This is a genomic window from Streptomyces sp. NPDC048370 (assembly GCF_043200825.1).
Taxonomy (GTDB): domain Bacteria; phylum Actinomycetota; class Actinomycetes; order Streptomycetales; family Streptomycetaceae; genus Streptomyces.
In genome coordinates this window covers 54195-515567 of sequence record NZ_JBICYI010000002.1, presented here as the reverse complement: position 1 = coordinate 515567, position 461373 = coordinate 54195, and the positions used below count along the sequence as shown (strand labels likewise).

Sequence of the window (461373 nt, the reverse complement as noted above, 5' to 3'; positions counted from 1 at the left end):
CCGGGCAACTCCCCGGGCGCGGGCGCCCCGCGCCACATCTACGACGAGTCCCCCATCATGCTCGGCGAGACCGTGCGGGCGGGCAGCAGGATCCGGCTGCAGAAGGACGCCGCCAACAGCCAGTCGTACGCGATCGACTTCGTGAACCTGGAGCAGGTCGCGCCGGTCGGCAACCCGGACCCGGCCACGTACACGGTGCCGGCCGGCTTCGGCCACCAGGACGTCCAGAACGCGCTCGACCGGGTACGGATGGACACGACGGGCACCCTCGTCGGGGTCTACCTGCCGCCGGGCGACTACCAGACGTCGAGCAAGTTCCAGGTGTACGGCAAGGCCGTGAAGGTCGTCGGCGCCGGCCCCTGGTACACGAAGTTCCACGCGCCCTCCACGCAGGACAACACCGACGTGGGCTTCCGGGCCGAGGCGGCGGCGAAGGGTTCGCTCTTCAAGGGCTTCGCCTACTTCGGCAACTACACCTCGCGGATCGACGGCCCCGGCAAGGTCTTCGACTTCGCGAACGTCACGGACATCGTCATCGACGACATCTGGAACGAGCACATGGTGTGCCTGTACTGGGGCGCCAACACCGACCGGATCACGATTCGCAACTCCCGGATCCGGAACATGTTCGCCGACGGCATCAACATGACCAACGGGTCGACGGACAACCTCGTGTCCAACAACGACGCGAGGGCCACCGGTGACGACAGCTTCGCGCTCTTCTCCGCGATCGACGCGGGCGGCGCGGACATGAAGAACAACGTCTACGAGAACCTGACGTCGACGCTGACCTGGCGGGCGGCGGGCGTCGCCGTCTACGGCGGCTTCAACAACACCTTCCGCAACGTCCACATCGCCGACACGCTCGTCTACTCCGGGATCACGATCTCCTCGCTGGACTTCGGCTACCCGATGAACGGCTTCGGCACCGATCCCACGACCTTCGAGAACATCTCGATCGTCCGGGCCGGCGGGCACTTCTGGGGCGCGCAGACCTTCCCGGGGATCTGGGTCTTCTCGGCCTCGAAGGTCTTCCAGGGGATCAGGGTCAACCACGTCGACATCGTCGACCCGACGTACAGCGGCGTGATGTTCCAGACGAACTACGTCGGCGGGCAGCCGCAGTTCCCCATCAAGGACACCGTGTTCACGGACATCTCGATCACGGGCGCGCGCAAGAGCGGGGACGCGTACGACGCGAAGTCGGGCTTCGGGCTCTGGGCGAACGAGATGCCCGAGTCGGGGCAGGGGCCCGCCGTGGGGGAGGTGACCTTCAACGGCCTCCAGCTGAGCGGCAACGCGGTGGACATCCGTAACACCACGTCCACGTTCAAGATCAACGTCAACCCCTAGCGGGTCCGGCGACAGCACGGGCCAGGGCCCGGCGAGGTCGGCGCAGGCGGCTTGCGGCCGCTTGCGCCGGCCTTGCGTGCGTTGCGGCCGATCGGCGCTCCGAGCCCCCGATTTCCCCGGCCTCCTTCCTTCCTCTGTCAGGCAATTACGAAATCAGCGCGATATCTTGCGTTCACTTGTTGGGGGTGGTTGAGTGTGGCGCGCCCCACAACGCACCGGCGGTGGGGCGAACCTCCACGTTCATGCCCGAAGGGGACCACCCATGAGAAGTGCCCGGTTCCGCCGTACGCGCCGCGCCAGCGCGGTCACCCTCGTCTCCGCGCTCACGCTGACCGCGCTCGCCGCCTGCGGCACGAGCAGCAGCAACAACGGCAGCGGTGGTTCCGAGGGCGGCGGGTCGTCCGACCCCGCCGCCCCGCTGGACCCGAAGACCAAGGTGACGCTCACCATCGACTGCATGCCCCCGACGGCGAAGGCGGCCGAGCTCAAGGAGTGGAAGGAGGACGTCGCCACCTTCAACAAGACGTACCCGAACGTCACGATCGAGGGCCGCTCCACCGCCGGCCAGTGCCTCGAACCGCCCCGCTTCACCGCGATGCTCAAGGCCAAGTCGCAACCGGACGTCTTCTACACGTACTTCACCGACCTGCAGCAGGTCCTCGACAACGACGGCGCCGCCGACATCACCGCGTACGTCAACGACAAGACCGTCCCGCTCCTGAAGGACATCGACCCGAACGTCCTCGGCTCCCTCAAGCAGGACGGCAAGCTCTACGGCCTGCCCACCAGCAACTACACGATGGGCCTGCTCATCAACCGCAAGCTCTTCACGCAGGCCGGCCTCGACCCCGACGCCCCGCCGCGCACCTGGGACGAGGTCCGCGCCGCCGCGAAGAAGATCGCCGGACTCGGCAACGGGATCGCCGGCTTCGGCGAGTACAGCGCGGGCAACACCGGCGGCTGGCACTTCACCGCGCAGATGTACAGCCTGGGCGGCGACGTCGTCGACGCGAGCGGCAAGAAGGCCGCCTTCAACAACGAGCTCGGCAAGCAGGTCGCGAAGAACCTCCACGCCATGCGCTGGGAGGACGACAGCATGGGCAAGACCCAGCTGCTCCAGTGGGGCGACCTGCAGAAGCAGATCGCGACCGACAAGCTCGGCATGTTCCTCGCCGCGCCCGACGACATCGCGTACATGGTCCAGCAACTGGGCGCGAAGTACGAGAACTTCGGCATGGGACCGATACCCGGCGAGAAGGCCACCCTGGCAGGCGGCAACAACTACATGATCAAGAAGGGGATCTCCTCCGACAAGATCAAGGCAGCGGTCGCCTGGCTGAACTTCAAGAACCTCACCGTCGGCAAGGGCCAGTTCGACTGGGCGCGCACCAAGCAGGACGGCCTGCCGGTCGGCGTCCCGCAGCCCAACTTCTGGCTGAACGACTCCAAGGGCAAGGACGACACCGCCCGCGTGGAGCACGCCACCATGCCGGTCGCCAACTTCAAGGCCTTCATGGACAACCCGGTCGCGGGCAAGGCGGAGCCGCCGAAGGCCCAGGAGGTCTACAAGGTCCTCGACAACGTGATGTCCGGCATCCTCACCAACAAGGACGCCGACATGGACAAGCTGCTCGCCACCGCCGAGACGCAGGTCAACCAGGTCCTCGCCACCGGGTGACCGGATCCCGGGCGGGGACGGACGACGTGCCGCCCCCGCCCGGGACCTAGGACCTAGGGGCTGTCCCTGGGCCATCCGCAGGACGACAACCCGGCAGACCCGGCAGACCAGCACCAAGGAGCGACGATGTCGGCCCCCAGCCTGACCCCGAGCAAGGCGGGATCCCCCCGCCACTCCCCGCCGCACGAGACGGACCACGCACCCCCCGGCGGGCGGTTCGCGAAGAGCCTGCGGCGCAACCTGACCGCCCACGGCTTCCTCATCGGCGCGGTCCTCTGCTTCGCGGTCTTCTCCTGGTACCCGATGGTCAGGGAGTTCTTCCTGGCCTTCCAGAAGACCGAGAGCGGCTCGACGACCTGGGTCGGCTTCGACAACCTCGTCACCGTCTTCAACGACCCGGCCTTCTGGCAGGCCTGGCGCAACACGCTCCTGTTCACCGTCCTCGCGCTGGTCTTCGGATTCGCCGTCCCGTTCGTCGTCGCCCTCGTCATCAACGAGTTCCACCACGGACAGGGCTACCTCCGGCTCCTCGTCTACCTGCCCGTGATGCTCCCGCCGGTCGCCTCCGTCCTTCTCTTCAAGTACCTGTACGACCCCGGCTACGGCCTGCTCAACGAGCTGTTCCGGTCCCTTCACCTGCCCGAGCAGCAGTGGCTCCAGGACCCCGACCTCTCGATGCTCTCCGTCGTCATCGCCTCGACCTGGATGAACATGGGCGGCGCGGCCCTCATCTACCTCGCCGCGCTCCAGTCCATCCCCGGCGAGCTGTACGAGGCGGCCGAACTGGACGGCGCGGGCCTCTTCCGCAAGATCTGGCACGTCACCATCCCGCAGACGCGCCTCATCCTCTCGCTGATGCTGCTCATGCAGATCATCGCGACCATGCAGGTCTTCGTCGAACCCTTCCTGCTCACCGGCGGCGCAGGACCCGAGGGCTCCACCACGACCGTCGTGTACCTCATCTACCAGTACGCCTTCAACTTCAACAACTACGGTGCCGCGGCGGCGCTCGGCCTGCTCCTCCTCGTACTCCTGGCCGGATTCTCGGCCGCGTACGTGAAGCTCAGCCGCGCCGAGGACGAGTAGGACCGGGGGAGACCAGCATGTCCACACGCACACTCATCTCGCCGGCGCAGCTCGCCCGCCCCCGAGGCAAGGTCATCTACTGGACCGTCTTCGCCGTGGTCGTCGGCGGCTTCACCCTGGCGTTCCTCGGCCCCCTGTACTGGCTGGTGACGAGCGGCTTCAAGGACGCCCAGGAGGTCATCCAGACCCCGCCGACCCTGGTGCCGGGCTCCTTCGCCCCGGAGAACTACACCCGGGCCTGGGAGGTCATGGACCTCGCCACCCTGCTCTTCAACACCCTCTACTACGCGTTCGGCGCCCTCGCCTTCCAGCTCGTCCTCGACGTGGCGGCCGCCTACTCGCTCTCCAAGCTGCGGCCCGTCCTCGGCAAGGCGATCCTCGGCCTGATGCTGGCCACCCTGATGATCCCGGCGACCGTCCTCGTCGTACCGCAGTACCTCACGGTCCTGGACGTGCCCGTCGTGGAGCGCAACCTGCTGAACACGCCCTGGGCGATCTGGCTCCCGTCCGTCACCAACGCCTTCAACATCTTCCTGCTCAAGCGGTTCTTCGACTCGATCCCGAGAGAGCTCCTCGACGCGGCCTCGATGGACGGGGCGTCACCGACGCGGATCCTGTGGTCGATCGTGCTGCCCATCTCGCGGCCGATCCTGGGCGTGGTGTCGATCTTCGCCGTCGTGGGGGTCTGGAAGGACTTCCTCTGGCCGATGCTCACGCTCCCCGACCCCGCGATGCAGACGCTCAACGTCGGCATCTACTCGCTCTCCAACGGCGTACCCGTGAACGTGCTCATCGCCGCGCTCACCATCGCCTCCGTGCCGACCCTGCTCATCTTCCTGGTCTTCCAGCGCAACATCATGAGCGGTCTCACCGCAGGCGGACTCAAGGGCTGACAGCGCCGCCCGTCCCCGCCTCCGCACCCCCAGACCTTCGCCGCCGGCCCGATCCATGCCCCGCAGCAACCGGGCCGGCGGCGAAGAACCCCGACCTGCCCGAAAGGACCGTCACGTGGCAGCCCCGAACTCGCACCGCACCGACGACTGGTGGCGCGACGCCGTCATCTACCAGGTGTACCCACGCAGCTTCGCCGACGGAGACGGCGACGGCACCGGGGACCTCGCGGGCGTCCGGGCGAGACTGCCCTACCTCGCCGAACTGGGCGTCGACGCCGTCTGGTTCACCCCCTGGTACCTCTCCCCGCTGGTGGACGGCGGGTACGACGTCGCCGACTACCGCACCATCGACCCCGCCTTCGGCACCCTCGCCGAGGCAGAGAAGCTGATCGCCGAAGCCCGCGAACTCGGCATCCGCGTGATCGTCGACATCGTCCCCAACCACGTCTCCGACCAGCACGCCTGGTTCCGCGCGGCCCTGGCCGCAGGACCCGGCAGCCCCGAGCGCGAGCTGTTCCACTTCCGCCCCGGCCGGGGCGAGAACGGCGAACTCCCGCCCAACGACTGGCCCTCGCAGTTCTCCGGCGCGACCTGGACCCGGGTCGAGGACGGCGAGTGGTACCTCCATCTCTTCACCCCCGAGCAGCCGGACCTCAACTGGGCCCACCCGGCGGTCCGCCGCGAGCACGAGGACGTCCTGCGCTTCTGGTTCGAGCGCGGTGTCGCCGGCGTACGGATCGACTCCGCCGCCCTCCTCGCCAAGGACCCGGCACTCGCCGACTTCGTCGAGGGCGTCGACCCCCACCCGTACATCGACCAGGACGAACTCCACGACATCTACCGGTCCTGGCGCGCCATCGCCGACACCTACCAGGGGGTCTTCGTCGGCGAGGTCTGGCTCCCGGACTCCGAGCGCTTCGCCCGCTACCTCCGCCCCGACGAGCTGCACACCGCCTTCAACTTCAACTTCCTCTCCTGCCCCTGGGAGCCGGACCGGCTGCGCCGCACCATCGACGACACCCTCGCCGAGCACGCCCCGGTCGGAGCCCCCGCGACCTGGGTCCTCTGCAACCACGACGTCACCAGGACCGCCACCCGCTACGGGCGCGCGGACACCGGCTTCGACTTCGCGACCAAGGCCTTCGGCACGCCCACCGACCTCGACCTCGGCACGCGCCGCGCCCGCGCCGCCGCCCTGCTCACCCTCGCGCTGCCCGGATCCGTCTACGTCTACCAGGGCGAGGAACTCGGCCTGCCGGAGGCCGACATCCCGCTCGACCGCATCGAGGACCCCATGCACGCCCGCTCCGAGGGCGTCGACCCTGGACGCGACGGATGCCGCGTCCCGCTGCCGTGGACCGCCGAAGCACCCTGGTACGGCTTCGGTTCGGCGGACGAGCCGTGGCTGCCCCAGCCCCGGGACTGGGCCCGCTACGCGGTCGACCGCCAGCACACCGACCCGGGATCGATGCTCGCGCTGTACCGGACGGCCCTGGCGCTGCGCCGGACCGAAGGCGGCTTCGGCGACGGGCCCATGACCTGGCTGCCCGCCGAGGAGGGCGTGCTCGCCTTCGCCCGTACCCAGGGCCTCGTATGCGTCGCCAACCTCGCGCGCACACCCGCCGCCCTCCCCCCGCACGAGCGGATCCTGCTCGCCAGCGGACCGCTCGACGCCGAGGGGCGGCTGCCCCAGGACACGGCGGTGTGGCTGCGCGTCTGACCACTGTCCGGCCCGACCGGTCGGCAGGCCTCTGGCCAGAACCGAAGACGTACCGCGAAACTTTCGGCGTTTCCTGTTATCCGAGGGACGCTCTGCGGTCTCCCAACTGCTGGGCACCGACAACAGGCGGGATGGGCAGAGTGAATCAGGGCATGGGCACGCAGTACGTTACGCAGCACGGCACGGACCTCGTGAGGGCGGCGCAGAGCGGGGACCTCTGGGCCCAGGACCAGCTCATCGCCGCCTACCTGCCCCTGGTCTACAACATTGTGGGCCGGGCCCTGAACGGCCACCACGACGTCGACGACGTCGTACAGGAGACGATGCTGCGGGCGCTCGACGGGCTCGCGGGGCTGCGCGCCCCGGACAGTTTCCGGTCCTGGCTCGTCGCGATCGCCATGAACGGGATACGCGGCCACTGGCACAAGCAGCAGTCCGGTCCGCACACGGGCGTCCTCGACGAAGCCCGTGACCTCGCGCATCCCGGCGCGGACTTCGTGGACCTGACCGTGATCAGTCTGTACCTGTCCGGGCAGCGCCGCGAGACCGCCGAGGCCACCCGCTGGATGGAACCGGACGACAGCGCGCTGCTCTCGCTGTGGTGGCTGGAGTGCGCCGGTGAGCTGACCCGCTACGAGGTGGCGGCGGCCCTTGAACTGTCGACCGAGCACACCGCGGTCCGGGTGCAGCGGATGAAGGCGCAGCTCGACACCGCCCGTGTCGTCGTACGGGCCCTGGCGGAGAACCCGCCGTGCCCCACCCTCCGGTCCGAGCTCGGCACCTGGGACGGCCGTCCCTCCGCCCTGTGGCGCAAGCGCATAGCCCGGCACGCGCGCGGCTGCGTCCACTGCGCCGGCCTGTGGAGCAACCTCGTCCCCGCCGAGGGGCTGCTGGCCGGACTGCTCCTGGTGCCCCCGTCGGCGCTGCTGCTCAACTCGGTCCGGGAGAGCATCGCCTTCAACCTCACCGCGGCGAGCACGGCGGCGTACCCGACGCAGCAGCAGTACGGCACCGACGCTGGCTACGGGGCGGGGGCGCCCTATGAGGCGCCGGGTTCGTACGAGACGTACGGGGCGTATGGAGGGTACGAGGGGCAAGGGGTGCAGGGGGCGTACGAGACGTCCGGGATGCAGGGAGCGTACGGGGCCTACGAGATACCGGCGCCGTACGGCATACCGACGCCGACGCCTGCACCGTACGAGTCGGTCGAGCCGATGGCCGCGTACGCAGCGGGTGAACCGTACGCGCCCTACGAGCCGTACGAGCCGTACGCGTCCTACGAGCCTGAGGCGGCGTACGAGGCGGAGGCGGCGTACGAACCCCTCGCGCCGTACGAGACCCAGAGCACCGCCAGTCCCACCAGTCCCGTCACTCCCGTAGGCCCCGTCGAACCGGGTGCCCGCAGTTCGCGGAGTGCTCGGCGGCGGCGGGAGCAGGAGCAGCGGCGTGGGCGTCGCAGGGCCGTGGTCGCCGCCGGTATGGCGGTCGTGGCGGTCACCGGCGGGGCCTTCTACCTGAACACCGGACCCGAGGGGGACGGGGAGACGCTGGACGCGAACCGGGCAGCGGCTCCCGGCCCGGACCTGCCCCTCGGGCAGGATCCGACCGCCCTCCTGGAGACCCCCTCGGCGTCGGCGTCGACATCGGCCAGTGCCACGGCGACCCCGTCGACCAGTCCGAGCCGTACCGCGAAGGCCACGCCGTCGAAGACGGCCGCCCCCCGTACCTCCGCGCCCACGACCAGGCCGAAGCCGAAGCCCAAGCCGACGGCCACCGGCGGCTCCGGGTCAGGATCGGACTCCGGCTCCGGCTCGGACTCGGGCTCCTCCACCGCCGACCAGGTGATCAGTCTGGTCAACGCCGAGCGGGCCAAGGCCGGATGCGGCCCGCTGACGGCGAACTCACAGCTGACCAGGGCGGCGCAGGGGCACTCCGAGGACATGGCCGCGCGGGACTACTTCGACCACACCAACCCCGACGGCAAGGGTCCGGGCGAGCGGGTCACGGCCACCGGGTACCCCTGGTCGACGTACGGCGAGAACATCGCCATGGGGCAGAGCAGCGCGGAGCAGGTGATGGAGTCCTGGATGAACAGCCCGGGCCACCGCGCCAACATCCTCAACTGCGACTTCAAGGAGATCGGGATCGGCATCCACAACGAGGGCGGCCCCTACTGGACCCAGGTCTTCGGAGCGCGCTGACGCCGAGGCGACGGGAGCGGCCCGAGCCGCTCCCACGGCCTACGGCAGGATCGAATCCACGTACCCGCCGTCCACGCGCAGTGCTCCGCCGGTCGTCGCCGAGGCCTGGTCGGAGGCGAGGTAGACGACCATGGAGGCGATCTCCTCCGGTTCGATCAGCCGCTGCACCAACGACTGCGGCCGGTGCTCCCGCATGAAGGCGCGCTGCGCCTCGTCCCACGGGAGCGAGCGGTCGACCAGCTCGTAGACGAAGTCCTCGACGCCACCCGTGTGCGTGGGGCCCGCGATGACCGAGTTGACGGTGACCCCGGTGCCTGCGGCGCGTTTGGCGAAGCCGCGCGTGACGGAGAGGAGCGCCGTCTTGGTCATCCCGTAATGGATCATCTCCGCCGGGACGACCACCGCCGAGTCGCTGGCGATGTTCTGGATCCGCCCCCAGCCCCGCTCCATCATCCCGGGCAGGTACCGGCGGATCAGCCGTACGCCGGCGAGCACGTTCACCTCGAAGTAGCGGCGCCATTCCTCGTCGCTGATGTCCAAGGGCTCGGCGGTCTCGAAGATGCCGAGGTTGTTGACGAGGACGTCCACCTCCGGCAGCACCCCGGCGGCCCGGAGTTCCCCGTCCTCGGTGGTGACATCGGCGACGACGGGGACCAGATCCGCGCCCGGCACCTCACTCCGAATGCCGGCGACGGCTCTGTCCACCCGCTCGTCCGTCCGCCCGTTGATCCCCACCCGCGCCCCGGCCCGGGCGAGGCCGGTGGCGATGGCGGCCCCGATGCCCTGCGTGGAACCGGTGACCAGAGCGGTACGTCCCGTCAGATCGATACGCATGGAGGGGCCCTTCCCCCTCCGCGCGCCCCGCAACGGCGGCGCCCCCGAGGACCTCCGGTCGGCCCCGTGAGGTGACTCCGTACGAGTGGGAACCGCGCCCACACTCCGAAACGGCGACGGGGACGTGCCGTCGGAGGGGAGTGAGAGGTCATGGAGACGCACGACAGGAGCGGGCCCACCGGCGAACGGTGTCTGGTCACCGGACCGGGTGGCTACATCGGCGGCCGGCTCGTGCCCGAACTTCTCGACGCCGGATACGCCGTCCGCTGCCTGGCCCGCACCCCCTCCCACCTCCGCGACCACCCGTGGGCCGACCGCGTCGAGGTGGTCGAAGGCGACGTCACCGACGCCACGACCCTGCGCCCCGCCCTGCGCGACGTCGAGGTCGCCTACTACCTGGTCCACTCGATGAGCTCCGGGCGGGACTTCGAGGAAGAGGACCGCCGCGCCGCCCGTACCTTCGCCGCCGAGGCCCGCGCGGCCGGAATCCGTCGCATCGTGTACCTCGGGGGACTCACCCCCGCGGGCATGCGGGACCAGGACCTCTCCCCGCACCTGCGCTCCCGTGCCGAGGTCGGCCGGATCCTGCTCGACTCCGGGGTGCCCACGACCGTGCTGCGCGCCGCCGTCGTGATCGGCTCCGGCTCGGCGTCGTTCGAGATGCTCCGCTACCTCACCGAGCGCCTCCCGGTGATGGTGACACCCAGTTGGGTCGGCACCCGCGTCCAGCCCGTGGCCGTCCGGGACGTCCTGCGCTACCTCGTCGGCAGCGCCCGGATGCCCGAGGACGTCACCCGGACCTTCGACATCGGCGGCCCGGACGTTCTGACGTACCGGCAGATGATGGAGCGCTACGCCGCGGTCGCCCAGCTGCCGCGCAGACTGATCCTGCCCGTCCCCATGCTCACCCCGGGCCTCTCCAGCCAGTGGATCGGGCTGGTCACCCCGGTCCCCGCCGCCCTGGCCCGACCCCTCGCGGAGTCCCTGCGGTACGAAGTCGTGTGCACCGAGCACGACATCGCCCGCCACGTGCTCGACCCGCCCGGTTCGCCCGTCCCCTTCGACGAGGCCCTCACCCTCGCCCTGCGGCGCGTACGGGACGCCGAGGTCGTCACCCGCTGGTCGTCCGCCGCGGTGCCGGGAGCACCGAGCGACCCGCTGCCCACGGACCCCGACTGGGCCGGCGGCAGCCTGTACACCGACGAGAGGGAACGCGACGTCGGCGCCGGGCTGCAGGAGCTGTGGCGGGTCGTCGAGGGGATCGGCGGCGAGAACGGCTGGTACTCCTTCCCGCTGGCCTGGGCCCTGCGCGGCTGGTTGGACCGGCTCGTCGGCGGGGTCGGGCTGCGCCGGGGCCGCCGTGACGCGACCCGCCTGCGGGTCGGCGACGCCCTGGACTTCTGGCGCGTGGAGGAGATCGAGCGGGGGAGCCTGCTCAGGCTCCGGGCGGAGATGCGGCTGCCCGGCCTCGCCTGGCTGGAGATGCGCGTGGAGGACGACGGGGCCGGGCGGTCGCGGTACCACCAGCGGGCCCTGTTCCACCCCAGGGGACTGGCAGGGCACCTCTACTGGTGGAGCGTCGCCCCCTTCCACGCCGTCGTGTTCGGCGGCATGGCGCGCCGGATCGCGCGAGCCGCGGAGGAGTCGGCCCGCGCGGGCGGAACCACGCGCGCGTGAGCCGGTGACGGCGGAAGGTCGTGGCGGTGTCCACGGGGTGCCTCGCCGCCGGCCCGGTGCCCACGCGCCAGAGTGGTGCCATGCATGCGTCGATCGTCCTGTTCACCTCGGATCTCCGACTCCACGACCACCCGCCCCTGCGGGCCGCACTCGCTTCGGCGCCCGAGGTGGTGCCCCTGTTCGTCCGTGACCCGGCCGTGGACCGGGCGGGCTTCGCCGCGCCGAACCGTCTCGCCTTCCTCGCCGACTGCCTGACCGACCTGGACGCCGGGCTGCGCGCCCGTGGCGGCCGGCTCGTCGTACGGCACGGGGACACCACGGCCGAGGTGTGCGCCGTGGCCCGGGAGGCCGACGCCGACGAGGTGCACATGGCGGCAGGACACAGCGCGTTCGCCCACGAGCGCGAGCGGCGGCTGCGCCACGCCCTGGAGCGGGACGGCCGCGGGCTGCACGTCCACGACGGGGTCGTCACCGTCCTGCCGGCCGGCGAGGTCACCCCGGCGGGATCGGACCACTTCGCGGTCTTCACCCCGTACTACCGCCGATGGTCGGCCGAGCCGCATCGCGCTCCGGTCGCGGCACCCCGATCGGTGCCGGTCCCCAGCGGCGTGCGGTCCGACGAGGTGCCCTCACGCGCCGAGATCCCGTCGGTCTCCGAGGGACTCGCCGTCGGCGGGGAGCGGAAGGGCCGCGCGCGGCTCACGGCCTGGATGTCGCGCCACGTCGACGCGTACGAGGACCGGCACGACGACCTCGCGGGCGACGCCACCTCCCGGCTCTCCCCGTACCTGCACTTCGGCGCGGTCTCGGCGACCGAGGTGGTGCACCGGGCGCGGTCCCGGGGCGGGCCGGGAGCGGAGGCCTTCGTACGCCAGGTGTGCTGGCGGGACTTCCACCACCAGGTCCTGAACGCCCGCCCGCACGCCGCCACCGAGGACTACAGGCCGCGCCACGACCGCTGGCGCCACGGCAGGCGGGCCGAGGCGGACCTCCGCGCCTGGCAGGAGGGTCGGACCGGCTACCCCCTCGTCGACGCCGCGATGCGCCAACTCGCGTACGAGGGCTGGACGCACAACCGAGGACGGCTCATCGCGGCCTCCTTCCTCACCAAGACGCTCTACCTCGACTGGCGGGCGGGCGCCCGCCACTTCCTCGGGCTCCTCGTCGACGGAGACGTCGCGAACAACCAGCTGAACTGGCAGTGGGTCGCGGGCACGGGCACCGACAGCCGGCCCAACCGGGTCCTCAACCCCGTCCTCCAGGCGAAGCGATACGACCCCGACGGCGCCTACGTCCGCCGCTGGGTCCCCGAACTCGGCGCAGTGGCCGCCCCCTTGGTCCACGAGCCGTGGAGACTCTCCCCGGCGGAGCGGGCCTCCTTCGACTACCCCGACCCGATCGTGACGCTCACCGACGGTCTGGAGCGCTTCCGGCGCGCTCGTGCTCTCGGCGAGGCCTGAGCCCGCGAGGCCCGCGCTCCCGGGCGGCGGGGGAGCACGTCAGTCCTCCTCCGCGCTGGTCAGGGCGTTGGTGATCAGGTGAGTGACGAAGTCGTTGTCGTCGGTGAGACGGACTTCCTCCTCATGTGACCGCGGCGGTCGGCGCGGCTCGTTCGTACGGTAGGCCGCCGACCGAGCGCCGGTCCGGCGAATCCCGACGGACCCCCGGAAGGCGTGACCCCGACTCCCTCCTGATGTGCGGTGGCGCCATGCGCCTGCGCCATGATGGCTCGCGATGGCGCCATGACTGCGCCTCGTCGTCTTCGCGCGGAACCGCTCGCGGGCTGCGGCCGGTGTCCGCGCCGCCGCTCCCGTGCCCGCGAACATGGCCGGCGCTTCGGTGCCGGCCGATCCCGCGGCGCTCTGCCGCGCCGCCTGACGGTTCCGCACGGTCGACTTCACCGTCGTACGCCGTGCGGAACCCCTGTGGCCGCCGCCCGGACGGTGAGAAGGTGTCCCGCGTGCTGTAGAGGCTGTCTCGGGCCGGCCTGTCGAGGAATGGGGAGCACGGAGTGGGCGCGTTCGGCGAGTACCAGAACGAGATCTACCTCAACGGGCTGGGCGGGGTCATGCCGCGCTTCCCGATGACGTTCGAGGGGTGGGAGGAGCGGGCGCGCGCGGCGATGTCCCCCTCGGTGTGGTCGTACGTGGCGGGTGGCGCAGGCGACGAGCACACGCAGCGCGCGAACGTGGCCGCGTTCGCCCGCCACGGCGTGATCCCCCGGATGTTCGTGGGAGCCAAGGAGCGGGACCTGTCGGTGTCGATGTTCGGCCTGTCCCTGCCCTCGCCGCTGATGATGGCGCCGATCGGGGTGCTGGGCCTGTGCGCGCAGGACGGCCACGGTGACCTCGCCGCCGCGCGGGCCGCCGCCGCCACAGGAGTGCCGATGATCGCCTCGACGCTGTCGGTGGACCCGCTCGAGGAGGTCGCCGCCGAGTTCGGTTCGACTCCGGGCTTCTTCCAGCTCTACACGCCCACGGACCGGGACCTGGCCGCGAGCCTGGTGGAGCGCGCCGAGAAGGCAGGGTTCCGCGGCATCGTCGTCACGCTCGACACCTGGGTGACCGGGTGGCGCCCGAGGGACCTGTCGACGAGCAACTTCCCCCAGCTGAGGGGGCACTGCCTGGCGAACTACACCAGCGACCCCGTCTTCCGGGCGGCCCTCGCCCAGCCGCCCGAGCAGAACGCGGGCGCGGCGGTGCTGCACTGGGCGGGTGTCTTCGGCAACCCGCTGACGTGGGACGACCTGCCCTGGCTGCGGTCGCTGACCTCGCTCCCGCTGATCGTGAAGGGCCTCTGCCATCCCGAGGACGTCCGCCGCGCCAAGGACGGGGGCGTGGACGGCGTCTACTGCTCCAACCACGGCGGCCGGCAGGCCAACGGCGGCCTCGCCGCGCTCGACGCGCTGCCCGAGGTCGTCGAGGCGGCCGACGGGCTCCCCGTGATCTTCGACTCGGGCGTGCGCAGCGGTACGGACGTGGTCAAGGCGCTCGCCCTGGGCGCGACCGCGGTGGCCGTGGGACGCCCGTACGCCTACGGGCTCGCGCTCGGCTGGGTCGACGGGCTGGTCCACGTACTCCGCTCCCTGCTCGCGGAGGCGGATCTGCTGATGGCGGTCGACGGGTACCCGACCCTCGCGGACCTGACCCCGGAGGCGCTGCGCCGCGTCGGGTGACGCCACCTCCGCTTCCGTGCGTGTCCACGGGCGGGTGAATGCACCCGCCCGGCCCCCACGGGCCCCGCCCGGCGAACTACCGTGCCGTTCATGAGCCCGGACGAGACGAACCCCGAGCACCAGTGGCCCCTTCCGCCTGCGTGGATGTGGGCGTGCGCGCGATGCGTCACCCTCTACCGGACGATGCGTCAGGTCGGCGAGGAGATCGCCGAACTACGCCTGACCGGCGAACGAGGCGTCGACTGGGACCCCTTCGACAGCACCCTCACGACGCAGATGGCCCTCGGCGAGCACCTCGCCGAACACCACGCCGAGTTGCTGCCCGCATGGGAACCCGACTGCGACACCTGCGCCGACCACCGGAACCGCATCGCCCGCGAGACGGAACCCGACCACCGCCGAGCGACCGCCCTCCGCTTCGGCAACGAACACCTGGCCCGCCACATCTACGCCCCACCCAGCACCGTCGGCTTCCTGTGACCGCTGCCGCACGTAGGTGCCCCCGCCCCGAGCACGGGACGGGGGCACGCAGCGCCCACCTCGGGTGCGGACGGCGGGCGTCAGGTGCGGGGAGTGCGCGGGTCGAGGTGGAAGTCGAAGGCGAGGGTGCCGGGGTCGAGGGCCGTCGCGCCGCCGTCGACCGTCAGGACCGCCCCGTTGACGAACGAGGCCGCCGGGGACAGAAGCCACGCGACGGCCTCCGCGACCTCGCGCGGCTCGCCCGGGCGGCCGGTGGGCAGGACGCGGGTCACCTCCTCGTACGCCGCGTCCACACCGTCGAGGCCCGCCTCGTCGGCGAACCGGCTCATCCTGCGGTCCGCCATGTCCGTGCGCACCCAGCTCGGGCACACGGTGTTGGCGCGCAGCCCGGCGGCCCCGTAGTCCACCGCGAGCGAGCGGCAGAGCTGCAGGAGCGCCGCCTTGGAGGTCGCGTAGGCCGCGTTGCCCACGCCGTTGCGCAGGGCGGAGACCGAGGCCACGGCGACCACCGCGCCCCGCGCGTCCAGCAGATGCGGGAGCGCGGCGCGCAGCAGGTGGAACGGGCCGGTGAGGTTCGTCCGCATCACCGTGTCCCAGTCGTCGAGCGTCACCTCGCCGACCCCGCCGCCCCGCCCGATACCGGCGTTGAGGACCACCCCGTCGAGGCGGCCGTGGGCGGCGACCGCCGTGTCGACGAGCGCGCGTACGGCGTCGGGGTCGCCGATGTCGGACGGGACGGCCAGGGCCCCGGTCTCCTCTGCGACGAGCCGCAGCGGCTCGGGGCGGCGCCCGGAGATCACCACGTGGTGACCCGCTTCGGCCAGGAGCCGGGCCGTCGCCGCGCCGATGCCCGTTCCGCCGCCGGTCACGAGATACACGTGCTGGTTCGCCATCGTCGTCGAGCCTCTGTGGTGGTAGTCGTTCAGGTGCCTGCCTTCGTGATGATCAGTTGATCACAGGGACGCACTCGCGTCAGGAATTCTCCGGGGTGAGCACCACGAAGTCCGCGTTCGACGGGTCGAGGCAGACCGCCAGGCGGCCGACCCCCTCCGCGTCGTCCGGGCCCATCTGCACGCTGCCCCCGTTCGCCGTCACCCGGGCGACCGCCGCGTCGCAGTCCTCGACGTCGAAGACCGGGTGCCAGTACGGCCGTCCGTTCGTCAGGGTGAGCTGCTCCTTGGGCATGCCCATGATGCCGCCCTGCATCCGGTCCTCGGAGAGGCCGGACGGGGTGACCAGGGAGTACGTACCGCCGCCGCCCGGCAGTTCCATGTCGCTGTACCACCAGCCGAAGACATCGCCGTAGAACCGCTTCGCGGCCTCCGCGTCGCTCGTGTACAGCTCCGTCCAGGAGAGCGAGCCCGGCGCGTCCACGAGCTCCACGCCGCTGTCCGTACCGGGCTGCCAGACGGCGAACTGGCCGCCCTGCGGGTCGGTGTACTGCGCCATCCGGCCCCACTCGCCGAGGTCCATGGGGGCGACCCGGACCGTGCCGCCCGCCTGCTCGACCGCCCGGGTCGTGGCGTCCGCGTCCTCGACGCAGTAGTAGATCATCCAGGCCGACCGCGCCCCCGCCTCGGTGAGCTTGCCGAGCCCGGCGACGATCTTGCCGTCCCTGCGGAACATCCCGCCTTCCATGTCCTCGCCGCCCTCCGTGCCCTCCATGGGCTCGTACGCCCAGCCGAGCACGGTGCCGTAGAAGGCCGCCGCGGCCGGGACGTCGGGTGCCCCGAGGTCGAGCCAGCAGGGGGTGCCGGGGACGGGGTCGGTGGTGATCATGAGCTTTCCCTTCTGAGGTCCTTTGTCGCCAGCCTGGCACCGGGCCGTCGGTCGCGCATGACGGGCGGAGGGCGGCGGTGAAGGGTGGACTCCGTACGGCTCCGGAACTCATCGCCGATCGCGGACGGAGGGAAGGGGGCCGCGTGCGTCCGTCCGGACGTGTGCGGTGGTGTTGGGTGATGGGCACTTCACCCGGCCCGCTTTTCGTGCCATCTGCCAGTACGGCCGCCGGACGGGCGCGGAGGAGACTCTCTGCCACGGCCGCGTCCGGTTGATCGGCGTGGCCACGTACAGGACGACGTACAGGACGACGTACAGATGGGGGAGCACGTGAGCGTGCAGCAGTACGACCAGATCGGTGAGGCGTTCGAGGGGTTCAAGTCCCTGCCGTTGACGCGTTACGGGGAGGTGCCGAGCTTCCTGGGCCTGGTCGGGGACGTGACCGGCAGGTCGGTGCTCGACCTGGCGTGCGGCACCGGCTTCTACAGCAGGGAGTTCAAGCGGCGCGGCGCCGGCGAGGTCTTCGGTGTCGACATCTCCGTCGAGATGATCGCCGCCGCCCGGGAGATCGAGCAGCGGGAGCCGCTCGGTGTGGCCTACGAGGTCGGCGACGTGGCCGAACTGGGCGCGCTCGACCGGCGCTTCGACATCGCGCTCGCCGTGCAGTGTCTCAACTACGCCGAGGACATCGCGGCGATGGAGCGGATGTGTCGCAACATCCACCGGAACCTGGTGCCGGGCGGAGAGTTCTTCATGCTCGCCCAGAAGCCCGACTACCAGTTCGACTGCGCGTCCCTGGAGTCGTACGGCTTCCGCTGCGAGCCGACCGGCGAGGAGGCCGAGACGGGTCCGCGGGTGCGGGTCACGGCCCTCCTCGACCCGCAGCCGATCACCATCGTCGCCTCGGCCCCGCGCCGCGAGGTCTACGAGAAGTCGCTGCGGGCGGCCGGCTTCAGCGAGGTGGAATGGGTTCCGCTGCAGGTCTCCGAAGCCGGCGTCCGTGAGTTCGGCGAGGAGTTCTGGGCCGACTTCCACGCGAGCCCGCCGCTGGAGATGCTGCGCTGCCGGGCCTGACGGCTTCCGCTCCGACCGCTTCCGTTCTGACGGCTTCGTCGCTCGGAGCGGGACGGAACGGTGAGCTCCGGAACCCGTGGCCCGTGTCAGGAACCGTTCGCGGACGTTGGCACTCATGATCCATGGGTTCCGGAGACGGCGCGCGCCCGCGCCCAGGTCTCCCGGAGCCTCGCGGCACACCGCTGGCCGTGTGCCGCGTCGTCGAACGATCCGAGGAATCCACGTGCCCCTGTCGCCGCATCGCCGCCTAGCCGTCAGCGCCACCCTGGTCGCCGCACTCGCCGCCGGCGTCGCGCCCACCACCAGCGCCTTCGCCGCGCCCGCCGCGCCCGCCGCACCCGCCGCGCCCGCGGCCCCCGACCCCATCACGGCGATCGAAGCCGCCACGCGCCCCTCCGGCAGACTCCCCGACATGGAGGGCGTGGCCGCGGCGCTGAACGCCGCCATGGCCAAGGGCGCGCCGGGCGCCATGGCCCGCTACACCGGCCCCGGTGGCGTCAAGACGCGCACCCTCGGGGTCCGCGACCGAGTCTCGGGCGCGCCCATGGACACCCAGGCGCGATTCCGGATCGGCAGCGTCAGCAAGACCTTCTCCGCCGTCGTGCTGCTGCAGCTGGTGGACGAGGGCAAGGTCGAGCTCGACCAGCCGGTCAACCGATACCTGCCCGGGCTGCTGCCCGACGACAAGATCACGGTGCGTCATCTGCTCACCCACCGCAGCGGGTTGGCGGACTACACCGACGCCATGTTCAACCAGACGGTGCCCGGCTTCGAGGCCGTACGCAACCGCGTCTTCAGCTACCAGGAGCTGGTGAACCTCTCCCTGGCCGAGCCGCGCACCACGCAGCCCGGCGTGGCGTACAAGTACTCCAACGCCAACTTCGTGGTCGTCGGCATGCTCATCGAGAAGCTCACCGGCAAGCCGGTCGCCGAGGCGTACCAGAGCCGCATCTTCACGCCGCTGGGGCTCCGGAACACGTCGTACGTCCACCCCGACACCAAGATCGCCGGGCTCCAGGTGCGTGGCTACCTGCACCCCGACGAGGTCGGCGGGCCGCTCGTGGACTCCACGGAACAGACCGTGTCCTGGGCGCAGTCGGCGGGGGCGGTCATCTCCAACGCGGAGGACCTGAACACCTTCACCACCGCGCTGATGCGGGGCCGGCTGCTCTCGCCGCGCATGCTCGACGCGATGACGACGGTCACCCCGACGGACACCACCAACACCCGTTTCTACGGCCTCGGTCTGCGCCGCTACAACCTGTCCTGCGGTACGCAGGTGTTCGGCCACACCGGCACCGTGCAGGGCTTCTACACCTACGCCTTCGCGACCCGTGACGGCCGCCGCAGCCTCTCCGCGGTGGCGAACACGTCCAACAAGGGCGAGGCCAACACCGCGCTCGGTGGCACGCTCGAGGCCGCGTTCTGCGGCAAGAAGCCGGCCCCCGCGAAGTCGTCCTCCCCGTCCTCCCGCGCGGCGATCGACGCGCCGACGGCGCAGGGGCTCCCGGCCGAGCAGGACCTGCCCGAGAACCGCTGACCGTGAGGACGCCGCGTCGGGCGGCCGGTCCCTGACCGTGCCGCCCGACGCGGCGCCACTCCCCGCAGCGGCCCCCGGCCCGCCCCGGACCCGTTCACGCACCTCGACACCTCGCGCGACGAGGCCCGCGTCGGTCACAGCCAGCCCGACCGCTGTGCCTGCAGGGCGAGTTGGAAGCGGTTCGCCGCACCGAGCCTGGCCATCAGGATCTGCAACCGTCGGAACAGCGTCCGGCGGCTGATGCCCAGCTCGCGGGCGACGACGTCGTCGCCCGCGCCGCCCGCGAGGAGCCGGAGCAGGCGCCGGTCGGCGGGCGGCAGGCCGCCCGGGCGGGTGTCGGGGCCGTGGAAGGGCAGCGCGTTCCGCCAGGACTGTTCGAACAGGGCCACGAGCGCCGAGAGCAGCCCGCACGGCTGGACCACCAGCATCGTGTTGTGCACGTCGGCCTCGTGGATCGACAGCGAGACCAGTGCGTACGCCTCGTCGATGATCACCAGCTTGACCGGCACGGACGGCAGGACCCGGGCCTGTTCGCCTGCCTCGACGGCGGGTTCGACGGCATCCTTCAGATGGCCCGGATACTCCAGCGACTCCCGGGAGTAGATGACGCGCTGCGTCACCCCGCGCGCGAGGGTGGCCAGCGCGTCGTCCGTGGCGCCCGGGTTGGGGAAGTAGGGAGGGGATTCGAACTGCCGGATCTGCTCGCGGGCGCTCGCCCACGCATGCCGCATCCGGGGACCCACGGCGTCCCCCGTGACGACCTCCACGAGGTGGTCGTCGTACGCGGCGAGCCGTCGGCGCCGGAAGGACTCGAACGCGCCGCCGATCGCGAGCCGCGACTCCTCCAGCTCGGCCGCCCGGTGCCGGGTCAGGATCTCCAGACCGGCGGCCGGCGGCACCGGAGCCACCACCTCCGCGTCCTCGTCCACCGCACCGGCGAGACCGGCGTCCGCCAGTTCCGCGTACGCCGCCGCCAGCTCCGCCCCGCGCAGACCCGTCGCGGCCCCGACCGCGTCCAGGGGAGCCGGCGCCACCTCCAGGAGAGCCAGATAGACCCGCACGGCGGCCTCGCCGACGCCGAGGAGCCGAAGGGACTCGCCGAGTTTCGCGTTCGTCATGACCCGCATTATCGACCGTCCGCCGCGGTCCGTGGCCGATCTGTGCCAGTGGCACTCCTGGGCACCAGGAGCCCGCTTCGCGGACTACTGTCCGTCGCCGACGGCACCGCATGGACGAAGGGACACGACGTGGCCAAGGGTCGGAAGAACGGTCTGTACACGGAGCTCTCCGCCGAACTGTCGGCGCTCATGCGCACGGGGTGGGCGGACACCGAACGGCACGACCTGGAGCTCGACGAGCAGGCCCCGTACGCGGCCCGCCGCCGCGCCGCGCTCTCCGCGCGCTTCCCCGGAGAGCGCCTCGTGATCCCCTCGGGCAACCTCAAGGTCCGCTCGAACGACGACACCTACCCCTTCCGCCCGTACACCGGCTATGTGCACATGACCGGCGACCAGGCACGGGACGGCGCGCTGGTCCTCGAACCCCGTGCGGACGGCGGCCACGACGCGTACTGCTACCAGCTGCCCCGGGACAGCAGGGACAACGACGAGTTCTGGATCGGCAACACCGCCGAGCTGTGGATGGGGCGCCGGCGGACCCTCGCCGAGTCGGAGCGCGTCCTCGGCCTCGCCTGCCGGGACGTCCGCACGGCCGCCGACGACCTGGCCTCCGTCGCCTCCTCCGGTGTGCCCACGCGGATCGTCCGGGGCATCGACCCGGCCCTGGAGGCCGCCGTCACCACCGACGAGGAGCGGGACGACGAACTGGAGGAGGCGCTGAGCGACCTCCGGCTCGTCAAGGACGCGTGGGAGCTGGCCGAGATGCGCAAGGCCGTGGACTCCACCGTGCGCGGCTTCACCGACGCGATCGGCGAGCTGTCCCGCGCGGTCGCCTCCTCCGAGCGCTGGATCGAGGGCACCTTCTTCCGCCGCGCCCGCCTGGAGGGCAACTCCGTCGGCTACGGCTCGATCTGCGCCGCCGGGGAGCACGCCACGATCATGCACTGGACGGACAACGACGGCCCGGTCCGCCCGGGGGAGCTGCTCCTGTTCGACGCCGGCGTGGAGACCCGCACCCTCTACACCGCCGACGTCACCCGCACCCTCCCGATCAGCGGCACCTTCACGCCCGTGCAGCGCCAGGTCTACGACGCGGTGTACGAGGCCCAGGAGGCGGGCATGGCCGCCGTGAAGCCGGGCGCCGCGTACCGCGACTTCCACGAGGCGTCCCAGCGCCACCTCGCGGCCCGGCTCGTCGAGTGGGGCTTCATCGAGGGGCCGGCCGACCGCGCGTACGCACTGGGGCTCCAGCGCCGCTTCACGATGGCCGGAACCGGTCACATGCTCGGCCTGGACGTCCACGACTGCGCACAGGCCCGGAACGCGGAGTACGTCGACGGGGTCCTTGAGCCCGGCATGGTGCTCACCGTCGAGCCCGGCCTCTACTTCCAGGCGGACGATCTCACCGTTCCCGAGGAGTGGCGCGGGATCGGCGTCCGGATCGAGGACGACCTCGTCGTCACCGCCGACGGCCACGAGAACCTGTCGGCGGGCCTGCCCCGCTCGGCGGACGAGGTCGAGGCGTGGATGGCCAGGACCGCGGGCTGAGGTCCGTCCACAGGTGAGCCCGGGCCGAGGTTGTCCACAGGTTCACCGGGCTTGGACGGGAGTGTCGGCCGTCGCCGTTAGGCTTCTGGAATGGCCCTTCCGGAAGCTTCCCCCGCGACCACCTCCGAGGCATCGGAGGTGCTGCACCGCGTCTTCGGCTACAGCTCCTTCCGAGGCGCGCAGCAGGAGATCGTCGAGCAGGTCGTCGGGGGCGGCGACGCCCTCGTCCTGATGCCCACCGGCGGCGGCAAGTCGCTCTGCTACCAGATCCCGGCGCTCGTCAGACAGGGCACGGGCGTCGTGATCTCGCCGCTCATCGCGCTGATGCAGGACCAGGTGGACGCGCTCACCGCCCTCGGCGTGCGGGCCGGCTTCCTGAACTCGACGCAGGACCCGTACGAACGGCAGACGGTCGAGCAGGCCTTCGTCGCCGGTGAGCTCGACCTGCTCTACCTGGCTCCCGAGCGGCTGCGTACGGAGGGGACGCAGCGGCTGCTGGACCGGGGCACGGTCTCGCTCTTCGCGATCGACGAGGCGCACTGCGTCGCCCAGTGGGGTCACGACTTCCGGCCCGACTACCTCGCGCTGTCGATGCTGCACGAGCGCTGGCCCAAGGTGCCGAGGATCGCGCTGACCGCGACGGCCACCGAGGCCACCCACGCCGAGATCGCGACCCGGCTCGGTCTCCAGGAGGCCCGGCACTTCGTCGCGAGCTTCGACCGTCCGAACATCCAGTACCGCATCGTCGCGAAGAACAACCCGCTCAAGCAGCTCCTCGAACTGATCAGGACCGAGCACGAGGGGGACGCCGGAGTCGTCTACTGCCTCTCGCGCGCCTCGGTGGAGAAAACCGCGGCCTCCCTGGTGGAGCAGGGCGTCGACGCCCTGCCGTACCACGCGGGGATGGACGCCCGGACCCGCGCGGCGAACCAGGCCCGCTTCCTGCGCGAGGACGGCGTCGTGATCGTGGCGACGATCGCCTTCGGCATGGGCATCGACAAGCCGGACGTGCGTTTCGTGGCCCACCTGGACCTGCCGAAGTCGGTCGAGGGCTACTACCAGGAGACCGGCAGGGCCGGGCGCGACGGGGAGCCGGCCACGGCCTGGCTGGCGTACGGACTGCAGGACGTCGTCCAGCAGCGCAAGCTCATCGAGGGCTCCGAGGGCGACGAGACCCACCGCCGCTCCCTGGCCACGCACCTGGACGCCATGCTCGCGCTGTGCGAGACGGTCGACTGCCGTCGGGTGCGGCTGCTCGCGTACTTCGGCCAGCAGGGCGAGCCGTGCGGGAACTGCGACACCTGCCTGACGCCGGCCGAGTCCTGGGACGGCACGGTCGCGGCGCAGAAGCTGCTGTCCACGGTGTGGCGCCTGGCGAAGGAACGGCGCCAGAAGTTCGGCGCCGGCCAGATCATCGACATCCTGCAGGGCAAGAAGACGGCCAAGGTCATCCAGTTCGACCACGACGGCCTGTCGGTCTTCGGCGTCGGGGCGGACCTGTCCACGGCGGAGTGGCGCGGAGTCGTACGCCAGCTGCTCGCGCAGGGTCTCCTCGCGGTGGAGGGCGACTACGGAACGCTCGTGCTGACGGAGGCGAGCGGCGAGGTGCTGGGAGGCCGCCGCCAGGTCCCGATGCGCAAGGAGAAGGCCGTCGCCGCGAGCTCCCGCAAGGAGTCCGGCTCGCGCTCCGGGAAGGGCGCCCGCGTGCCCGTCGACCTTCCGGCGGAGGCCGTTCCGGTCTTCGAGGCGCTCCGCGCCTGGCGGGCCGCGACCGCCCGCGAGCAGGGCGTACCGGCGTACGTCGTCTTCCACGACGCGACGCTGCGGGAGATCGCGACCCTGTTCCCCACGACGGCCCAGGAGTTGGGCACCGTCGGCGGTGTGGGCGAGGCCAAGCTCGCCAAGTACGCCCAGGGCGTCCTGGACACCCTGGCCGAGAGCCGCGCCCCCGGGGCGGGAGCCCCGGAGCCGCAGGCCTCGGCGTCGCAGCCGGTGCGGTCGCAGCCCGCGGAGCCGGGGCCCTCCGTGTCGCGGTCCCCGGAGCCGGGGCCTCGGGAGGAGTTCGACGAGGAGCCGCCCCTCGACCCCGAGGAGGAGGCGGAGCCGCCCTGGGACGACTGGCAGTGAGCGGCCGGTCAGGGCCGGTCGGCGAGGAGCGCGCCGGGGGAGGGGAAGTACTCCTCCGCCGAGACCTCCCGGCCCCCTTCGGCCCGTAAGCGGCCGAGGACGAGGCCGGGTCCTGCGCCCGTCGCGGCCGTCGGCCCGGTGACGATCACGACGCCCTCGTCCTCCCCGTGGAGCACCAGGCCGGGGGCGCCGGAGTACGTTCCGTCGGAGACCCTCGCCGTGAGGAGTTCGAGCCGCCGGCCGTCGTGGTGCGTGTAGGCCGTCGGGAAGAGGTGGAGCCGGTCCTCGACGAACCGGGCGATCTCCTCGGCCGGGCGCGTCCAGTCGATCCGGCCGTCCTCGACGGAGCCCGCGCGGGCCGGCGTCTCGTACCGCGGGTGCTCGTGGACCACGCCGGCCGGGGCCGGTTCGAGGTGCCGATGGACACGGCGGAGCAGGGAGGCGAGCACGTCGCGTTCCTCCTCGCTCAGCGGAGCCAGGATGTCGTCGTCGGCCGACGCGATGTCCGCGTTGAGCCGCGCCAGGAACGACCTGCCCTCAGGCGTCAGCCGTACGACGACGCGGCGGCGGTCGGCGGGATCCCGGGCGCAGTCGAGATGGCCCGTCTTCACCAGATCGTTGACGATCTTCACCAGGTCGCTGGCGTTCATGTCCAGCCGTGAGGCGAGGACGGTCTTCATCTGGGGACCCAGATCGGCGACCATCGCCATCACGGTCAGGTGCCACAGGCGCAGTCCGTGCGCCGACAGCTTCTCGGTGAGCCTGCGGCGCGCGGCCTTGCCGAGCGCGTACATCAGATAGGCGTTGAGGCTCAGCACACTGGGCGGCGTCGTGCTCAACGACCGCGGGCCGACGGGCGCATCGCCGCCGGGCGCTTCGCCGCCGGGTGCGGAGCCGGTGGCGTCCCCGGCGGCGCCCGCGGGGGAGGGGGCGGCCAGAAGGGCCGAGAAGCCGCCCGGGACAGGGCCGATCGTCAGATCGGTGTCGGCGAGGGAGCTGAAGACCCGCGCCCAGTCGGTAGGGATGTTCGATATGCCCACGACGGCGAACCGTGTGCCGTTCGCGTCGTGCGCGGTGCCGGAGGTCACCCGGTGTTCCATGGAATTACCTGTTCCCCGTGCGAGTCAGGTGCACCTGACCCAGTCATGCCGGAATGAGGCCGGCGCCCCCAGGACCGTCTGGGGGCGCCGGAGTTCGGGAGATCAGGGACGGCTGGTGAGGTAGCCGCCCATCGAGGTGAAGTACTCCGTCGCGGGCAGCTCGCGGCCGTCCTCTGTCCGTACGCGCGTGATGGCCAGGCCGTGGTTGCGGCCGGTGCGCGCGTCCGCGCCGGCGACGATGACGACGCCCTCGCCCTCGCGGTAGAAGATCCGGCCGGGCGTCCCGCCGTAACGGCCCTCGGAGACCACGGCGGAGAGGACTTCGAGGCGCTTGCCCTTGTGGAAGGTGAACGCGGCCGGGTAGGGGGCCGACTGGGCGCGGACCAGGCGCCCCAGGACCTCGGCCGGCCAGTCCCAGTTGATGCGGATGTCCTCTTCGGCCCGCTTGTGGAAGAAGCTGGCCTGGGAGCGGTCCTGCTTGGTGAACTCGGTCTGCCCGGAGGCGATCAGGGCCAGGGCGCCGACCGTGACGGGGGCGATGAGGTCGACCGTCTTGTGGAAGAGGTCGGTGGCGGTGTCCGTGGGGCCGATGGCCACCGCGCGCTGGTCGACGATGTCGCCCGCGTCGAGCACCTCGTCCATCATGTGCGCCGTGACGCCGACCTCCGACTCTCCGTTGATCATGGCCCAGATGATGGGGGAGAACCCTGCGTACTTGGGCAGGAGGGAGTCGTGGATGTTCAACGTGCCGTGCCGGGGCAGGGTGTAGATCCGCGGCGGGATCCACGTGCGCCAGTTGTTGGCCACGATGATGTCGGGGTCGGCGTCCTTGAGGCGCTGGAACAGCTCCTCGTCGTCGGGCCTGTTGCGGATGACGACCGGAACGCCGTGCTCCTCGGCGAGATCGGCGACCGAGTCGCTCCAGATCTTCTCGTAGGCGTGCTCGCTCTTGGGGTGCGTCACGACCATCACGACGTCGTGCTCGGAGTCCAGGAGAGCTTGCAGGGTGCGGTGCCCCCAGGTCTGGTAACCGAACATGACGACCCGCATGGGGTTCCTCCTCAGAAGAGCGAATGACCGCGCCAAGTAAAGCAAGCCTTACCTAAGGATGCAACGGGCCCTCTTTTCACGCCCGTTCGGCGCCGTGATCTCTGGCTTGTCCGTTTTGCCCAGTCGACAGTTCGAGCCAGGTCAGGTTAGCTTTACCTAAGTTCGGCTGGCCGGTGCTCACGGCGAGGTCGGCGCCTCGTATTTTCATCCACGCCTCACAGGCGGCTGTCCCGCACGATGGGAGTGACATGTCACAGGTTCTTCCTGGCGACACCCCTCTGGTCCATGACCTCATAGGTATCGGCTTCGGGCCGTCCAACGTGGCCATGGCGATCGCGCTCAGCGAGCACAACGCTCGCGTCGGGAGGCAGGAGGCGGTCACCGCTCACTTCTTCGAGCGCCAGGCGAGCTTCGGCTGGCACCGTGGCATGCTCATCGACGACGCCACGATGCAAGTGTCCTTCCTCAAGGACCTGGTGACGCTCCGTAACCCGTCGAGCGAGTACACCTTCCTGCGCTATCTGCAGAGCAAGGGCCGGCTGATCGACTTCGTCAACCACAAGAACCTCTTCCCGCTCCGCGTGGAGTTCCACGACTACTTCGAGTGGGCCGCGGCGAAGGTCGACGACATGGTCTCCTACGGCCACGAGGTCATCTCCGTCGAGCCCGTGATGCGCGACGGCGTGGTCGAGTACCTCGACGTCACCGCCCGCTCCGGCACGGAGACGGTGGTCCACCGGGCCCGGAACCTCGTCATCGGCACCGGACTTCGTCCCGTGATGCCCGAGGGCGTCGAGCGGACCGACCGCGTCTGGCACAACTCCGACCTGCTCGCCAAGGTCGACGGCATCGAAGGCACCGACCCCAAGCGCTTCATCGTGGTCGGCGCCGGCCAGAGCGCCGCCGAGAACGTGGCCTACCTGCACCGCCGCTTCCCCCAGGCCGAGATCTGTGCCGTCTTCTCCCGCTACGGCTACAGCCCGGCGGACGACAGCAGCTTCGCCAACCGCATCTTCGACCCCGCCGCCGTCGACGAGTACTACACGGCTCCCGACGACATCAAGCGCCGGCTGATGGACTACCACGGGAACACCAACTACTCCGTGGTGGACATCGACCTCATCGACGACCTGTACCGGCAGGCGTACCAGGAGAAGGTCCTCGGCACCGAGCGGCTGCGCTTCCTCAACATCTCGCGCCTCACGGGCGTCGAGGAGGCCGGGGACACCGTCCGCGCCACCGTCACCTCCCTGGTCACCGGCGAGGAGAGCGTGCTCGACGCCGACGTGGTGGTCCTCGCCACCGGCTACAGCCAGGCGGACCCCATCGGCCTCCTCGGCGACGTCGCGAAGAGCTGCCACCTGGACGACGAGGGCCGGGTCCGCGTCGAGCGGGACTACCGCATCGCGACCGACCCCGAACTGCGCTGCGGCATCTACCTGCAGGGCGGTACGGAGCACACGCACGGCATCACGTCGTCGCTGCTCTCCAACACCGCGATCCGGGTCGGCGAGATCCTCGACTCGATCGTCGACCGTGGCCCGGAGCCCGCACCCGGCGTCCCCCAGCAGGTCGCCGACGGCATCGGCTCGGTCCGCTGACGCCACGCGGCCGCTGACGCCCGGTCGAACACCGGGCCTCCGGTCCAACCGGCCCCTCCGGTCCATCCGGCCCCTCCGGTCCATCCGGCCCCTCCGGTCCGCCCCCGGGCGGTCCGGTGAGGAAGCCCTTCTCCCCGAGGGCCTTCCTCCTCGAGCCCCCACACGCCCCGCTCGCCGCCTCGCGTCGTCGTACGCGGTGGGCGCGGCACGCACCGTGTCATCCCCGTGAAAGGAACATCCGTGTCCACTGGTACGCGCCCCTCTCTGGCGAGCTTCGTCAGATACGTCCCCCGGGTGGCCGTCGCCACCGTCGCCGCGCTCGCGCTGTCCGCCTGTGGGGGCGGGAGCGAGAAGACCGAGTCCAAGCCCTCGGGCGAGGCGTCGGCCTCCAAGTCCGCCGCCTTCCCCGTGACGGTGGAGCACAAGTACGGCTCGACGACGATCGACGCGGAGCCGAAGAAGGTCGTCACCCTGGGCCTGTCGGACCAGGACGCGGTGCTCGCGCTCGGGATCAAGCCGGTCGGGGCGGTGGACTGGTTCAAGGAGACGCCGTACGGCAAGTGGCCGTGGACCAAGGACAAGTGGGGTTCCACGAAGCCGGAGATCGTCGGTGAGCGCGACGAGTACAACATCGAGAAGATCGCGGCGCTCAAGCCCGACCTGGTGATCGCCCAGTACTCGGGCATGAAGAAGGAGCAGTACGACACGCTCTCGAAGTTCACCAAGGTCGTCGCCCAGCCCAAGGACCTCCCCGACTACGGTGCGTCCTGGCAGGTCATGACGCGGCAGATCGGCAAGTCCCTCGGCAGGACGGCCGAGACCGAGAAGCTGATCACCGACATCGACGCCCGCTTCAAGGCCGTCCGTGACAAGCACCCCGAGTTCGCCACGAAGACCATCGCCGTCGCCGACAGCTTCGAGGCCGGCAAGTACTCGGCCTTCACGAAGACCGACCCGAAGGCGATCTTCTTCTCCGAGCTCGGCTTCAAGCTGAAGCCCGAGATCGACACCCTGGCCAAGCCGGGCTGGAACGTCGCCGAACTCAGCGCCGAGAAGCTGAACGTGCTCGACGTCGACCGCCTCGTCTGGGTCACCTCGAGCACCGAGGCCAACGAGCGCATCAAGGCCGAGCCGCTCTACAAGAAGCTCAAGGTCAACCAGGAGAAGCGCGACCTGTTCGTGCCCTACCAGGACCCGGACATCGGCGCCGCCTTCTCCTTCAACACCGTCCTGTCGATCCCGTACGCCATCGACGAGGTCGAGCCGCTGATCGCGGCCGTCAAGTAAGGCGCCCGCCCACCGGCATCCCGCCCGCCCGCGGACCTCTCGCGGGCGGGCGGGCCCCGCTCTCCAGCCGGGACCCGCCGGGACCCACCTCACCGACGCACCACCAGGGAAAGGCCCATTCGAACGATGTTTGACGTCGAGTCGGACCGGACGTCCGCTTCCGGAATACCCGTCACGGGCGGGCAGTCCGGTATCTGGCTGGCCCAGCAGATCGACCCGGACAGCTCCGCCTACAACATCGTGTTCGCCCTTGACCTGCGAGGTGACGTCGACCTCGACCGTCTCGCCGCCGCCGTACGGCAGTCCGTCGACGAGGCCGAGACCCTGCACGTGCGCGTCGGCGCCGGCGACGGCGGACCCCGCCAGACGCCCGCCCGCGCCCCCTTCGACATCCCCGTCGTCGACCTGCGCGCCGCCACCGACCCCGCGCGCGCCGCCGCCGACTGGACGGCCGAGGACCGCGAGCGTCCCGTGGACCTCGCCCGCGACCCCCTGTTCTCGCACGCCCTGCTGCGCCTGGCCGACGACCACGTCCTCTGGTACCAGCGCTACCACCACATCGTCACCGACGGCATGGGCGTCGCGCTCGTCACCCGCCGCGCCGGCGAGCTCTACACCGCGGGCGACGAGGCCCCCGCGCCCCGCGACTGGGCACTGACCCGCCTTGTCGACGCCGACCTCGCCTACCGGGCCTCCGCCGCGCACCAGGACGACCGCGCCTTCTGGCTCGACCGCCTCGCCGACCGGCCCGAGCCGGTACGCCTGGTCGAGCGCGGCCAGGTGCCCATGACGCGGCGGCTGCGCAGGACCACGGAGCTGACCGCCGAGCGGACCCGGCGGCTGCAGGCCGCCGCCGAGCACGCCGGCACCCGCCCGTCCCGTCTGCTGGTCGCGGCCGTGGCCGCCTATCTCCACCGCGTCAGCGGCGAGCAGGACCTCGTCCTCGGCCTGCCGATCGCCGCGCGCCTCGACGCCGTGTCGGCCGAGGTCCCCGGCATGGTGTCCAACATCGTGCCGCTGCGCCTCGCCGTCCGCCCCGGCACCACCGGCGCCGAACTCCTCACCGCCGTACGGCACGGGATCGGCGAGGCGGTCGCCCACGGGCGCTACCGCGCCGAGGACCTGGCCAGGGAGCTGGGCCTCGCCGACGGCGTGCCCGAACTCGTCGGCCCCACCGTCAACATCCTGCCCCGCCCCGAGGACCTGCGCTTCGGCGACCACGCCACCGCGCTCGAACCGGTCTGGCTCGGCCCGGTCAGCGACCTGGCCCTGAGCTTCGCCGAGGCCTCGGGCGGATCCGGCCTGCGCGTCCACCTCGACGCCGACGCCGACGTCTGCGACGAGGAGACCCTGCGCGCGCACGAGGAGCGCTTCCTCGCCCTGCTCGACGCCTTCGCCGAGGACCTCGACCGCCCGGTCGGCCACATCGAGCTGACCTCGCCCGCCGAACGGGCCCGGCTCCTCGACGAGTTCGGCATCGCCCCGCGCGAGACCGCCGAACTCTCCTGGCCCGCCGCCTTCGAGCGCCAGGTCCGCCGCACCCCGGACGCCGTCGCCCTCGTCTGCGAGGACCGGGAGCTCACGTACGCGGAGCTGAACGCGGAGGCCAACCGGCTCGCCCGCCTCCTGGCCGACCGTGGCGTCGGCGCCGAGGACGTCGTCGCCGTCGCCGTTCCCCGCTCGCCCGAACTCGTCGTCTCCCTGCTCGCGGTGATGAAGGCGGGCGCCGCCTACCTGCCGCTGGACGCCGACCACCCGCAGGACCGGATCGCGTACATGCTCACCGACGCCGGTGCGCGCACGGTCCTCACCACGGACGAGCTGTCCGCCGCCCTTCCGGACCTCCCGGGCGTCACCCGGCTGCATCTCGACGCGCCGTCCCTGGCCGCCGAGCGGGCCGCCCTCGACGCCTCGGACCTGGACCTGCCCATCGCCCTCGACCGGGCCGCGTACGTCATCTACACCTCGGGCTCCACCGGCCGGCCCAAGGGCGTCGTCGTCTCCCACGACGGCGTCGGCAGCCTCGTCGCCACCGCGACCGACCGCATCGGCATCACCGCCGAGAGCCGCGTCGTCCAGTTCGCCTCCGTCGGCTTCGACGTGACGGTCTGGGACCTCATCATGTCGCTGTGCGTGGGCGGCCGGATCATCGTGGTCCCCACCGAGCGCCGCGTCGCGGGTCCCGCCCTCACCGAGTACATCGCCCGGCACCGCGCCACCCACATGATCCTCCCGCCGTCCCTCGTCTCGGCCCTGCCGCAGGACTGCGACCTGCCCGACGGCGCCGTCCTGATCGTCGGCACCGAAGCGGTGCCCAGCGAGCTGATCGCCCGCTGGAACGGCAGGCTCCAGGTCGTGGTCGCGTACGGCCTCACCGAGGCCACCGTCAACTCCACGCTCTGGGTCGCCACCACCGACCGGCCGGGACCCGCGCCCATCGGCGAGCCCGACCCCAACACCCGCGCCTACGTCCTCGACGCGGCGCTCCGCCTCGTACCCGTCGGCGCCGAGGGCGAGCTGTACGTCGCCGGGCGCGGCCTCGCCCGCGGCTACCTCGGCCGGCCCGGCCTCACCTCCGAGCGCTTCGTCGCCGACCCGTACGCCGACGAGCCCGGCGCGCGGATGTACCGCACGGGCGACCGCGTCCGCTGGGCCGCCGACGGCAACCTGGAGTTCCTGGGACGCTCCGACGGCCAGATCAAGATCCGTGGCCACCGCATCGAGCCCGGCGAGATCGAGAGCGCCTTCATGGCCTGCGAGGGCATCGCCCAGGCCGCCGTCCTCGCCCGCGAGGACCACCGCAACGCCAAGCGGCTCGTCGCCTACCTCGTGGCCGAGACCGGTACGGACCCCGAGGCCGCCGTCGCCGCCGCGCGCACCCGGATCGGCGAGGCGCTGCCCGACCACATGGTCCCCTCCGCCGTCGTACGCCTCGAAGGACCGCTGCCCCTCACGCCCAACGGCAAGCTCGACAGCCGCGCCCTGCCCGAGCCCAGGTGGACCGCGACCGCGGGAGGCGACGCACCCACCACGCCCGCCGAGACCGCGCTCGCCGCGCTCTTCGCCGAGGTGCTGCGCCTGCCGTCCGTCGGCGTCCACGACAGCTTCTTCGAGCTGGGCGGCGACAGCATCGTCGCCATCCAGCTGGTCAACCGCGCCCGCGAGGCCGGACTCGCGATCACCCCGCGCGACATCTTCCGCCAGCGGACGGTCGCCGCGCTCGCCAGGACCGCGGACACGGCCGCCGCCTCCCCGGCGTCCTCGGCCGCCCAGGCCGCTCCGCGCGCCGTCGAGCTCGACGAGGACGCCCTGCCGGTCTCCCCGCTCCAGGAAGGTTTCTTCTTCCACGCGGAGTTCGACCGGGACGCGAGCGACCTCTACGTCGTCCAGGAGCTCATCGACCTCGCCGGCACCGTCGACCCGGAGCGGCTCCGGGACGCCCTCCAGCTGCTCCTCGACCGGCACCCGCTGCTGCGCGCCGCGTTCCGCCAGCTCCCCGGCGGCGAGGTCGTCCAGCGCATCGCCGACCGCGCCGACCTGCCGTGGCAGGAGGCCGACACCGGCCGCACCGCCCTCGAGGAGGTGCTGCGGCAGGACCGCGCCGAGGGCTTCGACCTCGCCCGGCCGCCGCTGATGCGGGCCACCCTGATCCGGGACGGGCAGCGCCACCGGCTGCTGCTCACCCTGCACCACATCATCGCCGACGGCTGGTCGGTCTCCGTCCTGCTGCGCGAACTCACCGCCGCCTACCGGGGCGAGACCCTCCCCGAGCCGCCCGCCCCGCAGCCGTATCTGGCCTGGCTCGCGGGCCGGGACCTCGACGCCGCCCGCGAGGCGTGGCAGCACGCCCTGGCCGGTCTGGACGGCCCGACCCGGCTGCCCGCCTTCACCACGGGAGACCACGCCACCGGCCACCACCGCGGCGCGGGCGAGCAGGGCGCGCCCGTCGCCAGGCCCGAGCACGTCGACGTCCGGCTCCCCGAGACGCTCACCGCCGACCTCACCGCCCGCGCCCGCCGCACCGGCCTGACCCTCTCCACCGTCGTCAACGGCGCCTGGGCGCTGCTCATCGGCGGACTCACCGGCAGCCAGGACGTCGTCTTCGGCACCACCGTCTCCGGCCGCACCACCGAGGTCGAGGGCCTGGACGCGGCCGTCGGCCTGTTCATCAACACCGTGCCCGCCCGGGTCACCCTGCGGGGCGGCGAGTCGCTCGCCGAGCTGCTGCTGCGCGTCCAGGACGAGCACGCGGCCCTCCTGGACCACCAGCACCTCGGCCTCGCCGAGATCCAGCGGATCGCGGGCGGCGGCGAACTCTTCGACACCCTCGTCGTCTTCGAGAACTACCCGTCCGGCGACCTGGCCGCCGACGGGGACCAGGAGGCGCTGCGCCTGACCGGCGCCGAGGTCTTCGACGCCGTGCACTACCCGCTCGCCCTCATCGTCGAGCAGGGCGGCGCCGGGCTCGCGCTGCGCTTCAAGTACGACGCGGCCCGGCTCGACCAGCTCTCCGTGGCCGTGATCGCCCAGCGCTTCGAGGCGCTCCTGCGGACCCTCGTGGCCGACCCCGCCCGCCCGGTCGCCCGCGTCGGGCTGCTCTCCGAGCGGGAGACGGAAGCCCTCGCCGCGCTCAACGCCACCACCCACCCGCTGCCGGACGCGGACGCCACGCTCGCCTCCCTCTTCGCCGCGCAGGTGGCCAGGACGCCTGGCGCCCCCGCCGTCGTCTTCGAGGGCACCACCCTGTCGTACGCCGAACTCGACCGGCGCGCCGAGGCCCTGGCCCGTCGGCTGCGGGCGCGCGGCGCGGGCCCCGAGCGGTTCGTCGCCGTCGCCGTGCCCCGCTCGGCCGAGCTGATGGTCGCGCTGCTCGGCGTGCACAAGGCGGGCGCGGCCTACCTGCCCGTCGACCTCGACTACCCGGCCGACCGGGTCGCGTTCATGCTCGCCGACTCCGGCGCCCGTACGGTCGTCACCACCGCCGACGCGGCCGGCCTGCTGCACGGCGTACCGGACCTCGACCACGTGCTGGTGGACAGGGACGAGGAGGCCCCCGACACGGAGGCCCCGGTCGCCGAGGCCGTCCACGCCCGGCCCGACCACCCCGCGTACCTGATCTACACCTCCGGCTCCACCGGGCGCCCCAAGGGCGTCGCGGTCACCCACCGGGCGATCGTCAACCGCCTCGCCTGGATGCAGGACGCGTACGGTCTCCACCCCGACGACCGGGTGCTCCAGAAGACCCCGTCCAGCTTCGACGTCTCCGTCTGGGAGTTCTTCTGGGCCCTGATCGAGGGCGCCACCGTCGTCCTCGCCCGGCCCGACGGCCACCGTGACCCGGCGTACCTCGCCGAACTGATCCGCACCGAACGGATCACGACGCTGCACTTCGTCCCGTCGATGCTGGCCGCCTACGTCCAGGTCATGGAGGCCGCCCCCGGCGCCCCCGCGTGGGCGGAGAGCCTGCGCCGCGTCTTCTGCAGCGGCGAGGCCCTCACAGGACCCGACGCGCGCCGCTGGTCGGAGCTGACCGCCCGGCGCGGCGAAGGACCGGTGCCGCTGCACAACCTGTACGGCCCCACCGAGGCGGCCGTCGACGTCACGTACTTCCCGTACGAGGGCGGCGGCGAGCTCGCCGTACCGATCGGCCGGCCCGTCTGGAACACCCGCCTGTACGTGCTCGACTCCTTCCTACGCCCCGTCCCTGACGGCGTGCCGGGCGAGCTGTACCTCGCCGGCGTCCAGCTGGCCCGCGGCTACCACGACCGGCACGGCCTGACCGCCGAGCGGTTCGTCGCCGACCCGTTCGGCGAGCCCGGTGCGCGGATGTACCGCACCGGCGACCTGGTCAGCCGGCGCGCCGACGGCGCCGTCGAGTACCTCGGCCGCACCGACCGCCAGGTCAAGGTGCGCGGCAACCGCATCGAACTGGGCGAGATCGAGGCCGCGTTGGCCGCCCTCCCGGGCGTCGCCCGCGCCGCCGTGATCGTCCGCGACGGCGCCCTCCTCGGCTACGCGGTGCCGGCGCCCGGCGCCGCACCGGACGCAGAGGCGCTCCTGGGGGCGCTCGCGGAGGCGCTGCCCGCGGCGATGGTGCCGACGGCCGTCACCACCCTCGACGCGCTGCCGCTCTCGCCCAGCGGCAAGCTCGACCAGAACGCCCTGCCCTCGCCGTCCGTCGCGCCCCGGGCCGGCGGACGCCCGCCCCGCGACGAGCGGGAGCGCGCCCTCTGCGAGATCTTCACCGACGTCCTGGGGCTGCCCGGGATCGGTGCCGACGACGACTTCTTCATGCTCGGCGGCGACAGCCTCAGCTCCATCTCCGTCGCCACCCGCGCCCGTGAAAGGGGACTGACCATCAGCCCGCGCGATGTGTTCGAGCACCGTACGCCCGCCGCGCTCGCCGCGACGGCCGCGCAGGTGCCGGACGAGCCCGCCGCCGAGGCCGCCCCCGAGGCGCCCGCGACCGGGGTGACCGTGTCCGCCGCCGACGCCGGGCAGGCCGCCGCCGCCCTGCAGGCGATGCTCGCCGCGCAGGCGCAGTCCGGCGCGGCCGTCGACCCGGCCCTGCAGGCGATGCTCGCCCAGCTCACCGCGGGCGCCCCGGCGGAGCAGGAGGCCCCCGCGCCGCTGGGCGGCCTCGAACTGACCCCGGAGGAGGCCGAGCGCGTCGAGGCCGCGGCCGGACTCCCGGTCGCCGACGTCTGGCCGCTCTCCCCGCTCCAGGAGGGCATGTACTTCCACGCCACCTACGACACCGGTGACGCCCTCGACGTCTACCTCTCGCAGGAGAACCTGGACTTCGACCGCCGCCTGGACGCCGACCGGCTGCGCGCCGCCTGCCGGGCGCTCCTGGAGCGCAACGCGAGCCTGCGCGCCGGATTCACCAGCGACGGCCTGCCCCGGCCCGTGCAGTTCATCGCCGACGGCGCCGAGATCCCGCTGACGGTGACCGACCTCACCGGGCTGCGCCCCGAGGAGCGGAGCGCCCGCCTCGACGAGCTGCTCGCCGCCGACCGCCGGCAGCGCTTCGACCTGTCGGCGCCGCCGCTCTGCCGCCTCCAGCTGATCCGGCTCGGCGACGGCCGCGACCGCCTCGTCGTCACCCACCACCTCATCCTGTGGGACGGCTGGTCCGCCTGGCTGTTCCTGGAGGAGCTCTTCACGCTCTACGAGCGGTCCGGCGACACCACCGGCCTGCCCGCCCCCGGCTCGTACCGCGACTACCTGGCCTGGCTGGACGAGCAGGACACCGAGCGGGCCGTCGACGCCTGGCGCGACGCGCTCGCCGGCTTCGACGAGCCCACCCTCGTCGCCCCCACGGGCCGCGACGCGGGCCCGGTCATCCCGGTCGACCTCGACGCGACGATGAGCCGCGAGACCAGCGACCGGCTGCGCGCCCTCGCCCGGCAGCACGGCCTCACCCTCAACACGGTCCTCAACGCCGCCTGGGGCCTGGTCCTCTCCGCGATGACCGGACGCGGCGACGTCGCCTTCGGCACCGCGGTCGCCGGACGCCCCGCGGACGTCCCGAACGTCGCCGGCATCATCGGCATGTTCCTCAACACCATCCCGGCCCGGGTCGCCTTCGCCCCGGACGAGCCGCTGCTCGCCCTGCTGCGCCGCATGCAGTCCGAGCGCGCCGCCGTCATGCCGTACGAGTACGTGGGTCTCGGCACCCTCCAGCAGGAGACCGGCCACCGCCGCCTCTTCGACACCCTCTTCGTGCTGCGCTCCGCCGACGGCGAGGACCGTGCCGCCGCGCTGCGGCAGCGCCACGGCATCACCGACGTGTCGAACGTCGACGGCACCCACTTCCCGCTCACCCTGATCGTCACCCCCGAGACCCGGCTGCGGGTCACCCTCGCCGCCCGCCCCGACCTCTTCGACGCGGAGGCCGCCGCCACCATCCTCGGCCGGTTCACGACCGTCCTGGAGCGGCTCGGCGACCTGCTCGCCGCCCCGGACGCCGGCACCGCCCGGACCGTCGGCGTGGACCTGCTCCTGCCGACGGAGCACGCCGCGCTGACCGCCGAGTGGGCCGGCAGCCGCGAGCCCGTACCGAACGAGACCATCGCCGACATGCTGACGGCCCAGGTCGCCCGCACCCCGAACGCGGTGGCCCTCGTCTTCGGCGAGCGCGCCCTGACGTACGCCGAACTCGACGCGCACATCAACCGGATCGCCCGCCTGCTCCTCGCCAGGGGCGCGGGACCCGAGAAGGTCGTCGCGCTCGCGCTGCCCCGGTCCATCGACATGGTCGCCGCCCTCTTCGCCGTCCTGCGGACCGGCGCCGCGTACCTGCCGCTCGACCTGGACCACCCGGCCGACCGGCTGCGCCTGATGGTCGAGGACACCGGACCGCTCTGCCTCGTCTCCACCGCGGCCGTCGCCCCGACCCTGCGCGGACCCGACGGCGCCGTCGCCCCCGAACTCCTCCTGGACGACGAGACCGTGGCCGCCGAACTGGCCGCCCTGTCCGGCGGGGAGATCACGGACGCCGAGCGGCCCGCCTTCGCCCACGACGTCGCGGACCGTCTGGAGTACCCGGCGTACGTCATCTACACCTCCGGCTCCACCGGCCGGCCCAAGGGCGTCGTCACCCCCTACCGGGGCCTGACGAACATGCAGCTCAACCACCAGAAGGAGATCTTCGACCCGGCCATCGCCTCGGCCGGCGGACGGCGCCTGCGCATCGCGCACACCGTCTCCTTCGCCTTCGACATGTCGTGGGAGGAGCTGCTCTGGCTCGTCGAGGGCCACGAGGTCCACGTCTGCGACGAGGAGCTGCGCCGCGACGCCGAGGCCCTGGTCGCCTACTGCGACCTGCACCGGGTCGACGTGGTCAACGTGACCCCCACCTACGCCCAGCTCCTCATCGAGGAGGGACTCCTCGACCGGGACGAGCCCGGCTCGAGCGGAGCGGGGAAGCACCGCCCCGCGCTCGTCCTGCTCGGCGGCGAGGCCGTGTCCGACACGGTGTGGACCAAGCTGCGCCGCACCGAGGGCACGTACGGCTACAACCTGTACGGGCCCACCGAGTACACGATCAACACCCTCGGCGGCTCGACCACGGACAGCGCGACCTCCACGGTCGGCATGCCCATCCGCAACACCCGCGCCTACGTCCTCGACGCGATGCTGCGGCCGGTCCCGCCGGGCTGCCCCGGCGAGCTGTACATCGCCGGCACCGGCCTCGCCCGCGGCTACCACGACCGGCCAGGCCTGACCGCCGAACGCTTCGTCGCGGACCCCTTCGGCGAGCCGGGGGAGCGGATGTACCGCACCGGCGACCTCGTACGGCAGCGGCCCGACGGGCTGCTCGACTTCCTCGGCCGCACCGACGACCAGGTGAAGATCCGCGGCTACCGCATCGAACTGGGCGAGATCGCCACGGCCCTCTCCTCGCACCCCGAGGTCGCCCACGCCGCGGTCGTCGTCAACGAGAGCACCGGGACCAAGCGGCTCGTCGGCTACTTCGCGCCGGAGGACGGCACGGAGCCCGGCGAGGAGCTGACCCAGCGGCTGCGCGAGCACCTGAAGGCCGGGCTGCCGGACTACATGGTCCCCTCCGCGCTCGTCCCGGTGGACACCCTGCCGCTCACCGTCAACGGCAAGCTGGACGTACGCGCCCTGCCCGCCCCGGACTTCGCGGGATCGGGCACGAGCCGCGCCCCGCGCACCCCGCGCGAGGAGACGCTCTGCGTCCTCTTCGCGGAGGTCCTCGGCCTGCCCGAGGGCAGCGTCGGCATCGACAGCGACTTCTTCGAGCTCGGCGGCCACTCGCTGCTCGCCACCCGCCTCGTCAGCCGCGCCCGCACCGCTCTCGACGCCGAACTCGCCATCCGCGACCTGTTCGAGGCGCCCACCGTCGCCGAGCTCGTCGAGCGCGCGGACCGCGCCGGCGGCGCCGCACGGCCCGCCCTGACGGCCGCCGAGCGGCCCGACGAACTGCCGCTCTCCCACGCCCAGCAGCGGCTCTGGGTGATCCAGCAGATCGAGTGCACCTCGGCCGCGTACAACTTCCCGCTGGTCATGCGCCTGCGCGGAGCCCTCGACATCGAGGCCTGGGGCGCGGCGCTCGCCGACGTCACCGCCCGCCACGAAGCCCTGCGCACGGTCTTCGTCGAGCGCGAAGGACAGGCCCTCCAACGCGTGCTGCCCGCCCACGAGGCGCGGCCCGTGCTGGAACGCCTTTCCGCCACCGAGGACCAGGTGCCCGCCCTGATCGAGGCCACCGTCAACCGGCCGTTCGACCTCGCAACCGAACTGCCGCTGCGCGCCACGGTCGTGGAGCTGGCCCCCGAGGACCACGTCGTCGTCCTGCTGCTCCACCACATCACCACCGACGAGTGGTCGGACCGCCCGTTCCTGCGCGACCTGGCCGCCGCCTACGCGGCCCGCACCGCGGGGACGGCACCGCGCTGGGAGCCGCTGCCCGTCCAGTACGCCGACTACGCCCTCTGGCAGCAGCGCCTGCTCGGCGACCCGGCGGACGCCGACAGCCTGGCCGCCCGCCAGTTGGAGTACTGGCGCACGACCCTGGACGGCGCCCCCGAGGAGCTGGAGCTGCCCACGGACCGGCCCCGGCCCGCCCGCCCGGCGTTCTCCGGCGCCGAACTGGACATCGCCTTCGAGGCCGACGTCCACGACGGCCTCAAGCGGCTCGCCCGCGAGACCGGGGCCAGCATGTTCATGGTCGTCCACGCGGCCGTGGCGGCCCTGCTGCACCGCATGGGAGCCGGTACGGACATCCCGCTCGGCTCGCCCATCGCGGGCCGCGGCGACGAGGCCCTCGACGACCTGGTCGGCTTCTTCGTCAACACCCTCGTGCTCCGCAGCGACCTGAGCGGCGACCCGTCCTTCACCGAGCTGCTCGGCCGGGTCAGGGAGACCGACCTCGCCGCCTTCTCGCACGCCGACGTGCCGTTCGAGTCGGTCGTGGAGAAGCTCAACCCGACCCGATCCCTCTCCCGGAACCCCCTGTTCCAGGTGATGGTCGGCTACCACGCCCGCACCGGCGACGGCCTCGAACTGTCCGGCCTGAGCGCCGACTACGTGCCGTTCCGCATCCGCTCCGCCAAGTTCGACCTGGTGTTCAGCTTCACCGAGCACACGCCGGCCGACGGCTCCACCGGCTCCCTGGCCTGCCGCCTGGAGTTCGCCACCGAGCTGTTCGACCACGAGACCGCCGAGCGCCTCGGCGACCGCCTCCGGGCGCTCGTCGCGGCCCTCGTCGCCGCACCCGAACAGCCGGTGTCGCGGGCGGAGATCCTCGCCGACGACGAACGGCACCTGGTCCTGGAGGGCTTCAACGGCAGCCCCCGCGAGGTCGACGAGGAGACCTTCCCCGCCCTCTTCGCGGCGCGGCTCGCCGAGCACCCCGACGCGGTCGCCGTCGTGGACCGCGCCCGGACCGTCTCGTACGCGGAGCTCGACGCCCGCTCCAACCGCCTCGCCCGGCTGCTCGCGGCGCGCGGGGTCGGCGCCGAGAGCGTGGTCGGCGTCGCCGTGCCCCGCTCGGTCGACATGGTCGCCACGGTGCTCGCCGCGCTGAAGCTGGGCGCCGCGTTCCTGCCGCTCGACCTGGTCCACCCGGCCGACCGGCTCACGTACATGATCGAGGACTCGCGGGCGGCGCTCGTGGTCGGCACCGAGCCCGTCGCCGGCAAGATCCCGCAGGTCGCGGGCGTACCCGTGGTGCTGCTCGACGAGCCGACGGTCGCCGCCGAGCTGGCGACCCTGCCCGAGAGCGCGGTCGAGGCGGCACCGGTCCTCCTGGACCAGGGCGCGTACGTGATCTACACCTCCGGCTCGACCGGCCGCCCCAAGGGCGTCGTCGTCCCGCACGAGGGCATCGCGAGCCTGGTCGCCACGGCGGTCGACCGGATGGGCCTGGAACACGACAGCCACGTCCTGCAGTTCGCCTCGATCGGCTTCGACGTCTTCGCGTTCGAACTGTCCATGGCGCTCTGCCACGGCGGCCGGCTCGTCCTCATCACCGACGAGGCACGCGTCGCGGGCCCCGCGCTCACCGACTTCCTCGCCGAGCAGCGGATCACCCACATGATCCTGCCGCCGTCCCTGGTCTCCGCGCTGCCGCCCGGCTGCGAACTGCCCGAGGGATCGACCGTCCTGGTCGGTACGGAGACGGTGCCGCCGGACGTCTTCGAGCGGTTCGGCGCCACGGCCCACCTGATCTGCGCCTACGGCCTCACCGAGGCGACGGTCAACTCCACGCTGTGGCCCTCCCGCGAGCACGGCGGCCGCCCCACCGGCCGGGTGCCGATCGGCCGCCCCGACCCCAACACCCGCGCCTATGTCCTGGACGACCACCTGCGGCCCGTCCCGCCGGGCGTCGTCGGCGAGCTGTACGTGGCGGGCCGCGGCCTCGCCCGCGGCTACCTCGGCAAGGCCCCGCTGACCTCCGAGCGGTTCGTCGCCGACCCGTACGGGGCGCCCGGCAGCCGCATGTACCGCACCGGTGACCGCGCCCGCTGGCGCGCGGACGGCAACCTCGACTTCCTCGGGCGCGTCGACACCCAGGTGAAGGTCCGCGGCTTCCGCATCGAGCTGGGCGAGATCGAGGCCGCGCTCGCCGGACACCCGTCGGTGGCCCAGGCCGCCGTGGTGCCCGACCGCGACGGCGACATCGTCCGCCTGGTCGGTTACGCCGTGCCGGAGGCGTCCCCGGAACTCGACCTCGACCCGCAGGAACTGCGCGCCCATGTGGCCGGGCTGCTGCCCGAGTACATGGTCCCCGCGCTCGTCGTCGCGCTCGACGGGCCGCTGCCGCTGACCCCCAACGGCAAGCTGGACCGCAAGGCGCTGCCCGTACCGGACTGGGCGGCGATGACGGGTGACGCACGGCCGGCCAACGAGACACAGGCCAGGCTCGCCGCGCTGTTCGGCGAGATCCTCAAGCTGGAGAAGGTCGGCGTCCACGACAACTTCTTCGCGCTCGGCGGCCACTCCATGGCCTCGATGCGGCTCCTGGGCCGTATCCGCGCCGAGTTCGGCGTCGAGCTGAGCATCCGCGACGTCTTCGACGCGCTGACCGTCGCCGGCATCGAGGGCAAGCTCAAGGGCGCGTCGACGGCCCGCCCGGCCCTGCGCCCGGCGGAAGGCCGCCAGGAACCGCTCCTGGCCGCCCCCGTCCAGCGCTGGCAGTGGGACGCCCACCAGCGGCACGCCGGCTTCGACCACGCGCTCGTCCTGCGCTCGCCCGGCGGCCTCGACCCGGACGCGCTGTCCGCGGCGCTCGCCGACGTGGCCGACCGCCACGAGCCGCTGCGCACCGCCTTCACGGAACGCGACGGCGCGCTGCACCTCCGGGCCGTCGAACCCCCGGTCCTCACCCTGGAGGACTGCGCGGACCTGGAGGCGCGCCTCACCGAACTGGCCGCCGGATCACCCGAGGCCGACCACAAGGCCCCGCTCGGCGCCCACCTCCTGACGGCGCCCTCGGGGGAGCAGGCGCTGCTGCTGACCATGCACTACCTGGCGGTGGACGAATGGTCGGTGGTCCCGCTCTTCCGTGACCTGACGACCGCGTACGCGGCCCGCAGGACCGGCCAGGAGCCCGGATGGGCGCCGCTGCCGGTCTCGTACACGGACTACGCCACGTGGTCCCGCGAGGTCCTGGGCGACCTGAGCGACCCGGACAGCCGGGGCGGACGCCAACTCGCCTACTGGCACGAGACCCTGAAGGACGCCCCGACCCGACTGGCCCTCCCGGCGGACGGCCCCCGCTCCTCCACGCCCGGCGCGGACCACGTGGGCTTCGTCCTGGACGAGGAGCTGCACGCGGCCGTGGACGAGCTGGCCCGGGCGACCGGCACCAGCATGTTCATGGTGCTGCACTCCGCCCTGGCGGCGCTGCTCACCGCCCACGGCGCGGGCACCGACCTGCCCATCGGCACGATGGTCGCGGGCCGTACGGACGACCAGCTGGCCGACCTCGTAGGCTGCTTCTTCAACACGGTCGTGCTCCGCACGGACACCGCGGGCGACCCGACGTTCGCACGGCTCCTCGCCCGCGTACGGGAGACCACGCTCGGCGCCCTCGACCGGCAGGACGTCCCGTTCGAGGAGGTCGTCTGGGCCACCGGGCTGCCCCAGGAGGGCCCGCAGGTCATGGTGATCCACCATGAACAGGCGGACCTGGAGCAGCTGGAGGGCGGCATCGGCTCCCTCGACGCCGTACCGACCGGCTCGACCAGGGCGCAGCTCACCCTCAGCTTCTACGAGCCGCAGGGCGAAGGACCGGTCCACTGCGGCCTGATCCACGCCACCGACCTGTTCGGCACCGCCAAGGCGCGGAGGCTCGCCGACGAACTTCAGAGGCTGCTGCGTACTGTGGCCGCCGACCCGGAACAGCCGCTCTCGGAGCTGTTCACCGCCATGACCGAACCGTCGACAAGGACGTGACACCAATGAGCACCAACCCGTTCGAGGACCCGCAGGGCAGCTTCCTGGTCCTGGTCAACGACGAGAACCAGCACTCGATCTGGCCCTCGTTCGCCGAGGTCCCCGCCGGCTGGCGGACCGCCTTCGGCGAGGACACCCGTGAGGCCTGCCTCGCGTACGTCGAGGAGCACTGGACGGACCTCCGGCCGGCCAGCCTCGTGGCCGCCCAGCAGGGCTGACCCCGCCCGCACGACCGCACGCACGACTGCCGCCGCCCGTGGAGCACGCTCCGCGGGCGGCGTTGTCAGTGGCGCCGCGTAGCGTGGGGGTTGTCGATCAACAGCACGGGGGAGACCGGCGCATGGGCACGCGTGTCGAGAACAACGGGTACACCGCGGAACTGACGGACGATCTGGAGGTCGTCTACCGCAATCCACGGGGGCGGAGGCTGAAGCAGGTCCCCGAATCCCTCGGCGGAGCGCCGGGGCTCAGCCTGATGCTCACGGCCCGGACGCAGCTGAGGAAGCAGCGTGAGGCGTGCCGGGAGCAGGCGCGTGCGTGGGCGCTGGCCGGGGTGCGTGTGCCGCGCGCCCTCGCTGATGCCGATCCGCTCTGGCGCGAGGCCCTGGAGTCGGAGGCCGTCGACCTCGCCGACGAACTGGGTGAGGGGGGCCTGTGGGTGCGTACGTACACCGGGTTCGACGGGCGCACGCTGACCCAGCTGCTTCCCGAACAACTCCTGCCGTACCGCGACCGCCTGATGCGTGAGGAGCACTGGGAGCCGGACGGCTGCTTCTCCACGGGCATACCGGACCCCTCCGACGGAGAGCTGCCGTTCCCCGAGCGGGTCATCGCCGCGCACCCGGGCCATGAGGAGCTGGCGGCCCGGAAGCTCATCGCCCTGCAGGAGCGCACGAGTGGGTGGCGGTTCGTCTTCAAGGCGGACATCGACGGCCTCCTGCAGGAGCTGGAGGAGGCTGCTCCCGCGCTCCTTGTCGGTCTCCTGGACGAGTTGGGCGACCTGGCCCTGCGGAAGGGCGAGCAGCAGACGGCCACCGCCTGGTTCGGGCGCGCCCGCACGACCGAGCGCACGCAGGCGCACAGGGTCGACCGGGAGTGGCTGGTGAGCCGCTACCTCGCGTACGCCGAGGGCAAGGCCCTCTCCGCCACCGCCCTGCGTGCCTGGGCCCGCGACCTCGCCGTCAAGGGAGCGGCGTCCGCGGAGGCCCTCGCCGGCTTCCGCCTCGTGGTCATCCGCCGCGTCCAGGCCTCGGGGGAGCTGTACCCGCAGCTGGCCGCCGACGTACGCAAGATCGCCAGGGCCGCACGACTCGAACCCGAGAGGGAACTGGCCACGCTGCTCGCAGAGGTGTGCGAGCTCGGCGCCATCTCGCTGACCGACGACAAGTTCTGGACCGACTGCTTCAAGGGCTCGGCCATGGACCTGCTCGGCGATCACGCCCCCGAGGCGGTGCACCAGGTCCTGAAGCTGCGCCCCAGCCGATTCGGCGACAGCTCCAAGCTGTGGCTGGAGCTGCTCGAACGCAGCGGTGCGCTGGCCCGGCTCACCGGTGAGGTCGGTGGGCTGCCGGCGGGAGAGGCCGCCGCCTGGCTGTCCGAGTGCGTCGAGTCGAACAGCAGGCACATGGGTCCCTGGCGGGTCATGTACGACCTCGCCGAGAGGATCGCGCCGCGGCTGGCCGCCGACGGTGTCCCCGTGTCGTTCCACTACGAGACCTTCGACCGTCGGACCGACCGCAGGACGCCCCTCGACCTCATCGACGTGCTTCTTGAGCACGGCGCCCCGGTCGCCGACCCGCCGGAGCTCCTCGGCCCGTCGGAGCTGTACCACCTCCAGGTCGCCCGCCGGCCGAAGCTGGAGCACCTGTGCGCGGACGAGCGCTTCGCCCGCGAACTGCGGGCACGGGTCCGGGCCGATCTGGAGATGACCACCAGGAGCCAGGCGACCAACCGCTGGTACCAGCCGCAGGCCACCAAGGGCTGGGAGCAGATCCCCACGCTCTTCGACAACCCGATCGGGCACGAGGAGATCCGCGCCTGGTCCGAGCGCGAGAGGGCGAGGCTGCGCGCCGGGGTCGACTTCGAGGAGCTGGTCCTCCTGCTCGGCCGTTACGCGCACGTGGGGGTGGCGGCGGATCTGCTCCTCAAGAACGCGGACGCGGCCGCGGAGTTCGCGGCGGTGGACGTCATGCCGCTGCTGATGGCCGAGCTGCCGGAAACCGTCACACGTGAGGAGGTGGAGGAGCTGGTGGCCAGGCTCGAGCCGTACCACGTCGACGACGAGGGCGTACGAGGAGTCAACCGCGGACCGATCCTGGAAACACTGCCGCAGCTGGGCGAACCGATCCACAGCCGGGCCGCCCGCTCCCTGGTCATGGCCGCCAACTGCCGTGACGGTCTTGAGCGGCTGGTGCGCCGGCTCACCCCCGACGAGGACGGTCGGACGTCCGCGCCCTCGCCCGAGGTGGAGTCGGACGATCCGGACGTCCGGATGAGCCGTCGGCTGGTGCGGTTCGCCGAGCACGGCACCACCGTCTGGGGAGGCGATCTGGCGCAGGCCGACGCCACGATCGACAACCTTCCCCGTGACAACAGCTTCCGCCACACGCACGCCTGCGCCGCGCCGATCGCCCTGTGCGCCGTCTCCTCCAGGGTGGGCGGCCGGACGGTCCGGTCGCTGCCGGCGTACGCCGCCCACCCCCTTCTCACCGGGGAGCCGGGCCGATGGCGGATCGGCCGGTGCGAGGTGCCCGAGGACGGTACGGACGTCCACCTGCCCCTCCCCGGGAAGGTCTTCCGCACGGCGACGTCCGTCTCCCTCGTCCTGGGTGGTGGCAAGTCCCACCGGATGCTGTGGGAGTACGCCCCCGACGGCTCCTTCACCGAGGACGGTCCACTGGCCCCCGCGGGCCTGAAGCTCACGCGCGCCCATGTGCTGGAGCCGATCCGTCCCGGCTCCTGGTTCGCGCGCTTCGCCGAGCTGTACCGAGAGAAGGGTCCCGCCCCCGCCCGCCCGGAGCTCGCCGAGGCCTTCGCCGAGCGGCTCGGCCTCACCGTGGCGGAGGCCACTGTGCTGCTGATGGCGCACGTCCCGTGCGCGCCGCACCAACTGGAGGACGAGGACGGCTACCTCTCCCGTCACCCCCGCACCGACGTCGAGCCCTGGAACATCCCGTTGAAGGACGCGGACGAGGCGGTCGGCGCACTGACCACCATGCTCGACCCCCGGTTCGTCACGACGCTCTACGACAAGCTCCTCCCCGACGATCCTGAGCGGTTGTGGACCACCGGCCCCGACGTCGACCGCGCCGCCGAGTGGTGGGTGCACGAGCTGGGCGCGCCCCTGCCCGTCCCCGAGGCCCTGCTCTCCCTCGCCGCCAAGGACACGATCCCGCCCAAGGGTGAGCCTGCGTTGCACCGCGTGCACAGCCGGGACGCCCGGGCCTGGTGGCCCCACCTGCGGCTGCCCGCCCTGCTCGGCCGCCTCGCGACGGGGGAGCAGTGTCTGGACACCCACCGTTCGGCCCTGCTGGGCGAACCCCGGGTGCTTGCGCTCCCGAGGACGGCCGCCTGGCTCGCGTACCGCACCCCGGCCGGCGATCCGCTGCGCCCCGCGGTGGGCGAGGCGATCTCCCGACTGCACGAGGAGCTGGCGCGTGTCCCCGCCCCGCTCACCGTCTTCTCTCTCCAGAGCAACTACCTGATGGGCCAGCCCCCTTCGACCGAGGCGATCGCCGCGCATCCGGCGGTCACGGAGGAGGCCGACCCGGTGTACGACGTGCGCCACATCCGGGTGGACGCGGCAGCGCTCAAGGGAGCCGACGATCCCCTCCTGGACACGCTGGACGCGTACCTCGACTCCGTCCTGCCCTCCCAGTGGCTGCCCAGCCCGTCCGGGCTGCCCGCCCTCGCGGACCTGCGGCTGCTGCTGAGCGAGGACTTCGCCGCGCTCGGCGAGCACCTCGCCACCGACGGGGAGCGGCCCTCGGGGTGGGAGCAGGATCCGGCGCGCTCCGTGCCGCAGCTCGTCGAGGAGTGCGCGAGGACGTACGGCCTGAGCGAGGACGCCGCCGCGCTCTACCTGATGCTGCTCGCCCTGCCGGACCCGTCGGACCGCAACGTCAAGGCGTGGACCGGGTGGAAGCCCACGCGCTTCAAGGCGGCCGAGGCCGAACTGGGCGCCTCGGGCCGTGTGCTGCGCGCCGTCCGGCCCCGAGCGGGCCGCTCCCTCTTCCTGCCGGGCGCCTGGCAGGAGCGGAAGCCCCCGCGCCTCCCGATCGAGGTGGCGAAGCTCGGCCTGCTGCCGCTGGCCAGGGAACACCGGTCGACGTCCCACCTGGCCGCGGTGCCCTCGGCTCCACTGCCCACCCTGTTCACGCGCGCGTGGGAGAGCCGCGTGAACTGACCGGACAGCGGGGGCGGTCGGCGCCGCGGCCGCCCTCAACCATCGAAGCCACCGGTGCGTCCGATGTTGATGCCGCACCGAGACCGCACCACGATGCCGCACCGACACAGAACCACGATGCCGCACCGACACAGCACCACGAGGAGCACGCGTGGCCACCACGGCAGAGTCCGCCCCACTCACCCCACCCGCCGAACCGGCCACGCCCGCGTGGCGCATGCTCCTCGGATACGTCCGGCCGCACCGCTGGACGCTGCTCGGCGGGGCCGTGCTGTCGCTGGTCACCGGAGCCACCGGGCTCGCGCTGCCGCTGGTGGCCAAACACCTCATCGAGGCGCTCTCCGACGACCGCCCCATCACCGGCGCCCTGCTGCTGATGTCGGCCCTGGTCCTCGCCAACGCGGGCATCGGCGCGCTCGGCGGATACGTCCTGCGGCGCACCGCCGAGTCGGTCGTCCTCGGCGCGCGGCGCACCCTGTCGTCGTACCTGCTGAGGCTGCGCATCGCCGCCGTGGACCGCAGCGAACCCGGCGATCTGATGGCCCGCGTCACCTCCGACACGACCCTGCTGCGCGAGGTCACCACCGACTCGCTCGTCGGTCTCGGCACCGGCGGTCTGACGCTCGTCGCGACGCTGGTGATGATGGGCCTGGTCGACCCCGTCCTGCTGGCGGTCACGCTCGGCGTGGTGCTCGGCGCGGGGACGGTGATCGGCGCGATCGTGCCCCGTATCAACAAGGCCAGCCGGCAGGCGCAGGACGCGGTCGGAGCGATGGGCGCTTCACTGGAACGCATCCTCGGCGCCCTGCGCACCATCAAGGCCTCCGGCGCCGAGCACCGCGAGGAGCAGGTCGTGCACGCCGCGGCCCAGGAGTCCTGGCGGCAGAGCGTACGGGCCGCGAAGTGGTCGGCCCTTGCGGGGAACACGGCCGGTCTGTCCATGCAGATCGCGTTCATCACCGTGCTCGCCGTCGGCGGCGCCCGGGTCGCCACCGGCGCGATCGACGTCGGAACCCTGGTCGCGTTCCTGCTGTACGTCTTCTACCTGATGTCCCCGATCCAGGAGGTCGTCGGCGCGGTCACCCAGTACCAGGCCGGCGCCGCCGCCCTCGCCCGGATCCGCGAGGCGTTGCGGCTGCCGGCCGAGCCGCCCGCCGAGCCCGCGCCGCTGCCCGCACCCGGCTCCGAACCCGCCGCGCTGGCCTTCGAGGACGTCCGGTTCCGGTACGCGCAGGATCTGCCGTACGTCCACCACGGGGTGAGCTTCTCCGTACCGCCGCGCGGTATGACCGCCTTCGTCGGCCCGTCAGGCGCGGGCAAGACCACCGTCTTCTCCCTCATCGAGCGCTTCTACGACCCGGACGCCGGACGGATCACGTTCGACGGCCGTGACCTGGCGGCGTGGGAGATACCCCGACTCCGTTCGGCGATCGGCTATGTCGAGCAGGACGCGCCCGTGCTCTCCGGCACCCTCCGGGACAACCTCCTGCTCGGCCATCCGGACGCCGACGAGGAGGACCTGCTCCGCGTGCTGGGGACCACGCGGCTCGACGGTCTCGTCGAGCGGCTCCCCAAGGGCCTGGAGACGCTCGTGGGGCACCGCGGCACCAAGCTGTCCGGCGGGGAGCGTCAGCGCGTCGCGATCGCCCGCGCGCTGCTGCGCCGCCCTCGCCTGCTCCTGCTCGACGAGGCCACGAGCCAGCTCGACGCCGTCAACGAGGCGGCGCTGCGCGACACCGTCGCCGACGTCTCCCGCACCACGACCGTGATGGTCGTGGCCCACCGGCTCTCCACGGTCACCATGGCCGACCGCATCGTCGTCATGGACACGGGCCGGGTACGTGCAGTGGGCACCCACCGCGAACTCGTCACCGCCGACGCGCTGTACGCCGAACTCGCCGCCACGCAGTTCCTGGCCACCGCCGACAGCTGACGGCCCCGCTCAGGGCGCCACGTGGGACTCCACCCGCCCGGAGACGGCGAAGTCCCCGTCCACCCCGTGCTGCAGGGGTGGACGGGGACTACGGGGACTTCGGTGAGGCTCCGGGTTACGCCGGTACCGCGGGCTCGCGGCGGCTGTCGGACCAGGCCGACCAGAGTTCGGCGTAACGGCCGCCCGCCGCGACGAGTTCGGCGTGGGTGCCCGTCTCCACGACGCGGCCCTGGTCCAGGACGACGACGCGGTCCGCGGTCGCCGCCTGGGGGAGGCGGTGGGCCACCATGAGGCCCGTACGGCCCTCCAGGGCGCGCAGCGCGGCCGTCTCCAGGACGCGGGCGCCCGCGCTTCCGGCGTCGGCCGTGGCCTCGTCGAGGATCGCGATGGGCGGGTCGGTGAGGACGAGCCGGGCGAGGGCCAGGTGCTGGGCCTGGGTCACCGTCAGCCGGTGGCCGCCCTCGCCCACGACCGTGGCGAGGCCGTCCGGCAGCCCGTCGACCCACTCCAGGGCGTCGACGTGGGTCAGCGCGGCGCGCAGCTCCTCGTCCGTCGCCCCGGGGCGGGCGAGGCGCAGGTCCTCGGCGAGCGGACCCGCGAAGACATGGACCTCCTGGCTGATCAGGGTGACCGCCCGCCGGACCCCGGCCGGGCCGAGCTCCCGCGCGTCCACGCCGCCGAGGGAGATGGTCCCGGTCTCCGGGTCGTGCACGCCCGCGATCAGCTTCGCCAGCGTGGTCTTGCCCGCCCCGCTCGCGCCGACCAGGGCCACCCGCTCGCCGTCACGGACCTCCAGGTCCACCGAGGAGAGCACCGGGTGGCCGTCCACGTAGGCGTGGCCGAGGCCGGACACCTTCACGGAACCGTCCACCGGCGTGGCGGCCGTCTCGTCGGCCTCCCGCTCCGCCGGGAGGCTCGACACGCCCACCAGGCGGGCGAGGCTCGCGCCGGCGGACTGGGCGTCGTCGATGAGGAAGAGCGCCGCGTTGATCGGGTTGAAAAGGCCGTGGAAGTAGAGCGCCGCCGCCGTCGCCGTACCGATGCTCACGGCGCCGCCGTCGACCAGGAAGAAGCCGGTGAGGAGGATCGATGTCAGTCCGATGAACTCGGCGATGTTCAGACGGGAGAAGAAGCCCGAGACGAGGTGCATGCCGCGCGCCGCCAGGCCGACCGCGGCCTGCGAGCGCTGCTCCAGGAGGTCGGCGTGCCGGCCGTTCAGCCGGAACGCCCGTACCGTGCGCACCCCGCCGACGCTGTCGAGCAGCTGGTGCTGGAGGGCGCCGGTCGCGACCCGGTGCGCGGCGTAGATGGTCGCGGCGCGCGGGATGTACCAGCGGACCGTCAGGATGTGGACGGGGACGGCCACGAGCACGGCGAGCAGGAAGCGCCAGTCGAGGACGGTGAGACCGACCAGCGTCAGGATGATGGTGAGGAAGGCGCCGGCGAACTCGGGGAGCGCCTGCCGCACCGCCTTGGCGATCAGCGTGACGTCACCCGTGACACGGGACGTCAGGTCGCCGGATCCGGCCTGCTCGACCCGTTCGAGCGGCAGCCGCAGAGCCCGGGCGATGAACCGTTCCCGCAGGTCCGCGAGGATCGTCTCGCCGAGCCTGGCCACGAGCGACTTGCCGATCGCGGTCGCGACGCCCCGGGCCACGGCGACCGCGAGCAGGAGCAGCATCGGCACGGTCAGCGCGCCCGCGCCGCTCTTGTCCACGACCAGGTCGACGATGCGGCCGAGCAGCGGCGCGGTCAGCAGCCCGATGCCGGTGCCGACGACGAGGACGGTCACCGCGGTCACGGCGAGGAGCCGGTGGTGGCGGAGGAGTTCGCGGACGACGGAGAAGGTGTGGGCGCCGGTGGCGGTGGGCAGGAGCTCGCGTTCGGGCGTGCCGGGTCCGCTCATCGTCCGTCCTTCGTCCTTCACGTCTCGGTCCTGCGTGTCCTGGCCGGGCACGTCCTGGTCCTGCCCGTCCTGAGGGGTTCTGTCCTGATTGTGCGTCATGCCAGCACCGCCGTGCGGTACGTCTCGTGGGCGGCGACCAGCTCCGGGTGGCTGCCCTCGGCGGCCACCCGGCCGTCGTCCAGCATCACCACGACGTCGGTGCCGGCGAGCAGAGCGGGGCTCGTCGTGACAAGCACCGTGGTGCGGCCCTTGCGCAGCTCCCGCAGCCGGGCCGCGATGCGTGCCTCCGTGACGGTGTCGACGGCCGTGGTGGGGTCGTGGACCACGAGCACCGGCGGGTCGGCGGCCAGGGCGCGGGCGAGCGCGACACGTTGGCGCTGGCCGCCGGAGAGCGACCGGCCCCGCTCGGTGAGGACGGTGTCCACGCCCTCGGGCAGCGCCTGGGCGACGTCGTCCGCCGCCGAGGCGGCGAGCGCGGGGCCCACGTCGAGCCCGTCCGTACCGTCGGTGTCGGATCCGGCCCGTACGTTGGCGAGGAGGCTGTCCTCGAAGAGGTCGGCGTCGTGGTGGGCGACCAGGATCGCGCGGCGCGCGTCGGCGGGACCGAGGTCGGTCAGCGGTACGCCGTCCAGCTCGACGCTCCCCTCGGCGGGGTCGAGTTCACGGCCCAGGCAGAGCAGCAGGTCGTTGGCGGCGGCCGCGTCGCGGGTGACCACCCCGACGAGGCTGCCGGCGGCGATGTCGAGGTCGACGCCGCGCAGGGCGCCCTGGGTGAGACCGCGCAGGCGCAGCCGTCCGGCGACCCGGTCGGGCAGCGCGGCCGTACCGGCAGCGACGGCCGGGGGCGAGGCGAGGACCTCGGCGATCCGCTCGGCCGAGGCACGGCCCTGGGCGAACTCGCCGTTGACGTAGGTCAGGAGCTGGAACGGACCGAGGAGGTACTGGGCGAGGCCGACGGCCGCCACCAGCTCACCCACGGTGATGCTGCCGCTCATCGCGAGATGCGCGCCGACGAGCCCGATGGCCGCGATGAAGATGCCCGTCAGGGCGAGGATCGCGCCGTCGTGCCAGGCCCGGCTCGTCGCGGCCCGCAGCGCGGCCGCCAGCGAGCTCCGGCTCGTCTCCCGGTACCGGGAGACGGCGGCGGCCTCGGCGCCGATGCCCTTCAGTACGCGCAGGCCCCCGACGAGGTCGGCGGCGACTCCGGAGGCGTGGGCGGCGTGCTCCTGCTCCGCCTCGCTGCGCCGCTCAAGGGGGCGGCTGATGACATGGCCGAGCCACAGCAGCGGCGGGACGCCGAGCAGGACCAGCAGGCCGAGCGGTACGGAGATCCGGAGCAGCGCCACCGCGCTGACCGCGAGACCGGCGATCGCGGAGAGCGTGTACGGCATCGCGGAGGCGACCGAGCCGACGCGGCGGGCGTCGCCGGTGGCGACGGCGGTCAGCGCACCGGGAAGGCGGCCGGCGTCGGCGCCGCCCCGCGGGTCGAGGACCCGGGCGGCGAGGTCCTGCCGGATCCGGTGCGCGGCGGCCTCGCCCGCGCCCTCGGCCAGCCGGGCGGAGTTCCGGTAGCAGGTCGACAGGATCAGGAACAGACCGGCGAGCACCAGGAGCCAGCGCAGCAGGGCGCCCGAGGAACCGGTCGACACCGCCTGGTCGATCACCAGACCGATGACGACGGGGACGAGGGCCTCGCACGCCTGGTGCGCCATGCCGAGGAACGAGGCCGTGGCGACGCGTCGGCGCTGATCTGCGAGCGCTCTGCGGAGGACGGAGCCCCCCGTTGGTCCTCCAGCGGGCATGCGGATCCTCCACAGACAAGGGGTGGGATAGTTAGGTAAGGCTACCTTAAACACGGCTGGTGCCAAGGGTGCCTGGGGCCTTCGGCGTCATCTTCGCAGCGTGTGGGGTGATCGGGAACGAGCCCCCGCGTTGACCCCGTCCCGACTCTACGGTTAGCCTCACCTAAGTTCCATCGAGGGTGTGTCATCTCGCTTGCCGCACACCCATGTTCAACGCTTCGCGCGGCTCGCGGGGCGCTCGAGTCCGCCGCCAGGGGAGTGGTCGTTGTCCGTCGAAACCCGGGCGGCGCCCGGAACCGAGACCGGTGGCCCGGCCGGGCCCGTCGTGCCCACGGCACGTCCTGCCGCGGTGGCCCTGCGCAGTATCGGCCTCCTCGTGACGGTCGGCGCGCTGGTCCTCGTCTCACTCGTCAGCATCTGGGTCGGTACGCGAGGAATCCCGTTCGCCTCGATCTGGCACCTGCTGTGGGAGCCCGACGGTTCGGAAGCCTCCGTCATCGTCCATGACTACCGGATCCCCCGTACCGTCCTCGGCCTCCTCGTCGGGATGGCCCTCGGACTCTCCGGCGCCCTGATGCAGGCGCTGACCCGCAACCCGCTCGCCGACCCCGGACTGCTCGGCGTGAACCTGGGCGCCTCCGCGGGCGTCGTCGTGGCCATCGCCTTCCTCGGTGTGGCCGCGCCGCTCGGCTACGTGTGGTTCGCCCTCGCGGGCGCCGCCGCCGCGTCGGTGGGCGTCTTCCTCCTCGGCTCCTCCGGGCGGAAACTGGCCACCCCCGACCGGCTCGTCGTCGCCGGAGCGGCGGTGACGGCCGTGCTGTACGCCTTCAACTGGGGCGTCCTGCTCTTCGACCCCGAGGCGTTCGACCAGTTCCGCTACTGGACGGTCGGCTCCCTCGCCGGCCGGTACGGCGACATCGTGCTGCTCCTGCTGCCGTTCGTCGTCGTCGGCCTGGTCCTCGCCTTCGTCCTCGCCCCCTCCCTCAACGCCCTGGCCATGGGCGACCAGATGGGGCGCGCCCTCGGCGTCCACGTCGGCCGGACCCGCGTCCTCGCCGCCGTCGCCGTGATGCTGCTCTGCGGGGCGGCCACCGCCGCCGCGGGGCCGATCGGCTTCGTCGGCCTGGCCGTTCCGCACGTCGCCCGTTTCGTCGCGGGCGCCGACCAGCGGTGGGTCTTCGCGTACTCGACGCTGCTCGCACCGGTCCTTCTCATCGGCTCGGACGTGCTGGGCCGGGTCCTCGGAGCGCCGGGCGAGGTGCAGGTCGGCATCGTCACCGCGTTCCTCGGGGCGCCTCTCTTCATCGCGCTGTGCCGCCGTCGAAAGCTGGTCATGCTGTGAGCGCCGTACGGGAGACGAAAGCCTCCACCCTCCAGGGCGGGACCGCCCCGCGCGTCATCAGCGGCCGGGTCGTCCGCGCCGGAGCGGGCGGCGTCTCCATGCGCTTCCAGGGGCGTACGGTCGCCGTGACCGCCCTGCTGCTCGTCGCGCTCGCCGTCGTCATCGGCATCACGCTGACCACCGGCGACTTCGAGCTGACCGTCGGAGAGGTCGTCGGCGCCCTCACCGGAAACGGTTCGGGGGCCGCCGACTTCGTCGTCAACACCCTGCGCATGCCGCGCATCCTGACCGCGGTCTTCGTCGGCGCGGCCCTCGGCGTGAGCGGGGCGATCCTGCAGAGCCTCACCCGCAACTCCCTCGGCAGCCCCGACATCATCGGCTTCACCAACGGTTCGGCCGTCGGCGCGCTCGTCGTGATCATCGTGCTGCACGGCAGCATGACCCAGATCGCGATCGGCGCCCTGATCGGCGGCCTTGCCACGGCCCTCGTCGTCCACCTCCTCCTCATCGGCCGGGGGTTGCAGGGGTTCCGCCTTGTCGTCATCGGCATCGGCGTCAGCGCCCTGCTGCTCGCCGTCAACTCGTACCTGATCACCCGGGCGACCTTCCAGGAGGCCCAGGAGGCGCAGGCGTGGCTGATCGGCAGCCTCGGCAACCGGCTCTGGATGCACGCCAACGCCATCGGGCTCGCCCTCGCCGTCCTGCTGCCGCCCGCGTTCCTCCTCTCCCGCCGCCTCGCCATGGTCGAGATGGGCGACGTCACGGCGACGGCCCTCGGCGTCAACGTGAACCGGACCCGCACGGTGCTCTTCGTCATCAGCGTCTCCCTCGCCGCCTTCGCCACCGCCGTCACAGGACCCATCGCGTTCATCGCCCTGGCCGCGCCCCAGGTGGTCCGCAGGCTCTCCCGCTCCTCCGGACCCGTCCTGCTGCCCGCCGCCCTCATGGGCGCCCTCCTGCTCACTCTGAGCGACCTCGTCGTCCAACGGGTGTTCGCCCCCGCGCTGTTGCCCGTGGGCACGGCGACCGGCGCCGTCGGCGGCGCCTACCTCATCTGGCTGCTGATCACCGAGTCGCGAAAGAGCCGCGCATGAAAGAGCCGCGTAAGAACGAGTCGCGTAAGAACGAGTCGCGTAAGAACGAGCCGCGCACGAACGAGTCGCGTACGAACGGGGCGGGCATGACGGGCACGAACTCTCCTGGCCCCCGGCTGCGCGCCGAGGACCTCACGCTCTCCTACGACCAGCGGACCGTCGCCACGGAGCTGAGCGTCGACATCCCCGACCACTCCTTCACCGTGATCATCGGGCCGAACGCCTGCGGCAAGTCGACGCTGCTCACGGCGCTCGCCCGGATGCTCAAGCCCAAGGCCGGGCAGGTCTACCTCGACGGCGCCGCCATCGCCTCGTACCGCTCCCGCGAGGTCGCCCGCCGGCTCGGCCTGCTCCCGCAGTCCTCCAGCGCGCCCGGCGGCATCACCGTCGGCGACCTCGTGGCGCGCGGCCGCTACCCGCACCAGCGGCTGCTCAAGCAGTGGTCCGCCGAGGACGAGACGGCCGTGGTCGAGGCGATGCGCCAGACCGGCGTCCTGGAACTCGCCGACCGTCCCGTGGACGACCTCTCCGGCGGCCAGCGGCAGCGGGTCTGGCTCTCCATGGTGCTGGCCCAGCAGACCTCCATCCTCCTGCTCGACGAGCCGACCACCTTCCTCGACATCGCCCACCAGGTCGAGGTCCTCGACCTCTGCGCCGAGCTGCACGCCCGCAAGGGCCACACGGTCGTGGCGGTGCTGCACGACCTCAACCAGGCCTGCCGGTACGCCACCCACCTCATCGTGATGCGTCCCGGCGGCGTCATCGCGGCCCAGGGCGACCCGGCCACGGTCATGACGGCCGAGCTGGTCGAGGACGTCTTCGGCCTGCCCTGCCGGATCATCGAGGACCCCGAGACCGGCACCCCGATGATGATCCCGGCCGCGCCCCGCCGGTTCGCGCCGGACGCCGAAGAGGCTTCGGTGACCGACCAGGCCGCCGACTCCGCGGACGCCGTCGTGCTCGCCGAGACCTCCTAGGAACGGACTGCCCGTGATGCTGTGCACCAGGCTGACGAACGCCCGCATCCTCACCATGGACCCGGACCATCCGGTCGCCCACGACCTGGGCATCTGGAAGGGGAGGATCGTCGGCCTGGACGAGGCCGTGACCTCCCTGCCCGCCCGCGAGGTGATCGACCTCCAGGGCGCCACCGTCCTCCCCGGGTTCGTCGACAGCCACGTCCACCTGGCCTGGACCGGCCTCAAGGCGAGCTCCCCGAGCATCGCGGGACTCGCCCGCGTCGAGGACGTCCTCGCCACCGTGGCGGAGGCCTGCACCCGTAATAACACCCCCGGCGCGTGGGTGAGCGTCGGCGGCTACGACCAGCGGGCCCTCGGACGGCACCTGACCGCCGCCGAACTCGACGGCGTCAGCCACGGCCACCGGGTGTTCGTCATGCACCAGTCCGGCCACGCGTGCGTGGTCAACAGCGCCGTACTCGACCTGCTCCCGGACGACGTCCCGCACGAGGACGGCGTCCTCGTGGAGAGCGCGATGGGCGCCGTCCGGCGGCTGCGACTGCCGTACGCGCAGGAGGAGTTGGCCGACGCCATCGAGTACGCGGCCCGCGAGTGCCTCACCGAGGGCATCACCGCCGTGGCCGAGGCCGGCATCGGCGGCGGCCTGCTGGGCCACAGCCCCGTCGAGCTCGGCGCGTACCAACTCCTGCGCGACCAGGGCCGGCTGCCCCTGCGGGTCCAGCTCATGCCCGGCGGCGACACGCTGCGGCCGGTGGGCGCGCACGAGCGGGACGGCATCCCGCGCGGCCTCGACCTCGGTCTGCGCACGGGCTTCGGGGACGACTGGCTGTCCGTCGGTGCCCTGAAGATCTACACCGACGGCGGCATGATGGCCAGGACGGCCGCCCTCACCGCCCCCTACGAGGGCATGGAGACCACGGGCCAGCTCCAGGACGACCCCGAGCGCCTCACCTCCCTCATCGTCGACGGCCATCTGGCCGGCTGGCAGCTCGCGGTCCACGCGATCGGCGACCGGGCCGCGGACCTCGCGCTCGACGCCCTGGAGCGGGCACAGGAGCTGCGGCCCCGCACCGACGCGCGGCACCGGATCGAACACGCGGGCCTCATCCGGCCCGACCAGCTCCCGCGCTTCGCCCGCCTCGGCCTCAGCGCCGTCGTCCAGCCCAACTTCCTCCGGTACTTCGGCGACGACTACGCGACGATCATGGGCTCGGAGCGCGCGCCGTGGATGTACCGGGGCCGGGGCTTCCTCGACCACGGCGTCACGCTCGTCGGCAGCTCCGACCGGCCCGTCACGGACGGATCGCCCCTGCGGGCCGTCCAGTTCATGGTCGAGCGGGCCTCCCTCTCGGGGCAGTTCATCGGCCCCGACGAGGCGATCACCGTCGACGAGGCGCTCCACGCGTACACGGTCGCGGGCGCGTACGCCTGCCGCTGGGACGACAGCGCCGGCAGCCTCAGCCCCGGCAAGCGCGCCGACCTCGTCGTCCTCGGCGACGACCCGCGCCGTGTCGACACCTCCAGGATCGGCGACATCGAGGTCGTGGCGACCTTCGTCGACGGACGCGAGGCGACGGACGGGAAGAAGCTGTGAACGGGCCGATCGACCCGTTGGAGCGGCACTCCGCCCTCTGGCGGGTCCCCGAGGGGCCGTCCCGCTGGGTGATCTGGCACGCGGGCGAGGGCGAAGACATCGTGTTCGACCGGGAGTTCAACATTCCGGCCGACGTGGAGGACGCGGCTCTCCCGGAGATCCTCCGCCGGATGCGGCAGGCGGGGGCGCCGGAGAGCGACGACTACCCGGGGCGGCCCTGCTGAGCGGGAGCGTCCGACTTGGCGAGCAAATCAAGTAAGGCTACCCTTAGTTCGACTGATCCGCCGGTTGGCGCGGGGAGCCGATCGCTCCGTGGCGCACGGTGGACCGAGGAAGGAAAGCCTTGACCACGGCCCCGCCGCGCCAGGCCACGCTGTCGCCTCGCGAACTCGATCCGCCCGCCCTCCCGGGCATCCCCGTCCGCCCGGGTCTCCCGGACCCCTCGGGCCTCCCGGAGCTCTCGGGTCTCCCGGGCGGCGGGCTCCGCGTCCGGACGGCAATCCCCGAGGACGCCGCCGCGCTCGCCGCACTCTCCCGGCCGTTCGTGCGCTCGGGAGCGCTCCGTGAGCGCCCGCTCTCCCTCTACGCCGACCAGGCGTCCGACTTCCTCGTCGCGGAGTCCCCCGAGGGAACCCTCGACGGCTGTCTCGGGCTGCGTGCACACGCCGCCGCGGGGGTCCTCTACAACTTCTGCGTGGCCGGGCACCGACAGGGATGCGGCACAGGAGCCCGACTGCTGCGCGCCGCACTGGCGAAGGCCCGCACCCGCTCCCTGCGCACCCTCTTCACGGCGACCACCGGCGGCGGCCACCTCTTCCTCCGCCACGGCTTCGCCCCCACCCCCGCGAGCCTGGCACCCCCGACCTGGGCCCAGTCCCTCGACCCCCGCCGCAACGCCCGCATCCTGGCCCGCGCGGTCTAGGGCGAGCGTGCGTGCTAGGCGTCGCCAGGCAGGCGGGACTTTCGAAACACGCCCTGGGGCTTCCAGGCACACGAAAGGGCGGGCCCGGGAGCCGATCGAGGCTCCGGGCCCGCCCATGCGTACGTTCTCGGGGCGCTCAGGTGTCGAGGATCTCCGGGAGCGCCTTCACGAGTCGGTCCACCTGGTGCTCCGTCACCGTCAGGGCCGGCGCCAGGCGTACGGTGCCGGGGCCCGCCGCGTTGACGAGGAAGCCGGCGTCCTGGGCCGCCTGTTGGACGGCCGGGGCGACCGGGTCCGTGAGGACCACGCCCAGGAGGAGCCCCGCGCCCCGCACCTCGGCGACCCGGGGGTGGGCCGGCTCCTCGATGCCGTGGCGGAGCCGCTCGCCCACCCGGACGACCCGGTCGAGCAGCCCCTCCGCCTCGATGGTTTCCAGGACGGCGAGACCGGCCGCGCACGCGACCGGATTGCCGCCGAACGTGGAGCCGTGCTGGCCGGGGCCGAGCAGCTCGGCCGCCTCGCCGAAGGCCACCGTGGCGCCGATCGGCAGCCCACCGCCCAGGCCCTTGGCGAGCGTGACCACGTCCGGGTCGACACCCGAGGCTGCCTGGTGCGCGAACCAGTGGCCGGTCCGGCCGATCCCGGTCTGCACCTCGTCGAGCACGAGCAGGGTTCCCGTCGCCCGGGTGATCTCGCGGGCCGCCCGCAGATAGCCGTCGGGAGCCGGAACGACCCCTGCCTCGCCTTGGATCGGTTCGAGGACGACGGCCGCGGTCTCCTCGGTCACCGCTGCCCGCAGCGCCTCGACATCCCCGTACGGCACGTGCGTCACCGCGCCGGGCAGTGGCAGGAAGGGCTCCCGCTTCGCCGGCTGTCCGGTGAGCGCCAGGGCCCCGAGGGTGCGCCCGTGGAAGCCGCCCCGCGCCGCGACCAGGTGCGGTCGCCCCGTCCGGCGGGCGATCTTGAAGGCGGCCTCGACCGCCTCCGTACCGGAGTTGGCGAAGAACACCCGGCCCCGCTCCCGGCCGAACAGGCCGAGCAGCCGCTCGGCCAGGGCCACCGGGGGCTCGGAGACGAACAGGTTCGAGACGTGCGCCAGCCGGCCCATCTGTTCCCGGACGGCCGACACGACGGCGGGGTGGGCGTGGCCGAGGGTGTTGACCGCGATCCCGCCGGTGAAGTCCGTGTACGCACGGCCCGACTCGTCCCAGACCGTGCTGCCCTCACCCCGGACGAGCGCGAGCGGGGGAGTGCCGTACGTGTCCATCATCACCGCGCTCCAACGGTGCGCGAGCGCGGTGGTGCCGGCGTCGGCCTCGGCGGTCACGGGCGGTCCTCCTCTGTCCCGTTCCCGGGTTCCTCGTCCGGGACGACGGTCGTGCCCGGGCCCTCTTCGGCGAAGACGCCGCGCAGCAGGGCGTGCGGCACCCGGCCGTCCACGACATGGGCCCGCCGGACGCCCCCGCGTACCGCGCGCAGACAGCCCTCCATCTTCGGGAGCATGCCGCTCGCGAGCCCCGGAAGCAGCGCGTCGAGCTCCGCCGCCGTGAGCCGGTCGATCACCTCGGTGCTGTGCGGCCAGTCCGCGTACAGCCCCTCGACGTCGGTCAGGACCACCAGCCGTTCGGCGCCGAGCGCGACCGCGAGAGCGGACGCGGCGAGGTCGGCGTTGACGTTGTAGACCTCCCCGTCCTCACCCCGTGCCACGGGCGACACCACGGGGATACGGCCCTGGTCGAGCAAGGTCCGTACGGTGCCGGGCTCCACGGCCACGACCTCGCCGACCAGACCGATGTCCACCGGCCGGCCGTCCACCCACGCCGGGCGCCGTACGGCCGTCATGGTGTGCGCGTCCTCGCCCGACATGCCCACCGCGAACGGACCGTGGGCGTTGAGGGCGCCGACCAGGTCACGCTGGACCTGACCGGTGAGCACCATGCGGACCACGTCCATCGTCTCGGGCGTCGTGACGCGTAAACCCGCCTCGAAGCGGACCTCCAGGTCGAGGCGGTCGAGCATCGCGCTGATCTGCGGTCCGCCGCCGTGCACGACGACCGGGCGCAGCCCCGCGTGCCACAACTCCACGACGTCCTGGGCGAACGTCCGGTGCAGCGCCGGGTCCACCATCGCGTTGCCGCCGAACTTGACGACGACCGTGCGGCCCTGGAGCTCCTCCAGCCACGGCAGATCGGCCTCGGTCAGCCCGGCGGTCGCCCCGGCGGCCGGGCCGGTCACCGTTCCCTGCCCGCTCATGAGCTGTACGCGCTGTTCTCGTGGACGTACTCGGCGGTGAGGTCGTTGGTCCAGATCACCGCGGAGGACTCGCCCGCGCACAGGTCCACCGTGATCGTGATCCGGCGCTCCGACAGGTCCACCTTGTCCCGGGACTCGCCCGCCGCGCCGTTCCGGCACACCCAGACCTCGTTGATCGCCACGTCCAGCCGGTCGGGGTCGAACTCCGCCGACGTCGTGCCGATCGCGGACAGCACCCGGCCCCAGTTCGGGTCCTCGCCGTGCAGCGCGCACTTGAGCAGGTTGTTCCGTGCCACGGAGCGGCCCACCTCGACGGCGTCCTCCTCGGAGGCCGCGCCGACGACCGTCACCGCTATCTCCTTGGACGCGCCCTCGGCGTCCGCCACCAGCTGCCGGGCCAGGTCGAGGCAGACCTCGTGCACGGCATCGGCGAACTCCGCGGGGTCGGGGACGACCCCGGAGGCGCCCGAAGCGAGCAGCAGGACGGTGTCGTTGGTGGACATGCAGCCGTCCGAGTCCACCCGGTCGAACGTGGTGCGCACCGCCCGGCGGAGCGTCCGGTCGAGCGCGTCCGCGTCGACCTCGGCGTCCGTGGTGAGGACGACGAGCATGGTGGCGAGGCCGGGGGCGAGCATGCCCGCGCCCTTGGCCATGCCGCCGACCGTCCAGCCCTCCCGGGCCACGGCGGCGGTCTTGTGCACGGAGTCCGTCGTCTTGATGGCGCGGGCCGCGTCCTCCCCGCCGTCGTCGGTCAGCCGCTCCACGGCGGTGTCGATGCCGGCCGTGACCCGGTCCATCGGCAGCATGACGCCGATGAGGCCGGTGGAGCAGACCGCGATGTCGTGCGGGTCGGCGTCCAGGGCCCGCGCCGTACGCTCGGCCATGAGCAGCGCGTCGACGGCTCCGGCCTGTCCCGTGCAGGCGTTGGCGCCACCGGAGTTGAGGACGACGGCCGAGAGCCGGCCGTCTGCGAGGGCGCGGCGGGACCAGCGTACGGGCGCGGCCTGCACGCGGTTGGAGGTGAAGACGCCGGCGGCGGCGCGTGACGGTCCTCGGTTCACCACCAGGGCGAGGTCACGATCGCCGGACTCCTTGATGCCGGCGGCGACACCGCAGGCGAGGAATCCACGGGCAGCGGTCACGCTCAAGGAGCCACTCCATTCGTGGGCAGGCCCAGCCACTCCGGCAGGCCGAGGGCGAGGTTCATGGACTGCACCGCGCCACCCGCGGTGCCCTTCACCAGATTGTCGATGGCGCTCACACAGATCAGCCGGCCGGCCTCCGGGTCCACGGCGAGCTGGACCTGGACCGTGTTGGAGCCGAGGACGGCGGCGGTCGAAGGCCACTGCCCCGGCGGCAGGAGCCGTACGAACGGCTCGTCGGCGAAGGCGGCCTCGTACACGGACCGCACCGCCGCCTCGCCGGCGGCGGCCGCTTCCGGGCGCAGCCGGGCCGAGCAGGTGGCGAGGATGCCCCGGGACATGGGCGCGAGGGTCGGCGTGAAGGAGACCGTCACGTGCTCGCCCGCCACCAGGGAGAGGTTCTGCGTCAGTTCGGGGGTGTGCCGGTGGCCGCCGCCCACGCCGTACGGGCTCATGGAGCCCATCACCTCGGCGCCGAGCAGCTGCGGCCTGAGCGCCCTTCCGGCGCCCGACGTGCCGCTGGCCGCGACGATCACGACCTCCGGCTCCACCAGGCGGGCCACGTGGGCGGGGTACAGCGCCAGCGTGACCGCCGTGGGATAGCAGCCGGGCACCGCGATCCGCGTGGCGCCCTTCAACTCCTCCCGGGCGCCCGGCAGTTCGGGGAGGCCGTACGGCCAGGTCCCGGCGTGCGCGGAGCCGTAGAACCGCCCCCAGGCCTCCGGGTCACGGAGCCGGAAGTCCGCCCCGCAGTCCACGACCACCGTCTCGGGGGCCAGCTCTCGTGCGAGAACGGCCGACTGCCCGTGCGGCAGGGCGAGGAAGACCACGTCGTGGCCGCGCAGCGAGTCCGCCGAGGTCTCCGTCAGGACCCGGTCGGCGAGCCCGGGCAGCTGGGGCTGCACGGACCCGAGCGGGCGACCCGCGCTGCTGTGCGCGGTCAGCGCGCCGAGCTCCACGCCGGGATGCGAATCCAGCAGGCGGAGGATCTCCCCGCCCGCGTAGCCGCTGGCACCGGCCACCGCGACCCGTACGGTCATCTTCTTCGTTTCTCCCTGTCCGTGTGGGGGGCTGCGGTCACAGGATCGGCGCCGCAGGTCGCCGTCAGGGGGACTCGGTCACGCGTCCCGGCGAACGGCAGGTTGCGCCCTGTTGAGCAGGAGGTCGCGCAACAGGGATTCGGTCGTGCACACCACTCCGCTCCGGGCGGCCCAGCGCAGCGCCATCGCGTGTTCCTCGGGGGAGAAGTCCGCCACGGCGTCCGCGACGACGAAGGGCTGGATGTCGTTCATGAAGGCGTCGGCCGCCGTCAGGAGGACGCCGAGGTGGGCGTGGACCCCGCAGATGATCAGCTGGTCGCGCCCCTCGGACCGCAGCAGCCGTCCGAGATGGCTGCGGAGGAAGGCGTTGTGCCGCACGTTGGCGAGCAGGTGCTCGCCGGTGCGGGGCGTGAGCGGCGTGACGATCGCGGCGGCGTCGGGCTCGTCGCCTATGCCCGGACCCCAGACGTCGGCGACCAGGCCGCGCTGGCCCGGCCGCTGGGCGGCCGGCTCGGCGCTGAAGACGACGGGGATCCCGAGGGGCCCGGCGAGTTCGCGCAGGGCGACGATGTTGTCGACGAGTTCCACGACCGGGCTCTGGCCGGCAGGGAAGGCCTCCACGAAGTGGTTCTGCATGTCGAGGATCAGGAGCGCGGCGCGCGCGGGGTCGATGGACCAGGTGACGCAGGACCGGGGGAGGGCGGAGCGGTCGGGCAGGGAGTAGGGGCCGACGGTCGGCAGGCCCATGGTGGTTCCTCCCCCCGGATGGCGCGCGTGGGTCCGCGCGACCACCTCTGACGTGTGGTTTAGCTTAGCCTAACCTAAGTTTAGGCTGGGTGGGCGCTCGGGCCGGATCAACCCGTGGTCGAGTACGACGAGTTGCTCGGGTACGACGGCGACCAGGGGGCGCGGCGCGGCGCGCGCGGGGTCAGGCCCGCGGGGAGGGGTGGCGGTGGTGGTGCGCGCAGCGGGGCGTGGTGAGGATGAGGCGCACCTGCTCTCCGGCCTCGGCCGCGTCCCGCGCCTCGGTGGGGAACGGGATCCGCAGGTCGCAGTGGCCCTCGCGATACTCGCAGCGCAGGGTGATGGCGTACCGGTCCACGGCGAGCGGCAGGGCCCGGACCACGCCGTACGGCAGTCGCGACCCGGCGAGGACGACGAGGTCCGCCACCATCTCCCCGTGGGCGTCCGCGAGATGGGTGAGCATCGCGGCCTCCTCCACGGCGAGCGGGTCGGGCTGCGCGAGGGCGAACGCGTCGAGGCTCACCTCCTGGGTCCCGGCCGCGGTCCGCAGTGTGACGCGCGCCAGGTCGAGGCGGAGGTCGCCGTCGCCACCGTCCCCGTCGTGGGCCCCCGCCGGACCGGCGGGGGTCAGCCAGCCCGACATCGTCACGCGGGCGCGCACCCGGTCGCGGAGAGGGGTCGGCGCGATGTCGGTGAACTCGAGCAGGACGGCCAGGCTGCCGTGCGGCGCGGCGGCGACCTCGGCGGCCAGCGGGCTGTCGGCCTGCGCGGCGAGGGTGATGCGGCCGTTCCGGCCGACGGAGTGCATGCCGATGAGGTCGTAGCACTGCCCGTCCGTGGTGAGGGAGAACGAGACCGCCTGGGCCAGCAGGGAACGGACGCGCTCCGCCGCGGCCTGCTCGGACGGGGCGGTGTCGGTGACGGCGCTCAAGGCAACTCCTCGCGTGGCGGCGGGCATCGGGACCCCGATGCAGCTAAGGTAAGGCTAACCTAAGTCACATCGGAAGGTGGTGTCCAGCCCCGCGCGGGAGTGTCGGGCGACGTCAGTGCTCGCGCACGCCACCGTCGGGCGGTTCAGTCGATGACCGCCGTCGCCTCCACCTCGACCAGGTGCTCGGGTACGTCCAGGGCCGCGACGCCGATCATCGACGCGGGCGGCACCGGGGCGAACCCCAGCCGGGCGGCCGCCCGCTCGATGCCTTCGAGCAGCAGCGGCATCTTGTCGGGTGTCCAGTCCACGACGTACACGGTCAGCTTCGCGACGTCGTGGAAGGTCGCGCCGACCTCGGCCAGGGCGGTGGCGACGTTGACGTAGCACTGCTCGATCTGGGCGGGCAGGTCGTCCTTGCCGACGGTGACCCCGTCCGGGGTCCAGGCGACCTGCCCCGCGATGAAGACGAGCTTCGACCCCGTCGCCACCGCGACCTGCCGGTAGACGGGGATCTCGGGCAGTCCGGCGGGGTTCACCAGGGTGATGGCCATGCTGTGCGCCTCTCGTGGTCTCTTGTGGTTACTCAGGCACCGTAGGAGAGTGGACACCTGTACGGAAGAACGCACTTTTCAGTGACTGGGGAACCCGATGGTGACCAAGCAGTTCAGCGGCCTGCCCGAGGACGCGGACGTGACACGCGCGGACTCGCTGGGGCGGGAGATCTTCTCCGACGTCGCCAACAAATGGGCGCTCCTGATCATCGAATGCCTCGGTGAGAGCACCCTGCGCTTCAGCGAGCTGCGGGACAGCGTCCAGGGCATCAGCCACAAGATGCTCACGCAGAACCTGCGCATGCTGGAGCGGAACGGCCTGGTCGCACGGAAGGTGCACCCCACCGTGCCGCCCCGGGTCGAGTACTCCCTCACCGCCCCGGGGCTCGCCCTCCGGGTGACCATCGACGGCCTGTGCGCCTGGACCCACGCGTACGTCGGCGACATCGAGGAATCCCGCCGCCGCTTCGACGGGACCGGCTGAGGTCTTCCGCGCGGGACGGGCGGACCGGCGGACCGCTCGGGGCCCGGGCGGGCCTCGGTTCAGGGGCCGTCGGGCGTGTCTTCCACGGACCGCATGGCCTCCTCGTTCCGCTTCTCCAGCTCCTCCGCCGACACGTCCTCCACGTGCGTGGCGACGCTCCAGCGGTGGCCGAAGGGGTCCTCGAACTGGCCGGTGCGGTCGCCGTAGAACTCGTCCTTGATCGGCCGCAGTTCCGTGGCGCCGTGCGCCAGCGCCTTGGCGAAGACGGCGTCGACGTCCTGCACGTACACGTGCAGGGTGACGGGCGTGCCGCCGAGCGTCTTCGGGGAGCGGAACCCGATGCCGGGGTACTCGTCCGCGAGCATGAGGACCGAGCTGCCCAGCTGCAGCTCGGCGTGGCCGACCGTGCCGCCCGGCGCGGGCATCCTCATCCGCTCGGTGGCGCCGAGCACGGCGACGTAGAAGTCGATCGCGGCCGCGGCGCCGTCGACACTGAGGTACGGCGTGAGGCTCGGGTAATCCTCGGGAACGGGCTTGACGCTCACTGGGCTTCGGCCTTTCCGGGACCGCGGCGGTCACCGCCGACCGTCGCCTGCGACCACTGATATCCCGTACGGGTGGGCCGACCGCCCGCGCCGCGCGGCAGCACCCACCCGGATACCCCGAAGGGCGGCGGCCGGGCGGGAGAAGCCGCGGGACGGAGCGGCGGCGGGCGGGCCTTGTCGGCCCGCTGATCACGGGTTACGGTGCCCCGTCACATGTGGGGGATCTTGGAAAAGTGGGGGGACACGGGTCCATGGCCGAGGACATCGACGCGCTTCCGAAGGGGGCGGGCGTGTGGGGGCAGACCATCGCCGGGCTGATGCTCATACCGGCGCTCGGCGCCTGCCTGTGGGCCTACGGCGAGGTGGCGGACACTTCCGTCACGGACGGCGAACGGCGGCCCGCCGCCTGTTCGGGCGGCGACAGCGGGAAGCCGCCGACGCCGCAGACGCCGACCCCGCAGACGCCGACCCCGCAGACGCCGACCCCGCGGGCGGCGGACGACGCGGACCGGCGCGTGACAGGGGAGCAGCTCTGCCAGGCGCTGAACCGCCCCGACCTCGCCCGACTGCTGGGCACCCCCGGGGAGATCGCGACGTCCGCCAGCGGCAGCGACGGCTTCCTCAGCCTGGGCGGCGGCAGCGTCCAGGACCTCGCCACGCCCACCTCCCAGGTGGAGTTCGAGACGTACACGGTGTCCCTGGCGGCCACCTACGACCGGCTCCCGGTGAAGGGGTCCGACGCCCGGCTCCTCTGGGACGGCGCGCGGACGCGGACCGTCCTCGGCCGCCCGGCCGTCGTGTATTCGCAGTCCACCGTCGCCATCAGCTTCCGCCTCGACGGGAGCGACGCGTACACCGGGACCGGCGCCCCGGCCCGCGTCCTGTCCGTGGCCAAGGACGCAAAAGACAGCGGCGGTTCCTTCGAACTGGCGATGTGGCGCGAGGACGGCACCGTGCCCGACGACGCGGTCCTGCTCCGCGTCGCGGAGCAGGTGCTGCCGACGATCCCGGGCTGGTAGCCGCCGTCACCGCTCCTTGCCGTCCTTCGACGCGCGGGGCGCGCGGGGCACGGGAGCGGAGGCGAAGAGGTTGAGGCCGAGCGTCCGGGACAGGCGCCGCGCCGCGCGCTGGCCACGCACGCTGTTGCCCGCCGTGTCGAGCGGCGGCGAGAAGGAGGCCAGGGCGCACTTCCCGGGCGCCACCGCGACGATCCCGCCCGACACACCGCTCTTGCCGGGCAGCCCGATGTCGTACAGCCAGTCACCGGACCGTTCGTAGAGCCCCGAGGTGGCCATGGCGGCGAGCACCCGGCGGCAGGTCGCCGGCCTCACGACCTGGACACCGGTGAGCGGGTTCATCCCGCCGTCGGCCAGGGTGGCGCCCATGACCGCGAGATCCCGGGTGGTCACGGTCAGGGCGCACTGCCTGGTGTAGACGTCCGTGCTCTCCAGCGGATCGAACGGCATCCGGCCGTAGCTCTCCAGGAGCCGGGCGATTCCGCGGTTGCGCTGGTTGGTCGCGGTCTCGGACTCGTAGACCGCCACGTCGAGTTCGAGCGGTCGGCCGGCGAACGCGGAGAGGCCCTCCTGGACGAACGTCCACTTGGCCGCTGCCGTGTCCCCGGGCACCAGGCCGGTGGTCACCAGCGCCCCCGCGTTGACCATCGGGTTCATCGGGGAGCCGGCGTTCAGCTCCAGCGCCATGACCGAGTCGTAGGGCAGCCCCGTGTTGTTCACCCCGACGGCCTCCCAGGCGGCGCGATGGCCGAGCCGCTCGCAGACGAGCGCGAAGACGAAGACCTTGGAGATCGATTGGATGGAGAAGAACCGGTCGGCGCAGCCGACGGCGTGCACCCGTCCGCGGGTGTCGGCGAGGCTCAGGGCGAACCAGGAGGGGTCCGCCGCCGCGAGCGCCGGTACGTAGTCGGCGATCCGGCCCTCGGCCGACGGCAGGTAGCGGGCGTGCGTCTCGCGCAGGAGCGCGTCGACCGCGCCCGCCTCGGGCAGGGAGCCGGTCGAGATCGCCGCACGGCCCAGCTCGTCGCCGAACTCGGTGTCACCCCGCTCCAGCTCGGGCGGTACGGCCTCTCCGGGAGGGTCGTGCGGGTCGCCCGGCTCGCTGGTGCGCATGGACGCCACTCTCCCCGCGCACCCCGGCGCCCGCACCCGCGCGAGACCAGGCAGGTGAAGCGGGAACGGGAGCGCCCCGGCCGTGCGCGCAGCTGATGCCGCACCGCCGGTGGCGAGCATATGGTGCGAAGTGACTGGTTTGATGGCAAAGGAGACAGAGCATGTCCGAGCTCATCGTGATCGGCTACGACGACACATCCGTGGCGAAGAAGGCCTTCAAGGCGGTGCAGGAGCTCCAGAAGAACCATGTGGTCGACCTCAACGGGCTCGCCGTCGTCTCGGTCGACGAGGACGGCGAGACCCATGTGGACACCCCTGCCAAGAGCGAGAAAGTGGCGGTCTCGGCCACGGCCGGCGCTCTGTGGGGCATGGTCCTGGGGATCGTCATCCTCACCCCTGCCATCGGCGTCGTCGGAGCGGCGGTGGGCGGTCTCATCGGCAAGCTCAGCCAGATGGGCATCGACAACGACTTCCGGAGGAAGGTCGACTCGCTCCTCAAGCCCGGCTCGGCGGCCGTGGTGATCATGGCCACGAAGGTCACCGAGGACAAGTTCGCCGCCGCCATGCAGTCCTTCGGCGGCGCCCTCCTGAAGACCTCCCTCGCCGAGGAGGACGAGAAGGCGCTCGCCGAGCAGCTCGCAGGCCCGGAGTAGGCACGGCGACGACGACGGGGGCGGTACGGAGACCCTCCGTATCGCCCCCGACTTCGTACCGCCCCCGACTTCGTACCGCCCCAGGCCGGCGCGCGCCGGTGTCGCGTCAGTATCGCTGCGCCTTGGTCAGCCGGGGCGTCAGCGCGGGCTCGGCGGGCTCCCGGCTGGTGACCACCGGCTGGGCGCGCTTCCCGGGAGCGAGGTCCTCCGCTCCGACGAACTGGGTCTCCACGACCTTGCCCGAGGAGTCGAGGAAGTCGACCTGGGCGGCGTACGAAGCCGCGTCGGCCGTCTTGTTGGTGATGCTGACGACGACGGCGAGCCGGCCCTTCGTCTCGGCGCGCGGCAGCCCCGTCATCGCGACCTCGCCGAGGGCGTTCCCCCGGCCCTGGACGCCCTTCAGGGCATCCTCCGCCGCCTGGCGCGACCGCTCGACCTCGGCACCGATCGACGCCTTGCGCGAGGCCTCCCGTGCGGAGGCCGAAGCCGCCGCCGACGACGCGGAGGCGCGCGCGGACTCGACGGCCGCGGAGGCGGAGGAGGCGATCGCCGAGGGCGGGGCGCCGGTGAAGGACGCGGTGTCCGGCGGGGACGGGCGGTCGGTGAACGACGGGGTGCTGCTCGCGCCGTCGTCGTCCGAACCGCAGGACACGAGCAGCGTGGCACCGGCCGCCGCGACGAGGAGCGTCGCGACCGCGCGCGCGGCGCGCCCGGCGACGCGGTGCGTCCGGCCGGTCGTGGGGGTGGGGTGGTGCATGCGGGGGCCTCTTCCCGGGGGGCAGGGGTTCGGTACGGCGTTCAGTAGCGCAGGACGGCGGCGATGCGTCGCGAATCGGCCAGCGTGCCGTCGGGGACGAAGCGCACGCCCGCGCCCGTGCCCAGGGCCTGCTCGACGACCTCGTCCACGATGTCGTCCCGCGCGTCGAGGTCGGCCGGCTCCGCGGGTTCGAGGTGGTCGCCGTAGTCGCGTACCACCGCCCGGTAGTGCTCCTCCACGGCCAGCAGCCGGACCCGGCCCTCCTTCGCGGCCAGCCAGACCTCGTCGAGGCCGCCCGCGAACTCGCGCCGGCCCTGCGCGCCGTCCAGGTCGGCCACGACGGCCGCCGTGTCGGCCTCCACCTGCGCCGCCCGCAGGGGCTGCAGCGTCCGCCAGACGTCCGCCGCAGGACCGCCGGCGAGCCCGCCGCTCCGGACGGCCGTGGCGTCCTTGCCCAGGGGGCCCATGTCCTCCAGGAGGGCGAGGGCGGGCGCGTCCCCGATCAGGTACAGAGGCCGGGGGGAGGAGCTGAGCACGACGCGCATCGCCTCGTGCGCGTCGCGCAGGAACTGACGGGTCTGCTCGTCCTGGAACGTGCTCGGCAGATCGCCGATGCGTTCCTTGCGCTCTGCGTCGGGGTCCTCCAGGCTCCGCGTCAGCGGAAATCCGTTCTCGCGGCTCTCGGTGACCCGCTCGGCCTCGCCGTCCCAGAGGGAGACACGGTCGGCCGCCACGGCCAGCGCCCAGAACGGCTGCTCGGCGGCCTGGGCGGCGACCAGGTTGCGGGTGAGGAAGGTGTCGGCGAGGACGACCCGCTCGGGCACCGTCCGGGCCACCGACCAGACATGGTGCTCGCCGGGGGCCGCGTAGATCACGAGGCCGTCCTCCGCATGGGCGAGATCGACCTCGGCGAGGGCCTGCTCCAGCTGGCTCAGCACGTCGAGGCGCCGCTCGCGGGTGACCGCGGGGTCCTGCTCCAGGAGCTCCCCGGCCCTCGCCACCAGGTTTCGGAGCCGGACCGGGTCCTGGGCGTTGTCGGGCTCCCTGCGGTGTGTCGGCATGAGCAGGGACACGGCCGGATACGGGCGGGGCTGACGCAGTTTCGCGAGCAGTTCCGTGCTGAGACCAGGGTGCATGGGAGCCGACCTTTCGAGGGGCGGTCGCGGGGGCGCGTAGGGGAGCGGCCGATCGTTAGGAACGATATGCCCGAGTTTGCGTGTCGGCGCGTCGCGAGCCCGGCGCCATCCGTTCGGGTCCTGCCGGACTGCGGGGACGGCCGTACGGTACGAGGCTTGGCCCGACCCCCTCCCAGAGGAGCGTGATCGGCGTGGCCCGGAACCGCCGTCTGATCCTGAGCTCGCCGTCCGAGGTCTGGAGCCTGCTGGCCGACGGCCACCGCTACGGAGAGTGGGTGACGGGCACCCAGGAGGTCCTCTCCGCGGACCCGCACTGGCCGGACGTGGGCGCCCGCCTCAAGGTCCGCGTCGGCCTCGGATCGGTGACCCTCGACGACACCTGTGTCGTCCGCATCTGCGAACCGGGGCGCCGCCTGGAACTGGAGGCGAAGGCGGACCCGTTCGGCGCGGCCCGTATCGCCATGAAGCTGACGCCCTGGGGCGAGAACACCCTCTTCACCCTCGACTGGCACCCCCTCCGAGGCCCCGGCACCCGGATGCACGGACTCCCCGTGGACTACGTCATGGCCGTCCGCAACGGCATGATGCTGACGAAGCTGGCCCGGATCGCGGTACGTGAACACACCGCCCCCAGCCCGCTCGGCGAGAGGGCGGAAGTGTGAGCGCCACCCCGGAGGAAGACGAACAGCAGGAACAGGTGGAAGCCAGGGTGGGTCCCGAGCCCACCGAGGAGCCGGAGTTCCGGCCCTATCACCACCCGGCCGCCGGATGGGGCGCCGCCAACAGCGTGACCCGGTTCATGGTGCGCGAGGGCGCGCTCCTGGACGGACCCCGGGCGATCATGCGGATGAACCACGAGAACACCGGTTTCGACTGCCCCGGCTGCGCCTGGCCCGACGACACCAAGGGCCTGCACCTGGACATCTGCGAGAACGGCATCAAGCACGTCACCTGGGAGATGACTCGCAAGCGGGTCGACCGCCCGTTCTTCGCCGCCCACTCGGTGACCGAGCTGGCCGGGTGGAGCGACTACGACCTGGAGAGCCAGGGCCGGCTGACCGAGCCGATGGTCTACGACCCCGACACGGACCTCTACGAGCCCATCAGCTGGAAGGACGCCTTCGAACTCGTCGGGCGTACCCTCCGCGAACTGGACTCCCCGCACCAGGCGGCGTACTACACCTCCGGCCGGCTCGGCAACGAGGCCACCTTCCTCTACCAGCTCATGGCGAGGGAGCTGGGCACGAACAACCTGCCCGACTGCTCCAACATGTGCCACGAGGCCAGCGGCCGCGCCCTCACGGCGTCCCTGGGCACCGGAAAGGGGACCGTCGACCTCAAGGACTGGGAGACCACCGACGCCCTGTTCATCCTCGGCGTCAACGCCGCGTCCAACGCGCCCCGGATGCTGACCGCCCTCGCGGAGGCGTACCACCGGGGCGCCCAGGTCGTGCACATCAACCCGCTCGTGGAGGCGGCCGCCACCCGCGCGATCATCCCGCACGACTTCAAGGACATGGCCACCTTCCACGCGACCCGGACGAGCACCCTCAACCTCCAGCCGCGCATCGGCGGCGACATGGCGCTCCTGCGGGGCATGGCCAAGGCGATCCTGGAGCAGTCGACCTCCGACCCCAAGGCGCTGGACCGGGAGTTCATCGACCGGCACACCGCCGGGTTCGAGGAGTACCGCGCCCTCTGCGAGGCCACGCCCTGGGAGGACATCGAGCACCAGTCCGGGGTCGGCCGCGCCGACATCCTCGACGTGGCTCGCGTCTACCGCGAGGCGGACCGCTCCATCGTCAGCTGGTGCCTAGGCGTCACCCAGCACGAGCACGGCGTCGACACGGTACGCGAGATCGTCAACCTCCTTCTGCTGCGCGGCAATCTGGGCCGGGAGGGCGCAGGACCCTCCCCGGTGCGCGGTCACAGCAACGTCCAGGGCAACCGCACCTGCGGCATCGACCACCGGCCCCGTACGGAGTTCCTGGACCGGCTCGCGGAGGTCTGCAGGATCGACCCGCCCCGCGAGCACGGCCTGGACACCGTACGGACCATCGAGGCGATGCTGCGCGGCGACGTGAAGGTCTTCGTCGGCATGGGCGGCAACTTCGCCCTCGCGGCGCCCGACACCCCCGTCACGTACGAGGCGCTGCGCGCCTGCGAACTGACCGTCCAGGTGAGCACCAAGCTCAACCGCAGCCACGTCGTCCACGGCCGGCGGGCGCTGATCCTGCCCTGCCTCGGCCGCACCGAGAAGGACCAGCAGCGCAAGGGCCTCCAGAGCACGTCCGTCGAGGACTCGATGAGCATGGTGCACCTGTCGGTCGGCATGAAGCGCCCGGCCTCCGCGCACCTCCTCTCCGAGCCCGCGATCGTCGCGGGCATGGCCCGCGCGGCCCTGCCCGACAGCGAGACGCCGTGGGAGTGGTACGTCGAGGACTACGACCGGATCCGCGACACGATGGCCCAGGTGCTCGACGGCTTCGAGGACTTCAACCGCCGAGTACGGCTGCCGCTCGGCTTCCGCATCAAACAGCCCGCGCGGGAACTCGTCTTCCTCACCCCGTCCGGGCGCGCCGAGTTCTCCACCGCCGAGCTGCCCGACGTCGTCCCGGCCCCCGGCACGCTGGCGCTGGGCACCATGCGCTCCCACGACCAGTGGAACACCACGATCTACTCCGACAACGACCGCTATCGCGGGATCAAGAACCTGCGCACGCTCGTCTTCATGAACGAGGACGACATGCGCGAGCGCGGGGTCGCGAAGTTCGACCCCGTCGACATCACCAGTACCGCCAAGGACGGCAGCCGGCGCCGGCTCCGCGGCTATCTGGCGATCCCGTACGACATCCCGCGCGGCTGCGCGGCCGGATACATGCCCGAGATGAACGTCCTGTGCGCGCTCGGCGACTACAGCACGCAGAGCGACCAGCCGATCATGAAGCACCTCCGGGTGACCATCGCCCCCGCCGCCTGAGCCCGCCTCCGCCGTCCGACCCTCTCCACGTGTCACCTTCCTTACCGAGCCGCTTCTGGAGCCACATGGTCACCACGCAGCCCGTCGTCGTGCCGCCGTCCAAGGCCGCCGTGTTCCTCGTGGTCACCGTCGACCCCGGCGGAGAGACCGCCGTACGGGACACGCTCGCCGACCTGGCCGGTCTGACGCGCTCCGTGGCCTTCCGCGCGCCGGACGACCGTCTGACCTGTGTCGTCGGCATCGCCTCGGGGGCGTGGGACCGGCTCGTCGGCGGGCCGCGCCCCCGCGAACTCCACCCCTTCACGCCGCTCACGGGCCCCCGGCACCGGGCCCCGGCCACCCCGGGCGACCTCCTCTTCCATGTACGCGCCCGGCGCATGGACCTCTGCTTCGAACTCGCCCGGCTCCTCGTCGAGGCCCTGGGCCCGGCCGTGACCGTCGTCGACGAGGTGCACGGCTTCAAGTACTTCGACGAACGCGACCTCCTCGGCTTCGTCGACGGCAGCGAGAACCCCGAGGGCGGCGCGGCCACCGAAGCCGTCTTCGTCACGGCGGAGGACGACGATCCACCCTTCCGGGGCGGCAGTTACGTCATCGTGCAGAAGTACGTCCACGACATGACGGCCTGGCAGTCGCTCACCGTCGAGCAGCAGGAGCGCGTCATCGGCCGTACGAAGTCGGCCAACGTCGAACTGGCCGACGACGTCAAGCCGACCGACTCGCACGTCGCGCTGAACACGATCGTCGCCGAGGACGGCACCGAGCAGAAGATCCTGCGCGAGAACATGCCGTTCGGCCAGATCGGCCGCGGCGAGTTCGGCACGTACTTCATCGGCTACGCGCGCACGCCCTCGGTCACCGAGCAGATGCTCCGCAACATGTTCCTCGGCGACCCGCCGGGCGTCACCGACCGCATCCTCGACTTCTCCACGGCCGTCACCGGCGGCCTCTTCTTCGTCCCCACCGCCGACCTCCTCGACGACCTCCCCGCCCCGCCCGCCGCAGCCGCCGCCCAGCGGGGCGACTCCCTGCGCATCGGCAGCCTCAAAGGAGCCTGAGCGTCATGACGACCCCCGCCGCCACCGACAACCTGCACCGCGAACTCGCCCCGATCACCCCCGCCGCCTGGGCCGAGATCGAGGAGGAGGCCCGCCGCACCTTCCGGCGGCACGTCGCCGGACGCCGAGTCGTCGACGTCCCCGACCCGGGCGGCCCGGGGCTCGCCGCCACCGGCACCGGGCACCTCTCCGCCATCGACCCGCCGGCCCCCGGCGTCTCCGCGCGACTGCGCGAGGCCCGGCCTCTGGTCGAACTCCGCGTCCCGTTCAGCGTGAGCCGGTCCGCCGTGGACGACGTCGAGCGCGGCTCGCACGACTCCGACTGGCAGCCCGTGAAGGACGCGGCGCGCGCCATGGCGTTCGCGGAGGACAGGGCCGTCTTCGACGGGTACGCGGCGGCCGGCATCGAAGGGCTGCGGTCACGCTCGTCCAACCCGGAACTGAGCCTGCCGGCCGAGCCGCGCGACTACCCCGACGCCATCAGCCGCGCCCTCACCTCACTGCGGCTCGCCGGGGTCGACGGCCCGTACGCGCTCCTCCTCGGCGCCGACGCGTACACGGCGGTCAGCGAGACCTCCGACCACGGCTACCCGATCGCCGCGCACCTCGGCCGCATCCTCGGCGGCGACCCGATCTGGGCGCCCGCGCTGACCGGCGCGTTCGTCCTCTCCACACGGGGCGGTGACTTCGAGCTCCTGCTCGGCCAGGATCTGTCGATCGGCTACACCGCGCACGACGCGAAGGGCATCGAGCTGTACTTCCAGGAGACGCTGACGTTCCTGACGTACACGGACGAGGCGGTCGTCGTCCTCAAGGACTGACGAGAACGGCGGAGCGGCCGGGACGGGCGGGACGCGTGGAAATACCGGGCCGGAGTTCCGTCCGCGGTTACGGTTACGGGCCATGACGCAGTGGTTGCCGGAATCCGCGGTGTCCCGGCTCGCCGGGTCGGTCGTCGCCGGAGCGGCGGTCGCGGTGGTCGTCGCCGTACTCACCGACGCACCGCTCGGAGTCCTCGCCGGTATCGCCGTGACGCAGACCGTGTTCGTCGTCACGGGGTGGCTCGTGCTCTGGCCGATGGACGCGGCCACCACGCGGCGCGACGCCCGCCGCGAGGACTTCAGGCCCGCGCTCGACGAGCTCTTCGTCGTCGCGGTCGCCCTGTGCGGACTGGGCAGCATCGTCGTCCTCCTCCTGCGCGGCGGCCCCGACACCGGCCACGCGGCGGCCGCGACCGCGCTCAGCGGAGTCTTCATGGCGTGGGCGGCACTCCACCTGATGTATGCCACGCGGTACGCGTACCTCTACTGCGGGGCGTCCGAGGGCGGGATCGACTTCAATTCCAAGGAACCACCCGCGTACCGCGATTTCCTCTACTTCAGTTACAACCTCGGCATGACGTACCAGGTCTCCGACACCGACGTGTCGAGTTCACGGATCCGCGCGGTCGTCCTGCGGCACTCCTTGTTGTCGTACGTCTTCGGCACGAGCATCCTGGCCACCGCCATCAACCTCGTCGTCGGCCTCGTCACGGGCTGAAGGCCACTTCCTGCCCGGCAGGCGGCCTCGAAAAGACCGTTCCGGCAATTCCAGGAGGAGGGGCGAAGCGGGCTTTCGGGCGACCGGATCGCCGACGCCCCGGCCGGGAGGTCGCGCCGCCGACGCGACGGTCGCGGGCGTCCGCAAGGCGCACCCCTACGCCCCCGCGAGGCGCACCCCCGCGCCCCCGCCCGCCTGCGCGGACGGCCCGAGGACCCCACTCGCGAGGTTCCGTGCACAGCCGACCACGCCGTGCTACAGTCAACAGTAGTTGCAGTTGTGGTTCCCATAGACTTCAAGTGCCTTAGACGAATTATTTCGTCGGGCACTTTTTGTATTTTCGGTGCTGTTTCCGGACGGGCAATCATGCGGCGACGCCGGGATTCGCACAGTGCGGACCTCGGGTAGTGCCTCGAAGGAGATATGACATGGCTACTGGCACCGTGAAGTGGTTCAACTCGGAAAAGGGCTTCGGCTTCATCGAGCAGGAGGGTGGCGGCCCGGACGTGTTCGCCCACTACTCCAACATCGCGACCTCGGGCTTCCGTGAGCTTCAGGAGGGCCAGAAGGTGACCTTCGACGTCACCCAGGGTCAGAAGGGCCCGCAGGCGGAGAACATCCTCCCCGCCTGACGCCGAGCCTTCAGACGCAGCTGGGGTCCCCACCCACCAGGTGAGGACCCCAGCTCGTCGCATTTTCGGACGAGGTTTCCCCATGAACGAATTCGCATCACCGGCCACCCACACCCCCGCGCTTCCCCCGGTCGCCGCCTTCGACGAGCTGGACCTGCCCGTCGCGGTACGGGAGCTGCTCACCGAGCTCGGTGTCGACACGCCCTTCCCCATCCAGGCGGCGACCCTGCCGAACGCCCTCGCAGGACGCGACGTCCTCGGGCGCGGGCGCACCGGATCGGGGAAGACCCTCGCCTTCGGCCTGCCCCTGCTCGTGCGCCTCGCCGGTCGCCGAGCAGAGTCGCGCAAGCCGCGCGCCCTGATCCTCGTCCCCACCCGTGAGCTCGCCCAGCAGGTCACCGACGCCCTCACGCCGTACGCCGCCGTGCTGAAGCTGCGCCTGACCACCGTCGTCGGCGGGCTCTCGACAGGCCGGCAGGCCGCCGCGCTGCGCGAGGGCGCCGAAGTCCTCGTCGCGACGCCCGGCCGCCTGAACGACCTCGTCGCACGCAAGGACTGCCGCCTGGAACGCGTGGAGATCACCGTCCTCGACGAGGCCGACCAGATGGCCGACATGGGCTTCCTGGATCAGGTCACCGAGGTGCTCGATCTCGTCCACCCCGACGGCCAGCGCATGCTGTTCTCCGCCACCCTCGACCGCAACGTCGACCAGCTGGTCGAGCGCTACCTCCACGACCCCGTCGTGCACTCGGTCGACCCCTCGGCCGCCACCGTCACCACCATGGAGCACCACGTCCTCCAGGTGCACGGCGCCGACAAGTACGCCACCGCCACGGAGATCGCCGCCCGCGACGGGCGCGTGATCATGTTCCTGGACACCAAGGCCTCCGTCGACCGGTTCACCAAGCACCTGCGCGGCAGCGGGGTACGCGCGGAGGCGCTGCACGGCGGCAAGTCGCAGCCGCTGCGCAACCGCACCCTGGAGCGGTTCAGGAGCGGTGAGATCACCGTCCTCGTGGCCACCAACGTGGCCGCGCGCGGCATCCACGTCGACCAGGTGGACCTCGTCGTCAACGTCGACCCGCCCGCCGACCACAAGGACTACCTGCACCGAGGCGGACGGACCGCCCGCGCAGGCGAGTCCGGCAGCGTCGTCACCCTGGTCCTGCCGGACCAGCGCAAGGAAGTGGTCCGGCTCATGGGCGACGCGGGGATCCGCGTCCGCGTGACCCAGGTCCGTTCCGGCGAGGCCGAGCTGTCCCGTATCACCGGCGCCAGGAAGCCGTCCGGGGTGCCCGTCGACGGTGCCCCGCCGAGCACGGAGGGCCCCAAGCGCGGCGGCGCCGCCTTCCGGGGCATCGGTACGGTCCCGGGGAAGCCCGGCCGGGCCAAGAACGAGTCCCGCCGCTCCGCCGAGGCCCGCAAGACCGCCGAGGCCCGCCAGGCCGCCCGCATCCGCCGGGGCCGCTGAGGGCCGTCCGGCGGGACTCCGCTGCCGAGCCGGAGCGGCACTGTCGGACCCGCGTGCTGGAATGTTCCTCGTCGCCACATGATCGCGAGGGGGAAGAGGAGCATGTCCGGTACGTCGTCCACGGTCCCGGCCGAACTGCGCCGTCTGATCGCCGAATTGACCGGCCCGGGCGGTCGCCCCAGTTCGGGCGGTCGGGACGGTGAAGGTGTGGCGGTCGCGGTGGGCGCCGACGACAGCCTGGCCGTCGCACGGATCCGGTCGACGCGGCCCGCCCGTCGCCTGGCACGAGACCTTCCCGGCGCCCTGCCGCCGACGAGCGCCGCCGCCCTGGTGCTGGGCGAGTTGACGGATCGCCACCTCGCGGGGTCGGGGGCGCGCCGGCATCGGCTGCACGACGTCCTCACCACCTCACCCGACACGCTGCCGGAGCTGCTCGCCGCGCTGCCCGAGCCGAGCGACGGCGAAGCGGATCGGCTGCCGCCCAAGTCGGTCTGCGACACCGTGGCGTGGCTCCTGGAGCATGCGGCCCCGCGCACGCGGCTGCCGCGCTGACCGCGCTGCCGGAGCGGACGCTGGAGACGATCCTCGCGAGCGGCTCCCTTCCCGGCCCCTCGCTGACCTCCGCCGTCGTACTCCACGGGGACAGCCGGGCCCGTACCGCGCTGGCACGCCACCCCCGGATCGACGCGAGGGTCCTCAGGCAGCTGTCGCCGTCGGCGACCCGAAGGTGAACGCGGTCGTCCACCGCAACAACCGCTGCACCCCGTCCCTGCGCCGCGCGGTCGTCCACGCCCACGCGCAGGGCCACGGCGCACTGGAGGACGCGCTCAGGGCGGAGCTTCTGTCGCCCGCGAGCGCCGCCTCACGCAGCCGGACCGCGCCCCTGCTCGTCAGCGGGGATCCGCCGCTGGTCACACAGGCGCTGGCCTGGGGCGTACGCAAAGTAGCCCCTGGCGGGCCGGAGGCCGCATCGCCGAGCACGCCCGGGAACCCATCCCCTTCTGGGAAGCCGGCGTCCGCCACCGCGAGAATCGCCGCCGGGTACGACGTGCCTAGGGTCTTTCGTTTGGATCAGGCCGGATCAGGGAGCGGGGTCTGGTGCCGTGGATCGCAAGGCGGAGGAGGGCGTCATGGCGGAGCCATGGCAACCGACGACAACGCGGCGAGGCGCGGCACCAGGGCCCGCGAGCCCGGCATGATCCAAACGAAAGGCCCTAGCCCGACTCGCAGCGGTAGGTGAAGCGGGTCTCGGCCGTGTGGTGGGTGGGGGAGACGACGACGAGTCGTGCCGTCGCCCGGTGTTCGCCGGGGCCGTGGAACGTCCACAGCAGATGCAGGCGTGCCTGTGTCTGGTGGCGGGCGAGCCGTTCCCTCAGGAGCCCGGACGTGGTGCCGTCGCTCCGCTCCCAGCGGTACGTGACGGTGCCGGGCCGTCCGTCGGTCTCCAGGACCGCGACGACGTCGGCGGTGGCGTCGCAGCCGGGCGGCCGCGCGGGTGCGGCGACCGTCACGCCGCGCACCGCGACCTCGGGTCCGAGCCGCTGCCAGGCCAGGAAGGCCAGGACGGCGAGGAGGACGGCGACGGGCAGGGCGTAGCGGCGCAGTGTTCTGCGGCGGCGCGGCGGGGCCACGGGCGGAGCCGCGTGCCAGATCTGCGCGGTGGTCGGGCCGCCGGCCATGCGGTGCCGGACCGCGGGCGTGACCCCGGGGCCGAAGCGGAGGACCTCGCCCTCCACCCGGTCCGGCGCCACGTCCTGCGTCGGTCCTTCGAACCAGTGACTGCCGAGGACCGTGGCGCTGTACTCGTCGTTCGTGTCGCGCTCGCTCATGAGACCGGGCACCCCCGCCTGGTGAGGATCTGCTGGGTGGAAGCGCCGTTGGCGGCGGCCGGGTCCGTGGTCGCCCGGACGCCCCAGTAGCAGCCGCCACCCCGGAAGGTGTGCGTCAGCGTGATCGCGTACCGCGTCGCTCCGCTCCTGCGCACGCTCTCCGAGCCGTCGGGCACCCCCGCCTCGCCCTTGCCGGAGGCCGTGAACCAGGAGAGGTGGAGGACCACAGGACCGGGCCCGTCCGTCACGATCTCGAACGAGGCCTCCGCCGTGCTCGAACCGGTCTGGCGCAGCGCCGTGACGGAGACCGCCTTCACACCGACCGGACGCGCCGTGGGCGGGGTCGTGGGCGGCGTGGTGGGCGGTGTCGTCGGAGGGGTGGTCGGCGGGTCCGTCGTCGGCAGGGTGGTCGTCGGAGTGAGCACAGGCGTGGGCGTCGTCGTCGGCGGTACCGGGAGGGTCGTCGTCGGAGTGCTCGACGGGGTCGCCTCCTCGGGCGCGGAAGGCGTGGTGTCGGGAGACGGCGTGCTCGTGGGCGTGGCCGTCGGGGACTCCGAGGCGGTCGGCAGCGTGCTCGTGGTGGCGAAGGACTCCGCCGTCGTGCCGCCCCCCTCGTCACCGGCCCGGGCGGCGACGGCCGCCAGGAGAGCGAGGATCAGCGCGGTGACTCCGGCCGGGACGACGAGCTCGGGCCAGAGCCTGCGCCCGCGACCCGTCGGCCGGGGCAGGGTGGTCGTGGCAAGGGCGGTCGTGCCCGTCGCCGGCTCACCGCCGGAGGAGGGGAACAGGAGGGGGAGCAGGGCGGCCAGGGCGGCGAGCCTGCGCCGACCGCGCTCCTCCCAGTCGGGGCCGTAGGCGGCCGTGGCGACGGCTTCGAGCTCCGCCACGAAGGCCGTCGCGTGCTCGGGGCGCTGCCCCGGGGCCTTCGCCAGACCGCGCCGGATCAGCGGGCGCAGCGGTTCCGGGGCCTCGCCGTCAGGAACGGGCGCGTCGAGGTGCTGGAGCGCCAGCTCGGCGATGTTCTGGCCGGTGAACGGCTTGCGTCCGGTCAGGCACTCGAAGAACGTCGCGGTCGCCGCGTACACGTCGGCCGCCGGGGACGCGGGCTCGCCGTTCCACTGCTCGGGCGCCATGTACGCGGGGGTGCCCGCCACCCCCGGTCTGCTGCCGCGGTCCGTGGCGATGCCGAAGTCCACGAGCGTGGACGAGCCGTCGGCCGCGACCAGGACGTTCTCCGGCTTGTAGTCCCGGTGCACGACCCCCGCCCGGTGCGCGGCGGCCAGGCCGAGGAGCGAGCCCTTGAGCACCACGAGCGCCGCCTCGGGTCCTGTGGCGCCCTCCCGGGCGAGCAGCGCGCGCAGGGCGACCCCGTCGACCAGCTCCATGACGATTGCCGCGCCCCACGGAGACTCCACGTACTCGTAGAGCCCGACCACGTGCGGCGTGTCGAGTGCGGCGAGCAGTCGTGCCTCCGCCCGGAACCCCCGGACGAACGCCGGATCCGTCCGCAGGCGCTCGCCGAGGTACTTGACGGCGACCGGTACTCCGGTCGCGTCGTGGACGGCAAGCACCACCCGTCCGCTGCCGCCCGCGCCCAGTTCCCGGGACTCCGTGTATCCGGGCACCACCCATGCGTTCATCCCGCCCCCAGTCCCCAGTCCTCCTCAACGGGGACAGATTCCGGCCACGACCGGTTCCCGGCAAGGGCGCGCGGGTGGGGTGCGGGCGGCGCGCAGGAGGCGTGCGGGCGGCGCATGGACTTCTCGGCGACCTCATGGACTCTTCGCCAACGGCCCCCGCCGGGCGGCGCCCGGCCCCTACGGTGATCCTCGGCCGCGGGGACGCCCGGGCCGTTCCGTGACCATGCGCTCCGCGTTCATGTGCTCCTCGTTCATGTCCTGTACCGCGCCGCCACGCGTCGACGACACGTGGCCGTCCTCTCACCCACTGATCTTGGGCTCGCTCGGACCGCCGCTTCCCCCCCACCGGACTCCCCAGAGGTGCTCAGACCATGACCGATCTCAATCGGCGCCGCTTCCTTCAGATAGCGGGCGCCACCGCGGGATTCGCCGCGCTCGACAGCAGCATCGCCAGGGCCGCGGCCATTCCCGCCGCCCGCGCCTCCGGCACCATCGCCGACGTCGAGCACATCGTCGTGCTGATGCAGGAGAACCGCTCCTTCGACCACTACTTGGGCGCCCTCAAGGGCGTCCGCGGCTTCGGTGACCCCCGTCCCATCACCCTGCCCAGCGGCAAGTCGGTCTGGCACCAGCAGAACGGCGGCAAGACCGTGCTGCCGTACCACCCGACGGCCGAGGACCTCGGCATGCAGTTCATCGCCGGGCTCAACCACGACTGGGCCGGCGGCCACAAGGCCTTCAACAACGGCAAGTACGACCAGTGGATCCCGGCCAAGTCCGCGGGCACCATGGCGTATCTGAACCGGGACGACATCCCGTTCCACTACGCCCTCGCCGACGCGTTCACCGTCTGCGACGCGTACCACTGCTCCTTCATCGGCGCCACGGACCCCAACCGCTACTACATGTGGACCGGTCACACCGGCAACAACGGCTCGGGCGGTGGCCCCGTCCTCGGCAACGAGGAGCGTGGCTACGACTGGACGACGTACCCCGAGCGCCTGGAGCAGGCCGGCATCTCCTGGAAGATCTACCAGGACATCGGCGACGGCCTGAACGCCGCCGGCCACTGGGGCTGGATCAACGACGCCTACCGCGGCAACTACGGCGACAACTCCCTGCTGTACTTCAACAAGTACCGCAACGCCCAGCCCGGCAACCCGCTCCACGACAAGGCCCGCACCGGCACCGACGCCTCGAAGGGCGACGGGTTCTTCGACATCCTGCGGGCCGACGTCGCCGCGAACCGGCTGCCGAAGATCTCCTGGATCGCCGCGCCCGAGGCCTTCACCGAGCACCCGAACTTCCCGGCGAACTACGGCGCCTGGTACATCTCGCAGGTCCTTGACGCGCTGACCTCCAACCCGGAGGTGTGGAGCAGGACCGCGCTGTTCATCACGTACGACGAGAACGACGGCTACTTCGACCACGTCGTCCCGCCCTACCCGCCGTCCTCCGCCAACCAGGGGCTCTCGACCGTCGACACCTCGCTCGACCGCTTCGCGGGGAACGCCTCCTACGCCGCCGGTGTCTACGGCCTCGGCCAGCGCGTCCCGATGCTGGTCGTCTCCCCCTGGAGCAAGGGCGGTTACGTCTGCTCCGAGGTCTTCGACCACACCTCGATCGTCCGGTTCATGGAGCGCCGCTTCGGCGTGCGGGAACCGCAGATCTCGCCCTGGCGGCGGGCCATCTGCGGCGATCTGACCTCGGCCTTCGACTTCGGCCTCGAGGACACCACACCGGCGGCGCTGCCGGACACCTCGGCCTACGAGCCGCCGGACAACGAGCGGCACCCCAGCTACGTGCCGCAGCCGCCGGCCAACCCCGCCCTGCCCGTCCAGGAGCCTGGGGCACGCCCGGCCAGGGCACTGCCGTACGAGCTGTACGTGGACGGCACGGCGATCCCGTCCACCGGCCGCTTCACCCTCACCTTCGGCGCGGGCGCCAAGGCCGGGGCCTTCTACTACATCACCGCCCCGAACCGCACCGACGGCCCGTGGACGTACACCGTGTCGGCGGGCAGGAGCATCGCCGACACCTGGAACACCTCCTACTCCGCCGGTGTCGTCGACCTGACGGTGACGGGCCCCAACGGCTTCCTGCGAAGCTTCAGGGGGCCGGGCAGCACGGCGGGCGCGGAGGTGACGGCCCGTCATGACGCCGCCACCGGGAGCGTCGTGCTGACCATGACGAACGCCGGCACCGCCGCCGTCACGCTCACGGTCACCAACGCCCCCGCCTACGGCGGCCAGTCGCAGCAGGTCGCCGTGGCCCCGGGCGCGACCGTGAAGCACACCGTCAAGCTGAGCGGCAGCAAGCGCTGGTACGACCTGTCGGTCGTCTCCAGCGGCAACAGCACCTTCCGGCGCCGCTTCGCGGGCCACGTCGAGAACGGCACGCCGGGCGTCAGCGACCCGGGGATCATCACCGGTTGACCGACCGGGGCGGTGCGGCGGAGGGGTCAGACGGTGAGGACCTCGACGTCGGCGTCGGCGAGCCGCCGCACCGCCTCCGCGGGCATCGCCGCGTCGGTGACAAGCACGTCGACGCGGTCGAGCCCGCAGATCCGGGCGAAGGCGCGCCGCCCCATCTTCGAGGAGTCGGTGACCACGACGACCCGGCTCGCGCGCTCGGCGAAGAGCCGGCTGATCCCGGCCTCGTCCTCGTGGTGCGCCATGATCCCCAGCTCCGGGTCGATGCCGTCGACGCCGAGGACGACGACGTCGAGCACGACCTCGTTCAGGACCCCGGCCGCGAGCGGCCCGACCAGCTCGTACGTCTGCGGCCTGGCCACCCCGCCGGACACGACGATCTTGATCTGGGGGCGTACGGCCAGCTCGCCGGCGATGTTGAGGGCGTTGGTCACCACGGTCAGCGCGGGCGCGGGCGGTGTGCCGGGCGGCTCGGTCCTGCCGCCGCCGAAGCGCAGGGCGAGCGCGCGGGCCACCTCGGTCGTGGTCGTCCCGCCGTTCAGGCCCACCACCTCGCCCTCGTGGACGAGCTCGGCGACGGCGGCGGCGATGCGCTGTTTCTCCGAGGCGTGCCGGGAGGACTTGTAGCGCAGCGGCAGCTCGTAGGAGACGCCGTGCGGGACGGCCCCGCCGCGGGTGCGGACCAGGAGGCGCTGCTCGGCGAGTTCGTCCAGGTCCCGGCGGATCGTGGCGGGGGAGACGTCGAGCGTGCCTGCGGCCTCCTCGACCTCCAGCCTGCCGGTCGCGGCGAGCAGTTCGAGGAGCGTGTTCCACCGCTCGTGCTTCGACATGATCGCGATTTTAGCGCCGCGCCGAGCCCGTGGGCCCTGGACCGCACGCCCCCGCTGATGGATACTACGCACCGTAGCCGTTGCTCGAAGATGCTCGAAAATAATCTGTTACGAGCAAGAGTGAGCATCCTGTGTCTGTGAAGGAGCCGCACGTGCCCACCTCGGGACCCTCCCGCACCGCCGCCGAAATCGCCTCCCAACCGGCCTCCTGGCGCCAGGCCGCCGAGACCCTGCCCCAGCACCGCGCGGCGCTCCCGGTGCGCGGCGAGCGCGTCGCCGTCGTCGGCTGCGGCACCTCCTGGTTCATCGCCCAGGCCTACGCCCAGCTCCGGGAGACCGGCGGACACGGCGAGACCGACGCCTTCGCCGCCTCCGAGTTCCCCTTCGGCCGCCGCTACGACCGGGTCCTCGCGATCACCCGCTCCGGCACCACGACCGAGGTCCTCGACCTGCTCCGGCGCGTCCAGGGCACCGTCGCCACCGGCGCGCTCACCGCCGACCCCACGACCCCCGTGATGACCGCCGCCGACGCCGTGGCCGTCCTCGACTTCGCCGACGAGGAGTCGGTGGTGCAGACCCGCTTCGCCACCACCGCCCTCGCCCTGCTCCGCGCCCACCTGGAGGCCGAGGACGCCCTCCCGGCCGGAGTGCGGACCGTCGAGCGCGCCGCCAAGGACGCCGAGCGCGCCGTCGCCGAGCCCCTCACGGGGGAGATCACCGGGGCGGAGCAGTACACCTTCCTCGGCACCGGCTGGACCTACGGCCTCGCCCTCGAAGCCGGCCTGAAGATGCGCGAGGCGGCGGGCGCCTGGACCGAGGGCTACCCCGCCATGGAGTACCGCCACGGCCCCATCAGCATCACCGCGCCCGGCCGCGTCGCCTGGTCCTTCGGCCCCGTCCCCACCGGCCTCGCCGACGACGTCGACCGCGTCGGCGGCACCCTCGTCGCCGACTCCGGCGACACCGACGCCGAGCTCGACCCGATGGCCGACCTCATCCGCGTCCAGCGGCTCGCCGTCCTGCTCGCCGAGGCCCAGGGCCAGGACCCCGACCGGCCGCGGAACCTCACCCGGTCCGTCGTCCTCACCCCCGTCGGGACGGAGGAGAGCTGATGCCGCTCACCGCCACCGGCGAGATCGTCCTCGCCGCCCGTGAACGGAAGGCCGGCGCGGGCGCCTTCAACGTCATCCAGATCGAGCACGCGCAGGCCATCGTGGCCGGCGCCGAGGCCGCGGGCCTGCCGGTCATCCTCCAGATCAGCGAGAACACCGTCCGCTACCACGGCTCCCTGGAGCCCATCGGACTCGCCACCCTCGCCATCGCCCGCCGCGCCGCCGTCCCGGTCGCCGTCCACCTCGACCACGCCGAGTCGCCCGAACTCGTCCGCGAGGCGGTCGCCCTCGGCTTCCGCTCGGTCATGTTCGACGCGTCGACCCTCCCGTACGAGGAGAACGTCGCCGCCACCCGCGCGATGACGGACCACTGCCATCACCACGACGTCTGGGTGGAGGCCGAACTCGGCGAGGTGGGCGGCAAGGACGGTGCCCACGCGCCCGGCGTGCGCACCGACCCGGACGAGGCCCGCGCGTTCGTCGCCGCCACCGGCGTCGACGCCCTCGCCGTCGCCGTCGGCAGCTCCCACGCGATGCTCACCCGGGACGCCGTCCTCGACCTCGCACTCGTCGCCCGGCTCCGTGAGGCCGTCGACGTGCCCCTCGTCCTGCACGGCTCCTCGGGCGTCCCGGACGAGGACCTCGGCCGGGCCGTCCACGCCGGAATGACCAAGGTGAACGTCGCCACCCACCTCAACAAGGCGTTCACCGGCGCCGTCCGGACCCACCTGGGGGAGAACGCCTCGACCGTCGACCCGCGCCGCTACCTCGGCCCGGCGCGCACGGCCGTCGCGGAGGCGGTCACCCACCTCCTTCAGGTGCTGGCGGCGGAGGCTCCGCTGGTTCGCACGTGACGCGGTCGCGCGGGGTGTAGTGCGTACGGAAGGTCTCCCGGCCGACCTCCGCCCCGCCGTCGCGGAAGACCCGGTCCACGGTGATGTCGAAGCCCTCCAGCGGAGGCTGCGGCTCGCACTTCGGACCGGTGCCCGTCCGCTCGGCGGGCTCCGTGAGGTTGGTGCGGGGCCCCTCCACCGCCTCCACCGCGTCGTACTTCTTCGTGCCGAGGAAGCTGATGGTCACCGAGGAGTCCGTCGCGGTCGCCTTGATGTAGATCCAGGCGTCCGAGTTGTTGCGGAACTTCAGGTCGAGCGTGCCCCAGGCCACCGTCGCCTCCCGGCCCGGCGGGTACCGCTCGATGTAGAACGAGTGCGCCCCGTACTCGACCGGCTTCACCCCGGCGAAGAAGATCGCGTTGAAGACCGTGGTCGCGACGGCGGACACCCCGCCGCCCGGGGCCGAGTGGTACTGGCCGTCCAGGATCATCGTGCCGTCCACGAATCCGTTGGCCTTGGTGCGCTCGCCGACCGTCCGGTTGAAGCTCCAGACCTCGCCCGGCTTCACCAGCGAGCCGTTGATCAGCTCGACGGCCCGGCCGATGTTGATCGTCCGGTAGGGCGCGGTGGGGAAGTTGACCGTGAACGTCGACATCTGCTCCTTGATGCCCATCTTCGCCACGGACTCCCGGGTCAGCACCGGCTGGATCAGCTCGGTGGCCACAGGACCGGTCCGCGCGCCCTCGCCCCGCTTCGGCAGCAACGGCATGACCGCGTCGCCCAGCGCCTTCGCGGTCACCTCATGGCCCGGCTCGCCGTCCGCGAGGACCACCACCTTGCCGTTCTCGACGCCAAGGCGGGCCTCGACCGGGCCGCTCGCGATCGCGTCGAGCGGGCGGGCGACGGCCGGGTCGCGGATCAGGGCCTTCTCGTCGAGCGTGGGCACGAGCCGGCCCTTGCCGTCCGCCTTCACCGTCAGATGGGCGCCGAGCGTGGTCGGTGTGATGCGCAGTCGCTCACCGTCGACGGTGAGGGTGACAGGGCCCGACATCGCGGGCGTCCCGAACGTGTTGAGGAAGCGGGCCGTCTCGGCCTCGCCGACCTTGGGCCGGGACACGGCCGTCGGCAGCGTCACCGGGTTCGCGCCCTCGGGCTCGGGGTAGTTGGCGCGCAGGGTGTCCAGGGAGGCGTCGATGTCCAGCTTCTGGCCGTCCCTGGCCTGTACGGTCACCGCCTGGCCGTTCTTGAAGGAGACGGCGCCCTCCACGGTCGCGCGGTCGTGGGTGCGGGCCGTCTCCGTCATCGCCGCCCGGGCCTTGGTCTCGTCGAAGTCGACGACGGGTTCGACGTCCCGCTCGTCGGTTGAGAACAGCCGGCCGATCACGGTCACCGGATCGCGCGCCGGGTCGGCCGCCTTGTCGACGGTCTCCGTCACGTCGACGCTCAGTCCTGCCGCGGCGGGATCGACGGTGCCCGTGCTCCCACCGATCTGCACCGGTATCGGCGCGGTCCAGGACGGCGGCGCCGACGACGTCAACTTCGCGCGGGCCTCCTCGCGGCTCATGCCGCCGATGTCCACCCCGCCCACGCGGGTGCCCTCGGATATCTCGTCGCCGGTGGCTATCAGACCCGCCGCGTACAGGCCGCCGGCGGCCAGGAGAGCCACCCCGACCGCCGTCACCGCGAGCCGGATGCGCCGAGCGCGAGAGGACGACGTCGACGCGTCGTCCTCGTGCCTGGATTCGCCGGAGTCGCGCACACGGCCTCCCGATGGGTCGGGTCACCCGAGATCCATCGGCGACGTTACGCCGGGCGGGTGCCCCCCGCACGCCGGAAGGCTCTGACCTGCCCGGGCGCGAGCCCGCCCCACCCCGTGCGGGAGGCGCCGGGCGTCGGAACCCTCCCCGAGATGCACCCCCCGTCGGATGCCCCGAGAATTGGTGGGTACAGGGTCCGATTCCGCCACCGGGCGCCAACCTGGCAAGGGGGCGGTCGACGATGCCGCTGCGACAGCAGAACCGGGTGCCTTTCCGGCCCGGAACGCTGGCGAGCTGGACCCTGGTCTATGTGGTGGTCGTGTCGGGTCTGACGGTCGCCTATCTCACGTATCCCGAATGGCACACCCTCCTGTGGGCGCTGATCGGCCTCGGCGGGGTCGTCGCGATTCTCACCGGCGTGCATCTGCACAAGCCCGCCAAGCGCTGGCCCTGGCTCGTGCTCGCGGGGGCCAACTTCACCTTCGTGGCGGGCGACACGGCGTACAACCTGCTGGAGAGCCTCTTCGACCAGACCAACCCCTTCCCCTCCGTCGCGGACGCCCTCTACCTGGCCACGTACCCCCTGTTCGCCATCGGGCTCTTCGGGTTCATCCGCTACCGTGCCGCCGCGCGCGACCTCGCCGTGGCACTCGACGCCCTCATCCTCACCTCTGGACTCGCCCTGCTCTCCTGGGTGTACCTGATCACGCCGCTCGCCAAGTCGCCCGACATGACGTGGATCGAGAAGGCGATCTCGATCGCGTATCCGCTCGGCGACGTCCTGATGCTCGCCATGCTCGCCCGCCTTCTGGTCCCCGGCGGGCTGAAGTCCCGCAGCGTGCAACTGCTCACCGTCGGCACCTGCGGCATCCTCGCCTCCGACGTCATCTACGGAACGCTCCAGCTGAAGGGCACCTGGCAGGTGGGGACCGGCTGGGACATCGGCTGGGTCCTCTTCTTCACCGCCTGGGGCCTCGCCGCCCTGCACCCCTCCATGACCGGCCTGACCGAGCGCGCACCCCAGCCCCCGGCCGTCATCGCCGAACGGCGCCTCGCCATGCTGGCCGCGGCCTCGCTCATCGCGCCCGTCCTGCTGCTCTACCAGTCCCTGCGCAACGACCGCGAACAGGACATCGCCGTCATCGCGGTCTTCTCCGCGATCATGTTCCTCCTGGTGCTCACCCGGCTCTGGGGCATGATGGCCGAACACCGCAACGCCGAGGCCCGCGAGCGCAGTCTGCGCGTCGCCGCCGCCTCGCTGGTGGCCGCACTCAGCCCGCGCGAGGTCGCCAGCGCCGTCGAGGTGGCCGCCGCGACCCTCGTCGGCCCCGGCACCCCGCACAAGACGATGCTCCTCGCCCGCGACCGCCGACGGCTCCTGTACGCCGTTCCGACCGGGCACCTGCCCTGGAACTTCCGGGGCACGGAACTCACCGGCCCCCAGGCCGTCCCATGGCCCGAACTCCTCGCCCAGGGCGGCCGGGTCGTCCCCACCGACGAGCTCGACGCCACCGTCACCCACGCCCTCGGCCCGCTCTCGCACGCCCTGCTGTGCCCGCTCGCCCTCCAGGCGCCCGCCGCCGGGGAATCCCTCCTCGGCGTCCTGCTGCTCGCCGCCCCCGACAAGAAGCTCCGCGCGATCGCGGGCCCCGCGCAGTCCCTGGCCTCCCAGGCCGCCCTGGCCCTGGAGCGGTTCGGGCTCAGCGAGGAGGTCAACCGCCGCACCAGCGAGGCGTACTTCCGCACCCTGGTGCACAACACCTCCGACGTCATCCTGATCGTCGACGACGACGACACCGTGCGGTACGCCAGCCCCTCGGCCGAGTCCATGTTCGGCCACTCGCTGCTGCCCGGCACGCCGCTCACCGACCTGCTCGCGCCCGGCGACGCCGCCGGCGCGCTGCGGATCCTGGCGGGCGTCCGCTCCCGCGACGCCATCGACGCCAGGGACGACTGGAAGCTACGCCGGGGCGAGGCCACCGACCTGCACGTCGAGGTCCGGTGCAGCAACCTCCGTAACGAACAGACCGTCCACGGCCTCGTCCTCACCCTGCGCGACGTGACGGAGCAGCGGAAGCTGGAGCGCGAGCTCACCCACCGGGCGTTCCACGACTCCCTGACCGGGCTGCCCAACCGGGTCCTGCTCCTCGAACGGATCGAGCGGGCCCTGCTGCGCGGCCGCCGCGAATCCACCCTGACCTGCATGCTCTTCGTCGACCTCGACGACTTCAAGGTCGTCAACGACACCATGGGGCACTCGGTCGGCGACGAACTCCTCGTCGCCGTCGCCCGCCGCCTGACCTCCGTCCTGCGGCTCAGCGACACCGCGGCGCGGCTCGGCGGCGACGAGTTCGCCGTCCTGATCGAGGGGGCCAAGGAACCCGGGGACGCCGAGGCGCTCGCGGCCCAGATCGTGCACACCCTCAGCCAGCCCTTCCACCTCACCGACGGCGCCGTCTCCGTCTCGACCAGCGTCGGCGTCGCGACCGTCCTCGACAGCGCCCACGCCGAGGAACTCCTCGGCCACGCCGACCTCGCCCTCTACGCGGCCAAGGCCGCGGGCAAGAAGCGCTGGCGCAGGTTCCGGCCCGAGCTGCACTCCCGGCTCGTCGCCCGGCACGAACTCCAGGAAGGCATGGACAGGGCCATCACCGACCACGCCTTCGCCCTGCGCTACCAGCCGATCGTGGAGGTCGCGGGCGGGACGGTGGCCGGCTTCGAGGCACTGATCCGCTGGCCGCACGCCCGCCGGGGCATGGTCCCGCCCGACCAGTTCATCGCCCTGGCCGAGGAGAGCGGGCACATCATGCCGCTCGGCGCCTGGGTCCTCGAACACGCGGCGCTCGAAGTCGCCCGCTGGCAGCGCTCCCGCCCCGGACGGCAGCCGCCGCTGTACGCCAACGTCAACGTCTCGGCCCGGCAGTTCCGCGACCCCGGCCTCCTCGACGACGTACGCCGCACCCTGAGCTCCTCCGGGCTCGCGCCGGGCTCCCTGGTCCTGGAGCTCACCGAGACCGTACTGATGCGCCGGGACGAGCAGATCCGCACCACCATGCGGGCCCTGCGCGACCTGGGCGTCTCCCTCGCGATCGACGACTTCGGCACCGGCTTCTCCTCCCTCAGCTATCTGCGGGAGTTCCCCATCGACGTGCTCAAGGTCGACAAGTCGTTCATCGACGACATCACCACCGACCGGCAGCAGATGGCGCTCGTCGAGGGCATCGTCCGCATCGCCGACGTCCTCGGGCTCAAGGTCGTCGCGGAGGGCATCGAGCACGAGGAACAGCGCGAACTCCTCGCCGCCATGGGCTGCGAGTACGGGCAGGGCTTCCTGTTCGCCCGGCCCATGACCGCCCATCAAGCCGAGTCCTTCCTGCGCCGCGCCTCCGCGGGCACCGCGTCCGCGCCGGCCGCGACCGCCGTGACCACCCTCCCCGCCACCACGGGCCACCTCGCCGCCGGTCCGCCGGCGGCGCGGCCGACCACGGCGAGGCCCGCGACCTCACGGCCGCTGATCGGCCGCCCCGGCCGGGACTCGGGACAGCGCGACCCCCGATGGCTCGACCTGGAACGCCTGAAGCGGACCAGCCCGATGTGCGACGCCGTCATCGACGAGATCGACGGCCGCAAGCTGCGCGTCGAGGACCATTGGCTCATCGACTTCGCCTCCTGCAACTACCTGGGCTTCGACCTCGACCCGGAGATCATGGCGTCGATCGACCCGCAGGTCAGGAGCTGGGGCACCCACCCCAGCTGGTCGCGGCTCATCGGCAGTCCCCGGCTCTACCCCCGGATCGAGGAGCGGCTCACCGACCTGCTCGGCGCGCCCGACACCCTGCTGCTGCCGACCATCACCCTCATCCACCAGTCGGTCATCCCGCTGATCGCCGGCAACGGACGCGTCTTCGTCGAGGCCCAGGCCCACCGCACGGTGTACGACGGGTGCGTGGTGGCGCGCGGGCAGGGCGCCACGGTGCAGCGCTTCCACGCCGACAGCCCGTGGGAACTGGACACGCAACTGCGCTCCGTCCCCGGCGACGTCCCCCGGCTCGTCTGCATGGACGGCGTCAACAGCATGACCGGCAACTTCCCCGACCTCCGCGAGATCGCCCGGGTCTGCCGCGAGAACAGCGCCCTGCTGTACGTCGACGACGCGCACGGCTTCGGCGTGATCGGCCAGCGGGAACCCGGCGAGACCTCCCCGTGGGGCTCCCGGGGCAACAGCATCGTCCGCCACCTCGGCGAGAGCTACGAGGGCGTGGTGATGGTCGGCGGCTTCTCCAAGGCGTACTCCTCGCTGCTCGCCTTCCTCGCCGTCCCGAAGTGGCTGAAGGACCACCTCAAGGTCGCGGCCGCCCCCTACCTCTACTCCGGGCCCTCCCCGACGGCCTCGCTCGCCACCGCCCTCGCCGGACTCGACGTCAACGCCGTGCGCGGCGACGCGATCCGGGCCGACCTCCACCGCAAGACCGCCTGGATCCTCGACCACGTACGCGCCCTGGACATCGACACCCCCAACACCGACGGGCTGCCGATCATCGAGATCCCGCTCGCCGACGCCCAGGACCTCGAAGCCGTCGCCGCGTTCCTGTGGGAGCGAGGTATCTACGTCACCCTCGCCAGCTATCCGCTCGTCCCGCGCAACCGGGTGGGCTTCCGGATCCAGGTCACCGCGGCCAACACCGACGAGGAGATCGAGCAGCTCAACGCGGCGCTCACCGATCTCTCCCGACGCTTCGACCTGCAGCGGATCTCGACCCGGCGCCCCGGCTTCGTCGCCACCGACCGGCCGCCGGAACCCCGATGAACCGGGCCGCGCGGATCCGGGCGCCCCGGCGCAACCACGACGCGGACTGGAACGCCTGGCCGGTCGACGACTACCTCGCGGAGAACTACCGGAGCCTGCACCCCTGCGACATCGGCGTCATCCACCACCACTCCGCCTTCTACCGGCGGTTCGAGCCCGGTAGCGTCGCCCGCTCCCTCGAGTTCGGCGCGGGCCCCAACCTGTACCCGCTGATGCTGGCCGCCGGGGCGAGCCGGCGCATCGACGCGCTCGAACCCAGCACGGCGAGCGTCCGCTACCTCCGCGACCAGCTCGACCGGGGACCCGACGACAGCTGGCAGGCCTTCTACACGCTCTGCCGCGAACTCGACCCCCGCCTGCCCGCCACACCGGCCGAGGCGCTCGCCCGCGTACGGGTCGTGCCCGGCGACGCCGACCACCTCCTGCCCGGGAGCTACGACCTGGCCTCGATGAACTTCGTCGCCGAGAGCGTCACCGAGGACTTCGCCGAGGTCGCCACCCTGTGCGCCGCCTTCGCCGGTTCGGTGCGGCCCGGCGGCCACCTCGTCGCCGCCTTCATGGAACGCATGCCCAGCTACCGCATCGGCACCGGGCCCCGCTGGCCCGCCTGCCCGGTCGACGCGAGCGCGCTGCGCTCCGTGTTCGCCCCGCTGACCGAGGAGCTGCGGATCACCCGGGTCGCGAAGGACCACACCCTCCCCGAGTACGGCGACACGGGCGTCCTCCTGCTGACCGCCCGCCGCCCCGCGCCTCACACGTGACGGCGGATCATCGCCGCGTACTCCTCAAGCGACGAGCCCGGCGTCCCGTCGTAGAGGTTCTCGTCGAAGGCCCACATCAGGCCTTCGAGACCGCAGGACGTCATCTGCCGGGCCGCCGACTCCATCACCCCGGGGTGGTACGCCGCCACCTGCGGCCCCGCGCTCTCCCCTGCGAGCCGGGTGAAGCCCTCGGCCCGCGCCACGGCCACCACCCAGCGGGTGGACGACCAGTCCCGTACGGTCCGTGCGTCCGGCGCGTCGACGTCCACGGACGCGTCGGTCGGCGCGCAGGCGTTGGCCCTGGGTGTGCCCGTGCCGTCGACGAGGGCCGTCGACACCAGGACCACCTCGTCCTGCCGGTGGACCATCCCGATCGTCTCGAAGAACGCGACCCCTCGCCCCACCAGCCGCGCCGCGTCCGTCGCGCCCAGGTGGGCGGCGATCGCCGCCCGCTGGTCGGCGGGGAGGTGACCGGCCCCCGGGATCAGCACCTTCAGCGGACCGGTGTGGCCCAGGGACGTGTAGAGCCCGATCTGCCAGTTGACCGCGTCGGCGAGCGAGGTGAGGTACCAGTCGTACCAGCGCCCCACCTGCGGCCCGGTGAACGCCTCGCCCCGGTACGTGGTCTCCCCGGGCCGCCACCCGGGGAACGGGTTCTGCTCGACCGAGGCCGGACGGTCCGTGTCGGGGGCCGTGGACTGGGCGTTGTCGTCGAACGCCCAGAACTCGCCCTCGGCCCGGTCCTCGGAGACGGGCGAGGGATAGCTGAACTCCCCGGACTCGTTCACCCCGATCCGCAGCGCCCAGAAGTCCCCCAGGCCGATCCGCTCCTTCACCTCGGTCACGTACTGCTCGGCCTCGGCGCGGACGACCGTGCTGAAGACGATGTTCGCCGTTCCCGACGACCGCTCGCCGAACTGGTTGACGTACACCGCCCACGGATACGCCTGCGCAAGCCAGGCGGGCGGATGGTTGAGGCCGAGCCCCGCCTCGATCCGCAGCCCCGCGTCACGGAACGCGCGGATCCGGTCCTTGATCCCCTCCGCGTACGCGTCGTCGTAGGCGTCCCGCTCCGGTTCGAACCGGTCCCAGTCGATCTCCAGGTGCGCGACCCTGATGCCGTGCTCGTACTCGTGGCGCGCCTCGTCCGCGTCGGTCTGCAGGGTCCCGAACCAGTACGCGTCCGTCTCCCCGCCTCCGTCGTCACGGCGCAGGATCCCGACCGTCGCCAGGACGAGCACCAGGACGGCGAGCAGCCCGAGCGCGGCGCGGCGGCTGCGGTGGTCGGGCGTCCTCATGCCAGCAACTCCCGGTACAGGGCCGCGTACTGGGCCGTGAACCGTTCGGGGCCGAAGGACTCCTCCACGGTCGCCCGGCCCCGCTCCGCGAGCATGTCCCAGACCCGGGGCTGTTCGAGCAGCCAGAGCAGCTGCTGCCCGGTCCTGCGGGCGTCACCGGCCGGCGCCCGCAGCACCGCGTCACCCAGGTCGGCGAACTGCGGCAGGTCGCTGAGGATCGCGGGACGCCCGGTGGCCAGCGCCTGCAGCACCGTGAACGGGATGTCCGCCTTGCCGCCGATCACCGGCGGCGGGAAGAGCAGCACGTGCGCCGAGGCCAGCAGGGCGTGCATGTCGTCGACATAGCCCCGTACCTCGACGTCGGTCAGCCCCACCGCCCCGGCCAGCTCCCTCAGCTCGTCCTGCAGGACCGCCGTGTTCTGCCCCGGCCGCCCGCGCAGGGCGAGGACGAGGCGGAACCGCGCCCCGGCCCGCGCCGCCTCCGCCGCCGCTTCGACGGCGATCACGGCACCGCCGTGCGGATCGTGGTGACCGACGAAGAGGACCAGAGGCAGCCCCTCGGGGCGCGGCAGGCACGGCCACCGCCCCAGCGGGACCATCGGCGGGATCACCCGTACGTCGCCGAAGTCCGCCGCGCGCAGCCGCCGCGCCATCGACTCGGTCAGCGCCACCGTCGTCCCCAGCGGCCGGGTCCTGGCCAGCAGCCGGGAGTCCATCACCCCGGGCACGCTGTGCACGACGGGCCGCGCCCCCAGCATCAGGGGGCGCAGCCAGGAGAACGCCGGAAACGTCCGCCCGATCGTCACGAACGCGTGCACGAGGTCGGCGCGGCGGGCCGCGACCGCCCCGGCGAGTGCGGCCTGCAGCCGGACCGGCGCGTGCGGGGCGCCGTCGCCGGACCACAGGGCGATCGCCCGGCCGACGGGCGGCGGTGGTCGGCCCCGCCGCCGGGGCCACTGGGAGAACCAGAGGAACTCGATCTCGGGCAGCGCCCCGAGGACGTCCCGCGCCAGGGCCACGTCCGATCCGTCCGCGCCGTCCAGCGGGCTGCTGGTCAGGAGCAGGACACGCGGCGGCCGCGCGCTCACCGTCATCGTCCGATCCCCTCGGGCGCCGGGCGGGCTCCGTCCGGCAGCGGGATCCGGTAGAGGGCCAGCGTCCCGTACATCTCGCCCTCGAAGGAGAACAGCAGCTGCCCGCGCTCGGTGAGCCGCTCGACCTCCGCCAGACTTGTATCGCCGTACCCCTGCTCGATCACCCTCCAGGGGACGATCAGGTACTGGACGCGCTCATAGGCCCGGGCCTCCTCCGAGACCCAGTTGTCCAGCCGGTACAGGTCGTTGAGGGCGTAATGGGAGACGCCCCTGCTCGTGCCGCCGTCGACGGTGGCGATGGTGGTGCCGCGCGGCAGATGCTCGGTCACGTAGGCCCGCAGCTGGACGAACCCGTCGTCCGCCCGGCCGCGTTCCTTCGCGTACACGGCGGCGGGCCCGAGGACCGCGCAGGCCAGGAACGCGACGGAGAGGCCGGCCGCGACGGCCGCGCGGCGGCTCATGCCGTGCCGCGTCGGCAGCGGCAGGGTCACCGCGAGAGCCACCAGGTTCGGCACGAACAGCAGGTACAGCGCCTGCTCCTCCAGCGTGCCGAGCCCGAACGCGTAGAGCAGGGTGACGATCGCCGAGGCATGGAAGAGCGCGAGCAGCCGGTGGACCCGGTCCTTGCGCCGTAGCAGCAGGAAGAGCGCCAGGGGGGTGAGCAGGAGCATCGTGTACGTCGGCGCGTAGTCCGGGAGCTGCGCGGTCAGCCGGCCCATCAGCGAGGGCGCACCGGGCGCGTTGAAACCGGTCTCCTGCACGATGCCGAGCAGCCGCTGCAGGCCGATGGTCTTCGCGTACCAGAAGTCGTCGAAGTGACCGAAGGCCCTCACCAGACACAGGTACACGGTGTACGGCACCACCGCCGTCACCAGGGTGAGCGCCACGAACCGGCGCGGCGGCCCCCAGTTCAACCCGAGCGCGAAGAGCAGCGGCAGGACGGTGATCAGCGCCGAGTGGTCCTTCGTCAGGATCGCGAGCCCGAAGAGGAGACCGGCGACGACGGCCCTCGTGCGCGGTCGGCGCGGTGGTTCGTCGCGGGCCAGCGGGATCAGGACGAGGTAACCGGCCAGGACCCAGACCATCGTCTCGGTCTCCAGGAGCGCCCGGTCGTTCTGCCGGATGCAGAACTGGTCCACGGCGAAGACGAGACCGGCGATCAGGCCGGCGGCGCGTGACCTGACCCGCGCGACCAGGAGGACGAGCAGCGCCGCCGTCACACCGGCGAGCAGCGCGTTGAGCACCCGGACGTCGTGCACCTGCGTGAGGACGTCGCCGCCGTCCGTGCCGAACAGCCGCGTCCAGCCCGCCTGGAGGTAGAAGAACCCCGGCGGATGCAGGAAGAACAGCCCTTCCTCGGTACGGGGGAAGCCACCCGCGCCCGCGCTCCTGCCCAGCTCCGTGTAGATCAGCTCGTCGACGAACACGTCGCCGGAGCGGTCGACGGCCACGAGCCGCAGGGTCGTGGTGACCGCCGCGGCCAGGACGGCGAGGACGATCGTGGGCACCGACCGCCGCGCGCGGCCGGACTTCTCCGGTCGTCGTTGTGTGCGCCGGGGGCCGGGGTCGGGAGGCTGCTGCGGGGGTGCGGTCGTGCGGGAGGTGCTCATGACCCGCCTCCCGTCCGTGGCGCCTGCGCGGCGCGAACGTCCTCGGGCATCAGATAGATCTCGGGCGCGAGCGGGATGTTCCCCTCGGGGAACAGGGCGTCCGCCTGCGTGCGGTACCCCCGGATCAGCGCCTGCTTCTCGGCGAGCCCGTCCTCCCACGCGCACGCGACGAACGCGTGGCGCGCGGTGAAGGCGGCATCGGGCCGGTGCCGCTGGTTGTACGGGAAGTCGCTGTAGTACGCGACCCGGCGCCCGCTGAGCTCCGCCGCCGTACGGACCAGGACGTGGTCGGCGTGGCCGCCGACGCCCAGCGGCGCGAGCACGAGGCCACGCTCCGAGGGCAGCAGCGCGGTGATCGCCTCGGTGACCGCGCCCAGGGTCTCGGCGTCGTGGCGGGAGACCCGGCCGCGCGACAGATGGAGCCGGTACGTGGGATAGACGTGGTCGATCTCCGGCAGCCGCCCCGCCAGGCCGCCGGTGTGCGGCGCCCGGCCGGCCCTGCGCCGGAACAGCCCGTCCACCAGGCCGACGTGACTCCAGGCGACCCCCAACTCCGCCATCACTGCCCGGTCCTCGTCCCGGCGGGCCGCGTACAGCACGTCGGCGTCCATGGCCCCGGTCTGCCGCAGGTACTGCCGTCCGGAGAGCGTGTACGGCGGCGGCGCGGCCTCCGTGAAGAACGACACGACCGTGACCGGGGCCCGCACGCGCGCGTGCAGCAGCAGCGCGCCGCACGACAGCACCGCGTCGTCCAGGTGCGGCGACAACGCGATCAGCGGCCGGCCCGCTTCGATCTCGGCCGCCATCGGCTCGGAGGTCAGTGGCTGGTCGGCCATGGCGCACCCCTCCTGTCCTTCCTGGGCCGCCGCCCGGCGGCCGGAGCGTCGATCAGACGGCGCGTCAGGGCCAGGTACCGGCCCGTCATCTCCTCCCACGTGTAGCGCTGGGCCGCATGCCCCGCACGTCGGCCGAGCGCGCGGCGCGCCTCTTCGTCGGCGGCCAGCATCCGCATCCGGTCGCCCAGGGCGGCCACGTCGAACGGCGGGACGGCGACATCGCCGCCGTCGCTCATCCACCGCAGGGCGGGCAGATCGAAGTGGAGGACCGGTTTCCCGTACGACATGCCTTCGAGCGCCACAAGGCCGAAGGTCTCGTGCCGCGACGGCATGACCAGGAAGGCGCAGTCGCGCAGCAGGTCCCGCTTGAGCTCCTCCCCGGCGAACCCCACCCAGCGGACGCTGCCCGGGTGCGCGGCGAGCAGCGCCGCCAGCTTGCGTTCCTCGGCCTGCGTGCCGCTGCCCGCGAGGACCAGCGGCAGCGCGGGACGGCCCCGCAGATAGGCGTCGAGCAGCAGGTCGATCCCCTTGACCCAGGTGTCGATCCGCCCAAGGAACAGGATGTGGTCACCTGCGCCGAGCCCGGCGTCGTCGATCTGCCGTCGCTCGACTCCGTTGGCGATCACCTGCACGTCGGCCCGGGGGCTGAGCCACCGGACGGCGGACGCGTCGGCCTCGTTCATCACCACGATGTGCCGGTAGCAGCGCAGCCCCAACCGCTCCACCAGGAAGAACGGGATGTGGTAGCGGCGCCACAGCGCCTCCGAGCTCCGGCCCTGGTCGATACCGACCACCGGCGCGCGCGTGCACAGCGGCAGGAAGCTCGTCGAGAACGGCGGGGTGAAGTTCTCGAGCCAGGCGTCGTGCGGGAGCCTGCGGGCCACGAAGGGGAGCAGGGTCAGAAAGAGCAGCTGCCCGGCGCGCGGCCCGGCCCGGCGGACCGGCAGGAAGACGTAGCGGATCCCGTCCCGTCGGCGCGTTCCGCCGCGCCTGCCGGCCGTCACCACCGTCACGTCGAACTCCTCCGCGAGCCGGCGCGCGACCTTCTCCACCACCAGGGCCCCACCGCCCCGGTAGTCCGGGTTGCCCACGTCGTCGAAGATCGAGACGACGACCCGCTTGCGCGCCCCGGGGAGCGGCCCGTTCCCGCCGTCCGGCAGGCGCCGGATCCGTACGGTGTCAAGGACCCGCTCCGCCGCGTCCGCCGCGACCCGGGACGGGGCACGCTCGCCGTCGAGGCGGGCCACGCGGGGCAGGCGCGAGGCCCAGGCGCGGTAGCGCGCCCACTCGGAGGACGGCGAGCGGGCCGTCCGCTCCCGGTCGCGCCCCAGCGGGGCGACGGCCGGAGCGCTCTCCACCAGCAGGGTCAGATCGTGGCGGCGGGCGAGCCGGACGAACACGCCGGAGGATCCGCCCGGCGGGAGGTCGAACGCGACCAGCTCGTCCAGCGGCCCCCGCTCCGTCAGGACGGCCGCCGGGTGCCCCCGGGACCGTACCGCCAGCGCACGCCGCGCGGCGGACGTCCGGACGGCCGACCCACCGGCGTGGACCAGCGCGTGGGCACGGCGCGCCCACGGTCCCCGGCGCGCGGGACCGGCGGGGCGCCGTGCCTTCTCCTCCTCATCCCTCGCCCGTGGAGGAGAACCGAACCCACGGCAGAGGAAGCAGCCGTGGTCGTCGAGGGTCGTCACGGCGAAGCCGCGCTCCCGCAGCAGCCCGGCCAGCCGCGGGACCAGCGCGGACGTGCGCGCACCCGTGGATCCGGACACCGCGACCAGGAGGGGCCTCGCCGTGTTCATGAGGGGTGCCTCCGCAGTCTCTCGGTGACGACGAGGGGCACGCGCAGGGCGACCTCGCAGGCCGCGGCGCCGGCCCGCCCACGGGTCAGCAGGTGTCCCGCGTGCTCGGCGCCGGTGCGCAGCGAGGTGGCGACGGGCAACGGCAGGGGGAGGCGTACGAGTTCGCCGCGATCCAGGCGCGCCATGGCCTCCATCGCGCAGGCGAGCGCCTGCCCGCCGCCGGAGAACCAGCCCTCGCGGGCGGCCTGCGTGCGGGCCTCTGCGAGGATTTCGGGGGCCAGAAGCTCGCGCAGCGCGACGAGGTCGGACAGGTCGAGCGCGAGGTTCGTGAACAGCCCGTGCGCCAGCCGGATTCGTAGCCGGTCGGCCGGGCAGGGGACGAGCCAGGCGCGGCCGTCGCGATCGGGGACGGCGTGGGCGAAGAGACGGTCGGCGGCGATGACGGGGACGCCGAACCAGGCCACCGAGGTGTGCAGGTGGGCACAGGGTCCTTCGGGCCGCTCCAGGGGCGCCGGGGCGGATCGCCGAGGCCAGCACGTCGAGGACGTCGAGTACGTCGAGTACGTCGAGTACGTCGACCGTTTCGCGTACCGGCCGTCGAGCGCCGTTCGGGCGGCCTTCCGGCGGTCCGGGGGGACGACCAGGTCGAAGGTCCCGTCCACGTGGTCGCCGTTCGGGTCGTCGTCGATGAGCACGGTGGGGATGCCCGCGTGGGCGAGCTGCTCCGTCGACGCGACCAGGTTGCGTCGGAAGAGCCGGGTCGCCTCGCTCACCGCGTCGACGGTCGGGGCCAGTTGGCGGGGACAGGCCCGCGCGAGACGGCCCTCGACCCGGTTGCGGCGGGCGACCGCCAGCGCGGCGCGCAACTCGTCGTCCGACGCGGACGGCGGGTCGCCCCGCCAGACGGCGTCGGCGAGCAGCCGGAGCGCGCGCTCCTCGCGGTCGGGGTCGGGGTAGGGGCGGGTGTCTTGGTGGGTGTCCGGGTGGGTGTCCTGGCGGTACGGCTCCGAGTGCGGAGCCGGATCCGGGTCCTGGTCCGGCGCGCCGGGCTCCGCTTCCATACCGCCTCGCCCGGTCCCGTCCGGAGCGGACGGCCGGTCCGGAGCGGGCGGTTCGTCCGGCGCGGACGGCTCCTGCGAGACCGCTGTGCCGCGCCGGGCGAAGAAGCGCCGGAGCGCCACCGCGGTCGCCAGGACCGCGACGATCAGCCAGGCGACGGCATGGGGGCGGAGCGCCATGAGCACCCCGGCGAGGAGCAGGGGCGGGAGCAGGGCGCCGAGGACGGCGGCGCGTGGGGTACCGGTCGGCCCGGCGGACCGTCGGCGGCCCGCCTTGCGGACGAGCAGGACGCCCAGAGCGGCCACCGTCCCGCACATCCCGCCGATCGCCATCCCCAGCACACCGCCGGCCGCCCACCCGGTCGTCAGCCCGGTCACGTAACAGACCAGGCCGACGAGGAGCGGACGCAGCACCGCGTAGTCGTTCACCGCCTGCGAGAAGGTCACCAGGAGGCTCAGCGCGCCCAGCGCGAGACCGGCGACCGCCGTGCACGCCATCAGCGTGCTCATCTTCGTGTAGTCGTCGGGGAAGACGGTGGTGAGCACCGCTCCCGGGGCCGTGGCCGTGACCACGGCGAGCGGCAGGGCCACCGTGAGGTACATGCCCATGGCGCGGCCGGCGAGCGGTGTTCCGGCGCGCCGCCGTGAGAGCGCCGGCAGGAACGCGATGGAGACGGCCCCCGCCAGGAACAGCGGGACGCGCCCCAGCATCACGGCGGCCTGGTAGCTCGCCGCGTCCGCCCGGTCGGTGGGCAGCATCGCCACCAGCACCACGTCGAGCGCGGCCATCAGCGCGATGACGCCCTGGAGGGATGCGACACCGACGGCGCGCCGCCACAGCTGCCGGTTGGCCGTCGCCGCGAGCCACGGCCGCCGGCGCGTGCTGCGGTATCGGTGCGGGAGGAAGAGCGAGAACGGCGCCACGGCGATGCCGAACGCCGCCAGTGCGCCCGCCTCGCCCAGGTCGAGCGCCGACACGAGGAAGAGACCGATGCCGAGCTTCAGGACGGCTTCCACGACGGTGAGCGAGGCCAGGGTCCGCAGCCGCTCGGTTCCCTGCAGCCAGCCGACACAGACCCGGGTCACATAGATGAGCAGGGTGCTGGCGGCGATCACCAGCGTGGTCCCGAGGCCGGCGAACTCGGTGGCCACGGCGCCCACGACGGTCGCGGCGAGGACACCGCCCGCGATCGCCGTCACCACGGCGAACCGGATGGCCTCACCCCGCTCGGCGTCCGACCGGGCCCGGGCCAGGGCCTGCGCCAGCATCCACGGCACGGTCACCACCGCGACCGCCGCCGTGCACACGATGAGTCCCTGTCCGGCAGCGAAGGTGGCGTACGAGCCGACGTCGAGCAGCCGCGTGAGCGCAAGCGCGTACACGTAGTTGACGACGCCGACCGTGACGGCGGCGGTGGCGATCCAGCGCGCCCCGTGCACCGCGACGACCTCGTCCCCGGCGGGGACCCGGTCGTTCGCGGGGACGCGGTCTCCTGTCGAGACCTCGTTCGGGGCGCCTCCCGTCGGGACCTCGTCGCGGACGTCAGTGGCGCGGACATCGGTGGCGTGGACGTCGGCGGCGTCGAAGTCGGTCGAGCGGGGGGCGGCGACGGGACCGGTGGTCGTCATGGTGCGACGCCTCCCGGACCGGTCGTCGCGATCCCCCGGGGAGGGCTCGCCGTGCCGACGAGCACGTCCCGGCCGCCGGCGAGCGTGACGGTCGCCTCGCGCACGTCGAGCCTCCTCAGGGCCTCCAGCGCCCGCACCTCGTCGCAGCCGTGCAGGAGCAGCCGGAAGCCGTCTCCGTCGCGGGTCCACACATCGGTGCCGCGCAGCGTGCGCCGCAGCGCCCGCTCCGTCTCCTCGGCGTCCCGCGCCGTGAAGCGCATGACGACCGACAGGTCGCTCGCCGTGCGCCGCGACCGACGGTGCCGATGGATCCGCTGGAGGTCTTCGAGTACCACCTGCGCCAGCCGCTCGGCGCTCGCGTCCCAGGAGAACGCGGCGGCCCAGGAGCGGCAGCGGGCGGCCATGGCCGTACGGGCCTCGGTCCCGGCCAGTTCGTCGAGTGCCGCGCCGACCCCGTCGGCGAGATCGGCCGAGGTCGGAAGGAGCCAGCCGTTGACCCCTGGCTGGATCGCGTCGCGCAGCCCGGGCACCTCGTAGGCGAGGGCGGGCGTGCCCTCGGCGTTCGCCTCGATGACGGTGAGCCCCCAGCCCTCGGCGACGGACGGCACGACCGTGAGCCAGGCGTGGCGGAAGAGTTCCCGCTTGCGTTCCTCGGAGACGTGTCCGTGCAGGAGGACGGCGGAGGCGACGCCGAGTTCCTCGGCGAGCGCCCGGAGCCGCTCCCGTTCCGGGCCGTCGCCGCAGATGTCGACCCGGAGGTCCGGGATCCTCCGCAGCAACGCGGGCACGGCCCGGACCAGCAGGTCCACCCGCTTCTGCGGCATCAGCCGGCTCACGACCGTGATGGCGGGGGTCAGGCTGCGCGGCCCGCCCGGGGCGTCGGACACGGCGTGCGGGCTGCCGTTGGGCACGATGTGGATCGTGTTGCCGAAGCCGAGTTCGCGCCGGGCTCCTTCCCGCGTCGACGGCGAGACCACGACCACCGGCCGCCCCCGGTACACCCGTCGGCTGACCTGCTTCTCCAGGAGCCTGCCGACCGCGTTGAGCGGCCAGTGGAAGCGCACGTCGAACTGGTCCTGGTGGATGTGGTGGATGACGCAGATGTCGGCGGTCCAGCGCGGGGTGAAGAGCGGTGAGAAGAACGGGATCCCGTTCTGGAAGTCGACCACGGCGTCGTACGCGTGACGGTTCCCGAGCAGATGCCGGGCGGCCGCCGCGTACACGCCGAACGTCCCGCCGGCGCGCACGATCCGGATGCCGTCGCGGTACTCCTGGGCCGGGGCGCCCGGGCAGCGGGCCGAGACGAGGGTGAGGTGCGCCCCGGCCGCCGAGAACCGCCGGGCGATCTCCCAGCAGTACGCCTCGGCGCCACCGGCGTCGGGGTGCGCGGGGTCGCGCCAGTTCAGGAAGGCGATGTCGGTACGGGCGAGTTGGTCGAGGGCGGTCATCACGATCACCGGGCCAGGGAGATCCGCAGCAGGTCGGCCATCGAACGCAGGCCGTCACGGCGGGCCGAGAACGTCGACCCCGGCACGTCCGACCAGGCCACCGGGACCTCGACGACGTCGTGCCCGGCGCGGACGACCCGGGCGAGCATCTCGACGTCGAAGGCGAACCCGTCGATGTGGCAGTCGCGCACCACCTCGCGGATCAGCGGTCCTGAGAAGAACTTGAACCCGCACTGGGTGTCGGCGATCCCCGGCAGGGTCAGCCGGGCGAGCGTGCGGAAGAGCAGGCCGCCGCCGCGCCGGAGCACCGACTGCTCGACCTCCAGCCGGGACCCGGGCGCGTGCCGGGAGGCGATGACGGCGCCGTGGCCCGCGCGCAGCAGCTCCATGACGCGGTCGAGGGTCTCGATGGGGGTCGCGTTGTCGGCGTCGGCGAAGCCGATGAAGCGGGCGGAGGAGGTGATGATCCCGCGCCGGACGGCCGCTCCCTTGCCCTGCTCGCTGCAGCCGATCACGTGCAGGCCCACGGGCGAGTCGGCGGGAGCGCCCAGCGCGTCCAGGGTTCCGTCGGCGCTGTTGTTGTCCACCACGACCACGGCGGACGACCACGGGCGGGCGGCGAGGAAGGACATCGTCGCCTCGATCGTCGAGGGAAGCCTGCGCTGCTCGTTGAAGGCCGGAATGATCAGTTCGAGGTCCACGGCCGGCCGGGTCAGCCAGCGGGGGAGCGGTGCGTGTGCGCGCACGGCGACCATCACGCCTCGCCTCCTTCGGGGGCGCGGCGCGCGGGGCGTCGCGGGGTCGTACGACGGATCGGGGCGTACGCGCGGGACGCGTCCGGCCCTCGGTGGTCAGTCCGCTCCGCCGTCACACGACGGCGACGGCCGGAGCCGTCGTGGCCGTCCGGTCCGTCGGAGCAGTCGGAATGGTCGGAGCCGTGCGAACCGTCGGCCCGCCGCCTGTTCGCGGCACGGGCACGGACGGTTCGGGAACGCCGGCGCCGGGCCGCCGCCCTCGGCACGCGGGGCGTGGTGCGGCAGCGCGGGACCGTCGAGAAGAGCCGGTCGGAGGCGCGCCGGGCCGGGTGGGCGGTGGGGCGACGGGGGGAGACGCATGCCGGGCGGCGCCGGGACTCGGCCGTGGGCCAGTCGGTCACCCGCCGCAGTGGATGCGGGGCGGGTGCCGCCGGCGTTCGGCTGAAGCGCTGTGCGGTCACGACGGACTACTTCCGGCCACCGACCCTGTCGAGGGTCTGGGTCTGACGTGCGTCTGAAATGCCTGACTTCAACCGTTAGCATCCGATATCTGATACGTCAAGCGGGGTGCGCCCCCTCCGCGCGCTTCTCGCGCCGCGTTCGGGGGGCGAGTCGCAGCAGGGCGTTGTGCGGGCGTTCGTCGACCAGCCCGCCCAGGATGCGCGCTCCGTCACGGACCGTGCGGGCGTGCGACGGGCTGTGGCGGCGTGGCCGCTCGAGGCTGGGCACCTCGGCGATGCGCAGCCCGTAGTGCAGGGCGTGGGTGACCAGTTCGGCGCCCAGCTCGACGCGATCCTCCCGCAGGTCGAGGAGGTCGACGAAGCCGCGACGGAAGGCGCAGAAGCCGTACCAGAGGTCGGTCAGATGCTGACCGTACAGCTGACGGGCTATCCGGAGCAGGGTGGCGTGGCCGGCCCGGCGCAGCAGGGGGTAGTCGGCGCTGCCGCCGCCTGCGATGAAGCGCGAGCCCTTGACGAAGTCGTACCCGCTGTCGAGGTAGTGCAGGTAGTGCGGGATCTCTCGCGGGGACATGCTGCCGTCCGCGCCCATCAGCACGATGAGGTCGCCGGTGGCGGCCATCAGGCCGGCGTGCGGGATGTCGCCCGCCTCGCAGTTCCAGGGCCCGACGCCGCGTACGTTCGCGGAGCGACCGCCGGTCCGCGCGACGGTGTCGGTGGCGTCGTTGACCTCTCCGCTCGCGCGCCCGACGAGGACGACCTCGTGGACGTCGGCCGGCAGCTGCTCCAGCAGCCAACCGGTGTCGCGGTCGCCGGGGCGCACCGGCACGACGAGACTCACGGAGCGGGCGTCGGCCTCCGGTGAGACGTCGGTCGACCGGCGCAGTGGATGTGGCCCGTTACCCATCGGTACGGCTTTCTCCAGAAGCCCTCCGGAATCCGAGAGCGACCTTTCTCAGGATCCTTCGCGTAATGCCACCCCGTCAAGGCGGGATTACAATCCCTTCATGGCAGGGCGAATTGAGGACTACGCCCTCATCGGTGATCTGGAGACGGCCGCGCTCATCGGAATGGACGGTGCTGTCGACTGGTGGTGCGCACCCCGATTCGACTCACCCGCCTGTTTCGCCGCCCTTCTCGGAGACGAGTCCCACGGGCAATGGAGCCTGGCGCCGGTCGGAAATCGCCCCTGCAGCCGCCGGAGTTACCGGGGCGATTCCCTCGTCCTCGAATCGGTCTGGGAATCCGTCTCGGGCGCCGTACGCATCACGGACTTCATGCCGCCCCGTGAGCAGACCCCCCGGATCATCCGGCTGGTCGAGGGCATCGCCGGACGGGTCGACCTGCACGGGGAGTTGAGGCTGCGCTTCAACCACGGCGGCGTCGTTCCCTGGTCGTACCCGGTGGACGGGCGGACGGTCGCGACCGTCGCGGGTCCTGACGCGGCGTACCTCATCTCCGGACCGGGCGCCGAGGTCACCGTCACCGACGCCCGCACCACCGTCGACGTCTCGGTGACGGCCGGTCAGCGGGTCTCCTTCGTCCTCGGCTGGCGGCCCTCCCATTCCGCGCCTCCCGCCGTGCCCGACGTCGCATCGGAATTGGACCGTACGCTCGCCTTCTGGGGCGAATGGGCCGCGCAACTCCGTTACGAAGGCCCGTATCGCGAAGCCGTCATCAGATCGCTCCTCACACTGAAGGCTCTCACCTACGAACCGACCGGCGGCGTCATCGCCGCGGCCACCGCCTCGCTCCCCGAATCCATCGGGGGCGAACGCAATTGGGACTACCGCTTCTGCTGGCTGCGTGATTCCACCTTCACGCTTTCCTGTCTGCTGCGCAGCGGATATCATCGTGAGGCGCTCGCCTGGAAGGACTGGCTCGTCCGTACCGTCGCCGGAGACCCCGCGGACCTCCAGCCGCTCTACGGGGTCGCCGGGCAGCGCAACCTCCCCGAGGTGCGCGCCGACTGGCTGCCCGGCTACGAGGGCTCCCGGCCGGTCCGGTTCGGCAACGCGGCCGTTGACCAGTTCCAACTGGACATCTACGGCGAGGTGTTGAGCACGATCTACTCGGCCGTCCGGGCCGGCGTCACCATCGACGCGCACGTCTGGAGCCTGATGGCCTCCCTCCTGGAGTACGTCGAGAAGCGGTGGCGGGAGCCGGACGAGGGCATCTGGGAAGTGCGCGGCCCCCGCCGCCACTTCGTCCACTCCAAGATCATGGCCTGGGTCGCCGCCGACCGCGCCCTGCAGCTGGCTCGCGTCGCCGGCCAGCGCACCTCCGTCCGGCGCTGGCAGGCCCTGCGGCGCGAGCTGCACGACGAGGTGTGCGCGCTCGGCTGGAGCGACGTACAGCGGTCGTTCGTCCAGTACTACGGCGCCCGCCGCCTCGACGCGACGGCCCTGCTGATCCCCCGGCTCGGCTTCCTCCCCGCGACCGACCCGCGGGTCCTGAGCACGGTCGACGCGATGGGCCGGCTCGACGACCGCGGCTTCCTGCGGCGGTACGCGGACGTGGGCGACGGCGAGGTGCACGAGGTCGACGGCCTCGACGGTGCCGAAGGCGCCTTCCTGGCCTGCACGTTCTGGTACGCCGACGCCCTGGCCATGACCGGGCGCCCGGCCGAGGCCCGCACCGTCTTCGAGCGGGTCCTCGACGTCCGCAACGACGTCGGCCTGCTCTCCGAGGAGTGGGACCCGCACGCCGGCCGCCAGCTCGGCAACACCCCACAGGCGCTCAGCCACGTCGCCCTGGTGAACACGGCGTTCACCCTCTTCGGAACACGTCGGCAGAACCGTTCCTCCGCCGGGCGCGCTGCGGTGGCATGATCCCCATGATCCCGCCGTCATCGGCCGTCAGGGGTTCCCTACGCCCCGGAACGTCCGCTCGGCGATTCGTTCGGGTGCGTCCAGCGGGCGCGCCGGACCCCGTCGGGTTCGAATCGGAGCATGGCTCCCTACGACAGGCTCCGCACCGACGGCAGGGCGCAGCCCCTGGAGACCGGCACCTGGTGGTACGCCGCCGTCGCCGGTGAAGCGGCCGACTCCTTCAGCGCCCGCGTCCGCAAGCGGATGCGGCGCGCCTGCCTCGGCTCGGTCCTGCTCATGGCGGTCGTCTACGCCGGGCTCGTACTGACCGCGACCGGCCAGCGCTGGGAGAACGCCGTCCTCACCGGCCGACTGACCGACGAGACGCTGGCCGCCGCCCACGAGGCGAACCGCACCCTCCAGCACATCACGCTCTCCTCCCTCGCCGTCGCCCTGCTCGTCCTGACCGCCATCGGAACGATCCGCAGGCGGTACGCGCTCACGGTCGCCGCGCTCGGCACCGTCACCGTCTCCCTGGTCCTCGCCGAGGTGCTCAAACGCATCCTCCTGGTCCGGCCCGACCTGGTCGACGCGCCCCCGCACCTGACGCAGAACAGCTTCCCGAGCGGGCACACCACGATCGCGACCGGCGTGATGTTCGGGCTCGTCCTCGTCGTCCCGTACCGGACGCGCGGCATCGCCGTGGGCCTGTGCGCCCTGTGGGCGACCGCCGTGGGCGCGTACACCGTGGCCGCGGGCTGGCACCGGCCGAGCGACGCGATCGGCGCCGACCTCCTCGTCCTCGCCGTCGCCTGCGGCTTCCTCGCGCTCCTCGCCCGCCGGGGCAAGGTCGCCCCCGCCCGCACCCGCCGCTTCCCGCTGCGCGCCCTCTTCGTCGTGGTGCCCCTGACCCTCGCCGCCGTCGGCGGCCTCGGCCTCGGCACCGTCCTCCTCGTCGACTCCATGTTCGTCCTCGACCCGGCGGACCCCGCCGTCCCGCGCCTCGCCTACCAGGCGGGACACGCCCTCGCCGCCGGGGCGGGCGCGGCCGCCGCGCTCCTGCTCCTCGGCCTGCTCCGCCGCGTCGACCTGGACGCCTGCCCCGCTCCGTACCGGCTCACGGGCACCCTCGCGACCGAGCAGGCAGGGCCCTTTCCCACCGAGACCGATCACGAGATATCTTGATGTCGAGCAATCTCGCAGACGCAGACGTGGAGCGGAGCACACCCGGTGACTGACTCGACCATCATCTACACCCACACTGACGAGGCGCCCGCCCTGGCGACGTACTCGTTCCTGCCCGTGATCCAGGCCTACGCCTCGACGGCCGGAGTCAATGTCGAGACCCGTGACATCTCCCTGGCCGGGCGCATCATCGCCGGCTTCCCCGAGCGTCTCGAAGAGGGCCAGCGCATCGAGGACGCCCTCGCCGAGCTCGGCGCGCTCGCCAAGACGCCCGAGGCGAACATCATCAAGCTGCCGAACATCTCGGCGTCCATCCCGCAGCTGAAGGCCGCGATCGCCGAGCTCCAGGCGCAGGGCTACGCCCTCCCGGACTACCCGGACGACCCGCAGACCGACGAGGACAAGGACGTCCGCGCCCGCTACGACAAGGTCAAGGGCAGCGCCGTCAACCCGGTCCTGCGCGAGGGCAACTCCGACCGCCGCGCCCCCGCCTCGGTCAAGAACTACGCCAAGACGCACCCGCACCGCATGGGCGCCTGGTCGGCCGATTCGAAGACCAACGTCGCCACCATGGGCGAGAACGACTTCCGCTCCACCGAGAAGTCCACCGTGATCGCCGAGGCCGGCACGCTGCGCATCGAGCACGTCGCCGCCGACGGCACCACCACCGTCCTGCGCGAGTCGGTCCCCGTCCTCGCCGGTGAGGTCGTCGACGCCTCCGTCATGCACGTCGCCGCCCTGCGCACCTTCCTCGGCGAGCAGATCGCCCGGGCCAAGGCCGAGGACGTGCTCTTCTCCGTGCACCTCAAGGCCACGATGATGAAGGTCTCCGACCCGATCGTCTTCGGCCACGTCGTGCGCGTCTTCTTCCCGAAGACCTTCGCGAAGTACGGCGAGGTCCTGGTCGCCGCCGGTCTGTCCCCCAACGACGGCCTCGGCACCATCCTCAAGGGCCTGGAGACGCTGCCGCACTTCGGTGAGGAGATCAAGGCCTCCTTCGAGGCCGAGATCGCCGAGGGCCCGGCCCTCGCCATGGTCGACTCCGACAAGGGCATCACCAACCTGCACGTGCCGTCCGACGTCATCGTCGACGCCTCGATGCCGGCCATGATCCGCACCTCCGGCCACATGTGGGGCCCGGACGGCCAGGAGGCCGACACCCTCGCCGTCCTCCCGGACAGCAGCTACGCCGGTGTCTACCAGGCCGTCATCGACGACTGCCGCGCCCACGGCGCCTTCGACCCGTCGACCATGGGCTCGGTCCCGAACGTCGGCCTCATGGCGCAGAAGGCCGAGGAGTACGGCTCCCACGACAAGACCTTCGAGATCGCCGCGGCCGGCACCGTCCGCCTCGTCGACGCCGCGGGCGACGTCGTCCTGGAGCAGGAGGTCGCCGAGGGCGACATCTTCCGCGCCTGCCAGACCAAGGACCTCCCGATCCAGGACTGGGTCAAGCTCGCCGTCACCCGCGCCCGCGCCACCGGCGCCCCGGCCGTCTTCTGGCTGGACGAGACCCGCGCCCACGACGCCCAGCTGATCGCCAAGGTCAAGGCGTACCTGCCGGAGCACGACACCGAGGGCCTGGAGATCAAGATCCTCGCCCCGGTCGAGGCGACCACGTTCTCCCTGGAGCGCATCCGCCGCGGCGAGGACACCATCTCCGTCACCGGCAACGTCCTCCGTGACTACCTGACCGACCTCTTCCCGATCCTGGAGCTGGGCACCAGCGCCAAGATGCTGTCGGTCGTCCCGCTGATGGCGGGCGGCGGCCTCTTCGAGACGGGCGCCGGTGGCTCCGCCCCGAAGCACGTCCAGCAGCTCGTCAAGGAGAACTACCTCCGCTGGGACTCCCTCGGCGAGTTCTTCGCCCTGGCCGCCAGCTTCGAGCACCTGGCCACCACCACCGGCAACGCCCGCGCCCAGGTCCTCGCCGACACCCTCGACCGCGCCACCGGCACCTTCCTCAACGAGGACAAGTCGCCGACCCGTCGCGTCGGTGGTATCGACAACCGCGGCAGCCACTTCTACCTGGCCATGTACTGGGCCCAGGAGCTGGCCAAGCAGACCGACGACGCCCAGCTCGCCGAGGCCTTCGCCGGCCTGGCCAAGACCCTGACCGAGCAGGAGGAGACCATCGTCTCCGAGCTCAACGCGGTCCAGGGCTCCCCGGTCGAGATCGGTGGCTACTACCAGCCCGACGCGGCCAAGGCCGCGGCCGTGATGCGTCCGTCCGCCACCTTCAACGAGGCCATCGCGTCCCTCGCCTGATCCCGGCGCGACAGCTGGACCGCCCCGGCCGGAATTTCCTCCGGCCGGGGCGGTCCCGTCGGTGGCGGATGTGGCATCCGGGTGTGAACCTGGATGGATGAGCTGGGCATCATGGACGACCCCCGGCGTCTACACCGGGCGGGGTGGGGTGCTCACCGACGAGGTCGGTACGGTCACGGGCGACATGACCGTGCACACCACCTGGGCAGATGGCGAAGCACGCGTAGCCGTGCAGTACACCGGCGCCTCCGACTGGTTCACCATGGCGGGCAGTCCGGTGCCGTGCTCCTCCGAGGCGGAGAGCCGCGAACTCCACGAGGCCGCCGTCGAGGCCGTACGGGCAGGACAGGCGGCGACCGTGCCGTACCTGCCCCACCCACCCGCGTAACGGCGACACCGACCGGGGGCGGGCGACGCCCGGGCGGAGACGTGGCGACGCCCGACGGGACCTGTGCGACGCCCGACGGGACCCGTGCGACGCTCGACGGGACCCGTGCGACGCCCAGCCGGAGACGTGGCGAAGCGACGCCGGCCGGTCATGCGGCGACGCGCGGCCGGAATCGTCCGGAATCGTGACGACAGCGGCCGGAGACAGGGCGACTTCGGCCATGAAAGTGTTATCCCACCCGCTCCCACGGGTCTCCTCACGACGGGACGGTCAGACCCAGACGAGGGAGCAGGGCACATGCACAGCGACGAGCGCGGCAGCGCCGCACTGGTGGCCGCGGCCGCTTCGGGGGACCCGCACGCCGGCGAGCGGCTCGTCCGCGCCTACCTTCCGCTGGTCTACAACATCGTCGGCCGCGCCCTCGACGGGCACGCGGACGTCGACGACGTCGTCCAGGAGACGATGGTCCGCGCCCTCGACGGCCTGCCCGGGCTGCGCGACCCCGCGCGCTTCCGGTCCTGGCTCGTCGCCATCGCGATGAACCAGATACGCAGGCGCTGGCGCGAACGGCAGAACGGCCCCGTCCCCGGCCTCGACCGGGCGGCCGAGCTGGCCGACCCCGACGGCGACTTCGTCGACCTGACCATCCTCAGGCTCGGCCTCTCCGGCCAGCGGCGCGAGGTCGCCGAGGCCACCCGCTGGCTCGACGAGAGCGACCGCGAGGTACTCGCCCTGTGGTGGCTGGAGTCCGGCGGCGAACTCGACCGCGCCGAGCTGGCCGAGGCGCTCGCCATCACCCCGGCGCACGCGGCGGTCCGCGTCCAGCGGATGAAGGAGCGCCTGGAGACCGGCCGGACGGTCGTCCGCGCGCTGGGCGCCCGGCCGCGCTGCGAGGAGCTGGCCCGGCTGACCGCCGACTGGGACGGCCACCCCTCCCCCCTCTGGCGCAAGCGCCTCACCCGCCACGTGGGGCCCTGCCCCCACTGCCTCCCGCCCCGCACCGACCTCGCCCCGGCCGAGGCGCTCCTCGTGGGCCTCGGCCTGGTCCCCCCGCTCCTGCTGTGGGCCGCGACGCGCCCGGAGACCCAGACGGCCGCCTGGGCGGCGGACGCAGGCACCACGGACGCAGGCACCACGGACGCCGGCACCACGGACGTCGTCCCGCACGAGGGAGCGGCCCCGGAGCCGCTGACGGATCCCGTCCCGGTCGACCCCGGAGCGGGTTCCGGGGCCGCCGACCTCGGGGTCGGTACGGGCGGTGCGGGCGGAGGGGCCGTCGGGCGGGCCTGGGTCGCGGGGGCGGTGGCCGTCGGCGTACTCGGCGGGCTCATCCTGCTCGTACCGTCGGAGCCGGAGGCGCGCGAGCCCGCGCCCGTCGCGCCCGTGGCGGCGCCCCCGGCGCGGACGACCGTGCCCTCGCCCAGCCGTACGGCCCCCACCCCCACCCCCACGCCGACCCGGTCACCGTCCCCGACGCCCAAGCCCACGCCGACGCGTACGGCCACCGCGGAGGAGCGGCTGACCCGGCTGGTCAACCAGCGGCGGGCGGAGGAGGGTTGCGCGCCCCTGCGGACCGACCCCCGACTCACCGGCGCTGCCCGTGCCTACGCGCGGGACATGGTGCGGCGCGGCTACTACGCGCACAACAGCCCCGAGGGCCGGTTCGCCGATGCGCGGATGTCGGCCGCCGGATACGACTGGTCGGCGTGGGCCGAGAACCTGGCACGCGGGACGGCCGACCCGGCCGCCGTCTTCGACGGCTGGATGGACGGCGCGATGCACGAGCGCAACATGCTGGACTGCGGCTACCGCGACACCGGAGTCGCCGCAGTGCCCGGGCCCGACGGCACGGTCTGGGTGCAGAAGCTGGCCGCTCCCGCACCCTGAACCGACCGCGCCGGACCGGCCCTGCCGGATCGGCCCGCCCGGCGCCGGATCCGGGCTGCCGTACCCGGGCTGCCGGATCGACCCACCCGGCCCGCCCGACCGGCCCCGCCGTACCCCGGCTGCCGGATCAGCGTCGGGTGCCGAAGTTCTGTACCCACCACGGCCCGTTGGCCGTCAGCGTCACCCCGACGCCGATGTCCTTGAACGAGCAGTTGAGGATGTGGCGGCGGTGCCCGTCGCTGTTCATCCAGTCCTCCATCGCCTGCGCCGGGGTCTTCGGGCCGCGGTGGATGTTCTCCCCCCAGCTCGACCACGCGTACCCGGCCGCCGTGATCCGGTCGCCCGCGTCCTTGCCCTCGGGCGTGTTGTGGTCGTAGTAGGCGCGGTCCGCCATGTCGTCCGCGTGCGCCTGGGCGGACCCGCGCAGCTTGCCGTCGGAGCGCAGCGGCGCACAACCGGCCTTCCCCCGCTCGGCGTTGGCGAGAGCGACGACCTCGTCGATGTAACGCGCGACCTTCCCGCCGCCGGAGGGTTTCTCCGCCGGGGCCACCGCCTTCTGCGGCGCCGGAGCCTCCGCGTGCGGCGCGGAGGCGGGGGCGGATTCCGGCGCGGAGACCGGGACGGACGGCTTCGGGGCCGCCGGGTGCCCGGACCGGGCCGCGGACGGCGCGTCGGCAGGTGCGGGCCCGACGGACGGTCCGGCCTTCGGAGGAGTGGCCGGGGACGGGGTGGAGGCGGGCGCGGCCGGGGACTCGGCCGGCGGGGCGGACCTCTCGGTGAGGGGCGACACGTTCGTGAGGGTGAGGGCCTCCGAACGGGTGCCCGTCCCGGACGGTGTCCCCAGGGACGCCACGTACGCCCCGACGGCCACCGTGAGGACGACCGTCGCCGTGCCCGCGACCGTCACGGCCGTCCGGAAGGACGGCGCCCGGCGGGCAGGACGTGCGTCACCCCTGCGGGCTGGACGTGCGTCACCCCTGCGGGCTGGGCGTGCGGCACCCCCGCCTCTGCGGTGGCGGCCGCCGCCGCTCGTCCGGTGCTCGTCGGGGCTTGGCTCGTCGTGGTGCTGCATGGGCTCCGCTCTCTTCTCCGGGGCCGCCGGACGGTCCGGCGCAGGGAGAGCCGCCGGGGCGGCGGTGGTAACACTTTCCGGCGCCGATCCCGCCGACACACCTCGTCAACGCGGTCCGTCAACACGCCGCCCCGTGGAGCCAGCGCATCACTCGTGCGGCACGACCGCCACCGGGCACGGCGCCAGATGGAGGGCGGCGTGCGCCACCGAGCCGATCCGGGACCCGAGTGCCCCGCGCCGGGCCCGGCGCCCCACCACCAGGAGCCGCGCGGCGCCCGACGAGGACAGCAGCACCTGCCCCGCGCTCCCGAGCTCCACCTGCTCCGTCACCCGTACATCCGGGAACCGCTCCCGCCACGGCGCCAGAGCCTCGCGCAGCGCCTTCTTCTCGTACGGGACGAGCCCGCCGGCCTCGTCGGCCAGCGCCATCGATCCGGGGCTGTAGGCGTACAGGGACGGCAGGTTCCACGCCCGTACCGCCCGGAGGGTCGCCCCGCGCGCCGCCGCGGCGGCGAACGCGAAGCCGAGCGCGGGGGCACTGTCCTCCGCGCCACCCATCTGCCCGACGACGATCTCGCCGCCCTGGCCGTCACCCTCGCCGTCACCCTCGGCCTCCGCGTCGTCCCGCGACCGGACCGCCACGACCGGCCGGGTGGCGGCCGCGATGATCTGCTGTCCGTGGGAACCGAGCAGGAAGCCCACCACCGGCCCGTGCCCGCGCGAGCCGATCACCAGCATCTCGGCCCGCTCCTCGGTGCTCAGCAGCGCCGCCACGGGCGTGTCGGGCAGGACCTCCGCGGTGACGGCGAGGCCGGGATGCCCCCCGGTGATCGTCGACTCGGCCGCCCGCAGCACCTCGTCGGCCCACCGCTCCTGGTGCGTACGGTCCTGTTCGAGTGGGATGTCGAGCGGCTCCCACCGCCAGGCGTGCACAAGCCGCAGGGCGAGACCGCGGCGCACCGCCTCGCGAGCGGCCCAGCCGGCCGCGGCGAGACTCTCGGGCGAACCGTCCACTCCGGCGACGATCTCACGACTCATCAGGCTGCCTCCCTCACTCCGTGGCGGGCCCGGCCTGAGGGCCTTTCGTTTGGATCATGCCGGGCTCCCGGGCCCTGGCACCGTGCCTCGTCCGGCCTGATCCAAACGAAAGACCCTGGGGCCCCTCTCCCCTCCAGCTTGGGCCCGACGGCCGTCCGAGGAGAGGGCCGGAGGTCCCGACATGCCGGAGGGCTTCCTCAGGCGAGCAGTCGGAGCCCGGGTCTGGTCCCGTGGAGGTAGTGGTCACCGATGTCCCGCAACCGGTGCGTCGCGGAGGACTGGGCGGTCAGAGCACGGGCGTTGCGCCAGAAGCGGTCGAAGCCGGAACCGCCGCCCGGGGCGTCGGCGGGCGCCGTGGTGTCGACGAGTTCGAGGATCCGGGTGGTGATCCGTACCGCCGCCCGGCTCGTCACCGCCTCGGCCGCCGCGACGAGTACGGCGATGTCGGCGCGGTCCTCGACGCCGAGCGCCCGCTCGAGGCCCAGGCCGCGCGCGAGGGCGTCCGTTGCGCGCTCGACCACCGCCGCGGCGGCATGGGCGGCGGTGGCCAACTCCCCGTAGGCCAGCAGGAGATACGGGTCGTCCTGGCCGAACGGGTGGTCGTGCTCACCGGCCCCGTGGTCCGTGGTCGGCGGGGCGGCCCGGGTCGCGCGGCTGACGTCCCTGGCCTCGGCCAGCGCCCCCTCGGCGATGCCGAGCCCGACGTGGACGAGCAGGAGCCGCAGCGCGAGCGGGGCGAGCGTCGTGAAGGGGGCGACGGCGTGCTCGTCGCGGGGGAGCGAGCCGAGGATGTGCCGTGCGTCGATCCGGACCTGGTCGAACGTCACCGTCCCGGCGCCCGCGAGTCGCTGGCCGACCCGCTCGGCCCCGGCCTCGACGAACACGGCGGGGTCCGCCGGATCCACGAGCACGACCAGGAGGTCCCCGGTCTCCGTACAGCGCGCCCCGACGACGAGCCGGTCGGCGACGGTCACCCCGGAGGGGAAGGATCGACGTCCGTCGAGGACATGGCCGCCGCGCGTAGGGGTGAGGGAGAGCTCCCGCTCGTCCTCCCGCGCGTGTTCGCGTTCGCCGGCCGTGCGCGAGGGCTGCACGCCGCCGGCGAGCAGCCTCCCCTCCCGGGCCGTACCGTCCTCGAAGAAGGCGTGCGGGGAGGCTCCGGGCGCGGACGGCTCGCCACCGCCGAGGAAGCGGGCGCTCCAGGCCAGGACGTAGTGGTGGGCGAGGAGTTCGCCGATCGAGCCGTCGGCGGCGGAGATCTCCCGTATCACCGCGCACGCGGCCCGCCAGTCGGCGCCCCGTCCGCTCGCTCCGGGAGGGGTGAGGAGGCCCGGCAGTCCGGCCTCCCGCAACCGGGCCACCTCGTCGAACGGGGGCTTGCCGGCCCGGTCCCTGACCGGTGCGTCGAAGGCGAGGTCGTCGGCGAGCTCGCGGGTGACACGGGGCCAGATCTCGTCGTCACCACGGCGGACGGCCGGCCGGGAGGTGGGGCGCAGCGCTGACTTCTTCGGCGTTCTCACGTCACCTCATAGAATCCCGAGTTTTCCCACTGGAATAGTAGGGATAGTTGCAGAGGGGTGGCCGGGGCCCCAAGGGGCGTTCACATCATGGACAGTTGCATTCCGCGAACCGAGACGCTCGGAGGCCGTACGGAGCTCGGAGGTCGGAGCTCGGGGGTCGGGGGTCGGAGGTCGTACGGAGTCGGGTGCGGAGCGGTCAGGGGTTGGTCCAGGCGTCCGGGGAGTCCGCGAGGTCGGAGATCTCGGGCGGCAGCTTCGCCGCCGCCACGTCCGCGAGGGAGACCCCGTCGAGGACATTGCGCACGTTCGCCCGCAGGGCGATCCAGAGCGTCAGGAGCGACTCGGCGGGGCCCGTGTACGAGAGCTCCGGCGGCCGCACCCCGCGCACCGACACCAGGGGCCCGTCCACGCAGCGGATCACGTCCGCGACGGAGATCGAGTCCGCGGGCCTCGCCAGCCAGTACCCGCCGTTACCGCCCCGCTGGCTCTGCACCAGACCGCCCCGGCGCATGTCGCCGAGGATCCCCTCCAGGAACTTGTGCGAGATGTCCTGGCCTTCGGCGATCGCCTCGGCCTTGACCGGTCCCGTGTCCTGGGCGGCGGCCAGCTGGAGCGCGGCTCGCACCGCGTAGTCGGCCCTGGCGGAGATTCGCATGCCCGCATTATTCCGCACCTCCGTGACCGGATTCGTACCCCACGGGCATCGCGGGGGGCGTATCCCGGCTCCGGTCCGGGCTCCGGTCCGGGCTCCGGTCCGAGCTCGGGTCCGGGCCCGCTCCCGGGGTCTGTGCGTCGAGCTCCCGGGCTCGGTCCGCGCTCTTGACGCGGGCCGTGACCGCGCCGACACTCGGGGGCAGGAACCCGAGTGAACAGGTAGGAAACGATGAGGCGCAGGGGAGCACAGGACACGGCCGGTGCCGGCCGACCGGTGCGCTCGCTGCCCCTGACCTCCCGCCGTCACATCGACCTGCTGCGCGTGTGCAGCGCGGCGAGTCGTCACCGCCGTCGGCGCGCCGAGAGCGGCTCCGCCCGCTGAGCCCGCGGGCCGCCCCGCACTCGCGCCCTCGCCACGGCTTCCCGCTCTCCTCCTTCCCGTACCTCTGCTGCCTCCGGGCGCGCGCCGATGCCGTCGCGCGCCCGTGACCCAGCACCGAGCACCCCCAGGGAGAAGCATGTCCGTCACCCCGCACCTCGGCCCGTACGTCCCTCCGACCGCCGCGTCCGCCGTACCGGGAGGGGCCGGCGGGTCGGTCGCGCCCGCCGGGACCGCCTTCCGGGGCCGTATCGGCCGGGACGTCCGCAGCGGCCACTACGCCGTGCCGCACCGCTATCGGCTCCATCTCTCCCTCGCCTGTCCCGGCTGTCTGCGCATCGCCGTCACCCACGGCCTCCTCGGGCTCCAGGAGACCGTCCCGCTGACGCTCCTCCCCGCCACCCCCGACGCACAGGGCGGCGGATACGCGGCCCTGCGGCCGCTGTACGAGGCCAGCGCCCACCAGTACGCGGGTCCGGCCGCCGCGCCCGTGCTCAGCGACGGCTGGACCGGTCGGATCGTCACCACCCACGTGCCCGACATCCTGCGCGACCTCGCCCTGCGGTTCCGCGCCCCCGGCCGCCCCGACCTGCTGCCCGAGGGGCGCGAGGCGGAGATCGACGCGATCGGCGAACTCTGCGAGCGCGGCGTCAACCGGGCCGCGCAGCGCGCGGGGGAGCTCGGCCTCGACGACGAGGCTGCTCACGAGGACCCGCTCGCCGAGCTGTTCGCCACCCTGGGCGACCTCGAGCACAGGCTGCGGCGCCAGGAGTACGTCCTCGGCGACGCCCTCACCGCCGCCGACGTCCACGTATGGGTGACCCTCGTCCAGCTCGACACCGTCCACCGCCGCCACCTCGACGCCGGCGCCCTGGACCGGATCGCCGGCCACCCGGCGCTCTGGTCCTACGCCCAACGCCTCGCCGCGCACCCGGCGTTCGGCCACCACCTCGACCTCGACGGCATCGCGGCACGCCACCGCGCCCACTGCGGCGGCCGGGAGGCGGCCGGCGCCGTCATGGGCATCGTGGACTGGGCGGCGTACGGACGCGAGCGCCCGACGGACTGACGGACCGACGGACTCACTGACTGACCCCGGGACTGCGGGGCTCCGGGACTGCGGGGCTCCGGGGCCTCGGGGCTTCGGGGCTTCGGGCGAGGGTGGCGAAGGGGGCTAGGGAGGCCGTCACCCCACGCGGCGACCCGTCAGCGGGGCCGTCGCGTCGCCGCTGCCCGCCCGTACGCCCCGCAGGAAGGCGTCCAACGCCTCCATCGAGGTCCGGGACGGCTCCCAGTCCAGCTCCTGGCGTGCCCGCTCGGTGGCCATCAACGGCAGCTTCAGGACCGCGTCGAAGAGGTCGGGGGAGGCTCCGGCGACCCGGAGCCGCCAGGCCGCCGAGAGCAGACCGCGTGCCGCCCCGCTCGGCACCTTGACGGGCCGGGCGTCCAGCAGCACGGAGAGCGCGGTCGTGTCGATCACCGGGTCGGCGGCGATGTTGAAGGCGCCCCGGACGTCCCGTACGAGCGCACGCCGGTAGGCGTCGGCCGCGTCGTCCGTGTGCATCACCTGGAAGCGCAGCCCGTCCAACTCCGGGAGGAGCGGCAGCAGATCCGGACGCATCAGCCAGCCCGGGAAGAACCGGCCGGCGAAGATCCGCCGCTGTTCGCTCGCCGACTCCTCCTTGAAGAGGAAACAGGGGCGCATCCGCACCACCCGGGTCTGGGGGTGGTCGCGCTCGAAGGTGTCCAGGACGCGTTCCAGGTACGCCTTCTCGCGGGTGTAGGCGGCGCCCGGCCAGCCGTGGGTCGGCCAGGCCTCCGAGACGGGCGCGCCGTTCCCTGGCCCGGGGGAGTAGGCGCCGACGGACGAGGCGTACACCAGCGCCGGTACGTGCGCCGCCGCCACCGCGTCGAAGACGCGCAGCGCCCCGAGGACGTTGGACCGCCAGGTCGAGGCCGGGTCGTGGGTCGGCTGGAAGGCCCAGGACAGATGCACCACGGCATCGGCGTCCTCGATGTACCGCGCGAGTCGCGGTTCGTCGCCCTCCAGCGACAGGTCCACCTCGGCCCAATCGGTCTTCTCCAGGGACAGGGTGGGCCGGCGGCGGGCGAGACCGAGAACCGAGGCGATCCGCGGCTCCGCCTCCAGAGCCCGGACCAGACTCGTCCCGACATTGCCCGTGGCGCCCGTGACGACGACCCTCAGTCCCTCACTCGCCTTCATGGAATCGACCTTCCGCCATCCCGGGCCCGACCGCACGCCGGACCCGGGTCCGTGACGGACCGTGTTCGCATGGGTCGCGCGGGTGACACGGTGACCCGAATATGGAGCGACGGAGGGAGGGGGTCGCGCCAGGAGGACATGATGTTGATGCCCGACAGAAACACGATCGACCGGCTGCTGCGGCACTACCGGACCCAGGAACGGGGGGTCCTGGCGAGGCCCTGCGACCTGTCGATCCGCCGCCGCTTCGAGGACACCGCGTACACGCTGTGTGTGCTGATGGGGGAGCGGACCGCGCGCGAGGCGGTGCACGCGGCCGAACGGTACGTCGGCGGCACGGGCCCCACTCCCCGCCAGCCCCTTGAACGGCTCCCCGGCTCCTGACCCGCCCGCCGTGGTCCCCCGGGGCTCTTGGGCGGACCTCTCCGGACCTCGATGGGGCAAATCGCGCGTTCCGGGGCATGAGTGGGGTAGACCCCTGTACGAGCACGGAGGGAGGCAGGTGACCCGATGACGCCGGAGCGCTTCGCCGTCACGGCCGATCCCGGCCCGCAGCCCGGTGCCGTGGTGCTCTCCCTCACGGGGGAGCTCGACCACGACACCGCGGACACATTGAGGCACGCGCTGGAGGAGCGGAACGGAGCGGTACGGATCCTGGTCGACTGCGAGCGGCTGAGCTTCTGCGACTCGACGGGGCTGAATGTGCTGCTGCGCGCCCGGCTCCAGGCCATGGAGTCCGGCGGCCGGCTCGAACTGGCCGGACTGCGTCCGCCCGTCTCCCGGATGTTCGAGATCACGGGCGCGCGGACCGTTTTCCGTGTGTACGAGAACGTGGCCGAGGCGCTCACCGACCCGCAGGCGGGCGGTTAGGCGCGCGATGGCGGAGGGAGTCGTGGGCGGGAACGTCGCGGAAGAGGGTCAGGTCCGTCGGCTGGTGCTCTTCGGGACCAAGGGCGTGGTCATGCGCTGCCGTGACTTCACGGCGGAGGCCCTCGGGGACTGGGGCTGGATCCCGGCCGAGGACGCCGAGGGGCGGGAGCGGGTCGAGGACGTGCTGCTCCTGGTCTCCGAGGTGGTCACCAACGCCTGCCTCCACGCCGACGGCCCCGAGGAACTGGTCCTGCGCCACCGCGACGACCACCTGCGCGTCGAGGTGTCCGACGCCAGCCCCGAACACCCGAAGCGACGCCGCCCCAGGGCGCCGTCACTGCCGGGCGGCCACGGCCTGATGGTCCTGGACCGGCTGGCGGGCGCGTGGGGCTCCGAACCGCGCGGCCGCGGCAAGGTCGTATGGCTGGAGATCGCCCGACCGGGGCACCCACTCTGACTCACCGGTTCGATGCGTCCTCCAGGAGCCCCGTCCGGAGTTCGTCCAGGACCCGGGTGAGCAGCCGGGAGATGTGCATCTGCGAGAGGCCGAGCCGCTCGCCGATCTGCGCCTGCGTCAGCTCCTCGCCGAAGCGCAGTTCCAGTATTCGGCGGTCCCGCGCGTCGAGCCCGGCGATCAGCGGCTTGAGCGACTCCAGCGCGTCGATCAGCTCGAAGGCCCGCTCCTCCGCCCCGAGCCGCCGGGCCCCCGCCGTCTCGGCCGTCTCGTCGTCCCCGGTGGGGGTGTCGAGCGAGCGGGCGACATAGCCGTTGGAGGCCTGCTCGCCCTCGGCCACGCGCTCCTCGTCGAGGTGCAGATGGGCGGCGAGCTCGGCCCGGGTCGGACGCCTGCCCAGCCGCTGCTCCAGCGTGTCCACGGCCTTCGCCAACTCGATGCGCAGCTCCTGGAGGCGGCGCGGAACCTGGACCGCCCAGCTGGTGTCACGGAAGAAACGTTTCATCTCGCCGACGATCGTGGGCAGCGCGAAGGCCGAGAACTCCACGTCCCGCCCCGTCTCGAACCGGTCGATCGCCTTGATCAGGCCGATCGTGCCGACCTGGACGATGTCCTCCGTCGGCTCGACGCGGTTCCGGAAGCGGCGGGCCGCGAACTTCACCAGGCTGACGTTCAGCTCGACCAGCGTGTTCCGTACGTACGCGTGCTCCGGCGTGCCCTCCTCCAGGGTCTCCAGCCGGGCGAAGAGCGCGGTCGAGAGGGCCTGGGCGTCGCCGGTGCTCACCTCGGTGGGCCTGTCGACCTCGGGCAGACCGTCCAGTGCGCGCCGGCGCACGGCTGCCCGGTCGGCCCCTGTGCGAGTGGTGGCGGGATGGTTCCTGGGGGTGGGCATACTGCTCCCTCGACGGCTTGGGCGAGCCTTCGCCGCCGAGCGGTGGCGGCGCGGTCCGTCGTTCGAGCGTTCATGGTGAAGCATTCCCCGTATGGGTGGTTTGACACCGTACGTCCGGGCAGCGGCACCCTATGACGACGACGGGACGGGAGAAGGCAGGGCTCGCGCGCCGGTACGAGTTGCGCGACGGCCCGGGCGTGGTGGGGGAGTGTCGCGACCTCGCCCGGCAGGCGCTGCGCGACTGGTTCGGCGGCCCGGTCGGCGGCGCGCGGGAGGTGATCGTCGAGGACGCCCTGCTGCTGGTCTCGGAGGTCGTGACCAACGCGTACACACACGGTGGCAGGCCGTACGAGCTACGCCTCGACGGCTCCGGCGGGCGGCTGTGGGTCCAGGTCAGCGACAGCAGCCCCGTACGTCCCCGCCCGCACGGCCCGCACCTGGCGAGCCGCTCCTCAGGGCACGGGCTCTATCTGCTCGAACGGCTCGCGACCGCCTGGGGGTGGCTGCCGCGCGGGGAGGGGAAGGCCGTCTGGTTCGAGATCGCGTTCACCGACACTGCCGCCCCGCCGGGCCGTGCCTAGGGCCTTTCGTTTGGATCATGCCGGGCTCGCGGGCCCTGGCACGCCCTCCCCCAAGCTCTTCGAGCAGGGGGCACCCCCAGCCGCGTTGTCGTCGGTCGCCAACGTCCCCCGTAGCCCTTCGGGCACGGGAGGTACCCCCACCGCGTCGACTCCCTCCTCCGCCTTGCGATCGCACGCACCAGACCCCGCTCCCTGATCCGGCCCGATCCAAACGAAAGACCCTAGAGTGGAGGAGCGGGGCCGCGTGGAGAAGCGGGCCCGACACGGCTGCCCCGGCCGCGTACGAGATCCGCCGCATACCGAACCCGGCCGCGTGCCGAAGGCGCCGCCTGCCGGATCCGGCCGCGTACCGGACCCGTGTCCCTCCGTGCAGCGGGAGGCCGCGATGGAGAGTTCCCACCGGCCGGCCGCGTCCGACGAGCCGCGCGTGCCACCCGACGGACGCGTGCCACCTGACGGACGTGCGCCGGCCGACCGAGGTGCGCCGTCCGACGGTCGTGTCCCACCCGACCGGCCCGGCGACGAGCGACTCGGCGACGACCGGCCCGGCGACGACCGGCTCGGTGACGACGGGCTGGCCAGGCTTCTGGCCGGGCTCACCGCCGTCCGTGACGGCGACCTGTCCGTCCGGCTGCCGGAGTCCGCCGACGGCATCCTCGGCGAGATCGCGGCCGTCTACAACGACATGGTCGACCGGCTCTCCCTGGTCACCTCCGAGATCACCCGTGTCGCAGGCGAGGTCGGCGGGCAGGGCCTGCTCGGCGGCCGGGCCCGGGAGCCGCGCGTCAGCGGCGTGTGGCGCGAGCTGACCTCCGGCGTCAACACCATGGCCGACAACCTGACGTCCCAGGTCCGCTCCATCGCCCAGGTCGCCGGCGCCGTCGCCAGGGGCGACCTCACCCGGAAGATCCGGGTCGACGCCCGTGGCGAGATCCTGGAGCTGAAGGAGACCATCAACACCATGGTGGACCGGCTCTCCTCCTTCGCGGAGGAGGTCACCCGGGTCGCCCGCGAGGTCGGTACGGAGGGCAAACTCGGCGGCCAGGCCACCGTCCTGGGCGTCTCCGGCACCTGGAAGGACCTGACGGACAACGTCAACTCCATGGCCGACAACCTGACCAACCAGGTCCGCAACATCGCCCAGGTGACCACGTCCGTCGCCCAGGGCGACCTCACCAGCCGTATCGACGTCGCGGCGCGCGGCGAGATCCTGGAGCTCAAGACCACCATCAACACCATGGTCGACCAGCTCTCCTCCTTCGCCGCCGAGGTGACCCGGGTCGCCCGCGAGGTCGGTACGGAAGGCAAACTCGGCGGCCAGGCCGAGGTGGAGGGCGTCTCCGGCACCTGGAAACGGCTCACCGAGAACGTCAACGAACTCGCCGGCAACCTGACCCGCCAGGTCCGCGCCATCGCCGAGGTCACCAGCGCCGTCGCCGAGGGCGACCTCACCCGCTCCATCACCGTCGAGGCCCCCGGCGAGGTCGGCGAACTGCGGGACAACATCAACGCGATGGTCGAGTCCCTGCGCGTCACCACCCGCGCCAACGAGGAGCAGGACTGGCTCAAGACCAACATCGCCCGGGTCGCCGGCCTCATGCAGGGCACGCGCACCCTGCCGGACCTCGCCGCGCTCATCATGACCGAGGTGCCACCCCTGGTCTCCGCGCAGTACGGCGCCTTCTTCCTCGCCCGCCACGACCAGCGCGGCACCGAACTCGTCGTGACCGCCTCCTACGGAGGCCCCGAGGACCCGCACGCCCCGCCCCGCCGCTTCCGCCTCGGCCAGTCGCTCGTCGGCCAGGCCGCCCGCGACCGCCGCACCCTGGTCGTGGAGGGCGTACCGGCCGGATACGCCACCGTCGCCTCCGCGACCGGCTCCGGCGAACCGGCCATGCTGGTCATCCTGCCGATCGTCGTGGAGGACCAGGTCCTCGGCGCCGTCGAACTCGCCTCGCTCCGGCCCTTCACCGACCTCCACCGCGACTTCCTCGAACGGTTCGTGGAGACCGCCGGCGCCGTCGTCAGCTCCCTCGTCGCCAACCTCCGTACGGACGAACTCCTCGGCCAGTCCCAACGGCTCACCGACGAACTCCGGTCCCGTTCCCAGGAGTTGCAGGACGGGCAGAAGGAACTGCAGCGGTCCAACGCCGAACTGAAGGAGAAGGCGGCCCTCCTCGCCGAGCGCAACAAGGACATCGAGTCCAAGAACCTCGTCATCGAGCAGGCCCGCCAGGAACTGGAGGCGCGCGCCCATCAGCTCTCCCGGACCTCCATGTACAAGTCCGAGTTCCTCGCCAACATGAGCCACGAGCTGCGCACCCCGCTCAACAGCCTGCTGATCCTGGCCCGGTTGCTCGCCCAGAACCCGGAAGGGAACCTGACGGAGAAGCAGGTCGACTACGCCGAGGTCATCCACTCCGCCGGCTCCGACCTGCTCCAGCTGATCAACGACATCCTCGACCTGTCCAAGGTCGAGGCGGGCAAGATGGACATCAGGCCCGAGCGCTTCGCCCTCCACCAGCTCCTGGAGTATCTGGAGGCGACCTTCGGACCGGTGGCCGACGAACGCGGCCTTGCCTTCTCCATCACCGTCTCCTCGGACGTGCCCGAGGAACTGACCACCGACGAGAGCAGGTTGCGCCAGATCCTGCGCAACCTGCTCTCCAACGCCCTGAAGTTCACCGACGAGGGCGCGGTGGAGTTCATCATCGAGTACGCCGACGACGACGAACCGCCCCTCGCGCTGCGCGGGAACGGACCCGTTCTCGCCTTCCGCGTCAGCGACACCGGGGTCGGCATCCCCGCCGAGCGGGTCGAAGAGATCTTCGGCGCGTTCCAGCAGGGCGACGGGACCACGGCCCGCCGGTACGGCGGCACCGGACTCGGACTCTCCATCAGCCGCGAGGTGGCCGGGCTCCTCGGCGGTGCCATCGACGTCAGCTCCACCCCCGGACAGGGCAGCCGCTTCACCTTCTACCTGGCGGACCCCGCGCCCGCCGTCCCGGCGTGGGCGGGCGCCGCCGAGCCGGGCGAAGTGCTGCCGCCCTCCGGCCCCGACCGCGCCGCCGGAGCGCCCGGGACCGGCCACGCCGCCCACCACCAGGACCCCGCGACGTCCGGGCGCACCGTCCTCGTCGTCGACGACGACGTGCGCAACGTCTACGCGCTCACCGAGGTCCTGGAACGCCACGGAGTCCACGTCCTCCAGGCCGACAGCGGCCGGGCGGGACTCGCCCTCCTGGAGACGCACGACGAGGTCGAACTCATCCTGATGGACGTGATGATGGCGGGCCTCGACGGCTACGCCACCACCGAGGCGATCCGCGACCTGCCCGGCCGCAAGCACCTGCCCGTCATCGCCGTCACCGCCAAGGCGATGCCGGGCGACCGCGCCCGCGCCCTCGCGGCCGGCGCCAGCGACTACGTCGCGAAGCCCGTCGACGCCGACGAACTCATGGCCAAGGTCCGCCAATGGCTGTCCGGCCCGACCTCGTGACCGCGCCGTCCGACCCCCTGAACCCTGGCCACCGACCCCGTGACCGCCGCGAACAGGAGCTCTGCGAGCGCCGCGAACCGGAGCTCTGTGGCCGCGCCGCGCACCGGGGCGGCCCGCGCCGCCGTCACCGTACGAGTACGGCCACGACGCTCGTGTCGTCGTCCGTGTCGCCGCCGGCGGTGTCGAGCAGCCGCGTCACCTGCTCGTTCGGCGGGTAGCCGCTGAGGAGTGCGGCCTGCGCGGCGAGCCGGGCGAGCCCGTCGTCCAGGCCGTCGTGGCGGCGCTCGATCAGCCCGTCCGTGTACAGCAGCAGCGTGTCGCCGGGCCGCAACGAGGTGCGGCGCTCCTGGTACACGTACGAGGGCACGGCGCCCAGAAGGATGTCCTGCGGCGGGTCGAGCAGCCGCGCCTCGCCGTCCCGTACCAGCAGCAGCGGAAGGTGCCCGGCGCTCGACCAGACGAGCCCCCGGTCCGCCGGGTCGTACAGCGCGCACACCGCCGTCGCCGTCGGGTATCCGCTGGTGCGCAGCGTCACCTCGTTGAGCCACTCCATCAGCCGCCGTGGCGACTCTCCCGTACAGGCGAGCCCTCGCTGGGCGTTGTGCAGGGCCACCATGCCGGTCACCGACTCGATGCCGTGCCCGGCCACATCACCGACCGCGACGAGGATCTTCCCGGAGGGCAGCGGCTGGACGTCGTACCAGTCGCCGCCCACCCGGTACTCCTCGGCCGCCGGCCGGTAACGGGCCGCCACCACCAGGCCCGGGAATTCCTGGAGGTCCGGTACCTCGGGCACGATCGCCTGCTGGAGCTGGAGCGCGATCTGGTGCCGCAGTTCGGCCCGCGTCCGTACGGCCGTCAACTGGTCGAACGTCGCGTTCAGCGCCGCCTCGACGCGGCGGCTCGCGGACACGTCCTGGTACACACCGGCGAAACCCGTGACCGTTCCCGCGTCGAGGAGCGGCTCGGCCGCCACCCGTACGTGGCGAACCGTTCCGTCACCGAGGATGATCCGCAGCACCGTCTGCGCCCCGGTGCGCCGCTCGGTCAGCGCCTTGAGCAGGTCGGTCAGCGCCTCCCCGTCCTCCGGGTGCACCAGTCCGCGCAGCCCGAGCAGGGGTACGGGAGGCTCGTCACGGGTCCGGCCGAAGAGGGCGTACGCCTGCTCCGACCACACCGTGCCGCCGTCGGTCAGGCTGTCCTGGAACAGGGCCACGCTCTGCAGCCGCGACACCGCACGCTCCGACGCGAGCCCCGGATCGGTGGCGGCATGCCACAGCACGACCGCCCGCCCGTCCCCGGCCGGCAGCACCCGTACGTCGAGCAGCGCGGCGGGGCCTTCGTCGTCGACCTGCTCCTCGGGGCCCATCGACGCCGAAGCCGGGAGCCGGGTCACGCGCTGGGTACGGGCCGTCCGGTGGGCGCGCCGGGCCAGATGGGCGAGGTCGGCGTGGACCCGGGGGAGGGCGAGCGCCAGGGACCGGTCCTCGGCCGGCGGCGCGCCGCCGAGGGCCGCGACGGCGTACTCGTTGAGGTGCTCGACCGTCGGTGGCGAGGTGGGTGAGGACGTCTGTGGTGCGGTGGAGGTGGGTGAGGACGTCTGTGGTGCGGTGGACGGTGCGGTGGTCGGGGGCGTCGGTGGCGACGTCGGCGGGGCGAGGCGCAGCAGCATCGCCGGGTGGGCCAGGGCGTCCAGGACGTCGACCAGACCCGGAACGTCCGAGGAGAGTGCGTCGGCGGCGTCGAGGACGGTGCCGGCCACGTCCATCAGACCCACCAGCGCCCTTCTCAGGGCCGCGTCGAGGACGACGGGACCCGGCCAGGCGACCAGGGCCAGGCCCACGGTCGTCCCGCGCGACCGCAGGGCGAGGACCGCCCGCGCCGAACGGCGCGCGGGGCCCGGCAGTACCTCCCCGGCCTCCGGGCCGTCGTCCAGCCAGACGGGGGCGCCGTCGGCGAGCACCGCGCGGAACGCGGGCGGCGCGGCCGGGGGGATCCACTGCCAGGCCGCCGCCTCCGCCGCGCCGACACCGGCGTGCCCGGCAAGCCGCAGGCAGCCCCACGCGTCGCGCCGCCAGAGCCACAGGCACTCCACCCCGAGCGGGACGAGTCCGCCCTCCAGCAGGGCGTGGGCCGCCTCGCCGACCGTGTCCGTCGTCTCGGCCGCGGCGGCCGCCCGCCGCGCGCGCCGCTCGTCGGTGGTGCTGAAGACGACGGGCGCGGCCGGGGCGGGCTCCGTCCGCACGGCGGCTGCCGGTTCCGACCCGGACAGGCCGGCGACGCCGTTGACGATGTCGGCGGAGAGGTCCTCGACGCCGAGGCCCGTCGCATGGGAGAGGGCCGCCAGGTGCTCGGCGGCATCGGTGGGGGAGGCGCCGAGCTGGGCCGCGAGGACGCCCGTGGCCAGATCGATCAGATGCCGGCGGGTGAGTTCGGCGCGCAGTCGCCTGTTCTCGGCCGAGAGGCCGCTGATACCGGGCCCCTCGGGACCCGCCGCGGACGTCGTCACGACTCCCTGCCGTCCCTCCACCAGATGGCTGTCCGGAATGATCGTATTCGCTCAGGATTCTACCGTTCCGGCCCGGAGCCCGGGTGCGTCCAGGGGGTGTTCCCGGGCCCTGCGCGGGTACCTGCCCGGGCGTAGGGGGACGGCGTTCGGGTGGGAGGTGTCCGGCGATGGACGAAGCCCGTCTCTCGGAGCGTGAGCGGCGCATCCTAGCCGAGATCGAGCAGGATCTCAGCGAGGACGTGTCACTGGAGCGCGGCATGCGCACGATGCGCCGGAGGGGAAGGGAAGCCCGTACGCCCGACCGTCCGGGCCGCCGACGCGGGCCGGTCCTGGCCGTCGCCCTCCTCGGGGTCCTGACCCTCGGGCTGCTCGTCCTGGCCGTCGCGACCGGCGAACCCGTCCTGATCTGGGCCTTCGCGGCCGCGTGGGTGGTGACCCTGGCCTGCCTGATGCGCCTGGTCATCCGCTGGTCCCGAAACCTGAGGGCGAGGTCCTGGCCCACCTGACCTGCCGAGCCCCAGGTGTGAACGCCAGTACGAACAATCGGGGGGGCGCCCCAAGGCCTCGTCGAGGCCCGTTGTCAGTGGTGCCCGGCACGATGGTGACCATGACGACGACCCCGGTTCTCGCCGATGCCGCCGCGTACGCGCGGGCGGTCGAGGATGCCAAGCACGCTGCCGCCGCCTACTACGAGGGCGGTACGTCCCCGCTGGACGACGACGCCTACGACCACCTCGCCCGGGCGATAGCGGCCTGGGAGGCCGACCACCCCGAGGACGTGCGCACCGACTCCCCGACCGGCAAGGTCGCCGGGGGCGCGGCGACCGGGGACGTACCGCACACGCGGCCGATGCTCTCGCTCGACAACGTCTTCTCCGCCGAGCAGTTCACGACGTGGGCCGCCTCGCTGGAGCGCCGGATCGGCCGGCCCGTGGAGCGCTGGAGCGTCGAACCCAAGCTCGACGGGCTCGCGATCGCCGCGCGCTACGAACGGGGGCGGCTCGCCCGCCTCGTCACCCGAGGTGACGGCACGGCAGGGGAGGACGTGTCGCACGCCATCGGGACGATCGTCGGCCTTCCGGAGCGGCTCACCGAGCCCGTCACGGTCGAGGTCCGTGGCGAAGTGCTCATGACCACCGAGCAGTTCGAGGCGGCCAACCCGGTCAGGGTGGCCCACGGCGGCGAGCCCTTCGCCAACCCGCGCAACGCGGCGGCGGGCACCCTGCGCGCCAAGGACCGGCCGTACAGGGTCGAGATGACCTTCTTCGCGTACGACATGCTGCCGCTGGACGTCCCGGGCGGCGCCGACGCCGCGGGCGGCGCCGGCGCCGGCGAGGCGGGTACGGGTACGGGTGCTGGTGCGGGCGTGGCTGCCGGCGTGGACGCGGACGGGCTGCGCGAGGCGGCCCACAGCGAGCTGCTCGCCCGCGCCGTCGCCCTCGGGCTGCACACCTCGGGCGCCACCGCCGTGCCCGGCCGGATGGTGACCGGCGTGGCCGAGGTCCTGACGAGGGTCGAGGAGATAGCGGCCCTCCGGGCGGAACTGCCCTTCGGGATCGACGGCATCGTCGTCAAGGCCGACCTCGCCGCCGACCGCCGCGAGGCGGGCGAGGGCTCGCGGGCGCCGCGCTGGGCGATCGCGTACAAGCTCCCGGCCGTGGAGAAGGTCACCCGGCTCCTCGCCGTCGAGTGGAACGTCGGCCGCACGGGCGTCATCGCGCCCCGCGCGGTTCTGGAGCCGGTGGACATCGACGGCAGTACCGTCACGTACGCCACGCTGCACAACCCCTCGGACATCACCCGCCGCGGTCTCCGCCTCGGCGACCGGGTGATGGTCCACAAGGCCGGCGACATCATCCCCCGGGTCGAGGCGCCGGTCGCCCACCTGCGGACCGGCGACGAGCTGGCGATCGAGTTCCCGGAGGCCTGCCCGCAGTGCGGTTCGGAGATCGACCGCAGCGAGCAGCGCTGGCGGTGCGCACGGGGCAGGAACTGCCACCTCATGGCCTCCCTCTCGTACGCCGTCGGCCGCGATCAGCTCGACATCGAGGGGCTCGGCGCGAGCCGGATCGTCCAGCTCGTCGACGCCGAACTCGTCGCCGACGTGGCCGACCTCTTCACCGTCACCCGCGAGCAGCTCCTCGGCCTGGAGCGGATGGGGGAGACCAGCGCGGACAACCTCGTCGCGGCGCTCGCCACCGCCCGCACCCGACCGCTCTCCCGCGTCCTGTGCGCCCTCGGCATCCGGGGCACGGGCCGCTCCATGTCCCGTCGGATAGCCCGCCACTTCGCGACCATGGACGCCGTCCGCACCGCCGACGTCGAGGCGATGCGGAGCGTCGAGGGCATCGGGACGGAGAAGGCGCCGGTCATCGTCGCCGAGCTGGCCGAGCTGGGCCCGGTCGTCGACAAGCTCGTCGCCGCCGGGGTGAACATGACCGAGCCCGGCGCCACTCCGCCGCCCCCGCCGGGGACGGCGTCCGGGACCGACACCCCCGATGCCGGTACGAACGCGGACGCGAGCTCGCCCGTCGAGTCCGCCGCCGTCTCCGGCGTTTCGGCCGGCCCGCTCGCGGGTCTCGCGGTGGTCGTCACCGGCGCCATGACCGGGCCGCTGGAGGCCCTGAGCCGCAATCAGATGAACGAACTCATCGAGCGGGCCGGGGGCAGATCCTCCTCCAGCGTGTCCAAGCGCACAGGGCTCGTCGTCGCGGGCGAGAAGGCCGGCTCGAAGCGGGCCAAGGCCGAGGAGCTGGGCGTCCGCCTGGTCGCCCCGGAGGAGTTCGCCGAGCTGCTCGGGGACTTCCTGCCCGCCTGACGGGAAGGCGGGGAGCCGGTCGCGCGGCGTTCACCGGGGCTGTGGCGTGGGGCCCCGGTCTCGCGTGACGCGCCACGCGACCGGCCGTCACACGCCCCGGTCACCCCGCCCGGCCGACCGGCGGCGCCAGACCCAGAGCGACAGCGCGGCGCCGAGGGACGCCCCCACCAGGGCCAGCGGAAGGCCCGCCCAGGGACCCGAGGGCACGTCCTCAGGGCGTACCGCCTTCGGAGGCCCGGCGAGCGCGGCCACGTCGTCGGAGACCGTCGCCACGCCCGTCCGTCGCTCGGTACGCGCCTCAGGACCGGCCGCGGGACCCGCCTGCGCGTCGGACTTCGTGCCCACCTCCGGAACGGCCTTCTTGCCCGCCTCCGGGGTGGAGTCCTTGCCCGCCTCCGGAGCGGACTTCTTGCCGGCCTCCGGAGCGGAGTCCTTCGCCGCGCTTCCCCCGGACCTCCCCGCTCCCGCCTCCGTCCCCTTCTCCGTGGCCTTCTTCACCTGCCGCTCCTTCGACCGGTCCCGCGCCGCCGCGGGGGCCAGGGAACCCACCGGCTGGACCCGTCCCGCCGCGTCGAAGCCCCAGTCCAACAGCGTCCGGGCCTCCTCGTACACCGCGAGCCCGCCGCCCGACTGCGGGTTCATCACCGACACGACCAGGGTGCGCGCACCGCGCCGCGCGGCCGCGATCAGGGTGTTCCCCGCGTTGCTGGTGTAGCCGTTCTTCACGCCGATGAGCCCGGGATAGCGGCTCACGCCGTCGGCGCCGGTCAGCAGTCGGTTGGTGTTGCGGATGCTGTACGACCAGCCCCCCGCGGGAAAGTCCGCGTACGGAGTGGAGCAGTACCGGACGAAGGCCGGATCCTGCAGCCCGGCCCGTCCGAAGATCGCCAGGTCGTACGCCGAGGACACCTGACCAGGCGCGTCGTACCCGTCCGGGGACACCACACGGGTGTCGCGCGCCCCCAGCGCGTCGGCCTTGTCCTGCATCTGACGGGTCATGGATTCCCAGCCGCCGTTCATCGCCGCGAGCACCCGCACGGCGTCGTTCCCCGAATTGAGGAAGACCCCGTTCCACAGGTCGGAGACCTTGTACGTGAGTCCTGCCTGGACCCCGACCATGCTGCTGCCGCTGCCGATCCCCGTCAGCTCCGACTCGGCGACCGTGTGCCGCTCCTCCTGATCGACGCGGGGGAGCGCGGTCACGGCGAACAGGGTCTTCAGCGTGCTGGCGGGCGGCAGTCGCCGATGCGCGTTGCGCGCCGCCAGGACCTCGCCCGTGGAGGCGTCCGCCACCAGCCAGGACAGCGCGGAGACGGACGACGGCGACTCCGGGGCACCCCGCAGCGGCTGGATCTGGGTGCCGGAGCGGTACAGCCGGGCGGGATCGATGAAGCGTTCGGCAGGAGGCGTGGGTTCGGTGACGGAGGACGCCGTGGCCGCCGGCACGGGCAGCACGAGCAGCAGCGCCGTGGCACCGGCGGCAGCGTGTCGGACAGCTGACATGACGATCATTCAGCCACCGTAGGAAGCCGGACGGACCCCCGCAGATCGAAGTGCGCCGACCGGCGTACGACGAGTGGCGTACGGGCGGTTTCGGGGCGTTTCCCTGACTCCGGCGGGGTCGGGACGAGCGAGGACCGCGCGGTGCGGCGGGCCGGAGCGGCATGCCGTGCCGGTTCAGTGCGGCCTGCCTGTGCCCGTTCAGCGCGGCACCACCATCCTGAGACGGGGGCCGGGGACGGTCCCACCGCTGCGGACGGCCGGGCTCCGGAACCCGGGTCCTTGGGCGGTGGCCGGGCTGTCGGTGGGGCACGGCATGCTGGTGACGTGTCCTCACTTCCGCACCAGAGCACGCCCGTTCCCCCGGAACCCGCGCAGCGGCCGCCCACCGCCGACCCGCAGGGCACGCCCTTCGGCGCGCCCGCGACCCGGCCCGACCGGCTCCCACCACCCGCCCCCGCCGGCCACATGATCGTCTGCGGTGACGACGTCCTCGCCCACCGGCTCGCCCACGAGCTCCACGACGTGTACGGGGAGCGGATCACCCTCCTCGTCCCCGCGCGGAGCGACGAACCGCAGCCGCCCTCCGTCCGCCCGGGCCGCGCCGCCTCGCTCTTCGGCCGCGTGACGGCCGCCATGACGCGTACACCCGCCGGGGACCAGCGCGGTGAGCCTGAGGGCCGGTCGATCCGGATGGTCGAGACGGCCGAGGTCGACGAGACCGTGCTGATCGACGCGGGCGTGGAGCGGGCCTCCGCGCTCGCCCTCGTCCACGACGACGACGAGACCAACATCCGGGCCGCCCTCGCCGCACGCCGACTCAACCCGAGACTGCGTCTGGTCATCCGGCTCTACAACCGCAGGCTCGGCCAGCACCTGGAGACGCTCCTGGACCAGGCCGCCGCCGTCGCCGAGCCCGGCCTCGACCCCAAGGAGCTCGACGCCTCGACGACCGTGCTCTCCGACGCGGACACGGCCGCCCCCTCCCTCGCGGCCACCGCCGTCGCGGGGACGAGCAAGGTCGTGCAGGCAGGCGGACTGCTGCTGCACGCCGTCGACCGGACCCCACGCGCGCGTGGCGAGGTCGCCGACCCGGGGCTCTGCACGCTCGCACTCCTGTCGGCGACCACCAACGACCCGGCCGGCGTCGAGGGCTCGGAACACAGCGGCGCCCAGGGCCCGCTGCTGCTGCCCGGCGACGAGGCCGTCGCCGCCGCCCCCGGCCGGGGCACGGTCGCCCTCGAAGCGATCACCTACGCGGGCCCCACCCTGTCCGCCAAGCGGTTCGGCACCTCCGCCCTGCCCGTCGGCTCGCTGTTCTCCCGGCGGCTGCGCTGGTCGCTCGCGGGCGTCACCGCCGCCGTCGCGGCGATCGCCCTCGCCACCTGGCGCACCACCGGCGACCATCCCCTGCACGCCGCCTACCTCACCCTCCTCGACATCTTCGCGATCGGGGACCCGGCCGTCGACGAGACGACCGGCCGGCAGGTGCTGCAGATCCTCGCCGGCTTCGTCGGACTCCTCCTGATGCCCGTTCTCATCGCGGGCATCCTGGAGGCCCTCGGCACCTTCCGCACCGCGACCTCGCTGCGCCGCCCGCCCCGAGGGCTCTCCGGGCACGTGGTGCTCCTCGGCCTCGGCAAGGTCGGCACCCGCGTCCTCGCCCGGCTGCGCCGCCTCGACATCCCCGTGGTCTGCGTCGAGTCCGACCCCGAGGCGCGCGGCATCGCGCTCGCCCGCCGCCTGCGTGTGCCCACCGTCATCGGCGATGTGACCGAGGAGGGCGTCCTGGAGGCCGCCCGGATCCACCGTGCCCACGCCCTGCTCGCGCTGACGAGCATCGACATCACCAACCTGGAGGCCGCGCTCTCCGCCCGCTCCCTCAAACCCGACCTCCGGGTGGCGCTACGGCTCTACGACGACGACTTCGCCACCGCTGTCTACCGGACCCTGCGCGCCGCCCACCCCGAGGCCCTGACCCGCAGCCGTAGCGTCTCGCACCTGGCGGCCCCCGCCTTCGCGGGCGCCATGATGGGCCGCCAGATCCTGGGCGCCATCCCTGTGGAGCGCCGGGTGCTGCTCTTCGCGGCCGTGGAAGCGGGGGGCAACCCGTTCCTGGAAGGCCGTACGGTGGCCGAGGCGTTCCGCCCCGGGGCCTGGCGGATCATCGCCCGCGCCACCGGTTCGGCGCCCCTCGTCCGTCACTCGGCCGGGCTCGTCTGGCAGCTGGAGCCCGACCGGGTCCTCGGCGCGGGCGACCGGGTCCTCGTCGCCACCACCCGCCGAGGCCTGGCCGAACTCCTCGGCCGCCACCCCCGCCCACCACGCCAGGACCGCCCCGACCCCTCCCGACACAGGGCGAGTTGACCGTAGGACCGTCTGCCTGCAAGGATCCTCACCCCGTCCGGCCGAGGTCGCCCGCGGGGCAGGCGCGCAGGGCCGAGACCAGGTGCATCAGGCGTGCCTCGTTCCCGGAGAGGCCCGCCGCGCGGAGCGCCTCGTCGGCCTCGGCCATGGGGTGGGTGAGCATCGCCGCCGCATAGGGCACGAGGTGCGGATCGGTCAGCACGGCCTGCGTGGACTCCAGCAGACGGAGGTACGCCTGGGCAGCGGCGCGCTCACGGGCGGTGATCGTGGTCATGTCGGGCTCCCTCTCGACAGGTTGGCGACCTCCACCCTCTCGTACGGGTCTGACAATCAGGCTCCGCCCCGCCCGTCCAGCCACTCCGAGAGCCGTGCGAGGAAGATCCGCTGCCCCGAGACGAGCAGCGGTGCGGCCGCTTCAGGGGCGAACCAGCCGACGCGGTCGATCTCCGGGAACTCCCGCAGAACCCCCGAGCCACGCGGCCATTCCATCGTGAACGTGCCCGGCACGACCCGGGTCGGGTCGAGATCCGCCTCGACCGCCCAGATCGTGACGGTCTTTCCGCCAGCCTGCCGGGCCTCGCCGAGCGCGATCCGCTCGCCGTCCGGAGCCGGCAGGCCGAGCTCCTCCTCGAACTCGCGGCGGGCGGCGGCCTCCGGTGTCTCCTCGGGGCCGTACTCGCCCTTCGGGATCGACCAGGCGGAGACGTCCTTCGACGCCCAGAAGGGCCCGCCCATATGGCCGATGAGCACCTCGAAACCGCCGTCCGTCGTTCCGCGGAAGAGAAGGAGCCCAGCGCTGCGCTTGTCCGGCATACCGCCCAGTGTCGCCGAGCGGGTCAGATCCCGCAGCTACTCGCCGACCAGAAGCGCGAGGCGCGGGTGTCCACGTGCGCGTGGTCGCCGTGGCCCGGGTAGCCGGGGCCGAGGATCCCGTTGAAGCCGTGGTTGCGCGCCTGCTTGGCCAGCGTGCACAGCGAAGGCGACCCCGTCAGGTCGATGCCGTCGCCGTAGAGATGGCGGCTGTCCGAGGCTCCGCCGACCGCCGCGTTGCAGGCGTGCGAGCGGAAGCCACTGCTCACGGAGATCGGCACGTCGCCCAGCGCGTGACGGAGCGCCTCCAGCTTCCACATCGCCCGCAGGGCGTTGGACCTGGCGGTGGCCGCGCTGACGGCGCCGCCGGAGAAGTCGCCGTTGCACTTGTTGAGCTCGGCGTAGGTGAAGTGGATCGGGGTGCAGTCCGCGTCCTGGAGGGCATAGAGCTTCGAGAAGGTGGCGGGGCCCGCGACGCCGTCGGCGGCGAGACCGTACGCCTGCTGGAAGCGGGTCACGGCGGCCTTGGTTGCGGGGCCGTAGTCGCCGTCGACCCCGAGCACGGCGCCGTAGCCGGGGTATCCGGCCACCCGGATCTGCAGCTGTGTCACGTCCGCCCCGGACATGCCCGAGGAGAGCGTACGGCCCCAGGTGTAGCACTCGTCCGCATGTGCGGTGCCGGATGTGGCGACCGTTCCCGTGAGGGCGGCGGCCACCACCAGGAGTGTGGCGAGCAGGGATCTGACCATGCGCCGGACCATGACACCTCCGTGTCGGAACTGGACGGGTTCTCCGTCCGCATGCTCGGTCATGAACATGACCACGAGGATGGGGGGAGGTGACGCGGGGGTCAACGGTTGCGAGCACCTGCCAGTGGCCCAGGCCAATGGCAGGTCACACGCCGACCCGCACCGTCACACGCCGACCCGCACCCTCACACGCCGACCCGCACCGTCACGGGGCCGCCCGCCGGATCGACCTCGCGCGACCAACCGTCGGGCACACGCACCGAGCGGTGCGGCCACGCCGTACCCAGGAGCCGGCCGCGATGGAGGATCCGGGCGCCCTGACGGACCTCCACGACGGGACGCGCCAACGGCTCGCGCACCCGCAGCAGGAACGGGCGGACTCCGGCCCCCTCCGGCAGCAGGACGGGGCGGACGCCCGTCCCGTACGTGATCCGGTTCGGCGCCACCCACCGCACCGGCCCCTCCGCTCGCACCGGCACCGCGGCGACCGGCCAGGGCTCACCCGCCAGATACCGCAGGACGGCATCCGCGGCCGCCCGCCCCTCGGCCGCCGCGGCCCCCGCAGCCTCGACCCCGCGCAGGACGTTCCCCGCCGCGAAGACGCCCGCCGTGGCGGTGCGGTGGGCGCCGTCGACCGAGGGGCCGCGCGTACCCCCGTCCAGCGGCACCCCGCCGGAGCGGGCCAGTTCGTGCTCCGGCATCCAGTCCCCGGTGAACACGGCCGTGTCACAACCGATCACGCCCTCCCGGCCGTCGATGTGGCGCACCCGGACACCCGCGAGCCGGCCCCGGCCCAGCAGCTCGGCCACCGTCGTGGCGGTCAGCAGCGGCGGAGGCGGCAGCGCTCCGAACCGCCGGGGGACGCCGGGCTGTTCCGTGATCATCGCCACCACGTCCACCTGGGCCCGGCGGAGCGCACGCACCGCGTGGTGGGCCACCGGTTCGGCGCCGATCACGACGGCGCGCCGCCCGAGCCGCTCGCGCCGCACCCCGTACAGGTGCACGGACTGCTGCAGCTCGCCGGTCGTCAGCACCCCGGCCGGTCGCGTCCCGGGCACCAGCCGTGCGCTGCGCGTCCGTTCGCGCGCGCCGGTCGCCAGGACCACCGCCCGCGCCGTGATCCGTTCCAGGCCGGTCGGGGCCGTCACCTCCAGCGTGAGCGGCCCGGCCCAGCCGGTCACCGACACACCCGTACGGACCGTGGCTCCGGACCCGGCCGCCCCGGCCGCCGCGCGCGCCAGTCGGCGGGCGTAACCCGGCCCGTCGAGCGGGCGCCCGAAGTCGGCCAGTCCGAAGCCGCCGTGCGCGCAGTGGCGCGGCACCCCGCCGGCCTCCTGCTCGCGCTCCAGGACCTCGATCCGGTACCGGCCCGCGCCGGCGGCGGCGAGCCGCGCCGCCGAGGCGAGCCCGGCGGGCCCCGCACCTACGACGAGGACGTCGACGAACCGGCTCACGGCTCGGTCGCGGCTCGCCGCTCGGTCGGCACGTCCGCCCGCGTGTCCGTTCCCGGATCCGTCGACGGACCCGCCCAGGCGCCCGTCGACGGACCCGTCCAGGAACCCGTCGACGGACCCGTCCTTGGCCCCACTCCCGTCCTCGGCCCCGCTCACCGCTCCCTCCATGGCCGCCCCGCCCCCTCCTCGAACATCGACCGGACCGCCGCCCCGCAGGAGAAGCCCTGGCACCGGCCGCCCCGCGCCCGCGTCCGGCGCCGCAGCCCGTCCAATGAGGCCGGCGGGATGGTCGAGGCGAGCGCGGCCCGGATCTCGCCCCGGGTCACCCGCTCGCAGTGACACACGACCGACCCGAACTCCGGGTCACGGGCGATGAGTTCGGCATCCCGGTACGGGCGAGGGAAGGCCTCGCCGAGGTTCGGCATCCGGACCGGGGCGAGCGGGCGCTCCGCCCCGAGCGCGAGGCCGCACTCCGCGAGCAGCTCCACCACGTGCGCGGCGATCGCCAGGGAGGCCGTCAGGCCGGTCGACCGGATGCCGCCCGCCGTGACGTACCGCAGCCCGGGGTGGGCGGCGCACCGGTAGTCGTCGTCCTCGGTGGCGGCGCGGAGCCCCGCGTAGACCGCGGTCACCTCCTCGTCGAGGAGCGCGGGCAGCACGCGGCGGCCCTGGGCGCGCAGGGACGCCAGGCCCTCGGCCGTCGTTCCGGTGGCCGTGCGGTCGTCGAGGTTCTCCGCCGTGGGGCCGAGCAGTACCTTCCCGTACACCGTCGGCGCGACCAGGACGCCCTTGCCGAGCGCGCCCGGGACGGGCAGGAGGATGTGGCGGACGAGCGCGCGGGCGAAGGAGTCGAAGACGATCAACTGGCCGCGCCTCGGCGTCACCGTGAAGTCCCGCCGCCCGAACAGGGCGTCGAACCGGTCCGCGTAGAGCCCACAGGCGTTGACGACGTAGCGGGCCCGCAGCACTCCACGGGGCGTGATCAGCCGGTGTGGCGTCCCCGGATCCGCCTTCTCCACGCGGCAGTTCAGGTGCAGGTCGACCCCCGAGCGCACGGCCTGGGTGGCGTACGCGAGGTTCGTCGTCCACGGGCAGATGATCGACTCGCCCGGCACCTCCAGGGCACCGAGCGCCCCAGCACCCAAGTGCGGCTCCCGCGCCCGCAGTTCGTTCGCGCCCATGACGCGGGTGGTGCGATGGCCGTTGCGTACGGCCTTGTCGGCGAGGCGGGGGAGGGCGGCCAGCTGCTCCTCGTTCCACGCGACGAGGAGCGCTCCGAGTGGTTCGACGGGAATCCCCGTCTCCCGCGCGTGGTCGAGGAGCAGGCGCTGCCCGTCCCGTACCAGTCGCGCCTCCAGCGAGCCGGGCACGGCGTCGAAACCCGTGTGCAGAATCGCGGTGTTGGCCTTGGACGTGCCCTCGCCGACATCGCCGGACGCCTCGACCAGCGCGACCCGCAGCGGCCGGCGCGCCAGCTCGCGCGCGACCGCGCACCCCACCACTCCGGCGCCGACCACCACGACGTCGTACTCCGCGCCGGGGCCCGAGGTGTCCGGGAGCGTGCCCGCGCGGGTCACAGACCCCGGCCGCTGCCCCGGCCGCTGCCCCGACCGTTCCGACGTCATGGCAGCGACGCCCCCTCGGCGCCGCCGCCGAGCAGTGCGTCGACGGCGGTACGGAACCGGCCCAGGCGCTCGGCGGCCTCCGCAGCCGTCACGGCGGGTTCGTAGACGGCCGACGGCTTCCACTCCGGCACCGCCTCCGGGACGGAGAGACCGGGTTCGAGTCCGAGCCGTGCCACCGCGCCGACCCCGAGCGCCGTGGCGTCGGGCAACGCCGAGACCTCGACCGGGAGTTGGAGCAGATCCGCCTGGGTCTGCATCAGCAGCGCCGACCGGGTCAGTCCGCCGTCCACGCGCAACGAGGTCAGCGGCCTGCCGAGGTCGGACGCTGCCGCGCCGGCCAGCTCCACGACCTGTGCGGCGATCCCCTCGCAGAGCGCCCGGACCAGGTGACCCGCGGTCGTGTCCAGGCCCAGACCGTGCACCGATCCGCGTACGTCGCCGCGCCACCAGGGTGCGGCGAGGCCGGCCAGGGCCGGGACGAAGGTGACCCCGCCGCTGTCCGGCACCGCCCCGCCCACGGCGTCGAGCTCCCCCGCGCCCGACAGGACGCCGAGGTCGGTCAGCCAGCGCACGGCGGACGCGGCCGTGTACACCTGCCCGTCCAGGCAGTAGCTCGTACGGCCCCGCAACCGCCACGCCACACAGCTCACCAGTCCCGAGTCGCCCCGCCGAGGCGTCGATCCCGTCTGGGCGAGCAGGAACGCCCCTGTCCCGTAGGTGCACTTGGCCGTGCCGGGGGCGGTGACGCTCTGCGCGAGCAGGGCCGCCTGCTGGTCCACGAGGAGCCCGGTCAGTGGGATCGGCGGGCCGAACGCCGTCGTCGTACCGACGTGCGTGTCCGCGTCGACCACCCGGGGTAGCCGTTCGGCGCCCAGGCCGAAGACGTCGAGGGCGGGCGCGGACCAGGAGGCCGAGTCCAGGTCAAGGAGCCCGGTGCGGCCCGCCGTCGCGGCATCGGTGACGAACGCACCCGTCAGACGGCGCACCAGCCAGGCGTCGCTGGTGGTGACGACGCCCGCGCCCGTGAGATGCCGACGGATCCAGGCCATCTTGGGGGCGGCGAAATAGGGATCGAGCGGAAGTCCCGTCCACCGTTTCAACTCGTCGGCGTGGTTCGCGAGTTCGGCGCAGAGCTCCTCGGCCCTGCGGTCCTGCCAGACGAGGGCGTCGGTGAGCGGTTCGCCCGTCGCCGGATCCCAGGCGAGGACGGTCTCGCCCTGGTTGGCTAGGCCCACGGCCGCGACCGGGGTGTCGGCCTCGGCGAGCGCGGCGCGGCCGGCGGCGACGACGGAGTCGTACAGCTGCGCCGGATCGACCTCGACCAGGCCACCGGGCAGGTAGCGGGGCCGTACGGGTGCGGAGCCGGTCCCGATGACGCCCCGCTCGGGGCAGACGACGAGCGCCTTGGTCCCCGACGTTCCCTGGTCGACGGCGAGCACCGGACCCGTCATCACTCGTCACTCCAGTCCTCGAAGGGGCAGCGGTCCTTGTTCGCGGAACCGGCAAGACTGGTGCACGTGCCGCCTCCCGTCAAGCGGTTCGGAGCCCCTCCGTCGGCTCCCTCGCAAACGGTGACGCATGGTCATGTTCGGTCCGTGGCCGGATAGTTACGGTCAGATCCGAAAGTGGATCCGGATCATTCGCCGGAGCCTATAGTGATCGCCGATCATCGCCCGACCAGCCCGCGGGACACCCACCCGGAGACACTCACGGGACACCCCACCGAGGAGCCATGTCACCCACCGCACGTCCCGCTCCGTGATGGCAGGACACGGCTTCCGGCCCGTCTACCACCCGGCGGGCCACGACCACGCCCTGCGCCACGCCGTCCAGGACCTGCGGACCGGCCGCTGGGTGTCCATGGCCCGATTACTCGACGAGACGCCCGGCTGGGCCGACTGGACGCGACGCACCCAGGTGCTCGCCACCGTCGCCGCCGGCGGGGACGTCGTCCAGACCTGGCGGACCGAGCAGCCGGACAGCGCCCCCGCGAGCGTCATGCACGCACGCGTCGCCGTCGAACGGGCCGTACGCGCCCGCCGGGGCGGCCACCCCCGCACCCGCGAACTGTGGCAGGAGGCATGGACGGCCTGCCGCGACTCCACCGAACGTGCGCCCGCCGACCCCGTCCCCTGGATCTGCCTGCTCGCCCTCGCCGCCCTCGACGACCGGCAGCGCATGGCGGAGCACCGGCTCGCCCCGCCCGCACCCCTCCTCCCGCCCGGACCCTGGGGCCTCCTCGCCGAGGCCGAGCGGCGCGACCCGCAGAACCGCGAGGCGCACCACCGGATGCTCCAGTTCCTCTACGTCCGCCGTGCGGGCTCGTTCTCCGAGGCCGTCAACTACGCGCAGTGGGCGTCCGGTTCGGCTCCGACCGGCTCGGCCCTGCACGCCCTGCCGCTGTACGTACGGGTGGAGCGCTACCGGCGCGAACACGGCCACACGCACGCTCTGGACCTGCATTGGGTCGCCGAGGACGCCATCCGCGACGCGCAGCAGGCCCTGCACTCCTGGTTCCTGTTCTGCGCCATCGACGAGGCCTCGCTCCTCGACCTCAACCACCTCGCCCACGCCCTCTTCGGCGCCCAGCGCTTCGCCGACGCCGCCCGTGTCTTCGAGGCCCTCGGGCCGTACCACACGGTGCTGCCCTGGGCCTACCGCACCGAACGCCCCGACGACCGGGCCCTCGCCACCGAGTTCTTCCTGCGCGCCCGCGCCCGCTGCATCGACCCCTGACCCCCCACCTCTTCCCTCTTCCCCCCACCCTGGAGGTACCGGCATGTCCCGCACCGCCCCCGTCGACGAGATACGCAGGCCCCATGCGGGCGGCCAGGACGACGAGGCCCGGCTGAGAGAGCTCGGCTACCAGCCCGTCCTCGCCCGTCGCATGGGCGGCTTCGGCAACTTCGCCATCAGCTTCTCCGTCATCTCCGTCCTCTCCGGATGCATGACGCTCTACGGCTTCGGCCTGGGCACCGGAGGTCCCGCCGTCATGCTGTGGGGCTGGGCGGGCGTCGGGCTGTTCGTGCTCTGCGTCGGACTCGCGCTCGCCGAGGTCACCAGCGCCTATCCGACCTCCGGCGCGCTCTACTACATGGCCGACCGGCTGGGCGGCCGCCGATGGGGCTGGTACACCGGCTGGCTCAACCTGCTCGGCCTGCTCGGCGCGATCGCAGGCATCGACTACGGCGCCGCCCTGTTCACGGGAGCCTTCCTCAACCTCCAGTGGGGCATCGTGCCCACCGCGGGATCGACCTTCCTGATCTTCCTCGCCATCCTGCTGCTGCACGCCGTGCTCAACCTCTTCGGTGTCCGCCTGGTCAGCGTGCTGAACTCCATCAGTGTCTGGTGGCACCTCGCCGGCGTGGCCGCGATCGTCGGCGCCCTGGCGCTCGTCCCCGACCGCCACCAGTCCGCCGAGTTCGTCTTCACCGAGTTCGTCAACGACACCGGCTGGGCCAACCCGTTCTACGTCGCCGCCATCGGACTGCTCCTCGCCCAGTACACCTTCTCCGGCTACGACGCCTCGGCGCATCTCTCCGAAGAGACGTCCAACGCCTCGGTCAGCGCCGCCAAGGGCATCGTCCGGGCCATCTGGGTCTCGTGGATCGCCGGTTTCGCCCTGCTCGCCGGGCTGACCTTCGCGATCCAGGACTACGCGGGTACGCAGAACAGCCCCACGGGCGTCCCGCCTGCTCAGATCCTCCTCGACGCGCTCGGCACCGGCGGCGCCACCGCGCTGCTGCTCGTGGTGATCATGGCCCAGCTCTTCTGCGGCAACGCCGAAGTCGCCGCCGCCAGCCGTATGGTCTTCGCCTTCAGCCGCGACAACGCCCTGCCAGGCTCCGCGCTCTGGCGGAAGGTCAGCAGCCGGACGCAGACGCCGGTGCCCGCCGTCTGGCTCGCCGTCGGCGTCGCCGCGCTCCTCGCCGTCCCCTCGCTCTACTCCGCCACCGCCTACGGCGCCGTCACCGCGATCAACGTCATCGGCATCACGCCCGCCTACGCGATCCCCATCTACCTGCGCCTGCGCGCGGGGAAGCGGTTCACGCCGGGGCCGTGGCACCTGGGCCGCTGGAGCCGCCCGATCGGCTGGACGGCCGTGGGCTGGGTCGCGCTCGTCACCGTGCTCTTCTGTCTGCCGCAGAAGTCTCCGGTGACGATCGACTCGATGAACTACGCGGTCATCGCGCTGGCCGTCGTCCTCGTCCTCGCCAGCGTCTGGTGGTACGTGGCGCGACGCTCGTACGGCACACCGTCGGCGTACGGAACGGCCCGTGAGGAGGCGGAGATAGAGGAGGGGATCGTCTGACGGATCCGGCGGCCGGATCCGCCGGACCGGATCCAAAATATTGGATCCATGATCCATGATCCAAAGCATTGGACATTGGATATTGGATCCGTGATCCGTGATGTTGGATCCAAGCCCCCTTCCTCAGCCGCTGAACTCGTAGGTCCAGGAGACCCCCTGCGCCGCGCAGTCGATGTCCGTGATCTCCAGGGCGTGCCCGTGCTGGTCGCACACCACCCGGTGGACGACCAGCCGGGGCGCCCCGCCCCCGACGCCGGTCGTGGCGCCCGGCGGTACCCCGATCGACTCGCGACGGGTGAGCCGGAGACCGGCCTGGTGCATCCAGTGGTAGAGCAGTCGCAGGTCCGGGCGGAAGGTGGAGCCTCTGGTCCGGCGGTACTTGGCGAGTTGCGGGATCTCGGTGAGCGCCGCCCGCGAGAACCAGGACACCGACCGCTGCATCGGTGTCCCTCCGGGGGAGAGGACGACATGCCGGTGGACGAGGGTCGGTTCGCCGGGCACGAGCCCGAGCCGCGCCACAAGCCCGGCGGGCGGCGGCTCCCAGGTGAGCGAGGCGCGTACGAGGGCGTCGGCGGCCTCCGTACCACCGGGAAACAGCTGCCGGCGCACCGTCAGGGCGGGTTCGCGCGGCTCCTGTTCGGTGCCCGCCGCGAAGGTGCCCCGTCGGTCGGTGACGACGAGCCGTTCGTCGCGCAGCAGTTGGAGCGCGCTCCGGACGGTCTGCCGGTTGACGTGGTAGCGGTGCGCGAGGGAGCGCTCGGACGGGAGCCGGCTTCCGGGAGCGATGTGCCGCTCGGCGAGGTCGCCCCGCAGGGCCGCGGCGACCCGCAGATACAGCGGGACCGCCGCAGGCTGCTCGGTATCGGGTTCAGTCATGTTCCAACCCCTCTCTTTGCTCAGCGTGACAGTCTGGTCCGCAGGGGTGATCAATTCCTATCATTGGTCTAAACCATTAAGGAAGGGGTGGCGACGGGAGTGGCCGAAAGCCGGGTCGCCCCGGGGTGCGGACCGCGCCGTCTGACCTTGTAATGAGTCTCAACCGGAAGCGGCTGCGGAAGAGGCGGGTGAGGCCGGATGACGACACCGGCGGCGCGGGCCGAGGAGGGCAAGGCGGCCCGCAAGAGGGTGCCGCGGTCCTCACACGGCCGCTGGATACCCCCCTCGCAGCGCCCGGACCCCCTCAGCGTCCTGGAACGGCAGTCCGTCGACCGTGTGCCCGAACTGGTCCCGATCCGCTACGGAAGGATGGCCGTCTCGCCGTTCGCCTTCCTGCGCGGCGCGGCCGCCGTCATGGCCGCCGACCTCGCCCCGCAACGCCACACCGGACTCACCGTCCAGCTCTGCGGCGACGCCCATCTGCTCAACTTCGGCGTCTTCGCTTCGCCCGAACGGACGCTTCTCTTCGACGTGAACGATTTCGACGAGACGCTGCCAGGACCCTTCGAGTGGGACGTGAAGCGGCTCGCCGCAAGCGTGGCCGTCGCAGCCCTCCAGAACGGCAGCAACAAGGCCAAGGCCCACCAGGCGGCCCTCGTCGTCGGCGAGGCCTACCGCACCTCCATGCGCCGCCTCGCCGGCCTCGGTGAACTCGTCGTCTGGTACGAGCGGATCGCCGCCGACGACCTCGCCCCGCTGGTACGCCGGAACCGCCGCGCCACGTTCGAGAACCGCCTCGCCCGCGCCCGCCGCCGCACGAGCCTCCAGGCGCTCGGCAAGCTCACCGCCCTCGACGACCAGGGGACGCGCCGTATCGTCGACGACCCCCCGCTCCTCGAACGCGCCACCGACCTCGACCGCGTCACCCTCGGCAAGGTCTTCAGCGACTACCGCAGCTCGCTCTCCGAGGAACGCCGGCTCCTCCTGGACCGCTTCCACTACGTGGACGCCGCCCGCAAGGTCGTCGGCGTCGGCAGCGTCGGCACCCGCTGCTTCATCCTCCTCCTGGAGGGCCGGGACGACGGCGACCCGCTGATGCTCCAGATCAAGGAGGCCGGTCGCTCGGTCCTGGAGGCGTACCTGCCCCCGAGCGTGTACGGACACCAGGGGCAGCGGGTCGTCCGGGGGCAGCGCCTGACGCAGGCCGCGAGCGACATCTTCCTCGGCTGGATGACCGGGCCGGAGAAACGCCACTTCTACTGGCGGCAGTTGCGCGACATGAAGGGCTCGGCCGAGGTGGAGACCATGTCGCCGGCGATGCTCCGCGCGTACGCCGGCCTCTGCGGCCGCGCCCTGGCCCGCGCCCACGCCCGCTCCGGCGACCGCATCGCCATCGCCGCGTACCTCGGCTCCTCGGACGTCTTCGACCGCGCCGTCGCCGACTTCGCGATCCGCTACACGGACCAGAACGCCGACGACTACGCGGCCCTGGGCGCGGCGATCGCCTCAGGCACGGTCACGGCGGCGCCGGGCATCTGACACCCACCCGCACCGCCGCCGACCACTGGAACTCGCCTGTGGTCCGGGACCAGTTCAGGGCCCAGGGCCTGTCCGGCCCTGATCCGACGGACACTCCCCAGGACCTGTCCGGCCCTAGACCCCGCGCCGCAACGGCGGCTCCGCCGGTGTCTCCGGTGTCGGTCCGAAGAGCACCTGCCGGGCGATCGCCGGGGCGAACAGCGCGGTCATCGGCTCCGTCAGGGTCAGGACCGAGCGGAACACGCCGCCCACGGCGGCGTTTCCGGCGGAGCGCTGCTGGACCCGGCGCAGGTACCAGCCCACCGGCTTGTCCACGGCGCTCGTGGTGACGCCGTTGCCCGTCGCGCCCGGCATCTTCCGGTCGGCCCCGGCCGAGATCGCCCAGGCCTGCTTCGACGCGTCCAGCAAGGCCTTCTGGACCGTCCGCGTGGTCGGCGTCCGCTTCGGGTCGGCCAGGGCGCGACGCAGGGCGACCGCGCTCAGCGCGGCGACGGTCATGCCCTGCCCGTAGATCGGGTTGAAGGCGCACAGCGCGTCGCCGGTGGCGAGGAACCCGGCGGGCCGGCGGCCCGGACGGTCGTACCTGCGGCGGATGTTGGCGGTCTGCCGGAAGCCGTGCACGGGGGACTCCGGGGTGGCCTTCGCGATCCACTCGCTCAGGACGGGGTGCGGCAGCTTGGCCGCGAAGGCCTCGAACCCCTCCTCGTCGGTGGGCGGCAGGTCTCCGCGGAGCCCGGACAGGGTGACGAGATGGAGACCGTTGCCGACCGGCAGCGCCACACCGCCGTACACCTGCTCCGGGTCGGGGACGATGTTGAACCCGAGGGCGTCCATGTCCGTGCCGTCGGCGGCGCGGTACGTCCGGGTCGCGTAGGCCAGACCGGTGTCGATCGTGTCCTCGTGGGGCGCCTCCGCGCCGATCGCGGCGAGCCAGTCCGATGCGCGCGTGCCACGGCCCGAGGCGTCGACCACCAGATCGGCCTCCAAGGGGCGGCTCTCCCGGTCCTTGCCCGCGCCCCGCTCGCGCACCAGGACGCCCCGCACGCGCGAGGCGTCACCGAGGAGACCGACGGTCTCCGTGCCCTCCAGGGTCTCGATCCGCGGATCGGCGAGGACCCGACGGCGCACCAGCCACTCCAACTGGGCCCGGGGGCCGGTGTAGAGGTGGGCGGTGGCCGGATGGCGCTGGAACCAGCGCCCGTTCTGCCACTGCACCATGTCCTCGGGCATGCCCACCCGGGGCGCGCCGAGTTCGCGCAGTTCGGTCGTGAAGCCGGGGAGCAGCTCGTCGAGCGCCCGCTGCCCCGAGTCGAGCAGCACGTGCACGTGCCGCGACTGGGGGACGCCCGGCCGGGCGTCCGGTCCTTCCGGGACGCGGTCGCGTTCGACGACCGTGACCCGTTCCGCGTGTTCACTGAGCACCCGTGCGACCAGCAGGCCTGCGAGACTTCCCCCGATGACGACCGCGTGACGTGTCCGGCGGCGTCCCAACTCGTCGGTCATACCCGCCCTTTCGGCGAAGTGGATCTACGACTTCCCAGTATCCACCGTCTCCCGGGGCACATCACGCGCGCCGAGCCGTAGATGCTCGATGTGGTAGACGGCCTCGTCGAGGAGCTGGGCGACGTGGTTGTCGTAGAGGCTGTATTCGATCCGTCGGCCCTGCCGCACCCCGGTCACCAGGCCCAGCGCGCGCAGCAGGCGCAGCTGGTGGGAGACGGCGGACTGTTCCATGTCGACGGCGGAGGCCAGTTCGGTCACTCCGCACGGGCCCTGCCGCAGCCTGGTGAGGATCATCAGCCGCGAGGGCGTCGCGAGGGCCTGGAGGGTGGCGGCGATCGTGGCCGCGGACTCCGCGTCCAGGTGGGTTGCCGGGGTCGTCCCGCCGTTCGCTCCGTGTCCCATGGGCTCATCGTAGTCGTGGCGACGAAACTCATGAATGAAGACCTCTTCATGTATTCCGCTATGGTGTGGGAGTCAGCCCGTCCCGACGGACGAACCCGCCGCCCCACGAACGAAGAGGTGCCCGGCCCATGGCTTCCCCGGTGCTCGACGCGCGGACCGCCGCTGCCCCCGACAAGGCCCCACCGTCCTCCCTCCGCACGCGCGCGTGGGCCCTGCCCGAGGTCCGCTGGGCCGCGCTGTCCGCCCTCGCCTTCCTCCTCGCCCTGCCCCTCGACCTGGCCGACGCCCCCGCCTGGGCCTGGGGCCCGCTCTACGCGGTCTGCTACGCAGCCGGCGGCTGGGAACCCGGCCGGGAGGGCCTCGCGGCGCTGCGCGAGAAGACCCTCGACGTCGACCTGCTCATGGTGGTCGCCGCCCTCGGCGCCGCCGCGATCGGCCAGTACCTCGACGGCGGCCTGCTGATCGTCATCTTCGCCGTCTCCGGCGCCCTGGAGGCGCTCGCCACCCGCCGCACCGCCGACTCCGTACGCGGACTGCTCGCCCTCGCACCCGCGCGGGCGGTACGCCTCACGGAGGCCGGGGCCGAGGAGCCGGTGGACGTCGCCGAGCTGCGGATCGGGGACACCGTCCTCGTGCGACCGGGGGAGCGGCTGCCCGCCGACGGCACCGTGCTCGACGGCGCGAGCGACGTCGACCAGGCGGGCATCACCGGGGAGCCGCTGCCCGCGCCCAAGACGCCCGGTGACGAGGTGTTCGCCTCCACCCTCAACGGCACGGGGGCGCTGCGCGTACGGGTCGACAAGGACGCGGCGGACTCCGTCGTGGCCCGGATCGTCGCCCTCGTCGAGGAGGCCAGTGCCACCAAGGCGCCCACCCAGCTCTTCATCGAGAAGATCGAACAGCGCTACTCCGTCGGGGTCGTCGTCGCCACCCTCGCGCTCTTCGCGATCCCCCTCGCGTTCGGCGCCGACGTCACCCCCACCCTCCTGCGCGCCATGACCTTCATGATCGTCGCCTCGCCGTGCGCGGTCGTCCTCGCGACCATGCCGCCGCTGCTCTCCGCGATCGCCACCGCCGGCCGCCACGGCGTCCTCGTCAAGTCCGCCGTGGTCATGGAACGCCTGGGCATGGTCGACCGGGTCGCGCTCGACAAGACCGGCACCCTGACGGAGGGCCTGCCGCGCGTCACCGCCGTCCAGGGCGACCCGTCGGCCCTCGCCCTGGCCGCGGCGGCCGAACGGCCCAGCGAACACCCCCTGGCCCGCGCCGTGGTGGCCGAGGCGCGCGCCCGGGGCCTGCGCATCGCGGAGGCGAGCGACTTCACGTCGGTGCCGGGCGACGGCGTACGGGCCACGGTCGAGGGCCGGGACGTGCGGGTGCGCCGGGCGCCCGGGGGCGAACACGCCGACACCGCCGTCGAGGTCGTCGTCGACGGCGCCCGCGTCGCCGTCCTGACCTTCGCCGACCGGCTCCGTGACGGCGCACCGGCAGCCGTCGCAGCCCTCACCCGCCTCACCGGCACCCCACCCACCCTGGTGACGGGCGACAACGCGGGCGCGGCCGCCCGGATCGCCGAGCGGACCGGGATCACCGACGTACGGGCCGGGCTGTTGCCTGAGGAGAAGGTGGCGGTCGTACGGGCGTGGGAGCGCGCCGGCGCCCGGGTCCTGATGGTCGGCGACGGCGTCAACGACGCCCCCGCACTGGCCGCCGCCCACACCGGCATCGCGATGGGCCGGGCGGGTTCCGACCTGGCCCTGGAGACCGCCGACGCCGTGGTCGTACGGGACGAACTGGCCACCGTCCCCGCCGTCGTCGCCCTCTCGCGCCGAGCCCGCCGTCTCGTCGTCCAGAACCTGGTCATCGCGGGCACCTGCATCGGCGCGCTGGTGATCTGGGACCTGGTGGGCCACCTGCCCCTCCCGCTCGGCGTGGCCGGGCACGAGGGGTCGACGGTGCTGGTGGGGCTCAACGGGCTGCGGCTGCTGCGCGACGCGGCCTGGCGGAAGGCGGCGGCCGCCGGGGAGTGAGCCGGGCGGTCGCCGCAGGAGGGTGGGTCAGGCGGTTACGGCTTCGGGCCCCGCGTGCTCGTGCTCGCAGACGTCGTCGAGACCGTGCACGGCCCACGCGGGGAAGGGGTCCTCCCAGGGGCCGGTCTCCTCGTCGGTGACCAGACAGCGGTCGAGGGCCGCGTGGAGCGCGTCCGCGTTCAGCTCCGTACCGATGAACACCAACTCCTGGGCGTGGCCCGGCCCTTCGGCCCGGTCGTCGCGGACGCCCGAGGGCTCGAACCGGGCCACCGCCCCCGCCTGGGACCACAGGCCGGTCACCCGCTCGCGGCCCGCGAGCCGGAAGAAGCCCTTGGAGCGCAGCACCCGCCCGTACGCGCCGCTGTCCATGCCCTCGGCCTCGTCGGTCACGAACCGCCACAACCGGCCCGGGTGGAAGGCGCGTTCGGCCCGGAAGACCGTCGAGGAGATGCCGTACTCCTCGGTCTCCGGGACGTGGTCCCCGTTGAGCTCCCTGACCCAGCCTGGCGCCTCCTGGGCGCGCTCCAGGTCGAAGAGGCCGGTGCCGAGGACCTCGGCGGGGCGCAGCCGGCCGTGGGTGGCCGGGACGATCCGGGCGGCCGGGTTGAGCCGGGTCAGCGCCGCCCGCAGCCGGTCGGCCTCGGCCGTCGTGACCAGGTCGAGCTTGTTGACGACGATCACGTCGGCGAACTCGATCTGGTCCATGAGGAGATCGCTGACGGTCCGCTCGTCGTCCTCGTAGGCGGCGAGCTCGCGCTCGGCGAGACCGTCGCCGCCCTGGAGCTCGGGCAGGAAGTTCGCCGCGTCGACGACGGTGACCATGGTGTCGAGCCGGGCCAGGTCGCCGAGGGTCGCGCCGTCGTCGCGCGGGAAGGCGAAGGTGGCGGCGACCGGCATGGGCTCCGAGATGCCGCTGGACTCGATGAGGAGATGGTCGAAGCGGCCCTCGCGGGCCAGCCGGTCGACCTCTTCCAGGAGGTCGTCGCGGAGCGTGCAGCAGATGCACCCGTTGGTCATCTCGACGAGCCGCTCCTCGGTACGGGAGAGCGCGGCGGCCCCGCCCCGTACCAGCGAGGCGTCGATGTTGATCTCGCTCATGTCGTTGACGATCACGGCGACGCGCAGACCGTCCCGGTTGGCCAGGACGTGGTTGAGCAGGGTGGTCTTGCCCGCCCCGAGGAACCCGGAGAGGACGGTGACCGGAAGCCGTGTGTCGCCCGCTCCCGCGGGCGTCGCCGTGTCCGTCATCGCGCTCAGCCCTCCGGGCGCAGGAGGCCGCGTTCGTACGCCTTGGCCAGGCGCTGCGGCACCCGGTGGACGACGCCGTCGACCGTGATCGGGACGAGCTGGGGCGTGGTCGCCTTCCACTGGGCGCGGCGGTGGCGGGTGTTGGAGCGGGACATCTTCCGCTTGGGTACGGCCATGGGAACGGACCTCCATCGTCGGGACGTGCGCAGGGCACGCTACCTGAAAATGGTTCCCATTACGAAAAGAGCCTCGTCGCCGTCCCGGAGTGCCCCGCCCTCAGTGCTCCAGTTCCGCGAGCGCGTGCGTCAGCCACTCCACCCAGAAGCGCTCCAGGTCGATCCCGCCGCGCAGGACGAGATGGCGGAGCCGGTCCGGTTCGGTCTCCCGACGCGCGGGCGGGAAGTCCCGCTCCTCGATCGCCCGGTACTCCTCCAACTGCCGCTCGTGCAGGTCGAGATGGCGCCGCAGCTCCTCGCGCATGCCGGGCGCCCCGACGACAGCGGCCGCCCGCATCCGCAGCAGGAGGGAGGAACGCAGCGGCTTCGGGTCCTCGGTGCGGGCGACCCACTCCGCGAGCTCGGCGCTGCCCGCGGGCAGCACCTCGTACTCCTTCTTCTGGCCGCGCGCGGGCACTGGAGCGGGCAGGGCGCGGATGTGCCCCGCCTGCTCCAGCTTGCCCAGCTCGCGATAGATCTGCTGGTGCGTCGCCGACCAGAAGTAGCCGATCGACCGGTCGAAGCGGCGCGTCAGCTCGAGACCGGAGGACGGCTTCTCGAGCAGCGCCGTGAGGATCGCGTGCGGGAGGGACATGCACGCATCCTAGGTTCGGGTCGCAGGCACGATCACAGGTCGGCGGCGAGCCGCGTGCCCTGGTCGATGGCGCGCTTGGCGTCCAGTTCGGCGGCCACGTCCGCACCGCCGATGAGGTGCGCCGTGCGGCCGGCCGCGATCAGCTCCTCGTACAGACCGCGGCGCGGCTCCTGGCCGGTGCACAGGACGATCGTGTCGACCGGGACCGTCTGCGGCTCGCCGTCGATGGTGAGGTGCAGGCCCTCGTCGTCGATCCGCTCGTACGAGACGCCCGCGACCATCGTGACGCCCCGGTGCTTCATCTCCGCGCGGTGGATCCAGCCGGTGGTCTTGCCGAGACCGGCGCCGACCTTGGTGGTCTTGCGCTGGAGCAGGTGGACCTGGCGCGGCGGCCGGGGGCGCTCCGGGACGCGCAGCCCGCCCCGGCCCTCGTACGAGGTGTCGACGCCCCACTGCTTGAAGTACGTCTCGGGGTCCTGGCTCGCGCCTTCGCCGCCGTCCGTGAGGAACTCGGCGACGTCGAAGCCGATGCCGCCGGCGCCGAGGATCGCGACCCGCTCGCCGACCGGCGCGCCGTCGCGCAGGACGTCGAGGTAGCTGACGACGCTCGGGTGGTCGACGCCCTCGATCTCCGGGGTGCGCGGGGTGACGCCGGTCGCGACGACGACCTCGTCGTAACCCTCCAGGTCGGTCGCCGCGACCGTGGTGTTCAGCCGGACCTCGACCCCGCGCGCGTCGAGCTGGACGCGGAAGTAGCGGAGCGTCTCGTCGAACTCCTCCTTGCCCGGCACACGCTTGGCGACGTTCAGCTGGCCGCCGATCTCGCCCGCCGCGTCGAACAGGGTGACGGAGTGGCCGCGTTCGGCGGCGGAGACGGAGAAGGCCAGACCGGCCGGGCCCGCGCCGACGACGGCGATCCGCTTGGCGAGCCGGGTGGGGGAGAGGACCAGTTCCGTCTCGTGGCAGGCGCGCGGGTTCACCAGGCAGGAGGTGATCTTCAGGTTGAAGGTGTGGTCCAGGCAGGCCTGGTTGCAGCCGATGCAGGTGTTGATGGTGTCGGAGCGGTCCGCGGCGGCCTTGGCGACGAAGTCCGGGTCGGCCAGGAAGGGGCGGGCCATGGAGACGATGTCGGCGCGACCCTCGGCGAGGATCTGCTCGGCGACCTCGGGGGTGTTGATGCGGTTGCTGGTCACGAGCGGGATGGAGACCGAGCCCATCAGCTTCTGGGTGACCCAGGTGTAGGCGCCGCGCGGGACGGAGGTCGCGATGGTCGGGATCCGGGCCTCGTGCCAGCCGATGCCGGTGTTGATGATGGTCGCGCCGGCGGCCTCGATCTCCTTGGCGAGGGAGACGACCTCCTCGAGCGTGGAGCCGCCCGGGACCAGGTCCAGCATCGAGAGGCGGTAGATGACGATGAAGTCCTCGCCGACCTGCTCACGGATCCGGCGGACGATCTCCAGCGGGAAGCGCACCCGGTTCGCGTAGCTTCCGCCCCAGCGGTCGGTGCGGTGGTTGGTGGCGGACGCGATGAACTCGTTGATGAGGTAGCCCTCGGAGCCCATCACCTCGACGCCGTCGTACCCGGCCGCCTTGGCGAGCTCGGCGCAGCGCGCGTAGTCCTCGACCGTCTGCTCGACCTCGGCGTCGGTCAGCTCGTTGGGTACGAAGGGGCTGATCGGCGCCTGGATCGCGCTGGGGGCGACGAGGGCGGGGTGGTAGGCGTACCGGCCGAAGTGCAGGATCTGCATCGCGATCCGTCCGCCCTCGGCGTGCACGGCGTCGGTGATGTGCCGGTGCTCGGCGACCTCCTCGTCGGTGGTCAGCTTCGCCCCGCCGTCCCAGGGGCGGCCGGCCTCGTTGGGCGCGATGCCGCCGGTCACGATGAGGCCGACGCCGCCGCGGGCGCGCTCGGCGTAGAAAGCCGCCATGCGCGCGAAGCCGTTCTCGGTCTCTTCGAGGCCGACGTGCATGGAACCCATGAGCACCCGGTTGGGCAGGGTGGTGAACCCGAGGTCGAGCGGGCTCAGCAGGTGCGGGTACGGGGTCGAGGTCATGGGGGGCGCCTCCTCGCGCAGGATCGTCACCCCTTGTTGTAAGTGACTCGACCCCTTTGTGCAACTAGTTGCAGAAGGGTGGTCGAGTGATCTGTACTACTCGGTAACCTGCACGCCCGTCCACGCCGCCAGCTCCTCCGCCGTGCGCGGACCCCGCGCCTCCGGGGCGAGCAGGCCGTGGGTGCGCAGCAGCCGGGTCACCGCCATGCCCCAGGGGCGGCGCAGTCGGGCCGCGTCGAGCAGGGCGTCGTCGGCGAGGAGGGCCTCGATGGGTCCCGTCCGCAGCCCGTCCGGTGTGAGGACCGCCGCCTCGTCCGCCCAGCGCAGCGCCAGGTCGACATCATGGGTCGCCATCACGACCGTCGTCCCCGCGTCGCGCAGCCGGCCGAGCACGTTGAGAAGCCGCTCCTGCCCGTGTGGATCGAGCCCCGCCGTCGGCTCGTCCATGATGAGGACCCGGGGGCGCATCGCGACCGCGCCGGCGATCGCCGCCCGCTTCCGCTGCCCGTACGACAGCAGATGCGTCGGCCGGTCCTCCAGCGCGACGATGTCCAGCGCCTCCAGGGCCTCGCGCACCCGGAGCCGTACCTCCTCCTCCGGCAGCCCCAGGTTCATCGGCCCGAAGGACACGTCCTGCCCGACCGACGCGGCGAAGAGCTGGTCGTCCGGGTCCTGGACCACCAGCTGCACGGTCGTCCGCAACCGCGTAAGGCCCTTCCGGTCGTACGACACCTCCGTGCCGTCCAGCCGGAGCAGCCCGCTGCCGCAGCGCAGGCCCCCGCTCAGCAGCCGCAGCAGCGTCGTCTTGCCGCCGCCGTTGCGGCCGAGCAGGGCGAGCGCCCGGCCCTCCGGCACGGCGAAGTCGATGCCGTCGAGGACCACAGGCCCGTCCTCGTAGGCGAACGTGGCCTTCACCAGCTCCACGACAGGGGGTGCGGGACTCACGGCAGGGACCTTTCCAGTACGAGAGTGAGGGCGACGAGGCCGGCGAGCAGCCCGGCCGTCGAGGCGAGGAACCGGACCGAGACCGCCGCCTCGGGTACCAGGACCCGCAGCGTCCCGTCGTAGCCCCGCCCGGCGAGGCCGGTCTGCAGGCGCTGCGCCCGGTCGAAGGCGCGGACGAACGCCGTGGCGCCCAGCCCGGCGAGCGAACGCCAGGTCGCCGCCCGTGTGGTCAGCCCGAGGCGGGCCGCCTGCGCCTGTCGGATTTTGGATATTGAATCCAAAAGAAGAAAGCTGATCCGGTACATCACCAGCGCCACGTCCACCACGGGCGCCGGCACCCTCGCCCGTACCAGGCGTGGCAGCACGTCCGAGACGGGCGTGGTGAAGGCGAACAGCAGCACGCCCAGGGACGCGGACGAGGTCCGCAGCAGCAGCTCACCGGCACGGATCGGACCGTCCTGCGCGAGCACGACGAGACCCCGGTCCCCGCCGACCTCGAACAGGAGCGGGATCGCCCCCGTCACACAGAAGCCCAGCGGGATCCGGAACGCGCGCCACAGCTGACGCCCCGGCACCCCCGCCGGACCGAGCAGGACGCCCAGGGTGGCCGCCGCGACCAGGACGGCACCGGGCCACGGCGGCAGAGACACCGCGCACAGCGTCAGACCGAAGCCGAGTACAGCCTTCTCGCACGGGTGGCGGCGGCGCCAGCGACTGCTGTGCGCCGCCGCGTCGATCGGCAGCACCGGCGGTTACTCGTCGCCGGACGCCGACCGCAGCGCCTTCGCCTCGGCGCGAGCCTCGCCCTGCTTGCGGCCCTTGTGCACGCCGAAGTAGTACGCCAGCACGCCGGCGCCGAGCGCCGCCTGCAGGGCGAAGAGCGCCGACTCGATCTCGCCCGAGGCGGGCTCGTAGAGCGGGCTGAACCACGGCTCGTAGTCGGGAGCGATCTCGGTGATCGCCGTCTCCGCCTCGGCGTCGGCTCCGGTGAACGGCTCCTCCTTGTGGTCGCCGAGGCCCAGGACCAGCGGCAGCACCGCCAGCGCCGCGACGACGAGCAGGATGAGGGAGTTGATCTTCGCGTTCCGGCTCATCAGACGCTCGCCTCCGCGGTGTCGGCCTTCTTACGGGACGGGAGCAGGACGCCGAGCCGGGTCAGGTCCCCCTTGCTGGACTGCGTCAGCAGCCGCATCACGAGCACCGTCAGCAGACCCTCGCTGACGGCGAGCGGCAGCTGCGTCACCGCGAAGATGGAGCCGAACTTGGCGAGCGCCCCGAGCACACCGCTGCCCGGGTCGGGAAAGGCGAGCGCGAGCTGGACGCTGGTCACGCAGTACGTCGACAGGTCGGCGACGAACGCGCCGAAGAACACGCTCACCATCAGCGGCACGTCGAACCGGCGCAGCAGCCAGTACATACCGAACCCGGCCCACGGCCCGACGATCGCCATCGAGAACACGTTGGCGCCGAGCGTGGTGAGCCCGCCGTGCGCGAGCAGCAGCGCCTGGAACAGCAGGGTGATCGTGCCCAGGACCGCCATCACCGGTGGACGGAACAGGATCGCGCCCAGACCCGTACCGGTCGGGTGCGAGCAGCTACCCGTCACCGACGGGATCTTGAGCGCGGACAGGACGAACGTGAACGCCCCGGCCGCACCGAGCAGCAGCGTGGACTCGGGGTTGGACCTGACCTCGCGGGTCAGCGCGCGGACGCCGTGGACGACGAAAGGAGCGGACGCGACGCCCCAGGCGGCCGCGTGCACAGGGGGCAGATACCCCTCGGCTATATGCATGGTTGGGAGACCCTCTCCAGCACCTCGTGGATGGACAACGCACCTTGGCCGGTCTCCTGGCTGACGGGTCATGCCGCCGCGGCTCCGCCTTCCCACACCCCCGCGGTCTCCCGCGGCGGTCCAGTGGCTTCCCCGAAAGAGGGATGGAGCCGGACTTCCCGATCACAGTGGCGAGGGCCGCACCGGTACCGCACCGGTTTCCCGTACACCAAGGCGCTGTGACATTAGTGGGTTGACCAGGTACATCACAACACGGGTGCGCTCCCGGACGGTGTGTGACAGATCTCCCGCGCGCCCCCCGACCGCTCCTCGTCCCGTCTGGCGCGCGTTCACTCCTTCCGGTACGTGTACGCCTCGGCCGCGGCGGCCGTCACCGCGTCCAGGTCCCCGCCGGCGCTCGCCGTGACGAGCGCGGCGACGGCGCCCTCGACGAACGGGGCGTCCACGAGCCGCGCCCCCTCCGGCAGCTCGTCCCCCTCGGCGAGGAGTGCCTTGACCGTGAGGACGGCGCTGCCGAGGTCGACGAGGAGGGCGACCCCGGCACCGCCGTCGACCGCCTTCGCCGCCTCGACGATCCGCTCGGAGCTGGTGCCGAGACCCCCGTCGGGGGTGCCTCCGGCGGCGGCGACCGGCGCGGTCGCCCCACCGCCCGCGAGCCCCCGCGCCAGGGCGGCGACGGAGTCGGCCACGGCCGCGCTGTGCGAGACCAGCACGATGCCCACCTGACCGGTCATGCGGCGGCCACCTCCGCGAGCGCGGCGATCAGCAGCGCCGACGAGGTCGCCCCGGGGTCCTGGTGCCCGACGGAACGCTCGCCGAGGTAGCTCGCCCTGCCCTTGCGCGCCCGCAGGGGTACGGTCGCGAGGGCCCCGGCCTCGGCCGCGTCCCGGGCGGCGGCGAAGGAGTCGCCGAGCGCCTCGGCCGCGGGCACGAGCGCGTCCAGCATCGTCTTGTCGCCGACCTGGGCCCCGCCGAGCTGTCCGACGGCGGCGACCCCGGTCGCCAGCGCGGCCGCCAGATCCTGCCGCGTCACCGACTCCGCCTCGCCGAGCGCCTTGCCGGTGCGGCGCAGCAGCGTCCCGTACAGCGGGCCGGAGGCGCCGCCGACGGTGGAGATCAACTGCCGCCCGGCGAGGACGAGTACCGCCCCCGGTGTCGCGGGCGGCTCCTTCTCCAGCACCTCCGTCACGGCGGCGAAGCCCCGCTTCAGGTTGGCACCGTGGTCCGCGTCGCCGATCGCCGAGTCGAGCTCGGTGAGGCGCTCGGCCTCTCGCTCGACGGCGGCCGCGGCCGTGGCCAGCCAGCGGCGGAAGAACGCGGCGTCGAACTGGTTCGTCTCGGACATCCCTCTCACCGACCCCAGCGCAGGGCGGCCGTCTGCACGGGCGCGTCCCAGAGTCGCAGCGTTTCCTCGTCGGCCTGGCAGAGCGTCACCGAGCAGCCCGCCATGTCGAGCGAGGTGACGTAGTTCCCCACCAGCGTGCGCGCGACGGGCACCCCGCGCTCGGCGAGGACCCGATGCACCTCGGCGTTGAACCCGTACAGTTCGAGCAGCGGCGTGGCCCCCATGCCGTTCACCAGGGCGAGGACCGGGCCGGACGGCCGTAGATCCTCCAGTACGGCGTCGACGGCGAAGTCGGTGATCTCGCGCGAGGTCATCATCGCGCGCCGCTCACGTCCCGGCTCGCCATGGATCCCGATGCCCAACTCCAGCTCACCCTCAGGCAGTTCGAATGTAGGGCTGCCCTTCGCGGGCGTGGTGCAGGCGCTCAGCGCCACACCGAAACTCCTCGACCGCTCGTTCACCCGCCGCGCGATCGCCTCGACCCGCTCCAGCGGCGCGCCCTCCTCGGCGGCGGCCCCCGCGATCTTCTCCACGAAGAGCGTCGCCCCGGTTCCGCGGCGCCCGGCCGTGTACAGACTGTCCGTCACCGCCACGTCGTCGTCCACGAGCACCTTGGCGATCTGGATGCCCTCGTCCTCGGCGAGTTCGGCGGCCATCTCGAAGTTGAGGACGTCGCCGGTGTAGTTCTTGACGACGAACAGCACCCCGGCCCCGCTGTCGACCGCGGCGGCGGCCCGCACCATCTGATCGGGCACCGGCGAGGTGAACACCTCACCAGGACAAGCGGCCGCCAACATCCCGGGCCCCACGAACCCCCCGTGCATCGGCTCATGCCCGGACCCACCCCCGGACACCAACGCCACCTTCCCGGCGACGGGCGCGTCCCGCCGCAGCACGACACGGTTCTCGACATCGACGGTGAGCTCGGGATGCGCGGCGGCCATACCGCGCAGCGCGTCGGCGACGACGGTCTCCGGGACGTTGATCAGCATCCTCATGGGTACCTCCTGGTGAGATTAGCAGGCGGGTCGCTGAGCAGGGTTTTTGCAGGTCAGGGCAGGTGAGGCGCATTGTTGATCTTGGCGGTCCTCGGCGGCGAGGGGCGGTTCTGGGCGGTACCGATGCTGAGCAAATGCTGAGTTTCCTGACGTGGCGTCAGCCCTGGGTCGAGTGAACGAGCTTTGCGAATGCGCATCATGGCGCAATTATCGACGCGCGGTCGAGGGTGCGCACCGGTGCGTCCTCGGTCGGATCCGGGTGATGCTGACTCTGGAAATCCTGCGGTGGCGGGGAGCTGCGGCAGCGGGCCCGGCTGTGTATGGGACACCCGCTCGTCTCTGAGGCTTGACCGCAACGACGGGCCTTCACTCCGGGGTGCCAGGCGTTGTAGAGATCACCTCCGCTCGCACGAGAGGACGCGTCATCGGCTGACGCAGGTCAGTTCGCCGCCGGAGCACCTCCGCCTCACACGGAGAGAACTGCCATGTGAGGCGGGAGCCAGCCGGAGCCCACGGATCTCGCGCGGAGAGGACAGCGGATTCACCTGCACCGACCGCGCGGGCACCCGAACACCTCCGCTCGCGCGGAGACGGACATCAAGCTGTCCGTCTCCGAACGCTGGATGGACGGAACACCTCCGCTCGCGAGAAGAGGACTCCGAGGCCGAGCACATCATGTCCCAGAAGGACGGAACACCTCCGCTCGAGCGGAGGTGAACCGTTCTCCCGCGCGGCCTCCAGCTCGGCGATCCGGTCCTCTCCGCGCGAGCGTCAGGTGAACCGGTCGGTGCCTGATGGTCGACCGCCCGATCACCGTCCTCTCCGCGCGAGCGGAGGTGAACCGTCGCGCTTCTTGCCCTTGGCCACGGACCAGTTGTCCTCTCCGCGCGAGCGGAGGTGAACCGGTGCGCGATCGCCTGTTCGAGGAAGCTGGAGGCCATGGGACCGGCGCCGGCCGGACATGTCCGAGGGCTGCTCGCCCATGGTGCACAGGTCTGTCGGTCTGTCGGCCTAGGGTGTGGTGGGTGATTCATAGTGACGAAAGTCAGATGGTCTTGGACGAGGTCGCGGAGGATGCCCGCCTCGCCGCCTGGGAGTTCGATGGTGCGCGGGCGTGGCTGGAGGAGGCGCGACGGCGTCCGATGGACCCGCTAGCGGTGGAAGTGTGGGTCATCGATCCCGCCTTCGCGCACGTCCTCTTGGTCAAGCACCGGGTGCGCGGATGGGTGCCGCCCGGCGGCGCGGTGGAGCCGAGTGAGGGGCCGCGTGCGGCGGCGGTGCGGGAGCTGCTGGAGGAGACCGGTCTGCGAGCCGAGCTGTTGCCCGAGCCCGCCGCTGTTGCTGTGCGCTCCTATCGGGCTGGCTGGTCCCCGACGCTCGGGCTTTCGTACGCCGCGATCGTCGGACGCGACGTGCCGCTGGGTGGGGAGGAGAACCAGCCAGCGGCGTGGTTCCGGCTGGATGGCGCCTGGGAAAGCGTCTTTCCCTCGGATCGCGAGCGGATCCGAGCTCATGCCCGGCGTCTTGCGGACGGCAGGGGGGTCGGCTCCCGCTGATCGATTTCCCGGCCGCCGTTCACAGGGCCGTGTCGATGCGGTCGAGATCGGCGGCGGGCAGCGTGATCAGCTCGAGGTTGTGCAGGAAGCGGCACCATGCCGGCTCCACGCGGCTCACGCGACCGTCGGCATACGCGGCCGCGTTGGCAGCGCGTTCGGCTGCAGCTGGCCAGGGTGGACCACTCGTGAGGCTCTGACCTCGCGAGGACTGGGGTGCAGTGATCCGGTGACCTCGGCCTGGAAGATCCACTAGTGGTGGCCGGCCGGGCCGGTGGGCGTGCGGCGGCAGCGATTGGGCCGCCACTGTTTCAGCATTGGGTCGACGTGGGTGACGTGGAGGCCGACCTCTTCGGCGGCCTCGGCGTGGGCGGCCTCCTCGGGGCCGCCGTGCTGGTCTATGGGGCGGGCGACCGGGGCGAGTCCGGCCGGAGGGGCGCGCGCTCCAACACCAGGAGCCTGCTGGCGGAGGAGATCAGCACACCAATGCTGGTGTGATCGCAGGAGCCATCACTGATTCCGGGCGCGGAGCCGGCCGGGATCATTCACCGGTCTCCGGCCGCTGGGCGACGACCACGAGCCAGCTCGTCACGGTGGGAGTGTCCGGGGTGGTCAGAGCGTAGGCGGAGTCGAGGATCCGCCTGCGCTGGTCGTGGGTGAAGTCGCCCTCGAGCCAGGCGAAGACGGGGATGGACAGCCACGCCTTCTTCTCGGCCATCGTGCTGTGCTGGGCGGTGACCTCGGTGGTGACGAGGGCCAGCCCGGCGTCGGCCAGCCATCTGATGACCGTCGCCAGCGGTAGCTTCGGCGACGTGCCTGCAGTCCTCGGCGGTGGGGTGTATCCGTAGTCGTGTGCTGCGACTTGGCGGATGAGGGAGTTCAGCGACGGTTCGGCGCGGACGGCATCTTCGTCGGGGTGGCGTACGCCGGCGAAGCCGCCACCGATGTTGAAGGCGAAGAGACCGCCCGGGCGCAGGATGCGGGAGACGGCATGGAACACCACCCTGGTATCGGTCTTCCAGATCGCCGAGTTGCAGACGACGGCGTCTGTACAGCCGGTGGGGATGTGGTCGGCGAGCCGCTCGGCCGGTGCGGTGGTCCAGGTCAAGCGGGCGTCCGTCAGGGTGCGCCGGCCGACACGCTGCATCGCGGCGGCGCTGTCGACGGAGACGACCCGGGCCCGCGAGGGGACGAGGTCGAGGATCGCGCGGGCGGTTGCGCCGGCGCCTCCGCACAGGTCGACCACCAGACGGGCGTCGGCCAAGTCGGCTCGGCGGGCGAGGTCGCGGCTGGTGGCGGCGTACATGGGGTGGGTGCGGGTGAAGGCGTCGTACGCCTCTGCGTTGGCGTCCTCGTCCCAGCCGAGGACGGCGTCCTGGGGTGCCATGGTGAGGTGGCCTCCATTCAGGGAGACGGGGCCACCCGGCCCGCCGTGATGCCGGGCGCCCCGGAACGTCAGAAGAGAGTGGACTGAACGGCGGCGGGTGGCGAGGAGAACTGCGTCCCGAGGGTGATGCGGCGGCCCTTGAGGACGCCGAGGTCGAGCAGGTAGGGCAGTTCGTCGCCATCGAGAGAGGCGAGGATCTGGGAGCCGGCGCACGAGAGCGCTGTCAGCCCGTGTTCGCCTTCACGCGGGTCGTGCGGATACAGGGCACGCCCGGTCTGCGGGGTGCGGAGCAGGTTGCCTTCGGCGGGCGGCGTCCACGGCTCCGGCACGGTCGGGATGTTCATGTCGTTCAGAGCCTTGACGGCGTGGTCCAGGTGCTGCTGGTGGGCGGCGCGGGGCCGGGCGAGGTCGCGCAACTGGGCCATGGCCGCGAGCTTGGCCGCCGCCCGTACGGTCTGTGTCAGGCCGAGGCGGCGAGTGAGGGCGTCCTCCAGGAACCGTACGGTGCGGCCGTCTGGGCTCTGGGTGAGGTACGTGGCGAGCAGGGCGCCCTGTTCGTCGAGACGGGAGCGTTTGCGGGGGTCGGCCGCGGTGCCGACCTTCGTGGTGCCGTCAGCGAAGGTCGCCAGGTACAGCCAGTGCGGCTGGGCCATGTAGGCCCCCAGGGCGGCGGGGACGTGGCCACCGGCGTGGAATTGGTGGGCGAAGCGGAAGTCGTCGCGGCTGGTACAGGCGGCGCACTGGCCGCCGGCCTCTGCCGGGGCCCGGTCGGGGCAGGCGACGGCTTCGACGCGGACGAGGTCGGCGAAGCAGTACCGGCCGGTGCACCATCGGCCGGTACCGCTCACCTGGTAGCCCAGGCGCCGGCCCGTGATCCCGGAGGGGACGAGCGGACCGCCGGGCAAGGGGGCGAGCAGCAGGCGGGGGTCTCCGCTCGCCCAGGTGATGCCGTGGCAGACGTACGTCCCGCTGGTGGGCAGGGACTGGTCCATGTGCGTTCCTTGTCGGTCGAAGTGGGGCGGTCCGTCACACTGCCAGGTGCAGCCGTTCGTTGATCGCGTCGGTAGCAGCCTTGAAGACCTGGTCGCGGTCCAGGTCTGCGACGTCGAGCCAGTGCCAGTCGCTGTACGACGCCTGCTCGCGCATCTGGTTCAGGACGGTGTCCTGGTAGTGGATGAAGTCCTCGTCGCTGCCGCCGGCGTGACCGGCCTCCAGGGAAGTGAACGAGCCCTTCCGAACGAGGGCTTCGCGTGCGCAGATGTCGAGGAAGAGCACCAGGTCCGGTTCGGTCAGGTGTGTGAAGACCTGTTCCGTGAGGCGGACGGGAACCTCGGGGCTGACCGCGTACCGGGCGAGGATCTTGTGGTGCGCGTTGTCGAGGACCACGTGGGTGCCGGCCGCGAGCGCGGGCTGGATCACGAGCCGGTCCTGCAGGGTGTACCAGGAGGCCAGCGCCAGCAGCCAGTAGTGGTCGCCGCACGCCTTCGAGACGCGGGAATCGCGGCGGTAGACCAGCTCGTTGAGGCGGTCGAGGTATGCGGACAGCTCTGGGTCCCTGGGGATTTCGGTGCTGTGCTTGCCGACGAGGATCGCTTCGTGGCCCGCGTCGTTCAGGGCCCGGTGCAGGCGGGCGGCGAGGGTGGACTTGCCGGCCCCGTCCCCGCCCGCGAAGGTGATCAGCCGTCCGGGGACGGGGGAGGCCTGTGTGGTTGACGTCATCGAGTTCCTCCCCGGACCTGGGCCGGACTGCCGGTCAGCCGGCCGGTGATGATGGCGCGGATCCGGTCGATCAGGACCGTACGCCGGCGCAGGACGTCGTCGTGACGCTCATTGGACAGGTCCGCGGGGTAGTGCGCGGTGAGGTTGTTGGAAATGACGTGGAGGTAGCCGAATCCGATCCCCGCCTGACGCGCCGCCGCGCCCATCGGCCCGATCTCCGGGTCGACGAAGGCGTACGAGGCGGTGTGCTGGGCCAGCCAGTCGCGGTTCTCCAGCATGGTCGTCGGGGAAGAGACGTGCAGGCCGCACTGCACCCCGCCCCGCGAGGCGGCGTAGTCGCCGAAGAAGTCGTCCCAACTCACCAACTCCCCGCCAACCAGGCTGGTGTTGCCGGTGGCCAGCCACGTGTTCGGCTCGATGCCTGGGGTCAGCGAGCCGACCTTGCCGACGTAGACGACGTCACCGGCGCCCAGTTCGGCCAGCCGGGCGACAACCCGTCCGGCGACGTCCCCCCAAATGCTGTGGAGGAACCCGAGGTAGACCACGCGCCGGCCGGCGACCTCGGCGCGCTGCCAGGCGTAGCCGGGCCTGCTGGTCCAGCCCCCGTTCTCGGGGGCGAGGTGTTCCAGGCCCCAGCCGACGATCACCAGGTCCCCGTCCAACGTCAGGTCGAGCGCGTCGAGCGCCGTGCGGCACTCCTCCTGCCCGGGCGGCTGATAGCTGACCGTGTCGGCCCGACGGCCGGTGATGGCCAGGTAGGTGGCGATGATCAGCGCGTAGTGCTGGACGTAGTCGGCGCCGGGGAACGCTTTGACGACCAGGTCCCCGCCTTGGACTGTTGCCGTGGGGCGCTCGATGTTGAACAGCTTCCCGGTCTTCTCGTACCGGGAGACCACTGTGGACCGGTCGTAGTCGCCGATGACGCGGATGCTGTCCCATCCCCGGTCCTGGATGAGGTGGTGGACCTTGATCTCCAGGTAGCGCAGCAGACGCTTCTGGCTCATGGTGTGCCCGCTGGGTTGGATCGGGGCGGCTCGCAGCAGCCCGGGAGCGGGGTCGGCCAGCAGGGGGGTCATCAGCGCTCCTCGGCGATCGTCATGGTGCTGCCGGCCGCCGCACGGACGACGGCGATGTTCTGCCGGATTAGGTCGAACCGTTCCTCGGCGATCGGACCGAGCTGCTCGATCCGGGGGGTGGAGGGCTTCTCGTACGGACCTTCGGGCCGAAGGGCGATGCCCATCACGCCGAGAATGACCGGGGCCGCGCCGTCCACGGAGGAGATCCATGTGTGCTCGCGCTGCTCGACCAGCTCCAGGTGCCCGGTACGGCCCAGGCCGAGCAGCCGGTACACGATGCGGTCGTCGACCAAGCCGTGGCCCTCCAGGTGGGCGGTCGCCAACCAGCGGGTGCGGCACAACTGCCCGTCGGGGTCCGGCCGGCGCGAGGCCGGTAGGGCGATTGCCCCGGCCCAGCCGCTGGTGACGAAGGAGTCGTAGCCGCGCAGCCACTCCTCGTCATCTGCGGCGTGAAGGACGGCGCACAGTTGGAACGTCTCGCCGGACAGCTCTCGGATCTCCCGCGCGGCCTGCTCGCTCGCTGTGAAGGTCGCGGCCCCGTCTCTCATGACGTCCGGCAGGATGATCTCCCTCGCGGACACGGCGAGCGCGGCCTCGACGAGGCGGGTGGCCGGCAGAGCGTAACCAAGGTCGAAGAGTCCATTGTCGACGATGATCTCGGCGCCGCGCTCTGCCTCGCGGGCGAAGAAGGCCCGGTAGTCCTCGTCGGTTAGGACCCGTTGGGCGGCGACGTGGTGGACGAGGGCAGGTTCTTGGGCGACGAAGGCATTCAGGTAGGCGGGCGGGGCGATGACGGAGAAGTCGATCCCCTCGTTGTTCACGTTCGTCACAGCACCCCCCGCTGTCCGGCGGAGACGGTGAGGAACTGCTGTGAGAGGACTGAGTCGGTGGCGAAGCGCCCACCCGTGTGGATCGTCGTGGTGCGCGCCTCCTCCATCCGTACCCCGCGCATGCTCATGCACAGGTGCACCCCGTGCACGGCCACGGCCACGTCCTCCCGCCCGATCACCTCGGCGAGGCATTCAGCGACCTGGCGGGCGAAGCGCTCCTGGACCTGGAGCCGCCCGGCGAAGTGCTGGGCGATCCGCCCGAACTTCGACAGGCCCACCACTTCGCCGTCCGGCAGGTAGCCGACGGTGACCTGCAGGTTCATGGGCAGCATGTGGTGTTCGCAGAGCGCCCATACGCTCATGCCGCCGACGATCACCAGCTGGCCGTTGAGCTGGGACTCGGTGAAGCAGGTAGCCGTTGCGGCGTCGCTCGGGGACAGGAAGGCCTTCCACCAGGCCGCGACGCGGTCGGGGGTGCCAATGAGCCCTTCGCGGGCGGGGTCCTCGCCGAGCTCGACGAGAAGTTGGGTGATCAGGCCGGCGACACGGCCGGTGTCGATGTACGACGACATGGGCTGATCGGCCACAGGCCCCGTTGTGCTCCGCGCCGTGTGGGTGGTGGTGCTCGTCATGGATGTCTCCTCGCTTTCTGGGGGACGGTGGAGGCCGGGTCAGCGGCCTCGGGCTTCCGGGAAGGCCAGCACGTGCAGCCGTGTGGTGAGGTGCCAGTGCCGGGCTGCGACCGCGTCCGCCAGCACTCGGGTCATGACGGTGATCGCCCCTGCTGTGGTGCCCTCCGGCATCACCCACACCGGCGCGAGTCCGTGGAGTCCGGCCAGTTCGGCGATCCGGTCGAGATCAGCCACCGAGGACGCCACGAACTTGAACGCCGCCCGCTTGGAGGCCGCGAGCGCCTCGAGCGCGGCGGGCACGATGCTCTCGGCCTCGTCCACGCCGAAGCTGCCGAGCTTGGGGGAGACGTTGAACCTCACCCCGTCGACCAACAGCTCGGGCGAAGGCGCGATGGTGCCGTTCGTCTCGATCTCCACCCGCTTCCCGGCGGCCAACAGCCCGCGGACAAGGGGAACCACGCGCGACTGCTGGATCAGCGGCTCGCCGCCGGTAACCACGATCAGCTCGACCGGCGAGGAGGCGGCCCAGGCAACCAACGCCGCCACGGACCTCTTCGTGGACTCCTTGCGCGGGTCGAACTGCGACCAGTCCCACGTGTACTTCGTGTCGCAGCGCGTGCAGGTCAGGTTGCATCGGGACAAGCGGATGAACAGGGCAGGGTGTCCGCAGCTCGGGCCCTCACCTTGGAAGGTGGGCGCCTCGATGCCGAAGCACTCCGCGACGATCAGTCGGCGTTCGAGGTCGCGCGCTGCCGGCTCCGCGGCGCCGCGGCCCGATGTGGTCACTGACCCTCCACACCGAAGCGTGCCCAGCTGCTGCCGGTCTCACGGACGAGGACGGAGACCAGCCTGCCGGGGATCGCGGGCTGAAGGTTCTGCGTGAACCAACCCGCCAGGAACTGGGCCAGGCGCTCCGACGTCGGCTCGAAGGGGAGGATCTCGTGCAGGTTGCGGTGGTCGAGCTCGTTGTCCAGGAACTTCTTGAACGGGGCAAGAGCCCCGAAGTCGGTGACGAAGCCGGGCTCCTCCAACAAGGGAGCGGTGAGGACCACTTCGACCTCGTAGCTGTGGCCATGCTGGCGGGCACACTTGTGCCCCGGCGGCAGCCTGGGAAGCTGGTGGCCGGCCTCGAAGCCGAACCTCTTGCCGATGGTGAAGACGCCAGAAGCCAGCGGAACGGAACTGAAGTCCATGATCTTCCTTGTGAATTTGAGGGCGGAGGTTGTCGGAGCTGCGTGACGGGCACGGCCTCGAAGCGGATCGTCACCATCCTTCGGTCGGTACGTCGGAGAGGGCCTGGCGCCTGACCAAGGCGATCACTCGCTTGCCGCTGCCGTCGTTGTTGGGGCAGGCCGTCCACAGATCGGCCATCGCTGCGACAAGGAGGAGGCCGCGTCCCCTGGTCGCATCGGGCGAAGGGTTCCGGAGCACCGGAGGCAGGGGGGAACAGTCCTCGACTTCGATCCCCACGACGTCAGCTTGGTAGGCGAGGGTCAGCCTGATCTCATCGTGGTTCCAGGCCACCGAACCAGGCAGGCTGTCCAGTTCGGCGGGTCGGCGACCGTGCTGCTCCGCGTTCGTCGTGAGCTCGCTGACGATCAGGACGGCGGCGTCCAGGAGGTCTTCGACGCCCCAGGCGATCAGGGCTGTGCGGGTGAAGGCCCGGGCATGACCCGGGGCTCGCTCGTCGGCGGCGAGCGTGAGGCTCGTACGATGTTCGGGAGCGTCGATCACGCTGCCCAGATTTCTGATTTGTTCCATGACCGCCTTCTCACAGGTCGTACCTCAGCCCTGGGGGGAAGCGCCGGGCTGCTGTGTCGCAGTGCGTGAACCGGCCGCGTGCTTCTCCGCAACGTGCGAAGGAAGGCTTTGGCTTACGTCGTTCGGATACGGTGGGATCAGCTCGTACCGACGATGTAAACGGCCGGGCGGCCCTGCTGGGAGACTTCGCATGGGGCCCCGCGTGCTGGCCCCTCTGGCCCCATCCAGCTGTAGGCAGAGGTGTCGGAAGCGTCCGCGAGGCGGCCGGAGTTCACGAGGGGGAGGCATGGGGCAGCAGCCGAGCGAGCTGACGCCGGACGCCGGCCCGTGGCACCGATGGGGCTACGAATTACGCCAGTTCCGGGAAGCTCGCGGACTGGCGCAGCTGGCCCTCGCCCGCAAGGCCCTGATCGACCGATCCCATTTGGGGCGGTTCGAACGTGCCGAACGCCCCGTCCCTCGCCATGCTGCGGTTGCCCTCGACAAGGCCGTCGACGCTGCCGGGGCATTGGTCCGCCTCTGGGACTGGGCCGAGGGCGAGCACCCCCAGGCGAATCCCGCCCCCGTGTCCAGAGCCGTGGAACAGGCGCATGGGGCCAATGCGCGGAGCCATGGGGCCAGCGTCCCGGAGATCCTGGCCTTCGGAGCGATCGGGCAGGCAGGCTCGGTCGACGACGACACGGACACAGTCGTCGTCCCCGCCCGAATCGAAGGAAGGATCCTCTTCGTGCCCGTTCCACGTCGCGTCGTTCTCGCCTCCGGGCTCGCCGGCCTTGCCGCGACCGCGCTCCCGGCATCGACGGCGGCGGCAGCGACTGAGTTCGCCGAAATGGGATCCCCCGTCGAGCACTTCGCGCGGCTCCGCCGCACGATGATTCAGACCGACAACCTCATCGGCCCCCGGCACGTGATGCCCGCGCTCGAACAACACCTTGTTGTCCTCGGCGCTCGACGTCGGGCAGCTCGCGGTGCCGACGCGGCCGATCTCCTGGCCTTGGAGACGCGCTACGAGGAGCTGGCCGGTTGGTTCGCCCAGGACATCGGTGACGAGCGCGCCGCGTACGGCCACACGGCGAAGGCGCTCGATGCCTCCCACATCACCGGCGACACCGACCTCACCGCGTACATCCTTGCCCGCAAGGCGCAGCTCGCAGTCGATACCGGGCAACCTGCCGATGGTCTGGGTCTCGCTGCAGCAGCCCGGCGCACAGCCCGGCCGGGCAGCCGGCTCGAAGTCATCGCGGTCCTCCACGAGGCGCACGCGCACGCGATACTCGGTGAGGGCACGGAAGCCCATCGCGCGTACGAGACCGCGCTCACTCTGCTGGGCCGAGCGGATGCCGATGGAGTCTGGGGTTCGTGGCTCGACGAGGTGTACATCAGTACCGCCCGTGCTCGTTCTCTTGCCGCGCTGGGCGAGTACGAGCGCGCCGCTGTCGGCTTCGACAGCGCGATCGCGGCGTTGCCAGCCATGTACCGGCGCGACCGTGGTGTCTATCTGGCCAGGGCAGCCCGTGCCCACGCGGGCACCGGCAACGTGACGTTGGCCGCCAGGATCGGCACGCAGGCCGTGTGGATCGCGGCCGAAACCGGGTCGGCCCGGATCGTCGGCCAGCTGGGCCGGCTGGACCAGGCGCTGGCCCCTGCGGCGCGTGAGGAAGGCGTTGCCGAGTTCCGGGCCGCGCTCGACCGCATCGTGCTGCACCCTGCTTGATCTGCTCACCCTTTGGAGTTTTTCCGTGTCTCGCCCTTACGTTCTGCTGTCCGCCGCGGTTTCCCTCGACGGCTACCTCGACACCCGCCCGGGTGAGGACCGGCTCTTGCTGTCCAATGCGGAGGACTTCGATCGCGTCGACGCCGTCCGCGCGTCCGTCGACGCGATCCTCGTCGGCGCCGGCACCCTCCGCGCCGACAACCCCCGCCTCCTCGTGAACTCCGAGGAGCGCCGTGCGGCCAGGGTCGCCGCCGGCCGGTCGGAGTACCCGCTGAAGGTCACCATTACCGGCACTGGGGACTTGGACCCGAACTCGAAGTTCTGGCATCACGGAGGAGACAAGCTCGTTCTCGCCGTCGGCATGGAAGCCGGTACGAAGGCGCGAGCGGCGCTCGGCGACCTGGCCCAGATCGTTGTCGTCCCCACCGAGGCCACCTGGTCTGTCGTGCTTGACGTACTCGGCGGAGCCCACGGGATCGGCCGCCTCATGGTCGAGGGCGGCGGCACCATCCACACGCAGCTCCTCGAGGAAGCACTCGCCGACGAGCTCCAGCTCGTCATCGCCCCGCTCCTCGTCGGGCAGCCCGACGCCGTTCGCATGCTCGGCCCGGCCCACTACCTCGGAGGCCCGACCGCCCGCCTCCGACTCCTGGAGACCCGGCAGATCGGCGATGTGGTACTCCTGCGTTACGCCCCCAAGGACATCTCGACGGAGCCCCGATGAGCACCATCCCTTCCCCCGTGGGCCCGCCTGGCGCCGCCCGTGAGCCCAACGCCGCGGACCGGTCCTGGCTCGCTCTCGCCTGCGAGCTCGCCACCCTTTGCCCGCCCTCGACGACCGCCTTCTCCGTCGGCGCGATCATCGTCGCCGCCGACGGCACCGAGCTCGCCCGCGGCTACTCCCGCGAGCAGGACCCACTCGACCACGCAGAGGAAGCCGCGCTCGCCAAGCTCCAGGCGGACGACCCCGCGTTGAGCACTGCCACGATCTACAGCTCCCTCGAACCCTGCGCGAAGCGGGCCTCCAGGTCCCAGCCCTGTGCCCAGCTCATCCGCGAGGCTGGCATCCGCCGGGTCGTCACTGCCTGGCGCGAGCCCGACACCTTCGTGCCCGGGGCCGAAGGCACCGAGCTCCTTGAGGGTGCTGGCGTCACCGTTGTCGAACTCCCGGATCTCGCGGACACCGCCCAGGCGCCCAACCGGCACCTGCTCTGAACCATCTTCCAGACGCACGTGGTGGCGCGCGCAGGCACGTCAGTCAGTCCCGTATCCCGGGCAGACGCCACGGTGAGGTCCGCGTGGAGGAGGCCCGTCCGCCGACCATCGCCCCCGGTGCTCGGCCCGTTCCCCGTCGGCCGGGCCTCGCGTGCCCCCGTCGTTCGGATACCGAGTCGACCCCGGCAGCCCACGCAGGGCCCGCCCGGTGGCGGCGGTGTCCACGCGGCACTTGTCCACGATCAGCAATGCGTTCGGCTCGGGCGGGAGGCACTGGAGGTCCGGGAGGCGGAGTCACGCCGCAGGGGGCGATAACCAGCAGAGCCGCACGTGCATGGCTCAGGCCGAGACAGGCGTACGGGACAGGGCTGTGCGCAGCGCGAAGAAACCGAGCAAGCCCCCTGCCGCGAACCGCTGAGCGGTCATCACGCGGGGGCGGGCAGCCAGAAACCCCGACACCCGTGCCGCGCCCAGCATGATCAGAGCGTTCACGGAGATCCCCACGATGATCTGCACACCACCGAGCTGCAGCAGCTGCGCCCAGGCCGGACCCGCCTGCGGATCCATGAACTGAGGCAGAAGAGCGGCGTACATGAGAGCGATCTTGGGGTTGAGCAGGTTGGTCAGGAGCCCCATCGAGAAGAGACGGGCGTCGGAGACGGGAGGCAGGTCCGGTGCCGGAGCGAAGGGTGAGCGGCCGCCGGGCTTGAGCATGTCCCAGGCCAGGTAAGCCAGGTAGGCGGCCCCGGCGAGCTTGACCACCGTGAACGCCAGCGGCACAGCGGCGAACAACGCGGACAGGCCGGCGGCCGCGGCCAGCAGATAGCACAGGAATCCCACGGCGGTCCCGCTCAGGCTTACCGGGCCCGCCCTGCGGCCTTGGGTAATCGCGCGGGAGGTGAGGTGGATCATGTTCGGTCCCGGAGTCAGGGCCATTCCCAATTCGACCAGGGCCACTCCCCCTACTGCGGCCAGACTGATCACTGTCAACTCCCGATCGTTTGCCGGGTACCCGGTACCCGGCGTGAGCGTGCCCGGCGGCGAAGGACGGCTGCTACGCATCGGCAGTGTCTGTGTCGCCTGCCTCAGGATACGGCCTGCCGTTCGGGTTCTCCGTGCACCCTCCAGCCGGGCCAACGGCATCAAAGACCGCCCCGTGAAGGCGTTGGCGATCTCTGGGTGATCGGCCGGATGGGTCCCAGTTGCTCACAACTTCGCCCAACGGCGCCGGCTCGGTGTCCGGACGACCCGATGCCTTGATCGTCTCAACGGGGGTGGGTCACCGGACGGTTGCCCCCATGCAGCCACTCCCACGTGTCCCGAACCGTTTTGAGCAGCGGACGGCACACGAAACCGGCCTCCCGAGCGAGGCTCGCGTCCACGGCCCACGCACCCGCGCTCGTACGCCAACGGAGGCTCGGTCCACTCGTACCCCGTGTGCGGCCAGGGAGTGCTACTCGGCCCAGACGAGTTCACCCCGCCCGCCGGTGACCTCCAGGCATGCCGCCAGGAGGTTGGCCATGGTGTCGCGCCCCTGGGGCGCGACAAGGTTGTACGGTCCGCCGCCCTTCGCCGCCGTGTCGAGCGTGAACGCCCCCACATCCCATACGTCCACGGGCTGGATCGGTTGCTCGGAACGTCCAGGAGCCAGCACCTCTTTACCCCGAGGGGGCTCAGGGCCGGGTGGTCCACCTCCGACGAGCAGGACGGACCAGGTCGAGGGCAACGAGTCCGTCCTGGCAGCGACGCCCTTGTACATCTGGAACTCGCCCGCGGCCAGGCCGGGCACGCCCCGCCCGCCCTCCGCCGTGGAGCGGTCGGGGCGGTTCCTTCATGTCAGGGATCAGTACGCTCAGCGCATGATCCAGACGATCGCACTCGACATTGGCGAGACCCTCGTCCGGGATGACCGGTACTGGGCCTCGTGGGCCGACTGGCTCGAAATCCCTGGCCACACCCTTTCCGCGCTCGTCGGGGCCGTGGTCGCCCAAGGCAGGGACAACTCGGACGCGTTGCGTCTGCTGCGCCCCGGCATCGACGTGTCGGCCGAGTACGCCGCACGCGAGGCAGCCGGCCGCGGCGAATACCTCGACGAGACCGATCTGTACGACGACGTCCGGCCCGCGCTCGCCGAGCTGCAGCGCCTCGGCGTCCGCGTCGTCATCGCGGGGAACCAGACCGTCAAGGCGGGCAACCTGCTGCGCGGGCTCGACCTCCCCGCCGACTTGGTCGCGACGTCCGGAGATTGGGGTCTCGCCAAGCCGGACCGTGGATTCTTCGACCGAGTCCTCGACGCGGCCGACGGAGCCGCACCCCTTCTTGCCCCGGCGTGAGGGTCAGCGGCCCAGGTCCGACAGAACCGCCTTCGCCGCGTTCTCACCCGACGTGGCCGCGTCGGCGAGCGACGGCATGTCTAGTTGATAGTCGCCGGCCAGATGGATCGACCCGAGAGGGTTGCGAAGTGTCGGCAACGACTCGCGTCCCCGAAGCCCCTTCCCGCAGTCAGGTCGTCGGCAGTTCCTCCGCGGGCAGCCGGCCCGCGGCTACGGCGTCGACGAGGGCCTGGTGGTCGCGCTCGTTCTGGTCGGCATAGGCTTCCGCGAACGCGGCGAGTGCCCGGTCGAACGCGTCGCCGCTGCCCAGGTAGGCGGCGATCGCGATCCGGTCGCCGGACCGCGCGTGCGCACGAGCCAGCGTGACCCCACAGACTTCGCCGAACGCGCGCATGCGCCTCGGGTTCATCGTCTCGGGAAGGGCGATGCCCTTCCAGTCGCGCAGTTGGCGGACGTAGAAGTCGCGCTTCTTGCCGTCGATGCCGTCCACTCGCTCCCAGCCGAGGAAGATGTCGCTGGTGGCCTGCATCAGCCGCTGGCCGGAGACCACCCGTTCGCCCTGGTTGCGGTACGTGCTCGCGCCGACGTGGGCGGCGAGCACGGAGGTGTCCGCCTCCTTGGCCTGGAGGAAGAGCGGGTCCTGGTCGTCCCGGCCGAGGAGCAGGAAGATCCAGCAGCGGGTACCGACGCTGCCGACGCCGACCACCTTTCTTGCGACATCCGCCAGGCGGTAGTCCGACAGGAGCGTGCGCCGGTCGGACGCCAAGGTGTGGCCGTACCGCTCGATCAGACCGCGGAACTGGCGCTCAAGGGCATGGCGCTCCACGTCGGGCATGAGGTCGGCCACCGGGACGAGCAGCGGGGGATCCGCCGCGATCACGGGCCGGCCGTCGACCGTCGCGGTGAGCTTGTCGAAGGCCTGCAGGCTGTCGCGGCTGCGGGCCTTCTCCATGGCACGGGCCAGGCTCTTCCGGCCGCGCTTGTGGAGCCGGTCCGTGGCCAGGGACTCGAGACTGCCTTCGTCGATCTTCGCGTACCAGACGTCGATGGTGCGCATACTCGCGAAACGGATCATCGCCTCGCGGTACGAACGGACCGTGCGCCGGACGATGCGGGCGCGCTCGGCGTCGTCGAAGCCGTTCGCACGGGCAGCGATGACGAAACTCGCCGACAGCCGCTTGACGTCCCATTCCCAGGGGCCCGGCAGGGTCTCGTCGAAATCGTTGATGTCGAACATCAACTGCCGCTCCGGCGAGGCGAGGAGACGGAAGTTCAGCATGTGCGCGTCCCCGCACAGCTGGGCCGTGAATCCCGAGCGCGGGGTGGCGGCCAGGTCGGAGGCCATGATCGCGGCGGCGCCCCGGTAGAAGCGGAACGGGGACTCCGTCATGCGGCCGTAGCGGATGGGAACGAGCTCGGGCACTCGTGTCGCGGACTGCGCGTCCAGGATCCTCAGCGGGTCCGGCCTGTCAGGAGACGGCTCGTAGACTGCATGGCCGGATCGCGGCGAGCGGCGCCTCGCCTCCTTGCCAAGAGCTGCGCGCTCCTCGGGTGTGGCGTGGGGTGCCGCACGCATCGCCGTGGTCGACTTCTGGGGCATCGAAGACCCTCCTGCCCGGCGCTGCGGCCGTAGGGGATGTCCGGCACCGGCCGGGGCAGCCGGAAGGGCTCTGTGGTCTCCTCCGATGCCGGGCGAGCCGACCGGCGATGCCGGGGTGGGCGTGCGCTCTCAGCCCTCGATCTCGGCATCGGCGACGGCAATGGCGATGCCGAGTGCCGCAGCGATGTTGCCTGCTGCCGTCATGACGCGGGCGGTGCCCACGATGGGCGCGACGGCGACCAGGACGTCCTGCAGTTGCTCGGCGGTCATGTCGGTCCGGAGGGCGGGCTCGATGTGGGCCGCAAAGGAGATCGGCGGGGCATCCGAGGCGGCGAGGGCCGCGATGCGCGTGAGGATGAGCATGTCCGGGGCCAGGCCGCAGCGCTCGACCGAGTCGACGGTCATGGCGGCGAGGGTGTCCAGGACAGGGGTGTCGGATGCAGTGGACATGTTGCATGTCCTCCTGGGTGTGTTGTGGACGTTCCTCATGTTGTACGGCTTCGCGCAGGCCTGCTTCCTGTTCGGCTGATCGAGTTACTTCCACTCTCGACCCCTCTCGCATGCCGCGCACCTCAGGACATACGCGGCGCCTCCCGAGGGTCGTGAGTGGACCTGGCTTGCCCCGGGGAGAGCGGCACCGGATTCGTCGGGCGAGGAGAACCGTCCCATGGCCCGTTCCTGGTCCTCTGCGGAGACGGCGATCTCGATCCGGGTGCCGCCCTCGGCGCCGTGGAAGACGGCTGGGTTTCGGGGGGCTCGGGGCCGGTCAGTTGCCGAGTCGGCCGGTGGTGGCCGGGACGGGGATCGGGATTTCGAAGTGGACGGTCCCGTAGCCGCCGTGCTCGCCGGTCGTGCGGGCGTCGCAGACCTCGTCGGCCATGCTGCGCCAGAAGGCTTCCGCGCCCGGGATGTCGACGTTGGTGTGCAGGTAGATCGTGTCGTAGCCGGGGACGCCGGCGGCGAACTCGCAGGCCGTCCTGACCATGGCGCGCGCCAGTCCGTGCCTGCGGTGGTCCGGGCGCACGTACACCCGCAGGAGCTGCGCCGTGCGCCCGGCGGGGTAGCGCTCGGCGAGCCGGCGGGGGTGCGGAGGGTGCGCGGGGCCTCTGGAGTTCAGGGCGGTGGTGCCGACCACTTCGTCGCCCAGGACGGCCACGACGAGGGTGTGGCGTGGGTGCTCGAGGTAGGTGCTCTCGATGTCGACGACGTCGTCGTGCCACTGAGGTACGTACCCGTAGTCGAACTCCCGGTAGAACGTGTCGAGCATGACGCTCCGCGCGCCGGATGCGTCCTCGGGCCTGGCATGCCGTACCAGGTACGGCCCGATCTCCTGCCTCTGTGTCAGGTCCCTCATTGCTCGGTGGCTCCCTTCCGTCACTCCGGTCTCGTGGGCGGCAGGCTATCGGAAATCCACGCTATTGGAAATGAAAACGATTTCAGGTAGCTTCCTCCTCGGTTCGGTGCGGACGCCTCCCGTCAGGCGGCCCGCTGCGCCGGTATGCCCCGCGGTCGTGACGGCACTTTGAGAGGAAGTCCCTTGGCGCATCTGCTGGTTGTCGAGAGCTGGGTGGGGTCGATGAGCAGGCTGCTGCCCAGGGCGATCGGTGAGGGCGGGCACGAATTCACCTTCGTCACCCGGGACCTGCACCACTACCTGCGCGGCGCCGGGTCCGACGGCCCGCACCCGCTGCTTGCCGCGCGCAACATCGTCACCGCGGACACCAACGACATGGACGAGCTGCTGCCCCACCTGGAACGCCTGCACGCGGTGCTCGCCTTCGACGGTGTCGTCTCCTCCTGCGACTACTACCTCCCGGCCGTGGCCCGGATCGCCGACCGGCTGGGACTGCCCGGCCCGACCGTCGAAGCCGTCGAGGGAGCCTGTCGCAAGGACCTGACCCGCCGGGTCCTGGCCGAGGCCGGAGTGCCGGGCCCCCGTTTCGCGCTCTGTACCGACACGGCGCACGCCGCGGTTGCCGCCCGGGAGCTCGGCTACCCCCTGGTGGTCAAGCCCGTGGACCTGTGCGCCGGCATGCTGGTCCGCGAGGTCCGGGACGAGCACGAGCTGGAACGCGCCTGCCGGGCCCTGGCCGAGTTCCCGGTCAACGCGCGCGGGCAGGACCGTACGCCCTCCGTCCTCCTCGAAGAACTGCTCACCGGCCCCGAGGTCAGCGTCGAGACCGTCTCCTTCGGCGGTGTCACGGGCGTCGTCGGTGTCACGGACAAGAGCATCGGCGGAGCGCCCGCTTTCATCGAGACCGGCCACATGTTCCCGGCGGGTATCGCGCCGGATGCGGAGCGGGAAGCGGTCGACACGGCTGTGGCCGCGGTCGAAGCCCTCGGCCTGGACCACGTGGTCTGCCACACCGAGATCAAACTGACGCCCGGGGGCCCCAAGGTGGTCGAGGTCAACCCCCGGCCCGCAGGCAACCGGATCACCGAACTCGTCCGGCACGTGACGGGCATCGACCTGGCCGCCGCCTGCCTGGACGTCGCCCTCGGCCGCAAGCCGGACCTCACATCCCGCCCGACCGGCGTGCACAGCGCCGCCATCGCCTTCCTGCTCCCCGACACCACCGGCACCCTCACGGGAATCCAGGGCGCCGACGAGGTCCGGGCGCAGCCCGGGGTGCTGGAACTCACCCTCGCCGAGCCGGGCCGCGCCGTACGTGCCGCGACCAGCAACAACGAGTACCTCGGTCACGTCATGACGGCCGACACCCGGGGCAGCGGGGCCCGCGAGGCCGCCGAGCGGCTCATCGCGTACCTGCACCCCACGTTCGAGGAGCTGGGCGCCGAGCTGCCGTCGGCGGTGCCCGCATGACCGCGCCCACCCTGAACACCCTGAACACCCCGCACGAACCCGCCGTACGCACCGTCGATCAGCTCATCGAGGCGGTCCGCGCCGGGGGGTTACGGACCTGACCCTGCCCAGGAACGCATCGCGGTCGCCTTCACCACCGCCCAGGCGGTCCGGCACACGGGCCGCAGCAGCGGATACCGCAACGAGGTGCTCAGCCTGCGCGTGGACGCGGCCGTCGGATCCTGCGCCGTGGAGCCGGGAGCGCTGCCGCCGGCGGCACTCGACGACTGCGTCGGAGCCTCGGTGGCCGAGCTCCTCGCTCACCCGATGCTTCCCGTGCGGGTCGCCGCGCTCGACGCGTACCTGAGCCGTGTCCGCCCCCACACTCCCGAGCACGGCGCCCGCCCGTACGCCCTGCCGGCCGGCAGCTCCCTGCTCCGCTCCAGGGCCCGCGCTCGCGCCGTGGTCGACCTGCTGCCGGCGACCGGGATCCGCCGGGTCCTCGTCATCGGCGTGGTCAACTCCCTGCTGGAACAGCTGCGCGAGCGCGGCGTCGGTTACGTGCCCTGCGACCTCAAGGGCGGCAGCACCGAGTGGGGCGAGCCCGTACGGACCGATGCCCTCGCGGAGCTGGAGCACTGCGACGCCGTCCTCGCCTCCGGCATGACCCTCGGGAACGGAACCTTCCAGCCGCTGCTCGACCATGCCGCAGCCACCGGCAAGCCCCTGGTCATGTTCGCGCAGACCGGCAGCGCCGTCCTGCCGCGCTTCCTCGGAGCCGGGGTCAGCGCCGTGTCCGCCGAGCCCTACCCCTTCTTCTGGCTCGACGGCGGCCCGGGAGTCATCCACCGCTACGGAGGCACCCGGTGACCGTCGCACCCCCGCTGTACCGGCCGCCGGCCCACAGGGCGAACCCGGAGCTGCTGGCGCTGGTCGGCCGCACCCCGCTCGCGCGGATCCGTACGGAACTGCCCTACGCCCACCCGGGCTTCTGGGCCAAGCTCGAATGCCTCGGCGCCGGTGGGATGAAGGCGCGGTCCGCCGTGTCCATGCTGCGCGGTGCCCGGCAGCGCGGTGAACTCCGCCCGGGCGCCACCGTGGTCGAGTCCACCTCCGGAACCCTGGGGCTCGGCCTCGCCTTCGCCGGACAGGCCCTCGGCCACCCCGTCGTCCTCGTCGGGGACCGCGAACTCGAGCCGTCCATGCGACAGTTGCTCCGCACGTACGGCGCCCAGCTGGAGCTGGTGGAGCGGCCCGCTCCCGAGGGCGGCTGGCAGGCCGCCCGGATCGCCCGGCTCCGCGAGGTCCTGGCCCGGATCCCGGACGCCTACTGGCCCGACCAGTACAACAACCCCGACAACGCGGCCGGCTACGTCTCCATGGCCGCCGAACTCTGCGGGCAGCTCGACCACCTGGACGTCCTGGTGGCCAGCGTCGGCACCGGCGGCCACAGCGCCGGGCTCATCGGCCCGCTGCGCCGCCGCTGGCCGCGCCTGAAGGTGATCGGCGTCGACTCCATCGGCTCCGCCATCTTCGGCCAGCCCGCGCGCCCCCGACTCATGCGCGGACTCGGCAGCAGCATCCACCCGCGCAACGTCGCCCACCACGCCTTCGACGAGGTCCACTGGGTGGGCCCGGCCGAAGCCGTCGACGCCTGCCGCAGGCTCGCCCGCACCAGCTTCGTCAGCGGCGGCTGGAGCACCGGCGCCGTCGCCCTCGTCTCCGCCTGGGCCGCCCGGGTCGAGGCCGGAGCGGTCGTGGCGACCGTCTTCCCCGACGGCCCGCACCGCTACCTCGGCACCGTCTACGACGACGACTTCTGCCACGCGCACGGCCTCGACCGGGCCGAACTGGCCTTGCGCCCCCTGGAGATCGCACACCCGCACGCGACCGAGGCCGTCGGTTGGACCCGCTGCCGCACCGTCGTCGACCCGCGCGCGGCCACTCGGCCCCGCCTGCCCGCACCGACGCGGGGAGGCGTCGCATGAAACTCACCTGGCACACCACCGAGCTGGAACTGGCCGAACCGCTGCGCATCTCCCGCTCGGTGATGGCCCGCCGCGACGCGGTCTGGGTCACGATCGAGCGAGGCGGCCTGACCGGCTGGGGCGAGGTGGTCAGCAGTGACTACCTCGGCCTGCCCACCGCTCGCATCGTCCGGCACCTCACCACGGCACGCCCCGCCGTCGAACGCCTTCCCGACCCCGAGACCGCGTGGGACGAACACATGGCCGGCTCCCTGCCCGGCCTGCCGGAGCTGCCGGCCGGCGTGCTCGCCGGGATGGAGGCGGCCCTGCTCGACCTGGTCGGCAAACGGGCCGGCCGGCCCGCCCACCAGCTCCTGGGTACGCAGACCGCACCGGCCGCGCAGACCACCCGTACGATCGGCATCATCGCCCCCGTACCGGCCGCCGCGCAGGCGGCCCGGCTCGCCATGAGCGGCTTCACCGCCCTCAAGGTCAAGGCGGGGTCCCCCGATCCGGCCGAGGACCTCGCGCGCGTGGAAGCCGTACGCACCGGCGCCCCCGAGGCGATCCTCCTCCTCGACCCCAACGGAGCCTGGACCGAACGCCAGGCCCTCGACCTCCTCCCGCGCTTCGCCGAGCTCGGCGTCACCGCCGTGGAGCAGCCCATCGCGCCGGGCAGCCCCGACGCGCTCGCCCGCGTGGCCAAGGAGTCCCCGGTACCGGTCATCGCCGACGAGGACGCCGTCTCCTACGAGGACGCCGTCGCGCTCGCCGGACTGGTCCACGGCGTCAACGTCAAGCTCGCCAAGTGCGGCGGGGTACGGGCCGCCCTGCGCATCCACGAAGCCCTGCGCGGCACCGGCACCGACCTGATGCTCGGCTGCCTCACCGCGAGTTCGCTCGGCATCGCCCCTGCCGTGCACCTCGCCGACCGGGCCCGCTGGGTCGACCTCGACGGGCACCTGCTGCTCGCCGACGACCCCTGGACCGGCATCGGCCGTACGGACGGCACCGTACGGGCCGCCGACCGGGCCGGACTCGGCGTCCGGCGCACCCACATGGCGGTCGTGAGATGAGGATCCTCAGCGCGATACGAGGCTTCCCCCTCGCCGTACGACTGCTCCTCGTCAACCAGCTCGGTGTCAACACCGGCTTCTACCTGCTCATCCCGTACCTCGCCACGCACCTCTCCGACGACCTGGGGCTCTCGGCCGCCGTCGTCGGCGTCGTCCTCGGGCTGCGCAACCTCAGCCAGCAGGGCCTGTTCCTGATCGGCGGCTCCGCCGCCGACCGGCTCGGTGCACGCGGGGTGATCATCGCGGGCTGCGCCCTGCGCACGGTGGGATTCGGCCTGTTCGCCCTCGGCGACAGCCTGCCGTTGCTGATCGCCGCGTCCATACTCAGCGGGCTCGCGGGGGCCCTGTTCAACCCCGCCGTGCGAACGTACGTCGCCCAGGAGGCCGGGGAGCGCAAGGCGGAGGCGTTCGCGCTGTTCAACGTCTTCGCCACCACCGGGGCGCTGCTCGGCCCGCTGCTCGGCACCCTGTTGCTGCTCGTGGACTTCCGGGCGGCCGCCGTCACCGCGGCCGGCGTGTTCGCCGCCCTGACCCTCGCCCAGCTGCTTGTGCTGCCGGCCCGTGAGGTACCGGCCCCCGACACCGGTGTCATCGCCGACTGGCGCGAGGCCGCGGGCAACCGTCGGTTCCTGGCGTTCTCCCTCGCCATGGTCGCCATGTACGGCCTGGAGAACCAGCTGTACCTGCTGCTGCCACGCGCGGCGACCGACGCCTCAGGCTGGAGCGGCTCGGTCGGCCTGCTGTTCCTCGCCGGGACCACAGCCAACCTGCTGTTCCAGCTGCGCATCACCCGCGCACTGAAGGCCCGGGGGAGCAGGGGGCGCTGGATCGCGACCGGGCTGGGCCTCATGGGCCTCGGATTCCTGCCCCCGATGCTCGTCGCCGACGCCGCCACCGCGCACCCGCTGCGCCTCCTGCCGGTGCTCGCCGGCGCCCTGCTGCTGCACATCGGCGTGATGGTGGCCCAACCGTTCGTGATGGAGCTGATACCGGCCTTCGGGCGCGCGAGCCTGACCGGCACGTTCTACGGACTCTTCTACGCGGTCTCCGGAGTCGCGGCGGCCGTCGGCAGCGCGGCCGTCGGCTGGTCCATGGACACCGCCGGGCACACCGGCCTGACCTGGCTGCCGTACGTCTGCTGCCTCGCCCTCGGCCTGACCTCGGCCGCGGCCGTGGCGCACCTGCACCGCATACGGGCCCTGCCCGCCGACCGGGCCCCGGACCTCCTGCCCCCTCGTGCCCCGGACCTCCTGCCCCCTCGTGCCCCCGCACGCCCCCGAAGCGAGCCCCGATGACCAGCGGCAACCTGCTCACCGACCACCCCGCGCTCTACGAGGAACGCTTCCCCGACCCCGAGCGGCTCGCCGCCCGCTGGACCGAGGACGTACTGGCCCGCCACGGGGCCGGACCCCGCGTGCTCGACGTCGGGTGCGGCACCGGGCGGGACGCCGCCTGGCTGCACCACCGTGCCGGGCGCGACGTCACCGGAATCGACACCTCACAGGCCATGCTGGCCCACGCGGGCACACACCACCCCGGCCCTGGCTACCACCTGGCCGACATGCGTGACTTCGACCTCGGAGCCACCTTCGACGCGGTCGTCTGCCTGGACAGTGCCCTGCTCCACTGCCACACCAACGAGGACCTCGCCGCCTTCCTCGCCCGCTGCCGCGCCCACCTCACCCCGGGCGGGCTGCTCGTCGCCGAGATGCGCAACGGGGCCTTCTTCCTCGGCAACACCGAACTGCTCGATGGCCCGCGCACCCACACCTTCGCCTGGCGCGGTACCACGTACACCTCCCACACCACCCTGTGGATCGATCACGGCGCTCAACTCCTGCGCCGCCGAAGGACCTGGACCGCCGACGACGGCTCCCCGCCGGACGAACAGCACTCCGCCTGGAGGCTCCTCTTCCCGCAGGAGCTCCGGTACTTCCTCACCACCGCCGGGTTCGAGGTCCTCGCGCTGCACGACGGGCCCGGACCCCGCACGGAACCGCCGTGGAGCGAGGGCGAGGCCCCGCACGGGACCACCCGTTCCGACCGCCTCCACCTCATCGCCCGGCTCACGCCCCACCCCAGCAACGGAGACACCACCCCATGAACGACGCCCGCTCCAGCCTCGCCCGCAGAGGCTTCCTCTTCGCCACGGGCGCCACCGCCCTCGCCTTCACCGCCGCCTGCGGCACCGGCGCCACCACCCCGGACGCCAAGAACGCGGCAGAGGGAGCCCCCAAGCCCGGCGGCAAGCTGCGCGCCGCCTTCGCCGGCGGCGGCGCCAACGAGACCCTCGACCCGCACGCGGCCAACCTGTTCGTCGACGCGGCCCGCGCCAAGGCCCTGTTCGACAAGCTGGCCGACTTCGGCGCCGACCTCGCCGCCGTCCCCAGGCTCGCCGAGCGCTGGGAGCCGAACGACACCCTGGACACCTGGCGCATCACCCTGCGCAAGGCCGCCTTCCACGACGGCAGGCCGGTCACCGCCGAGGACGTCCTCCACAGCTACCGTCGGATCGCCGACCCGAAGGGCACCTTCCGCGCCAAGGCGTCCCTGGAGCCCATCGACCTCGACGCCAGCCGGGCCGTGGACGCCTCCACCGTCGAGTTCAAGCTCAAGCGCCCGTACGCGGAATTCCCCAACGTCCTCGCCGCCTTCGGCGCGTACATCGTGCCCAAGGACGCCACCGCCTTCGACAAGCCCGTCGGCTCCGGACCGTTCCGCTTCGTCTCCTTCAAGCCGGGCAGCTCCCTCGTCGTCAAGCGCAACGACGCCTACTGGGAGGGCGCCCCCCACCTGGAGGAGCTCGAATTCGTCGTCGCCGGCGAGGAGTCGGCACGCGTCAGCGCCCTGCTCGGCGGTCAGGTCGAGTACGCCCACGAGCTGAACCCGGCCACCGCCCGCACCCACGAGGGCAAGGGAAAGATCGACATCGTCCGCCTCCCGGGCAGTGCGATGCAGGGCTTCGTCATGAAGACGGACCGCCCGCCGTTCGACGATCCCCGGGTCCGCCAGGCCTTCTTCCTCATCGCCGACCGCAAGGAACTCGTCGACGGAGCCCTCTCCGGCGCAGGCGAGATCGGCAACGACCTCTTCGGCAAGGGCTATCAGTACTACCCGGCCGGCCTCCCGCAGCGTACCCAGGACCTCGACAAGGCCCGTGCCCTGCTCAAGGAGGCCGGGGCCGAGGGCCTGAAGGTCACCCTCGACACCGCCCCCGCCGCCACGGGCTTCGTCGAGGCCGCCGGCATCTTCAAGGAGCAGGCCGCCAAGGCCGGGGTCACCGTCGAGATCAAGGTCGGCAACAAGGACACATACTGGAAGGACATCCTGGACAACGGCACCTTCGCCTCCTACCGTTCGGGCGCCATGCCCATCGAGTCCCACATCTCGCAGCGGCTGCTGACCGGCTCCACCACCAACGCCACCAAGTGGCGGCAGAAGGACTTCGACGACCTGTACCAGCAGGCCCAGTCCACCCGCGACGTGACGCAGCGCGGCGCCCTCTACGAGCGGATGCAGCGTCGGCTGTACGACGAGGGCGGCTTCCTGATCTGGGGCTTCGCCGACTGGATCATCGCCACCGCGCCCACGGTGCACGGGGTGTCGAAGGAGGCCCCCGCCAACACCCTCGACTGGGCCCGCTTCGACAAGATCTGGCTCGCGTGACACCGCACCTCTCCTGGATCGGCCGCCGCCTGCTCCTCGGCCTGGGGCAGACGGCGGCCGTCGTCCTGTTCATCTTCGCCCTCACCGAGGCGCTGCCCGGTGACGCGGCCGTCGCGCTCGCCGGGGACCAGCCCGACCCGGCCCGCATCGCCCGCATCCGCGGGGCGATGGGCCTGGACCGGCCCGCCGCCGAACGCCTCGCCGACTGGGTCGCCGGCCTCCTCCACGGCGACCTCGGCACCTCGCTGATCAGCGGGCGGCCCGTCACCGGCTACCTGGCCGCGGGCCTCGGCCCCACCCTTCTGCTGGCCGTCGCGACCCTCGCCCTGCTCGTCCCTCTCTCCGTCGGCCTCGGGGTTCTGGCCGCCCGCCGCGAGGGCGGCCCGCTGGACAGGACCGTCAGTGCCCTGACGCTCGCCGTGCACGCCGTACCGGAGTTCGCCGTCGGGGTCCTGCTCGCCACGCTCTTCGGACTGTGGCTGGGCTGGCTGCCGCCCACCGCAGTCGGCGTCGACGTGTTCACCGAGCCCGCCGTCCTGATCCTGCCCGTCGCCGTCCTGCTGTCGCGGCCCGTGTGCACCATCAGCCGCCTGGTGCGCGCCGGGATGATCGAGGCCATGGCATCGCCGTACGTGGCCCAGGCCCGCCGCTACGGAGTCTCCGGCACCCGGATCACCTGGGCCCACGCCCTGCCCAACGCGCTCGCGCCCGCCACCCAGCAACTGGCCCGCACCTGCGACTGGCTCCTGAGCGGAGTGATCGTCGTGGAGGCACTCTTCGTGATCCCCGGCCTCGGCACCGTTCTCATCGAAGCCGTCGCGGCCCGCGACCTCCCCGTCGTCCAGGGCATGGCCGTCGTCTTCGGCACCGTCACCGTCGCGGTCAACCTCGCCGCAGACCTGGCCGCCCGCCGATTCGCACCCCGATCCGAGGTGGCGGCATGAAGCAGAAACCATCGAGGTCCCTCCTCGCCCTCGGGCTGATCGGCCTGCCCGTCCTGCTCGCCCTGGTGGGGCCCTTCGTGGCAGGTCCGGCCGGTCCCCGCTCGGTCTCCTTCGCCTCCGGCGACGGGCACTGGCTCGGCACCGACTTCAGCGGACGCGACGTATGGCAACAGGTGCTCCTCGGAGGCCGCTCCGTCGTACTCGTGGCGATCGCGGCCACCGTCCTCGCGTACCTCGTCGCCGTCCCCCTGGGCCTCACCGCGGCCCTCACCCGCCGCACCTGGCTGGAAGAAGCACTGATGCGCCCCCTGGACGTGGTCATCGCGGTGCCCTCGCTCCTGCTGGTGCTGCTCGTCGCGGCCACCCTCACCCCGGGGCCAGTCGGACTCACCGTCCTGGTCGGCCTCGCCGCCGTGCCCGACGCCGCCCGGGTCGTGCACGCGGCGGCCGTCGAGATCTCCTCCCGACCGGCCGTGGAAGCGCTGCGCATGCAGGGCGAGTCCTGGTGGCGCACGGCCGTCGGGTACGTGGCACGCTCCATGCGCCGCACCCTCGCCGCGGACGCCGGGATCCGGCTCACCGGAGCCCTCTATCTGGTCGCGACCGCCGCTTTCCTGGGCGTGGGCGTACAGCCGGACGCCGCCGACTGGGCGGTGATGGTCGACCGCAACCGCACCGGCCTGTTCCTCCAACCCTGGGCCGTGGTCGTACCCGCCCTGCTCATCGCGGGCCTGTCGATGGGCACCAACCTGCTGTTCGACGCCGTCCTCCAACGGCACACCCCCCGGAAGGGAGCGACGCGATGACCCTCGTCGCGCACGTGCGGGACCTGCGCGTGGAGATCGGCGGACGGACGATCGTGGACGGCGTGAACCTCGCCGCCCACGCGGGCAAGGTCACCGCCGTCATCGGCCCGTCCGGCAGCGGCAAGACCACCACCGGGCTCGCCCTCCTCGGCGAATACCCGGCCGGCGCCGTGGTCGACGGCGCGGTCCACACATCCGCGGGCCCGGTCGGATACGTACCCCAGCACCCGGCTTCCGTTCTCAATCCCGCCCGGCGCGTCGGCGCGCTGCTCACCGACATCACCGCCCGCCAGGGAGGCGACCGGCGAGAGCGCAGGAACCGCGTCGAACAGGCCCTGCGTCTCGCCCAGATGCCGGACCCCGAGGCCGTGCTCCGCCGCTTCCCGCACCAACTCTCCGGCGGACAGCAGCAGCGGGTCGTTCTCGCCCAGGCACTGCTGCTGGGCGCGCGGGTCATCGTCGCCGACGAACCCACCACCGGCCAGGACGCCCTCACCAAGCAGGGCATCGTGGCGGAGCTGGCCGCCGTCGCCGCACAAGGCATCGCCGTCGTCCTGCTCAGCCACGACCTCGACGTCGTACGGGAGTTGGCCGACGAGGTCGTGGTGATGCGGGACGGGAAGGTCGTGGACCGCAGACCCGCGTCATCCGTCCTGGAGGGGCTCGCACCGGAGATGCCGCCCCGCGTTGCGCGAACACCGCGCCCGCGCGGTCCGAAGCGTCTGGAGACGCGGCACCTCACCGCACGGCACCGCACCACGCAGGGAGCCGCCGAGGTACTGAGCGACATCGAGGTCTCGCTCGCGGCAGGGGAGTGCCTGGCGCTCGTCGGCCGTTCCGGCAGCGGCAAGACCACCCTCGGACGCTGCCTGGCCGGGCTGCATCGCGCGTACCAGGGCACGGTCCTCCTCGACGGGACGCCGCTGCCGCGCAGTCTCCGTTCCCGCACCCGCGCCGAACTGGCCGCCGTCCAGTACGTGTTCCAGGACGCGAAGGCGGCCTTCGACGAGCACCGGCCGGTCCTGGACCAGGTCGCCCGCAGCGCGGTACGGCTCCGCGGAGCCGCACCGCGGGACGCACGGCGCACTGCCCTGGAGACCCTCGGCGAGTTCGGCCTCACCGAGAGCCTCGCCGGGCGCCGCCCCGGAGAGCTCTCGGGCGGCGAACTCCAGCGAGCAGCGCTGGCCCGCGCCCTGCTGGCCGGGCCACAGGTCCTCATCTGCGACGAGATCACCTCCGGCCTCGACGCGGCCACCCGGACCACCACCCTGGACTCCCTCGCCCGGCTCCGGGACAGCGACGGACTCAGCCTGGTGTTCATCACCCACGACCTCGCCGCCGCCGGAGTCCTCGCGGACCGGATCGCGGTACTCGACTCAGGACGGATCGTCGAGGCCGGCCCGGCCGATCACCTGAATGCTGCCGTCGGGGTCGCAGCGGGCGAAGCCCAGTGGGTTCCCTATCCGCACCTGCGGCGGTGATACGCGAACGTCAGCGCCAGGAGGAGGGGGCCCCACAAGGTGAACAGGCCGCTGACCGTCATCGCCAGCACGTCCCAGCCCTCGGCGTACGGGAAGCCGTCGGCACCGCCGAGGCGGAAGGCTCCGAACGCCCAGTGGACCATCAGGGCGGTGAAGAGAAGGCCGCTGATCGTCGCGGGGAGGATCACGGCGAAGGGCGGTATGCGTCTGCCGCCCAGTTTGGGCACCCAGGTGGGCACGACCTCTCCCCACCGGCGGACCAGGCCCAAGCTGAGTAGGGCGAACGCCTCGGACAGAACGCTGAGTCCGACGACGTAGGGAATGTTCCACGGTGACGGGGGCAGGACCTCCCCGCCCATGCCGTATCCGAAGGCGATGGGCAGACGCCACAGGCAGACAGGCAGTGCGACCAGGGGCATCGCGTGGGCCGCGAGGGCAGCCCACCGGGGAACGGGCCGCTCTGTTGCTGTCGTGATGAGGTGCGTCGTGTGGGTTGTCATGGCTCCACTGTGTCCGGGCAGCCCACGCGCCCGGATCCACTCCGCGGACGATCCGCCTCCGCCGGAAGGGCGAGGGATGGAGAGCGGAAGTCCGATCCCGTCCGACGGGATGAGGCGCCGGAGTTGCTGGGCCACAGTCCACGCAGGCTGTTCCCGCCGGGTGGGTGGGACATGCCGCCTCTGGCGTAATCGGCTCGTTGGGCTGGCTGGCGGTGTCAGGCTGTCCCCGGCTCCGGACAACCGACCGCCCACTGAATTCCCATGCCGCGCCGCGAAGGGATGCAAGCACGATGTCCGAAGGCGGGCGGAAGCCGAGCAAGTTCGGGGTGGACCGGTCGGAGGGGTTCGGTGAGCGGCTGCTGGGATTGCTGCTGGACCGGGCTCACGAGATGCCGCCGCAGTTGATCGCCCCGCTCGTTGCGGAGGAGGTGGCCAGGGTCGGTGGCCGGGACGTCTCGATCCTCCTGCAGGACTACGAGCAGATGGTGCTGGTGCCGCTGCCGGGCCGGGGGCTGACGGTCGGTGACCCCGAACCGGTCGAGGACTCACCTGCCGGCAAGGCGTTCCTGAGCCGCAGAACGGTAGAGGTGCCGCAGGACGGCACCGTGCGGATGTATCTGCCGCTGCTGGACGGCAGTGACCAGGTAGGGGCGATGGCCGTCACCCTGGACAGCGTCGATGACGACGACCGGCGGTTGCTGCGCAGACTTGCCGGCCTGGTGGCAGACATGATCGTGACCAAGGACGCCTACACCGACCTGTTCTTCCGGACCCGACGCCGCGCCCCCATGAGCGTGGCCGCAGAGATCCAGTGGTCGTTGCTGCCTCCGCTGTCGATGACTGTTCCGCAGGTCGAGGTGGCTGGAATCCTGGAGCCCGCGTACGACGTGGCCGGCGACAGTTTCGACTACGCCCTCAACGGCGACGTCCTTCATGTGGCCATGATCGACGCGATGGGCCACGGCTTGGACGCGGCGACCATGGCGACGGTCGCCATCGGCGCCTACCGTCACGCGCGACGGGCCAAAACCGATCTGTCCCAGGTGTATGCGTTCATGGACAGGGCCATCAACGAGCAGTTCGGCCACGACCACTTCGTCACCGCGCAGATGATGTGTGTGAACATCGCGACGGGCCGGCTGCAGTGGGTCAATGCCGGCCACCCGGCGCCTTTGCTGATCCGTGGCCGCGCCGTGGTGGACCGGTTGGAGAGCCCGACCACATTGCCGGTCGGCTTCGGCGGTGAGGAGCCGGTGGTCAGCGAGCGGATGCTGCAGCCCGGGGACCGGTTGCTGTGTTTCACCGATGGCCTGATCGAAGAGCATCAACCCGGTGGGGAAGAGTTCGGTGAGGAACAGCTCATCGAGTGGACCAACCGAGCCGTCCGTGACCACACGGCGGTGCGGCCGGTGGTGCGTGCGCTCTCCCACGCTTTGAAGCGGGGACGTGGCGGCGTTACCAGCGATGACGCGACCATCTTCCTCATCGAGTGGCGTGGCGGCGACGCCGATCATCTCGCCACCCTCGATTGAGCCGCTGGCCACCCGCCGCTACAGAGCCGACGGAGCCGAAGCCGGAGGCCTGCGGGAGGCGTGGCAATCCGTTTCAATTTCAAGCGGTTTCGGCTGTTGCGCCGGCCGGGGGACATTTCTTGACATGTCTTTATCTAGGGTCGAAGGATGAGGCGCGAGATCGGCCGTTCGCGTCTCGATCGTTCGATCGGACCATGGCCCTGCGTGGCCATTCCTCGGCCGGCTCTTCCCGGGCTTCACACTGCCCCGGAACACCCCCCACAAGGAGGAAAGAAATGACGGCTGTCCAGGAGCGCAAGCTCCAGCGGCACTTCGAGCTGCTCGACCTCGACCAGAACGGCTTCATCGAGCAGGCGGACCTCGCGGAATTCGCGGGCCGTATCAACGACGCCGCGGGCGCACGGGACTCGCGCGAGGGCATGGCGCTCATCGCCGAGGCGGACCGGGTGTGGCAGGCGCTGCAGAAGGCGCTGGACACCGACGGCGATCAGCGCATCAGCCGTGAGGAGTTCATCAGCGCCGGCGACATCGACCACGTCATGAACGAGGCCATCAAGCTCGGCAAGATGTCGTTCGACGTCGTGGACTCCGACCACGACGGCCGGATCAGCCTCGACGAGTGGATCCGCATGGACCAGAAGCTCGGCGTCGCCCGGCCCGAGAGCACGAAGGGCTTCCAGCAGCTCGACATGGACGGCGACGGCTTCGTGACGAAGTCGGAGTACGCCAAGGGCGTCGAGGACTTCTACCGCAGTGACGACCCGCAGGCGCCCGGCAACTGGGCCTTCGGCGCGTTCTGATCCCTCGCACACCCGCGAGGGACACCTCTGGATTCCGGGGAATTCCTGCAACTCCCTGCAATTCCCTGGAATCCGGAGTTTCCGCATGTCATTCGAGGAGCTCCATGTCCACCGAAATCGGTGAATTGGTCAGACATTCCGTTCGCACCTTGCGACCTGCCGGGCCCTTCAGCCCGCGCCCGGAATCCCGGGGTCTGGTCAATCTCCGTTTCAACGAGAACACCTTCGCGGGAGCGCACGGCCGATATCCCGACCACGGGCTCAGGGCCCTCGTCAGCCGCTACACCGCAGCCCTCGACCGGCTCGAACCAGCACCGGAACCCCGGCACTCACAGGGCCACTCACAGGGTCAGGATCCGTACGACCGCGTCCTCCTCACCCGTGGCGCCGTCGACGCCCTGGAGCTCGTCCTTCGTACGTTCTTCGAACCCGGCCGCGACGCCCTCGCCGTCACTCCTCCGAACTTCGGGTTCTTCGACCGTCTCGCCACCCTCCACGGTGTCGAGCGGTACGCCGTACCGCTGCGGGGCGAGCGCTACGACCGCCTCGACGTCGACGCACTCCTCGCACTGCCGGTCAAGGGCGTCCTGCTGTGCGACCCCAACAACCCCACGAGCACCAAGGTTGCCGCCGGCGAGCTCGACGCCCTACTCAGGCGGTTCGGCGGACTCGTCGTCGTGGACGAGACCTACGCCGAGCTCGCGGGGCGCCCCTCGTACCGGCACCTGATCGCCCATCACCCCCGCCTGATCGTGCTGCGCTCCCTGTCGAAGGGGCTGGGGATGGCGGGCCTGCGGCTGGGGGCCGTCTTCGCCGATCCGGTCGCGATCACCGCCCTGCGCGCGGCGCAGTCACCCTTCGCCGTACCGGGGCCCGTCATCGACGCCGCGATGAGCGAGCTCTCCGACCTCTCCGTCCTGCGCCACCGCATCGACGCGTTCGTCGAGGAGCGCGACCGGCTGGCAGCAGCCCTGGCCCGCTGCCCGCTGGTCCAGGAGGTCCACGCCACCGCGGGCTTCGTCACCGTCGAGGTCACCGACACCGCCACGGCGGCCGAGGCGCTCCTCGAGGCCGGTCTGGACGCCGTCGTCGAACCGGACGGCCTCCGCCGCCACCTGCGTATCGCGGTCGCGACCCGGCAGGAGAACTCCCGGCTGCTCGCCGCCCTGGGCGCGGGCCGCGACAGGGACCTCCCCGCCGCCACCTCGCACGTCCTGCCGTACTGAACCCCTTCCAGCGAAAGCCGTCATGACGACTCAACAGATCTCCCCCGTGCCGCAGCCGACCACCTTCCCCCGCCCGCTGATCGTGGCCCGCGACACGATCCGCGCCCTCACCTCCGTGGAGGTGGGCGGCGAGGTACACCAACTCGGCGAGCATCGCGACTTCCGCCGCCACGACGAACTGGCCGACTTCCTGCCCGAACAGGGGCGCCTGTCCCTCGCCTGGGTGCGGCTCCGTGACGGCGAGCGGCTCGACATCCACGAGCACCCCACCAAGTCGGTGATCATCGTCTGCAAGGGGTCCGTGCGGCTCATCGGCGATCGTGAGGGGATGCTCGCGGAGGGCGACACGGTCTGTGTCCCGCCGGGTTCGCTCCACGGCTTCGAGACCGCGCCCGGTGAAGAGTTCCACGGCCTTTCGGTCCAGTTCGAGGGGGCGGGGCTGTACGAGGACGAGGTCGGGCCCCGGGTCCGCTTCACCGAGGCCGCCACGGCCGCGTACACCGACCTCGAACGGCTCAACGCCGCCCGGCTCCGCCGCTACGAGGAGCACCGGCTCTTCGAGCCCTTCGACGACGGGCGCATCGGCGCCGACCCGGAGCTGCGCCGCCGATTCCTCTCCGCGCTGTACGTCTGGTCGGTCTACTTCCAGCGCATGCTGTACGCCCGTCAGGCGCTCTGCGTCGATCCGGTGCTGCGGGAGGTCTACGCCGGGCATCTGCGTGAGGAGTTCGGGCACGACGTACTGCTCCGCGAGCGCCACGGCGTGGCCACCGACGTCTACGATCCGATCCTCGAAGCGGCCGGCAACTGGTTCCTCATGCAGATGCACGGAGCCGACGAGGCGGCCAAGATCGTGATCGTCCACATGGTCGTCGAGGCCAGCTGCGACGTCTTCGGCAATCGGACACGGGTGGCCTTCCCGCACTCCGGGACTCCCGAGGAGTCGTACTTCGATCTGCACGCGGCGATCGACGAGGACCACAGCCGGATCGGCCGCGACCACCTGCGCTCGCTCTCGCCCGCGCGCTTCCCCGAGCTGATGACGGTCTGTCAACGTGCCTGGGACCAACTGGAGCTCGCCCACGACCGGATCGCCGCTCACATCCTGCGATGACCCCCGATCCCGATCCCGACCCGACCCCCACCCCCGACCCCGCCCCCACCCTCGACCTGCTCAGAGACCTGTTCGGCGACCACGACCGCTGGCGCGCTTCCTGTACGGGAGTCCCGCCGGCCGGGCCGTCCCCGGGTGCCCGGGCGCTGCTGCGGGATCTGTCGGCGCGGCTGGCACGGGACTCGACCCCCTGGCCGGCCCCGGGGCACCTCTCCCACATGACGGCCGACACGCCCCTCGACGTCACCCTGGCCTACCTCTGCGCCCTGCTCTACAACCCCAACAACATCGCCCCTGAGGCCTCGCCCGTCACCACCGAGCTGGAACACGAGGTGGCACGGGACCTGTGCCGGCTGGTGGGGTACGGGCCCACCACGGGCTGGGCCCATCTCTGCTCGGGCGCCCATGCCGCCGGGTACGAGGCCCTCTGGATCGCCCGGACCCTGCGGACCCTGCCGCAGGCAGCGGCCCGCCATCCGGCCGCCCGCGACCTGGTCGCCGGTCTCGATCCCGTACGCCTCCATAATCTGCCGTACCGTCAGACACTGGATCTGCTACAGCAGTTGGAGCGACGAGGCCTGCTGTCCGAGGTCCGGCGGCCAGCCGCCGGACCCGCCCGCTCCACGCTCCTGATCGGCCGCAACGCCCACTACTCCTGGGAAAAGGCGGCCGATCTGCTCGGGCTCGGGGGTGACGAGGTGGAGCGGGTGCGCCTCGACTCCCATGCCCGGCTGGACACGGCCGATCTCGCGGCCCGGGTCCACCGGCTGCTGCGGGCCGGACGTCCCGTCCTCGCCGTCGTCGCCACGCTCGGCAGCACCGCGGAGGGCGCCGTCGACGACCTGCCCGCCGTGCTGCGCCTGCGGGAGGAGTGCGAACGGCGCTACGGGGCCTCGTTCTACGTCCACGTGGACGCCGCGTACGGCGGCTACTTCCGTACCGTCTGCCTCGACGGCGAGGGCGAACCGCTGCCGTACGAGCAGCTGGCGGCCCCGCTGAAGCCGGAGGTCCACGCGGCTCTGTGCGCCCTGCCAGGGGCCGACTCGGTCACCGTCGACCCGCACAAGTGCGGCCGGGCGCCCTATCCGGCCGGCGCTCTGGTGCTGCGGGACCGGCGTGCGGCCGAGGCGGTCGCCACCCGGCCAGGGTACTTCGCCCCCAGGGCGGGGGAACCCATGCTGTTCGCCCCGTACACCCTGGAGGGTGCGCGGCCGGGCGCCGCGGCCGCGGCGGTGTGGGCCGCGCACCGGGCGGTCGGCCTGTTCGACGGCGGGTACGGGCGGCTGCTCGGGGGCTGCCTCGACTCGGCGCGCGTGCTGTACGAGTCGTTCGCCGACGAGGGCGGACACGAGCGCGGCGACGGGGCTGCTCTCGTGGGTCGACGCCCACCGGACCTCTCCATCGTCAACTTCGCCCTGAAGAGCGGTGGTTCGGTGGACGGTCCGCTGCTCGACCGGCTGAGCCGGCACGGCGTGTGGGGGTCCGTCTGCTCCCCCTCGGGAGAGGAGGGTACGCACACCCTCCTGAGGATGTGTGTGATGGACCCGCTGGACACCCCCGGACGGGCGCGAGTGGTCCGCGCGCTGCGCGCGGCCCCCACCGGTGTCCCGGCCGGGGTCTGAGCCATGTCCATGGTCGCCGGGCTCGTCGTCACGGCTGGGCCGTCGTCCCCGGGGGGAGGGGGACCACTTTGACCGGGCCGGGGCTCGATCCCGCCGGAGGGGCGGGGATCTCGTACAGGCCCGGGGCGGCAGGGTGCGGGCGGGGCGCCTGCTCGACGGGGGACGGGGTGGTGCCTCCGCCCGCGCGCGGGCGTGGTCCGGGCTGTGGGTCGGCGGCGTTCTTGGTGGGCCGTACGCCGATGCACTGCCCCGCGTCCGTGTAGGTCTGGGAGATCAAGGAGCTGGCGTTCGTGGTGGACGGGCTGTTGACGCTGACGTTCTCGACCGTGGCGGCGCCCGCGCTGTCGTTGACGCGGAGTGTGCCCTGGGTGCGGACCATGGCGTTCTGGGCGCCGAGGGTGAGGATGTCCTTGGGCTTGAGGGTGATGCTGTACATCATGCGTTCCTCGACGCTCTGGGTGAGCTCGCGGCCGGCGGTGAGGCGGAACGCGGCGGCGAAGGCGTCCTTGACGCCGACGTGCAGTTCGTCGTGACCGGTGACGGATCCCTTGGCCGAGGAGGCCACCTCGGTCTGGGTCGCGGCCGAGTTCTGTGTCTGGCTGGTGGTCTCGTTCTGGGTGGCCGTGAACGAGTGCGTCTCCGTGTTCGGACCCTTGTCCTTGGGGGCCGAGTGGTCGATCGTGCCGTTGTTCGTCGACGTCTGGTCGCGCTTCGTTCCGGTGATGGTGGTGGTGCCGGTGTTCTGCAGCCTTGCCGATTCGGTGTGTTCGGCGTGATCCTCGCCCCAGACCGTTTTGTCGACGGTGCCCTCGTGGGTCCAGGAACCGGAGATCTCTCCCTCGACGTTGTCGGTGATGGACGAGGAGAGGGTGACCTCGCGTTCGATCGTCATGTCGGCGTCGGAGCAGTTGACGACAGCGCTGCCGACGGTGGTGACGGCGCTGAGGAACTCGGTGGGACCTTGCGTGATCCGGAAGTCGCAGTTGGCTCCCTTGCAGGACTTCAGTACGTCCTTCACGGGGGCGGGGGCGCCGTTGCGGGTCGCCTTCGGCACGGGCGCGGGGTCGCCGGACGGCGCCGCGGCGGTGGGGTGCGCGGTGGCGACGGTGGCAAGCGCGAGCGACAGGGTGGTGACCGGAACGACGAGGGCCCGTCTCGGAAGGGTCGGGGCGGTGCGGGCGGGGGTGCGCATGACTCGCTTCCTCACTGCTGGGCGGGGGTGGCGGGGGTGGCGGGGGAGGCCGGTGCCTGGGCCGGCGTCTCCGATCGGGAGACAGGCCGCGTCTGGACCGGCGACACCTGGACGGGAGAAGCGCCACCGGCGGGGGTGACCGGGACGGCGGGGGAGCTCGGGGCGACCGGGGCGGCGGGGGCGGCCAGGGGTGCTGGAGCTGCGGGGGCCGCCGCGCCAGGGGCTGCCGTACCGGTCTCCGTGCGCGGGGACGGGCCGCCCGATTCCGCGGGGGCGTCCACGCCGCTGTTGTCGGGGGTGACACGCAGGGGGCGCTCGGTGAGGCAGTGCCGTTGCTCGTCCTGGGTCATCGGGCCGGTGCGCTGGTAGAAGCGGTCAGGAACGCGGTTGGAGGGGTAGTCGAGCATCGCGTCGATGCGGAGGTTGCCGCTGCCCTGGAAGATGCCCTCGACGCGCTCACGGGAGGCCTGCACTTCGTACCAGCCGGCCTCGCTCGGCTGGACGGCCTGTTCGACGGTCTTGTCGGTGGTACGGGTCGTGGTGAGGGGGTCCGTGGTGTTGGCGAGCCGGTTGTTGCCCTGGAGGCGCTGGAATCCGGCGGCCGCCTGCTTGAACATCTGAGGGAACATCTCCTGGAGGTTGGGTGATCCCGCGCCCTTGTCGTCGCCTCCGCTGTTGCCGAGGTTCTGGTCGGCCTGGGCCGAGTTCTTGAGCCGGCGGACCTCCTGCGTGAGGCTGTCGAAGCCCTCCTCGGTGTAGCTGAGGTTCCGTCTGTCGGTCTTCTGGTTGCGGGTGCAGTTGATGGCCGCGTATCCGATGACCCGGACCTTCGAGTAGTACTGGTAGGAGTAGTCGGGATCGGCCGTGAAGCGGCAGCCGTCGACGCCCTTGCACGTTTCGAGGGCCGTTTCGAGCGAGATCTCGTCGTGGCCCTTGTAGGCGTGCCAGGGCAGGCCGTTCTGCTCGACGTAGTAGTCGACGGGCGCCGCCTTCTGCTGGGCGGTGACCACGGCGATGAGCGGGCCGCACTTCTTCTCCTCGTCGCTGCTGCTGGTGGGCCTCTCCAGCGACTCGAACGCGATCAGCGGGTTGTCCTCGGCGGCGGTGAACTCGAAGGCCTTCGGAGTGGCGGACCAGGAGCCGTCGCCGGTCTGGTTCGCGGGCTTCGTGTAGCCCTCGGTCCTGTACTCCTGCGTGTGGTGGACCGGGCGGTCCTTGGACGGCTTGCCGTCCGATCCGTACGCCACCGGTTTGTACGTGGTCACCTTGTAGCGCTGGCCGCCTTGGACCCGCGCCGGGGTGCAGGTCGAGAGCGTGGAGGCGGAGTCGGAGAAGCCGACCCGCACGGTCGCGCCGGCGTTCACGCCCCACAGCCGCTGACGCAGGGTGCCGGCGCCGGTGCTGTCGTTGAGGGAGACGGCCTGGCGTTTGTCCTGGCGCCGGGCGAGCGGGCCGGAGAAGACCGTGACGTCGTTGCCGGACCATTCCTTGGGAACGATCTCCTGGCTGGCCTCCGCGGTGGTCGACAGCTGGGGGGCCGAGAAGTCGCCGTTGGCGACGTCCGTGTTCTTCCACGGGGGCTCGGCGGCCGGAGCCGCGTACGCGGGAACGCAGGAGAGGGGAAGGAGGAGGACGCCGCCCAGGACGACGGCGGCGGGGATACGCAGGGGCGTGACGCGCACGGGTGCGGACTCCTTACTGGGGCTGGTCGTCAATGAGGCTGGTCGTCAATGGGGCTGGTCGTCAGGGAGACGGGTCAGAGTGCCGACGGGGGTGACCGTGGGGTGCTCGTGGTCCTGGCCGGACAGCCCCGGTAGGCAGTTGTGGGTCGTCGGCTGGAACTGGTACTGGTCGGGCCGGTAGAAGTGGATGTGCTGGGAGAAGATCCCGCACATCTGGGCCGCGGCCTGGTGCGGGGAGGCGTAGCGGTCCTTGTTGGCCAGCTCGTCGACGAACGCCGCCGTCGAATTCAGATCGGTCCGGGTGGCCTGGCCGTCCGTCGCGTACTTCGCCAGGCAGCCCGCCTGACCGGGCGGACAGGCCTCGATCTCCTTCTGATTGCCCTCCCGGGCCCCGCAGCCGGACGGATTCTTGCTGTCCTTGCTGCACGGGTCGGAGTTCTTGACCGGTGGCTGATCGCCCTTCGGGTAGCCGGGCATGTCCATGGACGGCGGTTCCGGCGCCGCCCACGGCAGGAACCAGGGGGAGTACCCGAGACCCTGCCCACTCGGGGACGTTGCGTAGCCGCCGGTGGTCTCGGCCATGGGCGCGGCGACCGGCAGGCCGCCGTAGGGATGCGGCGGCGGGGTCGCTGCGGCCGGTAGTGCGGTCACCCCTACCCAGAGAGCTGCGGTGAATCCGGCGGCGGCCATGCCGGTCCGTCCTGCATAGAACACGAGTTTCTCCGTTCGGCAGTGTGTGCGGGACTCATTGTGTGAACCCGGGCGGTCTCGACAACGACATCCGGAGGGGGCGCAGAAAGGTAAGCGGGAGCGGAAACGATTCTGCGAACGTCATTCGCGTGCGTGGTTTCCGATCGACGGAGGCGCGCATGTACAGGACAATTCACTACATCGCCCTGAGGTTGCTCGGTCGTATTGTGTGATTGGCCTACAGAAGCATTTCCCGGGGTCGGCGACGGTCTACTCCGCCTGGCTCGCCCATGCCCCGCCGGTCCGTCGTGAGGGTTCACCGCAATGGCCCAGGGGGGCGCGTGTCCCGCCCGAACCTCCGGGCAACTCGGCTTGTGGGTCACCGCATCGGGGGTCGTCCGACGCGGCGATGCGGTGATCCCCGACAACTCGTTCGGTCGGAGGGTCTGTTCGCTCGACGGCGCCCTTCACGCCCGTCCCGGAACGAGGAACTGGCCCGCGAGCGCCGTCGCTGTCACCTCAACGGCCGTCATGCGCAAGGGTTTTCCCGAAGCTGTTCCGCAGAGGAAAGTGCGCCCCTCCGTACGGTGGTCGGTCGATCGAGTGAGAGGTCCCTCCAGCGGTCGCGAGGCCGCTGGAGCTGGGTCAGGCTGCAGACGTCGCACAGCCGTTCCCCATGCCCGGCCCGGCCGGCCCAGTCCCGAGTCACGCCCGGCGGAGCAGGGGCACGCGGCATTCCCCTTGTCATCGGAGACCGAAGGAGCGCCATGTCCCCTCTAGCGCGTCGCACCGTTCTGGTGCGCCTCATGGCTGTCGTCGCGACGACGGCCGCCTTGGCCATACCCGCCACCACGCCCGCCACGGCGGACGAGATCCAGCCCACCGTGACGAGCTGGGGCGCGGGAATCGTCGGCCAACTCGGCAACGGCACCATGACCGACAGCTCGACCCCCACCGCCGTCACCTATCTCCTGCGCGGTGACGTCAAGAAGATCTCCGCGGGCGGCACTTCGGCGGAGAACTCCTTCGCTCTCGCGCTCGCCAGCAGCGGTGGCACGGTCAGGTCCTGGGGCCACAACGCCTCCGGCCAGCTCGGCAACAGCACCCACGCCGCCCAGAAGGTGCCCGTCAAGGTCCCGGGGCTGCCGCCGGTGGAGGACATCGCGGCGGGTGGCGCGCACGCGCTCGCCGTGGACAAGCACGGCCAGGTCTACTCGTGGGGCGACAACGCCTACGGGCAGCTCGGCAACAACCGCACCGGAGACAGCCGCAGCATCCCCGCCCGCGTCCAGGGCATGCCCGACGTGAAGCAGATCGCCGCCGGGTGCGACTTCAGCCTCGCCCTCCTCGGCAACGGCCAGGTGTACGCCTGGGGCCGCGGCATCCACGGCCAGCTCGGCAACGGCAGCCGGGCGACCAGCTCCGTACCCCGCCTGGTCAAAGGCCTGCCCAAGGTCTCCAAGATCGACGCCGGCTGTCACCACGCGCTCGCCATGACCGCGGCCGAGGAAGGCGAGGGAGCGGGCAAGAGCGTCGTCATGGCGTGGGGTTACAACATCTACGGCCAGCTGGGCAACTCCTCCACCGCCTCGTCGGCCACCCCGGTCGACGTCGACTGGCTGGCGGAGGTCGTCGACATCGAGGCCGGTGCCTGGCACAACTACGCCCGGCTGAGCGGCGGCGCGGTCTGGGGCTGGGGCCACAACCAGTACGGGCAACTGCTCGACGAGGACGAGGTCTTCGACGGCGAGGTCTACCGGACCAACCGCACCGCACCGATCGAGATCCCGCAGCTGAGGGGCCTCACCAAGCTCGCGGCGGGTGCCCACCACGGCGTCGCCCTGAAGGACGACTACGTCTACACCTGGGGCCAGAACGCCGACGGCCAACTCGGGAACGGCAACACCACCGACAGCCACACCATGCTGAAGGTGCTCAGTTCCGACTCCTCCACCACCGACGTCACCGCGTCGCTGGGCGGAAACTCGACCTACGTGCACTGAGCCCGAGCACCGAGCACCGAGAACCGAGCACCGAGCACCGAGCACCGGGCGGGCGGGCCGGGCGGCAGCGGCGCCCGCATGCCTCCCGCGCCTCGCGCCCGTACCTGCCCCCATCGCCGGTCCGCCGAGGCGCCCGCCCGGCGCTCCCTCCTCGATCGCAGCAGCTCACGTCGAAGCGCTGCTACCCCCCCCACACACACCTGCGCGCATGGGCCGTCCCCGCCCCGCGCCTTCCACCCAAGAGGTACTTCCATGACCGCACACCGTGCTCCGAGGACGGCGCTCCTCGCCACCCTCTCCCTCGGCGCCCTCACCGTCCTCGCCGTCCCCGAGGCCGCCACCGCAGCGGCCACCGATCCCTGGGTACGGGCCTGGGGCACCAACGCCGTCGGCCAGCTCGGCAACGCCACCGTGCTCAACCAGTCGACCCCCGGCGACGTGGTCGGCGTCGCCCGCACCGATGTACGTACCCTCTCCGGAGGCGGCCACGACAGCACTGCCTTCGCGGTCGCGCTGCTTTCGGACGGCACCGTCAAGAGCTGGGGCGCCAACGGCAGCGGCCAGCTCGGCAACGGCACCACCACCGGCCAGCCCGTCCCCACCACCGTCGCGGGCCTGTCCGGCGTCAGCGCCGTGGACGCCGGCAGCGACCACGTCCTCGCCGTCCGCAAGGGGCGCATCTATGCCTGGGGCAGCAGCGCCAAGGGCCAGCTCGGCAACGGCCTCACCGAGGACGACACGAAGAAGACCCCCGTCCTGGTACAGGCGCTGGACGACGTCAAGGACGTCGGCGCCGGCTGCCAGTACAGCGTCGCGCTGCGCAAGGACGGCACCGTCTGGACATGGGGAGACGGATCCAACGGGCGTCTCGGCACAGGACCCAGCGCCGGTAACGCCACCGTCAACGAGAGCCGTAACACCCCCCAGCAGATCAAGAACCTCACCGACATCGACGCCATCTCCGTCGGCTGCAACCACGTTCTCGCCCTTACCGTGGACGGCAAGGTCAAGTCCTGGGGCGAGGGAAGGAACGGCCAACTCGGCAACGACACCAGGGTCGACAGCCTGTCCCCCGTCGACGTGAAGTATCTCGACAGCGGCGTCACCAAGATCTCCGCTGGCCCTTACCACGACTTCGCGATCCTGGAGGACGGGACCGTCAAGGGCTGGGGCTGGAACGGGTTCGGCCAGCTCGGCGACGGGACCGTCACCGAACGCACCACCCCTGTCCCCATCGACAACCTCAAGGGCACGAAGAGCATCGTCGGCGGCGCCGACTTCACCGTCGCGGCACAGCCGGACGGCTCCGTCCTGACCCTGGGCAACAACGACGTCTTCCAGCTCGGCGACGGCACCAACATCCCCACCACCACCCGGGACCACAAGCCCGTCACCACTCTCCCCACCGGCAGTGGCATCACCCGGGTCGCCACGACGACGACCGGCAGAGCCGCGTTCGCCTACTGACCGACCCCACCAGGAACACCCGTGACCGCCGCCCACCGACCGACGGGCGGCGGTCAGTCACCGACCGGACGGTTCTCTGTGACCAGCTCGCCGGCTGACCGGTCACCGGCTGACCGGCTGACGATCTAAGCGTGGTGCGGTTGTCCTCGTACACGGCCCGCGCTGTCGGCCGGAGGAGCTGCGCGGGATGGGGTCCGTCGCCCTCGACCTGGCCACCGGGTGTCTCGCGCAGCAGCTGGGTGACCCTGGGCTCTGATCGACCGCAGCCTCTCGCCTCTCAAGGAGCCCCCACTGGAGTGGTTCGCGGCCCTCGGACTGCTCGCACTGTTCGCGCTGGCGCTCACCTGGATCGCGGTCGGCATGGGCCTGATCAGGCCGAACGCCGAGGCCGCCAGCAACAACGCGATGCCGCTGATCTTCCTGCCCCTCATCTCCAGCACGTTCGTCCCGGTGAACGCGATGCCGGGCTGGTTCCAGCCGATCGCCGAGTACCAGCTCTTCACCCCCGCCATCGAGACCCTGCGCGGTCTGCTCCTCGGCACCGAGATCGGCCACAACGGCTGGCTCGCCGTCGCCTGGTGCCTGGCGCTCACCGTGCTCGGCTACTTCTGGTCGACCTCGAAGTTCAACGACGACCCGAGCTGACCGACAGGCGTCATCGGCCAAGTGGAGGGCGAGGCGCCTTGGGGAGATAATTCAACTGATTACCGTTTCGGGTTCCCTTTGTCAGGGAGGACGGTATGCGGCCGATCTCGGCTCGTGGCTCCATCGTGTTCATCGGGTTCGCAACGGCGCTGGCCCTCGGCTGCGGCGCCTGCGCCCGTGCCGATTCTGCGGCCGGCGCTCCGCCCGCGAGCCTGGCGCCCGCGATACCCGTGGTCGCCTCGACCGACGTGTACGGGGACGTCGTGCGGCAGATCGGTGCCGACAAGGTCGACGTCGTCTCGATCATCAGCGATCCGGCGCAGGACCCCCACTCGTACGAGGCCGGCACGCGCAACCAGCTGGAGCTGGCCAAGGCGAAGGTCGTCGTCGAGAACGGGGGCGGCTACGACGACTTCGTCCGCCGCATGCTTCGCGGTGCCGACAACTCCTCGGCCCAGGTGGTGAACGCCGTGGAGGTCTCCGGCAAGACCCCAGACGCCGCAGGGGAGTTCAACGAGCACGTCTGGTACGACCTCCCCACCATGGGCAAGCTCGCCGACCGTATCGCGGACGCGCTGACGAAGGTGGCACCCGAGGACGGCGCCGTCTTCCGGCAGAACAGCGAGACCTTCAAGGACAAGCTGGCGACCCTGGAGAAGCGGACGGCGCAGATCGACGCCCGCCACGCGGGCACCGCCGTGGCCGTCACCGAGCCCGTGCCGCTCTACCTGACCGAGGCGGGCGGCCTGGTGAACAAGACCCCCGCCGACTTCAGCGAAGCCATCGAAGAAGGCGAGGAAGTCTCCCCGCAGAGTCTCCGGGACACGCTGGCGCTCCTCACCGGCAAGCAGGTCGACGCGCTGGTCCACAACGAACAGACCACCGGCCCTCAGACGGAGAAGGTCAAGCAGGCCGCCGAGGACAACGGCATCCCCGTGGTCCCGGTGACCGAGACCCTCCCCGAAGGGGAGGACTACATCAGTTGGATGTCGTCCACCATCGACGCGCTCGACAACGCCCTGGACCGGTGATGGACCGCACGGAGGCTGCCACGCCACGTTCACCGGCTGCTGCGGCGGACGACCGCGGCGCCGGCCCCGCGGCACCGGTGATCAGCCTGCGGGCGGCGTCACTCGCCTACGGCGACCGCGTGCTCTGGCGCGACCTGGACCTCGACGTGCGGCCCGGGGAGTTCCTGGCGGTGCTGGGACCCAACGGGTCGGGCAAGACCAGCCTGCTGCGTGTGCTCCTCGGACGGCAGCCGCTCACCTCAGGGTCCCTGACCGTCCTCGGCCGCCCTCCGCACCGCGGCAGCAGGCACGTCGGGTACGTACCGCAGCACAAGTCCCTGCCCGCCCACACGATGCTCCGGGCCCGCGACCTCGTCAGGCTCGGCGTGGACGGGCACCGATGGGGGGTGACGCTCGCCCCCGGCGGGATCCGCCGCCGAGTGGACGAGATCCTGGAGTCCGTCGGGGCGGCGGCCTACGGGGATGTTCCCGTAGGGAGGTTGTCGGGCGGCGAACAGCAGCGGGTCCGTATCGCCCAGGCCCTGGCCACCGACCCGCGGATCCTGCTCTGCGACGAGCCCCTGCTCTCCCTCGACCTGCAGCACCAGCGCATCGTCACCACGCTGGTCGACCGACGCCGCCGCTCCGCCGGTACCGCCGTGGTCTTCGTGACACACGAGATCAACCCGGTCCTGGGCCTGGTGGACCGGGTGCTGTACCTGGCCCCGGGCGGGTTCCGGATCGGACCGCCGGACGAGGTGATGACCACCGCCGCCCTGTCGGATCTCTACGGGACCGAGGTCGACGTCCTGCGCGTCCGTGGCCGGATCGTCGTCGTGGGCGCACCCGACGCGGCCACCGTTCACCACCACGCCGACGGGGCGAACGGAGGCGAACGGCAGTGAACGGACGCCTGCCGATCGCTGCCGGGGACGAGGGCGGCCTCTGGCAGCAGATCTTCAACTTCGACGACTACGGCGAACTGCTCGCCCTCGTCCACAACTCGCTCCTGGCCGGAGCCCTGCTGGGCCTGGTGGGCGGCCTGGTCGGGGTGTTCGTCATCATGCGCGACCTGCCGTTCGCGGTGCACGGGATCAGCGAGCTGTCGTTCGCCGGCGCGTCGGCGGCGCTGCTGATGGGGGTGAACATCGTCGCCGGGTCCATCGTGGGTTCCCTGCTGGCGGCGGCCGCGATCGGGATCCTGGGCGTCCGGGCCCGAGACCGGAACTCGGTCATCGGCATCATCATGCCGTTCGGGCTCGGCCTGGGCGTGCTCTTCCTCTCCCTCTACCAGGGGCGGGCCGCCAACAAGTTCGGGATCCTCACCGGCCAGATCATCGCCGTGGACACCCCTCAGATGGCGTGGCTCGTCGGCACGTCCGCCGTGGTGCTGATCGCCCTCGCGATCGTCTGGCGGCCGCTCACCTTCACCAGCGCCGATCCGGAGGTGGCCGAAGCCCGAGGCGTCCCCGTCCGCGCGTTGTCCCTCGCCTTCATGCTGGTCCTCGGTCTCGCGGTCGCCCTCTGCGTACAGATCGTCGGCGCCCTGCTCGTCCTCGCGCTCCTCGTCACGCCGGCGGCGGCCGCCGCCCGGGTCACGGCTTCCCCGGTACTGCTGCCGGTCCTGAGCGTCGTCTTCGCCCTGGTGTCGATGGAGGGCGGGATCCTGCTCGCCCTCGGCAGCACCGTCCCCATCAGTCCGTACGTCACCACCGTCTCGTTCCTGATCTACCTCGGCTGCCGGTTCGTCGGCTCCCGGCGCGCCGCCAGAGCGTCCCGGACCTCGCTCCCGGCCGACCCGCGGCCCGCCGCACGCGTCTGAGGGAGGGGCACCAGCCATGGGTCGACCGTCGGAGCCCCCGAGGGTCACACTGGAATGGAGGCCCCGTCGCGTCTGCCCGGCGCGTACGGAAGGAGCAGTCCATGCATCCCCTCGCCATCGTCGGCGCCACCGCCGGCAAGCTGGCTCATTACGCGATATCCGGAGTGGTGGGCGGCCTGATCATCAAGAACCTTCCCGCCGCCAAGCCGGCCGCGCGCAAGGCGCTCGTCGGCGGCCTTGCCGGCGGGATCGTCGCGAGCCGCTGGCTGGCCGAAGCCGCCGAAGAGGCCCGCCTCAAGGCCGGTGACGTGATGGCCGAGGCCCGCACCTCGCTCGGCGAGGAGGTGCCGCCGCCCTCCGCCATCAAGGTGGAGAACGACGATCACGGACACGAGCACTGATCATGTCGCCGACGGTGCTGGTGCGCTCCGTGGCGTCGGGCCGGGCCCGTCTGACCGTTCCGTGGCTGCGTGACCGCCCCGGCTGCGCCGGCCTGGTCGACGACCGCCTCACCGGGATCAGCGGCTTCCGGGCGCTGCGGATCTTTCCGCGCACCGGGAGCGTCGTGATCTGGGTGGACCCAGACGAGCTGGACGTCGGCCGCCTGATCGCAGCCCTGGAGGAGGCCCCGCCCGCCTCCGTGGTCGCCGCCAAGCCCTCCAGGTCCCTGCCCGACTCCTCCACCGGGGAAGTCGCCCGTCTGGTGGTCGGCGGAGCCGTCCTGGCCCTCGTGGCGCTGCGTCGCCTGCTCGGCCGACCTCGGATCACCCTCGGCTCCTCGGGCTTCCTCGGGGTCGTCACGATCTTCACGGGCCTGCCCTTCTTCCGCGGCGCTCTACGCTCGCTGCGCGGCCGCAGCAGCCCCGGTACGGACACCCTGGTCACCGCCGCCACCGTCATCTCGCTCGTGCTGCGCGAGAACGTGGTCGCCCTGACCGTCCTGTGGCTGCTGAACATCGGCGAATTCCTCCAGACCCTGACCCTGCGCCGCACCCGCCGTGCCATCGAGGACCTGCTCACCATCGGCGAGGAGCGGGTCTGGCTCGTGCGCGAGGGCGTCGAGGTCGAGGTGGCGCTGGAGGACCTGGAGACCGGCGACGTGGTCGCCGTGTACGAGCACCACCGCATCCCGGTCGACGGCCACGTGGTCTCCGGCGAGGCCCTGGTCGACCAGGCCGCCGTCACGGGTGAGGCCCTGCCCGTCTACGCCCGTGAAGGCGCCCACGTGTACGCGGGCACGATCGTCACCTCCGGCTCGCTCACCGTCCGCGCGGACTCGGTCGGCCGGGACACGACCGTGGGCCGGATCATCAGCCGGGTCGAGGAGGCCCAGTCGGACCGGGCCCCGATCCAGACCGTCGCCACCCGATTCACCCAGCGCTTCGTCCCCGTCTCCTTCGCCCTGGCGGCCCTGACGTACGCGGTCACCCGCGACGCCCGCCGGGCGATGACGATGCTGCTGATCGCTTGCCCCTGCGCCGCGGGCCTTGCGACGCCCACGGCCATCAGCGCCGCCATCGGCAACGGCGCCCGCCGCGGCACCCTCATCAAGGGCGGCACCCACCTGGAGGGCATCGGCCGGGTCACCGCCGTCGTCTTCGACAAGACCGGCACCCTCACCTTCGGCAAGCCCCTCGTCACGAGCGTGGTCACGCTCACCGAAACCGTCACCGCCGACGAGGTCCTCAGCCTTGCGGCCTCCGGCGAGCTGCACGCCCGCCACCCGCTCGCCCAGGCCATCGTCGCCCGCACGGAGGAGCAGCACCTGCACGTGCCGATCCACCAGGCGTGCGAGGTCGTCCTCGGCATGGGCATGCGCGCCGAACTCGACGGCACCCGGCTCCTCGTCGGCAGCCCCGCGCTCCTGCGCCAGCACGGCGTCGGCCTGACGGAGGAGGCGCAGGGCTGGACCGATCGCCTGCGGGGCGGCGGCGAGACCGTCATCTGCCTCGCCCACGACGAGGACCTGATCGGCATGCTCGGTGTCTCCGACGCCGTACGCGCCGGAGCCGAGACCGTCATCCAGCAGCTGAGGGACCTCGGCGTGTCCCGCCTCATCCTGCTCACCGGCGACGCGCCGGAGACCGCCCAGGTCGTGGCCGACACCCTGGGCATCACCGAGGTCCACGCGCACGCGCTGCCGGAGGCCAAGCTCCAGCTGATCCGCGACCTCCAGGCCGAGGGCCACACCGTGGCCATGGTCGGCGACGGCACCAACGACGCCCCCGCCCTCGCCCTCGCCGACGTCGGCATCACCATGGGCGAGCACTCCTCCCACGTCGCCCTGGAGACCGCCGACATCGCACTGGCAGGCAACGACCTGCGCCAGGTCGCCGCGGTCGTCGAACTCAGCCGTCACACGCTGCGCGTCGTACGGCAGAACTACGGGCTCGCGATCGGCGTCAACCTCGTCGGCCTGGTCGCCGGGGCCGGTGGCTCCATGAACCCGGTCCTCGCGGCCCTGCTCCACAACACCAGCAGCATCGCCGTCGTCGGCAACTCCGCCCGGCTCGTCAACCACACCCCGCACCTGCCGCGCGTGGGCGACGACGTCCTGAGGGCGGCTCCCCTGGAGGACCACCGGGTCCGCTGACGTCGGCTGAACCGGACCGGCACGGCTCAGTCGGTGAAGGAGCCGTGCCGTCCCGCCCCGGCCGTGAAGCGCTCGGCACCCGAGAGGGTCTCGCCCGCCGACAGTGGCACCAGGCCGTGCCGTAGCTCGGCCGCCAGTGCCTCGGGCTCGGTCAGCCCGTGCTGCTCCCGGACGGAGAGCCGGTCGTGGCGCAGGCACAGCTGAGGGAACGCGGCGATCTCGCGGGCCAGTTCCTCCGCCGCGGCCCGCGCCCGGCCCGTCGGTACGAGCCGGTTGGCGAGCCCGATCTCGTACGCCTCCGTGGCCAGGACCGGCCGGCCGGTCAGGATCAGGTCCATGGCGCGGCTCTCGCCGATCAGCCTCGGCAGCCGCACCGTGCCCCCGTCGATGAGCGGGACGCCCCACCGGCGGCAGAACACCCCGAGGACCGCGTCCTCCTCGACCACGCGCAGGTCACACCAGAGGGCCAGTTCGAGTCCACCGGCCACGGCATGCCCGCCGACGGCCGCGATGACCGGCTTGGTCAGGCGCAACCGGGTCGGCCCCATCGGGCCGTCGCCGTCGAGAGCCACCCGGTTCCCACGCTCGGTACCGACGGCCTTGAGGTCGGCGCCCGCGCAGAACGTCCCGCCCTCGCCCCACAGCACCGCGACCGAGGCCTCCTCGTCGGCCTCGAACGCCCGGAAGGCGTCCGCCAGTTGCGTGGCCGTCGGCCCGTCCACGGCGTTGCGGGCGGCGGGCCGCGACAACACCACGGTCGTCACGGGCCCGTCCCGCTCGACGCGGACGGCGGGGGCGGCGGCGTCCTGCGCCGTCGGCGTTCCTGAGGTATCGGTCATGGCGGCATTCTCACGCGGCCGCGGTCCGGCGACCAGACAGGGGAAGCCCCCGGCCGCGGGTGCGGCCGGGGGCTTCCCTCGTTCAGGTGTCAACCGTCGGGCACGGCTCAGCCGTTGGGTCCCTGGGGGAACACACTCGGATCGAGGCGGTTCTTCAGGTCGATGTTGTACCGCTCCTTGTAGACCAGCTTCTGGAGGTTGAACGTCTGTCTCGACCAGTCGCGCTTGGCGAACCCTCCGTATTTGACCGCCAGGTAGGAGCCGGCCTTGGAGCCGGTCGTCTGGGCGTCCTGGTGGAGGTAGAGAGACTCGCCCTTCTGCCTGACACTGAAGGTGATGGTCGAGCCGAGGTCGTCGAAGTACTCCTGGCCCACCACCTCGAAGGTGAAGCTGGTGTCCGCGACCGTCACCCGCACGTCCCCGGGACCGCCGCGGAGCGTCGGACTGACGTCCTTGAGGGGGCCCGGGTACAGGGTGCACGCGGCACCTTCGTAGAACGTCTCGCATCCCTTGACCGGGAACGGGAAGACCTTCTGCGGGTTCGCCTGGAACATCGCCATCACCTCCTCCGGCGATCCCATGTTCGCCCGCAGGCCCAAGTAGTACTTATAGCTGTAGCTGTACTTGAACTTGTAGTTGCCGACCGGCTTGGGGTGGTGCCGCCGGTCCTTGCCGTCCGGCGTCTTGTTGTACCTGCCCCGCTTCCGGGCCCCGTCCGCCATCTCGTCCGAGGCCTTGCGGCAGGACGGGTTGGCGCAGTTGTCCGAGTAGTCGCCGATCACTCCGTCGGTGTCCCCCGGGACGCCGGCGCAGATGCCGTCGGCACCGCCGCCCGGTGCGCCGTGCAGGCACATGCGGCCGTCCGGGTCGGTGTTGTTGACCGGGTCGTTGTTGGCGTAGGCGTAGCCGTTCCACTGCTGCGGGTCCATCGGCGACAGCAGCGGGTCGGCGCTGATGAAGCGGCCCGTCGTCGGCTGGTACAGGCGGACGCCGAGGCTGGTGAGCCCGGTGGTGTCGTCCTTCTGGCCGCCCACGAACCCCTTGTTCCCGGCCCAGTCCGAAGGCGCGGTGCCCCGGACGTTGCCGAAGGCGTCGGTACGGCTGCGGCTTGCGGCCAGCGTCGACAGGTCGACGCTCAGGTTGTTGGTGCCGTGATGGTCGGCGATCTGCGCGACGAACGTCCCGGCGGCGGTGCCCGCCCCGGTGCGCACGATGGTCATGCCGCCGGGGATCGGGTAGTAGCGGATGCCGGTGCGGGCCTGGGTGGCCGTGTTCACCGTCAGCTCGTCGTTGCCGAGGGTGAGCGTGGCCGTCGTCGGGCTGCGCCGGATCAGCAGCTTGCCGTCAGCGTCGTACAGATACGTCGTGGTGGTGTTCGGGACGGTCCACTTCTGCCCGGCGGGCACGGTGGTCCCGCAGTCGCCGAGCACGAGGTTCGTGCTGTCGGTGCTGACGTCGCCCGGCACCGCCAGGCAGCGGCCGGAAGCGGGGTTGTGGAGCGTGCCGTCGGCGCGCGCGGTCCAGGTCTGGTCGGCGCCGCCGTCGCAGTCCTGGAACGTGATCGTCGATCCGGCCGCCGTGCCCATGGCCTGGACGCACCGGTTGCCGCTGGAGAGCGTGCTGTTCGCGGTGGAGTACTTCTGTCCCGCGCCCGTGTTGCACGTGTAGATCTGCAGCGGGCTGCCGACCGCGGTCGAAGCCCCCTGCGCGTCCAGGCACTTGCCGCCGATGCCCTTGATCTGGGCGGCCATGGTCAGTGAGGCGACCTTGCCCTCGCTGTTCCACGTCAGGCTGCTCGTGCCGGCCTTGCCGGCCCGGTAGGAGGTGGTGGCGCCGGCCTCGTCGTACTGGAACCTGTCGCTGTTGGTGGTCGTCCCGGTCGTCGTCGTGGACGTCAGCAGCGCGTGCGGACCACCCGTGCCGCCGCCCGTGGCGGGAGCGGACGTCGGGGCGTTCTGCTGCCCGGGGGCGCCGAACGTCTGGGTGGTCGTGGCGTCCTTGGTGGTGTCGCCCGCGGGGTCGCGGTTGACCAGCCTGGTGCGGTTGCCCGTCAGGTCGTAGGAGTACTCCTGCCAGTAGGGTGCCGGTCCGCCGACGGTGGTCTTCGCCGGGGCGACGGCGCCGCTGGTCGGTGTGGTGTTCGCGCACGCGCCCTGGTCGGCGGTCTGGTGCGTGAGCGGGTCGGGCCGGCTGATGCCGCCGGTGTCCGTCCACGCCGTCGTCAGCCGGCCGAGGTGGTCGTAGGCGAAGCACTGGCGGTCGGTCTGCGCGGGCGTGTTGTCCGCGATGCCGGTGAGCGAGGTGATCCGGCCGGCCTGGTCGTACGTGTAGCCGGTCTGCTGCACCGCGCCGGTGGTCGAGGTCTGCTTGTCGGTGAACTGGTCGCGGACCCGCCCGGTGGCCTCGTCGTAGACCGTGGTGGACACGACCTGGGAGGCCCACGGGTTGACGGTGGACCGGATCACGCGCCCGAAGGCGTCGTACTCGGTCTGCGTGTCGTAGGTGGTGGCACCGGCGTACTTGTACATCTGGCCGTAGTCGTTGTACGAGTACGCGATGTCGTCGAGCGGCAGCCCGGCGAGCGCCGGCAGGACCGTGCCCTTCGGGTTGCCGGTGAGCCGGTCGTGCGTGGTGCTGACGCTGTACGTGAAGGTGCCGGAGGCGAGCCCCGCGTCCGTGCCGGGCATGGTGATCGTCGTGCCCGTGACCCGGGCGCCGTCGTCGTAGCCGGTCACGGCGCTGGTGTACGCCTTGCCTGCGGAGCCGCCGACGTAGCGCGTGGAGGTGGCGGGCTTGCCCTTGCCGCCCGCGACCGTGTCGAAGGTCCAGCCGGCCAGCTGCTTGGCGGCGCTCACGGTGCCGTCGTACAGGCCGGTCTTCCGCCCGAGCAGGTCGTAGGTGTACACCAGCGTCCGGCTCTTGGCGTCGGTGCTGCTGGTCAGCCGCGAAGCCGCGTCGTACGTCTGCGTGCTGACACCGTGGTCCGGGTCGCTCGCGCCGATCTGTCGGCCCCGCTGGTCGTACGTGTACGACCAGACGTTGCCCGCCGCGTCCTTGCGGGTCAGGGGCTTGCCGTCGAGGGTCGACGTGAAGCGGGTGACGGCGGCGTCCGAGGCCAGACCCGTGGGCGTGGGCGTGGAGTACTGCCACAGCTCGGTGGTGTGGCCCAGGGCGTTCGTGAACACCGACGTCGGCGCACTGCCCTTCGGCGGCAGGACGTCGGTGCGGTCCGCACCCGGATAGCTGGTCGTCGTGCGGTGCTGTTCCTTGCCCAGCGACCACGTCGAGACGACGGTCGCCCGGTCGCGGCCGTCGTAGCTGGTCCGCTTCTGTGAGGGAACGGCGCTGTCGACGGCGGCGACGAGGACGTCCTTCGGACCCGAAGCGTCGTTGTACCAGGCCGCGTTGGAGACCATCTCCCGGCCGTGCGAGTCGAAGCGGCTGTCCGTCACCAGACGGCCGGTGTAGGCCGGGTTCGCCGGAGTGGACTGCGTCTGGCGGGTGTGGGTGAAGCCGTCCATCAGCTCGACCGAGGTGGTCCACACCGGGGTGGTGCCGTCCACGGTCAGCTTCTTGGTGGTGATCGCGGAGGGGACGCCCGCCTTGTTGGAGACGCGGTAGTCGAACGTCACGTTCGCGTGGGTGTGGGACTCGGGGGCACGCCCCGGCTGCCACACCGCGGTCAGACGGCCCAGTGCGTCATAGGTGTTGGTCGTGGTCTTCTGGTTGGGGTCGGTCACCTTCAGCGGCTGCGACCGCCGTGCGTCATAGGTGGTGACGGTGGACCAGGTGCCGGTGGCCTGGCCGGGGACGGGCGCGGAGACCGTCACCGTGCCGGGCAGTTCGCCCGCGGCGGCCGGGGTGTAGACCGTGCTGGTGGTGGCGCCGTTCGGGTGCTGCGCGTCCTTGCTGTTCGGGTCGGTCGTCGAGGTGACCCGCCCGTAGCCGTCGTAGGCGGTGGTGGAGGCGGTGACGAAGACCGCGGTGCCGTCGGCGGCGTACCGGTCAAGAACCTCGCTCTTGGTCGCGTCGGCCGTGGCCCCCGCCTGCCCGTGGGCGAGGCCGTCGTAGAACGTACGGTCCCGGGAGACCGTGTTCGCGGCGGTGGGGTCGGCGGTGCAGGCGTCGGCGCCCGATACCGTCAGCTCCTCGGACACCAGATCGGTGCGCTGGGCGTCCGGCCCGCTCGCGTAGGTGGTACGCGTGCACTGGTCGGGGACGCCGTCCGCCTGGTCGAGCGAGGTCTTCGTCCGGTTGTTGTGGTCGCGGTCGGTGACCTGGCTGCTGGTGCTCGTGCGCCAGCTGCCGTCCGCCAGCTTCGCCCGGGACGTGGTGGAGATCTTGGTCCCCGGGTAGCGGGCGACCAGCGCGGGCAGACCGGTGCGGGTGTGGGTGGCGGTGGCGACCTCGTCGCTGGAGGCGTGCACGGTCTGGGTGACGGGGGCGCCGCCCGCCTGGTCGAAGGCCTCGGTCTGCAGGACCTGGCCGGCGAGCCAGTCCACGTCCGTCACGTCCCTGCCCAGGGCGTCCGTCAGGTGCACGGAGCGGGCGCCGCCGTTCTTGCGGACGTCCCCGTCCATGCCCTGACGGTAGGTGGTCGAGGTCTGTGTCCTGGGCCCGTCCGTGCCCGAACCGACCGTGGCGGTCACCTTGGCGAAGCCGCGGAAGTCACCCCAGGTACGGGCCTTGGCCTCGGTCAGCTCGCTGTCGTCGCGGTGCCAGGCGGCGGAGTCGTACGCGTACGTGGTGATCTTCTGCGGAGTGTCCGTGACGGTGTCGTTCTCGGTCAGGGACTTGACCGTGTAGTGGTGGAACCAGTCGAGCACGGGATCGGAGTCGACAACCGAGCCGGGCGGGGACCAGCGCACCGGGTAGCAGGCCCTGGTGTTGTCGTCCTCGGCCGCCGGCATCACGTTGTTGATGCGCGAGCAGTCGGCGAGGTTGTAGTCGACGTTCAGGACGCCGCCGGTCTCGTTGCGGATCGTCTGGATCCGCGGCCTGTTCATGATCGGCGGGGCCGGGACGAGGTTCGTCCCGTCCACCCGGTTCGGCAGCATCACGGGCGTGAACGACACGAGCGGAAGGTCGAGGTTCGGCGTGGCGGTCCTGCCGGTGTGCTGGACGGAGTCCAGCCACAGGGCGCGCTGGCTGCCGGCGTCCTTCGGGTCGGGGAACGAGTGGGCCAGCAGGTAGTGGTCCACGTCCTTCCAGGCGTTGTTGACGCGCACCTGGGTGGTGATCTCCGTCAGGCGCTTGGTCGTGAAGTACGTGGCGGAGTAGTAGACGCAGGTGCCGGTGCTCTTGCACTCGTTCTCGACCGGAACGTCGTACCAGTTGGCCTTGTTGGCGACGGTCCGGTTGGCCGGCTCACATGCCGTACCGGCCGCGACGCAGCGCTCGGCGACGGTGAAGTTGATCTTGGCGGCGGGCTGGAGCGCTCCCTTGGCGGCGACCTGATCGGCGAGCTTCTGCCCGTAGGCGATGCTCTTCAGGGTGGTGGCCCGGGTGTACTCGGTCATCGTGCCGTTGCCGTTGTTCTGGCCGGCACCGCGCTTGTACCAGTTCGTCTCCGGGGCCCACGCGTACGTGGTGAGGTTCCCGTGCGGATCGACGACGTGGTCGAGGTAGAGGCGCTGCCACATCGTGCACCAGGAACCGGCGCCCTTGGCGGAGTCGTGGCACGGCTGCCCGCTCTTGGGCGAGTACACCGGCACCGAGGACACGGAGTTGGTGGCCTGGTCGGTCTTGTCACCACCGGGGAGGTGGTTGATTCCGAAGTAGAACGTGGTGCCCGAGGAGTCGGTGACCTTCGCGTACGACCCGTCCCGGACGCCGTTGGCCGCACCCGATCCGAACTCGATCTTCGTGCCGTCGTCGTCCTTGAGGCGCCACGTGCCGGTGGCGGCGTCGGTGGTGGCCGTCGCCGAGCCCGCCTTGTCGTCGCGGACCAGGGTGCCCGAGTGCCCGCCCAGGGACAGGGAGGCGTTGAACCCCGCCCAGCAGGCGTCGCCCGAGTCGGGGATGCCGGCCTTCTCGCAGGGCTTGAAGACGCGCTCGATGAAGCCGGGGTTGAAGTCCCAGCCGTCGCCGATCCAGGACGCCTGCGCATTGGTGACGGAGGTCTTGCCGTCCACCGAGGAGGAGTTGTAGCGCAGCTTGACCTCGGGGGCGGTGCCGCCCAGGGCGGCCGGAGCCTGGACGGGGTACTCGTAGGTCAGCGCACCGGAGCTGCCGCCCGCGGCCCAGCTCTGGGAGGAGCTGAGCGAGGTCGCCTTGTACGTGCCACCCGGCCCCGAGGAGTCGGTCTCCGCGGCCAGCAGCATCGGGGCCGCGGGGGCGGCGAGGAGCAGACTGCCGGCCTTCGCCTCGCCCGCCTGCGCCGCGGGGGAGGGGGCGGGGGCCGCGGCCGTCGGCAGCGCCACGTCGGCCACCAGGCGTTGCGTCGCCTTGTCGTAGCGGGTGGTGAGGGGCGTACGCACCTGGCAGGACGGCACCTTCGGCGTCGTCAGCGCGCATCCGGGCAGCGTCACCAGGCGGCCGCGGGAGGCGAACTCGCCCCCGGTGGCGGCCTGCAGGCCGGCGAGGTCGAGGCCGACCTGGACCTGGGAAGCCGTCTTGGAGGTGCCGGACGTACCGGAGGACTGGGCGGCGAGGCTGAACAGGGCGCCGTTGACCCCGACCTCACGCGCGGAACGGTCGTCCGTGCGGACCACCCTGACCTTGCCGCTCAGGCCCTTCGAAGCCGTGCCCGCCACAGCCGCACCCGACGTGGCCGTGCCCGGCTTGGTCGTGGTGGCCTTCGGGGACACCCACACCGGCAGGCTGCCGGCCTGGACCGGCGCCGTGCCGGGGGCGCCCGTCAGGTCGGCGCTGCCGCTGACCGGCGCGGGGAACGGAGTCCTGGGCTTGGCCGCAGTACGCGCGGGCACCGGGTAACGGGGCTGGACCGCCTTGGTCTTGCGCGCGTCGACGTCGGTGGCCTTGACCGGCTTGGTGCCGGGCAGCGGCCGGTGCGGCGGCTTCCAGATCTTCGAGAAGTCCGCTTCGGAGGCCTCGGCTCCGGCCTGCGCCGCTTGCACCGCGGGGGCGCCGAGCAGCGAGGCGGTGAGCGCCAGGATGACCGGACCGGCCACCCGTGAGCGGAACGTGCGCGTTCTTCGGCGCACGCCATCGACTGACATGAGGGTTCCTCCGTCTGTGGACAGCAGAGAGACAAGGTCCCGGCCATGAGGGCCGGGACCTTGCGAGAAATGTGTACGAAGAGGGTGATTGCGGTGGCCGGAGCGGTGCGATGGAAGCCCCAATTCCACCTATGCGCCGGTCTAAACGGGGGAAGTTAGCAGTGAACGATCGTTGAGTCACTATCAACGGCAGTTTATGGACGGGTGGGAAAGGTCACCCTGGGGCCCAATTGGTCACGACTCCGCGCAAGAGGGTCGGAATCAACCCGTCCGCCTGTTGATCGGCTGTGTCCTCGCCTGCCACAGTGCCCCGGTCCTTGCCTGTCCGATCAGGGACTCAACTCGTCTAGAGGAGTGGGCACTCGCATGTCCAATGCACGAAGAACCGGCTTGCGGAAGCCGGTTGCCGCCAGTCTGGCGGTGGGGGTCTCGGCGGTCCTGCTGCTCGCGACGCCGTATGTCGCGGCGGCCGCGGCGGTGCCTCTGCCCGATGCTCCGGCCAGGCCCGGAGCGTCGGCGGCACCCGCAGGGCCCGGCACCGCGACCCGGCCCACCGCACCGTCAGGAATGTCCGCTCGTACGGGGGTCGAGCAGGCATGGGAACTGGCGAAGAAGACCGGCAAGGATGTGCCGGTCCCGGAGTTGACCACGGAGTACGCGACCACGGTCGCCACCCCGAAGGGCACGCTCCGCTCCGAGAGCCACGTGCTGCCGCAGCGCACCAAGGGCGCCAAGGGGCGCTGGCTGACACTGGACGACACGCTGGCCGTCCGTGCGGACGGCACCGTGGCGCCGAAGGCGTCGAGTTCGAGCCTGGTCATCTCCGGCGGCGGCACGGGTCCGTTGGCGACGATGACGACCGAGGACGGCAAGAAGCTGTCGGTGTCCTCGCCGTTCCCCGGCGCGCTGCCCAAGCCCGTACTGCGGGGCAACGACGCGGTGTTCGAGGACGTGGCTCCCGACACCGACCTCCAGGTGAGCGCCACCAAGTACGGCGGCTACACCACCGTGGTCGTGCTGCGCACGCCCGCGGCGGCGGCCAACCCGGCCGTGCGCGACCTGGTGTTCCCCACGGTCACGGACGGTCTGACGCTGGCCAAGGGCAAGGACGGCAGCCTCACCGCGGCCGCGGGCAAGGACACCGTCTTCCGCGCCCCCGCACCGCTGATGTGGTCGGCCGGCGAGCCGCGCAAGCCCGGTGCGCGCGGTTCCCGTTACGCCGACTTCGAGGCGGCGGCCGGCCTCAGCAGCGCCGACGGACCCGGAGCCGATGCCTCCGTGGCCCAGATCCCGGTGACCCGCGCCAAGGTGGACGCCGTGACGGCGGACGGCGCGAAGGTGGACGCCGCGACGGCGAACGGCGAGAAGGCGGACGGCAAGAAGGCGGACGGCGCGGCGCGGCGGGCCACGGGTGAGATCGCCCTGGCGCCCAGCGCCGAGCTGCTCGACGGTGCCGACACCAAGTACCCCATATACGTCGACCCCTCGTGGTCCGTCGACAGCCGGGGCAAGCAGCACCACGCCTGGGTCCAGCAGGCGTACGACGCGGGCAACTACGACCGTACGGGCTCGTCCGACCGGGACCGTCCTGGCGTCGGCTACCAGGGCTGGGAGACCAGCAAGGGCATCGAGCGCGCGCTGTACGAGTTCGACCTGAACGGCTACGCGGGCGCCACCATCAACTACGCCAACCTCCGCCTGGAGCAGTACATTTCGGCGGACTGGTCGTGCACGAACAAGTACCCGGTGCACCTGTACAGGGCCGGTGCGTTCGGCTCCTCGATCAAGTGGAGCAACCACCAGATCCGCGAGTGGATCCAGAACCAGTCCATCGGCGGCAACGGCAACAGCGGTGACTGCTACGGCAACATCCCCGTGGACTTCAATGTCACCAACGCCATGCGTGACGGCATCCGCGACACCGGCACCCCGCTCGCCTTCGCCCTGACCGGCCAGGAGGGCACCGGCGACAAGATCGCCTTCAAGCGGTTCGCGTACACCGCGGTGCTCAGCGCCGAGTACGACTTCCCGCCGCGCGTCCCGGAGAACCAGCGCACCGTTCCCGCCCCGCGCCGCGTGGTCGCGGGTGACACCCAGGCCTGCGGCGACATCCCCGGCGAGCAGTTCGGCTGGATCACCACCCCGACCGTCACCATCGCCTCGAAGGTCAGCAGCCCCAACCAGGGCCAGCTCACCCAGTGGCTGAACATGTGGGAGCACAACACCGGCGCGACCGTGAACACGGGCTGGTCCGGCTTCGTCACCACCGGTACCGACGCCCTGTACTCCACCCCGCTGGACGTCCTGAAGGACGGGCACAACTACGGCTGGGCGGTCCACGGCGACGACGGTCTGCTGCGCGGTCCGTCCACCACCTCCTGCCACTTCGCGGTCGACCTGACCCCGCCGGTCCTGGAGTTCGGCCAGTTCACCGACCCGGCCACCCAGTTCCCGCCGGCCGGCAACGGCCAGATCACCAAGCTGCGCCTCGGTGACACGGGCTCCCTGCCCATCGTCGCGTCCGACCCGAGCCCGGGCGCGGGTCTGCGCAGCTCCGGACTCGCCTGCGTCCAGTGGGGCTTCGACCCGCAGCTCGTCGGTGCCCAGCAGCAGTGCGGCAGCCCGCTCAGCATGAACGCGCTCAGCATCAAGCCCACGCGCTGGGGCACCAACATCGTCTACGCGCGGGTCCTGGACGAGGCGGGCAACGCCTCCCCGACCCGATCGTACGCCTTCTACGTGCCGTGGAAGGACGGTGCGGTCGCCTTCGGTGACACCACCGGTGACGCCCGCTCCGACATCCTCCTCCCGGACGCCGCGGGCAACCTGGTCACGCACGGCCGCGCCACCGACGGTGACAGCCGCAGCATGATCCCCAGCGGTACCGCCGCCACCGCGCTCCAGGCCCCGGAGGTCTCCTCGGGCCGGACGTGGAAGGACTACCGCACCGTTCACCGCGGCTCGCTCGACCCCGGCCGCAACGTGGACGACCTCTTCGTCCACCAGGAGCCGGCCACCCCCGGCGCGCTGGGCGGATCGCAGCTCTTCGCGTACGACAACACCCTCTCCGACCCGGGCCGCTTCACGCTCGGCACGAAGAGCGCGGTGGAGAAGCCGGAGTGCTCCACCGCCCACACCACCGCCTGCACCGGCTACCACAACGTGACGACCTGGCAGCACTCCAGCCAGATCACCCCGACCGGCCCGGCGCGCACCACCCGCACGCCCAGCCGTCAGGTCACCGACGCCACCGGCCTGCTGGCCGTGGAGTCCGGCAACCTGTGGTTCTACCCGGTCAAGACCAATCAGACCCTCGCAGCGCCCACCCTGGTCGACGCGAGCGGCACCTGGGACGACAAGGACCTGATGGTCCCCGGCAACGCCCTCAACATCGGCGCCACCACCGACACCGCCCCGGCGCTGTGGGTGCGCAACCGCACCAACGGCGACATCTTCCAGTACAAGCTGACCACCGCGACCCGCGCGAGCGACCAGTACGTCGTGGTCACCGGCGTGGCGGCGCAGCCCACGACCCGTATCGGCTACGGCATCAAGGGCACGGACTACCCGCGGGTGGGCAGCGACGGCGATGTGACCGGCGACGACATCCCGGACTTCTGGGCCGTCGGCACCGACGGCACGCTGCACGCGTGGGCCGGCACCGCCGTCGGCGGAGCGGTCAACGGCTACGGCGGCTACCACGTCCGTGGCGACGCCCAGGCCCCGACGGTCCAGTGGCGCCTGGAGGGTGACACCAAGGCCATCCCGGCCAAGAACGGCAGCGGCGTCTCCAACGACGCCACCGCCACCGCCGTCACCTACGCCACAGAGACCGTCGACGGACGCTCCCGCAAGGTCGCGGTCTTCGACGACGCGGCGAAGTCGGTCATCACCGGCCCGGCCAAGTCCGTCGACACCCGCCAGTCCTTCACCATCTCCACCTGGGCGAAGATGACCGCGGCCGACGGTGTGATCGTCAGCCAGGACACCGCACACGCCTCCGCGTTCATGCTGTGGGCCGACTCCGGCCACTGGCGCTTCGCCATCGCCCGCGGTGACGACGACGGCTGGCCGTACGACTACAACGCGACCGTCACCCCTGCCAACACCTTCAGGCCGGGCGTCTGGACCCAGCTGACGGCCACGTACAACGCCACCACGGGCGCCATGAACCTCTACGTCAACGGCACCCTGGCCTCCAGCGGCCACCACAGCGCCGCCACCAGCCCCGCACCCAGCGGCCCGCTGGTCCTGGGCCGGTACAAGTACGTCAGCAAGCCCAGCAATCACCTCAAGGGCGCCATCGCGGGCCTGTCCGTCTTCCAGAACTACGCACCGCCGGTCACGACGACGGACCTGCCGATTCGGTACGCCGCGTCGCCCGACTTCTGTGTCGACACCCCGCAGGGCGCCAACGGCAACGGCAACCAGCCGCAGCTGTGGGACTGCAACGGCACCGACCCGCAGAAGTTCAGCGTCAACGCCAACGGCACCCTGACCCAGAAGGGCCAGTGCGTCGCGGTCCGGGGCAACCAGACCGCGCAGGGCACCGACCTGATCTTCTGGCAGTGCCTGAGCGAGGGCGGCCAGCAGTGGCTGCCCCGAGCCGACGGCAGCATCTACAACCCGCAGTCCGGCACCTGCTTCGACCTGCCGCAGGCGAAGCGCGACTGGGGTACGAAGTTCATGATCTGGGGCTGCAACGGAACTCCGGCCCAGCGCTGGAGCATCCCGACGCTCCTGACCCCGGACCTGCCGGTCGCTCCGTGACCCGGTGAGTACGGTGAGGGGGCGGCCCGACCGACAGGTCGCCCCCTCGGTCCGTGCCGCCCCCTCACTCGGTGCCGGCCCTCACTTCACGGTGGAAGCTCACTTCACGGTCGAAGGCGACAGGACGGCGACCGAGCCGAGGGCCCGGGAGACGGCGACCAGGAGGTCCGGGTACTCGGCCTCCGCCGCGCGCAGCGCCCGGACCGCCGTCACGCCCTGCTCCTTGTCCGCCGGAACACCGCGGGCGCGGGCGTCGGCCGCGGCCGTGAACATCGCGGCGAGGCCGGTGGCGACGCTCTCGGCCTCCGTCGCGCCGCCCCGGCGGGCCTCGGCGTAGGCGTGCGCACGCACGTCGTCCGAGCAGTACGCCCCGAGTTCCAGCATCCGGTCGTGGATGTCGGTCATCCGGTCCGTGAGGCGTCGGCCGGGGCCGGCGCTCCAGGGAGTGGGGAGCCGCATCCGGCCACGGGGAGCACCGGCGTCGCAGAGGGTCCGTCGCAGCGGGCCCAGGGCCCGCAGCGTCCGCAGCGGTCCGAAGACCTCCGCACCGAGCCAGGGGCCGACGATGGGGATGAGGAAGCCGGCGGCGACGAGGAGGGTGCCGAGGGAGGCGAAGGACATGGCCGCCTTGTTGAGCGGTTCCCAGTCCCGACCGCCCCAGGCGGCCACGACCGCGGCCAGCTTGGCCACACCGTAGGTGACGTTGGTGAGGAAACCGACGGCGAGGACGGTGAGCCCGAAACGGAGCAGGCCCCCGGCCGGTGTCCTCCGCTCGGGCCACTCCCCGCGGAGGTCGCGCGCCCACTTCCAGCACGCGAGGGCCGCCGCTGCGGCCGCCCCGGTGACGGCGAACAGGCAGAGCAGCACCATCTCGCGCATGAAAGGGGTGTTGGCGTAGTACGTCTCGAAGTCACTCTGCCGTTCCACCGGCGCCTCGCCCAGGACGAAACAGCCGATGAGCAGGATGATCACCACACCGTGGCCCCAGATCCAACGCCTGACCCGACGCCGGGTGTGGGGGAGGACCTCCACGTCCTCGCGCCAGTTCTCCATGAGGACCCGGCTGGCGCACGCGTACGCGCAGAGGATGCAGTAGACCAGCGCCACCGAGAAGTTGCAGACGCCGGTCAACTCGTTGACGAACACGATCGTCGGGGGCGCCGAGAAGAAGAACGCCGAGGCCTGCAGGAAGATCACCGCGTTGACGCTGCGGACCACGGGACTGTGCCGGCGCCTCACCAACGAGGGAAGTTTGACGACCAGCACGATGCCGAGCGCGGCGGCCGGGATGTAGAGATTCACGTCTTCTCGCCCTCTAACTTCTGAGCGAGGCCCAGATGCGGTCCGCCACTCCGCCGAACGGTGTCGCCCCGCGTCCGCGCTCCAGGTAGGGCCTGACCCGGTCGGCCAGCATCCGGCCGAACCGCTCCGCACGCCGCTCCTCCTCGAGGTCGGGCTCCGTACGGGCGGCGGCGACGTAGGCGACCGCGTCGGCGAGGTTCCAGCGGTCACCCAGCATGCGGGCGGCGGCCAGCGCACCGGCCCCGCTGCCATGACCGCAGTGCCCCTCCTTGAGGTGCCACAACTCATGCCCCAGGATCACGACCTGGTGCAGGGGGGAGGTGTTCGCCTCCAGGACGATCAGGTCGTAGTCGCCCATGTCCAGCCACAGTCCCGTCACCGAATCCGGCGGGAACTCCTCGAGCATCAGGCGCACCTCGCGCCCGCTGCACCGTGCCGCACACGCGCAGATCGCCTTCAGGAGGTCCACCGGCTGCTCGGGAACCGGCTGGGGCAACCCCGTGCACAGTGCGTCGCGATACCGCTTCATCTCGCGCGAGACGCCCACCCCGTGCCACCCGCCCCTCGTGCCTGATGCACGGCCCCCCATGCATCGTTCCTTGCGCGTTACCGCTGGTGGGCCGTGGTCAGGCCGCCGCGATCAATCGACGTCATTGTGCACCAGGGCCGACTCGAGGGCGGCGCGGGCCTCCCGGGCGCGCTCCTCACGGGAGCGCCGCGCGACGGATTCGATCAGGGCGATCAAGGGCTGAGCGGTGTCCTCGGGCACGTCGGCCAGTGCCCGGGCGGCGTACGCGACAACGCCGAGCGAGGGGTCCACCTCGCTCGTGGGCCCCGCGGTTCGCAGCCGTCGCAGGTCCTGGTCCTGACGCTCGACGGTCCGCTCGAGCAGGTCCTTGTGGATCTGCTGCAGGACACGGTCCAGCGACTCGGCCGGCTCGGCGACCAGGAACTCGATCCTCTCGCCGAAGAAGCCCGCGATCCCGGCGGCGTGGTCGAGGTTCGGGGCACGGCCCGTCTTGATCATCTTGTCGAGCCACTGCGCGCTCGTCCCCGCGCCGGCCGCGATCTCCGCGAGGGAGTAGGCACGCCTGCTGCCGTCCGCGGCCGCACGCAGCCGCGTCGCCCGCAGGAACAGGATCCGCTCGACCACGCGCCGATGGCGCGCCTCGACCGCGTCCCCGTCCTGCCCGGGCTCGGCGGACCACTCACCGCGCAGCAGCTGCCGCACCTCCTCCACGGCGACCCCGGAGGCGTACGAGAGCCCGCCCTCACCCTCCACACGCAGGACGTCGTCGCGGTTCAGGCCCATGCGGTCCAACAGTGTGTCGATCCGACGCACCGTGCCCATCAGGTCCTGAGCAGGCCCATCACTCACAAGAACTCCCGCGGTCATCGGACGAGGCCCTGCAAGGCTAGCAACCACCGTTGTTCAATCATCACCGATCCCCCTATCAGCTTGTCGGTTCGGCGGTACCCGGTCGACGGGTGGACCTGTGCGGGCGATACTGAAGGCCTCGCTGCGTGGAGGCGACATGCGCGAACCAGGGCATGGCGGCCCGAGCTCGGCCTCGGCGTCCGTCGATGACGTGGCGGCGGTCGTCCTGACCGACGAGGGCGTGGTCGTCGCCTGCTCCGGGACGGCCGCGACGCTGCTCGCATGCTCGCCCGGACAGCCGTGCGCTCCTCTGATGCCCCTGCTTCCCCACGACGGTACGGAGACGGGTCCCGGAACGCGCCTGGTCACGGCGCCGGGAGGAGGGCCGGGGCCGTCAGGCCGGCCGATCCGCCTGGCCTGCAACGTGGTCCGCCTCGACGCGCAGCCTCGGGTTCGGCCGCCGAGGCGGAGTGGTTGGTACTGGTCGCGCCGGCGGAATCCGTGGCGCAGGGAGCCGAGCGCGACTCGGAGCGGCGCCGCACGGGCCTTTCGCACGCCGCGCCGTCACCATCGGCGCCTCGCTCGACGTGACGGACATGGCGGAGACCCTCGTGGATCTGCTCGTCCCCGACTTCGCCGACCTGGCGACCGTCGATCTCGCCGAACCGGTGCTGGTGGGTGACGAACCGCCGCACTTCGATGCCAGCGGCGACGTCCGCCTGCGCCGGACCGCCGCCGCGCAGAGCCCGGAGGTCTCGGCGGAGGACCTCCTGGCGGTGGGAGAGGTGCTTCCTCCCGTGGCGGACAGTGCGTTGATGCGGCCCCTCATGGAGGGACGGCCCGTGCTGGTCTCCGACATCTCCGTTCTCCGCACCACGCTCGCCGTCGAGCCCGGGAGCCTCGCGCTGTTCGTACCGGGCGGTGCGCACTCGTCCGTGGCGGTGCCGCTCTACGCGCGCGGTCTGGTCCTCGGCTGCGTCACGGTCTGGCGCAGCGAGTCGCTTCCGGCATTCGGTGAGGAGGACGCCGCCCTCCTGCAGGACGTCGTCTCACGAGCCGCACTGGGCGTGGACAACGCCCGCCGCTACACGAAGGAACACCGGTCGGCGGTGGCCCTCCAGCGAAGCCTGCTGCCGCGCTCGGCCCTGGACTTCGCGGCCGCCGAGACGGTGGGGGCCTACCAGCCCGCGGGCGGTGGGGTGGGGGTCGGCGGGGACTGGTTCGACGCGATCCCCCTGCCGTCGTTGCGGGTGGCGTTCGTCGTGGGCGACGTCGTCGGCCACGGCCTCGATGCCACCGCGGCCATGGCGCGGCTGCGAACGGCGGTGCAGACGCTGGCCGACCTCGATCTGGATCCGGGCGAGCTCCTGACGCACCTGGACGACCTGGTGCTCGGCCTCTCCGGCGAGCACGCGGTCGGCGAATCCCGGTCGGGACTGGCCGTTCTCGGAGCGACGTGTCTGTACGCCGTCTACGACCCGGTGACGGGACGGTGCACCGCCGCCACCGCCGGACATCCGCCGCCTGCCCTGCTGACGCCGGACGGCGAGCCGGTCTTCGTCGACATGGTGCCAGGACCGCCCCTGGGCGTGGGCGGAATGCCGTTCGAGCTGACGGAGTTCGACGTCGAGCCGGGCAGCATGCTGGCGTTCTTCACGGACGGACTCGTCGAGAGCCGCGGGGACGACATCGAGCAGGGGATGGAGAGACTGAGGAGCTCGCTCGCCGACGCGGACCCGAGCCGGGGCCTGGGCGAGATGTGCCAGAGCATCTTCGACGACGTGCTGCCGCAAGAGCCCACCGACGACGTCGCCTTGCTGCTCGCGCGTACCCAGGCGCTCTCGGCCGACCACGTCGCGGAGTGGCAACTCGAAGCCGACCTCTCCCTCGTCGCGCACGCCCGCGAGCTGGTGATGGGCCGCCTGTCGGACTGGCAGTTGGACGAACTGGGCTTCGTGACGGAGCTCGTCGTCAGCGAACTCGTCACGAACGCCATCCGCTATGCGGGCGGCCCGGTCGGCCTGCGGCTCATCCGGGACCGGCAACTCATCTGTGAGGTGTCCGACCCCAGCAGCACCCAGCCACGTCTGCGTCGCGCGCGGGAGACGGACGAGGGCGGCCGTGGCCTCTTCCTCGTCGCTCAGCTCAGCGACCGCTGGGGCTGCAGGTTCACCCGCACCGGGAAGACCATCTGGACGGAACAGGCGATCGACGGTCCCCTGGCCCAGGGTTCGACACCCTGACGAGGGCGGAGGCCGTGCGGGAAGTGGCAGAGGAAAAAGAAACAGCCCGCCAAAACGTCATCTCGCCATGGTCGGCCCCTTCGGGAATCTGTTGAGCCCTACACCACAGTGAGGGCCCGAGCGACCGAGCCGAGCCACTCAGCACGGCGGAGGCCGGGAATTCGCTGGTCCCTACAACACAGTGAGGGGCCGAACGGGTTCCGCGAGTACACCGCCGACCGGGCACCGGGAATTCGTTGCTCCCTATAACACAGAGTGAGGCGGGACTACCGCGCACCCCACCGACCCGGAACGGGCGGATCGAGTGCCCGACCCTCACACCAGCTCTGCCCGTGCAGCACGTACCCGCGAGGGTGGCCGCAGTGGTCGTGTGGCAGAACGCGGGGGACTGCACCGCCCATCAGCAACCGGCTCGGTTAGGGGCCGCTGAACGGGTTGTAAGCGCGTGCAGTCCCCCCCCACCGTGTCCGGACCGACCCCGTCGGTGAGGACGACCAAGTCCACTGACCCAACGGCAGAGGTGCGCGGTACCGGCCCCGGCTCGGGGATATCGGCTGCAGAGTTCCCCGGTTCAAGTCCGGGGGTGGGCACGCAAGCCGGACTGCGCGACTACTGGTTCGGGTGGTTGAGGACGTTGCCGTTGGCGCAGTGGTTGACGTGGTCGCCCGTCCATGCGCTGCCCACGGGGACCACGGCGAGTTCCTGGAGGCAGACGGCGGCGGCGGTGAAGTTCCAGTTATTGGCCGCGTTGACCCCAGGGCCGAAGTTGGAGTCGTTATCGGCGTGAGCGGGGGCGGCCATGCTCAGCGCGGCGAGCGCGAGGACGGCGACAGAGATCATCTTCTTCATGATCAAAGAAACGATGGTCCGGAGGCGGGGACACGGTCCCTCACTCCATTGGAGCCCGCCTAGCCCAATCGGCAGAGGCACGCGGCCTAAACCCGCGATGTTGCCGGTTGAAGTCCGGGGGCGGGCACGCGGAAAACGACGACCAGGCCGACGACATCGAGGGGGCAGACATGCGCTGTATCGACTGCACGGAGCCGGCGACCCATCGGGCCGCTGCAAAACCCATCACACCGCGTACCCCTGGTGCGACTGGTGCATGGGCGACTTCCCCGCGGCGGATGTCGACGTGGACCATGTGCAGCCCCTCGCGCTGGGAGGGACCGACACGGACGGCAACGTTCAAGTGCTGTGCCGGGGGTGTCACCAGCTCAAAACCGCAACGGAGTTCGGCCGCATGGACTAGCGCTGTGCCCACCACGTCCCCGCTGCGCCCACGGCTGTTGTGATTACGGCCATGAGCCATCCGGGGACTCGCTGAACAGTCAAGTGCAGCCCTCCAGCACGGAATTCGAGTGCGGGGCGGGTTCCGGGGTGTGCGTGGGCGTGCTTGCTCATGGCTTCCTCCGGGCGTACGGGAGCACCCCAGAATGAAAAGGGTGCGCGATCCACGCTGGCTCCTGCGAATGCGGAGCGACGGGGTGTTTGGCGTGGCCAACTGTCTCATGGGGAAGTGGGCGCGGTGCACTGGAACTTCATGATTGATCTGAGCTTTTCTTGAGGTCAGAGCCCTGCGGAGGTCATCCACCAGGCCCCGTCGACAGATGGATCCGGCAGGCGAGTTGGCCCAATTTTTGGCTTGCAGGTCTTCGGTGCAGGTCAGAGGTGACACCCTGCGCCCCGAGGTCTTCAACCCTGATCGTGAGGCGACTTTCTATGTCCCCGCCCTTGGTACCCAAGTGCCATGGGGGCGGTTGGGTTCAGACGCCGTTTACCTCTGTGCCCACCATGCTCCTGCTGCCCCACCGGCAGTGGTGATCAGCGAGACGAGCCACACGGGCACACGCTGAATAGTCAAGTGAAGTCCACCGCAGCGCAGTTCGAACCTTGGGGGCTCGGCTGTCTCTCTCGTTTGCCTCATGCTTCCAGCAGAACACCGGCTGGCCGCCAACTCCCTACGCTGCCGGGAGGATCTTTCTGCGCGAACCTTCCGGACGTATCGCCCAGAACATCGGTTGGCCGATAGCCCATACACCGCGTGGAGGATCTTTCATGCGCGAAGGTGCCGGACGCATGGCCTGGAAGCAGTGGACGGCAGCAGCCCGCCTCACGGGCGTGCTGAACGGCTGACGCGCACCCAGAAATGAGCCCCGTGCTCGCTGCCCCAGGAAGGGCGGCGGGTGCGGGGCTTTCCTGCGTTCGGGTTCACAGAGCAGCGGCCCACTATCGCTGTGGCTCGATGCCCTCTTGACGCTGATCATGCGTCAGGGTGAGGCTCGTGCACGTCCGTGCAACCAGCTCGCTAGGAGAGTGCCCAATGGCCCTAAAGTTCCTGGGGATTTGGCCCAACACCCCCGACGACGGCTCGCCCACGATCTGGGTGGAGGAGGAGACGGGAGACCTGATCATCCAGTCGTGGAAGGCGGACGAGGAGACGATCCGGAAGGCACAGGAGGTCGGCTCGGTACCCGGGCACTCGACGGATGTTCCGGAGCACGAGACCGTGATCCGGCTTCCTGCGAACATGCTCCAGTTCATCCCCCGCCCGGACAGTGAGGACAACGGTGGCAACAGCGGTACGTGAATGCCTCGCGAAGGCGCAGCGCTCGGCGATGCACCTTGAGATGCGGGACAGTTACATGCGTGATGACCCGGAGTTCATCCGCTGGCAGAACGGGCACCGGTACGACCCTGCCGACCGCGAGACGTGGTGGCGGTCATGGCTGGACGTGGTGGCCGAGACGACCGGGCGAGGTGTCGCCATGCGCCGCCTTCGGGTGGTCTCCGAGCCTCTGAGCGACTACGTCCGATACGAGTACGACGGCACCTTCACCAACGTGGCAGCCGGCGAGGACGTGCGTTGGCTGCCACGTTCGCGGGCACGTGATCTTCTCCTCCCCACGCTGGACGGGTGGGTCATGGATGAGGAAACCGTGATCCTCCACCACTTCAGCGGCGAGGGTCAGTGGACCGGTCCGCGCATGGAAGTCGTGCACGATCCGACGTTGGCCGCGCAGTACGTCAGCGCGTATGAGGCAGCGTGGGAGCGCGCGATTCCTCACGCGGAGTACCGGCCCGCCTGATCACGCACCCATGGCTGACTCTGCATCTTCCAGTGCCCAGCAGGCCCGGCAGGCTCTCGCGAAGCGTCTCGCGGATCTCTGCCGGGATGCCGGGCTGACCGGTCTTGACCTGGCCGAGCGCTGCGGGTGGAGCCGGTCCAAGTCGTCCCGGATCATGAACGCCAAGACGCCCCCGTCCGCTGACGACATTCGGGCCTGGTGTCAGGCGTGCGGTGCCGAGGACCAGACCGAGGACCTGATTGCCTCGCTGCGGACCGCAGAGGGCATGTGGGTCAACTGGCGCCGTATGGAGAGGGCCGGGCTCAAGCAGGCGCAGGAAGCGCGCTTGCCGCTGTATCAGCGGACCCGCCGTTTCCGGTCCTACTCGTCGTGCCTCGTTCCCGGCATGATCCAGACGCAGCCGTACACCACGGCAGCGCTCCAAGCGATCCAGCGTCGGCGCGGCCTGGTGGACGATGTGGCCGACGCCGTAGCCGCTCGCATGGAACGTCAGCGGGTGCTGTACGAAGGCGACCGGCGGTTTGCGTTCCTCGTTGAAGAGTCCGTGTTGCGGGCCGGAATCGGCGGCGCTGAGGTAATGTCCGGGCAGCTTGGCCACCTGATCTCGATTGCCTCACTTCCCAATGTCAGCTTGGGAGTTGTGCCCATGCGGCCCGATCGGGAGCGCTGGCCGGCCGAGGGGTTCTGGATCTACGACACGGACCAGGTCAACGTCGAATTGATCTCGGGCTACCTCACGATCACGCAGCCCAGCGAGGTGGGCATGTACGCCGAGACGTTCGCGGAGCTGGCGGCGCTGGCCGTTTACGGTGCTCCCGCCCGTGCGCTGATCGCATCAGCCCTGGACGTCCTCGGGTAACTCGCGTGCAACCTCGTGCAATCGCATGGGAGTTGGAGTGCTGCCCTCTCTAGCTTGGTCGTCGACGGACCAAGTGAGGGGACAGCGGCCATGGCGAAGATGACCGGCGACACGGACGCGAGGACGGACGAGTACGCGACGTACGCCCCGGCAGGCGAGAAGTGCCCGGAGTGCGAGAAGCTGTTCGGGTCCCTGGCGGTCTGCCGCCGGGGCACCGTGGAACGGCAGTCGGGACCGCCCTACGTCGCCTACCGGCACCCCAAGTGCGCCGAGCCGTACCGGCGCCACCGGTGACCCCTGCGCGGCTCCAGAGACGCCCTGCGCGCCCGTTGCCGGCTCCGGAACTGTTGAGCCTTCTCGACAGCCCTGACAGCCCGTACAGGGACTCTCCCAAGGGTTGGTGGACGGAATACAGCGGGGCCCAGGATCCCCGATCCGGGGTCGTCTCCTTCCCGCCCGGCACCGTGCTGCCGAAGTTTTCCGGCAGGGACGAGTAGCCCCGAAGACCTCCCGAGCACGCTTGCGCGATTCAGTCCGGCGCGCTCGGGTGCACCACGCCCGCCCGGTAGGGCCCATGTGGGGACGTGAGACCACAGGGCGGGGTTTCCGAAGCACCGCACTTCATCGAGAGAGGAGAACCACCATGGGTTGGGGAACGGGTAAGGGCGGAAGCGGAGGCAACGGACAGCACTCCGGGGGCAAGGACCCGGGCACCTCCAAGCCGTCCTCCGACACGGCCAAGCCGAAAGACCCGCCGAAGCACAAGAAGGACTGACGCAGGTGACCACACCGAACGTCGCAACGTCCGAGCGAATCGCCATCCGCGGTTTGCTCGGCGCGGTGAACGCCGACCTGGAAACGCCGATGCGCCCTGAGTGGGAGCGTGCGGCATGGAACGTTCCCCGGTCCGCCTTCGTACCCGAGCGCATCTTTCTGGGTGATGGACTGGAGCCGTGCAACCGGGCGGATGCCCCGGAAACGTGGCTCCGCGCGGTCTACGCCAACGATTCCGTCGTGACGCAGATCAACGACGGCCAGGACCCCGACGACGGCGAGCGGTGGGCGTCATCGTCCGCAAGCGCCCCGAGCATCGTGTTCCGGATGCTGCACATGCTCGACGTGCGCGACGGTCACAGGGTCCTGGAGATCGGCACGGGAACAGGCTGGAACGCGGGCCTGCTGGCCCACGTCGCCGGCCCGGGCAACGTCACGACCGTCGAAGTCGACCCCGCGTTGGCGGCGGAAGCCGGGGAACGTCTGCGAAAGAAAGGCGTCACCGCTGACGTGGTGACTGGGGATGGGGCCGAGGGGCACACGGGCAATGCGCCGTACGACCGGCTCGTGGCCACGTGCTCCGTGCGCTCTGTGCCCCGCCCGTGGCTCACGCAGGTGAAGCCCGGGGGCGTCATCCTCACGCCGTGGGAAAGCCCGTGGGTCTGTTACGGGCTGCTGCGCATGACCGTGGACGACACCGGAGCCGCGTCGGGGCCGTTCTCGCCGCACTCCGCGTTCATGCTCATGAGGAACCAGCGCACCGACCTCCGGATCTACCGGGACGTGGTGCGCGACGACCACCAGCCCGACGAGTCGACCACCGACCTTCCGCCGTGGAGGGTGTCGGGTGACGATCTCGCCGTGCAGTTCGCCGTGGGGCTCCTGCTCCGCGATGTGTGGTGGACGTGGCACGACAACCCCGACGTGGAGGGGGTGGCGTCCCGACTCTGGGTAGCGACGACCGACGCCACGTCGTGGGCTGCCGTGGACTGGGACGGAAAGTCGGACGACCGGTTCACCGTGTGGCAGCACGGCCCGCGCCCACTCTGGAACGAAGTGGAAGCCGCGCACGCCTGGTGGCGGCTGCACGACCGTCCCGACCCGGAACGGTTCGGTCTGTCCGTGACCGCAACGGGAGAGTCCGCATGGTTGGACAGCCCTGATCAGCCCGTCCCCGTCACCGGCTGACCCGCAAGACCGCCCCGCCTGTGCGCCTCCCCCGTGGCGCATGGGCGGGGCTCACCTGTGCTGGAGCGCGCCCTCTGGCTAGTGTGTGTTTAGAGGGTGTTCCTGACGAGGAGCGCGGTCCGCACGTTGCCGAGAAAGGCAAGACCGGCCAGGGAGGCCAGGGCGCCGCCCAGGATCCACGGATTGCGACGGCCTGACCTGTCGGACAGGGCGCCGGCGATCGGGTTGAACACGGTCGCGAAGACCGCGCTGATGCCGCCGATCAGTCCCAGGACGGCGACCTTGTTCTCCGGGGCGATGGCTGCGATCTGCGTGGGCAGCAGCACCGGCCGACACCCATGTAGACGGCCAGCATCGACGAGTTGGCCAGCAACAGCAGCAGCATGAGTCCGCGCTGCTTGGGGCTTCGAGCCCCTCTCGGGTGCGCGGCGGGGACAGTTCATCGGCGGTCATGACGACTCCTCGGAAGGGGAGCAAAAGAGGGAGGGGGAGCCGCGGGGTCGCGTGGCGCGCGGCGGAACGGGCCCCCTCGGGCTTGCCAGGGCATCCGATTCAGTTACACGTGTTAGCAAGTGGGTGGGATCTGTGTAGCACGCGATTCACGTCTTCGGCCAGGGCTGGAAATGCGGCTCGTCGCACGGTGGCCGCCCAGCTCGGCGGCGGTGTCCCGAGCCATGTGGCGTTCTTGGCGACGGATGCCTGCGCGCGACACTCTCCGGAACCGGCGGTCGCGGCGGGTCGTGTCACCAGCTGTTCAGGGAGTTCCACCAGCTCCACCGGGGCTGCGCCGGGCCGCTGTCGGCTTCCGGCTCGTCCTGCCGCTTCTCCGGTACGTCCATCACCGTGGGGGACGCGGACGCGGCGGTCACGGCGTTCGGACCGGGCAGGATCGGGGCGAAGGCCACCGGCAGTGCCTCCGGGGTGGAGCTCCACAGGGAAGGCTGCCGGTGCGGGGCGGTGTCGCCGACCCCGGGGCGGACGTGGTGCAGCCGGCGCAGCAGGACGTCCACGGCTGCCTCCACGATCGACCGGGCCGCGTCCTTGGCGGGGCAGCCGTGGGAACCGGTTCCCCAGGCCAGGTGGGCCCGGCTTCCCTGGTCGTGCGAGCCGTGCGCGAGGAGTTCGGTGTTCGCGGCCGCCAGGCACGGAATGAGCAGGTCCCCGGCGCGAACGCCGCATCCCCCGAAGGTGAGATCGGCCCGGGCCCAGCGCCCGGCGATATTGGGGACAGGCGAGCCGCCCCACAGCGCGCGATCGGCGACGTCCTTGACCGTCAGTGGACCGTCGGCCACCGCCGCCCGCAGACGCGCATCGCCCACGAGCAGACGCGTCGCGCCACTGATCCAGCCGACGGTGCTCTCCCCTCCCGAGAGGAGGACCGCCGCCAGATTGTGGGCCACCTCGGCCTCGGTCAGGTCGACGGAATGGGCCAGCAGCCATGACGCGAGGTCCGGGCCCGGCGCGTCACGCCTCGCGGCGACCAGGCGATGCAGCATCCCCGTCAATTCGGCCTCGGCGCGGGCCGCGTCCTGGGCGCCCCCGGAGATCGAACCGAGCAGCGCGGCAAGCCTCCGCTCCTCGGAGGCGGGAAGCCCGACCAGTACGCGCAAGGCGTGCCCCGCCAAGGGGCGGGCGTACCCGCCGACGAGATCGGCCGAGCCGTCCGTGGACCATCCGTCCACCAGTGCCTCCGCCCGCCGCCTGACGGCGCTGCGCAGCCGTCGCAGGTCGACGCCGTTCAAGGTGGCGGTCACGGCCTGGCGCTGTCGGCGGTGTGCCTGGTCGTCGAGGCGATGCAGGGCCGGACGCCAGCCCAGAACCGACAGCAGGGCGGAGTCCTCGGGTACGGACCCTTCGACGAGCGCGTTCCAGCGCCGTGCGTCGCTGGAGAAGGCCTGTTCGTTCCATACGAGTTCGAGCACCTCCCGGTAGCCCATCACGAGCCAGGCCCCGACACCAGGGCCGAGCTCGACGGGGGCGATCGCTCCCCAGCGCCCGCGCAGGCCCTCGTAGAAACGGCGCGGATCCTGGTCGAGCAGGCCGTCGTGGAGTGGGACCGCACCCCCGGGAAACGGAAACGGGCATGCGTGCGGGGACTGTCTGCTCTGATCCATCAGGCTCCTCCCGTGCAGCTCTGGAACATCGTGTGAGCGTCGATCGAGGGCGGTGAAACATGCAGGGTGAGAGGTCTCCTCCTGCGGCAGTGCGCGGTGGTAACGCGTGTAACCTTGGAGGTGAAGCGGTCGGTCGGCCGGAAAAGCGAGCGAAGAAGGACGTCATGGCGAGAGAAACGCCCGGTGCTGCCTCCGTCACGAGCACCGACGTGGCCCGCCTGGCGGGGGTGTCCCGCGCCACCGTGTCCTTCGTGCTCAACAACACCCAGGGTCACCGGGTCAGTGACGGCACCCGGGCCCGCGTCCTGGCCGCGGCCGAGAACCTCGGATACGTGCCGCACGCCGCCGCCCGCTCCCTGCGTGCAGGGCGGAGCGACCTGGTACTGCTGCCGGCGTCCGTCTCCGCGATCGGCAGCCTCGTCAGTGGCTGGGTGGACGATCTGCAGGGCGAACTCGACCGCCACGGGTACACGACGGTGCTCCACACCGGCCGCTTCCCCGACGCGGAGTCCGCCGCGCGCGCATGGGCGGAACTGCGCCCCGCGGCGGTGCTGGTGATGAACGGTGACCGGATCACCGGCGAGGCCGGCGACATCCTGCGCCGCGCCGGTGTGCGCGGGCTGCTCGCTGTCGCCGCCCAACCGGTGGACGGAATGCACACCGTCGTGTTCGACCACGGGCGTGTCGGTGAAGTCGCCGTGGAGCACCTCATCGCCCGAGGACGGAGCAGGATCGGAGTCGTCATGCCGCAGGAGCGCGGCCTGGACGCCTTCGGCCGACCGAGGCTGGCCGGTGCCGAGCGCGTCGCGGCCCGGCACACGGCGACCGTCGAGCCGGTGGAACTCGCCTACACGCGCGAGTCCGCGGCGGCCCTGGCCGCGCGGTGGAGGGACCTCGGCCTGGACGGCGTCTTCGCCTTCAACGACGAATACGCCGCCCTCCTCATGCACGCCCTCCGCAGCGAGGGCATCGCCGTGCCGCACGAGGTCGCCGTCGTCGGCTGTGACGACCTCGTACCGTCGGCTCTGCAGCAGCCGCCGCTCACCACGGTCCGCCTGCACCTGCCGCCGGTGGCGACCATCGCCGACACCCTCCATGCGCTGGTCGAGGAGGCCACGGCACCGGAGGTGCCGCGCGTGGAGGCCGAGTTGGTGCACCGACTGAGCTCGTGAGGCGGACCCGGCCGTGCCGGGCGCGCGGTCAGGCGCCGAGGTGGCGCGCCAGGAAGGCGACGCTCCCGGTGACGATCGGAGTGACGTCGGGGGCGCCGAGGAAGATGTGGTCGGCATCCTCCACGGGCTCCAGGGTGACCTCGCCGCCCGCGTCCGTCAGGGCTTCCGCGAGCGCCTCGCTCTGGCTGTAGGGCACGAGCCCGTCCGCGGTTCCGTGAACCAGCAGGAACGGCGGGGGAGTTGAGCCCTCCATGTACGTGAGGGGGCTGGCGGCCCTGGCCAGTTCGTGCTGCTGCTCGGGAGTGCCGCCCAGGAGCGCGGTGAACGGGTTGGGGAACTCCGTTCCCGGCGGAGCCGGCGGCAGGGGGTGCGAGAGCAGGGAGGTGAGCTCGGAGACGCCGTACCAGTCCACCACGGCGCTCACCGCCGTGTTCCCCTCGCGCACTCCGACAGTGCCCTCCAGCGCTTCGCCGGCCGGACCCTCGGGGCGGGTGAGCCCGGCGAGCGCGGCCAGGTGGCCGCCCGCGGACTCGCCCCAGACCCCGATCCGCTCCGGGTCGATGCCGAAGGTGTCGGCGAACCGCCGGACGTAACGGATGGCGGCCTTCACGTCGTGCAGCTGCGCGGGGAAGGGCGCTTCGAGGCTGTGTCGGTAGTCGATGGTGACCAGGGCGATCCCGGCCCGCAGGATCGAACCGTGCAGCAGGTCGACGGGGATCGTCGGCGGGGGATAGCGCCGGTCGCCCTCCAGCCAGCCGCCGCCGTGTATCCAGATGACCACGGGGACCGGTTCGTCGCGCGCGGGCACGTGGGCGTCGAGCAGCCGGGGGCGGTATCCGGGGGTGGTGGCGTAGGTGACGCCGTCGAAGTGGCTCACGCCGTCCTCGGTCACCACGGGGGGAACGGGGGCCTGGTAGGGCAGGGGAGGCCATCCCAGGTCGAGCTCGGCCGGAAGCGATGCGGGCATCGAAGCCTTCTCCAATCGACAGAGATCCAGGATCCAGAAGTCGACGCCTCGCACTTCGTAACGTTTGTCCGAAATGCTTGATGCGCCGCTCGGGGGTGCCTAGCATGTTACACGTGTAACAGCTGGACCGGGAGTCTTCGGTGTCGCGAGGTCCCCGGGTCGCTGACCAGGCGCGCAACGCGCTGTTGACAAAGTCAAGTATTGCGCATCATTGACGGTCGACAGTTTGGCGAGATACTTGCTCCATTCTCCCCGCTGCCCCGAGATTGAGGTGCCGCCTCATGGAGCTCTCCCCGTCTGCCCATGTCGACACGTTCTGTCGTGATCGACTTCCGCCCTTCTCCCTCTGGCCCGAACTCCACTTCGACCTGCCGGAGTTGACCTATCCGGATCGGCTCAACTGCGCCGATCGACTCCTCGACGACGCCGTCCGGCGCTGGGGGCCCGACCGCCCCTGTCTGCTGACTCCCACGGAGCGGTGGACCTACGGCGACGTGCTGCGGCGCGCCAATCAGGTCGCCCAGGTGCTCACCGAGGACTTCGGACTCGTCCCCGGCAACCGCGTTCTGCTGCGCGGCCCGAACAACCCCTGGCTGGTGGCCACATGGCTGGGGGTTCTGAAGGCGGGTGGCGTCGCCGTCACCACCATGCCGCTGCTGCGTGCCGGTGAGCTCGCGGAGCTGTACGAGATCGGCCGGCCGACCGTCGCCGTGTGCGACCACCGCTACCTCGACGAACTCACCGCGGCGAGCGCGTCAGGCGCGTCAGGCACGTCCGGCGCGAACGCCGCGACCGCGTCCAGCACGACCGGCACGTCCGGCACGACCAGCACGTCAGGACCGGCCGTGCTGGCCTACGGCGGTCCAGGCGAGGACGACCTGGTCGCGCGCTGCGCCGCGAAGGACGGGCTGTTCGCCGGTGTCGCCACCGCGGCGGACGACGTCGCCTTGATCGCCTTCACCTCGGGGACGACCGGACGGCCGAAGGCGACCCTGCACTTCCACCGGGACGTGCTGGCCAACGCCGACACCTTCTCCCGCCATGTGCTCCGGCCCCGCGAGGACGACGTCTTCACCGGAACGCCGCCGCTGGCCTTCACGTTCGGGCTCGGCGGACTGCTCGTCTTCCCGCTGTGCGTGGGCGCGGCCACCCTGCTGATCGAGCAGGCCGGCCCGCAGCAGTTGGCGGACCTCGTCGAGGAACACGGGGTCACGGTGCTCTTCACCGCGCCCACCGCGTACCGGGCGATCATGGCGGCGGGCGCGGTGGGCCGGCTGGCCGGCCTGCGCCGATGCGTGTCGGCGGGAGAGGCGCTGCCGGCGGCCGTGTGGGAGGAGTTCCACGCCGCCACCGGTCTGGGCATCATCGACGGCATCGGCGCCACGGAGATGCTCCACGTGTTCATCTCGGCCGCCGACGGCGAGATACGTCCCGGCTCGACGGGCAGACCCGTCCCCGGATACCGGGCCCGCGTGGTCGACGACTCGGGTGCGCCCGTCCCCGACGGGCAGCCCGGCCTCCTCGCGGTCACCGGCCCCACGGGCTGCCGGTACATGGAGGACCCGCGGCAGACCGTCTACGTCAGGAACGGCTGGAACATCACCGGCGACACCTACGTCCGCGATGCCGACGGCTACTTCTGGTACGTGGCCCGCAGCGACGACATGATCGTCTCGTCCGGGTACAACATCGCGGGCCCCGAGGTGGAGAAGGCCCTCGCCACCCACCCCTACGTCGAGGAATGCGGCGTCGTCGGGGCTCCCGACGCCCGGCGCGGAATGCTCGTCAAGGCGTACGTGATCCTGCGGCCCGGCGTCGCGCCCGACGAGGCGACGGTCAAGGAGCTCCAGGACCACGTGAAGCGGAGCGTCGCGCCCTACAAGTACCCGCGCGCCGTCGAGTTCGTCACCGACCTGCCGCGTACCAGCAACGGAAAACTCCAGCGCGCCGAGCTGCGCAAGCGGGCCCACCGCACCACCGATCCGGCAGTCGAACGAAAGGCATGACCATGGACACCTTCGATGAGCGTCAGGCGATCTCCGCGGCGACGGACAGCTGCGCCGCCGGCTGTCCCGAAGCCCTCGCGGAGAACCTGCCCAGCGTCGTCGTCGAACGGCGCGTCGAATGGCCCGACACGGACGCGGCCGGCCACTACCACCACTCCACCGTGGTGCGTTGGGTCGAGGCGGCGGAGGCTGTCCTGCTGCGGCGCCTCGGCCTGGCCCATCTCTTCGGCAGCACGCCCCGCGTCCACTTCGAGGCCGACTACCGGGCTCGGCTGTGGTTCGGCGAGACCGTCCGTACCGAACTGAAGGTCGTGAAGGTCGGTACCAGCTCTCTGCACTACGCCTTCGCCGTCCGGGGCGAGGGGGAGGAGCCGGCCGCCCTCGGGCGCATGGTCATCGCCCACTCGGCCTCGCGCGCCACCGGCTCCACGGCCTGGCCCGACGAGGTGCGCGAGGTCCTCACCAAGGCGGGCCCGCAGGCCCCCGAGCTCTTCGCGTGATCAGGGCGTGATCCGGCGCGATGCATCCCACGCGATGTGTTGGATTCTTGACGCTCGACAAATTCCCGGCATAGTCTGTTGTTCGGAACCACCAGGAGGAACACCGTGCGTGTAGCAGTCATCGGAGGGGGGCCCGGCGGGTTGTACTTCGCGGCCCTGGCCCAGCGGCTCTCACCGGAGTGGGAGATCACGGTCTGGGAGCGCAACGCCCGCGACGACGCGTTCGGCTTCGGTGTCGTCTTCTCCGACGAGACGCTGGACGGGATCGCGCAGGCCGATCCCGTGGTGTTCGAGGCCATGTCCGCCGAGTTCGCCCGGTGGAGCGACATCGATGTCCGCTACGGCGGTGAGGTCCACGTCTCCGGGGGCCACGGCTTCGCCGCCCTGGACCGCAACCGGCTGCGGGAGATCCTGCAGGGACGCTGCGCGGAGCTCGGGGTGCGGGTGCACTACGGCACCGAGGCCCCGCCCGTCGAGGAACTCTCCGCCGCCTACGACCTGGTGGTCGCCGCCGACGGGATCCGCTCCACGGCCCGCGAGACGTACGCGAGCAGTTTCCGGCCCGACCTGGACGAACGTCACTGCCGCTACATGTGGCTGTCCACCGACCGCGTCTTCGAGGCGTTCACCTTCATCGTCGAGAAGCGGGACTTCGGCAGCGTCCAGGCCCACGCCTACCCGTACGACGACAAGCGCAGCACCTTCATCGTGGAGATCGCGGAGGACGACTGGCGGCGGGCGGGCTTCGAGGCCTTCGCCGACCGGGAGTTCGCACGTGGCGAGAGCGACGAGGCGAGCGTGCGGCGGTGCGAGGAGATCCTGGCCGACCACCTCGACGGCCACCGCCTGATCCCCAACGCCTCGAAGTGGATACGTTTCACGACCGTACGCAACGCCTCCTGGCGCCACGGCAACGTGGTCCTGCTCGGCGACGCGGCCCACACCGCCCACTTCTCCATCGGCTCCGGCACCAAGCTCGCCATGGAGGACTCCCTGGCGCTCGCCGCCTGCCTGTACGAACACGCCGATATGGCCTCGGCGCTCGCCGCCTACGAGGCCGAACGCCGACCGGTCGTCGAATCCACCCAGCGCGCCGCCCAGGCCAGCCTCGAATGGTTCGAGAACGTCGGCCGCTACACGGCCCAGGAACCCCCGCAGTTCGCCTTCAACCTCCTCACCCGCAGCCGCCGCGTCACCTACGACAACCTGCGCGTACGCGACGAGGCGTTCACCACCGCGGTCGACTCCTGGCACTCCGAAGGGAACGCGCCGGGCGACACCCGGCCCGGCGCCGCCGCCACCGTCCCGCCGATGTTCCGCCCGTTCCGACTCGGCGGGCTGCGCCTGCGCAACCGTGTCGTCGTACCGCCCACCGCGCTGTACACCGCGCGGGAGGGGGTCCCGGGCGACTTCGAGCTCGTCCACCTCAGCACCCAGGCCCTGGGCGGATCCGGCCTGGTCTTCGCCGGCATGACCGCGGTCGGCGCCGACGGGCGGGCCACACCGGGCTGCCCCGGCCTGTACACGGACGAGCAGGAGGCGGCCTGGCGGCGGATCACCGACTTCGTGCACGGCCAGTCGGACACCTGCCTGGGCATCCAACTCACCCACGCCGGCCGCCGCGCCGCGACCGCCGTGCCCCGCCCGGACGGCACGGCCGTCCCGCTCGGAGCAGGCGGATGGCCGCTGGTCGCCGCCTCCCCGCTGCCCTGGGACGAGAACGCCGGCCTCCCGCGCGAGGCGACCCGCCAGGACATGGACGCCGTCGCACGCGACTTCGTCGCCGCGACCGAACGCGCCCATCGCGCCGGATTCGACGCGCTCGAACTCCAGTACGGCCACGGCCACTTGATGTCCGGCTTCCTCTCGCCGCTCGCCAACCGGCGGACGGACGAGTACGGCGGGAGCCTCACCGGCCGGCTGCGCTTCCCGCTCGAGGTGCTGCGCGCGGTGCGTGCCGTCTGGCCCATGGGCAAGGCGCTCGTGGTCCGCATCTCGGCCGCGGACTGGGCCGACGGCGGCACCAGCGAGGCCGACGCCGTGGAGATCGCCCGCGCTCTGGGCGAGGCGGGCGCCGACGCGGTCGACGTCTCCACCGGGGAGGTCGTCTCCCATCAGCGGCCCCGGTACGGCCGCAGCTACCAGACCCCGTACGCCGACCTGATCCGCAACGCCACCGGCATCCCCACCATCGCCGTCGGTGCGATCTCCACGTACGACGACGTGAACTCGATCATCCTGGCCGGCCGGGCCGACCTGTGTGCCGTCGGCCGCGCGCAGCTCCACGACCCCCTGTGGACCCTGCACGCCGCGGCCGCGCAGGGCTACACCGGCCCGGCGGCGCCATGGCCCGCCTCCTGGCGCGCGGGCAGCGGCCGCCCGCCGGGCGCGCGCACCGACCGCGTTCCGCCCCGCCTCCAACTGCTCCGCGAGGCCTCCGTACCCGTGCACCAGCGCTGGGTTCCGCACATCCCCGCCGCCGCTGTCGCGGCCGCCCGCTGACCTGGAGAACCGATGGACAATCTGCCACGCTTCACCGCCGCGGCCGTGCAGGCCGCACCCGTGTACCTCGACGCGGCGGCGACCGTCGACAAGGCGATCGAGCTCATCGCGCAGGCTGCGGCGGGCGGCGCCGAACTGGTCGTCTTCCCCGAGGTGTTCGTCCCCGGATACCCGTACTGGAACTGGACGATGAACCCCGTCCAGGGCTCGCCCTGGTTCGAGCGCCTCTACCGCTCGGCCGTCGACGTCCCAGGACCGTACGTGGACCGACTGCGCGCCGCGGCACGTCAGTACGGCGTCGTCCTCGTCATCGGCGTCAACGAACGCGGCCCGCACAGCCTCGGCGTCCTCTACAACACGCTGCTCACCATCGGCCCCGACGGTGAACTCCTCGGAGTGCACCGCAAGTTGGTGCCCACCTGGGCCGAGAAGCTCACCTGGACCGGCGGGGACGGCAGTTCGCTCAAGGTTCACCGTACGCCCGTCGGCCCGCTCGGCGCCCTCGCCTGTGGCGAGAACACCAACACCCTCGCCCGCTTCACGCTCCTCGCGCAGGGCGAACTGGTCCACGCCTCCTGCTACATCGCCCTGCCGGTGGCACCCGCCGACTACGACATGGCCGAAGCCATCGCCGTCCGCACCGCCGCCCACAGCTTCGAGGGCAAGGTCTTCTCCGTCGTGGCCTGTTCGACCATCTCCCCGGAGATCGTCGACGCCCTCGCGGGCGACGACGAGGAGCTGCGCAAGCAGTTCACCCGCCCGCGCAGCGCCCTGTCCGGGATCTTCGGCCCCGACGGCCGCCCGGTCACCGAACCGCTCGTCGACGACGAGGGCATCGTCTACGCCGAGATCGACCTGGCCAGGTGCATCCAGCCCAAGCAGATGCACGACATCGTCGGCCACTACAACCGCTTCGACGTGTTCCAGCTCCACGTCGACAACCGCCCCCGCACCCCGGTGACCTTCGCGACGGACCCGGCGCGGACCGCGGCACCCCGTTCCACCGACCTCAGCGCCAACGCAGGCAGTGCCGGCACCCCCGGCAACACCGCCCTCACGGAGGAGGACGCATGACCACCGAGTACGACGACAGCCGGCTGGGCCGAGCACGGGTATCCGATTCCCCTGAACTCGCCGCGTTCTACGGCGAACTCGCCCAGCTCGAAGCCGGCGCACTGTGGACCGTGGCCAACGACATCGAGCCCTGGTACCCGCAGCCCAGGTCCATACCCGTGCTGTGGCGCTACAGCGAACTGCGGCCCCTGGTCCGCAAGGCACTCGACCTGGTCAAGGCCGACGACGCCGGCCGCCGGGTCGTCATGCTCGTCAACCCCGGCCGCAAGGACGTCAGCGCCGCCGTCGGACTCCTCTACACCGGCCTGCAGATCATGGGCCCCGGCGAGGCGATGACCGCGCACCGCCACCAGGCCGCGGCACTGCGCTTCGTCCACGAGGGCACGGGCGCCTGGACCATCGTCGACGGACAGAAGCTGAGGGTCGGGCCCGGCGACTTCGCGATCACCCCGAACGGCACCTGGCACGAACACGGGAACGAAGCCGACGACGCGCCCGTCATCTGGCAGGACGGCCTCGACATCCCGCTGGTCAACGCCCTGGACGCCGGCTTCTACGAGGTCCACCCCGAGCTGTACCAGACCCCCGGGAAGGTCATCAACTCCTCGGTGCTGACCTACGGCGCGAACCTCCTGCCGTCCGGCGTGGAGAAGTGGACCAGGCCGTACTCGCCGCTGCTGGCCTTCCCCTGGGAGCCCACCTACGAGGCGCTGCTCAACCTCGCGAAGACCGGTGAGGGATCCCCGTACGACGGTGTCATCGCCGAGTACACCAACCCGGTCACCGGCGGCTCGGTGATGCCCACCATGGGCGCCCACATGCAACTCCTGCGCCCCGGCCAGGCCACCCTGGCCCACCGTCACACCGGGTCGGTCGTCTACACCGCGGCCAAGGGGCGCGGTGTCTCCGTGATCGCGGGACAGCGCTTCGAGTGGCAGCGGGGCGACATGTTCTGCGTTCCCTCCTGGGCCTGGCACGAGCACCACAATCTCGACCTGTCCGAGGACGCCTGCCTGTTCTCCTTCAACGACTTCCCCGTCATGCGCTCGCTCGGCTTCCACCGCGAAGAGGCGTACACCGGCAACGGCGGGCACCAGCCCACCGCCTGAGCCGCTCCGCCGTGCCGGACGCCGCCGGCCCTGACACCGGCCCCGGCACGGCGGAGCACCGATCCTCCCTAGGGAGTGTCCGGAAAGTACGGTCGTCCGCCCGAAGGGCGTCGCGAGCCAGGCCAGACTTTCCGGACGCGACCTAGCCCCTCACATGCGTCGACCCCCTCTTGCCCATCACGTACAAGGAGCACCCATGCGGCTCGTCACCTACACCCTCGCCGACTCACCCCACCGCCTCGGGGCACAGGTCGACGACCTCGTCGTCGACCTCGCCACCCTGGCCGACCTCGCGGACGCGCGACTGCCCCTGGACCTGCTGTCGTTCATCCAGGCCGGCGCGGCCGCCCAGGACACCGCGCTTCGCCTCGTGGCCGGTGGCCCCGGGACATGGCCGGGCGATGCCGTGCACCGGATCGACGAGGTGAAGCTGCAGGCCCCGCTGCGCCCCGGAAAGATCATCGGCGTCGGACTGAACTACGTCGAGCACGTCGAGGAGTCCAGCCGCAGCCTGGACACCGACAAGGAGCGGCCCTCGCGCCCCGTGCTCTTCAGCAAGCCCGCCACGGCCGTCACCGGACCCGGCGCGCCGATCCTGCACAACGCGGACCTGACCGCACAGCTGGACTGGGAGTGCGAACTCGCCGTCGTCATCGGACGCACCGCGTTCCGCGTGAGCGAGGAGGAGGCCTACGACCACGTCTTCGGCTACAGCATCGTCAACGACATCAGCGCCCGCGACCAGCGCCGTTCGGGCCAGTGGTTCTTCTCCAAGGGCCAGGACTCCTATGCCCCCTTCGGCCCCGCCGTCGTCACGGCCGACGAGCTGCTCGACCCGATGGACCTCGACCTGTCGCTGCGGGTCAACGGCGTCACCAAGCAGAAGTCGAACACCCGTCACATGCTCTTCCCCATCGCCCGCCTCATCGCCGACATCAGCTCCGGCGTCACCCTCGAACCCGGAGACGTCATCGCCACCGGATCGCCCGCGGGTGTGGGAGCCGGCATGGTCCCGCCCGAGTTCCTGCACCCCGGCGACACCGTCGAGGCCACCGTCGAGGGCATCGGCACCCTCATCAACCCCGTCGTCGACGCCCGCTGAGGAGCACACATGTCCCCCCGTACCTACCGCATCGGCCAGATCGTGCCGAGCTCCAACGTCACGATGGAGACGGAGATCCCGGCGATCCTCCGTGCCCGGGAATCCGTCGCACCGGAGCGCTTCACCTTCCACTCCAGCCGGATGCGCATGACCCATGTGACCCCGGAGCAGCTGAAGGCCATGGACGCCGACTCCGACCGGTGCGCCGTCGAGCTCTCGGACGCGCACGTGGACGTCCTCGGCTACGCCTGCCTGGTCGCCATCATGAGCATGGGGCTCGGCTACCACCGCGCCTCCGAGGAACGACTGCACGCGCGCACCGCCGAGAACGGCGCCGCCGCCCCCGTCGTCACCAGCGCCGGAGCCCTCGTCCACGGCCTGCACACCCTCGGCGCGAAGAAGATCGCCCTGATCGCCCCGTACATGCGCCCGTTGACGAAGACCGTCGTCGACTACCTCACCCACGAGGGCATCGAGGTGCTCGACTACCAGGCCCTGGAGATCCCCGACAACCTCGACGTCGCCGCGCACGACCCCGCACGTCTCCCGGGGCTAGCCAAGGCCCTGGACCACGCCGACGCCGACGCCGTCGTACTCTCGGCCTGCGTCCAGATGCCCTCCCTCGGCGCCATCGAGGAGGCCGAACAGCTCCTCGGCAAGCCCGTCGTCTCGGCGGCCGTGTGCACCGCACACCAGATGCTGCGCGCCCTGGACCTGCCGGCCGTGGCGCCCGGAGCGGGCCATCTGCTGTCCGGTGCCTACGCGGAAGCCGATCCGGTGCGCCGGCCGTCCGCCGCGGAGTGACCGCGACACCCCGCCCCGCCGCCGTGCGGTCCGCGGGCCGTGACCTGGACCTGGAGGGTGTTCCGTCCTCCAGGCTCGGTAGGATCGCGACCGCGTACGACGGAAGGCGATCATGGCGGACAGTCCCCTCAGGCCCAGCTCGTTGATCAACACGATCTACGGGGCGTTCCTGCGCCACCGCGGCGGCTGGATCTCCGTCGCCGACCTGATCACGCTGATGTCGGAGCTGGACGTCGACGGCCCCGCGGTGCGCTCGGCGATCTCCCGGCTCAAGAAGAAGGGCGTCCTCGAACCGGAGCGCCGCGGTGCCACGGGCTACCGGCTGAGCCCGTCCGCGCAACCCGTCTTCGACGAGGGCGACCGGCGCATCTTCGGCAGCCTGGAGCCGGCGAAGCTGAGCGACGGCTGGGCGATGGCCGTCTTCTCCGTACCGGAGTCCGAGCGCTCGTACCGCTACCAGCTGCGCACCCGGCTGACCTGGCTGGGGTTCGGGAACATCGCTCCGGGTGTATGGCTCGCACCCGGCAGGCTCCTCGGCGACGCCCGGGACATGCTGGTCCGGCTCGGGCTCAGCGACTACGTGCATCTGTTCGCCGCGGACTACGCGGCCTTCAGCGACCTGCCGGGGACGGTCAGCTCGTGGTGGGACTTCCCGGCGATCCAGGCGCAGTACGCCACGTTCACCGACGTGTACGGGCCCGTCGCCGCGGGACTCGCGCGGCAGGGCGACATCGACGGCGCCGAGGCGTTCCGGCACTACGTTCCGATGCTCACCCAATGGCGGCGGCTGCCCTACCTCGACCCCGGTCTGCCCAGCGAGCTGCTGCCCGCGGACTGGAACGCGGTGGCCGCGCGTCAGACGTTCCAGCGGCTGCACGACGTGCTCGCCACGCCGAGCCTGCTGCACGTACAGCAGGTCACCGGGCAGCCGGCCGAGGTGCCGCAGGAGTCCTGAGGCACCTCCGCCGGGCCCGGTGGTCAGAGGCCGGACTTCTCGCGCCAGATCCGGCCGGATGCCGAGAGCGGGCGGGTGGGGCACGGGTGGGGTTACGGTGCCGTCGGCCGGTGCAGGCGCCGCCAGTGGCCCGCGAGGTCGCCGACGGCGGTGGTGACCGAGTCGAGGGACATCGTCGTGCGGGAATCCCGGTCGTAGCGGTCCCAGCGCGGCATGGGGTCGTGGTTGGGGTTGCCGGTGCGGATGAAGGAGATCCAGGACGCGTGCATGGTCGCGGCGAGACCGTCACGGACCCGGGGGTCGAGCCCGGCCAGGAACGGCGCCTGCGACCACTTGTCGAAGTTGTCGAACACGAACGGCAGTTCCAGGCAGTGCGCGGCCGCGAGTCGACCGCTGTGCGCGGGCGTCGGCAGGTCGAACTGGTACGCCCAGACCGGACGCCCGCGAGCCGCCCGCCGCTCGGCGAGATCCACGGCCGGCATGCGGAACAGGTCGTCGCCGATCAGGTCCATCAGTACGTCCACGGGCCGGGCGCCCGGCCGGGCCTCTTCGTACGCGGTGTACGCCTGGGCCGCCCGGTTCCCGAAGGTGTCCCGCGCCCTCGCGAGCACCTGGTCCTTGGTCGCGGCGACGTACGGCTCGCTGAGCGCGAAGGCGAAGTTCGCCTCTTCCCTGGTCCAGCCGATCAGGACGTCGATGTCCGCCCCGGCGCCGCTGAGCAGCAGGTCGGCGGGGTTGCGGTCCAGGGTGACCTCGTCGATCACCGGCAGGAACGGGGTCGACCAGTACCCCCACCGTCCCGTCCGCCCGAACATCTCGAAGGTGGCGGCGATCAGGCGCTGCCAGGGCACGGCCCGCAGCTCCGCCACGTTCTTGGCCCCGACGATCTCCAGGAAGGTCGCGGTGCGCTGGAGCGACTCCGCGCGGGTGGGGATCGTCAGCCCGAGCGGCGGGCTCTGCAGGATGGCGCGTCGGAACAGCGGACGGCCCTTGGGCCGGGCGCCGGCGAGCGCCGCGACCGACAGCGCGCCGCCGGACTGGCCGGCGACGGTGATGTTGTCCGGGTCGCCGCCGAACGCGGCGATGTTGGCCCGCACCCACTGCAGCGCGGCGAGTTGGTCGGTCAGCCAGAAGTTCCCCCCGGTGCCGTCCTCGCCGAAGTACAGGTAACCCAGCGGGCCGAGGCGGTAGTTGATCGTCACGGCGACCAGGTCGCCGTCGCGCGCGAAGGTCTCGCCGGAGTACTGGGGCATGGAGCCGGACCCCGAGATGAAACCGCCGCCGTGGATCCACACCATCACCGGGCGCTTGGCGTCATCGGCGCCGGGGGTCCAGACGTTGAGGGTGAGGCAGTCCTCGTCGAAGGGGGGCGAGCCGTGCGTTCCGAGCACCTGGTCGCCCCCTTCCCGGTAGGGCTGGGGCGCGCTCGGACCGAAGGCGGTCGCCTCGCGCGTTCCCTGCCATCCGGGGTGGGGCTGGGCGGGCCGCCAGCGCAGGGCGCCGACCGGCGGAGCCGCGTACGGCACGCCCTTGAAGACGGCCAGGGCCCCTTCCGTGGATCCGCGCAGACGGCCCGCGGGCAGCTCCACCACGGGTGAGGACGCGCCCGTGCGGGGCGAGGCCTGTGCCGTGCCTTCGGTCGTCACGCCGGTGAGGAGTGCGGCTCCGGCCAACACCCCGCTGTTCTTGAGGACTTTGCGCCGCGATGGATCATCGGTCATGGTGCTTCACTCCCTGACGGGTCAAGAGCCCGTAGCCGGATCGGCCTGCGCCATAGCGCAAAATTGACGATGGTCAGTGTTACGGCATGCGTCTGGCCGGGGTCAAGCGTCGCGACCCTCATGAAGCGGGCGATCTTGCGAACGCTTGACGAGCGTCGCAATTGCGCGATAGACACGTGTCATCTCCGATGCCGCCCCCAGGGCGATCGAGGGCTCGCCCGGGCATCGGCTGTGGCTTCGAGCCTGTCCCGTCGGCGACGTCACGCGTATCCCGGCCGGCGGTCGGTCCATCCCCTGAAGTGCCGGACCTCCTTCGCCCGGACCCCTCAAGGCGACCCCATCAGCAACGTCCGGCCCTTCAGGGCCGGTTGACACCGTACGGAGTTTCCATGGCACGTCGTTCCCGTCCCCTTGTCCTGACCGCCGTGTCGGCGGCCCTCCTGCTGGCCACGGCCTGTGGTGGTTCCAGCCTCGGGAGCGGCGGTGACGACAAGCGGAGCGGGCCCGTGAAGATCGGGCTCCTCGTCCCGCAGTCGGGCATCTACAAAGCCCTGGGCGACGACATGAAGCAGGGCTTCGAGCTGTACGTCGAACAGCGCGGCGGCAAGCTCGGCGGCCGCGAGGTGCAGATCGTGATCGCCGACGAGGGGGAGACGGCCGACTCGGGCAAGGCGGCGGCCGAGAAGCTGGTCAAGCAGGACCGCGTCCTCGCCGTGAGCGGAGTGGTGAGCTCGGCCACCATCAACGGCGTCAAGGACCTGTTCGAGACCAACAGGATCCCGCTCGTCGGCTCCAACGCGTCACCGACGACGCTGACCGGGACCACGTACGTCTGGCGCACGTCGTACGTCAACGACGAACCCGGCAAGGCGCTGGGCAAGCACGTGGCGGAGAAGGCCGGCGGCCCGGTCTTCCTGATCGCCGCGGGCTACCAGGCGGGCAAGGACGAGGTGGAGGGCTTCAAGTCCACCTTCCTCCCGGCGGGCGGCAAGATCGCGGGGGAGGAGGTCTACACGCCGTTCCCGGGGACGAAGAACTTCCAGCCGTACCTCGCGCAGATCGAGCGCTCCGGCGCGAAGGCCGTCTTCTGCTTCTACGCCGGCGGCGCGGCCGTCGACTTCGTCAAGCAGTACCGGGACTTCGGACTGGCCGGAAAGATCCCGCTCTACGCGCCGGGCTTCCTCACCGAGGGCGGCGTGCTCAAGGGGCAGGGAGAGGCGGCCACCGGCATCCGTACCGCACTCAACTACAGCGCGGACCTGGACAACGCGGCCAACAAGCGGTTCGCCCCGGCGTACACGACCGTCTACGGCTCGGCCCCGACCACCTACGCGATGGCGTCGTGGGACGCGGCGCAGGTGCTCGACAAGGCGATCAAGGCGGCCGGGGACACGGTGACGCCGGAGACGGTCAACGCCGCCATCGCCAAGGTCGGGGACATCGACAGCCCGCGCGGCACCTGGCGGTTCAACGGCGCCGGCACGCCCATCCAGCCCTGGTACCTGCGCGAGGTCAGGAACGGCGCCAACACCGTCAGCTCCGAGCTCGTCAGACTGGGCGGCTGACATGTCCGGATGGTTGGACGGCAACTTCGTCAGCGTCGTCGACGGGGTCGCCTTCGGTCTGCTGCTCTTCACGATCGCGGTCGGCCTCTCCCTGGTCTTCGGCATGATGGACGTGCTCAACCTGGCTCACGGCACGCTGTACCTCGCCGGGGCCTACGTCGCCTACGCACTGTCCGACGGGAGCCTGCCGGGCCTGCTCCTCGCGCTCCTGGTCGGCGCCCTGGTCGGCACCCTGGGCGGGGCGGCGCTGACGTTCCTCACCCAGCCGCTGGCCAAGCGGGGGCACCTGGACCAGGCCGTGCTGACGCTCGGCATCACCTTCATCGTCGCCGACCTCCTCGCCGCGACGTTCGGCGGCGAGGTACTGCCCACGGACCCGCCGACAGCGCTGCGCGGGACCGTGGACCTCCTCGGCCACGCCTATCCGGTGTACCGGCTCGTGTTCATCGGCGTCGCGGCCGCCCTGGCGGCCGTCGTGTACCTCGTCTTCGAACGCAGCTCCCTCGGAGCGTTGGTGCGGGCCACCGTCGCCGACCGGGACATGGTCCGCGCACTCGGAGTCGACATCCGCAAGGTCCTGTACGGAGTCTTCGCGGCCGGTGCGGCGCTTGCCGCGGTCGGCGGTGTGCTCGGGGCGCCGATCCTGGGCCCCGGGCCGGGAGTCGACGAGACCGTCCTCGTGCTCTCGCTGGTCGTCGTGGTCGTCGGTGGTCTCGGCTCCGTGCGCGGGGCGCTCGTCGGCGCGCTGCTCATCGGCCAGGTCCAGACGCTGGGCGTGGCGCTGCTCCCCGAGTACGCGCCCTTCCTCCTCTTCGGCACCATGCTGGTCGTCCTCGTCGTCCGCCCGCACGGCCTGGTCACGTCGGCGGTGCGCGCATGAGCCCCTCCCGTACCACCGCGCGGCGCCTTTCGGCGACCGTCGTCGCCGTCGCTCTCGCGGCGGCCCCCTTCTTCCTCGGCTCGTACGCGGTCGGCACCCTGTCCCGGATCCTGGTGTTCGCCCTGCTCGCGATCAGCGTCAACCTGCTCACGGGCCTGACCGGACTGCCGACCCTCGGCCAGTCGGCCTACTTCGGCGTCGGCGCCTACACGGCGGCGCTCGTCGCCACGAGCCTCACCGACATCGGGATCTTCCAACTCCTCATCGCCGCAGGGGTCTCCGCCCTTGTCGCCGTGCCCACGGGCTGGCTGGCCGTACGGGCCCGGGGCGTGGTGTTCCTGATGCTGACGCTGGCCATCGGCGAGATCGCCTACAGCGCCGCCGTCAACTGGAAGTCGCTGACCAACGGCACCGACGGCGTCTCGGGCATCCCGCCCGTCGTACCGCTGCCCGGCATGCCGGCCCTGGAGCTCGACGGGCTCGTCTACTTCTACGTCCTGGCCGTGTTCCTGCTGCTCTTCGCGGCCGTCTCCCGTCTGGGCTCGACACCGTTCGCCCTCGCCCTGCGAGGCATCCGCGACAACGAGCGCCGGATGAGCGCGATCGGATACCCCACCCGCCGGTACGCCCTGACCGTCTACTGCGGCGCCGGTGCGCTGGCAGGCATCGCCGGTGCCTTGTGGGTGTCGGTGCAGCGGTTCGTCTCACCCGGCGACGCGGGGTTCGAGATCGCCGCCCTGGCGCTCCTTGCCGTCGTCATCGGCGGCTCCGGCTCCCTGTGGGGCGCATGCGCCGGAGCAGCGCTCGTCTGGCTCACCCGCGACTACCTCGGAAACCTCGAAGCCGTCGCAGGACGCGGGCCGCTCCTGCTCGGACTGTTCTTCGTCATCGCCGTGTACACCCTGCCCCAGGGGCTGGCCGGCGTACGGCTCCCGTTCAGATCGACCCGGAAGAGGGCGGCGTGACAGTCTCCGATCTCCTTGAACTACGCGGGGTGTCACGGCACTTCGGTTCCTTCCGGGCCTTGGACGACGTCGACCTCACCGTGCGTCCTGGCGCCCGGCACGCGATCATCGGCCCGAACGGCGCGGGCAAGTCGACACTGTTCGGCCTCATCTCGGGAACGCTGCCGACGACCTCCGGAACCATCCTCGTCGACGGGCGGGACGTCACCCGGCTGTCCGTGGACCGCCGGGTCGGGCTCGGTGTCACCGCGACGTTCCAGCACTCCAGTCTCTTCCTGCGCGAGACCGTGCTCGAGAACGTCCTGCTCGCCGTCCTGCGCCGGGCCGGCGCCGGACTCGGCGTGTGGCGGAAGGTGAGCGCCCGCGCAGAGGCGATCGCGCAGGCGCGCACGCTGCTCGAACGCGTGGGCCTGTCCAGCGGGTACGACGAGCAGGCGGGGGCGCTCTCCCACGGCGAACGACGGCAGTTGGAGGTCGCCGTCGCCCTGGCCACCGAACCCCGGCTGCTGTTGCTGGACGAGCCGGCCGCCGGGATGTCGCCGGCGGAGACGGCGCGACTCACGGACCTGATCGCCGCTCTGCCCGCAGAGGTGACCGTACTCCTCATCGAGCACGACCTCGACATGGTCTTCGAACTCGCCCACACGGTGACGGTCATGCACCTCGGCAGACACCTGAAGACCGGCACTCCGGACGAGGTACGCGCCTCCACGGAGGTCCAGACCGCCTACCTCGGCCCCCAGGAGGTCGCCTCGTGAAGCCGTTCCTCAGCGTGCGCGGGCTACGCTCCGGCTACGCCGGAGGCACCGTCCTCGACGGCATCGACCTCGACCTCGACGCGGGGGAGACCCTCGCGGTCCTCGGGCGCAACGGAGTCGGGAAGACCACCCTCGTCTCGACCGTCATGGGACTCCTCCGGCCCTACGAAGGCAGCGTGACCCTCGACGGCCGGGAGGTCGCCGGGGCCCGTGTCGACGTGATCGCCCGGGCCGGGGTACGGGTGGTTCCGCAGGGGCGCCGTGTCTTCGCGCCCCTGACCGTGGCCGAGCACCTGACGATCGCCTCACGGCGTCCGGCGCGCGGCCCGTGGACGAGGTCCCGCATCCTCGACCTGCTGCCCAGGTTGGGGGAGCGGCTCGGTCATCGCGGCGACCAACTCTCCGGCGGGGAACAGCAGATGCTCGCGATCGCCCGCGCCCTGCTCGGCAATCCACGACTGCTGCTGCTCGACGAGCCGTCCGACGGCCTCGCCCCGGCGATCGTCGCCCACGTGGGCGAGGTGATCCGCGAGGTGAGCGCCCAGGGCATGCCGGTGATCCTCGTCGAACAGAACCTGGGGCTCGCCTTCTCCGTCGCCCGGAACGTGGCCGTCATACAGAAGGGCCGCATCGCCCACCAAGCCGCGAGCGCCGAATTCGCCTCCCGCCCCGAGGACCGCAGGCGCCTGCTGGGCGTCGGCTGACCGAACGGCTGACGACGGGGTACGAGCCGGGGCCCCGTCGCGGGGCCCCGGCCAGGATCGGTCAGGTGATCGTCCACCGCTGCAAGGGTGAGGCGGTGTCCGCCTGTTGGGTCGCCAGGGCGCCGTTCGCCGTCGAGGCGGTCGTGAGGAGCAGGCCGCTCTTCAGCGAGGCGACGGTGTACGTTCCGTCCGCCCGCCGCGTGGCCGTCCAGCGCTGGTTGGCGCCGCCCGTGCACGTCCACTGGATCACCTTGGCACCGGGCGCGGTCGAGCCGCCGTCGACGTCGGCGCAGAGCCCCGACTCGGCGTTGACCAGCTCGTACGACCCGTCGGACTGCCGGGTGAAGCGCCAGTTCTGGTTGGCTCCGCCGTTGGTGGCGTAAGTGATCAGCTGGGTGCCGGGGGTGGTGCTGTGCCCGGGGTTGTCGAGCGCCTTGCCGCCGGTGACCAGGGTGCGGACGCCGTCGAGGGAGCCGGGCGCCTCGCCCACCGGCGTGAGCGTGAGCGTCTGCTCCGCGGCCGTACGCGCCCCGCCGACACCGCTGCCGGACGTGTCGGTCCAGGAGCGGCCGGGCGTGGTCTCGGCCGGCCGCCCGGCGACGGCGGACATGCCGATCACCAGACCGCTGTGACGATTCACCAGCCGGTACGCACCGGTCGGCGTCCCCGTGGCGGTCGTGCCCGGGACCACGAACCACTGTTGCCCGACGCTCGGACCGCCCGCCCCGACCGCGGTCACGGTCGGCCTGGTGCCCCAGGCGCGGCTGCCTGTGACGGCGGAGTCGACCCCCAGGAGCCCTCCGGTGGCGCCGTTGGCGATCCGGTAGGCGCCGTCGCCGAGCGGCGTGAAGGTCCACGATTCCAGGGCCGCTCCGGTGGGGGCGGCCAGCGACGTGGTCGCGGAGCCGCCGGAGACCTGGGCGAGGACGCGCCCGCCCCCGGACGCGATGCGATGGGTCCGGCTCGGATCGACGGGGGCGGCCGGGGCCGACGTACCGATCGAGACGTTGACGTACTCGCTCGACGAGCCGCCCGAGCAGCCGAACGAGCAGTACGAGCGGAAGTTCTTCCCCACGATCGCCGAACTCGTCCGGTTCGTGCTGTCCAGGAACCAGCGGTACCAGGAGGCGTTGGTGTGGCTGCCGGTGTCCCCGATCAACCGCCACTTCTGCTTCGACAGGTCGTCGGTGGCGTAGAACTGCTGCGGAGCCTTGCCGCTCTGGTCGACGGCCTGCGGTTGGCCGACGTACAGCCCCAGATGAGCGTTGTACGTGATGTCCATGACGAACAGCGGTGACGTCGGCGGCATCAGACCGGCCGCGACCTGCTGGCTCACGGTGCCCGCGTTGGCCGGGTCGTACTCGTCGGAGGCGGGGGTGTAGCCCGTCGTGCTGGAGGCGTCGACCGGCACCATGTTGCTCTCACGGCCGCCCACACCGGGCTCGTTCCACCCGCCGTCGTACCACTTGCGCCACGAACCGGGTGCCATCTTGCCGGAGATCGGGGCCCTGGCCACATGCGCGTGGAAGGCCTTCCAGCCGCCGCCCTTCTCCACGATCCGCGATCCGTAGAAGACGTAGAAGTATCCCGAGGCCGTGTCGACGAACAGTCGCGGGTCACCGTCGCCGTAGTGGTACGTCTGCTGCGGGAAGGCCGCCGTGTCGCCCCGCTTCGTGCTGTACGGAGACGTGAGGACATGGGACTTGATGCTCCACGTCCGCCCCTGGTCGGTGGAGACCGCGTAGTCGATCCCGTCGTAGTGGACGCCGTCACCGAAGGGCTGCGGGGTGAACTCGTTGTGCACCAGGCCGTACCAGGCGCCGGTGTCCGGGTCGACCCACACCCCCGCCAGGTCGCAGAAGTTCTTCTGGGAGTAGCCCGAACCGGCGGGCGGGACGGTGGACTCCAGGCCCGTCGGGCTGTTGTTGCACCGCCAGGTCGTGTCGTTGTTGCGGTCGTTGCCGTTCGCCGGGTTCACGGCGTCGCTGATCGCGCTCGACCGGGTGGCCGTGTCGAAGTCGGTGCCGGTGAAGAAGGTCCACTTCCGGGGCTGCGTGGCGCCGTAGAGCGCGTGCGCCTGCTGGAAGTAGAACGTGCCGTCCTTGTCGACATAGGGGGCGGCGGGCGTGTCGTCCGGGTGGGTCCAGGAACCCTTGGCGCCGACCGTCACGGTGTAGGTGGCGGCCGGAGCGGCCGCGACGGACTGAACGGGTGTGACGGGCTGGACGGGCCGTGCGGGCGGGACGAGGGGGATCGCCGAGGCGCCACCACCGCCGGTCAGGGTGAGGGTCACGGCGGCGAGCGCGGTGACCAGGAGGGATCTTCGAGCGGGCATGGTGCACTCCTCCCCGGGGCGTCGCGCGGGCCGCGGCGGCCGCCCCTCGCGGAACCGGGCGTACCGCAGCTTCCACGGCCCCGAGGACCCGTGCACATGGACGGGCGGGTGGGAGGACTTGGACTTTGGGGCGCCCGAGCGGAGGAGTGCGGGGGCCGGCAGGACGGGTCACCGCCGGGGGTCAACCGCCCAGTGAGGGCGCCGCGTTGCGCCAGACCTGCACGTCCAGGGTGATGTGGGCCGTGGTGTTCGGCTCCGGCGCCGTGCCACGGAAGGTGATCAGAGCGACGTGCCCGGTACCGCTGACCACACAGAGCCGGTCCCCGACGGCCAGGTCCCGTACCCACACGTACTTCTCGCTGCCGCTCTGCGCCAGGCAGGCCTCCGACGTCCCCGCCGCGCGGGGCGCGAGCCGTGTCAGCTGGCTCCGGCTGGTGGAGCCGGGAGCCACGACGGCGCCCGAGGAGTACACGGCGTACGTGAGGTCCTCGTCGCTGGTGCCCGTGTCGGCCTTGGACCGCACAGGCCGGTCGGCCAGGTAGAGATCGTGCTTGCCCGTCATACGGATCCCGCCGTACGTGACGGGGGCCGGCTTGCCGGGTCCCGTCGGCGTGACGGACGGGGTCGGCTTCGTCGGCGCGGTCGGTACGGCGGAGGCGCCGGGCGCGGTCGGGGTCGCCGCGGGGGCCGAGGACGGGGAGGCGCTCGCGGACGGCGAGGGCTTCGCCGACGGCAACGCGGACGGCCCTGCGGAGCCGGTCGACGGCTGCGTCGTCGCCACCGAAGGGCCCGCCGCCTGCCCCGCCCGTCCGTCCCGGTCGCCCGGGCCCCCGCCGGGGCGCAGGACGCCGGACACGAACAGGGCCCCGGTCACGGTGGCCGCCGTCAGGACCACCACGCCCGCCGCGACCAGGGCGCGACGCCCGCCCCGACGAGCGGGCGCGGGCTCCGTGCGCGCGGGGCCGGTCGGCGCGGACCACGGGGGAGCGGGTGAGTGACCGGGTGAACCCGCGAACGCCCCGACCGGGGCGTGGCCCGGAGCCTGCGACCCGACGGGCGGCGTTCCGGGGGCGCCGGGGTCACCGGCCGTGGGCGGCGTTCCGGCGAAGCCCGGAGTACCGGCCGTAGGGGGCGGACCGAAGGCACCGGCCGGCGCCGGGGCAGGGCCCCGCCCGTACCCCGCACCCGCGCCCGGACCTGCGTCCGGACCCGTACCCGCACCGCCGCCCTCCCGAGGCAGGCGCAGGGCAATCGTGTCGTCGGGGGAGAGAAGGGGAGGTGCCTCGTCCACCGCGTGACGGGCGAGCCGGCCCGCCACGGAGGCCGGGAGCCAGCCCTCGGAGCGACGCAGCCCCCCGTCCGGATCGGCGGCCGCGCACAGGCGGATGACGTCGGCCGGCGTCAACCGCTTGGCCGACTCCTTGCGCAGACAGCCCTCGACCAGTTCGGCCAGCTCCTCGGGGACGGCGCCGAGCCGGGGCTCTTCGTGCACGATCCGGTACAGGACCCCGTGCGAGGGCCCGTCACCGAAGGCACCCACGCCCGTCGCGGCGAAAGCCGCGATCTGGCCGAGCGCGAACACGTCCGCCGCCCCGGTGATCTCCCCGCCGAGCGCCTGCTCCGGCGCCATGAACGCGGGCGTGCCGACGGCGGAGCCGCTGTGGGTGAGCGCCGTGGCGTCCACCGCCCGCGCCACCCCGAAGTCGATGACCCGGGGCCCGTCGAGCGCGAGCAGCACGTTCGAGGGCTTGAGATCGCGGTGCACGATCCCGGCACGGTGGATGTCCTGCAGCGCCTCTGCCACGCCCGCCGTCAGCAGAAGGACCGTCGACAGGGGCAGCGGCCCGTGCGCCTTGACGGCCTCGGCGAGCGAGGGCCCGGCGACGTAGGCCGTCGCGAGCCAGGGAGTCGGGCCCTCGATGTCGCTGTCGAGGACCGGCGCGGTGTACACACCGTGGACGCGGCGGGCGTTCGCCACCTCCTGGCGGAACCGCTCACGGAAGTCGCCGTCGTCGGCCAGCTCCGGGCGGATCACCTTCACCGCCACCGGCCTGCCACCGGGCGTGTACGAGAGATAGACGCGTCCCATCCCGCCGGAGCCGAGCCGCGCCACCAGGCGGTACGCACCGACGGTCCGCGGGTCGTCGTCCCCCAGCGGCTGGAACGATCCCGCACTCGTCCCCGTATCCGTCCGCACGTCCCCGACTCCCGTGGTGCTCCGCAGCGTTGTCGCCCAACTGGCCGAAACCCTAGCGGTGCCCGCGCCGGTCCGGTGAGGGAGGGGCCGGGAGGGGCCGCGAACGGGACCCCTGGAACCTCTTCGACCTGGCCGTCGTCCTCGCCGCCTTCGTCCCCGCCGCGCGCGAGAACTCCACGATCCTGCGGCTGCTCCGCCTCGCCCGCGTGCTGCGCGCCGCGCGTTTCCTGCCCCAGCTGCGGATCGTCCTGGTCGCCGTCGGCCGCAGCCTGCCGGGCACGGTGAGCTTCCTGCTGGTCGGGGCGCTGCTGCTGTACGTGTACGCGATGGTCGGCTGGGTCTTCTTCGCCGCGCACGACCCGGAGCACTTCGGCTCGATCGGCCGGGCCGTCCTCACCCTCTTCCTTCTGATGACCCTCGACGGGCTCGGCGACGCGGTCCACGCGGGCCTCGAGATCTCCCGCTGGAGCTTCCTCTACTACGTCTCGTACGTCCTCATCGCCTCCTTCGTCCTCGTCAACGTGCTGATCGGCGTCGTCATCAACTCGCTGGAGGAGGCCCGCGAGATCGAGAAGGACGAGGCGGAGAAGCTGCGGGCCGAGGAGCTCGCGGCCGGGCAGGGGGACGTCTCCGACGAGGCGCGGCTGCGCGAGCGGATCGAGGCGGCCCGGCGCGCCCTGGACGACATCGAATCGGCGCTGCCGTCCTTGCCTCCGCCGCGCGCCCATGCGGCGCACAAAGACGGATCAGTGACGGAAGGGGTCTGATTCCGCACATGACGGACTCGGCCGAGCTTCGATGAAGCCCGGTCATGTCCCATGCCGTGCAGCGCTGTTCCACGTTCATGGCCATGACACCGACAGGAGTTGAGATGGGCTTGCTCGTCCCACTCCGAAGGAGTCATCGCCTTGAGAAACGTCCTTCGCCGGATCGGCGTCATCGCCGCGGGCACCGCCCTCGTCGGCGGCGCTCTGTCCGTCTCACCGGCCGCCGCAGACGACACCCTCGACGTCCAACTCCTCAGCATCACCGACTTCCACGGCTATCTGCAGCCGCCCACCGCCGGACAGGGCGGACAGATCCCCGCGGGCGGCGGCACCACGGTGACCGTCGGCGGAGCCGCCTATCTCGCCACCCATCTCGACCGGTTGCGCTCCGGGCACCCCAACTCCGTCTTCTTCTCCGCCGGTGACAACTTCGCCGGCTGGCCCTTCGAAGTGGACGCCTTCCAGGACGAGCCGACGATCGAGGTCCTCAACGAGCTGGGACTGCGCTTCACGGCCGTGGGCAACCACGAGCTGGACGTGTCGCCGAGCTTCCTCGTCGACCACATGGCGAACGGCGAGTGCTTCGGCACGGTCGGTGTGGACAGCTGCTTCACGGACTCCACCGGACGCCGCTTCCACGGCGCGGACTTCGACTTCCTCAGCGGCAACATCGTCGACGCGCGGACCGGGAACACGATCGTCGACCCGTACCGCGTCGAGTGGTTCCGGTCCGCCGACGGCAAGCGCGTCCCGGTCGGCTTCATATCCACCACCACCCAGGCCACCGTGACCGGCTCGACGTCCTACCAGCCGGGACTGCGCGCACTGGACCAGGCGACGGCGATCAACCGGTACGCCAAGGAGCTCAAGAGCCAGGGCGTCGAGGCCATCGTCCTCAACGTGCACGAGGGAGGTTCGCCTCAGAACGGCGCGGACCTGGGCTACAACGAGTGCGGCTCCGCCTACGGGCCCGTGATCGACCTGGCGAAGAAGGTCACGGCGGAGGTGGACGCCATCGTCACCGGAGACTGGCACGCGCGCTTCAACTGCATGGTGCCCGACCCGGCCGGCGTTCCCCGCCCGATCGTCGAGACGGGCAACCACGGCGCCCTGATCAACGAGATCGACCTGGCCATCGATCCGGCGACCGGCGAGGTCATCCGGGACCGCACCCGCTCCGTCAACCACGCGGTCACCCGTGACGTGGCGCCGGACCCCGAGGTCCAGAAGATCGTCGACCACTGGGCCGCGCGCGGAGCCGAGCGCTTCGCCGAACCGCTGGCGACCCAGACCGGCCCCTTCACCCGCGCGGCCAACGCGGCGGGCGAGAGCACCACGGCCGACCTGTACGCCGACGTCCAGTACTGGAACGCCAACCGCACCCGCGAGGGGAAGGCCGACCTGGCGCTGATCGCCGCGCAGCCCACCAAGGGCAGCAACGCCGTCCGCACCGACCTCCCGTACGCCAAGGGCAGCCACCCCGCCGACGCGGACGGACGCATCCTGTTCGGCGAGTCATGGAACGCCTACGGCTACGGAAACCCCGTCCTCACCGTGGGAGTGAAGGGGCGTCAGCTGGACGCGATCCTCGAACAGCAGTGGCAGAAGCAGGCCGACGGGACGGTCAGGTTCGCCCCGCTCGCCGTGTCCCGCAACGTCTCGTACAGCTTCGACCCGACGCGTCCGGTCGGCCGACGCATCGCCTTCGGGGACGTACGGATCAACGGTCTGCCGGTGCACCCCGACGGCAGCTACCGGGTGGCGGCGCTGGCCTACACGGTCGTCGGAGCCGACGGCTACGACGCCTTCGCCGGCTACACCGCGCCGGTCCGCAACGGTGCCGACCACGAGAGCTTCGTGGAGTACCTCAGGGCCCACAAGGAGATCACCCCGGCGCCCCTGAACCGGGTCCGGATCAAGGGCTGAGGCAGGACCCGAGACGGGGCTGGGGCAGGGCTGGGGCAGGGCTGGGGCAGGGCTGACGCGGACCGGACCGCCGTCGGCGCGCGCCCACGCGCGCGTGGATGGATCCTGGTAGGTAGGAAGGGACGCGCGGCGGTCCTACGTGTCCCGACGGTGCGAGGAGGCAGACCATGACACGGACGCTGGAGTGGACGGTCGGCCTGGATCTGGTCGAAGAGGACGGCAGGACCAAGGCCGAGGCGCATCTCAACACCGGTACGTCGACCCTCACCGGCCATGGCAGCGCACGCTGCAACCCGTCGGACGTGGACGTTCCGGCGATCGGCGACGAGCTCGCCGCGAGTCGGGCCATGAAGGACCTGGCCGGTCAGTTGATGCGCGAGGCCAACCGGGAGATGGAGGCCGTGGGCGCGGGGACCGTACCGCAGCGCACCGGCCCCGGATACGGCTGGCCGGAGGCGGTCTCCTGACGGGACCGCCACCGCGGACCGGGCCCGTCGGCTTCCCGCCGCCGGGCCCGGCTCCGTGTCACGCCGCGTGGCGGCGCGTGTCAGGCCCCGGGGCTCGGAGCAGCTTCCTCCTCGCTCCCGGCCCCGCCGCCGTCCGCGTTCCTGTCCGCGTCCCCGCCCGCGTCCCCGCCCTCGTCCCTGTCCGCGTCCCCGTCCTCGTCCTCGTCCTCGTACGACAGGCGGTCCACGACCTCCACGACGCCGTCGACGCTCTCGCAGAGCCGTACGAAGACCGGCGCGAGGCTCCGGCGCTCCAGCGTGCCGCTGAGCGTGACCCGGCCCTCGTCCACGTCGACATGGAGCGCGGCGGGGGAGTGGCGGAGGATCCGGATGACCACGTCCTCCAGGATCTCCTCCTGGATCGCCCGGTCGCGGCGCAGGAACAGCTGGAGCAGATCGCTCCGGCTCAGCACCCCGATGAGCTGCCCGCCCGCGTCCACCACCGGCAGCCGCTTCACACGGTGCCGCTCCATCAGCCGCGCCGCCTCCACCGCCGTCCACGACGGGCGGGCCACCACCACGGGGCTGGACATCATCGCTCCGGCGGTGCTCGGGCCGTCCTTGGCGGTGTGGCGGCGCAGCAGATCCGCCTCGGACACCACGCCGATCGGCCGGTTGGCCTCGTCGACCACCGGCACCGCGGTGATGCCGTACTCGTCGAGCAGCCGCGCGATCTCCTTGAACGGCGTCCCCGGCTGCACGGCCACCGCGGTCGGCGTCATCAGGTCGGCGACACTGCGGTTGCGCATCGTCCGTTCCGTCCCTTCTCCCGCTCCTCCGTCCATGATCCCTCACATCGAGGGGACGCCACGGACACGGAGGGGTGCGACGGGAGCGGGATGGGCTAGGGCCTTTCGTTTGGATCATGCCGGGCTCGCGGGCCCTGGCACCGCGCCTCGCCGCGTTGTCGTCGGTCGCCAACGCTCCGCGTTGACTCCCTCCTCCGCCTTGCGATCCACGGCACCAGACCCCGCTCCCTGATCCGGCCTGATCCAAACGAAAGGCCCTAGTTGAACGGGTCGAGCGTGACGTACGCCTCCCGCGGGTCGCCGTCGTGGACGAGCGATTCGTGGGCGCCGACGTCGTCGAAGGCGAAGCCGTACGCCTTGCCGTCCGCCATCTGCGCGTGGATCTTGCGCGAGTAGTGGTTGGTGACGACGTCCTGGTAGAAGCCGGCCGACGAGGTGTCCGGCTGGTTGGGGTTGGTGAGCAGGGTGGACCGGTTGTAACCCGCGCAGAGCGTACGGGAGATGGGGCCCCGCACCTGGTCGTTGGGCGCGTCGAGCCGCTTGTAGCAGCCGAACACGCTGTCGGAGTCGGGCTTCTGGAAGGAGGTGACGACGGCGCCCGCGCTGTTGGTGAAGTTCATGACGTTGCCGGAGACACGGCCGAAGTACTTCACGGACGGCTGGTTCGCGAACGGCGTCACGGTGAGCGTGGAGGAGGCGTACTTCGTCCAGACGCGGTTGATGTAGTCGTCCATCACGTTCGCCGGGAGGGCCCCGGCCTCGATGCCGTGCCCCGGTGCCAGGGCGCGCAGGACGGTCCCGTCGGACCGGGTCTGGATGAGGTTCGCCCAGCCGCCGGGCTGGCCCCGCAGCGCCGCGAGGAAGTTGCCGTACCCGCCCGGCTTGAGCCGGCCGGTGGTGGCGACGCTTCCGTCGGGACGCTTGACGCCGACCGCGTACGGGGCCGAGACCATGTCGACCTGGGTGCTGTTGATCCAGATGCCCGCGTCGTTGAGCGTGTACTCGGACCAGTTGAAGAGGATGTTCCGGTTGGGGTCGCTCGGGTTCTGGACGGCGGGCTGCACCAGGCCGCCGGTCGCCACCTTGAAGACGAGCTTCTGGCCGTAGCTGAAGTAGACGCGGCCGGAGAACTTCGGCAGGCGGATCGTCATGGACTGCCCCTGCGCGGGGCCGGCGATGGAGGCGTCCGGCGCCGGTACGGGTACGGAGCCGCCGGCCGGCCAGGGGTGGAAGGTGCCGTTCGCGTCCGCCCAGCCCTGACGGCCGGTGGAGAGCTCGGTACCGAGGTTGTAGACGTATATCTGGTCGGAGCGGCCGGAGTTGTTCTTGAACGTGAGCGGGATCGTCGCCGGCACGGCGGCGGTTCCCGTGGTGGCCGCCTGGACCGTGGGGGAGGGTCCGGCGAGGGTGACGGCGGTGCCGATCAGGGCGGCGGCGGTGACGGGGGCGAGCAGTGTGAGCCTGCGGCGACGGTGGAGGGAAGGCACGTGGGGGCTCCTCGGGGTGGGGGTACGAGGGGTGAGAGCGCTCTGAGAGCGCTCTCAGAATGGTGAGGATGTGATGACCCTGTCAATGCTTCGGACGTCCGGGATGCCGACCGTACGCGCCCCGACCGGCGGCCGGCCGGCTCACTCCAGGTCCAGGACCTCCCGCAGCGCGGCGACCGCGTGCGCCCGGTGCTCGTCGAGGCCGCGCACCACGGCCTCCTCGTCGCCGTTGCGTACCGCAGAGATGACCGCGCGGTGCTCGCGTACGGCCAGTTCCCGGTTCGGCACCTCGGTGTAGTACAGCGAGCGGTACGCGTCGGTGGCGTCCCACAGGGTGGTGATGAGGCGTACGAGCCGGGGCATCCCGGACGCCTCGATCAGGGAGAAGTGGAAGCGGCGGTTGGCGGCGGCCATCGCCGTCACGTCCCCGTCGTCCGCGGCCCGTTCCACCTCACGCTGGATCTTCTCCAGGGAGATGAGCAGCCCGTCGTCGGCGCGCCGGACGCCGAGGCGGACCGCCTCGGTCTCCAGCAACTGGCGGATCCGGTAGACCTCCTCCAGATCCGCGAGGGACAACTCGGCGACGAAGTAGCCCCGGTGGATGTGATGGACGACGAGGCCCTCGCCCTCCAGGATCTTCAGCGCCTCCCGCAGGGGCACGCGGCTGACGTCGAGCCGGGCGGCGAGCGCGTCCTGACGGATCTGCCCGCCGGGCCGCAGTTCCCCGGCGGTGATCGCGCGCCGCAGCTCCTTGAGGACGAACTGCTGGGCCGTCTGCGGCCGCCCCTTCCGCACCGCGCTGCTCATCGCCTGTGACCCTTCCGTCGTTCTGCCCGGTCCGCCCGCGCCGTCTGCTGGAGCACGGGCGCGGGTCCTGATCCGTATATCTTCCTACGGGTCGCCGGGCGCCCGTCCCAGCTCGGCGAGCAGGGCGGCGGTGTGCTCACCGAGGCGCGGGGGCGCGGCGCGGTACGAGGGCGGGGTGACGCCGAGCGTCACCGGGTTGACGACCTGGCCGGGGCCTGCCGCCTCGGCCGGGACGCGGGGCGCGAGGCCCAGACGGTCGGCCAGGTCGAAGGCGGCGGCGAGATCGTTGATGGGACCGCAGGGCACTCCGGCCGCGGTGAGCTCCTCGAACCAACTGTCGGCGGTCCGTTCGGCGAGCGGACCCGACAGGGCCGCGACCAGCTCCTCGCGGTGGGCGACACGGGCCGAGTTGGTGGCGAAGCGGGCGTCGTCCGCGAGGGCGGGCAGCCCGAGCCGCACGCAGAGGGTGCGGAACTGGCGGTCGTTGCCCACGGCGAGGACCAGCGGCCTGTCCCGGCCCTCGAACACCTCGTACGGCGCGATGCTCGGATGCCGGTTGCCCATGGCGCGCGGGACGACACCGGCGCCGAGGTGGGCGGCCGACTGGTTGGTGAGCGCGGACAGCAGGGAGGTGAGCAGGGAGACCTCGACCCGCTGGCCTTCGCCGGTACGCTCCCGGTGCCGCAGCGCGGCCAGGATCCCGAGGCCCGCGTGGAGGCCCGTGATGACGTCGACCAGCGCGACGCCCGCCTTCGTGCCCTGCCCGTCCGGCTCGCCCGTCACGCTCATCAGGCCGCCCATCGCCTGGACGAGGAGGTCGTAGCCGGGCAGGTGGGCGCCCTCGGCTCCACCGAAACCGGTCACCGAGCAGTAGACGAGCCCGGGGTTGGACGCGCGTACGTCCTCGTGACCGAGACCGAGCTTCTCCATCGTGCCGGGCCGGAAGTTCTCCACGAGCACGTCGGCACGGTCGACGATCGCCCGGGCCGTGTCCCGGTCCGCCGGGTCGGTCAGGTCGAGCGCGACGGAGCGTTTGTTCCGGTTCACCCCGAGGAAGTAGGTGGCCTCGCCTTCGGCGAAGGGCGGACCCCACGCGCGGGTGTCGTCGCCGGAGCCGGGCCGCTCGATCTTGATCACGTCGGCGCCGAGGTCGGCGAGGAGCATGGTCATGTACGGCCCGGCGAGGACGCGGCTGAAGTCGGCCACGACGATCCCGGACAGGGCGCCGGGGACGGCCGATTCCTGCTGGTCCGCGCGCATCCCGCTCTCCTCCGCCGGTGATTGGATCCAATCTGAACGTAGGCGTGGGAGATCGGATATTCAAGACTGGATCCAAAATCCGATCTCCGGCTACGCTCGGCACGCCGCATCGACGCACCAGCCTGGAGGCCTTCCGTGAAGTCGAAGTCGTCCCCCGTCCACCCCTTCGATCTGCTGGCGATCGACGGCCTGCTGACCGACGAGGAGCGGGAGATCCGCCGGACCGTCCGCACCATGGCGGACAAGGAACTCCGCCCCCACGTGGCCGGCTGGTTCGACACGGGCGCCATCCCCGCCCGCGAACTCGCCCGGCAGCTCGGCGGCATCGGCGTCCTCGGCATGCACCTGGAGGGCTACGGCTGCGCGGGCACCAACGCCGTCGCGTACGGACTGGCCTGCCTGGAGCTGGAGGCCGTCGACTCCGGTCTGCGCAGCCTCGTCTCCGTACAGGGCTCCCTCGCGATGTACGCGATCTGGAAGTACGGCTCGGAGGAGCAGAAGCAGCAGTGGCTGCCCGGGATGGCGGCCGGCGAGTACATCGGCTGCTTCGGGCTCACCGAACCGGACGCGGGATCGGATCCCGGAGCCATGCGCACCCGCGCCCGCAGGGACGGCGACGACTGGGTGCTCGACGGCACCAAGATGTGGATCACCAACGGCTCCGTCGCCGACGTCGCCGTCGTCTGGGCCCGGACCGACGAAGGCGTCCGAGGGTTCCTCGTACCCGCCGGAACCCCCGGCTTCAGCGCGCCGGAGATCAAGCAGAAGCTGTCGCTGCGGGCCAGCGTCACCAGCGAACTGGTCCTGGAGGGCGTCCGTCTGCCGGCCGACGCCATGCTGCCCGAGGCGCGCGGCCTCTCCGGCCCGCTCGGCTGTCTCAACGAGGCGCGCTTCGGCATCGTGTTCGGCGCCCTCGGCGCCGCCCGCGACTGCCTGGAGACCGCGATCGCCTACGCGGGCGACCGCATCGTCTTCGAACGGTCCCTCGCCTCCTACCAGCTGACGCAGCAGAAGCTGGCCGACATGGCGCTGGAACTCGGCAAGGGCATGCTGCTCGCCCTGCACCTGGGACGCCTCAAGGACGCGGGCGGCCTCACGCCCGAGCAGGTCAGCGTGGGCAAGCTGAACAACGTACGGGAGGCCATCGCCATCGCCCGCGAGTGCCGCACCATCCTGGGCGCGAACGGCATCACCCTCGAATACCCGGTGCTGCGCCACGCCAACAACCTGGAGTCCGTCCTCACCTACGAAGGCACCAGCGAGGTCCACTCCCTGGTCATCGGCAAGGCGCTCACGGGCGAACAGGCCTTCCGCTGACCCACACGGCTGTCGGCACGGCCGACCGGACGGCTGACGCCCCCGCGTCGCCCTAGCCGGCCGTCACCTTGGCGAGGAACGCGTCCAGGTTCCCCGTCATCCGCTCGATCCGCTGCTCCACGTCAAGCGACTCCTCCTGGCGGCCGCCCCGCAGCTTCGGCTGGCGCTTGCCGCGGACGTACAGGGAACACGCCAGGTCGGCGCAGATGTAGATGCCGACCGTGTTCCCCTCGCGTCCGCGGGCGCCGGCGAGCGGCGCCGCCAGCAGGGTCACGCCCGACGAGGCGTGTCCCGTCAGACAGACCTGGCACAGGCTCGACTTGACCGCGCTGGTACGGCTCGTCGCGGGCACCCGCAGGGTGATGCCGAGCGGGCCGTCCTCGCGGGGCACGACGACGTGGGCGCGCAGGGGCGCGCCCGGGTCGACCCAGCCGAGGAAGTCGAGGTCCTGCCAGGGGAGCTCGGCGAAGTCCAGCGGGAGCTTGAGCCTGCCGGCCTCGCCCTTCGTGCAGTTCACGAACGACGAGCGGATCTGTTTGTCGGTGAGAGGTTCCACTCGATGGACCGTACACACATCGTGCGGTCAGGGCATCCGGATTTCCCCCGGGTCCGGCCTCCTCACGCCACCCAGTCCGGCAGGTCCGGGTCCGAGAACCGCGCGGGCGCACCCGCCAGCGCCGCCGCCAGACGCTCGGCGGCCGTGTCGTAGATCTCCGGCGGCAGCGCGAAGGGGATCCGCAGCCGGTGCTCGTGCGTGCCCACGTCCACGCCGAACCGGGCTCCGCCCTCCACCCGTACACCGTGCCGCAGCGCCCGCGTCGCCAGCCCCGAGGCGATCGGACGCCCCAGGTCGACCCAGAGGCACAGACCGCCGGGCGGGAGCGTCCAGTGCCACTCCGGGACATGGCGGGCCAGCGCCGTGGCCAGCGCCTCGCGCCGCAGGCGGAGCTGCTCCGCGCGGCGCGGCAGGATCGTGTCCAGCCGGTCGAGCAACTCGACCGCCACCAGCTGGTCGAGGACCGAACCCGACAGATCGGCGGTGATGCGGACCCTCGCCAGCTCGGTGATCACCCGGGAAGCCGTCCGGACCCAGCCGACCCGCAGACCGCCCCAACAGCTCTTGCTGAGCGAGCCGACGCTGATGATCTGCTCGCTGTCGCCGGCCGCCGACGCCGCCGCGAACGGCCGTGGGGCGGGCACGTCCAGGGCCATGTCGGTGAGCGTCTCGTCGACCACCAGCCAGGTGCCGGTGGCGCGCGCCGCACGCGCCACCTCCCGGCGCTGCGCGTCCGGCATCAGCTGCCCGGTCGGATTGTGGAAGTCCGGGATCAGATAGGCGAGTCGGGGCGCCGTCTGGCGCAGCGCCGCGTCGATCAGTCCGCTGTCCCAGCCCGACTCGGTGACCGGTACGGGGGTGATGCGCAGCCGCCGGCCGCGCATGGCGTCGAGGGCGTTGGTGTACGACGGGTTCTCCGCGAGCGCCCGGTCGCCGGGGCCGCCGAGCAGCGCCAGGGCCAGGGCCAGGGCCTGCTGGGCCCCCGTGGTGACGAGGATCTGCTCGGGGAGCGTGGGAAGGCCGCGCCGCGTGTAGCGGTCGGCGATCGCGGAGCGCAGCTCCGGGAGGCCGAAGGGGTGGTAGCCCTGGGAGCGCGCGTAGCGCGGCAGCTCGGCGGAGGCGGCGGTGAGCGCCTCGGCGAGTTCGTCGGCGGGGGCCTCGGGCGCGGCGAGCGCGAGGTCGATCGCGGCGTCGGAGGGGCCGTGGAAGGCGGCCAGGCTGATCGGGGTCTGGCCGTCCGGCAGCGCGGTCCACGTGCCCGCGCCCCGGCGGCTGTGCGCGTACCCGCTCTCCCGCAGCAGGTCGTACGCCCCGGTCACGGTCGTACGGCTCACGGCGAGCGCCGAGGCCAACTCCCGCTCCGCGGGCAGTCGCATGCGCAGGGCGACCCGGCCGTCGAGCAGGGTCTCCCGGATGGCCCGTGCCAGCTCCCGGTAGCCGAACCTGCCCTCAGGAGGCCGCGTCAGGAGCGCCGCCAGTTGACGCCCCGTAAGGGTGCGGTCCGCCGTGTGGACCACGGTACGGACCACACTGCGGACCACTCGACCCTCTGCCATGCCAATCACTCCTTATTGGCTCTGCTGTCCAGGCCAATAAGGCTACAGACTCCTGCTCAGTGGCCTGGCGGCCACGGAGAGGGGAACAGCGATGAGTGTGCGCCTCACCGACCGTGACGAGAGGCAGTGGCAGAGGCGGGCGGAGGAGCGCCTGGCGGAGCCCGTGCCGATCGGAGATTGGATCCGAAAGCTCGGCGCGGCTCTGGCGGCGCCGGGGCGGCGCCGCCAGAGGGTGAACGCAAGGGTGAACAGGTCGCTTCAGGAGACCGGCTGAGCCTCCGCCAGGACCTTGTCGACTGCGTTCGGCCCGGACTGCGGGGGAGAGCTGGACAGGGGTACGGACACGGGGGGTGACGACACCGAGGCGTCCGACGTCTGCGGGCCCACGGACGCCGATCGGTCCGTCGTGCCGTCGGACGGCGTGCCGTTCGTCGCCGTGTCGTCGGTCGCCGGCTCCGACTGCGCGCTCGGTGTATCGGGGGACTCCGGCGACTCCGGCGACTCGGGAGCCGGCGAGGACGACGATGGCGAGTCCGACGAGGGGCACACCGAAGGGGTGACGCCCCCAAGGGGCGCGGGCGTCTCCGCACCCGTGACCGTCACACAGGGCACCGGCGAGGACGGGGACGTCGACGGGGACTCCGAGCTCGGGGAATCGGTCACCGAGTCCGAGACGGAGGGTGACGGGGGCGCCGTCGGCGGCTTCGTCGGCTTGTCCTGCTTCCCCGTGTCGCCCGGTTCGCGGGCGAACCAGCCGTCGTCCTCGGGGTCGTACACGACGAAGACGTTCACCACGGTCACCGAGGGTGCCACGACGACCACCTGGGAGGGCTGGTAGCCCGCCCACTTGGTCCCCGTCGTCTTCGGGTCCTTCTGGGCGACCGGCGGCGTCAGCGGGTTTCCGCAGGCGCAGCGCACCCGGGGCACGCCCCGGTCGTCGACGAGCACGGCCGTGCCGGTCTGCAGCACCGCCTGGTACGAGGTGGGGGCGCCGGCCCGGAAGCCGTGGTTGGTCACCCGGGTGTCGACCCGGAGCTGAAGCGGGGTCAGGGAGCGCAGGTATCCCGGCACTTCGCCGGTGGAGATCCCCAGGACCTGGGCGAAGGCCGCGTTCTTGGCGGGCTCGTCGGCCAGGTAGCGGACCTGCTGCTCCACGTCGCAGCTCGCCGTGTTCTGCGTACCGCCGTACAGACCCGCCGCCGAACCGGACACGCTGCGCGTGACCGTGGCGTCCGCGGTGCGGGTCGGGGTGGGCAGCGAGGTCGGTGACTGCGTGGCGGCGTTGGTGCGGGCCGTCGACTTGGTGAAGGGATCGGGGCCGGTGGCCGCGGCGTTCTGCAGGAACACCTCGCCGCCGCCGGATCCGCCGGTGTCGCCGCCGTTGCCGTCCGGACGGGTGAGGACGACCACCAGGGCCACGGCCGCGACCACCGCCGCCGTGACCGAAGCGACCTTGGGGACGGACCGCCACCAGGGGCCGCCGCCAGGGCCTTCGCCCGGGCCGCCGCGTCCTCCGCCGCGCGAGCTCCCGCCGCCGGAGCCGCCGGAGCCGCCGGAACCGCCCGAGCCGCCCCCGGAGCCGTCATGCGGCGGCCCGGGGGGTGGTGGGGGACCGGCCTGCCCTGGGGTGGTGCTCGGGCCCGAGAGGGGGCCCGAAGGGGGACCTGAGGGAGGAACTGACGGGCGGCCGGACGGCGGGTGGGAAGTCACGTTTTTCCCTTTCTTCCGTTCCGCGCCCATTGTGTGCTCGGAACCCGGCCTGCCCGCAAGCGGACGATGTCCACAGGCCCTGCGTGCGCGATCCACCGGTACTAGCGTGGTGAGCGTGAGCAGTCGGCTCCCCACCACGTCCCGCCCGGCGCACGACACCGGGAACCTCGCCCGCCACTGGGGCGAGGCCCTGGCAGCCGTCCTCGCCGGGTTCCTCGCGATGGCGGTCGTCGCCGCACTCGGCCTCTGGGCCGCAGGCGCCGCCGACCTGCCAGGCGGCTTCGTCTACGTCGTCGCCGCGGTCGTCGTCATGGCCGCAGGTGGCCAGATCGACCTCTCCGGCGACGCCGGCGCGCTCGCCGGCACCAACGCCGAACTGACCGCCATGCCCCTCACCGTCACCCTGGTGGGCGCACTGGTCACCGGTTTCTGCTTCCTCCTCCCGCTCCGCCACCACGCCGTCGCCCGGACGAGCGACCTCCTCGCCCGCGTAGGCCGCACGGTGCTGCTCTGGCTGGCCGCGCTCGCCGGACTCTCCGCCCTCGCCCGCCGCGACTTCCCCGTCTCGCTCCCCGGCGGCCAGAGCCAGGACCCGATGTCCGACCTCTTCGGCGAACTCCTCGACGCGGTGAACCCCACCGTCGGCTTCCGCACCGAGCTGGGCCCCACCCTGCTCTACGGGCTCCTGTGGATCCTCGGCGTGCTCCTGATCGCCCTGCTGGTCTCACGCGGCACCCCGCTCCCCTCCCGCCTGGTCCGCTACCACGAGGCCGTACGGCCGGTCGCCCACGCGATGCTGCTCCTGCTCCTCGCGTACGTCCTCATCGGCCTGGTCATTGCCGTCGTCGTGGCCGCCACGCGCGGCCACGCGGCGGAGACGCTCGCCGTCGCCCTGCTCGGCCTGCCCAACGTCACCTGGCTCGCCCTCGGGGTCGGGATCGGCGGCTCCTGGCAGGGCACGGTCGAAGGGCCGTTCGGGCTGCCGATGCCCCCCATCCTCGACTCGGTGCTCCGCACGGACACCGCGGGCCTCTCCACGGTGGACCTCTCCTCCCTCGCCTCGTACGACTCCCGGGCCTGGTGGCTGCTGCCGGTGGCGGCCGTCCTCGTCCTGGCCGTGGCCTTCGTGGCCGCCGTCCGCTCGCCCGCCCGTACGCGGCTCTGGCAGCACGCCCTCCACCTGGGCGTCGCGTTCGCCCTGACCATGCTGGTCGTCGCCCCCGTCACGCTCGTCGAGGCGCGCTTCGGGCTCTCCATCCTCGGCATCGGCGAGCTCGAATCCCTCGGCGGCCGGGTCGTGCTGCGCCCGGACGTGTGGAAGACGGCGGGCCTCGCCCTGCTCTGGGGGCTCGTCGCCGGCTTCCTGGGCGGGCTCCTTGCCTCCGGCGTACGCCGCCGGGGCGAGAGGGACGCCGCCCCGGCCGCCGAGGACAAGCGACCGCAGGGCCGGTAAGGCCCGGTTTCGGAGCTCAGCGCCAGAAGCGGGGCGGCTCCCGGAAGACCGGGCGTGCCCAGGCCGGCGGCAGAGGCGGCGGGGCCGGAGGCCGAGGGCCGGGGTGGTCATCCGGACCGGGACCGGGACCGGGGCCGCCCTGCTCCAGGGCCGCCCGCAGGGACGCGACGAACTCCAGACACGTTCCGTACCGCTCCTCCGGCACCTTCGCCAGAGCCTTCGCGAGGACCTGGTCGGCGGCCTCGGTGAGCTCCGGCTGTTCGGCCGAAGCCGGGGGCGGCGGATCGTACTGGTGGGCCCAGAGCAGCGCCATGTCGTCGTCGCGACGGAAAGGCGGCGCGCCCGTGAGCGTCTCGTAGACCACGCACGCCAGGCTGTACACGTCGCAGCGGCCGTCCACCGGCTTGCCCGAGATCTGCTCGGGCGCCACGTAGTCGAGCGTGCCGACGAACTGCCCGACCGTCGTCAGACCGGTCAGCGACAGGGACTTCTTGGTGAGCCCGAAGTCGGTGAGATACACATGCTCGGGATGGTCGCGGTCGGTGCCCTCGGCGACCAGGATGTTGCCCGGCTTCACGTCCCGGTGCACCAGGTCGTGGGCGTGTGCCGCGTCCAGCGCCGACGCCACCTGAACGGCGATCCGACCCGCCTTCACCGGCGGGAGCGCGCCCTCGCGGTCGAGGAGCGCCCGCAGATCCTGTCCGGCGACATAGCGCATCGCGATGTACAGGACGCCCTCCGTCTCGCCCGCCTCGAAGACCGGGACGATGTGCGGGTGGTCGATCGCGGCCGCGACCCGCGACTCGTGGGCGAACCGCTTGCGGAAGGTGTCGTTGCGGGCCAGTTCGGGCGCCAGCAGCTTCAACGCCACCGTCCGGTCGAGCCGCAGGTCACGCGCCCGGTAGACGACCGCCATCCCGCCGCGGCCGATCTCGGCCTCGACCAGATAGTCCGCGATCTGCTTGCCGATGAGCCCCGACTCCCGGCCGGCGGGCAGGTCCATGTCCCGGGCGGCGCCACCCATCAGCGTTCACCCGGCAGCTGTGCCTGGTCCACGACCTGGGTGGGGGGCGGCGGCCCCGCGGGCACGTCCCGCCGCTCGTCCTCCTCCTTGAGGCGGGGCACCACCCGCGTCGGCTCGTGCACGGCCGCGGCGATCGAGGGGCCGGCCGAGGCCGCGTACGTACTCAGGGCCGTACCGTCGCAGTACACCCAGCGCTCGTGCTCCGCGTCGTACAGCCAGAGGGCCTCGCCGTCGACCACCATCCCCACCCGCAGCCCGTGCGTCCGCCGCTGGAACGTGTCCTGGTCGACCCGGGAGGCCGCCAGCTCCTCCGCGGCCCGCCGGTACCGGCCGAGCGACTCCTCCGCCCGGGCGATCAGCGGCCGGGGGTCGGCGGTCCTGGCGAGCGGCTGACGGGCCTCCGGCGGATCCACGGGTACGGAGACGAGCAGCCGGGCGTCGACCCACGCGGACCAGCCGTTGGAGCAGAGGACCTCCCCCCAGTCGCCGACCCGCTGCGTGAGTTGTACGGGCAGGAACGCGTCGAGGGGCACGGTCGAAAGGCCCGGATCGGGAGCCTCCCAGGCGGGCAGCCCGTCGCGCGGCACGACGTGCGTCGGCCGGAAGTCCGGTACGTCGTCCGGTAGCGGGGGAGTGACCGGGATGCCCATGGGCCGCCTGCCTTCACTGTTCCGGATGGGATGTCGGATCCAAGGGATCGGATGGTGGACATCGGATCCTGGATCATGGATTTTGGATCTTGGATCCGATATCGGCTACTTCCGCATGATCACCGGCTCATGGCGCCGCAACAGCCGCGCCACGAGGAAGCCGAGCACGACACAGAGCACCACCAGCATCCCCATGTCGAACAGCCATGCGCTCAGGGTGTGGTCCATCAGGGGGTCGGTCGTCTTCTCGCTCGGTGCGGTGGTCCCGATGTCGATGGTCGCTCCCATCGCCGCGAACGCCCACCGCGACGGCACCAACCACGCCAGTTGTTCCAGGACCGGCGTCCCGGTGACCGTGAGCAGCGCCCCGCAGAACACCACCTGCACGATGGCCAGGAGGACGAGCAGCGGCATCGTCACCTCCTCCTTGCGCACCAGCGCGGAGACGAAGAGACCGAGCATCATCGCGGTGAAGGACAGCAGCGCGACCGCGAGCGTGAGCTCGATGAGCGGCGGCATCAGCACGCCCTTCCCGCCCGGCACGTTCAGCGGAACCCCGATCAGCGCGACGAGCGTGAGCACCACCGCCTGGACGACCGTGATCAGACCCAGCACCACCACCTTCGACATCAGGTACGCGGAGCGGGACAGACCGACGGCTCTCTCCCGTCGGTAGATCGTGCGTTCCTTCACGAGCTCCCGGACGGCGTTGGCCGCCCCCGTCAGCACTCCGCCGACGCACAGGATCAGCAGCACGTTCAGCGTCGACTCGGGGTTGAGACTGCCCTCCGAGAGCGCCCGCGCCATCGCTCCCATCACGAACGGCAGGGCGATCATGATGGCAAGGAACGTCCGGTCGGCGGACAGCGCCGCCGCGTACCGCCGTACGAGGGTACGGAGCTGGGAGCCCCAGCTCTGCGCCTTGGGCGGCGGACCCGGCTCCGGAACCGTCCCGGATCGGGACTGTCCCGGCCGCTGCATTGCGTCGGCGACGTACTGCCGGTGGAAGCGCGACGAGCGGTACTGCCCCGCCCAGTCGCGGCCGCGCTCGGTCTCGAAGGCCTCGAACGCCTCCGGCCACTGGTCGAAGCCGAAGAAGCCCAGCGTTTCGTCCGGCGGCCCGAAGTAGGCGACGCGGCCACCGGGCGCGAGGACGAGCAGCCGGTCGCAGACGTCCAGGCTCAGCACACTGTGCGTGACCACGATGACCGTACGGCCGTCGTCGGCGAGCCCGCGCAGCATGTGCATCACCGAGCGGTCCATCCCGGGGTCGAGCCCCGAGGTCGGCTCGTCGAGGAAGAGCAGTGAGGGCTTGGTGAGCAGTTCGAGGGCGACGCTGACCCGCTTGCGCTGACCGCCCGAGAGGCTGTGGATGTGCTGATCCGCGCGCTCGCCGAGGCCGAGTTCGCCGATCACCTCGTCCACCCGTGCCCGGCGTTCGGCGGCGGCCGTGTCCTCGGGGAAGCGCAGCTCGGCGGCGTAGGTGAGGGCCCGCCGCACGGTGAGCTGCAGGTGGAGGATGTCGTCCTGCGGGACGAGGCCGATGCGCTGGCGCAGCTCCGCGTAGTCGAGGTAGAGGTCCCGGCCGTCGTAGAGGACCGTGCCGTGGTCGGCGGGACGCTGGCCGGTGAGGGCGCCGAGCAGCGTGGACTTGCCCGCGCCGGACGGCCCGACCACCGCGAGCAGGCACTTCTGCCCGACGGGGAAGGACACCCCTTCCATGAGCGTCTTGCGGCCGTGGTCGACCGTGACGGCGAGATCCTGCACGTCGAGGGAGACCTCGCCGGTGTCGGTGAACTCGACGAGCTGCCCTCCGATGAGGCAGAACGCGGAGTGCCCGATGCCGACGATGTCGTCCGGCGTGACGCGGGCCTCGGCGACGGGACGGCCGTTGAGGAAGGTGCCGTTGTGACTGCCGAGGTCCTGGATCCAGTACGTACCGTCCGGGTTCGCCCGCAGTTCGGCGTGGCGGCGCGAGACGACGAGGTCGTCGACGACCAGGTCGTTCTCCGGCGCCCTGCCGATCCGTACGGTGCGCGTCGGCAGCGGCCGCACGGACGTGGGCTGCCGGAAGGTGCCGGTCAGGGCCGGATGGGAGACCGAGGACGGCCGTGGCGGGGTGCGCGGCGGCGCGGGCGCCGGCGGCTCGGGACTCGGTAGGGGAGGTGGCGTCGGCGGCGGTTCGGGGCCCGGCACAGGCGGCGGGGGTACGGGGGTCCCGGGTCCCGGCTCCCGTACGAACGGCCCTCGGGGGGCTTCGGACAGGCCGGGAGGTTCGGGCGCCGCTTCGGGAGGTACGGGGGCCTCCGGCAGCGGGGGCACCGAGCCGGCTGGGGGCGCCGGGGGCGCCGGGGTCGCCGTGCCCGAGAGCACCGCGCGTGGACCGTCTCCGGGATGTCCGAACCGTATGACCGTCCCCGGGCCGACCTCACGCACGGCGACGCGGTGGTCGTCGGCGAAGGTTCCGTTGGTGCTGCCGTCGTCCTCCAACGTCCAGTGGTCACCGACGGTCCGCAGGACCGCGTGGTGCCAGGAGGTCCGGTCGTCGTCGAGGACGATGTCGCTGGTGGGGTCGCGCCCGATGCGGTAGACCCGGCTCGGACTCATCACGGTCGCGTCCCCGTCGATCTCGAGGACGAGCTCGGGTGCGGCGGGCACGACGGGCCGCTGTCCCATGCGTGAATTTTATCTTCCGGGGGCGATCCGTGCCTGCGAGAGCCGCCGGTATCGTGGGCGCCTCCGGTACGACCGAAGGAGGGCCCACCCGTGCCGAAGGGTGTCACGAAGCGTCGGCCCCGGACCAGGGCAGCCCTGCTCAAGGCCGCCCTGGAGACCTTCGCCGAGCACGGTTTCCACGCCACCTCCATCGAGCAGATCTGCGAGCGCGCCGGCTATACCCGGGGCGCCTACTACTCGAACTTCGCCAGCAAGGAAGAGCTCTTCCTCGCCCTCTTCGACGAGCACAGCGAGCGGACCGTACGGCGGCTCGCGGAGGCCGTCGACACCCTCGCCGCCGAGGACTACACGCTGGAGCGGCTCGCCGAACTGGCCTCCCGGATCGAACCGGACGAGCGCGACTGGTACCTCGTCACCACCGAGTTCACCCTGCACGCCATCCGGGACCGGCAGGCGGCCTGGGTGCTCGCCCGGCACGACGCCAGGCTGCGGGCCGAGATCGCCCGGGGCCTGACGGCCGTCCTGCGCAGGGCGGGACGTGAACTGACCGTGGACGCCGACAGGTTCGCCCGCATGCTGATCGCCCTGCGCGAGGGCGGGCTCGCCCAGAGCTACGTCGAGCCCGAGGAGTTGCCCCCTGGCAGCCTGGAACGGGACTTCCTCGCCCCGCTGTTGGCGGCGTCGACCCGCGAGATCGGCGGCAGCCGGTAGGAGATCGATCAGTCGAAGAGGTCGGGGTCCGAGGCCGTGATCCGGTCCCACAGCGGACGGGCCTGGAACCAGCCGGCCAGGTGCGTGCCGACCTGTCCCCGGGTGACGAGCGCCGTCTCGCGGTCGATCAACTGCGGCGTACCGGCGGCCATCGCCAACAGCTGGGCCTGGCAGGAGCGTTCCATGGTGACGAACCACCAGACGGCCTCGGCGACGGACTGCCCGACGGTGAGCAGCCCGTGGTTCTTGAGGATGACCGCCTTGTGTCCCGCGAGGGCCTTCGCGACGCGCCTGCCCTCGTCCAGCTCGTTGACGACGCCCCGGTAGTCGTCGTAGATCCCGTGGTCCTCGAAGAAGGCGCAGGCGTCCTGCGTGATCGGCGCGAGCGGGATGCCGAGGCTGGAGAACGCCTTGCCGTGCAGCGAGTGCGAGTGCGCTGCGGCGACCGCGTCGGGCCGGGCCGCGTGCACCTGCGAGTGGATGACGAACGCGGCACGGTTCACCGGGCGCTTGCCGGAGAGCACCGTGCCCTCGTGGTCGACGAGGATCAGGTCGGAGGCCTTGATCTGGCTGAAGCTCATCCCGAACGGGTTGACCCAGAAGGCGTCCGGGTTCTCCGGGTCGCGGACGGTGATGTGCCCGGCGACCCCCTCGGAGAACCCGAACCTCCCGAAGAGCCGGAATCCCGCGGCGAGTTGTTCCTTGCGGTACCGGCGCTCCTCCTCGACGGTGTCGAAGGTGGGCGGCAGGGGGAGGGTGACCCCTTCGGGCAGCGGGCCCACGGCTGCGGCCAGGGCGGGCGGGAGAGTGCTCACGGGGCTCCTCACGACGGCGGGACGCGATGCCCGCCAGAAGATACAGAGATGTATCCGATTCGCCAATGGTTCGGCCGCGGTTGCGGTGTGGGGCCGTGGATGGCTACGGTCGGCTGAGAAAGCGCTTACTGCCTGTGGGGGAGCTGACCTCGTGCCGATCGCCGACGTCCTGATCTACACCCGTACCGCCGGCTACCGTCACGACTCGATCCCGGCGGGTGCGAAGGCGCTGACGGCCCTTGCGGAGGCGGCGGGGTACGCGGCAGAGGTGACCGAGGACCCGGCGGTCTTCACGCCCGAGCGGCTCGGGCGGTGTGCGGCGGTGGTCTTCCTCTCGACGACCGGAACGGTCCTCACAGCCTCGGGCCGGGCGGCGTTCGAGGCGTACGTCGTCGGGGGCGGAGGCCTCCTCGCGATCCACGCGGCGGCCAACGCGGAGCCCGACTGGCCGTTCTACGGCGAGCTGCTCGGCACGCGCTTCGACGGCCACCCGGAGATCCAGCCGGGGACGGTGTGCGTGGACGCGCCGGACCACCCCGCGACGGCCGTGCTGCCGGGTCGGTGGGCCTGGACGGACGAGTGGTACAACTTCACCTCGAACCCCCGGGACGCGGGCGTACGGGTGCTGGCGCGTGCGGACGAGTCGACGTACCGGGGCGGGACGCTGGGCGCGGACCACCCCCTGGTCTGGTGCCGCGATGCCGGCGAGGGCCGCGTCTTCTTCACGGCGCTCGGACACGCGGCGGAGGCGTACGAGGACGAGACGTTCCGGGGGCACCTGGCGGGGGCACTGCGCTGGGTGTCGTCGGCCGCGGGGACTCCGCGCCGGACGCGGGGCCGGGACCTCCAGGGCGCGTAGCGAGTCGTGATCAATGTGCGGGATGTGCCTTCGTGGCACGGTCCGGTCCGATAGACGGTCTTACGTGACGCGAGTGCAACTTACCGATCCGGATGGGGAGTTCACGACCCCGCATCCGGCCGGAGATTCCGCGTCGGTGCCGTCGGTGCCGACCGGGCCGCGGGGAAGCATCCGGTCCAGCCACTTCGGCAGCCACCAGTTGGTCCGGCCGAGGAGTGTCATGGTCGCCGGTACCAGCACCATGCGTACGACCGTGGCGTCGATGAAGATCGCGGTGGCCAGGCCGAGCCCGAACATTTTGGTGGAGGGATCATCGGCGACGGCGAAGGACAGGAAGACCGCCACCATGATGAGGGCGGCCGAGGTGATGATCCGGGCGGTGCGCGAGACGCCCTCGACGATCGCCGTGCCGTTGTCGCCGGTGCGCAGGTACTCCTCGCGTACGCGGGAGAGGAGGAACACCTCGTAGTCCATCGACAGGCCGAACAGGATGGCGAAGAGGAACATCGGGATGAACGACACGATCGGAACCGTGGCTTCCAGCCCGATGAGCGCGCCTCCCCAGCCCCACTGGAAGACCGCGACCATGATGCCGTAGGCCGCGCCGATGCTCAGCAGATTCAGCAGTACCGCCTTGAGCGGTACGAGTATCGAGCGGAAGACCAGCATCAGCAGCAGGAACGACATCGCCAGCACGGCGGCGACGAACACCGGCAGGCGTTGGCTGGTGCGTCGGCCCACGTCGGACAGGCTCGCGGCGGCGCCGCCGACGTGGGCCCTGGCCGGGCCGTGCCCGATCGCCGTGGGCAGCACGTCGGTGCGCAGCCTGGCGATGGTGTCGGCCGTGGCCTTGTCCTGAGGGCTGGTGGTCGGGAACACCAGGAGGGTCGCGATGCCGGTGGCCCGATCGATGTGCGCCGGCGCGACGGACGCGATGCCCGGATCCGCCGCGACCGCCCCGACGAGTCGGTCCAGCACTCCCGGATCACCGGTGGGGTCCGCGGCGATGACGAGGGGACCGTTGGTGCCCGGGCCGAATCCCTCGGCGACGAGGTCGTAGGCCCGGCGCTCGGTACGGCTGTGGGGCAGTGAGCCGTCGTCGGGCAGGCCGACGCGCAGGCCGAGCACGGGCAGCGTCGCGGCCAGCAGCAGCCCCGCCGCGCCGACCGCGTACGGCACCGGGTGCCGGCTGACGTGCCCGATCCAGCGACGCCACCCGGCGGCGTGGGCGGCGCCTGCCGCCGGGTCCCGCCGCCGTGCGAGTCGGCCCGGCTTCCTGGTCTGCAGAGCCCGGCCGATCCGGCCGGCCCGGGCAAGGCGTGGGCCGGCGGCGCCGAGGAAGGCCGGCAGCAGCGTCACCGACGCGAGCACCATCGTCAGGACGACGATCGAGACGGCCAGCCCGCCCACCGTCATGAACGGCACGTTCGCGACCGCCATGCCGAGGATCGACACGACGACGGTTCCGCCGGCGAAGACCACCGGCCGCCCCGCCGTGGCCACCGCTCGTCCGGCCGCCTCGTGCGGGTCGAGCCCGCGCGCGAGGTACTCCCGGTGCCTGGCGAGCACGAACAGCGCGTAGTCGATGCCCACTCCGAGCCCGACCATGCTGCCCAGGACCGGTGCGAAGGTGGGGACGTCCGTGACCCCCGCCAGTACCGTCATCGTGGCGACCCCGACGGTCAGTCCGAAGACCGCCATGCCGATCGGCAGCGCGGCGGCGACGAGCGAACCGAACGCCAGGAACAGGATCGCGGCCGCGGCGAGGAGGCCGATCAGCTCGCTCAAGCCGCCGTCGGAGCCGGAGAAGGCGTAGAAGAGGCTCCCGCCCATCTCGATGCGCAGGGGAAGTTCGGCGCGCAGCCGGTCGCCGAGATCGACGAGGGCGTCGAGGTCTTCGGCCGACAGCCGGCTCTGGTCGGGGTACTGCACCCGGACGACCGCGATCCGCCCGTCGGCCGAGACGAGGCCGCCGCGCACGGCGGTGTCCCCGCCCGCGTCGAGCGCCCCCGCCGGGTCGCTCGTGCCGAGCACGTGCGGCAGCCGCTTCACCTCGGCCCGCAGCCGCGTGAGCGCGGTGCGCGCGCCGTCGTCGTCGAAGAACGTCGCAGCGCCGTCGAGGGGGGTGACGACCACTTGGGCGGTCATCCCCTCCTGACCGGTGCCGGCCCGCTCGATCAGTTCCGCGGCCCGCTGGGAGTCCAGCCCCGGAGCGGTCATCGAATCCGCGGTCCGCCCGCCGAAGGCGACGGCGGCGAGGACGGCGAGCGTGGCGGCGACCAGCCATACCGCGATCACCCGCCAGGGATGGCGGGCGGCGCTTGCGCCCAGGCGCAACAGGGCTTTCGAGAGCATCGGGTCCTCCAACCACCTCGTCGGCCGTCCTTGTACGGCCGCCGATGCCGAGGCTCCTCGCCACGGCGCTCCGCGGCATCGGCCCGAGGGCCGCGGATCCGTCGGCCCCAAGTCGGAGTGAATCCCCGTCCTTTCGGCCGATGCGCGGCACGCCGCGGTCCCTAGGCTGAGAACCGTGCTCCGAGACGACCTGCGAACCCTGTGGACCGAACCCCGGCCGCCCGACGCGCCCGCCCGGGTGCGGCGGGACTGGGCGCTGCTCGCCGCGGGCCTTGCCGGTGTGGCGCTGGAGGCCACCCTCCGTGAGAACGTCGTGTGGCGGCCGGTGGCGGTGGTGCTCGCCGTATGGCTGTGCCTGCTGCCCCTGTGGCGCCGGACCCGCCCGCTGGCGGTGGTGACGCTGGCGTTCGGCTCGGTGATCCTGCTTCCGGTGGCCTCGCTCGTCGCCGCACCGCGCGAGCCCGTCGGCCTGTACACCGGCGCGGTCGTGCTCGTGCTGGTGTACGCGCTGCCCCGGTGGGGATCGGGACGGGAGATCGTGCTGGGCGGCGCGGTGATCCTCGCAGCCGGCGCGCTGTGTGTCGTCACGGACGAGACCCCGGTCGTGGAAAAGGTCGTGGGCTACGTCTTCCTGCTGCTGCCCGGCGTGGTCGGGGCTGCCGTGCGGTTCCGTGTCACCGCTCGCGAGCGGCAGTTGGAGCAGGTACGTTCCCGCGAGCGCGAGCAGCTCGCCCGGGAACTGCACGACACGGTGGCCCACCATGTGTCGGCCATGGTGATCATCGCTCAGGCGGGCCGGGTGCTCGCGGGCACCGACCCGTCCGCCGCCGTCGGGGCGCTGGAGGGGGTCGAGGAGGAAGGGGCGCGCACGCTGGAGGAAATGCGCGCCATGGTCGCCGCGCTGCGCGACCGCGGGGTCGGCGCCGAGCTGGCGCCGCCTGCCGGTGTCGCGGATCTGGAGCGCCTGGTGCGCACCCCGGGTGGTCGCCTCAGGGTCGACCTGGGGCTCGACGGCGAACTGGACGCGCTGCCCCCGGCCGTGGACGCGGCCGTCTACCGGATCGTGCAGGAGTCGGTGACCAACGCGCTGCGCCATGCGGTCGACGCGACCGAGGTCGTCGTCCGGGTCGCCGCGGAACGGCACATGGTGCGGGTGAGCGTGCGCGACAACGGCCGGCGCACCGGCCGGGGTCGCGACGGATACGGACTTACCGGATTGCGCGAGCGCGCGACGCTGCTCGGCGGCACACTACGAGCCGGCCCGGGTACCGACCGGGGCTGGCATGTCGACGCCGAACTGCCGAGAGCGAGGAGCGAGAGCGGTGTCCATTCGCGTCCTCGTCGCTGACGACCAGACGATCATCCGTACCGGGTTGCGGATCATGTTGAACGCCCAGCCCGGCATCGAGGTGGTCGGCGAGGCCGCCGACGGACGGGAGGCGGTACGTCTGGCCCGCGAACTGCGCCCCGACGTCTGCCTGTTCGACATCCGCATGCCTGTACTCGACGGGCTCGAGGCCACCCGGCTGGTCGCCGGCCCGGGCGTCGCCGACCCGTTGGCCGTGGTCGTCATCACCACGTTCGACCTCGACGAGTACGTCTACGGCTCACTGCGTGCCGGCGCCCGCGGATTCCTCCTCAAGGACACGGGACCGGACCTTCTGGCGCAGGCCGTACGGTCGGCGTCCGACGGTGAGGCGCTCATCGCGCCCAGCGTCACCGTCCGTCTGCTCCAGGCGTTCGCGGACCTGCCCGCCGGCCGGCCCGCGGCCCAGCCGGTCTCCCCCGTCACCGCCCGCGAGGAGCAGGTGCTCCTCGCCGTCGCTCGCGGGCTGACCAACACCGAGATCGCCGACGCGCTGCACATCAGCCTCAGCACGGTGAAGACGCATCTGGCGAGCCTGATGGCCAAACTCGGTGCTCGCAACCGGGTCGAGATCGCGATGTGGGCCTACGAAACGCGCCGCATCCTCCCCGGAACCTGAGCCGGGTGCCGGGCCATGTCCCATGAGTCCCCGCCCGGCCCCCGTCACCCCCGCGCCCCCTCCCCGTTTGCGGTCCGGTCCTGGGCGCGGGAGGGTGCCTGTGGGGCGGACGGGCAGGAGGAGTCCAGATGGGGATCGCCACCGTGAATCCCGCCACGGGCGAGACGCTGCGCACCTATGACGCGCACGGTCACGACGAGGTGGAGCGGCGGGTCGCCGCTGCGTACGAGACGTTCCGGCAGTACCGCGCCTCCTCGTTCGCCGAACGCGCCCGCCTCATGCGCCGTGCCGCGGACCTCCTCGACGAGGATGCCGAGGACGTCGCGCGCACGATGACCACCGAGATGGGCAAGCCGATCTCGGCCGCCCGCGCCGAGGCCGCCAAGTGTGCCAAGGCGATGCGCTGGTACGCCGACCACGCCGAGGCCCTGCTCGCCGACGAGCACCCCGCCCCGGCGGACGTGCGGGACTCCGGCGCCGACGCCGCCCGCGTCCACTACCGGCCCCTCGGCCCGATCCTCGCCGTCATGCCGTGGAACTTCCCGCTCTGGCAGGTCATCCGGTTCGCCGCGCCCGCTCTCATGGCCGGGAACACCGGGCTCCTCAAGCACGCCTCCAACGTGCCGAGGACCGCCCTCTACCTCGGCGACCTCTTCCGCCGGGCCGGCTTCCCCGAGGGCTGCTTCCAGACGCTCCTCATCGGCTCCGGTGCCGTCGAGGCGGTCCTGCGCGACCGTCGGGTCGTTGCCGCCACCCTCACCGGGAGCGAGCCGGCGGGTCGCTCGGTCGCCGCCATCGCGGGCGACGAGGTCAAGAAGACGGTCCTGGAGCTCGGCGGCAGCGACCCGTACATCGTGATGCCGTCCGCCGACGTCCCCCGTGCCGTCAAGACCGCCGTCACCGCGCGCGTGCAGAACAACGGCCAGTCCTGCATCGCGGCGAAGCGCTTCATCGTCCACGGCGACGTCTACGACGACTTCGCCGAACGCTTCACCGCCGCCATGTCCGCGCTCACGGTCGGCGACCCCCTCGACGACTCCACCGACGTCGGCCCGCTCGCCACCGAACAGGGCCGCGCCGACCTGGAGGAACTCGTCGACGACGCCGTGAGCAAGGGTGCCACGGTCCTCTGCGGCGGCTCCCGGCCCGCGGACCACCCGCGCGGCTGGTTCTACCTGCCGACGGTGCTGACCGGGATCACCCCGGAGATGCGCGTCCACCAGGAGGAGACCTTCGGCCCGGTCGCCACGCTCTACCAGGTCGGTGACATCGAAGAGGCCGTGGCCGTCGCCAACGACTCGCCGTTCGGGCTCAGTTCGAACGTGTGGACGCGCGACGACGCGGACATCGCCTTCTTCGTACGGGACTTGGAGGCGGGCGGCGTGTTCGTCAACGGCATGACGGCCTCCCACCCCGCGCTCCCGTTCGGCGGCGTGAAGCGCTCCGGCTACGGCCGGGAGCTCTCCGGCCACGGCATCCGCGAGTTCTGCAACGCGACGACGGTCTGGCAGCGGACCTGATCCCGGCCGCCATCCCTCCCGCCATCCTTCCGCTATGCCTCCCGCGTCCACGCCAACAGCTCTTCCGCCGACCAGGTGTTGACGACCCGCTCCGTCGGCACCCCGCACTCCTCCGCCCGCGCGCACCCGAAGATCTGCCACTCCAGCTGCCCCGGCGCGTGGGCGTCCGTGTCCACCGCGAACCACACCCCCGCCTCCACCGCCGCCCGCAACAGCCGGCGCGGCGGGTCGAGGCGCTCCGGGCGGCTGTTGATCTCCACCGCCGTCCCCGACTCGGCGCAGGCGGCGAAGACGCGCTCCGCGTCGAAGACCGACTCCGGCCGCAACCGTCCCCCGCTGACCAGCCGCCCCGTGCAGTGGCCGAGGATGTCCATCAGCGGATTGCGTACCGCCTTCTCCATCCGCCGGGTCATCGCCGGCGCGTCCATCCGCAGCTTCGAGTGAACGGAGCCGACCACGACGTCCAGCCGGTCGAGGAGCTCGGGCTCCTGGTCCAGCGAACCGTCCTCCAGGATGTCGCACTCGATCCCGGTCAGCAGCCTGAACGGTGCCCACTCCTCGTTCAGCCCTGCCACCACGTCCAGTTGCTCGCGCAGCCGCTCGGGCGACAGGCCGCGCGCCACCTTCAGACTGGGGGAGTGATCGGTCAGGACCGCCCACTCATGGCCGATCCGGGCCGCGGTCCGGCCCATGTCCTCGATCGTGCTGCCGCCGTCCGACCATTCGGAGTGAAGATGGCAGTCGCCCCGCAGCGCCGCCCGCAGCGTCTCGCCGCCGGTGACCTCCGGCACGGGGATCTCGGCCTCCAGACGCTCCAGATACTCCGGCACCCGCCCCTCCAGGGCCTCCCGGATCACGGCCGCCGTCTTCGGCCCGATGCCCTTGACCGACTCCAGGCTCCCGGCCGTCGCGCGCCGCTCGGCCTCACCCTCCGCCATGGCCGCGACAGCGGCGGACGCGGTACGGAACGCCCGTACGCGGTACGTGGGCGCCTGCGAGCGCTCAAGCAGGAAAGCGATCCGGTCCAGCGCCGCCACGGGGTCCATATCGGCTCCTCACCACTAGCCCGCGCCCAGGGATCCGGGCGCGACCCCGGCGTGCACCGGGCCGATCTCGCACCACACCGCCTTGCCCTCGCCGCGCGGCTCCACGCCCCACCGCGACGCCAGCGCGTCGAGCAGCAGCAGCCCGCGCCCCGAGGTCGCCGCCTCGCCCGGCGTACGCCGCCGGGGCCAGGCGCTCGAACGGTCCTGCACCGACAGCCGCACCCGGCGCACCGGCTCCGGCAGCACCTCGAGGGTGAGCACCGCGCCGCCCTCCGTGTGCAGCAGTACGTTCACGAGCAGCTCACCGGTCAACAGCTCGGCATCGTCGGCCAGTTCGGACATGTTCCAGTCCCGCAGCGCCTGGCTCACCGCGGCCCGCGCGTCCGAGAGGCCCTGCGGATCGGCCTGGTGGATGTACTGGTGGATGCGCGGCGCACGCGGAGTCCCCGGGTCCGGGCTGCGCCGCAGCACCAGCAGGGCCACGTCGTCCCCCGCACCCCAGCGCTCCCACAGCTGCTCCGACAGGTGGTCCGCGAGCGCCTCCGCCTGCGGCGGACCGGCGCTCATCGCCTCCGACAGGGCCTCCAGACCGGCCTGGATGTCCGAGCCCGGCTGCTCGACCAGTCCGTCGGTGCAGAGCACCAGCGTCTCGCCGGGCACGAGGTCGAGCCGGGTCTCCGGGAACTCCTCGTCCCCGAACACGGTCGCGAGACCGAGCGGCAGCCCACCCCGCAGCTTGGGCTGCCCGACGCGGCCGTCGGTGTGCCGGATCAGCGGCCCCAGGTGCCCGGCGCGCACGGCCCGCACCGTGCCGGTGCCCAGGTCGACCTGGGCGTAGGTGCAGGTCGCGAAGCGGTTGGTGTCCAGTTCGGCGAGGAAACGGGAGGCCCGCGCCAGGACCGTCGAAGGCGCGTGGCCCTCACCCGCGTACGCCCGCAGCGCGATCCGCAGCTGCCCCATGATCGCGGCCGCGTGCGTGTCGTGGCCCTGGACGTCCCCGACCACGACCCCGACCCGGCCGCGGGGCAGCGCGATCACGTCGTACCAGTCGCCGCCGACCTGACGCCCGCTCCAGGCCGCGTGGTAGCGGACGGCGATCTCGCCGCCGGTGATCGCCGGGATGCGGCGCGGCAGCATGGTCTCCTGCAGCCCGGTGGCCAGCTCCCGCTCCTCGTCGAAGAGGATGGCGCGCTGGAGGGACTGCGCGACGATCGCGGCGAGGCCGAGCAGCAGATTGCGCTCGTCGGCGTTGAACGAGGAACGGCGCCGGTAGAACAGCGCCATCCCGCCCAGCGACCGGGCCTGGGCGACGAGCGGCAGGTAGCAGGCGGACGTGAACTTCAGCCGCTCGACGTAGGGCGCCAGTTCCGGGTAGTCCCGCCCGAGGGTGGCGAACGCGGACACGAACCGCGGCCGGCCGCTCAGCACCGCCTCCGCCAGCGGCAGTCCCCGGTCGAGGCGGTGCGAACGGAAGTCGTTCAGGGCCTCCAGAGACTCCCCGCTGAGCGCGATGACGTTGAGCGAACCGTTCTCGACCAGGCCGAGCGCGAGCCCGTCCGCGCCGAGCCGGGCGAGCCCCCCGGGACCGGTCATGGCCGCCGTCACGTCGTCGACGGTCACCGCCCGCGACAGCGCGTGCGTGGTCCGCTCGACGATGCTCGTCTGGACCTCGCGGCGCTTCTCCAGGTCGAGGACGAAGGCGGAGTGGGTGACCTCGGCGGTCGTGTCGCGGACGACGCCGACGATCCGGTGGGCCCGCTGGTCCGGCGTCCGCAGAATTCGCGCCTGGACATGCGTCCACTGGGGTGTTCCGTCGTCGCCCTCGATCCGGAACTGCGCGGTGTACGAGCTCTCGCCGCTGGTGATCGCCGCCCGCACGACCCCGTCGACCCGGGCACGCTCTTCGGGGTCGAGGCGCCGGACGAGCGAGGCGGGGCGCCCGTCGAACTCGCCCGCTTCCAGCCCGAAGACCAGCAGCCCGGCCTCGTCGACGTCGATGGTGCCCGTGTCGAGGTCCCAGTCGAAGCTGCCGGTCCGATTCATGGCGAGCCGCTCGGTGGGCCCGATCTCGCCACTGCGCGTGCGCCGGTCGTCATCGGTCATCCTCACCATTGTCGAACCCGCACCCCTCCGACGCCATGGCGGCGACACACCGAGTGCCCGAGTTGTGACCGACGGGGGCGCGCCGGGGGCGGTCGGACCGGTGGCCGCGCGGGGGAGAATGGGCCGATGATCATCCGGTACCGCGTCCTCGGCCCCTGTCAGGCCCTCCGGGCCGACGGCGAGGAGGCCGTCCTCGGCGGCGCCCGCCTCCGTGCCCTGCTCGCGGTCCTGGCGGGCGCGGAAGGGCGCGCCGTACGGGCCGGTGAGCTGATCGAGCTGATCTGGGAGGGCGCCCCGCCCGGCGACGGCACCGAGGCGCTCCAAGCGCTGGTCGGGCGGCTCCGCCGGGCGCTGGGACGGGACGCCGTGGACTCCTCCGCGGGCGGGTACCTGCTCGCCGCGGGGGCCGAGGACGTGGACCTGTACGTCTTCGAGCGGCTGGCGGCCGAGGGCGCGGAGGCGCTGGCGGCCGGGGAGGCGGAGCGGGCGGCGCGCCTGCTCGACGAGGCGCTCGGGCTGTGGCGCGGGCCCGCGCTCGCCGATCTGCCCGGCCGGGACGGCGACCCGCTGGTCCTACGGGCGGACCAGCGCCACGCACAGGCCCGCAGGGACCGCCTCGCCGCCACCGTGGCCCTCGGCCGGGCCGCGACCGCAGTGGCCCCGCTGGAGGCCCTCGCGGCGGAGCAGCCCCTGGACGAGAGCGTTCAGGCGCTCCGGATCCGCGCCCTGCGGGCGGCCGGGCGCGGGGCCGAGGCCCTGCGCGCGTACGAGGAGGTCCGCACCGTGCTCGCGGATCGCCTGGGGACGGATCCGGGAGCCGAACTACGGGGCCTGTACGCGGAGTTGCTCGCGGGCGACGGGCCGACGGCGGAGCCGCCTCCCAGGCTGCCCGCACGGCTGACCTCGTTCGTCGGACGGGAGAGGGAACTCGACGCTCTGGTGGCCGAGTTGGCGAGGCGTCGGCTGGTCACCCTGATCGGGCCGGGCGGCGTGGGGAAGACCAGGCTGGCCCTGGAGGCCGCCGACGCCGGGTCGCGGCGGTGGCCGGACGGGGTGTGGTCGGCCGAACTCGCCTCCGTGCGCGAGGAGTCCGAGGTGGCGGCCGCCGTCCCCACCGCACTCGGCGGCCGGGAGACGCAGCAGTGGGGAGCCGCACCCCGGGACGCGCTCACGCGCCTGGTGGAGCACTGCGGTACGCGTCGGCTGCTGCTGATCCTCGACAACTGCGAGCATGTGATCGGTGCGGCGGCCGAGTTGGCGGAGGTGTTGCTCGCGCGGTGTCCGGGGGTGTCGGTTCTGGCGACGAGTCGTGAACCGTTGGGTGTGCCGGGGGAGTTCGTGCGTCCGGTGGAGCCGTTGCCGCAGGACAAGGCGGTGCGTCTGCTGGCGGACCGGGGTGCGGCGGCGCGGCCGGGGTTCGATCCGGCCGATGATCCGGAGGCGTGTGCGGAGATCTGCCGGCGCCTTGACGGTCTGCTGTTGGCGATCGAGCTGGCGGCGGCGCGGTTGCGGGTGCTGTCGCCGCGTCAGGTGGCGGACCGGCTCGACGACCGTTTCCGGTTGTTGACCTCGGGGGCGCGGACGGTGCTTCCGCGTCAGCAGACCCTGCGGGCGGTCGTCGACTGGTCCTGGGAGCTGCTGACCGAGCCTGAACGGGCGGTGCTGCGGCGGTTGTCGGTGTTCTCGGGCGGTTGTGACCTGGAGGCGGCGGAGGCGGTCGGCCCGTCCGGCGACGACACCCTCGACCTGCTCGGTTCTCTTGTCGACAAGTCGCTGGTGGTGGCGGCGCCGGGTGACGACGGGGGTATGCGGTACCGGTTGTTGGAGACCGTCGCGGAGTACGCGGGGGAGCGGCTGGACGAGGCCGGGGACCGGGGTGAGGCCGAGCGCCGGCACCTGGTCCACTACCGCGAGCTGGCCCGCCACGCCGACCCCGCGCTCCGCGGCGGCGGCCAGCCGGCCTGGCTGAGCCGCCTCGAAACCGAGCACGGCAACGTGACCGCCGCCCTGCGGACCGCCGTGGACCTCGGCGCGGAACAGGAGGCGCTCTGCCTGGTCCTGTCCATGAGCTGGTTCTGGCAGCTCAGAGCCCGGCAGGCCGACGCCCGCCTCTGGTCGCGGGCCGCAGCCGCCCTCGGCCCCGACCCGTTCGCCCCGCCCGTCCGACACGCCGTCCCCCTCGCCGACCGCTGCACCGACACCCCGCCGCCGTGGTCCGAGGAGCAGCTGTGGGAGGCGCGACGCGGCTGCCGGCTGCTCGTCCTCGCGGCCGAGGGCGGCGAGGGCGCCACTGCCCTCGAACGGCCCGAGTCCCGCGCCCGCCTCGACGCCATCGTCTCCGCCTACCGCCCCGGCATGCCCCAGAACTGCCGCCAGCCGGGCACCATGTGGTTCTTCGCCCGCCTGATGACCGGCGAGTTCCACAGCCTCGACGAGACCCTCGACGCCCTCCTCGCCGCCTGCCGCGCCGAAGGCCTCGGCTGGGACCTCGCCTTCACCCACCTGCTCCGGGCCAGACTCCTGGGCGACCGCCCCGCCGACGCCGAGGCCGCGCTCGCCCACTTCGAGCGGGTCCAGGACGCCTGGGGCATCGCCGAGTCCCGCTCCGCGCGCGGCGAGGCGTACGAACGGTCGGGCCGCCTCGCCGAGGCCGCCGCCGACTACGAACACGCCGCCCGGGCCGCCGCCGGGCTCGCCGCCCGCTCCCAGGCCACCGCGTTCACGGCTCGGCTCGCCGCCGTACGGCTACGGCTCCCCGCCACGGACGCCGAGGCGCACGCGGCGGCCGAAGGGCTCCTCGTAGAGATGGCCGAGAAGGCCTCCACGGAGTCGAGCGGGGAGCCGGTCAGCACGGCCCGCCTGCTCCTCGCCCAGCACTACGGACACACCGGACGCACCGCCCTCGCCCGGGAGCAGGTCGACCGCATGGAGGAGGAGTTCCGAGGCGACACGCCCGACCTCTTCCTCGGCGTGACCGGGGGACTGCGCGGCTGGCTCGACTGTCTGGACGACGCGTACGCCGAGGCCGCCGACCGCCTCACCCGTGCCGTACGGGACGTGGAAGGCCTCGCGTACCTCGTGGCCCCGTACCTCGTCGTCGGCCTGTTCCCGGCGGCGGCCTGGGCGCGCACGGGACGCGGCGCGCCGCACGACGCCGAGGACGGCGCCCGCCTGCTCGGCGCGTACGACGCCCACCACGGGGACGCGGGCGGGGCCGGCTTCCGCCCCTTCACCGAGCAGACCGAGTCCTCCGTACGGGACCACGCGGAACGGGCGCTCCGTAAGGCCCTCGACCCGGCGACGTACGCACAGCGGTACGAGGACGGCGCCGCCCTCTCCGTACAGGAGGCGGCGGCCCTTTTCTGAACCTGGGAGGCGCGGCCGGTGGCCGCCGTCTCAGCTCGGACTGGCCGGGGCGCGGGAAGTACAGCTTCACCTGCTGGTCCGGTCCGGCGAGGGCGAGATCGGCGAGGGAGTCGCCACCGCAGGTGACCCGGACCGTGCGCGGGGTGACCTGGCGGACGCCGACGACCGGATACTGCGGAGGGGGAGAGCGGCGGGCGGCGTCGGGGGCATCGAGGGCTCCTGGTGGTCGGTGGGGGCGGGGATTCCCTGGGGCCCCGGGGGATTCCCCGGGGTTTCCACCCTCCCCACCCGCGCCGAGACGGGGCCGACTCGGAACCGACACGGCGGAGCCGGCCCGGCGGCCCGGATGCGGTCCCGGGAACCGGACACGAGAATGGCCGGTACCGGAAGAACGAGTATGGAGGCGGCATGAACGCTGAGTCCGACAAGACATCTCCGGGGGAGAGCCCGACGCCCGACCGCCTCTTGCATGCCGGGTCGGAGGGCGAATACACGGCGGAGGACCTGATCCTCGCCTCCGGACGTGACGTGAATCCGAAGAGCCTCGCGTGGGCGGAGCGCCGTATGGCGGAGAAGGGACGCGCCTCCCTGGACGAGCTCCTGCCCTGACCCCAGCCACCAGCCAGCTCAAGCGCACCACAGCTCAGGAGCTCGTAGCTCGGCAGCTCGTAGCTCAGCAGCTCGTAGCTCGGCAGAGCACCCGACCGCCTTGGCCCGGACGTTCCCCCACCGAGCCAAGGCGGTACGCGATGCCCGCACTCCCCACCCCCCGGCGCCGCACGCGTCATGCACCGCCCGCGCCCCGTCCCCGGGTCCGTCGTGGGGCTTCCCCATTTGTGGAACACGTTCTACCGTGGCCGCCGTCGCGCGCACGGTACCCAGGACGCCGCCACGGGAGGCCCCATGCACCTCGAGTACACGCCCGCCCAGCACCGCCTGCGCGAGGAGCTGCGTGCGTACTTCGCCGAACTCGTGCCGGACGACGTCCACGCGCGCTACGCCGACCCCGCCGCGCAGAAACGCTTCTACCGCGAGACCGTGCGCAGGCTCGGCACCGACGGCTGGCTCGGTGTCGGCTGGCCCGTCGAGTACGGAGGCCGGGGGCTGAGCCCCATGGAACAGTTCATCTTCTTCGACGAGGCCGCCCAGGCCGGTGTCCCGCTGCCGCTCATGGCACTGAACACCGTCGGTCCGACGATCATGCAGTTCGGCACCGACGAGCAGAAGGCCTACTTCCTGCCCAAGATCCTCTCCGGCGAGATCGACTTCGCCATCGGCTACAGCGAGCCCGACGCGGGGACGGACCTCGCCGCCCTCAAGACCAGGGCCGTGCGGGACGGCGACACGTACGTCGTCGACGGGCAGAAGATCTGGACGACGAACGGCGACACCGCCGACTGGGTCTGGCTCGCCGTCCGCACCGACCCGGACGCCCCCGCACACAAGGGCATCACCATGCTCCTCGTCCCGACGAGCGACCCCGGCTACTCCTGCACCCTCATCAACACCCTCGCCTCGCACGACACCACCGCCAGCTACTACGAGAACGTCCGCGTCCCGGTCTCCCGCCGCGTCGGTGAGGAGAACAAGGGCTGGCGGCTCATCACCAACCAGCTCAACCACGAGCGCGTGACCCTCGCCGCCCACGGCACGATGGCCATCCGGGCCCTCCACGACGTCCAGCGCTGGGCCGCCGACACCAAGCTCGCCGACGGCCGCCGGGTCATCGACCTCGGCTGGGTGCGCCGGAGCCTCGCCCGTACGCACGCCAGGCTCGACGCGATGAAACTCCTCAACTGGCAGATGGTGAACGCGGTCCAGCAGGGCACCCTCACCCCGCAGGACGCCTCCGCCGTCAAGGTCTACGGCTCCGAGGCCCGCCGCGACGCCTACGCCTGGCTGATGGAGGTCGTCGGCTCGGCCGGCGCCCTCAAGGAGGGCTCCGCGGGCACGGTCCTCCACGGCGAACTCGAACGCGGCTACCGCTCGGCGGTCATCTTCACCTTCGGCGGCGGCAACAACGAGATCCAGCGGGAGATCATCTCCTGGATCGGTCTGGGCATGCCCCGCGTCCGCCGCTGAGAACTGTGGTGGTCAGGGGTTCGGCGGCGGCTCTCCGGACGGTCAGGTCGTCGGGCGGCCGCCGAAGGACCAGACGTGGACCTCGATGTCGGTGTACCGCTCGGGGGTCCGCAGGACCGCTGCGGCCGTCGCCGCGTCCGGCGCGCGGACCAGGGCCGCCGTGCCCACCCAGGTGGCGCCGTCGTCGGACAGCAGAGGCCCGTACGCGATCAGGTCGTCCCGGTCTGCCGGATCGGTCGGTGCCGACGGAGGGTGAGGCCGACGGGCTCCCCCTCCCCGAGGCCCAGGAGCAGGTAGCGGTTGCCGCCCTCGCGGCCGCCGGGGTACTCCCGCATCGTCCGCCCCAGCGTGTTGCGCCACCGCCGCAGCAGGACGTCCCGGTACACCCCGGCCTGGTAGTTGGGCTCGTCGAAGGCGAACGCCCGGGCCGCGTCGGCGTCGGGCAGGTCGACGATGTGCACGCTGCCCGTGCAGCTCGACGAGGTGTGGAGGCCGGTCGGGGGCTATGGCCGGTAGGACGGTACACGGCACACTGTTCGTGATCACCGCGCGCGAACGGAGAGCCCGATGCCCGACCAGAGCGAGTCGACCGAACCGGCCGACGGGACCACACCCGACGAAACGATCCTGCCCGCCCCCGACCCGGGTGCCGACGCCGACTCGGGCGCCGCCGCCCCCGACCCCGCCGACTCGGGCGCTCCCGTACACCCGTCGTACCCGGTGCGGACGAAGCGGCTGAGGCTGCGTCCCGTACGCCGTGACGACCTCGAAGCCATCTACGCCCACCGCTCGTTGCCCGAGGTCGCGCTCTATCTTCCGCACGAGCCGCACACCCGTGAGGTGACCGCCGAGACCATCGAGCGCGTGATCGCGGGGGAGGCGCTCGCCCAGCCCGGGGACTGGCTCGACCTGGCCGTGGAGGACGCGTCGGGGCGGGTCGTGGGTGAGGTGCTGCTCCGGCGTGAGCCGGGCGAACCGGACACCGGGCAGGTCGGGTTCGCCTTCCACCCGGACGTCCACGGCACGGGCATCGCCACGGAGGCCGTCTCGGGCGCGCTCGACATCGCCTTCGACGACTTCGGCTGGCACCGCGTGATCGGGATCTGCGACGTACGGAACCTCGCGTCCGCGGCCCTCATGCGCCGCATCGGGATGCGGCACGAATCCGTCCTGCGCGACAGCACGTTCTTCAAGAACGCCTGGTGCAGCGACTCGCAGTTCGCCGTGCTCGCCGACGAGTGGCGCAAGGCCCCGGCACGCTCCACGGACGAACGCGCCGTCGACCGGGCGCTCTCCGCCTTCCTCGGCGCGTTCACGCGCCGCGCCGGAGAGCCGGTCCGCCTGGACGCGGCCCGGGCGGTCCTCGCACCCGATGCCGTGATCGAGTACGTGGCGGAGGGCGGGCAGGATGTCGTCCGGATGGACGTGGAGGAGTTCTTGGCGCCCCGTGAGATTTTTCTGAACGGCACGGAGTTGACCGACTTCGAGGAGTTCGAGGTCAGTTGGTCGACCGTCGTCACCGTCGGCCGCGCCCTGCGGTCCTCCCTCTTCCACAAGCACGGCATCCGCGACGGCGCGCCGTTCTCGGGCTGGGGACGCCAGCACACGCAGTTCGCGAAGACCACGGGCGGTGACTGGCTCATCGAGTCCGTCGTGTGGGAGGAATCGTGATCACTCCGCGCATCGAGCACCCGCGCACCCGGGGGCATCCGGGCACCCGGATCTCCGGATCCTCTCGACGGACGAAGTACGGCTTCCCCCGGCCGATCCGGCCCAGGCGCACGTAGCCTGAACGTATGAGGCAGAGGCAGGACGCCGACCCCGGGCTCTTCGGCCCCGACTCCGTGACCTGGCAGCTGCACGGTGACCCGGTGATGTGGATCGCCGGCGTCCGCGCGCTGTACCTGCAGGCGCTCCACCCCGTCGCCGTTCGCGGAGTCATGATCAACAGTGACTTCCGCCGCGACGCCTGGGGCAGACTGCTGCGGACGGCGAACTTCGTCGGCACGATCAGCTACGGCACCACCGAGGCCGCCGAGATCGCCGGCGCCCGCGTGCGGAAGATCCACCGGCTCCTGGGAGTCGACGACCCCGAGCTCCTCCTCTGGGTGCACTGCGCCGAGGTCGACTCGTACCTCTCCGTCGTCCGCCGCTCCGGCATCCCCCTCACCGACGCCCAGGCGGACCGCTACATCGACGAACACCGCGTCTCCGCCCGCCTCGTCGGACTGGACCCGACCGCCGTGCCCGCCACCGCCGACGAACTCGCCGCCTACTTCGACGACGTACGGCCGCGACTCGCCGCCGGAGCGGACGCCCACACCGTCGACACCTTTCTGCGCCGCCCGCCCGTCAACCCCGCCCTCGTCCCGGCGCGCGAGATCATCTGGCGGCGCGTGGTGTCACTCGCCTACAACTGCCTGCCCCTCTACGCCCACGAGCTCTACGGCAGGTCCGCTCCGCCGCCCGACACCGTCACGTACCAACTCACCGCGACGGCCAACCTGCTGCGTTCGATTCCGGCCAGGCTCCGCTGGCGGCTTCCGCCAGGTCACATTCTGAACGCGATGTCCCGGCTTGGCCCCGACGCGCGCCCCGCCCCGTACAAACTCCGCAATCAGGGAGCCATACTGGACGGGCCGGGGAGGGCGCGAGGACCATACGGGGGCGACAACACGCGATGGCGGACACCAGGCTGATCCAGGGCCGGTACCGGCTGCACGACGTGATCGGGCGCGGCGGTATGGGCGAGGTGTGGCGGGCCACCGACGAGTCGCTCGGCCGCCGGGTCGCCGTCAAGTGCCTCAAGCCGCTCGGACCCCAGCGTGACGCGCACTTCGTGACGGTGCTGAGGGAACGGTTCCGGCGCGAGGCCCGCGTCGCCGCCTCCCTCCAGCACCGGGGCGTCACCGTCGTCCATGACTTCGGCGAGTACGACGGCGTGCTCTTCCTCGTCATGGAGCTGCTGGAGGGGCAGAACCTCAGCCAGCTCATGGAGGAGAACAAGCAGCACCCGCTCCCCGTGCAGGACGTCGTGGACATCGCCGAGCAGGTCGCCGACGCGCTCGCCTACACCCACCGTCAGGGCATCGTCCACCGCGACCTGAAGCCGGCCAACATCATGCGGCTCGGCGACGGCGCCGTGAAGATCTGCGACTTCGGGATCGCGCGCCTCGGCGACAACATCGGCCACAGCTCCCAGCTCACCGGCACAGGCATCGCCATGGGCACCCCGCACTACATGTCACCGGAGCAGATCAGCGGCGGCCAGGTCGACCACCGCAGCGACCTGTACTCGCTGGGGTGTGTGCTGTACGAGATCGCCACCGGCGCCCCGCCCTTCGACCTGGAGGACGCCTGGGCCGTCCTCGTCGGCCACCGCGACACCCCGCCCGAACCCCTGCGGACGCACCGGGCCGAACTGCCGGACTACCTGGACCGGATCGTCCTCGACCTGCTCGCCAAGACCCCCGACGACCGCCCCACCGACGCGAGCGTCCTGCGCCGACGGATCATCTCGGCCCGCACGGGCCTCCCTCCCGTGCAGGCGCCCGCCGAGGCGTCGGCGTCGACGTCTGCACCGCGGAGACTGCCCTCCTGGGCACGGGGGATGACGGTCGGGCCCCGCGCGACCGCCGATTCGCTCGCGGCGCGGATCCCGGCGTACGACCCCGCCACCGAGCTCACGGGGGAGTGGACGGCAGCGTCCCGCGTGGTGCCCCCGCGCACCCCGGACGGCAGGGAGAGGGCCGCCGCGCCGCCGGAACTCCTCGCCGTGCTCGCCGGCCGGCACCGGGCCGGGCTCGGCCTCGGCCGGCTCGGCCGCTGGGACGAGGCCGAGGACGTGCACCGGTCCGTCGTCGAGGACCGCCGCCGGGTCCTCGGCCCCGACCACCCCGACACCCTCGCCAGCCGGTACGAACTGGGCTTCACCCTCAGCAGGCTCGGCCGCCCCGCCGACGCCCTGCGCGAGTTCGTCGCGGTGGCCGAGGAGCGCGAGCGGGTCCTCGGCGCGGACCACCCCGACACGCTGGCCGCCCGCCAGGAGACGGCGTACGTCCTCGGCCGGCTCGGGCGGCACGTCGAGGCGCACCAGGTGTACGTGGCGGTGCTCGCCTCGCGCGAACGCGCCATGGGGCCGGAGCATCCCGACACGCTGCGCTGCCGCCACAACCTGGCCTTCAACCTGGGGCGGCTCGGACGTCTCGAGGACGCGCACCGGATGGCCTCGGAGGTGGCCGATGCGCGCGGCCGACTGCTCGGGGACGACCACCCCGACACCCTGGTGACCCGTTACGAAGTGGCGTACAACCTCGGGCAGTTGGGACGCTGGGCCGAGGCGCTCGGCACCTACCGCGACGTCGCCGCCGCGCGCTCCGACGTCCTCGGCCCGGAGCACCCCGACACGCTCGCCGCCCGCTACGAGGTCGGCATCTGCCTGGGCCGGGTCGGCCGGAGCGGCGACGCCCTGGACCTCTACCGCGACCTGGTGGCCGTCCGCGCCCGGGTCCTCGGCCCCGACGACCCCGAGACGCTGCGCGCCCGCCACGGCCTCGGCGTCAACCTCGGTCGCCTCTCCCGCTGGGAGGAGGCCGTCGAGGAGGCCCGCGAGGTGTGCGCGGTCAGGGAGCGCGTCCTCGGCGCCGACCACCCGGACACCCTGATCAGCCGCCGCGAGATCGCCGTCGGCCTCGGTTGGCTCGCGCGCTGGCCGGAGGCCCTCGCGGTCTATCGGCAGGTCGCCGAGGCCCGCGAACGCACCCTCGGCCCCGAGCACCCCGACGCGCTGGCGGGCCGGCACGACGAGGCCCACTGCCTCGAACGACTCGGCCGCCACACGGAGGCCGTCGAGCTGTACCGCCGCGTGGCGGCCCTGCGCGTCGCCACCCACGCCCGCCCGCCCCACGCCTGAGGCGCATGCCCGCCGCACCGCCCCGATCCCGAGCCGTACCCCCGCCTGAGCCACCAGGCCCGATCCTGAGCCGTCCGTCCCCGCGTGACCCGCACGCCTGACCCGCACGCGCTGATCCTGAGCCACCCGCCCCCGCAGGCTTCCGCAGGGCGATCTTCGCGTGTTAGCAAGAGACATGACCGCACAGCGCTCGTACGACGCCGTCATCGTCGGCGGTGGCCACAACGGACTCGTCGCCGCCGCCTACCTGGCCCGGGCCGGACGCACCGTCCTCGTCCTGGAACGCCTCGGCTCCACCGGTGGCGCCGCCGTGTCCACCCGGCCCTTCGCCGGCGTCGACGCCCGGCTCTCCCGCTACTCCTATCTGGTCTCGCTCCTGCCGGGGAAGATCGTGAGCGAGCTGGGGCTGCGGTTCGCCGTGCGGAAACGGTCCATCTCCTCGTACACCCCGACGGGCGACGGCGGGCTGCTCGTCGGCGGGGGAGAGGACCGGACCCGCGCCTCCTTCGCGGCCCTCACCGGCTCCGACCGCGAGTACGAGGCGTGGCAGGCGTTCTACGGCCGTACGGCACAGGTCGCCGAGCGGGTCTTCCCCACACTCACCGAGCCGCTGCCCACCCGCGCAGAGCTCCGCTCGCTCGTCGACGACGAGACCTCCTGGCGGATGCTCTTCGAGCAGCCGATCGGCGCCGCCGTCGAGGAGACCTTCGCCGACGACCTCGTCCGGGGCGTCGTCCTCACCGACGCCCTGATCGGCACCTTCGCCGACGCCCACGACCCCTCGCTGCTCCAGAACCGCTGCTTCCTCTATCACGTCATCGGCGGCGGCACCGGCGACTGGGACGTACCCGTCGGCGGCATGGGCGCCCTCACCGACGCGCTCGCGGCCGCCGCCCGCGCGGCGGGCGCGGAGATCCGCACCGGCCACGAGGCCGTCCGGATCGAGACCGACGGCGCACGCGCCGAGGTCACCTACCGCACGGCGGACGGGGAGGGCGTGGTCGCGGCGGAGCACGTACTCGTCAACGCCTCGCCGCAGGCACTCGCCGACCTCCTCGGCGAGACGCCCCCGCCACCCGCCGAAGGTGCCCAGCTCAAGGTGAACATGCTGCTCACCCGGCTGCCCCGGCTCCGCGACCGTTCCGTCGACCCGCGCGAGGCGTTCGCCGGGACCTTCCACATCGCCGAGGGATACGGCCAGTTGGCCACCGCGTACGCCGAGGCCGCCGCCGGCCGGCTGCCCGCCGCGCCGCCCTCCGAGATCTACTGCCACTCGCTGACCGACCCGAGCATCCTCGGCCCGGAACTCGCAGGCCGGGGCTACCAGACGCTCACCCTCTTCGGGCTGCACACCCCCGCCCGGCTGTTCGCCGCCGACAACGACGGAGCCCGCGCCGCCCTCCTCAAGGCGACCCTCGCCGAACTCGACGCCGTCCTCGACGAGCCGCTCGCCGACTGTCTCGCCCTCGACGCCGAGGGCAGGCCCTGCATCGAGGCGAAGACCCCGCTCGACCTCGAACGCGACCTGAGGCTGCCCGGCGGTCACATCTTCCACCGCGACCTCTCCTTCCCCTACGGGGAAGAGGGCACCGGCCGCTGGGGCGTCGAGACCGCCCACGCCAACGTCCTGCTCTGCGGCGCGGGGGCCGTCCGGGGCGGCGGGGTCAGCGGCGTCCCCGGCCACAACGCGGCGATGGCGGCGCTCGGACGGTGACGGTCGCGCCCTCCCCGGCAAGGGCGTGAAGCTCACCTGTGGCGGTGCTTAAGAAAACCTCGATGGACCGCGAGGCTGACGTACGGAAGATTTCCTTCAGGGATCTTGGGCACGGAACCGTGCCGGGACCCCGAAGGTCACAGGACACGCACGTCGGGAGCCATGACATTGAAGGCGCTGGTCAAGCACAAGGCAGAACCCGGACTCTGGCTCATGGACGTGCCGGAGCCGGAGATCGGCGCCGGAGACGTACTGATCAAGGTCAAGCGGACCGGTATCTGCGGGACCGATCTCCACATCCGCTCCTGGGACGGCTGGGCCCAGAAGACCATCGCCACACCCCTGACCCTCGGCCACGAGTTCGTCGGCGAGGTCGTCGAGACCGGCCGTGACGTCGCGGACATCGCGATCGGCGACCTGGTCAGCGGCGAGGGCCACCTCGTCTGCGGCAAGTGCCGCAATTGTCTGGCCGGCCGCCGCCACCTCTGCCGCGCCACCGTCGGCCTCGGCGTCGGCCGCGACGGCGCGTTCGCCGAGTACGTCGCCCTGCCCGCGTCCAACGTCTGGGTGCACCGCGTCCCGGTCGACCTCGACGTCGCCGCGATCTTCGACCCGTTCGGCAACGCCGTGCACACCGCGCTCTCCTTCCCGCTCGTCGGCGAGGACGTCCTCGTCACCGGCGCGGGCCCGATCGGCATCATGGCCGCCGCGGTCGCCAAGCACGCCGGCGCGCGCCACGTCGTCATCACCGACGTCAGCGAGGAGCGCCTCGACCTCGCCCGCAAGGCGGGCGTCTCGCTCGCGCTCAACGTCGCCGAGCAGACGATCGCCGACGGCCAGCGCACGCTGGGCCTCAAGGAGGGCTTCGACGTCGGCCTCGAGATGTCCGGCAACCCGCGCGCGATGCGCGACATGGTCGCGAACATGACCAACGGCGGCAAGATCGCCATGCTGGGCCTGCCCGCGGAGGACTTCGCCGTCGACTGGGCGAAGATCGTCACCTCGATGATCACCATCAAGGGCATCTACGGCCGCGAGATGTTCGAGACCTGGTACGCGATGTCGGTCCTCCTGGAGGGCGGCCTCGACCTCGCCCCGGTGATCACAGGGCGCTACGCGTACTCCGACTTCGAGGCAGCCTTCGACGACGCCGCGTCCGGCAAGGGCGGCAAGATCATCCTCGACTGGACCGTCTGATCACCGTCCTGGTCACCGACCTGGTCACCGTCTTGATCACGCTCCTGATCACCCCTCTCCTCGCGTCCGATCTTCTCTAAGGAACCCACCATGTTCGACTCCGTACGCGACGACGTCCGCACCACCCTCGACGAGATCCGCGCCGCCGGACTGCACAAGCCCGAGCGCGTCATCGGCACCCCCCAGTCCGCGACGGTCGCCGTCACCGCCGGCGGGCAGCCCGGTGAGGTGCTGAACTTCTGCGCCAACAACTACCTCGGCCTCGCCGACCACCCCGAGGTCATCGCCTCCGCCCACGAGGCGCTGGACCGCTGGGGCTACGGCATGGCGTCCGTGCGCTTCATCTGCGGTACGCAGGAGGTGCACAAGGAGCTGGAGGCCCGGCTGTCCTCCTTCCTCGGCCAGGAGGACACGATCCTCTACTCCTCCTGCTTCGACGCCAACGGCGGCGTCTTCGAGACGCTGCTCGGCCCCGAGGACGCCGTCATCTCCGACGCCCTCAACCACGCCTCGATCATCGACGGCATCCGGCTCTCCAAGGCCCGCCGCTTCCGCTACGCCAACCGCGACATGGCCGACCTGGAGCAGCAGCTCAAGGAGGCCACCGAGGGCGGTGCCCGCCGCAAGCTGATCGTCACCGACGGCGTGTTCTCCATGGACGGCTACGTCGCCCCGCTCGGCGAGATCTGCGACCTGGCCGAGCGTTACGACGCCATGGTCATGGTCGACGACTCCCACGCGGTCGGCTTCGTCGGCCCCGGCGGGCGCGGCACCCCCGAGCTGCACGGCGTCATGGACCGCGTCGACATCATCACCGGCACCCTCGGCAAGGCCCTCGGCGGCGCCTCCGGCGGCTACGTCGCCGCCCGCGCCGAGATCGTCGCCCTGCTGCGCCAGCGCTCGCGGCCGTACCTCTTCTCCAACACCCTCGCCCCGGTCATCGCCGCCGCCTCCCTCAAGGTCCTCGACCTGCTGGAGTCGGCCGGTGACCTGCGCGAGCGGCTGCGCGCCAACACCGAGCTCTTCCGCACCCGGATGACCGCCGAGGGCTTCGACATCCTCCCCGGCGACCACGCCATCGCGCCCGTGATGATCGGGGACGCGTCGGAGGCCGGGCGCATGGCGGAGCTGCTCCTGGAGCGCGGCGTGTACGTGATCGGCTTCTCGTACCCCGTGGTTCCGCAGGGCCAGGCCCGTATCCGCGTGCAGCTCTCGGCGGCCCATTCGTCCGATGATGTGAACCGGGCTGTGGACGCGTTCGTCGACGCGCGCGCCGCCCTGCGAGACTAGGGGAATGATCGAAGCGCGGCGGCTGCACATCCTCCGAGCGGTGGCCGACCACCGCACGGTCACGGCGGCTGCCGCCGCGCTCTACCTGACCCCTTCCGCCGTCTCGCAGCAGCTCGCCGCCCTTGAGCAGGAGACCGGCCACCGGCTGGTCGAGCGCAATGCCCGAGGGGCCCGGCTCACCCCGGCCGGCGAGATCCTGCTCAGCCACGCCAACGCCGTCCTCGCCCAGCTGGAGCGCGCCGAGTCCGAACTGGCCGCGTACGGATCGGGCGAGGCCGGCACGGTCACGGTGGCGGCCTTCGCCACCGGCATCGGCCTGGTCGTCGCCCCCGCCATCACCGGCCTCGCCCGCACCGCGCCCGGCATCCGGGTCCGTGTGCGGGACGCGGAGGGCGACGAGAGCCTGCTGATGGTCCTGGACCGCCAGGTCGACGTCGCCGTGGCCGTCGAGTACCGGGGCGCGCCCGGCGAGGACGACGCGCGGCTGACCCGCGTACCGCTCTACGCAGAGCCCTTCGACGCCGTCCTGCCGCTCGACCACCCGCTCGCCGAGGGCGGTCAGGTCGCCCTCGCCGATCTCGCCAAGGACGCCTGGATCGGCCAGTCCGCGGGCAACCCCTGCCATGACGTGACCGTCCTGGCCTGCGAGTACGCCGGTTTCGCGCCCCGCATCGAGCACTCGTCCGACGACTTCCGCGCGGTCGTCGCCCTCGCCTCCGCGGGCGCGGGGGTCGCGCTCGTGCCGCGCTCGGCGCTGCGGGGCACCACCCTCGACGAGGTGGCGATCCGCCCGGTGGACGGGGTGGCCCCCACCCGTCGCGTCTTCGCGGCGGTACGCAGGGGAGCCGAGCACCATCCCCTGATCAGCCCGGTCCTCGCGGCCCTGCGCGACGCGGCGGGCACGCCGGACTGACGGAGGACGGGCGCGCCCGCCCCTTCTCGGCCCGTCCTTCTCGGCCCGCCCCTTCTCGGCCCGCTTCCTCGGTCCGCCCCCCTCGGCCCGCCGACGCCGTCCGGGCAACGATCAGTCCGCCGACGCCGTCCAGCCGACGGCCTCGATCCGGGACGCGTCCGCCGGTCGCCCGTCGTCGAACAGGGGCCGCCCCGAGGCGTCCAGGAGCCTGAGGGCGTCCACGTACACCCCACGCCCGACGTACCGCTGATCGGTCGCATACCGCCAGCGCAGGCGTACGGCTCCAGCGCCGGTGCCGCTGCCGCCGCCGGTGTGTTCGCCGGCGCCGGCGCCCGCCGGAAGCTCCGCCGCCAGCCGGTGCCAGACCCGTCCCGACCAGCCGCTCACCAAGCCCGCCGGGTGCGGCCGCGGCTCCTGCCCCGTCCGTACGGTGGTGAACGGCACCGGCCCCCACGTCGCGCCGCCGTCCGTGGAGGCCTCCAGATGGGCGGCGTCCACGCTCGGCTCGGTGTCCCACCAGAGCGCGCACTCCAGACGGGCCGCGCCCGGCACCGGCGGCAGGGTCAGCGTCGCGGTCGTCGCGCTCGCCATGCCCGAGAACCACGCCGTACGCCCCCGCGCGGGTCGGACCGGCACGGCGCGGGCCAGGTGGTCGGCGGCGGCGACGCGGGGCGCCGAGCCGGAACGCCACGACCGGACCGGGTGGACCGAGTTGCCGAGGACGACGAGGAACGCGTCCGTGGTCGGGTCGAGGACGAGACTGGTCCCGGTGAAGCCGGTGTGCCCCGCCGAGCGCGGGGTCGCCATCGCGCCCATGTACCAGTGCTGGTAGAGCTCGAACCCGAGGCCGTGTTCGTCACCGGGGAACGCGGTGTTGAAGTCCGTGAACATCAGCTCCACGGACTCGGGGGCCAGGATCCGCGCGTGGCCGTACGCTCCGCCGTTGAGGAGCGTACGGGCGAGGACGGCGAGGTCCCAGGCGCAGGAGAAGACGCCCGCGTGCCCGGCGACCCCGCCCAGGCTGAACGCGTTCTCGTCGTGGACCTCGCCCCACACCATGCCCCGGTCGAGCCCCGACCAGGGGAGCCGGGCGTCCTCGGTCGCCGCGATCTTCGGCCGCCAGGAGAGCGGCGGATTGAAACGCGTGCGGTGCATCCCGAGTGGAGCGGTGATCTCGTTCCGGAGCAGTGTGTCCAGAGTGCGACCGGTGATCTCCTCAAGGATCAGCTGCAGCGCGATCAGATTCAGATCGGAGTAGAGGTAGCGGGTCCCGGGCGCGTTCGCCGGTACCTCCTCCCACAGCAGCCGCAGCTTCCCCTCCCGCGTCGGCTCCTTGTACAGCGGGATCCAGGCGCGGAACCCCGAGGTGTGGGTGAGCAGCTGACGGACCGTGATGTCCTGTTTCCCGCCGCCCCCGAACTCCGGCAGATAGGCCGTGACCCTGGCCTCCAGCTCCAGCGCCCCGCGCTCGATCTGCTGCACCGCCAGGATCGAGGTGAAGAGCTTGGAGACCGAGGCCAGGTCGAAGACCGTGTCCTCGGCCATCGGGATCTGCCGGTCCGCCCGAAGCTCGACACCGGTGTCCGTCGTCTCGTCGTACGCCGCGTACCGCACGGCGTGCCCGATCGGCCGGTGCAGCGCGACCGTCCCGCCCCGCCCGGCGAGCAGCACCGCCCCCGCGTACCACGGGTGCCGGGGGGAGGGGTCGAGGTATCTCTCGGCGTCGGTGACCAGCAGGTCCAGATGGTCAGCGAGCAACCCGGCCCGCTCGGCGGACCCGCGCCGCAGGGTGGTCCTGCCTCCGCCTCGGGGCACGGAGGCCGCGGCGGCCCCCGGAATCGAGCCGACCATCACCGCACCTCCCAGGGCGAGAAGCCGGCCGCCGAACGCCCGGCGACCGATTCCCCGGCCTCCTCTGCCGCCCGCCGCACTCCCTGCCGATTCCTCCGTCATCCCTACCCTCTCCCACGCCACTGAAAGAATCCTTCGGCCACACGCGCAACGCCTGAAACTTTCTTACCGGGGTGGGTGGGGGTCAAGGAAGCGGGCGGCAGGGCAAAGAATCTGACACTGCATCAGAAAATCTCTTCCCTCGGCCGATCCCCTGCGGCATCCTGCCGCCCATGAAGACGGAGCTGAGCCAAAAACTGGGGATCGAGCACGCCATCTTCGGCTTCACGCCCTTCCCCGCGGTGGCCGCCGCCATCACCAGAGCCGGCGGGTTCGGCGTCCTCGGCGCGGTGCGCTACACCGCCCCCGACGACCTCGCCCGCGACCTCGACTGGATGCAGGACCACACCGACGGCCTGCCCTACGGCCTCGATGTCGTCATGCCCGCGAAAAAGGTCGAGGGGGTGAGCGAGGCCGACGTCGAGGCGATGATCCCGGAGGGGCACCGCGAGTTCGTCCGCGCGACCCTCGCCAAACACGGAGTCCCCGAACTCGCCGCGGGCGAGGCCTCCGGCTGGCGCATCACCGGCTGGATGGAGCAGGTCGCCCGCAACCAGCTCGACGTCGCCTTCGACTACCCCATCAAGCTCCTCGCCAACGCCCTCGGCTCTCCGCCCGCCGACGTGGTCCAGCGCGCCCACGACCACGACGTCCTCGTCGCCGCCCTCGCCGGCAGCGCCCGGCACGCCCGCCACCACGCCGAGGGCGGCATCGACATCGTCGTCGCCCAGGGCTACGAGGCCGGCGGCCACACCGGCGAGATCGCCTCCATGGTCCTCACTCCCGAGGTCGTCGACGCCGTCTCGCCCCTGCCCGTCCTCGCCGCCGGCGGCATCGGCAGCGGCGAACAGATCGCAGCGGGGCTCGCCCTCGGCGCCCAGGGCGTCTGGCTCGGTTCCCTCTGGCTCACCACGACCGAGGCCGAACTCCACTCCCGCGCGCTGACCGCCAAACTCCTCGCCGCCGGCTCCGGCGACACCGTCCGGTCCCGCGCCCTCACCGGCAAGCCCGCCCGCCAGTTGCGCACCGAGTGGACCGACGCCTGGGACGACCCGGCGGGCCCCGGCACGCTCCCCATGCCCCTCCAGGGACTGCTGGTCGCCGAGGCCGTCTCCCGTATCCAGAAGTACGAGGTCGGGCCGCTGCTCGGCACCCCCGTCGGCCAGATCGTCGGCCGGATGAACGCCGAACGCAGCGTCCAGCAGGTCTTCGACGACCTGACCCGGGGCTTCGAGAAGGCCATCGACCGCATCAACCGCATCGCGGGAAGGAGCGCCTCATGAGCGAGCAGCAGGCCAACGGCTTCTGGTCCCAGGCGGCCGCCGACCCCTCCCGTACGGTCCTGATCGCACCCGACGGCGAGGAGTGGACCGCCGGGCGCCTGCACGCCGACGCCAACCGGCTGGTCCACGGACTGCGCGCGGCGGGCCTGGAGCGCGGGGACGCCTTCGCCGTCGTCCTGCCCAACGGCGTCGAGTTCCTCGTCGCCCATCTCGCCGCCACCCAGGCCGGGTTCTACCTCGTGCCCGTCAACCACCACCTGGTCGGTCCTGAGATCGCCTGGATCGTCGCCGACTCCGGCGCCAAAGTGCTCCTCGCCCACGAGCGGTTCGCCGCCGCCGCGACCGCCGCCGCCGACGAGGCGGGTCTGCCCGCCACCCACCGCCACGCCGTCGGCGAGATCCCCGGCTTCCGCCCGTACGCCGAACTCCTCGACGGCTTCCCGGAGTCCGCGCCCGAGGACCGCACCCTCGGCTGGGTCATGAACTACACCTCCGGCACCACGGGCCGGCCGCGCGGCATCCGCCGCCCGCTGCCCGGCAAGCTCCCGGAGGAGACGTACCTCGGCGGCTTCCTCGGCATCTTCGGCATCCGGCCCTTCGACGGCAACGTGCACCTCGTCTGCTCGCCGCTCTACCACACGGCCGTCCTGCAGTTCGCGAGCGCGGCCCTGCACATCGGCCATCCGCTCGTCCTCATGGACAAGTGGACGCCCGAGGAGATGCTGCGGCTCATCGACGCGCACGCCTGCACCCACACCCACATGGTCCCGACCCAGTTCCACCGGCTCCTCGCGCTCCCCGACGAGGTGCGCGGCCGCTACGACGTCTCGTCGATGCGGCACGCCATCCACGGCGCCGCGCCCTGCCCCGACCACGTCAAGCGGGCGATGATCGAATGGTGGGGGAGCTGTGTGGAGGAGTACTACGCGGCGAGCGAGGGCGGCGGCGCGTTCGCCACCGCGGAGGACTGGCTGAAGAAGCCGGGGACGGTCGGCAAGGCCTGGCCGATCAGCGAGCTCGCCGTCTTCGACGACGACGGCAACCGGCTGCCGCCCGGTGAACTCGGCACCGTCTACATGAAGATGTCCACGGGCGGATTCGCGTACCACAAGGACAAGGAGAAGACGGCGAAGAACCGCATCGGCGACTTCTTCACGGTCGGCGACCTGGGCGTCCTCGACGAGGACGGCTACCTCTTCCTCCGCGACCGCAAGATCGACATGATCATCTCGGGCGGGGTGAACATCTATCCCGCCGAGATCGAGTCGGCCCTCCTCACCCACCCGGCGGTCGCCGACGCCGCCGCCTTCGGTATCCCGCACGCCGACTGGGGCGAGGAGGTCAAGGCCGTGGTCGAACCGGCCGAGGGGCAGGAGGCGGGGGAGGCCCTCGCCGCCGCGATCCTGGCGCACTGTGAGGAACGCCTCGCCGGCTACAAGCGCCCCAAGTCGGTGGACTTCATCACCACGATGCCCCGCGACCCCAACGGCAAGCTCTACAAGCGCAGGCTCAGGGAGCCCTACTGGGAGGGCCACGAGCGCCCGCTCTGAGCCCGGCCCCGGCCGATGGCGACGGCACCCTGACGGCCGACCGCGACAGCACCCCGACGCTCGATCGCGACAGCACCCTGACGGCCGACCGCGCAACCCGGGCGAATGCCGCTTTGTGGCAGGATGCTGATCATGAGTTCGAGCACGGCAGGCCTGGCACGGCAGTGGACGACATGGGGACCGGTCGTGGCGGCCGTCGACCTCGCGCTGACCTGGGGGCGTGATCTGGCCGGCTTCGGGGTCGTGATCGCGGCCGTCTGTCTGATCGCCGCCGTGCTCGCCGCCGTCCACCACGCGGAGGTCGTCGCCCATCGCGTCGGGGAGCCCTTCGGTTCGCTCGTCCTCGCCGTCGCCGTCACCGTCATCGAGGTCGGACTGATCGTCACCCTCATGGCGGGCGGCGGCGAGAAGACCTCCACGTACGCCAGGGACACCGTCTTCGCGGCCGTCATGATCACCTGCAACGGCATCGTCGGACTCTCGGTGCTCGTCGGAGCCCTCCGCAACCGCGTCGCCGTCTTCAACGCCGAGGGCTCGGGCGGCGCCCTCGCCACCGTCTGCACCCTCGCGACCATGACCCTGGTCCTGCCGACGTTCACGACGAGCCACGCGGGGCCCGAGTTCTCCGGCGCCCAGCTGGCCTTCGCCGCCGTGGCCTCCATCTGCCTGTACGGGGTCTTCGTCGCCGTCCAGACCTTCCGGCACCGCGACTACTTCCTACCGGTCCCCCGCGAAGGGCACGACTCCGAGGACGAGCACGCCGACCCTCCGACCGACAAGCAGACCTGGTTCAGCCTCGGCCTTCTCGTCCTCGCGCTCGTCGCCGTCGTCGGCCTGGCCAAGCTCATCTCGCCCACCATCGAGGACGGCGTGGAGTCCGCCGGACTGCCCAAGGCCGTCGTCGGCGTGATCATCGCCCTGATGGTGCTGCTCCCGGAGACCCTCGCCGCCGTCCGCGCCGCGCGCCGGGACCGCATGCAGACCAGCCTCAACCTCGCGTACGGCTCCGCGATCGCCAGCATCGGCCTCACGATCCCTTCGATCGCGCTCGCCTCCATCTGGCTGTCCGGGCCCCTGGTCCTGGGCCTCGGGGCGGTCCACATGGTCCTGCTCGTGCTCACCGCCGTCGTGAGCGCCCTGACCGTCGTACCCGGCCGCGCCACCCTGCTCCAAGGCGGCGTCCACCTCTCCATCTTCGCCGCATTCATCTTCCTGTCGTTCAGCCCCTGACCCCGAAGACCTCGCGTGCGCCCCGGTACGTGACCCGCGACTCCCGCCCCGACCTCCGCCGGGCCCGGGGTACTTGACCCGTACCCCGGGGCGGCCGAGGATCCCGCCATGGAACGACTCCTCTCCCGCACCGTCGACGGCGTCCTGCGCGCGAGCGCCCAGCGAACCCCCGAGCGGATCGCCGTGCGGTACGCGGACCGGTCCTGGACCTACGCGGAGCTGGACGCGGCCGTCACCACCGCCGCCGCCGTGCTCCGGGAGCGCTACGAGCTGCCGGAGCACGCCCGCGTCGCGACCTACGGCCACAACTCCGACGCGTACCTGATCGCCTTCCTGGCCTGCTCGCGGGCGGACCTGATCCACGTCCCGGTCAACCACCACCTCACCGGCGACGACCTCGACTACATCCTGCGCCAGTCGGGGAGTTCGCTCGTCCTCGCCGACCCCGCGCTCGCCGCCCACGTCCCCGCCGACCTGCCCGTCCGTGCCCTGCGGGACACCGACGACTCCTTCCTCACCGCCCTCGCCGAACCCGACACGTACGACACCGACCGCGACGCCCGCGAGTACGTCCAGCTCCTCTACACCTCGGGGACGACGGCGCTGCCCAAGGGCGCCCGGATGACGCACCGGGCGCTGGTCCACGAGTACGCGAGCGCCATCGAGGCCCTGGACCTGCGCGCGGACGACAAGCCGGTCCACTCGCTGCCGCTCTACCACTCCGCGCAGATGCACGTCTTCCTGCTGCCGTACCTCGCGGTCGGCGCGGAGAACACGATCGTGGACGGCCCGGACCCCAAGGTCCTGTTCGACCTGATCGAGGCGGGCCGCGCGGACAGCTTCTTCGCACCGCCGACGGTATGGATCGGCCTGTCCAACCACCCGGAGTTCGCGACGCGCGACCTCTCCGGCCTCCGCAAGGCGTACTACGGCGCCTCGATCATGCCCGTGCCCGTCCTGGAACGGCTGCGCGAACGGCTCCCCGGGCTGCGCTTCTACAACTGCTTCGGCCAGTCCGAGATCGGCCCGCTCGCCACCGTCCTCGGCCCGGACGAGCACGAGGGCCGCATGGACTCCTGCGGGCGACCCGTCCGCCACGTCGAGGCGATGGTCGTCGACGAGCACGGCGAGGAGGTGGCGGACGGCACGCCCGGCGAGATCGTCTACCGCTCACCGCAGCTGTGCGACGGCTACTGGGACAAGCCCGAGGAGACCAAGGAGGCCTTCCGCGACGGCTGGTTCCGCTCCGGCGACCTCGCGGTGCGCGACGCCGAGGGCTACTACACGGTCGTGGACCGGGTGAAGGACGTCATCAACTCCGGGGGAGTCCTGGTCGCCTCCCGCCAGGTCGAGGACGCTCTCTACACCCACCCCGCGGTCGCCGAGGTCGCCGTCGTCGGCCTCCCCGACGACCGCTGGATCGAGGCGATCACGGCCGTGGTCGTCCCGCGCGCGGACATCACCGAGACCGAACTGCTCACCCACGCCCGCGAGAAGCTCGCCCACTTCAAGGCCCCGAAGAAGATCCTCTTCGTGGACGAACTCCCGCGCAACGCGAGCGGAAAGATCCTGAAGCGGGAGCTGCGGGACCGCTTCCGGGAGGGCGAGGCGGCGGACACGGTCTGAGACGGGTGGCGCCATCAGGCTCGGCTCAGCTCGGCTGAGCCTGATTCAGCTCAGCTCAGCTCAGCTCAGCCCAGCCCAGCTCGGCTCAGCCTGGCTCAGCTCGGTTCTGCTCGGTTCTGCTCGGTTCTGCTCGGCTGAGCACGGTTCAGCCGGTGGCGCGATCCACCTCGATCTCGCCCTTCACCTCGCGTGCGATGCGGTGCCACTGATCTTCGCCACCGGGCAGGGGCCAGGTCCAGGTCGGCTGTTTCGCGGTGTTCAGGTCGTCGTGCTGCCGTGGCACCCCCGGCGGCCCCGGAGAGCACCTCGGACACGGGCCGCGTAGGGGTCCTCAGGCTCTCACCAGAGCATCGAGTACTTTCGGCCCTGCACCACACCGATGACGATCCCGAGGGCGCCCAACTCGATGAAGAACCACGGGACTGCTGTGGCGGGGCCGTAGGTCACCCAACCCCAGACGAGCACGGCGAGGTGGGCGACGGTGGCAGTGAGGCGGGCGACGATGAGCGGGCCCTGCTCGTAGTCCGGATCGATCCGTCCCACCCAGAAGATCCACAGCAGGATGACGAAGCCCGTGGCGGACGCGCCCACGGTCATGGCGGTGGTCCACGCGCCTCCGTCGTTGAGATACAGCAACGCCGCTGTGCCACCGGCGAGATAGACGAGGGCCCTGAGGGTCGTCCTGGCCCAAGATCGCCGAACGTACGCGATCCGGGCCTGTCGCTCGGCCTCGGCGTGCGCCGCATGAACGTGTTGCGTCACCAGGAAGTCGCGTATGAGCCCGTACGAGGCCGGTAACCGGTAGTCGTCCATGCGGCGAGGGTAGTAGCCGCTCCGGCGGCGAACCAGGCCTTGCGCATCACTGCCGGCGAGGCTGTCGACCACCTGGCCGACGGGCCGTCCGGCGCGCTATGGGTTGTCCTCAACTCCGATGATATCGAGTGCAGTTGTGGTTCGGAGCCACGGTTCAGGCGGCACTCGGGTCGGGGACCCAGCCCGGTGTCCTGGGCCCAGGCGTCGGCGCGGCGGATGATGTCCCATACGACGGCGTCCTTCGCCTGGACATAGCCGGGGCGGTCGTCGTGGAACGCGATCTCGATGCGTTCTCCCGCAGTTGGCAGTGTTCCACGGTTCACTCCGGGCGCGTGACGAGCCCGGCCAGTCATTAAGTAGAGCGATCGTTTTAGACCTGTGCTAGCTTCTAGCTCGTCACTGGATAGAGCGTTCGTTCTACTCTTCCTTCAGGGGGATTCACTCATGCGCAAGAACTCCGTCACCGTCATCGGCCTCGGCCCCATGGGCCAGGCCATGGCCGGCGCCTACCTCGAGCAGGGCTTCCACGTCACCCTGTGGAACCGCACCGCCTCCCGCGCCGACGAGCTCGTGCGCCGCGGCGCCGTCCTCGCCGCCTCGCCCGCCGAGGCGATCGCCGCCAACGAGGTCGTCGTGCTCAGCCTCACCGACTACGAGGCGCTGTACGCCGTACTGGACGGGGTCGACCCCGCCGTCCTGGCCGGACGGGTCCTCGTCAACCTCAGCTCCGACACCCCGCGCCGCGCCCAGGAGGCCGCCGAGTGGGCGCGGGAGCGTGGTGCCGTCCAGCTCACGGGTGGGGTGCTCGTGCCGCCCTCCGGGATCGGTCGCCCCGGCTCCTCCGCCTACTACAGCGGCCCCCGCGAGGTCTTCGAGGCTCACCGCCCCACCCTCGAAGTGCTCACCGCCGCCGACCACCGAGGCGAGGACCCTGGCCTCGCCGCGCTCTTCTACCAGCTCAACATGGTCATGTTCTGGACCGCCCTGAGCTCCTACTGGCAGGCCATCGCCCTCGCCGACGCGCACGGCATCAAGGCCGCCGACCTGCTTCCCACCGCCGTCGGCGCCCTGGACATGAAGCAGTTCCTGGAGTTCTACGCACCCCGCGTCGACGCGGGCGACCACTCCGGGGACGTCGACCGGCTCGCGATGGGGCTCGCCAGCGCCGAACACGTCCTGCACACCGTCCTCGACGCCGGCGTCGACGCGGCGCTTCCCGCCGCCGTCGTCGACCTCTTCCGGCGGGGCGTCGAGGCCGGGCGCGGCGGCGACAGCAGCTCCAGCCTCGTGGAGGTGCTCAAGCGGCCCGCCGTCTGAAGGCGTGAGTGAACGCGTGAACGGGTGAACGGGTGAACGCGCCGACGCCCGGCGCGTTCGGACCGCGCGTGAGCCCTGCGCGTTTGGACCGCGCGTGAGCCGTGGGTGTTCGGACCGCGCGTGAGCCCCGGCCGTTCAGCCCTGCCTGAGGTCCACGATCCGCTTGATCTTGCCGACGGACCGCTCCAGCGTCTCGGGGTCGACGACCTCGACCCCGACCGAGACGCCGATGCCGTCCTTGCAGGCCGCCGCGATCGAGCGGGCCGCCTCCGCGCGCTCCTCGGGGGTGGCGTCCGGGCGGGCCTCGGCCCGGATCGTCAGGGCGTCGAGCCGGCCCTCGCGGGTCAGCTTCAGCTGGAAGTGCGGGGCCACGCCGGGCGTCCGCAGCACGATCTCCTCGACCTGCGTGGGGAAGAGGTTCACCCCGCGCAGGATCACCATGTCGTCGCTGCGGCCCGTGACCTTCTCCATCCGCCGGAACACCCGCGCCGTGCCCGGCAGCAGGCGCGTCAGGTCCCGCGTGCGGTACCGGATCACGGGCATGGCCTCCTTGGTGAGGGAGGTGAACACCAGCTCGCCCTCCTCACCGTCCGGCAGCACCTCGCCCGTGAACGGGTCCACGATCTCCGGGTAGAAGTGGTCCTCCCAGATGTGCAGGCCGTCCTTGGTCTCCACGCACTCCTGCGCGACGCCCGGGCCCATCACCTCCGACAGTCCGTATATGTCGACGGCGTCGATCGCGAACCGCTCCTCGATCTCCCGCCGCATCGCCTCCGTCCACGGCTCCGCGCCGAAGATGCCCACCTTCAGCGAGGTCGTCCGCGGATCCACGCCCTGCCGCTCGAACTCGTCGAGCAGCGTCAGCATGTACGAGGGCGTCACCATGATGATCTCGGGCCGGAAGTCCTGGATCAGCTGGACCTGGCGGGCCGTCATGCCGCCCGAGGCCGGGATGACCGTACAGCCGAGCCGCTCGGCGCCGTAGTGCGCCCCGAGTCCGCCGGTGAACAGGCCGTATCCGTACGCCACATGGACCTTGTGGCCCGGCCTGCCGCCCGCCGCGCGGATCGAGCGGGCCACCACGTCGGCCCAGGTGTCCAGGTCGCGGTCGGTGTAGCCGACCACCGTCGGACGGCCCGTGGTCCCGCTGGAGGCGTGGATGCGTCGGACCTCGGACTGATCGACGGCGAACATCCCGAAGGGGTACTGGTCCCGCAGATCGGTCTTGACGGTGAAGGGGAAGCGGGCGAGGTCGGCGAGGGAGCGGCAGTCGTCGGGGTGCAGCCCGGCCTTGTCGAAGGACTGCCGGTAGAAGCCCACGTTCTCGTAGGCGTGCCGCAGGGTGGACCGCAGTCGTTCCAGCTGGAGCGCCGCCAGCTCCTCGCGTCCGAGTCGTTCGCCGCTGTCCAGCAGATCCGTCATGCCGCGCCCACTCCCGTTCATTCACTCTGAACTGGTCATCAATCGGACTACCGATCATTCGGTAGATCCTCTCGAGGGTCAGTAAATCGGCCCGGACCCGGTGCCTGGCAAGAGGGTGGCGCCGAGTTTTTGATTCCGTGAGCGGGTGATTACGCTCGGTCGCCGTGACTCTCTGGCTGCTCAACCATCTCAGCACCTCCGCCCTCGGCCTTCTGGTCGTCGGCGGCACGGTTCTCGTCTCCCTGGCCGGGAGTGTCCTCCTGCGTCGCAGGTACCCCCGACTCGCCGACGGTGAGCACAACGACATGGTGGGCGTCGTGCTCGGGATGTTCGGCGCGATCTACGGGATCATCCTCGCCTTCGTGATCGTCACGCTGTGGACGCAGATGGAGAACACCCAGAACGTCGTCGCCGCCGAGGCCACCGGCGTCGCCCTGGTCGTGCGCGACGCCCGGGCCTTCCCGCCCGAGGCGCGCGCCCGGGTGGACGCCGCCGCGTCCGGCTACGTCCACGGCGTCGTCGAGGTGCAGTGGCCGCTCATGCGGGAGGGGGCCGCGGACTACTCCGCCACGAACGCCAAGCTCGACGCCCTGTACGACGCGCTGCAGGCGTACGAGCCCTCCACCGAGTCGGAGAAGGTCTTCTACGCACAGGCCGCCGGCACCCTGGACGACGTGGCAGGCGAACGCAGGGCCCGGATCACCATGGCCGGCCAGCAACTACCGCTGCTCCTCCAGCTCCTTGCCGTCGGCGGCGCCCTCGTCATCATCCCGCTGACCTTCCTCTACGGGATGCGGAGCCGACGCATGCAGCTCCTCTTCGTCGGAGCGGTCGCGGCGCTCGTCGGCTTCAGCCTCCTGCTCGTCGTCGTCCTCGACCGGCCGTTCGTGGGCGACCTGAGCGTCAGCCCCGCGCCGTACCGCGAGGGCGCCCTTGCCCCCTTCTGGGAGCCCGCGACGGAAGGTCTTGTACGACGCTGACAACTCTCCCGCCACCACGGATACCGTAAGATCACACAATTGAGTGTGTTTGATCGTCTTTCTGATCGTTCTGTACACACAGGGGGAAATCGGAGGGAACCAGAGGTCCGAACGGCGGCAGTCCCCGCCCCGGGCGGACCCCGTTCGCCCTTCCGGACGTAAAGGACCCCCATGCCCGTCCTGTGCCGTCCCGCCGTCGCCGTCCCCGAGCACACCATCACCCAGGAAGAGACCCTCGACCTGGCCCGGAAGCTGCATGCCGGACACGCGCAACTCCCGCTCGTGCTCCGCCTCATCGGCAACACCGGCGTCGCCCGACGCCACCTCGTGCAGCCCATCGAACACACGCTGGCCCATCCCGGTTTCGAGGCGCGCAACGCCATGTACGAAACCCAGGCCAAGGCGCGCGTGCCCGCCGTCGTCGACGAGGCGCTCGCCCACGCGGGCCTGTCGGCCCGGGACATCGACCTGATCGTCTACGTCTCCTGCACCGGCTTCATGATGCCCTCGCTCACGGCCTGGATGATCAACAACCTGGGGTTCCGCAACGACACCCGCCAGATGCCGATCGCCCAGCTCGGCTGCGCGGCCGGCGGCGGCGCCATCAACCGCGCCCACGACTTCTGCGCCGCCTACCCCGGTGCCAACGCCCTCATCGTGGCCTGCGAGTTCTGCTCCCTCTGCTACCAGCCCACCGACCTCACGGTCGGCAACCTCCTCTCCAACGGCCTGTTCGGCGACGCGGTCGCCGCCGCCGTGATCCGGGGGACGGGCGGTGTCGGCGTCCGGCTCCAAGGGAACGGCTCGCACCTGGTGCCCGACAGCGAGGACTGGATCGCGTACAAGGTCCGCGAGACCGGCTTCCACTTCATGCTCGACAAGCGCGTCCCCGGCACGATGGAGCAGCTCGCCCCCGCCCTCGTCGACCTCGCCGCCCGGCACGGACAGGACGCGGGCGCCCAGGACTTCTACATCATCCACGCCGGCGGGCCCCGCATCCTCGACGATCTCGGCCGCCACCTCAAGGTCGCACCGGAGGCCTTCCGCTTCAGCCGCGCCACTCTGACGGAGTACGGCAACATCGCGAGCGCCGTCGTCCTGGACGCGCTGCGCCGACTCTTCGAGGACGGCGGGCCCCCGCCCGGCTCGCGCGGCCTGATCGCGGGCTTCGGCCCCGGGATCACGGCCGAGATCTCGCTCGGCCGCTGGACCGGAGACCATCCGGCGGACGAGGTCCGTCTCGAGTCCATCGGCCGTGACTCCAGCCCTCGTGAGCGCATCCGCCGTGAGTCGATCCACCTGGACCCGCCACCACGTGCGACCACGCCCGCCCCCGTGTCGACGGTCGCTCCCCGCCGCGCGCCGCTACCGACAGCCTCCGCCACCGCGGACCCCACTCCGGACCCCGCTCCCGCTCCGGTCCCCGTCCCCGCTCCCGTCCCCACCTCCATCCCCACCCCCACCCCCGCGCCCACGGTCCTCGCCGTGCGGACCACTCCCTCCCCGTCCCTCGCGTCGCCGAACGGCCCCGCACCCGCGAAAGTCGCCTCATGACCACCACTGCCACCCCCCAGTCCGCCGACTCCCCACGCGTCCACTTCTGGGCCGTGCCCGACCTCACCGGCCTCGACTTCGACCCCCTCCTCGCCAAGCTGCTCCACGAGGACCCCGTCACCCGGGTCCGGCTGCCGCACGGCGAAGGGCACGCCTGGCTGGTGACCCGCTACGAGGACGTCAAGTTCGTCTCCGTCGACCCCCGGTTCAGCCGCCAGGCCGTCTTCGGCCGCCAGATCACCCGGCTCGCCCCGCACTTCATCCCGATGGACGGGGCCGTCGGCTTCGCCGACCCGCCCGACCACACGCGCATGCGGCGCGTCGTCGCCCGGGCCTTCTCCGCCCGCGCGCTCGCCGCCCTGCGCGACCACGCCCAAGCCACCATGGACCGGCTCCTCGACGCCGTGGAGGAACAGGGCGCCCCCGCCGATCTGATGGCCATGGTCAACAGGCCGTTCCCGCTCGCCATGGTGAGCGAGCTGATGGGCGTACCGGAGGACGACCAGCAGCTGATGGCGCGGTGGTCCGACACGATCATCTCCGCCGGTGCCGGCCGCGAGGCGAGCGAGCAGGCGAAGGCCCAGATGGCCCAGTACTTCACCGACCTCATCGGCCGCAGCCACGGCACGGGCCGCGAGACCCTCGCCGCCGTCCTCGCCGACGCCGTCGACGACGCGACCCTGGAGGAGCACGAGGCCGTCGGCCTCGCCGTCCTCATCCAGATCGGCGGCGCCCACGCCGTGCGCAACAACAGCGCCAACATGGTCTACGCCCTCCTCACCCACCCCGAGCACCTCGCCCGGCTCCGCGCGGAACCGGAGCTGCTGCCGGAGGCCGTCGACGAGCTGCTCCGCTACATCCCGCACCGCAACGCGGTCGGCCTCTCCCGGATCGCCCTGGAGGACGTCGAGGTCGGCGGTGTTCTCATCCCGGCCGGCGACCCCGTCTACGTCTCGTACCTGACGGCCAACCGCGACCCGGAGGTCTTCCCCAACCCCGAGCGCCTCGACTTCGACCGCGGGTACAACCCGCACGTCGCCTTCGGCCACGGACCGCACTACTGCCCCGGCTCCCAACTCGCCCGCATCGAGTCGGAGATCCTCCTCGACACCCTCTGGAAGCGGTTCCCCGGGCTGCGGCTCGCGGTGCCAGAGGAGGAGATCGAGTGGCAGCGGGGCGCGCTGATCCGCGGCCCCGAGACCCTGCCGGTCACGTGGTGAGAGGACGTACGACACCATGACAGCGATCCACCCTGCCGCCGGACTCGTCGTGCCCCCCGGTCACGGCAAGACCCTGACCACCGCCGCGCAGCGGGTGACGTTCAAGGTCACCGGCGAGCACACCCCGACCGCCTCCACCTTCGAGGTCGAGGTCCCGCCCGGGTTCGACGTGGGCGCCCACACCCACGGCCACAGCGAGGAACTCTTCTACCTCCTCGAAGGGGAGCTCGACGTCCTCGCCTTCGAGCCGCTGGTCCGGACCCCCGACCGTTGGCGGGACTGGGAGTCAGCCTCGGGCGAGCGGGCCGTACGGGCCACCCCGGGCACCCTGATCCTGGTGCCGCCCGGCTGCCCGCACGCCTTCGCCAACCCGACGGGGGAACCCGCCCGGATGCTGTTCCAGGCCTCCCCGCCGCCCGACCACGAGCGGTACTTCGAGGAGCTCATGGAGATCCTCGGCAGCGGGGGAGAGGTCGACCACGCGGCGATCGAGGAGCTCCGCCGCCGCTACGACATCGAGCAGCTTACGCCGCTGCGCCACGCGCCCGGCTGACCACCGGACGGGCCCGGCCCGGCCCGGCCCGGTCCTCGGGGCGCGGAAATGCGATTGCCGTGCCCCGGGGACCGGTGCTGGAGTCTTGGCCCATGGACCACGAAGCGATACTCGCCCTCTACGACCGTCAGCTGCGCCTCGGAGCCCGCCCCGACGGGCCCGGCACGAGGGTGGAGCGTGCCGGGCCCGTCGTACGACAGACGGGCCCGGCCCACGCCTGGAACGGCATCCTCTGGTCCGGCCTCCAGGAGCGGGACGCCGAAGAGGCCGTCGCCGAGCAGATCCGCCACTTCACCAGCCTCGGCCTGCCCTTCGAATGGAAGGTGTACGGCCACGACGGCCCGGCGGACCTCGCCGACCGGCTGCGCGCCGCCGGGTTCACGGCCGAGGACGAGGAGACCCTGATGGTCGCCGAGGGTGCGGCGCTGCCGACCGCCGTGGACCTCCCCGAGGGCGTGCACCTGGTCCCCGTCATGGACGCGGCCGGGGTCGCGCTGGTGACCGAGGTCCACGACCGGGCCTTCGGCGGGGACAGCTCCCACATCGGCCGCCAGCTCCTCGACGCGCTGGCCGCCACGCCCGACACCGTCGCCGCCGTGCTCGCCATGGCGGGCGACGAACCCGTCAGCGCCGCCCGCCTGGAGCTGTACCCCGGCACCGACTTCGCCGGTCTGTGGGGCGGCGGGACGGTCGAAGCCTGGCGGGGCAGGGGCCTCTACCGCGCCCTGGTCGCCTTCCGTACCCGCATCGCCGTCGAGCGGGGCCACCGCTACGTCCAGGTCGACGCGGCCGACACCAGCCGCCCGATCCTCGGACGGCTCGGCTTCACGGCCCTGACGACGACCACGCCGTACGTGTACGTCCCTCAGGGCCGTGAGGGTCTTCAGGGCCTTCAGGGTCTTCAGGGCTCGCAGGGCTCTCAGGGGTAGGCCCGGCGACCCCGCGGGCCGTCGACGACCCGCGTTGACAGGCGGGTGTCGACATGTTGCTATGGTGCGCCGCTCAGCCCGACCTGCGCCGCGCCCCGTCCCGCTCCCGCCCGCGCCGTACGCGGCGGTGAGCCCCAGAACCTGAGCGAGGAACCATGCCGCAGCGCGCTGCCACGATCGTCGGCGGCGGGATCGGGGGACTCGCGGCCGCCATCGCCCTGCACCGCCGGGGCTGGCGCGTCGAAGTCCTCGAAAGGGCTCCGGAGTTCACCGAGATCGGGGCCGGGATCTCCCTCTGGCCCAACGCGCTGCGCGCGCTCGACGCCCTCGGTCTGGCCGACGTCGTACGGCAGCTCGGCGCCGTGGAGGCCTCCGGCGGCGTGCGCGACCGCAGGGGCCGGTGGTTGTCCCGTACGGACAACGCGGAGCTCGTCCGCCGCTTCGGCCATCCGCTGCTCGTCGTGCACCGCGCCGAGCTGCTGGGGGCACTCACCGAGGCGCTGCCCCCGGCCTGCCTCCGTCCCGGCAGCGAGGTCGTCGCCGTCCGCGACGACGACCGGGGACCGGTCGTCGAGCACCGTGGCGGCGTCTCCCGCTCCGACCTCGTCGTCGGAGCCGACGGGCTGCGCAGCGCCGTCCGCCGCACGCTGTGGCCCGATGCCCCCGGCCCCCGGTACGCCGGGTACACCGCCTGGCGCATGGTCACCGAGCCCCTCGCAGAGCCGCCCGCCGAGGGCGCCGCGACCTGGGGCCGGGGCGAGAGGTTCGGCTACACGGCGTTGCCGGGCGGCCGGATGTACTGCTTCGCCACGGCCTCGCTCCCGCCGGGAACGGCCACCCGCTCCACCGACCACGCCGAACTGCTGCGCCGGTTCGGAGCGTGGCCGGACCCGATCCCGGCCCTGCTGGCCGCCGTCCCCGCCGACGCGGTCCTCCGCCACGACCTGTACGAGCTGCCGCCGCTGCCCTCCTTCGTCCACGGCCGGGTCGCGCTGCTCGGCGACGCCGCCCACGCCATGACCCCCAATCTGGGCCAGGGCGCGTGCCAGGCGTTGGAGGACGCGGTGACCCTCGCGGTCTGCCTCGACGGCACCCAGGACACGGCCGCCGCGCTCCGTTCCTACGACCGCCTGCGCCGCCCCAGGACCCAGGCCGTCGCACGCCGCTCCGCGCGGCTCGGCGCGATCGGCCAGCTGGCATGGCCGCCGGCCGTCCTCCTGCGCGACACCGCCGCCCGGTTGACGCCGGAACGGGCGACCCTGCGCTCCATGACACCGGTCCTCGGCTGGACCCCGCCCGGTTCCACAGCCAACGCGAACGCGAACGCGACCGCGACCGAGGCCGCGACCGGGACCGGGACCGGGACCGGGACCGGGACCGAGACTGCGACGACAACCACGACGACGACCGAGACGGAGAACGAGAGCCACTGATGCCGGACTGGACCTATCACCCCCTGCGCGGCGCCGCCGCCGCCGTCGTCGGCACGCGGCGCTCGCAGCGCACCGCGCTGCGGCTGCTGGCCGCGATCGGCTCCCGTCCCGCCGGCGCCCGGCTGATCGCCCGTGGCTTCGGGCACCGCCGTCCGCCGGAGCGGCTCGCCGGGGAGATCGCCGGTGTGCCCGTGGCCGTCCGCCTCGGCATATCCGTACCGCCCTCGCTCGCTCGTGAGTCCGTCCGCGCCATGGCCCCGATCGGGGCCGGTGTCGTCGAGGTTTCGCCCGTCTCGGCCGCCGACGTCGCGACCGTGCGCGAGGCCGCTGCCGGCCGCTCGATCCCGCTGGTCGTCCGTACCACCGACCCGGAGACCGAGGCCGCCCTCGCGGCCCACGTCGACGGCTTCACCGGTGACGACGATCCCCATGTCGTCCGGGTGACCGAGCCGTCCGTCACCGCCACCGCCGCAGCGCTCGACGATCCGAAGGCGGTCGTGCTCGCCCGCCCCCGGGTGCTCGTCGAGGCCGGACCCGGCTGGTTCGCCCGGGTCACGGAGGCCGCCACGCCCACCGCACCCGCGCCAGGGCTACGGGACGTGGGCCGCGACCCGCGCCGCTGGCCCGCCTGGGTGTGGGCGCTGCTCGTCGGACTCGGCATGATCGGCGCAGGACTCGGCGCGGCGGCGATCACGCTCGGGCCCGTACTGCTCCGGTACGACCGCGACTACCTCGGCATGACGCTGCACGAGCTCCATGCCGCCAACCACCACCTCGTGCACTTCCTCCAGCACGACCGGATCACCATGGCCGGCACGATGGTGTCGATCGGCGCCCTCTACACCGGCCTCGCACTGGGAGGGATCAGACGCGGCAGGCCCTGGGCCCGCCAGGCGTACCTGATCTCCGGCGCCATCGGCTTCCCCACCCTCTTCTACTTCCTGGTCACCGGCTTTGTGGAACCCCTCCACACGGCCACCACCCTCGTGCTCTTCCCGATGTTCGTCGCGGGGGTCCGCCGGGCCCCGCACACCCCGCGCTGGCGCCGGATGCCCGAGGGCCCGGAGCCGGAGAGGCGGCGGGCGCTGGTGGGCCAACTCCTGCTCATCGTCACGGGGACGGGCCTGTTCGTCGGCGGGGCTGTCATCTCGGTGGTCGGTCTGACCGGTGTCTTCGTGCCGAGCGACCTGGTCTTCCTGGGCGCCGACACCGAGGCGCTGCGAGCCGTGAACCCGCGGCTCGTCCCGTTCGTCGCCCACGACCGCGCGGGCTTCGGCGGCGCGCTGATGGCCGCGGCCGTGGCGATCACCCTGCTCAGCGCATGGGGCTGGGGGCGGGGCGAGGCCTGGGTGTTCTGGAGCCTGGCCACGGCGGCGGTCTTCGGCTTCCTGCCCGCCGTCGTCGTGCACGGCGCGATCCACTACACGGACTTCCTCCACCTCGCGCCCGTGTACGTCGGCATCCTCGCGACCGCCACCGGCCTGCTCCTCGCCCGTCCCTACCTGTGCGCCAGGACGGTGGATTCCTAGGGCCTCTCGTTTGGATCATGCCGGGCTCGCGGGCCCTGGCACCGTGCCTCGCCGCGTTGTCGTCGGTCGCCAACGCTCCGCGTTGACTCCCTCCTCCGCCTTGCGATCCACGGCACCAGACCCCGCTCCCTGATCCGGCCTGATCCAAACGAAAGGCCCTAGGCCCAGTGAGCGGGGCGCTCGAAGGTCGCCGGGAGGCGGGTCGTCGCGTCGCCGCGGGCCGCGTTCAGTTGGGGCTGGGTGAGGAACAGGGCGTCCGTGAGGTCCGCGCCCGACAGGTCGGCGTCCCGGAGATCCACGCCGATCAGGTCGGCCAGGGAGAGGTCCGCGCCCTTCAGGTCGGCGGCGATCAGCAGGGCGCCGCGCAGGTCCGCGCCGCGCAGCTTGGCTCCGCGCAGCCGGGCGCCGATCAGGTCGGCGCCCCGTCGGCTCTTGGTCTTGGCGCTCGCCGTGGCTCGCACCAGGGTGCTGGTCTTCAGGAGCAGCGGGTTGACCTCGGCCCGTACGGCGCCGACGTCCAGCTTCTCCAGGGCTTCCGCCGAGCCCTCGGTCAGCCCCTCCACCCGCTCCAGGGCCCGCCGCAGCTCCGCGTGGACCGGACGGGCGGCGGGCCGCGCGAGGGCCTCGGTGAGGTAGCGCAGCAGCTCGTGGAGCTGGCGCACCACCGGGAACACCTCGTACATCTGCCGCGCGGTCTCCGGCGCCTCACGCCACGAGACCCCGCCGAAGGTGACCTGGGAGACCTTCTGGCCCGCGCCGAAACAGTCGTACACCGTGCAGCCCGAGAAGCCGCTCGGCCGCAGCCGGGTGTGGATCCCGCAGCGGAAGTCCTCCTGGAGGTTCCGGCACGGTTCCCCGGAGGCCTTGTTCACGGCGAAGTCCGCGGACTTGGCGAAGGGGAGGGCGACGCAGCAGAGCCCGAAGCAGTTCGAACAGTCGCCTCGGAGGGTCTCGGGCATGAGTGAGTGGTTCCTTCGTGGGTGGGAGTGATCCCACCGTATCGCGCCGCCGGTCACATCGGTCACGAAGATCATCCGCCTGCGCGCGGGACCGGCTGTCGTGGACGGCGGACCGCCTTCCGGCCGCCCGCCTCGTCACGATCGACACCGGCTACGAGATCCACCGGCTCTGCCCGGACGTCTTCCTGGCCGCCCTGCGGGCCATCGGTACTCAGGAGGCGGAGTCCTCGGCCGCCGCCACCGAGCGGGCCCAGCGGTAGTCCGCCTTGCCGCTCGGGGAACGCTCGATCCTGTCGGTGATCACCAGCTGGCGCGGGATCTTGTAGCCGGCGAGGCGGGTGCGGCAGTGGGTCTGTACGGTCTCCAGGTCGAGCGCGGGTGCCCCCGCGCGCAGCTGGACGACCGCCGCCACGTGGTTGCCCCACTTCGCGTCCGGCACGCCGGCGACCAGTGCGTCGTACACGTCCGGATGGGACTTCAGCGCCTGCTCGACCTCCTCCGGATAGACCTTCTCGCCGCCGGTGTTGATGCACTGCGAGCCGCGGCCCAGGACCGTCACGATGCCGTCCTCGTCGACGGTCGCCATGTCGCCGAGCAGCACCCACCGCTCCTCACCCTTCTGGAAGAAGGTCTCGGCCGTCTTCGCCGGGTCGTTGTAGTAGCCGAGCGGCACATGGCCGCGCTGCGCGAGGCGCCCCGGCTCGCCCACCGGCACCGGGTCGTACGTCACCGGGTCCACGACCTGCGTCCGCTCGTTGACCTCCAGGCGGAAGCCCTTCTCCGGGCCGGAGTCGTCCGTCGCCTTGCCGTTGGAACCGGACTCCGAGGAGCCGAAGTTGTTCAGCAGCAGCACGTTCGGCACGAGCGCCTGGAACTGGGCCCGTACCGTCTCCGACATGATCGCCCCGGAGGAGGAGACGCTGAAGAGCGAGGACAGGTCCGTCCCCTTCAGCGGGCCGTGGAGCGCGTCGATCAGCGGCCTGAGCATCGCGTCGCCCACCAGCGACACGCTGGAGACCTTCTCCTTCTCGATCGTCCGGAGCACCTCCGCCGGTACGTACTTGCGGTGGATGACCACCCGCTGCCCGTAGTTGAAGGCGATGAACGAGGTCAGCGTCGAGGTGCCGTGCATCAGCGGGGGAGCGGGGAAGAACGTGATCCCGGCGCCGCCCGCCGCGACCCGCACGGCCAGTTCCTCGGGCCGCTTGACCGGCTCGCCCGCCGGATCGCCGCCGAAGAGCCCGGCGAAGAAGAGGTCCTCCTGGCGCCACATGACGCCCTTCGGCATCCCCGTCGTACCGCCGGTGTAGATGATGAACAGGTCGTCGGCCGAGCGCGGCCCGAACCCGCGCTCCGGCGAACCGGCCGCCTCGGCGTCCGTGTACGCCACGCAGTCCAGTGGGGGCGCGTCCTCGGGCGGGGTCCCCACCCGCACGAGGTGCCGCAGCTTCTCCGTCTGCGGCAGCGCCGCCGCGACCCGCTCCGTGAACTCGGCGTCGAAGACGAGCGCGGCGAGGTCGGCGTCCCTGTAGAGGTAGACCAGCTCCTCCTCCACGTACCGGTAGTTCACGTTGACCGGGACGATCCGCGCCTTGAGGCAGGCCAGGACGGTCTGCAGGTACTCGATCCCGTTGTAGAGGTGCAGGCCCAGGTGCTCGCCCGGCCGGATGCCGGAGTCGATCAGATGGTGGGCGAGCCGGTTGGCGGCGCCGTCGAGCTCCGCGTACGTGAGCCGGCGCTCCGCGCCCGTGCCCGGGTGGTCGACGTAGACGAGCGCCTCCCGCTCAGGGACCACGTCGACGACCGACTCGAACAGGTCGGCAAGGTTGTACTCCACCGTTCCTCCTGACCCCGCTGGTCGCCCAGGCCCGAACTGACTCGGCGGTCATTAGAGCGCCGACCGGCGGAAGTGGGAAGGGGTCGCGCAGACGAATCTGACTGAGTGTCAGAAAACTATTGAACTGGACCCGCACCTCCTGCAACCTGTTCTAGGTCTGGAGACGGGAGGACGTCCATGGGTGGGACCGAACACCTCACCGTGCAGCGCGAAGGCGCCACGCTCGTGCTCACACTCAACCGACCGGAGGCGAAGAACGCGCTCTCACTGCCGATGCTGGTCGGGCTCTACGACGGCTGGCTCGAGGCCGACGCCGACGACACGATCCGCTCCGTGGTCCTCACCGGAGCCGGCGGCTCCTTCTGCGCCGGTATGGACCTCAAGGCGCTGGCGGGCAAGGGCATGGCGGGCGAGCAGTACCGGGACCGGCTCAAGGCCGACCCCGACCTGCACTGGAAGGCGATGCTGCGCCACCACCGCCCGCGCAAGCCCGTCATCGCGGCGATCGAGGGCTACTGCGTCGCCGGCGGCACCGAGATCCTGCAGGGCACCGACATCCGGATCGCGGGCGACTCCGCCACCTTCGGACTCTTCGAGGTGAAGCGCGGCCTGTTCCCGATCGGCGGCTCGACCGTCCGGCTGCCCCGCCAGATCGCCCGCACGCACGCGCTCGAAATGCTGCTGACCGGGCGCCCGTACGGAGCGGAGGAGGCCGCCCGGATCGGACTCGTCGGCCGTGTCGTCCCCGCGGGGACGGCGCTGGAAGCGGCGCTGTCCGTCGCGGAACAGATCAACGCCTGCGGGCCGCTCGCCGTCGAGGCCGTCAAGGCCTCGGTCTACGAGACGGCCGAGATGACGGAGACGGAGGGCCTGGCGGCGGAACTCACCCGGGGCTGGCCCATCTTCGACACGGCGGACGCGAAGGAAGGCGCCCGCGCCTTCGCGGAGAAACGGGCGCCGGTGTACCGCCGGGAGTGACCTTCCCCCACTCCGCCCCTTCCCGAACTGGGGCTCCGCCTCAGACCCGCGCCTCAAACTCCCCCTACGCCTACCGGCCTGGGGGACCGCCGGCGAGGCTGGAATTTCAGCCCGTCCGGCGCTTGAGGACACGGCCGCAGACCGTACGGGGGTCTGGGGGCCTGCCCCAGTTCGGGAAGGGGCGGGGTGGGGAGGAAGCCCCGCGCAGCGGCCCCAGGCCCGCGCCCGAAGTCCCCGACCAAGGAGCCCCGCTCATGACAGTCGCCCCCATCCCTGAAACCCTCCGCGCCCCCCTCGTCGTCGAGTTCCCCTTCACCCGGTCCCTCGGCCCCGTCCAGTCCGCGTTCCTGACCGGGCTCCGCGAGCGGACCGTCCTCGGGGTGCGGACCGACGACGGACGCGTGCTCGTCCCGCCCGTCGAGTACGACCCCGAGACCGCCGCCGAACTCCGCGACCTCGTCGAACTCGGCACCACCGGCACCGTCACCACCTGGGCCTGGAACCCCGAACCCCGTACCGGACAGCCCCTGTCCACCCCCTTCGCCTGGGTCCTCGTCCGCCTCGACGGCGCCGACACCGCCCTGCTCCACGCCCTCGACGCGCCAGGACCCGAGGCCGTCCGCACCGGCATGAGGGTCCGGATCCGCTGGGCCGAGGAGCGGACCGGCGCCATCACGGACATCGCCTGCTTCGAGCCGTACGAGAGCACCGAGGACCACGGGACACGCGCGCACGACGGCACCTTCGACGACCCCGTCACCGGCATCGTCGCCCCCGCCCGGCTCGACTACACCTACAGCCCGGGCCGCGCCCAGACCGCCTACCTGCACGCCCTCTCCGAGAACCGGACCGTCGGCGAACGCTGCCCGTCCTGCACCAAGGTGTACGTCCCGCCCCGAGGAGCCTGTCCCACCTGCGGAGTGGCGACCACCGAGCAGGTCGAGGTCGGCCCGCGCGGCACGGTCACCACCTTCTGCATCGTCAACATCAAGGCCAAGAACCTCGACATCGAGGTCCCGTACGTCTACGCCCACATCGCCCTCGACGGCGCCGGGCTCGCCCTCCACGGCCGGATCGGCGGCATCCCCTACGACCAGGTGCGGATGGGGCTGCGCGTCGAACCCGTGTGGAGCGAGGACGGCCGCTACCCCGACCACTACCGGCCGACCGGCGAACCCGACGCCGACTACGACGCGTACAAGGAGCTGCTGTGACGCCGGACCGAGAGACGCCGGACCGAGAGACGCCGGACCGAGTGACGCCGGACCGACCGGGCCGACCGGACCGCGAGGTGGCGATCGTCGCCTTCGCCCAGACCGACCACCGCCGGCGTACGGACGAACTGTCCGAGGTCGAGATGGTCATGCCCGTCCTCCACGACGTGCTGCGCCAGACCGGCCTGAAGACCGCCGACATAGGCTTCACCTGCTCCGGCTCCTCCGACTACCTCGCCGGGCGCGCCTTCTCCTTCACCATGGCCCTCGACGGCGTCGGCGCCTGGCCGCCGATATCCGAGTCCCATGTCGAGATGGACGGCGCCTGGGCGCTCTACGAGGCCTGGGTGAAGCTGCTGACGGGCGAGGCCGACACCGCGCTCGTCTACTCGTACGGGAAGTCCTCGCCCGGCTCCGTACGCGACGTCCTCACCCGGCAGCTCGACCCCTACTACCTCGCCCCGCTCTGGCCCGACACCGTCGCCCTCGCCGCCCTCCAGGCCCGGGCGCTCATCGACGCCGGACACACCGACGAGCCCGCGCTCGCCGCCATCGCCACCCGCAGCCGCCAGGACGGCACCGCCAACCCCCACGCCCAGCTGCCCGGCGCCCGCGACCAGGGCGAGTACGTCGTCGGGCCGCTGCGCACCGGCGACTGCCCGCCCATCGGCGACGGCGCGGCCGCCGTGATCCTCGCCGTCGGCGACCGGGCCCGCGAGCTGTGCGACCGCCCTGCCTGGATCCGCGGCATCGACCACCGGATCGAGGCGCACTCCCTGGGCGTCCGCGACCTCACCGACTCGCCCTCCACGCGGCTCGCCGCCGAGCGCGCCGGAGCCTTCGAGCGGCCCGTCGACACCGCTGAACTGCACGCGCCCTTCACCTCCCAGGAGGTCGTGCTCCGCCGAGCCCTCGACCTCGACGACAGGGTGAGGGTCAACCCGTCCGGCGGAGCGCTCGCCGCCAACCCGATGATGGCCGCGGGCCTCATCCGCCTGGGCGAGGCCGCCGCCCGCATCCACCGGGGCGCCTCCGACCGCGCCCTCGCCCACGCCACCTCCGGCCCCTGTCTGCAACAGAACCTGGTGGCCGTCCTGGAAGGGGAAGCCCGTGGCTAAGGAGCCCGTCGCCGTCGTCGGGATCGGCCAGACCAAGCACGTCGCCGCCCGCCGGGACGTCTCGATCGCCGGACTCGTGCGCGAGGCCGCCCTGCGCGCCCTGGAGGACGCCGAGCTGACCTGGGCGGACATCGACGCCGTCGTCATCGGCAAGGCCCCCGACTTCTTCGAGGGCGTGATGATGCCGGAGCTGTACCTCGCCGACGCCCTCGGCGCGGTCGGCAAGCCGATGCTGCGCGTGCACACGGCGGGTTCGGTCGGCGGCTCCACGGCCCTCGTCGCCGCGAACCTCGTCGCGGCCCGTGTCCACGGCACCGTGCTGACCCTGGCGTTCGAGAAGCAGTCCGAGTCCAACGCCATGTGGGGCCTCTCGCTCCCCGTCCCGTTCCAGCAGCCGCTGCTCGCCGGGGCCGGTGGCTTCTTCGCCCCGCACGTCCGCGCCTACATGCGCCGCACCGGCGCCCCGGACACCGTCGGCTCCCTCGTCGCGTACAAGGACCGGCGCAACGCCCTGAAGAACCCGTACGCCCACCTCCACGAGCACGACATCACCCTGGAGAAGGTCCAGGCCTCGCCGATGCTCTGGGACCCGATCCGCTACTCCGAGACCTGCCCGTCCTCCGACGGCGCCTGCGCGATGGTCCTCACCGACCGTGCGGGCGCGGAGCGTTCGCCCAGGCCGCCCGCCTGGGTGCACGGCGGTGCGATGCGCAGCGAGCCCACGCTCTTCGCGGGCAAGGACTTCGTCTCGCCGCAGGCCGGGAAGGACTGCGCGGCCGACGTCTACCGGCAGGCCGGCATCACCGACCCGCGCCGGGAGATCGACGCGGTCGAGATGTACGTCCCGTTCTCCTGGTACGAGCCGATGTGGCTGGAGAACCTGGGCTTCGCCGAGGAGGGCGAGGGCTGGAAGCTCACCGAGGCGGGGGTCACCGAACTCGACGGCGACCTGCCCGTGAACCCCTCCGGCGGCGTCCTCTCCACCAACCCCATCGGCGCGTCGGGGATGATCCGCTTCGCCGAGGCGGCGATGCAGGTACGGGGGCAGGCGGGCGAGCACCAGGTGGAGGGGGCGCGCAGGGCGCTCGGGCACGCGTACGGAGGGGGCGCGCAGTTCTTCTCGATGTGGCTCGTCGGAGACCGGCCACCGGCCGGCTGAGCCGCCCGAGCCGCCCGCAGGAGGTCTGTCGGCACCCGGTGCCGCTCGCTACCCTGAGCCCCGGACGACGACGTTGCGCAATGCGGGAGGAGCACGGACGTGGCGGAGAGCACCACCACCCAGCACGCCTTCATGGGGTGGGACAAGCCGGAACTCGACCTCAGCGGAGCCGACTGGCGGTCGAGCAGCCAGGGCGCGGGAGACGTCCAGATCGCCTTCGTCGAGGGCTTCATCGCGATGCGGAACGGAGGCCGGCCGGAGGCGCCGTCGCTGATCTTCACCCCGGCGGAGTGGCGGGCGTTCGTGGTCAACGCCAGGGAGGGCGAGTTCGACCTGACGTGACGTCGGGCGCCGCCCAAGGCCTGTCCGGCGGGCCTGTCGGCCGATCATGGCCGGCGACAGGTCCTAGGCTGGCGCCCGTGAACGCGGAACGTGATCTGACCCGGCTCGTCGCCGGGATGCGCCCGGAGCTGAACCCCGGCCGCTATGTCTTCACCACCGTGGACGGGCCCGCCCCTGCGGAAGTCGTCCCGATCGTCACCGTCGCCGAGAGCGAGGGACTGACGCTGGTCGTACGCCAGGAGGAGGCCGACGCGGCCGGTCTGGCGTACGACTACGTGGCCGGGTGGATCACCCTGCGGGTCCACTCGGCGCTCGACGCCGTCGGGCTGACGGCGGTGGTCGCCCGGGGGCTCGCCGAGGCCGGTCTGAGCTGCAATGTCGTGGCCGGCTTCCACCACGACCACCTCTTCGTCGAACACGCCCGCGCGGACGAGGCGTTGGCCGTTCTGCGCGGACTCGCGGACCGGGCGACCGGCTCGTCCGACTGACCCTCACAGGGGGCGCCCACGGGCGTACGCTGTGGTCTTCGCGGGGCTCCACGGCCCGGCCGCACTCATCCGCGCGCCGGGTGTGCGCCCCCGGCGTGGGGGTGTGGAACGTGGTGGTACGCAGCGGCGGTCGGGACCGCCGGGGCTTCGGCCTGTTCGAACGCGAGGCGGAACTCGCGGCGGCGGAAGAGGCGTTGAACCACTTGGCCGGCCTCGACGAGGACGGCACGTGGGCGGGGACGGGCGACGACGACGGCTCATGGCCGGGAACGGGCGACGACGGGGGACGTGCGTCGTCCGCCGACGGCGGCCGCCGGCCGGGCATCGGCGACGACGAGTGGCGGACGGGCGGCGAGGACGGCCCGAGGGCGGGAGCCCGTGAGGGCGTCCCGTACCAGCGCTCCGCCGTCGACGGCCCCGCGCGCGACACCCGTCGCGTGGTCGTCCAAGGCGGAAGGCCGACCCCCGCCGACGCCGGAGGTTCCTCCCGCGCGCCCGGGGCACCGCGCGGCGGTGTCCTCGCCTACGCCGCGCCCGCCGGGCTCGGGAAGACCACGTTGCTCGCCGAGATCCGGCGGCGCGCCGCCGCCAAGGGATGCACCGTGCTCGCGGCGCGCGGCGGCGACCAGGAGCAGCGGGTCGCCTTCCACGTCGCACGGCAGCTCCTCCAGCCACAACTGGCCGCCGCATCCGACACCGAACTCCGCGCCCGGCTCGGCAGTTGGTACGACATCGTCGGCCCCGCCCTCGGCCTCTGCGCCCCGGCCGACGGCGGGCCGCCCGACCCGCAGGGCCTGCGCGACGGACTCGACTGGGTCCTGACCCATCTCGCGGTCCGGCGCGCCCCGCTCGTCGTCGTCCTCGACGACGCCCACTGGGCCGACCCCGAGTCCCTCGGCTGGCTCGCCGCCTTCGCGCCCCGCGCCGAGGAGCTGCCCATGCTCCTCGTCGTCGCCTACCGCCCCGACGAACTCCCCGACAGCGGCGACGAGTTCACCGGACGGCGGTCCGGCCGACGGCCCCTCGGCCTGGAACCCCTCACTTCCTCCGCCATCGCCCGCCTCGTCCGCGACCGGGTCGGCGCCCACGCCGACGACACCTTCTGCCGCGAGTGCTGGACCGTCACCTCAGGCAACCCCTTCGAGGCCGTCGAACTCGCCGCCAAGGTCCGCGACCGCGGCCTGGAGCCCAGGGCCGAGGCCGCCCACGAGCTCCGCGACCTCGCCGCCGCCGTCAAGGGCCACGGCCTCACCGCGACCCTCGAACGGCTCGGCACCTCCACCGTCCGCCTCGCCTGGGCCTGCGCCGTCCTCGGCACCGAGATCTCGCCCCAGCTCGCCGGCGCCGTCGCGGGCCTCGGAGCCGAAGCCGTCGCCGAGTGCGCCGCGCGGCTGCGCGACGCCCGCGTCCTCGCCGTCACCGAGACCCTCGAATTCGTCCACCCCCTCATCGCCACCGCCGTCTACCAGGCCATCCCGCCGGCCACCCGCGTCGCCCTGCACGGCCAGGCCGCCTGGTGCGTCGTCGACGCGGGACTCGGCGCCACCGCGGCCGCGCGCCACCTCCTGGAGACCCACCCCGAGCACGACCCCTGGGTCGTGGGCCACCTCCGCGAAGCCGCCCGCGAGACCCTGCGGGCCGGAGCCCCCGACGCCGCGCGCCGCTTCCTCGCCCGCGCCCTGCGCGAACCTCCCGCCGACGAGGACCGCGCCGCCGTCCTCTTCGAACTCGGCAGCGCCTCCCTGCTCACCGAGCCCGCCACCACCGTCAACCACCTGCGCGCCGCCCTGGAGGAGCGCGTCGCCGACCCGGCGCTGCGCCACGGCATCGTCTACCGCCTCTCCCAGGTCCTCGCCCACAGCGACCGGCTCGTCGAGGCCTCCGAACTCCTCGGCCGCGAGTCCCGGCTCACCACCGACGCCCGCAGCCGGCTCCGCATGCAGTCCGAGAAGTTCATGTGGGACGCCTTCCGCGCCGACGAACCCGACTCGCCCGCCCGCTCCCGCCGCCTCGCCCGCCTCGCCGGCCGCGACCTCACCGAGCGGTACGTCATCGGCCTGCGCGCCTGGGACGCCACCCTGCGCGCCGAACCCTCGACGGTCGCCGTCGACCACGCCGAACGCGCCCTGGAGGGCGGCCTGAGCTGGGCCGACGAGAGCCGGGGCTTCGAGGTCCCGGTCCTGGTCGCCCTCACCTTCCTCTACGCCGACCGGCCCGGCCGCGCCGAGGAGCTCTTCGCTGCCGGCACCGCCGAGTTCGAGCGCCAGGGCTGGCACGGCGCCCACCTCTCCTTCGCGTACACCCTCCTCGGGTACATCCGGCTGCGTCGCGGCCGGCTCGTCGAGGCGGAGGACTTCGTCCGCGCGGGGCTGCGCCTCGCCGAGCGTGTCGGCCCCCGCACCCCCGCCCTCTGGTACGCCGTCGGCGTCGCCATCGAGGTGCTGCTCGCCCGCGGCCGGGTCGAGGAGGCCGACCGGCTCGCCCGTACCCACGACTTCGGCGAGCCGTTCCCCGCGGCCGTCACCTTCCCCGACTCCCAGACCGTCCACGCCGAACTGCTCCTGGCCAGGGGACACGTCGCGGAGGCCGCCGCCGAGCTGGCCGCCGTCGGCCGCCGCCTCGACCCGCGCGGGATGCGCAACCCCGCGTGGTGCCCCTGGCAGCTCCACCTCGCGCTCGCCGAGGCCAGGGAGACCCCCGAGCGGGCTCGGGAGACCGCCCGGGAGGCCGTCGCCCGGGCCCGCCAGTACGGTGCGCCGTCCGCGATCGGGCAGGCGCTGCGTGTGACCGCCGAGGTCACGGCCGGCGACGAGCGCATCAAGCTGCTGGAGGAGTCCGTCGACCGGCTGGAGCGCTCGCCCGCCGCGTACGAGCTCGCGCGCTCCCTGGTGGCGCTCGGGTCTGCGCTGCGCCGTGTCGGCAGGACCGGGGAGGCCGCCGAACGCCTCTACCGGGGCCTGGAGGCCGCCCAGACCTGCGGAGCCGACGGCCTCGGCGAGGAGGCCAGGGCGGAGCTGGCCGCCTCCGGTCTCCGGCCGCGCGCCCTCCACCCGGCCGGCACCGACGCGCTCACCGCCCGGGAGCGCCTCGCCGCCGACCTCACGGCCCGCGGCGAGGACCCGGCCACCGCCCTGAACGCCGACCGGGTCGCAGTGACCCTGCTGCTGTCCTCCGTCTACCGCAAGCTCGGCACCGACCGTACGGGCCTCGCCCAGGCCCTCCGCCGCTCCGCCGCAGACCCCCGCCCGGCCTGACCGGAGCCGGGCGCGGCGTCGCCGCCGGACAGGCCGATCAGCGGCCCGGTCGGCAGCTCGGTCGGCAGCTCGGTCGGCGTGTCGCGGGTCGCCGTGGGGCGCCCCCGACGTACCCGCCCCGGCGCGTCGCGGTGGGAGCCGGGGCACGTACCATGGCCGTATGTCCTTCCTCCGCCGCCGCAGCGCCGCCACACCCGCGGGCCCGGACTTCGATGTCCTGGCCATGGACCCGGGGGACTGGCCCGGCAATCTCGGTGCGGGCCTGCTGCCCGCGCCCGACGGCAGCTGCCAGGGCGTCTTCCTCCGCTACGACCTGTTCGGCGGCCGCGGCCCCGCGATGATCATCGGCAATCTGCCGGAGGGCTCCCCGGCCCGCGAGCTCGCCGAGGGCCAGATCCCCTTCGAGGTCGCCCAGCTCCTCGCGGCCCTGGAGAACGACGAGCCGGTCGAGGTCCTCGACACCGAGGACATGCCGGTGATGCAGGGCGACAACCTGCTGATCGTGCGTCGGCTCAAGCTCTCCGAGAGCCGTATCGCCTGCGTGCAGTTCGACCGCAGTGACAACGTCCTGGTGACGATCGCCAGTTGGGACCGGCCGATCACCGACGATCTGTACGCTCTGCTCAAGCCGCTGCCCGCAGAGCTGTTCCAGCAGGGCTGACCAGGAGACGAGGATCGGGGGCCGATGAGCGCACGCGTCGACAGCTGGATCTGGGCGGTACGCCTCACCAAGACCCGCTCGCAGGCGGCCGCCGCCTGCCGGGCCGGACACGTGAAGGTCAACGGTGAACGCGCCAAGCCCGCCCAGCCGGTGAAGCCCGGCGACGAGGTGCGCCTCTTCCACGGCGGCCGCGAGCGGATCGTCGAGGTCAAGGAGCTGCTCACCAAGCGCGTCGGCCCGCCCGTCGCCGCCGAGGCGTACGTCGACAACAGCCCGCCGCCGCCCCCGCGCGAGCACGTGGCCCTGGCCGCCGTACGCGACCGAGGCGCCGGCCGCCCCACCAAGCGCGAGCGCCGCGAACTCGACCAGCTGCGCGGCCGCCCGCTCTGAGAGCGGCCGCGCCCCCTTCCACTACGGCACGAAGAGCGCCGCAAGGCGTGCCGCCGACGTACCGATCCCGGTCGGACCCACCCGGGCCAGCGACGTCCCGCTGCCCGAGTGGACGTCATCGGCGCCGTAACGGCGCACGCCCCGGTGCCAGTTGAGGATTCCGGCGAGCCAGTCCTCCAACTCCCGTACGTACGCCTCGAAGGCCGCCCTGCCCTCCTTGCCCAGGGCGAAGTCCTCGTACAGCAGGGGCAGTTCGTTCTTCTTCACATGCTCGAACTGGCGCAGTCGCCCGCGCATCAGGTCGTCGACCATCGCCACCGCCGTCGGGTAGTCGCAGTCGAAGAACGTCTGGAGCACGAGGACACCGTTGTGCACCTCGCCCTCCACCTCGATCTCCTTCTGGTAGGAGAAGAGGTCGTTCAGGAGCGCCGCGTAGTCCGCGGCCGAGTTCTCCAAGGCCCGGACCGTACCGGTGCGGAAGATCCCCGGCGGTAGCGTGTTCGTGCGCCGCAGCTTGCACAGCAGCATGGTCAGGTCGGAGCCGAAGGTGAGCCGCCGCATCTCGATGTAGTCCACCGGGTCGGGCACCCGGTGCTGCGCCTGGTTGTGCAGCTCCCACATCCAGCTGTCCAGCATCCCGTCCATGGCGCTCCGCAGCTGGGCCCGCGCGCCCGCCTCCATCGGCCCCGCCGTCCGCGCCCACAGGTCCGCGAGGGATCGTTCCATCGGACTGACTGCCGAGGCGTGTCCGGCCCCGGGATCCTCCAGCGACATGACGGACTTGAGCCGCTCCGTGCACTGCTTCGCGCCGATCAGGTTCCGTGGCCGACCGAAGACGAGCGGGTAGTAGTCGTCCCCGTACGTGCCCCAGGTCAGCCACTCCGCGCTGAGCTCCAGTTCCTCCAAGGTGGCGTCCGGGTCGAGCCCCGCCGAGCAGAGCGCGAAGTCGAAGCCCTCCAGCATCGGCCGGTCCCAGATGTCGTCCAGGAGACCCATCCGCTCCGCCCAGTCCACGGAGAGCCGCAGCGCCTCCCGGTGGTGCGGGCTGAGCGACAGCGCGTAGGGCAGGTCGAACTCGGGCAGCAGCGAGGGGCCCACCTTCTGGTGCGGTGTGTGCGTCAGCGACCGCAGCCGGGACGCGGTCGACCGGCCGAAGAGCGTCCTGATGTCGAGCGCCGAGGTGCCGAGCACCCCGTCGAGCCGCGAAGGCCCGGTGTCCAGGCCCTCGTTCATGTACCGGCTGGAGCGCATGTGCCACTCGTGGCCACCGGACTGCCAGTCCTGCAGCCCCTTCGCGTACGCCGCGATCGCCGCGCACTCCTCCTGGCTCAGCCCCTTCTCCAGGCAGAGGCCCGGGACTTCGGTGAGGGCCGTGTTCTCGAACTGCTGGAGCCGGGAGGTCAGCAGGTCGTTGACGGCCTCGGCCGCCTCCTGCGTCGTGCACCCGAGGAACTTCTCCAGGACGAGGACTCCGTTGCTGTTCTCACCCTCGTCCTCGACCTCCCGCTGGTACGAGAACAGGTCGTTGCGCAGGTGCACCGCGTCGGAGAACGTGTCGCGCAGCACGAGCAGCGGACGGGAGTGCGCCACCTGCTCGGGGACCTCCGCGCCAGCCGCGTACTCGACGAGCCCCGCCGACCAGGGGGCGCCGCCCACCTTGCGACGCATCTCGATGTACTCGACGGGGTTGGCGATCCGCCCCTCGTTGATGTTGTCGAGCTCCCACAGCGACTCGTTCAGGAGCGCCTCGGTCGCGGCGGCGAACCGTTCCCTCCAGCCGGCGGACATGGACGGCACCGTCCGCGTCCACAGGTCCGCGAGCCCCGCCTCGACGGGGTTGGTCGGCTCCGGCATCGGCGTCGACGGGTCCATCGGCATGAAGAGCGGCAGCCGGTCCAGGTACGCCTTGCCGCCGGGCCGGTCCTGGGTGCGCTTGAAGACCTCGAGGAAGTGGTCGTCGAAGAAGAAGACCCAGGTGTACCAGTCGGTCACCAGCGACAGCGCGTCGGAGTCGCAGTCGGGGTGGGTGTACGAGCAGAGCAGCGCGTAGTCGTGGGACTCGAGGTCGTGCTCCTCCCAGACGCCGGAGCCCTCCAGCATCCCCATGGACCGCGCCCACTCCCTGGTGTGCGAACGAGCGGTCTCCACATGGGGGTTGAGTCGCGCCGGATACGGGACATAGAAATCCGGCAGAACGAAGGGCTGAGCCATGCGTGCGGGGCCTTTCGGTGAGCGTGGGCAGTGATCGGCCGAGCATTACCCCTCGCCCGTACGGCCCACGCGACAACGAAAATAGTCATATGAACGGATGCGGGGTGTCGTCGGGACACCCGCCCGACGACACCCCGCACGCATCCGGCCGGATGCGCCTCAGGCCCGCGAAACCCGCACGTCGGACGCCTTCACGAAGGCGACGCGATGGCCGAACTGGATCTCGTGGTACTCCTCCTGACCGCGCACCACCCGATGCCCCGCGGTGTCGAACGCCGGAGCGAAGAAGTACTCGCCCGGAGTGCGATCGCCCACGACGTACGACTGGCCTGAGAGCAGCTTGTACGGCAGCGGGGAGACCGCCTGGACCGGGACGCCGGCCGGATACGCCGAGGCCTCCGGATAGGCACGCCCGTACACCGGCACCTCCGCCAGGCCCTCTTTGGGAGTGAGCACCAGGCCCCGCGCGTTCACCGCCGTCCGCTCGCCCTTCGGATTGTGGAACCAGGCCTTCTGGCCCAGGTACCAGATCGCCGTCCAGTCACCCCGCCGCTCGGCCACCGCGAACTGCTGCCCGGTCGAGGCGCGCGCCCCGGTGTCGTTGACCCCGGTCGTCGAGTCCTGGCCGCCCGGCCGCAGACCGACGTCCTTCACCAGCGGCGCGTCGGCGCCCGGCGCCGTGTGCAGCCGGACCGCGCCGCTGCCGTGCGGCGCGCAAACCTCTCCCGCCTTCACGCACCCCGTGTAGACCGGCTGGTGCGCGGTGTACTCGGGCCGGATCGTCACCACACCCGCGTCGGGGCCCGCGCTCGCCGTGAACGGCCGGCCGAGCAGCCGGAAGTAGTGCGCCCAGTCCCAGTAAGGCCCCGGGTCGGTGTGCATCCCACGGATGGTCGAGGTGACCGTGCCCGGCACGTTGTCGTGGCCGAGGACGTGCTGCCGGTCCAGCGGGATGTCGTACCGCTGGGCGAGGTACCGCACGAGCCGGGCCGAGGTCCGGTACATCGCCTCCGTGTACCAGGAGTCCGGCGCCGTCAGGAAGCCCTCGTGCTCCAGGCCCACCGACTTGGCGTTCACGAACCAGTTGCCCGCGTGCCAGCCGACGTCCTTGACCGGCATGTGCTGCGCGATGTGCCCGTCGGACGAGCGCAGAGAGTACTGCCACGACACGTACGTCGGGTCCTGCACCAGCTTGAGCGTGACGTCCCAGGTCGCCTCCGTGTCATGGACGACGATGTAGTCGATCGACTGGGACGCCGGCCGGTCCGCCTTGTCGTGGTTGCCGTAGTCCCCGTCCCCGAACTCCTCGTACGGCGCCGGGATCCACTCGCACGCCACCGTGCGCGGGCACTCCGTCGGACCGGGACTCGGCTTCCGCAGGCCCAGCGCCCCCACCTGCGCGGGCGCGGGCGCGACGTCCGGGTCGGCCGCGAGCGTCACCACCTGCCCGCTGTCCGTCGTACGGGACTCACCCGTGCGGATCACGTCGAAGACATCGGTCGCGTACGCCGTCGCGGTCGCCGTGTCGTCGGCGCCGGAGTACCGCGCCACCGCGCCGAACCAGTCGGCCGGGTCGGCGGAGAGCGGCCGCCCCGACGCGCGCTGGGCTTCGGCGAGCAGCGCCGCACCGCCCTCGATGTTCGCCGCTGTGCCGTCGCGCAGCTCCCGCGCCGGGATCCCGGTCAACGCGGCGGCCCGGTCCAGCGTCCTCAGCCGGTCCGGCAGCTGGTTCCTCGTGGGCAGCGGCCTCTCGCCCCGCGCACCGAGGCGCGGGCCGCGCGTCTCGTCGCCCCGGGCGTCCTCCTCACCGTGCGAGTGGTGCGGCGCCTCGGCCAGCGCGGTCACCGCGTCCGTGAGGTGCATCGGGCCGTAGCCCCCGGTGACGCTCGGGGCTCCGCCGTGGGCGTCCCACCGCGACTGCAGGTACGCCACCGCGAGCAGCACGCTCGGCGGAACGCCCTGGCGTTCGGCGGCCGCCGCGAACTGGCGCTGGAGCGAGCCGGGCTCCAGCGGACCGGCCGTGGCCGGCGGAGCGGCCGAGAGGAGAGGGAGGAGCAGAGCGGCGGACGCCACGGCGCCCACCGCTCGGGGAACCCGTCTGCGCGACGCGGAACGGTGCAAGGCAGCCTCCAGGTACCAGGGGTGATGAGGGGGCGTGCGGGGCCGGACCCGTACAGGGTTAGCGGCTTCCCGACGATCCGTCAATCATCCCCGGCGCACCGGGATTTCCCATGTCAGCGGCTGTCTCACGGAGTTTCGCCACGGCGACGCGCGGGCCTGCGGCGCGTCAGTGGAGTGGACCAATGGCCGGGCCGGGGCAGACGCCCGAACGCCGCGCGCCCGGTGTGTCGGCACCGGGCGCACGGCTTGTCACCCCCGTGGGGACGGTCGGCGCGGCTCAGCGCGTCCCGACCGCCGCGCGCACGGCCCGCCGTGCCATGGCGCAGTCGTCGTGCAGCCGCCGCAGCAGTCGGCGCTGCTCCTCACCGGGCGAGACCGCGCCGGACGGGACGGGGACCGAACCCGCGGGCGGAGCCTCCTTGATGGTGCGCTGCACCGCCGTCTCGTACGTACGGATCTCCCGGGTCAGCACGATCATCAGGTTCACCAGGAAGGCGTCCCGGGACGCCGGCCCCGCCTGCTGGGCGAGCTGGCTGATCTGACGCCTGGCCATCGGCGCGTCACCGAGCACCGACCACATCGTCGCCAGGTCGTAGCCGGGCAGGTACCAACCCGCGTGCTCCCAGTCGACGAGCACCGGTCCTGTGGGGGAGAGGAGGATGTTGGAGAGCAGGGCGTCGCCGTGGCAGAACTGCCCCATGCCCTGGCGGCCACCGGCGTGCGCCAGGCCGTGCAGCAGCTTCTGCAGGTCGTCCCGGTCACGGTCGGTGAAGAGACCCAGTTCGTGGTAGCGCGCGATCCGCGACGGGTAGTCCAGCGGGGCGTCGAAGGTCCCGGCGGGCGGACGCCAGGCGTTGAGCCGGGCGATCGCGCCGAGCGCCGCGCGCAGATCCGCGCGGGGCGGGGCCTCCACGGGGTGGCGCGTCAGCGCCGCCGCCCGCCCCGGCATCCGCTCGATCACCAGCGTGCAGTTCTCCGGGTCCGCGGCGATCAGCCGCGGGGCTCGCACCGGTGGCCGGTGCCGGACGAAGGAGCGATAAGCAGCTATTTCGTGCTGGAACCGCTCGACCCACGCGGGGGAGTGGTCCAGTAAACACTTCGCGACCGCCGTGGCCCGCCCGGTCGTTCCGACGATCAGTACGGAACGGCCGCTGCGCCGGAGGACCTGCACCGGGTTGAACTCCGGGCAGATCCGGTGGACGGATGCGATCGCCATCCGCACCTGCGCCCCCTGGGGGCCGGACAGGTCGATTCTTCCGCTGAGCGGCTGAGCGGCACTGCCCGCCCATCGCCTCGACCGGACCGCCGGAACGACGGGGGCGAGATACGGTCCGCTCCCGGCCGGTACGGAACGGTGCTGCGGCCGGGGCGGGGCGGACACGGAGGACGATGCTGTGTACATGGGGAGACAGATCCCTTCGTGTGCCGACGAGTTGCGTGCGTCGCCCCGCCCGACCTCCGGGCCGCACCCTGGGGAATGAGGGCCGGTTGCCGGGGCGGGGTGGCGCGTTCCTACCTGACACCCGGGCGCGGGTGGCGGAACATCGGGCGCACCCTGGCGAACCCTGGCGAATAGTCGCCAGCCCTATGACAGGGGGTTACTGTCAACTCAGCCGAGAACCTGGGGGCTTAGACGTGACTGGACAGACCAACACCCGCCTGGCAGACCTCTTCGGCCTCGCCGGCTGGTCCAAGGGAGAGCTCGCGAGGCTCGTCAACAGGCAGGCGGCGGCCATGGGCCACCCGCAACTGTCGACCGACACTTCACGGGTGAGGCGATGGATCGACATGGGGGAGACCCCGCGCGACCCCGTACCCCGGGTGCTGGCTGCCCTGTTCACCGAGCGACTCGGCCGTGTCGTGACCATCGAGGACCTCGGGTTCGTACGACACGGGCGTGCCGGGAGACGGCAGAACGTCAGGAACAACGACAACCCTGACGGGCTGCCCTGGGCGCCCGAGCGTACGGCAGCGGTCCTCACCGAATTCACGGGAATGGACCTCATGCTCAACCGACGCGGCCTGGTGGGCGCGGGCGCCGTGCTCGCCGCCGGCTCCGCCCTCAGCAGCGCCATGCACGACTGGCTCCACACCGACCCCGCACGCTCCGCCACCGCCCCACGCGCCAATGATCCCCTCCACGCCGACCCCGCTGGGTTCGACCGCTACGAGGCCGCCCCCATCGGGTCGGAGGAGATCGAGGCGCTGGAGCGCTCCGTGGAGGTGTTCCGCGCCTGGGACGCCTCCCGCGGCGGCGGCCTCCAGCGCAAGGCGGTCGTGGGCCAGCTCAACGAGGTGGGCGGCATGCTCGCCTACCGCCACCCCGACCACCTCCAGCGGCGCCTGTGGGGCGTCGCCGCCAACCTGGCCGTCCTGGCAGGGTGGATGTCCCACGACGTGGGCCTCGAACCCACCGCCCAGAAGTACTTCGTCATCGCCGCGCACGCGGCCCGCGAGGGCGGTGACCGGCCGCGCGCCGGGGAGGCCCTGTCCCGCGCGGCCCGCCAGATGGTCCACCTGGGCCGGCCTGACGACGCCCTCGATCTGATGAAGCTCGCCAAGTCGGGCTCGGGCGAGGAGGTTCTGCCCCGTACGCAGGCGATGCTGCACACCATCGAGGCCTGGGCGCAGGCCTCCATGGGCAAGGGCCAGGCCATGCGCCGGACCCTCGGCGAGGCCGAGGAGCTGTTCGTCTCGGACCGTTCGGACGTCCCGCCGCCGAGCTGGATGCAGAACTTCGACGACGCGGACATGCACGGCATGCAGGCCCTCGCGTACCGCACCCTCGCCGAACACGATCCCGCCGCCGCGGTCCCGGCCCAGCGCCACGCCAAGCTGGCCCTCGATCTGCGCCGCCACGGCCACAACCGCTCGAAGCTCTTCGACTACATCTCGCTCGCCTCGGCCTGCTTCATCGCCGACGACCCGGAGCAGGCCGACCGGTACGCCCGGCTCGCGCTGGTCTCCATGGGCGAGACCTCCTCTCACCGCACCTGGGACCGGCTCCGCGAGATGTACCGCCTGACCGGGCAGTACGCCGGCTACGCCAAGATCGAGGACCTGCGCGAGGAGATCGCGCTCGCGCTGCCCAAGCCCGCGGCCAAGCGGCCACGGACCGGCGGGATCTGAGGGCACCGGAGGGATCCGAGGGCGGGCATCGGCCCCTGTACGTACGAGAAGGGGCGCCTACGGTACGTACGACAGGGGCCCCCACCGGCCACAGCCGGTATGCCGTTCCTAGGGCCTTTCGTTTGGATCATGCCGGGCTCGCGGGCCCTGGCACGCCCGCTCGCCGCGTTGTCGTCGGTCCCCAACGCTCCGCGTTGACTCCCTCCTCCGCCTTGCGATCGCACGCACCAGACCCCGCTCCCTGATCCGGCCTGATCCAAACGAAAGGCCCTAGTGGCCGACCCGGACCACCATCACGCAGGCGTCGTCCTCGCGCGGTGCCTCGCCGAACTCCTCCACCACCGACCGTACGCAGTCCTGTGCGTCCCGCGCCCCTGTCAGCCGGGGGGCCAGATCGAGCAGCCGCTGCGTACCCGTTTCGTCCAGGCCGCCGCGGCGGGTGAGTCCGTCCGTGTGCAGCACCAGCAGGTCGCCGGGGAGCAGCCGAACGGCCGCCTCCTCGTACGCGGCCCCGGTCGTCGCTCCGAGCAGCACGCCGTCCGGCCGCTTCAGCGCGCGCCCCGTCCCGTCGCGGAAGAGCAGCGGGGCGGGGTGTCCCGCCTGCGCCCAGGTGAGGGTCTGACTGGCCGGTTCGTAGCGGCAGCACACCGCGCTGCCGAGCGCCGGCTGCACCGAGGTCTCGAGCAGCTGGTTGAGGTGGCCCATCAGCGCGCCGGGGCGAATTCCGGCCACGGCCATGCCGCGCAGCGCACCGAGGAGCATGGCCATGGAGGAGGTCGCGGAGACCCCGTGGCCCGTGAGGTCGCCGACGGTGAGCAGCGCGTCGCCGTCGGGGAGGGCGAGCGCGTCGTACCAGTCGCCGCCGATCAGGCCGGTGGTGGCGGCCGGCAGATAGTGGCCCGCCACGTCGAGCGGGGCGCCGGGACCGCCGTGGGCGAAGCTCAGCGAGCCGCGCCACGGAGGCAGCACGGCCTCCTGGAGCTCGACGGCGACCCGGCGCTCGGTGCGCTCGATGTGGCGGCTGCGCTGGAGGCTGTCACGGGACTCGCGGACCGCGCGCTCGCTGCGGCGCAGCTCGCTGACGTCGCGGAGGACGGCCCACATGGAGGCCGTGCAGCCGTCGGAGTCGAGGACCGGCTCCCCCATCATGTGGAGCGTGCGGACCCGGCCGTCGGTGCGGACGACGCGGAACTCGCCGTCGATCGGCTTCCCGTCGATCAGACAGTCCGTCACCATCGCCTGCAGTACGGACTGGTCCTCGGCGAAGACCATCGACGGCAGCTCGTCGAGCGACATCGGTCCGCTCTCGGGGTTCCGGCCGAAGATCTGGTACAGCTCGTCGGACCAACTGACCTCGTCGTTCAGCAGGTTCCACTCCGCGCTGCCGACGCGGCTGAGGAGGGAGCCGGTACGGGCGGGTGCGGCGCCCGCGTACGCGGCGCCGGGGTCGGACGCGGCCTCGATGTCGTCCTCGGCCCCGGCCTCGACCTCGGCGAGATCGGCACCCGCGGAGAGCACGAACTCGTCCGGGACGCCCGCCTTGAGCTGGCCCAAGTGCGCGCCCAGATCGTCGAGTTGGTGCACGGCGAGATCGCAGAGGGCACGCTGCCAGCGGTTCTTCGGGTCGTCCTCGTCCAGTACGGCGTCCCGGCGCACGGCGTCCACGTCACCGCGCAGACGGCGGGTCTGCGAGATCAGCGCGTCCACGGTGCCGGGCTCCGGCGGCTGGGCTGGACGGTCCGCGTAGAGAGGGGACGGCATGTCGTACTCCGATACAGGCGCGGCGCGGGCGAGCGGTGGAACAAGGCCCGGATATGACTGTTGCACAGGGAGAGACAGCCCGTAAGGGATTTGGCAACACTCGATACGGTGGTGCTTCTGGCATATGCCAACGGCCCGCCGATTATCGGCCATCGGGGTGGTAACGGAAGGGGACGGTGGGAAGGTTACGGTGCTCACGTGGTGAACGACGACCTGGACTCGGTGGGGACGGCGGTCCTGCTCGCGGCGGCCCCTGCGGGACGCGGACGAGCGGTGGACGCGGCGTCCGTACTGCCCGCGCTCGCGGCGGTGCCGCCGGGCGCGCTGACCGGCACGCCCGTGGCGACGGTCGTCGAACTCGCCGACCCGTTCGACCCGCAGACCGTCCTGACGCGCCTGCGCGCCGCGGCCGCCACGCCGGGACCGCTGGCGCTCTGTCTGGTGGGCCAGCTCCAGGCGGACCGCCGCCAGCACCTGCCGCACCTGGCCCTCGCGCGCTCCACCGCGACGACCCTGCGGTACACCGGACTGCCGTGGCACTGGCTCGCGGCCGAGCTGGCGGTGCGGCGCGCGGGCGCGACGACGGTTGTCGCCGACCTGGTCGTCGACGCGGAGCTCTGGGAACGCCTCGGCTCCGCCCCGGGCCTCCTCTCCCTCGGCCCCGGCATCCGGTTCTACGGCCGGGTCGCCCCCGCGCCGCGCCGGAGCGGCGCCCCCACGGCACCGGAGTACCTGCGCCACTTCGCCACGGTCTGGCGCACCGGCGCCCGCCCCGCGCTCGCGCACCTTCACGCGGACGCGGCGGCCCAGGCGGGCCCGGGCGAGGCCCTGTACCTGACGCAGGAGGCGGGGGTCGCTCCTACGGTGAACTCGCCGCAGGAGCAGTCGAGTTCGCACATCGCTTCGACGGTCGGCGATTCGGCCGCCCTGGTGGGGGTCGCGCAGGGGGCCGTGGCGGGGGCCGTGGCGCGGCCGCACCGCGGCGCCCCACCGGTGCCGACGCCTGTGGCCCATCCGACGCCGGTGCCCGCGCCGGTGCCTGAGCCTCAGCCGGAGCACGGGCGGGCAACCGCCTCCGGAGACCCGTCCGTTCGGGGCGGGAGCCCCGCGCCGTCGGTGTACGAGACCGATCCCCACCCGGCCATCCTGGCCGCCGCGCGCGCCGGGCGGCACGGAGAGGCCGTGGCCGTCGCCGTGGCCTGGGAGCAGGCGGCGCTTCGGCGGTACGGGGCGCGGTCGCCGGAGGCCGTGCACTGGATGGAGGTGCGCGCCGACCTCGCCCGGCTCGCCGGAGAGCCCGCCCGCAGCTGCGAGTTGTGGATCGGCGTCGCCCGGGCCCGGCTCGGTCTGAGCCAGGGCCCGCAGGACCCCGACGTCGAAGGCGCCGTGGACCGCGCCCACCATCAGTGGGAGCGGATCGAGGACCCCGCCCGCACCCGCGAGCTGGGCAACGCCCTCGTCGCACTGCGCCGCCGGGTCCCGGGCCGCAGGGCCGGCGCCCTCGCGGCCCTGCAGCGCAGAATGGGATGACCGCCTACTGCGCAGCCGGCGGTACCACGCGGATCCCGAAGCCGAACGACTCGGTCGCCCGGGCGATGGAGATGAAGAGCAGCGCGAAGTGCTCCTGCCCGCGCGCGCTCACGATGCCCCCGAGGTCGAGCTGGGACTCCTGGGACCAGCCCAGATCGACCAACAGCCCGCTCACCGTCCGCTTGGCGTCCGCGTCGTCGCCGGACAGGAAGATCGTGCTCGGCCCCTCCAGGGAGCCGGGAGCGGTCATGACGACACTGTCGACCGTGCAGAGCGTCTTCACCACCGGCGTACGGGGGAAGGCCTGCTGGATCTCTTCCCCGAGACTGACCGACGGGTGCGTGAGGGTGTCGTCCACCTGGTAGCCGACGGCGATGTCCAGCAGCACCTTCCCCGCCAGTGCCGGGGCGCCGATCGACGCCAGGAGGGGCACGGAGGCCGCCCCCGGTGTCGCGTTCACCAGCACGTCCGCGTGCGCGGCGGCGGCCCACGGATCCCCGACGCGGACGCCCGCGTCGAGCAGATCCTTCAACTCCCCGAGAAGTTCCGTGTCTTCGGGCCGTCGCGACCCGAGGACGATGTCATGGCCCGCGCGGTTCCAGCCCGCCGCGAGCGCCCGTGCCACATGTCCTGTACCCAGAAGTCCGATTCGCATGACCACGACGCTAGGCGCGCACCGGGGTGCGCGACATCGGACCATGGTCGGGGCGCGGCGCCCGTACGGACCAGGGCGAGAGGCCTAGGGCCTTTCGTTTGGATCATGCCGGGGCGGGCGGTGGGGCTGAGATGATCGTACGTATGCGCGCCTCATCCTCCGCCGCGTCGCGCGGCGAGCTCACCACCGAGCGGTTGCTGCTGCGGCCCGTGCGGGCGGCCGACGTGCCGGCCGTCACCCGGCTGTGGACCGACCCCGAGGTCCGGCGCCACCTGGGCGGGCCGGTCAGCGAGCAGGTCGTACGGATCCGGCAGCGGCGGGTCGTCGGAGCGCCCGGTGTGCACGCCGTGGTGCGGGCGGCCGACGGGGTCCTGCTCGGGATCGTGACGGTGGAGCCCGGGGCGTGCGACGGGGAGACGGAGCTTTCGTACCAGTTCCTGCCCGAGCACTGGGGGCACGGCTACGCGCGCGAGGCCGTCGCCGCCGTCCTCGACGCCACGCTCCGGGGCACACCGAGCGTGGTCGCGCTCACCCAGGAGGCGAACCACCGCTCCCGACGGCTCCTCGAGACCGTCGGCATGACCCTCGTCTCCTCCTTCGTCGAGCACGACGCCCACCAGGTGCTCTACCGACGGGGCACGCCCCCGCCGCCCGTCACGTGACCTTCTCGCCCGCCACCAGCTTCGCCACCATCCGCTCCAGGCGCTGCGCCCGGCCCTTCGCCGTGCGGGCCTGCCACAGCCGCATGATCACCAGATACCGGTCGGTCTTCCCGAGCCCCTCGTAGGCGACGCGCGCCCGCTCGTCGGCCGCGAGGGCCGCCGCCAGATCGTCCGGCACGGTCGCCTCCGCCTGCGAGGGGTACGCGGATCCCCACCGGCCGTCCGCCTGCGCGGCCCGCACCTCGGCGAGGCCGGGCTCGCGCATCCGCCCCGCCGCCGTGAGCGCCTCGACCTTGCGGACGTTCACCTGCGACCAGAGACTGCGGGAGCGGCGCGGGGTGTACTTCTGGTGGTAGTACGCCTCGTCCCCGCCTTTGCGCTGACCGTCGATCCAGCCGAAGCAGAGCATGCAGTCGAGGATCTCCGGATTGGTCAGGGACGCGCCGCCCTTGCCCTTCTTGGCGATCCGCAACCAGACCCCGGGCGTGTCGGCGTGGTGGGCCTCCAGCCACGCCTCCAGCTCCGCCGTCTCCGTGACGGTCATGATGTCGAGCCCCTCGTACCGCTCCACCGGCCGCTTCCCCCTGTCGTGGTCGACTCCGTCCCGGAAGCCGTCCGGAACGCTCATGACCACGATAGGGAGAGGCACTGACAGTCGGGGTCCCCACCGCGCGGGCACGGGCGGGACACCGCGTCAGAACCGTGCGTGCGTGGTGATGTCCGACTCGAACTGGGTGATCATCTCCGGCGTCACGGTCGGCCGGCACTGCCCGATGGCCTCCAGGTAGTCCGCCGTGCTCGCGCCGGGCAGCCGCTCGTCGGCGGCGGAGCGGGCGCCGACGGCGACCAGATCGCGCTCGAAGGAGTTCTGCGCGGCGATCCGTGCGGCGTGCTCGATGTCGGCGGGCGTGAACAGATCGCTCGCCGCCACCAGTTCGTCGATGTCGACATCGGGACGGCCCTCGGTGTAGCGCGCCCAGATCGCCGCGCGGGCCGCCTTGTCAGGCGTACCGATCGGGATGAGGTAGTCGAAGCGCCCCGGGCGCAGGAAGGCCGGGTCGAGGGAGCGGATCGAGTTCGTGGCGCAGACGAGCAGCCGCTCATCGCGCTCACGGAACCCCGGTATGAGCTTGAGGAGTTCGTTGGTCACGCCGTGCATCCCACCCGGCTGCGCGGGCTCCTGACGGACCGGGGCGATCTCCTCGACCTCGTCGATGAAGACCAGGACCCGCTCCAGCTCGGCGATCCGGGCGAACGCGGAGCGCAGCGCGGCCGCCAGGTTGCCCTCGTCGGCGAGCCGGGACGGCAGGATCTCCACGAACGGCCAGCCGAGCCGGGAGGCGATGCCCCGCGCGAAGGTCGTCTTGCCGGTTCCCGGCGGACCGAAGAGCCCCACCGCGCGCGGCGGCCGCACGCCGTGCCGCGCCGCCCGCTCGGGCTCCGCGAGCGGAAGGACGACCCGCCGTTCGATCAGGTCCTTCTCCCGCTCCATGCCGGCGACCTTGGCCCACAGGTCGCCCGGCAGCAGCCGGCCGCCGAGGTCGTCGAGGAGGTTGGCGGCGGGGCCGTGCAGCGGCTCGACCTTCTCGAAGTAGGCCACGGCGGGCTGCCGGGTGTATCCGGCGTTCAGGAGGCCCTCGCCGAGCAGCTCCTCCTCGGGCAGGACGTACGCGATCCGGCCGACGCGCGCCGCCACCAGGCGGCGCTCCAACTCGACAAGCAGCGCGCTGGCGAGGCCCCGGCCGCGCCAGGCGGAGGAGATGGCGATCCGCATCACCCAGGCCCGCTCCCCGGAGACCGAGGCGAGCGCGGCGCCGATGGGAACGCCCTGGTGGACGGCGACGACCGCCGGCTGGCGGGAGGTCAGGGCGCTGATGCACTCGGCCAGGGAGAAGACGGACTCCTGGCCGAGCTCGGCCGTGGTGTCGATCAGGTGGACCACTGCGGCGAGATCGCTCTCGCGGTAGTCATGGATGAGCCAGTTCACCGTTACCGCCCTCGTTCGTTCGATTGCGCGCCGTTGCGGCGAGGCTAGGGGCGGGGGAGGAGGCGGGGCCTGCGCCATGGTGCACAAGGCGTGACCGGCAATTGCTACGAACCGTCACTGGCGGTGTACGGCGCCGGACAGCTGCCGGAGCGGGCGGTCCGTAAGGGAGGGGCCCCGGGGCGGGGCCGTAAGGGTGGGTCCGCGGGGCGGGTCGGTAAGGGCGGTCCGAAAACGGGCGAAGCCCCCGAAGGAACCTTCCTTCGGGGGCTTCGTCGATGCTGCGGCTCAGTACGCGGGCGCGAGCTTCGGGTTCGGGCCGTACTCGTTGTCCGTCTGGTTGCCCTCGGTGGCGAGGAACACGATCAGGATGATGCCGCCGACCAGCGGGATCAGGTTGATCAGGATCCACCAGCCCGAGCGGCCGGTGTCGTGCAGACGCCGGACCGTCACACCGAGACCGGGCAGGAACACGGCCAGCGCGTAGACGGCGTACAGCAGCGGGTACGTGCCGATCGCGAAGTCGACGGCGGCGACGATGATCAGCGCGATGATGTTGAACAGCACGAACATCCAGTATTCCTGGCGACGCGCACGGCCGTTGAATACCGCGTACTTCTTGAGAACGTCGAGGTACCAGTTCACTTAGTCCCCCCAAGGACTGGGAAATGCGAGCGGGAGCCTGTCCCTGTGGAGCAAGCTTACGCAGAACTTATGTGGCCGAAACGCCGAGGGTCAATTCGTTACCTGGGGCGGGGCGTTGGGGGTTGGTGTGTCTGGATTTGCGCATGTGGCACGGCGACGGCGCCCCATCCCCGTGTGGGGGATGCGGCGCCGTTCTGGGAGAGGATCAGAGCTTCGTCACGTTTTTCTGGTCTTGCTCATGAGCAGTCCGCCCGCCGTGAGAGCGAAGAGGCAGACGCATGCGCCGGTGATGACGTTGCTCAGGATCGCGCCAGTTCCGGCATCGGTTGTGGCGACCACCCAGGGGGAGAGGATCAGCCATACGCCGAGCGCCAGGACGACGAAGTTCAGGTCCTGGGACCGCTCCGGGGCCATCGACATGCAGAGGCCGAGGATCGCGAGGGCGATGCCGGTGACCAGGTTGCTGAGGGCGAGTTCGGGCCGGGCGGCCGAGAAGTGGACCACCCACCCGGAGACCGCGGCGTAGATACCGGCGAGGATCACGAGCTCCTCGACCGCCGCGACACCTCGTGTCTGGAGTATCTGCGAGTAGCGTTCCCGCATTTCCGTCGCGTCGGGGTGTCCCCTGATATCACCGGGACGGTGAGAGACGTCAGACATACGACTCGCCTCCTTCTGGCGTCTTGCACGTCTGATCGCGCTTGCGGCGAAGTGCCGCGGTTTCATTGTGCGCTTATCCAGCCTTTATGTGTAGGTCTGTCCGATATCGGATGCGCACAGAAAACAGGGGGCGAATTAGCGTGAATCCCCCAAGTGAAAGAACCGTTCCATGAAGGTTCAAGGAAATGTCATGTGCTGTACGGGCGGGTGATGATCTCCATGTTGTGGCCGTCGGGGTCGTCGAAGTAGGCGCCGCGGCCGCCGAAGAGGTTGTTGACGTGCCCGGGGTCCGTGTGGCCGGGATCGGAGTAGTACGTCACGCCGATCGCCTCCAGCCGCGCGATCATCAGGTCGAACTCGTCGTCCGGCACGAGGAAGGCGTAGTGCTGCGAGACGACCGGCGCGTCGACGTTCTCGTAGAAGTCGAGCGTCACGCGGTTCCCTGTGGCCACGGGGATGAAGGGTCCGAAGGGCGCTGCGACCTCCAGGCCCAGGATCGTGGCGATGAACTCGGCAGAGAGGCGCTTGTCGGTGGCGTGTACGACGGTGTGGTTGAGTTCGGCGGTCACGGGCGCTCCTGGTGGGTGAACGGCGGTGTTCCTGCTTCCGACGGTAGTCCGTCGCGGTGACAGGCCCGGGGCGACGGGCCTGGGGACGGGCCCGTGCAGAGCCGCCCCGGGCAGTGGGCGAGCCGCCCCGGGCAGTGGGCCGTCGGCGACGAGGCGGCCGGTGAGGGGTGCTCGGCGTAGCCTGGAAGAGGACTCGGGGAAGCGCACGTCACACCGCCGGGAGGCGGAGGAACATGACCGGAATCGTCTCCAGAAGCTTCGACTCGGCGGATGAGACCCGTCCGTTCGAGGACGCCAAGGGTCGGCTCGACCTCATCACCACGGACCGCGGCGCGGTCGGCCGGGCGGTCTTCGAACCCGGCTGGCAGTGGAGCAAGCACGTCAAGCCCATCGCCGGTACGGACAGCTGCGAGGCCTCCCACGTCGGCTATGTCGTCGGCGGCCGGATGAAGATCGTCATGAATGACGGCGAGTCCCTCGAAGTGGGCCCCGGCGACTTCTTCACCGTCCAGCCCGGCCATGACGCCTGGGTACTCGGCGACGAACCGTGCGTGGCCCTGGACTGGGTCGGCTTCGGCGACTACGCGGTCCGCCCGGGCGGCTGACGCGTCGACGGAAGCACGAAATCGCTGGTCGTTCGACGGCCGCTTCGGCACGATGACCGGATGACCCAAGATCACCGCGTCCAGCCGCCCCGTACCGCGGACGAGTGGGCCACGCTCACCGCCATGCTCCAGTTCCAGCGCGACACCCTGGAGTTGAAGTGCGCGGGGCTCACCGCCGAGCAGCTCAAGGAGCGGGTGGCGCCGCCGTCGGGCCTCTCCCTCGTGGGCCTTGTGCGGCACGCGGCGGAGGTGGAGCGCGGCTGGTTCCGCAATGTGATCAACGGTGAGGACAGCCGAAGTCCGTGGACCCCGGCCGGTTCGACCGACTGGGCCGACTTCGACGTCGACCACCTCGACGAGGACGGAGTCGCCGAGGCCTTCACCGTCTGGCGCGAGGAGTGCGCCCGAGCGCGCGCCGTGGTGGACGCGGCGGACTCCCTGGACGCGTGCGGTCATCTGGGGGAGGAGGCGTACTCGCTGCGCTACGTCATCGCCCACATGATCGAGGAGTACGCCCGCCACAACGGCCACGCCGACCTGCTGCGCGAACGCCTCGACGGCGTCACCGGCGAGTAGCGACCCGGACCCGGGCCGGACGCGCGCTACCCGAACGGCTGCCGAAAAGCCCTGATCAACGGGGCCATTGGCCTGTTATCGTCGCCCGCATGCCTGAACTGGTCACCCCCACCACCCGTCTTCACCGCTCCTGGCTCGAAGCCCACGCCGAGTGGAACCCCGGCAGCCGGCAAGCGGGCGCGGGGATAGGGCTGGCCGCGTCGGAGGCCCTCGCGATCCCCGAGGTCTTCGCCTCGTGGGTCGGCAGGCTGAGAGAACAGTCCGACCGGACACGCACGTTGACCGAGGGCCGGGTACACGCGACCCACTGGTGGATCGTCGAGGACGGGGAGTACGTCGGCGCGATCGACCTGCGCCACCGGCTCAACGACTTCCTGCTGCGCGCGGCCGGACACGTCGGCTACAGCATCCGCCCGTCCGCACGCCGCCGGGGCCTCGCCACCTGGGCCCTGGGCGCGATCCTCCCCGAGGCCCGCACCCTCGGCCTTGACCGCGTCCTGGTGACCTGCGACGACGACAACATCGCCTCCGCCCGCACGATCGAACGCAACGGCGGGGTCCTGGAGGACATCCGCGACACGGAGATCGGCCGCAAGCGCCGCTACTGGATCACCCTGCGCGACACCACCCCCACCACAGAGGTCGCCGAGGCGATCGCCGCGGAACTGCGCCTGCTGGAACCCTCGGTGCGCTCCTCGCGCACGCTCGCCGGGGCCCTTCTCGACCCCGAGTTCGTCGAGGTCGGCGCGTCCGGGCGTCGCTGGACGTACGAGGAGATGGTCGCCGCGCTGCCCGAGATGCAGGGAGCCGCGGAGGACGGACCGGCCTACGAACCCTCCGGGATGACCGGCACGCTCCTCGCCCCCGGCCTGGTCCACCTGACGTACGCGACGCACATCGACGGCCGGCACGCCCTCCGCAGCTCCCTCTGGCGCCGCCACACCGACGGCACCTGGCGCATGTACTACCACCAGGCGACCCCGGTCCCGCCGAACAGCCCCTGATGCCGTGAAGCTCTGAGCGCGACCCGTCAGCGACGCTTTCGCGCGTTGAGCCGGGCGGCCTGGCGCGTCAGGTGGTCGCGCTCGGCGAGGTTGGGTGCCTTGTGGGCCGCCTCGGCGTACAGCCGTGCCGCCGTCACCAGGTCCCCGTCGCGCTCGTGGAGGTACGCCGCCACCGCGTCGTGGCGGGGCACCGAGGCGTCCAGTGCCGCGAGCGCCGCGAGGCCGGCGCGCGGTCCGTCGGCCTCCCCGACGGCGACAGCCCGGTTGAGCCGGACGACCGGACTGTCGGTCAGGCGCGTGAGCTCGTCGTACCACTCGACGATCTGCACCCAGTCGGTCTCCTCGGCGGTGGGCGCGTCGGCGTGGAGCGCCGCGATGGCGGCCTGGGCCTGGAACTCGCCGAGCCGGTCGCGGGCGAGCGCGGCCTGGAGGATCACGACGCCCTCGGCGATCAACGCCGTGTCCCACCGGCCGCGGTCCTGCTCGGCGAGCGGCACCAGGCTGCCGTCGGACGCGGTCCGGGCGGCACGCCGGGCATGGTGGAGCAGCATGAGGGCGAGCAGCCCGGCCACCTCGGGGTGGTCGATGCGGGCCGCGAGCTGCCGGGTGAGCCGGATGGCCTCGGAGGCGAGGTCGACGTCGCCGGAGTAGCCCTCGTTGAAGACGAGGTAGAGGACGCGCAGCACGGTGGCCACATCGCCTGGCCGATCGAAGCGCACGTCGGAGACGGTGCGCTTGGCGCGGCTGATGCGCTGCGCCATGGTCGCCTCGGGCACCAGATAGGCCTCGGCGATCTGGCGGGTGGTCAGCCCGCCGACGGCGCGCAGCGTGAGCGCGACCGCCGACGCCGGGGTCAGCGACGGGTGGGCGCACAGGAAGTAGAGCTGGAGGGTGTCGTCCACCGCGGGGGCCGGCCCGGGGGCCGGCTCCTCCTCGACGCGGTCCTCACGCCGCCGACGCGCGGTCTCCGCGCGCGTCGCGTCGAGGAATTTGCGCCACGCCACGGTGACCAGCCACCCCTTGGCATCCCGCGGAGGGTCGGCCGCCCACACCCGGAGCGCCTCGACCAGAGCGTCCTGCACCGCGTCCTCGGCCGCTGCGAAGTCGGCTCCGCGGCGGACGAGGACGGTGAGCACGCTCGGGGTGAGGCTCCTGAGCAGGAGCTCGTCCATCGGCGACGTCACTCCGTGATGGTGGGCGGCGCGGACAGGAACGGGCGCACCTCCAGCCACTCGTGGATCGGCTTGCCGCCCGCCCCGGGGGCGGCCGACAGCTCCCCGGCCAGCTCGACGGCGCGCTCGTAGCTGTCGACGTCGATGATCATCCAGCCGGCGATGAGGTCCTTGGTCTCCGCGAACGGTCCGTCGGTGACCGGCGGGCGCCCCTCACCGTCGTAGCGGACCCACGCTCCCTCGGGGGCGAGCGCCTGACCGTCGACGTACTCGCCGGTCTTCTCCAGGCGGGCCGCGAAGTCGCTCATGTACTGGACGTGCGCCGAGATCTCCTGCGGGCTCCACCGGTCCATCGGCACGTCGTTGGCCGGAGCCGGGGCGCCTCGGTAGTGCTTCAGCAGCAGGTACTTCGCCATGGTGGTTCTCTCCTCGGTGCTCGTGCGACCCATTGTGGTCGCGTTCACCTCGGGGACGGAGCCGGACGCGGGTTCTCGACATCGCCGTCCAAAGTTTTTTCGGACCCTTGCCCGGTGCCGTCGAGCGCCCCCCCCACGAGCCACCCACGAGCATCTGCCCCACGAGCCCCGCCCCACGACCCGCGCCCCGCCCTCAGCCGAACGCGTCCGTCATGCAGTCACGGGCGCACGCGCCCCGTTCGTACTCGTGGCGCAGGGCGGCCGCCGCCAGGCGGGGGTCCGCGTCCGGGCGGTCGAAGTGCTCGTCGGCCAGGCGCAGCACGTCCGAGACCGTGACGATCGCAGGCTCTCCGGCGCCGGCCGCCCCGCGTGCGGAGGCGATCGCCATGCCGGCCGCCCGTCGCAGCACCCGCCAGTGCTCCCGCTCCATGGCGGCCCACGCCCGCGCGGGGGCCAACGGCCGTGCCGAGCGGCCCTGGCGGGCGGCGCCGAGCGCCATGAGACCGACCCCGGCGGCGACCACCAGGATCCCGACCGCCGTCCCCGTGTGCAGTCCCGCCATGCGCGACCTCCCTGCCGCCGCTGCCGTCGAGGGGAGTCGTACCCCGGCAGGACGGACTCCAGTCGGCGCGACACGCGCATCTGGATGACACGAGTAAGTGACACGTGTCACCTTTACGTCTCAGGCGTTGACGCGGCTGATCATCGGCCGGACGCTGCTCCCATGACCGTCACCACCGTCACCACCACCCGCGGCCCCGTGCGAGGCGAGCGCCGGGCCGACGGGAGCCTCCGCTTCCTCGGCATCCCCTACGCGCAGCCGCCCGTCGGCGAGCTCCGCTTCGCGGCGCCCGTGCCGCCGGAGCCGTGGAGCGAACCCCTGGACGCCACCGCCTACGGTCCGACCGCCCAGCGCCGCCCCTTCGCCGAGGTCACCACCATCCCGGAGCCCTCCGTCCCGGGCGCGGGGGTCCTCAACCTCAACGTCTTCACGCCGGGCTTCGCCCCGGGCACCGATTCCGGTACCGATTCCGGCACCGCCCCCGACGCCGGGCTCCCCGTCCTCGTCTGGATCCACGGCGGCGGCTACGTGGCGGGCTCGGCGGCCAGCCCTTGGTACGACGGATCGGCCTTCAACCGGGACGGCGTCGTCCTGGTCTCCCTCGGCTACCGGCTCGGCATCGAGGGCTTCCTGCACCTCGACGACGCCCCCGACAACCGAGGCGTCCGCGACTGGATCGCCGCCCTCGAATGGGTCCGCGACAACATCGTCCGCTTCGGCGGCGACCCCGCCAAGGTCACCGTCGCCGGCCAGTCGGCGGGCGGCGGCGCCGTACAGACCCTGCTCGCCGTCCCGGCCGCCCGGGGCCTGTTCCGGGGCGCGCTCTCCGTCTCCGGGGCCGTCATGCGCCCCGACGGTCCCGAGGTCGCCCGCGCCGCGTCCCGCCTGTTCACGGCCCGTACCGGCGTACCCGCCACCGCCGCCGCGCTCCGCGACCTGAGCGACGACGAACTCCTCGACCTCCAGGACCGGATGGGCGCGCCGGGCCCGGACCGCGAGGGCCTGCCGCCCCTGCTGTCCCTGGCGCCCTTCGCCGACGGCGAGCTGATCCCGGAACCCGTCCTCGACGCGCTGACGACCGGGGACGCGGGCGCCGACGTCCCGCTCATGCTGGGCTTCACCGCCCATGAGTTCAACGCCTTCCCCGCCCCCGGCCCCGACGGCCCGCCCGTGCCGTTTCTGCTCGGCACGCTGGGTCTGGCCGAGGAGAAGGTGGCGGCCTTCACGGCGGCGTACGCGGCGGACGGTCCGGACACGCTGTTCGGCCAGGCGCTCACCGACGTCACCTTCCGCGCGCCCTCCCTGGCCGTCGCCGACGCCCGCGCCGCGCGCGAACGCCCCACCTGGCTCTACCAGTTCGTTTGGGAGTCGCCCGTCAACGGCACGGCCTTCCACTGCCTGGACCTGCCGTACGCCTTCGACCTCCTGGGCGCCGAAGGCGTCACCGCCGTCGCCGGCGAGGCGCCGCCCCGCGTCCTGGCGGACGCGATGCACGGTGCCTGGGTCGCCTTCGTACGGGACCAGGACCCGGGTGCGTCCTGGCCGCGCTACACGACCGACGGGCGCGCCACGATGCTCTGGGACGCCGAGTCGCGCGTGGAGCGTGATCCGCTGCGCGAGGTCCGCGAGATCTGGCTCGACTGACTCCCCGCCCCCGCCCGGTCAGGATCGGCCGGACAGCCCCTGGAGGCCCTGGAGGGGGACGGAGCGGAAGTGCGTGGTGATCCGGCCCGTCTCGTCCAGGAGGTGGAAGGCGAGCGACGGCGCCATCTCGTCCCGGTACACATGGTCCTTCGGGTGGCTGTACGGCTCCCAGGGCAGCTTCGAGGTCGAGACCACGCCGGGCGCCACGAGGAGCGGGCGTCCCGCGAAGGTGGTGGCCGCCGCCGTGTGCGCGTGCCCGCAGAGGAAGGCGACGACGCCGGGGTGCCGCCCCGCCAGTTCGGCGAGGCGGTCCTCCCCGAACTGGCGGATGCCGTCGACGAACGGCATCTGCAGCATGCTCGGCGGGTGGTGGAAGCCGATCAGGACGGGCACCTCCTCCGGTGTCTCGTCCAGCACGCCCTCCAGCCAGGCGAGGGTCTCGTCCTCCAGGTACCCCTCGTCCTTGCCCGGAATCGACGAGTCGCCGAGAGCAAGGACGAACCCGTCGCCGCGCAGCACCTGGTTCACGGGAGCGCCCGGTCGGTCCGCTGGCCTGCCCAGGAGCACGTCGTGGAAGGTGTCGCGGTCGTCGTGGTTGCCCGGGCAGACCAGCAGCGGATGCCGGGTCCGCAGCAACTCCCGTACCCGCGCGTACTCCGACGCGAGCCCGTGGTCGGCGATGTCGCCGGTCACCACGACGGCGTCGAGGTCGATGTCGAGCGATTCGAGATAGGCCATCACGGCTTCGGTCCGCTCGGCGCTGCGCGGAGAACTGTCGACGTGGATGTCACTGAGATGCGCGATCACGATCACTGAGGTGAACCCCTCTCCGGCGCGCGAAGGCGCGCCTGCGGGACGGCCGCTCCGTCCCGCCCCCGCGAACGTACTGCGCCCGTCCGGCGCGGCGCGCGGGCCACCGGCGCACAGGTGGCCCGGTCGACGGCAGCAGTCAACTGCCGTGCGCGGAATAGCCCGTTCACGCCCGGAGTTGGCACTCCGTGATGCCTCACGCCGCCCGCGGCGCAGGCCCACGCCGGACACCGGACAACGGAGCACCACGATGCTGAAGGAATTCGCCGAGCTCTCCACGCCCCTGATCGCCGACGCCTGCGTCCGGCTCGGCGAACCCCTGCGCGCCGCCCCGGCCGGTGTCGCCCCGGTGGTCACCGGACAGCGCGTCGCCGGGCGGGTGCTGCCCGCGCGGCACTACGGAAGCGTGGACGTCTTCCTCGAGGCCTTCACCCACGCCTCGTCCGGTGACGTCCTCGTCATCGACAACGAGGGCCGCGAGGACGAGGCCTGCGTCGGCGACCTGGCCGTCCTGGAGGCCGAGGCCGCGGGTGTCGCGGGCCTCGTCGTCTGGGGACTGCACCGCGACTCGCCCGACCTCGTCGAGATCGGCCTGCCCGTCTTCTCCTACGGCCGCCACGCGCCGGGCCCCGTCCGCGTGGACGCGCGCGAGCCCGAGGCCCTGCTCAGCGCCCGGTTCGGCGAGCACCTCGTGACCGCGGCGGACGTCGTCTTCGGCGACGACGACGGTGTGCTCTTCGTGGCCGCGGACCGCGTCGACGCCGTCCTGGAGACCGCGCACACCATCCACCGCACGGAGCGCGAACAGGCCCGCAGGATCAGGGCGGGCGAGACCCTGCGTGCCCAGACGCGGTTCGACGACTATCTCGCCCGTCGCGAGGCGGACGCCTCGTACACCTTCCGGCAGCACCTCCGCCGGATCGGCGGCGCGATCGAGGAGTAGCCGCGCTCACGAGCGCGGCCCACGGGCCTCCCAGCACGGCTCACGAGGGCAGTTCACCGGATCAGCCCGCGCGGAAGCCGATGGTCCCGTCGGGCAGGACGGCCTCCACCGTCGCGCCGTGCTCGACCGTGCGGCTCACCGTGCAGAACTTCTCGTGCGTGAGCCGCACCCCGCGCGCGAACACCTCGGCGGCCTTCGGGTTGTTGTCGGGCAGCTCGAACTCGTAACTGACCCTGATCCGGCCCACCCGGCCGTCGTCCTCCGGCAGGGAGACCGACTCCACGACGATCCGCAGGTCGTCGTGGTCCACGGCGCGCGCCGTCCGGTCCACGACCATGCCGCCGCAGCCCCCCATGGCCGCGAGCAGCAGTTCGACCGGCGTGAACGAGGGCTGGGCGTCCGCGTCGTCCGCCGCCCCCATGCGTACCTCCGCGCCTCGGTCGTTGCGGGCGATCCACTGCCGGTAGCCGGTGCGGACGGTCTCGATGCGGTAGTCGGCCATGGTCTCGTGGGCTCCTCAATGCGTGTACGTGTACGTGTACGTGTAGGTGTGCGTGTGCGTACGGTGCGGTCGACCGCCCACGCAACCCCACCGGGCCCCGCCCGCCAAGGGGACGCGCCGCGACGGTCGTGGGCGGCGCGGGCACCCTTCCGCTCTGAGTATCCCGGGACGGCCGGCTGAGTACGTCGCCGGATACCCGGCCCCGGCCTCGGCCGGTGGAATGGGGTCATGACCACGGACGCCCGGCACACCAGCCGTATCCAGCACGTCACGGCCACCGGTTCGGCCGTGGCGGTCGCGCTGCTCCCGCTCGTCGTCGGCATGATGCTCGCGCGGAGCGTGGGCGCCGACCCGATGACCTCCGTGAACGCCCTGATCACCAGTGGGGGACAGCGCGCCAGGCTCTCCCGCTGCCACCTGAGTGCGGTACGCCGGCCGAAGCTCCCCAACCTCCCGGCCCTGCCCGCCCTGTCCTCCCTCCCCGTCCTCCGGGGGCGGTGAGGCTTCCCCCGACATCCGCCCAACTCTCGGCCCAACTCCCCGAATCCGAACCGTCGTTGGGTGGCGGTGCGTAGCCTTGGGTGTGGGGAGTCGGCTGCGCGGGGGTGGGGCGTATGACTGCTGGATCCAGGGCGGAACGGCGCAGGAGGGGGCCGCTGGGCTCCCGCCTCGCGCTCTGGCTGATGCTCATGGCGACCGTGCTCGCCGCGGCCCCTGCCGCCGCCGTCACGGCCGGCCCGTCCGAAGGGGCCCCGAGGGCCGCGGCCCGGCCCGCAGCCGACCGGGCCGCCCGCGTACCGTCCTGCGACCCCCGGCGCGCCGGCCCCCGCCCCGACCGGGTGGACGGCGAGGCGGTGCGGCGCATCCGGGAGCGCGGCCATCTCGTCGCGGGCGTCGACCTCAACAGCTATCTCTGGGCCTCGCTCGACCAGGACACCCAGGAGCCGTCCGGCTTCGACATCGACCTGGTCCGGGCGATCGCCCGCGACATCCTCGGCCCGAAGGCCACTGTGCGCTTCGTCAGCATGCCGCCCGCCCAGCGGATCCCGCGGCTCCAGAATCGCCAGGTCGACGTCATCGTGCGCACGATGAGCATCACCTGCGAGCGGCTGGCCGACGTCGCGTTCTCCAGCGTCTACTTCGAGACCGGGCACCGGCTCCTCGTGCCCCAGGGCTCCGACATCACCGGCTTCGACTCCAAGCTGCGCGGCCGGCGCGTCTGTCTGAGCAAGGGGAGTTCGGCCTCCGACCTCCTGAAGTCCTCGGGGACAGGCGCCGTCACCGTGGAGATCGCGAGCCATCTGGACTGTCTCGTCGAACTGCAGCAGCGGAACGTGGACGCCGTCCTCACCCACGCCACCCTCGCCGCCGGGCTCGTCGCCCAGGACCCCACGCTCCGGCTGGTCGGGCCCCGCCTCGACACCTCCCTCTACGGTGTCGCCATGAACAAGGACGACACCGACCTGGTCCGGCGGGTCAACGCGGTCCTGGAGGACTACCGCGCGGGCGGCGCCGACAGCCCCTGGATGGTCTCGTACAACAAGTGGCTCGCCCCGACCCTGGGCGCCCACCCGCAGGGCCCGCCTCCGGCCGCGTACGCCGACTGACCCCGGGGCGTCGGGATGGTCAGGGTGACGGGGTGTCGGACGGGCGTACCCAGGCGGCCTCAGCCCCGGAACGTGGCCGGACGCTCGGGAGACGCCTCCGCGAGGGCCTTCGTGACCGCCTCGGCTCCCGCCCGCAGGCCGTAGACCGGGGTGTCGGGCTGCTGGCGCCAGGAGTCGTCGATCCCGCCCGCGTCGACCGTGTCGAATCCCAGCTGGTCGATGAGCGCGCGGACCGTCTTCTTCGCGACCTCGTCGTCGCCCGCGACGGGCAGCGCCATGCGCTCCGGGTCGCCGGCCGGCAGAGGCCTCTCCAGGATGTCCTCCGCGTAGGTGCCGTTGAAGGCCTTGATCACCGGGTGGCCGAGGTGCTGCTCGATCCAGCGGCTCTCGGTCAGGCCGTCGTCCTCGATGGCGGAGATCCGGCCGTCGCGCTGCTGCGGGTAGTAGTTGTTGGTGTCGATGAGAGCGAAGCCCTCCGCCGCGTCGTCGAAGAGACCCGAGGGCAGGTCCGGGACCGCCTTCAGGGGTACGGTCACGACCACGATCTCGGCGCCGCGCGCGGCCTCGCCGACCGTGACCGGTGTCGCGCCGGTCTCCTCGGCGAGCGCGGTGAGCGTGTGCGGGCCACGGGAGTTCGCGACGGACACGTCGTGGCCCAGGGCCGTGAGGCGACGGGTCAGGTTGCCGCCGATGTTGCCTGCGCCGATGATGCCGATCTTCATGGACGTTCCTTCCGAGCGGTGCGACGGGGTGTCACAGACGCACTCAACCTCCGCCCCGGGGCAAGGTATTCCCGGGTTCGTCCCGTCGTGTCGTGAAGGCTCCGCGTGACGGCGGTGAATCCTGCACCCTCCCGGGACACGGAAGACCGCGCATGCGCGATGATCCCTCCGACGTGGTGGTTCGTGGAGAGGGCAGTCGATGACCGTGCGCGACGATGCGCAGGAGCAACACCAGCAGGAGGAGTCGGGGCCCGGCGAAGGGCCGGACCGGCGCCGTTTCCTCGGGTACGTCCTCGCGGCGCCGACCCTCACCGTCGCCGCGCAGCTCGGCGAGGCCGTCCTCGCCCCCACCCCGGCGGCCGCCGCCGCGCCCGCGCTTGTGCCCTCCCTGCCCGGGGCGTCCGAGATCTACGACCTCAACGACATGCTCACGCACGCCGCCCTGCCCACCGCGAACCTGATCACCATCCGGATCGAGGCCGACGGCACCGCCTCCTTCGCCCTGCCCCGGGCCGAGGTCGGCCAGGGCATCACCACCTCCTCCGCCATGGTGATCGCCGAGGAGCTCGACCTGCCGCTGGAGAAGGTGCGCGTCACCCTCGCCGACGCCCGCCCGGAGCTGCTGTTCAACCAGATGACCGGCGGCTCCAACACCACCATCGCCACCTTCACCCCGATCCGGGTCGCCGCCGCCGTCGCCCGGGGCCGGCTGCTGCGCGCCGCCGCCCTGGAGCTCGGAGAGCTGCTCGGCTCCCTCACCGCCAAGGCCGGGGCGATCGTCTCCTCGGCGACCGGCCGGAGCATCGGCTACGGCGAACTCGCCGCGAAGGCGGCCGCCGTCAGCGACACGGCGGTCTCGGTCGCCCTGAAGAAGCCGTCGGAGTTCAAGGTCATCGGCACCGCGCAGCGACGGATCGACGCCCTGGAGGCGGTGACCGGCCGCAAGAAGTTCGCCATGGACGTGCAGGTGCCCGACGCCCTGCCGACGATGGTCTGCCGGCCGCCGACGATCAACGGCACCGTCCGCTCGGTCGACAACCTGACCGAGGTACGGTCCATGCCCGGCATCACCGACGTCGCACCGATCTCCACCGGCGTCGCCGTCCGCGGCCGCACCTTCGGCCAGTGCATCGACGCCGTCCGCGCCCTGAAGGTCACCTGGGGTCCAGGCACCGCCGAGGGCGACTCGGACGCGACCGTCCAGCGGAAGCTGAGGGCCGCCGAACTGCCCCTCGTCGTACCGCCGTTGCCCCTGCTCACCAAGGCCGTCGACGCCCGCTTCACCTTCCACTTCTCCAGCAACAGCGCCCTGGAGACCAACTGCGCCATCGCGGACGTGCGCCCGGACTCGGCCGAGATCTGGGCGAGCCTGAAGACGCCGATCGTCGCCCAGGAGCAGATCGCCCTGAAGCTCGGCCTCCCGATCGCCGCGGTGAAGGTCCATGTCACCGAGGGCGGCGGCTCGTTCGGCCGCAAGCTCTTCCACGACGCGGCCGGCGAGGCCGCCGAGATCTCGCGGGCCATGGGCAAGCCCGTGAAGCTGATGTGGCACCGGACCGACGACTTCCGCCAGGGCCGTACGCACCCCATGTCGACGTCCCGGGTCCGCGCCACGTACACGCTCGGCGAGGTGCTGTCGTACGAGCAGCGCCACACCTCCGTCGCCACCGACTTCGGTCACGGCCTCGGCGAGATCATCACCTCCACCGCAGCCCAACTGCCCGTGGGCGACCTCGCCTTCTCCGAGACGATCTTCGCGCTCACCCAGCAGAGCCCGTACCACTTCGGGGTCACCACCCAACTGCTCAGCGAGACCGACAAGGGCTTCAACACCGGCTCCATGCGCGGGATCTACTCGCCCAACGTCCGGTGCGCGCAGGAGCTGGTCGTGGACGAACTCGCCCGGCGCATGGGCAAGGACGCGTACGAGTTCCGCCGCAAGCACCTCAAGGAGGAGCGCGCCCGCGCGGTCCTGGACAAGGTCGCCGAGGTCGGCGACTGGGGACGCTCCCTGCCCGCCGGCATGGCCCAGGGCATCGCCGTCCACCCCGAGTACCACGCCTTCGTCGCCGTACTCGCGGAGATCGACTGCCGGCCCGCGACGACCGGCCGGAAGATCCACGACGCGTACACCGGCCCCCGCGTCACCAAGGTCGTCTGCGCGGTCGACGTCGGCCTCGCCGTCAACCCGCGTGGCCTGGAAGCCCAGATGATGGGCGGCATCATGGACGGCATCGCCGTCGCCCTCACCTCCGGCCTCCACCTTCAGGACGGCCACTTCCAGGAGGGCAGCTGGGACAACTACTTCTACACCCGGCAGTGGAACACCCCGCCCGAACTGGAGATCGTCGTCATGCCGCCGAACTCCGACCGGCCCGGCGGCGCGGGCGAGCTGGCCGTCGGTGCCGCGATGGCCGCCGTCGCCTGCGCGTACGGCCGGGCCACCGGCACCATGCCGACGACCTTCCCCGTCAACCACTCCGAGCCGCTCTCCTTCGAGCCGCTGCCCACCACCCCGCCGATCCCCGCCTCTCCGGTCGACGGCCTCGACCGCGCCTTCTAGGACCCAGGAGCCACCGTGCCGCACCACACCTTCATCCTCAACGGCAGGGCCGTCACGGCCGAGGTCGAGGACGACGTCCGGCTGCTGTGGGTGCTCAGGGACGTCCTCGGCGTCACCGGCCCCAAGTACGGCTGCGGGCTCGGCGTCTGCCAGGCGTGCACCAGCCACATCAACGGCAAGGCGTTCAACCCCTGCTCCGTCCCGGTCAAGGACATCGCCCCGACCGACGAGATCACCACGATCGAGGGCCTCCCCGCGACCGTCGGCAAGGAGCTGCACCCCATGCAGGAGGCATGGCTGGACCTCGACGTGGTCCAGTGCGGCTACTGCCAGCCCGGCCAGATCATGACGGCCGTCGCCAAGGTCCGCGCGGCGCGGGAGGCCGGGCGGGAGGTCGACGAGGCCGACCTCGACGAGATCCGCAACATCTGCCGCTGCGGGACCTACAACCGGATCCGCGAGGCGATCGTGGCGGGAGCAAGCCGCATGCCCTGACGCCGCCGGGTGCGTTTCACGGACCGGGCCCGCCGCATGCCTGACGCGGCCGGGTGCGTCTCCCGGACCGGGCCGGCCGAGGAGAAGTTGTCACGCGACGGCTGAAGCGGGCCGACGCGTTCCGACCTCTTGTGGGCTGCGCGGCAACTCCTTACTGTCGGGTAAGTCGCCCTGGCATACAGGGCAGTTGATGCCGCGCGCTCTCCTGGAAGGAACACCGATGTCTGCTGTCCGGACGCGGGGCGCACGTCGCCTCCTGCTCGGGTCCCTGGCCGCCGCCCTCGTGCTCACCGTCGGTGGTGGCGGCAGCACCGTGGCCGCCGTCCCGCCGGCCGGACCGCCCGCCGCGCCGCCCGTCGCCCCCGTGGCGGCCGAGGGGCTGCGGGAGGTGATGTTCGTGGGGAACAACTGGGACGGTACCGCCGACGTCATCGAGGCCAGCGGCGACTTCGCCCGCATCGGCCGGATCAACGTCATCCCCGACCGCGAGCGCCGCATGTGGGAGATCGGGCTCAACCCCCTCAAGCTCGCCTTCTTCCTCGGCATCCGGCAGGGCCCCGGCGAGGGCCACGACCAGTTCGTCGACGACATGTACGCCACGCCGGACGGCTCGGCGATGGTGGTCTCCCGGCCGAGCTTCGCCGACGTGGTCTCGATCGACCTCCGTACCGGCGCGCTCAACTGGCGCTATCCCGTCTCCGGTTTCCGCTCCGACCACATGGCCGTCTCGCCCGACGGTACGCGCGTCGCCGTCTCGGCCTCCACCTCCAACCGGGTGCACGTCCTCGACATCACGACGGGCCGGGAACTGGGCTCCTTCGCGACCGGCGACAAGCCGCACGAGAATGTCTTCACGGCCGACGGCCGGTACCTGTGGAACATGGCCATCGGCGAGGTCACCACCGCACTGGACGGCCCCGCCTGGGACTGGACCAAGGGGGACCGCCGCATCACGGTCGTCGACGCCCGGACCTTCGAGCAGGTCCGCGTCATCGACATGCGCGCCCGCCTCGACGCCTTCGGCCGCAAGGACCTCTCCGACGCCGTCCGGCCCGTCGCCTTCACCCCCGACGAGTCCACGCTCTACTTCCAGGTCTCGTTCTTCAACGGCTTCCTCGAGTACGACGTGGCCACCGACCGCGTCACCCGCCTGAAGACGCTCCCCGAGAACCCGGCGACCGACCCGGACCGCACCACCTGGGTCAACGACTCGCGCCACCACGGCATGTCCATGAGCCCCGACGGCTCCAAGCTCTGCGTCGCCGCCACCATGGACGACTACGCCACCGTCGTGGACCGTACGAGCCTGCGGGAGGGCCCGCTCGTGCCGGCCGCCAAGCCGTACTGGGCCACCGTCAGCGGTGACGGCCGCTCCTGCGTCATCTCGGAGAGCGGCTCGGACCGGGTGACCGCGATCGACTTCGCCACCGGGCGCGCCGTCGCCTCCGTCGCGGTCGGCGACCATCCCCAGCGCGTCCGCCTGGCCCGTGTCCCCGCCGGCTGGACGGGCCCGGCCTCCCGCTGACGGCGTCCCGGCGAGCTGCGAGCTGCGAGGGGCGAGCGGTGAGCGGTGGGGGAGTCCGTCGCGATCAGGTCGTGGCGGGCGAACCCGTCGCCAACTTCTCCCGTACGGCGTCGAGATACTCGGCCACCGCGTCGCGGTTCCGGGTCAGGAACCGGATGCGTTCCGTCATCCGGTCCCGCTCGCCCTCCAGCGTGGCGAGCATCTCCGGTGTGGCGTCGGGGAAGTGGATGACGCGGGGCTTGTCGAGGCAGGGCAGAATCTGCTTGATGATCCGTGTCGGCAGCCCCGCGTCGAGGAGACCGCGGATCTGCAGGACCCGGTCCACGTTCGACTCGTCGTACACCCGATAGCCGTTCGGCAGGCGATCGGCGACGATGAGTCCCTGCTCCTCGTAGTAGCGCAGCATTCTGCGCGGAGTGCCGGTGCGGTCCGCCAGTTCACCGATGCGCATGTGGTCCACCTCACAGCCAGTCGCTTTGACCTTCACATCAATGTGAAGGTTTCAGCATACGTGGCATGAGCAACCACACCGCACAGAAGGCCGGTTCGCCCGCACGCGAAAACCGTCTCCGCTCCGACCGCCTCCCCTCCGACCGCCTCCCTTGGCCCGCGCTTCTCGCCCTGGCCACGGCCGTCTTCGTCACCAGCCTCACCGAGACCCTGCCCGCCGGCGTCCTCCCCGCGATGAGCGCCGACCTCGGCGTCGGCGAACCCGCCATGGGTCAGTCGGTCACCATCTACGCCATCGGCACGGCGCTCACCGCCATCCCACTGACCGCCGCCACCGCCGGCTGGCGGCGCAAGCGGCTGCTGCTCGCGGCGGTCGCGGGCTTCGCCGTCGCCAACACGGTCACCGCGGTCTCCACCCACTACCCGCTCACCATGGCCGCCCGCTTCCTCGCAGGCGTCGCCGCCGGTCTCGCCTGGGCCCTGCTCGCCGGCTACGCCCGGCGCATGGTCGCCGTCCACCTCCAGGGCAGGGCGATCGCCGTCGTCATGACCGGCATCCCCCTCGCCCTCTCGCTCGGTGTGCCCGCCGGTACCTTCCTCGGTGCGGCACTCGGCTGGCAGGTGACGTTCCTCCTCATGACCGCCCTCGCCGTCGTCCTGATCGGCTGGATCGCCCTCACCGTCCCGGACTTCCCCGGGCAGCCCCGAGGCGGCCGGGCGCCGATCCGGCGGACCCTGGCCATACCGGGCGTCGCCCCGGTCCTCCTGGTCACCCTCGTCCTCGTCCTCGCCCACACCGTCCTGTACACGTACGTCGCCGCCTTCCTCGACCACCTGGGCATGGGCGGCTCCACCGGCGCCGTCCTCCTCGTCTTCGGCGCGGCCTCGCTCCTGAGCATCTGGTTCACCGGCCTCCGCATCGACCGGGGCGTGCGGACCCTGACCCTCGCGGGCGCAGCCCTGTTCGCCGTCGCGTCGGGCGGGCTCGCCGTGGCGGCGGACAGCCCGGCCCTCGTCTACGCCGCCGCGATCCTGTGGGGGCTCGGCTGGGGCGGGGCGCCGACCCTCCTGCAGACGGCCGTCGGCGACGCGGGCGGCGAGGCGGCCGACACCGCGCAGACCATGCTCGTCAGCCTCTGGAACGCGGCCATGGCGGGCGGCGGCATCGCCGGTGGCCTGCTGCTCGACCGCCTCGGTGCGGGCGCCCTCCCCTGGACCGTCCTGGCGCTCCTGATCCTGGTCCTGGCCGTCGTCACGGCGGCCCGCACCCACGGATTCCCCGACAGGCGAGGCCGCGCCGACGGGTGACGGCGTGCCGACGGGGGCAAACGCGCTCCCCGAGGAGCGTCACCCCTACCCGTCATACTTCGGAGCTACCCACCGACTGTCCCCTCCGGCGGGACGCCGACTACGGCGCGTGATCCATACGTTCGGCACCGGAACGAGAACCACTCCGGTACGGAAGGACACGCCATGGCGTCCCGCCCGCGCAGCCGACGGCTGCGCCGCACCCTGCTCACCGCGCTCGTCATCGCCTCCGTGGCGGTGCCGACCGCGGGCGCCGCCCGCCCCGCCGCCGTCCCGGCGCCCCCGCCGCCCGCGCTCGGCCCTCTGGCCCCGGCCACGACCGCCACCCTCGACGCCCGGTACGCCACCAACCGGGACGCCGCGCTCGCCGCCGCGCGGACCGCCGCCGACTACGGCGACCGGAAGCGGGCCGCCGCCCTGCGCGCCATGGCGGGCCCGGCCCGGCAGCTCCTCTCCTTCGACGGCCGCGACGGCGGCCGCAGCGTCGAGGTCGTCGGCGACCTCGCCCGCGCCGACCGTGTCGCCGTCCTCGTCCCCGGCTCCGACACCGCGCTCGGCAGCCGACGGTTACGGGACGGCGCCGTCGCACTCCAGCGGCAAGCGGGCGAGCGGTCCGCCGTCCTCGCCTGGCTCGGGTACGCCACTCCCGCCACCGCGAGCGCCGCCGCCCTCACCCCCGGGCGCGCCGACGAGGCCGCACCCGAACTACGGGCGTTCGTACGGGAGATGAGGGCGGCCAAGCCCGCCGCCCGGATCACGCTCCTCTGCCACTCCTACGGCTCCGTCGTCTGCGCCGACGCCGCCCACGGGCTCCCCGCCGACGCGCTCGTGCTCTACGGCAGCCCGGGCACCGGCGCCGACAGCGCCGCCGACCTGCGTACCCGGGCCACCGTCTGGGCCGGCCGGGGCGCCGCCGACTGGATCGCGCACGTACCGCACCTGCGGCTGCCGCTGCCCTTCGGCGAACTCGGCTTCGGCACCGACCCCCTCGACCCGGAGTTCGGCGCCCGCGTCTTCGACGCCGGGACCGGCGGACACAGCGACTACCTCGCGCCCGGCTCCGTACCGCTCGCCAACCTCGCCCGGATCGTCCAGGGACGGGAGCCCACCCATGCGTGACCTCGTCCGCCGTATCGAGGCCGCCACCCCACCCGGCCGGGACCGTGCCCTGGACGCACTGCGCGCCCTCGCCATCCTCGGCGTCGTCCTCGGCCACTGGCTCGTCACCGCCCTGATCTCCGACAGCGGTACGGTGCGCGGTGCCAGCCCCCTGACCCACCTCCCCGAATTCACCCCGGTCTCCTGGGTGTTCCAGACCCTGGCCGTCTTCTTCCTGGTCGGCGGAGCCGTCGCCGCACGGAGCCACGCCGCCGCCCGCGCCCGCCACGAGCCCTACCGCCGCCGGCTCGGAGCCCGCCTCGGCAGGCTCTTCCGGCCCGTCGTCGCCGTGCTCGCGGTCTGGACCGTGGCCGCGCTCGCGATGCTCGCCGCCGGAGTGCCCTGGCAGACCGTGCACACGCTCGGCAAACTCGTGCTCTCCCCGCTCTGGTTCCTGCTCGTCTTCGCCGCGCTCACCGCCGCGACCCCGCTCGTCGCCCGCGTCCACCCGCTCTGGCCACTCGCCGTCGTCCTCCACGTCGACCTCATCCGCTTCGGCCTCGACGGGCCCGCCTGGCTGGGCTGGATCAACGTGGCCGCCGGCTGGCTCGTCCCGTACTGCCTCGGCGCGGCCTGGGCCCGCAACGGCCTGAAGGACCGCAGGACCGGCTGGGTGCTGCTGCTCGGCGGAGCCGCCGCCACCGCCCTCCTCGTCCTGCTCGCCGGCTACCCCGCCGCCATGGTCGGCGTCCCCGGCGCCCCGGTCTCCAACCTCAACCCGCCCACGCTCGCCGCCGTCACCTTCGGCCTCGCCCAGTGCGGAGGCGCCCTGCTGCTGCTCGGCCCGTTGCGCCGGGCCCTGCGCCGCCCCACGGCCTGGGCGGCGGTGGCGCTGCTCAACCTCGGCGCGATGACGGTCTTCCTCTGGCATCAGACCGCGATGATCGCCGTCACCGCCACGGGACTGCTCGCGGGCGAACTCCTCGGCCACGGACCACTCCTGGGCCTGCACTCCGTCCCCGACGGGTACGGCTGGGTCCTGGCCCGCCTCGCCTGGCTCCCGCTCTTCGCCGCCGCGCTGCTGGTCTGCTGCGCCGCCTTCCGTACGTACGAACAGGGCGGACGGCCCGCCCGTCCCTCCCGTGAGAAGCGCCCCGCCGGGGCGAGGGAGGCGCGACGTGCCTAGGGTTGACGCACAGAAGGAGGAACAGGTGGGGGAGAGTTACGGGGTGCGGATGGGGCGCGCGCTGCGGGAGGCGCCGCGTGCCCTCGGCGACGAACTGTGGACATGGGCCCGCGATCCGCTGCCCCGCCACACCTGGCTGGGCTGGCTGCCCCACGCCCACGTCGTGCTGTTCGCGGTCCTCGTCGGCATCGGTGACATCAACGTGTACGCCGGGGTGGCGGGCCCCGCCTCGGGGCAGGCCCGCGACCTCGTCATCGTCCAGGCGCTCGCGCTCGTCCTCGCCCTCACCCGGCCCGTCGGTGCCTGGTGGATCTCCACGACCGCGCTCTTCCTGATCGGGCTGAGCACGCAGCACGCCGCTGACGCGCCGGTGCCCTGGCCCTGGAGCGGTTTCGGCATTGCCCTGCACACCCTCCTCCTGTTCCTGCTGGCCTTGCGGGTCTCGGCGCCGGCCGCCGGTGTCGCCCTGGCCGTGACCGTCCTGTCCGGCGCGCTGAACATCGTCGTCGCGTCGGACGAGGGCTCCCTGACGGGCGGGACGATCGCCTTCGTGACCGCCGTGGTCGTCGGCGTCGCGCTGCGCAGCAGCCGTGTCGCCCGGACCCGGCTCAGCGCCCAGGAGGTCCTCACCGCCGAGGAGCGCTCCCGCCGCACGCTCCTGGAGGAACGCGGACGGATCGCCCGCGAACTGCACGACGTCGTCGCCCACCACATGTCCGTCATCTCCATCCAGGCCCAGGTCGCCCCCCACCTCGTCGAGAACCCCTCCGACGAACTGCGCGAGCACCTCGCCGGCATCCGCCAGAACGCGGTGGAGGCCCTCAACGAACTCCGTCGCGTCCTCGGCGTCCTGCGGGCGGAGGACCCGGCCGCCGACCGCGCCGAAGACGCGCCCCAGCCCACCCTGGACCGGCTCGACGAACTCCTCGACAACGTCCGCACCGCCGGGCTCACCGTCGACGCCACGACCACCGGAGAACGCCGCCCCCTGGCGCCCGGCATCGAACTCTCCGCGTACCGCATCGTCCAGGAGGCGCTCAGCAACGCGATGCGGCACGCCCCCGGTGCCCGCGTGCGAGTGGAGATCCGCCACCTGCCCGGCGGGCTCACCCTCCACATCGCCAACACCCCGCCGATCCGCCCCGTCGATCAGGCCGCCGCCCCACTGTCTCAGGGACCCGGCCACGGCCTCCTGGGCATGCGCGAGCGCACCGCCATGCTCGGCGGCGAACTGGCCACGGGACCCACCCCCGACGGCGGCTACGAAGTGACCGCCACCCTCCCCGCACCGAGCGCGACCTCCGTGCTCCCCGCCCCCTCTACCTCCCCGAACACCCCACAGAAGGACGCCCCATGACGAGCGGCACGATCCGGGTTCTCATCGCCGACGACCAGATGATGGTCCGTCAGGGATTCACCGTGCTGCTCAACGCCGAACCCGGCATCGAGGTCGTCGGCCAGGCTGTCGACGGTGCCGACGCGGTCGCCCAGGCCGCCCAACTCGCCCCCGACGTCGTCCTGATGGACATCCGCATGCCGGGAACCAGCGGCATCGAAGCCACCCGCCTCCTGGCCGAGCCCGCCGACTCCACCGTCAAGGTGCTCGTCCTGACCACCTTCGACCTTGACGAGTACGTGTACGAGGCGCTGCGCGCCGGAGCCTCCGGCTTCCTCCTCAAGGACGCCTCCGCCGAGGAACTCGCCCACGCGGTACGGGTGGTGGCGAGCGGGGACGCCCTGCTCTCGCCCCACATCACCAAGCGCCTCATCGCCGAGTTCTCCCGGCTCACCGCCACACCCAGGACCCCGCTCAAGAACCGGATCGGCGATCTGACGGAACGTGAGACCGAGGTGCTCGCCCTGATCGCGAACGGTCTGTCCAACGCAGAGATAGCCACCCGGCTCGTCGTGGCCGAGCAGACCGTCAAGACCCATGTGAGCCGCATCCTGGTCAAACTGGGCCTGCGCGACCGTACCCAGGCGGCCGTCTACGCCTACGACACCGGCCTGGTGCGCCCGGCCGGCCACTGAACCACCGGCTGTCGACCGTCAGTCCGTGTCGGAGGCGGCGATGACCCCGACCCGCGTGCGCGTCGGGTCGAGGACGGCGAAGGCGAGGTCCGACAGGTCGCCGAAGAAGAAGTCGCTCCGCCCCGGAGCCAGCCGCAGCCAGCGGTGCTCGGCGGCGGCCCGAACCGCGTCACCCAGCTCCACCGACAGGTCCAGGTCCATCAGGGCGTACAGGGAACGCCAGGTCACCAGCCTGGAGTACGGCCTCGGCCTGCCGTCGCCCCACATGCCGCCGTCGAACGCCGGGACGAACAGATCGCCGGCCACGTCGTCCGCCGTGGTGTGGGCCGCCGCCAGGGTCTCCGGCGTGAACCCGGCCAGACAGGTCGAGCCGAGGGAGGTCAGCAGCGCGGAGTTGAAGTCGACGGGATCCAGCGGCTCCGGCAGCGTGAAGAACTCCGCCGCGCAGATCCCGAGTTCGGCCAAGGGAGCGACGGCCGCCTCGGTCCGCCGCTCGTCCCGCACGCGCAGCGCCGCCCGCCCGGCCTCGGCCCCGGCGGCCGTCGGCGGTACCGCCGGGTAGGCGGCGTACAGCTCGTCCGGACGCAGGGAGCTGAGCATGGTGCCCCGTGTCCACGCCCGCCGGCGCATGGCGTTCTCGAAGTGGAACGAGGCCAGGGGAAGCCAGGAGAGGGGATGCCCGAGCTCGCGCAGCCCCGCCTGGAACGTCACGTACGGTTCGTCCCGCAGGCCCCAGCGCAGGGCCATCTCATGGAGCAGACAGGCGCGGAACTCCGTCGTGGGATCGTCCGCCACCGGTGGCTTCTCGAAGTGCGGGCGGAGCTTCGCCGAACTGGGCCGCTGTACCAGCTCGCGCGTCACATGGTCCATGAGCGCGGCCGCTCCCGGGGCCTCGCCGAGCCGGGCCGCGTGCTCCCCGAGCCGTACCGCGCAGTCCGTGGCGGCCTGGGAGTGCCCGGCGGTCAGGAACTCGACGAGCCGCAGGATGTCCGGGTCGGACCAGGTGCGTGCGCCGCGCGCAGGTTCGGTCGCCAGGTCGTAGAGCTTCTCGGGGGCGGTGGCGGCGTAGACCTTCAGCGAGGCGTCGTTCGGCAGAGGGGTGGCGGTCGGTTCCGGCATGGCGCCCAGGCTACGGGGGCCTGTCACGCGGAACGGCCGCGGGTCCCGGTGGGGAACCGCGGCCGCTCACAGCCCCGTCAGACGGCGGGCGGCACCCGCGAGGGGCGACCGGAGCCCCGGGTCAGGGAGTACCCCGCGACGCCGGCAAGCGCGGCGAGCACCCCGCCGACCGCGGTCCAGATCCAACGGTCGGACCACAAGCCCGAGGACCAACCGTCCTCGGGCGCCCGCGCCTCGACCGCCGACGGCCCGTCGGCCGGGGCCGCGTCCTCCGTGGTGGCGCCGGGCACCAGCGGCGCGGCGAGCGAGCCGCCGCCCGCGTACGCCCCGCCCTTCTCGGCCGAGGCGGCGCCGATCCGGGCCGTGAACGGCTGCCCGAGATCCTCCTCGGGCAGACCCGTCACGGTGAGACGGACGTAGTAGCTGCCGGGCAGCGGATCCTCGTCCCAGGTGTCGGCCCACGGGCGGACCGGGCGCAGGGTGCAGGACAGTTCGACCGTCGCTGCCTCCTGGGCCGCCGACCGGGACTGCATTCCGTACATGCACGGCTGGCGGCGGCGCAGCCCGTCGTAGACGTCGACCCGCCAGGTGGAGGCGCCGTGCCGGGCGGCGGACTCGGGCAGGGTGACCGAGGCCGTCACCGTGGGGCGTTGCCCGGTGTCGGCAGGGAACACCCAGTACAGGTAGTCACCCGTGGAGGCCTCCGCGGTGGCCTGCTGGCCCTGCCGGAAGGAGGCGGCGGTACGGAAGGTGGTGCCGGCCTCGGTCGGCCCCGCCGTCGCCCCGGCGCTCGCGCTGGAGCTCGGGGTCGGGGTGGCCGAGTCCGCGAGGGCGGGCACGGCGACCGGGCCGAGGAGCCCGGCGCCGGCGAGCAGGGCGGCGGTCAGCGCTCGTACGGTACGCATCAGTTGGTCCTCCAGACGGCGACGCGCCAGCGGGACACCCAGCCCCACAGCAGACCGCCCACGAAACCGGCAAGGACGAGCGCGCCGAGCAGCCACCAGCCGCGGCCGAGACCGAAGGAGGCCACGTCGGAGGCCTCGTCGGGCGCGTCGACGATGTCGAGGGCCAGCTCGATCGGCATGCCGGGCGTCGTCTTCACCGACGGCGGCGCGGAGAAGGAGTTGCTGATCTGGAGACAGACGGTCTCCGCCGCGGGCTTGTCCGCGTCGGCGCCGTCCACCGGCTGCTTGGGGTAGCGCAGACCCGTGGAGATGACGTCCGTCCGTCCGTCGCCCGCCTCCGAGCCGCGGACGATCTCCCGGCCGCGCAGGGTCACGGCCCGCAGCAGCACCCCGTAGTCGTTGTTGACGGCGCGGTCGGCGGAGATGCTCACCGCGGCGCGGAGCTCCTGGCCGGGCAGTACGTCCACCCGGTACCAGCGGTGCTGACCGAAGGTCTCGCGGTCGGTGTACAGACCCGGCTTGAGCACCGGGGCGTCGGCGCAGCGCTGGGCACCCTCGGTGGCCACCGGGGTGACGACCGGGTCGGCCGCACGGTCGACCAACTGCCGGACCCGCTTCGAAAGTTCCTCGGTGTGCCGGACCGAGGTGTACGTGCCGCCGGTCGCCTCCGCGATGCAGGTGAGCTGCTGACGGATCTTGGCGTTCGGCACCAGGCCCAGGGTGTCGATGGTGAGGTGGATGCCCCGGGCGGCGATGTCGCGCGCGACCTCGCAGGGGTCGAGCGGGGCGCAGGTGTCCTCGCCGTCCGTGATGAGCACGATCCGGCGGGTGGCGTTGGCATCGCCCTTGAGGTCCTCCGCCGCACCGAGCAGGGCCGGCCCGATGGGGGTCCAGCCGGTGGGGGCGAGGGTGGCGACGGCGGTCTTGGCCTCGGTGCGGTCCAGCGGGCCGACCGGGTAGAGCTGCCGGGTGTCCTTGCAGCCCTTCTTGCGGTCGTCGCCGGCGTAGTCGGCGCCGAGGGTGCGTATGCCGAGCTCCACCTCCTCGGGCACCGCGTCGAGGACCTCGTTGAAGGCCTGCTTGGCGGCGGCCATCCGGGACTGGCCGTCGATGTCGCGGGCGCGCATCGAGCCGCTGACGTCGAGCACCAGCTCGACCTTGGGGGATTCCTTCGCCGCGGGTTCGTCGGCGGCGGCGCCGGTCGGGAACAGCCCGACGGCCAGGACGGCGAGCAGCGCGCATGCCCCGGTCGAAAGCCGTTTTCTCGTGATCATGGGGCGGATCGTAGGGATGATCGTCCGACAATCCAAAACGGCCCCGTGCGCGGACTCCTGAAGGGCCGTCCGGGCCGGTCGCGCCGACGGTCCGTCCGGGCCGCCGCACGCTCCCGTCCGCGCCAGGCCCTAGCGGTGTTCGGGGTTCGGGAAGTCCTCGCGGCAGCCCGCGTCCCAGGCCGTGCGCTGGTTGCCGTGGGCCGGGATCCCGCCCGCCCGCTTGAGCAGGGCGGCCAGATGCATCAGGTTCCAGGCCATGAACGAGGTGTTCCGGTTGGTGAAGTCGTTCTCAGGACCACCCGAGCCCGGCTCCATGTACGACGGCCCGGGCCCCGCCTCGCCGATCCAGCCCGCGTCCGCCTGCGGCGGGATCACATAGCCCAGATGCTGCAGGCTGTAGAGCACGTTCATCGCGCAGTGCTTGAGGCCGTCCTCGTTGCCGGTGATCAGACAGCCGGCCGCGCGGCCGTAATAGGCGTACTGGCCCTCGCTGTTGAGCAGGCTGGAGCAGCCGTACAGCCGCTCGATCACCCGCTTCATCACGGAGCTGTTGTCGCCGAGCCAGATCGGACCGCACAGCACGAGGATGTCGGCCCGCATGACCTGCTCGTACAGGTCCGGCCAGGCGTCCGACGCCCAGCCGTGCTCGGTCATGTCGGGCCACACCCCGGTGGCGATGTCGTGGTCGACGGCGCGCAGCAGCGAGGTCGTCACGCCCTGCCGCTCCATCACGGCCCGGCTGCGGTCGATCAGCCCCTCGGTGTTGCTGACCTCGGGGGAGCGCTTGAGCGTGCAGTTGATGTAGAGGGCGCTCAGATCGTCGTAGCGGTACGCGGTCGTGGCCATCGGCCGTCTCCTCGCGGGTGGGGGTCCGGAGTGGAGCGGTACGGGTACGGGTGCCACGCCACCCGACCAGCCTCGTCACCCCGGGCCGGTGGGGCCAACGCTGGGCGACCGACCGGATGACGGCGGGGCTGCGGAGTGGCGTGAGGGAGGGGTGACGTGTGGGGCGTGAGGGGGGTACGTGTGGGGCTGGACGCGTTGCGCGTGACGAGTGGGGCGTGGCGGCGGTCAGCGCCGGACGCGCGCCGCCACCGGCAGGTGGTCGCTGCCCGTGTCGGACAGCGTCCAGGTCGCGCCGACCTCGGCGGCGCCGCGCGCCAGGACGTGGTCGATGCGGGCGAGGGGCAGGCTCGTGGGCCAGGAGAAGGCGAAGTCGTCGCGGTTGCCGCGCACCTCGGACAGGACGGGCGCCAGGCCCCGGTCGTCGACGGTGCCGTTGAGGTCGCCGAGGACGAGCACCGCCGCGGACTGGTCGGCCGCCAGCGCCCGGCCGAGCCGGGCGGCGCTCTCGTCGCGCCACCCCGTCGCGTACCCCTGGCCGGCCCGGACCCGGACCGACGGCAGGTGCGCCACGTACGTCGTCACGTCCCCGTGCGGGGAGCGGACGACGGCCCGCAGGCCGCGGTCCCAGCCGGCCTCCACCGCCGCCGGCTTGAGGTCGACGCGCGCGATGTCCGTCAGCGGGTGCTTCGACCACAGCCCGACGGTCCCCACGGTCGCCCGGTACGGATGCGTGGGGTCGAGGACGATCCGGTAGGCGGGCAGGCTCTCCGGTGTCAGCTCCTGGAGGGCGATCACGTCCGGGTCGGGGCCGAGGAGGATCCGTGCGACGCGGGACGGGCTGGTGTTCTCGTCGCTCACGTTGTGCTGGACGACCGTCAGGTCGTACGTCTGGGGGCCATCGGATGACCCCAGGGGCCCGCGGAACACCCCGACCCAGACGGCGCCGACGACCAGGCAGACGAGGGCCGGGAGGAGCGAGCGGCGGACGGCGGCGACGAGCAGGCCGACGGGCACGGCGAGGCCGAGCCACGGCAGAAACGTTTCGACCAGGCTCATCAGGTTGCCCGGGAGCCCGGGAACCCAACGATGGACGAGCAGCAGCACGCCGGCGACGCCCACGACGACCGCCGTGAGCAGCCCGCGCTTGTTCCGTGTCCCCTCCACAACGACCCCCTTTGGGGGAGGGGACGCCGACGTGCGTGATCCAGTTCCCGGGGTGGGTGGCGCGGGTGGCGCGAAGCGCTGCCCCGGAACGGCCCGCCGTCCACCGCGCCTCAGACCAGCCGGCCGTCCTCCGCCACCACGCGGCCCGCCCGGACCACCAGCTCGCGGCGCGGCTGGTCGACCACGACCTGGGCCACGCACTCGCCCTCCACCAGCATGAAGTCGGCGGGCGAGCCCGGCCGGAGGTCGGCGCGCGGCAGGCCCAGGAGGTCCGCGCCGCCGTCCGAGGCGAGCCGGAAGCAGGCCTCCAGCTCCTCGTCGAGCCGGACGTCCAGGGCCCAGCCCGCCAGCCAGGCCCGGTGCAGCATGTCCGCGTTGCCGAACGGGCTCCAGCTGTCCCGTACACCGTCCGAACCCAGGCCCACCGTCACCCCGCGCTCGGCGAGGCGGCGGAAGGGGAGCACGGTCTTCACCGACAGCGCGACCGTGGTCAGCGAGACCCCGGCGTCGGCCAGTACGTCAGCGATCTCGTCCAGCTCGGGGCCTGACAGCTCGGCCACCGCGAACGCGTGCCCCACGTTGACCTTGCCGCCAAGACCCAGCGCCCTGGTGCGGGCGGCGATGTCGCGCAGCGGCGCCAGGCCCCGCTCGCCCGGGTCGTGGAGGTGGATGTCGAGCCCAAGGCCGTGACGTGCCGCGATGCCGAAGACCGTGTCGAGCTGTGCGCCGTCGCGCCCCGCGCCGTCCAGGTCGAAGCCCGCCGGGTCTATGCCGCCGATGTGCGAGACGAGGCCACGGGCCGCCGCCTCCTCAAGAAGCTCGGCCACGCCCGGGGTGCGCCCCACGCCGTGCTGCGGGAAGGCGACCAGTTCGACGTCCACGACACCGCGCAGCCGCTCCCGCGCGGCGGCGACGCCCTCGACCCCTTCGAGACCGTAGGCGGGGGCGACGTCCACATGAGCCCGCATCGCCCGGGTGCCCCGGGCCGCCGCGTGCGCCATCAGCCGCGGCGCGCGCTCGGCGAGAGGGGTGCGCTGGGCGCGGTACAGCTCCACGTCACCCTCGACGTACTCGGCGATGCCGCGTGCCGGCCTGCGGCTGTGCCAGGGCTCGCCCCACGTCGTCTTGTCGGGGTGCAGATGCGCGTCGACCAGGGTCGGTAGCGCGAGACGGCCGGCCCCGTCCACGTATTCCACGACCGTGCCCGCCGCGATCGCTTCGTCCGCGACCAGCACCCCGTCCACCGCGATCAGGTCGGCCGGCGGACCGCCCCAGGGGCGGACGTCGCGGAAGACGGTGGCGGTCGCGGTGGTGGCGGACGAAGGGTTCGGGACCACGATGGCTCTCCTCGTCGAGGGGATGGGGGCTGGTGCAGGTGATGTACCACGGCACCGGCGGAGGAACGGGGCGACGGAGGGACGGGGCGACGGAGGGACGGGAGCGGAGGGCGGGGGGACGGGGCGACGGAGGGACGGGAGCGGAAGGCGGGGGGATGGGAGCGGAGGGCGGGGGGATGGGACGACGGGAGGACGGAGGGGCGGTCGAACGGAGGGCCGGGCGAAGGGCTCGGCCCGGTCCGTCCCGGTCCCGGTCCCGGCCCGGTCCGTCCCGGCTCGGTCCCGCCCGGTCCGTCCCGCTACAGGACCGCGATGCCGAGAGGGCGTGTCCCCGCGGCCAGGCGCGTGGTCTCGCCGCTCGGGAGGTCGACGACGGTGATGCCGTCCCAGTAGCCGTCGCGGGTGAAGCCGCCGGTGACGTACGCGGTGCGGCCGTCCTTCGACACGGCCACGTCCTCGTGCGGACCGTCCAGCGGGTACACCCGCTCGGTGCCGTCGGGCGCCCGGACCGTGAGCGAGGGGCCTTCGTCCTCGGAGGGGTCGATCGGGCCCGTCCCGACGACGAGCAGCGTGCCGTCGGGTGTGATCGTGGCGCCGTGCTGGTGGGTGTCGGCGGTCATCGGCTCGATCTCCGAGCGTCCGGTCCTCGGGTCGACCACCACGAGCCGCTCGCCCTCGAAGGGGAGCAACAGCCGGCCGTCCGAGGGCCGTACGACCGCGTAGTGCGGCTTGAGCCACGAGCCGAGGCCGCCCTCCGTGCCGTAAGGAGCGACCTCGATCCGACGCGGCGAGAGCGAGTCCGCGCGGACGACGGTCACGTCGAAGGAGTCGTGGTCCGTCACGTACACCTCGGAGCCGTCCCGCGCCACGTCGACGTCGAACGGACGCCGTCCCACGTCGACGGTCGCGGTGACCTCACGGCTCGCCGTGTCGATCACCTCCAGGGTGCCGTTCCCGCCCGGCACGTTGACCCCGACGTACGCCCGACGGCCGTCGGGGGAGAGCGCGATGCCCATGCCTCCGCCCCGGTACTCGCCGGTCTCGGCAGGACCGCTGTCCGTCTCGTACGGGACGAGGGCGAGCCGTGTGCGGGTCCGGGTGTCGACCACCGCGACGCCCTCGGCGGTCGCCACCCAGGCGCGCCCGTCCGCGCCGACGGCCAGGCCGTACGGCGCCGTGCCCACCTCGAAGGAGCCGATCTCTCCGTGTCGCGGGTCCACGAAGGTGACGGTGTCGGAACCGAAGTCGGCGACGACGAGCGTGCCTTCCGGAGTCGGCGTGGCAGCTGAACCGGTGGTCGGAGCGGGGGAGGTGGGGGAGGTGGGGGAGGCCGAGGTTCCACGGGGTGTCGCGTCGGCGCCCGCGTCCGCCGCGCACCCGACGAGGACTGCTGCGAGCGCGGCGACCGACGCGAGGACGCGTCCGCGTGCCCCCACCCGTACGGTCGTGTGCGATGCGCGCTTCCTCGGTACGGACTTCCTCGGTACGCGCCTCATCGGGAGGTCTCCCGCCCGGAACGGGCCGTCGCGGCCGCGAGGAGTCCGGCGATGCCGGTGAAGCCGCGTCGTCGCGCGTGGGCGAGCGGCGTGGTCCCGTCGTGGTCCGCGAGCAGCGGATCCGCCCCGGCGGTGATCAGCAGCTCGACGACCTCCTCGTGCGGCCGTCCGCCGTCGCCGAGGATCACCGCCTCCAGGAGGGCGGTCCAGCCGAGCCGGTTGACGTGGTCGACGTCCATGTCCGTCTCCCGCAGCACGGCCCGTACGTACGCGACGTGGCCGCGCTCGGCGGCGGGGATCAGCGAGGTGCCGCCGAAGCGGTTGGTCAGCGTCAGGTCGGGGCCCGCCGGGAGCAGTACGCGCATCATCGGCACGCTGCCCGTCACCCCGGTGACGAGCCACGGCGTGCCCGCCCGGCTGTCCCGCGCGTCCGGATCGGCGCCCGCCTCGACCAGGAGGGCCGCGGCCTCCACCCGGTCCGCCAGGGCGGCCAGCAGCAGCGGGGTGCGCAGCTCGGCGTCCCGGCAGTCGACGTGCGCGCCGGCGTCGAGCGCCGCCCGGATCTCCGCGGTGTCTCCCCGGTGGGCGGCCGCGAGCAGCAGCCGGTCGTTCGCATCCATGGCGGTTCTCCTTCTGGCGGCGGTCAGCGGCACGGACGTCGTCCCTTCCCGGTGGGTGGCGGAGGCAGGCGGTCCGCTCTCCCCGCCATCGTGGGCCGACGGGCGCCTGCCCCCGGTCGATCCTGTGGATCTCCGTGGAGGCCCGATCGGTGGACCGCCGTGTCAACCGATCGGACGACCCGCCGCTGCGCCCACCGCCCGGCGCCGCGGCTCGCCGCCGGCGCCCGCGCTGCGCGCCGGATCCGCCGCTGCTCTCCGACCGCCCCTGTCCTCGCGGTCCCCCGGTGCTCGCCGCCGCCTGCCGCCGGCGCTGCGTGCAGGGTCCGCCCGCCGCCGCCCGGCGCCCGCGCTGCGCGCCGGATCCGCCGCTGCTCTCCGCCCGCCCCTGTCCTCGCCGTCCCCCCGTGCTCGCCGCCCGCCGCCGCCCGGCGCCCGCGCTGCGCGCCGGATCCGCCCGCTGCTCGCCGCCCGCCCCCGCCCCCATCCCCGCCGCCGCCCCCACCCGCGAGCCGCCCGGAAAACCGTTGTCGGGCGACGCCCTCCGCAGGTGACAATGAGTCACCACTGACCAGGAGGAACCCATGAGCCAGGCGCAGCTGACGCTCCAGGAGCTGCTGCCCGCGCAGGAGCTGGCCGCCGCCATCGACGCCGGGCACGTCACCCGCAAGGCACACCCCGAACTGCCGCTGTCCATCTACACGTACACGCGGGCGTGCCAGTACGAGCGGATCTGGAACCAGGTGACCACGCGCTGCCGTGGGCTCGTCGCCGACGACGCGACGGGCGCGATCGTCGCGCTGCCCCTGCCCAAGTTCTTCAACATCGGTGAGCACGAGTCCGGTCAGCCCTACGCGCCCGCGCTGCCCGACGAGCCCTTCGAGGTCTACGACAAGGTCGACGGCAGCCTCGCCGTGATCTTCCACTACGCGGGCAGCTGGCAGGTCGCGTCCAAGGGGTCCTTCATCAGCGCGCAGGCGACCTGGGCGCAGCGCCGGCTCGACGGCCGGGACACCGGGGCCCTGACGCCCGGCGTCACCTACCTCGCCGAGATCCTGTACCCGCAGAACCGTATCGTCGTCGACTACGGCGAACGCCGGGACCTCGTGCTGCTCGCCGCCTTCGGCCCGGACGGCACCGAGATCCCGCTCGCCGAGGCCGCCGCCGACTGGACGGAGATCGGCTCCGTCGTACGGACCTGGCCCGCCATGCCTCTCGACGAACTGCTCGCCCACACCGAGTCGAACACCCTGCCCGGCGGCCGTCCCGCCACCGGCACCGACGCCGAGGGCTTCGTGCTGCGCTACGCCTCCGGTGTCCGCGCCAAGGCCAAGCTGAGCGAGTACGTACGCCTCCACAAGGTCCTCACCGGTGTCACCGAGCGGGACATCTGGCGCAGCCACGGCATCCAGCGCTTCGCCGGTACGGCCGTGAAGCGCCTCGCGCAGGGCCTGGGGCTCTCGGTCGCCGAACTCGGCGGCGTCACGTCCGCCGGCGGCCGACCGCTGGACGCCCTCCTGGAGCAGGTGCCGGACGAGTTCGACGCCTGGGTGCGCGGGGTCGTCGCCCGCCTGGAGGGCGAGGCCGCGGACCGCGAACGCGCCATCGACCGGGCCTACGCGAGCATCGTCCACCTCGCCGGGGACCGGGGCGCCTTCGCCCGCGCCGTCAAGGCGCTGCCGGTCGACGCCGACGTCCGGTCGGCGATGTTCCTGCGCCTCGACGGACGTCCGACCGATCTCTTCGTCTGGCGTACCGTCAGGCCCGAGGCGACCGACCCTTACACCACCGACCTGGAGAACTGAGCTGTGCCCGAAGTACATGTCATGACGGGGCTCCCCGCCTCGGGGAAGACCACGGCCGCCCGTCGGCTGCAGGCGGAGTCCGAGGGCCGGATGCGCCGCGTCAACCTCGACGACCTGCGCACCATGCTGGACGTCCCGGCCCCCGAGCGCGGCCGCTCGCACGCACACGAGCGGACCGTCCTCGCCATCCAGGACGCGGCCGTCCGCTCGGCCGTCGAGGGCGGATTCGACGTGGTCGTCGACAACACGCACCTCACCCCGCACATCCCCAAGCGGCTGAAGGCGGCCGTCGTCGGCCTCGACGCCCGTTTCGTGGTGCACGACTTCACCGACGTACCGGTCGAGGAGTGCGTACGGCGCGACGCCGAGCGCGAGCGTTCCGTCGGCGAGGAGATCATCCGCATCCTCGCCGACAAGCACGCCAAGGCGACCCGCGGCGGCTGGCGACTGACCGCCGAGTGGCTGGACGCGCGGCCGGTCGCCGCGCCGTACGTCCCGGACCCGGCGCTCCCGTCGGCCGTCCTCTGCGACATCGACGGCACGCTCGCCCTGCGCGGCGACCGTGGCCCGTACGACTTCACGCGCTGCGACCTCGACCTGCTGAACGTTTCGGTGGCCCGCGCGCTGCGCGCCTTCCGCAAGGCGGACAACGACACGATCGTGCTGCTGTCCGGGCGCAGCGAGGACCACCGCGCGCTCACCGAGGCCTGGCTCGCGCGCCACGAAGTGCCGTACGACGAGCTGTGGATGAGGGCCTCGGACGACGGCAGGGGCGACGACATCGTCAAGGCCGAGCTGTTCGACGCGCACATCCGCCACCGCTACGCGGTACGGGTCTCGCTTGACGACCGCGACCGCGTCGTCGCCCTCTGGCGCCACATGGGCCTGCCGACCTGGCAGGTCAACTACGGCAACTTCTGAGCCGCGTCGAGGAGGTCCGGGCCGGCTCGCGCGGCAGGGAGGAGCAGGGACCGGCGGTCCAACGGTGTGGCTGTGCCCACCGGTGGACCGACGGCACTCGCCGTGCACGGCCCGCCGCACCGGCCTAGCCTGAGGGAGGGGAGTCGTCCTCGTCTGGCAGGAGGCCTGCCGTGAGGTACTCGCAAGCGCACTCGCCGTCGCACTCGCCGTCGCACGCGCGGTGGCGCCGGGTCTGCGTGGTTCTGGCCGCGACCGGCATGCTGGCCGTCCCCGTCTCGGCGGGCGCGGCCTTCTCCGTGGAAGCCCCCGTGGCCGCGTACAGCGCCGGGGAACTCGCCCCGTCCGTACCCGCCCCGTTCGTACCCGCCCCCTCCGTACCCGCGCCGTCCGCGCTCGCCCCGTCCGTCCTCGCCCCGTCCGTCCTCGCCCCCTCCGCGCTCGACCCGTCCGCGCTCGCCCCCTCCGCCACGAATGGCGACTTCGCCGAGCTCACCCCGGAGGTGGCCGGCCGCCTGGACACCGCGATCCAGCAGGTCATGCGCGAGGCCGACGTGCCCGGGGTCATGGTCTCGCTGTCCGCCCCCGGCAAGGGGACCTACATCCGTTCCTTCGGGGTCGCCGACAAGACCACCCGGGTGCCCATGGACCCGGGCCTCTACATGCGGATCGGCAGCGTGACCAAGACGTTCACCGTGACCGCCCTGCTCGAACTGGTCGACCAGGGCAAGGTCGGCCTGGACGACACGATCGACAAGTACGTCGACGGAGTCCCCAACGGCGACAAGATCACGCTCCGTCAACTCGCCGGCATGCGCAGCGGATTGTTCAACTACTCGGCGGACGAAGGGTTCTACAAGGCGCTGACCTCCGACCCCGACCGGCCCTTCACGCCACAGGAGTTGCTCGACTACTCCTTCAAGCACCCCGTGAACTTCCAGCCGGGGGCGCAGTTCGAGTACTGCAACACCAACCTGATCCTCCTCGGGCTCGTCGTGGAGGAGGAAGGCGGGCTGCCGCTGAACGACTTCATCCAGCAGAACGTCATCGAGCCCGCCGGCCTGCGTCACACGCTCTTCCCGACCGGCGCCGAGTTCCCCAGCCCGCACGCCCACGGCTACACCAACCAGACGGCGTCCGGGAAGGTCGAGGACTCCACCGACTGGGACCCCTCCTGGGGCTGGGCGGCGGGAGCCATGATCTCCCAGCTCGGGGACCTGCACACATGGGCGCGTATCCTCGCCACCGGAACCCTGCTCACCCCCGAGACCCAGGCCCAACGCCTGATCACCCAGCCGACGGGGATCCCCGGCGCCGGATACGGCCTCGGCATCTTCAACGTCCAGGGCTGGATCGGCCACAACGGCTCGCTGCCCGGCTACGAGTCCCTGGTGGTCCACATGCCCGAGGCGCGGGCCACCATGGTCGTCATGCTGAACACGGACATCCTGCACGACGGGGTGGAGCCCAGCACGCTCTTCGGCAAGGCGATCACGCAGATCGTGAGCCCCGACCACGTGTACAACCTGCCCGTGGCCCCGACCCCCAGGACATGAACCGCCCAGGCCCGCGGGGCGCGCCGCGTCTACCCTGGGTACATGGGCGGTGACCTGGTCGGACTGTTCCTCTGCGGCGACGTGATGCTCGGCCGCGGAGTCGACCAGATCCTTCCCCACCCCGGCGACCCGGCCCTGCGCGAGCGGTACGTGCACGATGCACGGTCCTATGTGGCGCTCGCCGAGGCCGTGAACGGCCCGATTCCCCACCGCGCGGACTTCGGCTACCCCTGGGGCGTCGCGCTCGACGCCCTCGACGCCGCCGCACCCGACGTCCGCGTCACGAATCTGGAGACGGCCGTCACCACGAGCGACGAGTTCGCCCCCGGCAAGGCGATCCACTACCGGATGCACCCGGAGAACCTCCCGAGCCTGACCGCCGTCCGCCCCGACGTCTGCGCCCTGGCCAACAACCACGTCCTCGACCACGGCCGCCAAGGCCTCGCGGACACCCTCGACACCCTGGCGAAGCACGGAGTACGCACGGTGGGCGCCGGCGAGGACGCCGAGGCGGCGGCCCGGCCCGCGATCGTCGACCTGCCCGGCGGCGGTCGGCTCGTCGCGTACGCCCTGGGCATGGCCTCCAGCGGCATCCCGCGCGACTGGGCCGCCACCGCGCACCGCGGCGGGGTGCACTACGCCGCCGGGCCCACCGCGACCGCCGCCGCCCGCCTCCTCACCCGCATCCGGGACGCCAAGCGCCCCGGCGACATCGTCCTGGTGTCCCTCCACTGGGGCTCGAACTGGGGGTACGCGCTCTCCCGCACCGATGTCGACTACGGACACGCCCTGATCGACGCCGGTGCCGACGTGGTGCACGGACACTCCTCGCACCACCCCCGGCCGCTGGAGATCCACCGGGGCAAGCTCGTCCTGCACGGCTGCGGCGACCTGATCAACGACTACGAGGGCATCACCGGCTACGAGCAGTACCGCGACGACCTGCGGCTGCTGTACCTCGTCTCGGTGAGGTCCGACGACGGCCGACTCCAGGAGGTACGCATCATTCCCCTGCGGGCCCGGCGCATGCGGCTGGAGCACGCCCCCGGCCGTGACACGCGCTGGCTCCACGACGTACTCGGCCGGACCAGCCGGCCCTACGGTGCGCAGGTCGACCTCGACGAGGACGGAACCCTCGTCGCACGCCCCGCCTGACGGGCGGCGGCGCGCACCCACCCACCTGCGCGCACGCTCAGGACCAGGGAGACGAGCAGGACATGTATTTCACCGATCGCACGGACGCCGGACGGCAACTCGCCGCACGCCTGGAGCACCTCAAGGGCCGTGACGTCGTGGTCCTGGGACTTCCGCGCGGCGGGGTGCCGGTCGCCGAACAGGTCGCCGACGCACTCGGGGCTCCGCTGGACGTCTGTCTCGTCCGCAAGCTCGGGGTGCCGTTCCAGCCGGAACTGGCCATGGGCGCCATCGGCGAAGGAGACGTACGGGTCCTCAACGACCATGTCCTGGCCGACACCGGTGTCTCCGCCGGGGACCTCGCCACCGTGGAGGCCCGCGAGCGGGTCGTCCTCGGGCAGCGGTCGCGGCGCTACCGGGGCGCCCGGTCGGCGGCCCGGCTCGACGGGCGGACCGTCGTGGTCGTCGACGACGGGCTCGCGACGGGCGCCACGGCGATCGCGGCCTGCCGGGTCGTGCGCGCCCAGGGGGCCGCGCGGATCGTCCTCGCGGTGCCGGTCGCGCCGGGCGACTGGCGGGAGCGGATCGGCAGGGAGGCGGACGAGGCCGTCAGCGTCCACGAGCCGGACTTCTTCTACGCGATCGGCCAGTTCTACCAGGACTTCTCACAGACCCCGGACGAGGAGGTCGTCGCCTGCCTGGAGCGCCACCACGCCGGGCAGGGCCGGGGCGACGACGACCCGGAGGTGCGCATCCCGGCCGGGGAGGTGGAGGTCGCGGGCCACCTGGTGGTGCCCGAGGGAGCACCGGGGATCGTGGTGTTCGCCCACGGGAGCGGCAGCAGCCGGCACAGCCCCCGCAACCGGGCCGTCGCCGAGAGCCTGAACCGGGCCGGGCTCGGCACGCTCCTCTTCGACCTGCTCACCGAGGAAGAGGCGGCCGACCGCGCCAACGTCTTCGACACGGAACTCCTCGCCGGCCGGCTGGCCAGGGCCACCCGCTGGCTGGGCGGCCGACCCGGCCTCGACGCGCTGCGGACCGGCTACTTCGGTGCCAGCACCGGCGCGGCGGCCGCCCTCTGGGCCGCCGCCGACCCGCTGTCCGGAGTGGCCGCCGTGGTCTCCCGAGGCGGCCGCCCGGACCTCGCGGGCCCGCGCCTCGGCCAGGTGCGCGCCCCCACCCTGCTGATCGTGGGAGGCAACGACCCGCTCGTACAGGACCTCAACGAGGAGGCCCGCAGCCACCTGCGGTGCGAGAACCGGCTCGTCGTCGTCCCCGGCGCCGGGCACCTCTTCGAGGAGCCCGGGACGCTGGAGCAGGTCGGCGAACTCGCCGCGGGCTGGTTCGCCGACCACTTCTGACGAGCTGCTCCGAACCGTCTGTCAGTACGGTCCGTCGACGTTGTCGATGGAGCCGTACCGGTCCGCCGCGTAGTTGCAGGCGGCGGTGATGTTGGCGACCGGGTCGTAGAGGTCCATCGAGGTACCGGGCACGTGGTACGCGAGGAACGTCGGCTCGATCACCTGGAGCAGACCCTTGGACGGGGTGCCCTTGGCGGCGTTGGAGTCCCAGTTGTTGATGGCCTGCGGGTTGCCGGAGGACTCGCGCATGATGTTGCGCTGGATCCCCTCGTACGTACCGGGGATGCCGTACTTCTGCATGACGTCCAGCGACTCGCGGATCCAGCCGTCGAGGTCGTTGGTGTAGCTCTTCGCGGCCACCGGGGTCGCCTGCGTGCTCGCCTTCTCGGGCGCCGCCTTCGCGGGGGCGGCCGCGGCCGGAGCGGCGCTGCGCTGCTGCGAGCGGTCGGCCCGGTCCGTACTCGTCGTACGGGCCTGGGACTTCGCCTTCTTCGGGGCGGTGGCGGCCTTTCCGCGAAGCGTCAGTTCCAGACCGGGGTGGATGAGTGACGGGTTGTCACCCACGGCCGCGCGATTCGCGCGGTACAGGGCCTTCCAGCCGCCCTCCACGCTCTGCTCGTGCGCGATCATCGAAAGGGAATCGCCACGGGTGACGGTATACGTGACGGGGGCGGAATTCTGCGCGGCGGGAATGGATTCCGCGATCTTCGCCGGAGCGCTGAGAACGGTCTTCTCGACGGGGGCGATCTCGGGGGCCGTGCGGGGCGTCGCGTGCGCGGTGGCCGTGGCGACCAGGGGCAGGGCCAGGGCGGCGCCGCCCGTGCTCGCGAGGGCGAGACCGCGGGTCAGGGGCCTTCTCTTGGGGCGCCGGTGCTTACCGTGTGCGGGCATGATGCAGTCCTCTCCGGCGCCTGCGGGGTGAGCTGTCGGGTTCGGGCTGGAGATGCCCGGTCACGCATGCGTGACTTCACCCCGAGCCGTGCCGGAAAAACCGGACCGGCGAAATGGTGGGTCCCCCGCTCCTGCCTTCGGGTGAATGAGCGGTCTTTTCGGACGGTGGCAGGATTCGGCGATCCGTCCGGGTCGAGGTGACCGTAGGCGAGAAATGTCGACAGAAACAAGACGTCGAATGCGTGGGTTATTCAAGGCCGAGTTCCGCACCGTGCGTGCCGCGCCGAACTTCCTTGCCGGGCAAGGGGACGGGGCGTACAGGAAGATCGGTGGAACCCTCGGGGTGATTCACCTCACCCGCCATCCCATATCGGACATGCAGGGAAATTCAGCCGAGTTGAGAAATGGGGCACAAGGGGGAGTAAAAACCCCTTGTGCCCCATTTGCTCAGAACTGTGGGAGTACGTGCGTCAGCCGGTGATGCTCGGGGCGCCCGTCTCGATGTGGCCTGTGTAGCGGCGCGACCACGTGCCGTCGATGTCGGCCAGGATCGTGAAGTCGTACCAGCCGTCGTTGTAGGCCACGGCGTTGAAGAAGTCCTCGCGCGAGGAGTTCGCCGGCACCGTGTACGTCCACGGTCCGTCCGTGCGGTAGGCGTTCGAGCGGAGGGTGAAGGTCACAGGACCGGCCGAGGTGTTGGTCAGCTTGAAGAAGATCGCCGTCTTCCCGGTGCCCGGCTCGGTCGCGAACCGCGCCGCCACCTCGATCGCCTTGCCCGCCTTGGACGCGTCGCCGATGAAGCGCCGCAGGAAGCGGTTGGGCCCCATCATCGAGATGTCGTACTTGCCCGAACCGGACCCGAGCCCGATGTTGAAGTAGTCCGTGGACGTGGCGCCCGGGTCGATCGTGTACTGCCAGGCCGCCGTGTCCCGGTGCTGGTGCGGGTGGATCGTGACGTGCGCGGGCCGCTTCGCCTGCGCGCCCTGGTTCGTCATCGAGAACCAGGCGAGGATCTTGCCCGCCGCCCCGAACTCGAACCGGTCGAGGTTTCCGTTGACCTGGTACGGCAGGGCGCGCGCCGGACGTGTCCCGCTCTCCTGCGCCGGCAGGGCGTTGTCCTGCGGCACCGGGTTGGGCAGCGGACCGCAGGTGTCCTGGCCGATGACCTTGGCCGTGGAGGGCAGGCCCGAGGGGACGCCGTACACCGGGCGCGCGAAGTCGAAGACGCCCGTCAGGTCACCGGTGACCTTCCGCCGCCAGGCGCTGATGTTCGGGCAGGTGGCCGGGGTCCCGAGGGCGGCCGTCCAGGTCTCCATGAAGCGCAGGACGGAGGTGTGGTCGAAGACCTCCGAGCTCACCCAACCGCCGCGCGTCCAGGGAGACATGACGAGCATCGGGACACGGAAGCCCAGGCCGATCGGCACCCCGTCGATGTACTCGCCGGGAGTGCCCGGCGGGGCGACCGGGGGCGGCACGTGGTCGAAGAACCCGTCGTTCTCGTCGTAGTTGAGGAACAGCACTGTCGAGTCGAAGACCTCGGGGTTCGCGGCCAGCGCGCGGTAGACCAGGTCGACGAAGTGCGCACCGTCGCCCGGCGGGGCGTAGGGGTGCTCGGAGAACGCCTCGCTCGCCACCACCCACGAGACCTGCGGAAGCGTCCCCGCGACCACGTCGGCGCGGATCGCGGCGGCGATGTCGTCCGGAGTGGACCCGGTGACCTTCGGCACCGAGCCCATGCCGCGGTCGTGCAGCGGATCGCCCGGCCGGGCGTCGGTGAACTTCTTGAAGTACGCGAGGCCGTTGTCGCCGTAGTTGTCCTGGGCGTTCTGGTAGACCTTCCAGCTCATACCGGCGCGCTGGAGCGCCTCGGCGTACGTCTCCCAGGTCAGCCCGGACTCCTCGCCGCCGTCCTTGCTGGAGGCGTCGATCTTCCCGCTCCACAGGAAGGTGCGGTTGGGGCCCGTGGCGCTGAGCGCCGAGCAGAAGTAGGCGTCGCAGACGGTGTAGTTGTCGGCGAGGGCGTAGTGGAACGGTATGTCGCCGCGGTCGAGATGGCCGAGGGTCCGGGTGTTGCCGACGCCCGTGACCCAGTTGTCCATCCGGCCCTTGTTCCACGCCGCGTGCTGCGAGGTCCAGCTGTGCGGGAGGTCGCCGTTGCACTGGGCGAGGGTCTCCCCGTCGACACCGCCCGCCGGCGGGGTCGCGCTCAGCTTCCACGGGTGCTGACGGCCGCCCCAGTTGGGCTGGTTGAACGTGCCCCAGCCGCCCGGGATGTTGCCCGCGGCCCGGTCGCCGAAGCCGCGCACGCCGCGCAGCCGGCCGAAGTAGTGGTCGAAGCTGCGGTTCTCCTGCATGAGCACCACGACGTGCTTGACGTCCTTGATGGTGCCGGTCGCGGCTGCGGCGGCGGCCGTCGCCGAGCCCGTCGGCAGCGCCGCGCCCGCGGCGAGCCCTGCCCCGATCCCGACGAATCCCCTGCGGCTGATAGGAGTCAATGCCCCGCCTCTCGTGTCACCGGGTGCCCCACTGGCACACGGTGGACAGGATGAGGGAGGGGAGCTTAAAGGTATACCTCCGTGCGGTAAGTCTTGGATGAACTTCCGAGGGGTGGCAGGTAGTGGGGATCTGATTGGTTCGCATATGAACCAATGCGCGTCTCGCGCACAAGGGGTGTGGAGGAACCGACGCGGCTAGGAGGTCGTCCCCGCGCTGTCGCGGCGCACCATCAGCAGCGCGGCGTCGTCCTCCGCGTGCGGACCGCCGGTGAGGGTGTCGAGGAGATGGTCGGCCAGCTCCTCCAGACCGGGCGGGCCGTCGGAGAAGGCGGCTGCCAGCCGCGAAAGGCCGATGTCGAAGTCCTCGCCCGGCTTCTCGACCAGCCCGTCGGAGTAGAGCAGCAGCGTCTCGCCCGGCGCGAGCCGGGCCGTCGTGTACGGATACTCCGCCATGCCCCACTCGGCGGGCAGGCCCAGCGGCGGCCCGCCCGCCAGCCGGACGACCTCGACGGTGCCGTCGGCGTGGCGCAGCAGCGGCGGCGGATGGCCCGCGTTCGCCGCGTGGACCTCTCCCGTGCCGAGCGCCACCCGCAGGTACTGGCAGGTCGCGAACCGGTCGGCGTCCAGATCGGCCAGGAACGCCGACGCCTTCCCCAGTACGCTGTCGCAGCCGTGGCCCTCCGCCGCGTACGCCGTCATGGCCACCCGCAACTGCCCCATGAGCGCCGCCGCCTCGGTGTCGTGCCCCTGCACGTCACCGATCGCGAGCCCGAGCCCGCCGTCGGGCAGCGCCACCGCGTCGTACCAGTCGCCGCCGACCCATACCCCCTTGCGGGCCGTCCGGTACCGCACCGCGATCAGGCCCCCGGGCGTCCGGGGGAGTCGGCGCGGCAGCATGGCGTTCTGCAGCGCGGCGGCGATCTCCTGCGAACGGTCGAGCGGCACCACGCGGTGCACCGCCCGGGCGACCGCCTTCGCCCAGCCGGTCATCAGGGTGTGGTCCGCGAAGGAGAAGACCGACCGGTCGTCGTAGAAGACGCCCAGCGCGCCGATCGGCTGGCCCTCGTCGATCAGCGGCAGGAACGCGGCGGCCGTGGCACCGAAACCGACCCGGTAGCGCGCGAGGCTCGGGTAGCGGTCCAGGAAGGCGTGGACGGAGGTGAAGAAGAGCGGGCTGCTCGTGCGGACGACGTCGTTCAAGGGCAAGGAGTCCGCGAGCCGGGACTTCGCGGGGAAGTCGCTGGAGCCCGGGGAGACCACGGTGCGGACCATCTGCAGCCGCCCCTGTTCAAGGACGCCCAGTGAGATCGCCTTCGCCCCGAGCGGTCGCAGGCTCACCTCGCTCCCGAGCACCTTGGCGACCTCGTCGACACTCATCGCGCGGGCCAGCGCGAGCGCCCCCTCGCCGAGCGCGCGCAGCGGATCCTGCTCCTCCTCACCCGGCAGCCGCAGCGCCGAGTGCGCCAGGTCGAGCGTGGCGTCCCGGACCACCCCCACCACCCGCGGCACCCCGCCCGGGCGATCGCGCACCAAGGAGCCCCGGGCGTGGGTCCACCGGGTGCGCCCGTCGTGGAGGACGACACGGAAGTAGGCGCTGTACGCGTCCCGGCGGCCGGCCAGGAGATCCGCCGAAAGACCCGAGAGCAGGTCCCAGTCGGCCGCCCGGATCCGCGGGCGCAGATCCCCAGCGCGTCCGGTGAACTCGGCGGGAAGCAGGTCGAACACCGTCCGCGCCACGGAGTCCAGGGCCAGACGCCCACCGATCGGATCCCAGGCGAAACAGCCCACGCGGGTCGCCGCGAGCGCCTCGCCCGACTCCAGCCGGGGGTCCATGTCGCCCATACGGGTGCCGATCAGCGCCGCGCGCGCCGACGGGCGATGTACATGCCGAGGGCCATCCCCACGAGGAGGGTGACCGTGAGGACGCTCCAGAGGGGCAGCGTGACCGTGGGGATCCACAGCCTGATCGTGACCGACCCGGTGTTCGCGGCGATGAACCAGATCGCCAGCGCCGCGAGCACCACGAAACCGATCGTGCGCAGCCGCATGTCCCGCCCCTTGACGGTCACGGTCGGGGGAGCGTGCGGGGTTGATTGCTTACGGGCCATAGCGCCCATTATCGGATGTTTCGGGTGATTGTGCTGATCGTCGAGGGCGTGGGGCATCCCGGGATACCGCCCGGGATGCCCCACCACCCGGGCCGGACTAGGCTGCCTCGACAACGGCAGATGTCCGCCGACGCCGAGTGCGAGGCACGATGGCAGAGCGTGGGAAACCCCCGGGCCCCGATGCCCGTGAGGGGCGGGGAGCCGTCGCCGTCCTCGACGAGCACGGCGTGGTCGTGGCCTGGAGCCGGGCGGCCGAACGGCTCCTCGGGGTGGACCGCTCCCGCATCCTGGGCCGCCCCGTGACCGACCTGCTCACCCTGATCGACGCCGAGCAGCTGTCCGAGGGCGTGACGGTCGGACCGGTGCTCAAGGGGGACGAGATCGAACCCGGGCGCTGGGGCCTGTGGCCTGCGGGACCGCTCCCCGGCGGCATCCGCTCCGGCGTCCTGGAAGCCGTCTTCACCCAGTCCCCGGTCGGCCTGCACGTCCTCGACATCGACCTGCGGGTGCTCCGGGTCAACTCGGCGGCCGTCGGCATGCGCGGGGTCCCCGAGAACGAGATCGTCGGACGGCCCTTCGCCGAGGTCTACGAACGCTTCGGCCCCCGACCGTTGGGGCGATACCTGCGCGAGGTCCTCGCGTCGGGCGTCCCGGTCTTCGACCGACGGGTCGCGGGCTACCCCCGCGCGGATCCCGCCCGCGAACACATCTTCGCCGTCTCCGTCTTCCGGCTGGAGGACGACGAGGGCCGCCCCCTCGGCCTCGTCGCCTCCGCCGTCGACGTCACCGCCCGCGAACGCGCCCGCGACCGCCTCGCCGTACTGCACCGCGTGCATGAACGGATGGGCCTCAGCCTGGACCCCGTGCGCTGCGCTCGGGAGCTCGTCCGGGCGGTGGTGCCCGTCCTGGCCGACGTCGCCACGGTCGCCCTCGCCGCGCCGCCGCTCCACGGCCCGGACGCCGACGTGTCCCCCGCGGCCGACGTACCCCTGCGCTGCGCCGCCGTGTGGCCGCCCGACGCCGACGGGGCGCCGGAGGTGGGCGCCGTACTGCCCCTGACCGAAGGAGCCGGGCCCGACGGCGTCGCGGTTCCGCACCGGGGCACGCCCTACCTGGACCGGTCGACCCCCGGCGGGCCCACCCTCGTCGCGCCGATCGTCCTGCGGGGCGCCCTCCTCGGCATCGCCCGCTTCACCCGGCCGCACCGGCCCGACCCCTTCGAGGACGACGACCTGCGGCTTGCGGCGGACCTCGCCACCCACACCGCCGTCTGCGTCGACAACGCCCGCCGCTACGAGTACTCCCACGCCGTGGCGCTCGCGCTGCAGGGCAACCTGCTCAGGCCCGGCCGTACCGGCAGCAGCACGCTGGAGGCCGTGCACCGCTACCTCCCCACCGGACTCGGCAGCGGCGCGTGGTTCGACGTCATCCCGCTCTCCGGAAGCCGGGTGGCCCTGACGGTCGGTCATATCGCGGGCGTGGGCCCGGACACCATCGCCGCCATGGTCCAACTTCGCTCCGCCGTCCAGGCGTTGGCCGCGCTCGACCTCGACCCGCACGACCTGCTCGCCCGACTGGACGACGTCACCCACCGACTCGACGAGGAACGCTCGGCCGCGGGGTCGGAGGAGCGCCTGACCGCCCAGTGCGTGTACGCCGTGCACGACCCGGTCACGGAGACCTGCGCGATCGCCCGCGCCGGCCACCAGACCGTCCTCGTCGGCTTCCCCGACGGCACCTGGCGGACCCAGCCGCTGGAGGAGACCACCGCACTCGGCGAGGAGGGACCGCCCTTCGCCGCCGCCGAGATCCCCGTCCCGCCCGGCAGTACGCTCGTCCTGCTCTCCGGACGCGCGGCCCCCGACGACCCGGCCCTGGCGGCGCTCCGCGCGCACCTCACCGGCGCGGACCCGACCGGCGCCGGCCCTCCGCGTACCCCCGGCCTCGACGGCCACCTCCTCGACGCCTTGCCCGCCGACCAGGCGGCCGTCCTCGTCGCCCGCACCCGGGCCGTCGGCGCGGGCGACGTCGCCGACCGGGACATCGACCAGGAACTGGCCTCCGTCGCCGAGGCCCGCCACTGGGCCGTCCGGCGACTGGAGGCATGGGGCCTGGCGGAGACCGCCTTCGCCGTCGAACTCATCGTCAGCGAACTCGTCACCAACGCGATCCGCTACGGCACCCCACCGATCCGGCTCCGACTCATCCGCAACCCCGCGGACCACACCGTCACCTCCGAGATCTCCGACAGCGGCGGAGCCGCCCCCCAACTGCGCCGCGCCCGGGCGGCCGACGAGGGCGGCCGCGGACTCTTCATCTCGGGGGAACTGTCGGACCGTTGGGGCGTGCGCTGGTCGGACAAGGGCAAGACCGTGTGGACGGAGACCGCGTACCCGTCCTGACGCCGCGCCCGCCCGGCGGTCAGCTTCCGGCGCGGGGCCTGCCGACGGTCGGTGCGGCGGACACGGTCGGTGTGGCCGGCGGGCGTGCGCCCGCGTCGTCCCGGGCCCAGAGCGACCGTACGTGGCTGAGATGGCGGACCATGCAGGCCTCCGCACCCATCGCGTCGCCCGAGACCATGAAGTCGAGCAGCTCCAGGTGCTCCTCGGCGGACGGCAGCAGCTCGCCGCGCTCGTCCAGGGCGTTCAGCCCGTACAGGCGCGACCGCTTGCGCAGGTCGCCGACCGTCTCCACCAGACGTTCGTTGCCGGACAGGCCGAGCAGGGTGAGGTGGAAGCGCCGGTCCGACTCCAGGTAGCCGATCAGGTCATGGGCGCGCGCCGCCGCCACGATCTCCTCGGCGATCGGGCGCAGCGCCCGCAGCTCCTCACGGTCCGCCGTCAGCGTCACCCGGCCCACCGTCGGCACCTCGATCAGCAGCCGGATGTCCGTGTACTGGTCGAGATCCCGCTCGTTGACCTCCGTCACTCGGAAGCCCTTGTTGCGGACCGGCTCGACCAGGCCCTCGCGGGCGAGGTCGAGCATGGCCTCGCGTACCGGCGTCGCGGAGATGCCGAAGTCCTCGGCCAGGCCCGGCGCCGAGTACACCTCGCCGGGCTCGAGCTCGCCGGAGATCAGCGCGGCCCGCAGAGCATGGGCCACCTGGTCCCGCAGGCGTTCCCGGGTGGTGATCAGTTGGCTCTGCTTCAGATGGCCCATGTGCCGTTCTCCGACTTCCGCTTGTCGCGCCGCCCGGCTGCCGGGGTGTGGCGCCGCACCAGCGTACAATTTCACATGAGGAACCCTCCCGGGAACGGGTCGTCCGGGTCCAGGAAGTACTGCGCGGTACCCGTGATCCAGGCCCGCCCGGTGATCACCGGAACCACGGCGGGTACGCCGCCGACCTCGGTCTCCTCGATCAGCCGGCCGGTGAACCGGGTGCCGATGAACGACTCGTTGACGAAGTCCTGGTGCAGCGGCAACTGTCCCCGCGCGTGCAGTTGCGCCATGCGCGCGGAGGTTCCCGTACCGCAGGGGGAGCGGTCGAACCAGCCGGGGTGGATCGCCATCGCGTGACGCGAGTGCCGCGCGTCCGAGCCGGGCGCCGTGAGATGGACGTGCTTCACACCGCCGATCTCCGGCTGCAGGGGATGCGTGGGCCGGTCGGTGGAGTTGATCGCCTCCATGATGGCAAGACCTGCCTTGAGCAGGTCGTCCTTGCGTTCGCGGTCGAACGGAAGCCCGAGCGCGTCCAGTTCGACGAAGGCGTAGAAGTTGCCGCCGAAGGCCAGGTCGTACGGGACGACACCGAACCCCGGCACCTTCACCTCCCGGTCCAGGGCGGCGCAGTAGGCCGGGACGTTGGTGAGGCTCACCGCCTTCGCGACACCGTCCTCGACCCGTACCTCCGCCCGCACCAGACCGGCGGGGGTGTCGAGCCGGACGGTGGTCACCGGCTCGGTCACCGGCACCATGCCGGTCTCCACGAGCACGGTCGCCACCCCGATCGTCCCGTGGCCGCACATCGGCAGCAGCCCGGAGACCTCGACGAACAGGACCCCGAAGTCGGCGTCCGGGCGCGTCGGCGGCTGCAGGATCGCCCCGCTCATCGCGGCATGGCCCCGGGGCTCGTACATCAGCAGCGTCCGGACGTGGTCCATGTGCTCGATGAAGTGCAGGCGGCGTTCGGCCATGGTGGAGCCGGGGATCACCCCGACCCCGCCCGTGACGACGCGGGTGGGCATGCCCTCGGTGTGCGAGTCGACGGCGTGGAACACATGACGGGTGCGCACGGCGGGGCTCCTCTCAGTTCCGGCCGTCGGCGACGGCCTTCTCGGTGGCGGCCCTGACCTCGGCCTCCACCGCACCCGTCAGGGGCGAGCGCGGCGGACGGCAGGATCCGCCGGGGCGGCCGACGATGTCCATGGACAGCTTGATCGCCTGGACGAACTCCGTCTTGGAGTCCCAGCGCAGGAGCGGGTGCAGCGCCTTGTAGAGCGGCAGCGCCCGGTCCAGGTCACCGGCGACGGCCGCCCGGTAGAGCTCCGCGCAGGACACCGGGAAGGCGTTCGGGTAGCCGGCCACCCAGCCGACCGCGCCCGCGAGGGCCAGTTCGAGCAGGACGTCGTCGGCTCCGATCAACAGATCGAGCTCGGGGGCGAGTTCGGCGATCTCGTACGCCCTCCGGACATCCCCGCTGAACTCCTTCACGGCCACGATGTGCCCGTCCGCGTGCAGCCCGGCGAGCGTGGCGGGGGTGAGGTCCACTCTCGTGTCGTGCGGGTTGTTGTACGCGACGACCGGCACGCCGACGGAGGCCACCTCCGCGTAGTGCGCCCGGACGGCGGAGACGTCGGCGCGGTACGTGTTCGGGGGGAGCAGCAGGACCGAACCGCAGCCCGCCTCGGCGGCCTGTTCGGTCCAGCGGCGCGACTCCGCGCTCCCGTAGGCGGCGACCCCGGGCATGACGCGAGCCCCGTCCCCCGCCGCCTCGACGGCCGTACGGACGACACGGGCGCGTTCCTCGTCGCTCAGCGTCTGGTACTCGCCCAGCGAACCGTTCGGCACCACACCGTCGCAGCCGTTGTCGAGGAGCCACCGGACATGGGCGGCGTAGGCGTCGTGGTCGACGGACCGGCCGTCGTCATGGAAGGGGAGCGCGGTGGCGACCATGATGCCGCGCCAGGGGCGGGCGGCGGTCCAGTCGGCGGGGGCAGGAGTGACGGTCACGTGGACCCCTTCGTTATGTGATGTGACATTGCATTGATCGGTTGTCAGGGGAGAGTGGGTGGTGGGCGGTGGGCCCGCACCGGTGGCCGGTCGCCCGTGGTCGTCGATGGCCGTGGTCCGTCGCGCCGACCGTCATGCCGGATCGGACGTACGAGGCCGGTCTCCGTCCGGCGGCGGGGCCAGGCTCTCCTCCAGCGCCGCCAGCGCGCCCAGGGTGACCGGCACGGCCAGCGGCCGACGTTCGGGGGAGCCGGGCAGCGGATTCGGCCCGCCCGGCGTCGGGTCCGCGGCGTCGCGCCCCCGCCCGGCACCGCGCGCCAGGCAGGCGACCGCGGGGCCGCAGACCCGGCCCTGGCACCACCCCATGCCCGCCCGGGTGAGGAGCTTCACCGTCCGGGCGTCGCCGGCGCCCAGGTTCGCGACGGCCTCCCGGACGCGCCCCGCCTCGACCTCCTCGCACCGGCACACCTCCGTACCGTCGTCCAGCCAGTCGGCCCAGCTGTCCCCCGGCGCGTGCGCGACGGCCATCAGGTCGGCGAAGGCGCGCAACCGCGACCGGGTGCGCAGCAAGGACCGGGTCCGCGCGGGCGAGGCCTCCGCCGCGCACCCCCGGAGCCGTACCGCGACCGCCGCCCCGGCCAACTCGCCCTCCACCATGGCCAGTCGGGCACCGCCCACGCCGGCCGTCTCACCCGCCGACCACAGCCCGGGCACCGACGTCCGCTGGCTCGCGTCCACGACCAGGGCCACCGCGCCGTCCTCCGTGATGCGCGTGGCGCAGCCGAGCGACGTGCCCAGGTCGATCCGGGGGACGAGGCCGTGCCCCACCGCGAGCGCGTCGCAGGCGATCCGTCGCTCCGTGCCGGGGACGGGCCGCCACTCCCGGTCGAGCCGCGCCACGGTCACCGCCTCCACGCGCTCCGTGCCGTGGGCCCGGACCACGGCGTGCCGCGCGTACGGCCGTACCCCGTGCGCCGCCAGCGGCGCCCCGTGCGTCAGGGCCTCCGCCCACTTGCCGGGGGCCATGGCGAGGACGCCAGGCCGCCGGACGTAGCCGAGATAGTCGGCCGCCTCCACCACCGCGGGGACCCGCGCCCCGGCCCCGACCAGCGAGGAGGCCACGGCCAGCAGCAGCGGCCCGCTGCCCGCGACCACGACCTGTGCGCCGGGCAGCACGAGCCCCGACTTGAGCATCGCCTGCGCGCCGCCCGCGCCGACCACGCCGGGCAGGGTCCAGCCGGGGAAGGGCAGATGCCGCTCGGCCGCCCCCGTGGCCAGGAGGACGGCCCGTCCCCGGACGAGCACCGGGCGCTCCCCGCCCCCGTCGGGCCCGGTGACCGCGTGCACCGCCCAGGAGGCGCCGTCCGCCCCCGCGCCCCGGACGCCCGCGGCTCGCTCGGGCGTCACGGTCCACACGTGGTGCTCGGGGAGGTGGACGCCCCCGCTCGCCTCCCAGCGCCTGCGCAGCCCGTCGAACGTCGCCCAGTCGTGGTGCAGCGCTTCCGGTCGTGCGGCCCCGAGACCGGGTGCGGGATGCCGGTAGAACTGGCCGCCGAGCCGGGCGTCGCCGTCGAGCAGCGCCACCGAGAGCCCGCGCTCGGCGGCGGTGACGGCGCCCGCGAGCCCGGCGGGACCCGCGCCGACGACCACCAGGTCGTGGAGGACGGACGGATCCCCGTCGGAGCCGTCCCGCACGGACGGATCCCCCGCGGGGCCGCTACGGGGTGTCGAGGTCGGCACGGCCGTGTCCCTCCTGGGTGGTGACGACGTCCCCCGGCTCGGCAGGGACGAGACAGGCGCGGCGGCCGGGGCGGTCGTTGACGGTGACCAGGCAGTCGAAGCACTGGCCGATCCCGCAGAACACCCCGCGCGGCCGGCCGCCGACGCGTGTCGTGCGCCAGGAGAGGATCCCCGCCGCCCACAGCGCGGCGGCGAGCGACTGCCCCGGCAGCGCGGTCATCGGCCGCCCGTCGAACGTGAACGGGACGGGCGGACCGGACGGCCTCGCGTCGACGAGCTGTCGTGGGTCGCGCGTACGGTCGGCGCGGCGCCGGAGACGACGGAGCATGCTCACTCCCAGCCGGTGGGGGACGGAGTTCGGGTCGAGCCGGGTCACGCGCGGTCCTCCGGAGTCTCCTCGGAGAACCGCTCCGGACGGAAGGGCCGGGCGTCCAGGTCGGGCGCGGCCCCGGTGAGGAACCGGGAGATCAACAGCCCCGTCGCGGGGGCCAGTCCGATGCCCGCGCCCTCGTGACCGCAGGCGTGCAGCAGCCCCGGGGCGCGCGGGTCGGGGCCCGATCGCCGGCAGGTGGTCGGGCAGGTACGGGCGGAAGCCCGCGTACGCCCGCATCACCCGTACGCCGGCCAGGATCGGGAACAGTCGGGCGACGCCCGCCGCGAGTCGGCTCACGGCCCGTGGCGAGAGCGTCCGGTCGAAGCCGATCCGCTCGCGGCTCGCGCCGATCAGGACCGGCCCTGCGGGCGTTCCCTCGACGACGGGCGAGGTCTGGAGGGCGGCCGAGTCGCTCGCGACGTCGGCGACGTAGTCCGCCGCGTACACCTTGTGGCGCACCAGGCGCGGCAGCGGCTCGGTGACCAGGACGAAGCCGCGTCGCGGCAGGACCGGCAGGTCGGCGCCGGCGAGCCGGGCCAGCTCGCCGCCCCAACTCCCGGCCGCGTTCACGACGTACGGGGCGTGCAGCTCCGCCCCGGTCGCCGTACGGACCCCGCGCACGGCGCCGTCGACCCCGGTGAGCAGCGTGGTGACCTGCTCACCGAGGCGCGTCGTGGCACCCGACGCGCGCAGCAGCCGCGCCGCCGCGAGCGCCGGCTGCACCTGGGCGTCCTGCGGGTAGTGGAACGCCCCGGCGAGGCCGTCGGCGAGGTGCGGCTCCAGGTCGTGCAGCCGCTCGCCGGGGATCTCGTACGTCTCGACACCGGCCGCGCCCTGGTTCTCGGCGAACCGGCGCAGCGCGTCGAGTCCGGCCGGGTCGGAGGCGACCACCAGGCCGCCCTTGGCCTCGAACTCGGCCTCCGTCCGCAGGGCGGGGGTGAGTTCGCGCCACAGCCGGAGCGAGAGCAGGGCGAGGTCCAGCTCGGGACCCGGCTCCTTGTCGGAGACCAGCAGGTTGCCCTCGCCCGCTCCCGTCGTGCCGCCCGCGACGGGGCCGCGGTCGACGACGGTGACGGAGAGGCCCGCGCGTGCGGCGTAGTACGCGCAGGCCGCGCCGATCATTCCGGCGCCGACGACGATGACGTCGGCCGCCGTGGAAGGGTGTCTCGTGGGCACGTCAGTAATATTTCACATGCCACTCGGCTTGCCAAGAGGCTCAACAGTCCCTGGTTGAACGGGGATTCTGTGGGCCGGATCGCGGTGATGCCGAGGAGTTCGGGGGAGTGGGCGCGGAAAACTGACGAGTCATAAGGCTGTTCAGTGCAATTTCACATTGCTATGTTACCCGGCAAGTCCAGGGCAGGGCCATGTCAACCGCCCTGCTCCCCAACGAAGTTCACCCCTCACAGGAGACCTCGTGTCCCAGCACAGAACCGTGCGCACGACCCTGCTCGCCGTGGTGCTCACCGCCGGCCTCACCGCACCGCTCGCCTCCACCGCCCAGGCCGTGGCCCCCACCACGACCCCCACCGCGAAGTCCGGCACCTTCGCCCCCGGCGCCACCGGCCCGACCGCACCGGTGACGTACGCCCCGAACCCGCACGACGAGGTGGACCGCCTCGCGACGGCCCCCGCCGCCAAGACCGGCCCCGCCGCCGCACCCCGTGGCATCACCGAGGGCCGCGTCCCCGGTGCCCAGACCGCCCCGCGTACCACCGCACGGGCGGCCACACAGGCCACCACGACCACCGCCGCAGGCGTCCCCTGCACCCTCGACGGCATCAAGGGGCTCAACCCCACCCAGTTCGCCGACTTCCTCGCCGACCCCGCCGTCACGGCCGACGGTTGTCTGCGCGACCTCATCTGGACCTGGGACGCGCGCCTGGTCCCCGTGATGTCGGACGCCCACGTCCAGGCCGTCGCCGCCCGGATCACCTCGCTCGCCGCGGGCCACAACGGCACCAACTCCAGCCACCTCCTGGAGATGTTCACCTATCTCCACGCCGTCGCCTACCACGACTTCAGCCGGTCCGAGATCGACATCACCGACGCCCCCACCGTCGCCGCGATGCGCTCCGCCACCGGCGCCTACGCCGCCGCCCCGCGCACCTTCGACGTCACCCCGCAGAACGCCCAGACCCTCCGCGAGGCCCTCTACACCGGCAGCGCCCCCGGTCTCCGCCAGCACCAACTCGGCCTGATCACCAAGGTCCTGGCGCGGATGGGCGCCGGCTCCCCGCAGACCGCGAGCGACCCGACCTGGGGCGGCGCCGCCCTCGCCGCGCTCTCCGTGAGCTACCTCGGCGTCTACCCCGGCAACCAGGACACCGCGTTCCACGCCGCCGTCGCACAGGACCCCGCCTACCGCGCCGCCTTCAAGTCCTTCTCCGGCCACACCCACCTGAAGGGCACGGCCAACGCCTGGGTCGTTCGCGACGCCCTCTCCGAGTACGGCCGCTTCGGCCAGATCGACGGCCTGCGCACCGGGATCGTCGCCGACCTCGGCGGACTCCTCGCCCCCGTCGAGACCAACTTCGGTACCGGCAGCGCCCCGTGGGCCTCCCTCGTCGGCTGGCTCAACTTCTACGACGCCTGCGCCCCGTACAAGGTCTGCAAGGCCGACATCGAGGCCAAGATCTTCCCGTACACCTACAGCTACGACAACGGCGCGATCAAGGTCCGTACCGGACTCGACCGGGCAACCGTCGACCAGCTCTACTACGCGAGCAAGCAGGTCAAGTCCCAGTTCCACCGCGTGCTCGGCACCCAGCAGCCGCTCGCGGGCGACCCCAACAACGTCCTCACCGTGGTCCTCTACGCCTCCCGGCAGGACTACGAGATGTACCACCCCATCCTCACCGGCATGGGCACCGAGAACGGCGGCATCTACATCGAGCGCGGCGCGACCTTCTACACGTACCAGCGCCGCGTGCCCCAGGACTCCAGCCTCACCCTGGAAGAGCTCTTCCGCCACGAGTACGTCCACTACCTCAACGGCCGGTTCGCCGTCCCCGGCTTCTTCGGCGAGGGCCCCTGGTACGAGAACGACCGCACCACCGCCATGGACGAGGGCACGGCCGAATTCTTCGACGGCGCGACCCGCGACGACGGCATCGCCGTCCGCAAGTCCCTCGTGCAGGGCATCATCCGGGACACCGCGGGCGGCGGCCCGCGCATGACCGTCGACCAGATCCTGCACGCCACCTACGACGGCGACGGCTTCCGCTTCTACAACTACGCCGGCACGTTCTTCGAGTACCTCTGGACCGAACGGCCCGCCCTGCTCCGCGCCATGTACGGCTACCTCCGGGCGGGCGACGTCCGGGGCTACGACACCTGGCGCGACCTCATCGGCAAGGACGCCGGCACCCAACGGGACTACGACGCCTTCCTCGACCGCCAGATCGCGAACGTCGACGACCTGTTCGTGCCCGACACCCGGCACGAGCCGACCGCGGGCCTGCGGCACGCCACACCCGCCCAGATACGGACCGCCTTCGCGGCCGCCACGAGCAACACACCGACCTGCACGGGCAGCGGCGACCCGACACTGCCGCGATTCGTCTGCACCGGCCGGATCACCGCCAACCTCGGCGCGGCCTCCGACCCCGACCAGGTCTTCAAGGACATGTCCGAGACCGTCGACTACTTCGTCCTCGACCGCAGCCTCGCCGGAGGCAACAACTTCAACGACATGAACTGCTCCTTCGGACCGGTCGAGATCTGGTCCGACCGCCGGGCCGGCACGTCCGACTTCAGCTGCGAGGGCCCCCTGCGCCGCTGAGCCGGTCCGCCGCTCCTAGGGGACGCGCCCTAGTGCGGAGACTCGGGTACCGCGGACTCCCGCGACGGCGGGGCCTCGGAATCCGACGGCTGCAGGGGGCGGGACGCCGGCCCCTGCAGCACCCGGCCGTCCGCCGCCGCGAAACGCGAGCCGTGGCACGGGCACTCCCATGTGTCCTCCAGCTCGTTGAAGCCCAGCTCGCACCCCATGTGGGTGCAGCGCGGCGGACGGGCGACGAAGTAGTGGCGGGCCACCGACGCCTGCGCCCTGACCACATCGGGGAACTCCCGCAGGGGCAGCGTGCGGCGCGGGTCGAACAGCTCGGTCCAGTCCGGGCGCGGCGCCCCGGTCACATGGGCCGCGAGGAGCCGACCCGCCATCACCCCGTTGCTCATCCCCCAACCGCCGAACCCGGTCGCCACGAAGACGTGCTGCGTGTCCGGGTGCTCATGGCCGACGTACGGGAGGTGGTCCGCAGACCGCACGTCCTGCGCCGCCCACCGGAACGTCGGCGTGGCCTCCCCGACATCCGGGAAGATCCGCCGCGCCCACCCGGTGAGCCGGTCGAGCCGCTCCCCGGCGTGGTCGGTACCGGGCTCGCAGGCCTCGCCGGTGACGAGGAGCAGCCGGTGACCCTCGTCGTACGGGGCCGTGCGCACCGAGCGCGTACGGTCCTCCGGGCTCAGGTACATGCCGTGCGGCGCCCGCTCGACCGGTACCGGGGCCGCCACCACCAGCTCGCGCCGGACCGAGAGCCGGGCCAGGAGCGAGCTGTGCACGGTCAGCGGGAAGTGCGTGGCGACGACGACGTCCCGCGCGTGGACCGTGTGACCGGCCTCCGTGGTCAGCCGGCACTCCGCGTGTTCCCGCAGCGCCGTGACCCGGGTGTGCTCGTGGATCGTGCCGCCGCGCGCGACGAGGTCCTCCGCCAGGCCGATCAGGAACCTGCGGGGGTGGAAGAGCAGCTGCTCGTCGAGGCGTACCGCCGCCGCGACCGGGAAGGGCAGGTCGGTCTCCGTCCCGTACGCGACGTCGAGCCCCGCCTCCAGGGCGGCCGCCGCCTCGGAGCGGATCTCGTCGGCCCGCCGCGCGTCCGTGACGTACGTGTAGGCGGGGACCCGCTCCAGTTCGGCGTCGATGCCCGTCTCCTCGCACAGCTGGACGACGAGGTCCAGGGCGTCCTGCTGGGCGAGGGCGTACCGCGAGGCGGCGAGGGCGCCATGGGTGTCACGGAGCCGGGCGTACGTGAGCCCGTGCAGGGCGGTCAGCTTCCCCGTGGTGTGACCCGAGACCCCACCCGCGATCCGGTCGGCCTCCAGGAGTACGACCTCGCACCCCGCGCGGACCAGCTCGTACGCGGTGCACAGACCCGCGATGCCGCCACCGATCACGACGACGTCGGCCGTGAGGTCCCCGGCGAGGGCGGGACGATCGGGGGAGGGGGTGTCACGCATCCAGTACGACGTGCCGAAACCCGCGTCGGCCTCCATCGCGCGCTCCTTCGTGCCGGGGCTGCTGTCGCGCGGGTGCCCGCGCGTCTGCGGACCATGCGCGCGACCCCGCCGCCCAGTGGGGCCTACGGCTACGGGGCGAGGCGTTCCACGGCGACGAGCGCCGCGTCGTCGCCGAGGTGGCCGCTCGCGTACGCCCGCAGGTCCTCCCGGAGGTGGCCGAGCAGGTCGGCGGGTCCTCCCGACCAACGCGGCGAGCCGCTCCGTCAGCGGGTAGAAGGCACGCGCGTGGTCGCGGGCCTCGACGACACCGTCCGTGTACAGCAGGAGGACGTCGCCGACGTCGAAGGGGAAGGTCTCCACCGTGACGTCGGGGGAGAGCACGTCGGCGAGACCGAGGGGCGGGCTCGCATCGGAGGTGTCCAGGGGGACCACCTGCCCCTGTCTCAACAGCAGCGGCGGCGGATGTCCGCAGTTCACGAGCCGTACCACCGGCTCACCGTCGGGGATGTCGAGGACCAGCGCGGTGACTAAGGCCTCGGCGGCGTCGTCGGCCGCCTCGCCCGCGCCGGACCCGGGCACCCCGTCGTCCTGCGGCTCCTCCGCCGATCCGACACCGGCCTCCAGGTGCCCGACCAGCTCCGGCAGATCGGACTCCCGCCCGGCCGTGACCCGGAAGGCGCCGAGGACGAGGGACGCCTCGCTGATCGCGTCGAGCCCCTTGCCCCGGGCGTCCCCGATCAGCAGCCGGGTCCCCGACGCCGTACGGGCCGCCGCGTACAGGTCCGGCGGTGCGGTCAGCCCGCGTCCGCTCGCCACGGTCGGACCGTCGAGGTCGCCGTCGCGTAGTCGGCGAGCGTGCGGTCGGCGCGCCAGCCCTGGGACTCCGCCTTGGACACGTCCAGGACGACACGGTGGGCCAGCTGATCGACCGCGTACCGCGTCAGCGGCGGCTCGACGCCGGGCCTGAGACGACCCAGGACCTCGGCCGCCGCGGCCGCCCCCCAGGCCAGGGACACCGGGAGGTGGTGGATCCGCGCGCGCACGCCATGGGCCCGCAGGACGGTCCTGACCGCTTCGTCACGGCGGTACGGAACGGGGTCGGCGATGTTGTACGCGCCCGGCCGCCAGCCCGCGGCTTCGAGGCACGCGTCGGCGAGGTTCTCGACGGCCGTCAGGCTCAGCACGACGTCGGGCCCGGGCAGCAGCACCCGGCCCGCCCTGACCCGGGCGAGGAGCCGGGGCACCAGGTGCGGGTCGCGAGGGCCGTACACCGCGCGCGGCCGCAGGACCACCGCGCCGGCCGCGAGGGCGAGGGCCTCGCCCGCCGCCTTGGTCCGCCCGTAGGCGTTCAGCTGCCCGCCCACGGGATGGTCCTCGGTGATCCGGTCCCGTCCGGGACCGGGGGCGTACACGCTGGAGCTGCTCACCCAGACCACCGGGCGGCCCCCGGCGGCCTCCAGGAGCCGTGCGGTGCCGTCGACGTTCACGGCCCGCATGGTCGCCTCGGCCGGAGAACCGGGCACGGGGTCGCCGACGGCCGCCGCGCAGTGCACGACGAGGTCGGCCCCGGCGAGGTCGGGCGGCGCGCTCTCGGCGTCCCAGGGGACGTGCCGGCCGACCGGCCCCGGCCGCCGCCCCACGCACAGCACGTCCGCGCCGCGCGCGGCGGCGAGGGTCGCGACGTGCGAGCCGCAGAAGCCGCTCGCTCCGGTGACGGCGATCGTGGTCATGAGGGGCTCTCCGAACGGGGGCGTGGGGCGGTGGTCGCGCGGACCGGGGCGGTGGTGGCGCGGACGGTGAGCCGGCGCCAGCCGGGCAGCGCGGCCCGCCGGTCCACGCGCGCGGTGACGACGGTCGGCCGGTACGGGGCGAGCGCGGCCAGGACGTCGTCCAGCTGCGCCACGGCGAGCCGGGCGCCCGGGCAGGCGTGCGGACCCGCCCCGAAGACGAGCCGGGCGACGGCCGAAGGGGCGGGACGGTGGGCGTCCGGCGGGTCGACGTCCGCGCCCACGGCGTGCCGCGCCACGAGCACGAGCCGGTCCCCGGCCTTCACCGGGCACCCGCCGAGCACGGCATCGGCCGCCGCCACGCGCGGCAACAACGGGGACGGCGCGGTGACCCGCAGCAACTCCCCGACGAGCGCGCCCCGCAGCCGGTCGTCGGCCGCCTGCTCCCACAACCGCCCATCGGCGCACCAGGCGACGGCACGCGGCAGTGCGGCGACGGTGGTGTTGACGGCCGCGACCGCGATCATGGCGCGCAGCCCGGCGTCCTCGTGCGTGTCGGGGGCGGCCTGCGTGGCCGCCGTCGGGGGCCGCTGGTCGCCGTGCGGGCACCCGGAGTCGAGCAGGGCCTCCAGGCGCGCGGTCGCCCTGGCCGCCGCGCGGGCGGTGCCCGGCGGGCGCGGGCCCGGAAGGTGGTCGCGTACGGCGGCGGACGCGGCGTCCGCCGCCGCGCCCGCGAGGGCCGAGGGCTCGGCCTGGCTGTCCAGAAGCGCGCGCACGGTCGCACCGGCGAGCTCACGGGCCAGCGGGACGAGGTCGACGGGGTGACCGTCCGCGAGCGGTGCGAGCTCACGGTCGAGTACGGCCCGCCAGACCGGCCGCAGCCGCTCCACACCGGCGGCGCCGAGCTCCCCGGCGACGGCCCGCCGAGTGTCGCGGTGGTCGGTGCCCTCCTGGTCGAACAGCGTTCTCCCGCCGGAGAGTTCACGCGCCGCGCCGCCCGTGGTCCCGGCCGCCGCGCGGTCCAGCGGGATCCGGGTGAGGGCCTCGCGGTACGGCTCGGTGCCGTTCACGAGCACCGCCCGTCCGAGCCGCGCGACCGGGCGTCGCCGGACGGCCGCGAGCAGCGCGAACAGCAGCGGATGGGACCGTGTGTACACCCGTCGGTCCCGCCGTCGCGCGCCTCGCAGGGCGGCGGCGGTGTCCCCCTGCGCAACCACCGCACTGCCGGGCCCGGTGGCGGCCTCCGCCCCGGCCGCGTGGGGTACGGCGCGCGGAGCCGCCCTCATCGGGCCGCCCCTGTCGTCCGCGCGGCCGCGAGTCGCGCGGTCGCCGCGCGGTCCGGCTTCAGGGAGCGGCCGGAGAGGGGGATGTCGGCGAGCAGGAGGGCGTCCGGGCGGGCCGTGCCCATCCGGCGCAGCGGACCGGCGAGCGCCTCCCGCACCCGGTCGGGGTCGGCCTCGCGGCGCGGCTGGACGACGGCGACCAGGCGCTCGTCCCCGTCCCCCGCCGGAACGCCCACAAGGAGGGCCAGTTCGACGCCCGGCACGTGCAGAGCGGGCTCGTACAGCCCCGGGTAGATGTTCTCCGCCCGCCGCAGGACCATGTCCTTGGTACGGCCCGCGAGCACGATCCTGCCGTCCGCGTCGAGCCCCCCCTGGTCACCCGTGCGTACCCAGGGCTCCGGCTCCTCCCCGAGGTAGCGGTGCCGGGCCGCCGGGCCGGAGAGCAGCAGCTCGCCGCCGGGGCCGGGACGCGCCGCCACCCCCGGCAGCGGCGCGCCCACGAGGTCGCCGTCGCCCGTGAACGCCGCCTTCTCCGCCTGTTCGACGGCGGCGGCCGGGAACAGCTCGGTGAGCGCGTACACCCCCCACGCCTCCTCGGCCCCCGCCTGCCGCACCCGCGTCAGCAGCTCCGCGCTCGCCGGCGCCGAACCGGTCCACACCCGTCCGCCGAACCGCGCGTCCGCCGCCAGCGCCGCTCGAAGCTGAGGAGGCGTCAAATATGTAGCCTGTGGAGCGAGTCGACGCATCTGGCGGGCCAGCACGCGCGGGGAACGGGCGGGCAGGGCGACCGGCGCGCCGTTCGCGAGCGACGGTACGAGGACGAAGAACGTGCCGCCGAGCACGGGACGCCCCGGCTCCGGCCGTACGAGACCGGTCACCGTGGCCATGCCCGCTGCCAGCGAGGAACGCGTGTGCACGACAGCGCGGGGCCGTGAGGTCGTGCCCGAGGTGAAGACGATCACCGCGTCCCCGTCCTCGTCCACCGCACGCGGCAGCACCGACGCTCGCGCACCCGCCTCCAACGCGGGGGCGCACCCCGGTAGTCGCCGTCCGACCGTGGCCACGGGCCCGCCCAGCTCCGCGAGGTCCGGAAGCGCGAGGCGGGCCCTGCGGGCGAGCGGCCGCGCCCAGCCGGCCACGGCCTGGGCGGCCGCGTCGGCGAGCACGATGTCGGGACGGGCGAGCGCCAGGCGGGCCCGCAGGACGTCAGGACCGGCGCCGGGGTCGAGCACGGCGGCCCGCAGGCCGAGCCGGTGCACCGCGAGGAGCACGGCCAGCGCGCGCGGCCCGGGCCGTACCGCGACCCCGACCGTGGAGCCGCGCCGCAGCCCGCGCGCGTGCAGGGCGCCCGCGTACAGGTCGGCGAGGTCGGCCAGCCCCCCGCAGGTGGCCTTCGTCCGGACGGCGCCGGAGCGGGTCGTGCCGAGCACGGCCGGGCGGTCGGGGTGCGACCGCAGGGTATGGGCGAGTGCGTCCAGCATCAGCGCGGGTCCTCTCCGTGCCGCCCGGGCCCCCGGTCCAGGTACCAGCGGGCGGTGCCGACGATCCCGTACGCGCGCAGGCGCCGGGTGGAGTTCTCCACGACCATGTCACGGGCGTGCACGATGGCGGTGGTCGAGCGGCGCACCCGGTTCAGGAAGAGCCGGTCGGTGGGGGAGGGGCGGCGGGGCATCCCGCCGACGGCCTCGTACAGCCGCGCGGTGATGGCCATGTTGTTGCCCGCGTGCATCCGGTACGGCGCGAGATACCCGTGCCGTCGCCGGTGCGCCGGGCGCACCCGCCCGAAGAACGCGGCGACGCGGACGAGCGTACGGAACAGGGCGCGGCCGACCGGCCCGTGCTCGTCACGCCGGGCGTCGATCCGGCCGCACACCAGGCCGGCCCCGTCGCCCAGCGCGGTCCGCGCGGCGGCCGTCCAGCCCGGCTGCGGCAGACAGTCGGCGTCCGTCCGGGCGAGGAGCGCGGCCCCGCGCCCGATCGCGTACCGGAAGCCGGTGTCCACGGCGCAGCCCACGCCCTTGTCGCGCTCGTCGAGCACATGGACGGGGAACGGCGCCCGTCGGGCGAACGCGCGGGCGATCGCGGCGGTGCCGTCCTCGGAGGCGTTGTCGACCACGACCAGCTCGAAGTCCCGGTCCACCTGGGCGGCCAGCGCCTCCAGGGTGTCGCCGATCCGCGCGGCCTCCTGATGCGCGGGCACCACCACCCACAACGTGTCGCTCATGCCTTCTCCCACACCATCGTCATGATGCTCACGCCACCGCCGAGCCCGACGAACAGCACCCGATCACCGGACCGCAAGTCCCCCTGAACCCTGTCGAGTTGCACACCGAGCGTTGCGCTCGCGATGTTGCCGAGCTCGGGGACGGTGACGACAAGCCGGTCCTCCGGGACGCCGGTGATCTCCACGAACCGCTCCAGGTACGGCACGGTGACCTGATGGACCAGGACGTGCCGGAAGTGCCGCCAGTCGAGGCCCGTACGGTGCCGCATCCGGTCGATCACCGAGGTGCCCACCTTCTCGAACACCTCGCGCAACTCACCGCCGTCGCCCTGGAAGTACGTGTGCTCGTCGCCGCGCGGATGACGCGAACCACCGCCGAATATCCCGCCCACCGGCCAGTGTTCGGAGTGCGTCTCGCTGTCCACGTCGAGGATCCCGCCCCGGTCCACCGTCTCCAGGACCACCGCGGCGCCCGCGTCGCCGAAGGTGTAGCCGGCGAACCCGTCCCGGAACTGGGCCAGATCGGCGGGGTCGTGCCGTACGGCACGGCTCGGGGTCTCCCCGGTGACGACGAGGGCCCGCCGGGCGCGCCCGGCGAGGATCATCGTACGGGCGAGGTCGATGCCGTTGACGAAGCTGTTGCAGGCGTTGGTGACGTCCAACGCATGGGCCCGGGAGCCCAGTTCGGCCTGCACGATGTGCGCGGTGGCCGGCTCCACCATGTCGCGGGTGGCGGAGGCGAAGACCAACAGGTCGACGTCCGCGGGCTCGACCCCCGCCCGTCCGAGCGCCTGCCGTGCGGCCCCCACCGCCAGGGTGGAGGCGTACTCGCCCGGCCGTACGGCCCTGCGCGTCATGATCCCGGTGGCCCGCTCGAACACCCCGGCGGGCAACGCCATCCCGCTGCCTGCGACGACCCGCCGCCGCAGCTCCTCCGAATCCACGACCTGCTCGGGAAGGCACGCGCCGACCCCGGTGATCCCGACACGGAGGGGGCCGTCCGCGACGGCCTGATGACTGTTCATACGACGGAGGCTACGAACACCAGGTGATTCGGGGCCTGAGTGTCCGTACTCAACCTCCCTGGGGGAAAGCCCCCGGAAGCGTCCCGGAAGCCCCCGGGAAGCGTCCGGCCGCGGACCGTGCCGATACGGTGGCCGGAAGATCGTTCGGAGGGAATTCGGAGGGAAGGCGCGACCATGCGACTCGATCGGGACACATCGCCGGAGGTGGACGGACCGCACGTCCTCGTCCGCACCGAAGGCCGGGCCGGCTTCCTCACGCTGAACCGGCCCCGCGCCCTCAACGCGCTCACCCACCCCATGGTGCTCCGCATCGACGAGGCGCTCACCGCCTGGGAGGACGACCCGGCGGTCGAGACCGTCGTCGTCCAGGGCGCGGGCGAACGCGGACTCTGCGCCGGCGGCGACATCCGGGCCATCTACGAGGACGCCCGCGCGGGCGGCACCGAGACCCTCGACTTCTGGCGCGACGAGTACCGGCTCAACGCCCGCATCGCCCGCTTTCCCAAGCCCTACGTGGCCTTCATGGACGGCATCGTGATGGGCGGCGGCGTCGGCGTCTCCGCCCACGGCTCCGTCCGGGTCGTCACCGAACGCTCGCGTGTCGCCATGCCGGAGACGGGCATCGGCTTCGTTCCCGACGTCGGCGGTACGTATCTGCTGAGCCGCGCACCCGGCGAACTGGGCACCCATCTCGCCCTGACCGGCGCGCAGGCGGGCGCCGCAGACGCCCTCCTGACGGGCCTCGCCGACCACTTCGTACCGTCGGAGGAGCTTCCCCGCCTCGCCGAGGAGCTCAGGCGCGCGCCCGCGCACGAGGCGCTGGCACGGTTCGAACGGCCCGCACCGCCCGGCCGGCTCGCCGCCGCGCGCGACTGGATCGACGCCGCGTACGCCGCCGACAACGTCGAGGAGATCGTGGACCGGCTCCTCGACTCCGGTGTCCCCGAGGCCAAGGAGACCGCCACAACCCTCCTCACCAGGTCGCCCACCGCCCTCAAGGTCACCCTCGTGGCCCTCCGCCGCGCCCGGCTCCTGGACTCCCTGGAGGCCGTGCTCGACATGGAGTTCCGGCTCTCGCACGCGGCCCTCACCTCCGCCGACCTCGTCGAGGGCATCCGCGCGCAGGTGATCGACAAGGATCGTGACCCGCACTGGACACCGCCCACGCTCGCCGAGGTCACCGAGGCCGACGTGGCACGGTACTTCGCCGAACGGGACCTCCCGAAAACCCGGTGACCCGGCCGGGCTTCCCTCCCTACACTCGCAGCACGCGCCACCGAGATCACGGTGTGCGCGCCGACGACCGACGAGGGGAGCCCGACCATGTGGTGCCACACCGCTGTCGTCGTTCCCCGGTCCCGGTACGACGTGATCCTGACGTCTCGGTCTCCCCGGTGCCGGCTGCGCGGCCGCCACCGGACCCCGTGACGAACATCTGACGCCCCCCCGCCCGGCGCGCCGCGAGAGCCGCGCGCCGTGTACCGCGAGGCCAGGGGGCCTCGTCCGCCCGCCTCCGGGCTGCTTCGTCCGGGAATCGCGCCGCCCCTTTCTCGTACCCACCGAAAGGTCCGGGCCGTGCGTACCCCGCTTTCCCGCCACCTCCCCACCAGTCCCCTGAACCGCGTCCGAAACCTGGGGATCCTCGCCCACGTCGACGCCGGCAAGACCACCGTCACCGAGCGGATGCTCTACCTCACCGGCGCCGTCCACAAGCGCGGCGAGGTCCACGACGGCACCACCGTCACCGACTTCGACGCGCAGGAACGTGACCGCGGCATCACCATCTTCGCGGCGGCGGTCAGTTGCGTCTGGGACGGCCACCGGATCAACCTCATCGACACGCCAGGACACGTCGACTTCTCCGACGAGGTGGAGCGCTCGCTGCGCGTCCTCGACGGCGCGATCGCCGTGTTCGACGCCGTCGCCGGGGTCGAGCCGCAGAGCGAGACCGTCTGGCGCCAGGCCGACCGGCACGGCGTCCCCAGGATCGCCTTCGTCAACAAGCTGGACCGCGCGGGCGCCGACCTGGACACGGCCGTCGCGTCCATCCGGGACCGCCTGCAGACGGTGCCGCTCGTCGTTCAGCTGCCCATCGGCCGCGAGGACGCCTTCACAGGCGTCGTCGACCTGGTGCGCATGCGCGCCCTGGTCTGGGCGACGGGCGCCGACACGTACACCGAGGGCCCCGTGCCCGAGGAGCTCGTGGCGGAGGCACGGCTCAGGCGCCGCGCCCTGGAGGAGGCGGTCGCCGAGCTGCATGCGGAGGCCCTGGAGGAGTTCTGCGCCGAGGCGTCCCTCGGCGCGGACACGCTCACGAAGGCGCTGCGCGACCTCACCCGCACCGGCGACGGCGTCGTCGTCCTCTGCGGCTCCGCCTACCGCAACCGGGGTACGGAGCCACTGCTCGACGCCGTCGTCTCCTACCTGCCCTCACCCCTGGACGTGCCGCCCGTACGCGGCACCCTGGACGGCGAGGAACGGGAGCGGGCCGCCGACCCGGCGGAACCTTTCGCCGCGCTCGTCTTCAAGGTCAACTCGACCGCCACCGGGCGGCTCACCTACCTCCGCGTGTACGCGGGGACCATCGGAAAGGGGGACACCGTGCTCGACGTGGCCGCCCGGCGCACCGAGCGCGTCGGCCGGATCCTGCGCGTGCAGGCCGACCGGAACACCGAGGTGGACTCCGCCAGGGCCGGCGACATCGTCGCGGTCGTCGGCGTGAAGGAGGCCCGCGCCGGTGCGACGCTCTGCGCGCCCTCCGCCCCGCTGCTCCTCGAACCGCCCACGGTGGCCGACCCGGTCGTCTCCGTCGCGGTCGAGGCGCGCCGGAGCCTGGACACCGACCGGCTTGCGTCCGGGCTTGCCCGACTCGTCGAGGAGGATCCCTCGTTGACGGTCAGGACCGATGCGGAGACGGGCCAGACCCTGCTCTCGGGCCTGGGCGAACTCCACCTGGAGGTGGCCGTGGAGAAGGTCCGCCGGGCCCAGGGCCTGGAGATCGTCGTCGGCAGGCCCCAGGTGGCCTACCGGGAGACGGTGCTGCGCGGTGTCACCGGCCTGGTCCACCGACACGTCAAACAGGACGGTGGCGCGGGCCAGTTCGCGCACGTCGTCCTCGACGTCGAGCCGGTCGGGGCGGACGAGGAGGGGGCGTTCGTCTTCTCCTCCACCGTCACGGGCGGCCGCGTGCCCCAGGAGTACGTCCGCGCGGTCGAGGCCGGCTGCCGGGACGCCCTGGCGGAGGGCCCGCTCGGCGGCCATCCGGTCACCGGCGTGCGGGTGACGCTGACCGACGGAGCCACCCACTCCAAGGACTCCTCGGAGATGGCGTTCCGTACGGCGGGCCGCTTCGCGCTCCGCGAGGCGCTGCGGGCCTGCGCGATGACGCTCCTGGAGCCGGTCGTCGAGGTCACGGTCACGGTGCCCGACAGCGCCGTGGGCGGCGTGCTCGGCGACCTGGCGGCCCGACGCGGCCGGGTCTCCGGCTCGACCGCGCGCGCCGGAACGGCCGTCCTCACGGCGACCGTTCCGCTGGCCGAGCTGTTCGGCTACGCGTCCCGGCTGCGCGGCCGCACCCAGGGCCGGGGCACGTTCACCGCCCGGCCCACCGGCTACGCCCCGGCGCCGGCCGGTACGACTGCCGGTACGACGGTCGGCACGACGGCCCGGTGACGGCCGGGGGACGGACCCGCCCCGACGGGGGCGGGTCCGTCCCAACGGCTCTTTCCGCACCGCACGTATGATCGATCGGAAGGATCGAGGAGGGGCGGTGTGATGTCAGCGAGGGAGTCCGCGCGATCGCGTCGGCGGAAGCGGCGCGAGGACGGCGAGGAAGGCTGTTGCGCGGGGGCGCTCGATCAGTGCTCGGCGTGCGGGATGTACTGCCCCCAGATGGCGCTGGTCGCGCTCCCGGCCGTGCTCCTGTCCTTCCTGCGCCCGTCGTCCGGGCGGAGTCCGCGCGGCGACGGGCCCCCGGGTCGGGCGGCGGGAGCGCTGCACACCGCCGTCGAGTACTACCGCACCGAGATCAGTCCGACCCGGCCGCCGTGCTGCCCGTACACGCCCACCTGTTCGACGTACGCCGTCAAGGCACTGCACCGCCACGGCGCGCTGCGCGGCGCCCTGCTGACGGCGGCCCGACTCCTGCGCTGCCGTCCGAAGGCGGCCCGCCGCCGCGGCTACACCGACCCGGTCCCGCACTGACCGGACCGCGCGCGATCCGTACGGGTCAGGCGTCGAGCGCGCGGGGCGGCGCCACCAGGCCGGGGGCCTGGTGCGCGCGCCGCAGCGCCTCGGCGACGAACCCGTCGGCCTTCAACTCCTCGACGAGGTCCGTGAGGAATCGTACGGTCTCCGGTCGTCGGTCCTTCGTCGTGCCGACGGCCTGCCGGATCTCCATGAACCGGTCCTCGATCAGCCGGACCTCGGGGTGCGCCGTGACGAACGCGGTCATCGGCTGCCTGATCCCCGCCGCGACCTCCAGGCCTTCGGCACGGAAGGTGTCGACGCCCTCCTCGCCGCGTACGACGGTGGCGTGCCGCAGCGTGCGCGTGAGGTAGAGGTCGTACGCGGACCCGCGCTTCACACCGATCCGTACCCCGTCCCGGTCGACGTCGGCGGGTGTCGCGAGCGCGGAGCCGGCGGGCACCGCGTAGACCCCCTCGATCACGACGTACGGCGCGGTGAAGGCGACCTCCGCCTCACGCGCCGGTTCGACGGCGAGGAAGCAGAGGTCGGCGCGGCCCGTGGCCATCGCCTCGTAGGACTTGCGGGCCGCGTCGAAGCAGACGAGCTCGACCGGTACGCCGAGGCGTGCGCCGATCTCGCGGGCGATGTCGACGGTGACCCCGCCGGGGGAGTCCGGCGTGCCGTGGGCGAGGACCGGGTTGCCCAGGTTGATCGACGCCCGCAGGACGCCGGTCGGCGCGAGATCCCGGGCGATGGCGGCGGTGGCAGTCGTCATGCGCCGGAGTTTAGGTCAGCCGGGGTGTAGGTCGGTCGGGGTGTAGGCCGGCCGGGGTGCAGGCCGGCCGGCGTGCAGGTCAACCGGGGTGCAGGTCAGGGCGACGGCCGTGGATCGCGTGCGGCCTCGGTGGGTCGGGGGCGCGGCCAGGGGCGGCCCTCCAGGCGTTCGATGTCGCTGTTGAAGCGCCGGAGGTACGCGGCGAAGTCGGCCACCTCCTCGGCCGTCCACTGCTCCAGGACCCGCTCCAGACCGTGCACGTTGGCGCCCCGGTCCGCGTCAAGGCGGCGCCGACCCTCCGCCGTGATGCTGAACTTCCGGGCGATCCCGCCCTCCGGGTCCGGGATCCGTTCGACGACCCCGGCCTTCAGCATCGCGGCGGTCTGCCGGTTGAGCGTGGACGCGTCCAGGCCGAAGGCGTCGCTCAACTGCCCGATCGACAGCGGCCCGTCGATCTCGATGCGGCTGAGCAGCACGTAGGCGCTCCGGTCGAGTCGTCCGCTCGTACCGCGCGCACGCGGGTCGAACAGATGCGAGTGCCGCCCGACGAGCATGGTCTCGAACTCGATCAGGTGCGTGGGCTTTTCCATGGCCCCATCCTCCCAACCCGTGCCGCGCCCGGTCGCACGCCACCGGGCCCTGGTGGTGCCCCTCCTCGGCGACCTGCCCAGGCTCTTCGACACCTCCGCCTCCAACGCGTCCTGGGTGGTCACCGCCACCCTGCTGTCGGCGGCGGTGGCCACGCCGGTCGCCGGGCGGCTGGGTGACATGTACGGCAAGCGGCGCATGCTCCTGGTCTCCGTGGCGCCCCTGGTCGTGGGCTCCGTCGTCTGCGCGCTGTCCTCGTCCGTCGTCCCGATGATCGTCGGCCGAGGCCTCCAGGGTCTGGGCATGGGCGTGGTCCGCTCGGCATCAGCCTGCTGCGCGACGTCCTGCCGCCGGAGCGCCTGGGCGCCTCCATCGCCCTGATCAGCGCCTCCATGGGCGTGGGTGGCGCCCTCGGCCTCCCCTTCTCCGCCGCCGTCGCCGAGAACGCGAGCTGGCGGGTGCTGTTCTGGGTCGTCGCCGCCCTGGCCTCGGTGGTCGGGGTCCTCGTCCGACTCCTCGTTCCCGCGGGCCGTACCGAGTCCGACGCCGGCCGCTTCGACGTGCCCGGCGCGATCGGTCTGGGCGGCGCCCTGATCTGTCTGCTGCTCGGCGTCTCCACCAGCGGCGTGGGGCTCGCGGCGGCGGCCGTCGCCTTCCTGATCCCGGTCCGGCCGGTTGCCGCCGCCGACGCGGCCGACGGCACCGCCGCCGCACCGAACCTGCCGTCGTCGGCGAAGGTCTGACGGGGAAGGGGGGAGTCGGCCCGACCTGTTCGGCGACCGCCACCCTTCACCGCGCCGTCATCGGCCGGTCCTCCTCGCGACAGTGGGGTTCGAGACAACTGATCTGGGCATGCCAAGGCCGTGCGTCCCGACACTGGACGCACGGCCTCGCTCGTGCCCCGCCCCCGAGTTCCCGCACCCCCGTATCCCACCCCCCATCGCAGTCCCTCAGGAGGACGCAGGTGAAGACGAGTTCGTGGCTTCGACGGGCCACCGTCACCCTCGGCAGCAGCATCGCTCTGGTCGTCGCCGTACCGGCCAGTGCGTACGCCGCGCCGCCCACGGCGCTGCCCGCCAACGCCGACGGTCTTGAGCAGACGTTCCAGCCCGCGTACGACTACGACACCGACGGCTGCTACTCCACGCCGGCCATCGGCCCCGACGGCACGATCAACGCCGGCCTCAACCCCTCCGGAGCCCTCAACGGCCAGTGCCGTGACTCCTGGGACCTCGACAACACCAATGGCTACGCGCGCTCCAAGTGCAACAACGGCTGGTGCGCCGTCCTCTACGGCCTCTACTTCGAGAAGGACCAGGCCGTCGTCGGCAGCAGCCTGGGCGGCCACCGTCACGACTGGGAGCACGTCGTGGTCTGGATCCAGAACAACGAGGCGAAGTACGTCTCCACCTCGGCGCACGGCAAGTTCAACACCTACGGCCGTGACCAGATCCGCTGGGACGGGACGCACCCCAAGGTCGTCTACCACAAGGACGGACTGAGCACGCACGCCTTCCGGCCGGCCAACGCCAACGACGAGCCGCCGGAGAACCACGAGCACCAGTGGCAGTTCCCCGCCCTGGTCGGCTGGAACGGCTACCCCGCCGGGCTGCGCGACAAGCTCAGCCAGGCGAACTTCGGCAGCGCCGTCTTCGGTCTGAAGGACGGCAACTTCGCCCCGCACCTCGCCAAGGCGAAGCCGGCCGGCATCCCGTTCGACCCGTACGCCTGATCCGCGGCGCGCCGCCCGCCGCGCCGAGAGCCCGGAGTCGAGAGCTGAGAACGGGGAGGGGGAGCCGAGGATCCGCGAACCCGGGGCCGCGTGGCCTCGGGCCGCCGGATCAGTCCAGCGGCTCGGCGCGTGCGGGCACGTCGTGACTCTGGTGGCCGCCGCTCGCGACCATGCGTACATGTCCGTGCTCGTCGATCTCGGCCTGCACGATGCCCGTCTCGTCGGAGTACAGGGGATGCCCGCCGGCTCCCTTGCGGTCCGTCCGGGTGACCACGATGGAGTCACCCGACACCGGAAAGGTCAGCTCAAAGCGTTCGGCGTGTTGCATATGCCTGTTTATACCGACACCTGACGCCGAACCGGCCGCCCGCGGGGCGTCCGCGCCCGGACCGGCGTCGGAAACCGATCATTCGGCGGCGCGGACCCCGACGTCGTACCGCACGTCGGTCAACTCCTCCGACACCTCCCACAGCCGGCGGCCGGTCCCGGCGTCCGTGGCCCCGGGGGCGAGGCGTACGAGGGCCGGACCGCCGCGCATCTCGCCCGGCCCGCCCGGCCCGTAGAACTGCCCGCCCTCCACGCCGGGCGCGGTCGCCGCGTAGAGCTGCGGCAGCGCGCCGCGCTCAGGCGACTGGGCGAGCGGCTTGAGCACATGGCCGAACAGCACCCGCACCAGGGGGACGGGCGTGCCCGCCGGCAGGTTGGTGGCGGCGTAGCCGGGATGGGCGAGGACGCTGCGGATCGGGCTGCCAGCCGCGGCGAGCCGCCGGTGCAGCTCCTGCCCGAAGACGGCGTTGGCCAGCTTCGACTGGTCGTAGAAGGGCATGGGCGCGTAGCCCCGCTCGCCGTGGAGGTCGTCGAACCGCAGACGGCCCTTGCGGTGCTTGAGCGAACTCACCGTGACCACACGGGGCTCGACCCCGGACGCCAGCCGGTCGAGCAGCAGCCCGGTCAGCGCGAAGTGACCGAGATGGTTGGCGGCGAACTGCAGTTCGTGCCCCTGCGCGCTCAGCGTCCGGGGCGGCGCCATCACCCCCGCGTTGTTGACGAGCACGTCCAGGCGCGGGTGCTCCGCGCGCAGCCGGTGGGCGAAGGCGCGCACCGAGTCGAGATCGGCCAGGTCCAGGAGGCGTACGTCGAGCCGCGCCCCGGGATGCTCGGCGGTGATCTCCGCGGCCGCGCGGCGACCCTTGGTCTCGTCGCGCACCGCCAGGACCACGTGCGCGCCCCGCCGGGCGAGCGCCCGCGCGGTCGCCAGGCCGAGGCCGCTGTTGGCGCCCGTGACGACGCACACCCGTCCCGTCTGGTCGGGGATCTGTTCCGCGGTCCACTGCTGAGTCTCCGTCATACGGCACACGCTGCCGCTTGTGGCACCAAGTGTCAAGACGCGCCTAGGTGTCACCGAAGGCATGGGGTGTACGGTGGGTGTCGTGAGTTCGCGATCCGACATGACCCTGACCCTGGCCCAGCGCAAACGTCAGCTCGTCTCGAACGAGTTGACCGAGGCGGCGCTGCAACTCCTGGCCGTGAAGGGCTTCGACGCGGTCACCGTCGACGAGATCGTGGCCACCGCCGGCGTCTCCAAGCGCACGTTCTTCCGCTACTTCGCGTCCAAGGAGGACGTCGTCGTCCAGTTCCTGGCCGACATGGGTACCGGGATCCGCGCCGAACTGGCCGCCCGCCCCGCCGACGAGCCGCCCTCGGTGGCGCTGCGCCACGCCATGGCGGTCCCTCTCGACGCCTGCACCGACCACCCCGACCACGCCGAACGGGCCCTGCGCGTGGTCCGGCTGATCCTGGGCACCCCCGCGCTGCACGCCCGCTTCCTGGAGCGCCGGCTGCGATGGAGCGACGACCTGGCGGCGGAGCTGACGGTCCGTCTACGGCTCGACGCCACCACCGATCTGTACCCGGACCTCGCAGCCGGCGCCGCGCTCACCGCCTTCGACATCACTCTTCAGCGGTGGAGCGCAGGGGACGGCTCCGACGACCCCACCGCACTGATCGAGCGCGCCTTCACCCTCCTCGCCCCGGCGCTGGACGGTCACGCGCTCCCGGTCTGATCGAGACCGCCCTGCCCGTCCCTCGGCCCGCCCCTCTGCCCATCCCTCGGCCCGTCCGCCCGCCCGTCCTGGACGAGCACGGCGACCTGGTCGGTGACCAGATCGAGGAGCGCGGCAGAGGACTCCTCGTCATGGCCCACGACGAGGAGGTTCAGGGTCAGGCCGTCCGTGACCGACGCCAGATAGCGGGCCAGGACCTGCACGGGAACGCGGATGTCGAGCATCATGCTCGCGTCGAGCTCCTCGATGAGCTCGCGGTAGATCTCGGCGTACCGCTCGTGCTGACGGCGGGCCAGCGGTTCGAACCCCGGGGTGCGCAGCGCGTACTGGGTGAGCTCGTACGTCAGCATGTGCTCGCCCGGGCGGGCCCGCACATGCTCCCAGTACGCCTCGAACCCGGCCCGCATCGTCTCCCGGAACGTGTCGCGCGGCCGCAGCGCCTTCTTCACCGTCCCCACGTAGTGGTCCGTGATCGCGGTGATCACGGACTCCAGCAGGGCCTGCTTGGAGTCGAAGCAGTAGTGGAAGACGCTCAGCGACACGCCCGCCTCGGCGGCGATCGACCGCGTCGTCGTCCTCGACACGCCGTCCCGCGTCATCGCCCGGATCGCCGCCTCGGTCAACTGCAGACGCCGTTCGGCGAGCGGCATACGCGACATGCGGTGGTTCCCTTCTCGTACGGAACGAGGGTGGGGCGACCGGCTCGGCCGCCCCACCCCACCCATGGATCCACGGATCCCCGGAGCCCGGATCTCCGTCAGCCGCTGTAGACGCCGACCTCCCGGAGCGAGTACCCCCACTCGGTGCCGCGTGTCACCCCGAACACCCGGAGGTGGCGCGCGGTCGTACCGGAGAACTGGATGGTGTCCAGGCCGCCGTCACCGGTCGTGGTGGACCAGGCGGTACGCCAGTTGGTGCCGTCGTCGGAGAGCTCGACGCGGTACGCCTTCCCGTACGCCCGCTCCCAGTCGAGAGTGACCCGCTTGATCAGCTGCGGCTCCCCGAGGTCGAGGCGGAGCCACTGCCCGTCCTTCCACTCGCTCGCCCACCGCGTCCCCGGGTCACCGTCGACGGCGCGGTCGGCCGCGAAGTTGGTGAACGGATTCCACCACTCCGTGGTGGACGCCGAGGCGGGGGCGCGCGCGGCCAGGTTCACCCCGGCCCGGTGGCGCTCGGAGGCGCCCCAGGTGTCGAGGTAGGACTCCGCGCCCCGGAACAGGTCGTCGACCACGTCCTGGCCGCCGACGCGCCGGATGTCCTCGATCCAGTCCGGCACCAGGCCGTTGTGCGAGGCGCCGTCGGTGTTGAGGTCCCAGGTCCGTTGGCCCGTCGTCTGCTTGTCGATGACGGAGCCGCCGTCGGTGCTGCGGAACGGGTACGTGACCTTGTTCGGCGCGTCGGCGCCGCGCGGGCCGGGCCAACCGCCGACGCCGTTCATGTCGGTGCCGTAGCCGTAGCCCACGTCGTACTTGTCGCGCAGGGCGTCCTTGGCCTTGGCCTCCACGCTGAACGCCTCGGACCCGTTCATGTACTGGGCGGCGAACCCGCCGAGCTTGTACAGCCGTTCGGTCCAGCTGCTGTCCATCCAGCTGTGCGAGGAGATCGCGCCGGGGTAGGACGCCGACTCCATGATGTCGAAGGCGCGGCCGGCGGCCTTCACGCTCATGTGGTCGAGTTCCAGCATCATCTTGCGTTTCATCATCCCGCGCAGCGCGTACTCGCCGAGTTCGGTGAGCCCGCGGGTGTTGCACCGGGTGTCCTGGCTGTACGCGGGCACGCTCACGCCGGCCGGCAGCTCCTTCTGCGCGTTCGGCGCCGCGGCGAGCCCGATCGGGTTGTCCTGCTGCGGGCCCGCGCACTGCTCGGTCTTCCAGAAGGTCCCGGTGGACAGGAACTGGCCCACGTTGATCGCCGTGCCGAGCGCCCCGGAGTCGAAGCGGACCCCACAGAGCGCGTTGTCGAACTTGTGGCACAGGAACATGCTGCGCACGCCGAGCCCGTGCAGCTCGTCCAGGCCGCGGTCGATGTCCGCCTTGCTGCACTGCGCGATGTCCAGGATCTGCTTGCAGCCGAAGGGCTCGGAGGTCTCGACGCCGAGCACGACCGCCAGCTTGCCCTGCTCGATGACCTGACGGGCCTGCGCGGAGTCGGTGACGATCCGGAACCAGCCCTTGCCAGGCCCGCCGAACATCGTGTCGATGTACTCCTGCATCTCGTACGTCTTACGGGCCTGCAGCCGGATCGAGGTCATCTCGTCGCAGCTGCGGTCCTTGAAGAAGTAGACGGAGCAGATGACCCCGTTGGTCACGAGGTCGTTGACGAGGACGCGCTGACCGCCGCGCCAGGCCCGCTCCACCCAGGCGTAGTAGTTCTGCTGGTGGGTGAGCGAGTCGTGCGCGGGCCAGTCCTTGAACGTCGGCCAGCCGTCAGGGTCGTGCTTGCCGTCGCCGCCCTTGGTGATGAAGTCGAAGATCGCGAGCGAACCGTCGGGGTAGTGCTCGGGGCAGTCCTTGAGCGCGTCGGCCACGCCCTTCACGGAGAAGGTCTGACCGCAGATGAGGCGCCCGCCGAAGGCCTCGTTGGACATCAGGTGGTTGTGCGCGTCGACGAACCCGCGCACCTCGCCCCGCTCGTTCGTGCCCTTGAACGGCTCGCCGGTGACGTTGATCTGGGAGTCGGGCGCGGGACGGGCGGAGGGGTTCCACCAGGAGTCCTCGGCGGCGGCGGAACCGGGCGCGGGGGTGAGCAGCAGGGTCACGGTCGCGAGCAGCAGCGCCAGCACGGCCAGCGGCCCGCGCCTGCCGGACATACGGCTGCGCGTGGGGGGTCTCATGGACATCACTCACGTCTTCGGTCGAGGGATGGTGCGGAGGACGGCGCGGAGGGGTGGTGCGGTGGGGTGGTGCGAGGGACGGCGCGGGGATTGTCATGTTCCGCGCGAAAGGCGTGGTAGAGGATCCCGACTGCCGCGAGCGGAGTCAAGAGTCCGGGACAGATGACCTGATGGGTGCAGTGCGTACGCAAACAGGCCACGCCGTCCACATTCTGATCTTCCGTCAGAACCCGGAGCCCGCCAGTCTTGAGGAGAATCCCACCCCCGTACGCCCGTGAGAGGACCCGCCGTGACCAGGCCCAACCCCCCGATCGTGCTCGACCCCACCGGTGCCGACCACCACGCGGAACACCGGCTGCTGCGCGCCCAAGGCGCCGCCGCCCTCGTGGACGTTCTCGGCGTGCGGGCGTGGTCGGTCACCGACCCGCTCCTGCTCAGGAAGCTCCTGACCGGCCCCGACGTGTCCAAGGACGGGCGTCGCCACTGGCCGGCGTTCGACGAGGCCGTCCCCGAGTGGCCGCTCGCCCTGTGGGTCGCGGTGTCCAACATGTTCACCGCCTACGGCGCCGACCACGCGCGGCTCCGCCGCCTGGTCGCCCCCGCCTTCACCGCCCGCCGCGTCGCCGCCCTGCGCCCCGTCGTCGATGCCCTGGTGACCGGGCTGCTCGACGGCCTGGCGGCCGAAGCGCCCGGAGAAGTCGTCGATCTGCGTGAACGTCTCGCGTACCCGCTGCCCATCGCCCTCATCGGCCACATGATGGGCGTCCCGAAGGCGCGGCGCGACGGCTTCCGCGCGCTCGTGGACGGCGTCTTCGACACCACCCTCACCTCGGAGGAGGCCACCGCAAACGCCGTACGTCTCTACGGCCTCCTCGACGAGCTGATCGCCGCCAAACGCGCCGAGCCGGGCGACGACATGACCTCACTCCTCATCGCCACCCGCGACGAGGACGGCTCGACCCTCAGCGAGACCGAACTGCGCGACACGCTCCTGCTGGTCATCAGCGCCGGGTACGAGACGACCGTGAACGTCATCGACCAGGCGGTCACCTCCCTCCTCACCCACCCCGACCAACTCGCCCACCTCCGCACCGGCCGCTCCGGCTGGAACGACGTCGTCGAGGAGACCCTCCGCCACGAACCGGCCGTCAAACACCTCCCGCTCCGCTACGCGCTCACCGACATCCCGCTCCCCGACGGCCGGACCATCGCCCGCGGCGACGCGATCCTCGCCTCGTACGCGGCGGCCAACCGCCACCCCGACTGGCACGGCCCTACGGCCGACACCTTCGACCTCACCCGCCCCACCAAGGACCACCTGGCCTTCGGCCACGGCATCCACTTCTGTCTGGGTGCTCCTCTCGCCCGCCTGGAGGTGGCCACGACCCTCGAACAGCTCTTCACCCGCTTCCCCGACCTCGCCCTGGCGGTCCCTCCGGAGGCCCTTCACCCCCTCCCGTCCCTGATCAGCAACGGCCACCAACAGCTCCCGGTCCACCTGCACGGCAAGTAGGGCGACCCTTGGCGGACGTAGAGACGACCCTTCGACGGGACGCCGAATAATCCCGTGCCGTGCCGTCGGCGGGCGTGCAGACTCGCTGCATGGTGGAGATGCGGGCGTTCCGGGACGCGGTCGGTGAGTGGGCGAGTGGCGGTCCCGGCGGGCCGGCGGGGGAGCCGGCTGGGCAGTTGGCGGACCGGCTCGGGATACGGACGGCCGTCCTGCTGGAAGGGCTGAGCGACCTCGCCGCCGTCGAGGCCCTGGCCGAACGCCGAGGCAGGGACCTCGCCGCCGAGGGGGTGTGCGTGGTGTCGATGGGCGGGGCGATGAGCGTCGGCCGCTACGCCGACATCCTCGGGCCGTCCGGCCTCGGCCTGCGCCTGACAGGACTGTGCGACGAGCGCGAGCGGAGCTACTTCGACCGCGCCATGGAACGCGCCGGGGCGCCCCGCGGTGACGTCTTCGTGTGCGCGGCCGACCTGGAGGACGAGCTGATCCGTGCGCTCGGCACGGCCGCGGTCGAGGAGATCGTCGGCACCGAGGGCGACCTCCGCGCCTGGCGGACCTTCCTGCACCAGCCCGCCCACCACGGCAGCCCCCGGCACAGGCAGTTGCGGCGCTTCCTCGGCACGAAGAAGGGCCGCAAGATCCGCTACGGCCGTCTCCTGGTCGAAGCCCTCGAACCGGACCAGGTACCGGCTCCGCTGGAGGACCTCTTCGCGAGCGTGTGAGGGGGAGGGGGAGGGGAGGGCGGGCCGAAATCCGGTTGACCGCTCGGGCCCGACAGATCAGGATCCAGCCACGACCTGTATGAACGTGATGGCCGGAGCAGTGCCGACACACCGGCGCGCCGGCGGAACGGAGACCGAGGGATGACGTCCCACCTTCACGCCCTCTGCTTCGATGCGAGCGACCCGCTCCGCCTCTCCCGCTTCTGGGCCGGCCTCCTCGGCTGGGAGACGACCGAGGACCCCGACGACGGCATCGTCCTCCTGCCGAATGACGACACCGGATTCCGGCTCCGGTTCCTCCCCACCGACGAGAAGAAGTCGGTCCAGAACCCGATGCACTTCGACCTCACGAGCACCTCCCTGGACGACCAGCAGGAGGTCGTGGCGAAGGCGCTGGCGTTGGGCGCCCAACACATCGACATCGGCCAACTGCCCGAGGACGGCCATGTGGTGCTCGCCGACCCCGAGGGCAACGAGTTCTGCGTGATCGAGCCGGGCAACGCGTTCCTCGCCGACTGCGGGTTCATCGGAGCGCTCGCGTGCGACGGTTCGCAGGAGGTCGGGTACTTCTGGAGCCGGGCGCTGGGCTGGCCGCTGGTCTGGGACCAGGACCAGGAGACCGCGATCCGCTCGCCCCACGGCGGCCCGAAGGTCACCTGGGGCGGCCCGCCCTTGATGCCGAGGGCGGGAAGGGACCGGCTCCGCTTCGACCTGGCCCTCCCCGCCGACGGCGATCACGAGTCGGAGGTGGAACGCCTCCTCACTCTCGGCGCCACCCGCGTCGACACCGCAGGGGCCGGCGCCGGCGTCGTCCTGACCGACCCGGACGGCCAGGAGTTCCGCGTACTCCCTCCCCGCTAGGGGCCCTAGCGCGGACGGGGGCGTATCACGCGACGGCGGTCCCTTCCAGCTCGACCATCTGGCCGGGGACGGCCAGTCGCGTCACCCCGAGCATCGTGCTGGTCGGTGCCACGCCGGCGGCGCCCAACCGCGCCGCCAGCACGCCGTAGTGCTGGAAGAGCAGATCGACGTCGGTGGTGTAGACGTTGAGCCGCACGAGGTTCGCCAGAGACATACCGGCCGCGCCGAGCACGGCCTCCAGGTTGTCGACGCTCAGCGCCAACTGCGCCCCCATGTCACCGTCGTGCTGGGGCTTGCCGTCGCCGCTCATCGCGGTCTGCCCCGAGATGTACAGGGTCCGCGTCTGCCCGGAGACGACCTCACCCTGGTTGAACCCCAACTCCTCCGACCACGTCACCGGGTTGACCGCTGTTCGCTCCACTGCCACATCAGCTCCATTCGAATCATGGGGAGTACGGACGTCCATCGCTCCGACGTCGTGGAGACGAGCCTCCCAACAAATCACGACACCCTCAGTCATGTATTTGGTTAGGGTCGTCGGATGCGTGCCGACCGATTGGTCTCCCTGGTGCTCCTGCTGCGCCGGCGCGGCCGTATGACAGCGGACACGCTGGCCCGGGAGTTGGAGGTGTCCACCCGGACCGTGCTGCGCGACATCGAGGCTCTCTCCGCAGCCGGCGTCCCGGTCTACGCCGAACGCGGCCGGAACGGCGGCTTCGCGTTGTTGCCCGGCTTCCGCACCGAACTCACCGGCCTGAACCACGACGAGGCCCTCGCCCTGCTGACCGCCGGATCGGGCCGCGGCGAGCAGACGTTCGGGCTCGGCTCGGCGCTCGCCTCGGCCATGCGGAAGGTCGTCGACGCGCTGCCCGAGAGCCACCGGACCACCGCGAGCGACGCGGCCCAGCGGTTCCTCGTCGACCCGGAGACCGACCTGCTCTCACGCCGACTGGTCACTGAACGGGTACCCGACACCACCATGATCGAGGTCCGACGCGCGGTGCTCGCCGGACACAAGCTGCGCATCCACTACGCGGCCGTGGACCAGGCCCCCAAGTGGCGGACGGTGGACCCGATCGGCCTGGTCACCGTACGAGACCAGGTCTACCTGCTGGCCACGAGATCGGGCGAGGACCGCACCTACCGGCTGTCCCGTGTCCTGGACGCCGAGGAACTCCCCGAAACGGCACAGCGACCGAACCGGGTCAACCTGGACCGGATCTGGCGCGAACGCTCCGCGCGGTTCCTCGACGGCGGCGACCACATCACCGCGCTGGTGCAGGTGCACCCAGCGCGTCGCGAGGACCTCCTGAACACCGCACTCGCCGTCCGCGCGGAAGAGCCGGACGCGGACGGCCGGCTGCGCCTGGAAGTGACCTTCCAAGACTCCCGCCACGCCGAATGGGCCCTGTGGCAACTCGGTACGGACGCGGAAGCCCTGACCCCACCGTCGCTCCGCACCGCCCTGTACAACCGCGCCGCCACGATGACCGCCCATTACGAAGACTGATTCTGAAACGGAATCGTTTTTGCGGTGAATCGTGTCCGCCGCCTGGTCGAGCATCGGCCTTGTTCTCCGTCCGCCCGGGCGGCACACTCTGCTACTTTCGCCGAAATCTGGAGTATGTTCTGCGCGGATTTCGATCGGGCGCCTGTTGAGCGATGGACCGACTCGATCATCTGGATTGGTGCCGGATCATCGCAGGCATACGATCGAAAGACGAGGGAGAGCCAATGGCGTCGGTGACGCTGTACAACGCAATCATCTTCAACACGAATCAGATCCCTCCAGGCGGGGCCGCCGGCTACCAGGTGGGGCCGGACGCGAGACTCGGCTCCGGAACCGTCACGGTCACGGCGCACGGACTGTCGGGATTCGTCTCGGGGTCCATGATCCTGGGGGTGGAGCTCCTCAAGACACGCGCCCCGGGGGCCGGAGGCGGTGCCAACCCGTACCTCGACATCACGGTGCGGAACCACGGCGGGAATTCCTGCCCCTACGTTCGCCTGATGGTCAGTACCGTAAACCCGTAAGCGAGCCCGCGAGTCGTTTCAGCTAAGGAGTGAAGACGGATGAAGGTAATCGCCGTCCACGACGCAGTCGGCGAAATTCTGTCGCTCGTGGTGTCACCGGAAGAAGGTCCGGACTTCGGCGTGGAGTCCCACGCGGGGGAATTCGCACGCACGGTGGAGATTCCCGGGCTCTCCCTCGACATGCCGGATCCTGAGATCTACCGGCGACTGGAAGAGGTCACCAAGACCTTCCGGGTCGACGTGGCGGATCAGCCCGAATTGGCACCCTCGGCGCAGCTCGTCGCGAAGGGCGGCCCGTCGGGCTCGTGACGATCGGGCCGACGGCACACTCCTCCGCAGACACCGAGGTGCTGTGGCCGGGGTCCGCGCAGCGTGAGCAGCCGAGCACCCCGAAGGCCGGATCCCGGCCGTCAGCCGGGCACTCGCTCCAGGCAGATCAACGGCCTGGGGTGGACGAACGGCCGGCGGCCAGGATCACGCGATGCGGGGGAACCGGCCGCCGACGAGAAGGCGCGAGACAGCCCGGCCCAACGCACTCGTGCCATCGAGTGTCTTGAGGCCAGCAGGCCGTCACCGGGTCGTCTCTGGGGTATCGACGCGCAGGTCCCGGATGTACCAGTCGAACCGCGTGCCGTCCTTCGCGTGTGTCTGCCGGCCCGGGGTGAACCCTGCACGGCGCGCGACCGCGGCAGATCCGGGATTCTCCGGCTCCACCTGGATCACCGCCTCCTTCCCGCCCTCACTCGCCGCGTAACGGCACACCAAGAGGACCGCGCGGGTTGCCAGGCCGTGCCCCCTCCAGGACGGATAGAGGCCGTACGCGACATTCACCTGGCCGGGAGCCAAACCCTCTCCTGCGAACCGCAGGTCGATCGTTCCTACGAGCGCCTCACCGGCGCCCGCCCGGATACCGAAAGCGCGGAGCGGCCCGGCGGTGTCCCACTGCTCTTGGCAGTGCCGGAAGTACGCTTCGACACCTTCACGTGTCCCGGGGCCGCCGTTGAGCCAGCGAACCAGCAGCTCATCCTCCCCCGCGAGGTGCGCCTCCACATCGTCCGGGCGCAGCGGGGACAACGTGACGATCCCGTCGGACAGCTTCACTTCCTGCATCCGACGATTCTTGGCCCCGGCGCCGCGTCGCACCACCGGATTCCGTCGGCCACTCATCCCGGATGACCAGTCAGTCGCCGAGGATCCGCTCCCACAGCAGCCCGTCCCGCCAGCTCCCGTCGAGAAAGATCGAGGAGTGCGCGACGCCGTACGGAGTGAACCCGTTGCGGCGCAACACGCGCTGCGACGGTACGTTCTCCAGATTCGTGGACGCCTCGGCGCGGTGCAGGCCGAGTTCGTCCGTCATCAGCCGGAGTACGAGCCCGACCGCGTGCCCGGCGTGCCCCTGATTCTGGGCGACGCCGGCTATCCAGTATCCGACGGAGCCGCGACGCAGGTGCGGTTGCGGCAGGATGCCTCCGACGGTGACCTGCCCGATCACCTGGTCGTCGGCGAGCACCACGCCCGGCCAGACCGTGCCGGCCCGGTATCCGGCCAGCAGGCCGTCGATCCGCTCCGCCTGGCCCTCCGGGGTGAAGAACTCGGCCGGCTGGGCCGGTTCCCACGGCCGGAAGGCCTCGAAGTCCCGCACCCGATGCGCGGCGATCGGGGCGGCGTCGGCGGGCTCGATCAGACGGATTCCGGTGCTGCTGGGCATGGCTGATCCTCGTCGCAGTACGTTGGATGAGACGGCCACCTTATGCGCGGGTGCCCGCGCCGCGCGCCGGGGGAGCCGGCGGCTCGGCCACGGTCGAGTTCGCCTACGAGCCCGCTGTGGGGAGGGTGACCTCGAAGCGGCAACCGCCGTCCACGTTCCGCACATCGGCACGGCCCATGTGCGCCTCCACGATGCCCTGGACGATCGCAAGACCGAGCCCCGCGCCACCCGGCGGGGTGCGGGCCTCCGTACCCCGCCACCCCGTGTCGAAGACCCGCGGCAGCGCGTCCTCGGGGATCCCGCCGCAGCCGTCCGTCACCGACAGGACCACGGACTCGGCACGGCGCTCGGCCGCGACGGCGACGGTGCCGTCGGACGGCGTGTGACGGATGGCGTTCACCAGCAGGTTCGCCAGGACCCGTGTCATCTCCCGGCCGTCGACCTCCACCGGCACCGCCGCGACCCGGTCGCCCACCAGCCGTACCCCCTGCTCGCGTGCGAGCGGCACCGCGCCCGCCAGGGCGTCGCCCACGAGGTCGCGTATCGACATCCGGGCCGGGCTCAGCGTCAACGCGCCCGCGTGGATACGGGAGAGCTCGAACAGGTCGCCCACCATGCTGTTGAGCCGGTCCACCTCGGTCCGCATCTGCCGGTGGTAGCGCGCCGGATCGGCGACCACACCGTCCTCCAACGCCTCGGACATGGCCCGCAGACCGGCCAGCGGAGTCCGCAGATCGTGCGAGATCCAGGCGACCAGCTCCCGACGGGACGACTCCAGTGCCCGCTCGCGCTCCCGGGCCGCGGCGAGCCGCTCACTGGTGGCCGACAACTCCCGGCTCAGCGCGGCGAATTCGGCCGGAGCGGGCACCCTCGGCGCGGTGAACACCCCACCCTCGCCGAAATCCCGTGCCGCCACGGCGAGTTCCCGCGCGCTGACGACCACCTGACGGCCCAGCAACAGCGCCGTACCGAGCGAGACGACGGCCGCCGTCGCGACGACCGCGGTCACCACCCACAGGTCGTGCGGCGACAGGAACATCGCCCACGCCACCGCGAGCGTCCCGGAGAGCATCGCCGTCACGGCGACGGACGCGACGACGGCGAGCGAAACCGCCACCGACCGACGCCGCAACACCCGCAGCAGCCCCGCCCCCACCAGACCGGCCGCCCCCGCGCCCACGAAGGCGTACACGACGATGAGGAGAATGTCGCGCACGGCTCATCCCTCCGACTCGGTGGGGGAGTCGCCACCACGTTCCGTCGTCCAGCCGTCCGACCGAACACCCTCCGGGCGTCCCGCCGCGTCGAAGCGGTAGCCGACGCCCCACACCGTCTGGATCAGGAGCGGGCGGGCCGCGTCCTCCTCGACCTTCCCGCGCAACCGGCGGACGTGGACCGTGACCGTCGACAGGTCACCGAAGTCCCACCCCCACACGTCCCGCATCAGCCGCTCGCGGTCGCACACCTCGCCCGGATGCTGCATGAAGTAGCTCAGCAGGTCGAACTCGCGCAGCGTCAGGGACAGGTGACGCCCGTCCTTCGTCGCGCGCCGACCCGCCGGGTCGAGCTCGAGGCCGCCCGCCCGCAACAGCGTTCCCGGCCGCCGTACTTCGGTGTGACGGCGGAGGACCGCCCCCACCCGCAGCACCAGTTCACGCGGGCTGAACGGCTTGGTGACGTAGTCGTCGGCCCCGATCTCGAGCCCGAGGATCCGGTCCTCCGCGTCGCTGCGCGCCGTCAGCATGATCACCGGTACCGGCCCGCGCTTCCGCAACTCCCGGCAGACCTCCAGGCCGTCCATGCCCGGCAGCATCAGATCGAGGACCACCAGGTCGGGCCACCGTGCCCCGGCGGCCGCAAGCGCGGACGGCCCGTCGGCCACCCGGTCCACGGTGAAGCCGCCTCGCTCCAGATAGCCGGTGACCACTTCGGCGACGGTCGGATCGTCGTCCACGACCAGGACGTGCGGTGCGGTCCCCGTGGGCTGCTCAGGCTGCTGCATGAGGATCAGCCTCGCACCGGTCGGGGAATCGGATCGAGTCCGGGGTGGGGCGAGAGGGTTGATGTCCTTGTTTCGTAAGGTTCGGACTCCTCGACGGGGCCTGGTCCCGGCCCTCCGCGCCCACCGCGCGAAGCCGTCGAACGCCCTTGTGTCTCGACGTAAGACTTTCGTCATCGGGTCGGACATGGCGCGCACCGGCCCACCTGGGATGGAATGCGGGGGAAGGAAGATCAATGGCACGGAGGAAGGACGATCGTGGCACGTGGGGGCAGGAAGTCGCTGCTGTGGGGAGCGATGGTGGTCGCGGTGGCGCTGGGGGCCGTGGGGCTCTACTGGTTCCAGCCCTGGAAGCTGTGGCAGAACGAGACGATCGACGAAGCGCTCCCGACGGTGTCGGCGCCCGCGCCCGGCTCCTCCGCCGGCGCCGCCGACCCGGCGTCGGGTCCGCAGACGCTCGCGCAGGGGTCCCTCATCAGCCACGAGCACGCCACCACCGGCACGGTGAAGCTGATCCGTCTCGCCGACGGCAGCCTCACCCTGCGCCTGGAGGACCTGGACACCAGCAACGGCCCGGACCTCCGCGTCTGGCTGACCGACGCCCCGGTCAAGGAGGGCATCGCCGGCTGGCGCGTCTTCGACGACGGCAAGTACCTCAGCCTGGGGAAGCTGAAGGGCAACAAGGGGGACCAGAACTACCCGCTCCCGCCCGGTACCGACCCGGCCGACTTCACGAGCGTCACCATCTGGTGCGACCGCTTCGACGTCTCCTTCGGAGCGGCCGGCCTGAAGGCCTGACGTTCCTGTCACCCCCGAGGGGCCCCGCGCGACGGCGCGGGGCCCCTTTTCCGCCGCCCACCCCGGCCCAGATGTCACACACGGCGGCCCGACGGCACCACTCACGCCGACGAGACACTCACCGCCGTCGCGATCCGGGCGAGGGTCGTACGCATGCCATGACGGTTCACGGCGATACGGCGCTCGGGGGTCGTCCCCGCGAAGACGGTGCCGAGGACGTCGGCGAGGTGCGAGCCCCGGCCGGTGCGCAGGTCCTGCCAGGTCTCGGTCACGCGGGTGCCCGTACCCTCGGCGGCGAAGCGATAGCCCCAGCGGGCGATCGGCAGCCCGAACACACCGACGTCGAACGTGAACTCCTCGCCCTCGCGCGCCGCCGTCACGCGCCCCGTCGTGAACCAGACGAACGGACCGCGCCGGTTGAAGCCGACGAAGCGGCTCCCGGTCCGTACGGGAGGCCGCACCACCCAGACCCGGCGGCACTCGGGGCTCCACCGGCCCATGTCGGGCAGGTTCGCCAGCAGGCGGTAGACGACCTCCGGCGCGGCGTCCACCACGACGGACTCCTCAAGACTCCACTGGCGCCCCATCGGCGGCCTCCCTGTCGTCGAACCGACGCACCATCCGTACCGGCCGGTAGCCTACTGGCCGGTTGCGTGACCGCGCCCCCGACCCGTCTTCAGGAGTACGTAGCACCCGGAGGTGACCACGATGCCGACGGGCAGGGCGAGGTCCACTCCGCCCAGGGCGGCGGCGATCGGGCCGGTGTACAGCGTGTTGACGCACAGCGCGGCCGAGGTGACCCCCGCTGCGAGCGCGAGCGCGCCCGGAAGGCTGACGCCGCCCGTGTACCAGAAGGGACTTGCGGGACTCTCGTCCATCAGCGCGAGCCCGTCGTAGCGGTTGCGGCGCAGCGCGATGTCGGTGGCGTACAGGGCGGTCGCCGGGCCGAGCAGCACGACCGTCAGCTGGAGGACGTTGCTGACGGTGTCCAGGAAGTTGGACACGAGCAGCGCGTACAACGTCAGGCCCGAGGCGACGGCCCCGTCGACGATCACGCTCAGGGAACGGCGGATGCGAATGCCCACCGCCTGGAGGGCGAGACCGGCGCTGTACGCGGTGAGGGCGTTGATCGCGACCGTGCCGAGGACGAGAGCGAGAAGGAACACGGGGGTGAACCAGCCGGGCAGGATCCCCTCCAGCGCGGTCTGCGGATCGGTCATGTCGACGGCGGTGGCCGCGAGCGCCCCGAGCGAACAGACGGCGACGCTCGGCAGGAACCCGCCCAGCGCCGTCCAGCCCGCGACCGCCCGGGACGACGCCGTACGCGGAAGGTAGCGGGAGAAGTCGGCGCTGGTGGTGTACGACAGGGGGCCCGCGGCGATCAGCGTGACGCCCGCCAGCAGCGTCGCCCAGAGGTCCACCCCGCTGAGCCGAGCCTCCGGCGCGTACGCGAAGTCGGCGTGCAGCAGCACCGCGTACGCCACCACGCCGAACGCGGCCGCGAGGGCGAGCGTGATCGGAAGGTACAGCTTCACGATCAGGGCGTGCCCGTAGACGCTGATGGTCAGGGTGATCCCGGCGATGGCCAGCACGACGGCGACCTTCACGGCCGTGTTCGTCGGCAGGCCCGTCTTCGCGACGAGAGCGAAGGCGGCGGACGCGGCGGCGGCCAGGTTGAGGGCGAAGTAACAGACGGAGATCATCCAGCCGGTGACCGCGTTGTTCACGCGGTTGCCCCGGACCCCGTACATCGTCCGCGTGATCACCTCGCTCGGCGCGCCCGCCGCCGGCCCCGACATCGCGAGCACGCCGGTGAGCAGCCAGAACAGATTGCCCACGACGATCACCGCGAGGGCCTGCCAGAGGCTCAGTCCCATGAGGACCAGAGCGCCGCCGATGACCAGGCTCAGGTAGTTGACGTTGGCCGCGGCCCAGACGGAGAACAGCTCACGTGGTCGGCCGTGACGCTCCGCGTCGGGGATGTGGTCGATGCCGTGGACCTCGACCCGACCCGGCCGCTCGGCGCCCGGCGGCGCCGGATGCGCGCCCTGAGCGCCGGGTCGGGGGTCGGGGATGGTGGAAGCCATGAGGCCCTCCGGATGCGTGTCGTGCCGACCTGCTTGCTTATTGGTCGCACACTCAATAGCATCGCCGGTATGTCGTCAAGCGTCCAGCGCAAACGAATTCGCAAGACCCCCGAAGCCCGCCGAGCGGAGATCGTCGAGGCCGCGGCCCGCGTCGCCCTGACCGAGGGCCTCGAATGCGTCACCCTCCGGCGCATCGCCGAGGAACTCGACGTACGACCCGGTCTGATCAGCCACTACTTCCCCTCGGCGGAAGAACTGGTGGCCGAGGCCTTCGCCACCGCGGCCATGGGCGAACTGGACGCCCTGCTGCCGGCCGACCGTCCCGACGGCACCCCCACGCACCACCTCGCGCGCTACTTCGCGCTGTCGACGGGAGAGGCGTACGACGACATCAGCCGCCTCTGGATCAACGCCCGCCACCTGAGCCGCTACCGCCCCCTCCTGCGCGAGAAGGTGGCGCACATGGAGCTGGCCTCCGACGACCGCCTGGAAGGCCTCATCCGCGACGGCGTGGCCGCGGGGGAGTTCCGCACGGACGACCCCCGTACGACGGCCATCCAGATCCTGGTGGTCCTCGACGGCCTCGGCGCGCACGCGAACACCGACCGGACCGACCGCCCGGAGGCGGTGACCCGCATGGCCCTGACCACGGCGGAACGCGAACTGGGGCTCCCGAGCGGCAGCCTCGGCGCCGCCACGACCTGACACCCCTTCACCAGACCTCCCCCCCCGCCAACCCCTGGAGCTGCAGTGCGCCCCTCCCTGGTCCTCCTCTCGGCCCGTCTGCTCGACCCGGTGACCGGCCACGTCCTGCCGGCCACCGCCCTGGCCGTCGCCGACGGCCGGATCGCCGCCCTGGGCGACGACCGCGAGATCCGCGCGCTCGCCGACTCCGCCACCACCGTCCTCGACCTCAAGGGCGCCGTCGTCACCCCCGGACTGACCGACGGCCACCTCCACCCCGCGTCCGGCGCCGAACTCACCCACGGCCTCGACCTGTCGGCCTGCACCGACCTCCCCTCGCTTCGCGAGGCCCTCGCCCGCGAGGTGCGAAACCTCGAGCCCGGCGCCTGGCTGTTCGGATGGGGCCTGGACCCGAACGCGTTCGGCGACCACCCGGTCGCGTCCGCCGCACTCGCCCCCGTACTGGACGGCGTACCGGCCCTGCTCCAGCTCTTCGACGCCCACTCCACGCTGGCCAGCCCCCGCGCCCTCGAACTCGCCGGCATCGACGGACCGCGGACCTTCGACCAGTCCGCCGAGATCGTCTGCGACTCGCAGGGCAGGCCGACCGGCCTCCTCCTGGAGGACGCGGCCTGCGAACTCGTCGAGCGCGCCGCGCCCCGGCCCACCCACGCCGAGCGCCGCGACCGCCTCGCGACCGCGCTGCGCGCCATGGCCGCGGCCGGTCTGACGGGCGGCCACGCCATGGACGCCAACGGCGACAGCCTCGCCCTCTACGCGGAACTCGAAGCAGCCGGAGACCTGCCACTGCGCCTGCGCGTCGCGCCCTGGTGCCGGCCCGGCACCGACGAGGCAGGCCTACGCGCCTTGATCGACCAGCAGGGCGCGGGCGGGAAGCTGTGGCGCGTCGAGGGCGTCAAGCTGTTCATGGACGGCACCATCGACAACGGCACGGCCTGGCTCGAACACCCCGACCGCAACGGCGAGTCCACCCACGCCTTCTGGCCCGAACCCGACGCCTACACCCGCACGATCGCCGCCCTCCACCGCGCCGGCGTGCCGACCGCCACCCACGCCATCGGGGACGCCGCCGTCCGCCACGTCCTCGACGCGGTCGAGAAGGCCCAGGCAGCCGATGCCGACGCCGTCGTCCGCCACCGCGTGGAACACATCGAGAGCGTCCCCGACGACACCCTGCGCCGCTTCGCCGAACTCGGCGTCGTCGCCTCCATGCAGCCCACCCACTGCTGCGACTTCACCCGCGCCGACCACACCGACAACTGGTCCCGCCGCCTGGGCGAGGAACGCGCCTCGCGCGCGTGGCGCTGCCGCGACCTGCGGGACTCGGGCGCCACGGTCGTCCTCGGCTCCGACTGGCCGATCGCCCCGTTCCCGCCCCTGGGCGTCATGGCAGGCGCCCGCCACCGCCGCCCCACCCGCGACCTGACCCAGCCCCCGCACGGCCCCGACCAGGCACTGGACGCCCTCGACGCGCTCCAGGGGATGACGACGGGTCCTGCGTTCGCGGCGGGCGAGGAACACCGGGCGGGCCGGCTCGCTGTCGGCCACCGCGCCGACCTCACGGTCCTCGCCGACAACCCGCTCACGACCTCCGCGACGACCCTCGCGGACCTGCCCGTGCTGCTGACAGTCCTCGACGGCCGCATCACCCACCGGGCCGCGACCGTCTGACCTCGCTCACGACGCTCACCGGGCCCGCCACCCTCACGACCCTCACGCCCCTCAGGAAAGGGCGCGCGTGACGGCCGAAGCCGCGTCCGCGATCAGCTTGTTGTCGTAACGGTCGTCGACACGGTGACGGTTGGACAGGACGGCGACGACGATCGGAGCCCTGCCGGGCGGCCAGAGGACGGCGATGTCGTTCCGGGTGCCGTACGTACTGCCCGCTCCCGACTTGTCGCCGACGACCCAACCCGCGGGAACACCGGCGCGGATGAGCTCCGCGCCGGTGGTCGTCGTCCGCAGCCACGTCGTCAACTGCTCACGCTGGGGCGGCCGGAGCGCGTCCCCGAGCACGAAGGCGCGCAGGTCCCGCGCCAGAGCACGTGGAGTGCTGGTGTCCTGGGTGGCGCCGGGCGCCCACTGGTTGAGCTCCGGCTCGCGCCGCTCCATACGGGTGACGTCGTCGCCCAACTCCTCGAGGACCGCGTCGAGCGCCTTGGGCCCGCCGAGTTCGTCGAGGAGGAGGTTGGCGGCGGTGTTGTCGCCATGGCGTACGGCGGCTTCGCACAGCTCCTTCAAGGTCATCCCGGTGTCCGCGTGGCGTTCGGTGACGGGGGAGGGAGGCACCAGATCGCTTCGCGAGTAGGTGATCACCCGGTCCATGTCACGCGGGCTCCGGTCGCGCAGCACCGCCCCTGCGGCCAGCGCCTTGAAGGTGGAGGCGTACGGGAATCGGGCCCCGTCGTTGTACGCGACCTCACGGCCGTTGCCCGTGTCGACCGCGTACACACCCAGCCGCGCACCGTAGGCCCGCTCCAACTCCTGGAACCGCGCCCGCGCGTCCGGCGCGCCCCCCGTCGGCGCGCCGGACGAGTCCCGTAGGGGCGGGGTGGCGTCGGTGGGAGGAGGGGAGTCGGAGCATCCGGCGAGCGGCAGGAGCACGAGTGCGGCCAGTGTGGCGAGACAACGTTGCCGAAAGCGCTTGTGCAGCATGGTGAAACCCTCTGGTCGGACGGACGCGGCGAACAACGCACCACGCAACGGAGGTTCACAACCACCTCTCCCTCCCACTCTGCCACCCGGCACGCGCATCCGGTCGTGTGCCGCACCCGGTCGTGCGGGCCGGACGCGTCGTCCGCCGACCCGGTCGTGCGCCGCACCCAGGCTCAGGGCGTTGTCAGTGGGCCGTGCGACGATCGGATACATGATCGCTTCGCTCGACGCCCTGGTGCCGGTCACCTCCGGTACGCACGCCTCCACCACTTACGCCGACTGGGCCGCCGCACACGACCCGGACGCCGCCGCCACGGCCCGCGACCTCGTCGCGGCCATGAGCGACGAACTCAACCGGACGTGGTCCAAGCCCGGTCGCTTCGTCGACGCGATGGCGGCGCGGGCGCGCCGGCTGCCGGCGGCCCACCTGCCGTGGTTCTGGGACACCGTGGGGCACCGGCTGATCGGTCACGGGAGCAGGCCGGGCGGACGGGCGTACGGGGCGGCGCGGGCGGCCGAGGCCGAGCACGGGCTGCCCGTGGACGCCGCCTACCGCAGGGCCAACGCCCTGCTGTTCGCCCAGGGTGGCGCCATGCCCGCCAAGGAGTTCGCGGCCCATCAGCAGTTCCTCGCCGACACGTTGGAACCCGCCGCCGCGCACACCGCCCTGGAGGCCTTCCTCACGGCTTGGGCGAGCTCACCGGCGGACCTTCCCTCGGACCTCGTACGCCGCATCCGAGCCTCGGCGAAGGCGGCGAGTCCGGGTGACGCGGAAGCCGCGCGGCTGGTGGGCGCGATCCTGTCCACCACCCGCGAGAAGTCGGTACCGGACGCACTGTTGAACGCCGCCGCGAAGCTCCTCCGGGCCCACCCGCCCACGGACCTGGTCGCGGCCGGCCTGGTGCGGGTCTTCCCGGAGAACGCCACCGACGGCGGCCCCTGGCTGCGCATGCTGATCGCCGCGGGCGCGGTGGAGGCGATGGAAGCAGGCAGGGTGGTGCCGGAGGGCGGACTGCGCCACTGGGTCGGGCACTTCGTACGCATGTACCAGTACGCGGCTCAGAGCGGCGGCGGTGTGGCGCGGCAGCCGCTGCCGCCGGAGCTCCTCGACGTGATCGTCGGGCTGGGACCTCGCATGCGCGCAGCGGGCGGCGACCCGCTGGAGTTGCACACCACCCGGCATCACTACCAGGGCCTGGACGCCGACGTGTTGGACGCCTGTCTGGCGACCGGTGTCGACGTCGTGGACCCGGGCCCGGAGGTGCGCGTGCGCTTCTGGGGCGAGCGGTCCCGGCGGGACCTCGCCGCGCTGGCCGCCGACCCGGTGTTCGGCAGGAGGCTGGAGCGGACGGTGCACGCGACCCTGCTGCCGGACTGGTCCATCAGGCGCGAGCGGCAGTCGGGTTCGGCGGTGACGCTCCTGCCGGGCAACGAGGGGATCGCCCGACAGGTGGCGCGTCGCGTCGGCAAGCTCGTCGACACGGTCGGGGGCGGCGGCATGGCCGGGGCCGAGGAGGCGCTGGCCGAACTGGAGCTCGTCCTGGATGCCCCGACCGTGGCTGCCCTGACCGGCATCGGCGACGATCTCGCTGCCGCGTGCGCGGCGGGCGCGCTCCGGCGCTCCCTCGCGGCCGGCCTGCCGGAGGAACTGGCGTGGCCGGCACTGGAGTCGGTGTACACGGAGTTCGCGGAGCACGCGGAGGACGGGGAATCCGCTGCTGCGAGCGCCGAAGGGCCGCAGGAGGGCCCGCTGCCCGGGGTGGCGGGCGTGACGTCCACCTGGCCGATCCTCACGGTCTTCGGCCGGGACCGCGCGGTGGCGGTGGCCCCGGACGGCGTGCGCGCCTCGTGCCGCTTCACGGTCCCGGACGAGTCGACGATGTTCGCGGTCCACTACGTGGGCGGTTCGTTCCTGGTGAGCTGGACGGTGAAGCCCAACCCGTACCACTGCGACACCGCCGTCTGGGCCGACCGCCCCGAGGAGCCGTTCACACCGGACGAGCTCGGCGGTCTTGTGCCGTTCGGCGGCAGCCTGGACGGCGCGTACGGCTTCCAGTTCGAAACCGCCGACGGCCAGGGCCGACACGGCGGCAGCCGGGTCCTGCGCCCCGGTGGCCGGGAAGGCATCGACAGGGACGAGCTCCAGCTCTCCGACGGCTCCACGATCTGGACGAACGCCGTCTACGGCAGGCGGCCCTGGGAGGCGGTGGACCAGGTCACGGGTGAGCGGCAGGGTCCCGTGCCGCTGCCGGACTTCCCAGGCCGCACCCCGAACCCCGAGCCGAACCCCGACCCGAACCCCGATCCGGGCACCGACCCGTCCGAGTCGGGCATGACCCTGGCGCGCGAGGCCCTCCAACTGGCACCCCTGCCCGCCTGCCTTCCCGACTCCCCGCTGGGCAGCCGCGACGGCCTGGTCGGCACCCGGATCCTGTACCGCACCCGCCACCGCGACCACGCCCCCGGCCACTTCCTCCTCGAGAGCATCGACGGTCGTACGGCCCGCTTCTCGATCGACCGACAGGGCCAGGAGCCCTGGGCCCTGTGGGCGCCACCGGAGGGCGCCGCCGAGGACGTCGTCCTGGCCGACGCCGAATCCCGTACGGGAGTACGCGCGTACAACGCCGACGGCACCCTGCTCTGGGAACAGGACGGCCACCACTCCCCACGCAACCCCCGAGTGCGCCCCTCCCGCCCGGCCACCGCCTCGGGCGGAGTGGCCCTGCCCCCGGCCTTCTGGTACCTCCTCCAAACCCGCGACAAGCCCGGCTCCCGCGCCCTGCGTACGGCGGACGCCGACACCGCGACGACCCTGCTGACGGCCGCACCGACCGGCGAGGCGACGCTACGCAAGGCGGTGTCCGAGGTACTCCCGGACATCACGGACCCCGCACTCACCGAAGCGGTGGTGGCGCTGACGGAACGAGCGGCCCGAGTGGAACAACGCCTCCGCGCCCTCCACACCCGCATCACGACGGCCATCGACTGATCGACCCCGTCGACTAGGTCGAACCCACGAAGCGGCGGCACCGACGTCGGTAACGTGACAGGCGTGATGGTGGGCACCGAGGAACCCCGGCTGGTCGGACGATCATGCGGGACACCGGCCTGACCCACTGCCCCGAGCACGACCGCTGAACCCTGTCGTCGACGCGCCACCGCAGGGCTGCGTATCGCCTCACGCAGAGTGAGGACGCCCTCGCCGGGCGTAGGCGGCGAGAGCCGCATTCCGTGGTCGCCCCATACCTGGCCCCGGACCTGGCGCCCCCCTGGGGCCCGGGCGTGACGACTGGCGGTCCGCCCCTGCGGCGGGATGATGGAGGGGAGCTGTGCGTCCGCTCCGCACGCGTACGCGGGCGGGGTGCGTGCCGCGGGGGCGTTGAGGAGGGATGCGGTCTGGATGAGCGCGGCGGCCTTTCCTGCCGGCCCGGACGCGGCGGGCATCGAACTTGCCTGGGAACCAGGCGGTCTCCTCGACGTGCTCGGGGTGGCCGCCATCGTCCTGGACGCGAACGGGCACATCGTCCTCTGGAGCCCGCAGGCGGAGACGGTCTTCGGATACCCGGCGGACGAGGCTCTGGGCCGGCCCGCCGCGCGGCTCCTGGTCGAGGACCGGCACCGGCACCTGGCACTGTCCCTGTTCGAGCGCGTGATCGCGGGCGGCGGACCTTCGGCAGGCGTCTTCCCCGCACGGCACAAGGACGGCCGCACGATCTCGGTCGAGATCCACAGCACCCGGCTCCAGGACGATCAGGGACGGCTCCACGCCCTGGGTCTGGTCTCCGACCGGACCACCGTGGGGCGCGTGGAACAGGACCTCTCCCTCTCCTCCCGACTGGTCGCCCACTCGCCGATCGGCCTGGCCGTCCTGGATCCCGACCTCCGGTTCGTTCTGGTCAACCCGGCGTTGGAACGCATCGACGGCAGGCCGGCCGCCAGCCATCTGGGCCGTACGTTCCGTGAGGTCGCGGCGTCGTCCGACGTCGCCGCGCTGGAATCGACGCTCCGAGAGGTGCTGCGGTCAGGAACTCCCGTCCTCGCACGGACCCTGCGGGGACCCGTCGACTCCGGCGGAAGGGAGCGGGTCTGGTCGATGTCCCTCTACCGCCTGCAGACCCCGGGTCGGCTCGTCATCGGGGTCGCCGCGTCGGTCGTGGACATCACCGACCAACACCACGCGGCCAAGGCCGCCGCGCGCGCGAGGCGCCGCCTCGCGGTCGTCGCGGACGCATCCGAGCGCGTCGGCACCACACTCGACCTGGACCTCACCGCTCACGAACTCGCCGACCTGGTGGTGCCGGAGTTCGCCGACATCGCGGCCGTCGACGTCCTGGATTCCATGCTGGCCGGGCCGCACCTCCAGGGCACCAGGGCAGCCCCGGGGACGGCGGTGTTCCGCGCGCTCGCGGTGAAGGCCGCGTACCCCAGCCCGGCCGAGGCGGCCGCCGACCCGGTCGGCGAACCGGCCCGCTACGACACGGAGCGGCTGGTCACCCGGTGCGCCAGGACCGGCCGACCCGTCCTCGTCGAGCACGTCACGGAGGGCGACCTGGCCCGGATCGCACGTGACGGCACCGCCGCGGCACTCCTGCGGCAGGCGGGCGTCCACTCCTACCTCGCCGTCCCCCTGCGCGCCCGCGGTGTCGTCCTCGGCGTGCTCGACCTGAAGCGCGCCCGCAACTCGGTGGCGTTCGACCAGGACGACGTACTGCTGGCGGGGGAGCTGGCGGCCCGCGCGGCCGTCGCCATCGACAACGCCCGCTGGTACCGGCACCAGAGCCAGGCCGCACTCGTCCTCCAGCGCCACCTGCTCCCGCACGGCCCGCCACGCCTGAAGTGGCTCGACGTCGCCGTCCGCTACCAGCCCGCGTCGGCGGCGGTCGAGGTCGGCGGGGACTGGTTCGACGCCATCCCGCTGCCCGACGACAAGACGGCCCTGGTCGTGGGTGACGTCATGGGCAGCGGGATCAACGCGGCCGCGACGATGGGGCAACTGCGCACCGCCGCGCACACGCTCGCCGGACTCGGTCTCGCCCCCGCCGTGATCCTGAACCAGCTGGACCGTACCGCCGCCGATCTGGACGACGCGATGGCCACCTGTGTGTACGCCGTGTACGACCCCCACCGGAGGAGCTGCCGCCTCGCCTGCGCCGGGCATCCTCCGCCCGTGCACGTGCCGGCAGGGCTGGCACCGCGCCTGCTCGACCTGCCCACGGGCGCGCCCCTCGGCGTGGGCGGAGTCCCCTTCGAGACCGTGGAGATCCCGTTCGGCGCCGGGGACGACCTGGTCCTTTACACGGACGGCCTGGTCGAGACCCGGGACCAGGACATCGACGTCCGCCTCGCCGCCCTCACCGACCTGCTCGCGCAGTCCTCCTCCCTGCCTCTTGAGGAGACCTGTGACCTGCTCCTCGGCGCGCTGAGACGCCCTGACGACCACGACGACGTCGCCCTGCTCATCGCCCGCGCCCAACCCCCGCCGCGCGCGGACCAGGAACAGGCCCACGGGAGCGAGGACCACGCACGGGACCACGCTCGGGACCACGAGGACGGCCGGAAGGAGGCGGCACCGTGAACGGCACCGCGGTCCCCGACGTCCCGGGCGTCCCCGACGTCCCCGGTGACGACCTCCCGCCCTTCTCCGAGGAGACCGCCGCCGCCCTGCTCGACACCAGGGGAAGGGTGAGCGGATGGACGCCGGAAGCCCGGGCGCTGCTCGGCCGGTCCGCCGCGGACGTCATCGGCCGACCCGCGCGCGCACTCCTCGCGGACCCTCTCTCCTGGACGGCGCTCGTGGAGGCGTACGCCAAGGGGGAACGGCGCGGCGAGGCCGTGCTGCGTACCGCCGGGGGCGACGCCCTGCCCGTCGTCTTCAAGACGTTCGGCCTCACCGACGGCGACGGCGACGCCGACGGGCACGGGCACGGCGGTGCGGGGGAGGAGCACCGGGCCGGAGACGAGGCCTTGTGCCTCGTCCTGGCGGCCCCGGCGGCCCTGGCCACCCGCTGGAACCAGGACGGGGCGTTCGTCAACGAGCTCTTCCTCCAGGACCGGGTGGGGCTCGCCGTGTTCGACCCGGGGCTCCGGCTCCTCCGGACCAACACCCACCTCCTGCCCTACACCGGCGTACCGCCCGACCTGCGGGGGCGCCGCCTGTCGGACTTCCTGTGGCCGGGGGACGCGGAGGCGGTCGAGGAGCAGCTACGCGGGGTTCTGCGCACGGGCCGGCCAATGGTCGGGGTCGAACAGATCCTGCGTACCGTCGAGGATCCCGCCGGCGGAGTGTTCATCACGATCTCGGCGTTCCGCTTGCAGGCTCCCGACGGCCGGGTCCTGGGGCTCACCGCCCTCTTCACCGACGTCACCGAACTACGCCGTTCCGGCGAGCGCCTGGCCCTGCTGCACCACGCCACGGCATCGGTCGGCGGTTCGCTCTCGGTCAAGGACACGTGTGCGGAACTGGCCGCGGCGCTCGTACCCGGTCTCGGCGAACTGGCCGTCGTGGAGATCGCGGACACCGTGTCCGTGGGCGAGGAACCGGTACCCGACGAGGAAGGCCGCCTGCTGTTGCGCCGTACGGCCGTCGCCGGACGGCCCGCGAAGGGGGAGGCCCCGCCGGCCTCGACCGTGGTCCGCGTAGCAGCCCCGATCACGGACACCGGCACCGACACCGGAACAGGCGCCGTCACCGACACAGGGACCGACGTCGGGGGCTACCCGATGTCCATGACCGCTCTTCTCCGCGCGAGAGGAATGGTCCTCGGCCGGGTGTCGGTGGGCCGGCACGCCGACCGTGGACCGTACGAGAAGCCCGACCACGACCTCCTGCGCGACATCGCCGACCGCGCGGCCCTCGCCCTGGACAACGCCCGCCGTTACGCGCGCGAGCACCGGGCAGCCGTCGGCCTGCAGCGCAGCATGCTGCCGCCGACACAGACCGAGACCGTCGCGGCGACCACATCGGGCACGTACCTCCCCGCCAACACCTCGACGGGCGTGGGAGGAGACTGGTTCGACGTCATTCCGTTGTCCTCCGCGCGGATCGCGCTGGTCGTGGGGGACGTCGTAGGCCACGGACTCGCGGCCACCGCCACGATGGGCCGACTGCGCACGGCCGTCCGCACCCTCGCCGATCTCGACCTCGAACCCGACGAACTGCTCACCCACCTCGACGATCTGGTCGCCCAGCTGGTCGCCGAACCCGAGGACCCGGCGGAGGAGGACGACGAGGACTCCGCGGGCGAAGGCCGGGACCGCGGGGACGACGGATGGCGCGACCGCCACCCTTCCTCCTCCTCCACGGGCGCGACCTGCGCGTACGCGATCTACGATCCGGTGTCCCGGACGTGCGTGGTGGCATCGGCCGGCCATCCACCGCCGGCGGTGGCGGATCCGCAGGGCAACGTCTCGTACCTGCCGGTCGACCCAGGTCCGCCGCTCGGTGTCGGCGGTCTGCCGTTCGAGACGACGGAGGCCGAGGTGGTCCCCGGCAGCGTCATCGCCCTCTACACCAACGGCCTGATCGAGAACCGGGACGGCGACCTGGAAGCGGGGATGGCCGAACTGTCCGGCCACCTGGCCCGCCCCGGCTCCCTCGTCGGGCCTCTGCGCGACCTCGGCAGGGAGATCGTCGCGGGCCGTCCCGCCGCCGGACTCGGGGACGACGTCACCGTGCTGCTCGCCCGTACCCGAGGCGTACCGGCCGAGGACGTGGCCGCCTGGGAGGTCGAGGCCGACCCGGCGGCGGTGGGCACGATGCGGGCGGCCGCGGAGGAACAACTGCGCACGTGGGGACTGGAGGAGCTGGCCTTCACCACCGAACTGGTGCTGAGCGAACTGCTCACCAACGCCATCCGGTACGCCGGCGGGCCGGTCAAGGTACGGCTGATCCGCGCGGGCCGGCTGATCTGCGAAGTGTCCGACCCCAGCGCCACCCACCCCCGCATGCGCAGGGCCCAGCTGACCGACGAGGGCGGCCGCGGCCTCTACCTGGTGGCTCAGCTCACGACCCGCTGGGGCAGCCGCTACAGCCGGAGCGGCAAGACCATCTGGGCGGAGCAGGAGTTCGGACCCCCCGGATGACCCGACCGGAGCGGTGCGATACGAAGGCTTCCGTGAACGATCAGAACCAGACCTCGACCGTCCGGGCCTTCATAGCCCTCGCGCCGCCCGACGACGCCAAGGCGGAGCTGGCCCGGGCGCTGCAGCCCGCCTACGAGGCCTACCCGGGCATGCGGTGGAACCGCATCGAGGACTGGCACATCACTCTGGCGTTCCTCGGAGAACTCCCGGTCGCGACCGTACGGCTCCTCCAGCCGCCGCTCGCGGAGTTGGCGGCGGTACGCAGCCCCCTGGAGCTGGCGTTGCGCGGCGGCGGACACTTCGACGGACGGGTGCTGTGGACCGGGACCGACGGCGACCTCGAAGGCCTGCACCTGCTGGCCTCCGAGGTACGCGCCGTGGTCAAGGCGTGCGGGATCCCCCTCGCGGACCGCCCGCTGCGCCCGCACCTCACGCTGGCCCGTGCTCGTCGAAACGACCCCACGTGCGTGGTGGACGCCGCCTCCGACCTCGACGACTTCACCGGCCATCCCTGGTCGACCCCACGCCTCCACCTCGTCGCCAGCAACACGGCCCGGGGCCCGGGCCCGATCCACTACCGCGACGTCGACTCCTGGCGCTTCGGCGGCGGTCGCTGAAGGGGGGGAGGAGAGCGGGCGGACAATGGCATCTCAGGGCTGCGGGGCCAGGCCGAGCGGAGACGAAGGACAGATGACTCTGACAGAGGGCCAGCGGGTGAAGCTGGCGGAGGACCTGAGGCTTTCCGGGCAGGTCTCCCGGGCCGACGACTCCTCGACGGACCCGGCTTCGGACACGGGCACGGACCGGGACACGGGGTGGGGTGCGGGCTTTCTGGCCCTGGGCGCGGGCATCTCGGGCACCGTCGAGCGGATGAACGAGCACCGGCGTGAGAAGGGCCAGGAGGTCCGCGAGTACGAAAGGCTCAAGTCGCTCCTCGACGACTTCGGCCACCAGATGCCACCGGGCAGCAGGAAGCAGCTGGACGAGCAGGTCGCCTCGCTGAAGCCCGCCTGGGAGAGCTACCAGGAGCAGCAGCGGGTGACGGTACGAGTCCGCTTCGACAACGGATTCGTCCTCGACGAGGCACCCGCAGACCTCTTCACCCCCGCCTGATCGTCCGCGCGATGACGGAGATAGATGGAACCGCTCCTCTCCCAGATACCGACTGCCTTCTGGACCGTCCGGCACATCGGTTCCCGCTTCCCGGGATCGGCTGCGGTGACCAACCGCCCCGGTCTCGAGGCGGGCGCCAACTGCCAACTGTTCGCCTATGAGGTGCTCAGGCACTTCGGCCTGGCCGTCCCGGCCCTGCGGTCCAGCGACTTGTGGCACGACACCACAGCCACAGCTCACGTGCCGGCCGCCCAGCCGCTCGACCTGCTCCTCTTCAACGCCACGGAGGACCCCTACGGCGCGCACGTCGGCGTCTCGGTCGGCCCCGACGCGGTCCTCCACCTCAGCGCGGAGGTAGGACGTCCGGCCGTATGGAGTCCGGCCGACTTCGCGACACGGCAGCGCTACCGCGTCTTCATCGGCGCGAAGCGGAGCATCCGTCCGGCCGGACATCCGACCGCCGGAGGCGACCACGAGCGGGATCGCACGGCCGGTCCGTAGTCGCCGACACGACGACCCGGCCGGCACCGCCTCCCGGACGCGTCGCTTCAGTCGACGTCGGCCCGGGTCGTGCCCATCTTCAGGCCGTCGACCCAGTGGACCGACTCGACGTCGAAGATGGTGGAGCCGTACGAGCCCCAGCGCGGGACGTTGCCCCGGAGGTCCCATGTCCTTGCGTTCTGACGGTCGACGACCAGTTGGCCGTTGACGTACAGGGCGAAGGAACCGCTCGTGGAGGTCTGGGCGTTGATGCCAAGCTCGATCTTGTTCCAGGTGGCCGGCGTCCAGGCGACGCTGCCGACGGAGATCCACTGCTCGCCCGGGGCGACATACCAGATCTTCAGCCGGCTGTGCTCGACCTTCATGATCACCGGGTAGTTCTGGTCGTGCTCGTCACCTGTTCCCCATGACTTCCACTGGAAGATGGTCTGGGCGTTGCCGGTCTTGGTCATGGACTCCCAGCCGAACCAGTACGTCCTGCCGGACGTGAGGGTGCGGCCGGCGATGCCGTGGCCCTCGCACCGCTCGGAGCCCGCCGCCTTGGTGAAGCCGAAGATCTTTCCTCGGCCGTCGTTCCAGTTGGGCTGGTACACGTACGAAGGGGAGTCGCAGAGCACCGACGCGAAGACGGCGGTGCCTCCGTTGTCCGCGTCGCCGTCCCACTCGACGGCCGCGTGCGCGGGGGTCGCCTGGACGAGCGCCAGTGCCGCGGCGAGGGCCGCGGGGGCCAAGAGCCGCCCGCGCCGGCGCCGCGGCCGCCCACCCGAGCGGGAGAAGCGGGGGATGCCCCGGACGTTGCTGTGATGCATGGATTCCTCCGATGGGGGAGAGCAGAACGAGGGACAGGGCGGCCACGTCCCGTCCGCGGGGTCAGCCGAGGCGGACCGTGATCTTCTGGGGTGCGCCGGCCTGACCCGTGAGGTCGCCGAACGTGAGCCTCAGCGACGAGCCGGTCGTGGCGGCGGTGACCGTGGCGGGCTTCGAGAGCACCTTGCCGACCCTGCGGTTCCAGACGATGTCCAGGGAGGTGGCCTGGCGCGCGGGGTCCGAGACGACGACGGTCGCGGTGCCGTTGCGGTGCTCCCGTACGAGGACGGAGGCGGGGGCGCTCGCCCGGAGCCTGTCGACGGTGCCCGCGCTCCAGAAGTTCACCGCCGTGAGGCCCAGCTTCTGGACGCGTACGCCCTGCTGGTCGGCGGAGTTGGCGAGGATCCGCAGCCATCCCCGGTCGCAGGCGCGGTGGGCGGTGGTCCTGGCACTGGCTCCGGGCAGCAGGACGTAGGCGTAGTCGCCGTCCGTCGGATCGGTGCCGTGGTCGGTGAAGAGGGTCAGGTAGCGGCGGGTGATCGGGTCGGGGGAGCCGCCGGTGTTGATGTCCCTCCAGGAGCCGGTGCGTTCCTCGCGTACGGCACTCAGCTTCGCCCCGCCGGGGAAGACATAGCCCGCCTGTCCGGCGATGTGGGCCCACTGGGCGTTGTCGAAGGTGGCCGTCCAGCCCTGTGTCAGGGGCTGCGCCTCGCCGTCGACGGTGAGGGCGGGCGCGCCGGCGGCGCCGAGGGCGCGGTTGTCGACGGTCGTCTCGACGGCGTGGCCGTCGGCGGAGGTGATGCCGGCGCCGAGGCACACGATGGAGTCGTCGAGGCAGAACCAGGACTTCTTGGCGTCCATGGTGCTGGAGATGCCCTTGAGGTGCTGGCCGATGGCGGCGTACTCGCCGTCGGTGGTGCCGCCGACCCAGGCCGCGTCCGGCATGGGCTGTCCCCAGTTGCCGCCCTCGCCGTCCGCGAGAGGCTTGCGGGACGCGGTGATTCCTGGCAGGCGGTAGGGGTCGACGGTGGGCCAGTAGGCGTCCGAGTACTGCTCAAGACCGAAGTCGCGCCCCCACCAGGAGAGCCAGCCGGCGCCGGTGTGGTAGCCGCGGGCGTGCTCGCCGTTGCCGAACTCGTAGTGGGCGATGCGGTTCGAGGCCATCGAGAAGGAGGCCGCCCAGTCACGACGGCGGTGGGTGGCCCGTGCCATGTTGGGGAAGAGGCGGTGCTCGACGGGCTCGGGGGCGGCCGTGACGGAGGTGTCGTCCTGCAGCGCCTGCAGGAGTGAGGCCCTGATCAGGCTCAGGCCGGGGTTCTTGAGCGCGGGGTAGTAGTAGTCGCGCTGCAGCCAGCCCTTGACCATCGCGCGCCAACGGGCGTTCTCCTCGGGGCTCGCCCCCTGGCCGACCAGCAGAATCGTCGCCATGAGGCCGTGGGCGCGCTGGTGTTCGTTGGTGCCGATGCGACTGATGCCCCGGCTGCTGACGTTGTCCATCATCAGACCGTTGTAGATGAACGGTGCGACCGCCTTCTCGATCGTGTCGAGGAAGAGCTGCGTGCCCGAACCCGTCACCTCCCAACTCGACCCGCGCAGCAGCGCGAGCAGCCGGCCGACACCGTCGTGGAGCACGGAGCCGTAGCCGCCGATGTACGGGACGTTGCGGTGCTGGACGAACGATCCGTCGTCGTAGAAGCCGTCGCCCGACGTGACGTACGGGAACACCGGGGTCAGCGCCTGCGACGCCAGCGCGATCTTGCCCGTGTCCTTGCCGACGATGCCGCGCAGGATGACCCCGCGACACAGGTCGACCCGATTGGCGCCGGTGCTGGTGCCCGTGTACGAGGCGAAGACCGAATCCGGCACGAACGCGTCCACGGCCCGGCAGTAGTCGGCGATCCGCGCGGCCGACAGGTGCTCGTACATCAGCACGCAGGTGTCCATCAGCGCCTGCGGGGCGCCGATCTGCCAGTTGTACCAGTTGCCGTACCGTGCGGTGTTCTCGTTGTAGACCTCCGCGTAGAGGTGGTCGAGGCCGGTGAGGACGGCATCGCGGAGGCCGGGGTCGCCGGTCAGTCCGGTGCCGGGCTGGGAGTACGCCTCGGCCATCGTGCGCAGCCGGTTGTAGCTCTCGTTCATCACCGCGGAGAAGGCGTAGGACTCCGCGTCGAGGTCGGGCTCCGGGTCGGTCCAGGAGCGCCCGGGCCAGAGCGAACCGCTCGCGGGCGCCATGGTCGCCGCGTATCCGGACGCGCTCGTACCGAGGTTGGTGAGAATGGTCCGGAACGGCTCCGCCGTCGGGCTGAAGCCCGTACCGAGGACGAGGTCGCGCCACTTGCCGCGCAGCGCGTCGAACTCCGCGTCGGACGCCGTGGTGAACGTCCCGTCGGCCCCGGTGACTTCGGAGGCGGCTGCGGACGGGTGCGCGAGCGTTCCCGTGAGCCCGAGGGCGAGCGCGCCCCCACCCGTGGCCTGGAGGAATGTGCGGCGACGCCAGGGAGATGGCATGGGAGACGACCTTTACGGGAGGAGCGCGTCGTTGCCTCGGCGCTGTCGCTGGCTCGTAAGCGTGGGGTTTCTAACACGCAGAAAAGCAGGACAGCAACAGTTCGGACAGGAACAGCCGCTGATTGTCCATTCGAAAGTAAACAGACAGAATCGATCCAAGGGTCGCTACACTGCGCTTGAACTGGGGCGTCGGCGGAGGGGAGCGTGACAGTGCACGCGGAACACAGGCACCAGGCGATCCTGCGCAGGGTGCGGGAAGAAGGCTCGCTCCGGGTCAGCGACTTCGCGGCCGAGTTGGGCGTGTCTCCTGTCACCGTCCGCCGTGACGTGGAGATCCTCGCGGACCGCGGCCTGGTCGCCCGTGTCCACGGCGGGGCCGTGCTGCCCGAGACCTGGGCGGAGACCGCCGGCGCGGAGGCGGGTCCCGTCGCGTCGGCCCGTGGCCGGGAGCGCGTCATCGGCCTCATCGTGCCGTCCGCCGACTACTACTACCCCGAGGTGATCAAGGGCGCGCGCGAAGCCGCCGCCACCCGGAACGTCCGCCTGGTCCTTGACATCTCCGGGTACGACGCGGACGAGGAACGCGCGCAGGTCGAGCGGATGATCGGCGACGGGATCGACGGACTGCTGGTGGTTCCGACGGGACCGCGCGGCTGGTACGAGGAGTTGCCCGTCCCCGTCGTGATCGTGGAGCGCCGCCCCGAGGCCGACGAGGTGGTCGGGATCGACCATGTCGTCTCCGACCACGTCCACGGAGCTCGCCTGGCCGTGCGGCATCTCGTCGAGGTGGGCCGCCGTCGCCTCGTGCTGCTCGTCCGTGGGACGAGCCCGACCGCACAGTGGATCATCGAGGGCTTCGAAGGCGCCGTACGCGCTGCCGGCCTCGAAGCGCCTCTTCCGGCATCCGTCCTCGACATCCCGGACACGGGACCCGGGAGACCCGAGTACGACGGCCCGTTCGAGGAACTCCTCGACGCCGTTGCGGACGGCCGCGTCGACGCCGTCATCGCCCACCCCGACAAGGAGGCGCTCGCGCTGCTGAGGCGGCTGCGCGCGCGGTCCGTCCAGGTTCCCGGCGACGTCGCGATCGTGGCGTACGACGACGAGGTGGCGGGGCTCGCCGACATCCCGCTGAGCGCGATCGCGCCCGCGAAGCACGAAGTCGGCGCATCCGCAGTGGAGTTGCTGGTACGCAGACTCGACCAGCCGGACGCCCCCAGGCACCGGCTCTTCGTCCTCCCTCAGCTCAGGGCACGCTCGTCGAGCGGCGACTGAGGGGCTGGGTGCCTGCCTCTGCCGGTGCGATGACAGGACAGCGGCCAGCGGTGCCGTCACCGCGGCCATCGCCTCGGGCATGAGCGCTCGTGATGCAATGTCGCCCATGGCGACAGTTCTTGTCGAACGGGGCTACGCGACCGACCCGGATGGCGTCGCCGAGACCGTACGAGGCGTTCTCGCGGCCGGAGCCGTGGGGATCAACCTGGAGGACACCCTGCGTCCCGTCCCCGAGCAGGCCGAGCGGATCGCAGCGGCCCGCGAGGCCGCGGACGAGACCGGCATCCCGCTGTTCATCAACGCCCGCATCGACACGCACCGCCTGCCGCCCGGTGACCGCACGGCCTGGCTGGACGAGACGCTCGCCCGCGCCCACGCCTACGCGGCGGCCGGTGCGGACGGCATCTTCGTCCTCGGCACACCGGACGCCCGGACGGTCAAGACGCTCGTAGGCTCCCAACCCCTACCCGTGAACGTCCTGGCCGGACCCGGCGCACTCCCCGTGTCCGAACTCGCCGCAGCGGGAGCCGCGCGCATCAGCGCGGGATCCTCCATCGCCGAGGCGGCGTACGGCCTGGTCGGCCGGGCCGCCCACGAACTGCTGGAGAAGGGCACGACGACCACGCTGGATGGCGACTTCGACCACCCCACTCTCAACGCGCTGCTCCTGTCCGGCCCGGCGGACTGAAACGCAAACGAGGGCGGCGTCGGGCGGGCGGGGCGGGACGCGCGGAGAACGAAGGCAGCGCCGGGAGGACCCCGTCTTCCGCTGTCACGGTGGTCATCCAGTCCTGGCGGCCTCGTAGGCGGCCCCCGCGAGGACAAGGTCCTCCCACGCCATGCCGACGCTCTTGAAAAGTCGCGGGCGGTGATGCTCGGTCGGGACGTCGCCACGCGCGAGTTCGGCGAGGGTATGGAGCTCCTCCGGGCGCAACAGCCCTGCCCGGACGGGCTGGATGATGTCGCCGGCCTCGCGCAGGGCGGCGGAGCGAGCCTCGACCACGACCGTCGAGCGACGCACCGTCACCTCGTCGACCTCGCGGGCGTCCGGCTCGTGCGAGCCGACGGCGACCAGGGTGGCGTGGTCGGCGAGGAGCGTGCCGTCGAAGAGCGGGGTGCGGGCGGTGGTGCAGCAGGCGACCAGGTCCGCGCCGGCCACCGCGCCGACGTCTCCGGCCTCGACGACGAGGCCTGAACCCTCGTACCGCCGGATGAACTCCTCCCGCCGCCGCTCGTTGCGCGCGATCACGGAGACGTGGCGGAGCGGGCGGACGGCGCGCAGGGCCTCGACATGGCTGTGCGCCTGCGGTCCTGAACCGAAGACGACGAGGCGTGCCGCGTCCGGTGCGGCGAGGAGGTCGACGGCCGCGGCGGAGACGGCGGCGGTGCGGACGGCGGTCAGTTCGACCGCGTCGAGGATGGCCAGCGGCGTGAGCGTGACCGCGTCGAGCAGCAGGTAGGCCCCCTGGATGCGGGGGAGTCCGCGGGCGGGGTTGCCCGGCGCCACCGGGGCGACCTTGACCCCGGCGTACCGAGTCGACTGCGCGGGCATGAGCAGCAGTTGGCCGGCGTCCACGGACACCACGTCACGCGCCGGATCGGTCTCGGGATCGAGCCCGCCCCGCAGCGCCTCGTGGATGGCGGCGATCGCCACGCTCATCGGCAGGGCGGAACGCACCTCACCGGCTCCGATGACGGGGGTGGTGCGGTCGGTCACGTAGTCCTCCCTCCATGACGGTGAACCCTGATCCATGCAATGTCACACGGTACATTGCGGTCCCCTCGCCTCCACCCCCAGCTGCTGCTCAGTCGCCTACCTCTCGACGCGGATGCCCCATCCGCGGGCCGTGGCCACGGAGTAGGCGACATGCGCGGCGGCGACGTCCAGGGCGGCGTGGCCCGTGGACTTGAACACGGTGATCTCTTCGGCATCCCGCCGCCCCGGGTGGTCGCCGCCGAGGACGGAGCCGAGGAGCGTGACGGGCTTCCCGGAGGGAAGGTCCTGGAACTCGTGGGCGCCCGAGGGCGGTCGGGTCGTGGCGGCGCCGGACCACTCGGCGAAGAGGGAGATCGCCTGATCAGTGGTCGTGCCGGTGACCGGCGGACACCCGGAAGGTGCTGAGCACCGCCTTGTGATCGGTCGGCCAGGTCCAGCTCGGCTCCCGGAACGTCTCCCGTCCGGACTCCTCCACCCGCTCGTTGCGCACGATCGAGGTGGACGGGCCGACGATCACGCTGTCGAGGAGGTCGAGCCGCCGGTCAGGGTGGTAGAAGATGAAGTCGATCCGGTCCCGCTCGTCCGCCTTCGGTGCCCAGGTGAGCTGCCCCGGCTCGGCCCCCGGGTTGTCACTGGGCCAGGTGAAGCCCGGCGTACGAACGGGGTCCGGGTAGATCTCGCGGTAGCTGTCGCGGAACCCGGCGTCCTCGATCGCCTTGGTCGTCGTCCACTCGACGACGGTGCCGTTGTGGTCGAACAGGTTCCGCGTGCGGCGGGTCCAGTCGCGGTGCGACGGTTCGTTGAAGTCGCCCGCCAGCATGGTGAGCCGGCCACGGCGGCGCTCCTTCGCGGCGTCCGCGAGGACCGTCTCCGTCACCTGGGTACGACGGGACGCCTCGTTGAGGCGCAGGATCAGGTCGACGTCGGTGATCGGCCCGGTCGGTATCTCGTCCCAGCCGTACTCGGAGGTCTCCAGGGGCGCCGGCGTACCGCCGCCGTAACCGCGAGGCAGGTAGTTGGCGTAGTAGCGGTACTCGAGGTGCCCGGAGTAGGCCGCTATCTCCGTGCCGTCGACCGAGATGACCGCCTTCGACCAGTACGGGAAGGACTGGTGCTCGATGATCGGGTAGCGCGAGATCACCGCGGGGTCGGTCGGGTTCTGGTTGTCGTAGTAGATCAGCCCGCGGTCCGCGAGATCGGCGAGGGTGTTGGCGACCCGCTCCGGGTTCGACTCGCTGAGCATGACGACGTCCGGCTCGACCGCGGCGATCGTGTCGGCGATCCCGGCCCGGCCGCCCGGCACCCGGCTGCCACCCAGCCAGATGTTGAACTGCAGGACCTTGAGGGTCCGGTGCGACGGCTGCGGCCGACCACCCCGGGACGCGGCCTGGGCCGTACCGGCCCCCACCACTCCCGCACCGACCGTTGCGCCGACCACTCCGAGCAGCTCACGTCGCCTGATCATTCATGACCTCCGTAAAACGTCACACAGCATTGGCCCCGAGCGAAGATCGCCGCGGCCTCGGACGCAGTGTCGAGGCGTTCCGCGTACAACGGGTGAAGCTGGGGGGAATCCGCGAGGTGCTCCCCATGTCCGCGCCGTACACCACCACGCCCGTGACGAGGGCCTGTCCGGCGGATCATGGCCGGGGCAGGCGGCTCCGGCGCGTTCACCCCCGTACTAGGGCAGGGTCAGTGACCTTCGTCGAACAGCCCGGCCTCGACCTGGAACGCCAGCGTCTGCAACACCTCGGCGGAGGAGACGTCGGTCTGCCCCCTGTCGTGCGCCATGGCGAGACTCGTATAGGCGAGAGTGAAGCCGGCGATCATGGTCTGCAGAGCCGGACCAAGAGCACGGGCGACGATCCGGGCCACCTCCTGAGGGGCGGCATCGGCCGGCACGCTGATGGTGGGCAGCATCTCATTCAACATCTGCGTCACCACCGTGGATCCGAGCTCCGAGTCGTCCTCGTCCTCACCGGCCTCCGCGGCACGACGAATCTCCTCGGCCTCCGTCAGGATGCCGATCACGCGCTTCAGGACCTCGGCTCGTTGCATCCCCGGAGCCTAGTACTCCAGCCGTAGGCCGTGGTGACGCTTCGGGCAGAGTAGAAGCATGTCTACGTACGAGACGATGTCGTTCCACCTGGAGACCGAGCGGCTGATACTGCGGCCGTGGGCCGAGTCGGACGCCGCCGAGTTCGCCGCCCTCCTCTCCGAACGCGGCAAGGGGACGCCCACGGTCGAGCACATCCGGAAGGAGATCGCGAAACTGCTCACCGCAACGGCGACGACAGGCATCGCCCTGCTGCCCATCCAGCGCCGCGACGAAGGCGACTTCATCGGCTATTGCGGGTTGATCATCGGCCGCTCCACCCTGGAAGAACCTGAAATCGCGTACGAACTGTTCCAGCGCGCGCACGGGCATGGCTACGCCACCGAGGCGGCCGGCGCGGTGCTCGACGCCGCTGCCGCGACCGGGCGGACACGGCTCTGGGCGACCGTCGGCGCGTGGAACACACCGTCGTTCCGCGTCCTGGAGAAGCTCGGGTTCGAGCGGGATCACGTGTCCACGGAGGACAGCGGTGAAGTGGTGTGGCTCACACGCGCGTTGCCGTAAGGCACGAGGTCGGGCCTTCGGGCCCATCGCGCCTCCGGGCCTCCGGGCGCTTCGGGCCTTCATGCGACAGAAACACAAGTTCTCGCCGGCTCAGTGCATGGGCCGGCCCCATGGGCGCCTGAAAGTCTTCCCTCCTGCCGTCGACGGCCAAGTACCGGACAGGACTCAGGGAGAACAGCCTTATGCGGATGACTGGTTGGGGTACGAGAGGGCTGATGGCGGTGATGCTCTCGGCCACGACGGGCGCCCTGCCCGCCCAGGCGAGCGTGCAGCAGGGCGACGCCGGGCGCCAGGTCGGCACGACGTACTACATCGACTGCGGCTCAGGTTCCGACACCGCCTCCGGCAGGTCCCCGGGCTCGGCCTGGGACTCGCCGGCGAAGGCGAGTTCCGTCACCTACGGACCCGGCGATCGGATCCTGTTCAAGCGCGGCTCCAGCTGTGGCGGCGTGTTCGAACCCAGTGGCTCGGGCGCCCCGGGGGCTCCGGTCCGGGTCGACGCGTACGGGCAGGGCGCGAAGCCGCGCATCCAGGGCGGCGGTGCCCGCGCGGCAGTCCTCCTCGAGAACGTCGAGCAGTGGGAGCTGCGCAACCTCGACGTCTCCAACAGGGGCGCCGCGCCGGGCCCGCAGGAGCGCCGTGCCGGCATCCTGTTCCGCCTGACGGACTTCGGTACGGGTGAGCACTACGTCGTCGACGACGTGGACGTGCACGACGTCAACGGCTCCGACCACAAGGACCCGGACCCTTCGGGTGGCA

General features: G+C 72.2%; 366 protein-coding genes, 1 tRNA gene, 11 pseudogenes and 2 riboswitches (2 of these 380 running past the window's edge). Of the genes and pseudogenes, 206 read left to right on the top strand and 172 right to left on the bottom strand.

Annotated features, from left to right (window positions below):
* The 6 genes from ACGFYP_RS06000 to ACGFYP_RS05975 all read left to right on the top strand — a co-directional run.
* A protein-coding gene (locus ACGFYP_RS06000; protein WP_393486867.1) for a discoidin domain-containing protein crosses the window boundary here: on the top strand, positions 1 to 1353 show its end. It extends 2934 nt beyond the left edge of the window; the window shows 1353 of its 4287 coding nt (coding positions 2935-4287); its start codon lies off the left edge, out of view; the stop codon is at positions 1351 to 1353.
* Positions 1354 to 1615: 262 nt separating this feature from the next.
* Complete coding sequence (locus ACGFYP_RS05995; protein WP_393486865.1) at positions 1616 to 3031, top strand: extracellular solute-binding protein; 1416 nt, start codon at positions 1616 to 1618, stop codon at positions 3029 to 3031.
* A 126-nt stretch (positions 3032 to 3157) separates the two neighbouring features.
* Positions 3158 to 4117: a carbohydrate ABC transporter permease gene (locus ACGFYP_RS05990; RefSeq protein ID WP_393486863.1), complete on the top strand. Its 960-nt coding sequence runs from the start codon at positions 3158 to 3160 to the stop codon at positions 4115 to 4117.
* A gap of 17 nt (positions 4118 to 4134) precedes the next feature.
* On the top strand, positions 4135 to 5010 hold the full coding sequence (locus ACGFYP_RS05985; RefSeq protein ID WP_361963281.1) for a carbohydrate ABC transporter permease: 876 nt from the start codon (positions 4135 to 4137) through the stop codon (positions 5008 to 5010).
* 115 nt (positions 5011 to 5125) lie between these two features.
* Entirely contained in the window at positions 5126 to 6730 is a 1605-nt protein-coding gene (locus tag ACGFYP_RS05980; protein WP_393486860.1) for a glycoside hydrolase family 13 protein, read from the top strand.
* Positions 6731 to 6882: 152 nt separating this feature from the next.
* Positions 6883 to 8931 (top strand): sigma-70 family RNA polymerase sigma factor, encoded by a 2049-nt coding sequence (locus tag ACGFYP_RS05975; RefSeq protein WP_393486858.1) that lies wholly within the window; start codon positions 6883 to 6885, stop codon positions 8929 to 8931.
* Positions 8932 to 8970: 39 nt separating this feature from the next.
* On the opposite strand, the gene ACGFYP_RS05970 is transcribed toward ACGFYP_RS05975, so the two are convergent.
* Positions 8971 to 9765, bottom strand: a complete 795-nt coding sequence (locus ACGFYP_RS05970; protein WP_393486855.1) for an SDR family NAD(P)-dependent oxidoreductase — start codon at positions 9763 to 9765, stop codon at positions 8971 to 8973.
* 150 nt (positions 9766 to 9915) lie between these two features.
* Between ACGFYP_RS05970 and ACGFYP_RS05965 the strand changes: the two genes are divergently transcribed.
* From ACGFYP_RS05965 to ACGFYP_RS05950, 4 genes are all read left to right on the top strand, one after another.
* Positions 9916 to 11442, top strand: a complete 1527-nt coding sequence (locus ACGFYP_RS05965) for an SDR family oxidoreductase (protein ID WP_393486852.1) — start codon at positions 9916 to 9918, stop codon at positions 11440 to 11442.
* Positions 11443 to 11522: 80 nt separating this feature from the next.
* A complete protein-coding gene (locus ACGFYP_RS05960; RefSeq protein ID WP_393486849.1) occupies positions 11523 to 12902 on the top strand; it encodes a cryptochrome/photolyase family protein in 1380 nt (459 codons plus the stop codon).
* Positions 12903 to 13510: 608 nt separating this feature from the next.
* Positions 13511 to 14617 carry an alpha-hydroxy-acid oxidizing protein gene (locus ACGFYP_RS05955; RefSeq protein ID WP_393487500.1) on the top strand — a complete coding sequence of 369 codons (1107 nt, stop codon included), beginning with the start codon at positions 13511 to 13513 and terminating at the stop codon, positions 14615 to 14617.
* A 90-nt stretch (positions 14618 to 14707) separates the two neighbouring features.
* On the top strand, positions 14708 to 15097 hold the full coding sequence (locus ACGFYP_RS05950; protein ID WP_361963267.1) for a hypothetical protein: 390 nt from the start codon (positions 14708 to 14710) through the stop codon (positions 15095 to 15097).
* An 80-nt stretch (positions 15098 to 15177) separates the two neighbouring features.
* Here ACGFYP_RS05950 and ACGFYP_RS05945 read toward each other — a convergent pair whose 3' ends face one another.
* Entirely contained in the window at positions 15178 to 15990 is an 813-nt protein-coding gene (locus tag ACGFYP_RS05945) for an SDR family NAD(P)-dependent oxidoreductase (protein WP_393486842.1), read from the bottom strand.
* 79 nt (positions 15991 to 16069) lie between these two features.
* A complete protein-coding gene (locus ACGFYP_RS05940; protein ID WP_393486840.1) occupies positions 16070 to 16876 on the bottom strand; it encodes a VOC family protein in 807 nt (268 codons plus the stop codon).
* Between the two features lie 330 nt (positions 16877 to 17206).
* On the opposite strand from ACGFYP_RS05940, the gene ACGFYP_RS05935 reads away from it, so the two are divergent.
* Entirely contained in the window at positions 17207 to 17950 is a 744-nt protein-coding gene (locus tag ACGFYP_RS05935; RefSeq protein WP_393486837.1) for a class I SAM-dependent methyltransferase, read from the top strand.
* A 223-nt stretch (positions 17951 to 18173) separates the two neighbouring features.
* Positions 18174 to 19490 carry a serine hydrolase domain-containing protein gene (locus ACGFYP_RS05930; protein ID WP_393486835.1) on the top strand — a complete coding sequence of 439 codons (1317 nt, stop codon included), beginning with the start codon at positions 18174 to 18176 and terminating at the stop codon, positions 19488 to 19490.
* A gap of 134 nt (positions 19491 to 19624) precedes the next feature.
* Here the strand turns inward: ACGFYP_RS05930 and ACGFYP_RS05925 are convergent, their stop codons facing one another.
* Complete coding sequence (locus tag ACGFYP_RS05925) at positions 19625 to 20608, bottom strand: LuxR family transcriptional regulator (RefSeq protein ID WP_393486833.1); 984 nt, start codon at positions 20606 to 20608, stop codon at positions 19625 to 19627.
* A gap of 129 nt (positions 20609 to 20737) precedes the next feature.
* On the opposite strand from ACGFYP_RS05925, the gene ACGFYP_RS05920 reads away from it, so the two are divergent.
* Together ACGFYP_RS05920 and recQ are read left to right on the top strand one after the other, a co-directional pair.
* Positions 20738 to 22156 carry an aminopeptidase P family protein gene (locus tag ACGFYP_RS05920; protein WP_393486831.1) on the top strand — a complete coding sequence of 473 codons (1419 nt, stop codon included), beginning with the start codon at positions 20738 to 20740 and terminating at the stop codon, positions 22154 to 22156.
* Between the two features lie 90 nt (positions 22157 to 22246).
* A complete protein-coding gene (recQ, locus tag ACGFYP_RS05915; RefSeq protein ID WP_393486829.1) occupies positions 22247 to 24283 on the top strand; it encodes a DNA helicase RecQ in 2037 nt (678 codons plus the stop codon).
* Positions 24284 to 24291: 8 nt separating this feature from the next.
* On the opposite strand, the gene ACGFYP_RS05910 is transcribed toward recQ, so the two are convergent.
* The gene (locus ACGFYP_RS05910; protein ID WP_393486827.1) at positions 24292 to 25383 is read right to left on the bottom strand and encodes a winged helix DNA-binding protein; all 1092 of its coding nucleotides are present in this window, start codon (positions 25381 to 25383) and stop codon (positions 24292 to 24294) included.
* Positions 25384 to 25485: 102 nt separating this feature from the next.
* Entirely contained in the window at positions 25486 to 26433 is a 948-nt protein-coding gene (locus ACGFYP_RS05905; protein ID WP_361968367.1) for a methionyl-tRNA formyltransferase, read from the bottom strand.
* Positions 26434 to 26681: 248 nt separating this feature from the next.
* On the opposite strand from ACGFYP_RS05905, the gene ACGFYP_RS05900 reads away from it, so the two are divergent.
* From ACGFYP_RS05900 to ACGFYP_RS05875, 6 genes are all read left to right on the top strand, one after another.
* Positions 26682 to 28034 (top strand): lysine N(6)-hydroxylase/L-ornithine N(5)-oxygenase family protein, encoded by a 1353-nt coding sequence (locus tag ACGFYP_RS05900; RefSeq protein ID WP_361968365.1) that lies wholly within the window; start codon positions 26682 to 26684, stop codon positions 28032 to 28034.
* Positions 28035 to 28274: 240 nt separating this feature from the next.
* Complete coding sequence (locus tag ACGFYP_RS05895; RefSeq protein WP_393486824.1) at positions 28275 to 29321, top strand: iron-siderophore ABC transporter substrate-binding protein; 1047 nt, start codon at positions 28275 to 28277, stop codon at positions 29319 to 29321.
* Between the two features lie 126 nt (positions 29322 to 29447).
* A complete protein-coding gene (locus ACGFYP_RS05890; RefSeq protein ID WP_393486822.1) occupies positions 29448 to 43751 on the top strand; it encodes an amino acid adenylation domain-containing protein in 14304 nt (4767 codons plus the stop codon).
* Positions 43752 to 43756: 5 nt separating this feature from the next.
* Positions 43757 to 43969 (top strand): MbtH family protein, encoded by a 213-nt coding sequence (locus ACGFYP_RS05885; RefSeq protein WP_361968359.1) that lies wholly within the window; start codon positions 43757 to 43759, stop codon positions 43967 to 43969.
* Positions 43970 to 44091: 122 nt separating this feature from the next.
* Positions 44092 to 48156 (top strand): hypothetical protein, encoded by a 4065-nt coding sequence (locus ACGFYP_RS05880; RefSeq protein WP_393486819.1) that lies wholly within the window; start codon positions 44092 to 44094, stop codon positions 48154 to 48156.
* 217 nt (positions 48157 to 48373) lie between these two features.
* Positions 48374 to 50089 (top strand): ABC transporter ATP-binding protein, encoded by a 1716-nt coding sequence (locus ACGFYP_RS05875; protein ID WP_393487496.1) that lies wholly within the window; start codon positions 48374 to 48376, stop codon positions 50087 to 50089.
* Between the two features lie 115 nt (positions 50090 to 50204).
* Here the strand turns inward: ACGFYP_RS05875 and ACGFYP_RS05870 are convergent, their stop codons facing one another.
* Together ACGFYP_RS05870 and ACGFYP_RS05865 are read right to left on the bottom strand one after the other, a co-directional pair.
* A complete protein-coding gene (locus ACGFYP_RS05870; protein ID WP_393486816.1) occupies positions 50205 to 52094 on the bottom strand; it encodes an ABC transporter ATP-binding protein in 1890 nt (629 codons plus the stop codon).
* Complete coding sequence (locus tag ACGFYP_RS05865; protein ID WP_393486814.1) at positions 52091 to 53797, bottom strand: ABC transporter ATP-binding protein; 1707 nt, start codon at positions 53795 to 53797, stop codon at positions 52091 to 52093. Before ACGFYP_RS05865 ends, ACGFYP_RS05870 begins: the two co-directional genes overlap by 4 nt.
* A gap of 265 nt (positions 53798 to 54062) precedes the next feature.
* On the opposite strand from ACGFYP_RS05865, the gene ACGFYP_RS05860 reads away from it, so the two are divergent.
* The 6 genes from ACGFYP_RS05860 to ACGFYP_RS05835 all read left to right on the top strand — a co-directional run bounded on the left by ACGFYP_RS05860 (position 54063) and on the right by ACGFYP_RS05835 (position 59729).
* Positions 54063 to 55139 carry a FecCD family ABC transporter permease gene (locus ACGFYP_RS05860; RefSeq protein ID WP_393486812.1) on the top strand — a complete coding sequence of 359 codons (1077 nt, stop codon included), beginning with the start codon at positions 54063 to 54065 and terminating at the stop codon, positions 55137 to 55139.
* The gene (locus ACGFYP_RS05855; RefSeq protein WP_393486810.1) at positions 55136 to 56233 is read left to right on the top strand and encodes a FecCD family ABC transporter permease; all 1098 of its coding nucleotides are present in this window, start codon (positions 55136 to 55138) and stop codon (positions 56231 to 56233) included. The genes ACGFYP_RS05860 and ACGFYP_RS05855 overlap by 4 nt, the downstream gene beginning before the upstream one ends.
* Before the next feature lie 86 nt (positions 56234 to 56319).
* Positions 56320 to 57210, top strand: coding sequence for an ABC transporter ATP-binding protein (locus tag ACGFYP_RS05850; RefSeq protein ID WP_393487494.1), 891 nt, complete (start codon positions 56320 to 56322; stop codon positions 57208 to 57210).
* 16 nt (positions 57211 to 57226) lie between these two features.
* On the top strand, positions 57227 to 58807 hold the full coding sequence (locus ACGFYP_RS05845) for an amidohydrolase (RefSeq protein WP_393486808.1): 1581 nt from the start codon (positions 57227 to 57229) through the stop codon (positions 58805 to 58807).
* Positions 58804 to 59031, top strand: a complete 228-nt coding sequence (locus ACGFYP_RS05840) for a hypothetical protein (RefSeq protein ID WP_393486806.1) — start codon at positions 58804 to 58806, stop codon at positions 59029 to 59031. Before ACGFYP_RS05845 ends, ACGFYP_RS05840 begins: the two co-directional genes overlap by 4 nt.
* 275 nt (positions 59032 to 59306) lie before the next feature.
* A complete protein-coding gene (locus tag ACGFYP_RS05835; protein ID WP_393487491.1) occupies positions 59307 to 59729 on the top strand; it encodes a GNAT family N-acetyltransferase in 423 nt (140 codons plus the stop codon).
* A 136-nt stretch (positions 59730 to 59865) separates the two neighbouring features.
* On the opposite strand, the gene ACGFYP_RS05830 is transcribed toward ACGFYP_RS05835, so the two are convergent.
* From ACGFYP_RS05830 to ACGFYP_RS05800, 7 genes are all read right to left on the bottom strand, one after another.
* Positions 59866 to 61056 carry an acetylornithine transaminase gene (locus ACGFYP_RS05830; protein ID WP_393486804.1) on the bottom strand — a complete coding sequence of 397 codons (1191 nt, stop codon included), beginning with the start codon at positions 61054 to 61056 and terminating at the stop codon, positions 59866 to 59868.
* Entirely contained in the window at positions 61053 to 61982 is a 930-nt protein-coding gene (gene argB / locus ACGFYP_RS05825; RefSeq protein ID WP_393486802.1) for an acetylglutamate kinase, read from the bottom strand. The genes ACGFYP_RS05830 and argB overlap by 4 nt, the downstream gene beginning before the upstream one ends.
* Entirely contained in the window at positions 61979 to 63130 is a 1152-nt protein-coding gene (gene argJ / locus ACGFYP_RS05820) for a bifunctional glutamate N-acetyltransferase/amino-acid acetyltransferase ArgJ (RefSeq protein WP_393486800.1), read from the bottom strand. The genes argB and argJ overlap by 4 nt, the downstream gene beginning before the upstream one ends.
* Entirely contained in the window at positions 63127 to 64164 is a 1038-nt protein-coding gene (gene argC / locus ACGFYP_RS05815; RefSeq protein ID WP_393486798.1) for an N-acetyl-gamma-glutamyl-phosphate reductase, read from the bottom strand. Before argC ends, argJ begins: the two co-directional genes overlap by 4 nt.
* Before the next feature lie 78 nt (positions 64165 to 64242).
* Positions 64243 to 64911, bottom strand: a complete 669-nt coding sequence (locus ACGFYP_RS05810; protein WP_393486795.1) for an isochorismatase family protein — start codon at positions 64909 to 64911, stop codon at positions 64243 to 64245.
* Between the two features lie 181 nt (positions 64912 to 65092).
* Positions 65093 to 65839, bottom strand: a complete 747-nt coding sequence (locus ACGFYP_RS05805) for a DUF2470 domain-containing protein (RefSeq protein WP_393486792.1) — start codon at positions 65837 to 65839, stop codon at positions 65093 to 65095.
* Between the two features lie 143 nt (positions 65840 to 65982).
* Complete coding sequence (locus ACGFYP_RS05800) at positions 65983 to 66390, bottom strand: RidA family protein (protein WP_361968335.1); 408 nt, start codon at positions 66388 to 66390, stop codon at positions 65983 to 65985.
* A 97-nt stretch (positions 66391 to 66487) separates the two neighbouring features.
* On the opposite strand from ACGFYP_RS05800, the gene ACGFYP_RS05795 reads away from it, so the two are divergent.
* On the top strand, positions 66488 to 66874 hold the full coding sequence (locus ACGFYP_RS05795; RefSeq protein ID WP_393486787.1) for a winged helix-turn-helix transcriptional regulator: 387 nt from the start codon (positions 66488 to 66490) through the stop codon (positions 66872 to 66874).
* 59 nt (positions 66875 to 66933) lie between these two features.
* On the opposite strand, the gene ACGFYP_RS05790 is transcribed toward ACGFYP_RS05795, so the two are convergent.
* Entirely contained in the window at positions 66934 to 67419 is a 486-nt protein-coding gene (locus tag ACGFYP_RS05790; RefSeq protein ID WP_393486784.1) for a VOC family protein, read from the bottom strand.
* Between the two features lie 251 nt (positions 67420 to 67670).
* Here ACGFYP_RS05790 and ACGFYP_RS05785 point away from each other — a divergent pair, with 251 nt between their 5' ends.
* On the top strand, positions 67671 to 68438 hold the full coding sequence (locus tag ACGFYP_RS05785; protein WP_393486782.1) for a DUF6215 domain-containing protein: 768 nt from the start codon (positions 67671 to 67673) through the stop codon (positions 68436 to 68438).
* A gap of 6 nt (positions 68439 to 68444) precedes the next feature.
* Here the strand turns inward: ACGFYP_RS05785 and glsA are convergent, their stop codons facing one another.
* Positions 68445 to 69548, bottom strand: coding sequence for a glutaminase A (gene glsA / locus ACGFYP_RS05780; protein ID WP_393486779.1), 1104 nt, complete (start codon positions 69546 to 69548; stop codon positions 68445 to 68447).
* A 161-nt stretch (positions 69549 to 69709) separates the two neighbouring features.
* Between glsA and ACGFYP_RS05775 the strand changes: the two genes are divergently transcribed.
* Complete coding sequence (locus tag ACGFYP_RS05775) at positions 69710 to 70201, top strand: DUF1269 domain-containing protein (RefSeq protein WP_393486777.1); 492 nt, start codon at positions 69710 to 69712, stop codon at positions 70199 to 70201.
* Between the two features lie 106 nt (positions 70202 to 70307).
* Here the strand turns inward: ACGFYP_RS05775 and ACGFYP_RS05770 are convergent, their stop codons facing one another.
* Together ACGFYP_RS05770 and ACGFYP_RS05765 are read right to left on the bottom strand one after the other, a co-directional pair.
* Positions 70308 to 70958: a hypothetical protein gene (locus ACGFYP_RS05770; protein WP_393486775.1), complete on the bottom strand. Its 651-nt coding sequence runs from the start codon at positions 70956 to 70958 to the stop codon at positions 70308 to 70310.
* A gap of 41 nt (positions 70959 to 70999) precedes the next feature.
* Complete coding sequence (locus tag ACGFYP_RS05765; RefSeq protein ID WP_393486773.1) at positions 71000 to 72094, bottom strand: chemotaxis protein; 1095 nt, start codon at positions 72092 to 72094, stop codon at positions 71000 to 71002.
* 191 nt (positions 72095 to 72285) lie between these two features.
* Here ACGFYP_RS05765 and ACGFYP_RS05760 point away from each other — a divergent pair, with 191 nt between their 5' ends.
* The 9 genes from ACGFYP_RS05760 (at position 72286) to ACGFYP_RS05720 (ending at position 80505) form a co-directional block, all read left to right on the top strand.
* Positions 72286 to 72756 (top strand): SRPBCC family protein, encoded by a 471-nt coding sequence (locus ACGFYP_RS05760; RefSeq protein WP_393486770.1) that lies wholly within the window; start codon positions 72286 to 72288, stop codon positions 72754 to 72756.
* Positions 72753 to 75074 (top strand): FdhF/YdeP family oxidoreductase, encoded by a 2322-nt coding sequence (locus ACGFYP_RS05755; RefSeq protein ID WP_393486768.1) that lies wholly within the window; start codon positions 72753 to 72755, stop codon positions 75072 to 75074. The genes ACGFYP_RS05760 and ACGFYP_RS05755 overlap by 4 nt, the downstream gene beginning before the upstream one ends.
* A gap of 65 nt (positions 75075 to 75139) precedes the next feature.
* Positions 75140 to 76132 carry a Dyp-type peroxidase gene (locus tag ACGFYP_RS05750; RefSeq protein ID WP_393486765.1) on the top strand — a complete coding sequence of 331 codons (993 nt, stop codon included), beginning with the start codon at positions 75140 to 75142 and terminating at the stop codon, positions 76130 to 76132.
* A gap of 5 nt (positions 76133 to 76137) precedes the next feature.
* Positions 76138 to 76953 carry a family 1 encapsulin nanocompartment shell protein gene (locus ACGFYP_RS05745; RefSeq protein ID WP_393486763.1) on the top strand — a complete coding sequence of 272 codons (816 nt, stop codon included), beginning with the start codon at positions 76138 to 76140 and terminating at the stop codon, positions 76951 to 76953.
* 82 nt (positions 76954 to 77035) lie between these two features.
* Positions 77036 to 77671, top strand: a complete 636-nt coding sequence (locus ACGFYP_RS05740; protein ID WP_393486761.1) for a DUF1345 domain-containing protein — start codon at positions 77036 to 77038, stop codon at positions 77669 to 77671.
* 428 nt (positions 77672 to 78099) lie between these two features.
* Positions 78100 to 78303 (top strand): cold-shock protein, encoded by a 204-nt coding sequence (locus tag ACGFYP_RS05735; RefSeq protein WP_033201600.1) that lies wholly within the window; start codon positions 78100 to 78102, stop codon positions 78301 to 78303.
* An 82-nt stretch (positions 78304 to 78385) separates the two neighbouring features.
* The gene (locus tag ACGFYP_RS05730) at positions 78386 to 79774 is read left to right on the top strand and encodes a DEAD/DEAH box helicase (RefSeq protein ID WP_393486758.1); all 1389 of its coding nucleotides are present in this window, start codon (positions 78386 to 78388) and stop codon (positions 79772 to 79774) included.
* Between the two features lie 102 nt (positions 79775 to 79876).
* A complete protein-coding gene (locus ACGFYP_RS05725) occupies positions 79877 to 80326 on the top strand; it encodes a hypothetical protein (RefSeq protein WP_393486753.1) in 450 nt (149 codons plus the stop codon).
* Positions 80281 to 80505 (top strand): hypothetical protein, encoded by a 225-nt coding sequence (locus ACGFYP_RS05720; RefSeq protein WP_393486751.1) that lies wholly within the window; start codon positions 80281 to 80283, stop codon positions 80503 to 80505. The genes ACGFYP_RS05725 and ACGFYP_RS05720 overlap by 46 nt, the downstream gene beginning before the upstream one ends.
* Before the next feature lie 483 nt (positions 80506 to 80988).
* Here ACGFYP_RS05720 and ACGFYP_RS05715 read toward each other — a convergent pair whose 3' ends face one another.
* The gene (locus tag ACGFYP_RS05715) at positions 80989 to 81603 is read right to left on the bottom strand and encodes a hypothetical protein (RefSeq protein WP_393486747.1); all 615 of its coding nucleotides are present in this window, start codon (positions 81601 to 81603) and stop codon (positions 80989 to 80991) included.
* Positions 81600 to 83243, bottom strand: coding sequence for a serine/threonine-protein kinase (locus ACGFYP_RS05710; protein WP_393486745.1), 1644 nt, complete (start codon positions 83241 to 83243; stop codon positions 81600 to 81602). The genes ACGFYP_RS05715 and ACGFYP_RS05710 overlap by 4 nt, the downstream gene beginning before the upstream one ends.
* Positions 83244 to 83614: 371 nt before the next feature.
* On the opposite strand from ACGFYP_RS05710, the gene ACGFYP_RS05705 reads away from it, so the two are divergent.
* Complete coding sequence (locus ACGFYP_RS05705) at positions 83615 to 85678, top strand: phosphocholine-specific phospholipase C (protein ID WP_393486743.1); 2064 nt, start codon at positions 83615 to 83617, stop codon at positions 85676 to 85678.
* Between the two features lie 26 nt (positions 85679 to 85704).
* On the opposite strand, the gene ACGFYP_RS05700 is transcribed toward ACGFYP_RS05705, so the two are convergent.
* Positions 85705 to 86505 (bottom strand): DeoR/GlpR family DNA-binding transcription regulator, encoded by an 801-nt coding sequence (locus ACGFYP_RS05700; RefSeq protein ID WP_393486741.1) that lies wholly within the window; start codon positions 86503 to 86505, stop codon positions 85705 to 85707.
* 152 nt (positions 86506 to 86657) lie between these two features.
* Between ACGFYP_RS05700 and ACGFYP_RS05695 the strand changes: the two genes are divergently transcribed.
* Positions 86658 to 87617 carry a sugar isomerase gene (locus ACGFYP_RS05695; protein ID WP_361963221.1) on the top strand — a complete coding sequence of 320 codons (960 nt, stop codon included), beginning with the start codon at positions 86658 to 86660 and terminating at the stop codon, positions 87615 to 87617.
* A complete protein-coding gene (locus ACGFYP_RS05690) occupies positions 87617 to 88471 on the top strand; it encodes a ketose-bisphosphate aldolase (protein WP_393486736.1) in 855 nt (284 codons plus the stop codon). The genes ACGFYP_RS05695 and ACGFYP_RS05690 overlap by 1 nt, the downstream gene beginning before the upstream one ends.
* Here the strand turns inward: ACGFYP_RS05690 and ACGFYP_RS05685 are convergent.
* Complete coding sequence (locus tag ACGFYP_RS05685) at positions 88419 to 90209, bottom strand: VanW family protein (protein ID WP_393486734.1); 1791 nt, start codon at positions 90207 to 90209, stop codon at positions 88419 to 88421. The two genes, ACGFYP_RS05690 and ACGFYP_RS05685, sit on opposite strands and share 53 nt — an antisense overlap.
* Before the next feature lie 239 nt (positions 90210 to 90448).
* On the opposite strand from ACGFYP_RS05685, the gene ACGFYP_RS05680 reads away from it, so the two are divergent.
* Both ACGFYP_RS05680 and ACGFYP_RS05675 read left to right on the top strand, forming a co-directional pair.
* Positions 90449 to 95014, top strand: a complete 4566-nt coding sequence (locus ACGFYP_RS05680) for an aminotransferase class I/II-fold pyridoxal phosphate-dependent enzyme (RefSeq protein ID WP_393486732.1) — start codon at positions 90449 to 90451, stop codon at positions 95012 to 95014.
* The gene (locus ACGFYP_RS05675; protein WP_393486729.1) at positions 95011 to 95775 is read left to right on the top strand and encodes a class I SAM-dependent methyltransferase; all 765 of its coding nucleotides are present in this window, start codon (positions 95011 to 95013) and stop codon (positions 95773 to 95775) included. The genes ACGFYP_RS05680 and ACGFYP_RS05675 overlap by 4 nt, the downstream gene beginning before the upstream one ends.
* On the opposite strand, the gene ACGFYP_RS05670 is transcribed toward ACGFYP_RS05675, so the two are convergent.
* The 9 genes from ACGFYP_RS05670 to ACGFYP_RS05630 form a co-directional block, all read right to left on the bottom strand.
* Positions 95766 to 97073, bottom strand: a complete 1308-nt coding sequence (locus ACGFYP_RS05670) for a beta-galactosidase (RefSeq protein ID WP_393486727.1) — start codon at positions 97071 to 97073, stop codon at positions 95766 to 95768. The genes ACGFYP_RS05675 and ACGFYP_RS05670 overlap by 10 nt on opposite strands.
* On the bottom strand, positions 97070 to 98167 hold the full coding sequence (locus ACGFYP_RS05665) for a glycosyltransferase family 4 protein (RefSeq protein WP_393486724.1): 1098 nt from the start codon (positions 98165 to 98167) through the stop codon (positions 97070 to 97072). The genes ACGFYP_RS05670 and ACGFYP_RS05665 overlap by 4 nt, the downstream gene beginning before the upstream one ends.
* Positions 98164 to 99777: an ArnT family glycosyltransferase gene (locus tag ACGFYP_RS05660; protein WP_393486721.1), complete on the bottom strand. Its 1614-nt coding sequence runs from the start codon at positions 99775 to 99777 to the stop codon at positions 98164 to 98166. Before ACGFYP_RS05660 ends, ACGFYP_RS05665 begins: the two co-directional genes overlap by 4 nt.
* Positions 99774 to 100613: a PIG-L deacetylase family protein gene (locus ACGFYP_RS05655; RefSeq protein ID WP_393486719.1), complete on the bottom strand. Its 840-nt coding sequence runs from the start codon at positions 100611 to 100613 to the stop codon at positions 99774 to 99776. Before ACGFYP_RS05655 ends, ACGFYP_RS05660 begins: the two co-directional genes overlap by 4 nt.
* Entirely contained in the window at positions 100595 to 102412 is a 1818-nt protein-coding gene (locus ACGFYP_RS05650; protein WP_393486717.1) for a glycosyltransferase family 4 protein, read from the bottom strand. Before ACGFYP_RS05650 ends, ACGFYP_RS05655 begins: the two co-directional genes overlap by 19 nt.
* Positions 102409 to 105099, bottom strand: coding sequence for a hypothetical protein (locus ACGFYP_RS05645; RefSeq protein WP_393486715.1), 2691 nt, complete (start codon positions 105097 to 105099; stop codon positions 102409 to 102411). Before ACGFYP_RS05645 ends, ACGFYP_RS05650 begins: the two co-directional genes overlap by 4 nt.
* On the bottom strand, positions 105096 to 106547 hold the full coding sequence (locus ACGFYP_RS05640; protein ID WP_393487488.1) for a glycosyltransferase family 4 protein: 1452 nt from the start codon (positions 106545 to 106547) through the stop codon (positions 105096 to 105098). The genes ACGFYP_RS05645 and ACGFYP_RS05640 overlap by 4 nt, the downstream gene beginning before the upstream one ends.
* A gap of 5 nt (positions 106548 to 106552) precedes the next feature.
* The gene (locus ACGFYP_RS05635) at positions 106553 to 107302 is read right to left on the bottom strand and encodes a glycosyltransferase (protein ID WP_393487486.1); all 750 of its coding nucleotides are present in this window, start codon (positions 107300 to 107302) and stop codon (positions 106553 to 106555) included.
* A gap of 558 nt (positions 107303 to 107860) precedes the next feature.
* Positions 107861 to 108601: a glycosyltransferase gene (locus ACGFYP_RS05630; protein WP_393486713.1), complete on the bottom strand. Its 741-nt coding sequence runs from the start codon at positions 108599 to 108601 to the stop codon at positions 107861 to 107863.
* Between the two features lie 166 nt (positions 108602 to 108767).
* On the opposite strand from ACGFYP_RS05630, the gene ACGFYP_RS05625 reads away from it, so the two are divergent.
* The 5 genes from ACGFYP_RS05625 (at position 108768) to ACGFYP_RS05605 (ending at position 116298) form a co-directional block, all read left to right on the top strand.
* On the top strand, positions 108768 to 110591 hold the full coding sequence (locus ACGFYP_RS05625; RefSeq protein WP_393486710.1) for a glycoside hydrolase family 15 protein: 1824 nt from the start codon (positions 108768 to 108770) through the stop codon (positions 110589 to 110591).
* A 120-nt stretch (positions 110592 to 110711) separates the two neighbouring features.
* Entirely contained in the window at positions 110712 to 111755 is a 1044-nt protein-coding gene (locus tag ACGFYP_RS05620) for a phosphatase PAP2 family protein (protein WP_393486708.1), read from the top strand.
* A gap of 45 nt (positions 111756 to 111800) precedes the next feature.
* Positions 111801 to 114023: an NADP-dependent isocitrate dehydrogenase gene (locus ACGFYP_RS05615; protein WP_393486705.1), complete on the top strand. Its 2223-nt coding sequence runs from the start codon at positions 111801 to 111803 to the stop codon at positions 114021 to 114023.
* A 97-nt stretch (positions 114024 to 114120) separates the two neighbouring features.
* Positions 114121 to 114411: a hypothetical protein gene (locus ACGFYP_RS05610; protein ID WP_315895719.1), complete on the top strand. Its 291-nt coding sequence runs from the start codon at positions 114121 to 114123 to the stop codon at positions 114409 to 114411.
* Between the two features lie 297 nt (positions 114412 to 114708).
* Positions 114709 to 116298 carry a sigma-70 family RNA polymerase sigma factor gene (locus ACGFYP_RS05605; RefSeq protein ID WP_393486702.1) on the top strand — a complete coding sequence of 530 codons (1590 nt, stop codon included), beginning with the start codon at positions 114709 to 114711 and terminating at the stop codon, positions 116296 to 116298.
* 127 nt (positions 116299 to 116425) lie between these two features.
* Here ACGFYP_RS05605 and ACGFYP_RS05600 read toward each other — a convergent pair whose 3' ends face one another.
* The 4 genes from ACGFYP_RS05600 to ACGFYP_RS05585 all read right to left on the bottom strand — a co-directional run bounded on the left by ACGFYP_RS05600 (position 116426) and on the right by ACGFYP_RS05585 (position 120583).
* The gene (locus ACGFYP_RS05600; RefSeq protein ID WP_393486699.1) at positions 116426 to 117205 is read right to left on the bottom strand and encodes a CAP domain-containing protein; all 780 of its coding nucleotides are present in this window, start codon (positions 117203 to 117205) and stop codon (positions 116426 to 116428) included.
* Positions 117206 to 117517: 312 nt separating this feature from the next.
* Positions 117518 to 118408, bottom strand: coding sequence for a universal stress protein (locus ACGFYP_RS05595; RefSeq protein WP_393486697.1), 891 nt, complete (start codon positions 118406 to 118408; stop codon positions 117518 to 117520).
* A gap of 197 nt (positions 118409 to 118605) precedes the next feature.
* Positions 118606 to 119928: an acyl-CoA dehydrogenase family protein gene (locus tag ACGFYP_RS05590; RefSeq protein ID WP_393486694.1), complete on the bottom strand. Its 1323-nt coding sequence runs from the start codon at positions 119926 to 119928 to the stop codon at positions 118606 to 118608.
* 196 nt (positions 119929 to 120124) lie between these two features.
* Positions 120125 to 120583, bottom strand: a complete 459-nt coding sequence (locus tag ACGFYP_RS05585; protein WP_361963201.1) for an Rrf2 family transcriptional regulator — start codon at positions 120581 to 120583, stop codon at positions 120125 to 120127.
* A gap of 517 nt (positions 120584 to 121100) precedes the next feature.
* Here ACGFYP_RS05585 and ACGFYP_RS05580 point away from each other — a divergent pair.
* Entirely contained in the window at positions 121101 to 122030 is a 930-nt protein-coding gene (locus tag ACGFYP_RS05580; RefSeq protein WP_393486691.1) for a glutathione S-transferase C-terminal domain-containing protein, read from the top strand.
* A gap of 117 nt (positions 122031 to 122147) precedes the next feature.
* On the opposite strand, the gene ACGFYP_RS05575 is transcribed toward ACGFYP_RS05580, so the two are convergent.
* Complete coding sequence (locus tag ACGFYP_RS05575; RefSeq protein ID WP_393486689.1) at positions 122148 to 123185, bottom strand: NAD-dependent epimerase/dehydratase family protein; 1038 nt, start codon at positions 123183 to 123185, stop codon at positions 122148 to 122150.
* Positions 123186 to 123332: 147 nt separating this feature from the next.
* Between ACGFYP_RS05575 and ACGFYP_RS05570 the strand changes: the two genes are divergently transcribed.
* The 3 genes from ACGFYP_RS05570 to ACGFYP_RS05560 all read left to right on the top strand — a co-directional run bounded on the left by ACGFYP_RS05570 (position 123333) and on the right by ACGFYP_RS05560 (position 124512).
* Entirely contained in the window at positions 123333 to 123569 is a 237-nt protein-coding gene (locus ACGFYP_RS05570; RefSeq protein ID WP_393486686.1) for a DUF5133 domain-containing protein, read from the top strand.
* 126 nt (positions 123570 to 123695) lie between these two features.
* Positions 123696 to 124055, top strand: a complete 360-nt coding sequence (locus ACGFYP_RS05565; protein WP_361963194.1) for an STAS domain-containing protein — start codon at positions 123696 to 123698, stop codon at positions 124053 to 124055.
* A gap of 22 nt (positions 124056 to 124077) precedes the next feature.
* On the top strand, positions 124078 to 124512 hold the full coding sequence (locus ACGFYP_RS05560; RefSeq protein WP_393486684.1) for an ATP-binding protein: 435 nt from the start codon (positions 124078 to 124080) through the stop codon (positions 124510 to 124512).
* Between the two features lies 1 nt (position 124513).
* On the opposite strand, the gene ACGFYP_RS05555 is transcribed toward ACGFYP_RS05560, so the two are convergent.
* The gene (locus tag ACGFYP_RS05555; protein WP_393486682.1) at positions 124514 to 125401 is read right to left on the bottom strand and encodes a SigB/SigF/SigG family RNA polymerase sigma factor; all 888 of its coding nucleotides are present in this window, start codon (positions 125399 to 125401) and stop codon (positions 124514 to 124516) included.
* A gap of 131 nt (positions 125402 to 125532) precedes the next feature.
* On the opposite strand from ACGFYP_RS05555, the gene ACGFYP_RS05550 reads away from it, so the two are divergent.
* Positions 125533 to 125982 (top strand): ATP-binding protein, encoded by a 450-nt coding sequence (locus tag ACGFYP_RS05550; RefSeq protein ID WP_393486680.1) that lies wholly within the window; start codon positions 125533 to 125535, stop codon positions 125980 to 125982.
* A gap of 385 nt (positions 125983 to 126367) precedes the next feature.
* Positions 126368 to 129481 carry a HAMP domain-containing protein gene (locus tag ACGFYP_RS05545; protein ID WP_393486678.1) on the top strand — a complete coding sequence of 1038 codons (3114 nt, stop codon included), beginning with the start codon at positions 126368 to 126370 and terminating at the stop codon, positions 129479 to 129481.
* Between the two features lie 124 nt (positions 129482 to 129605).
* Here the strand turns inward: ACGFYP_RS05545 and ACGFYP_RS05540 are convergent, their stop codons facing one another.
* Positions 129606 to 131990 carry a SpoIIE family protein phosphatase gene (locus tag ACGFYP_RS05540; RefSeq protein ID WP_393486676.1) on the bottom strand — a complete coding sequence of 795 codons (2385 nt, stop codon included), beginning with the start codon at positions 131988 to 131990 and terminating at the stop codon, positions 129606 to 129608.
* A 167-nt stretch (positions 131991 to 132157) separates the two neighbouring features.
* Between ACGFYP_RS05540 and ACGFYP_RS05535 the strand changes: the two genes are divergently transcribed.
* A complete protein-coding gene (locus ACGFYP_RS05535; protein ID WP_393486674.1) occupies positions 132158 to 132496 on the top strand; it encodes a DUF3040 domain-containing protein in 339 nt (112 codons plus the stop codon).
* 92 nt (positions 132497 to 132588) lie between these two features.
* Positions 132589 to 134808, top strand: coding sequence for an NAD-dependent DNA ligase LigA (ligA, locus tag ACGFYP_RS05530; RefSeq protein WP_393486672.1), 2220 nt, complete (start codon positions 132589 to 132591; stop codon positions 134806 to 134808).
* Between the two features lie 87 nt (positions 134809 to 134895).
* On the opposite strand, the gene ACGFYP_RS05525 is transcribed toward ligA, so the two are convergent.
* Positions 134896 to 136311 carry a serine hydrolase gene (locus ACGFYP_RS05525; RefSeq protein WP_393486670.1) on the bottom strand — a complete coding sequence of 472 codons (1416 nt, stop codon included), beginning with the start codon at positions 136309 to 136311 and terminating at the stop codon, positions 134896 to 134898.
* A 465-nt stretch (positions 136312 to 136776) separates the two neighbouring features.
* Here ACGFYP_RS05525 and ACGFYP_RS05520 point away from each other — a divergent pair, with 465 nt between their 5' ends.
* Positions 136777 to 138675: an NAD-binding protein gene (locus ACGFYP_RS05520; protein ID WP_393487484.1), complete on the top strand. Its 1899-nt coding sequence runs from the start codon at positions 136777 to 136779 to the stop codon at positions 138673 to 138675.
* Positions 138676 to 138703: 28 nt separating this feature from the next.
* On the opposite strand, the gene ACGFYP_RS05515 is transcribed toward ACGFYP_RS05520, so the two are convergent.
* From ACGFYP_RS05515 to ACGFYP_RS05490, 6 genes are all read right to left on the bottom strand, one after another.
* Positions 138704 to 138949, bottom strand: coding sequence for a hypothetical protein (locus ACGFYP_RS05515; protein WP_393486668.1), 246 nt, complete (start codon positions 138947 to 138949; stop codon positions 138704 to 138706).
* Positions 138950 to 139005: 56 nt separating this feature from the next.
* Positions 139006 to 139488: an NUDIX domain-containing protein gene (locus ACGFYP_RS05510; protein ID WP_393486666.1), complete on the bottom strand. Its 483-nt coding sequence runs from the start codon at positions 139486 to 139488 to the stop codon at positions 139006 to 139008.
* Positions 139489 to 139511: 23 nt separating this feature from the next.
* Complete coding sequence (locus ACGFYP_RS05505) at positions 139512 to 140246, bottom strand: D-Ala-D-Ala carboxypeptidase family metallohydrolase (protein ID WP_361963250.1); 735 nt, start codon at positions 140244 to 140246, stop codon at positions 139512 to 139514.
* A gap of 173 nt (positions 140247 to 140419) precedes the next feature.
* The gene (locus tag ACGFYP_RS05500) at positions 140420 to 141688 is read right to left on the bottom strand and encodes an FAD-dependent oxidoreductase (RefSeq protein WP_393487478.1); all 1269 of its coding nucleotides are present in this window, start codon (positions 141686 to 141688) and stop codon (positions 140420 to 140422) included.
* Between the two features lie 152 nt (positions 141689 to 141840).
* Entirely contained in the window at positions 141841 to 143313 is a 1473-nt protein-coding gene (locus ACGFYP_RS05495) for an FAD-dependent oxidoreductase (protein ID WP_393486664.1), read from the bottom strand.
* Complete coding sequence (locus tag ACGFYP_RS05490; RefSeq protein WP_393486662.1) at positions 143310 to 144764, bottom strand: FGGY family carbohydrate kinase; 1455 nt, start codon at positions 144762 to 144764, stop codon at positions 143310 to 143312. The genes ACGFYP_RS05495 and ACGFYP_RS05490 overlap by 4 nt, the downstream gene beginning before the upstream one ends.
* A gap of 310 nt (positions 144765 to 145074) precedes the next feature.
* On the opposite strand from ACGFYP_RS05490, the gene ACGFYP_RS05485 reads away from it, so the two are divergent.
* Entirely contained in the window at positions 145075 to 146049 is a 975-nt protein-coding gene (locus tag ACGFYP_RS05485) for a hypothetical protein (RefSeq protein ID WP_393486659.1), read from the top strand.
* A gap of 43 nt (positions 146050 to 146092) precedes the next feature.
* Complete coding sequence (locus ACGFYP_RS05480; RefSeq protein ID WP_393486657.1) at positions 146093 to 147625, top strand: amino acid permease; 1533 nt, start codon at positions 146093 to 146095, stop codon at positions 147623 to 147625.
* A gap of 123 nt (positions 147626 to 147748) precedes the next feature.
* Here the strand turns inward: ACGFYP_RS05480 and ACGFYP_RS05475 are convergent, their stop codons facing one another.
* On the bottom strand, positions 147749 to 148501 hold the full coding sequence (locus ACGFYP_RS05475) for a GntR family transcriptional regulator (protein WP_393486655.1): 753 nt from the start codon (positions 148499 to 148501) through the stop codon (positions 147749 to 147751).
* Between the two features lie 198 nt (positions 148502 to 148699).
* On the opposite strand from ACGFYP_RS05475, the gene ACGFYP_RS05470 reads away from it, so the two are divergent.
* Positions 148700 to 150040, top strand: a complete 1341-nt coding sequence (locus ACGFYP_RS05470; protein ID WP_393486653.1) for a DUF2252 domain-containing protein — start codon at positions 148700 to 148702, stop codon at positions 150038 to 150040.
* 114 nt (positions 150041 to 150154) lie between these two features.
* Here ACGFYP_RS05470 and ACGFYP_RS05465 read toward each other — a convergent pair whose 3' ends face one another.
* On the bottom strand, positions 150155 to 151543 hold the full coding sequence (locus ACGFYP_RS05465) for an FAD-dependent oxidoreductase (protein ID WP_393486651.1): 1389 nt from the start codon (positions 151541 to 151543) through the stop codon (positions 150155 to 150157).
* Positions 151544 to 151567: 24 nt separating this feature from the next.
* Complete coding sequence (locus tag ACGFYP_RS05460; protein ID WP_361963159.1) at positions 151568 to 151945, bottom strand: metalloregulator ArsR/SmtB family transcription factor; 378 nt, start codon at positions 151943 to 151945, stop codon at positions 151568 to 151570.
* 128 nt (positions 151946 to 152073) lie between these two features.
* On the opposite strand from ACGFYP_RS05460, the gene ACGFYP_RS05455 reads away from it, so the two are divergent.
* The gene (locus ACGFYP_RS05455; protein ID WP_393486648.1) at positions 152074 to 153975 is read left to right on the top strand and encodes a heavy metal translocating P-type ATPase; all 1902 of its coding nucleotides are present in this window, start codon (positions 152074 to 152076) and stop codon (positions 153973 to 153975) included.
* Between the two features lie 27 nt (positions 153976 to 154002).
* Here ACGFYP_RS05455 and ACGFYP_RS05450 read toward each other — a convergent pair whose 3' ends face one another.
* The 11 genes from ACGFYP_RS05450 to dhaK all read right to left on the bottom strand — a co-directional run bounded on the left by ACGFYP_RS05450 (position 154003) and on the right by dhaK (position 163167).
* Positions 154003 to 155223, bottom strand: coding sequence for a GTP-binding protein (locus ACGFYP_RS05450; RefSeq protein ID WP_393486646.1), 1221 nt, complete (start codon positions 155221 to 155223; stop codon positions 154003 to 154005).
* Between the two features lie 5 nt (positions 155224 to 155228).
* The gene (gene rpmF / locus ACGFYP_RS05445; protein WP_158984494.1) at positions 155229 to 155399 is read right to left on the bottom strand and encodes a 50S ribosomal protein L32; all 171 of its coding nucleotides are present in this window, start codon (positions 155397 to 155399) and stop codon (positions 155229 to 155231) included.
* 100 nt (positions 155400 to 155499) lie between these two features.
* Positions 155500 to 156033 (bottom strand): PadR family transcriptional regulator, encoded by a 534-nt coding sequence (locus ACGFYP_RS05440; protein ID WP_393486643.1) that lies wholly within the window; start codon positions 156031 to 156033, stop codon positions 155500 to 155502.
* 32 nt (positions 156034 to 156065) lie between these two features.
* The gene (locus ACGFYP_RS05435; protein ID WP_393486640.1) at positions 156066 to 158087 is read right to left on the bottom strand and encodes an FAD-dependent oxidoreductase; all 2022 of its coding nucleotides are present in this window, start codon (positions 158085 to 158087) and stop codon (positions 156066 to 156068) included.
* A 96-nt stretch (positions 158088 to 158183) separates the two neighbouring features.
* The gene (locus tag ACGFYP_RS05430; protein WP_393486638.1) at positions 158184 to 159032 is read right to left on the bottom strand and encodes an ATP-binding cassette domain-containing protein; all 849 of its coding nucleotides are present in this window, start codon (positions 159030 to 159032) and stop codon (positions 158184 to 158186) included.
* Positions 159029 to 159778 carry a cobalt ECF transporter T component CbiQ gene (gene cbiQ, locus ACGFYP_RS05425; protein ID WP_393486636.1) on the bottom strand — a complete coding sequence of 250 codons (750 nt, stop codon included), beginning with the start codon at positions 159776 to 159778 and terminating at the stop codon, positions 159029 to 159031. Before cbiQ ends, ACGFYP_RS05430 begins: the two co-directional genes overlap by 4 nt.
* 6 nt (positions 159779 to 159784) lie before the next feature.
* Positions 159785 to 160126 carry an energy-coupling factor ABC transporter substrate-binding protein gene (locus tag ACGFYP_RS05420; RefSeq protein WP_393486634.1) on the bottom strand — a complete coding sequence of 114 codons (342 nt, stop codon included), beginning with the start codon at positions 160124 to 160126 and terminating at the stop codon, positions 159785 to 159787.
* On the bottom strand, positions 160126 to 160824 hold the full coding sequence (locus tag ACGFYP_RS05415; RefSeq protein ID WP_361963142.1) for an energy-coupling factor ABC transporter permease: 699 nt from the start codon (positions 160822 to 160824) through the stop codon (positions 160126 to 160128). Before ACGFYP_RS05415 ends, ACGFYP_RS05420 begins: the two co-directional genes overlap by 1 nt.
* A 28-nt stretch (positions 160825 to 160852) precedes the next feature.
* Positions 160853 to 161080: riboswitch (cobalamin riboswitch) on the bottom strand.
* A 73-nt stretch (positions 161081 to 161153) separates the two neighbouring features.
* Positions 161154 to 161558, bottom strand: a complete 405-nt coding sequence (locus ACGFYP_RS05410) for a PTS-dependent dihydroxyacetone kinase phosphotransferase subunit DhaM (RefSeq protein WP_393486632.1) — start codon at positions 161556 to 161558, stop codon at positions 161154 to 161156.
* The gene (dhaL, locus tag ACGFYP_RS05405) at positions 161555 to 162169 is read right to left on the bottom strand and encodes a dihydroxyacetone kinase subunit DhaL (protein WP_393486629.1); all 615 of its coding nucleotides are present in this window, start codon (positions 162167 to 162169) and stop codon (positions 161555 to 161557) included. The genes ACGFYP_RS05410 and dhaL overlap by 4 nt, the downstream gene beginning before the upstream one ends.
* A gap of 5 nt (positions 162170 to 162174) precedes the next feature.
* Positions 162175 to 163167, bottom strand: a complete 993-nt coding sequence (dhaK, locus tag ACGFYP_RS05400; RefSeq protein WP_393486627.1) for a dihydroxyacetone kinase subunit DhaK — start codon at positions 163165 to 163167, stop codon at positions 162175 to 162177.
* Between the two features lie 1025 nt (positions 163168 to 164192).
* On the opposite strand from dhaK, the gene ACGFYP_RS05395 reads away from it, so the two are divergent.
* Both ACGFYP_RS05395 and ACGFYP_RS05390 read left to right on the top strand, forming a co-directional pair.
* The gene (locus ACGFYP_RS05395; protein ID WP_393486625.1) at positions 164193 to 164723 is read left to right on the top strand and encodes an NUDIX domain-containing protein; all 531 of its coding nucleotides are present in this window, start codon (positions 164193 to 164195) and stop codon (positions 164721 to 164723) included.
* 324 nt (positions 164724 to 165047) lie between these two features.
* The gene (locus ACGFYP_RS05390) at positions 165048 to 165218 is read left to right on the top strand and encodes a hypothetical protein (RefSeq protein ID WP_393486623.1); all 171 of its coding nucleotides are present in this window, start codon (positions 165048 to 165050) and stop codon (positions 165216 to 165218) included.
* A gap of 43 nt (positions 165219 to 165261) precedes the next feature.
* Here ACGFYP_RS05390 and ACGFYP_RS05385 read toward each other — a convergent pair whose 3' ends face one another.
* From ACGFYP_RS05385 to ACGFYP_RS05345, 9 genes are all read right to left on the bottom strand, one after another.
* The gene (locus ACGFYP_RS05385; protein ID WP_393486620.1) at positions 165262 to 166107 is read right to left on the bottom strand and encodes a class I SAM-dependent methyltransferase; all 846 of its coding nucleotides are present in this window, start codon (positions 166105 to 166107) and stop codon (positions 165262 to 165264) included.
* Between the two features lie 68 nt (positions 166108 to 166175).
* Positions 166176 to 167099, bottom strand: a complete 924-nt coding sequence (locus ACGFYP_RS05380) for a DUF2797 domain-containing protein (RefSeq protein WP_393486618.1) — start codon at positions 167097 to 167099, stop codon at positions 166176 to 166178.
* A 34-nt stretch (positions 167100 to 167133) separates the two neighbouring features.
* Positions 167134 to 167826: a dTMP kinase gene (locus tag ACGFYP_RS05375; protein WP_393486616.1), complete on the bottom strand. Its 693-nt coding sequence runs from the start codon at positions 167824 to 167826 to the stop codon at positions 167134 to 167136.
* Positions 167823 to 168902: a hypothetical protein gene (locus tag ACGFYP_RS05370; RefSeq protein WP_393486614.1), complete on the bottom strand. Its 1080-nt coding sequence runs from the start codon at positions 168900 to 168902 to the stop codon at positions 167823 to 167825. Before ACGFYP_RS05370 ends, ACGFYP_RS05375 begins: the two co-directional genes overlap by 4 nt.
* Positions 168902 to 169732, bottom strand: coding sequence for a hypothetical protein (locus ACGFYP_RS05365; RefSeq protein WP_393486612.1), 831 nt, complete (start codon positions 169730 to 169732; stop codon positions 168902 to 168904). Before ACGFYP_RS05365 ends, ACGFYP_RS05370 begins: the two co-directional genes overlap by 1 nt.
* Positions 169729 to 170364, bottom strand: a complete 636-nt coding sequence (folE, locus tag ACGFYP_RS05360) for a GTP cyclohydrolase I (RefSeq protein ID WP_393486610.1) — start codon at positions 170362 to 170364, stop codon at positions 169729 to 169731. The genes ACGFYP_RS05365 and folE overlap by 4 nt, the downstream gene beginning before the upstream one ends.
* Positions 170365 to 170403: 39 nt before the next feature.
* Positions 170404 to 171150, bottom strand: coding sequence for a 7-carboxy-7-deazaguanine synthase QueE (locus tag ACGFYP_RS05355; protein ID WP_393486608.1), 747 nt, complete (start codon positions 171148 to 171150; stop codon positions 170404 to 170406).
* Positions 171147 to 171557 (bottom strand): 6-pyruvoyl tetrahydropterin synthase family protein, encoded by a 411-nt coding sequence (locus ACGFYP_RS05350; protein WP_393486606.1) that lies wholly within the window; start codon positions 171555 to 171557, stop codon positions 171147 to 171149. Before ACGFYP_RS05350 ends, ACGFYP_RS05355 begins: the two co-directional genes overlap by 4 nt.
* A 70-nt stretch (positions 171558 to 171627) precedes the next feature.
* Positions 171628 to 172125, bottom strand: coding sequence for an ATP-binding protein (locus tag ACGFYP_RS05345; protein ID WP_393486604.1), 498 nt, complete (start codon positions 172123 to 172125; stop codon positions 171628 to 171630).
* A 286-nt stretch (positions 172126 to 172411) separates the two neighbouring features.
* Between ACGFYP_RS05345 and ACGFYP_RS05340 the strand changes: the two genes are divergently transcribed.
* Both ACGFYP_RS05340 and ACGFYP_RS05335 read left to right on the top strand, forming a co-directional pair.
* Positions 172412 to 173839: a helix-turn-helix domain-containing protein gene (locus ACGFYP_RS05340; protein WP_393486602.1), complete on the top strand. Its 1428-nt coding sequence runs from the start codon at positions 172412 to 172414 to the stop codon at positions 173837 to 173839.
* 25 nt (positions 173840 to 173864) lie between these two features.
* Positions 173865 to 175054, top strand: a pseudogene (locus ACGFYP_RS05335) (dihydrofolate reductase family protein).
* A gap of 339 nt (positions 175055 to 175393) precedes the next feature.
* On the opposite strand, the gene ACGFYP_RS05330 reads toward ACGFYP_RS05335, so the two are convergent.
* Together ACGFYP_RS05330 and ACGFYP_RS05325 are read right to left on the bottom strand one after the other, a co-directional pair.
* Positions 175394 to 176038 carry a LysE family translocator gene (locus ACGFYP_RS05330; protein ID WP_393486600.1) on the bottom strand — a complete coding sequence of 215 codons (645 nt, stop codon included), beginning with the start codon at positions 176036 to 176038 and terminating at the stop codon, positions 175394 to 175396.
* Between the two features lie 469 nt (positions 176039 to 176507).
* Entirely contained in the window at positions 176508 to 176669 is a 162-nt protein-coding gene (locus tag ACGFYP_RS05325) for a hypothetical protein (protein ID WP_393486598.1), read from the bottom strand.
* A gap of 244 nt (positions 176670 to 176913) precedes the next feature.
* On the opposite strand from ACGFYP_RS05325, the pseudogene ACGFYP_RS05320 reads away from it, so the two are divergent.
* Positions 176914 to 177363 (top strand): annotated as a pseudogene (locus ACGFYP_RS05320) (HAD family hydrolase); the annotation flags it as partial.
* Positions 177364 to 177556: 193 nt separating this feature from the next.
* Here ACGFYP_RS05320 and ACGFYP_RS05315 read toward each other — a convergent pair.
* The 3 genes from ACGFYP_RS05315 to ACGFYP_RS05305 form a co-directional block, all read right to left on the bottom strand.
* Positions 177557 to 178987 (bottom strand): DUF2252 domain-containing protein, encoded by a 1431-nt coding sequence (locus tag ACGFYP_RS05315; RefSeq protein WP_393486595.1) that lies wholly within the window; start codon positions 178985 to 178987, stop codon positions 177557 to 177559.
* 129 nt (positions 178988 to 179116) lie between these two features.
* Complete coding sequence (locus ACGFYP_RS05310) at positions 179117 to 179437, bottom strand: carboxymuconolactone decarboxylase family protein (RefSeq protein ID WP_393486593.1); 321 nt, start codon at positions 179435 to 179437, stop codon at positions 179117 to 179119.
* A gap of 316 nt (positions 179438 to 179753) precedes the next feature.
* Positions 179754 to 180341: a GNAT family N-acetyltransferase gene (locus ACGFYP_RS05305; protein WP_393486591.1), complete on the bottom strand. Its 588-nt coding sequence runs from the start codon at positions 180339 to 180341 to the stop codon at positions 179754 to 179756.
* 183 nt (positions 180342 to 180524) lie between these two features.
* On the opposite strand from ACGFYP_RS05305, the gene ACGFYP_RS05300 reads away from it, so the two are divergent.
* The 10 genes from ACGFYP_RS05300 to ACGFYP_RS05255 all read left to right on the top strand — a co-directional run bounded on the left by ACGFYP_RS05300 (position 180525) and on the right by ACGFYP_RS05255 (position 191730).
* Positions 180525 to 181811, top strand: coding sequence for an ATP-grasp domain-containing protein (locus ACGFYP_RS05300; RefSeq protein ID WP_393486589.1), 1287 nt, complete (start codon positions 180525 to 180527; stop codon positions 181809 to 181811).
* Between the two features lie 186 nt (positions 181812 to 181997).
* Complete coding sequence (locus tag ACGFYP_RS05295) at positions 181998 to 182660, top strand: Rossmann-like domain-containing protein (protein WP_393486587.1); 663 nt, start codon at positions 181998 to 182000, stop codon at positions 182658 to 182660.
* Positions 182657 to 183778: a PLP-dependent cysteine synthase family protein gene (locus tag ACGFYP_RS05290; RefSeq protein ID WP_393486585.1), complete on the top strand. Its 1122-nt coding sequence runs from the start codon at positions 182657 to 182659 to the stop codon at positions 183776 to 183778. The genes ACGFYP_RS05295 and ACGFYP_RS05290 overlap by 4 nt, the downstream gene beginning before the upstream one ends.
* Positions 183775 to 184833 (top strand): dipeptide epimerase, encoded by a 1059-nt coding sequence (locus ACGFYP_RS05285; protein WP_393486583.1) that lies wholly within the window; start codon positions 183775 to 183777, stop codon positions 184831 to 184833. Before ACGFYP_RS05290 ends, ACGFYP_RS05285 begins: the two co-directional genes overlap by 4 nt.
* Positions 184830 to 186128: an MFS transporter gene (locus tag ACGFYP_RS05280; protein ID WP_393486581.1), complete on the top strand. Its 1299-nt coding sequence runs from the start codon at positions 184830 to 184832 to the stop codon at positions 186126 to 186128. The genes ACGFYP_RS05285 and ACGFYP_RS05280 overlap by 4 nt, the downstream gene beginning before the upstream one ends.
* Positions 186125 to 186937, top strand: a complete 813-nt coding sequence (locus ACGFYP_RS05275; RefSeq protein ID WP_393486579.1) for a class I SAM-dependent methyltransferase — start codon at positions 186125 to 186127, stop codon at positions 186935 to 186937. Before ACGFYP_RS05280 ends, ACGFYP_RS05275 begins: the two co-directional genes overlap by 4 nt.
* Positions 186934 to 188499, top strand: coding sequence for an ABC transporter substrate-binding protein (locus ACGFYP_RS05270; RefSeq protein WP_393486577.1), 1566 nt, complete (start codon positions 186934 to 186936; stop codon positions 188497 to 188499). Before ACGFYP_RS05275 ends, ACGFYP_RS05270 begins: the two co-directional genes overlap by 4 nt.
* Complete coding sequence (locus tag ACGFYP_RS05265) at positions 188487 to 189443, top strand: ABC transporter permease (protein ID WP_393487475.1); 957 nt, start codon at positions 188487 to 188489, stop codon at positions 189441 to 189443. The genes ACGFYP_RS05270 and ACGFYP_RS05265 overlap by 13 nt, the downstream gene beginning before the upstream one ends.
* Positions 189440 to 190249, top strand: coding sequence for an ABC transporter permease (locus ACGFYP_RS05260; RefSeq protein ID WP_393486575.1), 810 nt, complete (start codon positions 189440 to 189442; stop codon positions 190247 to 190249). Before ACGFYP_RS05265 ends, ACGFYP_RS05260 begins: the two co-directional genes overlap by 4 nt.
* Positions 190246 to 191730, top strand: a complete 1485-nt coding sequence (locus tag ACGFYP_RS05255) for an ABC transporter ATP-binding protein (protein ID WP_393486572.1) — start codon at positions 190246 to 190248, stop codon at positions 191728 to 191730. Before ACGFYP_RS05260 ends, ACGFYP_RS05255 begins: the two co-directional genes overlap by 4 nt.
* Here ACGFYP_RS05255 and ACGFYP_RS05250 read toward each other — a convergent pair.
* The gene (locus ACGFYP_RS05250; protein WP_393486570.1) at positions 191709 to 192230 is read right to left on the bottom strand and encodes a hypothetical protein; all 522 of its coding nucleotides are present in this window, start codon (positions 192228 to 192230) and stop codon (positions 191709 to 191711) included. The two genes, ACGFYP_RS05255 and ACGFYP_RS05250, sit on opposite strands and share 22 nt — an antisense overlap.
* 290 nt (positions 192231 to 192520) lie before the next feature.
* Between ACGFYP_RS05250 and ACGFYP_RS05245 the strand changes: the two genes are divergently transcribed.
* From ACGFYP_RS05245 to ACGFYP_RS05225, 5 genes are all read left to right on the top strand, one after another.
* The gene (locus ACGFYP_RS05245) at positions 192521 to 193762 is read left to right on the top strand and encodes a PP2C family protein-serine/threonine phosphatase (protein WP_393486568.1); all 1242 of its coding nucleotides are present in this window, start codon (positions 192521 to 192523) and stop codon (positions 193760 to 193762) included.
* A 275-nt stretch (positions 193763 to 194037) separates the two neighbouring features.
* A complete protein-coding gene (locus ACGFYP_RS05240) occupies positions 194038 to 194562 on the top strand; it encodes an EF-hand domain-containing protein (RefSeq protein WP_393486566.1) in 525 nt (174 codons plus the stop codon).
* Positions 194563 to 194711: 149 nt separating this feature from the next.
* Positions 194712 to 195788, top strand: a complete 1077-nt coding sequence (locus ACGFYP_RS05235; RefSeq protein WP_393486564.1) for a pyridoxal phosphate-dependent aminotransferase — start codon at positions 194712 to 194714, stop codon at positions 195786 to 195788.
* Positions 195789 to 195810: 22 nt separating this feature from the next.
* Entirely contained in the window at positions 195811 to 196902 is a 1092-nt protein-coding gene (locus ACGFYP_RS05230) for a cupin domain-containing protein (protein WP_393486562.1), read from the top strand.
* Entirely contained in the window at positions 196899 to 198524 is a 1626-nt protein-coding gene (locus tag ACGFYP_RS05225) for a pyridoxal phosphate-dependent decarboxylase family protein (protein ID WP_393486560.1), read from the top strand. The genes ACGFYP_RS05230 and ACGFYP_RS05225 overlap by 4 nt, the downstream gene beginning before the upstream one ends.
* Positions 198525 to 198552: 28 nt before the next feature.
* On the opposite strand, the gene ACGFYP_RS05220 is transcribed toward ACGFYP_RS05225, so the two are convergent.
* From ACGFYP_RS05220 to ACGFYP_RS05210, 3 genes are read right to left on the bottom strand one after another with little or no spacing between them, the layout of a single operon-like run.
* Positions 198553 to 199716, bottom strand: coding sequence for a hypothetical protein (locus tag ACGFYP_RS05220; protein WP_393486558.1), 1164 nt, complete (start codon positions 199714 to 199716; stop codon positions 198553 to 198555).
* A gap of 11 nt (positions 199717 to 199727) precedes the next feature.
* Complete coding sequence (locus tag ACGFYP_RS05215) at positions 199728 to 201398, bottom strand: hypothetical protein (protein WP_393486556.1); 1671 nt, start codon at positions 201396 to 201398, stop codon at positions 199728 to 199730.
* A 45-nt stretch (positions 201399 to 201443) separates the two neighbouring features.
* Positions 201444 to 202112 carry a hypothetical protein gene (locus ACGFYP_RS05210; protein WP_393486554.1) on the bottom strand — a complete coding sequence of 223 codons (669 nt, stop codon included), beginning with the start codon at positions 202110 to 202112 and terminating at the stop codon, positions 201444 to 201446.
* 743 nt (positions 202113 to 202855) lie between these two features.
* Between ACGFYP_RS05210 and ACGFYP_RS05205 the strand changes: the two genes are divergently transcribed.
* The 8 genes and pseudogenes from ACGFYP_RS05205 to ACGFYP_RS05170 all read left to right on the top strand — a co-directional run bounded on the left by ACGFYP_RS05205 (position 202856) and on the right by ACGFYP_RS05170 (position 211628).
* On the top strand, positions 202856 to 204091 hold the full coding sequence (locus ACGFYP_RS05205) for an RCC1 domain-containing protein (protein ID WP_393486552.1): 1236 nt from the start codon (positions 202856 to 202858) through the stop codon (positions 204089 to 204091).
* 252 nt (positions 204092 to 204343) lie between these two features.
* Positions 204344 to 205558 carry an RCC1 domain-containing protein gene (locus ACGFYP_RS05200; protein ID WP_393486550.1) on the top strand — a complete coding sequence of 405 codons (1215 nt, stop codon included), beginning with the start codon at positions 204344 to 204346 and terminating at the stop codon, positions 205556 to 205558.
* A gap of 291 nt (positions 205559 to 205849) precedes the next feature.
* A pseudogene (locus ACGFYP_RS05195) lies at positions 205850 to 206203 on the top strand (ABC transporter permease); the annotation flags it as partial.
* Positions 206204 to 206298: 95 nt separating this feature from the next.
* Positions 206299 to 207234: a metal ABC transporter solute-binding protein, Zn/Mn family gene (locus tag ACGFYP_RS05190; protein WP_393486547.1), complete on the top strand. Its 936-nt coding sequence runs from the start codon at positions 206299 to 206301 to the stop codon at positions 207232 to 207234.
* Positions 207234 to 208118, top strand: a complete 885-nt coding sequence (locus ACGFYP_RS05185) for a metal ABC transporter ATP-binding protein (RefSeq protein WP_393486545.1) — start codon at positions 207234 to 207236, stop codon at positions 208116 to 208118. Before ACGFYP_RS05190 ends, ACGFYP_RS05185 begins: the two co-directional genes overlap by 1 nt.
* On the top strand, positions 208115 to 209035 hold the full coding sequence (locus ACGFYP_RS05180; RefSeq protein ID WP_393486542.1) for a metal ABC transporter permease: 921 nt from the start codon (positions 208115 to 208117) through the stop codon (positions 209033 to 209035). The genes ACGFYP_RS05185 and ACGFYP_RS05180 overlap by 4 nt, the downstream gene beginning before the upstream one ends.
* A gap of 101 nt (positions 209036 to 209136) precedes the next feature.
* The gene (locus ACGFYP_RS05175; RefSeq protein WP_393486540.1) at positions 209137 to 209436 is read left to right on the top strand and encodes a DUF1490 family protein; all 300 of its coding nucleotides are present in this window, start codon (positions 209137 to 209139) and stop codon (positions 209434 to 209436) included.
* 2 nt (positions 209437 to 209438) lie between these two features.
* Positions 209439 to 211628, top strand: a complete 2190-nt coding sequence (locus tag ACGFYP_RS05170; RefSeq protein WP_393486538.1) for a heavy metal translocating P-type ATPase — start codon at positions 209439 to 209441, stop codon at positions 211626 to 211628.
* 26 nt (positions 211629 to 211654) lie between these two features.
* On the opposite strand, the gene ACGFYP_RS05165 is transcribed toward ACGFYP_RS05170, so the two are convergent.
* Both ACGFYP_RS05165 and ACGFYP_RS05160 read right to left on the bottom strand, forming a co-directional pair.
* Entirely contained in the window at positions 211655 to 212467 is an 813-nt protein-coding gene (locus ACGFYP_RS05165) for a crotonase/enoyl-CoA hydratase family protein (RefSeq protein WP_393486536.1), read from the bottom strand.
* 107 nt (positions 212468 to 212574) lie between these two features.
* Entirely contained in the window at positions 212575 to 219648 is a 7074-nt protein-coding gene (locus tag ACGFYP_RS05160; protein ID WP_393486534.1) for a ricin-type beta-trefoil lectin domain protein, read from the bottom strand.
* A 366-nt stretch (positions 219649 to 220014) separates the two neighbouring features.
* Here ACGFYP_RS05160 and ACGFYP_RS05155 point away from each other — a divergent pair, with 366 nt between their 5' ends.
* Complete coding sequence (locus ACGFYP_RS05155) at positions 220015 to 224418, top strand: ricin-type beta-trefoil lectin domain protein (RefSeq protein WP_393486532.1); 4404 nt, start codon at positions 220015 to 220017, stop codon at positions 224416 to 224418.
* 99 nt (positions 224419 to 224517) lie between these two features.
* Here the strand turns inward: ACGFYP_RS05155 and ACGFYP_RS05150 are convergent, their stop codons facing one another.
* From ACGFYP_RS05150 to ACGFYP_RS05140, 3 genes are all read right to left on the bottom strand, one after another.
* Positions 224518 to 225720 carry an MAB_1171c family putative transporter gene (locus tag ACGFYP_RS05150; RefSeq protein ID WP_393486530.1) on the bottom strand — a complete coding sequence of 401 codons (1203 nt, stop codon included), beginning with the start codon at positions 225718 to 225720 and terminating at the stop codon, positions 224518 to 224520.
* 13 nt (positions 225721 to 225733) lie between these two features.
* Positions 225734 to 226126 (bottom strand): toxin-antitoxin system, toxin component, encoded by a 393-nt coding sequence (locus ACGFYP_RS05145; protein WP_393486528.1) that lies wholly within the window; start codon positions 226124 to 226126, stop codon positions 225734 to 225736.
* Positions 226127 to 226360: 234 nt separating this feature from the next.
* The gene (locus tag ACGFYP_RS05140; RefSeq protein WP_393486525.1) at positions 226361 to 227098 is read right to left on the bottom strand and encodes a hypothetical protein; all 738 of its coding nucleotides are present in this window, start codon (positions 227096 to 227098) and stop codon (positions 226361 to 226363) included.
* A 596-nt stretch (positions 227099 to 227694) separates the two neighbouring features.
* Here ACGFYP_RS05140 and ACGFYP_RS05135 point away from each other — a divergent pair.
* Positions 227695 to 229341 (top strand): SpoIIE family protein phosphatase, encoded by a 1647-nt coding sequence (locus ACGFYP_RS05135; protein ID WP_393486523.1) that lies wholly within the window; start codon positions 227695 to 227697, stop codon positions 229339 to 229341.
* A 609-nt stretch (positions 229342 to 229950) separates the two neighbouring features.
* Here the strand turns inward: ACGFYP_RS05135 and ACGFYP_RS05130 are convergent.
* Complete coding sequence (locus ACGFYP_RS05130; protein WP_393486521.1) at positions 229951 to 230190, bottom strand: hypothetical protein; 240 nt, start codon at positions 230188 to 230190, stop codon at positions 229951 to 229953.
* Positions 230191 to 230243: 53 nt separating this feature from the next.
* Here ACGFYP_RS05130 and ACGFYP_RS05125 point away from each other — a divergent pair.
* The 8 genes from ACGFYP_RS05125 (at position 230244) to ACGFYP_RS05090 (ending at position 235251) form a co-directional block, all read left to right on the top strand.
* Positions 230244 to 230317: transfer RNA gene (locus ACGFYP_RS05125), tRNA-Leu, on the top strand.
* On the top strand, positions 230288 to 230593 hold the full coding sequence (locus ACGFYP_RS05120) for an HNH endonuclease (protein ID WP_393486519.1): 306 nt from the start codon (positions 230288 to 230290) through the stop codon (positions 230591 to 230593). The genes ACGFYP_RS05125 and ACGFYP_RS05120 overlap by 30 nt, the downstream gene beginning before the upstream one ends.
* A gap of 1071 nt (positions 230594 to 231664) precedes the next feature.
* On the top strand, positions 231665 to 231931 hold the full coding sequence (locus ACGFYP_RS05115) for a hypothetical protein (protein WP_393486517.1): 267 nt from the start codon (positions 231665 to 231667) through the stop codon (positions 231929 to 231931).
* Positions 231912 to 232430 (top strand): DUF6879 family protein, encoded by a 519-nt coding sequence (locus tag ACGFYP_RS05110; RefSeq protein ID WP_393486515.1) that lies wholly within the window; start codon positions 231912 to 231914, stop codon positions 232428 to 232430. The genes ACGFYP_RS05115 and ACGFYP_RS05110 overlap by 20 nt, the downstream gene beginning before the upstream one ends.
* Positions 232431 to 232440: 10 nt before the next feature.
* Positions 232441 to 233289: a helix-turn-helix domain-containing protein gene (locus tag ACGFYP_RS05105; protein WP_393486513.1), complete on the top strand. Its 849-nt coding sequence runs from the start codon at positions 232441 to 232443 to the stop codon at positions 233287 to 233289.
* A gap of 90 nt (positions 233290 to 233379) precedes the next feature.
* Positions 233380 to 233583, top strand: coding sequence for a hypothetical protein (locus ACGFYP_RS05100; protein ID WP_393486511.1), 204 nt, complete (start codon positions 233380 to 233382; stop codon positions 233581 to 233583).
* A gap of 349 nt (positions 233584 to 233932) precedes the next feature.
* A complete protein-coding gene (locus ACGFYP_RS05095; RefSeq protein ID WP_257135201.1) occupies positions 233933 to 234064 on the top strand; it encodes a hypothetical protein in 132 nt (43 codons plus the stop codon).
* A gap of 5 nt (positions 234065 to 234069) precedes the next feature.
* Positions 234070 to 235251: a methyltransferase domain-containing protein gene (locus ACGFYP_RS05090; RefSeq protein WP_393486510.1), complete on the top strand. Its 1182-nt coding sequence runs from the start codon at positions 234070 to 234072 to the stop codon at positions 235249 to 235251.
* Between the two features lie 89 nt (positions 235252 to 235340).
* Here ACGFYP_RS05090 and ACGFYP_RS05085 read toward each other — a convergent pair whose 3' ends face one another.
* Together ACGFYP_RS05085 and ACGFYP_RS05080 are read right to left on the bottom strand one after the other, a co-directional pair.
* A complete protein-coding gene (locus ACGFYP_RS05085) occupies positions 235341 to 235577 on the bottom strand; it encodes an MFS transporter (protein WP_393486509.1) in 237 nt (78 codons plus the stop codon).
* 417 nt (positions 235578 to 235994) lie between these two features.
* Entirely contained in the window at positions 235995 to 237365 is a 1371-nt protein-coding gene (locus tag ACGFYP_RS05080) for a cytochrome P450 (RefSeq protein ID WP_393486508.1), read from the bottom strand.
* 164 nt (positions 237366 to 237529) lie between these two features.
* Here ACGFYP_RS05080 and ACGFYP_RS05075 point away from each other — a divergent pair, with 164 nt between their 5' ends.
* Positions 237530 to 238537 (top strand): LacI family DNA-binding transcriptional regulator, encoded by a 1008-nt coding sequence (locus tag ACGFYP_RS05075; protein WP_393486505.1) that lies wholly within the window; start codon positions 237530 to 237532, stop codon positions 238535 to 238537.
* Positions 238538 to 238565: 28 nt separating this feature from the next.
* Here ACGFYP_RS05075 and ACGFYP_RS05070 read toward each other — a convergent pair whose 3' ends face one another.
* Complete coding sequence (locus tag ACGFYP_RS05070; protein WP_393486504.1) at positions 238566 to 239504, bottom strand: alpha/beta hydrolase fold domain-containing protein; 939 nt, start codon at positions 239502 to 239504, stop codon at positions 238566 to 238568.
* A gap of 281 nt (positions 239505 to 239785) precedes the next feature.
* Here ACGFYP_RS05070 and ACGFYP_RS05065 point away from each other — a divergent pair, with 281 nt between their 5' ends.
* The 8 genes from ACGFYP_RS05065 (at position 239786) to ACGFYP_RS05030 (ending at position 249556) form a co-directional block, all read left to right on the top strand.
* The gene (locus tag ACGFYP_RS05065; RefSeq protein ID WP_393486502.1) at positions 239786 to 241510 is read left to right on the top strand and encodes an AMP-binding protein; all 1725 of its coding nucleotides are present in this window, start codon (positions 239786 to 239788) and stop codon (positions 241508 to 241510) included.
* Between the two features lie 2 nt (positions 241511 to 241512).
* The gene (locus tag ACGFYP_RS05060) at positions 241513 to 242010 is read left to right on the top strand and encodes an acyl-CoA thioesterase (RefSeq protein WP_393486500.1); all 498 of its coding nucleotides are present in this window, start codon (positions 241513 to 241515) and stop codon (positions 242008 to 242010) included.
* A 105-nt stretch (positions 242011 to 242115) separates the two neighbouring features.
* Positions 242116 to 244512: a bifunctional salicylyl-CoA 5-hydroxylase/oxidoreductase gene (locus ACGFYP_RS05055; RefSeq protein WP_393486498.1), complete on the top strand. Its 2397-nt coding sequence runs from the start codon at positions 242116 to 242118 to the stop codon at positions 244510 to 244512.
* Positions 244513 to 244524: 12 nt separating this feature from the next.
* Positions 244525 to 245586, top strand: a complete 1062-nt coding sequence (locus tag ACGFYP_RS05050; RefSeq protein WP_393486496.1) for a carbon-nitrogen hydrolase family protein — start codon at positions 244525 to 244527, stop codon at positions 245584 to 245586.
* Positions 245583 to 246695 carry a cupin domain-containing protein gene (locus ACGFYP_RS05045; RefSeq protein ID WP_393486494.1) on the top strand — a complete coding sequence of 371 codons (1113 nt, stop codon included), beginning with the start codon at positions 245583 to 245585 and terminating at the stop codon, positions 246693 to 246695. The genes ACGFYP_RS05050 and ACGFYP_RS05045 overlap by 4 nt, the downstream gene beginning before the upstream one ends.
* Before the next feature lie 196 nt (positions 246696 to 246891).
* Positions 246892 to 247797: a fumarylacetoacetate hydrolase family protein gene (locus tag ACGFYP_RS05040; protein WP_393486492.1), complete on the top strand. Its 906-nt coding sequence runs from the start codon at positions 246892 to 246894 to the stop codon at positions 247795 to 247797.
* 9 nt (positions 247798 to 247806) lie between these two features.
* On the top strand, positions 247807 to 248601 hold the full coding sequence (locus tag ACGFYP_RS05035) for an Asp/Glu racemase (RefSeq protein ID WP_361963069.1): 795 nt from the start codon (positions 247807 to 247809) through the stop codon (positions 248599 to 248601).
* Positions 248602 to 248713: 112 nt separating this feature from the next.
* On the top strand, positions 248714 to 249556 hold the full coding sequence (locus tag ACGFYP_RS05030) for a PaaX family transcriptional regulator C-terminal domain-containing protein (protein WP_393486490.1): 843 nt from the start codon (positions 248714 to 248716) through the stop codon (positions 249554 to 249556).
* Between the two features lie 92 nt (positions 249557 to 249648).
* Here ACGFYP_RS05030 and ACGFYP_RS05025 read toward each other — a convergent pair whose 3' ends face one another.
* Positions 249649 to 251277, bottom strand: coding sequence for a carboxylesterase/lipase family protein (locus ACGFYP_RS05025; protein WP_393486488.1), 1629 nt, complete (start codon positions 251275 to 251277; stop codon positions 249649 to 249651).
* 389 nt (positions 251278 to 251666) lie between these two features.
* On the opposite strand from ACGFYP_RS05025, the gene ACGFYP_RS05020 reads away from it, so the two are divergent.
* From ACGFYP_RS05020 to ACGFYP_RS05000, 5 genes are read left to right on the top strand one after another with little or no spacing between them, the layout of a single operon-like run.
* On the top strand, positions 251667 to 252842 hold the full coding sequence (locus ACGFYP_RS05020) for an ABC transporter substrate-binding protein (RefSeq protein WP_393486485.1): 1176 nt from the start codon (positions 251667 to 251669) through the stop codon (positions 252840 to 252842).
* Between the two features lies 1 nt (position 252843).
* Positions 252844 to 253722, top strand: a complete 879-nt coding sequence (locus ACGFYP_RS05015; RefSeq protein ID WP_393486483.1) for a branched-chain amino acid ABC transporter permease — start codon at positions 252844 to 252846, stop codon at positions 253720 to 253722.
* Entirely contained in the window at positions 253719 to 254687 is a 969-nt protein-coding gene (locus ACGFYP_RS05010; RefSeq protein ID WP_393486480.1) for a branched-chain amino acid ABC transporter permease, read from the top strand. The genes ACGFYP_RS05015 and ACGFYP_RS05010 overlap by 4 nt, the downstream gene beginning before the upstream one ends.
* Positions 254684 to 255445, top strand: a complete 762-nt coding sequence (locus tag ACGFYP_RS05005; RefSeq protein WP_393486478.1) for an ABC transporter ATP-binding protein — start codon at positions 254684 to 254686, stop codon at positions 255443 to 255445. The genes ACGFYP_RS05010 and ACGFYP_RS05005 overlap by 4 nt, the downstream gene beginning before the upstream one ends.
* Positions 255442 to 256149, top strand: coding sequence for an ABC transporter ATP-binding protein (locus tag ACGFYP_RS05000; protein ID WP_393486476.1), 708 nt, complete (start codon positions 255442 to 255444; stop codon positions 256147 to 256149). Before ACGFYP_RS05005 ends, ACGFYP_RS05000 begins: the two co-directional genes overlap by 4 nt.
* 61 nt (positions 256150 to 256210) lie before the next feature.
* Here the strand turns inward: ACGFYP_RS05000 and ACGFYP_RS04995 are convergent, their stop codons facing one another.
* The gene (locus ACGFYP_RS04995; RefSeq protein ID WP_393486473.1) at positions 256211 to 258484 is read right to left on the bottom strand and encodes an RICIN domain-containing protein; all 2274 of its coding nucleotides are present in this window, start codon (positions 258482 to 258484) and stop codon (positions 256211 to 256213) included.
* A 181-nt stretch (positions 258485 to 258665) separates the two neighbouring features.
* Positions 258666 to 260681 (bottom strand): protein kinase, encoded by a 2016-nt coding sequence (locus tag ACGFYP_RS04990; RefSeq protein WP_393486471.1) that lies wholly within the window; start codon positions 260679 to 260681, stop codon positions 258666 to 258668.
* 104 nt (positions 260682 to 260785) lie between these two features.
* On the opposite strand from ACGFYP_RS04990, the pseudogene ACGFYP_RS04985 reads away from it, so the two are divergent.
* The 3 genes and pseudogenes from ACGFYP_RS04985 to ACGFYP_RS04975 form a co-directional block, all read left to right on the top strand.
* Positions 260786 to 261448, top strand: a pseudogene (locus ACGFYP_RS04985) (ion transporter); the annotation flags it as partial.
* 141 nt (positions 261449 to 261589) lie between these two features.
* Entirely contained in the window at positions 261590 to 263374 is a 1785-nt protein-coding gene (locus tag ACGFYP_RS04980; protein WP_393486469.1) for a bifunctional metallophosphatase/5'-nucleotidase, read from the top strand.
* Between the two features lie 167 nt (positions 263375 to 263541).
* Positions 263542 to 263841 carry a DUF1876 domain-containing protein gene (locus ACGFYP_RS04975; RefSeq protein ID WP_361966282.1) on the top strand — a complete coding sequence of 100 codons (300 nt, stop codon included), beginning with the start codon at positions 263542 to 263544 and terminating at the stop codon, positions 263839 to 263841.
* A gap of 80 nt (positions 263842 to 263921) precedes the next feature.
* Here the strand turns inward: ACGFYP_RS04975 and ACGFYP_RS04970 are convergent, their stop codons facing one another.
* The 4 genes from ACGFYP_RS04970 to ACGFYP_RS04955 all read right to left on the bottom strand — a co-directional run bounded on the left by ACGFYP_RS04970 (position 263922) and on the right by ACGFYP_RS04955 (position 268183).
* Positions 263922 to 264629, bottom strand: coding sequence for a CBS domain-containing protein (locus ACGFYP_RS04970; protein ID WP_393486467.1), 708 nt, complete (start codon positions 264627 to 264629; stop codon positions 263922 to 263924).
* 257 nt (positions 264630 to 264886) lie between these two features.
* A complete protein-coding gene (locus ACGFYP_RS04965; RefSeq protein ID WP_393486465.1) occupies positions 264887 to 266116 on the bottom strand; it encodes a glycoside hydrolase family 64 protein in 1230 nt (409 codons plus the stop codon).
* Positions 266117 to 266257: 141 nt separating this feature from the next.
* The gene (locus ACGFYP_RS04960; protein WP_393486463.1) at positions 266258 to 266923 is read right to left on the bottom strand and encodes a GntR family transcriptional regulator; all 666 of its coding nucleotides are present in this window, start codon (positions 266921 to 266923) and stop codon (positions 266258 to 266260) included.
* An 84-nt stretch (positions 266924 to 267007) separates the two neighbouring features.
* A complete protein-coding gene (locus ACGFYP_RS04955) occupies positions 267008 to 268183 on the bottom strand; it encodes a CaiB/BaiF CoA transferase family protein (protein ID WP_393486461.1) in 1176 nt (391 codons plus the stop codon).
* 135 nt (positions 268184 to 268318) lie between these two features.
* Between ACGFYP_RS04955 and ACGFYP_RS04950 the strand changes: the two genes are divergently transcribed.
* Positions 268319 to 269500, top strand: a complete 1182-nt coding sequence (locus ACGFYP_RS04950) for an acyl-CoA dehydrogenase family protein (RefSeq protein WP_361966292.1) — start codon at positions 268319 to 268321, stop codon at positions 269498 to 269500.
* Between the two features lie 52 nt (positions 269501 to 269552).
* Here the strand turns inward: ACGFYP_RS04950 and ACGFYP_RS04945 are convergent, their stop codons facing one another.
* From ACGFYP_RS04945 to ACGFYP_RS04935, 3 genes are all read right to left on the bottom strand, one after another.
* Positions 269553 to 270056 carry an FBP domain-containing protein gene (locus ACGFYP_RS04945; RefSeq protein ID WP_393486458.1) on the bottom strand — a complete coding sequence of 168 codons (504 nt, stop codon included), beginning with the start codon at positions 270054 to 270056 and terminating at the stop codon, positions 269553 to 269555.
* A 62-nt stretch (positions 270057 to 270118) separates the two neighbouring features.
* Positions 270119 to 271612: a PLP-dependent aminotransferase family protein gene (locus ACGFYP_RS04940; RefSeq protein WP_393486456.1), complete on the bottom strand. Its 1494-nt coding sequence runs from the start codon at positions 271610 to 271612 to the stop codon at positions 270119 to 270121.
* Between the two features lie 258 nt (positions 271613 to 271870).
* Positions 271871 to 273322 carry a DUF6777 domain-containing protein gene (locus tag ACGFYP_RS04935; protein ID WP_393486454.1) on the bottom strand — a complete coding sequence of 484 codons (1452 nt, stop codon included), beginning with the start codon at positions 273320 to 273322 and terminating at the stop codon, positions 271871 to 271873.
* 115 nt (positions 273323 to 273437) lie between these two features.
* Between ACGFYP_RS04935 and ACGFYP_RS04930 the strand changes: the two genes are divergently transcribed.
* Positions 273438 to 274775, top strand: coding sequence for a streptophobe family protein (locus ACGFYP_RS04930; protein ID WP_393486452.1), 1338 nt, complete (start codon positions 273438 to 273440; stop codon positions 274773 to 274775).
* Between the two features lie 16 nt (positions 274776 to 274791).
* Here ACGFYP_RS04930 and ACGFYP_RS04925 read toward each other — a convergent pair whose 3' ends face one another.
* The 3 genes from ACGFYP_RS04925 to ACGFYP_RS04915 all read right to left on the bottom strand — a co-directional run bounded on the left by ACGFYP_RS04925 (position 274792) and on the right by ACGFYP_RS04915 (position 279125).
* Positions 274792 to 275799 carry a serine/threonine-protein kinase gene (locus tag ACGFYP_RS04925; RefSeq protein WP_393486449.1) on the bottom strand — a complete coding sequence of 336 codons (1008 nt, stop codon included), beginning with the start codon at positions 275797 to 275799 and terminating at the stop codon, positions 274792 to 274794.
* Entirely contained in the window at positions 275799 to 276449 is a 651-nt protein-coding gene (locus ACGFYP_RS04920; RefSeq protein WP_393486447.1) for a hypothetical protein, read from the bottom strand. The genes ACGFYP_RS04925 and ACGFYP_RS04920 overlap by 1 nt, the downstream gene beginning before the upstream one ends.
* A gap of 105 nt (positions 276450 to 276554) precedes the next feature.
* Entirely contained in the window at positions 276555 to 279125 is a 2571-nt protein-coding gene (locus ACGFYP_RS04915; RefSeq protein ID WP_393486445.1) for an FHA domain-containing protein, read from the bottom strand.
* Between the two features lie 90 nt (positions 279126 to 279215).
* Here ACGFYP_RS04915 and ACGFYP_RS04910 point away from each other — a divergent pair, with 90 nt between their 5' ends.
* Positions 279216 to 279836, top strand: a complete 621-nt coding sequence (locus ACGFYP_RS04910; RefSeq protein ID WP_393486443.1) for a TetR/AcrR family transcriptional regulator — start codon at positions 279216 to 279218, stop codon at positions 279834 to 279836.
* 8 nt (positions 279837 to 279844) lie between these two features.
* Here the strand turns inward: ACGFYP_RS04910 and ACGFYP_RS04905 are convergent, their stop codons facing one another.
* The gene (locus tag ACGFYP_RS04905; RefSeq protein WP_393486441.1) at positions 279845 to 280651 is read right to left on the bottom strand and encodes a class II aldolase/adducin family protein; all 807 of its coding nucleotides are present in this window, start codon (positions 280649 to 280651) and stop codon (positions 279845 to 279847) included.
* Positions 280652 to 280802: 151 nt separating this feature from the next.
* Between ACGFYP_RS04905 and ACGFYP_RS04900 the strand changes: the two genes are divergently transcribed.
* Entirely contained in the window at positions 280803 to 281510 is a 708-nt protein-coding gene (locus ACGFYP_RS04900) for a ThuA domain-containing protein (RefSeq protein ID WP_393486439.1), read from the top strand.
* Between the two features lie 60 nt (positions 281511 to 281570).
* On the opposite strand, the gene ACGFYP_RS04895 is transcribed toward ACGFYP_RS04900, so the two are convergent.
* Positions 281571 to 283865, bottom strand: coding sequence for an MMPL family transporter (locus tag ACGFYP_RS04895; RefSeq protein ID WP_393486438.1), 2295 nt, complete (start codon positions 283863 to 283865; stop codon positions 281571 to 281573).
* Between the two features lie 175 nt (positions 283866 to 284040).
* Here ACGFYP_RS04895 and ACGFYP_RS04890 point away from each other — a divergent pair, with 175 nt between their 5' ends.
* The 3 genes from ACGFYP_RS04890 (at position 284041) to ACGFYP_RS04880 (ending at position 287370) form a co-directional block, all read left to right on the top strand.
* Complete coding sequence (locus ACGFYP_RS04890; RefSeq protein WP_393486436.1) at positions 284041 to 285213, top strand: sensor histidine kinase; 1173 nt, start codon at positions 284041 to 284043, stop codon at positions 285211 to 285213.
* Positions 285188 to 285850, top strand: coding sequence for a response regulator transcription factor (locus ACGFYP_RS04885; protein WP_147977719.1), 663 nt, complete (start codon positions 285188 to 285190; stop codon positions 285848 to 285850). The genes ACGFYP_RS04890 and ACGFYP_RS04885 overlap by 26 nt, the downstream gene beginning before the upstream one ends.
* Positions 285851 to 285978: 128 nt before the next feature.
* Complete coding sequence (locus ACGFYP_RS04880; RefSeq protein WP_393486433.1) at positions 285979 to 287370, top strand: NADP-dependent succinic semialdehyde dehydrogenase; 1392 nt, start codon at positions 285979 to 285981, stop codon at positions 287368 to 287370.
* 32 nt (positions 287371 to 287402) lie between these two features.
* Here ACGFYP_RS04880 and ACGFYP_RS04875 read toward each other — a convergent pair whose 3' ends face one another.
* Positions 287403 to 288416: a PHP domain-containing protein gene (locus tag ACGFYP_RS04875; RefSeq protein ID WP_393486431.1), complete on the bottom strand. Its 1014-nt coding sequence runs from the start codon at positions 288414 to 288416 to the stop codon at positions 287403 to 287405.
* A 15-nt stretch (positions 288417 to 288431) separates the two neighbouring features.
* On the bottom strand, positions 288432 to 290519 hold the full coding sequence (locus tag ACGFYP_RS04870) for a SpoIIE family protein phosphatase (protein ID WP_393486429.1): 2088 nt from the start codon (positions 290517 to 290519) through the stop codon (positions 288432 to 288434).
* A gap of 126 nt (positions 290520 to 290645) precedes the next feature.
* On the opposite strand from ACGFYP_RS04870, the gene ACGFYP_RS04865 reads away from it, so the two are divergent.
* Positions 290646 to 293885, top strand: coding sequence for a BTAD domain-containing putative transcriptional regulator (locus tag ACGFYP_RS04865; protein WP_393486427.1), 3240 nt, complete (start codon positions 290646 to 290648; stop codon positions 293883 to 293885).
* Between the two features lie 76 nt (positions 293886 to 293961).
* On the opposite strand, the pseudogene ACGFYP_RS04860 reads toward ACGFYP_RS04865, so the two are convergent.
* Positions 293962 to 294318 (bottom strand): annotated as a pseudogene (locus ACGFYP_RS04860) (hypothetical protein); the annotation flags it as partial.
* Between ACGFYP_RS04860 and ACGFYP_RS04855 the strand changes: the two are divergent.
* Both ACGFYP_RS04855 and ACGFYP_RS04850 read left to right on the top strand, forming a co-directional pair.
* Positions 294294 to 294494: a hypothetical protein gene (locus ACGFYP_RS04855; RefSeq protein WP_361966323.1), complete on the top strand. Its 201-nt coding sequence runs from the start codon at positions 294294 to 294296 to the stop codon at positions 294492 to 294494. The pseudogene ACGFYP_RS04860 and the gene ACGFYP_RS04855 sit on opposite strands and share 25 nt — an antisense overlap.
* 294 nt (positions 294495 to 294788) lie before the next feature.
* Complete coding sequence (locus ACGFYP_RS04850) at positions 294789 to 295967, top strand: acyl-CoA dehydrogenase family protein (protein WP_361966325.1); 1179 nt, start codon at positions 294789 to 294791, stop codon at positions 295965 to 295967.
* 42 nt (positions 295968 to 296009) lie between these two features.
* On the opposite strand, the pseudogene ACGFYP_RS04845 reads toward ACGFYP_RS04850, so the two are convergent.
* Positions 296010 to 296440: pseudogene (locus ACGFYP_RS04845) on the bottom strand (YciI family protein); the annotation flags it as partial.
* Between the two features lie 94 nt (positions 296441 to 296534).
* Between ACGFYP_RS04845 and ACGFYP_RS04840 the strand changes: the two are divergent.
* From ACGFYP_RS04840 to ACGFYP_RS04810, 7 genes are all read left to right on the top strand, one after another.
* On the top strand, positions 296535 to 297638 hold the full coding sequence (locus tag ACGFYP_RS04840) for a GNAT family N-acetyltransferase (protein ID WP_393486424.1): 1104 nt from the start codon (positions 296535 to 296537) through the stop codon (positions 297636 to 297638).
* 125 nt (positions 297639 to 297763) lie between these two features.
* On the top strand, positions 297764 to 298666 hold the full coding sequence (locus ACGFYP_RS04835; RefSeq protein WP_393486422.1) for an oxygenase MpaB family protein: 903 nt from the start codon (positions 297764 to 297766) through the stop codon (positions 298664 to 298666).
* Positions 298648 to 300879: a tetratricopeptide repeat protein gene (locus tag ACGFYP_RS04830; RefSeq protein ID WP_393486420.1), complete on the top strand. Its 2232-nt coding sequence runs from the start codon at positions 298648 to 298650 to the stop codon at positions 300877 to 300879. The genes ACGFYP_RS04835 and ACGFYP_RS04830 overlap by 19 nt, the downstream gene beginning before the upstream one ends.
* 175 nt (positions 300880 to 301054) lie before the next feature.
* Positions 301055 to 302593 (top strand): phytoene desaturase family protein, encoded by a 1539-nt coding sequence (locus ACGFYP_RS04825; protein ID WP_393486418.1) that lies wholly within the window; start codon positions 301055 to 301057, stop codon positions 302591 to 302593.
* Positions 302594 to 302761: 168 nt separating this feature from the next.
* Positions 302762 to 303790, top strand: a complete 1029-nt coding sequence (gene tdh / locus ACGFYP_RS04820; protein ID WP_393487472.1) for an L-threonine 3-dehydrogenase — start codon at positions 302762 to 302764, stop codon at positions 303788 to 303790.
* Positions 303791 to 303880: 90 nt separating this feature from the next.
* A complete protein-coding gene (locus ACGFYP_RS04815) occupies positions 303881 to 305080 on the top strand; it encodes a glycine C-acetyltransferase (protein ID WP_361966337.1) in 1200 nt (399 codons plus the stop codon).
* A gap of 4 nt (positions 305081 to 305084) precedes the next feature.
* The gene (locus ACGFYP_RS04810; RefSeq protein ID WP_393486415.1) at positions 305085 to 305993 is read left to right on the top strand and encodes a LysR family transcriptional regulator; all 909 of its coding nucleotides are present in this window, start codon (positions 305085 to 305087) and stop codon (positions 305991 to 305993) included.
* Between the two features lie 111 nt (positions 305994 to 306104).
* Here ACGFYP_RS04810 and ACGFYP_RS04805 read toward each other — a convergent pair whose 3' ends face one another.
* Positions 306105 to 307946: a serine hydrolase gene (locus ACGFYP_RS04805; protein WP_393486412.1), complete on the bottom strand. Its 1842-nt coding sequence runs from the start codon at positions 307944 to 307946 to the stop codon at positions 306105 to 306107.
* A gap of 170 nt (positions 307947 to 308116) precedes the next feature.
* On the opposite strand from ACGFYP_RS04805, the gene ACGFYP_RS04800 reads away from it, so the two are divergent.
* From ACGFYP_RS04800 to ACGFYP_RS04785, 4 genes are all read left to right on the top strand, one after another.
* A complete protein-coding gene (locus tag ACGFYP_RS04800) occupies positions 308117 to 309226 on the top strand; it encodes an NAD(P)H-dependent flavin oxidoreductase (protein ID WP_393486410.1) in 1110 nt (369 codons plus the stop codon).
* Positions 309223 to 310776, top strand: coding sequence for an acyl-CoA synthetase (locus ACGFYP_RS04795; RefSeq protein ID WP_393486408.1), 1554 nt, complete (start codon positions 309223 to 309225; stop codon positions 310774 to 310776). Before ACGFYP_RS04800 ends, ACGFYP_RS04795 begins: the two co-directional genes overlap by 4 nt.
* A 132-nt stretch (positions 310777 to 310908) precedes the next feature.
* Positions 310909 to 312006, top strand: a complete 1098-nt coding sequence (locus ACGFYP_RS04790) for an ionic transporter y4hA (RefSeq protein WP_361966346.1) — start codon at positions 310909 to 310911, stop codon at positions 312004 to 312006.
* Positions 312007 to 312114: 108 nt separating this feature from the next.
* Positions 312115 to 313632, top strand: coding sequence for a fatty acyl-CoA synthetase (locus ACGFYP_RS04785; protein WP_393486405.1), 1518 nt, complete (start codon positions 312115 to 312117; stop codon positions 313630 to 313632).
* Positions 313633 to 313971: 339 nt separating this feature from the next.
* Here ACGFYP_RS04785 and ACGFYP_RS04780 read toward each other — a convergent pair whose 3' ends face one another.
* Positions 313972 to 314445: a hypothetical protein gene (locus tag ACGFYP_RS04780; RefSeq protein WP_393486403.1), complete on the bottom strand. Its 474-nt coding sequence runs from the start codon at positions 314443 to 314445 to the stop codon at positions 313972 to 313974.
* 444 nt (positions 314446 to 314889) lie between these two features.
* Between ACGFYP_RS04780 and ACGFYP_RS04775 the strand changes: the two genes are divergently transcribed.
* Complete coding sequence (locus tag ACGFYP_RS04775) at positions 314890 to 315762, top strand: NAD(P)-dependent oxidoreductase (RefSeq protein ID WP_393486401.1); 873 nt, start codon at positions 314890 to 314892, stop codon at positions 315760 to 315762.
* A gap of 135 nt (positions 315763 to 315897) precedes the next feature.
* On the opposite strand, the gene paaK is transcribed toward ACGFYP_RS04775, so the two are convergent.
* Complete coding sequence (gene paaK / locus ACGFYP_RS04770; protein ID WP_393486399.1) at positions 315898 to 317184, bottom strand: phenylacetate--CoA ligase PaaK; 1287 nt, start codon at positions 317182 to 317184, stop codon at positions 315898 to 315900.
* A gap of 164 nt (positions 317185 to 317348) precedes the next feature.
* On the opposite strand from paaK, the gene ACGFYP_RS04765 reads away from it, so the two are divergent.
* The 7 genes and pseudogenes from ACGFYP_RS04765 (at position 317349) to ACGFYP_RS04735 (ending at position 325382) form a co-directional block, all read left to right on the top strand.
* Entirely contained in the window at positions 317349 to 318164 is an 816-nt protein-coding gene (locus ACGFYP_RS04765; RefSeq protein ID WP_393486397.1) for a hypothetical protein, read from the top strand.
* Positions 318165 to 318335: 171 nt separating this feature from the next.
* Positions 318336 to 319379 (top strand): annotated as a pseudogene (locus ACGFYP_RS04760) (type III polyketide synthase); the annotation flags it as partial.
* A gap of 335 nt (positions 319380 to 319714) precedes the next feature.
* Positions 319715 to 320938: a cytochrome P450 gene (locus tag ACGFYP_RS04755; RefSeq protein ID WP_393486395.1), complete on the top strand. Its 1224-nt coding sequence runs from the start codon at positions 319715 to 319717 to the stop codon at positions 320936 to 320938.
* 16 nt (positions 320939 to 320954) lie between these two features.
* Positions 320955 to 321491 (top strand): cupin domain-containing protein, encoded by a 537-nt coding sequence (locus tag ACGFYP_RS04750; RefSeq protein ID WP_393486393.1) that lies wholly within the window; start codon positions 320955 to 320957, stop codon positions 321489 to 321491.
* 92 nt (positions 321492 to 321583) lie between these two features.
* Positions 321584 to 322420, top strand: coding sequence for a GNAT family N-acetyltransferase (locus ACGFYP_RS04745; RefSeq protein WP_393486391.1), 837 nt, complete (start codon positions 321584 to 321586; stop codon positions 322418 to 322420).
* Positions 322421 to 322575: 155 nt separating this feature from the next.
* Entirely contained in the window at positions 322576 to 323853 is a 1278-nt protein-coding gene (locus ACGFYP_RS04740) for an FAD-dependent monooxygenase (protein WP_393486389.1), read from the top strand.
* The gene (locus ACGFYP_RS04735; protein WP_393486387.1) at positions 323853 to 325382 is read left to right on the top strand and encodes a hypothetical protein; all 1530 of its coding nucleotides are present in this window, start codon (positions 323853 to 323855) and stop codon (positions 325380 to 325382) included. The genes ACGFYP_RS04740 and ACGFYP_RS04735 overlap by 1 nt, the downstream gene beginning before the upstream one ends.
* Before the next feature lie 158 nt (positions 325383 to 325540).
* Here ACGFYP_RS04735 and ACGFYP_RS04730 read toward each other — a convergent pair whose 3' ends face one another.
* Together ACGFYP_RS04730 and ACGFYP_RS04725 are read right to left on the bottom strand one after the other, a co-directional pair.
* A complete protein-coding gene (locus ACGFYP_RS04730; RefSeq protein WP_393486385.1) occupies positions 325541 to 326341 on the bottom strand; it encodes a pentapeptide repeat-containing protein in 801 nt (266 codons plus the stop codon).
* Between the two features lie 211 nt (positions 326342 to 326552).
* Positions 326553 to 328178 carry an acyl-CoA synthetase gene (locus ACGFYP_RS04725; RefSeq protein ID WP_393486383.1) on the bottom strand — a complete coding sequence of 542 codons (1626 nt, stop codon included), beginning with the start codon at positions 328176 to 328178 and terminating at the stop codon, positions 326553 to 326555.
* A gap of 177 nt (positions 328179 to 328355) precedes the next feature.
* On the opposite strand from ACGFYP_RS04725, the gene ACGFYP_RS04720 reads away from it, so the two are divergent.
* The 9 genes from ACGFYP_RS04720 (at position 328356) to ACGFYP_RS04680 (ending at position 337782) form a co-directional block, all read left to right on the top strand.
* Complete coding sequence (locus ACGFYP_RS04720; RefSeq protein WP_393486381.1) at positions 328356 to 329156, top strand: crotonase/enoyl-CoA hydratase family protein; 801 nt, start codon at positions 328356 to 328358, stop codon at positions 329154 to 329156.
* 254 nt (positions 329157 to 329410) lie between these two features.
* Positions 329411 to 330370 carry a Zn-ribbon domain-containing OB-fold protein gene (locus ACGFYP_RS04715; protein ID WP_393486379.1) on the top strand — a complete coding sequence of 320 codons (960 nt, stop codon included), beginning with the start codon at positions 329411 to 329413 and terminating at the stop codon, positions 330368 to 330370.
* A 41-nt stretch (positions 330371 to 330411) separates the two neighbouring features.
* Positions 330412 to 331488 carry a thiolase domain-containing protein gene (locus ACGFYP_RS04710; RefSeq protein ID WP_393487470.1) on the top strand — a complete coding sequence of 359 codons (1077 nt, stop codon included), beginning with the start codon at positions 330412 to 330414 and terminating at the stop codon, positions 331486 to 331488.
* Positions 331481 to 332647 (top strand): thiolase domain-containing protein, encoded by a 1167-nt coding sequence (locus ACGFYP_RS04705; RefSeq protein ID WP_393486377.1) that lies wholly within the window; start codon positions 331481 to 331483, stop codon positions 332645 to 332647. The genes ACGFYP_RS04710 and ACGFYP_RS04705 overlap by 8 nt, the downstream gene beginning before the upstream one ends.
* 132 nt (positions 332648 to 332779) lie before the next feature.
* The gene (locus tag ACGFYP_RS04700) at positions 332780 to 332989 is read left to right on the top strand and encodes a DUF397 domain-containing protein (protein ID WP_393487467.1); all 210 of its coding nucleotides are present in this window, start codon (positions 332780 to 332782) and stop codon (positions 332987 to 332989) included.
* Positions 332990 to 333066: 77 nt separating this feature from the next.
* Positions 333067 to 333477 carry an ACT domain-containing protein gene (locus ACGFYP_RS04695; protein ID WP_361966384.1) on the top strand — a complete coding sequence of 137 codons (411 nt, stop codon included), beginning with the start codon at positions 333067 to 333069 and terminating at the stop codon, positions 333475 to 333477.
* A gap of 110 nt (positions 333478 to 333587) precedes the next feature.
* Positions 333588 to 336731, top strand: coding sequence for an ATP-binding protein (locus ACGFYP_RS04690; protein WP_393486374.1), 3144 nt, complete (start codon positions 333588 to 333590; stop codon positions 336729 to 336731).
* Between the two features lie 160 nt (positions 336732 to 336891).
* The gene (locus ACGFYP_RS04685) at positions 336892 to 337392 is read left to right on the top strand and encodes a hypothetical protein (RefSeq protein WP_361966387.1); all 501 of its coding nucleotides are present in this window, start codon (positions 336892 to 336894) and stop codon (positions 337390 to 337392) included.
* Between the two features lie 24 nt (positions 337393 to 337416).
* The gene (locus ACGFYP_RS04680) at positions 337417 to 337782 is read left to right on the top strand and encodes an RNA-binding S4 domain-containing protein (protein ID WP_361966389.1); all 366 of its coding nucleotides are present in this window, start codon (positions 337417 to 337419) and stop codon (positions 337780 to 337782) included.
* Between the two features lie 21 nt (positions 337783 to 337803).
* Here ACGFYP_RS04680 and ACGFYP_RS04675 read toward each other — a convergent pair whose 3' ends face one another.
* The 3 genes from ACGFYP_RS04675 to ACGFYP_RS04665 all read right to left on the bottom strand — a co-directional run bounded on the left by ACGFYP_RS04675 (position 337804) and on the right by ACGFYP_RS04665 (position 343516).
* Complete coding sequence (locus ACGFYP_RS04675) at positions 337804 to 339993, bottom strand: germacradienol/geosmin synthase (protein WP_393486368.1); 2190 nt, start codon at positions 339991 to 339993, stop codon at positions 337804 to 337806.
* A gap of 159 nt (positions 339994 to 340152) precedes the next feature.
* Positions 340153 to 342075 carry an N-acetylmuramoyl-L-alanine amidase gene (locus tag ACGFYP_RS04670; RefSeq protein WP_393486366.1) on the bottom strand — a complete coding sequence of 641 codons (1923 nt, stop codon included), beginning with the start codon at positions 342073 to 342075 and terminating at the stop codon, positions 340153 to 340155.
* A gap of 316 nt (positions 342076 to 342391) precedes the next feature.
* Complete coding sequence (locus tag ACGFYP_RS04665; protein WP_361966393.1) at positions 342392 to 343516, bottom strand: aminoglycoside phosphotransferase family protein; 1125 nt, start codon at positions 343514 to 343516, stop codon at positions 342392 to 342394.
* 233 nt (positions 343517 to 343749) lie between these two features.
* On the opposite strand from ACGFYP_RS04665, the gene ACGFYP_RS04660 reads away from it, so the two are divergent.
* Entirely contained in the window at positions 343750 to 345243 is a 1494-nt protein-coding gene (locus ACGFYP_RS04660) for a hypothetical protein (RefSeq protein WP_361966395.1), read from the top strand.
* 270 nt (positions 345244 to 345513) lie between these two features.
* Here ACGFYP_RS04660 and ACGFYP_RS04655 read toward each other — a convergent pair whose 3' ends face one another.
* Positions 345514 to 347004 (bottom strand): PP2C family protein-serine/threonine phosphatase, encoded by a 1491-nt coding sequence (locus ACGFYP_RS04655; protein WP_393486363.1) that lies wholly within the window; start codon positions 347002 to 347004, stop codon positions 345514 to 345516.
* Between the two features lie 198 nt (positions 347005 to 347202).
* On the opposite strand from ACGFYP_RS04655, the gene ACGFYP_RS04650 reads away from it, so the two are divergent.
* Positions 347203 to 348534 carry a hypothetical protein gene (locus tag ACGFYP_RS04650; protein WP_393486361.1) on the top strand — a complete coding sequence of 444 codons (1332 nt, stop codon included), beginning with the start codon at positions 347203 to 347205 and terminating at the stop codon, positions 348532 to 348534.
* 4 nt (positions 348535 to 348538) lie between these two features.
* Here ACGFYP_RS04650 and ACGFYP_RS04645 read toward each other — a convergent pair whose 3' ends face one another.
* Positions 348539 to 349189: an NADPH-dependent F420 reductase gene (locus ACGFYP_RS04645; RefSeq protein ID WP_393486359.1), complete on the bottom strand. Its 651-nt coding sequence runs from the start codon at positions 349187 to 349189 to the stop codon at positions 348539 to 348541.
* Between the two features lie 143 nt (positions 349190 to 349332).
* Between ACGFYP_RS04645 and ACGFYP_RS04640 the strand changes: the two genes are divergently transcribed.
* Complete coding sequence (locus ACGFYP_RS04640; protein WP_393486357.1) at positions 349333 to 349851, top strand: GNAT family N-acetyltransferase; 519 nt, start codon at positions 349333 to 349335, stop codon at positions 349849 to 349851.
* Here the strand turns inward: ACGFYP_RS04640 and ACGFYP_RS04635 are convergent.
* The 5 genes from ACGFYP_RS04635 to ACGFYP_RS04615 form a co-directional block, all read right to left on the bottom strand.
* Positions 349844 to 350395 (bottom strand): YdeI family protein, encoded by a 552-nt coding sequence (locus ACGFYP_RS04635; protein ID WP_393487463.1) that lies wholly within the window; start codon positions 350393 to 350395, stop codon positions 349844 to 349846. The two genes, ACGFYP_RS04640 and ACGFYP_RS04635, sit on opposite strands and share 8 nt — an antisense overlap.
* Before the next feature lie 150 nt (positions 350396 to 350545).
* A complete protein-coding gene (locus ACGFYP_RS04630) occupies positions 350546 to 351838 on the bottom strand; it encodes an ATP-binding protein (protein WP_393486354.1) in 1293 nt (430 codons plus the stop codon).
* A 285-nt stretch (positions 351839 to 352123) separates the two neighbouring features.
* Complete coding sequence (locus ACGFYP_RS04625) at positions 352124 to 352480, bottom strand: DUF805 domain-containing protein (protein ID WP_393486352.1); 357 nt, start codon at positions 352478 to 352480, stop codon at positions 352124 to 352126.
* Positions 352481 to 352696: 216 nt separating this feature from the next.
* On the bottom strand, positions 352697 to 353140 hold the full coding sequence (locus ACGFYP_RS04620; RefSeq protein WP_393486350.1) for an SPW repeat protein: 444 nt from the start codon (positions 353138 to 353140) through the stop codon (positions 352697 to 352699).
* Between the two features lie 188 nt (positions 353141 to 353328).
* On the bottom strand, positions 353329 to 353709 hold the full coding sequence (locus ACGFYP_RS04615) for a VOC family protein (RefSeq protein ID WP_393486348.1): 381 nt from the start codon (positions 353707 to 353709) through the stop codon (positions 353329 to 353331).
* 233 nt (positions 353710 to 353942) lie between these two features.
* Here ACGFYP_RS04615 and ACGFYP_RS04610 point away from each other — a divergent pair, with 233 nt between their 5' ends.
* From ACGFYP_RS04610 to ACGFYP_RS04595, 4 genes and pseudogenes are all read left to right on the top strand, one after another.
* Positions 353943 to 354314: a cupin domain-containing protein gene (locus tag ACGFYP_RS04610; protein ID WP_393486346.1), complete on the top strand. Its 372-nt coding sequence runs from the start codon at positions 353943 to 353945 to the stop codon at positions 354312 to 354314.
* A 60-nt stretch (positions 354315 to 354374) separates the two neighbouring features.
* Positions 354375 to 354890, top strand: coding sequence for a DinB family protein (locus tag ACGFYP_RS04605; protein WP_393486344.1), 516 nt, complete (start codon positions 354375 to 354377; stop codon positions 354888 to 354890).
* Between the two features lie 89 nt (positions 354891 to 354979).
* A pseudogene (locus ACGFYP_RS04600) lies at positions 354980 to 355432 on the top strand (GNAT family N-acetyltransferase); the annotation flags it as partial.
* A 72-nt stretch (positions 355433 to 355504) separates the two neighbouring features.
* Positions 355505 to 355894: a DUF4440 domain-containing protein gene (locus tag ACGFYP_RS04595; RefSeq protein WP_393487461.1), complete on the top strand. Its 390-nt coding sequence runs from the start codon at positions 355505 to 355507 to the stop codon at positions 355892 to 355894.
* Positions 355895 to 355920: 26 nt separating this feature from the next.
* Here the strand turns inward: ACGFYP_RS04595 and ACGFYP_RS04590 are convergent, their stop codons facing one another.
* The 3 genes from ACGFYP_RS04590 to ACGFYP_RS04580 all read right to left on the bottom strand — a co-directional run bounded on the left by ACGFYP_RS04590 (position 355921) and on the right by ACGFYP_RS04580 (position 358044).
* Positions 355921 to 357066, bottom strand: coding sequence for an RNA polymerase sigma factor (locus ACGFYP_RS04590; RefSeq protein ID WP_393487457.1), 1146 nt, complete (start codon positions 357064 to 357066; stop codon positions 355921 to 355923).
* Between the two features lie 8 nt (positions 357067 to 357074).
* On the bottom strand, positions 357075 to 357482 hold the full coding sequence (locus ACGFYP_RS04585) for a YciI family protein (protein ID WP_393486343.1): 408 nt from the start codon (positions 357480 to 357482) through the stop codon (positions 357075 to 357077).
* A 193-nt stretch (positions 357483 to 357675) separates the two neighbouring features.
* Complete coding sequence (locus ACGFYP_RS04580; protein ID WP_393486341.1) at positions 357676 to 358044, bottom strand: hypothetical protein; 369 nt, start codon at positions 358042 to 358044, stop codon at positions 357676 to 357678.
* 162 nt (positions 358045 to 358206) lie between these two features.
* Between ACGFYP_RS04580 and ACGFYP_RS04575 the strand changes: the two genes are divergently transcribed.
* Entirely contained in the window at positions 358207 to 359688 is a 1482-nt protein-coding gene (locus ACGFYP_RS04575; RefSeq protein ID WP_393486339.1) for a carboxylesterase/lipase family protein, read from the top strand.
* Between the two features lie 18 nt (positions 359689 to 359706).
* On the opposite strand, the gene ACGFYP_RS04570 is transcribed toward ACGFYP_RS04575, so the two are convergent.
* On the bottom strand, positions 359707 to 360495 hold the full coding sequence (locus tag ACGFYP_RS04570) for a metallophosphoesterase (RefSeq protein WP_393486336.1): 789 nt from the start codon (positions 360493 to 360495) through the stop codon (positions 359707 to 359709).
* Between the two features lie 253 nt (positions 360496 to 360748).
* Between ACGFYP_RS04570 and ACGFYP_RS04565 the strand changes: the two genes are divergently transcribed.
* Positions 360749 to 361441: an RraA family protein gene (locus ACGFYP_RS04565; RefSeq protein ID WP_393486334.1), complete on the top strand. Its 693-nt coding sequence runs from the start codon at positions 360749 to 360751 to the stop codon at positions 361439 to 361441.
* Positions 361442 to 361502: 61 nt separating this feature from the next.
* Here the strand turns inward: ACGFYP_RS04565 and ACGFYP_RS04560 are convergent, their stop codons facing one another.
* Entirely contained in the window at positions 361503 to 361943 is a 441-nt protein-coding gene (locus ACGFYP_RS04560; protein WP_361963831.1) for an OsmC family protein, read from the bottom strand.
* 228 nt (positions 361944 to 362171) lie between these two features.
* Between ACGFYP_RS04560 and ACGFYP_RS04555 the strand changes: the two genes are divergently transcribed.
* On the top strand, positions 362172 to 362444 hold the full coding sequence (locus tag ACGFYP_RS04555; protein WP_361963833.1) for a hypothetical protein: 273 nt from the start codon (positions 362172 to 362174) through the stop codon (positions 362442 to 362444).
* 113 nt (positions 362445 to 362557) lie between these two features.
* Positions 362558 to 363550: a glutamate ABC transporter substrate-binding protein gene (locus tag ACGFYP_RS04550; RefSeq protein WP_393486331.1), complete on the top strand. Its 993-nt coding sequence runs from the start codon at positions 362558 to 362560 to the stop codon at positions 363548 to 363550.
* Between the two features lie 59 nt (positions 363551 to 363609).
* Here the strand turns inward: ACGFYP_RS04550 and ACGFYP_RS04545 are convergent, their stop codons facing one another.
* Positions 363610 to 364272, bottom strand: a complete 663-nt coding sequence (locus ACGFYP_RS04545; RefSeq protein ID WP_393486329.1) for an NADPH-dependent F420 reductase — start codon at positions 364270 to 364272, stop codon at positions 363610 to 363612.
* Positions 364273 to 364471: 199 nt separating this feature from the next.
* On the opposite strand from ACGFYP_RS04545, the gene ACGFYP_RS04540 reads away from it, so the two are divergent.
* From ACGFYP_RS04540 to ACGFYP_RS04530, 3 genes are all read left to right on the top strand, one after another.
* The gene (locus ACGFYP_RS04540; protein ID WP_393486327.1) at positions 364472 to 366835 is read left to right on the top strand and encodes a molybdopterin cofactor-binding domain-containing protein; all 2364 of its coding nucleotides are present in this window, start codon (positions 364472 to 364474) and stop codon (positions 366833 to 366835) included.
* A gap of 15 nt (positions 366836 to 366850) precedes the next feature.
* The gene (locus tag ACGFYP_RS04535; RefSeq protein ID WP_393486325.1) at positions 366851 to 367330 is read left to right on the top strand and encodes a (2Fe-2S)-binding protein; all 480 of its coding nucleotides are present in this window, start codon (positions 366851 to 366853) and stop codon (positions 367328 to 367330) included.
* Positions 367331 to 367550: 220 nt separating this feature from the next.
* Complete coding sequence (locus tag ACGFYP_RS04530; protein WP_393486323.1) at positions 367551 to 368855, top strand: YncE family protein; 1305 nt, start codon at positions 367551 to 367553, stop codon at positions 368853 to 368855.
* Positions 368856 to 368919: 64 nt separating this feature from the next.
* On the opposite strand, the gene ACGFYP_RS04525 is transcribed toward ACGFYP_RS04530, so the two are convergent.
* Positions 368920 to 369306 (bottom strand): MerR family transcriptional regulator, encoded by a 387-nt coding sequence (locus ACGFYP_RS04525; RefSeq protein WP_361963847.1) that lies wholly within the window; start codon positions 369304 to 369306, stop codon positions 368920 to 368922.
* 65 nt (positions 369307 to 369371) lie between these two features.
* Here ACGFYP_RS04525 and ACGFYP_RS04520 point away from each other — a divergent pair, with 65 nt between their 5' ends.
* The 5 genes from ACGFYP_RS04520 (at position 369372) to ACGFYP_RS04500 (ending at position 374928) form a co-directional block, all read left to right on the top strand.
* Positions 369372 to 370613: an MFS transporter gene (locus ACGFYP_RS04520; protein ID WP_393486320.1), complete on the top strand. Its 1242-nt coding sequence runs from the start codon at positions 369372 to 369374 to the stop codon at positions 370611 to 370613.
* A gap of 165 nt (positions 370614 to 370778) precedes the next feature.
* Entirely contained in the window at positions 370779 to 371732 is a 954-nt protein-coding gene (locus tag ACGFYP_RS04515) for an alpha/beta hydrolase (protein WP_393486318.1), read from the top strand.
* On the top strand, positions 371725 to 372897 hold the full coding sequence (locus tag ACGFYP_RS04510) for an acyltransferase (RefSeq protein ID WP_393486315.1): 1173 nt from the start codon (positions 371725 to 371727) through the stop codon (positions 372895 to 372897). Before ACGFYP_RS04515 ends, ACGFYP_RS04510 begins: the two co-directional genes overlap by 8 nt.
* Before the next feature lie 49 nt (positions 372898 to 372946).
* A complete protein-coding gene (locus ACGFYP_RS04505) occupies positions 372947 to 374254 on the top strand; it encodes a sensor histidine kinase (RefSeq protein ID WP_393487455.1) in 1308 nt (435 codons plus the stop codon).
* The gene (locus ACGFYP_RS04500) at positions 374251 to 374928 is read left to right on the top strand and encodes a response regulator (protein WP_393486313.1); all 678 of its coding nucleotides are present in this window, start codon (positions 374251 to 374253) and stop codon (positions 374926 to 374928) included. The genes ACGFYP_RS04505 and ACGFYP_RS04500 overlap by 4 nt, the downstream gene beginning before the upstream one ends.
* Positions 374929 to 374946: 18 nt before the next feature.
* Here ACGFYP_RS04500 and ACGFYP_RS04495 read toward each other — a convergent pair whose 3' ends face one another.
* The 8 genes from ACGFYP_RS04495 to ACGFYP_RS04460 all read right to left on the bottom strand — a co-directional run bounded on the left by ACGFYP_RS04495 (position 374947) and on the right by ACGFYP_RS04460 (position 383689).
* On the bottom strand, positions 374947 to 376047 hold the full coding sequence (locus tag ACGFYP_RS04495) for a DUF6183 family protein (RefSeq protein WP_393486311.1): 1101 nt from the start codon (positions 376045 to 376047) through the stop codon (positions 374947 to 374949).
* A 77-nt stretch (positions 376048 to 376124) separates the two neighbouring features.
* Positions 376125 to 376952 (bottom strand): hypothetical protein, encoded by an 828-nt coding sequence (locus tag ACGFYP_RS04490; protein ID WP_393486309.1) that lies wholly within the window; start codon positions 376950 to 376952, stop codon positions 376125 to 376127.
* Positions 376952 to 378226, bottom strand: coding sequence for a VWA domain-containing protein (locus ACGFYP_RS04485; RefSeq protein ID WP_393486307.1), 1275 nt, complete (start codon positions 378224 to 378226; stop codon positions 376952 to 376954). Before ACGFYP_RS04485 ends, ACGFYP_RS04490 begins: the two co-directional genes overlap by 1 nt.
* Before the next feature lie 129 nt (positions 378227 to 378355).
* The gene (locus tag ACGFYP_RS04480) at positions 378356 to 379072 is read right to left on the bottom strand and encodes a flavodoxin family protein (protein ID WP_393486304.1); all 717 of its coding nucleotides are present in this window, start codon (positions 379070 to 379072) and stop codon (positions 378356 to 378358) included.
* A gap of 225 nt (positions 379073 to 379297) precedes the next feature.
* The gene (locus ACGFYP_RS04475; protein WP_393486302.1) at positions 379298 to 380236 is read right to left on the bottom strand and encodes an endonuclease/exonuclease/phosphatase family protein; all 939 of its coding nucleotides are present in this window, start codon (positions 380234 to 380236) and stop codon (positions 379298 to 379300) included.
* Positions 380237 to 380346: 110 nt separating this feature from the next.
* On the bottom strand, positions 380347 to 381597 hold the full coding sequence (locus ACGFYP_RS04470) for an amidohydrolase (RefSeq protein WP_393487453.1): 1251 nt from the start codon (positions 381595 to 381597) through the stop codon (positions 380347 to 380349).
* A 275-nt stretch (positions 381598 to 381872) separates the two neighbouring features.
* On the bottom strand, positions 381873 to 383009 hold the full coding sequence (locus tag ACGFYP_RS04465) for a hypothetical protein (protein ID WP_393486299.1): 1137 nt from the start codon (positions 383007 to 383009) through the stop codon (positions 381873 to 381875).
* 56 nt (positions 383010 to 383065) lie between these two features.
* Positions 383066 to 383689, bottom strand: a complete 624-nt coding sequence (locus ACGFYP_RS04460) for an ankyrin repeat domain-containing protein (RefSeq protein ID WP_393486297.1) — start codon at positions 383687 to 383689, stop codon at positions 383066 to 383068.
* A gap of 149 nt (positions 383690 to 383838) precedes the next feature.
* Here ACGFYP_RS04460 and ACGFYP_RS04455 point away from each other — a divergent pair, with 149 nt between their 5' ends.
* From ACGFYP_RS04455 to ACGFYP_RS04430, 6 genes are all read left to right on the top strand, one after another.
* Positions 383839 to 384240, top strand: coding sequence for a hypothetical protein (locus ACGFYP_RS04455; protein WP_393486295.1), 402 nt, complete (start codon positions 383839 to 383841; stop codon positions 384238 to 384240).
* Between the two features lie 30 nt (positions 384241 to 384270).
* A complete protein-coding gene (locus tag ACGFYP_RS04450; RefSeq protein ID WP_393486293.1) occupies positions 384271 to 385491 on the top strand; it encodes an RNA ligase in 1221 nt (406 codons plus the stop codon).
* 3 nt (positions 385492 to 385494) lie between these two features.
* Positions 385495 to 386412 (top strand): AAA family ATPase, encoded by a 918-nt coding sequence (locus ACGFYP_RS04445; protein ID WP_361963954.1) that lies wholly within the window; start codon positions 385495 to 385497, stop codon positions 386410 to 386412.
* Between the two features lie 257 nt (positions 386413 to 386669).
* Positions 386670 to 387965: a serine hydrolase gene (locus tag ACGFYP_RS04440; protein ID WP_393487450.1), complete on the top strand. Its 1296-nt coding sequence runs from the start codon at positions 386670 to 386672 to the stop codon at positions 387963 to 387965.
* A gap of 42 nt (positions 387966 to 388007) precedes the next feature.
* Complete coding sequence (locus tag ACGFYP_RS04435; RefSeq protein ID WP_393486290.1) at positions 388008 to 389120, top strand: CapA family protein; 1113 nt, start codon at positions 388008 to 388010, stop codon at positions 389118 to 389120.
* Between the two features lie 62 nt (positions 389121 to 389182).
* Positions 389183 to 390460, top strand: a complete 1278-nt coding sequence (locus ACGFYP_RS04430; RefSeq protein ID WP_393486287.1) for a phosphoribosyltransferase family protein — start codon at positions 389183 to 389185, stop codon at positions 390458 to 390460.
* 21 nt (positions 390461 to 390481) lie between these two features.
* Here ACGFYP_RS04430 and ACGFYP_RS04425 read toward each other — a convergent pair whose 3' ends face one another.
* The 4 genes from ACGFYP_RS04425 to ACGFYP_RS04410 all read right to left on the bottom strand — a co-directional run bounded on the left by ACGFYP_RS04425 (position 390482) and on the right by ACGFYP_RS04410 (position 395954).
* A complete protein-coding gene (locus tag ACGFYP_RS04425; RefSeq protein WP_393486285.1) occupies positions 390482 to 391351 on the bottom strand; it encodes a transglycosylase SLT domain-containing protein in 870 nt (289 codons plus the stop codon).
* 4 nt (positions 391352 to 391355) lie between these two features.
* Positions 391356 to 391542, bottom strand: a riboswitch (cyclic di-AMP (ydaO/yuaA leader).
* 279 nt (positions 391543 to 391821) lie between these two features.
* Positions 391822 to 393846 carry a phosphocholine-specific phospholipase C gene (locus tag ACGFYP_RS04420; protein WP_393486283.1) on the bottom strand — a complete coding sequence of 675 codons (2025 nt, stop codon included), beginning with the start codon at positions 393844 to 393846 and terminating at the stop codon, positions 391822 to 391824.
* A gap of 195 nt (positions 393847 to 394041) precedes the next feature.
* Complete coding sequence (locus ACGFYP_RS04415; RefSeq protein WP_393486281.1) at positions 394042 to 395688, bottom strand: SpoIIE family protein phosphatase; 1647 nt, start codon at positions 395686 to 395688, stop codon at positions 394042 to 394044.
* An 11-nt stretch (positions 395689 to 395699) separates the two neighbouring features.
* The gene (locus ACGFYP_RS04410; protein ID WP_393486279.1) at positions 395700 to 395954 is read right to left on the bottom strand and encodes a LapA family protein; all 255 of its coding nucleotides are present in this window, start codon (positions 395952 to 395954) and stop codon (positions 395700 to 395702) included.
* Between the two features lie 149 nt (positions 395955 to 396103).
* Between ACGFYP_RS04410 and ACGFYP_RS04405 the strand changes: the two genes are divergently transcribed.
* Positions 396104 to 398356, top strand: coding sequence for a PAS domain-containing protein (locus ACGFYP_RS04405; RefSeq protein ID WP_393486276.1), 2253 nt, complete (start codon positions 396104 to 396106; stop codon positions 398354 to 398356).
* Between the two features lie 19 nt (positions 398357 to 398375).
* On the opposite strand, the gene ACGFYP_RS04400 is transcribed toward ACGFYP_RS04405, so the two are convergent.
* The 6 genes and pseudogenes from ACGFYP_RS04400 to ACGFYP_RS04375 all read right to left on the bottom strand — a co-directional run bounded on the left by ACGFYP_RS04400 (position 398376) and on the right by ACGFYP_RS04375 (position 404358).
* Positions 398376 to 399113 carry a GntR family transcriptional regulator gene (locus ACGFYP_RS04400; RefSeq protein WP_393486274.1) on the bottom strand — a complete coding sequence of 246 codons (738 nt, stop codon included), beginning with the start codon at positions 399111 to 399113 and terminating at the stop codon, positions 398376 to 398378.
* Between the two features lie 71 nt (positions 399114 to 399184).
* A complete protein-coding gene (locus tag ACGFYP_RS04395) occupies positions 399185 to 400186 on the bottom strand; it encodes a proline racemase family protein (protein WP_393486272.1) in 1002 nt (333 codons plus the stop codon).
* Between the two features lie 13 nt (positions 400187 to 400199).
* Entirely contained in the window at positions 400200 to 401066 is an 867-nt protein-coding gene (locus tag ACGFYP_RS04390; protein WP_393487448.1) for a dihydrodipicolinate synthase family protein, read from the bottom strand.
* A gap of 189 nt (positions 401067 to 401255) precedes the next feature.
* Positions 401256 to 402818: an FAD-dependent oxidoreductase gene (locus ACGFYP_RS04385; protein ID WP_393486270.1), complete on the bottom strand. Its 1563-nt coding sequence runs from the start codon at positions 402816 to 402818 to the stop codon at positions 401256 to 401258.
* A gap of 22 nt (positions 402819 to 402840) precedes the next feature.
* Positions 402841 to 403101, bottom strand: a pseudogene (locus tag ACGFYP_RS04380) ((2Fe-2S)-binding protein); the annotation flags it as partial.
* Positions 403102 to 403235: 134 nt separating this feature from the next.
* Positions 403236 to 404358: pseudogene (locus ACGFYP_RS04375) on the bottom strand (NAD(P)/FAD-dependent oxidoreductase).
* A 295-nt stretch (positions 404359 to 404653) separates the two neighbouring features.
* On the opposite strand from ACGFYP_RS04375, the gene ACGFYP_RS04370 reads away from it, so the two are divergent.
* Positions 404654 to 407020, top strand: a complete 2367-nt coding sequence (locus tag ACGFYP_RS04370; protein WP_393486268.1) for a collagenase — start codon at positions 404654 to 404656, stop codon at positions 407018 to 407020.
* Between the two features lie 29 nt (positions 407021 to 407049).
* On the opposite strand, the gene ACGFYP_RS04365 is transcribed toward ACGFYP_RS04370, so the two are convergent.
* The 6 genes from ACGFYP_RS04365 to ACGFYP_RS04340 are packed head-to-tail and all read right to left on the bottom strand — an operon-like array spanning position 407050 to position 414733.
* Positions 407050 to 409290, bottom strand: coding sequence for an FAD-dependent oxidoreductase (locus tag ACGFYP_RS04365; protein ID WP_393486266.1), 2241 nt, complete (start codon positions 409288 to 409290; stop codon positions 407050 to 407052).
* Complete coding sequence (locus ACGFYP_RS04360) at positions 409269 to 410204, bottom strand: NAD-dependent epimerase/dehydratase family protein (protein ID WP_393486263.1); 936 nt, start codon at positions 410202 to 410204, stop codon at positions 409269 to 409271. The genes ACGFYP_RS04365 and ACGFYP_RS04360 overlap by 22 nt, the downstream gene beginning before the upstream one ends.
* On the bottom strand, positions 410201 to 411487 hold the full coding sequence (locus ACGFYP_RS04355) for a cytochrome P450 (protein WP_393486261.1): 1287 nt from the start codon (positions 411485 to 411487) through the stop codon (positions 410201 to 410203). Before ACGFYP_RS04355 ends, ACGFYP_RS04360 begins: the two co-directional genes overlap by 4 nt.
* Positions 411484 to 412965 carry a class I adenylate-forming enzyme family protein gene (locus ACGFYP_RS04350; RefSeq protein ID WP_393486258.1) on the bottom strand — a complete coding sequence of 494 codons (1482 nt, stop codon included), beginning with the start codon at positions 412963 to 412965 and terminating at the stop codon, positions 411484 to 411486. Before ACGFYP_RS04350 ends, ACGFYP_RS04355 begins: the two co-directional genes overlap by 4 nt.
* Positions 412965 to 413708, bottom strand: a complete 744-nt coding sequence (locus ACGFYP_RS04345) for a glycosyltransferase family 2 protein (RefSeq protein ID WP_393486256.1) — start codon at positions 413706 to 413708, stop codon at positions 412965 to 412967. Before ACGFYP_RS04345 ends, ACGFYP_RS04350 begins: the two co-directional genes overlap by 1 nt.
* Positions 413705 to 414733 carry a 3-oxoacyl-ACP synthase III family protein gene (locus tag ACGFYP_RS04340; RefSeq protein ID WP_393486253.1) on the bottom strand — a complete coding sequence of 343 codons (1029 nt, stop codon included), beginning with the start codon at positions 414731 to 414733 and terminating at the stop codon, positions 413705 to 413707. Before ACGFYP_RS04340 ends, ACGFYP_RS04345 begins: the two co-directional genes overlap by 4 nt.
* 174 nt (positions 414734 to 414907) lie before the next feature.
* Between ACGFYP_RS04340 and ACGFYP_RS04335 the strand changes: the two genes are divergently transcribed.
* The 3 genes from ACGFYP_RS04335 to yidD all read left to right on the top strand — a co-directional run bounded on the left by ACGFYP_RS04335 (position 414908) and on the right by yidD (position 418936).
* Positions 414908 to 415969 (top strand): enoyl-CoA hydratase/isomerase family protein, encoded by a 1062-nt coding sequence (locus tag ACGFYP_RS04335; protein WP_393486250.1) that lies wholly within the window; start codon positions 414908 to 414910, stop codon positions 415967 to 415969.
* A 339-nt stretch (positions 415970 to 416308) separates the two neighbouring features.
* Positions 416309 to 418405, top strand: a complete 2097-nt coding sequence (fusA, locus tag ACGFYP_RS04330; protein WP_393486248.1) for an elongation factor G — start codon at positions 416309 to 416311, stop codon at positions 418403 to 418405.
* A 102-nt stretch (positions 418406 to 418507) separates the two neighbouring features.
* Positions 418508 to 418936, top strand: a complete 429-nt coding sequence (yidD, locus tag ACGFYP_RS04325) for a membrane protein insertion efficiency factor YidD (protein ID WP_393486246.1) — start codon at positions 418508 to 418510, stop codon at positions 418934 to 418936.
* Positions 418937 to 418961: 25 nt separating this feature from the next.
* On the opposite strand, the gene ACGFYP_RS04320 is transcribed toward yidD, so the two are convergent.
* Both ACGFYP_RS04320 and ACGFYP_RS04315 read right to left on the bottom strand, forming a co-directional pair.
* On the bottom strand, positions 418962 to 419696 hold the full coding sequence (locus ACGFYP_RS04320) for a transporter substrate-binding domain-containing protein (RefSeq protein WP_393486244.1): 735 nt from the start codon (positions 419694 to 419696) through the stop codon (positions 418962 to 418964).
* 95 nt (positions 419697 to 419791) lie between these two features.
* Entirely contained in the window at positions 419792 to 420286 is a 495-nt protein-coding gene (locus ACGFYP_RS04315; RefSeq protein ID WP_393486242.1) for a MarR family winged helix-turn-helix transcriptional regulator, read from the bottom strand.
* On the opposite strand from ACGFYP_RS04315, the pseudogene ACGFYP_RS04310 reads away from it, so the two are divergent.
* Positions 420249 to 421027: pseudogene (locus tag ACGFYP_RS04310) on the top strand (MFS transporter). The gene ACGFYP_RS04315 and the pseudogene ACGFYP_RS04310 overlap by 38 nt on opposite strands.
* Before the next feature lie 221 nt (positions 421028 to 421248).
* Positions 421249 to 422016: an NPP1 family protein gene (locus ACGFYP_RS04305; RefSeq protein ID WP_393486240.1), complete on the top strand. Its 768-nt coding sequence runs from the start codon at positions 421249 to 421251 to the stop codon at positions 422014 to 422016.
* A 109-nt stretch (positions 422017 to 422125) separates the two neighbouring features.
* Here the strand turns inward: ACGFYP_RS04305 and ACGFYP_RS04300 are convergent, their stop codons facing one another.
* Complete coding sequence (locus ACGFYP_RS04300) at positions 422126 to 422344, bottom strand: DUF6296 family protein (protein ID WP_393486238.1); 219 nt, start codon at positions 422342 to 422344, stop codon at positions 422126 to 422128.
* 78 nt (positions 422345 to 422422) lie between these two features.
* Entirely contained in the window at positions 422423 to 423364 is a 942-nt protein-coding gene (locus ACGFYP_RS04295; RefSeq protein ID WP_393486236.1) for an oxidoreductase, read from the bottom strand.
* Between the two features lie 100 nt (positions 423365 to 423464).
* Here ACGFYP_RS04295 and ACGFYP_RS04290 point away from each other — a divergent pair, with 100 nt between their 5' ends.
* On the top strand, positions 423465 to 424079 hold the full coding sequence (locus ACGFYP_RS04290) for a TetR family transcriptional regulator (protein WP_393487446.1): 615 nt from the start codon (positions 423465 to 423467) through the stop codon (positions 424077 to 424079).
* Here ACGFYP_RS04290 and ACGFYP_RS04285 read toward each other — a convergent pair.
* Positions 424061 to 424738, bottom strand: a complete 678-nt coding sequence (locus ACGFYP_RS04285) for a TetR/AcrR family transcriptional regulator (RefSeq protein ID WP_393486234.1) — start codon at positions 424736 to 424738, stop codon at positions 424061 to 424063. The genes ACGFYP_RS04290 and ACGFYP_RS04285 overlap by 19 nt on opposite strands.
* A 98-nt stretch (positions 424739 to 424836) precedes the next feature.
* The gene (locus tag ACGFYP_RS04280) at positions 424837 to 426918 is read right to left on the bottom strand and encodes a discoidin domain-containing protein (RefSeq protein WP_393486232.1); all 2082 of its coding nucleotides are present in this window, start codon (positions 426916 to 426918) and stop codon (positions 424837 to 424839) included.
* A 283-nt stretch (positions 426919 to 427201) separates the two neighbouring features.
* On the opposite strand from ACGFYP_RS04280, the gene ACGFYP_RS04275 reads away from it, so the two are divergent.
* The 3 genes from ACGFYP_RS04275 (at position 427202) to ACGFYP_RS04265 (ending at position 430005) form a co-directional block, all read left to right on the top strand.
* A complete protein-coding gene (locus ACGFYP_RS04275) occupies positions 427202 to 428425 on the top strand; it encodes a cytochrome P450 (RefSeq protein WP_393486230.1) in 1224 nt (407 codons plus the stop codon).
* A gap of 89 nt (positions 428426 to 428514) precedes the next feature.
* Entirely contained in the window at positions 428515 to 429144 is a 630-nt protein-coding gene (locus ACGFYP_RS04270; protein WP_393486228.1) for a TOPRIM nucleotidyl transferase/hydrolase domain-containing protein, read from the top strand.
* 141 nt (positions 429145 to 429285) lie between these two features.
* The gene (locus ACGFYP_RS04265; RefSeq protein WP_393486226.1) at positions 429286 to 430005 is read left to right on the top strand and encodes a VOC family protein; all 720 of its coding nucleotides are present in this window, start codon (positions 429286 to 429288) and stop codon (positions 430003 to 430005) included.
* A 25-nt stretch (positions 430006 to 430030) separates the two neighbouring features.
* Here ACGFYP_RS04265 and ACGFYP_RS04260 read toward each other — a convergent pair whose 3' ends face one another.
* Entirely contained in the window at positions 430031 to 430426 is a 396-nt protein-coding gene (locus ACGFYP_RS04260) for a RidA family protein (protein WP_393486224.1), read from the bottom strand.
* Between the two features lie 120 nt (positions 430427 to 430546).
* Here ACGFYP_RS04260 and ACGFYP_RS04255 point away from each other — a divergent pair, with 120 nt between their 5' ends.
* The 3 genes from ACGFYP_RS04255 (at position 430547) to ACGFYP_RS04245 (ending at position 432348) form a co-directional block, all read left to right on the top strand.
* On the top strand, positions 430547 to 431515 hold the full coding sequence (locus tag ACGFYP_RS04255) for a helix-turn-helix transcriptional regulator (RefSeq protein ID WP_393486222.1): 969 nt from the start codon (positions 430547 to 430549) through the stop codon (positions 431513 to 431515).
* A gap of 152 nt (positions 431516 to 431667) precedes the next feature.
* On the top strand, positions 431668 to 432039 hold the full coding sequence (locus tag ACGFYP_RS04250) for a hypothetical protein (protein ID WP_361967148.1): 372 nt from the start codon (positions 431668 to 431670) through the stop codon (positions 432037 to 432039).
* Positions 432040 to 432078: 39 nt separating this feature from the next.
* Complete coding sequence (locus tag ACGFYP_RS04245; protein ID WP_393486220.1) at positions 432079 to 432348, top strand: hypothetical protein; 270 nt, start codon at positions 432079 to 432081, stop codon at positions 432346 to 432348.
* A gap of 261 nt (positions 432349 to 432609) precedes the next feature.
* On the opposite strand, the gene ACGFYP_RS04240 is transcribed toward ACGFYP_RS04245, so the two are convergent.
* The 4 genes from ACGFYP_RS04240 to ACGFYP_RS04225 form a co-directional block, all read right to left on the bottom strand.
* Positions 432610 to 433149 (bottom strand): GNAT family N-acetyltransferase, encoded by a 540-nt coding sequence (locus ACGFYP_RS04240; protein WP_393486218.1) that lies wholly within the window; start codon positions 433147 to 433149, stop codon positions 432610 to 432612.
* Between the two features lie 70 nt (positions 433150 to 433219).
* A complete protein-coding gene (locus tag ACGFYP_RS04235) occupies positions 433220 to 433747 on the bottom strand; it encodes a GNAT family N-acetyltransferase (protein ID WP_393486215.1) in 528 nt (175 codons plus the stop codon).
* A 103-nt stretch (positions 433748 to 433850) separates the two neighbouring features.
* On the bottom strand, positions 433851 to 434963 hold the full coding sequence (locus ACGFYP_RS04230; protein WP_393486212.1) for a sensor histidine kinase: 1113 nt from the start codon (positions 434961 to 434963) through the stop codon (positions 433851 to 433853).
* Positions 434964 to 434966: 3 nt separating this feature from the next.
* The gene (locus ACGFYP_RS04225) at positions 434967 to 435749 is read right to left on the bottom strand and encodes a response regulator transcription factor (RefSeq protein ID WP_393486210.1); all 783 of its coding nucleotides are present in this window, start codon (positions 435747 to 435749) and stop codon (positions 434967 to 434969) included.
* 294 nt (positions 435750 to 436043) lie between these two features.
* Here ACGFYP_RS04225 and ACGFYP_RS04220 point away from each other — a divergent pair, with 294 nt between their 5' ends.
* On the top strand, positions 436044 to 436544 hold the full coding sequence (locus tag ACGFYP_RS04220) for a DM13 domain-containing protein (RefSeq protein WP_393487444.1): 501 nt from the start codon (positions 436044 to 436046) through the stop codon (positions 436542 to 436544).
* A gap of 101 nt (positions 436545 to 436645) precedes the next feature.
* Here the strand turns inward: ACGFYP_RS04220 and ACGFYP_RS04215 are convergent, their stop codons facing one another.
* Both ACGFYP_RS04215 and ACGFYP_RS04210 read right to left on the bottom strand, forming a co-directional pair.
* The gene (locus ACGFYP_RS04215; RefSeq protein ID WP_393486207.1) at positions 436646 to 437131 is read right to left on the bottom strand and encodes an SRPBCC family protein; all 486 of its coding nucleotides are present in this window, start codon (positions 437129 to 437131) and stop codon (positions 436646 to 436648) included.
* A 51-nt stretch (positions 437132 to 437182) separates the two neighbouring features.
* Positions 437183 to 438631 carry a purine-cytosine permease family protein gene (locus ACGFYP_RS04210; RefSeq protein WP_393486205.1) on the bottom strand — a complete coding sequence of 483 codons (1449 nt, stop codon included), beginning with the start codon at positions 438629 to 438631 and terminating at the stop codon, positions 437183 to 437185.
* 69 nt (positions 438632 to 438700) lie between these two features.
* Here ACGFYP_RS04210 and ACGFYP_RS04205 point away from each other — a divergent pair, with 69 nt between their 5' ends.
* Both ACGFYP_RS04205 and ACGFYP_RS04200 read left to right on the top strand, forming a co-directional pair.
* The gene (locus ACGFYP_RS04205) at positions 438701 to 439336 is read left to right on the top strand and encodes a TetR/AcrR family transcriptional regulator (protein ID WP_393486203.1); all 636 of its coding nucleotides are present in this window, start codon (positions 438701 to 438703) and stop codon (positions 439334 to 439336) included.
* 45 nt (positions 439337 to 439381) lie between these two features.
* A complete protein-coding gene (locus ACGFYP_RS04200) occupies positions 439382 to 441007 on the top strand; it encodes an amidohydrolase (protein ID WP_393486201.1) in 1626 nt (541 codons plus the stop codon).
* A 51-nt stretch (positions 441008 to 441058) separates the two neighbouring features.
* Here the strand turns inward: ACGFYP_RS04200 and bla are convergent, their stop codons facing one another.
* The gene (bla, locus tag ACGFYP_RS04195) at positions 441059 to 441991 is read right to left on the bottom strand and encodes a class A beta-lactamase (RefSeq protein ID WP_393486199.1); all 933 of its coding nucleotides are present in this window, start codon (positions 441989 to 441991) and stop codon (positions 441059 to 441061) included.
* 211 nt (positions 441992 to 442202) lie between these two features.
* On the opposite strand from bla, the gene ACGFYP_RS04190 reads away from it, so the two are divergent.
* From ACGFYP_RS04190 to ACGFYP_RS04165, 6 genes are all read left to right on the top strand, one after another.
* Complete coding sequence (locus ACGFYP_RS04190; protein WP_393486197.1) at positions 442203 to 444980, top strand: hypothetical protein; 2778 nt, start codon at positions 442203 to 442205, stop codon at positions 444978 to 444980.
* Between the two features lie 411 nt (positions 444981 to 445391).
* Complete coding sequence (locus ACGFYP_RS04185) at positions 445392 to 447566, top strand: SpoIIE family protein phosphatase (RefSeq protein WP_393486194.1); 2175 nt, start codon at positions 445392 to 445394, stop codon at positions 447564 to 447566.
* Positions 447563 to 450073 (top strand): SpoIIE family protein phosphatase, encoded by a 2511-nt coding sequence (locus ACGFYP_RS04180; RefSeq protein ID WP_393486192.1) that lies wholly within the window; start codon positions 447563 to 447565, stop codon positions 450071 to 450073. Before ACGFYP_RS04185 ends, ACGFYP_RS04180 begins: the two co-directional genes overlap by 4 nt.
* Positions 450070 to 450690 (top strand): RNA 2',3'-cyclic phosphodiesterase, encoded by a 621-nt coding sequence (gene thpR, locus ACGFYP_RS04175; RefSeq protein ID WP_393486190.1) that lies wholly within the window; start codon positions 450070 to 450072, stop codon positions 450688 to 450690. The genes ACGFYP_RS04180 and thpR overlap by 4 nt, the downstream gene beginning before the upstream one ends.
* A gap of 73 nt (positions 450691 to 450763) precedes the next feature.
* Entirely contained in the window at positions 450764 to 451186 is a 423-nt protein-coding gene (locus tag ACGFYP_RS04170; RefSeq protein ID WP_393486188.1) for a hypothetical protein, read from the top strand.
* Positions 451187 to 451291: 105 nt separating this feature from the next.
* On the top strand, positions 451292 to 451687 hold the full coding sequence (locus ACGFYP_RS04165; protein ID WP_393486186.1) for a hydrolase: 396 nt from the start codon (positions 451292 to 451294) through the stop codon (positions 451685 to 451687).
* Between the two features lie 47 nt (positions 451688 to 451734).
* On the opposite strand, the gene ACGFYP_RS04160 is transcribed toward ACGFYP_RS04165, so the two are convergent.
* Both ACGFYP_RS04160 and ACGFYP_RS04155 read right to left on the bottom strand, forming a co-directional pair.
* Positions 451735 to 452496, bottom strand: a complete 762-nt coding sequence (locus tag ACGFYP_RS04160; protein ID WP_393486184.1) for a heparin lyase I family protein — start codon at positions 452494 to 452496, stop codon at positions 451735 to 451737.
* 61 nt (positions 452497 to 452557) lie between these two features.
* Complete coding sequence (locus tag ACGFYP_RS04155) at positions 452558 to 455002, bottom strand: polysaccharide lyase 8 family protein (RefSeq protein WP_393486182.1); 2445 nt, start codon at positions 455000 to 455002, stop codon at positions 452558 to 452560.
* Between the two features lie 204 nt (positions 455003 to 455206).
* On the opposite strand from ACGFYP_RS04155, the gene ACGFYP_RS04150 reads away from it, so the two are divergent.
* Both ACGFYP_RS04150 and ACGFYP_RS04145 read left to right on the top strand, forming a co-directional pair.
* A complete protein-coding gene (locus ACGFYP_RS04150; RefSeq protein ID WP_393486180.1) occupies positions 455207 to 456277 on the top strand; it encodes a LacI family DNA-binding transcriptional regulator in 1071 nt (356 codons plus the stop codon).
* A gap of 106 nt (positions 456278 to 456383) precedes the next feature.
* The gene (locus ACGFYP_RS04145; protein WP_393486178.1) at positions 456384 to 456965 is read left to right on the top strand and encodes an isocitrate lyase/phosphoenolpyruvate mutase family protein; all 582 of its coding nucleotides are present in this window, start codon (positions 456384 to 456386) and stop codon (positions 456963 to 456965) included.
* A gap of 93 nt (positions 456966 to 457058) precedes the next feature.
* On the opposite strand, the gene ACGFYP_RS04140 is transcribed toward ACGFYP_RS04145, so the two are convergent.
* The 4 genes from ACGFYP_RS04140 to ACGFYP_RS04125 all read right to left on the bottom strand — a co-directional run bounded on the left by ACGFYP_RS04140 (position 457059) and on the right by ACGFYP_RS04125 (position 460052).
* Positions 457059 to 457937 carry an ornithine cyclodeaminase family protein gene (locus ACGFYP_RS04140; protein ID WP_393487440.1) on the bottom strand — a complete coding sequence of 293 codons (879 nt, stop codon included), beginning with the start codon at positions 457935 to 457937 and terminating at the stop codon, positions 457059 to 457061.
* A gap of 153 nt (positions 457938 to 458090) precedes the next feature.
* Positions 458091 to 458348, bottom strand: coding sequence for a hypothetical protein (locus ACGFYP_RS04135; protein ID WP_393487437.1), 258 nt, complete (start codon positions 458346 to 458348; stop codon positions 458091 to 458093).
* Between the two features lie 7 nt (positions 458349 to 458355).
* Positions 458356 to 459459, bottom strand: a complete 1104-nt coding sequence (locus ACGFYP_RS04130) for an endonuclease/exonuclease/phosphatase family protein (RefSeq protein WP_393486176.1) — start codon at positions 459457 to 459459, stop codon at positions 458356 to 458358.
* A gap of 227 nt (positions 459460 to 459686) precedes the next feature.
* On the bottom strand, positions 459687 to 460052 hold the full coding sequence (locus ACGFYP_RS04125; RefSeq protein WP_361967086.1) for a hypothetical protein: 366 nt from the start codon (positions 460050 to 460052) through the stop codon (positions 459687 to 459689).
* 58 nt (positions 460053 to 460110) lie between these two features.
* On the opposite strand from ACGFYP_RS04125, the gene ACGFYP_RS04120 reads away from it, so the two are divergent.
* Positions 460111 to 460614, top strand: coding sequence for a GNAT family N-acetyltransferase (locus tag ACGFYP_RS04120; RefSeq protein ID WP_361967084.1), 504 nt, complete (start codon positions 460111 to 460113; stop codon positions 460612 to 460614).
* A gap of 215 nt (positions 460615 to 460829) precedes the next feature.
* Positions 460830 to 461373 carry the 5' end (the start) of a right-handed parallel beta-helix repeat-containing protein gene (locus ACGFYP_RS04115; protein WP_393486173.1) on the top strand. Its footprint extends 980 nt past the window's final position, so only the first 544 of its 1524 coding nucleotides appear in the window; the start codon lies at positions 460830 to 460832; the stop codon falls past the right edge of the window.

Excerpts from the sequence above, each read along its gene's own strand:
- ACGFYP_RS05995 (WP_393486865.1), top strand. The coding sequence starts at position 1,616 with ATGAGAAGTGCCCGGTTCCGCCGTACGCGCCGCGCCAGCGCGGTCACC.
- ACGFYP_RS05990 (WP_393486863.1), top strand. The coding sequence starts at position 3,158 with ATGTCGGCCCCCAGCCTGACCCCGAGCAAGGCGGGATCCCCCCGCCAC.
- ACGFYP_RS05985 (WP_361963281.1), top strand. The coding sequence starts at position 4,135 with ATGTCCACACGCACACTCATCTCGCCGGCGCAGCTCGCCCGCCCCCGA.
- ACGFYP_RS05975 (WP_393486858.1), top strand. The coding sequence starts at position 6,883 with ATGGGCACGCAGTACGTTACGCAGCACGGCACGGACCTCGTGAGGGCG.
- ACGFYP_RS05970 (WP_393486855.1), bottom strand. The coding sequence starts at position 9,765 with ATGCGTATCGATCTGACGGGACGTACCGCTCTGGTCACCGGTTCCACG.
- ACGFYP_RS05965 (WP_393486852.1), top strand. The coding sequence starts at position 9,916 with ATGGAGACGCACGACAGGAGCGGGCCCACCGGCGAACGGTGTCTGGTC.
- ACGFYP_RS05960 (WP_393486849.1), top strand. The coding sequence starts at position 11,523 with ATGCATGCGTCGATCGTCCTGTTCACCTCGGATCTCCGACTCCACGAC.
- ACGFYP_RS05955 (WP_393487500.1), top strand. The coding sequence starts at position 13,511 with ATGCCGCGCTTCCCGATGACGTTCGAGGGGTGGGAGGAGCGGGCGCGC.
- ACGFYP_RS05950 (WP_361963267.1), top strand. The coding sequence starts at position 14,708 with ATGAGCCCGGACGAGACGAACCCCGAGCACCAGTGGCCCCTTCCGCCT.
- ACGFYP_RS05945 (WP_393486842.1), bottom strand. The coding sequence starts at position 15,990 with ATGGCGAACCAGCACGTGTATCTCGTGACCGGCGGCGGAACGGGCATC.
- ACGFYP_RS05940 (WP_393486840.1), bottom strand. The coding sequence starts at position 16,876 with ATGATCACCACCGACCCCGTCCCCGGCACCCCCTGCTGGCTCGACCTC.
- ACGFYP_RS05925 (WP_393486833.1), bottom strand. The coding sequence starts at position 20,608 with ATGACGAACGCGAAACTCGGCGAGTCCCTTCGGCTCCTCGGCGTCGGC.
- recQ (WP_393486829.1), top strand. The coding sequence starts at position 22,247 with ATGGCCCTTCCGGAAGCTTCCCCCGCGACCACCTCCGAGGCATCGGAG.
- ACGFYP_RS05910 (WP_393486827.1), bottom strand. The coding sequence starts at position 25,383 with ATGGAACACCGGGTGACCTCCGGCACCGCGCACGACGCGAACGGCACA.
- ACGFYP_RS05905 (WP_361968367.1), bottom strand. The coding sequence starts at position 26,433 with ATGCGGGTCGTCATGTTCGGTTACCAGACCTGGGGGCACCGCACCCTG.
- ACGFYP_RS05900 (WP_361968365.1), top strand. The coding sequence starts at position 26,682 with ATGTCACAGGTTCTTCCTGGCGACACCCCTCTGGTCCATGACCTCATA.
- ACGFYP_RS05890 (WP_393486822.1), top strand. The coding sequence starts at position 29,448 with ATGTTTGACGTCGAGTCGGACCGGACGTCCGCTTCCGGAATACCCGTC.
- ACGFYP_RS05885 (WP_361968359.1), top strand. The coding sequence starts at position 43,757 with ATGAGCACCAACCCGTTCGAGGACCCGCAGGGCAGCTTCCTGGTCCTG.
- ACGFYP_RS05880 (WP_393486819.1), top strand. The coding sequence starts at position 44,092 with ATGGGCACGCGTGTCGAGAACAACGGGTACACCGCGGAACTGACGGAC.
- ACGFYP_RS05875 (WP_393487496.1), top strand. The coding sequence starts at position 48,374 with ATGCTCCTCGGATACGTCCGGCCGCACCGCTGGACGCTGCTCGGCGGG.
- ACGFYP_RS05870 (WP_393486816.1), bottom strand. The coding sequence starts at position 52,094 with ATGACGCACAATCAGGACAGAACCCCTCAGGACGGGCAGGACCAGGAC.
- ACGFYP_RS05865 (WP_393486814.1), bottom strand. The coding sequence starts at position 53,797 with ATGCCCGCTGGAGGACCAACGGGGGGCTCCGTCCTCCGCAGAGCGCTC.
- ACGFYP_RS05850 (WP_393487494.1), top strand. The coding sequence starts at position 56,320 with ATGACGGGCACGAACTCTCCTGGCCCCCGGCTGCGCGCCGAGGACCTC.
- ACGFYP_RS05845 (WP_393486808.1), top strand. The coding sequence starts at position 57,227 with ATGCTGTGCACCAGGCTGACGAACGCCCGCATCCTCACCATGGACCCG.
- argB (WP_393486802.1), bottom strand. The coding sequence starts at position 61,982 with ATGAGCGGGCAGGGAACGGTGACCGGCCCGGCCGCCGGGGCGACCGCC.
- argC (WP_393486798.1), bottom strand. The coding sequence starts at position 64,164 with ATGACCGTACGGGTCGCGGTGGCCGGTGCCAGCGGCTACGCGGGCGGG.
- ACGFYP_RS05810 (WP_393486795.1), bottom strand. The coding sequence starts at position 64,911 with ATGGGCCTGCCGACCGTCGGCCCCTACTCCCTGCCCGACCGCTCCGCC.
- ACGFYP_RS05800 (WP_361968335.1), bottom strand. The coding sequence starts at position 66,390 with ATGGCCATCACCCTGGTGAACCCCGCCGGACTGCCCGAGATCCCCGTC.
- ACGFYP_RS05795 (WP_393486787.1), top strand. The coding sequence starts at position 66,488 with ATGGTGACCAAGCAGTTCAGCGGCCTGCCCGAGGACGCGGACGTGACA.
- ACGFYP_RS05785 (WP_393486782.1), top strand. The coding sequence starts at position 67,671 with ATGGCCGAGGACATCGACGCGCTTCCGAAGGGGGCGGGCGTGTGGGGG.
- glsA (WP_393486779.1), bottom strand. The coding sequence starts at position 69,548 with ATGCGCACCAGCGAGCCGGGCGACCCGCACGACCCTCCCGGAGAGGCC.
- ACGFYP_RS05775 (WP_393486777.1), top strand. The coding sequence starts at position 69,710 with ATGTCCGAGCTCATCGTGATCGGCTACGACGACACATCCGTGGCGAAG.
- ACGFYP_RS05770 (WP_393486775.1), bottom strand. The coding sequence starts at position 70,958 with ATGCACCACCCCACCCCCACGACCGGCCGGACGCACCGCGTCGCCGGG.
- ACGFYP_RS05765 (WP_393486773.1), bottom strand. The coding sequence starts at position 72,094 with ATGCACCCTGGTCTCAGCACGGAACTGCTCGCGAAACTGCGTCAGCCC.
- ACGFYP_RS05750 (WP_393486765.1), top strand. The coding sequence starts at position 75,140 with ATGGTCACCACGCAGCCCGTCGTCGTGCCGCCGTCCAAGGCCGCCGTG.
- ACGFYP_RS05745 (WP_393486763.1), top strand. The coding sequence starts at position 76,138 with ATGACGACCCCCGCCGCCACCGACAACCTGCACCGCGAACTCGCCCCG.
- ACGFYP_RS05740 (WP_393486761.1), top strand. The coding sequence starts at position 77,036 with ATGACGCAGTGGTTGCCGGAATCCGCGGTGTCCCGGCTCGCCGGGTCG.
- ACGFYP_RS05735 (WP_033201600.1), top strand. The coding sequence starts at position 78,100 with ATGGCTACTGGCACCGTGAAGTGGTTCAACTCGGAAAAGGGCTTCGGC.
- ACGFYP_RS05730 (WP_393486758.1), top strand. The coding sequence starts at position 78,386 with ATGAACGAATTCGCATCACCGGCCACCCACACCCCCGCGCTTCCCCCG.
- ACGFYP_RS05725 (WP_393486753.1), top strand. The coding sequence starts at position 79,877 with ATGTCCGGTACGTCGTCCACGGTCCCGGCCGAACTGCGCCGTCTGATC.
- ACGFYP_RS05715 (WP_393486747.1), bottom strand. The coding sequence starts at position 81,603 with ATGAGCGAGCGCGACACGAACGACGAGTACAGCGCCACGGTCCTCGGC.
- ACGFYP_RS05710 (WP_393486745.1), bottom strand. The coding sequence starts at position 83,243 with ATGAACGCATGGGTGGTGCCCGGATACACGGAGTCCCGGGAACTGGGC.
- ACGFYP_RS05705 (WP_393486743.1), top strand. The coding sequence starts at position 83,615 with ATGACCGATCTCAATCGGCGCCGCTTCCTTCAGATAGCGGGCGCCACC.
- ACGFYP_RS05700 (WP_393486741.1), bottom strand. The coding sequence starts at position 86,505 with ATGTCGAAGCACGAGCGGTGGAACACGCTCCTCGAACTGCTCGCCGCG.
- ACGFYP_RS05690 (WP_393486736.1), top strand. The coding sequence starts at position 87,617 with ATGCCGCTCACCGCCACCGGCGAGATCGTCCTCGCCGCCCGTGAACGG.
- ACGFYP_RS05680 (WP_393486732.1), top strand. The coding sequence starts at position 90,449 with ATGCCGCTGCGACAGCAGAACCGGGTGCCTTTCCGGCCCGGAACGCTG.
- ACGFYP_RS05675 (WP_393486729.1), top strand. The coding sequence starts at position 95,011 with ATGAACCGGGCCGCGCGGATCCGGGCGCCCCGGCGCAACCACGACGCG.
- ACGFYP_RS05670 (WP_393486727.1), bottom strand. The coding sequence starts at position 97,073 with ATGAGGACGCCCGACCACCGCAGCCGCCGCGCCGCGCTCGGGCTGCTC.
- ACGFYP_RS05665 (WP_393486724.1), bottom strand. The coding sequence starts at position 98,167 with ATGACGGTGAGCGCGCGGCCGCCGCGTGTCCTGCTCCTGACCAGCAGC.
- ACGFYP_RS05660 (WP_393486721.1), bottom strand. The coding sequence starts at position 99,777 with ATGAGCACCTCCCGCACGACCGCACCCCCGCAGCAGCCTCCCGACCCC.
- ACGFYP_RS05655 (WP_393486719.1), bottom strand. The coding sequence starts at position 100,613 with ATGGCCGACCAGCCACTGACCTCCGAGCCGATGGCGGCCGAGATCGAA.
- ACGFYP_RS05650 (WP_393486717.1), bottom strand. The coding sequence starts at position 102,412 with ATGAACACGGCGAGGCCCCTCCTGGTCGCGGTGTCCGGATCCACGGGT.
- ACGFYP_RS05645 (WP_393486715.1), bottom strand. The coding sequence starts at position 105,099 with ATGACGACCACCGGTCCCGTCGCCGCCCCCCGCTCGACCGACTTCGAC.
- ACGFYP_RS05640 (WP_393487488.1), bottom strand. The coding sequence starts at position 106,547 with ATGACCGCCCTCGACCAACTCGCCCGTACCGACATCGCCTTCCTGAAC.
- ACGFYP_RS05635 (WP_393487486.1), bottom strand. The coding sequence starts at position 107,302 with ATGGTCGCCGTGCGCGCACACGCACCGCTCCCCCGCTGGCTGACCCGG.
- ACGFYP_RS05625 (WP_393486710.1), top strand. The coding sequence starts at position 108,768 with ATGGCAGGGCGAATTGAGGACTACGCCCTCATCGGTGATCTGGAGACG.
- ACGFYP_RS05620 (WP_393486708.1), top strand. The coding sequence starts at position 110,712 with ATGGCTCCCTACGACAGGCTCCGCACCGACGGCAGGGCGCAGCCCCTG.
- ACGFYP_RS05610 (WP_315895719.1), top strand. The coding sequence starts at position 114,121 with ATGAGCTGGGCATCATGGACGACCCCCGGCGTCTACACCGGGCGGGGT.
- ACGFYP_RS05605 (WP_393486702.1), top strand. The coding sequence starts at position 114,709 with ATGCACAGCGACGAGCGCGGCAGCGCCGCACTGGTGGCCGCGGCCGCT.
- ACGFYP_RS05595 (WP_393486697.1), bottom strand. The coding sequence starts at position 118,408 with ATGAGTCGTGAGATCGTCGCCGGAGTGGACGGTTCGCCCGAGAGTCTC.
- ACGFYP_RS05585 (WP_361963201.1), bottom strand. The coding sequence starts at position 120,583 with ATGCGAATCTCCGCCAGGGCCGACTACGCGGTGCGAGCCGCGCTCCAG.
- ACGFYP_RS05580 (WP_393486691.1), top strand. The coding sequence starts at position 121,101 with ATGTCCGTCACCCCGCACCTCGGCCCGTACGTCCCTCCGACCGCCGCG.
- ACGFYP_RS05575 (WP_393486689.1), bottom strand. The coding sequence starts at position 123,185 with ATGAAGGCGAGTGAGGGACTGAGGGTCGTCGTCACGGGCGCCACGGGC.
- ACGFYP_RS05570 (WP_393486686.1), top strand. The coding sequence starts at position 123,333 with ATGCCCGACAGAAACACGATCGACCGGCTGCTGCGGCACTACCGGACC.
- ACGFYP_RS05565 (WP_361963194.1), top strand. The coding sequence starts at position 123,696 with ATGACGCCGGAGCGCTTCGCCGTCACGGCCGATCCCGGCCCGCAGCCC.
- ACGFYP_RS05555 (WP_393486682.1), bottom strand. The coding sequence starts at position 125,401 with ATGCCCACCCCCAGGAACCATCCCGCCACCACTCGCACAGGGGCCGAC.
- ACGFYP_RS05550 (WP_393486680.1), top strand. The coding sequence starts at position 125,533 with ATGACGACGACGGGACGGGAGAAGGCAGGGCTCGCGCGCCGGTACGAG.
- ACGFYP_RS05545 (WP_393486678.1), top strand. The coding sequence starts at position 126,368 with ATGGAGAGTTCCCACCGGCCGGCCGCGTCCGACGAGCCGCGCGTGCCA.
- ACGFYP_RS05535 (WP_393486674.1), top strand. The coding sequence starts at position 132,158 with ATGGACGAAGCCCGTCTCTCGGAGCGTGAGCGGCGCATCCTAGCCGAG.
- ligA (WP_393486672.1), top strand. The coding sequence starts at position 132,589 with ATGGTGACCATGACGACGACCCCGGTTCTCGCCGATGCCGCCGCGTAC.
- ACGFYP_RS05525 (WP_393486670.1), bottom strand. The coding sequence starts at position 136,311 with ATGTCAGCTGTCCGACACGCTGCCGCCGGTGCCACGGCGCTGCTGCTC.
- ACGFYP_RS05520 (WP_393487484.1), top strand. The coding sequence starts at position 136,777 with ATGATCGTCTGCGGTGACGACGTCCTCGCCCACCGGCTCGCCCACGAG.
- ACGFYP_RS05515 (WP_393486668.1), bottom strand. The coding sequence starts at position 138,949 with ATGACCACGATCACCGCCCGTGAGCGCGCCGCTGCCCAGGCGTACCTC.
- ACGFYP_RS05510 (WP_393486666.1), bottom strand. The coding sequence starts at position 139,488 with ATGCCGGACAAGCGCAGCGCTGGGCTCCTTCTCTTCCGCGGAACGACG.
- ACGFYP_RS05505 (WP_361963250.1), bottom strand. The coding sequence starts at position 140,246 with ATGGTCCGGCGCATGGTCAGATCCCTGCTCGCCACACTCCTGGTGGTG.
- ACGFYP_RS05495 (WP_393486664.1), bottom strand. The coding sequence starts at position 143,313 with ATGACGTCGGAACGGTCGGGGCAGCGGCCGGGGCAGCGGCCGGGGTCT.
- ACGFYP_RS05490 (WP_393486662.1), bottom strand. The coding sequence starts at position 144,764 with ATGACGGGTCCGGTGCTCGCCGTCGACCAGGGAACGTCGGGGACCAAG.
- ACGFYP_RS05485 (WP_393486659.1), top strand. The coding sequence starts at position 145,075 with ATGGCAGGACACGGCTTCCGGCCCGTCTACCACCCGGCGGGCCACGAC.
- ACGFYP_RS05480 (WP_393486657.1), top strand. The coding sequence starts at position 146,093 with ATGTCCCGCACCGCCCCCGTCGACGAGATACGCAGGCCCCATGCGGGC.
- ACGFYP_RS05475 (WP_393486655.1), bottom strand. The coding sequence starts at position 148,501 with ATGACTGAACCCGATACCGAGCAGCCTGCGGCGGTCCCGCTGTATCTG.
- ACGFYP_RS05470 (WP_393486653.1), top strand. The coding sequence starts at position 148,700 with ATGACGACACCGGCGGCGCGGGCCGAGGAGGGCAAGGCGGCCCGCAAG.
- ACGFYP_RS05465 (WP_393486651.1), bottom strand. The coding sequence starts at position 151,543 with ATGACCGACGAGTTGGGACGCCGCCGGACACGTCACGCGGTCGTCATC.
- ACGFYP_RS05460 (WP_361963159.1), bottom strand. The coding sequence starts at position 151,945 with ATGGGACACGGAGCGAACGGCGGGACGACCCCGGCAACCCACCTGGAC.
- ACGFYP_RS05455 (WP_393486648.1), top strand. The coding sequence starts at position 152,074 with ATGGCTTCCCCGGTGCTCGACGCGCGGACCGCCGCTGCCCCCGACAAG.
- ACGFYP_RS05450 (WP_393486646.1), bottom strand. The coding sequence starts at position 155,223 with ATGACGGACACGGCGACGCCCGCGGGAGCGGGCGACACACGGCTTCCG.
- rpmF (WP_158984494.1), bottom strand. The coding sequence starts at position 155,399 with ATGGCCGTACCCAAGCGGAAGATGTCCCGCTCCAACACCCGCCACCGC.
- ACGFYP_RS05440 (WP_393486643.1), bottom strand. The coding sequence starts at position 156,033 with ATGTCCCTCCCGCACGCGATCCTCACGGCGCTGCTCGAGAAGCCGTCC.
- ACGFYP_RS05435 (WP_393486640.1), bottom strand. The coding sequence starts at position 158,087 with ATGACCTCGACCCCGTACCCGCACCTGCTGAGCCCGCTCGACCTCGGG.
- ACGFYP_RS05420 (WP_393486634.1), bottom strand. The coding sequence starts at position 160,126 with ATGAGCCGGAACGCGAAGATCAACTCCCTCATCCTGCTCGTCGTCGCG.
- ACGFYP_RS05415 (WP_361963142.1), bottom strand. The coding sequence starts at position 160,824 with ATGCATATAGCCGAGGGGTATCTGCCCCCTGTGCACGCGGCCGCCTGG.
- ACGFYP_RS05410 (WP_393486632.1), bottom strand. The coding sequence starts at position 161,558 with ATGACCGGTCAGGTGGGCATCGTGCTGGTCTCGCACAGCGCGGCCGTG.
- dhaL (WP_393486629.1), bottom strand. The coding sequence starts at position 162,169 with ATGTCCGAGACGAACCAGTTCGACGCCGCGTTCTTCCGCCGCTGGCTG.
- dhaK (WP_393486627.1), bottom strand. The coding sequence starts at position 163,167 with ATGAGGATGCTGATCAACGTCCCGGAGACCGTCGTCGCCGACGCGCTG.
- ACGFYP_RS05385 (WP_393486620.1), bottom strand. The coding sequence starts at position 166,107 with ATGGCACCCCAGGACGCCGTCCTCGGCTGGGACGAGGACGCCAACGCA.
- ACGFYP_RS05380 (WP_393486618.1), bottom strand. The coding sequence starts at position 167,099 with ATGGACCAGTCCCTGCCCACCAGCGGGACGTACGTCTGCCACGGCATC.
- ACGFYP_RS05375 (WP_393486616.1), bottom strand. The coding sequence starts at position 167,826 with ATGACGTCAACCACACAGGCCTCCCCCGTCCCCGGACGGCTGATCACC.
- ACGFYP_RS05370 (WP_393486614.1), bottom strand. The coding sequence starts at position 168,902 with ATGACCCCCCTGCTGGCCGACCCCGCTCCCGGGCTGCTGCGAGCCGCC.
- folE (WP_393486610.1), bottom strand. The coding sequence starts at position 170,364 with ATGACGAGCACCACCACCCACACGGCGCGGAGCACAACGGGGCCTGTG.
- ACGFYP_RS05350 (WP_393486606.1), bottom strand. The coding sequence starts at position 171,557 with ATGGACTTCAGTTCCGTTCCGCTGGCTTCTGGCGTCTTCACCATCGGC.
- ACGFYP_RS05345 (WP_393486604.1), bottom strand. The coding sequence starts at position 172,125 with ATGGAACAAATCAGAAATCTGGGCAGCGTGATCGACGCTCCCGAACAT.
- ACGFYP_RS05340 (WP_393486602.1), top strand. The coding sequence starts at position 172,412 with ATGGGGCAGCAGCCGAGCGAGCTGACGCCGGACGCCGGCCCGTGGCAC.
- ACGFYP_RS05315 (WP_393486595.1), bottom strand. The coding sequence starts at position 178,987 with ATGCCCCAGAAGTCGACCACGGCGATGCGTGCGGCACCCCACGCCACA.
- ACGFYP_RS05310 (WP_393486593.1), bottom strand. The coding sequence starts at position 179,437 with ATGTCCACTGCATCCGACACCCCTGTCCTGGACACCCTCGCCGCCATG.
- ACGFYP_RS05305 (WP_393486591.1), bottom strand. The coding sequence starts at position 180,341 with ATGAGGGACCTGACACAGAGGCAGGAGATCGGGCCGTACCTGGTACGG.
- ACGFYP_RS05285 (WP_393486583.1), top strand. The coding sequence starts at position 183,775 with ATGAAACTCACCTGGCACACCACCGAGCTGGAACTGGCCGAACCGCTG.
- ACGFYP_RS05280 (WP_393486581.1), top strand. The coding sequence starts at position 184,830 with ATGAGGATCCTCAGCGCGATACGAGGCTTCCCCCTCGCCGTACGACTG.
- ACGFYP_RS05275 (WP_393486579.1), top strand. The coding sequence starts at position 186,125 with ATGACCAGCGGCAACCTGCTCACCGACCACCCCGCGCTCTACGAGGAA.
- ACGFYP_RS05270 (WP_393486577.1), top strand. The coding sequence starts at position 186,934 with ATGAACGACGCCCGCTCCAGCCTCGCCCGCAGAGGCTTCCTCTTCGCC.
- ACGFYP_RS05260 (WP_393486575.1), top strand. The coding sequence starts at position 189,440 with ATGAAGCAGAAACCATCGAGGTCCCTCCTCGCCCTCGGGCTGATCGGC.
- ACGFYP_RS05255 (WP_393486572.1), top strand. The coding sequence starts at position 190,246 with ATGACCCTCGTCGCGCACGTGCGGGACCTGCGCGTGGAGATCGGCGGA.
- ACGFYP_RS05250 (WP_393486570.1), bottom strand. The coding sequence starts at position 192,230 with ATGACAACCCACACGACGCACCTCATCACGACAGCAACAGAGCGGCCC.
- ACGFYP_RS05245 (WP_393486568.1), top strand. The coding sequence starts at position 192,521 with ATGTCCGAAGGCGGGCGGAAGCCGAGCAAGTTCGGGGTGGACCGGTCG.
- ACGFYP_RS05240 (WP_393486566.1), top strand. The coding sequence starts at position 194,038 with ATGACGGCTGTCCAGGAGCGCAAGCTCCAGCGGCACTTCGAGCTGCTC.
- ACGFYP_RS05230 (WP_393486562.1), top strand. The coding sequence starts at position 195,811 with ATGACGACTCAACAGATCTCCCCCGTGCCGCAGCCGACCACCTTCCCC.
- ACGFYP_RS05225 (WP_393486560.1), top strand. The coding sequence starts at position 196,899 with ATGACCCCCGATCCCGATCCCGACCCGACCCCCACCCCCGACCCCGCC.
- ACGFYP_RS05220 (WP_393486558.1), bottom strand. The coding sequence starts at position 199,716 with ATGCGCACCCCCGCCCGCACCGCCCCGACCCTTCCGAGACGGGCCCTC.
- ACGFYP_RS05205 (WP_393486552.1), top strand. The coding sequence starts at position 202,856 with ATGTCCCCTCTAGCGCGTCGCACCGTTCTGGTGCGCCTCATGGCTGTC.
- ACGFYP_RS05200 (WP_393486550.1), top strand. The coding sequence starts at position 204,344 with ATGACCGCACACCGTGCTCCGAGGACGGCGCTCCTCGCCACCCTCTCC.
- ACGFYP_RS05190 (WP_393486547.1), top strand. The coding sequence starts at position 206,299 with ATGCGGCCGATCTCGGCTCGTGGCTCCATCGTGTTCATCGGGTTCGCA.
- ACGFYP_RS05185 (WP_393486545.1), top strand. The coding sequence starts at position 207,234 with ATGGACCGCACGGAGGCTGCCACGCCACGTTCACCGGCTGCTGCGGCG.
- ACGFYP_RS05175 (WP_393486540.1), top strand. The coding sequence starts at position 209,137 with ATGCATCCCCTCGCCATCGTCGGCGCCACCGCCGGCAAGCTGGCTCAT.
- ACGFYP_RS05170 (WP_393486538.1), top strand. The coding sequence starts at position 209,439 with ATGTCGCCGACGGTGCTGGTGCGCTCCGTGGCGTCGGGCCGGGCCCGT.
- ACGFYP_RS05165 (WP_393486536.1), bottom strand. The coding sequence starts at position 212,467 with ATGACCGATACCTCAGGAACGCCGACGGCGCAGGACGCCGCCGCCCCC.
- ACGFYP_RS05160 (WP_393486534.1), bottom strand. The coding sequence starts at position 219,648 with ATGTCAGTCGATGGCGTGCGCCGAAGAACGCGCACGTTCCGCTCACGG.
- ACGFYP_RS05155 (WP_393486532.1), top strand. The coding sequence starts at position 220,015 with ATGTCCAATGCACGAAGAACCGGCTTGCGGAAGCCGGTTGCCGCCAGT.
- ACGFYP_RS05145 (WP_393486528.1), bottom strand. The coding sequence starts at position 226,126 with ATGCTCGAGGAGTTCCCGCCGGATTCGGTGACGGGACTGTGGCTGGAC.
- ACGFYP_RS05135 (WP_393486523.1), top strand. The coding sequence starts at position 227,695 with ATGGCGGAGACCCTCGTGGATCTGCTCGTCCCCGACTTCGCCGACCTG.
- ACGFYP_RS05130 (WP_393486521.1), bottom strand. The coding sequence starts at position 230,190 with ATGAAGAAGATGATCTCTGTCGCCGTCCTCGCGCTCGCCGCGCTGAGC.
- ACGFYP_RS05120 (WP_393486519.1), top strand. The coding sequence starts at position 230,288 with ATGTTGCCGGTTGAAGTCCGGGGGCGGGCACGCGGAAAACGACGACCA.
- ACGFYP_RS05115 (WP_393486517.1), top strand. The coding sequence starts at position 231,665 with ATGGCCCTAAAGTTCCTGGGGATTTGGCCCAACACCCCCGACGACGGC.
- ACGFYP_RS05105 (WP_393486513.1), top strand. The coding sequence starts at position 232,441 with ATGGCTGACTCTGCATCTTCCAGTGCCCAGCAGGCCCGGCAGGCTCTC.
- ACGFYP_RS05100 (WP_393486511.1), top strand. The coding sequence starts at position 233,380 with ATGGCGAAGATGACCGGCGACACGGACGCGAGGACGGACGAGTACGCG.
- ACGFYP_RS05095 (WP_257135201.1), top strand. The coding sequence starts at position 233,933 with ATGGGTTGGGGAACGGGTAAGGGCGGAAGCGGAGGCAACGGACAGCAC.
- ACGFYP_RS05080 (WP_393486508.1), bottom strand. The coding sequence starts at position 237,365 with ATGGATCAGAGCAGACAGTCCCCGCACGCATGCCCGTTTCCGTTTCCC.
- ACGFYP_RS05075 (WP_393486505.1), top strand. The coding sequence starts at position 237,530 with ATGGCGAGAGAAACGCCCGGTGCTGCCTCCGTCACGAGCACCGACGTG.
- ACGFYP_RS05070 (WP_393486504.1), bottom strand. The coding sequence starts at position 239,504 with ATGCCCGCATCGCTTCCGGCCGAGCTCGACCTGGGATGGCCTCCCCTG.
- ACGFYP_RS05065 (WP_393486502.1), top strand. The coding sequence starts at position 239,786 with ATGGAGCTCTCCCCGTCTGCCCATGTCGACACGTTCTGTCGTGATCGA.
- ACGFYP_RS05060 (WP_393486500.1), top strand. The coding sequence starts at position 241,513 with ATGGACACCTTCGATGAGCGTCAGGCGATCTCCGCGGCGACGGACAGC.
- ACGFYP_RS05050 (WP_393486496.1), top strand. The coding sequence starts at position 244,525 with ATGGACAATCTGCCACGCTTCACCGCCGCGGCCGTGCAGGCCGCACCC.
- ACGFYP_RS05045 (WP_393486494.1), top strand. The coding sequence starts at position 245,583 with ATGACCACCGAGTACGACGACAGCCGGCTGGGCCGAGCACGGGTATCC.
- ACGFYP_RS05040 (WP_393486492.1), top strand. The coding sequence starts at position 246,892 with ATGCGGCTCGTCACCTACACCCTCGCCGACTCACCCCACCGCCTCGGG.
- ACGFYP_RS05035 (WP_361963069.1), top strand. The coding sequence starts at position 247,807 with ATGTCCCCCCGTACCTACCGCATCGGCCAGATCGTGCCGAGCTCCAAC.
- ACGFYP_RS05030 (WP_393486490.1), top strand. The coding sequence starts at position 248,714 with ATGGCGGACAGTCCCCTCAGGCCCAGCTCGTTGATCAACACGATCTAC.
- ACGFYP_RS05025 (WP_393486488.1), bottom strand. The coding sequence starts at position 251,277 with ATGACCGATGATCCATCGCGGCGCAAAGTCCTCAAGAACAGCGGGGTG.
- ACGFYP_RS05020 (WP_393486485.1), top strand. The coding sequence starts at position 251,667 with ATGGCACGTCGTTCCCGTCCCCTTGTCCTGACCGCCGTGTCGGCGGCC.
- ACGFYP_RS05015 (WP_393486483.1), top strand. The coding sequence starts at position 252,844 with ATGTCCGGATGGTTGGACGGCAACTTCGTCAGCGTCGTCGACGGGGTC.
- ACGFYP_RS05010 (WP_393486480.1), top strand. The coding sequence starts at position 253,719 with ATGAGCCCCTCCCGTACCACCGCGCGGCGCCTTTCGGCGACCGTCGTC.
- ACGFYP_RS04995 (WP_393486473.1), bottom strand. The coding sequence starts at position 258,484 with ATGCCCGCTCGAAGATCCCTCCTGGTCACCGCGCTCGCCGCCGTGACC.
- ACGFYP_RS04975 (WP_361966282.1), top strand. The coding sequence starts at position 263,542 with ATGACACGGACGCTGGAGTGGACGGTCGGCCTGGATCTGGTCGAAGAG.
- ACGFYP_RS04970 (WP_393486467.1), bottom strand. The coding sequence starts at position 264,629 with ATGCGCAACCGCAGTGTCGCCGACCTGATGACGCCGACCGCGGTGGCC.
- ACGFYP_RS04960 (WP_393486463.1), bottom strand. The coding sequence starts at position 266,923 with ATGAGCAGCGCGGTGCGGAAGGGGCGGCCGCAGACGGCCCAGCAGTTC.
- ACGFYP_RS04955 (WP_393486461.1), bottom strand. The coding sequence starts at position 268,183 with ATGCGCGCGGACCAGCAGGAATCGGCCGTCCCCGGCGCCCTGTCCGGG.
- ACGFYP_RS04940 (WP_393486456.1), bottom strand. The coding sequence starts at position 271,612 with ATGGCAGAGGGTCGAGTGGTCCGCAGTGTGGTCCGTACCGTGGTCCAC.
- ACGFYP_RS04925 (WP_393486449.1), bottom strand. The coding sequence starts at position 275,799 with ATGGGTGGCGCCGCCCGGGACATGGACCTGCCCGCCGGCCGGGAGTCG.
- ACGFYP_RS04920 (WP_393486447.1), bottom strand. The coding sequence starts at position 276,449 with ATGGGCATCCCGGTCACTCCCCCGCTACCGGACGACGTACCGGACTTC.
- ACGFYP_RS04915 (WP_393486445.1), bottom strand. The coding sequence starts at position 279,125 with ATGGGACAGCGGCCCGTCGTGCCCGCCGCACCCGAGCTCGTCCTCGAG.
- ACGFYP_RS04895 (WP_393486438.1), bottom strand. The coding sequence starts at position 283,865 with ATGCTCTCGAAAGCCCTGTTGCGCCTGGGCGCAAGCGCCGCCCGCCAT.
- ACGFYP_RS04880 (WP_393486433.1), top strand. The coding sequence starts at position 285,979 with ATGGGGATCGCCACCGTGAATCCCGCCACGGGCGAGACGCTGCGCACC.
- ACGFYP_RS04875 (WP_393486431.1), bottom strand. The coding sequence starts at position 288,416 with ATGGACCCCGTGGCGGCGCTGGACCGGATCGCTTTCCTGCTTGAGCGC.
- ACGFYP_RS04870 (WP_393486429.1), bottom strand. The coding sequence starts at position 290,519 with ATGACCGATGACGACCGGCGCACGCGCAGTGGCGAGATCGGGCCCACC.
- ACGFYP_RS04865 (WP_393486427.1), top strand. The coding sequence starts at position 290,646 with ATGATCATCCGGTACCGCGTCCTCGGCCCCTGTCAGGCCCTCCGGGCC.
- ACGFYP_RS04855 (WP_361966323.1), top strand. The coding sequence starts at position 294,294 with ATGAACGCTGAGTCCGACAAGACATCTCCGGGGGAGAGCCCGACGCCC.
- ACGFYP_RS04850 (WP_361966325.1), top strand. The coding sequence starts at position 294,789 with ATGCACCTCGAGTACACGCCCGCCCAGCACCGCCTGCGCGAGGAGCTG.
- ACGFYP_RS04840 (WP_393486424.1), top strand. The coding sequence starts at position 296,535 with ATGCCCGACCAGAGCGAGTCGACCGAACCGGCCGACGGGACCACACCC.
- ACGFYP_RS04835 (WP_393486422.1), top strand. The coding sequence starts at position 297,764 with ATGAGGCAGAGGCAGGACGCCGACCCCGGGCTCTTCGGCCCCGACTCC.
- ACGFYP_RS04830 (WP_393486420.1), top strand. The coding sequence starts at position 298,648 with ATGGCGGACACCAGGCTGATCCAGGGCCGGTACCGGCTGCACGACGTG.
- ACGFYP_RS04825 (WP_393486418.1), top strand. The coding sequence starts at position 301,055 with ATGACCGCACAGCGCTCGTACGACGCCGTCATCGTCGGCGGTGGCCAC.
- ACGFYP_RS04815 (WP_361966337.1), top strand. The coding sequence starts at position 303,881 with ATGTTCGACTCCGTACGCGACGACGTCCGCACCACCCTCGACGAGATC.
- ACGFYP_RS04810 (WP_393486415.1), top strand. The coding sequence starts at position 305,085 with ATGATCGAAGCGCGGCGGCTGCACATCCTCCGAGCGGTGGCCGACCAC.
- ACGFYP_RS04805 (WP_393486412.1), bottom strand. The coding sequence starts at position 307,946 with ATGACGGAGGAATCGGCAGGGAGTGCGGCGGGCGGCAGAGGAGGCCGG.
- ACGFYP_RS04800 (WP_393486410.1), top strand. The coding sequence starts at position 308,117 with ATGAAGACGGAGCTGAGCCAAAAACTGGGGATCGAGCACGCCATCTTC.
- ACGFYP_RS04795 (WP_393486408.1), top strand. The coding sequence starts at position 309,223 with ATGAGCGAGCAGCAGGCCAACGGCTTCTGGTCCCAGGCGGCCGCCGAC.
- ACGFYP_RS04790 (WP_361966346.1), top strand. The coding sequence starts at position 310,909 with ATGAGTTCGAGCACGGCAGGCCTGGCACGGCAGTGGACGACATGGGGA.
- ACGFYP_RS04785 (WP_393486405.1), top strand. The coding sequence starts at position 312,115 with ATGGAACGACTCCTCTCCCGCACCGTCGACGGCGTCCTGCGCGCGAGC.
- ACGFYP_RS04780 (WP_393486403.1), bottom strand. The coding sequence starts at position 314,445 with ATGGACGACTACCGGTTACCGGCCTCGTACGGGCTCATACGCGACTTC.
- ACGFYP_RS04775 (WP_393486401.1), top strand. The coding sequence starts at position 314,890 with ATGCGCAAGAACTCCGTCACCGTCATCGGCCTCGGCCCCATGGGCCAG.
- paaK (WP_393486399.1), bottom strand. The coding sequence starts at position 317,184 with ATGACGGATCTGCTGGACAGCGGCGAACGACTCGGACGCGAGGAGCTG.
- ACGFYP_RS04755 (WP_393486395.1), top strand. The coding sequence starts at position 319,715 with ATGACCACCACTGCCACCCCCCAGTCCGCCGACTCCCCACGCGTCCAC.
- ACGFYP_RS04750 (WP_393486393.1), top strand. The coding sequence starts at position 320,955 with ATGACAGCGATCCACCCTGCCGCCGGACTCGTCGTGCCCCCCGGTCAC.
- ACGFYP_RS04745 (WP_393486391.1), top strand. The coding sequence starts at position 321,584 with ATGGACCACGAAGCGATACTCGCCCTCTACGACCGTCAGCTGCGCCTC.
- ACGFYP_RS04740 (WP_393486389.1), top strand. The coding sequence starts at position 322,576 with ATGCCGCAGCGCGCTGCCACGATCGTCGGCGGCGGGATCGGGGGACTC.
- ACGFYP_RS04735 (WP_393486387.1), top strand. The coding sequence starts at position 323,853 with ATGCCGGACTGGACCTATCACCCCCTGCGCGGCGCCGCCGCCGCCGTC.
- ACGFYP_RS04730 (WP_393486385.1), bottom strand. The coding sequence starts at position 326,341 with ATGCCCGAGACCCTCCGAGGCGACTGTTCGAACTGCTTCGGGCTCTGC.
- ACGFYP_RS04720 (WP_393486381.1), top strand. The coding sequence starts at position 328,356 with ATGGGTGGGACCGAACACCTCACCGTGCAGCGCGAAGGCGCCACGCTC.
- ACGFYP_RS04715 (WP_393486379.1), top strand. The coding sequence starts at position 329,411 with ATGACAGTCGCCCCCATCCCTGAAACCCTCCGCGCCCCCCTCGTCGTC.
- ACGFYP_RS04700 (WP_393487467.1), top strand. The coding sequence starts at position 332,780 with ATGGGGTGGGACAAGCCGGAACTCGACCTCAGCGGAGCCGACTGGCGG.
- ACGFYP_RS04685 (WP_361966387.1), top strand. The coding sequence starts at position 336,892 with ATGTCCTTCCTCCGCCGCCGCAGCGCCGCCACACCCGCGGGCCCGGAC.
- ACGFYP_RS04680 (WP_361966389.1), top strand. The coding sequence starts at position 337,417 with ATGAGCGCACGCGTCGACAGCTGGATCTGGGCGGTACGCCTCACCAAG.
- ACGFYP_RS04675 (WP_393486368.1), bottom strand. The coding sequence starts at position 339,993 with ATGGCTCAGCCCTTCGTTCTGCCGGATTTCTATGTCCCGTATCCGGCG.
- ACGFYP_RS04665 (WP_361966393.1), bottom strand. The coding sequence starts at position 343,516 with ATGTACACAGCATCGTCCTCCGTGTCCGCCCCGCCCCGGCCGCAGCAC.
- ACGFYP_RS04655 (WP_393486363.1), bottom strand. The coding sequence starts at position 347,004 with ATGCCGTCCCCTCTCTACGCGGACCGTCCAGCCCAGCCGCCGGAGCCC.
- ACGFYP_RS04645 (WP_393486359.1), bottom strand. The coding sequence starts at position 349,189 with ATGCGAATCGGACTTCTGGGTACAGGACATGTGGCACGGGCGCTCGCG.
- ACGFYP_RS04640 (WP_393486357.1), top strand. The coding sequence starts at position 349,333 with ATGCGCGCCTCATCCTCCGCCGCGTCGCGCGGCGAGCTCACCACCGAG.
- ACGFYP_RS04635 (WP_393487463.1), bottom strand. The coding sequence starts at position 350,395 with ATGACCGTCACGGAGACGGCGGAGCTGGAGGCGTGGCTGGAGGCCCAC.
- ACGFYP_RS04620 (WP_393486350.1), bottom strand. The coding sequence starts at position 353,140 with ATGTCTGACGTCTCTCACCGTCCCGGTGATATCAGGGGACACCCCGAC.
- ACGFYP_RS04610 (WP_393486346.1), top strand. The coding sequence starts at position 353,943 with ATGACCGGAATCGTCTCCAGAAGCTTCGACTCGGCGGATGAGACCCGT.
- ACGFYP_RS04605 (WP_393486344.1), top strand. The coding sequence starts at position 354,375 with ATGACCCAAGATCACCGCGTCCAGCCGCCCCGTACCGCGGACGAGTGG.
- ACGFYP_RS04590 (WP_393487457.1), bottom strand. The coding sequence starts at position 357,066 with ATGGACGAGCTCCTGCTCAGGAGCCTCACCCCGAGCGTGCTCACCGTC.
- ACGFYP_RS04585 (WP_393486343.1), bottom strand. The coding sequence starts at position 357,482 with ATGGCGAAGTACCTGCTGCTGAAGCACTACCGAGGCGCCCCGGCTCCG.
- ACGFYP_RS04580 (WP_393486341.1), bottom strand. The coding sequence starts at position 358,044 with ATGGCGGGACTGCACACGGGGACGGCGGTCGGGATCCTGGTGGTCGCC.
- ACGFYP_RS04575 (WP_393486339.1), top strand. The coding sequence starts at position 358,207 with ATGACCGTCACCACCGTCACCACCACCCGCGGCCCCGTGCGAGGCGAG.
- ACGFYP_RS04565 (WP_393486334.1), top strand. The coding sequence starts at position 360,749 with ATGCTGAAGGAATTCGCCGAGCTCTCCACGCCCCTGATCGCCGACGCC.
- ACGFYP_RS04560 (WP_361963831.1), bottom strand. The coding sequence starts at position 361,943 with ATGGCCGACTACCGCATCGAGACCGTCCGCACCGGCTACCGGCAGTGG.
- ACGFYP_RS04555 (WP_361963833.1), top strand. The coding sequence starts at position 362,172 with ATGACCACGGACGCCCGGCACACCAGCCGTATCCAGCACGTCACGGCC.
- ACGFYP_RS04550 (WP_393486331.1), top strand. The coding sequence starts at position 362,558 with ATGACTGCTGGATCCAGGGCGGAACGGCGCAGGAGGGGGCCGCTGGGC.
- ACGFYP_RS04545 (WP_393486329.1), bottom strand. The coding sequence starts at position 364,272 with ATGAAGATCGGCATCATCGGCGCAGGCAACATCGGCGGCAACCTGACC.
- ACGFYP_RS04540 (WP_393486327.1), top strand. The coding sequence starts at position 364,472 with ATGACCGTGCGCGACGATGCGCAGGAGCAACACCAGCAGGAGGAGTCG.
- ACGFYP_RS04530 (WP_393486323.1), top strand. The coding sequence starts at position 367,551 with ATGTCTGCTGTCCGGACGCGGGGCGCACGTCGCCTCCTGCTCGGGTCC.
- ACGFYP_RS04525 (WP_361963847.1), bottom strand. The coding sequence starts at position 369,306 with ATGCGCATCGGTGAACTGGCGGACCGCACCGGCACTCCGCGCAGAATG.
- ACGFYP_RS04520 (WP_393486320.1), top strand. The coding sequence starts at position 369,372 with ATGAGCAACCACACCGCACAGAAGGCCGGTTCGCCCGCACGCGAAAAC.
- ACGFYP_RS04515 (WP_393486318.1), top strand. The coding sequence starts at position 370,779 with ATGGCGTCCCGCCCGCGCAGCCGACGGCTGCGCCGCACCCTGCTCACC.
- ACGFYP_RS04510 (WP_393486315.1), top strand. The coding sequence starts at position 371,725 with ATGCGTGACCTCGTCCGCCGTATCGAGGCCGCCACCCCACCCGGCCGG.
- ACGFYP_RS04505 (WP_393487455.1), top strand. The coding sequence starts at position 372,947 with ATGGGGCGCGCGCTGCGGGAGGCGCCGCGTGCCCTCGGCGACGAACTG.
- ACGFYP_RS04500 (WP_393486313.1), top strand. The coding sequence starts at position 374,251 with ATGACGAGCGGCACGATCCGGGTTCTCATCGCCGACGACCAGATGATG.
- ACGFYP_RS04495 (WP_393486311.1), bottom strand. The coding sequence starts at position 376,047 with ATGCCGGAACCGACCGCCACCCCTCTGCCGAACGACGCCTCGCTGAAG.
- ACGFYP_RS04490 (WP_393486309.1), bottom strand. The coding sequence starts at position 376,952 with ATGCGTACCGTACGAGCGCTGACCGCCGCCCTGCTCGCCGGCGCCGGG.
- ACGFYP_RS04485 (WP_393486307.1), bottom strand. The coding sequence starts at position 378,226 with ATGATCACGAGAAAACGGCTTTCGACCGGGGCATGCGCGCTGCTCGCC.
- ACGFYP_RS04480 (WP_393486304.1), bottom strand. The coding sequence starts at position 379,072 with ATGGCCACGACCGCGTACCGCTACGACGATCTGAGCGCCCTCTACATC.
- ACGFYP_RS04460 (WP_393486297.1), bottom strand. The coding sequence starts at position 383,689 with ATGGATGCGAACGACCGGCTGCTGCTCGCGGCCGCCCACCGGGGAGAC.
- ACGFYP_RS04450 (WP_393486293.1), top strand. The coding sequence starts at position 384,271 with ATGAGCCAGGCGCAGCTGACGCTCCAGGAGCTGCTGCCCGCGCAGGAG.
- ACGFYP_RS04440 (WP_393487450.1), top strand. The coding sequence starts at position 386,670 with ATGCTGGCCGTCCCCGTCTCGGCGGGCGCGGCCTTCTCCGTGGAAGCC.
- ACGFYP_RS04435 (WP_393486290.1), top strand. The coding sequence starts at position 388,008 with ATGGGCGGTGACCTGGTCGGACTGTTCCTCTGCGGCGACGTGATGCTC.
- ACGFYP_RS04430 (WP_393486287.1), top strand. The coding sequence starts at position 389,183 with ATGTATTTCACCGATCGCACGGACGCCGGACGGCAACTCGCCGCACGC.
- ACGFYP_RS04425 (WP_393486285.1), bottom strand. The coding sequence starts at position 391,351 with ATGCCCGCACACGGTAAGCACCGGCGCCCCAAGAGAAGGCCCCTGACC.
- ACGFYP_RS04415 (WP_393486281.1), bottom strand. The coding sequence starts at position 395,688 with ATGGGCGACATGGACCCCCGGCTGGAGTCGGGCGAGGCGCTCGCGGCG.
- ACGFYP_RS04410 (WP_393486279.1), bottom strand. The coding sequence starts at position 395,954 with ATGGCCCGTAAGCAATCAACCCCGCACGCTCCCCCGACCGTGACCGTC.
- ACGFYP_RS04405 (WP_393486276.1), top strand. The coding sequence starts at position 396,104 with ATGGCAGAGCGTGGGAAACCCCCGGGCCCCGATGCCCGTGAGGGGCGG.
- ACGFYP_RS04400 (WP_393486274.1), bottom strand. The coding sequence starts at position 399,113 with ATGGGCCATCTGAAGCAGAGCCAACTGATCACCACCCGGGAACGCCTG.
- ACGFYP_RS04390 (WP_393487448.1), bottom strand. The coding sequence starts at position 401,066 with ATGGTCGCCACCGCGCTCCCCTTCCATGACGACGGCCGGTCCGTCGAC.
- ACGFYP_RS04360 (WP_393486263.1), bottom strand. The coding sequence starts at position 410,204 with ATGACCACGATCGCCGTCACCGGAGCGAGCGGCTTCTGCGGCTCGCAC.
- ACGFYP_RS04355 (WP_393486261.1), bottom strand. The coding sequence starts at position 411,487 with ATGAGGGCGGCTCCGCGCGCCGTACCCCACGCGGCCGGGGCGGAGGCC.
- ACGFYP_RS04350 (WP_393486258.1), bottom strand. The coding sequence starts at position 412,965 with ATGCTGGACGCACTCGCCCATACCCTGCGGTCGCACCCCGACCGCCCG.
- ACGFYP_RS04345 (WP_393486256.1), bottom strand. The coding sequence starts at position 413,708 with ATGAGCGACACGTTGTGGGTGGTGGTGCCCGCGCATCAGGAGGCCGCG.
- ACGFYP_RS04340 (WP_393486253.1), bottom strand. The coding sequence starts at position 414,733 with ATGAACAGTCATCAGGCCGTCGCGGACGGCCCCCTCCGTGTCGGGATC.
- ACGFYP_RS04335 (WP_393486250.1), top strand. The coding sequence starts at position 414,908 with ATGCGACTCGATCGGGACACATCGCCGGAGGTGGACGGACCGCACGTC.
- yidD (WP_393486246.1), top strand. The coding sequence starts at position 418,508 with ATGTCAGCGAGGGAGTCCGCGCGATCGCGTCGGCGGAAGCGGCGCGAG.
- ACGFYP_RS04320 (WP_393486244.1), bottom strand. The coding sequence starts at position 419,696 with ATGACGACTGCCACCGCCGCCATCGCCCGGGATCTCGCGCCGACCGGC.
- ACGFYP_RS04315 (WP_393486242.1), bottom strand. The coding sequence starts at position 420,286 with ATGGAAAAGCCCACGCACCTGATCGAGTTCGAGACCATGCTCGTCGGG.
- ACGFYP_RS04300 (WP_393486238.1), bottom strand. The coding sequence starts at position 422,344 with ATGCAACACGCCGAACGCTTTGAGCTGACCTTTCCGGTGTCGGGTGAC.
- ACGFYP_RS04295 (WP_393486236.1), bottom strand. The coding sequence starts at position 423,364 with ATGACGGAGACTCAGCAGTGGACCGCGGAACAGATCCCCGACCAGACG.
- ACGFYP_RS04290 (WP_393487446.1), top strand. The coding sequence starts at position 423,465 with ATGACCCTGACCCTGGCCCAGCGCAAACGTCAGCTCGTCTCGAACGAG.
- ACGFYP_RS04285 (WP_393486234.1), bottom strand. The coding sequence starts at position 424,738 with ATGTCGCGTATGCCGCTCGCCGAACGGCGTCTGCAGTTGACCGAGGCG.
- ACGFYP_RS04280 (WP_393486232.1), bottom strand. The coding sequence starts at position 426,918 with ATGTCCATGAGACCCCCCACGCGCAGCCGTATGTCCGGCAGGCGCGGG.
- ACGFYP_RS04270 (WP_393486228.1), top strand. The coding sequence starts at position 428,515 with ATGGTGGAGATGCGGGCGTTCCGGGACGCGGTCGGTGAGTGGGCGAGT.
- ACGFYP_RS04265 (WP_393486226.1), top strand. The coding sequence starts at position 429,286 with ATGACGTCCCACCTTCACGCCCTCTGCTTCGATGCGAGCGACCCGCTC.
- ACGFYP_RS04255 (WP_393486222.1), top strand. The coding sequence starts at position 430,547 with ATGCGTGCCGACCGATTGGTCTCCCTGGTGCTCCTGCTGCGCCGGCGC.
- ACGFYP_RS04250 (WP_361967148.1), top strand. The coding sequence starts at position 431,668 with ATGGACCGACTCGATCATCTGGATTGGTGCCGGATCATCGCAGGCATA.
- ACGFYP_RS04245 (WP_393486220.1), top strand. The coding sequence starts at position 432,079 with ATGAAGGTAATCGCCGTCCACGACGCAGTCGGCGAAATTCTGTCGCTC.
- ACGFYP_RS04240 (WP_393486218.1), bottom strand. The coding sequence starts at position 433,149 with ATGCAGGAAGTGAAGCTGTCCGACGGGATCGTCACGTTGTCCCCGCTG.
- ACGFYP_RS04235 (WP_393486215.1), bottom strand. The coding sequence starts at position 433,747 with ATGCCCAGCAGCACCGGAATCCGTCTGATCGAGCCCGCCGACGCCGCC.
- ACGFYP_RS04225 (WP_393486210.1), bottom strand. The coding sequence starts at position 435,749 with ATGCAGCAGCCTGAGCAGCCCACGGGGACCGCACCGCACGTCCTGGTC.
- ACGFYP_RS04220 (WP_393487444.1), top strand. The coding sequence starts at position 436,044 with ATGGTGGTCGCGGTGGCGCTGGGGGCCGTGGGGCTCTACTGGTTCCAG.
- ACGFYP_RS04215 (WP_393486207.1), bottom strand. The coding sequence starts at position 437,131 with ATGGGGCGCCAGTGGAGTCTTGAGGAGTCCGTCGTGGTGGACGCCGCG.
- ACGFYP_RS04210 (WP_393486205.1), bottom strand. The coding sequence starts at position 438,631 with ATGGCTTCCACCATCCCCGACCCCCGACCCGGCGCTCAGGGCGCGCAT.
- ACGFYP_RS04205 (WP_393486203.1), top strand. The coding sequence starts at position 438,701 with ATGTCGTCAAGCGTCCAGCGCAAACGAATTCGCAAGACCCCCGAAGCC.
- bla (WP_393486199.1), bottom strand. The coding sequence starts at position 441,991 with ATGCTGCACAAGCGCTTTCGGCAACGTTGTCTCGCCACACTGGCCGCA.
- ACGFYP_RS04190 (WP_393486197.1), top strand. The coding sequence starts at position 442,203 with ATGATCGCTTCGCTCGACGCCCTGGTGCCGGTCACCTCCGGTACGCAC.
- ACGFYP_RS04185 (WP_393486194.1), top strand. The coding sequence starts at position 445,392 with ATGAGCGCGGCGGCCTTTCCTGCCGGCCCGGACGCGGCGGGCATCGAA.
- thpR (WP_393486190.1), top strand. The coding sequence starts at position 450,070 with ATGACCCGACCGGAGCGGTGCGATACGAAGGCTTCCGTGAACGATCAG.
- ACGFYP_RS04170 (WP_393486188.1), top strand. The coding sequence starts at position 450,764 with ATGACTCTGACAGAGGGCCAGCGGGTGAAGCTGGCGGAGGACCTGAGG.
- ACGFYP_RS04160 (WP_393486184.1), bottom strand. The coding sequence starts at position 452,496 with ATGCATCACAGCAACGTCCGGGGCATCCCCCGCTTCTCCCGCTCGGGT.
- ACGFYP_RS04155 (WP_393486182.1), bottom strand. The coding sequence starts at position 455,002 with ATGCCATCTCCCTGGCGTCGCCGCACATTCCTCCAGGCCACGGGTGGG.
- ACGFYP_RS04145 (WP_393486178.1), top strand. The coding sequence starts at position 456,384 with ATGGCGACAGTTCTTGTCGAACGGGGCTACGCGACCGACCCGGATGGC.
- ACGFYP_RS04140 (WP_393487440.1), bottom strand. The coding sequence starts at position 457,937 with ATGAGCGTGGCGATCGCCGCCATCCACGAGGCGCTGCGGGGCGGGCTC.
- ACGFYP_RS04130 (WP_393486176.1), bottom strand. The coding sequence starts at position 459,459 with ATGATCAGGCGACGTGAGCTGCTCGGAGTGGTCGGCGCAACGGTCGGT.
- ACGFYP_RS04125 (WP_361967086.1), bottom strand. The coding sequence starts at position 460,052 with ATGCAACGAGCCGAGGTCCTGAAGCGCGTGATCGGCATCCTGACGGAG.
- ACGFYP_RS04120 (WP_361967084.1), top strand. The coding sequence starts at position 460,111 with ATGTCTACGTACGAGACGATGTCGTTCCACCTGGAGACCGAGCGGCTG.